Consider the following 461,373-nt stretch of genomic DNA (forward strand, 5'->3'; position numbering starts at 1 on the left):
TGCGCAAACTCTTCGACTTCGCCGCTCAGTACCAGATCAAGAGCGCCATCCACGGTCCCGAGGACATCTCCCCCGTCGGTATGGCCGCCGCCGTCCACCTCGACCTCGCGGTGCACAACTTCGGCATCCAGGAGTACTCGGGCCACACCCCGCTCACCGACCGGGTGTTCCGCCACGCCTACACCTTCACCGACGGCCATCTGTACCCGGGCGAGGCCCCCGGCATCGGCGTCGAGCTGGACGAGGACCTGGCCGCCGCCCACCCGTACGAACCGGCCTACCTGCCGGTCAACCGTCTCCAGGACGGCAGCGTCCACGACTGGTGAGACGTGCGGGGCCGGGCGACCGGCCCCGCACGAGCAGCCGGCCCGGCGGGGCGTCCCCACTCGTACGACCGAGAGGGACGCCCCGCCGCCGGTCCGGCCGTCTCGCCACCGTCGCGCCATCACCCCGCTACCGTCCCGGTCCGGCGAGGCGTACGCGGATACGGGCACGCTGTTCGGCCGGCGGCAGCGCCGTGAGCCTCTTCCACACGGGGCCGGCGGGGGAGACCTGGTGGCCCACGGCGCGCGGGGTCCCGTCGAGCGGCTCTGCTCGTCCGAGCGGCGACGGCGCAGCCGTAGCGCCATCCATGGCGCGGTGCGCCGGTACAACTCCTCGAACGCCGCGCGGTCGCCCCTGGCCACAAGCCGGCCGCGGTGTTCCTCGTCCAGCTCGGCGGGCGTTCTCCTGACTGGTCAGACGCCGGCCGCGGCGGGCGGGTTTTCCTCTTGAAGTGACCTGCCTCATGCGGGACTCACGGGCCGGCGCCGCGCCGGCGGCGTCAGTCCCGACCCGGTGCCGGCAGGCCCGGAGTGTGCCGCAGCGCGTCCAGTACGACGCGCACCGCCGCGCGAGGCGGTGAGCCGCGGCGGACCGCCGCCGTGATCGTGCGCGTCACGGGACTCGCGAGTTCCCTGGTGGTGACGCGATACCGGCTGTCCACGGCCAGGCCGGGCAGCAGCGCGATCGACAGCCCGGCCTCGACGTGCTGCAGAGTCATCATGTAGTTGCTGAAGCGGCACACCACCCGTGGCTCGAACCTCGACTGACGGCACAGCCGCAGCGCGAGATTGGCCATGTACGACTGGGGCACGTCGAACGCCCACGGCTCGTCCGCGTAGGCGGCGAGGTCCACCGCGCCGCGCCCGGCAGCCGGGTGATCGGGCGGTACGACCAGCAGGACCGGGTCGGTGGCCAGCGGTACGAGATCGAGGTCCGGCCCCAGAGGCAGATCGTCGAAGTTCGTGGTCGTGATGATGATGTCCGCGTCGCCGCCGCGCAGCGCGGGCAGGCTCTCGTGCGGTTCCAGCTGGAGCAACTCCACATCCAGGTGCGGGTGTTCACCCGCCAGACGGGTCACCGCCGGTACGGCCATGGTGTGGATCGCGCTCTGGAAGGCCCCCAGCCGCACCAGCCCGACCGGTTCCTCGCCGAACCCGCGCAGCTCCGCCTCGACGGTGTCCATGTGATCGAGGATCGCCCGGGCACGCCGCGCGAGGATCAGTCCGGCCGGGGTCAGACGCACCCGCCGTCCCGTCCGTTCCAGGAGCCGCGTGCGCGTCTCCGCCTCCAGCACGGAGAGCTGCTGGGACACGCTCGACGGACTGAGGTTGGCGGCCTGCGCGACCGCCCGCACGGTGCCCAGCGTGTCCAGCTGGCTCAGCAGCCGCAGCCTCCAGGGATTCATCACGTCGCCATTGTTGTGCGGTTTCACCGAACAGGAAAGCCACAATCGTGAGATGGACGTGACGCTCGGGCGCGGCCTACCGTCGAAGGCATGGCTGCTTCGATCACCGACCCGCCGTCCGACGACAGCTTCTGGGCCGACGCCGACAGGCACCTCGTCCGCTACGGAGCCGAGTTCACCCGCGAGATCATCGACCGTGCCGCCGGGAGTTTCCTGTACACGGCGGACGGCCGGAAGATACTCGACTTCACCTCCGGCCAGATGAGCGCGATACTCGGCCACTCGCACCCCGCGATCGTCGCCACCGTCCAGCGGCAGGCCGCGACCCTCGACCACCTCTACAGCGGCATGCTCAGCCGCCCGGTGGTCGATCTCGCCCGCCGGCTGGCCGGCACACTGCCCGCACCGCTGGAGAAGGCGCTGCTGCTGACGACCGGCGCCGAGTCGAACGAGGCCGCGATCCGGCTGGCCAAGCTCGTCACCGGCAAACACGAGATCGTCTCGTTCGCGCGGTCCTGGCACGGCATGACGCAGGCCGCGGCGTCCGCCACCTACAGCGCGGGGCGCAAGGGCTACGGCCCGGCCGCTCCCGGCAACTTCGCCATCCCCGTGCCGAACCCGTACCGGCCCGACTTCACCACGGCCGACGGATCGCTCGACTGGCGGCGCCAGCTGGACTTCGCGTTCGAGCTGGTCGACGCCCAGTCGACCGGCAGCCTGGCAGCGTGCCTGGTCGAGCCCATTCTCAGCTCGGGCGGGGTCATCGAGCCGCCGGCCGGGTATTTCGCGGCCCTGCGGGACAAGTGCCGGGAACGCGGCATGCTGCTGATCCTCGACGAGGCCCAGACCGGTCTGTGCCGTACCGGTACGTGGTACGCGTTCGAGCGCGACGGCATCGTCCCCGACATCCTCACGCTCTCCAAGACGCTCGGCGCGGGGCTTCCCCTCGCGGCCGTGATCACCAGTGCCGAGATCGAGCAGGAGGCGTACGAACGCGGGTTCCTGTTCTTCACCACGCATGTCGCCGACCCGCTCGTCGCCGCGGTCGGCAACACCGTCCTCGACGTCCTGACCGACGACGGACTCGACGAACGCGCCCGGTCGCTCGGCGGGTTCCTCCGCAAGGGCCTGACCGACATCGCCGGCCGCCACCCGGTCGTCGGCGACATCCGGGGCCGGGGCCTGCTGGCCGGGCTCGAACTCGTCGTGGAGGGCGGTACGGGGCGGAGTCCGGACCAGTTGGGCGCGCGGGTCACCCGCCGCTGCCTCGAACTCGGCCTGCACATGAACATCGTCCAGCTCCCCGGCATGGGTGGGGTCTTCCGGATCGCACCGCCGCTGACCGCCACCGAGGAGGAGCTTTCGCTGGGCCTGGAGATCCTGGACCAGGCGATCGGTGACACCGCCGCGCACTGAGGCGCCGGAACGCCCGGACGTCCCGTACCGACCGGAGGGCCGCTCAGAGGTGCGAGGCGGTGTCGTCCCGGTGCGTCACACCGGGGCGGGTGTCGAGCGACCACATGTGGGTGCAGAGCGGGCACTGGAGGTGGACGACCGGCCCGTTGTTGGAGATCAGATAGCGCCAGTGCCGGTCGCAGTTGCGGCGGTCGGCGCAGGTGGCGCAGTGACGGGCGTTGTCGCAGACGGGGCACGGCAGCCAGGCGCGGCGGGAGGGGTCCGCCTGCGGGTCAATGGGCTGCCGCACGGCCCGGCTCCTCACCCGGCAGGACGCCGGCCTCCACCAGCATGTCGTAGACGCGCTGCTGCTCGGCGTCCAGTCCGGAGTAGAGGAGCGCGTACGCCTCGTCCTCGCCCTGGAGCGCGGCCCTGGGGTCCCAGTGGGGACCGAGGGCGGTCACGACCTCGGCGCGCCGCCGGGCCTCCTCGAAGGTGAGGTCGATCGAGAAGGGGGTCAGGTCGCCGGTGCTGTCCTGGTTCATTGCGTGACTTCCGATGCGTTGACGGAACACCTCCAGCTCTACCAGGCGACCACGGTGCCAGGGAAGGGTCACCTAAGTTGCCCCGGTGTCCGCGCGTCGGCGGCCCGCCGGGGGAGCGCCCGCCGATCGGCGCCCGGGGACGGGCCGTTGACGGCGACGGCTCCCGTACGCGGTCACCGTCCGCCACCGGCGCTGTGACGTACGTCATGGCCGGACCGGGCCCGTGAGGCCCACCACGCGTCACACACCGTGTCCGTGCTGTGTCCGCGCGGCGTGATGTCGATGTCCATGCCCAACTACCCCCACCAGGCCGCCGACGGCGCGGCGCCCTACACGGCGCCCGAGCCGACGCCCGCACAAAGCAATCCCCTCGCGGTGGCCGCGCTGGTGCTGGGCATCATCGCCTGCCTCCTCTTCTGGACGGTCGTCGGCGGGATCGTGCTGGGCCTGCTGGCCGTGGTGCTCGGCATCATGGGTATCCGCCGGGCCCGCGGTGGCCGCGCGCCGCACCGGACCATGTCGATTGTCGGCGTGGTCCTCGGCGCGCTGGGGCTCGTCGTCTCGACGGTGCTCGTCATCATCGGCGTGTCGCTGCTGAACTCCGACGAGTTCGACAACTTCGGCGACCGCATGCAGCAGGCGGACAGCCAGAGCGAGAAGGACCGGTGCGCGGAGGACTTCTCCGAGGACGTCGAGAACTGACCGGCCGTCATGCGATCCCCCGCGACGGCGACCCGAACGAACGGGAACGGGCCGCGGGTCCATCGGGGACACGCGGCCCGTTCCCGGCCCGGTGCTCCGTACCCGGCTCCCCGGCGCCCGTACTCACCCCAGCAGCAGGGACCTCGGCTGCGCGGAGAGGGCCTGGTCGAGGACCAGGGACGCCGCCCCCACCGCGGCCACGTTCTCACCGAGCGTGGTGGACAGGACCGCCGTCGGACGGGTCGCCCTGACGAACGGGGAGCGCGCGACCATCGGCTCGATGGTCCTGAGAAGACGAGGGGCGAGCACGAGCCACGTCGGTCCGCCGAAGACGATGGTGTCGACGTCCAGGAGCGTCCCCGCCGCACAGACGCCCCGGCCGATCCGGACGGCCAGCCGCTCGATGATGCCGTCCGCCTGCGCGTCACCCTCGGCGGCCAGCCGCGCCAGCCGTTCCAGACCACGCTGGGCGTCGGCCGGATCCAGCACCGTGTACTCGGCGCCCAGCACACCCAGCGCGATGGCCTCGTCCACGAGCGTCCGCGTCGAGCAGGCCGCGCCGAGTCCGCCGACCTCGCCCGCGTTCCCGGAGACACCGCGCAGCACGGTGTCGTCCACCACCAGTCCCATCCCGGAGCCGGTGCCGAGATAGAAGAAGAGCAGATTGCGGCTTTCGGTCGCCGCCCCCGCCCAGCGCTCCGCCACGACCGCCGCAGTGACGTCCTTGTCGAGGAGCGCCGGGAGTCCGGTCGCCTCGCTGAGCCGCTCGCGCAGCGGGTAGCGGCCCCAGCCGGCCAGCTCCGGCGGATCCACCACCCAGCCGGCGGACGCGTCTATCGGCCCCGGCGCCGCGATGCCCAGGCCCAGCACGCGCTCGTCGCCGAGCCCGGACTCGGCCACCAGCGAGCGCACCGAGGCGGCCATGTCCGCGACGGTCCCGTCGGTGTCACCACCGCTCGGGGTCCGCCGGCTGCGATGGCCCACGACCGTGCCGAGAGGGTCCACCAGGACGCAGGTGATCACGGCGGGGTCGAGGTGCACCCCCACGGCGTACCGGGACGTCGGGACGATTTCGAGGAGTGTGCGGGGCTTCCCGCTGCCGGTGTTCAGCTTCCCCGATTCACGGGCCACGCCCTGGTCGAGCAGCCGCCGCGTGATGTTCGAGACCGTCTGCGCCCAGAGACCGGTGGCCTGCGCGAGTTCGACCCGGCTCAAGCCCGCCGGGTGCCTGCGGATCGCGTCCAGGATCACGGACTCGTTGAAGTCCCCCATACGCGGCAGATTGGCCTGAGGCAACAGATCGTTGGAATGGTACGACGCGGTGGGCCGTGCGCGGGGCGTGCCGCCGTCAGCCGCCCGGCCGCGCCGTACCCAACCGCCCGACCGATCAAGTGTCGTCGCCCCCGTCCATGCCGGGACGCAGCCGCAGGGTGCGGATCTGGAACGGCCGGAACCCGGGATCCACGGATTCCCCGCCGGGCAGGTGAGCCGGCTCCCGCTCCGGCCGCTCCAGCAGATCGCACTCGAACGCGGCGCTGAGGGGGAAGCCGCGGACAGCCGCGAGCCGGTGGCGCCGAGCGCGAAGGGCTCGTAGCCGGCGTGCAGGGCGTCGGCCACGGGGACGGGTCCGCCGTTGACGCGCCAGGCGCTCAGGGGCAGGGCCACGAGGCGCTGTGGAGGGCGGGGCGGATCACCCGGTCGAGGAGCTCGCGGATCCGGGTCTCGACGATCCGGCGGTCGTCATGCACGGTGCTGGTCCTTCCAAGGGCCGTACTCGGCAAGGCACTCGGAGTCGGGAGCGGGGAGCCGGACCGTGTCCCGCACGCCGTCCGGCCAGGTCACGTCCACGAGCAGGGTGGTGTCCAGGGCGCGGGTGGTGACCCGGGGCAGGGTGGTGGGGTCGGTGCCGCCGAGATGGACGAAGGCGATGTGTACGGTGCCGTGGGCCACGGGCCCTTCGCTCTCCACGACGGGGGTGGCGGACACGGCGCCGAGGGCGTTGCTGTCGGTGCCGGGCACCAAGGAGGCGACCGGCAGCCGGTGGGCGCCGACCACGACGGAGACCAGCCCTCCGACGCCCTCGACCCGGGCGGTGTCACCGTCGACAGGTCCGGGCGCGGGTGCGGCTCGCGGATCGGCCGCGAGCGCCCAGCCACCGATCCGCAGCACATGCCCGGCCCCGGGGTCGCCGTCGACGCGTACGGCCCGTACCTCGACCGAGCCGCGCAACGCCGAACCGACCGTGATCCAAGGGCCGAGTGTGTAACGGGTGTCGGGTCCGCCGAACGGGTCCCATCCGGAGTCCGCCGGCCAGTGGGCGCGAGAACGCGAGACGGCCGTGGCGCCGTCCAAGGAGACCCTGGTCGCCGGACGCCGGTGCGAGGCGCGCCCTGCCGCGTCCAGCAGGACGACCGCGTTGTCGAGCGGACCGGTGTCCTCCTGGGTGCCGTGGCCGGCCGTGGGGTCGCCGGGGGTCTCGGGCGCGGTGTGCGTCGAGTAGGCGAGCCGGGCGTAGCAGGGGTCGTCGGCGTGCGGCCGGGCCGGGTCGGCGTGGTCACCGCCGTGGTTGACGACGCGTACGACACCGTCGGACGCGGTGCCCGAGACGAGCCAGCCGGGAGCGGCCAACGCGCGGGTGAAATCGCCCTGTTCGACGGGGAGCGGAGTCAACTCCTCGGTCCAGACCGGGTGCCGGGGAGGCAGGGCGAGACCGATGAAGCCCTTGCTCGCCCAGTACGGCGACGCGGGCCCCGAGTACGCCTGGAGCACCCCGCGGAACGGCCGGTGCCAGCCGAGGGTGAGCAACCCCCGGTCGTCGACGGCGCCGTGGTCGGTGAAGTGGTCGAGCACCCGGTCGGCGAGCGCGCGGGTCTCGCCGGGCGCCAGCGGTGTGGCGTCGAACAGGGCCCCGGTCCACACGGACGCGAGCGCCGCGTGCCGGTAGGTCAGCGAGCGGCCTTGTATCAGCGGTGAGCCGTTGGCGCCGATCAGGAGCCGCTGGTCGGCGAGGAAGCGGCGCAGCCGGTCGCGGTAGCGGTCGAGCAGCCCTGCGGGGGCCGCGTCGCCGAGGATGCGGCAGAACCAGAGCGGGTACAGATGCATGGCCCAGCCGTTGTAGTGGTCGAAGTTGCGCCGTTCGCCGCCGGTGAGCCCGTCGGAGTACCAGCCGTCGCCCGCGTACCAGCCGTCGGTCAGCGCGATGACGTGATCGAGGTCCTGCCGGCTCCACCGCCCGCCGGCGGTGCGGGCGAACGCCTCGGTCACGCCCTGGAACCAGACCCAGTTGTTGCCCGGCATCGTGTCGCCGACCATCGGCGCGAGCCAGTCGAGGACCCGGCTCCTGACCCGGTCGTCGAGGCGGTCCCAGATCCAGGGCCGTGTCTCGTGCAGCGCGAGCGCGATGGAGGCGGCTTCCACCTTGGCCTGGCCGCACTCGGCGAAGGTGGGCCAGCGTTCCGGGTTGTCCGGATCGGTACCCGCGGCCAGACCCGCGGCGTACCAGCCGGCGAGATCGTGCGGGTCGGCGCCGCCCGCTCCCGCCAGCCGGAAGCCGGCCAGCAGGAAGGTGCGGGCGAAGCCTTCGAGGCCGTCGCTGCGTACGCCGCTGCGGCTCGGCGGGCCGGGCAGCCGGATCAGGGCGTGCTCGTCGGTGGCGTACGGCCGTACGGCGAGCAGCAGCCGGTCGGCGGTCCGCTCCCAGTGGGCGCGGTCCTCGGCGGGGGTTCGATTCATGAGGTGCGGGTCTCCCATGCCTGTTCGAACTCGGCGCGGATCCGGTCGTCGAGTTCCTTGCGCCAGTTCTTGACCTCGTCCCGCTCGTGCAGCGGGACCCTGCCCTGCATGATCCCCCTTGCGGGTGTCGTCGAGGGCGGCCTGGAGGCGCTCGGACCGGGCGATCTCCGCGACCGCGTACCGCCCGAGCCCGCGTACCTCGCGCTGCGCACCGGCTGCGCCGTCAGGCGCGCGGCAGCCGCGGCGTCACGCCCGACGGCGGTTGTCGGACACTTCCTGAGCCCGGCCCAGTCCCGCCACCAGGAGCGCGACCAGTCGGCGTGCGTCGTAGTCGGGGTCGCTGTCGGCGCCGATGCAGAGGTTGCCGATGCCGTGCATGAGCTGGAGGGCGTCGAGGTCGGAGTGGATCTCACCGGCGGCGGACGCGGCGTCGAGGAGTTGCGCGCACACCGGCACGAGGCGGTCGAGGAAGTAGGCGTGCAGCGTCTCGAAACGGGCCTTGTCGTTGTGCATGGCGGACGCGAGGCCGTGCTTCGTGACCAGGAAGTCGACGAAGAGATCGACCCACCGCCCCAGAGCGGCATGGGGCGTCGGACCGGCCGCCAGCAGGACGGGACCGGCTTCGGCGCAGGCGTCGACCTGGTGGCGGTAGACGGCGATGACGAGATCCGCGCGGGTGGGGAAGTGGCGGTAGACCGTGCCCATCCCGACACCGGCCTCGGCCGCGATGTCACGTACCGGCGCCTCCACCCCCGAGTCGACGAACACCGTCGCGGCGGCGTCCAGCAGGGTCTGGCGGTTGCGCCGGGCGTCCTTGCGCCTGGAACAGGCCGCGCTTCCCGTGCTACGGCCGCTGTCGTTCACCGCGACGCTCCTTCCATGGGTCATGGAACGGAACCGGCCTCCGTGTCATGAGCGGAGCGACGTTCCGTTTCGCCCATGATGGCAGACCGGGCCACGGCCCGTTCGTCGCCGTCCCACTCCGGCCCACCGGACGGGACTCACCCCGCGTCGCGCAGCCGAAGGAGGTACGCCGCGGTCAGCGCGACGGAAGGGTCCGTGTCGTGCGACAGCTCCCTGAGGGCCCGTGACGCCCTCGGCCCCGGGATTCCCGCCAGCGCCTGGGTCAGCCGTCCGCGTGCGGACACTTCGGTGGCGCCGTGGGCGAGGCGGTCGACGAGGCCGGTCGCGATCCGGTCCGCAGTCGCACGGTCGCCCGCCAGCACGCTCAGCGCATCGGCCGCGTCGGTGTCGTTCCTCCCCTCCACGACCATGTCCACGAGCGTCGGGACCGCATCGGGCTCACCACGTGTCCCGAGCGCCAGAGCCGCGTATCCGCGGACCACGACGTCGGCGTTCTCCAGAGCGTCCCGCAGTCGCGCGGCGGCCTCGTCACCCGGCAGCTCGGCGAGGGCCCGAACGGCACGTTCCCGCACCGCGGCCACCGGTGAGCCGACGCCCTCCGCCAGCAGCGGCGCCGGACCGTCGTCGCCCGAGCGCGCCAACGCCCAGCGAAGCGCCCCGGCGACGTTCGGATCCGTCTCGCTCAGTGCCGCCTCGACCAGGGCCTCCACCGGCACCGGAACCTCCTCGGCCGAGAAGAGGGCCGCTCGCTGGCGCGCGTCGGCGCTCTCGGACCCCAGAGCCCGGAGCACCGCGACGACTTGGAGGGCGTCCTCCCAGCCGGCGGGAGCCGCGGCATCGATCCGGCGCAGCCGGGTGAGCAACCCGGTCTTCGCCGCGATGCGTTCACGCGTCCGACGGACGAGGTCGCCGACGAGCTCCGAGGGCGTGAACGCGGGATCGTCGAGCGCGCGCCCGACCTCACGCAGCGACAGACCCAGCGAACGCAGGCCCTCGATATGGAAGATCCGCCGGATGTCCGCCCCGGAGTACTCCCGGTAGCCGGAGCCGGTACGACCCGAAGGACGCACCAGACCCAGCGACTCGTAATGCCGCAGCATGCGGGCACTGACCCCGGACCTTCGCGCCACCTCACCGATCAACACGCCCTATTTTCCCTCCTGGCCGGACCCTCCGAGGGCCACGACGCGCTTCGCCTCCTCGATCGCGAACCCGAACCCGGCGTCCGGGTCGCGCGACAGCCGCTGTGTGGCGAGCGCGTGCGCACGTACGGACGGGTCAACAGCCGTCGTCGCGGCGAGCAGAGCCGGCCCGGCCACCTCGCCCAGCGCGATCAGAGCCCGGCTGAGACTCAGCTGCGTCTCCCGCCCACCACGCCCGAGCTGTCCTGCCAACACCGTGGCCAGCGCGGGCTCCTCACCTTTTGGTACGAGCACGACCGCGGCCCGCCAGGCGCTCCGCGCCACCTCGTCGTCGGCGTCGGACAGAAGTGCCCGTGAGATGACCGGCCACGCCTGCCGGTCTCCGATCTTGGACAGCGTATGCAGTGCCTGGCTCCGTGCCTGCCCACGCCCCGAGCGGACTTCACGGAGCAGTTCGGGAAGGGTCAGGGGCACCGGGTGGCGGGTGAGCGCCCAGGTCAGCATGTCGCGGACGAAGAACTCGGGCTCGACCGCGGAGCGCTCGACCAGCTTGCCGACGAAGCGCGTGTCGGGCGTCGTGCCGGCCGCCAGGGCGGCCCGCAGCCGCACCGACGAACGGCCGTCCTCCAACCCCCGGAGCACCCGGATCGCATCCGTGTCCTGTCCCGTGACCGTCATCGAGACCACCTCCTTCTCCCTGGTGAGCAGTGAAAGGCCTGTCACCGTGTCAAGGTCAAAGGAGCCGGTTCGAACCGGCGCGCACGGCGCACCGGGTGCTCCCCGGCCGTATCCGTTCGGACTCCGCACGCCCTACCGGCGGGCTCGGGCCGCCGTAATGATGACCAGACCCGAAAGGGATCCAGACGACTCCGCACACCTGCCGCCCGGCAGGTGCATCTGCGGTGGAAGGAGTCCACTTTGTTGCTTCTCATCTCCCCGGACAGCGTCGAGGAGGCCCTCGACTGCGCGAAGGCGGCGGAGTATCTCGACATCGTCGATGTCAAGAAGCCCGACGAGGGTTCGCTCGGTGCGAACTTCCCGTGGGTCATCAGAGAGATCCGCGACGCGGTTCCGGCGGACAAGCCGGTGTCCGCCACCGTGGGAGACGTGCCGTACAAGCCCGGCACGGTGGCACAGGCCGCACTCGGTGCGGCCGTCTCCGGAGCCACGTACATCAAGGTCGGCCTCTACGGATGCACGACGCCCGAACAGGCCGTCGATGTCATGCGAGGGGTGGTCCGGGCGGTGAAGGACCACCGGCCGGACGCGTTCGTCGTCGCGTCGGGCTACGCCGACGCCCACCGGATCGGCTGCGTCAACCCGCTCGCCCTGCCCGACATCGCGCGCGTCTCCGGGTCCGACGCGGCCATGCTCGACACCGCGGTCAAGGACGGGACACGGCTGTTCGACCACGTTGCGCCCGAGGTCTGCGAGGAGTTCGTCCGGCTCGCCCACGAGGCCGATCTGCTCGCCGCACTCGCGGGCAGCGTGAAGGTGGGCGACCTCGGCACGCTGACCCGCATCGGTACGGACATCGTGGGGGTGCGCGGGGCCGTCTGCCAGGGGGGCGACCGCAACACCGGAAGGATTCAGCCCCAGTTGGTGGCCGACTTCCGGGCGGAGATGGACCGGCACGCCCGGGAACACTCGGCCGCCCTCGCCGCCGCGAGCTGACCGCGGCATGCCGACGACTCAGCCCCGTCGCGCGTCCCGGACCGGCGGCGAGCGCTTCGCCGTACGCGATCCGGCGACGGGCGAGATCTTCGAGGACGCTCCGGAGCAGCGGCCGGACGAGTTGGACGCCGTCGTCGGCAGGGCCGAGACGGCATGGCGAGGATGGCGGACCGACCCCGCCGCCCGCGCAACCGCGCTGCTGGCAGCGGCCGACGCCGTGGAGTCGGCCGGCGCGGACCTCGCCCCCCTGCTCACCCGAGAACAGGGCAAACCGCTGGCCGAGTCGTACGCGGAGATCGCCCGCACGGCCGCACGGCTGCGCTACTTCGCCGAGCTGGCCCCCGGGCCCGGGCCTCGGCAGATCACGGACGGCCGCCCGGTACGCGGCGAGATCCGCTGGCGACCGCTCGGGCCCGTCGCCGCGATCGTCCCGTGGAACTTTCCCCTCCAGCTCGCGTCGGCGAAGTTCGCGCCCGCGCTCGCCGCGGGGAACACGGTGGTGCTGAAGCCCTCTCCCTTCACACCACTTGCCACACGGCGCCTGGTGTCCGTCATCTCCGGCGCGCTGCCCGAGGACGTGCTGACGGTCGTCACCGGTCATGAACCCCTCGGCGCCCGACTGGCCTCGCACCCGGGGATCCGTCATGTGACCTTCAGCGGTTCGATCCCCACCGGACGGGCCGTCGCCAGGGGGGCGGCGGCGACGCTCGGCCGCGTCACCCTGGAGCTGGGCGGCAACGATGCGGCCATCCTGCTGGAGGACGCCGACGTGGAGCGGATCGCGGACCGGCTGTTCTGGGCGGCGTTCCGCAACTGCGGGCAGGTCTGCATGGCGGTCAAGCGCGTCTACGCCCCGGCCCGGCTGTACTCCGACGTCGTCGAGGCCCTCGCGAGGCGCGCGAAGGCCGCGATCGTCGGACCCGGTCTCGACGCGGGTTCGCAACTGGGCCCGGTCAACAACGCCCCTCAACTGGCCCGCGTCGAGCGCTACACGGCCCGTGCCCTGGCGGACGGCGCGCGGATCGTGACCGGCGGCCACCGGCTGGACAGGCCGGGCCACTTCTACGCCCCGACCATCCTGGCCGATGTCCCGCCCGACAGCCCGGTGGTGACGGAGGAGCAGTTCGGCCCGGTCCTGCCGGTGCTGCCTTACGGGAGCGTCGACGAAGCCGTCGAGGCGGCCAACGACACCGGCTTCGGGCTCGGCGGCTCGGTATGGGGAACCGATCTCGACCGGGCCGGGGCGGTGGCCGACCGGCTGGAGTGCGGGACGGCGTGGATCAACCACCACGCCGAACTCTCCCTCGCCCAGCCCTTCGCGGGCATCAAGGAGAGCGGTGTCGGCGTCGCGGGCGGGCTGTGGGGGCTCTACGGGAACCTCAGGCCGTTCGTCGTGCACCGTCCGGAGGCGGCATGAGGGCGAGGTCCGGCACATGACGATGAGGTTCGGCGCGGCGGTGCTGCGCTCGTACGAGAGCCGGTTCGCCGTCGAGGAGGTGATCCTGAACAGGGGACCGGCCGACGGCGAGATCCTGGTCAGGATCGCGGGCTGCGGGATGTGCCGGACCGATCTCGCGGTCCGGGGTTCGGCGGGCCGCTCACCGCTGCCGGCGGTGCTCGGCCACGAGGGGTCCGGGATCGTGGCGGAGACGGGCGGCCCGCACACCGGTCTCAGCGTCGGGGACCACGTCGTGCTGAGCTTCGACTCCTGCGGAGACTGCCGGAACTGTATGGGCGCGGCCCCCGCCTACTGCGACTCCTTCGCCTCGCTCAACCTCTTCGGAGGGCGCACGGAGCACGCCGCGCGGTTCACCGACGCGGCCGGGGGCGAGCTGGCCCCCCGGTGGTTCGGCCAGTCCTCGTTCGCCGAGTACGCGATGGTGCCGGCCCGCAACGCCGTCCGTACGGACCCCTCGCTCCCCGTCGAACTGCTCGGACCACTCGGCTGCGGCTTCCTCACCGGCGCCGGAGCGGTATTCAACTCCTTCGGCGCCGGACCCGGCGACACCGTCGCGGTCCTCGGCGCGGGAGCGGTGGGCCTGGCCGCGGTGATGGCGGCCGCCGCGTCCGGAGCGGTGACCGTCGCCGTCGACAGGCACCCCGAACGGCTGGCGCTCGCCGAACGGTTCGGCGCGGTTCCGCTGCACGCCGCGTCGGCCGACCTGCCCGGCCGTATCCGGCGGCTGACCGACGGCGGCGCGCGGTACGCGCTGGACACCACGGGCTCGGCCCGGCTGATCAACGACGCGCTCCGGGCCCTGCGCCCGACCGGCCATCTCGGTCTGGTGGCACGGCTCCACGCCGCGCTGCCGATCGAACCGGGGGCACTGGACCGGGGCAGGAAGATATCCCACATCTGCGAGGGGGACGCGGTGCCGGGACTGCTGATCCCGCGGCTGACCCGGCTCTGGCAGGCCGGACGGTTCCCCTTCGACGAGCTGATCCGTACGTACCCGCTCGCCGACATCAACGAGGCCGAACGCGACTGCGACGCGGGCCGCGTGATCAAACCCGTCCTGCTGCCCGACGGAACCGGGCCCGGCCGGTTCCGGCCCGGGAGCGGGGCGCCCGGATCGGTGGCGTCGGGCGCCCACCGCTGATCCCTCGGCAGCACTTCGATTCCTCAGCGTTACTTCTCACTCCTCGTGGTTCCAACTCGTCCAAGGGAGGACATGTGGTCGGCACAGCGCATCTGGACACCGGTGTGGAGGGCGTGGAAGGAGGTGTCGGTCTGACGGCTCTCATGGTCGCCGCGGCACGGGCGATCGAGACCCACCGTCACGACACCCTGGCACAGGACGTCTACGCGGAGCACTTCGTGCTCGCCGCACCGGCGTCGTCCGCCTGGCCGGTCCGCATCCAACAGGTCGAGGACGGGGACACGAACCCGCTGTGGGGGCGGTTCGCCCGCTACTTCGGTCTGCGTACGAGGGTCCTCGACGACTTCCTGCTCCGGTCGGTGCACACGAGCGCCGCCCGTCAAGTGGTCCTGCTGGGGGCGGGGTTGGATTCGCGGGCGTACCGGCTCGACTGGCCCGACGGATGTGTGATCTTCGAGATCGACAGGGAAGGCGTGCTGGAGTTCAAGCACAGGGTGCTCGACGGACTGTCGGCCACCCCGAGGGCGGCGCGCGTCCCCGTCCCGGTCGATCTGTGCGACGACTGGGTAGGAGCGCTGGCCGACGCCGGCTTCGACACGGCCGCACCGACCGTCTGGCTGGCCGAGGGGCTGCTGTTCTACCTGCCCAACGCGGCCGAGACGTATCTCATCGACACGGTCGACCGGCTGAGCGCGGGAGGGAGCGCTCTGGCGTTCGAGGTCAAGCTCGACAAGGACCTGCTGGAGTACCGCGACAGCCCTCTCTACACCTCGACGACGCGGCAGATCGGTATCGACCTGCTCGACCTGTTCGACAGGGAGCCGCGCCCCGACTCCGCCGGTGGTCTGGCGGGCAAGGGCTGGTCCACTTCGGTCCGGACCCCCTTCGACTTCACCCGCGAGCACGGACGCGGCCCGTTGCCCGAGGACAACGACGCGCTGGCGGGCAACCGGTGGGTGTTCGCGAACAAGCCCCGGCCGTGAGGCCGCGTCCGCGTCCGTGGAATCAGCCGCGCGGGGTGGGCAGATCGGGCCCGGTGGGCCCGGAACTCCCGAAGTCGGGCCCGGTGTGGCCGGACCCCTCCAGCCGCCGCTGTATCTCGGCCGATGCGACGACGTCGTCCAGAGCCGTCGCGAAGTCGGCTCTGTCCTCGTCCCGGAGCCGTGGTGATCCGTCCATACCGTCCCGAGTCGTGGTGCTCCCCCGTGTCTCCTCGCGCCGGGAGCCGCGTCAGAGGTGTGAGGCGACGGCAGGCATCAGGTCCTGGAAGGTGCGGCCGTCGGCAGGGGCGCCGATGGCCGTCATCTGCCAACCGCCTCCGGAGCGCCGCACCTTGGCCATGATCTGCGCCGTGTGCCGCCCGCCCCCGGTCAGGGTGTAGCGCGCCAGCTCCTGCCCGGTGGTCTCGTCGACCAGGCGGCAGAAGGCGTTGTCGACCTCTTCGAACGTCTGGCCGGTGAACGAGTTGACGGTGAACACGATCTGGTCGACGTGTACGGGCACGCGTTGCAGGTCGACGACGATCGACTCGTCGTCCCCGCCCTGGCCGGCGCCGCCCACCCGGTTGTCGCCGGTGTGCCGCACCGAACCGTCGTCGCTGTTCAGGTGCTGGAAGAAGACGACGTCCTGCGCCTCCTGCCCGGCGAAGAGGACGGCCGACGCGTCCAGGTCGATCTCACGGGCGGTCATACGGGCGAAGAAGCCCTTGCGGGGCGCGGACTTCCAGCCGAGTCCCATCCGTACGACGGTGAGTTCACCGCCGCCGGACTTGGTGAGGCTGATCTGCTGGCCCTTGGAAAGATTGACACTCATGATTCATTCCGCTCTCTGTGGGTGACGGTGGCCGTCCGGGGGCTCCGTGCCGCTCCCCGGAATCTACAACACTGTAGAGATTGGATGCTGCGGGATCCGCCGCGATCGGCGAGAGTGGAGCGTCGCGCGGACCTGGGGGCTCGGCGCCCGAGGCCGTTGTGCGGCAGCCGGAGGGGGAAGGGGATCACATCGTGGCCGGAGAGCGGGATGATCACGGGCAGTCGCCGCGCGCCCGGAGGCGGGGGCAGGGGGAGCTCGAAGCGCTGGTGCTGTCGGCGCTCGGGGACGCAACCGCACCGGTGCCCGTCGGCTGGGTCCAGCGACGACTGGGGGAGGACCTCTCGTACAGCACGGTCATCACGATCCTGACCCGTCTGCACGAGAAGAAGGCCGTGACCCGCACCGGCCCCGGACGGCCCGTCCTGTGGCAGTCGGTCGCGGTGGACGAGGCCGATCTCACGGCACTGAGCATGAGGCGGCTGCTCGACCGGCAGGACAACCGCGACGCCGTTCTCTCCAGCTTCGTATCCGCTCTCTCCTCCGACGACGAGGACCTTCTGCGGTCCTTGCTGAACGACGCCGGGACCGGCTCGCCCACCGCACCGACCGCCGAACCGGACGAATGATCCATGGGCGTCTTCGTCTTCCTGCCTCTGGTGCTTCCACTGACCGCGCTGCCCATCGCGCGCCTGGCCGAGCGGCATCTGCACCCACGCCGTACCGCCCGCCTGCTGACGGCCGTCGCGGTGATCCTCGCCTCGTGCAGCACACTGTGCCTGGGGCTGCTGGTGGTCGTCGGCACCGCACAACTGCCCGGCAACCCGCTGCCCGACGGCTGGTCCGACCCGGAGGTGCGCGAGGCCGTGCCGCACGACCAGTTCTTCGGCAAGGCGGCCATCCTCGCCCTGCTCATGGTGGCGACGGCATGTGTCTGCGTCGTGGTGCGGCACCGCCGCTTCCACGCGCTCGCGCACCGCACGCTCGACTCCGGTCCGGACCGGTCCGAGGTCGCGGTCCTGCGTGATCTGTCCCCGTACGCCTACGCCCTGCCCGGTGCTCCGGGCCGGATCGTGGTGTCCACCGGCATGCTGGCCTGCCTCGATCCGGCGGAGCGTGAGGCCCTGCTCGCGCACGAGCGCGCGCACCTCGCGGACCGCCACCACCGCCTGCTGCTCGCGGTCCGGCTGGCGGGCTGCGCGAACCCGTTGCTGCGTCCGCTGATGTCCGCCGTCACCTACAGCACGGAGCGCTGGGCGGACGAGGAGGCGGCCCGCGTGACGGGCGACCGGCGCGCGGCCGCCCGTGCCGTGGGCAAGGCCGCACTCGTCTCCCGGCGCGCCTCCGCGCCGCCCCTGCCCGCGTTCGCCGCCGGACCGGTCCCGCGCAGGGTGGCCGCGCTGCTCGGTCCCGTACCGCCGGACCGCCGCTGGCCGCCGGCGCTCACCCCGACCGGTGTCGCGGCCTATGTCGCCGCGGCGGGTACGGCGCTGTCCGCGCTGTCCGCCCTCAATGCCGCGATCGCGCTCTTTCTCGTGCTCGAAGCGGCGACACCGCTGTAGGACCGGTCGTCCGGACCGGCCCCCGTCGTCCGGACTGGCTTTTGTCGTCCGAGGCCGGAGCCCGGGCTTCCTCCAGGAGCCCGCACGAACTCACCGGGGAAAGAAGCCGCATCGCGATGTCCGGAGGCCGAACTCGCGCACGCTCGCCCCGACGAGGGCCGACCGGGTGCGACAGGTCCGGCCGGTGAGGCGGCACCTGTCACCCACCTGCCCGTGCGGTGCGCCTAGTGCGGCCGCCCGTGGTGCTGGTTCCCGTACTTGTTCTTGTTGATGTTGACGGTGTTGTTGATGTCACCGGTGGAGAAGTTGATCAGTCCGCCGCAGGCGAGGAGACAGAAGCCGGGGTTCCCGGGCGGCGTCGGGGCGGACGTCACCTGGACGGTCGTGGTGTTGTTGGAGGCGTCGCACTCCGAGTTGCCGTTGTAGGCGGCGGTGATGGTGTGTGAGCCGACCGTGCTGAACGTGGTGTTGTAGGTCGCCTGGCCGTTGGCGTTGACGGGCACGGTGTCGAGCAGGTCGCTGCCGTCGAAGAACGTCACGCCGAGTCCGCCGGTGGGGTCGGCGGGACAGTCGACAGTGGCCGCCAGTTGCACCGAGGCGCCCACCTGCGCGGACTGCGGAATGGCCGTCACCGTGGTGCTCGACGGTACGGCCCAGGCCGGCGAGGCCAGCCCCAGCACGGCGGCCAGGGCTGTGGCGATGACGAGTCTTCCTCTGCGTGGTGTGATGTGCACCGGTTCGGCTCCTTGTTCTGTCGCCGGGCCCGCGGGGCGCGGGCGCCGTGGAGCCTCACGCTATGGCGCTCTCTCTTGCCATCCGGGGAGGCGGTGCCCACAACTAGCCTGGTTGGATCAGTATCTTCAAATGATGATCGGCAACCGAGTGGTGGATTGGTCCACAGGGCCGTACGAGGTGCGTGCGGCGGCTCCTTTCCCTGTCGGCCGGGTTGTCAGATGCCGGGCGCGGCGACCCGGGTGTAGGTCAGGCCGGGGCTGGTGCCGCCCGACGTGGTGACGGTCACGGTGACCGGACCTGCCGCCCCCGCGGGTGCGACGGCCGCGACCTGTGTGTCCGACACGACGGTGAACGGGACGGCCGCGGCGCCGAAGGTGACGGCCGAGGCCGAGGCCAGATTCGTGCCGATGAGGGTGACCACGGTGCCCGCGCTCGTCGGACCGCTGCTGGGTACCAGCGCGGTCAGGGTGGGCACGTTGACATAGGTGAAGGCGACGGGGTTGCTCGTGCCGCCCGGGGTGATCACCGTGATCGGTGAACTCCCCGTCCCCGGCGGGGCGGTGGCCGTGATCTGGGTCGCCGAGACCACCGTGAAGGAGGTGGCGTTGGTGACCCCGAACCGTACGGCACTGGCGTTGAGCAGATTGCTCCCGGTCAGTGTGACCACCACGCCACCGGCCGTCGGACTCTGGGCGGGGGCGGCGCTGTTGAGGACGGGCGCGACGGCGTAGAAGAAGAAGGCGTCCGGGGCGCTGGTGCCCCCCGATGTCGTGACGGCCACCACCGCGGCCCCGGCACTTCCCGCGGGTGTCACGGCGGTGATCTGGGTTGACGAGTTCACGACGAAGGATGTCGCCGGTACTCCCGCGAAGGTGACCGCGGTGGCCCCGGTGAACCCGGTTCCCGTGAGGGTCACGCTCGTGCCGCCCCCCGTCGGGCCGCTGCTCGGCGCCACACTCGTGACGACCGGCACCGTCGCCACGACATAGGTGAATGTCACGGAGTTGCTGTTGCCGGTCGGATGGACGACGATCACCGCCGCCGCACCCGCGGCGCGGGGCGGGCTCACAGTCGTGATCTGACTGGCCGAGTTCACGGTGAAGGAGGTCGCGTTGGTACTGCCGAACCGTACGGCGGTGGACCCCGTCATCCCGGTACCGGTGAGGGTGACGGTGGTACCCCCGGTGGTGGGCCCTTGCGAGGGATTGAGGGTGCTGATCGTGGGCGGCATGAGGATGCTCCTATGGCAGCCTGGGCGAAGCCCAGGGGCGACGCGGATGTCCGGTCCGGGCCGCGGGAGAACCGCCGCGCCCGAGGCATCGGCGGATGAGGGCCTCCGCCCGCCGGGGTCCACGCGGCCGCCGGCGGAGAGGGCGGGAACCACCGCTCGGGAAGCGGTGGTCGAGGTAGGCTGCCGCCCGGTGAGGGCCGGGCGGCAGCGGGGACGGCGGTCAGATACCCGGAGGCGCCACGTAGGTGAACGCGCCGGCGGCCGTGTCGGAGCCGGCCGGGTTGGTCACCACCACATCGACCGCGCCGGCGGCGCCGGGCGGCGTCACCGCCAAGATCGTGGTGGAGTTCACCAGGGTGAACGGTGCGGGGTTGCCGTCGAAGGTCACCGACTCGGTGGTGCCGAGGTCGGTCCCGGTGATGGTCACACCGGTACCGCCGGACGTCGGCCCGGAGGTGGGCGTGACGGCGGTGAAGGTGGGAACGTCCACGTAGGTGTAGGACAGACCGTTGTTCGTTCCGCCCGCGGTGGTCACGCTCACTCCGACGGGGCCCGCTGCCGCGCCCGCCGGCACGGCGACGGTGAGCTGGGTGTCGGAGACGACCGTCGGCGTGGCGCTGTTGGCGCCGAACGACACGCTGGTGGCCGTCGCGAGCCCGACACCGTTGATCGTTACCGTGTTGCCGCCCGCCAGGGGGCCGGACGTCGGCCCGAGTGAGGACTTGAACGGAGCACCGACGTAGAAGAACGGGATCGGGTTGCTCGTGCCACCCGGGGTGGTGATGGTCACCCCGACGCTGCCGGCGCCCGAGGGCGACACGGCCGTGACCTGGGTGGGTGAGACGTTGGTGACGCCGGTGGCCGGCTTCGTGCCGAAGGTGACGGCGGTGGTGCCGGACAGGTTCGTACCGGTGATCGTCACGGGCGTGCCACCGCCGGTGGATCCCTGGTTCGGAGAAATTGGCATGGAGAGACTCCTCGCTGACAGGACGTGGGACTGAGGACGCAGCGAAGTCTGGGGACCGCCGGGCCGCCCTTCGCGGAAGACCCTCACGGGAGGACGGACGGCTGAATCGAGCCGCCTGGTCACCGGAGTTCCCTCGTAGGCACACAGAGGAAGAACCGGCAGGCGCCGCCCTTTACCGTGATCCCCGGTCTGGGATGGGCGGCCCACCGGTTCGCTGTCTCAAGTACCTCACCGGGAGCCATCCCTGACAAGGTGTCATTCATGACATTCTGACGACCGAACCCGGGACGCCTGTGTACCACCGGCGTGCACCGTCGACCTCCACCGGCCGGCACAGAGCAAACCAGTCGGCACCGCGCGAGCGGCACCGACTGGCGATCCAACCCACTCGAGGTGCCCATCGCGACCCCGGCGTACCTGCACCCCCCTCACGTGTGAAGGGTGACAGCCGCTCCGGGACCACGCGCCCCGAGCGATACGGGCTGCCCATCGGTTGGAATAGGTCCAGTAACGCAGGATATCGGCATATGCCACAAGTGTTAGGTCGTCATATCGCCCGATCGGAGTAGTGTGCGCGCCTCATCCCGTTCTACGCCGTTCCCACGGGTGTGTCTCAACCACACGGCCCGTGTCGGCTGTTGGCGGGGTGGCCGACGCGCTGTCAGATCCGGGGCAGCAGGGCGGACGGGGCCAGGACCCGCCCGTCCCGGGTGCGGACGCTCCCGGGCTCCGGGCCCGGCCCCGCGCCGTACACGGCGTCACCGTGCAGCGCCAGCCAACGGCCGATCTCGCGCAGCCGCTCCCGCGCCGGGGCGGGTACGTCGCCGGACTGGGTGGGGCCGACATTCAGCAGCAGGTTGGAGTCGGCGGCCACACAGTCCAGCAACGTGGCGATCAGCCGGTCCGGTTCCTTGTACGCCGTGTCGTGGGGTACGTGGCCCCAGCTGCGATTCATCGTCAGGCAGGTCTCACGGGGTACGGCGAGGGTCGGGCCGGGGTTGAGGCCCGAGGTGTTCTCCCCGGGAAGATCGTTCTCGAAGCCCTGGACGTCCTCGCCGGGCTGGAGGCCGTCCTTGCGGTTGTTGAGGAGTACGGCGTCCGGCTGGAGGCGGTGGACGAGGTCGTAGAGCTCGGGGTAGTGCCACGGCTGGTCGGTGGTGAACCAGCCGGGGTGTTCTCCCGGCACGGGGGAGTTCGGCCAGTCGCCGTCGAACCAGATCTGCGCGACGTCTCCGTACCGCGTGCACAACTCCTCGACCTGCCCGAAGAGGAAGGCGAGATAGTCCTCCCAGCCGGAGGTGTCGAGGTAGCCGGGGTGGTGCCAGTCCACGAGCGAGACGTAGAGGCCCAGCTTGACGCTGCCGGATTCCCGGCAGGCGTCGGCGAGTTCGGCGATCGGGTCGCGCCGGAACGGGGAGCGGGTGATCTTGAAGTCGGACAGCTCGGTGTCGTACATGGAGAAGCCGTCGTGATGGCGGCTGGTGATGGTGAGGTAGCGCTGGCCCGCCGCCTCGGCGAGGGCCACGAGTTCTCTCGCGTCGAAAGCGGCGGGATTGAACAGTCCGGCCAGTGGCGCGTACTCGGCCGCCGGAATCCGGGCGAGGACCTGCTCCCACTCGCCGCGGCCGATCATCGAGTACAGGCCCCAATGGACGAACATGCCGAACCGGTCGTCGCGGTACCGGTCGAGACCCCCGCGGCTGGCCTGCGGAGTCATCGGGTCACCTCCGCGCCCCGCGCGGCCCGCCGTGTGGCCCGGCCATGTATGACACGTCCGAGATCATCCTTGATGTCTTCCACGGTCCTTCACCCTATGCCCCGTGCGATTGGGCACCGCGCTCACCGTGCGCCTCCGGGGTGGCCGGGCTCCAGGAGTCCACGGAGGATGGGTTTCCCGTCGTTCGCAGTCATGTTCCCCGTACGCGATCACCGCACCCGAAGGAGAGCGCCATGTCCGCCGTCTATACATTCGACGTCTTCTCCAGCCTCGACGGCTACGGCGCCGCGGGCGGTGACTGGACCGGCTACTGGGGCAAGCAGGGCCCCGAACTCCTCGACCACCGCCTCGCCCTGTACGGCGAGGAGCAGCGGATGGTCTTCGGGGCCGGCACGTACCGGCTGTTCGCGCGGATGCTGGCCGAGAGCACCGAGGACTCCGAGGTACGAGACCCATGGGTCACCCGGAGGAGGAGCCTGCCGGCGACGGTGGTGTCGACCACCCTGGAAGGGCCCCTCGACTGGCCGGACGCGAACGTCGTGGACGGGGACGCCGTCGATGTCGTCGCGCGGCTCAAGGAGGAGTCCCTGGTGCCGTTGCGCTCGCACGGCAGCCTGTCGATGAACCGGGCGCTGCTGGCCGCCGGCCTGGTCGACCGCGTCCAGGCGACGATCTTCCCCGTGATCACCGGTCGGACCGGGCTGGACCCGGTCTTCCGGGGCGCGGCCGACTTCGACCTCGAACTGATCGAGCACCGGACGCTCGACGACCACATCCAAGAGGTCGTCTACCGGCCCACCCTGCACGCGTGAGCCGGACGGCCCGCGCGCCGGCCGACGGCCCGGCCATCGGTTGGGGCGAATTCTTGCCACTTCCGACTTCCCTCGCGTTCGGGCAAGTTGATGACAAGGTCATTGGATCTGCATCCAGCACCTGAACGGGAGACACGAAGTGCTCAACACGAGAGGAGTTCCGCACCGGCTGGTGGCCGCCGCGAGCGCCGCGCTGATCGCGTTGGGGGTGAACCTGCTCGGAGCCGGTTCTGCCGCGGCTGTCGACGACTCCTACGAAGTCCCCTATCCCGCGGGTGAGGCGTACACCGTGACACAGGGGCCGGAGGGAACGTACTCGCACACCGGGCCGTACAACGAATACGCCTGGGACTTCGGCCTGCCGGCGAACTACGAGGTGTCCGCCGCGCAGGGAGGCACGGTTCTGGTGTCGGACTGGTCGGCGTACTGGCAGAACGGCATCGAGGTCATCATCCGGCACTCCAACGGCCAGTGCACCCACTACGCGCACCTGAACAAAGCGATCTACAACACCGGTGACTGGGTCCCCCAGGGCAGGATCATCGGCTGGTCGGGCAGCACGGGAGCGTCCACCGCGCCGCACCTGCATTTCCAGGTCATCGACTGCAACACCCGAGTCGGCGTTCCGGCCACGCTCCAGGGCTGGACGCCCTACACCGGAACCGCGCCGGTGAGCGTCAACACCCGGGCCTGATCTCCACAGTCGCGACCTCGGCGGTCCGGCGGGCCTACCGGGGGCCACTGACTCATGTGCCCGGGACCCCGGGCGCATGAGCCGCCCGCCGCCGGTCGGGCGACGAGTTCCGGGGCGTACGGAGGTCATAGCCCGCAGGGCCGCCGGCAGAACGCCGCGCCCGTACCCGGAGGAGACGCATGGCACAGCTCATCTACTCGATGATCACCTCGCTCGACGGCTACGCCGAGGCGGCGCAGGGCGACCTCGGTACCGGGGCGGAGGACCAGGAGGTGCACACCTTCGTCAACGACCTCTTCCGCCCCGTCGGTACCTACCTCTACGGCCGGCGGATGTACGAGACGATGGTCTGCTGGGAGACCGCGCACAAGGAGCCCGACCAGCCGCCGCACATCCTCCAGTACGCCCGCGACTGGCAGGCCGCGGAGAAGGTCGTGTACTCCACGACGCTGGAGGCGGTGTCCAGCGCGAAGACCAGGATCGAGCGGACCTTCGACCCTGACGCGGTGCGCAGACTCAAGGCCGAGGCCGATCACGACCTCACCGTCGACGGCCCGAACCTCGCGGCACAGGCGATCGCCGCCGGCCTGGTCGACGAGTACCACCTGTTCATCACCACGAGCGTGGTCGGCGGCGGCAAGCGCTTCTTCCCCGACGGCGTGCGCCTCGGTCTCGAACTGGTCGACAAGCGCGCCTTCGACAGCGGACTGATCTACGCGCGCTATCGGACCCGCTGAGCCGCGGGCGGACGTGTCCGGCGGCGGGCCACGGCATCAGCGCGGTGGATGACTGTCACCCGTCGATCCCCGGCCCGGGCCGGGCGGACCCGTCGGCCGGGAAAGAGGTGTGGGTGAGCTTCTCGGAGAGCCGCCAGACGCGTTCTGCCTCGTCCTCTCCGAGAAGCCGGGAGTAGAGGGCCTGTTCGGCGGGCGCGCCCGAGAAGTTCCCGAGACCGCTGGGGCCGTACAGACGGGCGCCGCGTGCGTCCGGAGAAGTCGCGGCCAGCAGGGCCGGGAGCTGTGCCGTCTCGACCGTTCCGACGAGAACGCGGCTGCGGGAGAGGGCGCGGATGACGCGCACGCTCGCGGTGTCCCGTGCCCGGCCGACCTCGGGGCGCGCGGCCAGCAGACTGGTGGGGGCGATGCCGGGGTGGGCGAGGTTGCTGGTGATCCCCCAGTCTCCGGCCCGGCTGCGCCGGTCCAGTTCGAGCCCGAACAGGCCGGACGCGATCTTGGACTGGCTGTACGCGCGGCGGCCGTTGTAGGACCGTTCCCAGTTCAGGTCGTCCCAGTTGATGGCGTTCTCGTTCGCGCTGATGCTGATCTGCGAGGTCACGCGGGCGTGTCCCGCGCGCAGCAGCGGCAGCAGGTGGGCGACGAGAGCGAAGTGCCCCAGGTGGTTGGTGCCGAACTGCAGCTCGAACCCGTCGGCGGTGGTCTGCCGGTCCGGTGGAGTCATCACGCCGGCGTTGTTGATGAGGATGTGTATCGGACGGTTCTCGCCGCGCAGCGTGGCTCCGAGCGCGGCGACCGAGTCCAGCGACGACAGGTCGAGGTCCCTCAGCGACAGGGCCGCTTCCGGGTGCCGCTGCTTGATCCTCGTGACCGCCGCCTCACCCTTGCGAGGGTTGCGGACGGGCAGGACGACCTCGGCTCCGGCGGCGGCCAGGCGGGCCGCCAGGCCCAGTCCGACCCCGTCGCTGGCACCGGTGACAACGGCGAGCTTTCCCGAGAGGTCGGGAACGGTGATGTCCGGTTGTGTGCGTGCCATCTGCTGCTCCTCGTGTCGCCGTAAGTGGCTGCCTTCTCATGTTGCGCCCGGCCCACGGGAGTTATCCACGGCCTCTCGATCCCAGGCGGACCGGATCCGGCCCGTTCACAGCCGTAAGGGGGGATCAGCGGTCCGAGGCAGCCGTCCGGCCGCGGTGGCAGGATGGGACGGCACCGGAACCAGGGAGGAGGGAGCAGCCGTGATCGACCGAGTGGGCCTGGCCGGGTTCCTGCGCCGCCGCCGGGAGTCACTCCAGCCCGAGGACGCCGGCCTCCCGCGCGGGCAGCGGCGCAGAACCGCCGGTCTGCGCCGCGAGGAAGTCGCCAGGCTCTGCCACATCTCCGCCGACTACTACAGCCGGCTGGAGCGGGAGCGCGGACCTCACCCGTCCGAGCAGATGATCGCCTCGATCGCGCAGCGTCTGCGTCTGTCCCTCGACGAAGGCGACCATCTGTTCCGCCTCGCCGGGCACAACCCGCCCGCGAGGGGCCCGGCCAGCGAGCACATCGGTCCCGGCCTGCTCCGCATCTTCGACCGGCTCACCGACACCCCCGCCGAGATCGTCACCGAACTCGGCGAGTCGGTCCGATCCGTGTGCCGCTCGGTAACGGCACTGATCCCGTCCTCGTCGACCGTCACGCGGTGTTCGCCCAGATGTCGGGCATAGGCGAGCGGGGCCGGAGCCGTCAGCCAGCGGACGGCTACGAGGAGGACGCAGACGATCAGGAGGAACGGCCACATCCCGAGGCCGGCGGTTCCTCCGGTCAGCAGGCCGGCCACGGTCACCAGGCCGAGCAACGTGCCCAGCCCCCACAGGGCGCGGTAGCACCACCGTCCGGCCGGACGGTGCCGCATCTGAATCTTCAGTCCGTCGGATATCTCCCGCCACGTCATGACATGTCTCAGCTGTACCGACATGTCAACGGCCATGTGTCCCCCCTGGAATTTATGAGGACAGACTGTACCGGTCGGCGCTCAACGGCGGCGGACGCCCGCGCGGGATGCGGGCGCGGGCGTCGCGGTTCGCCGTTCGAGTCGGGTCACGGCGCCGGGTGGTCGTCCGGAAGGACCGGTACGGCCGGGGTGAAGCAGGTGTTGTCGGCCGGTGCGCCCTCGTGCTCCTTGCCGTCGTCGTCGCGGTACCGCCAGGTGAAGCGCCGGCCGCGGGCGGACGTGATGTCAGGGCTGTCCATGAGCTGGAAGTGCACGTGCGGTTCCGAGGAGTTTCCCGAGTTGCCGCATTCGGCCAGCGTCTGGCCTTCCGTCACCCGGTCGCCCACGGCTACCTTCGACGAGTGGCGCCGCAGGTGCGCGAAGACCGCGTACGCCCCGTCGCCCAGGTCGAGGATGATGTGGTTGCCCAGCAGGTGGCGGGGCGCGCCGAGGGATCGGATGAAGGTCTCGGCGAGCACGTAGAACAGGCCGCCCAGCGAGGTCCGTGAGAGGTGGTCCCGCTGTGAGTCCGAGACGGCCACGACACGGGCTGCCGCAGGGGCGGACACCGGCTCACCGAACGACGGGTAGGACTCGGGGCGCAGGGCCACCGGCCACAGCCACACGGGCTCCGGCGCCGGGCGGCGGGCGAGGTCGATGGCGTAGGTCTGCGCCAGGTTGTGGGTGTGGCTCGGCACCTTGGTCGCTGGCCCGTTGCGTGCCATCCAGCGGCCGGTCACCGGGATCGCGAGGGCCAGCGGCGGGGCCTCCTCGCGGGGCGGCCGTTGTCCGAGGGTCATGGCCCGGCGCATGAGCACGCCGATGACCAGCAGGGCGACCCCGGTGAACCACAACGGCCCCACGCCCTGTGCGTTGACGAGGATGCACACGGCGCCCGCGGCCACCACGAGACCGTGGCGCTTCCAGAGAGTCTGCAACATCGCGCCTTTCACGAGATGAGCTGTGTGACAGGACCCCAGCATTCCAGATTTGGGCGCGACTATCATTAGTTGTTACGTACTTGCGCAATCACGTAGAACGGTTTTAGTGTCTCCGACGACCGAGCCTCGACACGGTGGGAGCGCGCATGGGCGCCGAGGGCACGTTGCGCACGAGTACGCCGGCAGTCGCGATCGACGCCGTCGGCCTGCACCTTCCGGACCGCACCCGGTCCGTCGCAGAGCTGCCCGAACTGGCGGGCCTGGCCGACGCGGACCGTCTCACCTGCCTGCGGCTGGGCATCGACACCGTGGCGGTGGCCGACGGCCTCACCGCCGCCGAACTGGCCGAGCGGGCGGCGAGCGCCGCGCTGGAGTCGGCCGGTGTGCCGGCCGCCGCCCTCGGCGCGCTGATCCTGGTCGAGCCGCGCGCCCCCGAGACCCTGATCAGCTCGGAGGCCACCAGACTCCAGCACGCGCTGGGCGCCGAGACGGCGCTCACCTTCTCGGTCGGCGGCCTCGGCTGTGTCTCCTCCACCCCGGCCCTGCTGGCGGCGCGCGGCCTGCTCGCCGCCGACCCCGGGCTCGGCCCCGTACTCGTCGTCCACGGCAGCAAACCCGCCGGTGAGCACCGCTACCGGCACCCGGTGACCGTCAACGGTGACAGCGGCCTGGCGCTGCTGCTCGGGCGCCCCCACGCCGCGGCGCCGGTCCGCATCCTCGACCTCGCGCAGTACACCAACGGCCGCTACTGGAACCTCTTCGGCCTGGAGTACCGCGACCGGCCCACCGCGCAGTGGCGCGAGGAGTGCACGGACCTCCCCGGGTACTCCTTCCGGCTGGCCATGGAGAGCAGACAGCGCCTCGCCGAGCTGGTGGCAGGTCTGCTGGCGCGCAACGGGCTCACCCCGTCCGACATCGCGGGCCACGTCAGTCAGAACCTCTCGGCCGGCGGCATGGCGTTCACCGAGGAGATCCTGGACGTCACCTTGCTGCCCTCCTGCCGGGAGAACCTGCGCGGCCTCGGACACCTGGGCCCCAACGACACCTTCCTGAACCTCTCCACCGCCCTGAACCGCAAGGAGTTGGCCGAAGGAGACCTGGCCGTACTCATCAACGTGAGTCCGGTGGCGGCGTGGAGTGTCCTACTGGTCGAGATCGGCCCGCAGAGCGGACCAGGGAGCTTCGCATGACTGATCAACACGAGCGGACGATCGAGGAGATCACCCGCTTCCTGACCGACGCGCTGCGCCGCCCCATCGGTCCCGACGACGACTACTTCGCACTCGGGCTGGTCGACTCGCTGTTCGCGCTGGAGCTGGTCACCTACGTCGAGGAACGGTTCTCGCTGACCGTCGAGGTGGAAGACCTCGACCTCGACAGCTTCCGCACCGCGCACCGCCTCACCGCCTTCGTCCTCGGCAAGACCGGCAGCGACGAGCCCACCCGGATCCATGCCGACGATCACTGAGTCCGAGGACGTGACCGGGACCCCGGCCCTGGTCACGGCCGCCGCCGAACTGGCCGCCACGGCCCGCGTACCGGCGGGGGAGTGGGACGCGGACGGCAAGGTCCCGCCGGACGTGCTCCGGAGCGTCGCGGGGACGGGGCTGCTCGCCGCCGACCTGCCCGCCCATTACGGCGGAGCCGATCTGACACCCAACCAACTGGGCGAGGTCGCCGCCCATCTGGGCGGGGTGTGCAGCGCCCTGCGCGGTCTGCTCACCGTGCAGTCGATGGTCGCCGCCGCGCTGCTGCGCTGGGGGACCCGCGAACAACGTGCCCACTGGCTGCCGCAGTTGGCCGACGGAACCCTGACAGCCGGCTTCGCGGCCACCGAGGACGGTGCGGGCAGCGCGCTCGGCGAGGTGCGGACGGAGATCGAGGAGTCCGGGGACGGTGCCACCCTCACCGTGACGGGCCGCAAGAAGTGGATCACGTTCGGGCAGTCCGCGGACGTCCTGCTGGTACTCGGCCGCTGCGCCGGCCGGCCCACCACCGTACTGGTGGAGACCGACCGTCCGGGTGTGCACCGGGAGCCCGTGCGGGGACAGCTCGGCATGCGCGCGGCCGGGATCGCCCATGTCACGCTCGACTCCGTCCGGGTGCCCTCGGACCACCGGATCGGGCCGCCGGGAGCCGGTCTGTCCCACATCGCGGCGACCGCGCTCGACCACGGCCGCTACACGGTCGCCTGGGGCTGCGTCGGCATGGCGGAGGCGTGCGTCGCCGACGCCGCGGCGCACGCCGCCACCCGCGTCCAGGGGGACACGCCCCTCGGCAGCCACCAGTCCGTCGGCGCGCTGCTGGCCCGAACCGCCGTACGGGCCGCCGCCGCGCGCGAACTCGCCGCGCTGGCCGGCCGCGCGCGGGCCGGCGGGCCGGGGCGCGGCGTCACCGAGACGATCATGGCGAAGTACGCCGCTGCCGCCGCCTGCGCCGAGGCCGGAAGCGACGCCGTCCAGATCCTCGGCGCCGCCGGATGCGCGCCGGACAGCCGCGCCGGACGTCACTACCGGGACGCCAAGGTCATGGAGATCATCGAAGGAGCCCAGGAAGTGGCCGAATCCCACATAGCCGCACACCTCTTGCGCCGGTTCGGAGCGGTCGCGTGACCGCCCAGGGGGGCAGGCCGACCGTCAAGTGTCTGGTCTGGGACCTGGACGACACCGTGTGGGACGGCGTCGTACTGGAAGGGGACGATCCGCGGCCCTTCCCGCACGTCCCGTCCGCGCTGAGCACCCTGGACGCCCGCGGCATCCTGCACGCCGCCGTCAGCCGCGGTGACCACGACGCGGCCACCGCCCACCTCGACGCCTGCGGTCTCGCCGACTGGTTCTGCGCCGTGCGGATCGGCTGGGGAGACAAGGCCGCCGAGGTCCGCCGCATCGCCGAGACGCTCAACATCGGCCTGGACACCGTCGCGTTCATCGACAACGACCCCGCCGAACGCGCCCAGGTCAACGCCGAACTGCCCATGGTCCGCTGCTACTCCGCCGAGCTCGCGGGACAGCTCTCCGCACGCCCCGAGTTCAGCCCCGTCCATGTGACGGCGGAGGCCGCGGGCCGGCGCCAGCTCTACCGTACGGAGTGGCGCCGCCGGCAGGCCGAGGAGGAGTCCGGCGGCGACCGGCGGGAGTTCCTCGCCTCGCTCGGCCTCGTCATGGAGATATCCCCCGCCGACGAGGACGATCTCGCGCGCGCCAGCGAACTGACGGTACGCACCAACCAGCTCAACAGCACCGGCCTGATCTACAGCGAGGACGAACTGCGCCGGCTCAGCGCCTCGCCCGACCACCGGATCCGGCTGGCCCGGCTCCAGGACCGTTTCGGCGACTACGGCATCGTCGGCCTCTCCGTCACGGAACTCACCCCGGCGGAGTCGGTGCTGCGGCTGATGCTGATGTCCTGCCGGGTCGCCTCCCGCGGCGCGAGCGCAGTGATGCTGGCGCACCTCATCCAGCAGGCCCGCAGTGAGGGCCGCCGCCCGGTGACGCACTTCGTACCGACCGCCGTGAACCGCAACATGCTGGTCACCCTGCGCTTCGCCGGATACGCACCGGTCGGCGGGCATCCGGTCGGCGCACATTCCGGCGGCGCCGGACCCATGGTCCTCGAAGTGCCCTCCGACCACCCGGACCCGGAGCCCGGCGGCCATGTCCGTCTGCTCGTCCGGAACGCGTGAGGAGGCCGGAAGTGACGGACACTCAGCCGAAGCCGCTGCTGGAGGCGTTCCTCGCCCAGGCATCCCGGGCCCCCCTGGCCACCGCCCTCGTCATCGGCGACACGTCGCTCACCTACCGCGACCTCGCCGACGCGTCCGCCGGTCTCGCCGGGCTGCTGCGGAGAGCGGGCGCCCGTACCGGCAGCACCGTGTGCATCCGACTCGAACAGAGCGCCGTCGCCGTCGTCGCCGTGCTCGCCGCCCTGCGGGTGGGAGCCGCCTGGGCCGCGCTGGAGCCGGACCTGCCCGTGGCCCGGCTGCGCGCCCTCCTCAACGACACCGACTGCGCCGTGGTCATCGGCACCCGCGACGACCACGACCTGGCCCGCCTCCCGGACACACCGCCCCTCCTCGCCGCCGAGGACCTCGACCTCGCCGCCCTGGCCGAGGCCGGCGCCCATGCCGCCGAGGACCCGGCCCCCGCGGTCGCGGAGACCGCGCCCGCCTATCTCATCTACACCTCGGGCTCCAGCGGCCCGCCCAAGGGCGTCCTGGTGAGCCGCGGCCAGCTCGCCGACTCCGTGCGCCCGCGCGGCGGCGTCTACGGCACCGACTCGTCGGTCTTCCTCATGGCGATGCGCCTGTCCTTCGACGGCATGCTCGCCGGGATGTTCTGGTCGTTCTCCCACGGCCACACCGTGCTGCTGCCCACCGCGCGCGAACTGCGACTGGCACCCGAGTTCGTCCTGCTGGCCCGTCGGCACCGAGCGACCCACCTCGTCGTCGTGCCTTCCTACTACCGGCTGCTGCTGGCGGACCCCGGCCGGCTTCCGGACACCCTGCGGGTGGTGGTCGTCGCCGGTGAGGTCTGCACCCCCGAACTGGTCGCGAGCCATCGCGCCCAACTCCCCGGCGCCAGGCTGGCCAACGAGTACGGGCCCACCGAGACCGTCGTCTCCTGCACGGTGGAGGACCGGCCCGACCCGGCGTCGGAGCGCGTACCCATCGGACGCCCGTGGCCCGGCGCCACCGCCCACGTACTGGACGACAATCTGCGCGAGGTGGAGGACGGGGAGACGGGCGAGCTGTACATCGGCGGTGCCTTCGTCGCCCTCGGCTACGCCCGCGCACCCGGGGCCACGGCAGAACGCTTCATCGCCTCCCCGTTCGGTCCGGCCGGAGCCCGGCTCTACCGCACCGGCGACCTCGCCCGCCGCGACGAGAGCGGCGCGCTGCACTACCACGGCCGCACGGACCAGCAGGTGAAGATCCGCGGCGCCCGCGTGGAACTGGGAGACGTCGAGGCCGCGATCGAGGCGCACCCGGCGGTCGACCAGGCCGTCGTGGTGTGCACCGGATCCCTCACCGACGCGCCGACCCTGACCGCCTACCTCACCCCCGCGCCGGGGCACACGCACCCGGACCCCCGCGAACTGCGCCGGCACTGCCGGCTCCACCTGGTCGAACAGGCACTGCCGACCAGCTTCGTACCGACGGACCGGATGCCGCTCACCTCCACCGGCAAGGTGGACCGCACGGCGCTGGCCGCCCTCGTACCCGTGGCCGGGGATCCCCCGCCCCGGCCACGGGACGACGACGGCTGGAGCCACCTCCAGAGCGTCCTGCGGACCGTCTGGGCCGACGTACTGGGACACCCGGACGCGGGCACGGACGACAACTTCTTCGGCCTCGGCGGCAATTCGCTCAAAGTGCTGGAGCTGTACAGCGCACTGGAGGAGCGGTGGCCCGGAACGGTGCGCGCCGGAGAGCTCTTCGACCTCACCACCATCGCCGCCCAGGCCCGTGCCATCGGGGAGCGCGTCGGGGGCGGCAGCGGCGACACCGGAGAACAGGCCCCGCCGGCAGTCCGCCGTCCCGTCCCGGTCGCCTACGAGCTGTGAAGAAGGAGTGTTCCGCGTGAAGGCGCAGACAACCGGTGCCGCCACGGCCGCCATCGCGGTCATCGGCATCGCGACACGGCTGCCCGAGGCCGCCGACCTGGCCACGCTGCGCGCCAACCTGCGCGCCGGCCGGGACTCCGTGCGGCCCATCCCCCCCGAACGCGTCGCCTCCACCGGCCTCGACGCGTCGCTCGACTACCCGGACATGGGCTACGTCGACCGGATCGACCTCTTCGACCACGAGCTGTTCGGCCTCTCCCGGTACGAGGCGGAGGTGACCGACCCCCAGCACCGGCTGGCACTGCACCTCACCCAGGAGGCCCTGGAGAACGCCGGATACACCCCCGCCGCACTGCGCGACAGCCGGACGGCGGTGGTCTTCAGCTCACCCGGCAACGGATATCTGCCGTTCGTGAGCGAGCCGGGCACCCTCAGTCTCATGGGCAACATGCCCTTCGCCCTGCCGGCCCGTATCTCCCACCTCTTCGCCCTGACCGGCCCCTGCTACGGCGTGGACACCGGGTGCAACGGATCGCTTGTGGCCGTACACCAGGGCTGCCGTGAACTCAGGGACGGCGAGGCGGACTACGCCGTGGTCGGCGGCGTGAGCCTGCGTCACTTCATCGCCCCGGCGGCAGCGGCCGACGACTTCCCCGGCATCGCCTCGCCGACCGCCCGCTCCCGTGCCTTCGACGAGGCGGCGGACGGCGCGGGCGCGGGGGAGGGCGGCGCGGTGCTGCTGCTCACCACCCTTGAAAGAGCCCTGGACGAGGGCGCGTTCGTGCACGCGGTGATCCGTGGCACCGCCACCGCGCACAACGGACGTCACTCCGCCACCATCGCCACACCCAGTGCCCGCGCGCAGGCCGACGTCATCGCACGGGCCTGGGACCGGGCCGGACTCGACATCGGGACTGCCGGATACCTGGAGGCGCACGGCTCCGGCACCCGGCTGGGCGACGCCGTCGAGGTGGAGGGACTGGCGCTCGCCAGGCAGGGGAAGCGCAGGCCGCTCGCGATCGGCTCCCTGAAGACCAACCTCGGCCACCTCGACCACGCGGCCGGCATCGCCGGGCTGGTCAAGGCGATTCTCAGCGTGCGGCACGCAGAGCTGTACCCGTCCCTGCACTTCCGGCAGGCCGCGGCGGAGGTCGACCTCATCGGGGCCGAGCTGGAGGTGGTGACCTCACTGCGGCCGTGGCGGACCGAGGGCGTACGGCGGGCGGGCGTCAGCTCCTTCAGCCTCGGGGGTGTCAACGCCCACTGCGTGGTCGAGGAACCGCCCGCGCTCCCCGCCGCCGCCCCGTCGGACGGGGCACCGCGGGTGGTCGGTGTGTCCGGCCGTACCGAAGCCGATCTGTACGCGCTGTGCGAGCGGCTCTCGGTGGAACTGCGCACCAGCCCGCTCCCGTTCGAGGACATCGCCCGGACCCTGAACACGGGCCGGGAGCACCACCCCTTCCGTGTGGGCGTGGTGGCCGACGGGACGCGGCACCTCGCCACCGGGCTGGCCGCCGCGGTCACCTGGGGCCGACTCGACCCGGCGTCCGAACCGCCCGCCCGGCCCCGCGTCGTCCTCCTGCTCTCCGGTGACGCGCGGCCACCGGCCGCGACCGGTGTGCCCGCGCCGCTTCCCGAGACCCTGCGGCTCCCGGCCGCCCACGCCCACGCCGACGCCGTGCGCGGACAGTTGGCCGCCCACGCCGAGTTCGTCCGGGCCGGGATCGCACCGCACGGACTGATCAGCTCCGGATTCTCCCGCTACGCGGTCCGCCATCTGAGCGGCACGCTCACCGACGAGGACATCAGGGATCTCGCGAGCGGCGACGTCACCGTCTCGCCCGTGGACCCGGACCGCCTGCGGGCCGCCGCCGACGAACAACTGGCCCTCGGACCCGTCGTGTTCGTCGAACTGGGCAGCAGCGGGGAGCTGAGCGACCTCCTCGCGGACCACCTGGCCGGCCGTCCCGGCGCCCATGTGCTCACCGCGGGACCCGGGACCGACGGTGTGCTCGGCGCGCTGGCGCGGCTCTACGAACTGGGGCACGACCCGGACTGGGCCGCGCTGAGCCCGGTGGGACGCCGTGTACCGCTGCCGGGACCGCCGTTCCGGGGCGTCCCCTGCTGGGCGCGGAGGGCCGGCGAGATGTTCACGGCGCCCGCCGCCACGCCGCCGGACACCGCGGTGACCCCCCCGGCCCCGGCCGTACGGAAACCCGCCGGGGAACCGCCGGCCCCGGCCCCGATTCTCCCGGCGGAGCCCGCGGACGCGGCGCCGGCGCCGGTCCCGGCCGTTGCCGAGCCGCCGGCCGTGCTCCAGCCGCGCACCGCCGCCACCGCACCCGAGCCGTCCGCGACGGCCACCGCACCCGAGCCGTCCGACGGCCCGGACTCCGCGGCCGAGGTACTGCCCTGGCTGCGTGAGACCCTGGCCGAACTGCTCTACGCGGAGACCGTCGCCCCCGACGACGACTACTTCGCCATCGGCGGCAACTCCATCATCGCCCTGCTCCTCCTCAAGCGCGTCGAGCAGCAATACGGCGTCAGCCTGCGCATGATCGACGTCTACGACCACCCCGCCGTCGCCGATCTGGCCTCCGCCGTACAGGCCGATCTGACGCCGCCCTCGGCCCCGGACCTGTCTCCCGGACCCCAGCGGGCCGCACCCGGCGAGGACACCACCGCACTCCCGCCGATCCGGCGGACCGACGCCCTGGTCCTGTCCTACGGGCAGGAGCGCATGTGGTTCCATCACCAGCTCGATCCGGGCACCACCCTCTACAACCTCCCGGGCGCCTCCCGGCACAGTGGTCCGATCGACCCGGAAGCCATGCGGCTGGCCTGGGAGGACCTGGCCAAGCGCCACGAGGTCCTGCGGTCCAACTTCGTCTCCGTCGACGGCCGCGCACGGCTCGCCGTCCGGCCCGAACTCGGCGACTTCTTCCGCTACGAGGACCTGACGGGCAGGACCGACGCGGAGCGCACCGCCCGCGAGATCATCCGTGTCGAGTCCGAGCGGTCCCTCGACGTGGAACGGGACCCGCTGGTCCGCGTCACCCTGATCCGCCTCGCCCCCGAAGACCACCTCTTCTGCTGGCTGACCCACCACGCGGTGAACGACGGATGGGCGCCGCAGATCCTCATGCGCGAGCTGATGGAGTTCTACCAGGCACGCTGCGAAGGGCGGGAGCACCGCCCGGAGCCGCTGCCCGTGCAGTACCGCGACTACGCGCACTGGCAGCGCGAGCTGATGGAGCACGGGCTGCTCGACGGCCAGCTGCGCTACTGGAAGGAACGGCTCACCGACCCCCCGGTGCTTCAGCTTCCCACCGACCGCCCGCGCGCCGCGCGGATGGACTTCGCCGGCGCCGCCCACGGCCTGACCATCCCGCCCGAGCTGGTCGACCGGCTCCGCAAGGTCGGTGTGGAGGAGTCCGCCACGCTCTTCACACTGCTGCTCACCGGGCTCACGATGACCCTGTCCCGGTGGGCGGACCAGCGGGACATCGTGGTCGGGACCCCCACGATCGGCCGGACCCGTCCCGAACTGTGGGGCCTGCTCGGCTTCTTCAACAACACCATCGCGCTGCGCTCGGACCTCTCCGGGGACCCGGACTTCCGTACGCTGCTGCGCCAGGTGCGCACCGGCGTGATCGACGGACTGGAGAACCAGGAGATCCCCTTCGACGCCGTGGTGCGCGAAGTGGCCCCCGAGCGCGGCCCGGCCCGTAACCCGATCTTCGACGTCATGTACGTCCACCAGACGCTGCCGCCGCACTTCGTCTTCGGCGAGAGCCTGTTCGGTCCGGCCGTGGACGAGGAGGGCGGACCGCTGTTCCCCGGTCTCCCCCCGGGGACGTCCAAGTTCGACATCTCGGTGGTGGTCGGGGAGCGCGCCGGAGCCGACGACCTGGACGTGGTGGTGGAGTACAGCACCCACCTGTTCGACCGGGACACGATCGCGGCGATCACGGGCTCCTGGGTCGACCTCCTGTGGGCGGCGACCGGGGACACCGGTCTCCCGCTCTCCGCGCTGCCCGGCAGGCCGGCCGGGCAGGAGACGGACGCCGGGGCCGGTCTGCGCCCGTTCGAGCTGCCCACCGACCGGCCGCGCCCCCAGGGCGGCGGCAACGGTACGACGGCCCGTCACGAGGTGCCACTCCCCGACTCCCTCGCCCCGGCCCTCGACGACGCGGGCCTGCTGGCCGTACTGGTCACCCTGCTGACCGAGCGCGCCGAGTCCGACGAACTGGTGCTCGGCCTCGTCCGGCCGCACACGGCTCCGCTGCCCCTGCGGATCGACGTGACCGACGAGCCCTCGCTCACGGAACTCACCGGCCGGATCGCCCGGTTGTCCGCCGAAGCGGAGGCCGGGCCGCTGCCGGGGGCGCCGCTGCCCTTCGACATCACCGCGGACCTCCGAGGTGTCGGGGGCGCGGCCGACGGCCCCGCCCCCGACCTGCACTGGATCGTCGCCGACCACTGGATCGCCGTCGACTACCGCACGGAATTGTTCGACGAGGCGACGGTGCTTGCCCTGGCCGACGACTTCGTCACCCTGGCGCGCGCCGCGGCCGCGTCCGCCGAATGACAGCGCGAGCGTGCACCGAACGGGAAGGAACCACACGCGTGGTCGAGAGCAAGGACAGTGAGCCGAACACGGCCGGGATTGCGGTGGGCGTCGTCGGAGCGGGCACCATGGGCGCCGGAGTCGCCCAGTGCTTCGCGGCGGCCGGCCATCCCGTCGTGGTGGTCGATCCGGACCCGGCGGCCCGCGCGAGCGGGCCGGAGCGGCTGCGCGCCGGGATCCGCGCCGCACGGCTGCTGCGCCGGCAGGACCCCGGCCCCGCCGAGGAGCGCGTGAGCTGGGCGGCGGACACGGCCGCCCTGTCCGACGCCCTCTTCGTGGTGGACTGCGCCCCGGAACGGATCCCGCTCAAGGCGGAGATCTTCCGCGCCCTGGACCGCACGTGCCCCGCCGACGCGGTGTTCGCCTCGTGCACCTCCGCGATTCCCATCGCCCACCTGGGCTCCTTCACCGAACGCCCCGCGAACGTCATCGGCACCCACTTCATGAACCCGGCGCCGCTCAAGGACACCGTCGAGGTCGCCACCGCCACGTCCACCGGCGCGGAGACCGTACGCCGGACCCTGGACGTCCTGGCCGGCCTCGGCAAGAAGGCGATCGTGGTCGGCGACGGCCCGGGGTTCGTCAGCAACCGCGTACTGATGCTGACGGTCAACGAGGCGTCCGCCGTCGTGGAGGCGGGCACCGCCGACGCGGACACCGTGGACCGGGTCTTCAAGGACTGCTTCGGGCACGCCACGGGACCGCTGCGCACCGCCGACCTGATCGGCCTCGACACCGTCGTCGACACGCTGGCCGTGCTGCGAGAGTTCACCGGTGACGACCGGTTCCGGCCGACGCCGCTGCTGTCGAAGCTGGTCGCCGACGGAAGCGTCGGCAGAAAGGCCGGCCGCGGCTTCCATACCTACCCGTCGCCCCAGTCCATCGATCCGCGGCCCGCAGGAGCTGACAGCCATGTCTGATCACGGCAGCACATGGACACCCGACGCCGACCTCGTCGCGGAGGCCGTGGACATCCACGGCCCGGTGGACGTGACCCTTCTCCAGGACGCGATACGCCAGGTGACCGGTGAGGCGGAAGCCGTGCGTCTGCGTGCGGGCGGCGGCGACCACGGCGCCAACGGCACCGACGGCCGCGCGGAGTTCACCGACGGCGGGAGCGTTCCGCTGACCATGGTGGACCTGGCCGACGAGCCGGACCCGGCCGCCGCCCTCGACGCCTGGCTGCGGGGGGAGACGGCGCCGGGCCGGGACACCTCACGCTCCTCGCAGGCCCTGATCCGGCTCGCGGACGACAGGTTCACCTGGTTCCACCGGCACCCCCGGCGAGCCCTCGACTCGTACGGCTGCGCCCTCGTCAGCCGCCGCGCCGCCGAGGTCTACACCTCGCTCGTGACGGGCCGGCCCGCCACCGATGGCGCGCTCCCGCCCCTCGCACGGCTCACCGAGGCCGAGGCCGCCTACCGGGCCTCAACGGCGCCCGAGGCGGACGCCGCCTTCTGGCGGGAACGCCTCGCCGGCCTGACGCCCTGTGGGCCCGCCGCCGCCCTCGGGCCCGTACAGGTGCCGACGGGTCTCCCGGGGCAGAGCCCGGACCCGGAATCGGTGCGCGCCGCGGCCCGTTACTGCGGAGCCCACCCGCGAGCGGTCCTGATCGCCGCCGTCGCCGCCCACCTCTACCGGACCACCGGCGCCACCGACGTGGTTCTCGGACTGCCCGTGGACGGCCGTTTCGAGCGCGCCCTCCAGCGCGTGCCCGGCGCCGCCGAGGACATCGCCGCGCTCCGCCTCGACGTCACGCCGGACACACCCTTCGCCGACCTCGTCCGACAGGTGGCCCGCGAATCGCGCCGGGTCCGGCGCCACCAGCGGTTCCGGCACACCGAGGTCTGCCGCGCGCTCGACGCGACCGGTACCTCCGAGAGGCTGTACGACGCGATCGCGGACGTACGGGAAGCGGCGCCCGCCCTGCGCTTCGGTGACCACCGGGCGGTCGCCCGCCCCCTGGCCGGCCGTCCCTCCACCGCTCCGAGGTTCCTGCTGGACGAGGACCCGGACGGCCGGACCCTGCGTGTGAACGTCCTGGGGCCGGCCGGCCACGACTCCCGGACCGGGCCGGACGCACACGCCCGGCAGCTCAGCACACTCCTGACCGCGGCGGTCTCCGCACCGGGCCACCCCCTGGCGGCGCTGGACACGCCGACCGCCGGGGAGCGGTCCGACGCGGTCACCCCGGCACCGGCCGCCACGGGGCGGACGGACCAGGACACGCTCACGTCGGTGCTGGACGCGGCCGCGCGACGCCACCCGGACGCCGTCGCCGTACGCGACCGGACCGGACAGCTGACCTACCGCCAGCTCCACGAGCGGGCCAACAGGCTGGCCCGGCTGCTCATCAGCCGCGGCGCGGGTCCCGAGCGGCTGGTCGGCCTGCTGCTGCCACGCACCACCGACATGCTCGTGGCGATGCTGGCGGTCCTGAAGTCCGGCGCCGCCTATCTGCCGCTGGACCCGGCCTACCCCGACGAGCGTCTGCGCTTCGTGGTCGGCGACGCCCGGCCGTCCTGCCTGCTCACCGACACCGTCCACGCCGACCGGGGCCTCGGGACACCCACCGGCCCGGTGGTCGTCCTGGACGACGAACCGGTTCGGGCGGAACTGACGTCCGCCGCGTCGCACGACATCACCGACGGCGAACGCGTCGCCCCACTGACGCCCGGTCACCCGGCGTACGTCATCTACACCTCCGGATCCACCGGCGCCCCCAAGGGCGTCGTCGTGACACACCGCAATGTACTGCCCCTGCTCGCGTGGGCGCAGGAGGAGCTCGGCGCCGACGCGCTCGCGCACAGTCTCGCCGCCACCTCGTTCAGCTTCGACGTGTCCGTGGCCGAGGTGTTCCCGCCGCTGGCCACCGGCGGCACGGTCGAGGTCGTACGGAACCTGCTGTCGCTGCTGGACGACGAACCGCCCCGGTGGTCCGGCGGTCTCGTCTGCGCGATTCCCTCGGCGCTCGGCAAGCTGCTGGACCGTACGAGCCTCGATCTGTCGGCCCGCGCACTGGCCCTGGGAGGCGAAGCGCTGCCCGCCGGCCTCGCCGACCGGGTGGTCCGGACGATGCCCGGCACCCGGCTGTTCAACGCCTACGGGCCGACCGAGGCCACCGTCTACGCCACCGCGTGGCGGGCCGGCGGCGACCCGGTCACGGACGCGCCGCCCATCGGCCGGCCTCTGCGCCACGTCCGCGCCTATGTGCTCGACGACGCCCTGAAGCCGGTCGAGGAGGGCGCGACGGGGGAGTTGTACCTGGCGGGCGACGGGCTGGCCCGCGGCTACCTGGGCCGTCCTGGGCTGACCGCCGAACGCTTCCCGGCGGACCCCTTCGGTCCTCCGGGCACCCGGATGTACCGCACGGGGGACACGGTCCGCCGGCGCTCCGACGGGCAGCTCGACTTCCTCGGGCGCGTTGACGAGCAGGTGAAGATCAACGGCTTCCGGGTGGAGCCCGGAGAGGTGGAGGCCACCCTGGCCCGCCACCCCGAAGTCGCCGAGGCGATGGCCGTCGTACGCACCGACCACGCGGGCGACGCCCGGCTGATCGCCCACCTGGTCCCCTCCGACGACTCAGCGCGGCCCGCGCCGCAGGAGCTGCGCGCCTGGCTCGCCGAACGTCTTCCGGCACATCTGGTCCCGGCCGAACTCCGGCTCACCGACGCCCTTCCCCGCACCCCCAACGGCAAGCTCGCCCGCGAGACGGACCCCGCTCCGCTCGCCGCGCCGGCGGCCGTCCCGGCGCCCCCGGCCGTGGTCGTGCCCCCGGCCGTCCCCGTACCCGTCGCCGAGCCGGAGCCGGTGCGCGAGGCTCCCGCCTCCCGGGAGGACCTGGTCGCCGCCGCCTTCGCGGAAGTGCTGCGCGAGTCCGACGTACCGCGCGACAAGAGCTTCTTCGACCTCGGCGGCGACAGCATCATGTCCATCCAACTGGTCAGCCATCTGCGCCAGTCGGGCCTCGTCCTCATCCCGCAGGACATCTTCGAGTACAAGAACGTCCAGGCCCTCGCCCGGATCGCGCGGGAGACCGGCCGGCAGACCACCGGCGGCTCCGCGGCGGCCGTCGGCGACGTGCCCCTCACCCCGATCATGCACTGGCTGCGTGACCAGGGCGGCCCCGTCGACGGCTTCCACCAGGCCGTGCTGCTCCGGGTCCCCGGCGGCCTGCGCGAGTCCCCGCTGACCTCGGCCGTCCAGTCGCTGATCGACCACCACGACGCGTTCCGGCTGCGCCTGGACCGCTCGGCACCGGGCTGGTCCCTGGAAGTCCGGCCGGTCGGCAGCGTCCCGGCCGGCGACTGCGTACGCCGCGTACCCGCCGAGAACCTCTCCGGTGACGCCCTTCTGCGCGTGCTGTCCCGCGAGACCGCGCGGGCGCAGAGCGAACTCGACGTGCAGGACGGCCATATGGTGCGGGTGGTCTGGTTCGACGCCGGACCTGACACACCCGGCCGGCTGCTGTTCATGGCCAACCACCTGGCCTGCGACGGTGTGTCCTGGCGCGTCGTGGTGCCCGACCTCGTCGGCGCGTACGAGGACGTCGCGGCGGGACGCACTCCCGGCACGCGTCCGGTCGAGACGTCCCTGCGCCACTGGAGCCGCGCGCTCCAGGAGCAGGCGCGTACCCCGGAGCGGCAGGCCGAACTGCCCCTGTGGGAGCGGATGCTGGCCGTACCGGGTCCCCGCTTCGCCCGGCGCCCCCTGGACCCCGCCCGCGACACCACCGGTACGGCCCGCTCCCGGACGGTCGTCTACGGCGCCGAGCGGGCCCGGCACCTGTTCACGACCATCCCGGCGGCCTTCCACTGCGAGATCAACGACGTACTGCTCACGGCGCTCGCGCTGGCCGTGCAGCGGTGCATGGGCACCACCGAGGACGTGGTGATCGACGTCGAGGGTCACGGCCGCGAACCCGTGGTGCCCGGCGCCGACCTGTCGCGCACCATCGGCTGGTTCACCAGCATGTATCCGGTGCGCATCGCCCCCGGCGTCCCGCTCTCCGGCGGGACGGTGCCTTCCGGCGGCGACCTCGGCCGTGCCCTGCGCGGGGTGAAGGAACAGCTCCGCGCCATCCCGGACAAGGGCATCGGCTTCGGCATGCTCCGCTACCTCAACCCGGAGACCGGGCCCCGGCTGGCCACCGCCGAGCCCAGGCACATCGGCTTCAACTACTTCGGCCGTTTCCTCCTCCCCTCCGAGGGCGGGGAACAGGACTGGTCACCCGCTCCCGAGACGGGCATGACCGCGGGCGCCGACGCCGGGATGCCGCTGGACCACCCGCTGTCCGTCAACGCCCTCACCGAGGACACCGCGGACGGCACCGCGCTGCGCATCGCGTTCTCCTGGGCCGAGGGAGCCGTGGACGACGAGCGGGTCGACGAACTCGTCGACCACTGGTTCGAGTCGCTGGACGCCCTGGCCGCCCACGCGGCCGAACCGGGCGCCGGCGGCCGTACCCCGTCCGACTTCCCGCTGGTCCGGCTCGACCAGCGGGCGATCGAGCGGCTGGAGAGCGACCACCCCGGTCTGGACGAGATACTGCCGCTCTCCTCCCTTCAGCAGGGCATGCTCTACCACCTGCTCCTCGGCTCGATGAACACCCCCGACGCCGGCGACCCCGCCGACGTGTCGCACTCCCTCTACACCATCCAGTTCTGGCTGGAACTGGAAGGGACACTGGACACCACGGCCATGCGGGACGCCTTCCGCGCCCTCCTGGACCGTCACCGCAACCTGGGTGCGGCTTTCGTCCACACCGGGCTCCCGCACCCCGTCCAGGTCTTCCGCCCCGGCATGGACGTGCCCTGGCAGGAGGTCGACCTGAGCGGCCTCTTGGAGGAGGAACGCGAGCGCGAGGTCGAACGCCTCCTGGAGAACGAGCGGGCCCGGCCCTTCGAGCCGGCCCGTCCGCCACTGCTGCGGCTCCTGCTGGTCGACCTCGGCGCCGAGCGCCGGCGGCTGGTGCTCTCCACGCACCACATCCTGCTCGACGGCTGGTCGCTGCCGATCATCATCGGTGAACTCTTCGCCCTCTACCGGGCACGGGTCACCGGGACGCCGCACGCGCTGCCCACCGGCACGCCGTTCCGTGAGTACGCCAACTGGCTCTCGCGCGTGGACGGCGAGGCGGCCGAGGCCGCCTGGCGCACCGCGCTGACCGGCTTCACCCCCACCAGGATCGGGAACCGGCAGCCCGGCGAACCCGTACCGTCACGGCACCTGCGGACCTCGCTGGGCGAGGACGTCACCGGAGCGCTCGTGGGCACCGGCCGGCGGCACGGCGTGACGCTCGCGACCGTGCTCCAGACCTGCTGGGCCATCCTCCTCGCCGAGGAGACGGGCCGTCAGGACGTCGTGTTCGGCTCCGTGGTCTCCGGCCGGCCCGCCGAACTGCCCGGGGTGGAGTCGATGGTGGGACTGTTCATCAACACCGTGCCCACCCGGGTGCGGCTCGACCCGGCCGAGTCGCTCGGTTCCCTCTTCGTACGGGTCCAGAACGAACAGGCCAAGCTCCTGCCGTACCAGCACATCAGCCTGACCGACATCCGCCGCATCACCGACAGCGGCGACATGTTCGACACGATGATGTCCTTCGCCAACTACCCGTTCGACGGGGAGTCGTTGCGCCGCCCCGCGCCGGACCTGGAACTCATCCGTGCCTCCGGTGAGGACCGGCAGCACTACCCGCTGGGCGTGGTCCTCAGCCACCGCGACGACGTCCTGAGCCTCCAGATCGAGTACCACCCCCACCTCATCGACCCGGACCGCGCGGAAGGCCTGGTCGAGCGGTTCGTCGCCCTGCTGACCCGCAGCGCGCACGCGCCGCACAGCGTCCTGGGCGAACTCCGCTCCGCCGACCTGCTCGTGGACGGGGCCGCGGACGTCCCGGTCGCGGCGCTCCCGGAGCCCGGCCCGTCCGCACTCGGCGGGGGCACCGGTGTGCTCCTGCCGCTGCGTGAGGAGGGCGGTCGCCCGCCGCTGTTCTGTGTGCACCCCGCGGCCGGGATCGCCTGGTCATACGCCGGGCTCAGCGGACCGCTCGGCAGCGATCAGCCGCTGTACGGTCTGCAGGCACGGGGTCTGGACGGATCACAGGTACTGCCGGGATCGGTCGCCGAGATGGCGGCGGACTACGTGGCCCAGCTGCGCACCGTCCAGCCGGCCGGTCCGTACCACCTGCTCGGATGGTCGTTCGGCGGCATCGTCGCGCACGAGATGGCCGTACAGCTCCAGCGGGCGGGGGAGGAGATCGGGCTGCTGGCCGTACTCGACTCGATACCCGCCACCCCCGCGACGGTCGACAGCACCGGCCAGGACGACGCGGGCGGCGGGAGCGACACCGCGAAGGCGAACCAGGCAGGCGACGGGGACGACGGCACGGGCACACCGCTGCGGTTCGGTCCGGACCACGTGATGCGCACGATCCTCCAGTTCTTCGGTTACGACCCCGCCATCTGGGCCGACGAGGAGATGACCTATCCGCGGTTCCTGGAGATCAGCCGCGCCTACCCCGGTCTGCTCGCGACGTTCGACGAGGCGATGATCGAGACGCTCTGCCGCGTCTACACCAACAACGCCGTTCTCTCCCACGACCACACACCGTCCCGTTACACCGGTGACCTGCTGGTCTTCACGGCCCTCGAAACCTCCGCCGACGACGCCGCGCGTCAGTGGGAGCCCTACGTCGACGGCGGAAAGCCGGACGTGCGTGCCGTGGAGTGCCCGCACGCGGAGATGGGCCGGCCCGGCCCGCTGGCGGAGATCGCCGAGATGCTCGCCCCCGCGCTGCGCGGCCGGCCCACCGGGTCGGAGGTGACCGGGTGACCCTGCCGGGCAGCTCCGGTCCGGTGCCCCTGACCTCGGCCCAGCGCGGCATCTGGCTGGGCGACCGGCTCGCGGGTCCGGGGCGCTACCACGTGGGTCTGTCCATGGACATCATGGGGCCGCTGGATCCGGAACTGTTCGAGAGGGCCTTCGGGGCGGCCGTCGCCGAGACCGCGCCGCTGCGGGCCCGGTTCACGGTCGACGACGACGGCGAACCGGGCCAGTGGGACGGGCCGTCGCCGCAGTGGACCGTGACCCACGCCGACCTGCGGGCCGAGCCGACCCCGGCCGTCGCCGCCATGGCATGGATGCGCGCGGATGTGGCCCGGCCGTTCGACCTCGGCACGGGTCCGCCGTTCCGGACCGCGCTGCTGCGCCTGGCCGACGACCGGTTCTGCTGGTACATCGCCTGCCACCACCTGGTGCTCGACGGCCTCGGCAGCGCCCTGCTGGCGCGCCGGGTCGGCCGGCTCTACGCGGCCCTGGAGCGCGGGGAGCGGCCGACGCCCGCCGTGCACCCGCCGGAGGCGCTGCTGACCGCGGAACGCGCCTACCGCGCCTCGTCCCAGGCGCCCGCGGACCGCGATTTCTGGAAGACCCGGCTGGCCGGGGCCGCCCCGGTCCGCCACCCCGGCACGGCCGGCGGCCTGGCGGTGCGCGGCGGCGCCCGCCTGCCCGCCGCCGGCCTTGCCGAACTGCGCGCCACCGCCCGGCGGCTCGGTGTGCGGTGGCCGGTGCTGGCGACGGCCGCCGGAGCGCTGCTCGCACACGTACGTACCGGCGCGGGCGGCACCGGGGAAGTGGTGCTGGGTCTGCCGGTCACGGGACGCGACCGGGAAGCGTCCCTGCTGGCCGCCGGCACCGCGTCGAACATCCTGCCGCTCCGCACCCGGGTCCACACGCACCGGCCGGCCGGCGACCTGGTGCGCGCGCTGTCCGACGAGATGGACGCCGTGCTGCCCCACGGGCGGTACCGCTACGAGGACCAGCTGCACGACCTCGGCCTGACCGGCTCCGGTGGTTCGCTGTACGGCCTGGCGGTGAACGTACTGACGTTCAGCTACGGCCGCGACTTCGCCGGCCGCCCCGCGGCGATGCGCAATGTCGCCATCGGGCCGGTCCAGGACCTCTCCGTCACCGTGTACCCGGACGACCGGCGCGGCGGGCTGCGCATCGATCTGGACGCCGACCCCGCCCGGTACGGCCGCGCCGAGGCGGCGGCCGAGGCCCGCCGCTACGCCAGGCTGCTGCACCGGCTGGCCACCGACCCGGAAGGCGACCTGCGCGACAGCGCCCACCTGTCCGCGGGTGAACGCCGCCGCTCGGCGCCCCGGCCGGACGCCCCGTCGGCCACCGCCCCGACGACGCTCCCACAGCTCTTCGAGCGTGCCGCGTCCCGCTTTCCCGACGCGGTGGCGGTCCAGGACAGCGACACCGTCCTGTGCTACCGCGAACTCGACGCCCGCGCCAACCGGCTGGCGCGGGCCCTGGTCCGGCGCGGGGCGGGACCGGGACAGCTGGTCGCCGTACAGCTCCCGCGCTCCGTCGACCTGGTGACCGCGCTTGTCGCGGTGGCCAAGTCCGGGGCCGCCGCGGTGCCCCTCGACCCGGACTGGCCGGCCGAACGGATCCGGCTGATCCTCGCCGGCACCCGCCCGGTCCAGGTGCTGACGCCCGGCGAGTTGACCGTCCTGCTCTCCGTCACGGACGACGCCACGAGGCTCACCGACGCCGGGCGCGGGACCCCGCTGCTGCCGGCGCACCCCGCCTATGTCATCCACACCTCGGGATCGACGGGCCGCCCCAAGGGCGTCGTCGTGCCGCACGAAGGACCCGTGGCGCTGCTGACGGACACCGCCGCGCGCTTCGGTTTCGGAACGAGCGACGTGTGGACGCTCCTCCACTCCTGCGCCTTCGACTTCTCCGTATGGGAGTTGTGGGGCGCGCTGACGCACGGCGGGCGCCTCGTCGTCGTCCCGCAGGACGTGGCCCGCTCGCCCAGGGCCTTCCTCGGCCTCCTGGTCCGCGAGCGTGTCACCGTGCTGAACCAGACCCCCTCCGCGTTCGCCGCCCTCGACCGCGCCGACGCCGAGGACCCGGAGCGGGGCCGCGCACTGGCCCTGCGGTGGGTGATATTCGGAGGGGACGCGCTGCTGCCGCGAACCCTGCGCGACTGGTACCGGCGCCGCGGGCCGGACACCGCCTCCCCCACCCTCGTCAACATGTACGGCATCACCGAGACCACCGTCCACGCCACCCGCGTCGACCTGACCGCCGACCACGCCGAACAGGGCGGGAGCCCGATCGGCGCCGCGATCCCCGGAACCCGCATCCATGTGCTGGACGACAGCCTGCGCCCCGTACCGCCGGGTGTCACCGGCGAGCTGTACGTCGGCGGCCGGGGCCTCGCCCACGGTTACCTCGGACGGCCGGGACTCACCGCGGGGCGCTTCGTCGCCGACCCCTTCGGCCCGCCCGGCTCGCGCCTCTACCGGTCCGGCGACCTGGTCCGGTGGACGACGGACGGCACCCTCCAGTACATGGCGCGCGCGGACGACCAGTTGAAGATCCGCGGCTACCGCGTCGAGCCCGCCGAGATCGAGGCGGCGCTGCTGACCCTGGACGGCGTGACCGCCGCCGCCGTCACCGCCGTCCCCGCCCCCGCGGACGGGGAACCACGCCTGGTCGGCTACGTCGTCGCGCGCCACACCCACCCCGCGCCGGACTTCCCGGACCGGCTGCGCCGCGGGCTGCGCGCGCGCCTGCCCGCCCATCTCGTGCCGTCCGAACTGGTACGCGTCGGCGCTCTGCCGATGACGGCGAACGGCAAACTCGACCGCGCCGCGCTGCCCGCGCCCGGCGAACTCACGCCGGACGGGCCCGAGACGGGCGGCCGGGACCTCCCGGTGTTCGCCACGCCGCTCGAAGAGGACGTGGCCGCGCTGTTCTCCGAACTCCTCGGAGCGGCCCCGGTCCGCCGGGACGGCGACTTCTTCGACCTCGGCGGCGACAGCCTGCGCGCCGCCCGGCTGGCCGCCCGTATCCGTACCGCCCACCACGCCGACCTCGACGTCCGCGACATCTTCGACCATCCCACCGTCACCGCCCTGGCCGCCCACGTGGCCCGGTGCGCCCCGCTGCGGGAAACGGCGCAGTCACCGGCCGGCCGCCCGGACCGCATCCCCCTGTCCCACGGGCAGCGACGTCTGTGGTTCCTGCACCGCCACACCGGTGCGGACGTGACCTACAACGTGCCCCTGACGGTGCGGCTGACCGGGTCACTGGACCGCGCCGCCCTCGCGGCCGCACTGGGCGACGTGACCGACCGGCACGAAATCCTGCGCACCGTCATCGAGGAGGAGGACGGCCGGCCCCATCAGCGCGTCCTGCCGCCCGAGTCGGGTCGCCCCCGCCTCGTCGAGACGGCCACCACCGCGGGCGAACTGCCCGCCCTGCTGTCCCGGGGCGCGCGGCGCGCCTTCCGCCTCGACCTCGAACCCCCGCTGAGGGCCGAGCTGTTCACCACCGATCCGGGCGAATCGCACACGCTGTTGCTCCTGCTGCACCACATCGCCTGCGACCACGCGTCCCTCGCCCCGTTCGCAGCCGATCTCGAAACCGCCTACACCGCGCGGCTGCGCGGAGCTCCCCCCACCGGGCTGCCACCACTGCCCCGTCAGTACGCCGACTTCGCGCTCGCCCGCCACACGGACTCCTTCACCGCGGAAGACCCGTCCGCCGACAGGGAAGGCGGGCTCGCCCACTGGGTCCGCGCGCTGGACGGCCTGCCGTCCCGCATCGCCCTTCCCGCAGACCACACCGCGCCGACGACGGACGACGGAGCCACCGTCGCCTTCCGGGTCCCCGCCGAAACGCACCGACGTCTCGTCCGGCTCGCCACCGCCGAACGCGCGAGCATGTTCATGGTCGTCCACACCGCGCTCGCCGTACTCCTCACCCGCCTCGGCGCCGGAACCGACATCCCGGTCGCCACCGCGGTCGCCGACCGGCCCGATCCACGTCTCGACGCACTGGTCGGCTTCTTCGTCAACACGCTCGTCCTGCGCACCGACACCTCGGGGGACCCCACCTTCCGGGATCTGCTCGGCCGCGTCCGCACGGCCGACCTCGCGGCCTTCGCCCACCAGGACGTGCCGTTCGAGCACGTCGTGGAGGCGCTGGCCCCGCACCGTCCCGAGAACGGTCCGCCCCTCTTCCAGGTGATGCTGGTGGTGACACCGCCACCCCCCGGACGGCTCGACCTGCCCGGCCTGCGCGCCGAGGTCACCATGGTCGGCACCGGCACCGCCAAGTGCGATCTCGCCTTCAGCCTGTACGAGCACCGCGACGAACAGGGCGCCGCCCAGGGGCTGGAGGGCGTACTCGAATACCGCACCGGCCTGTTCGCGCCGGAGACGGCCCGCGCGCTGGGCGAACGCCTGGTCCGGCTGCTCATACAGATGGCCGACGGCCCCGACACCCCCGTCGGCCGGGCCGACCTGCTCGACCCGGCCGAACGCCACGAGGTGCTGCACCGGTGGGGCGCGACCCCGGCCAGGCCCCGCCCGGCCGTCGAGGCCGCCCGGAGCGTCCCCGAGCGGATCGCCGAGCACACGCGCCGCGCGCCGGACGCCGTGGCACTGCGCGCGGACACCGAGAGCCTCACCTACGCGGAACTGGAGGCCCGTTCCGACCGGCTGGCCGCCCACCTCACCGCCGCCGGCGTGGGCCCCGAGGCCCGCGTCGCCGTGCTCATGGAACGCGGCGTCCTGTACGCCGTCACCGCGCTCGCCGTCCTCAAGAGCGGCGGCGTCTACGTACCGCTCGACACCCGGGCGCCCCGTGCGCGGCAGACGCGCGTCATCGCCGAGGCCGGAGCCACCGTGCTGGTCGTCGGTCCCGAACTCCCGCCCGGGGAGCGGCCCGAGGGGGCGACGACGGTCCTCGACGCCTCCGCAGCCCTCACCGCGCCGCCCCCGCCCGGTACCGCGTCGCCGGGCGTGCCCACCGATCCGCTCCGGTTGGCCTGCGTCATCTTCACCTCCGGGTCCACCGGAGTCCCCAAGGGCGTCTCCATCACCCACGGAGGCATCCTCGCCCTCGGCGCCGACGCCTGCTACGAACCCACCACCGCCCGGCGCATGGTGATGCACTCCCCGCACTCCTTCGACGCCTCGACGATGGAACTGTGGGTGCCACTGCTGAACGGCGGCGAGACCGTCGTCGCCCCACCGGGCGAACTGGACCTGCTGACCCTGCGCCGACTGATCACCGAGACCCGGCCCACCAGCCTGTGGCTGACCGCCGGACTCTTCCAACTGGTCGCCGAGGAGGACCCGGCCTGCCTGAGCGGCCTCGACGTCGTGTGGACCGGCGGTGACGTCGTCTCCGCCCGCGCCGTCCGTACGGTGCGGCGGCACTGCCCCGACACCGGCATCGTCAACGGCTACGGCCCGGCCGAGATGACGACCTGCGCCACCTGGCACCAGGTCACGGACGCGGACCTCGCCGACACGGCGGGCCGGCGGGGCATCCCGATCGGCCGCCCGCTGGACGGCGGCCGGAGCTACGTACTGGACACCGGCCTCCAGCCCGTACCCGCCGGGGTGACGGGGGAGCTGTACCTCGCCGGCACCGGTGTCGCCCGCGGCTACCTCGGCCGACCCGGACCGACCGCCGAACGCTTCGTCGCCGACCCCTTCGGCCCGCCCGGCGCACGCATGTACCGGACGGGCGACCTGGCTCGCTGGCTGCGGGACGGCACCCTCGCGTTCGCCGGCCGGGCCGACGGACAGGTCAAACTGCGGGGATTTCGCATCGAGACCGACGAGATCGCGGCCGCGCTCGTCGCCCACGACGACGTGGCCCAGGCCGCCGTGACGATGAGCGAGGGCGGACCCGGCGGGAAGCACCTGGCCGCCTACGTGGTGCCCGCCGAGGGGACGACGCCCGACCTGGCGTCACTGCGCCGGCACCTCGCCGAGACACTCCCCGACTACATGGTCCCCGCCGCGTGGGCGGTACTCGACACGATGCCGCTCACCCGCAACGGCAAGCTGGACCGCGCCGCCCTGCCCGCGCCCGACCGGGCGGCCGGCCCGCCCGCCCCACCCGCCGAGGCACGATCCGGCGACCCCGGCCCCGGACACCCCCGCGGCGAGCGGGAAGACATCCTGCGCGACATCTTCGCCCAACTGCTCCGGACCCCGGCGATCGGCCTTACCGACGGCTTCTTCGACTCGGGCGGCGACAGCATCGTCGCCATCCAGCTCGTCAGCCGCGCCCACGAGGCCGGTCTGAGGATCACCGTGAACGACGTCTTCCGCGCACCCACCGTCGCCGGGCTCGCCGCCCGCGCCGAGGCCGCGGAACCCGAGGCACGCCCCGCCGGCGCGGACCCGGACGGCGGCGAGGGCCCTCTGCCGCTGACGCCCATCATTCACTGGTGGCGCGAACAGGCCGGTGACATCCGGACGTTCAGCCAGCACATGGTGATCCGTACCCCGGCCGGGCTGTCCGCGGACCGGCTCACCACCGTCCTCCAGAGCCTCGTCGACCGGCACGCCGCCCTGCGTATGCGCCTCGACACCACCGGGGAGGCATGGCGGCTCGACGTGGCGCCGGCCGGACAGGTCCGCGTGGACGGTCAGGTGCGCCGCCGCGTCACCGCGGCCGACGGCCGGCTCCCCGATCTGCTCGCGGACTCCCTGGACGAGGCGCACCGCCGTCTCGATCCCACCGCCGGCCGTCTGCTGGCTGCCGAGTTCCTCGACCGGGGCCCCGAGCGGAGCGGCCGTCTGCTGCTCGCCGTCCACCATCTGGCCGTCGACGGAGTCTCCTGGCGGATCCTGCTGTCCGAACTGGCCGCGGTCGACCGCGCCCTCGCCGCGGGGAACCCGCCCGATGCCCTCGCGCCGCCGGCGCAGTTCGGGGCCTGGGCACGCCTCCTCGCGGAGCAGGGGGCGGACGGGACCAGGCGCGCCGAACTTCCGTTGTGGACCCGGACGGTGGAGGCCCCGGACCCGCCGCTCGCCGAGCCGCTGCCGTCCACCGGTGACCACCCGCCGCGCGAGTTGACCGTCACCCTGCCGCCCGGCCGGACCCTGCCCCTGCTCACCGAGGTCGGCGCGGCCTTCCACTGCGGCGTGGAGCCCGTACTGCTCACCGGCCTGACGCTCGCCGTCGAGGAGTGGTGCCGTCGCCGGGGCCGGGCGCCCGGACCGGACGGCCTGCTGCTGGACCTGGAGTCCCACGGCCGCCCCGACCCGCCGGAGGCCGGCGCGGCCGACGTGTCCAGGACCGTGGGGTGGCTGACGGCCCTGTACCCCGTCAGGCTGCCCCGCACCGGCTGCTCCTGGACCGACGTATGGAGCGTGGGGCCCGCCCTCGGCAGCGCGCTCAAGCAGGTCAAGGAGGTCCTGCGGAGCGTCCCGGACCGCGGTGTCGGGTACGGCGTCCTGCGTCACCTCGACCCGGTCGCCCGGCGCGAACTCGCCGGGGGAGCCACTCCTCAGCTCGGCTTCAACTATCTGGGCCGCCTCGCCACGACCCATGTCGCCGACTGGGGCGTCGCAGAGGAGCAGGCCGGCCCACGCGCCGAGCCGGCCGCGGCCACCGACCGGCTGGGCGCGCACCTCCTCGACATCAACGCACTGACGACGGACGGCGCCTCGGGGCCCCGGCTCACCGCCACGCTGAGCTGGTCGGCCGGTCAGTTCACCGAGGCCGAGGTCCGGATGCTCACCGAACTGTGGTTCGCCGCCCTCGACTCCCTCGTCCTGCACGCCAGAGTCCGCGGCGGCGGCCGAAGCCCTTCCGACATGCCACTCGTCCGGGTCGACCAGACGGAGATCGACCGGCTGGAGGAGTCGTATCCGAAGCTGGCGGACGTACTCCCGCTCACCCCGCTCCAGGAGGGGCTGCTCTTCCACGCCCTGTACGAGCCGAGCGCTCCGGACGTCTACCAGGCGCAGTGCGCGGTCCGACTGCACGGCGCCCTGAAGCCGGACGTCCTGCGGGCCGCGGCGACTGCCCTGCTGACGCGCCACCCCAACCTGGGCGCCGCCTTCGTCCACCAGGGCCTGCGCCGCCCGGTCCAGGTCATTCCCGGCTCTCCCGCGCCCGGATGGCGGGAGATCGACCTCACGGGCGTGGCCGACGGGCGCCGCGACCGGGTCTTCGACCGGCTGGCCCGCGCCGATCTGGCCCGCCGCTTCGACCTCGACCGCCCGCCGCTGATCCGCTTCACCCTCGTCCGGTGGGGACCCGACGAGCACCGCCTCGTCCTGACCAACCATCACCTGGTGATCGACGGCTGGTCGTTGCCGGTGCTCGTGGGGGAGTTGCTCGACCTCTACGCCCACGGAGGCGACCCGGACGCGCTGGACCCGGTCACCCCCTACCGGGACCATCTGGCGTTGCTGGCGACCCGTGACAGGGCCGCCGCCCGCGAGGCCTGGCGGACCGCCCTCGCCGGCCTGGGTGAACCACGGCGGCTCACCCGTACCGTTCCCGAGGCGGTCGAGCGCGCCGAGACGCTGAGCGCGACACTCGCGGACACCACGACCAGGGCGCTGCGCGGCCTGGGAAGCGAGGGGATCACCCTCAACACCGTTGTCCAGATGGCCTGGGGTGTGCTGCTGGCCCGCCGCGCCGGCACCCGGGACGTGGTGTTCGGCACGACCGTCGCGGGCCGCCAGCCCGAGCTTCCCGGTATGGAGTCGATGATCGGCCTGTTCATCAACACCGTGCCGGTGCGGCTGCGTCTCGACACCGCGCACACCGTGGGCGAGACCTTGCGCCGCCTGCGGGACGAGCAGACACGGCTGCTGCCGCACCACCACATCGGACTGAGTGAGATCCAGCGCGCCCTGGGACGACGGGAGTTGTTCGACACCCATCTGGTGGTCGAGAACTACCCGCTGGACCAGGTCGCGCTGGCCCGACCGGTCTCGGGGCTACGGGTGGGCGGGGTGGAGGGCCGGGACGCCACCCACTACCCGCTGACCCTGGTCGCGTTCGCCGCCGGTGAATCCCTGAGTCTGCGCCTCGACCACCGTCCCGGCGCACTGGCACCCGGAGCCGCCCCCGGCCTCCTGCGGGAACTGACGCGTCTGCTGGACGCCATCGCCGCGCGGCCGGGGCTGCCGGTCGCCGATCTCCTGCGCGCGGAATTTGGCGAAGACGACCGATACCGAGAGGAAACACCATGACCAACCCGTTCGACGACGAGAGTGGGATCTTTCTGGTGCTGGTCAACGACGAGGGACAGCACTCCCTCTGGCCCCGGTTCGCCGACGTCCCGGCAGGCTGGACACCCACCTTCGGTCCCGCCGGCCGCGCCGCCTGCCTGACGCACATCGAGTCCACCTGGACCGATCTGCGTCCGAAGAGCCTCATCGCGGCGACGGACGGCTCGACCACCCACTGACAGGGAACCCACCGACAAGAGGGACACCACGGCGCCGGTGTACCGCGCCGTGGTGTCCCTCCGGGTGTATCTCCGCGACCGGGCGGGGCCTCTACGCCGCGCCGTAGCCCGGGTCGAGCACGAAACGGACCAGCTTCACGCGCCCGTCGTCCGCGAACTCCCCGAAGGCCAGGATCTCCTGGGACCGTGACGGCTTCCCGTCCCGGCTGGTGCTGTACCGGGCCGCGAACCGGTTGCCCTCGCGCAGCGACCGGTGCACCTCCACGGGGTAGCTGTGGCCGTGCTTGCGCCCTTCCTCAAGTGCCCTGAGCACGGCGGAGCGCTGCATCAGCTTGCCCCCGACGTGGTGCTGCGCGTCCGGGGTGTGGAAATGGTCGTGGGCCTCGGCCACGGACACCCCCGGGTCGTAGCCCGCGGTGTAGTACGCCCGCAGATAGTGCGCGGGGTCCTGGGCGGGCGTGGGCTCGGCCCCGGCCGCGGGCGGCGGGGCGACGGTGGAACCCGGTGCGGGGCGGGCCGCCGCGTCGAAGGGGTCCTCGCCACCCGGCCCGGACCAGCCGGGCCGGCTGGAGGAGAAACCGGTGGTGCTCGCCACCCGCCCGTCCTGCGCCAAGTCGGCGAAGAGCGTCACGTGCGTCGCGCTCTGCACCTTCCACAGCATGGGTGTGCCGATCGTGTACCGAGCGGCGGCGGTGCGTCCCTCCACGATCACCTCGTGGATGTACAGCTCGTACGAGGCGCCCAGGGAACGCCTGGAGCGGATGCCGTCGAGGATCTTCTTCCGGTCCAGCTGCCGGCCGTTGACCTGGTGATCCCCGTCGGGCAGGTGGTAGCGCGACCAGACTTCGTCGATGGGGTCGGTGCCGTCGAAGGCGTCGGCGTGGTACGCGCGGAGGTAGCCGGCGAAGTCCTCGGCGGCGGTGGGGGGATGGGCTGTGCTCATGATTCTCTCCTGATCTTCTCGGCGGTCCTTGCTCCGCCGTGGGGCCCCAGATGAGGAACCGCGGTGATGCCGAACTCACGTCTGAGCGCGGCGAGTGCGGCGAGATGGCCGCACATGCCGTGCACGCTGGGTCCGGGTGGTGTCGAGGCGGAGCACAGATACACCCCTTGCAGCGGGGTGCGGTAGGGGTTCCACGCGGGCGTCGGCCGCAGGAGGGACTGCCGGAGAGTGAGCGCCCCCGCGCCGATGTCGCCACCGGGATAGTTCGGGTTGTACGACTCGTAGTCGGCCGCCGTCACCCCGCGCGCGGCGAGAACGGTGTCGGCGAAGCCGGGCGCGTACCGCTCGATGCGACGGGTGATCAGCGGCACCGGGTCCCTGGTGTCGCCGTTCGGCACATGGGCGTAGGCCCACACGGGGCGGCGCTCTCCCGACGCGCGGCCGGGGTCGGTCACCGCCGGGTCGACCAGCAGCACGAATGGTTCCTCGCTCGCCTCGCCCCGGACCGCCGCGTTCTCCGCGGCGACGGTCTCCGCACGCCTGCCACCCAGATGTACGGTGCCGGCCTGCCCCATCTCGGGGTTGGACCAGGGAATCGGCCCCTCGATCAGGAAGTCGGCCTTCGCGGCGCCCGGACCGTACCGGAAGCGGCTCAGGGCCCGGCGGTAGCGGGCGGGCAACCGGTCCCCGGCCAGCGCGAGCAGGCTGTGCGGCGTGGTGTCCAGCATGATCACACGGGCGTCGAGTTCCGCGAGCTCGGTGACCTGGTGACCGGTGTGGAGCACGCCTCCGTGCGCCCGGAGATCGTCGGCCATGACTTCCGCGATACGGCGGCTTCCCCCCTGGGGCAGCGGCCAGCCGCTCGCGTGGGCCAGATGCCCGAGCAGCATCGCGATGGCGGCGGTGGGCAGGCTCGGCAACCGGCCGACGCCGTGCGCCGCGACGCCGGTGAGCAGCGCCCGAGCCGCCTCGGTGCGCAGGCCGTTGGTCCGCAGGAGGTTTCCGAGCACACGGGTGCCGAGCGCGAGCGGAGCGACCATGTCGCTCGGCAGGGAGCGCTGACCGGACAGGAGGAGATCGGTGACGGCCGACGAGCGCCGCACCAGCGGTGCCATCAGACGGCGCCAGGTCTCCCCGTCCGGACCGAGGCGCTCGGCCGTCCTCGCGAGGTCGCGGTAGGCGAAGGCGGCGTCGCCGCCGTCCAGCGGATGCGCGTAGGAGATGGGCGGCTGGAGAAGCTCCACGCCGCGGGCCGCGAGGTCGAACTCACGGAAGAAGGACGAGGCGGCGGCCATCGGGTGGACGGCCGCGCAGACGTCGTGCCACACGCCGGAGTCGAACAACGCCTCACCGCGCAGGCCGCCACCGATGGTGGCGGCCTGTTCGTGGACGTGCACGGTCAGCCCGGCGCGCGCCAGGGTGACGGCAGCGGCCAGTCCGTTCGGGCCGCTGCCGACCACGGCTACGTCGGCGCCCGTCATATCAGGGCGTCCTCGGCGCCGAACTGCTGGTGGGCGAGCCGTCGGTACACCTCGTCGGACTCGATCAGCTCCCGATGGGTGCCGGTCGCGCGCACCCGGCCCTCCTCCATCACGATGATGCGGTCCGCCCGCACGATGGTGGACAGCCGGTGGGCGATGGCCAGCACGGCGCACTCCCCGGCGGCTTCGAGCATCGCGTCGCGCAGCGCGGCCTCGGTGTCGCTGTCCAGATGAGCGGTGACCTCGTCCAGCAGGATCACATCCGGCCGCTGCAACAACGTCCGGGCGATGGCGAGCCGTTGACGCTGTCCGCCGGACAGCCCGGACCCGCGCTCGCCGAGATCCGTGTCGAGACCCTGCGGCAGCTCGGCGACGAAGCCGTCGAGGCTGGCGAGCCGCAGCGCGCGGGCGACCTCGGCGGCATCGGCCGACGGATTCGCGTACGTCAGGTTCTCGCGGATCGTGCCGCGCATCATCGGCGCGTCCTGTTCGACATAGCCGACCAGCGACCGCAGCTCCCCGAGACGGAGACCGGCGATGTCACGGCCCGCGATCCGGATCGTTCCGCTGTCAGGAGAAAGGAACCTCTCGATCAGTTGGAACGTCGTCGTCTTGCCGGCGCCGGAGGGACCGACGATAGCAGTAAGTCCCTTGCGCGGCAGGGAGAACGAGACATCCTTGAGGACCGGCACATCCACGTGGTAGCCGAAGCTGACCTTGTCGAAACGGACCGCGGCCGACGCCGTCGCGGCCTGCTCCCGCGCGTTGCGCTCGGTGGGGACCCCGTCCTGCCGGTCCTCCTCTTCCTCCTGGGGGATGGCCCCCAGCTCCAGCACGCGCTGGACCGCCGCGCGCCCCTGCTGGGCCTGACCGATCGACATGAAGAGCATCACCAGCGGCGACACCAGGTAGAACAGGTACATGACGAACGAGGTGAGATCGGCCGGCGGCATGTCCCCGGTCGCCACCCGTGCCATGCCCCAGGAGATGACGACCGCCAGCGAGAGCTGGGTGCCGACGTTCATCGTGGGCGTGAGCAGCGCGCTGAAGCCGGTGACACGGATACCGCTGTGCCGGGCCTTCTCCGCCAGGCGCGCCAGCTCCTCGGTCTCCCGCTCCTCGGCCCGTGACGCCTTCACCGTGGTGAGTGCCCCCAGGACCCTCTGGAGGCCAGAGCCGAACGCGCCGACGTTCTCCCGGTTCTTCAGGGCGGCGAGGCGTACTTGACGGGCCAGCAGCAGCGCGACGACGCTGGCCAGGCCGAGGCAGCCGATCGTGGCGAGCAGCAGGAGCCAGTCGAGCATGGCCATCAGGACGATGCCGCCGACCAGCATGAAGACGGACGTGACCATCTGCGCCAGTGCCTGCGCGATGACCAGACAGGCGATGGAGGTGTCGGACACGGTGCGCGAGAAGATGTCGCCGTGCTCCAGGCGCGCGAAGTGCGGTATCTGGCTGCGCAGCAGCCGGCCGCCGAGAATCCGGCGCGCGTCGAAGACGATGCTCTCCCCGGCCCGGCCGATCACATAGGTGTGTCCGGCGCTCATGGCCGCGTCGGTGATGAAGAACAGGGCGATGAAGGTGATGGGCCAGACGACCGACTTGTCCAGCGAGACCGCTTCGATCAACTGCCCCAGCATCCAGGGCTGGGCGAGCGTGGCCGCGGCACCGACCAGGCCCATGCCGATGCCGATGATCAGCAGGGCCTGGTGGCGGCGGACTATCTCCCTGAGGTTCATGCCGGCTTGGTGTACGACGCCACGAACAGGCCCGCCTCGGGGACGTACGCGTTCCCCTGCCAGTCGCTGTAGTGGGCCTCGGGCACCAGACCGGCCGCCCGCGCGTACTCGTCCACCTCTTCGGGGATGAGCAGACGCGCGACCTCGGTGCCGATGCGGTGGGTGCCGTCCGACTCGAACCACACGGTGGACACCTGCCAGATGGTGTTCTCCATGAAGAGCGTGCCGTGCATCTGCAGGCCCGTGTTCGGTTCGGGGTAGGGCGCGAAGATCGTGGTGCGCGTCCGGCCTTCGTGCTGGGCGACGATCCCCGGCCGGTTGTGCGTCTCGACCAGCAACCTGCCTCCCGGCAGCAGGTGTTCCGCGGCGCGGGCGAGGGCCTCCCGCTGTTCCGCGGGGTCCAGGACCAGCGCCAGCGTGGAGCAGACGCAGTAGACCAGACCGTACTGACGGCCCCCGCTGTAGGTCCGGATGTCACCGAGTTCCGCGGTGACGTCGTCGCCCTCCTCGGCCTTCTTCCCCAGAGCGGCGAGCATCTCCGGTGAGGAGTCCACGCCGGTGACCGGGCCGACCCGGCGCGAGAGCGGGAGGGCGATCCGCCCCGTGCCGACGCCGAGTTCCAGGGTGCCCAGGGCCGGGTCCGGGTGGTGTCCCGCGAGGGCCTCGACGGTGGTCAGCGTCGCGGCGTCGTTCGGGAAAATGCGGTCGTACCAGTTCTCGAACTGTTTGCCGTAGCCTATGTCCGCGATGGTCACGGGCGCTCCAATCCTGTTTGGGTGGACCCTCTGGCGGGGGAGTGCGGTGTCAGGCGGCACCGAGGAATGCCGGCCCGACCGGTTTCATCGGCAGATAGGTCGACACGTACAGGACTTCGGGGTCCTCGCTGTCGTCGTGTCCCGGGGCCCGGACCACCGAGAACTGGAATCCGCGGACGTCGGAGGCGTCCGACGCGTCCCTGATCTGTTTCCTGATGAATTCGGTCAGCACGCGGAAGGGTGGCGAGTTGGTCGGGTCGTCGCCCTTCTGGATGCTTTTCAGGATGGCGGTGCAGATGTCGAACACCGCTTTCTCCCGGCGCCGGGACGAGAACCAGAAAGCCTGGATCATCTTGCGATTCGTGATGAGGTCCAACTCGACCCAGGCGGACGTCTGACGGTCCTCGTCCAGAGTGCGGTAGAGGTAATGGAAGTCGTGCGTCGCGGGGTTGGGCGCGAAGAACTTCCAGTTCGGTACGAGCGAGAACACGTCCTTTGCCCGCGCGAGTTCGAAGGCCGGGTGCGGATGCTGTGCGGCCAGGGTCGTCACCAGCAGGGTCGCGCCGGCGATACGCGTCGCGGAGCCCGGTCCGGTGAACGCGTCCTTGAGAAGTGAGGTCGCGTTCATTTGGTGTCGCCCACCTTCCCGGAGGGGTTCTCGTCGGTTTTCTTGACGGCGGCCGGAGCGCCGGGAGTGCAGTGGTTGCGCACGAACTCGGCGACGAGCTCCGTCGAGGTCCGGGTGTGGCGCGGGTCGGTGAGAATCGAGTCGTGCCCACCGCGCTCCACCACGACGACCTCGCCGTGCTGGTCCGCCGACTCGTGGGAGCGGGCGATGTCGTGGTACATCAGCAACTGCTCGGGGTCGGTGTCCACCGTCAGCTGTGCGGCGACGACCAGGCCGGGAACCGGCACCGGCTCCAGCGTCCCGGTGTAGCTCTCCAGCTCCTCGCGGACGGCCTCCCACTCCTGGGCCGCCGCCGACCACAGCCGTGAGTCGGCGTAGTGGGCGAAGACCTTCTTCCGGTAGGCGGCGGGCAGGTCGTTCACCCAGTCGGGACGCCCGAGCAGGGCGCCGGTCCCGAGCTTCGTCCAGCGGCTCATCAGCATGAGGGACTCGGTGAAGATCTCGCTGCCCTTGCGCTGCTTGTCCGACCGTACGAGCTGCGCGGGGTGCGTGGGGTCGAGGTAGACGACGCCGGCCACCCGGTCACCGAGCTGCTGCACGGCCCGGCGGTTCAGCTCCGCGCCCAGGGAGTGCCCGATGAGCACCACCTTGCGGTCCTCCGGCAGGGCCTCGCGGATCAGGTCCTCCAGGTCGTCCACGGACTCCTGCACGGTGTAGGGGGTTTCCCTCAGCCGCTTGCTGGGGCCGTAGCCCGCGCGGGAGTAGGTCACCGAGGCGTAGCCCAGGTCGAACGCGAGGCGCTCGACCATCCACGCGAAGTGCTCGGTGGTCGAGGCGAGACCGTGGTTGAAGACGAGGACCGGACGGTCGGGGTTGTCCTGGCCGCCGGCGTCGTACGTCAGCACGTTGCCGTACCGCGTGGTGACGGTGCGCGACGTCGGCCAGCCGGCCACGGCGCGGGAGCGCCGCTGTGTCGCCATGATGCCCGCGGCGGTGACCCCGCCCGCCAGGAGCACCAGCGCGGTCTTGACCATCCTGTCGTCGCGGTCGGCGACCACGGCCAGCGACTTGGGCGCGGTCGTGTAGGCCACCATGGGATGCATCGCGGGGAACGCGGTCATGAACCGGCCCAGTCCCATGACGAACGCGTTGGCGACATGGAAACTGCCCGCGGCGGCGATCATCGGCCGGGTCAGCCGGCCGCCGGCCAGATAGACCACCGGGAAGAGGCACTCCATCGCCAGGACGCTGTGCTGCGTGATCTTGCTGGCCCGGGGGTAACGCTGCGTCAGACGGTAGGCGCGCTCCCACCCGTAGGTGCGGGTACGCATCACACCGGGCAGAGCCGAGCCGTCGCGCCACATGGTGCCGGCCATCTTCGCCCAGCCCGATGCCGCGTAGGACATGTTGGCCTGGATCGCCAGGTACCACATCAGGGCGTCCTTGACCTGCGGACTGACCCCCAGCCGGGCCAGCCCGGTGACGGCCTGGACCTGGGTGGCGACCTGGTCCGCACCGTCCGTTCCGTAACGGTGCCGGGCCTGCAGCACCGTCGTCGTGGCACCCAGGTAGAGATTGCCCGCCGCTCGCCATTTGCCGTTGCCGGGCAGCAGCATTCCGATGCTGCACGCCACACGTGAGGCGTGGATGGCCAGGGTGGTCTTCCTGCCACTGACGGCGTTCGTCATCTTCTGAATCGCCGGGACCCTGCTCTCCGGCGTCTTCTTCATGATCTCCCAGTCGTTGAGGCCACCGGGTTCGAAATTCCGGTGCTGACTGAGATATTCCAGAGAGGAAGAGAGGCTGGAAAGGGCCGCAAGGCGCTCGGAGATGGCTATCGCGCGATCCCTGGATATGGGGATCGGAGAGAACAACGAAGCTGCGAGTTTCTTTGTCAGCTGCATACCTGGGGCTTCCTTTGTGCTGAATGGCCAGAAGGTACGATCGACGCACTGTCGGGCCGCGGTTCCGACGCGGCCCGACAGTGCTGCCTGCTTCCGGAATCAGCTCCCGGAAGGTGCTCTCAGGAGCCGGCAGAGCCCCTGATCAGCGTGAAGATCAGCCAGACAGGCGGTCAGTCGTTGGCTCCGGCCTCGTACGCCTGGACGCCGACCCACGAGACACCGGCGCCGCCGGCGAAGCCGATACCGAAGGCGACGAGACCGGGGGTGGCCTGGACGGGCGCCATGGCCGTGACCTCGCCGTGGGATCCGTCGGTCAGGTGCTCCGGCGTGATCGCGGCAACACTCTCAATGATCCTGCTCATTGCATTCCCTCTCGTTGTGATCGGTTGGATCAGCCGAAGACGCGGCCGGCGACGTACGCCCCGGCCACGACGGTGACGCCGGCGGCGGCGCCGCCGACGTACCAGCAGGTCGCCACGGCGGCGGCGGGGGTCGCCAGGACGGGCTCCTGGGTCTCCTCCTTGTAGCCCTGCTCCAGAACACCCAGCTTCTGGTCGTTCATGAATTCGGCGATGGTCGCCACGCTTTGCTCCTTCATTGCGGTTTCGCGCCGACAGGCGGGGATCTGAGAAATTGCATTAATCCGCAACGAAAAGCCGCAGATTCACACGGAGCTCGGACATGAATTTCCTGCCCGCCGTGCACACTGCGGCATATCGCCCCCCGCTAATCAGCACTGATTAAATGCCTGACTTTGCGGGAGCCATAGTAGGACCGGCGGCCCTTGCCGGATCAAGGCTTTGCCGATGTGGTGCACATCACACTGTAAACGGGGGGTGACGCACGCCGCATTCATCCGCTGTCCGCCATTTCCCCGTGGCGCGAAAAATGGATCGATGGATAGGCCACCCAAAGGCGAGAACCCGCTGGTGGCACGGTGGTGATGCGGTATCTGGAACAATCGATTCCGGAAGGCCCGTGGCCGGAACCGAATCGCGTTTTGCGTCAGAATCCAGGCTCGGGATATTCCGGGCTGGCCGCTATCGGTCACGGCCCGAAAGATCAGCTTTTTGGGAACGAGCGGTGATGACGGGACCGCCGGCCGGCCCCGTCCGCCGGGCCGTGCCCCGTGGCCGGGGCCGCCGGGCCGCTCCGGCCCCGAGGTGGCGTGCGGGCGCCCGGGGATAGGCTGACCGGATGAGTGATGGTGCGCCGCCGTGGGAAGCGTTGGCCGGACAGGTTGCCGAGCTTTCTCGGCGCCTCGCCGAACTTGAGGAGCGAGTGCAGGGCGGCACGCGCGAGCCACTGCCCGAAGACGCGTCGACCGAGACCTACTGGGCACTGCCGAAACTCCGGGAGCGGCTCCAGGCCGTGGCCCGAGGGGGAGTGCTCTTCACCGGGTCCGTGGTCGGTCTGGACGGCGAACTCGTGGAGTGGGAGCGGTCCGAGGCCACGGAGTCGGTGCTGAGTTCCGACTGGTCCGAGGCGGCCGAGGCGCTGGGCGCCCTTGGGCATCCCGTGCGGCTGCGGCTGATCCAGGCGCTGGCCGAAGGGCGGACCGCGGTCACCGAGCTGATGGAGTTGGAGGGGCTCGGCACGACCGGCCAGATCTACCACCATCTGCGTCAACTCGTGTCCGCCGGCTGGCTGGAGACGACGGGGCGCGGGCGCTATCGGATTCCGCCGACCCGGCTCGTCCCCCTGCTGGTCGTGGTCACCGGGGCGCGCCGCTGACGGGCCGCTCCCGACAGACGGCCCGCGCGCGGGCCGTCCCGGGCCCCGGTTGTGTGACGGACCGAAGGCGGGTCGGCCTCACCGACGACGGCCCGGCACCGCCCGCCGCGCCCGACACCGGCCGAAGACCCCGAAACGCCGGACGCGTCCCACTCGCGGGGACGCGTCCGGCGCGGGCACTCAGACGACCGGGGACGCCACCTTCTCGCGCGGCTGCGGCAGTTCGGCCGGTACGGGCTCCTTCTCCGCCTCCGAGTCGGCCACCGGCTCCAGGACCGGGTGACGCAGCGCCAGCACCGCGGCCACCGGGGCGACCAGGGCCACCGTGCCGCACACCAGCCAGGTGAGCTTGAGGCCGATCACGAGCGACAGACCCCCGAACAGCGCGATGGAGATCGGGCCCACTCCGATACTGGCCAGCGTCAGGGTGGCCAGCGCCGCCCCCATCCGGCCCTTCGGGGCCGCCTGCTGATAGACCGTCACGATCGCCGGCCCGTTCAGCCCCGTCATCAGTCCGACCGCGGCGCCCGTCACGGCGAGCGTCAGGACCGACGGCATCAGGGCCATCAGCAAGATGCCCACGGCGATTCCCCCGCCGCTCACCACGAAGCGCACCACCAGGGGGATGCGGTGCGCGAGGAACGCGCCCAGCGCGCTGGAGACCAGGGCGCCCGTACTGAACGCCGCGATGATCACGCCGATGGCGTGCACGCCCCAGCCGTTCTCCTGGACGAGCAGCGGCAGCGCCACGTCGATCGGCCAGCCGAACGCCATGTCCAGGCAGAGCGCGGCGACAAAGGTCCAGCGCAGCCTGGGGTGCGACACCAGCAGCCGCAGCCCGTCGCCCGACGAGCGCGCCAGACTCCGGCCGCCGGGCGTGCGCTCCGGCGGCTCCATCCCCTTGGTGACGACGAAGAGTGTGCCCAGCGAGATCGCGCAGGTGACGGTCGCCACCAGCAGCGCCCGCCACAGTTCGCCGGAGGCGATCATCCAGGCGCCGAGCGGCGAACCGATGATAGGGGCGATCCGGGTGACCATGGCGTACAGGGAGTTGGCCCGGGGGAGCTGATCGTGGGTGGCCAGATGCGGGATCACCGATCCCGCCGACGGACTCGCCAGTCCGAACAGCAGCCCGTCCAGCAGGCTGATGACGACGAGCGGGGCGAGCGACTGGGAGGAGTGGACCACCACGGTCCCGACCGCCAGGAGCACCAACCGGGCGCTGTTCGTCCGCAGCAGCACGTGCCGGGGGCCGAACCGGTCGGCGACGGCCCCGCCGAAGATCAGCATCAGGGCCCGCGGAATCGTCGCGGCGAGCATCAGCGTGGTGACCGCTCCCGCGCCCCCCAGCTGGATCGCCGTCCAGCCCATGGCGATCAGCAGGATGAAGTCACCGCCCATCGACGCGCCCTGCCCGGCTACCAGGGCGTTGATCCTCTTCCACTGGATCGGCGGCTCGCCGCCGGTGCCGGATGCCTCTGATACGTCCGTCGTAGCCATGGGTCTGTCCTTCGGGAGATCGGATGAGGATCAGCGAGATCCAACGGGGATCGGGGAGTTCGGACGACGGTCAGTCGGCACGTGGCGTGCCGGCCGCCGACCGGCCGCCGGTGACGCCCGGCCAGGGACCGGGCAGCGGCAGCCGTACGGTGCCGGAGCCCCCGCGCAGCGCGTCCTCCACGGCCCGGACCGTCGCCAGCCGCTCACTCGCGGCCGGGATCCGTCCCAGCCGCGCGGGCGCGTCCGAGGTGATCTCCAGATGACCGCCGAGATAGCCGCGACCGTGGGCCGCGAGCACCAGACCCGCGGCGCGGATCGCCGTGGCCCGGTGGCCCGGCCCGGTGGTCAGCCCCGGGATGTCGGAGGGCGTGAAGCGCACCCGCACCGAGTACGTGGCGGGCTCCCGCCCCGGTTCGAGCGGGCAGACCGCGACCCGCCGCGCCTCCACGGCGTGCGGCCGACGGCCGGCGGCCGCACGTGAGGCGGTGCCACGCGCCGTACAGGACGGCGGGGTTGCGGACCGGTGGGCGTTCATCGTGAGCACTCCCCTCGCGGCCACGGCTCTGCGAGCGACCGCTGGAATTCGAACGTTAGGGAACAGGACGCCTGGTCGGCGGCGCTTGACGGGGCAGGCGGGCGGAAGTTTCCCGGTTCGGGACCGGGCGCCCGCCCGCCCCAGTCGAAGAGCCGCACTCCGCGCACCTCGTCGTCGAGGACGGCCAGCGTCGCGACGAAACCCGGGGGCGCGGACAGGTCGCGCAGTTGCCACCGGTGGCCGGCCATCGCTCCGGTGCCGTGCACAGTGCCGGGCGTGAGCACATTCAGCCGCAGCCCGTCGAGCAGCCGCCCGCCGCTCGCCTTCACACAGGCCTCCTTGCGCGACAGCAGCCGGTGGTAGGCGACGCGCGCCGCGTGCGGGGTCTTCTGCGCGGCGACGCTCGCGGCCTCGTCCAGCGGCAGGAAGCGCGCCGCCAGCGCGACGGCCGGCGTCCGCTCGTCGACGCGTTCGATGTCCACACCGACCGGCGCCGACAGGCAGACCGCGAGCAGCGCGTGCTCCGCCGACCGGCTCAGACTCCACTGCCAGTGGCTCAGTGGGCCGTCGAACTCCGGTTTCCCGTGTCTGCCCGCCGACCAGTGGACCGTGCAGCCCGCGATCCTCAGATAGCCGCCGAGGATCGTCCTGACCGCTCCGTGCGTCAGGACGTACCGGTCGGCCGACAGCCGGTCCCGGATACGCGCGGCCCGGTCCCGTTCCCGGATGTCGAGCAGGGAGGCGACCGGTCCGAGCGCGTCCGCCGCGCCGTCCAGCCCGATGCGCCACACATCGGCGCCCGGCGGCGGGCCCGGAACGGCCGGCGGCGGCGGGTGGACGGACCCGCAGGCGGGGCAGGGCGGCGGGGCGCCGCGGGCCTTCGCCCTGTCCACCGTCCGCAGGGCGAGGCCCGCGGCGGTGCAGACGGCGACGTCGTCGGCGCCGACCGGCACCCCCACGGCCCTCGTCGTGACCGTCGCCGTGCTGCCGGCGAGGGCGGCGCTCCGCCGCCCCGGCTCAGGCGGCCGGCCGGACATCGTCGAGCCTGCCGTTCAGATGCCCCTGGGCGAGGGTGAGCCGCTGGACGTTGCTGGTGCCCTCCATGAACTCGAAGGCCCGCGCGTCACGCGCCCACTTGTCCAGCAGAGGATGCTCCCAGCGGGCACCGGGCCCGAACATCCGCAGCGCCAGGAGGGTGGACTCCTCCGCCAGCGCGGTGGCCCTGATCTTGGCCGCCGACGCGAGTGTTCCGTCCCTCGGGTCGTGGTCGGCCGACTCGGCCGCCGCCATGACCGTGGCGCGGGTGCCGGCGAGCCTGTCCGCCAGAGCGGCCAGCAGGTCCCGGTCCCCGGAGCCGAGCTGCCGCCGGTTGGCGACGACGTAGTCGTGGGCGCCCTGCGCGACACCGAGGGCGAAGGACGCCACGACCGGGCGGTAGCGGTTGAAGGTGCGCACGGCCGCCCACATTCCGCCCCGCGTCGCCGGGCGGTGGCGCCCCAGTACGTCTTCGTCCGCCACCGGCACGTCGCTCATCCGCAGCTCGCTGAGCTGGAGACCGCGCAGCCCCAGGGTCTCCAGGGGGATCCCGGTGAAGCCCGGCCGGTCCGCGTCCAGCAGGACGGCGACCACACCCAGCGGGCCGGGGTGACGGCGGGCGAACACCACACCGATTCCGGCGCGCGCGCCGTTGCCGACGAACCGTTTGGTGCCGTTCAGGAGCAGCCCCTCCCGCCCGTCGTCGGCCGGTCGCAGAGCCGTCTCCATACTGGCCGGGTCCGAGCCGTGCGCCGGCTCCGTCATACCGAAGAACGTCCAGGTGGGGCGGTCGGCCAGCCGCTGGTAGTAGCGGTCCCGCTGCTCCTCGTCGGCGATGTCCGCCACGACGAAGCCGGACATCGACGGACCCGGCAGCGCCAGGACCGCCGCCGCGTCCACGCGCGCCAGCTCCTCCATGACGACCACCTGCTCCACGCAGCGGTCCACGTACACCGGGCGTCCGCCGACCCGCAGCGGATCCGGGTTGTAGGCGGCGGGCATCCCGGTCAGCCGCAGCCAGCGCGGGTCGGTGCCGAGCAGGGCGGGGCCGAGCGAGGGGTCCGCGTCGAGTCCGAGAGCGGTGGGCCGCAGCAGGTCGGCGTGTTCGCGGGCGAGCCCGCGCAGGCCGGCGAGGAATCCGGGGTCGGTGGTCATGGCCGCTCCAGGTCGGTCGGTGGTGGGTAACCGGTCGGCGCGTAGGTGTCGGCGAGCAGTTCGGAGACCCGTACCTCGCTGCCCGGCCCGGTGGCCAGGAAGCCCGCCGCGCCGAACAGGTGCAGACATCTGCGGCCCGTCTCGTCCAGGCTCCGGTGGACCCTGCGCAGGGTGTGCGGCGCAGGGGCGGCCCTGAGCAGCGCCCGGCACTCGGTGGTCCCGGCGACGGCGTCGGCCAGCATCGCCCGTACCAGCGGCAGGTTGAGGGTGACGGTCCGCTGGACCGTACGGCCGCCCAGATGCGCGGTGACCCGGTCGACCAGGCGCTCGGCCAGCCCGAGCCGGAGCCAGGCGAGGCCGGTCGCCCAGCCGTCCGGCTCACCGGCGGGCGGGCCCGAGCCGTCGATCCGCAGGGCGGTCAACTCCCGTCCCTCCACGGCGGCGCCGCCCAGTACGCGCTCGTCGCTGCCGGCGCCACGCGGGCGTGGCCCGAGGAGCGTCTGATACCGGTCGCACGCCGCCTCGGTCTCGCGGGGCACGAACACATGCCCGCCGGGACCGGCCGGCAGGACACCGGGGCTGGTCGTGTCGTGCAGCAGGATCAGCGCGGCCACCGGCCCGTCGCGGTACGCCGCCTCGCGGTGGCGTTCCGGCCCGCCCGGCGGCGCGGTGGTGACCGGGCCGCCCGCGGGTGGACGTGTGGTGGTGACGGTCATGGCACCAGTTCCTTCCGTCTCGGTGCCACCCGCGCCGGGGCGCGTCCGGCGGGCAGCGTGAGCGACAGGCCGCAGTGGTAGGGGAGTACGGGGTCGCGGTCGGCGATCAGGACCCGTCCGCCGGGACGGCCGTCCGCCCGTTCCAGGAGTCCGGCCAGGGCCAGCCAGACACCGGCGCACGGATGACCGGGCTCCGCCCGCGCCAGGACCGTGTCCGGGAGCGGACCGGTGAGTCCGGAGCCGGCGACGATGCCGTCGGCGCGCGGGGCGTACGGTCCGTCGGAGCCGTCCCCGGCCGGTTCGGGGGCGCCCGCCGTCCTCCGGCCGTCCGCCGCTCTGAGGCCGTCCACGGTGACGACCGGACGTTCCAGCGGTATCGCCCCGTCCGGCCCGAGCAGCAGGGCCACCGCCACGTCGCGCGCGGGCCGCACCGCCCGGTCGTCGGGCGGCAGCGTGCTCTGCTCCATCACGAGGACGAGCGCCCGGCGCGAACTCCCGTCGGCCAGCCGGTCGTAGGCGACGCGCAGCGCGGTGAACGGGCCGGCGACACCCTGCTCGGAGATGCCGAGCAGCATCGGGTCGCCGGGCATCAGATCGGACAGCAGACAGCTGGGGAAGCTCTGGTGCCGGCAGTCGGGGCTTGCGTCGACGGTGATGACGAGGTCGACGTCCGCGAGTTCGGCGGCCAGCTCCCGGGCGATCACCCGTGCCATGTCGTGGTAGCTGACGGCGGTGCCGTCCTCCAGCCAGGAGAAGTCCGGCAGGGCGCCGTACACCGACTCCACATGGTCCCGGTAGGCGCGGGTGTCATTGCCGCCGGAGTCGGCGGCGGTGAAGGCGAAGGGGACGACGCGTTCGATGGACGGTCCGGCCGCGCGGTCTCGCGCGGCCGGACTCCTCCGCGTCCCCGGGGGCGGGGTGAGCGGCACGGGTCACCGGCTCTCGGCGATGTAGCCGGCCAGGGCGCCGACGCTCTCCAGGTGGCTCTGCTCCAGGCTCTCGGGGTCGACCTCGATGTCGAGGGCGTCCTCCAGGGCCATCAGCAGACCCAGCACGCTGGTGGAGTCGAGGCTCAGGTCGTCGAAGAGACGGGTCTCCTCGGTGACGTCGGTCAGCTCCTTGCGGAGCACCTCGGAGAGGGCGACGACGATGGCGTCGACGATCTGCCGGCGGTCGGTGTCCTGGGCGACGGTGGTCATGGTGGTTCCTGCCTTCTGTAAGAGGTACGGATGGGTGTTCGGACGGGCATGGGGCCGTGCGGGTCCCGCGGGTCGCGGGAGACCCACGGCAGGAGGGGGGCCGGGACGCGCCCGGCCGGCCTCAGCCGAAGTCGTGCAGGATCTGCGGCGCGAGCATGCTCTCGGCGTCGTCGCGGGTGTGGATCAGCCGCGCCTCACCGTCGTGGACCAGCACCTCGGCCGGGTAGCCGTGGCTGAGGAAGTGCACCGGCGAAGCGGTCGGCCCGTACGCCCCCGAGCGCTCCACGCCCACCAGGTCGCCGGGGCGCAGGTCGGCGGGGAGTTCGACGGCCTTGCCGATGGTGTCGTTGGGGGTGCAGAGCGGCCCGGTCACGTTCCACGGCGCGCTCTGCGCGGCGCCCGCCCGGTTCAGCAGCCGCATCGGGAAGTTGCGCTTGACGAACGAGCCGATCCCGACGGCCGCCATGTGGTGGTTCGTTCCGCCGTCGGCCACGGCGAACCGCTCGCCCATCGACTCCTTCACATACCGGACCTCGACCGCGTACAGCCCGCTGTGGCCGACCAGGAAGCGACCCAGCTCCATGACGAGACGGGTCTCGGGGTGCCGCGCGGCGAAGGACTCGAACACCGGGTTGAGCCGCTGCGCCAGGACCGGCACATCGAGGTCGCGCTCCTTGGGGAAGTACGCGACGCCCAGGCCGCCGCCGACATCGACCACCTCCAGCGGCACATTCAGCCGCTCGGAGAGGGTCTCGGCGAGTTCCAGGATCCGGGCCGAGTTCTCGGCGATGACGTCCTCGTCGAGGAAGCGCGTCCCCATGTACGCCTGGAAGCCGACGAGTTGGACGCAAGGGTGCCGGGCCGCCAGATCGGGCTCGGCGGTCAGAGCCTCCTCGTCGATGCCGAACTGGCGCGGCTTGCCGCCCATCGTCAGTCCGCCGCCCTTGACGGCGAAGCTCGGATTGACCCGCAGCACGACGCGGGCGACACCGCCGAGCCCCGCCGCGACCTCGTCGATCATCGCCAGTTCGCCGAAGGACTCACAGATGACGGTGATGTCCTGCTTGAGGCACGCGGTGATCTCGTCACGGCTCTTGCCGGGGCCCAGGAACATGATCCGCTCGGCCGGCACACCGGCCCGCTGCGCGGTGACCAGTTCGGTCAGCGACGAGACCTCGGCGCTCGCGCCCAGCGACCGCAGCAGCGCGCACACGCTGACGTTGGGGTTGGCCTTGAGCGAGTAGAACATCTCCACGGACGGGTGCAGGAGATCGCGCAGTCCGTTGTACTGACGGGCGATCACATCGCCGTCGTAGACGTACAGCGGGGTCCCGAACCGTTCGGCCAGCTCGGTGATGGGCAGGCCCTGCACGGTGTGGGTACCGCGCGTCCCGGGGGTGGTCGCACCGGATTCAGACATGGGTGAGGCTCTCCTTCCGCACGCGCAGCGCGACGGTGTCGTCGAGTTCGGCCAGTTCGGCCTCGGAGTGGGCGATCAGCAGTCCGTACAGCCGGCCGCCGTAGGAGTCGGGCGCGGTCCCGTCGGCGCCGGCCGGCGCGGCGGCGTTGACCGTCGCGAAGTTGTTGACGAGCAGACCGCGGCCGGACGCGGTGGTGAAGAGAAGGTCGCCGAGCCGCTCCCGGAGTTCACCGAACGGCATCGCTCCGGTCAGTGACACCGGGTACTGGCGCGCGAGCGCGACGGTCCCGGGGGCCATGAACCGCTCCTGGAGGGCGGTCTGATAGGTCGACATGTTGTTACGGGCGTTGATCTCCAGCACCGGCAGCAGACCGCCGTCGCCCGTGACGATCGCGTCCACCCCCACCACACCGTGGAACCCGTCGGCGCCGAGCCGCGCGCCGAGCAGATCCGCGCACCGCTCGATCTCGGCCCTGTGGGCGGGGGAGATCCGGGCCGGGATGCGGTGGCCCTTGTGCACCCCGTTCTCGGTGATCGCCTCCTTCACGAAATCGAATCGGACCGATCCGTTCCGGTACACCGTGAAGTGGTAGTTGAGGTCGACGGCCTTGTCCGCCCACTCCTCGACCACCACCGCGAGGCGCGGGTCACCGGTACGCCGGGAGACCCGGGTGACCATCCGGACGAGCTGGTCGAGCCTGCGCTCGTCCTCCACCACCATGATCCCCTTGCCGGAGACTCCGAAGGCGTCCTTCACCCCCACCCGGCGTCCCGCGGCCAGTGATTCCCGTGCCGCGTCCGCCGCCGCCGTGAACTCGTCGACCGACTCGCACTCCCAGCCCCTGGCCTGGGGGAGCCCCAGCTCGTCGGCGACCCGGCGGCTGTAGATCTTGCTGTTGACGGACTTGACCAGTGCGGCGTTCGGCAACGCCGATGCCAGACCGGTCAGTTCGCACAGCCGCTCCTCCAGTACGGACATGCCGTGCGGCAGCAGGTGCGCGCCGCGTTCGGCCAGCCGGGCGAGCGCCCCGGTCAGCACCGGGGAGCGCAGCGCGTCCACGCTGACGCTGTGGGCGGGGTCGTGCGCGTCGGTGACCAGGATCTCCGGCAGCTCCAGACCCAGTTCCTCCAGATAGGAGAGGTAGCCGGGGTCCGGCGCCGACTTCAGTACGACGCAGTCGTCGCGGCCGGCGAGCAGCAGCGCGAACTCGTCCATGCGGTTGACGATCGCCGCGGAGGCGCTGCCCCCGACCGACGGGAGTCCGATCTCGTCCACGGCCCACTCGTCCTCCACCTCGAAATTGCCGAGCAGGACGAACGGGGTCCGCGGGTCGCCGGTGCAGGCGTGTTTCACACCGTCGAGGAAGTTCTGGCGGGGGGACGGTGGCATGGGCTTCTTCCTTCTCGCGGTCTCGGACGGGTCGGGTGGAGCGGACGGACAGGGGCTCGCGGGCACGGCGGGTTACGGGGGTCAGTGGCGCAGTACGGCGGCCGAGAAGGTCGCCCCGAGACCGACGGCGGCCATGAGATAGAGGTCTCCGGGCCGGAGCAGGCCCGCCTCGCGGGCGTGCGTGTAGTTGATGAAGGGGTCGGCCGTGAAGCAGTGGCCGGTCACCGGGATGTTGTCCAGGTAGACCCGGTCGAGCGGGATCCCGAGGAGCTTGCAGGTCCACTGCCACGACAGCCGGTTGACGTTGTGCGGCAGGACCAGTGCCAGGTCGTCGAGACCGACGCCGGCGTCCTCGGCGGCTTCGCCCATCACGGCGGCCAGGGTGGCGTTGTGCTCCTTGAGGAATCTGGGGTCCAGCGGATACGGGGGGAACTCCTCGCTGTACCGGCCGTGGGTGCGGGTCGCGAAGCCCAGCAGCCGGTCGCTGTCCCCGTCCGCGGAGACCAGACAGGCCGCCGTCCCCTCACCCATGACGGTGCTCTCGGGGATGATCTGGAGCGTGCGGCTGAACGCCTTCTCCCCGGCGAGCACCAGCGCCAGGGCGTCCGGGTCGCCGTCGGCGGCGAGCAGCCGTCCGGCCAGGTCCACCGCGAACAGCCCCGTCGCGCAGCCGTGCTGAGTGAGCGTGAAGGCGGTGGCCCGGGTCAGACCCAGTTCGGCGCACAGCCGCTCGACGGTGTTCTCACCGGCCGGGGCGACGGTGGAGACCGTACGCGGATGGATCACGTAGCGGACCCGGTGCTCGTTGCCCCGCAGCTCGGTCAGCGACTCCACGGCCGCCGTCAGCGTGGCGCGCAGATCCCGGCCGGGGGCGCGCAGCACCGTCCGCAGCCCGTAGAACCTGCGGAAGGTCCACATGAGGCTCGCGTCGGACCCGACGTCCGCGCCGATGTCGGCGATCGGGACGTTCTGCTCGGGCAGATGGCTCGCGACGTCCAGCAGGGCGGTCATGCCCGTCCTCCGATCCGGTCGGCGGTGGCGCCCGCCGTGGTGGCGGTGTCCGCGAGGGGCGGCCCGGCCGTGCCGGTGCCGTACGCGAGGGCCCGGTCCGGCGAAGGGGACCGCTCCGGCCACCACAGGTCGTCCGGGCCGAGCGCGTCGGTCGTGTACTTGCCCAGCGCGCTGATCAGCAGCCTGCTCTCCAGGGCCAGGGCCTCCACCAGCCGTACGAGCCCGTCCCGCGGGTCCTCGTCGACCGCGACGAGTGCCGCCCGGCCCAGCCCCGCCGCCGTGGCGCCCAGCGCCAGACTCCGTACGACCCGGCCGCCCTCCCACATCCGGCCGGTCACCAGCAGGCAGCCGTCCGGGCGTCCGATGCGCCGCAGGCACTCGGCCAGCGGCAGCCCGACATGGTCGAGGAAGACGCGCGGCGCCCAGCCGGTGCCGCCCTCGGCGCCGTCGACGGTCACCGCGTCCGCGCCGGCCCGCCAGGCGGTCGACGCCGCGTTCGCGATGTCCCGGCCCGGATGGAACTTCGCCCACACCCTGGCCCGGGGGAAGTTGTTGCGCATGAAGCGCAGCTGCTGGCGCACGATCTCCTCGGTGTACGTGCCGGGGCTCGCGAGCCGCAGCCGGCTGCCGGGACCGAGGGTGTCCCGCACCGCGAAGCGCTTGCCGAGCCGGTCGGCGTCCGCCTCGTCCACCACGGTCATGCCGCCGAGGCCCGGCTTGGCGCCCTGACCGATCTTCAGCTCGAAGGCGAGCCGCCCCGACTCCAGCAGCGGCTGTGTCTCCGGGGCGCTGTAGAGGAGGTTCCAGACCTCCGAGTCGGCGTCCTCGGTGCTCTGCTGCACCACCACGCCGCCCGTGTCCTCGGGGCACTCGTCGAGATACGCGCGGATGCGCGCCGTGATCGCGGACGGCGCCGCTCGGCCGGCTCCGGTGCGGTAGCCGTGCACCGGGACCATGTTCTCCCCGATCACCATCGGGATGCCGAGCCGCCCGGCCTGGCGGCTCGCCGCGATCCCGAGATCACCGCTGCCGGCGCGGGTGGAGCCGAAGGCGGAGAGATAGAGCGGCAGCGCCGAGTCGAATCCGCCGATGACGGTGCGCAGGCTGACGTCGTCGTCCAGGGGTTCCCGGCCCAGTTCGATCAGCTTCTCCAGCCGCCGGGGCACGAAGACCGGCGGCACGATCCGCGCCCGGTCCAGCTCGTCGGCGTGGCCCTGCCCGGCGTCCGCTTCCGCGCCCGCGCCGAACAGCTCGGCTCCGTACGCCGCCACCGGTGGGAACACCTCACGGGTGCCGTGCCGCGCGCGGGCCCGTATCGCCGCCGCCGGAAGGCCGCCCGCGGTCAGGGGAGTTCGCGGTGTCGTCACGGCGCGATCACCCCCGGCAGCTTCGGGTAGGCGCTGACCTGCCAGAGCGCGTCGAGTCCGGTCAGGAAGCGGACCAGCCGCTGCACCCCCATGCCGAAGCCGGCGCTCGCGGGGATGCCCTCCCGCGCCATGGCCAGGTACCACTCGTACTTCGCGGGGTTCTCGCCGCTCTCCCGCATGCGGGTGACGACAGTGGCGTAATCCGACTCGCGCTCACTGCCGCTCACCAGCTCGCCGAAGCCGCCGTGCGCGATCAGGTCGAAGTTGCGCAGTACACCGGGGCGGTCCGGGTCCTCGCGGTCGTAGAAGCCCCGCGAACCCTTGGGGTAGTCGGTGATGAAGAACGGCCGATCGGCCTCGTGCGACAGCGCCTCCTCACCGGTCCAGTCGATCTCGGCGTCGGCGCTCTGCGCGTGCCCGTGGCCGCGCAGCCGGCCGACCGCCTCCGCGTGGGTGCAGGCGTCGAACTTGCCCGTGAGGAGTTCGGCGAAGGCCAGCGGGTCGCGGCCCAGACCGGCGAGGACCTCGGGCAGCGTCTCCCACACCCGCGCGGTGACGTGCCGGAGCAGTCCCGCGGCGATCTCCATGACGTCGGCGCGCGACGCCCCGGCCATCTCGACGTCGATCTGGTGGAACTCGACGAGGTGCCGTCCGGTGTGCCGGGTCTCCGGAGGCTCCACACGGAGGTTCGGCGCGATGTAGAACAACTTCGGAAACCCGCGCAGCGACGCCTGCTTGTAGAGGATCGCGCTCGTCATGAGCTTGTACGGCTCGCCGTAGTAGTCGACGTCCAGCGCCTTGGCACCGCGCCCGCCGGGGTCGGTGACCGGTCCGACGAGCGGCGGAAGCAGCTCGACGAAGCCGCGTGAGCGCAGGAACTCCCGCGCCGCGTGGAGCGCTTCCTGCTGGACGAGCATCGCGGCCCCGAGCGACGGCGAGCGCAGGTGCTCGCCCAGGGGGGCGGGCGGCGGTGCGGTCGTGATCGTGGTTCCGACGTCTTCCGTGGGGGGCATCAGCTCTCCTGATCTCATGGGTGGTCGAACCTCCTTGCGACACCGTGCAGGGCGGACATCAGCTGGTCCGAGGTCATGGCGGCCCGCGCTCCGGGACCGGGGTCCGGCCGGATCGGCATCGAGCCCACCGACGACCAGCGCAGCAGCCCCTCCGTGTCGACGAAGCTCCGTGACCGGCCGGCGTTGTCCGGGTGCAGACAGAACGGGACGTCCAGGTGGCCGCGCTCGAAAGCGGTGGTCAGCGACCGCCCGAGGTCGTCGCCGAGGTCCAGCACCGCCGTGACGAAGGCACGCGCCTCCGCGTGGATCCCACTCTCCGGCCGGGGAGTCCCGGCGGGCGGCACGGCGGCGCCGGCCGCCGCGAGCGCCGCGGCCTCCAGCGACCGGACGTTCTCCTCGACGGTCGGGATGCGGTGCGCCTCGGCCGCGGTCTTGACGATCAGGCGCCGCGCTCCGGAGCGGACCGCGAGCCGCGCGGACTCCTCCAGCAGCCGCCCGGCACCGTGCTCGGTGACCGGGAAGACGCCCATGTAGGTGTAGAGGACGATGTGCCAGTCGGTCCCGGCCGGCAGGAACTCCGCGGCCAGCCGGCGCAGCGCCAGGACCGCCTCCTCGTCCTGCGCCGGATGCGCCTGCTGCGCGTAGCTCATGGACACGCTGCCGATCCCGTGCCGGGTGAAGAACACCGCTTCGAGCAGGCTGATCGCGACCAGCAGACTCGGCGGGCAGAGCTGGCCGAGCATGCAGCCGCCGAAGCTCTCCAGATGAGGGGCGGGCACGGTGTCGGCCAGCAGTTCGCAGGCCCGTGCCCAGTTGCGGACCGAGTCCCGCAGTGGGGTACGGCCGTAGGGCAGGCAGTAGGAGACCGGGCCGCCCTCGGTGGCGTCGATTCCGGCGCCGGCCAGTGCGCGGATGATGTGGTGCGGCCGTGAGGAGCCGTGGCGCACCTGGACCGGGAAGGTCGCGTCCCGTACCCCGTCCAGCAGCGCGCGGGTGGTGGCCCGTGAGTGGCTGACGATCGGGTAGCCGTTGAGGCCGGCCCCCTCGTCCAGCGCCCGGCGGGCCGCCGCGTGGTCGCCCAGGCGGGTGTAGCTGTCGATGGTCAGGGTGCCGACGGTGGTGGCCGCGGCGGACTTGGTCCGCTCCAGGCCGAGACGCATCCGGGGGAGGTCACCGAAGCCCATCCGGGGCTGGACCACCAGCCGGCCCGCCGCGGCCGATTCGGCCACGAACCGGCCGAAGGGCGAGCGGAGCACGGGTGCGCGGGCGGCGGTCGGGGTCGCGGCCCCCGTCATGCCGTCACCCGGTTCCGGCGGGCGATGTCCCGCTCCTGGTCCGCCTGGCCCGCGAGCAGTGCCAGGAACTCCCGGAAGGCGGCCACGTTCCCGTCGTCGAAGACGGCGGTGAATCCCGCGTCGAGCAGCCGCAGCGCGGCGTCCGTGTCGGGGGCGCCGGTCACGCCCAGCTTGCCGCCGATCACGACGGGCAGCTCGGCGAGCGAGGGCTCCCGGCGCAGCCGGGTGATGGCACCGAGTCCGTCGCGGTACCCGTGGCCGTTGACACTGCTCATGACGACCAGGTCCGGGCGGGAGGCCCGGCACTCCTCGATCAGCAGGTCGTCCGGCACGCAGGGGCCGAGCCCGATCACCCGATGCCCCGACTCCTCGATCAGGAGCTGAAGGAAGACCAGATTCCAGTTGTGCGAATCGGATCGGGTACTGGTCACCAGGACCGTGAGCTCGCACTGCGACAGCACCATGGCAGCTCTCCGAAAATATAAATTGGTCGTGGCTCCGGCGGACACTTTCTTGAACCGACGCCATTCCTTGTACCGCACCAGAAATATAGAAGTCCGGAGAGGGCGCGGACGGAAGTTGATGCGGCAGTAAGGCGGGCAGTCGCGAAATCCGGGGCAGTCGGCGCCGGGCCGGGAAAACAAAAGGGCGACCCGCCGTGCACAGAGGCACGGCGGGTCGCCGAACTTCAACCGGACATCAGGTGTACTGAGCCACCAGGCTTTTCGGGCGGATGTCCGTCCAGTTCTTCTCGATGTACTCCAGGGACTCCTGACGGCTGCTCTCACCTTGTGCGATGTCCCAGCCGGCGGGTACGTCGGCAAATACCGGCCACAGGGAGTGCTGCCCCTCGTCATTCACCAGAACGAGGAAGGTGGCGTTGTCGTCGTCGAAAGGATTGGTCATCTCAGTTCCTTGTCTCGTTGAGGCCGAGGTCAATGACCTGCGGATCCGACAGTCGTTGCCGAAGGATTCGGCCGATGTGCGCCAGCGGTTCTGGTTCGGTCATGCGGAGATGGGTCGAATTGATGTCGTGCCGCTGGGTTTCTCCGTCTGTGTAGGGGTTCCACAGGTCGGCGGACGGTGAATCGGGGCCCCGCCCATCGGCCGCGGTGAAAAGCAGCGGATCACCGGTGAACACGCCGGGCCGGTAGGCGCGCATGAGGGTGGCGTGGTTGACGGCGGCGCCGACCAGCGCCGCCACCTCCGACTCGGCGAAGCCCGCGAGCACCGGGTCCCGCCGCCGCAGCACCTCCACGACGGCGGCCGTGTCGAACCGGGCGAAGAAGGAGTCCGGCAGCGGGTCCGGGCGCCCGGCCTCCTCGGCGGCCGGCCCCACCAGCATCTCGACGGTCTCCCGGTCCGTCATCAAATCCGCCGCCTCCTCGGGCGGCACCGGGTAGGCGTCCATCAGCGCGAGCAGCTCCACCTCCTCGCCGGCCGCCTGGAGCCGGGTCGCGACGGCATGGGCGACGACACCGCCGAAGGACCAGCCGAGCAGCCGGTACGGCCCCCAGGGCTGGACCCGCCGGATCTGCTCCAGATAGTCCTCGGCCAGCTCCTCGACGCTCGACGCCCGGTAGTCCGGCCGGGTCAGCGCCCTCGTCTGGAGGGCGTACACCGGCTGGGAGTCGCCCAGATGCCCGGTGAGCCCGGCGTACGCCCAGCCCATGCCCGCTCCCGGATGGACACAGAACAGCGGTCGCCCGCCGCCCTCCGCGCGCAGGGACAGCAGCACCCCCAGGGCGTCGCTCTCGCTCTCGTCGCCCAGCAGACCCGCCACGGTGGGGGAGCGGAACAGGTCCCGTACGGAACGCTCCACGCCCAGCACCGACCGGACGCGGCTCATCAGCCGTACCGCCAGCAGCGAATGCCCGCCCAGATCGAAGAAGTTGTCGTCGATCCCGACGCCCGTCACACCCAGGAGCTCCGCGAACAGCCCGCACAGCACCTCCTCGCGGGGGTTGCGCGGCCCGCGCCCGGACCGGGCGCCGTCGCGGACCGGGGCCGGGAGCGCGGCCCGGTCGAGCTTCCCGTTCGCGGTGAGCGGCAGCGAGTCGAGGACCACGACGGCCGAGGGGACCAGGTACTCCGGCAGGGTCTCGGCCAGCCAGGACCGCAGCGCCCCCTCGTCCACCGGCGAGGAGCGGGGGACCACGTAGGCGACGAGCCGTCTGTCGCCGGGGCGGTCCTCGCGGACCACGACCGCGGCGCGGCCGACCGACGGGTGCCGGGCCACCGCGGCCTCGGCCTCGCCGGGTTCGATGCGGAAGCCGCGGATCTTGACCTGGTTGTCGGCCCGGCCGACGAACCGCAGCTGCCCGCCGGTCGTCCAGCTCACCAGATCGCCGGTCCGGTACAGGCGTTCACCGGCCGCGCCGAACGGGTCGGCGACGAACCGCTCCGCCGTGAGGGCGGGGCGCCCCAGATAGCCGCGCGCCAGATGGGAGCCGCCGAGGTACAGCTCACCCGTGCCGCCGCGCGGCACCGGACGGAGCCGGTGATCCAGCACATAGGCGCGGGTGTTGTCCATCGGGCGCCCCAGATGGACCAGGTCGAGCTCCCGCTCGTCGAGCCCGAAGCGCTGGTGGTGGGTGCCGAAGGTGGCCTCGGTCGGCCCGTAGGAGTGCACCAGCACGGTGTCCGGGCAGTGGGTGAGGACACGCCGCACGGCGTCCGGCGACAGGACGTCACCGCCCGTCCACACCTCACGCAGCAGACCGAGGGTGTCCAGGGCCTCGTCGGCCAGCAGATGGAACAGCCCGACGGTGAAGTACGCGGCGCTCACGCCGTGCCGTTCGACGGTGCGCCTGAGCGCGGGGAGATCGGTGCCGTCGCCGGTCCCGATGACCAGCTCTGTCCCGGCCAGCAGCGGGACCCAGATCTCGTACGTCGACGCGTCGAACCCGAAGGCCGAGTGGACGAGCATCCTGCGGTGGGTCTCCCGGTCCCAGCAGCGGTCGGCCGCGAGCCGGGCGACATTGCGATGGGTGACGCCCACGGCTTTCGGTCGGCCCGTGGAGCCGGAGGTGAACATCACGTACATCAGGGCCTGTTGGCCGGTCGGTACGGCGGGTGCGGTGGCGGGCGTGCCGGCCGGGGCCGGACCGTCGGCCCGCAGCACCACCGTCCCCGCGACGCGCTCCGCGGCGGCGACGTCGGCCTCCGCCCGGTCCGCGTCGGTCAGCAGGACCCTCGCGCCCGACTCCTCCATGATCATGCGGACCCGCGCGGCCGACAGGGCGCCGCCGACCGGTACGTACGCGGCGCCCGCCTTCAGCACCGCCAGGGTGGCGACGATCAGTTCCGGACCGTGGTCCATGAGGACACCGACGGTGCCCTGCGGCGCGGTCCCGGCGGCGATGAGGCGGTGCGAGAGGAGATTGGCCCGGCGGTCGAGTTCGGCGTACGTCATGTCGCCGTCGTCGTGGCTGACGGCGATCCGGTCGGGGGCACGCCGGGCCTGCGCCTCGAACAGTTCGTGGACCGTGCTCTGCGTGAGCGGGCCTGTGGTGGCCGTGTCGTTGTACTCGGCCAGGAGCAGGCGGTGGTCCTCGGCGGTGAGCAGGTCGATGTCGTCCACCGGGCGCCCGGGGTCGGCCGCCACCGCCCGCAGCAGCCGGCCCAGGCGTGTGGAGAGGAGCGCCGCCGTCTCCGGCTCGAACAGGTCCGTGGCGTACTCCAGGTATCCGTACAGCCCTCGCCGGGCGCCGTCCTCGTCGAGCCGCTCGGTCAGGGAGAGCGTCAGGTCGAACTTCGCGAGGCCGGTGTCGAACGCCACCTCCGTGGCACCCGGCACCGGACCGCCACCGGCCGGCCGCGCGGCGTTCTGGAGCAGCAGCATGATCTGGATGAGCGGGTGGTGGGCGGTGGAGCGGGCCGGGTTGAGGTGTTCCACGAGCTGCTCGAAGGGCAGGTCCTGGTGGGCGTAGGCGGCGAGGTCGGTGTCGCGTACGCGGGTGAGGAGGTCGGTGAAGGTGGGGTTGCCGGAGACATCGGTGCGCAGGACCAGGGTGTTGACGAAGAAGCCGACGAGGTCGTCCAGGGCTTCGTCGCCCCGGCCGGCGACGACGGTGCCGACGGGTATGTCGGTCCCCGCGCCCAGCCGGGACAGTGTCAGCGCCAGCGCCGCCTGGAGGACCATGAAGAGCGTCGTCCCGTTCTCGCCGGCGAGCCGGGCCAGTGCGTCGTGCTCCGGGCCGTCCAGCGTGACGGGCACCGAGCCGCCCCGGTGCGTGGCGGCGGCCGGGCGGGGCCGGTCGGCCGGCAGCTCCAGGACGGGCGGGGCGCCGTCCAGGGCGTCGCTCCAGTACGCCAGAAGACGTTCGCGGGGTCCCTCCGGGCCGTCGGCGTCCGGTGCTTCGCCCATCATGTCGGCCTGCCAGAGCGCGTAGTCGGCGTACTGCACCGGCAACGGCCGCCACTCGGGAGTCTGTCCGGCGAGCCGCGCGCCGTACGCGGTCCAGAGGTCGGCCATCAGCGGGCCCATCGACCAGCCGTCGCCCGCGATGTGGTGCAGGACGATCACCAGGAAACGCTCGGCGTCCCTCTCGTTCTCGTCGTCCCCGGCGGACTCCACCAGCGCCGCCCGCAGGGGCAGTTCGGCACCGAGGTCGAACACGTGCCCGGCGGCTGCGTCGACGGTGGCCGCCAGCTCCGTACGGGGCACGCGTATCACGCGCAGCTCGGGGTGGGCGTCGGCCAGGATCCGCTGGTAGGGCTCACCGTCCACCGCGCCGTAGACCGTGCGCAGCACCTCGTGCCGCGCCCCGACGTCCGCCAGCGCCGCGGCGAGCGCGGTCGCCTCCAGCGGTTCGTCGAGCCTGAGGACGACAGGGATGTTGTACGCCTGGCTCGGCCCGTCGAGTTCGTTGATGAACCAGAGCCGGCGCTGCGCGAACGACAGCGGGATCCGTTCGGGCCGCGCCCGCGTCACCAGCGGGGCCCGGACCGGCACCCCGGCGGTCGCGTCGACGCGCTCCGCCAGTCCGGCCACCGTCGGCGCCTGGAACAGATCCCGGATCGCCACTTCCACGCCCAGCGCCGCCCGCACCCGGTTGATGAGCCGGGTCGCCAGCAGGGAGTGCCCGCCGAGGTCGAAGAAGCTCTCGTCCACGCCGACCAGGCCGAGACCGAGCACCTCGGCGAAGAGTCCGCACAGGATCTCCTCCCGGAGCGTGCGCGGCGCGCGCCCGGACGCGCTGTGCCGGGGCTCCGGCGCGGGCAGTGCCCGCCGGTCGAGCTTCCCGTTGACCGTCGTCGGCAGGGCGTCGAGCGTCACCACGGCCGAGGGCACCAGATAGCCGGGCAGACTTCGCGCCGTCGCGGCGCGCAGGCCCGCCTCGTCCACGCTCAGGCCCGGCCGGGGCACCACATAGGCGACCAGCCGCTTCCCGCCCGGCGCGTCGTCGCGTACCACCACGGCGACCCGCCCCACGGACGGGTCCCGGGCGAGGACCGCCTCGACCTCACCGGGTTCGATACGGAAGCCGCGGATCTTGACCTGGTTGTCGGCCCGGCCGACGAACCGCAGTTCACCGCCGGTCGTCCACGCCACCAGGTCCCCGGTGCGGTACATCCTGCCGCCGTCCGCCCCGAACGGGTCGGTGACGAACCGGTCCGCCGTCAGATCCGGCCGGCCGACGTACCCTCGGGCCACATGGTCACCGGCGATGTACAGCTCGCCACTGGTGCCCAGCGGTACCGGATGCAGTCGGCCGTCGAGGACATAGGCGCGGGTGTGGTCCAGCGGACGGCCCAGGGACAGGCTTTCCGGCAGGCCGCCGGAGCGGTCGTACCGGTGCAGATGCGAGGCGAACGTCGTCTCCGTCGGGCCGTACACATGGGTCACGGCCGTGTCCGGGCAGTGTTCGAGCACCGTGCGCACCGCAGCCGCCGACACCACGTCGCCACCGGTACCCACCTCGCGCAGCAGCGCCAGCGTGTCCAGCGCCTCCTCGGCCATCAGATGGAACAGCCCGACGGTCAGGAACGTCGCGGTGACCTCGTGCCGCTCGATCGCCCGGCTCAGGGACCGCACGTCCGCGCCGTCCCCGCCGGCCGTCACCAGCGTGCCGCCGGCCAGCAGCGGCACCCAGATCTCGTACGTCGAGGCGTCGAAACCGTACGGCGAGTGCACCAGCACCCGGCGCTGGACCTCGTGGTCCCAGAACCGGTCCACCGCGAGCCGGGCGACATTGCGGTGGGTCACCCCGACCCCCTTGGGGCGGCCGGTGGAGCCGGAGGTGAACATGATGTACATCAGGGCCTGTTGGCCGGTCGGTACGGCGGGCGCGGTTTCGGGCGTACCGGCCGGGGCAGGGCTGTCGGCGCGCAGGACCGCCGTGCCCGCGGCCCGCTCGGCGACCGCGACCTCACTGTCCCCGGTGGCCGCGCCGACCAGCAGCAGCCGCGCCCCGACCTCCGCCATCACGAGCCGGACCCGGTCGGCGGGAGAGCGCCCGTCGACCGGCACGTAGGCCGCGCCGGTCTTCAGTACCGCGAGCAGCGCGACGATCAGGTCCGGACCGTGGTCCATCAGGACCGCGACGTTGCCCTGGGGCGCGGTCCCGGCGGCGATCAGACGGTGGGCGAGGAGATTGGCCCGGCGGTCGAGCTCCGTGTAGGTCAGCTCGCCGTCGTCATGGACGAGCGCGACGGCGCCGGGGGTGCGCCGGACCTGGGCCTCGAACAGCTCGTGGACCGTGGCAGGCGGGAGCGGGACGCCCTCGGTGTCGTTGTACTCAGTGACGAGCAGGCGGTGCTCGTCCTCGGTGAGCAGGTCGATGTCGCCGACCGGACGCCCCGGATCGGCCGCCACCGTCCCCAGCAGATGGGTGAGACGTGTGGAGAGGAGCGCCGCCGTCTCCGGCTCGAACAGGTTCGTGGCGTACTCCACGAAACCCTCCAGGCCACGGGGCGTTCCGTCACCGTCGCGCCGCTCGGTCACCGTCAGCGTCAGGTCGAACTTCGTCAGCCCCGTGTCGAACGCGACGTCGGTGCCGGCCAGCGGGGAGTCTGTCTCCACCGCGTCGCCCGCCGCCCCCACGCCGTTCTGGAGCAGCAACATGACCTGGACGAGCGGGTGGTGGGCGGTGGAACGGTCCGGGTTGAGATGTTCCACCAACTGCTCGAAGGGGAGGCCCTGGTGGGCGTAGGCGGCGAGGTCGGTGTCGCGTACGCGGGTCAGGAGGTCGGTGAAGGCGGGGTTGCCGGAGACATCGGTGCGCAGGACCAGGGTGTTGACGAAGAAGCCGACAAGATCGTCCAGCGCCTCGTCCTCGCGGCCCGCGACGACGGTGCCGACCGGTACATCGGTCCCCGCGCCCAGCCGGGACAGTGACAGTGCCAGCGCCGCCTGGAGGACCATGAAGAGCGTCGAGCCCTGCGCGGCGGCGAGCCGGGCCAGCCTCTGATGGGTCGCGCCGTCCACCGTGAACGGCACCACGGCGCCCCCGTGCGTGGCGACCGCCGGCCGGGGCCGGTCGGCGGGCAGGTCGAGAACCGGCGGAAGCCCCTCCAGCGCCGCCGACCAGAAACCCAGTTGGCGGGCGAGCGGGCTCTCGGCGTCCGACGCGTCCCCCATCGTCTCGCGCTGCCAGAGCGCGTAGTCGGCGTACTGCACGGGCAACGGCCGCCATGCGACGGCCTGTTGGGTCAGCCGCGCGGTGTAGGCGGCCGACAGGTCCGCGAGCAGCGGTTCCAGGGACCAGCCGTCGCCCGCGATGTGGTGCACCAGCAGCACGAGCACCTGCGCGTCCTGCTCCGGTGCCGTCTCCAACAGCCATGCCCGGAACGGGAGTTCGCCGCCCAGGTCGAACACGTACCCCACCGCGTCACCGATCGAGGACTCCAGTCGTTCATCGGTGGTGCGCACCACCTCCAGTGACGGCCGGACCCCGGTCAGGATCCGCTGGTAGGGCTCACCGTCCACCGCGCCGTAGACCGTGCGCAGCACCTCGTGCCGCTCGGCGACGTCGGCCAGGGCGTCCGCGAGTACGTCCGCGTCCAGGGGTTCGTCCAGGCGGAGCACGACCGGGATGTTGTACGAACGGCTCGGCCCGTCCAGCTCGTTGACGAACCAGAGCCTGCGCTGCGCGAACGACAGCGGAATCCGCTCCGGCCGCTCGGCCGGCACCGGCGCGGGGCGCGCCCCGACCCCGGCCAGTTCGTCCAGCCGCCGGTCGAGACCGGCCGGGGTGGGGGCGAGGAACAGGTCACGGATCCCGAGATCGGCACCGAGCACCGACCGCACACGGTTCACCAGGCGCACGCCGAGCAGTGAATGCCCGCCGAGATCGAAGAAGTTGTCGTCGGCACCCGCCGACGGAAGACCGAGCACCTCGGCGAAGAGCCCGCACAGGATCTCCTCGCGCGGCGAGCGCCCCCCGCGCGACGTACCACCCGACACCGCGGCGAACCCGGTCTCCGGGCTCCGCTCCCGCGCCACGCGTTCGCGGCGTTCGGCCAGGGCGCGGCGTTCGGCGTCGGTGAGGGCGACCGCGTCGGTGACGCGGGTGGCCGGGGCGGCCGCGACGGCGTCGAGCGCGCGCGTGAAGAAGTCCAGCAGCAGGGTCGCGGTCGGTGCGTCGAACAGGTCGGTGGCGTACTGGAACCACACCTCGATCCCGGCCGCTTCGCCCGCGCCGTCCAGCGACTCGACACACGACACGCTCAGATCGAACTTCGCCGTCTCCAGCCCGGCGGCCTCGATCGTGCCCGGAACGTCGCCCAGGGGGATGCCGGGATCGGCGTCGTTCTGGAGGGTGAGCATGGTCTGGAAGAAGGGGTGGTGGGACAGGGAGCGGACCGGGTTGAGGTGCTCGACCAGCAGGTCGAACGGCAGGTCGTCATGGGCGTAGGCCGCGAGGTCCGACTCCCTTACCCGGTCGAGGAGTTCGGTGAACGCGGGGTCGCCCGACACATCGGTCCGCAGCACCAGGGTGTTGACGAAGAACCCGACCAGATCGTGCAGCGCCTCGTCCGGGCGCCCCGCCACCGGTGTGCCGATCGCGATGTCGTCACCCGCGCCCGCCCCGCAGAGCGCCGCCGCCAGCGCCGCCCGCAGCACCATGAACAGGCTCGCCCCGTGCTCGGCCGCCAGCTCCCGCAGCCGCAGATGCGTGTCGGCCCCGAGCCGGACGGTCACGGTCTCGCCCCGGTACGACGGCTCCGCCGGGCGCGGCCGGTCGGCCGGCAGGTCCAGCACCGCCGGCAGACCCGTGAGCGCCGTCCGCCAGAAGTAGATCTGACGAGCCATCACGTCAGCCGGGTCGTCCGCGTCGCCGAGCATGTCGCGCTGCCAGAGCGTGTAGTCGGCGTACTGAACCGGCAGCTGTTCCCACTCCGGGGCCGCGCCCACCGACCGGGCCACGTACGCCGAGGTCAGATCCCGCAACAGCGGGCCCATCGACCAGCCGTCCGTCGCCACGTGATGGAGCAGCAGCACCAGCACCGACTCGTCCGGGCCCGTCACGAACAGCCTTACCCGCACGGGGACATCGGCCGGCACGTCGAACGTCTCCCCGGTGAACGCCGCCACCGCCGCCTCACCCGTACCCGGCGCGCACTCGACGACGGCGAAGGCGCCGTCCGCACGGTCGAGCACCCACTGGTACGGCTCGCCGTCCACGGCGGGGAACACCGTCCGCAGCACCTCGTGCCGCTCGATCACGTCCGCGACGGCCGCCGCCAGCGCGTCCCGGCACGGGACACCGGCCAGCCGCAGCACCAGCGGCACGTTGTACGTCGCCGAAGGCCCTTCGAGCCGGTTGAGGAACCACAGGCGCCGCTGCGCGAAGGACAGCGGAACCCGGTCCTCGGCCGGGGGATGCTCGTGCTCGGGCAGCTGCGCCTCCTCCGGGCGGACCTGCTGCTCCCGGGACGGCCGCATCGCCCGCAGCATCGCCCGGTCGATCTTGCCGGTGCTGGTTCTCGGCAGCGACTCGATCAGGCTGATCACACCCGGTACGGCCGGCGGCGGCAGCTGCTCCGCGAGTGCCTCGCGTATGTCGGCCGGAGTCGGACGACCGTCCGCGACGACATACGCCACCAACCGCTTCGTACCGTCCGTCGACTCCTGAGCCACCACGGCGGCCGCCCGGACGTCCGGGTGACCCAGCAGCACCGACTCCACCGCCGCGGGGTCGATCCGATGCCCGCTGATCTTGACCTCGTCGTCCACCCGCGACACGTGCACCAGCTGGCCGTCGGAGCCGAGGCGCACCACATCGCCGGTACGGTAGGCCGGCCGGCCGCCGAGCCGGGTGAAGCGACGGGCCGTCAGCTCCGGCCTGTCCAGATAGCCGCAGGCCAACCCGCCGCCCAGCAGCCACAGTTCACCGTCCACCAGGGCGGCCCCGACCCCCGGCAGCGGCAGTCCGATCGGCACCCCGTCGGTCTCCTCCGTACCGTCGGCCGGGCCCTCGGTCAGGTCGGCGACGGTGGCGACGACGGTCGCCTCGGTGGGCCCGTACGTGTTGAGCAGCCGCACCCGCGAGCCCACCGCGCGCCGCCAGCGCGCCACCCGCTCCGGAAGCGCCGCCTCACCGCCGATGATCACCGTACGCAGCGCGGCGGGCAGCTCCGCCACGTCGGCGGCCACGGCGTACGCCAGCTCGTGCCAGTAGGCCGTCGGCAGATCGAGAACCGTCACGCCGTGCGCCGCGCAGCCCGCCAGCATCCCGCGCACGTCAAGCATGTCGTCGGTGCGCAGCACCAGGGTGCCGCCCGCGCACAGCGTCACGAAGATCTCCTCGACGCTGGCGTCGAAGTGCAGCGGGGCGAACTGGAGGACCCGGTCGTCCGCGCCGATGCCGTACCGCTCCGTCGCACCGGCCACGAAGTGCGCCAGCGCCTCCTGGCCGACGAGCACCCCGTTGGGCGTGCCGGTCGACCCGGAGGTGTAGATCACGTACGCGGTCCCCGCACCCGCGGCGTCTCCCGGCAGCACCGCCTCGCCCTCGGCGCGCACCGTGTCCGGATGCGGCGGCTCCCCGTCGCACGCGTCGGCCAGGATCGCCGTGTTGCGCGCCAGGGGCGCGTCAGGGTCCAGCGGCAGATAGGCCGCCCCGGAACTCAGCGCCGCCAGGACGCTCACGATCGCCTCGACACCGCGCGGCCTGCACACCGCGACCAGCCGCCCGGGACCGGCGCCCGCCGCCCGGAGCAGCCCGGCCCGCGCCGTGACCGCCTCGGCCAACTCGCCGTAGCTCAACCGGACATCACCGTGCATCAGAGCCGTCCGCCGCGGATCGTCCGCCGTCCGCAGGGCGATCAACTCCAGCACCGGCACCACCGGAGCGGCCAAGGGGCCGCCGTCCAGGAGCACGGACGGCTCCGGACCCCGGTTCGGTTCGGGGTCGGTGGTGGGCACCGCGAGGTCGGTTGACCGCATCGGGCTTCCTCCTTACGGGGACGTTGGTCGGACGGGGCCGGCACGGAGCCGGAACGACGGCCGACGGGAACGCCCGGTCCAGGGCCCGCCGTCCTTCTGGCAGAAGGCTAGGTACGGGCAGGCCCGGCGATCGGCAGTCCCTGAGGCAGATTGGGAGGAACGACCCACCGCCGCCGGCCGACGCGGGACGTCGGGGGCCCGCGAGCGCCGGGCGAGCGAAAACCCTCTTCACGGCGCCAATCCGGCGGTGTGTCGCCGTCCCGACGCGGACGGCGTGTCCCGGTGGGCCGCCCACCCCGTCCTCCCGGGCGGGCGGCCGGCACCCGTCCGAAACGCGCCGCGCGAGCGGCCGGCGGCGGCGTGTCCACCCGGCCGCCGCAGACCGCACGGGTCACGTCCCGCCCGACCCGGGGCCGTGACGCGGCTGCCGTCCGCTCCGGACGGGATGCGCGGGGGAGTGTCGCCCGTCTGCCTCCGCCCCCGCCGACGCGGGACGCCAGGCCCGTCCGAGCGCACCGCTTCGGTACATGCCTCGTCGGCACCGGCCGCGTGGGGCTTCGGCCCGACGGAGGCGTTTCGCCCCGACCGGGGGTCACCGCGTCGGCGACCGCACGCGGGCGACGCGAAGTGCGCCGCGCTGTAAGCAAGTTGACGGTGCGTCGACGCGCCCCAACGCATGGGGAAGCGGGCCGCAGCCGCGGCTCCCGCCCCGGGTGGCACGTGTCTGCCGGGGGCAGAGCAAGCGCCCTCCGGCACGGGAAAAGGCCGCCCCCGTGCGTACGAGAGCGGCCCTTCACGGGGCCGGCCTACGGGCGGCCCGCCGGTACCGCCGGGTCGTGGACACGGCTGCCCGAGCGGGTCCTGCGCCGGAGCGTGGGGCGGCTCTCCTCGGGGGCCGGTGCGGTCTCCGGGCCGCCGGCCCCGGGCAGCCGCTCCGCGAGCGTGGCAACGGTCGGCGCGTTGAACACGTCGCGCAGGGTCAGTTCGGCGCCCAGCGCCGAGCGGATCCGGTTCACCAGCCGTACCGCGAGCAGTGAATGGCCGCCCACCCGGAAGAAGTTGTCGTCCCTGCCGATCTGCCTCCCGCCGAGAATCTCGACGAACAGGCGGTGCAGGACCTCCTCCCGCGCGTCACGGGGCACCTCGGCCTCCGCTCTCCGCACGTCCTCGGGGGCGGGCAGGGCGGGTCGGTCGAGTCGGCCATCTCGCGTCAGCGGCAGAGCGTCGAGTACGACGAACTCCGCCGGAACCCAGTGGGCGGGCAGCGTCTCGGCCACGGCCGCCCGTACCGCCGTCACGTCCGGCGAACCCTCGCGTGCGGCGACCTGGTAGGCCACCAGGCGGTGCTCGCCGGGTTCGTCCTCCCGCAGGAGCACGGCGGCCCGGCGGACGGACGGATGCCGGGTCAGCACCGCCTCGATCTCGCGGGGCTCCACCCGCAGCCCGCGTACCGTCGGCGGTTCGTCCGGGCAACGGCCGAGGACGCGCAAGGTCCCGTCCGCCGCCCGGACGGCGGACTCGCCGGTACGGTGCATCCGGCCGCCCGCGGGGCCGAACGGATCGGCCGTGAAGCATGCCCCCGACACCCCCGGCCGGCCCGGGAAACCGTCCGCTGTCCGCGGACCCGCGACGTACAGGTCACCGGGCACCCCGGCGGGCACCGGACGCAGTCTGGCGTCCAGGACATAGCGGGATCCCTCGCCGAAGGTCCCGGCCCCCGGCCCGTTTCCCACGGCTCCCCCGTGGCCGTACACGCTGCCCGCCGCACCATGGCCGTACACGATCCGCACCTGCCCGAACAGCTGCTGCGCACGGGCCAGTTGGCCGGGCGAGGGCGCCTCGTCGCCGGTGATCACCAGGCCGAGCCGGGCGATCGCCTCCGGATGGTCGTCCACGAGCACGTCGAACACCCGGCCCGGCAGCGCCGTCGCGGTGACGTCGTGCTCGATGACGAGCGACGCGATCGCCTCGGGCCGCCCGCTGCCGCCGGACCACAGCACACAGGCGGCGCCGGTCAGCAGCGGACCCCACAGCTCCAGGGCGAACCGCCCCGAGGTGACGGGTGCGTGCTGGAGCCATGTCTCCGGACGGCCACCGGACGACGCCGGCCCCGCGAGCGCGCGGTCCGTGGCGGCGGCCACCACGGCGCGGTGCGAGAACAGCGCGGCGGGGGAGCCCGGCAGGACGTACGCCGCGTCGGACGCGTCGCCCGCGAGCGGCGGGGCACCCGCGTCCGCCCCGGCGTCCACGGAACTCCCCGCCACGGCAACGCCGTCGGCGTCCAGCACGACGACGCGGTCCGGCCGAGCCGTGCCCAGCCGCTCCGCCGCCGCCGGGGCGGCGCGGACCAACGCCGCGAGCCCGCTGTCCGCGCCACCCGCACCCGCGAGGCACCCGTCGTCCGTACGCCCCTCCACCGCCGGGTCCAACAGCACATACGCGGCACCGGACTTGAGCGTGGCCAGCGCCGCGACGACCAGCGGTATCCCCGGCTCCAGCAGCACTCCCACCACGTCACCGCGTCCCACTCCGCGCCCCACCAGACCGTGCGCCAGCCGGTTCGCGGCGGCGTCGAGTTCGCCGTACGTCATCCGCCCACCGCCCGCGATCAGCGCGACGGCGTCCGGGTCGGACACGACGTGTCGTGCGAAGCGCTCCGTGATCCGCGCCCCGGACGCCGGGACACGCCCGGCCTCGGGGGCGAGCAGCGCCGCGCGGTCGGCCGCCGACAGGAGGTCGATCTCCTCGATCCCGCGCCCGGGAGCCGCCGCCACCTGCCGCAGGACCGCGGTGAGGCAGTCGACTACCAGCCGGGCCGTTGCGGCGTCGTACAGATCCGTGGCGTACTCCAGCACACCGGTGATCCCGGCACGCGCACCGTCCGCGTCCTGCCGCTCGGTCAGCGCCAGCGTCAGGTCGAACTTCGCGCGACCGGTGTCGAAGAGGACGTCGGACCCGGACAGCGCGGACCGGTCGGCGGCGCCCGCACCGGTCGCACCCCCCGCGCTCCGCAGGAGCAACATGACCTGGACGAGCGGGTGATGGGCGGTGGAACGGTCCGGGCTCAGGTGCTCCACGAGTTGTTCGAAGGGGACGTCCTGGTGCGCGTACGCGGCCAGATCGGTGCCCCGGACCCGGGCCACCAGGTCGGTGAAGGCGGGATCGCCGGAGACGTCCGTCCGCAGGACCAGGGTGTTGACGAAGAAGCCCACCAGATCGTCCAGGGCCGCGTCGCCACGCCCGGCCTCGACGGTGCCGATCGGCAGATCGGTCCCGGCCCCCAGCCTCGACAGCGTGACCGCCAGAGCGGCCTGGAGGACCATGAAGAGGGTCGCGCCGCTCTCCCCGGCGATACGGGCCAGCGCGTCGTGTGTGTCCGCGTCGAGCGTGAACGGCTCCAGCGCGCCTTCGTGCGTCGCGACCGCCGGGCGAGTCCGGGCGGCCGGCAGCTCCAGCACCGGCGGGGCGCCGTCCAGCGCGGCCCGCCAGAAGAGAAGCTGTCGTGCGAGAACACTCTCCGGGTCGGACTCCTCGCCCAGCACCTCGCGCTGCCAGAGCGCGTAGTCGGCGTACTGCACGGGCAACGGCCGCCATGCGACGGCCTGTTGGGTCAGCCGCGCGGTGTAGGCGGCCGACAGGTCCGCGAGCAGCGGTTCCAGGGACCAGCCGTCGCCCGCGATGTGGTGCACCAGCACCACCAGCACCTGCGCACCCGAGTCGTCCAGTTCCAGCAGCCGCGCGCGCAACGGGATGTCGGCGCCGAGGTCGAAGACCTGGCCCGTCGCCGCGTCCACGGCCCCGGTCAGACCCGCCTCGTCCGTGTGCACCACGTCCAGCGGCGGCCGGACCCCGGTCAGGATCCGCTGGTAGGGCTCACCGTCCACCGCGCCGTACACCGTGCGCAGCACCTCGTGCCGCTCGGCGACGTCGGCCAGGGCGTCCGCGAGTACGTCCGCGTCCAGGGGTTCGTCCAGGCGGAGCACGACCGGGATGTTGTACGAACGGCTCGGCCCTTCCAGCTCGTTGACGAACCAGAGCCTGCGCTGGGCGAACGACATGGGCACCCGCTCGGGCCGCTCCACCGGCACCAGCGCGGGCCGCGACGCTCCGCCCGCCAGTTCGTCCAGCCGCCGGTCGAGACCGGCCGGGGTGGGGGCGAGGAACAGGTCACGGATGCCGAGTTCGACGCCGAGCACCGACCGCACACGGTTCACCAGACGCACGCCGAGCAGTGAATGCCCCCCGTTGCGGAAGAAGTTGTCGTCCGGAGCGATCCGCCCACGGCCCAGCACCGCGGCGAAGAGACCGCACAGGATCTCCTCGCGCGGTGACCGCGCCGACCCGGTGGAGCCCCCGGGTCCGGTGTGCGTGTCCGCATCACCCGCAGCCCCTTCCCCCGAGCCACCGCCGGCCGGCGCCCCGGCGTCCGCGACGCGTTCGCGGCGTTCGGCCAGGGCGCGGCGTTCGGCGTCGGTGAGGGCGACCGCGTCGGTGACGCGGGTGTCCGGGTCGGCGGCGACGGCGTCGAGCGCGCGGGTGAGGAAGCCGAGCAGCAGGGCTGCGGTCGGCGCGTCGAACAGGTCGGTGGCGTACTGGAACCACACCTCGACACCGCCCGGCTCCCCGCCGTCGCCGTACACCTCCGTGCAGAAGACGTTGATGTCGAACTTGGCGGTGCGCAGCCCGGCCGGCTCGACGGCGCCCGGGATGTCGCCGAGCCGCACGCCGGGGTCGGTGCCGTTCTGGAGGGTGAGCATGGTCTGGAAGAAGGGGTGGTGGGACAGGGAGCGGGCCGGGTTGAGGTGCTCGACCAGCAGGTCGAACGGCAGGTCGTCATGGGCGTACGCGGCGAGGCCGATCTCCCGTACCCGGTCGAGGAGTTCGGTGAAGGCCGGGTCGCCCGACACATCGGTGCGCAGCACCAGACTGTTGACGAAGAACCCGACGAGATCGTTGAGCTCCTCCTCGGGTCGTCCCGCCACCGCCGAGCCCACGACGATGTCGTCCCGCCCGCTCACCTGAGCCAGCACACCCGACAGGGCCGCCTGTGCCACCATGAACAGACTCGCCCGGCGCGACCGCGCGAGCTCCAGCAGCCGGGCGTGGGTCCGGGCATCGATCCAGCCCTTCACCAGATCCCCGCGGCCCGACGGCTCCGCCGGTCGCGGGCGGTCCGTCGGCAGCTCCAGCACCGGCGGCACTTCGGTCAACGTCTCCCGCCAGTAGTCCAGTTGCTCGGCGAGGACGCTTTCGGGGTCGTCCGCGTCGCCGAGCATGTCGCGCTGCCAGAGCGTGTAGTCGGCGTACTGCACCGGCAGTTGTTCCCATTCCGGGGCCGCGCCCGCCGACCGCGCCGCGTACGCCGAGGTCAGATCCCGCAGCAGTGGTCCGGTCGACCAGCCGTCCGTCGCCACGTGGTGGAGCAGCAGCACCAGCACGGACTCGTCCGGGCCCGTCACGAACAGCCGTACCCGCAGGGGCCGCTGCGCCGTGATGTCGAAGGACTCGTGCGCGAACGCGTCCACCAGGGCGTCCACGGCCCCGGGCACGCACTCCATCCACTCCGGCTCCGGTCCGGGACCGTCGAGGATCCGCTGGTACGGCTCGCCGTCCACGGCGGGGAACACCGTACGCAGCACCTCGTGGCGCCGCACCACGTCCGACACCGCCAAGGCCAGCGCGTGCCGGTCCGGCACACCGCCCAGCCGCAACACGACCGGCACGTTGTAGGTCGCCGACGCGCCTTCCAGGCGATTCATGAACCACAGCCGACGCTGCGCGAACGACAACGGGAGCACAGTCATTCCTCCAGACACCTCAAGGGAGTTGAACGATCCCGCCGGCCGCCGGCCGCCGTCGCGATCACGGGCGGCACGGGCAGCGGGACGGAAGCGGATACGGCGGATGAGGCACGCAACCGGGACGGGACGCGCGGGGGGAGCACCGCGCGGGACACACAGGGCCCGGATTCTCCCCGTGGGAAAGGCCCCAGGTGGAGGCACGGCACCGGCCCGGGACCGGCGCCGCGCAGGCGGACGAGCGCCGGTCAGGCCGACACGCCCGCCGGCTGCCTCTCGGCCTCACGGGCGGCGAGCATCGACTCGATCCGCCCGGCGAGGTCGCGCAGCCGGGGGTGCGCGTAGACGGTCTTCACCGGAAGACTCACCCCCAGCTCCCTGCGGACCCCCGCGACCAGTTTGATCGCCAGCAGCGAGTGACCGCCCAGTTTGAAGAAGTTGTCGTCGGCGCCGATCCGGGGCCTGTCGAGCACCTGCGCCCAGACCCGGGCGATCAACTCCTCCACCGGCCCGGTCGGTTCGTCCGCCGCCGGGCCACCGGCCGCAGCGGCCGTGCCGGCCACCGGCGCCGCGCCCACCGGGGCGGGAAGCACAGCCCGGTCCAGCTTGCCGCTGGGCGTCGTGGCGAAGCGCGCCACCTCCATGAGGACGGCCGGCACCATGTAGCCCGGCAGCGTCGCCGTCAGGTGCTCGCGCAGCGCGGCCCCGGTCACCGGGTGCCAGGTGCGGTAGTACGCGACGAGCCCGGCACTCCCGTTGACGTCGTCCCGCAGGACCACCGCCGCCTCCGCGACGGCGGGGTGCCCGGTGACGGCGGCCTCGATCTCGTACAGCTCCACCCGGTGACCACGCACCTTGACCTGGCCGTCGGCACGGCCCAGGTAGGTGAGCCGGCCGTCCGGCAGCCTGCGGCACAGATCACCGGTCCGGTACATCCGCGAGCCGCCCGCCGACAGATCGGCCACGAACCGCTCGGCGGTCAGACCGGGTCGCCCTCGATAACCGCGTGCGACCCGGGGACCGGCCAGATACAGCTCGCCGGTCTCTCCGTCCGCGACCGGCCGCAGTCCGTCGTCAAGCAGTCGCATGCGCAGTCCGGGCAGGACCGCGCCGATGTGCGGGTCGTCGCCGGCGGCGATCCACCCGGCGGTCGCGTCCACGGTGCACTCGGTCGGGCCGTACAGATTGACCGCGCGCACCACGCCCTCGTCCACCAGCTCCGCCAGGCGCGCCCACAGGGCGGGACTGATCGCCTCACCGCCGATGAGCAGGGTGAGCGGTCCGTCGGCCGCTGCGTCACGGGACGGGAGGTGCTCCAGAAGCGGCTCGGCGTGCGACGGGGTGATGTCGAGATCGGTCAGCGACCGGTCCCCGATCAGTGCGGCGAGCAGCGCAGGGTCGGACCGTGTCTCCGTGTCGATCATGACGAGGGTGTCGCCCCGGCAGAGCCGTACCCACTGCTGCACCGACGCGTCGAAGGACGGTGACGCGTTCCAGCCGACCCTGCCCGGCCCGGGAGCGGCGATTGCCTCGGACTCCAGCTCGGCCAGGAGCGCCGACGCGGAGCCCCGGCTCACCTCGACGCCCTTGGGCAGTCCGGTGGAGCCGGAGGTGTAGATGACGTACGCGAGGCCCTGCGCGTCGACCGGGACCGGGGCGAACCCGCCCTCCGCCAACGGGTCGGCCGGCGAGGTCAGTTCACCGACGGCCACCCGGCCGGGCCCGTCGGACGCCCCGGCGCCGGCGATGCGGTCCGCGATGCCGTCCGCCGCGTCGTCCGCCGCGTCGTCCGCCGCGTCGTCCGCCACGATCAGCAGATCGGCGGCCGAGTCCTCGACCAGATGCCTTCTGCGCTCCGCGGGCAGCGCCGGGTCCACCGGCAGATAGGCAGCGCCGGCGGTCAGCGTGCCGATCAGCGCCACCACCAGGTCGGCGCCGCGGGGCAGGCCCAGCGCCACCACGCTCTCCGGGCCCACACCGCGCCCGGCCAGGCGCCGGGCGACGCGCCCCGCCTCGGCCCGCAGTTCACCGAAGGTCAGCTCCCGGTCCCCGGCCACCACGGCGGGTCGGTCGGCCGGTACGTTCGCGAGCCGGGCCAGCAGGTCCGCCGCACCGGCTCCGGCCGGTGCCGGACCCGTGTTCTCGCTGTACGGATGTGCGGTTGTCATCTTCCGCTCACTCCCCGAACGCGGTCGTCGCCGGCGCGGTCTCGGGACGGCAGGCGTCCAGGGTGATCGGGTCGCCCATGGCCACCAGGATCTTCCGGTCACCCTTGAAGGACTCCCGACCGTGGGCGTTGAGCACGTTGTCGACCAGCATCACGTCGCCGCGCTGCCAGGTCTCCCGGACGGTGACCTGGTCGTAGACGCGGTTGATCGCGTCGACCTCGTCGGCCGTCAGCCGGGTGCCGTCGCCGAGGTAGGTGTCGAACGGCAGCCCGTCGTCCCCGTACGTCTCCAGCAGCACCTCGCGGACATCGGCGTCCAGCGTCCGGTTGTTCCAGAACGCGAAGTGGTTGAACCACGACTTCTCGCCCGTGACCGGGTGGGTGACGACCGCCGAGCGCCGCTGGCGGGTGCGCAGCCCGCCGTCCGGCAGCCACTCGTAGCCGATGGCGTTCTCACGGCAGTACGCCTCGGCCACGGCGGGGTCCTCGGTGGCGAAGCTCTTCTGCCAGGGCAGCCCGGCCAGTTCGGAGAAGTTCCGGGTCAGCAGCCACCCCTTGGCCATGAACCTCTCGCGCAGATCGGCGGGCAGCAGACGCAGCGCCGCGCGCATGTCGCCGACCGTCGTCGCGCCGTCCTCGGCGGGGGCCGTGACACAGCCGAACAGCAGGGTGTTGGGGAAGTCGAGGGTGTAGCTGTTCTCGTTGTGCAGCCGGATCGGCTGGACGGCGGGCAGGTCGGTCGACGAGAACACGCCCTCGCCGAAGTCCGTGCGCGGCGTGGCCTTCTCCTTGTAGCCGGCTCTGCGCGGCATGAGAACGTCACGTACCCGCCCGAAGTCGGCCGCGTCGCCCACCCCCAGCCCGCGGATCAACAGGGCGCCGGAGCGGTGCAGTTCGTCCTTGACCGCCGGCCGCTGATCGGTGAGCCAGTCGATCGCCGCGTCGATCGCGTCGAACGAGGGGGTCCGCAGGACCGCGGGCTTGCCCGCTTCCCTGCTGACATCGAGAGCGGTGGCGGGAGTGGCGGTGGCCGTGGGCGACATCGCGTGATTCCTTCTGATCGGGTGGACGGGTGGAGGGGTGGTGGGTGTCAGGCGAATTCGTGCGGGGTGGGAGCCCCGGCGACCACGGAGTTGACGAGGCCGAAGAAGCGCTCCAACTGCTGCTGGAAGTAGAAGTGACCGCCCGGCAGGTACTCGAACACGGCCGGGCCGGTGGTGATCTCGGCCCAGCGCGTGAGCGCGTCGAGGGGTACGACCGGGTCCTCGGTGCCGCCGATCGCGGTCACCGGGCAGCTCAGCGCGGGGGAGGGGCCGGTGTAGCGGTAGACGTCGTCGATCGCGAAGTCCGCGCGGATCGAAGGGATGATGATCTCGCGCAGCTCGGGCTCGTCGAGAATGCCGTCGTCGGTGCCGCCGCGCGCCTTGATGGCCGCGACCAGCTCGTCGTCGGTGAGCCGTTCGGGGTGGACCGTGCTCGGGTTGGCCATGAACGGGGCGCGGCATGCCGAGGCGATGAGGGCGCGCGGGGCGCGGCCGGCCAGGGTGAGGGCGCGTGCCACCTCGAAGGCGACCAGCGAGCCCATGCTGTGCCCGAGCACCACCAGGTCGTCGGTCCCGGCCGGCAGGCTCTCCACGATCGGGCCGACCAGGTCGTCCACGTCGGTGGGGAGCGGGTCGGAGAAGCGGGCGCCGCGGCCGGGGTACTGGCCGACGAGCAGCCGGACGTCGGCGGGCAGGAACGTCCGCCACTGCGTGTACGCGTGGGCGTTGCCGCCGGCGTGCGGGAGGACCAGCAGGGACGTACGCACGTCCGCCGCGTCGGCGGCGTCGAGCGTCCACACCACGTCGTCGGGATCGGTAATCACCTTGCACTCCGTTCGTCTGAAAGGCGGTCGTGAGGAAGTGGGCGTGAAGAGGCGGCGGTGAAGAAGCGGTCGTGAAGAAGCGGTCGTGAGAACGACCGGGTGTGAGAAGCAATGTCAGAGGGGGGTGCCCGCCTCGGTACGGCGTCGCAGGACCGGGCGCTTGCGCTGCCGGGGAGCCGCTTCCGTCAGTGTGGTGATGTGGTGGGTGAGGGTGGCGGGGGTGGGGTTTTGGAAGATGTCGCGGATGGTGAGGTTGGTGTGGAGTGTGGTGCGGATGCGGGTGGTGAGTTTGGCGGCGAGGAGGGAGTGTCCGCCGAGGTCGAAGAAGTTGTCGTCGATGGTGGTGGGGTGGGTGAGGTTGAGTGTTTGGGTGTAGAGGGTGCAGAGGATTTCTTCTTGGGGGGTGCGGGGTGGTCGTCCTTGGGTGGTGGTGGTGTGGGGTGTGGGGAGTGCTTTGTGGTCGATTTTGCCGTTGGGGGTGAGGGGGAGTTTGGGGAGGATGGTGATGTGGGTGGGGATGAGGTGGTCGGGGAGTGTGTTGCGTAGCCAGTGGCGGAGTTGGGTTGGTGTGGTGGTGGTGTGTTGGGGGTGGAGGGTGGCGTAGGCGTTGAGTTGGGTGTTGCCGGTGGTGTCGGTGGTGGTTGTGGTGGTGGTTTGGGTGATGTGGGGGTGTTGGAGGAGGGCGTTGTGTATTTCGGTGGGTTCGATGCGGAAGCCGCGGATTTTGATTTGGTGGTCGGTGCGGCCGTGGTAGTGGAGTTGGCCGTTGGGTGTGTGGTGGGCGAGGTCGCCGGTTCGGTAGAGGCGGGTGCCGGGGGGTCCGTAGGGGTTGGGGATGAAGTGGGTTGCGGTGAGGGTGGGTTGGTGTTGGTAGCCGTGGGCGAGTCCGGTGCCGGCGAGGTAGATTTCGCCGGTGACGCCGGGTGGGACGGGTTGGAGGTGGGTGTCGAGGAGGTAGGTGTGTTTGTTGGTGATGGGTCGGCCGATGGGGACGGGGTTGTTGGTGGGGGTGTGGGTGGTGGGTTGGGGGAGGGTGTGGGTGGTGGTGTAGCCCATGGATTCGGCGGGGCCGTATCCGTTGGTGAGGGTGAGGTGGGGGTGTTGTTTCTGGAGGTGGTGGGTGTGGGTGGGTGAGGCGGGTTCGCCGCCGGTTGAGGCGTGTTGGGTGTGGGTGAAGGTGTCGGGGTGTTCGTCGGTGAGGTAGTTGAAGAGGCTGGAGGAGAGTTGGAGCATGGTGATGCGGTGTTGGTGGGCGAGTTGGTTGATGAGGGTGGGTTCGGGGCGTTGTCCTGGTTGGAGTACGCAGGTGGCTCCGTGGAGGAGTGCGCCCCAGAATTCGAGTGAGAAGGCGTCCCAGGAGACGGGTGAGCACTGGAGGAAGCGCTGGCCGGGTCCGAAGGTGGCGTAGTCCTGGTTGAGTACGGTGCCGGTCAGTGCGCGGTGGGGGGTGAGGATGGCTTTGGGCCGGCCCGTCGATCCGGAGGTGTACATGATCGACGCCCCGTCCTCCGGATGCCCACCCGGGACGGGGTTGGCCGTGGAGTGCCCGTCGAGGTCCAGGGAATCGAGATCGAGTGTGGCGACGGCGGTGAGCCGGTCCCCGGTCGGCCGGTGCGTGAGGACCACGACCGGGCGGGCTTCGTCGGTGATCAGCCCGAGCCGTTCGTCGGGGAACTCGGGGTCGAGGACCGCGTACGTCGCTCCCGTCTTGGTCACGGCGAGCAGCGCGGTGGCGAAGGTGATGCCCCGCTCGATCAGAACGCCGACGGTCCGTCCCCGGCGCACTCCCTGATGAGTAATCAGATGGTGCGCGAGTCTGTTGGCCCTCGCGTTCAACTCCCCGTAGGACAGGTGCTCGTCCTCGAAGATCAGCGCTGTCGCGTCCGGGTCCCGTTCCGCCTGCTCCTCGAACCGCCCGCCCAGCGTGACACCCGCCACCGGCCGCACCGTGTCGTTCCACGCGTGGAGCACCAACTCCCGCTCCCGCGCAGACATCACCTCCACCTCACCCACCAACACCCCGGGTTCAGCGGTGACCTGGTCCAGGACCCGTGAGAAGCCGTCGACCAGACGCTGCACCGTCGACCGGTCGAAGATGTCGGTACTGAACAGGACCGCGCCGGTGATGCCGGCCGCCACGTCCTCGCGCAGCAGGAACTCCAGGTCGAACTTGGCGGAGCGGTTGTCCACGAACGTGCCGGGGCCCGACCGCGTACCGGCGAGCCGTACGTCCTCGGCCGCCCCGCTCTCCAGCGCCAGGCAGATCTGGAACAGCGGATGCCGGGCCAGTGACCGTACCGGGCTGGTGGCCTCGATCACGAGGTCGAACGGCGTCTCCTGATGGGCGAAGGCGTCCAGATCGGCCGTGCGCACCCGGTCGAGCAGTTCACGGAACGACGGATTGCCCGAGGTGTCGGTCCGCAGCACCAGCGTGTTGACGAAGAATCCGACCAGCTCGCCCAGGGCGTCGTCGGTGCGGCCCGCCACCGGGGACCCGAGCGGAATGTCCTCGCCCGCGCCCAGCCGGGTCAGCGTCGCGGCCAGCGCGGCCTGGAGCACCATGAACACCGTGCAGCCCTCGGCCCTGGCCAACTCCACGACGTGGGTGCGCAGTTCCGGACCGAATTCCACCACGACCGCGTCACCGCTCTGGCCCGCCACGGCGGGCCGCGGCCGGTCCAGGACCAGTCCCAGCTCCTCGGGCAGATCCTTGAGCGCCTCGCGCCAGAACGCCAGCCCCTCGGCGAGCACGCTCTTGTCGTCCGAACTGTCGCCGAGCAGGCGGTGCTGCCACAGCGCGTAGTCCGCGTACTGCACGGGCAGCGGTGTCCAAGTCGGTGCCGTTCCTTCACGCCGGGAGGCGTAGGCCGCGGAGAGGTCGTCGAAGAGCGGACGCAGCGACTGGCCGTCGGTGGCGATGTGGTGCAGCAGCACGAGCAGGACGTGCCTGTCGTCGCCGAGGTCGAAGAGCGTCACCCGCAGCGGGGGTTCGGCGTTGAGGTCGAAGGTGTGCCCGGCCGCCGCGCGCAGCCGCTCGTCGAGCGTGTCCGCGTCCGCCGTCTCCTGTTCGAAGACGACCCGGTTGTCCTCGGGAGCCAGGACGGTCTGGTACGGCTCACCCCGCTCCGACCCGAACACCGTCCGCAGCACTTCGTGCCTGCCCGCCAGGTCACCGAAGGCGGCGCGCAGCGCGTCGGCGTCCAGCTCTCCGTCGATCCGCACCGAGAGGGGCACGTTGTACGCGGTGCCCTGCTCCCCGAGCGCGGCGAGGAACCACAGACGGCGCTGCGCGTACGAGAGCGGCAGCCGCTCCGGCCGGTCGCCGGCGGTCAGCGGCGGGCGCTCGCGCCCGGGTCCGTGTGCCTGGGTGGTGATGTGGTGGGTGAGGGTGGCGGGGGTGGGGTTTTGGAAGATGTCGCGGATGGTGAGGTTGGTGTGGAGTGTGGTGCGGATGCGGGTGGTGAGTTTGGCGGCGAGGAGGGAGTGTCCGCCGAGGTCGAAGAAGTTGTCGTCGATGGTGGTGGGGTGGGTGAGGTTGAGTGTTTGGGTGTAGAGGGTGCAGAGGATTTCTTCTTGGGGGGTGCGGGGTGGTCGTCCTTGGGTGGTGGTGGTGTGGGGTGTGGGGAGTGCTTTGTGGTCGATTTTGCCGTTGGGGGTGAGGGGGAGTTTGGGGAGGATGGTGATGTGGGTGGGGATGAGGTGGTCGGGGAGTGTGTTGCGTAGCCAGTGGCGGAGTTGGGTTGGTGTGGTGGTGGTGTGTTGGGGGTGGAGGGTGGCGTAGGCGTTGAGTTGGGTGTTGCCGGTGGTGTCGGTGGTGGTTGTGGTGGTGGTTTGGGTGATGTGGGGGTGTTGGAGGAGGGCGTTGTGTATTTCGGTGGGTTCGATGCGGAAGCCGCGGATTTTGATTTGGTGGTCGGTGCGGCCGTGGTAGTGGAGTTGGCCGTTGGGTGTGTGGTGGGCGAGGTCGCCGGTTCGGTAGAGGCGGGTGCCGGGGGGTCCGTAGGGGTTGGGGATGAAGTGGGTTGCGGTGAGGGTGGGTTGGTGTTGGTAGCCGTGGGCGAGTCCGGTGCCGGCGAGGTAGATTTCGCCGGTGACGCCGGGTGGGACGGGTTGGAGGTGGGTGTCGAGGATGTAGGTGTGTTTGTTGGTGATGGGTCGGCCGATGGGGACGGGGTTGTTGGTGGGGGTGTGGGTGGTGGGTTGGGGGAGGGTGTGGGTGGTGGTGTAGCCCATGGATTCGGCGGGGCCGTATCCGTTGGTGAGGGTGAGGTGGGGGTGTTGTTTCTGGAGGTGGTGGGTGTGGGTGGGTGAGGCGGGTTCGCCGCCGGTTGAGGCGTGTTGGGTGTGGGTGAAGGTGTCGGGGTGTTCGTCGGTGAGGTAGTTGAAGAGGCTGGAGGAGAGTTGGAGCATGGTGATGCGGTGTTGGTGGGCGAGTTGGTTGATGAGGGTGGGTTCGGGGCGTTGTCCTGGTTGGAGTACGCAGGTGGCTCCGTGGAGGAGTGCGCCCCAGAATTCGAGTGAGAAGGCGTCCCAGGAGACGGGTGAGCACTGGAGGAAGCGCTGGCCGGGTCCGAAGGTGGCGTAGTCCTGGTTGAGTACGGTGCCGGTCAGTGCGCGGTGGGGGGTGAGGATGGCTTTGGGCCGGCCCGTCGATCCGGAGGTGTACATGATCGACGCCCCGTCCTCCGGATGCCCACCCGAGACGGGATTCGTGACCGGGTGATCATCGACGGACAGGGCGTCGAGGTCGACCGTGCCCGCGAGCCGGCCATGTGTCGGCCCATGGGCCAGCACGGTGACCGGCTCCGCGTCTCCGGCGATGAGGGCAAGGCGCTCATCGGGAAAGTCCGGGTCGAGGACCGCGTACGTCGCTCCCGTCTTGGTCACGGCGAGCAGCGCGGTGGCGAAGGTGATGCCCCGCTCGATCAGAACGCCGACGGTCCGTCCCCGGCGCACTCCCTGATGAGTGATCAGATGGTGCGCCAGTCTGTTGGCCCTCGCGTTCAACTCCCCGTAGGACAGGTGCTCGTCCTCGAAGATCAGCGCTGTCGCGTCCGGGTCCCGTTCCGCCTGCTCCTCGAACCGCCCGCCCAGCGTGACACCCGCCACCGGCCGCACCGTGTCGTTCCACGCGTGGAGCACCAACTCCCGCTCCCGCGCAGACATCACCTCCACCTCACCCACCAACACCCCCGACTCCGAGGTCATCGAGGCGACGATCTGATGGAAGGTCCGCTCGTACGCCGAGAGGTCGACGCTCTCCCGGTACGCCTCGTCGATCGTGAAGTCGACCCGCAGCCCCCCGTCGGGACCGCGGCTGACCGTGAGCGAGAGATCCTCGGCGGTTCCCCCGGTCGAGAGCAGATGCCCCACGGCCGGAATCCCCGCGAACGACGACTGCTCCCCGGCGACGACGATGTTGACCACCGGACCGAACCGGCGGCGCCCGTTCGCCGGCCACCCCAGGTCACGCATCAGATCGGCCGAGTCGTACCGCTGGTGCCACTGCGCGCGCAGGGTCAGCGCCGCCACCCGGGCGGCGAACTCCTCGCACGTCTCCGCGTTGTCGACCCGGCAGCGCAGCGGGATGACGTTCGCCATCATGCCGGGCACGGTCATACCGTCCTTGCCGAGCCGCCCCGACACCGGCAGGCTCAGCAGGACGTCCGGGTCGCCCGTCCACAGCCTGCGGTGCAGGGCCGCCGCCGCCAGCACCGCCTGCTGCCACGAGATCCCCGCGCGTGCGCCGAACGCGACGAGCCGCCCGAAGACCTCCTCGTCCACCGACGACGTCTGCCGGCTGATCCGGTGCGTGAGCGCCCCGGCCGCTCCCGGACCCGCCGGATACTCCGCGCCGGCCATGACGTTCTTCCAGTACACGGCGTCCCTGGCGCGTGCCTTCGAGGTGGCGTACGCGTCCTGCTCCGCCAGCAGACGTTCGAACGAGCCGTACGGGGTGCCCGGTCCCGCGGCCCCGGCGAGAGACGCGTACAGCTCGGCGGCCCTGCGTCGCATCAGGGTCGCGCTGTAGCCGTCGTTGATCAGATGGTGCGCACGGTTGTACCAGAAGTAGCGGTCGGGGCCCACCGCGAAGAGGATGTGATGGAAGAGCGGGCCCCGTTCGAGGTCGGGCACGGTACCCAGGTCGTCGAGCATCCGCCGTCGCGCGGCTGCCACGGGATCCGGTTCCGCACTGACGTCGAGCAGTGCCACGGTGAAGTCCGGCGCGTCGCCGAAGTGCTGCCGGGGCACGCCGTCCACTTCGCTGAAGGTGATGCGCGCGGTCTCGTCCTCCGCCACCAGGGCCGTCACCGCCGCCTTGAGGAGTTCCGGATCGGCGGGACCGTTGATCTCCAGATAGCCCCCCATGTTGAAGACGGGGTTGAGCGGATCCATCCGCTGCGCGTACCACACCCCCGACTGCGCCTCGTTGAGCGGACGTCCGCCGTTCACCGGATCAGACATGGCTTCCCCTTGTACGTTGTTCCGTTGGCGGACGCGTGATGTGTACGTCGTTCCGTAGGCGGGTGCGTGAGGGCGTCGGCGCGGCCCTGATACCGCGCCGGGCACCCGGGCCGAGCCCGGGGCCGGGTCCTCAGACGCCGGCCACTGCCTCTCGGCGCTGGATGATGTCCAGAATGTCCTGAACGCTCGCGACGTCGATCATCTCGCTGTCGTCGAGCGTGAGGAAGAAGCGCTTCTCCACCTGGACGAGGATCTCGACCAGCGAGAGGGAGTCGATTCCCAGGTCCTCCTCCAGCCGGTCCCCGGCGGTGATGTCCGCCCGGATCTCCGGCAGGACGTAGACGACGATCTCCCGCACTCTTTCCAGTGCCGTTTCCATGTTTCTCCCTCGGTGGTGGCGGGCGGATGCCGCGCCGGATGGGTGGTGACGATTCTTCGGTGCGTGAGGAACCCGTGGAGCCGGGATCCCGTGGGGGTCTCAGATGCTGTCGGCGGGGGCGACAGGAGGCAGGTCCGGCCAGATCAGCGTGGCCGCGGCCCAGGTGACGCCGCCGCCGAACGCGGCCAGCAGGACCTTGTCGCCCGCCTTCAGTTCCCCGGAGCCCATCGCGTCCATGAGCGCGAGCGGGATCGAGGCGGCGGAGGTGTTGGCCACCCGGTCGACATTGATGACCGCCCGGTCCTCGGGCAGACCGATCTCCTTGGCGGTCGCCGCGAGGATCCGGCGGTTGGCCTGGTGAGCGACGAGCCGGTCGACGTCCTCGACCGCCCAGCCCGTCTTCGCGAGTACGTCGAGAGAGGCCTCGGCCATCCGGGCGATCGCGTGCCGGTAGACGAGCCGCCCCTGCATGCCGAGATAGCTCTGTCCCGGGTCGGGCTCCGAGAGCGCCGAGCGCTGACGCGAACCACCGGCCGGTGTCAGCAGGATGTCCAGCTGATCGCCGTCACTCCCGAGCGTCTGGGCCAGCAGACTGCCGGGCTCGTCGGCCGTGCCGGCCCGGACCACCACGGCTCCCGCGCCGTCACCGAAGATCGGGGCGGTGATCCGGTCGTCGTGGTCCACGATGGTGGAGATGGCGTCGGCGCCGATGATCAGGCCGGTGCCGTAGACACCGGAGGCCAGCATGCCCGCCCCGGCCGACAACCCGTACACGAAGCCGGAACAGGCGGCGTTCAGGTCGAAGGCGGCGATCGTGCCGAGTCCCAGTCGGGAGGCGACGGCGGGCGCGGTGGAGGGGAAGGTGTGGTCGGGCGTGCAGGTCGCCAGGATCAGGAAGTCGACCGGGGGGTTCCCGGCCGCGTCGAGCGCGCGCCGTCCCGCCTCCACGGCCAGGTCCGACGTGGCGCCCTCGGGGTCGACGAGGTGGCGCTGCTCGATCCCCGTCCGTTCCCTGATCCAGTCAGGGGTGACACCGAGTCTCTCCGCCACCTCCTCGTTCTTCACGACGCGGGCGGGCAGGGACGCGCCGATTCCCGTGATGACGGCGGTCCTGGTGCCTGGGGCACTGTGCGTTTCCGGGGACATGGGTCCTCCTTGAGTGCGCGTGTGGTCGGCCCGGCGGGAATCCGTCGCTCTCCGAGGCCCGTTGCTTTCCTCATCGAACACCTGGTGCGAAACGGCCTGCGGCAGTTGTTCCGGCATTCGCGGAGCAGAACGGCCCGCCCGGACAACCGGCTCCGGGCTCCGGCTCACTTGCGGCCCGCGACCGTCGCCACCCGTGCGGCGGCCGGCTGGAAGGCGCGTACCAGGTGGAACACCTGGAACCGGGAGCGGCCGAGCTGGTAGCTGGGGCGGGCCGTACCGCTCAACAGCAGATCGCGCACCATACGGCCGCACTCCGGCAGGCTCCGCCCGGTCAGCGAGGCGACGTCGGCGAGCTCGAACTCGCCGTCCGCGCGGTCCCGTTCCCCGTCGCAGAGCCGGGCGAGCAGCGCCCTGCCGTCGGCCGGCAGCCGGGCGACCCGGCGCCGCAACGCCTCCTGGAACCTGGCCCCTTCGTCGTCCCCCGACAGATGGACCAGCAGGCTCACCAGGTCGTCCTCCAGGCACTGCCGCAGGGTCGCCAGGTCGTAGACGACCAGCCAGGAGGCGGCCGCCCGCAGCGCGGAGGGCAGACCGTCGAGCCTGCGGCAGACATCGGCGACCGCCGGCACGTCGTCCTGCGTCAGCGCGTACTCCGGCCTGGTGCGCCGCAGTTGGTCCAGGAAGAGACGTACGGCCGGTATCCGCCCCAGCGAGTCGGGGGTGTACTCCAGCGTGGTGTCCGGAGCCTCCAACGGGCCCAGCAGGAAGGTGCGTTCACCGGCGACCCCGTACGGGCCCTCCGAGGTCACCAGGATCCGGAGCTCCGGGCAGTCGCGCAGCAGCCGGTCGAGCTCGGCGGTGTCCGGGCGGTCGGTGAGCGCGCCGTCCACCACCAGCAGCGCGGGCCGGTCCGCCACGAGTTCGGCGAGCGCCGTGACATCGGCGTGCCGGTCCGTCCCGTCGGTGGTGCCCGCGGCGGGGGGCCGCGCTCCGGGCCGACCGAACAGCGCGTCGGCACATCCCGCGACCAGTGCGGCGAGACCCTCGGGACCGCTCTGCTGCCGGTACGCGACGGGCGGACCCGCGAAGGCCGCCCACAGCACGGGGAATCCGCTGCCGCTGTGCAACCGGGCGGCCACCTCCAGCGCGAGCCGGGTCTTGCCCACTCCGCTCAGGCCCATCACATTGACCAGGCGCTCGGTTCCGGAGGCGAGTTCGGCGGTGAGGGCGGCGGCCTCGGACTCCCGGCCCATCAGGACGTCCAGCGCGGCCGGCGGCACCATGGGCGTGGCGTCGTAACCCGCTTTCAGCGCCCAGCCGTATCGCCCCTGGCGGGCGGCGGCCTCCAGATCGGCGCGGGCCCGCGGGCCCAGCCGCAGCCCGTCGGCGATCAGACGTACGGTGGCGTGCCGCGGCCGGGTGGCCCTGCCCTGCTCCAGATCGCGGATGGCCCGCACACTGATGGTCGAGAGGTCCGCCAACTCGCGCTGCGTCAGGCCGATCCGGTCGCGGTGCCCGCGTACCAGCCTGCCGAACAGACCGATGTCATCGGCCGATTCCCCGTCTCTCTCCGCCTTGGCGCTCACCGTCTTGGCGCTCATCGTCACCTTCAACACTCCTCGCGTCGGGACCTGAGTCCGGGCGACAGGTGTTCCCTCGTTGTCCCGCCCCCGGACTGGAACTCCCGACCCATCGTCCGAATCCGGCTATCGGCGCGGCATCGCCGGAACAACGGTCCGCGGCTCTCCCACGACGCGTGGGGCGCGAGTGGAACCGACGGTGAAAGGATGTCCGTCATTGGTGATAGCGGCGGGTTAAAGGCCGCGATAGTCCCGAGTTTCCAGCTCTCCCTAAGTTCGGTGTCATCGAAGAGCGGAACCGAGGGAAGGAACCCCCGAGATGCGCGTCAACACAGTCCTCAAGAGCCTCGTCGTCACCGCCGTCATCGGCGGGACGGTCCTGATCGGCGGCACGGCCGCCCACGCCGCCGAGAGCGGCACGCCCGTCGCCCTGTCCGCGTCCCCCGCGTCCCCCGCGTCGGACGCCGTTCAGCCGGGCAACGACCCCTGGGACGTCCCGCAGCCGGGGAACGACCCGTGGGACATAGCGCCGAAGGCGAACAACCCCTGGGACAGCGCTCCGACCGGGAACAACCCCTGGGACAGCGCTCCGACCGGGAACAACCCCTGGGACAGCGCGCCGAAGACGAACAACCCCTGGGACTGACAGGGAAGGGACCTGGGACAGCCCGGCCGGTCGACGGACGCACCGGTCGGCCGGCGGCAGCGCCGCCTGGACAGCGGCACGGCCCGGAAAGCGGCCGGCCGCTCGCGACGGGCCGTTCGCCAAACCGCCGCCCGCTTCTACGGCAGCCGCGCGATATCGCTCCGTACGATCTCCGCACCACCGTGATCCATGATCTGCTCCCGCACCGCGAGTGCGCGGACGAAGAAGCCGCGGGCCTCCTCGTAACGCCCCTGGCCGGCCTTCAACTCGCCGAGATTACGCAGCAGATGGCCCTCGCCGATCAGATCCCCGCTCGCGCGCACCATCTCCAGCACACCGGTCAGCGTCCGCTCCGCCTCGTCGTGTTCACCGCGCTGGAACAGCACTTGACCCACTCGCCGCAGCGCACGCGCCTCACCGCCCGTGTACCCCACCGACCGGTAGATTCCGAGCGCCTCCTCCAACTGGGCGTGAGCGGCGGCCGTATGACCGCGTCTCATCCAGATGTGCGCGCTCTGCGTCAGTACGGTCGCCCTGCCGACGATGTCCCCGACCAGCCCGAAGTCGTGGATCGAGCGGTCGTAGAGTGCCAACGCCCGCTCGTCGTCGCCCGCTTGCCGTTCCAGAAGGGCCAGGTCCCGCCGGCACAGTGCCAGCCCGCCCCGGTCACCCAGTTCGTCGAAGATGGCCAGCGCCTGCTCCAGCGAATTCCTGGACTCCTCGGGCCGGCCACTGCTGAGGTACAACGTGCCGAGTGAGCCGAGCAGAGCGGCGGTGCCACGTCTGTTGCCGGATCTTCGAACCGCCGCGAGCGCCGCCCGGTGCGTCGTCTCCCAGTGGTCCAGATACCCACGTGCCTCGAACAGCGTCACCAAGGTGGTCGCGAGATCCCAGCACAGCTCGTCCAGCCCTTCCTTCGCCGCGTGCTCCACCGCGTTGCACAGATTCTCCTGTTCCCTGTCCAGCCAGTCGAGCGGGTCGGCGAGCAGCTCCTCCACGTACTCGGCCGGCGGTGCCCACCGCGGGGCCGAGCCGTGCAGCACGGTGTAGTCGCCGCCGTAGATCTTGCGATGGGCGCGCTCCGCCAGCGCGAGCCAGCCGCCCAGCATCCGCTCCGTCGCGCTCTGCCGCACGGACCGGCTGTCGGTGACGGCGAGCTGGTCACGCGCGTAGACTTTGATGATTTCGTGGAACCGGTAACGGAACTCGCCGGTGCTCTCCACCGAGACGACATCGAGCATCTGCACGTCGACCAGGGCCTCCATCAGGTCCGACGGCTGCGGGCGGTGGTCGTCCAGGAGCGCCCCCGCGAGCCAGCCCGGCAGCGTCGGCCCCTGCGCCAGACTGAGCAGGCGCAGCAGATGCCGGTCGGTGGGGTCGAGTCCGTCGAACGTGAGCGACAGGCTGGTCCGGATGGTCATCTCCCCGTAGGCCAGCTCGTCGAGCCGGTGGCGTTCGTTCGCCAGGCGGTTGACCATCGAGGCGAGTGACCAGTGCGGACGGGCGGCGAGCCGGGCGGCGACGATGCGCAGCGCCAGCGGCAGACCGCCCACCGTGCGGATCAGCGCCCGCGCCGCTTCCCCTTCGTCGGACACCCGGTCGGGGCCGAGGATCAGGCCCATCAGCTCCAGGGCCCGGGCCTCGTCCAGGATCTTCAGCTCGATGCGGCGCGCGCCGGGCAGGGCCGTCATCCGGGACCGGCTGGTCACCAGTACCGCGCAGTTGTCGCTGCCGGGGAGCAGCGGCCGGACCTGGCTCTCGTCGTAGGCGTCGTCCAGCACGACCAGGACCCGGCGGGTGGCCATCAGCGTGCGGTACATCTCGGCGCGTTCGTCGAGAGAGGCGGGGATCACCGGGCCGGGAATGCCCAGCGCCCGCAGGAAACGGCCGAGCGCGTCGGCGGGCGCGACCGGTTCGGCTCCCGCGCCCCGCAGGTCGCAGTACAACTGGCCGTCGGAGAAGACCTCTCCGCTCAGCCGGTGCGCGATGTGGGTGGCGGTCGTGCTCTTGCCGATACCGGGCTTGCCGATCATGACGACCACCCCGACCGCACGCCGGCCGGCGCCCCCGGTCAGCACGGCCTCGACCGTCTCGATCAGCGCCTTGTCACCGACGAAGTCGGCCGTGTCCGTGGGGAGTTGGTGCGGCAGCTCGTCACGGTGCCCCGGGTCTGCGGTGTTCGGCCCGGGAGCGACCGGTTCGACGGCGTTCTGAGCCGGGGCGGGCGGCCCGGCGTGCAGCGCGCTGTCGCCGGCGAGAATCGCCGTCTCCAGCAGACGCAGCTCCTCGCCGGGCAGCAGCCCCAACTCCTCGATCAGCAGATCGCGGCCCGCACGGTAGATGTCCAGCGCCTCGGCCTGCCGGCCGGACCGGTGCAGGGCGAGCATCAGCTGGCCGCGGAGCCGTTCCCGCAGCGGGTTCTCATGCAGCAACCGCCCTAATTCGCCCACCAGTTGATGATGGCGGCCGAGTTCGAGCTCCAGCTGGATATAGGTCTCGACGGCGTTCAGCCGGTCCTCGTCGAGCTGGAGCGCCTTGGCACGCAACGCGTCGCTGGTGACACCGCCGAGGCACTGACCGCGCCAGAGCGCCACCGCCGAGCGCAGCAGCTCGGCCGCCTCCGCGATCCGCCCCTCCTTGACCAGCACCCTGGCCTCTGCCGCACGGCGGTTGAAGAGCCGCAGATCCAGCATCTCGTCGGCGGCGCGCAGCAGATAACCCGGCGGCCGGGTGGTGATCGGGGCGTCGATGCCCGCCTCCGTGAGCCCCTTGCGCAGTCGGGACACACAGATCTGAACCTGGGTGCGCGCGGTGTCGGGCGGCTCCTCGTCCCAGATCAGGTCGACGAGGTAGTCGGTGCTCACCACCCGGTTGGCCTCCAGGAGCAGCGCCGCCAGGATCGCCTCCTGGCGGCCAGGAGGTATCCGTACGGGACCGAGGGGGCCACGCACCTCCAGCGGGCCGAGGATCAGGAAGGCAAGCTGTGCCGAGCTGGTCCGTTCCACTGCCGACGACTCGATCATGCGTCTCCAAGCTCGGACACATCTGCGACGTTTGGGCACAGTGTCAACGACCGTAAAACCGGTTGTCCATGGGGTGTGGATGGCTATCTTGGATATCCGTGTGTCTGGAAAGTAAATTCCGCGAAGCAGGGGCAGCCGGCCGCGGTCCGCCACTCGGCGTATGAGCTGTGCGTTCGTCAAGTCCCAGCGATGTGCCGCGTGTTGCCGGAGCGTTGCACAACTGACGATCGATCAGATGAGGATGCTACCGCCTGCTGTGACCCCTGGGGCGAGTGGTGTCTGTGACTGTTTGCCCGATCCTGCGCGTGGCCGATGTCTTACGCCCTCGGGTGGTCATCTGAATCGCACTCCGTTCCGATTCCGTTCACAGTAATAGCGCGGTGATAGTCCCCAGTAGTGACACTCGAAGAGGGTGTCGGAGCGAACCACGCATCGGGGCACGGACGCCTCGGTGCGAGTCGAGAGGAGTAGCCGTATGAGCGGCCTGTTTCCGAGGCGGTCGCCACAGAGTGCTGCCTCCATGGCGGCCGGAATCGATCATGTGCGGCTGTCCTATCACTACCGCGACACCGGGGACATCGATGCGTTCGGGTCGCTGCTGCACGAGGATGTGCAGGTCAAGCGGCCGGACGCGCCCTTCGGGCACGGCCGCGACGAGGTCATACGGCTGCACACACGCATGGCCGGAGCCAGGGAGCACCACCACATCTACAAGATCGTGGCCGATGGTGACTGCGTGGTGGTGACGGGGAGTTATACGGGGGCCGCCGACGGCGAGGGGGCGAACGGAGCCCACGCGGGGCCGCTGGAGTTCGCCGACGTCTTCACGCTCACCGACGACGGCATGCTGCTCGGCTACCGGCGGTTCTACTTCGTCGCACCGAGCTGAGGGGGGATCACCGCGCCTCCGGGCCCTCGGGGTTGCTCTCGACCCATTCCTGGAGCTGTTCCGGCGTGACCGTCGGGTCGGCGATGAGCGAATTCAGCGCGTCCGACGCGTGGACGGACGTGCTCACGGCGGGGCAGCGCCCGCACGCCGCCCGGCCGCTCTGCTGCCACCACTTGCAGCGAGCGCGCAAGTGGCAGCGGGGGAGCGGCTGTTCGTCGGAGGCGGGCAGCGTACGGATCTTGTCGACGAGCGTGCAGTCGTTGTTCAGGCGGTGGGCGCAACTGCTGACGCAGTGCGAGGCGAAGCGCAGCACCCGGCTCGGCTCGATGCCGTCCGGGATCATCGGCAGCAGTTCCTTGGCCGGAGCCGGTGTCGCGAGATAGGCCAGGGTGCCGTCCGACTGGGAGCGGACGCCGAGAACGACGGCCTCGGGCGCGAGCGCCTGTCCGCTGGGGCACCACGTGGTGGGTGCGGGTTCGGCAGCAGTTGCGACGTCGGGCGTGTTCTCGGTGTCCATGACTCTCCTCGGGGCGACGGTGTCAGCAGGCGGCGGTCGTGGCCGTGCCGGGCTTCGACTGGAGGGCGGGGCGGCCCACCGGGTCGCCGTTGAGGGCGACGGCCCCCTGGGCGGCCTCCAGAGCGACCGCCTGGGCCAGGTGCTCATGGAGCTCGGCGGTGCTCGTGATGCGCTCGGCCGCGGCCGGCGCCGGCGCGGCCACCGCGGCGGTGGTACCGACGGTCAGCAGCCCGGCGGTCAGGAGCGCCGCGGCGGCCGCTCGGTGGGTCTGGGGCAAAGGAGACATGAAGGGATCCCTTCGGGTGGACTGATGGAGCGCGTAGTGCGTTCCCCAAAGGACGCTAGGGGCGCTCGGACGGCACGACCGGCAGTCGTGGTGCCGGGTGGGGCGGCGGTTTCCGGTCAATGTCGCGAGCGCCGCCGCACGCTCCCGACCAGACGTTCATCGCGTGTCGACGACGAGGTTCGCGCCCCGGGCGGCGAACGACGGCGGTACGGGAGTCCGATCGCGTACGGCACACCATCACCATCACCGGCGCAGCGCCCCGGCGGGCTCTCCCGCCGGGGCGCTGTCGCGTGCACCGCCGATCGCGCGGCGAATCCTCCGGAACTCCGGCCGGGGGACGGGCGCCGAGAACAGCCGCTCAGCTCGGGCGGGTCGCGCGGGACAGGCGCAAGGCGGAGACGAGGAAGAAGATCCCCCCGAGCGCGGCGTAGCCGGCGAGGCTGCTCAGCGAGGGGGCGTCCTGCGAGGCGCCCCGGATGAAGGACGCGCCGGCCAGCACCGAGATGCCGCCGCTCGCGATCATGGCCCACTGGCCGCCCACCGCCCGGCGCCCGACGCCCACCAGGAGCTGGACCAGCCCGGAGAGGACCGCCCACGCGCCCCAGACGCGCAGCACGTCGGCCACGCCCGAGGTGCCCGCGACGGCGATGCCGATGGCGGCGAGAGAGCTGATGGCGATGTTCGCGTACAGGCCCTTGACCGGCCCGTCCGTGCGCGCCGACCTGGCATCGACGACGGCCGCGGCCACGTCGAATGCCGGATAGGCGAACAGCAGCAGCTGGGCCCCGAGGGTGAGTCCGGAGCCGGACACCAGCAGGAGCGCCGCCCACGCGGCGGCGAAGGCGAAGCGGACGACGTACAGCCGGCGCAGTGCGGTCGTGGCGCCGACGTGTTCGGCGGAGGCGAGCGATGCCATGGGGTTCTCCAGTGAGTGCGAAAAAGAGAGAGAACGATCTCTCTTGCTCGCAGCCTGGCACATCCGACCCGCCGAGACAAGAGTGAACGTTCTCCCCGCTACTATGGCGGCATGACGCAGACGGAAACCGGCGCGGGCCCCGGCAGGCGGGTCTCCGCAGCGCGGGAGCGGCTCCTGAGGACCGCAGGGCAGCTGTTCTACGCGGAGGGCATCCACACGGTCGGCGTCGACCGGCTGGTCGCCGAGGCGAAGGTCACCAACGCCACCTTCTACCGCCATTTCCGCAGCAAGGACGACCTCGCCGCCGCCTACATCGAAAGTGTCGACCAGGCGATCCGCGCCCAGATCGGCTCCCTGACGGGCACGGACATGCCGGCCGACGGCATCCTGCGGGGCATCGGCGCCTCCCTGGTCGAGCAGATCCGCTCGCCCGGCTACCGCGGCTGCGCCTTTCTCAACGCGGCAGCGGAATTCCCCGATCCCGACCACCCGGTCCACCGTGCCGTCGTACAGCACCGCGAGTGGTTCCTGCGGACGATCACCGGACTGTTCGCCGGGATCGCGGACACGTCCGCCGAGCACGCCGGGCGGCACTTCGTCATGCTCCGCGACGGCGCGATGAGCGCCGGCTACCTCGGCGACCCCGTCCTGGCGGGCGAGACCTTGCTGCGCGGCATCGAGGGACTGCTGCGGATCCACACCGCCGGCGGGCTCGACGAAGGCGCGGCTGCCACACCCGGCCAGTCGCCCCCGGCGCACACGGCTCCCACGGCGGTCCCCGGCATCGAGTGCTCACCGCCCGGTGCGTAACCAAGCCTGGGGCGCGGCCGGTTGGGCGGCCGTGCGGATCCGCCATCGAGGACGAGGAGGGGCCGCCACCCCATGACCAGAGACCAGCGGTTGGCCGCTGTCCCGTTCGAGCTCGTCTCCTCGGAGGGTTCGACCTGGGAGATCGATTCGGATGCCGCGACGGTGCGCACCACCGCCCACCCCCGCAGCGACATCTTCGTCGACCCCGCCGAGGGCGTCATCGCCAACGCGCAGACGCTGCTCAACGCCGCCACGTTGCTGGCCGGCCGCCCGCCGGGGACTTCCGGTTCAGCGCCCGGGTGAGCGTCGGCTTCTCCTCGACCTTCGACGCCGGGGTCCTGCTGCTGTGGATCGACGAGCGTCACTGGGCCAAGCTCTGTTTCGCATACTCCCCGCGGGGGCGGCCGATGGTCGTGTCCGTGGTCAACCGCGGCGTCGCCGACGACGCCAACGCCTTCACCGTCGACGGCGACTCGATCCGCCTGCGTGTCTCCCGCGTCGGTCACGCCATCGCCTACCACGCCTCCACCGACGGCACCACGTGGCACCTGATTCGCTACTTCGCCCTCGACGACCCCGCGCGCCGGGCACTGACCGGGTTCGAGGCCCAGTCGCCGACCGGGGAGGGCTGTGCCGTCACGTTCGACGAGGTGCGCTTCACCCGGGACCGCCTCGCCGACCTCAGAGACGGCTCCTGACCCACCCTCCCTCCCGGCCGGGCCTGGTCCGGCCGGCGCTCCCACGCCCGGCCCGCGAGGCAGTACGAGCCAGAGTGTACGTTCGTACGCTCCCCCTGTAGGGTCACGCACATGACAGTCGACACGCTGGTCCGGCCCACCGCGGTCGAGCGGCGGGCTCGTACCGCCGTCGCCGTGCTGTTCCTCACCAACGGGGCCCTGTTCGCCAACCTGCTGCCGCGCTACCCGGAGATCAAGGCCGGCCTCGGGATGAGCAACGCCGTCTACGGGCTGGCTGTCGCGGCGTTCCCGGCCGGTGCCATCGTGGCCGGACCGGCGGCCGGGGTGCTCGTCCGCCGTTACGGCTCGGCGCGCGTGGCGGTCGTCGGCACGCTGCTGACCGGCGCCGGCGCCCTCGCCGCGGGTGTCGCCGGATCGGTGCCCCTGCTCGCCGTGGCGCTGTTCCTGGCCGGGGCGACGGATGCGATCACTGACGTCGCGCAGAACGCGCACGGCCTGCGCGTGCAGCGCCGCTACGGGCGATCCATCATCAACTCCTTCCACGCCACCTGGTCCGTCGGCGCGGTCACCGGCGGCGCGATGGCCGCCGGCGCCATCGCGCTGGGTCTCTCTCGCGGGCAGCATCTGGCGATATCGTCGGTCGTCTTCGCCGCCGCGGCCTGCCTCGCCCTGCGCCACTGCCTGCCCGGCCCCGACACGGAACCGGAGGCCGAGGACCACCAGCCCAAGGACGCGCACGGCACCGGCACCGCCCGCCGCACGATGTACGTCCTGGTCGCCCTCGTCCTCATCGCCACCGCCGGCACACTCGTCGAGGACGCCGGGAACAGCTGGGCCGCCCTCTACCTCTCCGACTCCCTGCACGCCTCCGCCGCACTCGCGGCGACCGGCTACATCGCCCTGGTGGGCGCCCAGTTCATCGGCCGCCTCATCGGTGACCGCCTCGTCGACCGCTTCGGCCGGCGCACCGTGGCCCGCACCGGCGGTCTGATCGCCGCGGCCGGCATGGGCCTGGCCCTGGCCGTACCCACCTTCCCCGGCACCGTCCTCGGCTTCGCCGCCGCCGGCTTCGGCGTCGCGACCCTGGTGCCCGCCGCGATGCACGAAGCCAACGCACTGCCCGGCCTCAAACCCGGCTCGGGCCTGACGATCGTCTCCTGGCTCATGCGCCTGGGCTTCCTGCTCTCCCCGCCCCTGGTCGGACTCGCCGCCGACAGCACCAGCCTCCGGGTGGGCCTGCTGGTGGTCCCCCTGGCCGGGGTGCTCGTCGTACTCCTCGCCGGAGTGCTGCAGCCCCGGCGGCGCTGAGCGACACGTCCGCCCGGGCTCCGCAGTGGGCGGAATCCGGCATAAGGTACGTTCGTACGCTCTCCGGTGTAGGCTCACACGCATGCCGACGACGGACCACTTCACCAAGGCCCCGAAGCCCGCCCGCCGCCACCAGGCCGCCTTCGCCGGGGCCGCCGTCACCCAGGGCGCCCCTCCGGACTTCGCCGTCGCCGGCAACCCCGCCCGCCCGATCCGTCCCCACTGACCCCGCCCGCCCATGGCCACGGGACGGACCGACCCCGAGCGCCGCGAACGCATCCTCGCCGCGACCCTCGACCTCATCGCCGACGAGGGAGTCGCCGGCGTCTCCCACCGGAAGATCGCCGCCCGTGCCGGAGTGCCCCTGGGGTCGATGACCTACCACTTCAGCGGCATCGACCAACTGCTACGGGAGGCGTTCCGCCGCTTCACCGACCACATCGTCGAGCTGTTCGACACCTGCCTCAGCGCCCCGGCCGACCGTGACCAGGCAAGAACCGCGGTGGCCGACCTCATCCACACCCTGTCCGACGGAAGCCGGCGCGACCTGGTCCTGACCCAAGAGCTGTACACCCTCGCCGCCCGACAGCCCTCCTACCGGGAACTCACCCACGAGTGGATGGCCCGCAGCCGCACCCACCTGGAGAAGCACTTCGACCCGGACACGGCCCGCCAACTCGACGCCCTCATCGAGGGCCTGACCCTCCACCGCGCCCTCGCCCGGGAACCCCACAACCGCGCCCTGACCCTGGAAGCCGTCACCCGCATCACCACGACCACCGGCCGGGCCACCTGACCGCGCCCGTGCCGCGCAGACCTGACCGACCCGCCGCACCGGCCACCACTTCGCGTGATGCCCGCTTTGCAGGGTCACTCGGCAGCTGATTCAGGTCGCCGGCCTCCTGCCCGCGGCAGGCCGGACCCGCTTCGACTGGCTTCGGGGCCGAGCGGGGCGCACGCTGGAAACAGGGGGTGACTAGGAGGTGGTTCATCATGTCCACGCTCGTCGGATGGCACGTGGAAATGCAGTTCACCGAGGAGGGCAACCGAACCTCCGCTGCGGCACTGGTCAGGCTTGCCGACGGTACGGAGCTCAGGGGCCGGGGCTACGCGTTGCGTCACCCGACCGACCCGGAGCAGCTGCGGGTGGGCGAGGAGATCGCGGGCTCGCGGGCCCTGGCGGACCTCGCGTCGCAGCTTCTGGAGAAGGCGCACACGGAGATCGACGAGACGACGGGCCGTCACTCGCACCCGATCACCCACTGAGCCGGTAACCGGCGGCGTGCGTCCCCCACTCGGAGAGAGCGTCAAGAAGCGGAAGGTCTCGTCGGCGGCCCGAGGACGCCATACCGTCCTGCCGACTGTCCCGCAATGAACAAGGCGGCCGCGGCACCACACTGCGGCGGCGTCGCCTCGTTCGACTCAGCGCGCCACGCGGTAGCGGTGGTAGGCGATCTTCGAGTTGAAGGTGCGGGTCTCGACAAGTTCGAGATCCACCCGGCGCTCGTCGTGGGGAAAGAACGGAAGGCCACCGCCGACCAGGACCGGGTAGACCCTGGCCCGGTACTCGTCGATCAGATCCGACGCGGCCGCCTCGGCGGCGAGAGTCGCGCCGCCGATCGCGATGTCGCCTTCCCCCGGCTCGGCTCGCAACCGCTCGATCTCCTCCACGAGACTGCCGGAGGCCAGGCGGGCATTGCCCTGCAGCGTCGACAGGGTGTTGGAGTACACGACCTTCGGGAGCGACTTCCAGAGCGCGGTCCACTCGAGCTTCGATTCGTCGAGCGTGGGATCCTGCTCGGCGGTCTCCCAGTACAGCATCGTCTCGTACAGCCGTCGACCCAACAGATGGACGCCGACCTCCCGGATCTCGTCGATCCAGGAGCGGAAGACGTCGTCGTCCGGCGCCGCCCAGTCGAAGCCGCCGTCCGGTCCGACGAGGTAGCCGTCAAGCGAGGTGTTCATCGAATAGGTCACGTTGCGCATCAGAGTCCTCCTCGGTAACGGGTGCGACAGTACGACCGTCGGACTCCGTGGAACTCATCGCGACTCGCGGGATTTTCCGGGCCGTTGAAGACGGCTCCTCAAGTGCCCTGCTCCAGTGGCTGGAAGAAGCCGCCGTGACCGCGGGGACGGCGTCGTCCTCGCGGCTCCCGTTTCGACCGGCGGGCCGGGTCGGCCCGCCGGGGTTGCGGTCAGTGTGCCGTGTTCAGCACCACGGGGGGGTGCCGTTGATGTTCTCGACCCAGCGGGCGGCGACCCAGCCGCCCTTCTTCAGCAGGTACCAGCGGGGGTTGCCGTCCACGAGCTCGCCGTTGGACTTGCACTTGATGTCGATGACGGTGCCGTACGGGATCGAACGGATGGGCTTGTAGTTGGTGTTCGGGGTCTTGCGTACGTTGAGCGCCGGGTGGGCGATGACCCGGCCCCTGTGGGCGACGGCCGCGGAAGCCTGGTCGGTCTGCGCGGTGACGGAGGCCGGTCCGGTGCCTGGCTGCTGGTCGGTGGCGACGGCGGGGGCGGCGAGTGCCGTGCCGGCCAGCAGGACCCCGGCGAGTACGGAGACGATTCCGTGCCCGGTGTGCGGTGCGCTCATGGCGAGTTCCTCGTGTTGTCGGTGAGCAGCCGGGGACTCCCCGGCTGCGACACCTTCATGGCACAGGCAGGGCGCGGCGGGGCCCTGTTTCCTCGGAGGAAACGCCGACTTCCACCCGGATGGGCGCGCAGACCGAGGAGCTTGTCCGCCGCCGACGGGGCGGGTGATCGCCGGACGAGGCGCGGGCATCCACCCGGCGGCCGGGTGGGCCGTGCGTCGTACGCAACAGACCACTGGGAAAAGAATCTTCCGGGTCTTGTCGAGAAGGTGTCATCGGCTCCGACGTTCTCTGTGAAAGAGAGCCCTGACCCCGCGCTTGCGGGGTCGAACAGAAGGAGACGGATATGACCGCCACCGGTTTCGACTGCGTCATCACCCGCACCCTGGAGGCGCCGGTCGAGCAGGTGTGGGCCGCCTGGACCCGAGCCGACCAGTACGGGCAGTGGGCAAGCGCCGAGGAGGTCGTCCTGGATGTCCGGCCCGGCGGCGCCTGGAGTTCCGTCATGCGAGAAGGGAGCAGAACCCAGCGGCGTCCGACTCGGCCCACGGCCGCAGTGTCAGCCGCTCGGTCTCAAGGTGGAAGGGCATCGTCCCGTACGCAGACATACCCCCTACTCTGCCGCACGGGTCACCACCCGTTGGTGTCCTCGTGGCGATGCCTCCACTTCTTGGGGTTCTCGGTCATGGGCTCCCCGTAGAGGACGAACACGACGCCCGCCCAGTGCCTGTCCGCCTGCCGGTCGTCGACTCTGATCCAGCTCTCCTCGACTGCGCCTGCATCAGGAGGGGCGTTGTCGATGACGGCCCTGTATGAGCCGTCCTGGTACTTCCACTCCACGGGCACAACCAGGGCGGCGTTGCTGATGAGAGCCGACCATCATTTCTACTACAGCACGTTCACCAGGTAGTTCTGCACGCGGCTGTCCCTGGCACACGGCCCTTCCGTGGCCGTGTGCCAGGAGGACTTCGCCGCAGGATGAACGCGGCACGTGAACTGCCGGTCCGGCGGCCGATGAACGCCGGTAATGGTTCTGCCGTCGGCAGACCGGCGGGCCGGTACACCAGAATCTTGTCAGCATGGCCGCATGGGAGAGAACATGATGGTTCGTCGGCTCGATCCGGGGTGCTTCATCCGGCCTGCGTCGGAGACCGGCGGCCGGCAGCCGAGAGTTGAACCGGTGCTTGCCTATCTGGTGCGACACGACCATGGCCTGATCCTCTTCGACACCGGTATCGGCAACGCGGACCCCGAGACCGAAGCCCACTACCGGCCCCGACGCCACAGTCTGCGGGGCGCCCTGTCCGCGGCCGGAGTCGCCCTCGACGACATCTCGCTCGTCGCGAACTGCCACCTTCACTTCGACCACTGCGGCGGGAACCCCTCCTCGGTGGCAAGCCCATCCTGGTCCAGGACGTCGAGCTGGCCGCCGCCCGCGAGGGCGGCTACACCGTCGATGAGCTGATCGATTTCCCCGCCGTGACCTATGAGGAACTCTCCGGTGAGGCCGAGGTCCGGCCGGGGGTCTGGATCATTCCAACACCCGGGCACACCCGGGGACATCAATCGCTGGTCCTCCGGCAGGCCGACGGCACCGTGGTCCTCGCCGGCCAGGCGCACGACTTCGCCTCACATTTCGCATCCGACCAACTGGCCCGCCAAGCGGCACTTCACGGCGTGGAGCAGCCGCTGCCCGCCTACCGTCACTGGCTGGAGCGACTCGCCGTCTTCGACCCACGACGCGTTCTCTTCGCTCACGACTGCTCGGTCTGGGAACCGGCGCAGAGCACCTTCTAGGACAGATCGAACGATGCCGCCGCATCGCCCGACCGTGCACCGGCGGCGTTGACCATCGACACCGGCCGGGCGGCGCCCGCGACGCCGCGTACCCGGTAGCACCCTGATCGTGAAGGGCGTCGAGTGCCGTACCCCCCGTTACGGCACGGCGCCCGACTCCGGCGCGCTTGGCCCCTTTGCGCGTGGCGTCGTGTTCCCTGACGTCAGGCGGGTGAGTATGTGCGGACCCAGCCCACTTCCCGCACCGAGGCGATGCGATGGCCGAGCGCGCCGACCATGTCCGCCGTAGGGGCGTCGCACCAAGGTCGTCCCTGCTGCACCGACCGCCGGAGCAGGCGCTGTTCAGCGTCGTCTACGGCCTGGTGCTGGCCAGCGCCCTGGTGGCCGCGCTGGACGCGACGGGCGAGAAGGCCGATCCCGGTCCGGACGCGCTGTGGGTGCTGCTCACCGCGCTGGCGTCGGGCGCCGCCCACGGGTACGCGCGCGTCATCGCCCAGCGTGCCTCCGTCGACGGGGCGGCCACCGTGGGCAGAGTGCGGCTGGTGCTCGCCGAGTGGCCACTGGTCGCCGCCGTGCTGCCCGCCGTGGTGATGCTGCTTGCCGCGGTAGCGGGGTGGTGGGCAGAAGCCACGGCTGTGGACGCGGCCCTGCTGTTCAACACCGTCGCCCTGTTCGGCTGGGGGGCTTGGGCCGCCCGCACCGCCGGGCACGGATGGCCGTCCTCCTGCCGGGCGGGGGGTCTGGACATGCTGATCGGCCTGGTGATCATTGTCGCGAACGCCCTGATCAAGTAGCCGGACCGTGGGGTGACATGTCAGCGAGACAGGGACGGCAGGGGCGTGCGTCCACCGACGGGAACAGCCAAGAGACTGGACTTGCCAGTCCATTTTATGCGTCGCACAGTGGCACCTGTGTCCTGGCGGACCAGAGCCGCCCGTACGGCCAAGGCGACACACGCCCGGCCTTTCGGGTCCGCGGGGGAGAACCACATGACGAGCAACGGAGTGGACCATGTCGATGAGGCTTGAGGGCAAGACCGCCCTGGTGACCGGGGCGACCAGCGATATTGGGCGAGCCATCGCGGAGACCTTTGCCTCCGAGGGGGCACACGTCGTCGTCTCCGGTCGCAGCGCCGAGCGGGGCCGAGAGGTCGTCGACGGTATCCGGGCCCGCGGAGGCCGCGCCGACTTCGTGGCAGCCGATCTGGACGGCAGCCCCGCCGCCTCACAGGCGCTGGCGCGGGAGGCGACGCGGGTGCCCGGCGGACGGATCGACGTCCTGGTCAACAATGCGGGCAACCCAGCCCAGGAGGCGGTGCTCCGATGCCCGCGCAGGCGCCCCACCGCCTCAGGCCGCTCCTTCGGAATCCTGACCCGGCCGTGGCGGACACCACCTCCTGGAGCGGCGGTACCGAGGCGCTGTTCCTGGCCTCCGCACGCCGGCTGGCCGGCCCCGTGCGGGGTGTCACGGTCGTGGTCATCAGCGCCTTCGGCCTCCTCGGGGTGCCGGAGCAGGCGCTGCCCCTGGGGTACGCGCTGTTCGGTCTGATGCTCGCCGGGGCCGCGGTGGACTGTTGGACAGGGCTCACCGGGCGGGCCCCGGTGCTGCCACTGGGTTGCGCCCTCCTACGGGTCGTAGCCGTCTGCGCCGGCCAGGACGCGCTGGGCGGAGCGACGAGCCTGTGGGCCCTGAACGTGCTGACCACCACGGCGATCACCCTCCAGTGGGAGTGGTCCCCGGTGGTGGCCGTGCCCTGCGTCGTGGGGCTTCTCGCCTTCGACCTGACCGTGATCGGCTCCGAGGCCATCGACACACTCGTGCCGCGCCTGGTCTTCGAGTGCTTCCTCGCCCGTCTGGGCTTCATCCTGCTGCGCCGGTCGGGGCGGCGGGTCGACCAGTTGCGCCGCCGCAGTTCGGCACTGGCCCGCGCCGAGGCGCTGGCCGTGGCCCGGCACCGCCAGGAGCGGGAATACCTCGCGCTGCTCCACAACACGGCCGCCTCGACGTTCCTCATGGTGGCGGTGCGCGGCCAGGACGCCGATCCGGACGAGGTCGCCGCGTACGCCCGCCGCGACCTCGCCATACTCACCGGCACGGCGGGCGAGTCCGCCGCGCAGGACAGCCCCGTGGACCTGCCGGTCTCTCTGCGTACTGTCCTGAGCCGCAGCCGGGTCGACGTCCATGTCCGTACCGAGGAGGCCGGCGGACCGGTACCCGCCTCGGTGGCCCTGGCCTTCGTCCGTGCGGTGCACGAGGCACTGGTCAACGTGCGGCGCCACGCCCGGACCGACTCTGCCTCGCTGAGCGTACGCCGGGACGGGAAGCGTGTCGTCGTGGTGGTCTCCGACGACGGAGTGGGCTTCGACCCGGCCGGGGTACTGCCCTCCCGGCGCGGCATCCGCGGCTCGATCATCGAACGGATGGCCGCCGCCGGCGGGTGCGCCACGGTCCGCTCGCGGCCCGGGGCGGGGACCTGTGCACGCCTGGAGTGGCCCGGTGACTGAGCAGCGGCAAACGGCCACCGGGCACGTGTACGCGACGATGCGGATCGTCCTGGTCTGCGCCACGGCCGTCCTGCTGTTCGGCCTGTCCCTGCGCCCGTTGCTGGAAGAGGACTACCGTCACCCGGCCCTGGCCGTATGCGCCTTCGCCGTCCTGGCCGGCGTCACGGGCGCCGGCTCCTGGTGGGCGCTCAGGCGCAGGCCCCTGCCCGTCGCGCTCATGGTGGCGGGCACCCTGCTCGTCCTCGCTGCCGCGACCGCGGCCACCGTGGCCGTCTCACCCGAGCGGCGTTTCCAGGCACCCGAGTGGTCCTTCGGCCTGGCGGGCTGGTACGTCCTGCTGCTGTTGCTGGACCGGGTCCGGGTCCTGGTCACCGTCCTGGCCGCGCACACGGCGATGAGCGCGGGGCTGTTCCTGATCGCGGGCACGCCCGACCGCGCCGCCCTCGGCGCGGCCGGCGCCGCCACCTTCAGCGCGGTCAGCGTGCAGTTGGCCGTCGTCGTGATCACGGGGGTGCTGTGCGGGCGCAGCCGGGAGGCGGCGGAGGCGGCCGAGGAACGCGACCGGCTGCTGACCAGGATGCTCGCGGCGCACCAGTGGCGGGAAAGGCAACGCCACCTGTTCGCCGCACAGTTGGGCACGGTCCTGCCGCTGCTCGCCGCTCTGGCCGACGAGGTCACCGATCCGCGCGACGAGGACACCCGGCGGCAGTGCGCCCTGACGGCCACACAGTTGCGCCGCCTCTTCGCGCAGAACGACGACGTACCCGACCCTCTGGTCCACGAGGTCACCGCCTGCGTCGATGTGGCCGAACGGCGAGGTGTGGACGTGTCCTTCGCCGTCAGCGGTGCAGCCGTCGAACTGCCCCTCCACATCCGCCAAGAGCTGACAGGGCCACTGGTGACAGCATTGTCGGCGGCACGACGGCGTGCCAGAGTGAGTGTGCTGCGCACCGAGGAGGAAGTGCGCATCGCCGTGATCGCCGACGCCCGAGCGGTGGCCGCCACCACCTCCACCGGGCCGGTCGAGGTTGAATACGGCCGGTACGGGCAATTCCAGCGCTTGGAGACGCGATGGCGGAAGTGACCGGGCTGACCGCGGTCATCATCGACGACCACCCCGCGGTACGGGCCGGGATCGCGCAGTGGCTGGCGGCGGGCACGCCGCCGATCCGGGTCGCCGCCTCAAGCGAGAACGTCCGGGCCGCCTGGACCGGCGAAGGCGTCGACGCCGACGTGGTGATCCTCGACCTGCACCTGGGCGGGCCCGTACCCGCGATGGGTGAGCTGCGCAGGCTGACCGAGGCGGGACGGCGGCTCGTGGTCTATTCGATGCGCGCGGACGACGACACCGCCCTGCAGTGCCTGGAGTTGGGGGCGCTGAGCTACCTGACCAAGGCCGAGGGTGCCGAGCATCTCCTGGAGGCCGCCGTGATGGCGGCGGCGGGCCGTGCCTACACCCCGCCCTCGCTGGCAGGCGCGCTGGCCGGAGACCGCTCGGCAACCCGCCCCAGTCTCTCGGCCCGCGAGACCGAGGTGCTGATCGAATGGTTCCAGTCCGAGTCGAAAGCGTTCGTCGGCCGGCGCCTCGGCATATCCCCGCACACGGTGAACACCCATCTCGAACACATCCGCGTCAAATACGCGATGAGCGGCAGACAGGCCCCGACCAAAGCCGCACTCCTGGCACGGGCAATCCAGGAGGGACTGATCGGCCTGGACGACCTGTGAGGGAAATGCCTCGTCCCGCACCAAAGGGTTCGCGCAGGCCGCCGGCCCATCCAACCTGCAGTATCGCCATCACTTGATCTCGATCCGGGGCCGCCGCGGACCGCGACGTGGACGGAGCGGCTGTCCGGCCTGGCTGACCGGTGCTCGATGACGACATGAGCGGGACGGTGATCGAGCTCTCTCCTGCCTTCACGCACAGGGCCACGGCCACCCCTTGGGGGCGGCCGTGGCCCTGTGCTCGTGCAGCTACGGCATCGTGGTGTCTGTGGTCTCCTGGTCCCGGTCGATTCACCTTGTCAGACGTGTGGGGCAGGATGGCGCCATGGCACAGCTGATCTTGCCCCCGTCGGAATCCTGGCGCCTGATCGACGCCTGGCTGGCGGCGCACGTGGCCTCCGATTTCGCACACCTCGATCCACCAGCGACACCGGACGAGATTCGACACGCAGAGCGGATTCCCGGCGCCCGAGTCCCCGGTGATCTCGCTGAGTCCCTGCAATGCCACAACGGCGTGAGCACCTGGACAACCATCCTGCCGGAGCAGTCCCCCCTCGCCTTGAACGGCATCGTGGAGCAGTGGCAGACCTGCATGGACGTCGCGGCAGAGAACGACGGACTGACCCCGCGCCCCTGGGAGGACGAGCCTTGGTGGCACCCACTCTGGGTTCCCTGGGCTGAGAGCGCCGATGGCGCGGCACAGATCATCGACCAACGTCCCGGACCTGACATGGGACGCCTCGGCTGGGCAGGCCACAGCGGTGGCGGTGACTTCACTGAATCCTGGCCCGACCTGGCGAGCCTTCTCCACGCGGTCGCGCAAGCGCTTCATCAAGGCGGAGACGTCCGCGGGCCGCACCCCTACCTCACCACGCAAGGTGGGATGTGGTGGGACGAAGAGGGCTGCCGCGAGCTGCATGGTCACCCGCTGAAGGCCGCCCCGATCGGGCTGCCCTGACTGTTCCCGTCGCAGACCGCTACCCGACTGCTCCTACTTCTCGCGGGCATTCCCAAGGTGTCTGACCCACGGTCGTTCTCACAACGCATCGACAAACGTTCTACGTGGACGTCACTGACTGGCTCCGGCCCGCGAACGAGCGCGATGTGTCCATCGGGCAGTGCCGTCAGGACGAGGCTCACTCCACGTTCTTGTCACCCTTTCCGTGGAGGCGTTGCGGAGAATGCTGTCCAACTCACCTACGAGGTACGGAGGGACCAGGTCGCGGCCCCGCACCGGGGGCGACAGGGGGCGGGGCCGCGCGCGTCGTCAGTCCGTCAGCTGTCGTGCCGCGCCCGGCGACGGCGTACGACGAGGATGGTGCCCGCGCCCGTGACGACCGCTGCGGCGGCCGCGCCCGCGATCGGGAGAGTGGGGGAGGAGGCGCCGGTCGTCGCGAGGTTGCCGCCTGTCGTGGCCGTACCGGCACCGCCGGCCGACGACGGTCCGCCCGTCGAACCCGTCGAGCCCGTCGAGCCCGTCGAGCCGGTGGAACCGCCGCTTGACCCGCCGGTCGAGCCGGAGCCACCGTCCGTGCCGCCGGTCGTACCGCCCGTCGCGCCTGTCTCCCCGCCGGTGACCTCCAGCGTGATGGGGGCCGTGTCATTGGTCTTGTCGGGGTCGAACGGCAGCTTCCTGTTGCTCAACGCCACCGAGCCCTTGGCGCCCGCCACCTTCTTGTCGATCTTCAACTTGAAGGTGAAGGTCGCCGTCTCGAGGTGTTCCTGCGGGCGGGTCGTGAGGCCGCAGTTGTACACCTTGCCCTTGGCCTTGCAGTAGAAGTCGGGCTTGACGACCGACGTTCCGGCGGGAAGCGTGACCAGGACGGAGGTCCACGGAGTCTCCGGCCTCGACCAGACCCAGCCAGGGCCGGTGTTGGTGAAAGTCACCTTCATCGTCACCGTGTCGCCGGGCTTCCCCCGCAACGCCGCGCCCGTCACCTTGTAGTCGGCCGTGTTGACCGACGTGACGGGCACCCTGAACCGGTCCGTGGACCCCGTACCCCCGGTCGGCGACTCGATCAGTTCGATCTCCGGTGCGGTGCCCGGAACCGGATTGCTGTTCTCGTCCGGTGACGGCTCGTAATCCGTGACGGTCACCCATATCTCGTCGTCGAAGGCGTGCTTCTCGGCCTTGACGGCGAACGGCTTCTGCGGCTTGTAGGCGACGCCCGGCTTCACCGCCTTGTCGAACGCGCATATCGCGATCCACCGCTCGGGCATCTCGTCGTACGCACCGACGTACTGCTTCTGGCAGTTGGAGGGAACCTCCGGGAAGGCGAGACCCCGGGTGGCGGTGTACTTGATCCACACCTTCTCGACGGTCGTGGTGCCGTTGTTCACCACGGTGACCGGCAGATCGACCGGGCTCCCCGGTTTCACTCCGGTGATCGGCTTGATGTCTCCGAGGGCCAGGGAAGGCGGCGTCTCGTCGCCCACGGCAGCGGGAGTGGCGCCCAGCGCGACAAGCCCGGCGGCACCGAGGGTGGCGATGGCGGAACGGGGGACGCGGCGTCGGTACGGCGGGGTCGGCATTGACGGAATCCTCTGTCGAGACAGCGCTGAGCGTAAGGCGTTCAGCGGAACGGCCACCTGTACCCCCTAGACACTTACCGGCCCCGAACAGTTGCACGTGTCGGGCCGGATTGGGGTAGGCGCGGTTCCTGCGGGAGGCGTACGCCTTACCGGCCCGCACACGATCGGCCCCTTCAGCGAGGCCGCCGCCCTGCTGGACGCACCTCGCCACCGCCGAGCAGCACCGGATCGGACGGAGGCGAGCCGGCCTGCTCGGATCTCGCGGATCCGGCGCTGCGGGCGGCGAAAGAAGACGCACGGCGCCACGGAGCGAACGCGTTCAGGCCCGGTGGCAGACTCTCTCGACCAGGGTCTGCCAGCTGTCCCCGAGCGGGCGGGCGCGCCGCTCGAAGGCGGCGTCTGCCTCGGCGCTCGGCTCGGGGCCGGTCCCCGGCAGCGCCAGGAAGATCATGAAAGGGCCTTCGAGGGCGCTGGTGAGCTGGATGGTCAGGCTGTTGAGGTCGGCGACGCCGGTGCCCGCCTGGCCGAGCAGCATGCGGATATGGGCCTGGGTGAAGGCGCTGCCCCCCTCGGCGGGAACAGGCCGGTGGTGGTCCAGGGCGGAACGGACGATCGTGATGTGGCTTGTGAGGAAGGCGATGCGGGCCCGGCCGTAGGCGACCATCCGCTCCAGGGGGCTCGCGCCGGGGCCGAGCGGAGGCGGGCCGGCCAGGACCTCGCGCTGGAAGGCGTGCTCGTCGTCGTCGAGCAGGGCGTGGAAGATACCGGCGCGGGTGCCGAAGCGGCGGTAGACGGTGCCTTTGCCCAGACCGGCGCCTTCGGCGAGGCCGTCCATGGTGACCTTGTCCGCCCCCAGCTCGGCAACCATCTCGCGGGCCACCGCCAGGAGCTGCTCCCGGTTGCGGGCGGCGTCGGCGCGCTCGGCGCGCGGCCGTCCAAGAGACAGGGGCGTTCGATCCATACGGCAAATCTATCCCCGCTTCGCGATCTGTCCGGGCGGCCGGAATATAACCGGGGTGGAGTCCGCTTATGCTGTCCGAGGCTTCGCCACCGGCTCCTCGCCCCGGGCTCTGCACCCTCCATCGCAGCGCTCGGTGCGCGGCGCCCCGCGCCCGGCCACGTCCCCTCCCGTCGAACGAAATCGGACTCCGACATGAATGTCCTCCTCTGGATCCTGCAGGCCCTGCTCGCCGCCGGGATGCTCGCCGCCGGCGGCGGCAAGCTCGCCCAGCCCTACGGGAAGACCGCCGAGTCGATGGCCTGGGCCAAGAGCTTCAGCGCGGGCCAGGTCAAGACCATCGCCGCACTGGAGGTGCTGGCCGCGCTCGGCCTGATCCTCCCGGCGGCGACCGGCATCGCCACCGTGCTCACGCCGCTCGCGGCCGTCGGCGTCGCACTGATCATGATCGGTGCGGTGATCACCCACGCCCGCCGCGGCGAATGGCCGAACGTCGGCGGCAACATCGCCCTGCTCGCCATCGCGATCGTCATCGCCTGGGGCCGCTTCGGCCCGTACGCCTGGTAAGCCGCCCGAAAGCTTCCCCCTACCCAGTTCCTCCTCCGAAACGGAGCCCGCCATGTCGGCCGTCACGCGCGACGTCCTCTTCGGCCTCGACACCTTCGGCGACGTCCCCCAGGACGACCAGGGCCGTCCCGTCTCCTACGCCCGCGCGATCCGGCAGGTCGTGGACGAGGCCGTGCTCGCCGACTCCATCGGGGTCGACGCGCTCGCGCTCGGCGAGCACCACCGGCCCGAATACGCCGTCTCCACGCCCGAGACGGTGCTGGCGGGCATCGCCACCCGTACCGAGCGGATCCGGCTCACCGCCGGTGTCACCGTGCTCAGCTCGGACGATCCGGTACGCGTCCACTAGCGGTTCTCGACCCTGGACGCGCTCTCGAACGGCCGCGCCGAGGTCATCCTGGGCCGGGGCTCGTTCACCGAGTCCTTCCCGCTGTTCGGCTACGACCTGGCCGACTACGACGTGCTCTTCGAGGAGAAGCTGAACCTGTTCGTCCAGCTGCTGGAGGAGAAGCCGGTCACCTGGGAGGGCACCCGGCGTGCCGCGCTGCAGAACGCGGACGTCTTCCCCAAGACCGAGTCCGGGCGCCTGCCCACCTGGGTCGGGGTCGGCGGCTCCCCGCAGTCGGTGATCCGCACCGCGCACTACGGGCTGCCGCTCGTGCTCGCGATCATTGGCGGCGACCCGTCCCGCTTCACCCGCTACATCGACCTCTACCAGCGCGCCGCCGAGCAGTTCGGGACCACCGCGCACCCGGTCGGCATGCACTCCCCGGGGTTCGTCGCCGACACCGACGAAGAGGCCCGTGCCCTGCACTGGCCGCACTTCAAGATCGTCCGTGACACGATCGGGGCCCTGCGCGGCTGGCCGCCGGTCACCCGGAGCGAGTACGAGGCCGAGCTCGAACACGGCTCGATGTACGTCGGCGCCCCCCGGACCGTCGCCCGCAAGATGGCCGTCGCCATCAAGCAACTCGGCGTCGGCCGGTTCGACCTCGTCTACACCAGCGGCGCCCAGCCGGTCAGCGCCCGGCTGCGGGCGGTCGAGCTGTACGGCACCGAGGTCATCCCGATGGTCCGCGAACTGCTGGCCGGCTGAACGCGGTTGACCGCAGCAAAGGAGTACGCAATGAGCACTCGCCCGCTTGCGACGATCGGCATCCTGGGCGCCGGCAAGGTCGGCACGGTGCTGGCCCGCCTTGCCGTCGCGACCGGCCACCGGGTCCGGATCGCGGGCTCGGGCGCACCGGAGCGCATCGCCCTCACCGTGGAGGTTCTCGCCCCGGGCGCCGAGCCCGTCACCGCCGAACGGGCCGCCGCCGAGGCCGACCTCGTCATCCTCGCCCTGCCCCTCGGCAAATACCGCAGTGTCCCGGTGGAGGCCTTGCGCGGCAAGCTCGTCGTCGACGCGATGAACTACTGGTGGGAGGTGGACGGAATCCGCGACGACCTCACCGACCCGAGCACCTCCTCCAGCGAGCTCGTCCAGGCCCACCTGCCCGGCTCCCACGTCGTGAAAGCCTTCAACCACATGGGCTACCACGACCTGGAGGACGGCGCCCGCCCCGACCTCACCATTGGGGCGCCCGGCCGCCGCGCCATCGCCGTCGCCGGTGACGCCCCCCAGGCCGTGGCCACCGTCACCGCGCTGGTGGATGCCCTCGGCTTCGATCCGGTCGAGGCCGGAGCGCTCGCCGAAGGGGTACGCATGGAGCCCGGCACCCCGGTCTTCGGCGCGAACACCCCAGCACCGCAACTGCGCGAACTGCTAAGGCAGTTCCCGGACTCCAAGCGCGGCCGGGCGGCGGCGACCTCCCGTGCCACCGCCGCCTGACCGAGCTGGATAGGGCGTTGGGCCCTTGGCCGATCCGGGCGCGGGCGCAACGCACCTCCCGTTCTCCGTGCCGGCCGAGGCCACATGGGCGGTGCCCATCGCTCCGGTGCTCATCCGCGTGCTGCGTGAACACGTGCGACAGTTCGGCGTCGCACCGGACGGCCGACTCCTGCGCAACGCCGCGGAAAGGTACGACGACGGCGTGCGGCAGTCCGCCTCCGGCTAGCAGCCGGGTGCGCAACCCGGAAGACCGTTCGAGGCCGGAAGAAAAGGGGCAAGTCTAGGACATCTCAAAGGAGCTGGCCTTGTTGTCGCACCCGTAGGGTACTTGGTTCAGGTCCCAGTGCTTGTCGATCCATTTGTTCCCGCACTCGCCCTCGTAGCCTTCGTCCGCCGACATCCACACGTTGCACCCTGCGTAGGGGCTGAGCCGGGTGCTCACCGAACTCGCCTTGCCGTTCCAGCCGTTGGGGAAGTTCGGGAATCTGTGTTCAATGGGGAGTATTGAGCCAGTGCAGCGCTGGGAGACGGAGTAGGTGAGGGTAGCCCCGGTGGAGTCGTAGTTGTACTTGTCGTAGAACACGACGGCAGAGATGCCCGCGACGTTTCCGGCGTCGATCGCCGCCTGGAGGCTGGGGAAGGTCGCCCAGGTTTTGTTCGGGTACACCAGCAGGTGTCCGCCCGCGGTGGGCTGCTTCGCGGCGGTGGGAGACTCTTCAGCCTCGTCGCCCGCTCGGCGTCCGCTCGGCGTCCGCTCGGCGTCCGCTCGGCGTCCGCTCGGCGTCCGCTCGGCGTCCGCTCGGCGTCGTGGCCGGTGAAGTACAACAAGCCAACGACGACGGCTGCGACGGTGACCGCGGCTGTGGCGGCAATCCAGCGGCGCATCAGGTGAGTCCTTCCCTTTGCCGGTGACCGCCCGTCGACCGCTCCGGAGTGTGCGGGCCGGAAGACGCCTCAGGACAGAGGGAACGCCCCGTCACGGTCTTCACGTCCACCAGAGCAGGAAGCGGCGTCACGGAGCATAGAGACATGCCTTGGCACCCAGGCGGCCCGTCTTTCGCTGTGCCCGAAAACACCAGCTCACAGGGGTCGTTCAGAGGCCCACTCCGAGGCGCAGAAACACGTGGCCCTCCACCGTCAGCGTGTGCACCTTGTGCCCGCCGCCCACACGCTGTCCACGTGAACCGACCGTCCCGCAACCACCAATGGGAACAACATCTTGGAACCCGGCTTGCCCTGTCCTCCGGAATCAACGGCCTGGCGAACTCCCACGAGCCGTCCGGAACAATCCAACTCCATGCACGCCGCCCCATGAGCGGACCAACGAGTGGTCACCACACAGGACGCCGTCTAAGAGGTCCTAGCAAAGGCGTTGGACGTGGCGGTGGGTGATGAGACAGGTGGCGATGCCGAGGAAGGCTTCGTGGATGTCGTCGCGTCGTTCCCAGCGGATGCGGAGACGTCTGAAGCCGTGGAACCAGGCGATCGTGCGCTCGACAACCCAGCGGTGGACACCGAGGCCGGAGCCGTGCGGAACGCCGCGGCGGGCAATGACCGGTTTGATGCCCTGGGCCCGGACCAGACGGCGGTACTTGTCGTGGTCGTAGCCGCGGTCGCCGAGCAGGACATCAGGCCGTCGACGAGGTCGTCCCACGAGTCCTGGGACCGACGGGATTTTCGCGAGCAAGGGCATCAGCTGGGTGACATCGTTGCGGTTGCCGCCGGTCAGCGACACCGCGAGCGGGATGCCCTGCCCGTCGACAAGGATGTGGTGCTTGCTGCCCGGACGTGCGCGGTCGACCGGGCTGGGTCCGCTTTTGGGCCCCGCCGAGCAGCCCGGACATGGGAGGAGTCGATCACCGCCCGCGACCAGTCGAGCTGCTTCGCCGCACGCAGCCTTGCCAGCAGCACGACGTGGAGCCTGTCCCAGACGCCGGCCTCGTTCCATGCGGCAAGCCGTCGCCAGCACGTCATGCCCGAACCGAAGCCCAGCTCCTGCGGCAGATACTCCCACTGGATCCCGGTGTGCAGGACGAACAGGATCCCGCACAGCGCATCCCGGTCCGGCACCCTCGGCCGACCGGCCACGAGCTTCGGCCCCGGCACAGGCAACAACGGCTCGATCAGCGACCACAGTTCATCCGAAACAACCCACGGACGCGACTCCCTCTTCCCCACGAACAGCCCAACGAGCAACCAGGCCGACAGTCACACCAACACGGACTTCTGTTAGGACCTCTAAGACGTCGTTCTTTCCGGGACGGCGGCCCAGGTGTTGGCCAGGTCGGCGTAGAGCGGCGAGTCGCGCAGCAGCGCATGGTGGTCACCGATCCGTACGGAACTCCCGTCCAGCACGAGAATCCGGCGGGCCCGCATCGCGGAGCTGATCCGGTGCGCGATGACGATCAGGGTGCCGGGGCGGTCGGCGAACGCCTCCTCCGCGCGTCGTTCAGCCGCCGGATCCAGGTGGCAGGTGGCCTCGTCGAGGATCACCAATCGCGCCGGCGAAACGTACGCCCGCACGAGCGTGATCAGTTGGCGTTCCCCCTCGGACAGGGCAGCGGTCTGTTCGATCAGCGCGTCGAACCCGCCGAGCCGTTTGATCACCGGCGCCAGCCCGACCAGGTCGGCGGCCCACGCCAGCTCGTCGTCGGACACCTCGGGGGCGAGGTAGGCGAGGTTCTCCCGCAGTGTCCCGGCGAAGACGTAGGACTCCTGCGGGACGAGCGCGACGGCCTCCCGTAGCCACGGACCGGCCGGCGCGCCGAGCCGGATGCCGCCGAGCATGACTTCACCGCGTCGGCAGGGCTCCAGGCCGGCCATCAGGTTGGCGACCGTCGACTTGCCGATGCCGCTGGGCCCCACGATCGCCAGGTGGTCGCCGTACGGGACGTCGAGGTCGAGGTCATCGACGATCGGTGCCGAGTGCGGGCCATAGGCGAAGGTGACGCCGCGCAGGGAGAGGGAGGGAACGTGGTCGCGGCCGGGTGAGGCGGCGTCCGGCGGGCCGGGCGATTCGGGTGGCCGGGCCGTGTGTTCCGCGAGCCGTCGCAGCAGGACCTGGAGTTGGACCCCCATGTTGCCCAGGCTCTGCGCGAACAGCCGCAGCGCAGGTTCCAGCCCGGAGATCAGGTAGGTGACGGCGCCGAGGATCTGCCCCGGGGTGACGGCGCCGCTGCGCAACAGCGACGGTGCCATGGCCAGGGTCGCGATCAGCGGGACACGGGCACCGATCACCACCACCCCGATCCGACAGGCCCCGATGCGGGCGGCCGCTATGGAGGCGGCCGCGTTGGCGTCCACGTCGTGCCCGACGCGCCGGGTCGCCGTGTCCGCGCCGCCGCACGCCAGTACGTCCCGCAGGCCGGACACGGCGTGGCCCGCGCTCCCCGCCAGCCGCTCCTCGGCCATCAGCGCCTCGCGGTAGCGCTTCCGGAAGAGCACCGACAGCAGCGCCAGCAACGCGCCCGCGGCGGCGAGGCAGCCCAGCGTTACGCCGGCCATCTCGGGGAGGAGCGTGGCCAGGCCGGCGAGCGCGGCGCCGAGCGAGAACACCACGGTCCGGGCCATCATCAGCAGCGCCGCCAGGATCTGCCGCACGCCCTCGGTCTGCCGCGTCAGTCGGGCGACCGTGCTGGCGTCCACGGGGCCGCTGCCCTGGGCGGCGTGGGCGAGCCGGGCCTGGACGACGGCGCGGACCAACGCGTCGCGAGCGGCCTCCACGATGGCGGCGAGCGGGGTGATGGCGTTCCGCGCGGCCCAGGCGCCCAGCACCATCGCCGTGCCGTAGAGCATGAGGAACGCCAGTCCCGCGGCCAACTCACCTGCCAGGAAACCGCGGTCGAGCGCGGCGGCGACGAGCTGGCCCGACAGAAGGACCGGGGCCGCCTCAAGGACCGACCAGGAGGCCAGCACCAGCAGGGAGCGGCGCTGGCCGGCGAGGGCAGGGCGCAGCTGTGCCCTGCCGCTGGGCTTGGCGTTGGCTGTCACCGTCATGCCTGCTCCATCGTCCGGGGCTCTGCCACCAGCGGGATGTATTCGGCAGCGTCGCCTTGCGGCTGCTGGAAGAGAGCGCGGTAGTCCGGGTCGGCGGCGAGCGTCTCGTGGCTGCCCGTGGCCCGGATCCCGTTGTCCTCCACCCACACCACCAGGTCGGCGCGGCGCACGGTGGCGGCGCGGTGGGTGACGACCAGCCGGGTGCGGTGCCGCGCCGCGCGGTCCATGGCCAGGGAGACCTCCCGCTCGGTGACGGTGTCCAGGCTCGACGTGGTGTCGTCCAGCACCAGGATCCTGGCGTCCCGGCAGAGAGCGCGGGCCAGGCCCAGGCGCTGGAGTTCACCGCCGGAGAGCCGCAGTCCGGCGACGGGCGTGGCCTGGCCGAGCGGCAACCGTTCGACGAACGACTCGGCGCGGCTGTCGCGCAGCGCCCCGCGCAACGCGTCCGGCGTCACCGGCCGGTCGCCGTAGGCGACTGCGTCGGCGACGGTCCCGCCGAGCAGCACCGGCCGTTCGAAGGCGTGGGCCACAGCGTCCCGTACCGACCGCTGGTCGGCCTGCCACAGCGACATGCCGTCGATGGTCACCGCACCGGCGTCGGGCTGCCACAGCCCGCCGACGACAGCGGCCAGCGTCGACTTGCCCGCGCCCGAGCCGCCGACGACGGCAACGGTGGCGCCTGCCGGAATGTCGAGGTCGACGCCGTCGAGCAGCGCGCGGTCGCGGTCGGACACGCGCACCCCGCGCAGGCTCACGGCGCCCATACCGGCGGGCAGCGGCGGACCGGTGGCGCCGGCGGGCGCCGGGGTGTGCAGCACCTCGCTGATGCCGGCCGCCGAGCCGCGCGCCCTGCCCAGGTGCGCGAGGGTGCCGACCTGCCGGAAGACGCCGAAGGCGTAGCCCAGATAGGTGTTGAGCGCTATCAGCTCGCCGGGGCTGACCCGTCCGGCGATCACCCCGTGTCCGGCGGTCGCCAGGACGCTGACCTGGAGGACGGCCACCAGCACGGCGAGCTTCCAGCCCACATCCCGCTGGGCGTTCCAGAGCGCCTCGCCGTAGCGGCGCAGGTCGCGCAGCGGGACGAGTACGCGGCGGGCCTCGCGGTCGGCCGTGCCGCTGGCGCGGATGGTGCGCACCCCGCTCATCGCGTCCACGAAACGGGCAGCGAGGCCGCTGTAAGCGGTTTGGTAACGCTCGGTCAGCTCGGTCGAGCTGCCGAGGAATCCCCGGGCCAGCCGCCACACGACCGGGGCGCCCAGCAGGAAGACCAGGCCGGCCAGCGGGTCGATCAGCAGCAGCGCGACGATCCCGGCGATCGAGGTGAGCAGGGCGACGACGGCTCCGGCCATGGAGGGACCGACCTTGGCGGTCTCGGCGGTGCCCTGCAGCAGCCGGTTCAGCAGGTCGCCCTCGGCGAACCGCCGCTGGCCGCCGAGGTCGAGGGCGAACAGGTGGCCCAGTGCCCGGTGGCGCAGCCTCCCCGTGGCCCGCGCCGCCGTGGTGGCCTCGACCAGCTCGGCCGTGAGCTGAGCCAGCGTGGAAACCGCCAGCAGGCTGACCAGCCAGACCAGGGCGGGGCCGGTCGAATCACCGCCGAGCGCGGCGTCGATCGCGGCAGCCAGCACCACCGGCATGGCCAGGGACGCGGCGGCGTCGAGCATGGCCGCCCCCAGGAACAGGGACGTCCAGCCGCCGGTCGATCTCGCCACCTGCCACAGGAGCCGATCGCGCTGCTGCATGGAAGTCCTCACTTCGCCGTGTCGTGTGGTGTCGGTCGGTCCGATCTGCCGATGGTCCGACCTGCCGACCCCGACGGCTCTGCCGAGCCGCCGGGGTGCCTTCGAATCAGAAATCGAAGGTGTAAGCGGGGCAGGTCAGCACGCTGCCAAATCCGCAACAGCCCAACTCCGAGTTCGCAGCTTCCTCGGATTCCGGCAGCTGCTGGAGCAGCTCGACGTCAATGGCCATGATCTCTTTTCCTTTTCAGCGACAGGCGGTTGGCGGCCGTACCATCAGCCGTTGGTATTGGTGCAGCTGTGGCAGGTCGTCAGGCCGCTGGTGCCGAAGATGGGGCAGTTCTCGGTGAGCGAGTTCCAGCAGCAGTCCAGTGCGCCCAGAGTTGCCTCCTCCGTCGAATCGAACTCTTGGAGCGCGTCCACGGAAAATGTCACGGGAGTCACCTCCTCTCCATGCTTGTCGGTATTTCGTCGTGTGCGTCAGCCCGTGAAGGTGCAGCCGAAGCAGGTCACGACGGTCAGTTCGCAGCAGCTCGTGGGGTACAGCCAGTCGGGCAGCGGGCAGCAGTCGGCCAGACCACCGCTCTCCTCCGTGGCCCGCAGCTCCTGAAGTGCCTCCAGATCCAGTGTCATGGTGTCTCTCACCTCCTCTCCGCACTCGTCGTCGTCACGGACTCCACCCGCCCGCGGCCAAGAATCGCGCCGTGGCCAGGTGGAGGTTCTGGGAGCCGTCCAGCGGGGTGTGCCCCGCACCGCTCACTTCGTGATGGTGGAAGTCCACGCCGGGCACTGCCCCCAGTTCGGCGAGCCGCCGCGCCAGCGCGCGGGACTGGCCGACGGGGACGACGTCGTCCCCGTCGCCGTGGAGGATCAGCAACTGCGCCCGCAGCCGGGGTAGTCGGCCGGGTTCGGCGAGGTCGCGCGGGCCGTGCTCGTCGACCACCCGCCGTCGGCCGCCGAGCCGGTCGATCATGGCGCGGACCGGTGGCGTGGCCTCCTGGTACAGGGACTCGCCGGACAGGAACGGTGCGACGGCCACCACCCTCGACCACAGCTCGGGCGCGGCGCAGGCCGCCAGCAGCGCGAGGAACGCGCCGTAGCTGTGCCCGTGGAGCGCCGGCGGTTCCCGGTCCGCGGGCCGGTGGCCACGGATGTGAGTGGCCAGGTGCAGGACATCGGCCAGGTCGGGGCCGCCCCAGGCGTTGACCACGTGTGCGTGAAACGCCTGCCCGTAGCCGATGCTGCCGCGTGGGTTGGGCGCGATGACGGTGACGCCCGCGTCGGCGAAGACCTGGAACAGCTGGTGGAACTTGAGCCGCCACATGCCGGCCGGCCCGCCGTGAAGGGCCAGCACGACGTGCTTGGCGGTGCGCCAGTCCTCGTGGCCGCAGACCAGGGCCTCGACATCACCTGCCGGGCCGGGGAAGGTCTCCACGTGGCCCGGCGCCCAGGGCCACCGGCCGGCCGGGGTGCCGTCGTCGGCCTCCACCCACCGCGCCTCACCGGCCCCGGAAACGGTGGCACCCATCAGCCGCGCGGGCGTGTCGGCGCCGACCGACAGGCACCAGAGCCGTGGTGGCCCCTCGTCGGCGCCGGCGGGCGCGCGCCAGGCTGCGGGACCCAGGACCCGGCCACCGGGCGCGGCGAGGAGGTGGACGGCGTCGCGGTGGGTGTCGAGCAGGGCGAGGTCGCAGGAGAGGCCGCTGGTGCGGCGCAGCAGCGCCCATCTGCCGTCGCCGCGCAGGGCGATCGGGCGGACCTCACCGGCCAGCTGTTCCGGTGCCAGCAGGGTACGCAGTGGGCCGGCGGCCGGTCCGGCGCGCAGCACGTGCCTGCCGTTGCGTTCGGTGGCCACCAGCAGCACGCCGGCCTCGGGCGCGGTCAGCAGCACCGTGTCGCTGCCGGAGCCACCGGAGCCACCGGAGTCACCGGAGCCGTCAGAGCCGTCGTACAGGAAGTCGTGGCCGCCGTCGCCCACATGGAACGCGGCGGGGCGGACGTGGTCGTCGACGCGGACGTTGACCTGGAACCGTTCGCCGGCCGGGTCGAGCCAGCCGCCGCCACGCAGCAGCAGCGCGGGCAGTTCCCCGGCCCGCACCGGCGGTCCGGCCGGTCCGGTCGGGGAGCCCGTCAGCGTCCACGCCGTGCAGGCGGCGGCCGGGTCGTTCCCGACTCGCGTCAGGAGCAGCGCGCCGGGCCGGCCGTCCGGCCGGCCGGCGGCGGTGACGTGGTCTCCGGGCACCGAACCCACGGCGCGTTCCTCGCCGTCGGGCAGCACGACCACCAGATCATGGGAACCGGGCCGGGCCACCAGCACCAGCACGGAGCCGTCGTCGAACGGCACGATGTCGGTGGGCTGCCCCTGCAGCATCACGTTGGACGCGGCCCGCTCGAAGCCGGGCACCCCGCGGCAGACCGGGGTGTCCCCGCGAAGGTCCCAGGTCTCCAGGAACATCCGGCCGCGGCCGTCGGTGACCAGGGCCGCCGCACGGTTCCCGGTGGCGGAGAAACGGAAACCGAAGCGCGACCTGAGGGTGGTCAGGGCCGCCCACAGCGAGTCCGAGAACCGGGACCGGTCCACTACGGCGGGCGCCGCACCGCTCATCGCCGGCCCTCCGGCGCCAGGGCGAAGTCGTCCACCATCCACCAGCGTTCGCCACCGTGGCGCAGCCGGTGCAGGAACCCGATCGAGCCGGCCAGCCCGAGGTTGTAGCTGTAGGTGGTCTTCAGGGACACGTCGTCAATGGGGACGAGGCGGCCGTCGCGCTGGACGCACAGCCGGGCCAGGCAGGTGGCGTACTCCTCGGCCCAGTCGCGGTAGCGCTGCTCGCCGGTGGCCGCCGCCATGTCGAGCAGGAACTCGGCATTGCCGGCGATGCCGTGGCAGTGGCTCGCGGACAGGAACCACTTCTCGGCACGGGTGGCCACCGCCGCCCGGTGCGCGGCCTCGCGGTACTTGGCCTCGCCGGTGGCCCGCCACAACCGGATCAGGAAGGTGCCGATGCCGGACGCGCCGCTGCACCACCAGCACACCCCGTCGTGTGGCTCGTCGCCCGGCTCCGGGGGAAGGACCGGCCAGGTGACGCCGTCCCCCAGCTCCTGGGCGACGGAGAGCAGGTAGTCGCCGCCCTCGACAGCTGTCGCCAGCAGTTCGGGCCGGTCCAGATCGCGGGCGGCCGTCATCAGGAACGTGCAGATGCCGGCGACCCCGTGGGCGTACCCCAGATGGGTCGGGCCGGTCGCGGTGCGGTCGTTGGGCGACTCGGGCAGCTGCCACAGCATCGACCCGCCGGACGGGCGGGCGGCCAGCACCGTATCGGCGCAGATCCCCACCCGCCGGGCCAGCTCCTCGTCACCGGTACGGCGCCACAGGTGAAGCTGGGCGAGGCCGGAGCCCGACACGCCGTGGGTGATGTCCGGGTTGGCCCAGGCGACCGGCAGCCGCTTCGCCCGCTGGACCGCGCGCCGCATGGCGTCCTCGTCCCCCAGCGCCTCAGCAGCCTCGTACAGCGCCCAGCAGGTGCCGGCGCGGCCGAAGAAGAGGCCGGGCAGGAGCCGTTGGTCCTGGCGGAGCCGGGCCTCCAGCCAGGTCACCGAGGTCCGCAGGGCACGCCGCACCTCGTCGGTCTCGTCGGTGGCCTTGACGGCCAGCGTGCGTCGCAACGCGTCGATCGAGCCGGCGCAGCCCGCCTGCAGGCTCAACGAGTCGAACAGCCGCCCGTCGTAGGGCACGGCCGGCCACAGGGCCCGTTCGTCCTCGGGCGTCATCGCCGTCAGGAGTTCGCGGACGGCGTCGTCCAGCAGACGCTGCTGCTCGTCGGCCGGCAGCCTTACGGGTGCCGACGCCAACGCGTCGATGTCGACTTCGACATCGGCGTTGGTATCGGCGTCTCGCTGCCGCGGCAGCGAGGTGAGCAACTCCTTCACCCGCGACAGCCCGATGCGCTTCTCCGGGTCCTGGCGCAGCAGGCCGAGCACCAGCGGTGCGAAGGTGCGCAGGGTGGGGCTGGTGCCGGCGACCGCGTTCACCAGGAACGCCAGCCGGTCGTCGAGCGGGCGCGGCTCGGGGGAGGCGTCCTCGCCCAGCAGCGGGTGGATCCCGGTGCACAGGTAGAAGAGCGACGCACCCAGGCTGTACAGGTCGGTGTCCTGGCCGGGCGCGGGGTAGCGTGCCGGGCCCGCCATCTCCTCCGGCGCCACGTACCCCATCGTCATCACCCGGGTCACCAGTTCGCCGGGGCGGGTCACGAACTCGGTGTCGATAAGCACCAGGACGCCGTCGGGGGTGACCATGACGTTGTTCGGCGTCAGGTCGCGGAAGACCAGGCCCTTGTCGTGGACGACGGCGACCAGGTCGACCAGCTGCCGGGCCATCGGCAGCACCGCGTCCACAGAGATGAGGTGCTCGGGGTGGTCGCGCACCTGACGCTCCACCCACGCGCGCAGCGTCACACCGGGGATCTCCTCCTCGGCGAGGAAGACGTGGTCCTGGTACTCGAAGAGCGACACCGGTCGGGGCGCGATGGCCATTCCCTCGAAGAGCCGCAGGATCTCGTGCTCGTTGCGCAGATAGTCGCGGGCGTCGGTGCCGTCGAACTCCGCCGCGACGTAGGGGCGTGCCTCCTTGATGACGACGTTCTGGTCGGTGTCACCGTCCTTCGCCCGGTAGACCCCGCCGCGGTTGGAGTGCCGGATCGCCTCGAAGACGGCGAACCGGGAGTCGAGCAGCACCTGTTGCTGACCGCGTTCCCCCTCGCCTCGCACCGGGGTCTCGTCGGGGAGGGGCGAGGGGGCCCAGGGCACCGGCGCGTACCAGGCCTCGCGCTTGTCCTGGAACCAGCCGCCGTCGGGCGTGACCAGCATCGGCACGTACGAACCGTCGGCGTCGAGGATCTGCTGGCGTCCGGAGAAGCCGCCGAAGCGGTAGTGCACCAGGCTGCCGGGCCGGTAGCGGCGGTCGGAGAGGATCTTCGGCCCCGTCATGCCGTCGGTGACCCGGTGGAGTTCCTCGACCAGTTCCGCGAACTGCCGGTCGTCCTGGGGGTAGACGGTGATGAACTTGCCGCCGCTGCCGCGGTTGCAGCGCACCGACAGCAACTGCCGCAGCTGGGCGACACCCTTGGCGAACTTGAAGGCGACGCCGCGTTCGAGCAGCACACGGGCGGCGCTGCGGAGGACGGAGGCCGCGGAGCTCGGCGTCGCCGAGAGGTGGATCTTCCAGCCCTGGGGGCGGGAGTAGTGCCCGGGTGGTATGACGTGGCACCACATCTCGTCCATGGAATGGTCCCACCCGTGGAGGGCGACCACCTCGTCCTTGACGCCGAGGAAGTCGCCAACGTAGAGATGGTCGGGGTGCTGGGGTTGGCTGCTCACGGTGGCTCCCGGCGGTGAGAACGAACGCACCGGTGCTCGGCGCGGCTTCACACGCTAGACAGCCCGGTGTCCCGGACTCCTGGGGCGGCCGTCCCATAAATGTCCTGGCTCGGAAGTCCCGGATTCCGGTTCCATTGCCGGTTTCGGGCGATCCGCCCCGGTGTCGTCATCGCGTGCAGGCGGTTTCGTCGGGATCGGTGTGCGGACCGGAGGCAGCCGCTCGCGCGGTGGCGTCCTGCCGGACTGCCGGACAGCTCGCGGTCGCGGCCTTGTCGTGGCGGGTGACTGTGCCGCGCCACCGCCTCAAGCGGTCGGGCCATCTCGTGCGCGAAGGCAGGAGTGTCACCGGTGTTTACGGCCCGTCCGGCGTTACCGGCGTGTCCGGCGGTGAGAACGGACGCGAGGGGCTGCCGGCACTCGTCTTCGGGGTGCGGTGTACCCCCGTGGCCGGTCCGCTCACGCAACCGGCCGATGGCGCGATCCACCGGGTCGCCGGCCGGGCCCACGACAGTACGTGCGATCGCAAGGCGGCTGGGTGTCCCGTGTCCCCTCGGTGCTACGGGAGGGAGGGCGTGCGCGCCGGGGACCACGGGCCCGGCGGGATCCGCAGGACAGGGCCGGAGCAAGCGGCCGGGTCGCCCGGGGGGAATCTCACCACCGGGCGGGCGGACCACTGGAGCGTGTTGCGGAGGTGGCGTCGTCCGCCCGAAGGGTGGGACTCAGGCCCGCCGCGAAGCGGCTGATGTCTCGTAGGTGCGTGGGCTCGCAGGACGCCGGGTCGGCGTCGTGGAGGGGCCGGACGTACTCGCGTGACTCCGCACGTACTGGCGTGACTGATGGCGACGTGGTGTGCGTGCGTGCGTGTGGACGTGCCGGATGCCGTGAGCCGGACGGGACTTCGCGACACGCTTCAGATCCCGAGCCCGGCTTCGCGCGCCCGCACGACCGCCTCCATCCGGTAGCGCACATCCAGCTTGCCGAGGATCTGCGAGACGTAGTTGCGGACGGTCTTCTCCGCCAGCACCAGGTCTTTGGCGATCCGGCCGTTGTTCCAGCCGCGCGCGAGCAGGTCGAGTACCTGCGTCTCACGTATCGTCAGCTGCGGGAACGCCGACCGGTACGACATCGCGCAGGGCTCCGAGAAGTACTCGCCCAGCCTCCGCGCGATCCCCGCGCTGAACACGGCGCCGTCCTCGGCGACGATCTCGATGGCGCGCAGCAGCTCCTGTTCGGAGGCCCGCTTGGTGATGTAGCCGCTCACCCCGGCCCGCATGGCCGCCACCACCGAGTCGTCGTCGTCCCGGACCGAGACGGCCAGCACACTTGGGGTCCTGCCGCGCCGAGCTCCGTTCACCGCGCTCCACGCCGGGGCGAGCCCCGACCGCAGGGCCCGGATGGCGGCCATTCCCGCGCCGCCCCGGGGCTCGATCAGCACGACATCGGGCGGGGGAGACAGCTCCGGCAGTATGCCCATCGCCCCCTCGGTCGACTCCACCTCGCCCACCAGTTCAAAGCCGTCCGCGCCCACCAGGAGCTGCCGGATGCCGGCGCGGAACAGCGCCTGTTCATCGACCACCAGGACACGCACGACCACCACACACCTCCCAACACTCCGATCGGGGTGCGGTCGGCGTGCCGACGGCTCTCGCGAGGGCCAGCCGTCTTCTGTGCCGCGCCTCCAGTTCCGTATCCCCGACAGTGTTCACGCCGTTCCTCCCCGTTGGTCTTCGGCGGGCGTGGACTGCTTGTTCACCCGCCGACGGACGAGGGGAACGATAGTCCGGCCAGGTGCCTGAATGTGCCGGTTGTTCGCCCCACAAGCGATGGGCTGTCCCACCGGTCGACTCCCCCTGTGATCATGCGAATTTCGGGGGAAACGAGAGAACCGATGACGCGGGCTCCGAGCCGTCGGGGACCGCATCTCGCGGACCATCTGGCGGGGGGCAGGCCGTCCGGAGGAGGCCGTGGCACTCCGGGTGGGCGACACCTGATCGGCCGGGACAAGTCCTGGCTGACGAACAGGCCCTCACGCGGCGTCGTACGCGGTTCCCACCCGGCGGCGACCATGCCGCGATCAGCGCGTCCGCCGGCGCCGACGAACCCCACCGGTGCGGCGGGAACAAGACGTCAAGAACCTGCTGGCCACCAACAGTTGGGGTCTGCCGTCGCGCACCGCACGTACATGGCTGGCTGGGTGGCGACGACGCTGTGTTGGCGAACGGCCGTATACGGAGAACGCCGACGATCGAGCCTCGGTCGACGAGGCGATGCTGGTCTGGACGACGCCGATCCGAACCCTCAGGATGTGTTCTTCCAGATCATCGGGGGAGGGACCGTGGCAGGTCGCGTCCACTTGTGGATCGCCTACTTCACGCTTGCCGGAATCGCCGGACTGACGGGAGTCATCGCGGTAATCTGGATGCCGCCCGAGCAAGCTGCCGCCGTTGCAGCGGCCGCAGCAGCGGTCACGGCCTTGCCCGTCACCCGGGTATCCGCGTGAAGGTCACCGTCCCGGTGGGCGTGCCCGAACCCGGTGGGATGACGGTGACCGTCGCGCAAAGCGTGACCGACTGGCCGCACACGGATGTCGCCGGTGTGGCCGTCACCGTCGTGGTGCTGGCGGCCGGATTGACCGTGAGGGAGGCGGCGCCGGTGGACGGCAGGAAGCAACTGCTGCCGTTGTAGACGGCGGTGACGGTGCCGGTGATCAGCGAGGTGCTGGAGAAGCACGCCTGTCCGCCGGCGTTCAGCGGCACCGTCACGTTCAGCCCGCCGGGTGCGGTGAAGGTGACGGAGCCGGTCGGCGTGCCGGAGCCCGGCGCGTTGGCGGTGACGGTTGCGCAGAGCGTGACCGACCGGCCGCAGACGGACGGGTTCGGCGTGGCCGTCACGGTCGTGGTGGTGGCGGCCGGATTGACGGCGAGGGCGACGGCGCCTGAGGAGGCCGCGAAACAGGGGCCCTCACCGTTGTACGTGGCGGTGACCGTGCCGGAGGTCAGGGACGTGCTGCTCAGGCAGGCCTGGCCACTGGCGTTCAGCGGGACCGTGACGTTCAGGCCGCCGGGGCCGGTGAACGTCACCGTTCCGGTGGGTGTGCCCGAGCCGGGTGCGTTGGTGGTGACCGTCGCGCAGACCGTCACTGTCTGCCCGCATACCGACGGGAGGGTGCCGCCGTGACTGTCGTGGTGGTCGTCGCGGGGTTGACCGTGGCGGTGGCCGTGCCGGTGGAACCGGTGAAGCACGGTGCGCCGTTGTAGAGGGCCGTGACCGTCCCGGTGGTCAGCGTGGTGGTGGTCACGCAGGCCTGTCCGGTGGGGCCCAGTACGGCGGTCTGGCTGAAACCGCCCGGAGCCGTGAACGTCACCGTGCCCGTCGGAACGCCGGAACCGGGCGCGTCGGTGGTGACAGTGGCGCAGAACGTCACCGACTGGCCGCACACCGACGGGTCCGGGGTGACGGTGAGGGTGGTCGTGGTGTCTGCCGGGTTGACCGTCACGTCCGTGCTGCCCGTCGAACTCAGTGCGCAGCTGTCGCCGTTGTAGGTGGCCGTGATCGTGCCGGTGGCCAGCGCGGTGGTCGTGAAGCAGGCCTCGCCGGTGGCGTCCAGGGTGACTGTCTGGTTCAGCCCGCCGGGACCGGTGAAGGTCACCGTCCCCGTCGGCGTACCCGAGCCGGGCGGGTCGATGGTGACCGTCGCACAGACCGTCACCAGCTCGCCGCAGACCGACGGATCGGGGATGGCGGTGACCAAGGTGGTGGTCGCGGCCTGGCCGACCGTGACCGCGACCGCTTCGGCGGAGCCCGCGAAGCACGGGCCCTCGCCGTTGTAGACGGCGGAGACCTCTCCGGTGACCAGTGTGGTGGTGGTGACACAGGCCTGGCCACCGGCGTCGAGGGGGACGGTCTGGTTGAGACCGCCGTCGGCCGTGAAGGTCACCGAGCCCGTCGGTGTGCCCGAACCCGGTGACTGGGTGGTGACTGTCGCGCAGACAGTGACGCTCTCTCCGCACACGGACGGTTCGGGGGTGACTGTGACGCCGATGTTCGTCAGTGCCTCGTTCACCGTCACGTCGACCGTGCCGGTGGACGGCGCGGCACAGGAGTCGCCGTTGTAGGCGGCGGTCACCGTGCCGGTGACCAGCGAGCCGGTCGTCACGCAGACCTGGCCGGCGGGGTCCAGCACGGCGGTCTGGCTGAAGCCGCCGGGACCGGTGAAGGTCACCGTGCCCGTGGGGACGCCGGCGCCGGGCGGCTCGATGGTGACCGTCGCGCAAAGGGTGACCGGCTGGCCACAGACCGACGATTCGGGGCTGGCCGTCACCACCGTCGTCGTATCCGCCTGGTTGACGCAACCCGCTCGGACGTGGAGCGGCCGCCCGTCCTGCGGCGGCGGTTGCCTCTCGTCAGGGAGACCGCCGTCGGTGGGGGCCGACGGCGGTGCGCGAGGCGCCGTGGCCGGAGCGCCTGGGCGAGCCGAGGCCGTCGGGGCGCCGGAGCCGTAGGCGCAGGAGGCGGGTGACGAACGGGTGCCGGGGCTCAGTCGGTGTCGATGCCGCGCGCGGCGAAGACCTCCGTCGCGTCCGGCACCGCCAGGACACCGTCCTCCACGAAGGTGACCTCCCGCAGGTTGGGCAGCAGTGCGAGGTCGTCGAGCGAGCGTACGTCGAACAGGTCGTCCTCGCCGTCCCAGGCGGGGGCGCAGTGCCGGAAGACTTCCGCGCCGGCGTCGAAGCACAGTTCCTGGACGCGGGCGAGCAGCTCGGCCGGGATCTCCAGGGCCTCGAAATGGGACCGGGACTCCGGCAGCACCTCCGTGTGGAGGCGGTTCCCAAGGACGTAGGACGCGGGGTCGCCGATCCCTCGCTCGGCCAGCCGCGCGGGCAGGTCGTAGACCGGGAGGAGCGGGGCGGGCCCGTACATGAGCTCCTCGATGACGAGCAGCTTGAGGTTGAAGTCGCGGAACTGGCTCATGGGACATGATTACCACGGAGGTACGACATGGGTCCCCCGCTCGGCCCTCGGCCGGGCGGAGGAAGGCGGCGGCCAGGGCCCGGTCCGGCCCGCCGCACCTCCGACGGCCAGTTGGCGCGTGCGGGGCGTGTCAGCGCTTTCGGGCATGCACCACGGGGGAGGTGAAGCAGTCGTTGGTGGTGCCGGGGGCGCGGCCCGGCGGGCATTGCGCGCGGCGGCCCGTACGGTCTTCAGACGTGCTTCGTGGGCGGCGGCGAGTTGCTTGCGCTGGGGGCCGCGCTGCACCTGGGTGACGAGGTGGGAGTGCGGGGTGTCGTACCTGCCGCGCTGGACCGGCTCGACGCGGACCAGGGCGGTGGCGAAGGCGAAGATCAGGTGCGCGGGCATGTGGTCGTCAAGCAGTCGCGGACACATCGTCCGGGACTGCGGGTCAGATGCTGGCAGTGGGACGGGATCCGGCGACATGACACGGCTGATGGCGGACGCGGGGATCGTCGCGCAGGTCGCGCAGGTCCGTTCCGGTGAGGCGGAGCTGAGCCGGATCACCGGGGCCCAGGCGCCGTCGGGGGTGCCCGTGGTCATCTCCACCCCGTCTCGCTGCGCCGCAAGAGCACCGGCAGCTCCTCACGCGGGGGCGCAGCAGGCCGGCGCGCACGCGACGGGCCTCCACCGCACCCCAGGCACGGACCGGCACGTCACCGAGCCGGCCTTCCGTCAACAGCGCTGCTTGAGGCAGGGGTTACCTGCCCGCAGGTCACGACTTCTCACGGATTCCGGCCAGGATCGCCGCTGTGCTCAGCTCCTCGGCGAGGACCACGGTATGAGGGATGCCGATCTGGCCCTCCAAGTGGGTGTCACTGTTGCCCATCGCCGGCCGCCACGAGCCCGAGTGGATGTCCGCTGCGAGGCACCTGGACAGGGCTGGTGCCGAGCGCAAGCAAGTGCCCGGTCTTCGTGGTCACTTCCTCACCAGGAACGAGCAGGAAGTCATCGGCAGCCAGATGCCCCCATGCACCGGGTTCCGCAGCGGCTCGGTCCTCTGTTGTCGCGATGAAATCGAGACCGGCCGCGCGGGCTCGGAGCGCCAAGTCTTCGGGAGCGGGTTCGCCGCCGTCCGAGCGGACGGAGTGGACATGGCAATCCCCGCGGTACTAAGGCTGCCCCGCGTCCTACCGCCCGCACCGGTGGGAAGCTCACACTCGACAAGGTGCTCCTCCTTCAAGAGTCTGTCGAACGAACGCGCCAGCAGGGCTACCGGTTCCGTCGCACCACTGAGCACCGTCTCAGCCGAGAGGTCAGATCAAGATCTCATTCTGAAACGATCAGTCAGGCTGACGTTGTCCTGCCCTCCCGTTTCGCCGGGGCGCACAGGTGCGCGGGGCTGGTTCACCCTCTGCTACCGGTAGTACCGCAAGGCAGAAACAACTCAGCCCCTCCCCGGTCGAGTTCGGGGAGAGGCTGATGGCTGGTCAGGGTGGATTGGAGGAGAGGAAGCGGTGTCCGAGGGGCCGGGACGCCCGGCCGCAGCGCTGCTGGGGCCGACGGGCCGTACACGGCACGCGGCGGCCATGTCCCGCTCGCCGTGCGGGAGTCGGTCAGGCGCGAGTCGGGGCTTGCGCTGCTTCGCAGTGGTGCAGCAGGTCCCTGGAGAAACTGTCGGAGCTCCGCTCCGCGCGGCGCACCCGGTGGATGTGTGCGGCGCGGGTGGGCTGGAGACGGCGGCGCATGTGGCCCCGGCCGCCGCCGGTGATGTTGAGGAGCACGGACTCGTCGGGCGTGATCGTGCGGTCCTGCGCGGCGCGGCGCAGACCTGCCAGCGCCACCGCGGAGGCGGGCTCGATGTCGACACCCTCGACTTCGGCGAAGAGGGCGCCCGCGGCGAGCGCGTCCTCGCGTCCGGCCAGCAGCATGCGGCCGTGCGACCCGGTCAGGCAGTCGCGCACCCCGCCGGCGACGGCGTAGGGCGGGCGGGCGTTGGTGAGCTCGTCGGCCAGACATCGCTCGGCGGCTTCCTCGGGACGTTCTCCCGCGTCCGGTACCGCGTCGTCGCGCTCGGCGCACCACGCGTCGTACAGCGGCGCGTACTCGGCGTTCTGGCAGAGCATCAGCCGTGGCGGGCACTCGCTCGCGCCCGCCCGCACCAGACGGGCGGCGGCCTCGTGCACGGCGATGGCGCCGGCCGCGCTGCCGACGGCCTGCACATAGACGTCCGCGGGCCGCGGCATCGCCTCGACCGCCGAGAGCCAGACCGTGCCGAGCCCGGCCCGGCGCGCGACGTTGCGCGTACCGCCCTCGACCTGGCCACCCATCCGCAGCGCCAGCGCGTCGGCGTAGGCGATCGTCTCGGCGTAGTCCGCGCCCTCCAGCGCCAGCAGCCGTACGCAGGGGGCGAGCGGTTCGGTGAACTCCAGCCGCTCCACGCCCGTTTCGGGCACGACGATGACGCACGGCAGCGCGTAACGCGAGCAGAGCCGCGCGAAGGCGGCAGCGGTGTTGCCCACCGAGGCGACGACGAGCGTGGGGGGATCCTCCGGGAGCCGGCCGAGCACGCAGTACGCCTCGAGCTCCTTGAACGTGGCCGTCTCCAGCCGCGCGCCCCGCTCGGGCCAGTACCCGCTGAAGGAGACCCACAGGTCCGGCAGCCCCAGGGCGGCGCCGAGCCGCGTCGCCGGGTACACGACGGCGCTGCCGGCGTCCGGAACGGTACGGCGCACGGGCAGCCAGTCCTGGTAGCGGAACATCCCGTCGGTCTGCGGCCGGGGCGTGAACTCCCGCCGGGTGTAGGAGGTCTGGAGCAGGCCGGGCGCGTGCGACCGGGGGCAGCCGAGGGCCAGCCCGTCGTCGGCACCCTGCCATCCGCACACGGGGCAGGTCAGGGCGTAGTGCAGAGTCATCGTGCTCCCCTTGTACGGATGGTCGGCGCCCGGCGGGCGGTTCACAGGGCGGCCGGTGGGACCGGCCGACGAAAAGGTGTGTGTTCTTGCGGGGCCGCCCAGTGCCGTTGCGGGTATCGGCACCGCGGCGGAGTACGGCTTGTCGCGGCCGCGGAAGCCGCGGCGAACTCATCACTGAAGTCACCGATTCGCAAGGGGGAGACGCGGAACCCGCGAGAACACCGTTTTCGGTGCGCAGGGGACTCTTTCGTGAACGGCGACCGACCGATTCCGGGGGGAGTGGAATTTGCGGCTCCCGGTCCACCCTGCGGAATCTACGGGGCGGTCCAGAAGACATACCCGGGAGCATACCGTCCACAGTATGGACAGGCCAGTGTGCGAAGTAGGTGAAGCGTATTACGCGGACACCGGCTTCACGGGATTTCCGTGATCCCCACGGAGTATTTCTGCAGTGTTTCACCGGCGGTGTGTGGGGATTTTCCCGGGGTTGCTACGCTGTACGCTCACCCGCAGCCGCCGACCTGTCGGATTTCGCCGGGTTGGCGGGAGGCTCTTGCAGTATGTCGTGGTTGCAGGACTTTCTGGACTCGGTGTCGTCCGTCCCGCTGCCGACCACTCTGGCTTTCGCCGCCGCGTTCAGCGCGGCCGAGTCGGGCCTGGCGGTCGGTGCGGTGGTGCCGGGGGAGACGGTCGTCATCGTGCTCGCCGCCGCCATGCCGGGTCCGGTCGCGCTGGCCGCCCTCTTCGTGATCGTCGCCGTCGCGGGGAGCGCGGGCGACCACGTCGGCTACCTGCTGGGCAGACGGTACGGGGAGCGCGTGCGGGACCTCGGGGTCGTCCGCAGATGGGGGCAGGGCCGCTGGGACGAGGCGATGCGTTTCCTCCACCGCTACGGCGCCTGGGCGGTCTTCCTGACCAGGCTGGTGCCCCTGGTGCGCACCCTGACCCCGGCGGCCGCCGGAGTCGCGGGGGTGCGCTACCGCAGCTTCCTGCCCGCCTCGCTCGCGGGCGCGATGTCCTGGGCTGCGGTTTACGTCGGCCTCGGCGCGCTGGCGAAGGCGTCCGTCGACCGGATCGAGGCGCTGTCGGGCCGCGTCGGCTGGGCCGTACTGGCCACCCTGGTGCTGTTCGTCGGGCTACGTCTTCTTGTTCGCGGGCGCGCGGCGCGCAAGCCGGAGCAATGAGAATGAGCCCCTGGACTCGTTCGGCGGCCGCTTGAATCCGCGCAGCGCCAGCAGGCACATCACCGTGATCAGGCCCGCGCTGCTCAGCAGGGCGCCGAGCAGCGAGTTCCCCAGGTCCCAGTCCAGCGCGAGATTCCGCGAGGCGTCCACGGCGTACGTCAGCGGGTTGACCGTGGCGACCACGCGCACCCAGCCGGGCAGCGCCTCGACGGGGATGAACGCGCTGGAAGCGAACATCAGCGGGGACATCACGAAGAAGCCGATGCTGCCCAGCACCTCCACGCTGCGCAGCCAGGCCGCGAGCGCCAGGAAGATCCAGATCATCGACCAGCAGACCAGCAGCGACAGCAGGAACGCCCCCACCAGCCCCACCAGACCGCCGGCCGGTGAGAAGCCGAGCCCGACGCGGGCGCACACCAGGAGCGCCGCGAGCTGGATCGCGACCCGGCAGATGTCGCCCGAGGAACGCGCGAGGAGCACGTACAGCGGGCGGACCGGCAGGAAGCGGAAGCGCTGCACGATGCCCGACTCGGAGTCCCGCACGAGGCCGACGCCCGCTGCCTGGGCGGAGCCGATGCCGGTGGTGATGAGCAGCGCGGGCACCAGGTAGTCGGTGTACGTGACCCCGGGCGGGAAGAGGGCCGGGTTGGCCATCCGGCCGAAGATCTGGGTGAAGAGCAGCAGCATGACGATCGGCTGCACCGCGGCCAGCACGACGATGCGCGGGTCTCCGCAGATCGCCCCGATCTGCCGCGCCGCCAGCACCCACAGCTGGGCGAGCTCGCGGGGCTGTGAGGATTCGCCGCTGTGCGGCGGCGGTGAGTCGGGCACGGCCGCGACCGAAGGGCCAGGTCCGGGCGCTGCCACGGGGGTGACTGGGTTCATGCCGTGCTCCGGGTCGGGTGCGACGCGCCCCGGCCCGCCGAGGTGAGCGACAGGTACACGTCGTCCAGCGTCGGTTCGGACAGTGCCAGGCTCTCGATCGTGCAGTCGGCGGTCACCAGGATCTGCACGATTCTGGCCAGATCGGCGGAGGCGTCGACGGGGATCAGCAGGCGCCGCTCGTCGGCCTCCTGCGTGGGCTGGAAGCCGTGCAGCCGCAGCGCGGCCATCGCCTGGGCGGGTTCGGCGTGGTCGATGGCGACGTGCACCGACCTGCTGCCCGTCTCCTCCTTGAGGTCCGCCGTGGTCCCGGAGGCCACTACGGCGCCCGCGCTGAGCACGGCGATCCGGTCCGCCAGGCGGTCGGCCTCGTTGAGATCCTGGGTGGTGAGCAGCACCGTGGTGCCGTTGCCCGCCAGGCCCTCGACGATTTCCCAGAGGTTGACGCGGCTGACGGGGTCGAGGCCGGTGGTGGGCTCGTCGAGGAAGAGCACCACAGGATCGGCGACGAGGCTCATGGCGAGATCCAGCCGCCGCCGCATACCGCCGGAGTAGGTGCGTGCCGGACGGCTGGCGGCGGCCCCGAGGTCGAAGGCGTCGACGAGCTCCCCGGCCTTGCGGCGCGCGTCGCGCGGTCGGGAGCCGAGGATGCGGGCGATGAGCACCAGGTTCGCGACGGCCGAGAGGCGGCCGTCGACGGAGGTGTGCTGCGCGGTGACCCCGATGCGCTTGCGGATCTCGCGGCTCTGCGTCCGCACGTCGAAACCGGCGACGGTCGCGCTGCCCGAGGTGGGCTGGAGCAGCGTCGACAGGATGTGGACCAGTGTGGACTTGCCCGCGCCGTTGTGCCCCAGCAGGCCGAGCACCGTGCCGGCGTGCGCCGTGATGTCGACGCCGCGCAGGGCTTCGACTGCCCCGAAGCTCTTGCGCAGGCCCTGCGTGCTGATCGTCACCTCGCCCACGGTCGTGCCCCCTCCGGTTCGGGCGTGCTCGCGCGGGCCGCGTCCTCTCGCCCGCACCGGGATACGGACATGGTGCCTCGGTGCGCCGGCCCCTACTTCTGCAGGGAGTCGATCAGGCTCTTGGGCCTGATGTCGGTCCAGTTCTCCTCGATGTAGGCGATGCAGGCCTGCCGGGTGTCCTCCCGGTGCGCGACGGTCCACCCCTTGGGGACGGCGCTGAAGGAGGGCCAGAGCGAATGCTGGTTCTCGTCGTTGACGAGGACCAGAAAGCGGCCGTTTTCGTCGTCGAAAGGATTAGTATTCACAGAACCTCTCCCGTTCAGTCGGACTGATCTCCATCGTGATACGCCCGTTTCCTTTTAATCCGGGCCTGCGAGGCCGGGTGACGGTGCGCCGACGTCGGAACCATGGAGGAGTGGGCGTCGCTCGGCAATGTAGCAGAGCACCGTGAGTCGCCGAATCGGAATAGAAGATTCCGGGACCCGTTAATCGGGGTGCGACACGGTCATGTCGCAAACGTCCGATTCAATCCGTCCTCGGGGCGCGTCGGCGTAAGGGGTTGCGGGTGGGAGGTGCCCGCGCTGACGGTCGAAGTGTTGACGGTCTGAATTCTGAGTGGTTACACTCCCCGTGTTTGCCGCCGTGGTGGCAAACATCGATTACTTCAGTTCACCAAGCGCAATTACAGGGGGTGTAGCGCGGTGTTTCCCAAGTATGTGTCGGGCGGCGGACACGGATGACGACCGCAGTTTCTTCCCGCAGAATTCGCCTTTGATTTCTGCATGCGAGGGATGCGTATCCCCGGGGGGCACCTCTCGCTTCCTCCGCACTCCGCTTCTTCTTCCCGCTCCGCGGTCCTGCGGCGGGTCCGTCCCACTCCCCGCAGGGCGGTGCAGGGCACCGCGACCACGGGAGTGCTGTCGGCGGACTCGGCCCGTACGGCCCGGCCGCTCGCCCGCGTGCGGCGGCCTCTTCCCCAATTCACGTCATCTGGAGGCGCGGATTCGTATGGCCGACATCGGCGAGGCGCGGAACGTGGCCGATCTGCTGGGCCGTCGCGCGAGTGAGCACCCCGACCGCGAGGCGCTCCGCTACCTGCACGACGTCGAGACCGGCGACGGCACGTCGCTGACATACGCGGAGGTGCACCGCGCCGCTTCGGGCGTCGCGCGGGACCTGTCCGGACGGTTCGCCGCGGGAGACCGGCTGCTCCTGTTGCACGGTTTCGGCCCGGCGTTCCTCGCCGCGTTCCTCGGCTGCCTGTACGCCGGGATGGTCGCGGTGCCCGCGCCGTTACCCGGCCGGTACCGTCACGAACGCCGCCGCGTGCTCAGTATCGCGCGCAGCAGCGGCACTGTCGCGGCGCTCACCGACGACGCGAACACCGAGGACGTCGCCGAGTGGATGCGCGAGGAGGGCCTCACCGGACTGCCGCTGCTGTCCACCGACGGCGCCGCCGAGGCGCCTGCCGACGCCGCCTTACCCGCCGTCGAGCTGAACCGCGAAACACTCGCGATGCTCCAGTACACCTCAGGCTCCACCGGCGAGCCCAAGGGCGTGATGGTCAGCCACGGCAACCTGCTGCGGAACATCGAGACCCTCAGTGCGTCGTTCGGCTTCAACTCCCGCACGGTCTTCGGCGGTTGGATCCCGCACTTCCACGACATGGGCCTCATCGGCCAGCTGCTGCCGCCGCTCTTCCTCGGCAGCACGGGCCTCCTGATGAGCCCGTCCGCCTTCATCCGGCGCCCGCACAGCTGGCTCCGGATGATCGACACGTACGACGTCGAGTGGTCGGCCGCGCCGAACTTCGCCTACGACCTGTGCGTACGGCGGGTCACCGACGCCCAGTTGGAGACCCTGGACTTGTCGCGCTGGCGGTGGGCGGCGAACGGCTCCGAGCCGATCCACGCCGGCACCCTCACCCACTTCGCGAAGCGCTTCGCCCCCACCGGCTTCCGCACCGAGTCGCTGTCGCCCTGCTACGGCCTCGCCGAGTCGACCGTGTACGTCTCCGGAGGGCAGGCGCCCACGATCGTGGAGGTCGATGCGGAGATGCTGGAAGACCGCAAGCTCGCCGCGGCGTCCGAGGGCCGGCCCGGCCGCGCCCTGGTCGGCTGCGGTACCCCGCAGGACGTCGACCTCCGGATCGTCGACCCGGAGACCGGCAGACGGCTGCCGCCCGGCGCGGTCGGCGAGATCTGGCTGCGCGGCCCGAGCGTCGCGACCGGGTACTGGAACCACCCCACGGCCACCGAGGTGACGTTCGGCGCCACCCTCGACGGCATCGACGGGCAGTACCTGCGCACCGGCGACCTCGGCGCACTGCACGAGGGTGACCTCTACGTCACCGGCCGGATCAAGGAGATGATCACCGCACACGGCCGGAACCTCTACCCACAGGACATCGAGTACGAGCTCCGCGCCGCCCACCCCGAACTCGCCTCCCACGTCGGCGCGGTCTTCACCTTCGCACGAGAGGGCACGGACCCGGCGCTCGTCCTCACCCACGAGGTCAAAGGCCGGCTCGACGAGGCCGGCCTGACGGAGCTGGCGCGCGGCATGCGGCAGACCGTGGCCCGCGAGCACGGCATGACCGCGGCCTGCGTCGTCCTGCTGCGCCCGGGCAAGGTACGGCGCACGACCAGCGGCAAGATCCAGCGCGACGCGATGCGCAAGCTCTTCGAGGAGGGCGAGCTGGAAGCCGTGTGGATCCAGGGCGAGGTACCGGGGCGGGACGCCGGAGGCGCTCGCGCATGAGCCCTGCACCGCTGGTCACAGGCCAGGCCCCCCACACGCTGCTGCGCGAAATGCTCGACGAACAGGCCCGCCCCGGCGGCGCGTTCGACCCCGCCGCCCTGCGCGAGCTGGACCGCGACGAGGCGTTCCCCGCCGAACCCTGCCGCGTGCTCGACGAGTTCGGGCTTACCGCCCACTACGTCCCGGTCGCGCACGGCGGGCGCCTGGGCGACCTCGCCGAGTTGATCCGGCTCGTACGCGGTGTCGCCCGGCACGACGTCACCGTCGCCGTCGCGCACGCCAAGACGCTGCTGGGGGCCGCCTCCGTCTGGGTCGCCGACGACGCCGACCAGGCCGACGCCCTCGGCCGCCGGATCGTCGACGGGCAGATCGTGTCCTGGGCGCTCACCGAACGCGGCCACGGCGCCGACCTGCTGGCGGGCGAGCTCACCGCGGAACGCACCGGCGCCGGCTGGCGGCTCGACGGCGAGAAGTGGCTCATCAACAACGCCACCCGCGCCGACCAGCTCTGCGTACTGGCCCGCACGGGCAAGCCCGGCGACGCCCGCGGCTTCGGCCTCTTCCTGGTGGACACCCATGCTCTGGCGCCCGGCAGCCACGAACGCCTCCCGAAGGTCCGTACGCACGGCATCCGCGGCGCGGACATCAGCGGCACCCGCCTGACAGGCGCAACCGTGCCCGCATCCGCGCAGGTCGGCCCCGACGGAGCCGGGCTGGAGATCGTGCTGAAGGCGCTGCAGCTCACCCGCACGGTGTGCACAGGGCTCTCTCTCGGGGCGTGCGACCACGCGCTGAGCCTGGCCGTCCGCTTCGCGGCGCAGCGGCGGTTGTACGGGCGCCTGCTGAGCGAACTGCCCCGCGTGCGCCGCATCCTGGCCGACGCCGTCGCCGACCTCCTGCTGATGGAGGCCGTGTCCGAGGTGGCGGGCCGCGCCGCGCACGCGCTGCCGCGCGAGATGGCGGTGGTCTCCGCCGTCGCCAAGGCGTACGTACCGGGTACGGCCGACGCGCTGATCGCGGAGCTGGGCGAACTCCTTGGCGTACGGGCCTTCTTCACCGAGGAGTACGCGGAAGGCAGGTTCGCCAAGCTGGAGCGGGACCACCGGATCGTGGCGATCTTCGACGGCAGCACCGACGTGAACCGGCACGCGCTGATCAAGCAGTTCCCGCTGCTCGCCAGGGCCGCCGCCCGGCGCGGCCCCGACCGCGAGGGACTGGCCGCCGCGGCCGCCCTGCACACCTCGCTCGACCCGCTCGCTCCGCGTACCCTGACCCTCGCCGGGAACCGGGGCTGCTCGGTGCTTCAGGCGGTGCCCGACGCCGTCGCCCGTACCCGCGAGGAGATCGCCGCGGGTACGGCGCCCGCCGCGCTCGGCCCGCTGCTGGACGCGTTCGCCGCCGCCTGCGCCGAGCTGGAGCGCGAACTGGCTGAGCACAGACCGACGTTGGAGGACGTGCCCGCGGCCGACTTCGAGCTCGCCCGCCGCTACGAGCTCTGCTTCGCCGGAGCCGCCGCACTGCACGTCTGGTCGCACCGGGACGCGCACGCGGGGCCGCCGTCGCCCCTGTGGGCGGAGGGCCGCTGGCTTAGAGTCTGCCTGGCCCGGGCCCTGGGCCGGCTCGACCGGCCCGCCGTCGCCAAGGACGCCGCGGAGGCGCTGGTGGAAGAACTGGTGCGCACGGAAGGACGCGGCATGACGCTGCTGTCGGCACGATGAGCCAGGACACCGCCACGACTCCGCACGCCCCCGGACGGGCACCGCGCGCGGACACCCTGGAGCGGCTGTTCGGCGACCCCCGCGACCCGGCGAACCCGGTCGGCCACACGCCGATCCTCGCGGCCGACGACCGCGCCGAGATGTTCGCCGAGGGCGAGGCGCTGCTCGACGGCTTCGGGCTGAACGCCGAGTTCGTCCCCACCCGCTACGGCGGACGCCTCGACCGGCTCGACGACCTCGTCGAGGTCATGCGCGCGGTGTACCGGCGCGACCCGAGCCTTGGCCTCGGCTATGGCGCGAGCTCGCTGATCTCCTCGGTCAACGTCTGGACCTCCGCCGACGAGGAGCAGTCCCGCCGCGTCGCCGACATCCTCCTGGGCAACGGCAAGATCGCCGCCGCGTACCACGAACTCGCCCACGGCAACGACATGTCGGGCACCGAGATGAACGCCGCGTCCGTCGACGGCGGCTGGTGCCTGAACGGCCGCAAGGAGGTCGTCACCAACATCCGCCGCGCGAACGCCCTGGTGCTGTTCACCCGAACCGGGCCGGGCGAAGGGAGCCGCAACCACTCCCAGCTTCTCGTCGACAAGGAGCGCGTCCTCGGCGGCGGGATCCGCTACCTGCCGCGGCACGGCACCGTCGGGCTGCGTGGCGTCCAGCTGGCCGGCGCCGTCTTCGAGGACTGCCGGCTGGGGCCCGAGGCGCTGATCGGCCGCCAGGGCCACGGGCTGGAGACCGCGATGCGGTCCTTCCAGGTCACCCGAGCCACGCTGCCGGCGATGATGACCGCGATCCTCGACTCCGCCCTGCGCGCGACACTGCTGCACGTGGGCAGCCGTTCCCTGTACGGCCGCCGCGTCGGAGACCTGCCGCAGGTGCGGGCGCAGCTCGCCGGGGCGTTCGCCGATCTGCTGGCCTGCGAGGCGTTCAGCATGGTGGCGGTCAGGGCCCTGCACCTGCTGCCGGAGGTGGCGGGACTGTACGCCGCGTCCGTCAAGTACGCGGTCGCCGGAGCGCTGCTGCGGGCGGTGGACCGGCTGTCCGGCGTCCTGGGCGCGGAGTTCTTCCACCGCGACGGCGAGCAGGCGATCTTCCAGAAGCTCCTGCGTGACCTCAAGCCCGTCGGCTTCGGCCACGCGGCGCGCGCCGCCTGCCAGACGACGATTCTGCCCCAACTGGGCATCCTGGCGCGACGCCCGCTCAACCCGGCGGCCCCGCCCGAGGCCCTCTTCCGGATCGACGCGGACCTCCCCGAGATGCCCTTCGGCGCGCTCCGGATCAGCTCCGGGGGCCGCGACCCGCTGGCCGCGTCGCTGGAGGAGCTCGCCGAGCAGACCGCCGGGAACGGCGACGCCCGGCTGGCCGCCGACCTCGACGGCCTGCGGTCCGAACTGGCCGCCGTCCGCACCGCCGCCGCGGCGCTCGCGCCGCGCGAGCTCACCTTCACCGCCACCGCCGACGCCTACGACTTGGTCGAGCGCTACGTGCACGTCCTGGTCGGCACCGCCTGTCTGCGCGTGTGGTGGCACAACCGCGACGGCTCCGACGCCTTCCTCGCCGAACCCCTGTGGCTGCGTGCGGCGCTCGCCCGGGTGCGCACGGCCTGGAGCGGACGGCCGGCGCCGCTGCCGCCCGAGGAAGTGGACGCCCTGTACACACAGTTGCAGCGGCGACTGACGGAGCAGCGCAGCTTCGGACTGCTCGGCCGCCGCCTGTCCGGAACCTGACCGGCGGCGCTTCCCGGACCGCGGGAGGACGCGACGCAGTGCCGCGAAGAAATGACGAGACCCGTCAAGACGACCCGTTGAGGAGCACCACCATGGAAGCACCGGCCACCCCCGCCCCCTCCACCGCCGAACTCGCCGACTGGCTGACCCGCACGGTCGCCGACTACGTCAGCTCCGAGCCCTCCGAGATCGAGCCGGACGTACCGCTGTCGGAGTACGGCCTGGACTCGGTGTCGGCAACCACCGTGTGCGCCAACATCGAGGACCACCTCGGGCTGGTCGTCGAGATGACGTTGATCTGGGACCACCCGACCGTCGCGGAGCTGTCGCAGGCGTTGGCCGATGAACTGGAGTCCGCCCGCGGCTGACGCCGGAGGGGGCGGCGGGTGCTCCGGCACCCACCCCGTTCCCGGCAACGGTCCACGCTGGCGTGCCGATTGGGAGTGTGTGATGTCCGAGGGGTCTCCGGTCCACGAGGTGCTGCCCGCGCAGCGCGAGGTCTGGCTCGCGCAGTGCCTCCAGCCGCTCAGCCCGCGCTTCAACTGCGGGGTGTTCCTGGACGTCGCCACGGCGCTGGACCCCGCGGTGCTGCGCCGTGCGGTGACGCGCGCGCTGACGGAGGCCGAGGCGCTGCGGACGCGCTTCGTGGCGCGGGACGGCGGTGAGGTCGGGCAGGTCGTCGAACCCGCGCCCGCCGACCCGCTGACCATGGTGGACCTCCGCGGGGCGGACGAGCCGATGGAAGCCGCCCGCGCGTGGATGGACGCCGACCTCGCCCGGCCCGTGGACCTCGCCGCGGGCGGCACGTACCGGCACGCGCTCCTGCGGGTGGGGGAGCAGCGTTCCCTGCTGTACTTCCGCTACCACCACATCACCCTCGACGGCTTCGGCCAGAGCCTCTACACCTCCCGCCTCGCCGAGATCTACACCGCGCTCGCCGCCGGACTCGACACGGGCGAAAGCCCGTTCGGCGGTCTCTCGGCCCTCCTTCAGGAGCAGCGCCGCTACGAGGCGTCCGAGAAGGCCGCCGCCGACCGGGCGTACTGGCTGGAGCGGGCCGCCGGCCTCGCCCAGGACGGGACGCACGGCGCACCGCCCGCCTCGGACGACGTCGTACGGGAGAGCAGGAAGCTCCCGGTCGAACTCGCGGACGCCGTGCGCGAGTACGCCAGGGCGCACCGCACCCGCTGGAGCATGGTGCTGCTCGGTGCCGTCGCGGCCTTCGTGCAGCGGCGGCGCGACAGCGACGGGGTGGTCCTCGACCTGCCGCTGTCCGGGCGACTGACCCGGGCCGCCGCCACCACCCCCTGCATGACGTCCAACGTGCTGCCGCTGCGGCTCGGTTTCGCGGGGGAGGCGGACCTCGCGGCCGTACTGGACGAGCTGTCCGCGGCGCTGTCCCCGGCCTTCCGCCACCAGCGGTTCCGCGGCGAGGAACTGGAGCGCGCCGTCGGCGCGAACGGCGCCCCCGGCCGGGTGTCGGTGAACGTCATGCCCTTCGACCACCGGACCGTCTTCGGCGACACCCCCGCAGACCTGCACCAGCTCTCCACCGGGCCGGTGCGCGACCTGGCGATCGACGTCCACGGCAGCCCGCACGAGGGCGACATCCAGATCACCGTCCAGGGCAACGGGCGGGTGTACACGCGTGCGGACGTCGTGCAGTGGCACGGTGAACTGCTGCACATGCTCGTCCAGTTGGTCGCGCACCCGGAGCGCCCGGTGGGCGAGGCCGACCTCCTGGACGGGGCGACCCGCCGCCGGGTGCTGGAGGAGTGGAACCGTACCGCCGCCAAGCTGCGGGAGGGCACGGTCGCCGACTGGTTCGAGGACCAGGCCCTGCGGACCCCCGGGGCGCCCGCCGTGACCGACGGCACCACCGCGCTGACCTACCGGGAGCTGGACGCCGAGGCGAACCGCCTCGCCCGCGTGCTCGTCGCCGAGGGCGTGGCCGCGGAGGACTCGGTGGCGGTGCTGCTGCGCAGCGGTCCCGCGCTCCTGGTCGCCCTGCTCGCCGTCTGGAAGGCCGGCGGCGCGTACGTTCCGCTCGACCCCGAGAACCCGGCCGGGCGCGTCGCCCACCTCCTCGACGACGCGGCGCCCGTGCTCACCCTCACCGACCCGGACTCGGCGTCCCGACTTCCCTCGTCCGTGCGCCGGTTGACCCTCGGCTCGCCGGACCTGGAGGCGGCCTGCGGCGCCCACCGGGCGGACGCGCTCGAACCCGGTGAACTGCTCCGCCCGCTGCGGCCCGAGCGCGCCGCGTACCTCATCTACACCTCGGGATCGACCGGCAGGCCCAAGCCTGTGGTGGTCGAGCAGCGCAACCTCGCGGCGTACGTCGACTTCGCGGGCGGCGCCTACCCCGGCCTCGCCGGACGGGCGCTGGTGCAGACGTCCATCGCCTTCGACCTGACCGTGACCGGCGCCCTCGTGTCGCTGACGCTGGGCGGCTGCGTACGGTTCGCCGCGTTCGGCGAGGGGGGTGCGGCCGAGGACGAGCCCCCGCCCGCGTTCGCCAAGGTCACGCCCTCCCACCTCGCCGTGCTCGCCGGTCTGCCGCCCCGCTGGTCGGCGACCGAGCAGGTCGTCGTCGGCGGCGAGCAGCTGACCGGCGGCGCCGTGGCCGAGCTGCGCAGACGCCGCCCCGGCGTAACGGTCGTGAATGAGTACGGCCCGACCGAGGCGACCGTGGGCTGCGCGGTGTACACGGTGCGGCCGAAGGACGAGGTCCCCGAGGGCGCTGTCGCCATCGGTCGCCCCGTCGCCAACGCGCGGCTTTACGTGCTGGACCGGCGGCTGCGGCCCGTGCCGCCGGGTGCGGTGGGCGAGCTGTACATCGGCGGCGCGGGCGTCGCGCGCGGCTACGGCGAACGTCCCGGGCTCACCGCCCAGCGCTTCGTCGCCGACCCCTTCGGCTCGGGCGGCCGGCTGTACCGCTCCGGTGACCTCGCCCGCTGGAACGCCGACGGCGACCTGGAGTACCTCGGACGCCGCGACGACCAGATCAAGCTGCGCGGCTTCCGCGTCGAGCTCGGCGAGATCGAGGCCGCCCTCAGCCGCCACCCGGCGGTGGCGCAGTCGGCGGCGACGGTCCGCGAGGACGTACCGGGCGACCGGCGGCTGGTGGCCTACCTGGTGCCTGCGGCCGGTGAAGTCGTCCCTGACGCAGGAGAGTTGCGGGAATTCCTGCGCACGTGGCTGCCCGGTCCGCTGGTGCCGGCGGCGTTCGTCGCACTCGACACGATGCCGCTGACGCCGAACGGCAAGGCCGACCGCGCGGCGCTGCCCGTCCCCGCCGCGGAGCCCCTCGCCGACGATCCCCGGGACGCGGACGACCCCCGGGTGGAGATCCTCTGCCACGCGTTCGCCGACACGCTGTCCCTGCCCGCGGTCGGTGTCGACGACGACTTCTTCCACCTCGGCGGGCACTCCCTGCTCGCCACCCGGCTGCTCGCGCGCGTCCGCACCGCGCTCGGCGCCGAACTCTCCCTGCGTGAACTCTTCGATCACTCCACCGTCCGGCGGCTGCTGGAGGTGCTCGACACCGCCCGCCCCGCCCGCCCCGAGCTGCGGGCCGAGCCGAGACCCGAGCGGGTGCCGGTGTCCTTCGCCCAGCAGCGGCTGTGGTTCCTCCACCGCCTTGAGGGTCCGAACGCGACGTACAACTACGCCGTCGTGCTGCGTCTGAACGGCACCCTGGACGTCACCGCGCTGCGTGCCGCGCTCGGCGACGTGGTCGCCCGCCACGAGAGCCTGCGTACCACGATCGTCGAACGCGACGGCGTCCCCTGCCAGCTCATCCGTGCCAAGGTCGCGTTCGACCTGCCCACGCGCGTCACCGCCGCGCAGACGCTGCCCGCGGAGCTCTCCGCGATCGCGCACCGGGAGTTCTCCCTCTCCGACGAACTGCCCCTGCACTGTGTGCTCCACCGCGTCGGCAGCGAGAACGGCGAACACGGCGAGAACGGCGCGCACGGCGGCGAGGGCGCGTGGGCACTGGCCATGGTCGTCCACCACGTCGCGGGCGACGGCTGGTCGACCGGACCGCTGCTGCGCGACCTGGCCGAGGCGTACACGGCCCGGACACGGGGCGCCGCCCCGGGGTGGGCTGCGCTGCCGCTCCAGTACGCCGACTACGTGCTGCGGCAGCGCAGGCTGCTCGGCTCGCACGAGGACCCGGACAGCGTCGTCTCCCGCGAGCTCGCCTACTGGCGCGTGCAACTGGACAGCCTCCCGGAGGAGTTGGAACTCCCGACGTACTGCTCCCGCCCGGCCGCGGTGACCTCCGCGGCGGAACGGGTGCCGTTCGAGGTGCCGTCCCGGGTGCGCGCCGGGCTGCACGAGCTGGCACGGGAACGCGGCTGCACCGTGTTCATGGTCGTCCACGCCGCGCTCACCGCCCTGCTGTCCCGCTTCGGCGCCGGTACGGACATCCCCGTCGGCACGCCCGTCGCGGGCCGTACCGACGACGCCCTGCGGGATCTCGTCGGCTTCTTCGTCAACACCCTGGTGCTGCGCGTGGACGCCTCCGGGCGCCCCACCTTCGCGGAGCTGCTCGACCGGGTGCGCGACACCGACCTGGCCGCCTACGCGCACCAGGACGTCCCGTTCGACCACCTCGTCGAGGCCGTCAACCCGCCGCGGGTCGCCGGCCGCCACCCGCTGGTGCAGACGGTCCTGTCGTTCGACAACAACGACCGGAGCCTGTGGTCGTCCGCGCTGGACGGCGGCTTCCCGGGGCTCGACGCCACCGCCGCGCAGATCGAGACCGGCCGGGCCAAGTTCGACCTGGCGTTCGCGCTGACCGACGACGCCCCCGACGGCGCGCCGGGCGGGGAGTCCGCCTGGGGCGGCAGCCTGGACTACCGCACCGACCTCTTCGACGCCCCGACCGCGCGGGCGCTCGCGCACGGACTCGTCCGGGTCCTGGAGCAGGTCGTGAAGACCCCCGAACTGCCCGTCCACGCCCTGGAAGTGCTCGGCGCCCCCGGCCGGGAGCTGCTGCTCTCCGAGTGGAACGACACCGCCACGCCCATCCCGCAGGAGAGCGTGCCCGCGCTGTTCGCCCGCAGCGCCGCGCGGAACCCGGACGCGACCGCGGTGCGCCGCGGCTCCGAGACCCTGACCTACGCCGAGCTGGACGCCCGCGCCGACCGGCTCGCCCGCGTCCTCGCCGGCCGCGGCGTCGGCAACGAGTCGCGGGTGGCCGTGGCGATGCGGCGCGGTGTGGACGTCCCCGTCGCGCTGCTCGCGGTCCTGCGGGCAGGCGGCGCCTACGTACCGGTGCGCCCGGACGACCCGGCGGAGTGGGTACGCGGCCTCCTGGCCGACATCGACGCCGTACTGGTTCTGACGGACGCCGAGAACGCGGCCGCGGCCGCGGAGTGGGGCGTCCCCGTGCTCGACACCGCCGCCCCGCTCCCAAACGCGTCCGTCCTCCGCGCGCAGGCGCCGGTGCCCGACCAGCTCGCGTACGTCATGTTCACCTCCGGCTCCACCGGCGTCCCCAAGGGCGTCGCCGTCAGCCACCGCGACATCGTGGAGCTCGCCGCCGACCCCTGCTGGGCGGACGAGGCGCACCGCCGGGTGTTGGCACACTCCCCGCTGGCGTTCGACGCCTCCACCTATGAGCTGTGGGTTCCGCTGCTCGGCGGCGGCGAAGTCGTCGTGGCACCGCCCGGCCCGCTCGACGTGCCCACGCTGCGGCAGGTCGTCGAACACGGCGCCGTCACGGCCGTGTTCTGCACCACCGCGCTGTTCCGGGTGATCGCCGAGGAGGACCCGCGGAGCCTGGCCGGAGTGCGGCAGCTGTGGACCGGCGGCGAGGCCGTACCGCCCGAGGCGGTCGCCCGGGTCCGCGCCGCCTGCCCCGGGCTGACCGTGCTGAACGTCTACGGCCCCACCGAGACCACGACGTTCGCGCTGCGCCGCCCCACCACCGATGCGGACGCCCGGCGCACCAACCTGCCGATCGGGCGCCCGCTGGCGAACACCCGTGCCTACGTGCTGGACGAGCACCTCCAGCCCGTGCCGCCCCGGGTGGCCGGCGAGCTGTACCTCGCCGGAGCCGGCCAGGCGCGCGGCTACTGGAACCGCGCGGGCCTGACCGCCGAGCGCTTCGTCGCCGACCCGTTCGGCGCGCCGGGCACCCGGATGTACCGCACCGGGGACCTGGTGCGGTGGAACCCCGAGGGCGACATCGAGTTCCTCGGCCGGGTCGACAACCAGATCAAGCTGCGTGGCTTCCGCATCGAACTGGGCGCGGTCGAGGCCGTGCTCAGCCGCCACCCGGACGTGGCGCAGACGACCGTCGTCGTACGGGAGGACGCCGCCGGTGAGCGGCGCCTGGTCGCCTACGTCGTCCCGGCCGGCGACGAGCCCGCGCCCGCCGAGGACCTGCTCGCCCATCTGCGCGGCAGCCTGCCCGAGTACGCCGTCCCCTCCGCGGTCCTGACCGTCGACGGCTTCGTGCTCAACGCCAACGGCAAGGTGGACCAGAAGGCCCTGCGCGCCCCCGAGTCGGCGGCCCGGCCGCGTTCCCGCCCCGCGCGCACCCCGCGCGAGGAGATCATGTGCGGGACGTTCGCCGAGGTGCTGGGCGTGCCGGAAGTCGGCCTGGAGGACGGCTTCTTCGCACTCGGCGGCCACTCCCTGCTCGCCACGCGCCTGGTGTCGCGGCTGCGTACCGCGCTGGGCAGCGAGGTCGCCATCCGCGACGTCTTCGACCACCCCACGGTCGCCGGGCTCAGCGAGGCCCTCACCTCCCGCGCCGCCGTGCGCCCGCCGCTCGTCGCGGCCGTGCCCCGCCCGCCGGTGCTGCCGATGTCGTACGCGCAGCAGCGGATGTGGTTCTCCCACCACCTGGAGGGGCCGAGCGCGACGTACAACATCCCGTACGTGCTGCGGCTGACCGGCCCGCTGGACCTCGGTGCGCTGCGGGCGGCGCTGCGGGACGTCGTCACCCGGCACGAGAGCCTGCGCACGGTGTACGCCGACAGCCCCGGCGGCCCCTGCCAGCGGGTGCTCGACCCGGCGCTGCTGCCGGAGACCGAGCCCGAGCGGTGCGCGCCCGCGGAGCTCGACGACCGGCTGCGGGAACTCGCCCGGTACGCCTTCGGCCTCGCCGAAGAACTCCCGTTCCGCGTAACGCTGTTGGAGACGGAACGCGGCACCGGCTGGGTGCTGGTGCTCGTCGTGCACCACATCGCCGCCGACGGCTGGTCGCTGGCCCCGCTGACCCGCGACCTCTCCGCCGCGTACGCAGCCCGGTGCGCGGGCGAGGATCCCGAGTGGAAGCCGCTGCCGGTGGGTTACGCCGACTACGCGCTCTGGCAGCGCGAGGTGCTCGGCGCGGAGGACGACCCCGACAGCCTGCTGAGTCGTCAGTCCGTCTACTGGAAGCGGCAGCTCGCGGAGCTGCCGGAGGTCCTCGATCTGCCCACTGACCGGCCGCGTCCGGCCGTCGCCTCCCACCGCGGGGCCGTCACCACCTTCACCGTCGACGCCGAACTCCACGCCGCCGTCACGGAGCTGGCGCGCAGCAGCGGAGCGACGGTGTTCATGGTCGTGCACGCCGTACTCGCCGCGCTTCTGACCCGGCTCGGCGCCGGCACCGACATCCCCCTCGGCACCCCCGTGGCCGGTCGCGACGACGACGCCACCCACGAGCTGGTGGGCTGCTTCGTCAACACGCTGGTCCTGCGCACCGACACCTCGGGCAATCCCACCTTCTCCGAGCTCCTGGACCGGGTGCGCGGCACCGACCTGGACGCCTACGGCCACCAGGACGTGCCCTTCGAGCGAGTCGTCGAACTGGCCAGGCCCGAGCGTTCCCAGGCCCACCACCCGCTTTTCCAGACGGCACTGACGGTGCGCCAGTCGGAGGAGAAGACGGAGAGGTTCGGCGGGCTGGGCCTCGAGAGCTTCGAAGTCGACACCCGGCAGGCGAAGTTCGACCTGCTGCTCAGCCTGGAGGAGCTCGGCGACGCGGGCGGCGCGGTCGGCATGGCGGGGGTGCTCCAGTACGCCACCGACCTCTTCGACGAGGCCACCGCCGTGTTGATCGCCGACGCCCTGCGCCGGGTGCTCGCCCAGGTCGCCGCCGCGCCCGGCACCCGGCTGGGAGAGTTGCGACTCCCGTCCTCCTCCGCGCAGTTGAACGCCGGCGGCACCGACGGGGCCGACGGCCCCGTCGCGCAGGTGGAGCCGCTTACCTTCCCCGAGCTGTTCGCCCGGCAGGTCGCCGCCGCTCCCGACGCCCCCGCGGTGAGCGGTGAGGACCGCGAGCTCGGCTACGCCGCACTCGACGCCGCCGCCAACCGCGTGGCCCACCACCTCATCGCCCGCGGTATCGGCACCGAGGATCTGGTGGCAATCGCGCTGCCCCGCTCCGCCGAACTCGTCGTCGCCGTCCTCGCCGTGCACAAGGCGGGCGCCGCCTACCTGCCCCTGGACCCGGACTACCCCGCCGCCCGCATCGCCCACATGCTGCGGGACGCCGCCCCCGCGCTCCTGCTGACCACCGCGGGGCTGACCGAGGGCGCGCACTGGGACGGCGTACCGGCCGCCCTCTTCGAGGAACTGCCCGCCGGGCCGGACAGCGGCGCACCCGCCCTCGCGCCCACCGACGCCGACCGGATCAGGCCGCTGCACCCCGACCACCCGGCGTACGTGATCTACACCTCCGGATCGACGGGGCTGCCCAAGGGCGTCACCGTCACCCACCGCGGGCTCGCCGCCCTCGCCCGCACCCACCGGGAGCACCTCGGCGCGGGACCGGGCAGCAGCGTGCTCCAGTTCGCCTCGCTGAGCTTCGACGCCGCCGCGTGGGAGATCTGCATGGCCCTGCTGTCCGGCGGACGGCTCGTCGTCGCCCCCGCCGAACGCCTCGTGCCCGGAGATCCGCTGGCGGCGCTGCTCGCCGAACGCGGCGTCACCCACGCCACCGTGCCGCCGTCCGCCCTGCCCGTGCTCGCCGACGGCGCGCTGCCCGACGGCATGGTGCTCGTGGTCGCCGGTGAGGCGGTCGGGCCCGACCAGGTCGCCCGCTTCGCCCCCGGCCGCCGCATGGTGAACGCGTACGGCCCGACCGAGACGACGGTCTGCGCGATGATCAGCGCACCGCTGCGCCCCGGCGAGCCCGTACCGCTCGGCCGGCCGGTCACCGACGCCCGCGTCCGGGTGCTGGACGAGTTCCTGCACCCGGTCCCGCCGGGAGTGGCCGGAGAGCTGTACGTCTCCGGGGCCGGTCTCGCCCGCGGCTACCGGGGGCGTGCCGCCCTCACCGCGGCGCGGTTCGTCGCCTGCCCCTTCGGGGAGCCGGGCGAGCGGATGTACCGCACGGGCGACCTGGTCAGATACACCCGGGAGGGCGCGCTGCTGTTCGTGGGCCGCGCCGACGACCAGGTCAAGCTGCGCGGCTTCCGCGTCGAGCTCGGCGAGATCGAGTCCGTCGCCGCCGACCACCCCGCCGTGGAGCAGGCCGTCGCCGTGGTCCGCGAGGACCGGCCCGGCGACCGCCGCCTGGTGCTGTACACCGTGACCACCTGCGACGAGGCCGACCTCGCCGACCTCCGCGCGCACCTCGGCGAGCGGCTGCCCGCCCACATGGCGCCCGCCGCCGTGGTGCCGCTGTCCGCCGTGCCGCTGACGCCGAACGGCAAGGTCGACCGCAAGGCGCTGCCCGCACCCGACTGGGAGTCCGGCACGGGCTCCTCGCGCCGCCCCCGCGACGCCCGCGAGGAGCTGCTCTGCTCCCTGTACGCGGAGGTCCTCGGCCTGGACGAGGTCGGGATCGACGACGGCTTCTTCACCCGCGGCGGCGACAGCATCATGAGCATGCGGCTGGTCTCCCTCGCCCGCCGCGCGGGTGCGTCCCTGTCGGTGCGCGACGTCTTCGAGCACCCGACCGTTGCCCGCCTCGCCTCGGTGGCCGACTGGTCGGGCCGCGGCACGGACGAGGCTGCGGACGACGACGGCACCGGCCGCTTCCCGGCGCTGCCGATCGTGTCCTGGCTGCTCGAACGTGGCGGCGACTGGCGGGAGTTCAACCAGTCTCAGGCCGTGCGCACCCCCGCCGGGCTCGATGAGGCGACTCTGCGCACCGCGCTCCAGTCCCTCCTCGACCGGCACGACCTCCTGCGTTCCCGGCTCGTCTACGCCGAGGCGCTGGACGCGATCCCCGAGCTGGACGTACGACTCGCCGGTGCCGTGCTGGCCGACTCCTGCCTGGACCGCGTCGAGGTGCCCGTCGGCACCGGGGACGCGGAGTGGCCGCGGCTGCTGTCCGAGCACGCCGACCGCGCCCGGCGCCGACTCGACCCGGCCGAGGGCGACACGCTTCGCTGCGTGTGGCTCGACGCGGGCCCGGACGCGCCCGGCGCGCTGGTCCTCGTCGCCCACCACCTGGTCGTCGACGGAGTGTCGTGGCAGGTACTGCTGCCCGACCTCGCCGAGGCCGTACGCGGCAACGCGTACGGCGGGACGCCCCCCGCACCCGTCGGGACGTCCGTACGCCGCTGGTCGCAGGAGATCGCCCGGCAGGCCACGACCGACGAGCGGGCCGCCGAACTCCCCTGGTGGGAAGCAGTGCTGGCGCCTCCGAGACCGGTCGCCGACGGGGCGCTCGACAGCGCCGTCGACACCTACGGCACCGCGGGCGTGCACACCGTCACACTGCCCGAGGACGTCTCGCGGACCCTGCTCGACCGGGTGCCGGGACTGCTCCGGGCCAACGCCGAGGACGTCCTGCTCGCCGGACTCGCCCTCGCACTGGACCGCTGGGCACCGCACGACGGCGGCGACGGCTGGGTCGTCGACCTGGAGGGCCACGGGCGGCACGAGGAACTGCTGCCCGGCGCCGACCTGTCGCGGACCGTCGGCTGGCTCACCACGCTCCATCCCGTACGCCTCGCGGCCGGGAACCAGCCGTGGCGGGAGTCCGGTCCGGGAGAGGCCGCCGTGGGCGCCGCGCTCAAGCGCGTCAAGGAGCAGCTGCGCGCCACTCCGGGCAACGGCGCGGGCTTCGGCCTGCTCCGCCACCTGAACCCCGAAACCGCAGAAGCCCTGCGCCGGCTCGACGCCCCCCAGCTGGCGTTCAACTACCTCGGCAGGTCCGCCGTCGTGCCCGGCGCGGCCACCGACTGGCAGCCGGTCGCCGCCGGTGTGGCCGGACCCGGACCGCACACTCCGCTCAGCCACGTCGTCGCCGTCAACGCCGGTGCCGAGGACGGCGGCGACGGGCCGCGCCTGCGCGCCCACTTCAGCTGGGCACCCCGGCTGATCACGCGGCAGCGCGTGGAGGAACTCGCCGGGCTGTGGGCGCGTGCGCTGGCGGCGATCGCCGCGTACGCCGACGCACCGCACTCCGGCGGGCTCACCCCGAGCGACCTGGCCGACCCGACCCTCGACCAGACCGAGATCGAGCGACTCGAGGCGGCCCACCCCGGTTTGGAGGACGTGCTCCCGCTGTCCCCGCTCCAGCGCGGCATGCTCTTCCACCACCTCTACGACGACACCGGCACCGACGTCTACACCGCGCAGCTCGCCTTCGACCTCGACGGCGACGTGGACCGCGACCGGCTGAACGCCGCCGCGGGCGCCCTGCTGCGGCGCCACCCCAACCTGCGGGCCGGCCTCGTGCAGCGGGACTCGGGGGAGTGGTGCCAGGCGGTGACCCGCACCGTGCGGGTTCCGTGGCGCGACGAGGACGTCTCCGGCGCCGCGGACCCGCAGGCCGCCGCCGAGGAGCTGACGACCGCCGCCCGCTGGGAGCCGTTCCCGCTGGACGCGCCGCCGCTGGCACGGTTCACCCTGATCCGGCTCGGGCCCGGCAGGTTCCGCTTCCTGATGGCCAACCACCACATCCTGTGGGACGGCTGGTCCGCACCCGTCCTGCTGCGCGAGCTGCTGACCCTGTACCGCGACGGCGCCGACGAACGAGCCCTGCCGCCCGTGCCCCCGTACCGCGACCGGCTCGCCTGGCTTGCGGCCCGCGACCGGGACGCGGCCGAACGAGCCTGGCGGGAGGCCCTTGACGGGCTGCCCGAGCCCACGCTCCTGGCCGCCGACCGGGCCCGCGCCACCACCGTGCCCGAGCAGCGGCACACCACCATCGACCGGGAGACCACCGCGGCGCTCGGCGCGTACGCCCGCGAGTGGGGCGTCACGGTGAACACCGTGGTGCAGGCGGCCTGGGCGCTGGTGCTGTCCTGGACGACCGGCCGCGGCGACATCGTCTTCGGCGCCACCGTCTCCGGGCGCCCCGCCGACCTGCCGGGCGCGGAGTCGATGGTGGGGCTGTTCATCAACACCGTGCCCGTGCGGGTGTCCCTGCGCCCCGCCGAATCCCTCCGCGGACTCGTGGAGCGGATCCAGCGCGAGCAGTCCGCGCTGCTGGAGCACCAGCACGTGGGCCTCGCCGACATCCAACGATGGGCGGGTCAGGGCGAGTTGTTCGACACCGCGCTGGTCTTCGAGAACTACCCCGTCGCACCTGACACCCTCTCCACCGACGGCAGCGGGTTCCGGATCACCGCCGTGCACGGCCGCGGCGCCACGCATTACTCGCTCGGCCTCGTCGTCGCCCCCGGCGACGAACTCGCGCTGCGCCTGGACTCCCAGCCCGACGTCGTCGACGCCGCACAGGCAGAGGCGACGCTGCGCCGGCTGACCACCGTGCTCCGCGGCCTCGCCACCGCCCCCGACCAGGCTTCCGGAACGCTGGACCTGCTGGACCGTGACGAGCGGCACCGCATCGTCGAGGAGTGGAACAGCGGCACCGGGCACGACCGGCCCGGCACCGTCCGCGACTGGGTCCACGCGCAGATCCGGCGCACCCCGCAGGCGCTCGCCACCGTCAGCGGCGGCGACGCCCTGACGTACGCGCAGCTCGGCGAGCGCGCCGACCGCCTCGCCCGCGTCCTGCGCGACCGCGGGGCCGGACCGGAGTCGTTCGTCGCCGTACTGCTGCCGCGCGGCGTCGACTTCGTGGCCGCGGTGCTCGCCGTGTGGAAGACGGGCGCCGCCTATCTGCCGATCGACCCCGACTATCCGGCCGAGCGCATCGGCTACGTCCTCGACGACGCGAAGCCCGTGCTGGTACTGACCACCACGGACCTTCAGGAGAAGGCGCCGGGCGCCGCACCCTGCCTCGTGGTGGACACCCCGGAGTTCGCCGCCGAGGCCGACCGCCACGCGCCCGAACCGGTGGAGGTGCCGCAGCCGGACACCGCCGCGGCGTATGTCATCTATACCTCCGGCTCCACGGGACGCCCCAAGGGCGTCGTGCTCGCGCACACCAACGTGGCCGCTTACGTGGGCTATTCGTCCCGGGAGTACCCCGACATGCGCGGGGTCGTCCTCGTCGGTTCCTCGGTGGCCTTCGACGCGACGGTCACCGGACTGTTCACGCCGTTGGTCGTCGGCGGCTGCGTGTGGCTCGGCCGGTGGGACCCCAACGAGCCCGTCCCCGCCGCCGTCACGGAGGCCGGCGGAATCTCCGCCACCAAGATCACCCCCAGCCATCTGGCCGTGCTGTCGCTGCTGCCCGAGGAGATGTCGCCCTCCGGCACCCTCGTGATCGGCGGCGAGGCTCTCCAGGGCCCGGCGCTCGCGCGCTGGCGCGCCCAGCACCCCGGTGTACGGGTCGTCAACGCCTACGGTCCGACCGAAGCGACCGTCAACTGCTCGGAGTTCACCCTCCGGCCGGGCGACCCCACGCCCACGGGGCCCGTACCGATCGGCCGCCCCTACCCGCACGCCCGGCTGTACGTCCTCGACGGCGGCCTGCGCCCCGTACCGCCGGGAGTCGCCGGTGAGCTCTACATCGCCGACGCACTGGTCGCGCGCGGCTACTGGGGCCGGGAGGGCCTGACCGCCGAGCGCTTCGTCGCCGACCCGTTCGGCGCGCCCGGCTGCCGGATGTACCGCTCCGGTGACCTGGTGCGCTGGACCGACGACGGCAACCTGGTGTTCGCGGGCCGCGTCGACGACCAGGTGAAGGTGCGCGGCCACCGGATCGAGCTCGGCGAGATCGAGTCCGTGCTCGCCGAACACCCCTCGGTGCGGCGGGCGGTGGTGATGGCGCGCGAGGACCGCCCCGGCAACCGCCGGCTCGTCGCGTACGTCGCCTACACCGGCGCACCGGACCCGGCGGTGGCCGACCACCTGGGCGAGCGGCTGCCGGACCACATGGTCCCCGCCGCCTGGGTCACCCTCGACACGCTGCCGCTCAACAGCAGCGGCAAGGTGGACCGCTCGAAGCTGCCCGCGCCCGAGTACGAGCGCACCGACGCGGGCCGCGCGGCGGACGGCCCGCGCGAGGAGGCACTGTGCGCGCTCCTCGCCGAGGTGCTCGGCGTCGCCGAGGTCGGCGTGGACGACTCGTTCTTCTCGCTCGGCGGCGACAGCATCGTCGCCATCCAGGTCGTCGGCCGCGCGCGGCGCATCGGCGCGGACTTCTCCGTCCGCGACCTCTTCCAGCACCCCACGGTCGCCGAGCTCGCGGAGGTCGCGGAGTGGCCGGACGCCGACGGCGGACGGGCGGCAGCCGACGACGGCACCGGCGTCTTCCCGCAGCTGCCTGCCGCTCGTGCCCTCTTGGAGCGCGGCGGCAACTGGGCCGCGTACAGCCACATCCAGGTCCTGCGGGCACCGGCGGCACTGGGGTGGACGGACCTGGTCACCGCCGTCCGGGCCGTACTGGACTGCCACGACGTGCTGCGCGCCCGTACCCGGCGAGACCCCACGCTGGGCGAGGTCCTGGACGTCGCCCCGGCGGGCTCGGTCGACGCCGGGTCGGTGCTGACCCGCGTCGACGTCGAGGGCCGCGGCGCGGAGGCGGTACGGGAGGAGCGCACGGCACGCGCCCTCGCCGCACGCGAGCTGCTCGACCCGGCCGAGGGCCGCATGTTCGCCATGGTCTGGCTCGACGCGGGCCCCTTCGCCCCCGGCGAACTCGTCGTCGTCGCCCACCACATGGTCGTCGACGGCATCTCCTGGCGCGCCCTGCTGCCCGATCTGGCGCAGGCGGTCGATGGCGCCCGCAGAGGCGGTGCCCCCGCCGCGACACTGCCCCCGGTGGGCACGTCGCTGCGCACTTGGTCGCAGGAGCTGGCCCGGCAGGCCACCACCGACCGCAGGACCGGGGAGCTGCCACGGTGGGAGTCCGTGCTCGCCGCCGGGCGGCCGGTCGCCGACGGAGAGCTGGACCCCGCGCGGGACCTGCACAGCACCATGGGGCTGCTGACCGAGTCCCTGACGCCCGAGGTCACCGAGACCGTCCTCGTAAGGGCGGCCGAACTGTTCCACGCGGGCGCCGAGGACGTCCTGCTGGCCGCCTTTGCCGCCGCGCTCTCGCACTGGCGGAGCCCGCTGGACGGTACGGGCTGCGTGGTGGACCTGGAGGGCCACGGCCGGCACGACGACTGGCTGCCCGGCGCCGAACTATCCCGCACCATGGGATGGTTCACGACCCTCTACCCGGTGGCCCTGGAGCCGGGCCGCGTCAGCTGGCCGGACTTCACCTCCGGCGGACCCGTCGTGGGGGACGTCATCAAACGCGTCAAGGAGCAGCTCCGCGAGGTACCCGACCGCGGTGTGGGCTACGGCCTGCTGCGCCACCTCAATCCCGGTACCGCCGAGGCCCTGCGCGCTCACCCCGCGCCGCAGGTGGGCTTCAACTACCTGGGCCGGCTGCGCACCGCCGATCCCGGGCACGTACTAAACTGGCAGCCGCTGCCCGGCACCCTCCCCGAAGGGGAACCGGACACCCCGATGAGCCACGTGGTGGAGCTCAACGCGGTCGCCGAGGAGACCGGGGGCAGCCTCCGGCTCCGCATGAACTTCAGCTGGGCACCCCGGCTGCTGACCCGCGAGGACGTCGCCGCCCTCGCCCGGCTGTGCACCGACGCGCTCAACGGCGTCGCCGCGCACACCGAAGACCCCGGAGCCGGCGGACTCACGCCCTCCGACCTCTCTTTGGCCGGCCTGAGCCAGCACGAGATCGAACTTCTTGACGCCGACTGGGGAGGCTCCGCATGAGCACGCCGCGCCGCAACATCGAAGACGTCCTTCCGCTCTCCCCGCTCCAGGAGGGCATGCTCTTTCACAGCGTCCACGACGAGGGCCCCGCCGACCTGTACGTGCGGCAGCTCGCCGTCGACCTGCACGGCAAGCTCGACCGCGACCGCCTGTACGCGGCGGCCGAGGCTCTCCTGCGCCGGCACGCCAACCTGCGAGTGGGGTTCCGCCACGAGGGCCTGTCCAAGCCCGTCCAGGTCGTCGCCCGGTCGGTGACCCTGCCGTGGCGCGACGAGGACGTCAGCGCCGAGACCGACCCCGAGGCCGCCGCCGGGAAGCTCGTGGAGGCGGACCGTTGGGCGCGGTTCGATCTGCGGCTGCCGCCGCTCGTGCGGTTCACCCTGATCCGCCTCGCCCCGGGCCGCCACCGGTTCTTGATGACCCACCACCACATCCTGTGGGACGGCTGGTCCTCCTCGGTCCTGCTGCGCGAACTCGCCGTCCTGCACCGGCAGTCCGGCGACGACCGCGGCCTCCCCAGGGTCCGCCCGTACAAGGAGTACCTGGGCTGGCTCTCCGGCCGCGACCGCGCGAGCTCGGAGCTGGCCTGGCGCCGCGCCCTGGACGGCGTGATGGGACCCACGCTCGCCGGGCCCGCGGGGGGAAGCCGGGTCGCCGCCGTACCCGAGACGCTCACCGCCACGCTCGACGCCGAGACGACGCGCGGACTCCAGCAGCGCGCACGAGAGCTCGGCGTCACCCTCAACACGCTGGTGCAGGCCGGCTGGGCCGTCGCGCTGGGCGCGCTCACCGGACGGCGGGACGTCGTCTTCGGCGCCACCGTCTCCGGCCGTCCCGCCCAGCTGCCCGGCGTGGAGTCCATGGTGGGCATGTTCATCAACACCGTGCCGGTACGTGCCGTACTGGACCCGGCCGAGCCACTGCGGGAGCTGCTGCTGCGGCTCCAGGCCGAGCACGCGGGCCTCGCCGACCACCACCACGTCGGCCTTGCCGACATCCAGCGCTGGGCCGGGCACCGCGAACTCTTCGACACCGTCACCGTCTTCGAGAACTACCCCTTCGACGGCGACGACGGCGACGACGGCGACGACGGCAACACGTTCGACGACCTGAAGGTCACCGACGTCGAGGCGCAGAGCGCGACGCACTACCCGCTCTACCTCCTCGCCCTCCCCGGCGAGACCCTGACCCTGTACCTGAAGTACCAGCCGCACCTCGTCGACGCCGTCCTCGCCGGGCGATACGCGCAGGCCCTGCGGAACGTGCTCACCACCGCCGTCGACGACCCCGGCAGCCCGATCGGCGGCATCCCGCTGCTGTCCGCCGAGGAGCGGCACACGCTCACCGACACCTGGAATCGCACCGGCACCCCCGCCGAACCCCACGACCTCACCGGCCTGTTCACCCGCCAGGCCACCGCCACACCCGACGCCCTCGCGGTCGTCGCCGACGACGGACAGCTGACGTACGCCGAGCTGAACGAGCGCGCGGGCCGCCTCGCCCGGGTGCTCGCCGCATCCGGCGTGGGCCTCGAGACACCGGTCGGCGTGCTGCTTCCGCGCGGTACCGAACTGCTCGTCGCGCTGCTCGCGGTCTGGAAGGCCGGCGGCGCCTGGGTACCGGTGGACCCGGAGCACCCCGCCGAACGCACCCGGCACATCCTCGGCGACAGCGCGCCCGTCCTCACCGTCACCACCGGCGCGCTCGCCGCACGGGTCCCGGGCACAGCCCTGCTCCTGGACGACCCCGGAACCGCCGCCCGCCTGCGCGACGCGGACCCCGGCGCCTCCGACGCCGACGTACCGCCGCGGTGCGCCGCCTACGTGATCCACACCTCCGGCTCCACGGGACGGCCCAAGGGCGTGGTCGTGTCGCGCGAGAGCGTCGCCGCGTACGTGGGTTACGCCGCGGGCGCCTACCCGGACATGACCGGAGTGAGCTTCGTCGGCTCCTCCGCCGCGTTCGACCTGACCGTCACCGGCCTCATCACCCCGCTCACCGCGGGCGGCACGGTGTGGCTCGGCACCTGGGACGCCGACACCCCGGTCCCCGACGCCGTCACCGCCGCGGGCGGGGTGACGCTGGCGAAGGTGACGCCGAGCCACCTGCCCCTGCTCTCCCTGGTGCCGGAGGCGATGCGCCCCTCGGGCACGCTCGTTCTCGGTGGCGAGGCGCTCCAGGGCGCCGCGCTGGAGCGGTGGCGCGCCGACCGGCCCGGCGTGACCGTGGTCAACGCCTACGGACCCACCGAAACCACCGTGAACTGCTGCCAGTTCGTGCTGGCACCAGGCGCCCCCGCCCCCGGCGGCCCCGTGCCGGTGGGACGCGCGTTCCCGCACGCGAGGACATACGTGCTGGACGCCGGACTGCGCCCGGTCCCGCCCGGCGTCCCCGGCGAGCTGTACGTCGCCGGGTCCGGCGTCGCACGCGGCTACCGCGGCCGCCCGGGCCTCACCGCAGAACGCTTCGTCGCCGACCCGTTCGGCGCGCCGGGCACCCGGATGTACCGCACGGGCGACCTCGTGCGTTGGACCCCCGAGGGCGAACTCGTCTTCGTCGGCAGGGCCGACGACCAGGTCAAGGTACGTGGCCACCGCATCGAACTCGGTGAGGTCGAGGCCGCGTTGGAGCGCTGCACCGGCGTCGTACGGGCCGTGGCCGCCGTCCGCGAGGACCGCCCCGGCGACCAGCGGCTCGTCGCCTACGTGGTGCCGGCCGACGGCGGACGCCCTGCTGCGGACGTGCTCCGCGAGGCGGCGCGGTGGCTCCCCGAGTACATGGTCCCCACCGCCGTCGTCACGCTGGCGGAGATCCCGCTGACCCCGAACGGCAAGGCGGACCGCAGGGTGCTGCCCGCCCCCGAGTGGGACGAGCCCGCCGCGGTCTCCGGCGCGCCCCGCACCCCGCAGGAGGAGATCGTCTGCGGACTGTACGCCGAGATCCTCGGCCTGCCGACCGTCGGCGTCGACGACGGGTTCTTCGCCAGGGGAGGCCACTCGCTGCTGGCGACCCGCCTGGTCTCCCGCGTCCGCGCCACCCTGGGCGTCGAACTCGCGCTGCGGGACGTGTTCGAGCACTCCACCCCCGCCGAGCTGGTCCGGCTCCTCGCCGAGCGGACCGACCGCCCCCGCACCCCGCTGCTACCCGCGGCGCCCCGCCCCGCGCACGTACCGCTGTCCTTCGCGCAGCAGCGGCTCTGGTTCCTGTACGAGCTGGAGGGGCCGAGCCCGACATACAACATCCCGCTGGCGCTGCGGCTCTCAGGCGAGCTGGACACCGCGGCCCTCAGCGCGGCGCTGGCCGACGTCGCCGTGCGGCACGAGAGCCTGCGTACCGTCATCGCCGCCACCGCCGAGGGGCCCGCCCAGGTCCTGCTGGAGCGCGCCGAACCGCCCGTGGACATCCGGGACTGCGACCGGGAGGAACTGCCGGCCTCCCTCGCGCGCGCCGCCGCGCACCCCTTCGACCTCACCGCCGAGGCGCCCCTGCGCGCCACCGTGCTGCGGCTCGCCCCCGCGGAGTGGGCGCTGGTGCTGGTCGTGCACCATATCGCCACCGACGGTTGGTCGATGGCGCCGCTGGCCCGCGACCTCACCCGCGCCTACACTGCCCGTGTGGGCGGCACCGCGCCGACGTGGGTGCCGCTGCCGGTGCAGTACGCCGACTACACGCTGTGGCAGCGTGCGCTGCTCGGCGACGACGCACGCGAGGAGCGTGTGGCGACCACGGACGCCGACGACGGTCTGCACTCCACCCAACTCGCCTACTGGCGCGCACAGTTGGCCGGTCTGCCCGACGAGCTCGACCTGCCCGCCGACCGGCCGCGCCCGGCCGTGGCCTCGCACGAGGGCGCCCGGCTGTCGTTCGCCGTGCCCGCCGAGGTCCACGGAAAGCTGCGCGCGCTGGCCCGCAGCCGGGGCTGCAGCATGTTCATGCTGGTGCACGCCGCCGTGGCCGCGCTGCTGTCGCGGTTCGGCGCCGGGACCGACATTCCGGTCGGCGCCCCGATCGCGGGCCGCACCGACGAGAAGCTCACCGATCTGGTCGGCTTCTTCGTCAACACCCTCGTCCTGCGCACCGATCTGTCCGGCGATCCGACGTTCACCGAACTCCTCGGCCGGGTCCGCGGCACCGACCTCGCCGCCTACCAGCACCAGGACGTGCCGTTCGAGCACCTCGTCGAGACGCTGAACCCCACCAGGTCGCTGTCCCGGCACCCGCTGTTCCAGACGATGGTCACCTACAACAACCCCGGCGACCGTGCCGAGTCGGTGTCACTGCCCGGGCTGGAGGCCGAGGCGCTGGACATCGGCGTCGCGACGGCGCGTTTCGACCTCACCGTCTCACTCGCCGAACGCCCCGCCGCCGAGGGCGGCGAGGCGCATCTGGCCGGTGCGATCGGCTACCGCACCGACCTCTTCGACCGGCAGACCGTCCAGGCCCTGGCCCTCGGGCTCCAACTGCTGCTCCGCCAGGTCGCCGACAGCCCGCACACCCCGCTGTCCGCACTCGACGTGCTCGACGCGGGCCAGCGGCAGCGGATGCTCGTCGACTGGAACACCCCCGTCGCCGACACCCACCCCGAGACCCTGCACCCCGCGGTCGAGGAACACGCCGCCGCCACCCCCGACGCCGTCGCGGTCACCGACGGCACCCGTGCCCTGACGTACGGCGAACTCAACGCGCACGCGAACCGGTTGGCCCGAGTCCTCATCGACCGGGGCGTCGGCACGGGCGACTTCGTCGCCGTCGCGCTGCCCCGCTCGACGGAGCTCGTCGTCGCGCTCCTCGCCGTCTGGAAGGCCGGCGGCGCCTACGTACCCCTCGACCCGGACTACCCGGCCGACCGCCTCCGCCGCACCCTTGTTGACGCCGGGCCCGCGCTGACCGTCACCACCGCCGAGCAGGCCGGGACGCTCGCCACGCGCACGCCGCTCCTGCTGCTGGACGACCCCGGCACCACCGCCGCGCGGGCCGACGCGGACCCCGCGAACGTCACCGACGCCGAACGCACCCGGCCGCTCACCCCCGCCCACCCCGCGTACATGATCTACACCTCGGGCTCCACCGGCATCCCCAAGGGCGTGGTGGTCGAACACCGCAACGTGGCGCGGTTGTTCCGCTCCACCGACCACTGGTTCGGCTTCGGCCCCGACGACGTGTGGACCCTCTTCCACTCCTACGCCTTCGACTTCTCCGTGTGGGAGCTGTGCGGCGCGCTGCTGCACGGCGGACGGCTCGTGGTCGTCCCGCACGCGCAGCGCACCTCGCCCGCCGACTTCCTCCGGCTGCTCGGCGACGAGGGCGTCACGATCCTCAGCCAGACCCCCTCGGCCTTCCACCAGCTGAGCGCCGCCGAGCGCGAGCACCCCGAGGCGGGCGCACGCCTGGCCCTGCGCCGCGTCGTCTTCGGCGGCGAACCGCTGGACACCGGCCGCCTCGCGGAGTGGTACGAGCGGCACCCGGCCGACTCCCCGGTCCTGGTGAACATGTACGGCATCACCGAGACGACCGTCCACGTCACCCACCGGCCCCTCGACCCGGGCACCGCCGCCTCGGCCCACACCGGCGTCATCGGAGAGCGCATCCCCGACCTGCGGGTGTACGTCCTCGACGGGGCCCTGCGGCCCGTACCGCCATCCGTCGCGGGCGAGTTGTACGTCGCCGGCGCGGGTGTGGCCCGCGGCTACTGGCGCCGTCCCGCCCTCACCGCGGCCCGCTTCGTGGCCGACCCCTTCGCGCCGGGCGGCGGCCGCATGTACCGCACCGGCGACGTCGTCCGCTGGACCCGCCACGGCGAGCTGGAGTTCGTCGGGCGCGCCGACGACCAGGTCAAGATCCGCGGCCACCGCGTCGAACTCGGCGAGATCGAGGCCGCGCTGGAGGCCCACCCGGACGTCGCCGCGGCCGCCGCGACCGTGCGCGAGGACCGCACCGACGACCAGCGCCTGGTCGCCTACGTCGTGCCGCACCCCGGCGGCTCGGTGCCGCCGCTGCGGGACTGGCTCGCCGAACGGCTGCCCGCCCACATGGTCCCCGCCGCCCAGGTGGAACTCGAAGCCCTGCCGTTGACCCCGAACGGCAAGCTCGACCGGGCGGCGCTCCCCGCACCCCGGTACGACGCGCAGCCCGCCGCCCGCGCCCCCCGCGGCCCCGAGGAGGAGATCCTCTGCGGCCTCTTCGCCGAGGTGCTCGGCCTGCCAGAGGTCGGCGTCGACGACGTATTCTTCGACATCGGCGGCCACTCGCTGCTCGCCACCCGCCTGGTCAGCCGCATCCGCTCCGCGCTCGGCGTCGAGGTGGCCATCAGGGACCTCTTCGACACCCCGACGGTCGCCGCGCTCAGCGCCCGAATCGGCTCCTCGCGCCGCGCCCGCACCGCCCTGCGCCGCGTCGTCCCGCGCCCCGAGACCGTCCCGGCGTCGTTCGCGCAGCAGCGGCTGTGGTTCATCCACCGGCTGGAGGGACCGAGCCCCGCCTACAACATCCCGCTCGCCGTCCGCATGCGCGGCGCACTCGACATCGAGGCGCTGCGGGCCGCCTTCGCCGACGTCGTCGCCCGGCACGAGAGCCTGCGCACCGTCTTCGCCGACGGCGACGACGGCACCCGGCAGATCGTGCTGCCCGCCGAACGGGCCGTACCGGAGCTGGAGGTCCTGCCCAGCGACGAGGCGAAGCTGCCCGAGGTCCTCGCCCGCCTCGCCCGGCACACCTTCGACCTCACCGGCGAACTCCCCGTCCGGGGCTGGCTGCTGCGCCTCGACGACGAGGGCACCGACTGGGTACTGGAGGTGATGCTGCACCACATCGCGGGCGACGGCTGGTCGCTCGGCCCGATGGTCCGCGACATGACCGCCGCCTACACCGCACGCCTGGCCGGACACGCCCCGCAGTGGCTCGAACTGCCCCTGCAGTACGCCGACTACGCCCTCTGCCAGCGCGAGCACCTCGGCTCCGAGGACGACCCCGACAGCGTCCTGTCCAGCCAGCTCGACTACTGGCGCGAGCGCCTCGCCGAACTGCCCGACGAGCTCGCCCTGCCCTTCGACAGGCCCCGTCCGCCGGTCTCCTCCTACCAGGGGCGCAGGGTGCCGTTCACCATCACCGCCGAGCACCACGCCGCACTGGCCGCGCTCGCCCGCGAACACGGCTGCAGCCCCTTCATGGTCGTGCACGCGGCCGTCGCCACGCTGCTCTCCCGGCTGGGAGGCGGCACCGACATCCCGCTCGGCTCGCCCATCGCCGGACGCACCGACGACGCGCTCAGCGAACTGGTCGGCTTCTTCGTCAACAGCCTCGTGCTGCGCACCGACCTCTCCGGCAACCCCACGTTCGCCGAACTGCTCGAACGCGTACGGGAGACCGACCTCGCCGCCTACGCCCACCAGGACGTGCCGTTCGAGCGGCTCGTGGACGTGCTCAACCCCTCGCGGTCGCTGGCACGGCACCCGCTGTTCCAGACAATGATCGCGTTCAACAACACCGACAAGGCCATGGCGAGGGCCGCGCTCGCCGACTTCCCTGGCATGACGGTCACCCCCACCGAGATCGAGACCACCGCCTCCAAGTTCGACCTCGCGTTCTTCTTCGTCGAGGGCGGCGGCGAGAGCGAGCCCCCCGGGTTCCAGTGCGTTCTGGAGTACAGCCGCGACGTCTTCGACCAGGAGACCGCGGACCGGATCATCGCCGGGCTGCACCGGGTGCTGGACCAGGTCCTCACGCGTCCCGAACTCCCGGTCGACGACGTGGACCTGCTCGACCCGGCCGAGCGCACCCGGCTCCTCACCGAGTGGAACGACACCGGCCGCACCTCCCCCGAGCTCTCCGTGCCGGAGGCCTTCGCCGCCGTCGCGTCCACCGCGCCCGACGCGGTCGCCGTCACCGCGGGCGACGAGGAGCTCAGCTACGCCCGGCTCGACCAGCTCTCCGACCGCCTCGCCGCGGTGCTCACCGCCCGCGGTGTCACCGCCGAGACACCAGTCGCCGTGGCGATGGAACGCGGCGTCCTCGTCCCCGTCGCCCTGCTCGCCGTCCTCAAGGCCGGCGGCGCCTACGTACCGCTTCGGCCCAGCGACCCGGCGGCCCGCGTACGCCACCTCCTGACCGGGACGTCGGCCGCCCTCGCGCTCGTCGACCCCGTACACGCCGCTGCCGCGCAGGAGTGGGGCGTCGAGACTCTCGACCCGCACGCCGTGCTCGACGCCGAACCCACCGGCGCCCCCGCCCCGCGCACCGCCGTCCCCGCCACGGGGCTAGCGTACGTGATGCACACCTCCGGCTCGTCGGGCGTCCCCAAGGGCGTCGCCGTGACCCACCGCGACATCGTCGCCCTCGCCCGCGACCCGCGCTGGCGGGAAGGCCAGGAACACGTACTCGCCCACTCGCCCATGGCGTTCGACGCCTCGACGTACGAGCTGTGGGTACCGCTGCTCACCGGCAACCGGATCGTGTTCGCCCCGCCCGGCGACGTCGACGTGGCGGTCCTCGCCGAGACCGTCTCCCGCCACGGGGTCACCGGACTGTGGCTGACAGCCGGCCTGTTCCGCGTGGTCGCCGAGGAGGAGCCCACCGCGCTGTCCGGCGCCCACCGCGTGTGGACCGGCGGCGACGTCGTGTCGCCCACCGCCGTCGCCCGGGTCCGCGCGGCCTGCCCCGACCTGGTCGTCGTCAACGGCTACGGGCCGACCGAGACCACCACGTTCGCCCTCAGCCACCTCATCGCCGACGACGAGACCGGCGCCGCGGCCGTACCCGTCGGACGGCCGCTGGCCGGGATGGCCGTGTACGTCCTCGACCACCGGCTGCGCCCCGCGCCCGCCGGAGTCGCGGGAGAGCTCTACCTCGCCGGCGCAGGCGTCGCCCGCGGCTACCACGAGCGGCCCGTGGCCACCGCCGAACGCTTCGTCGCCAGCCCCTTCGGGCCCACGGGCGAACGGCTCTACCGCACCGGCGACCTCGTACGGTGGAACCGCGGCGGCGAGATCGAGTTCCTCGGCCGCGCCGACGACCAGATCAAGCTCCGCGGCTTCCGCGTCGAACTCGGCGAGGTCGAGGCCGCGCTGGCCGCCCACCCCGCCGTCGCGCACGCCGCCGCCGTGGTCCGCGAGGACCGGCCCGGCGACCGCCGCCTGGTCTCCTACGTCGTCCCGGCCCGCCAGGTCGAGGTCGACGAGTCCGCGTCCACCGACGTCGTCGGCGCCTGGCACGAGGTGTACGAGGACCTCTACCGGCCCGATCTCGAAACCCCCGCGTTCGGCCAGGACTTCCGCGGCTGGCACTCCAGCTACGACAACGCCCCGCTGCCGCTCGCCGAGATGCGCAGCTGGCGGCGGGCCACCGTCGACCGCATCCGCGAACTGCGGCCCCGGCGCGTCCTGGAGATCGGTGTCGGCAGCGGACTGATCCTCGCCGAGCTAGCCCCCGACTGCGAGAGCTACTGGGGCACCGACTTCTCCGCACCGGCCGTCGCCCGCCTCACCGACGAGGTCGCCGCCGTGCCCGGGCTCGCGGACCAGGTCGAACTCCGCGTCCAGGACGCCGCCGACGTCACCGGGCTGCCGCAGGGATACTTCGACACGATCGTCATCAACTCCGTCGTGCAGTACTTCCCCGGCGCCGACTACCTCACCACCGTCCTCGACCGCGCACTGGACCTGCTCGCACCCGGCGGCGCCGTCCTCGTCGGCGACGTCCGCAACCTCCGGCTCGGACGCCTCTTTCACAGCGCCGTCCAGCTGGCCCAGGCCGACCCGTCCACCCAGCTGCCCGCACTGCGCCCGGCCGTCGACCGCGCCGTCCTCTTCGACAGCGAACTTCAACTGGACCCGGACTACTTCGCCGACTGGGCGCAGAGCGACCCCCGCGTCCAGGCCGTCGACATCCGGGTCAAGCGCGGTGACTACCACAACGAACTCAGCCGCTACCGCTACGACGCCGTCCTGCACACCTCCGCCGCGGCGCCCGCCTCCGCGCTGCGCAGCCTCGACTGGGGCACGGACGTAGACGACGAGGAGACACTCGTCACCCTGCTGAAGACCGCCGCCGCCGAGGGCACCCGGCTGCGTCTGCGCTCCGTACCCGGCGACCGGATCGCCCCCGACCTGGCCGTCACCCGCGCCCTGGCACGCGCCGAGCGGCACACCACCGCCGCCGAACTCCGCACCGCGACCGACGCGTCCGCACCCGGCGTCGACATCGAGACGCTCGCCGCGCTGGGCGAGCGGCACCGCCTGGTCACCGCGCTCACCTGGTCCACGACCGGCGAGGACGGTCACGTCGACGTGCTCTGCCAACCAGCCGCGCAGGGACGGCAGTTCCCCGACGGATACTCCCCCGCCACGCTGGTGCCGCGCTCCCGCCGCGCCAACGACCCGATGAGCGTCAGCGACGTGAAGTCCCAGCTCGCGAACCTCGACGCCTACCTCCGCGAACGCCTGCCGGACTACATGGTCCCGGCCACCACCGTCGTCCTCGACGGGCTGCCGCTCACCGACAACGGCAAGGTCGACCGCAGGGCGCTCCCCGCACCTGAGTGGGAGAGCGCCGCCGGGAGCAGCCGCGCCGCGGCCGGCACCCGGGAGGAACTCCTTTGCGGGCTCTTCGCCGAGGTCCTCGGACTCACCGCCGTCGGCGTGGAGGACGGCTTCTTCGAGCTGGGCGGCGACAGCATCCTCTCCATACAGCTCGTCTCCCGTGCCCGCCGCGCCGGGATCGGACTGTCCGTACGCGACGTCTTCGAGTACGGGACCGCGGCCGCCCTCGCCGAGACCGCGGACTGGTCCGGCCAGGACGCCGCCGGCGACGCCGAGGACGAGCCGACCGGCGAGTTCACACCCCTGCCGATCGTGTCCTGGCTCGTCGAACGAGGCGGCTCATGGCGCGAGTTCAACCAGTCCCAGGTGGTGCGCACCCCCGCCGGCCTCACCGAACAGGCCCTGCGCACGGGCGTCCAGCGCGTACTCGACCACCACGACGCCCTGCGCACCCGGCTCACCCTCGCGCCCGAGCTCGTCGCCGAAGTGCGGCCCGCCGACAGCGTCGCCGCCGACGAGTGCGTCTCGCGGGTGGACGCCTCCGGCTGCGCGGACGATGACGCCTGGTTCGCTCTCGCGTCCGCCGAGGCCGTACGGGCCCGCGGCACGCTCGACCCGGAGGCCGGCGCGATGGTGCGCTGGGTGTGGCTCGACGGCGGACCGGGTGCCGCGGGCGTCCTGGTCGTCGTCGCCCACCACCTCGTCGTCGACGGAGTGTCCTGGCGCGTACTGCTGCCCGACCTCGCCGAGGCGGTCGGCAGCGCCGGCGCGGCGCTCACCCCGGTCGGCACCTCGGTGCGGCGCTGGTCGACGCAGCTCGCCGCACAGGCCGATTCCCCGGACCGGCTCGCCGAACTCCCCTGGTGGGAGGAGGTGCTCGCGCAGAGCGCACCGCTCGCCGAAGGGGGACTTGACCCCGAGCGGGACACCTACGCCACCGCCGGCACCTGCACCGTCGAGGTCCCGGCCGACGTCTCCCGCGTCGTCCTCACCGAAACGGCGGGGCTGTACAACGCGGGCGTCGACGACGTCCTGCTCACCGCCCTCGCCCTGGCCCTCACCCGCTGGTCGCCCCGCCCCGCAGACCACGGCTGGGTGCTCGACCTGGAGAGCCACGGCCGGGATGAGGACCTGGTCCCCGGAGCCGAACTGTCCCGCACGGTCGGCTGGTTCACCACCATGTACCCCGTACGCATCGATGCGGGCGACGCCGCCTGGCACGAGGTCACCGCCGGCGGCCCCGCCGTCAGCACGGCGCTGAAGCGGGTCAAGGAGCAGCTGCGCGGCACCCCGGGCAACGGCGCCGGGTACGGCCTCCTCCGCCACCTCGCCGCCGGAGCCGCGGACACGCTCCGCACGCATCCGGCCCCGCAGCTCGGCTTCAACTACATGGGCCGCTTCACCGCCGCCTCCGCGTCCGCCTCCGCCGACTGGGGCGTCCTCGCAGGCGGTGTCGCCGGGCAGCCCGAGCAGACCCCGCTCGCGCACGTACTCGACGTCAACGCCGTCGCCCGCCAGGACCAGGACGGCGGGCTGGCGCTCCGCGCCACCTGGACCTGGGCCGACCGGCTCCTCGACGGAGCGGACATCCGCGCCCTCGCCGACCTGTGGGTTGAGGCGTTGGCCGGACTCGCCGCCCACACCACCACCCCGAGCGCCGGTGGACTTACCCCCACCGACGTCACCGACACGACGCTGACACAGGACGACCTCGACGACCTTGAGCTCGACCTGGCCGAAGACTGGGAGAACGACGCATGACCAAGCCGGCCCGGAACATCGAGGACGTCCTGCCGCTGTCCCCGCTCCAGGAGGGCATGCTCTTCCACAGCGTCTACGACGACGCGGGCCCGGACGTCTACACGGCGCAGCTGCGCTTCGACCTCGAGGGTGACGTCGACCGCGACCGCCTGCACGCGGCCGCCGCGGCGCTGCTGCGCCGCCACGCGAACCTGCGCGCCGCCTTCGTCCAGCGCAAGTCCGGCGAATGGTCGCAGGTGATCGCCGCCACCGTACGGGTGCCGTGGCGCGACGAGGACGTCAGCGGCGCCGACGACACCGCGGAAGCCGCCGCCGAACTGGCCGAGGCCGCCCGCTGGGAGCGCTTCGACCTGCGCAGACCGCCGCTGCTGCGCTTCCTGCTCATCCGCCTGGGTGGCGGCCGCTACCGGCTTGTCCTGACCAACCACCACATCCTGTGGGACGGCTGGTCCCTGCCCATCCTGCTGCGCGAACTCCTCGTCCTCTACCGACAGAACGGCAGCGACCGCGGCCTGCCCCGCGTGCGCCCGTTCAAGGAGTTCCTGCGCTGGCTCTCCGCACGCGACCGCGAGGAGTCCACACGGCTGTGGCGCGAGGCGATGGCGGGCTTCGAGGAGCCCACCCTGCTCGCGCCCGACCGCGACCGCGCGACGCACGTCCCCGAGCAGCTCTCGACGGCCGTCGACGCCGCGACCACCCGCGCACTCGCCCAGTGCGCCCGCGACTGGGGCGTCACCCTCAACACGGTGACCCAGGCCGCCTGGGCGCTCGTCCTGTCGAGCATGATCGGCCGCACCGACGTGGCCTTCGGCAGCACCGTCTCGGGTCGGCCCGCGGACCTGCCCGGCGTCGAGACCATGATCGGTCTGTTCATCAACACGGTGCCCACGCGCGTCGTGCTCGACCAGCGTGAAACCCTGCGCGAGTTGGTGACCCGAGTCCAGGATGAGCAGTCCCGCCTCGTCGAGCACCAGCACATCGGACTCGCGGACGTTCAGCGCTGGTCCGGTCACGGAGACCTCTTCGACACGGCACTGGTGTTCGAGAACTACCCGGTCGACAGCAGCGGTGTCGCCGAGGACGCGGCCGACGAGGGCTTCCGCGTCGTCGACGCCGACGCCTCGGACGCCACGCACTACCCGATGAGTCTCATCGTCGCCCCCCGCGACGAACTGGGCCTCCGGCTCGGCTACCAGCCCGACGTCGTCTCGGCTGCCGACGCGCGCGCGACACTGGACCGCCTCGTGCGGGTGCTCCGGCAGATCAGCGCGACCCCCGACCGCCCCGTCTCGGCCGTGGAACTGCTGTCGGCCGAGGAGTTCGAGCGGGTGGTGCGGGTGTGGAATGAGACGGATGTGGTTGTTCCGTCGGGTTCGTTGGTGGAGTGGTTCGAGGCTCGGGTGGGTGAGCGGGCGGGTGCGCTCGCGGTGGTGTGTGGTGGGGAGCGGGTTGCGTACGGGGAGTTGAACGGGCGGGTCAATCGCCTTGCGCGGTTGCTGGTGGGCCGTGGTGTGGGTGTGGGTTCTGTGGTGGGGGTGGTGTTGCCGCGTTCGGTGGATCTGGTGGCGACGTTGTTGGCGGTGTGGAAGGTCGGGGGTGTGTATGTGCCGTTGGATCCGGAGTTTCCGGAGGAGCGGTTGGCGTATGTGGTGGGGGACGCCGACCCGTTGGTGACGGTCACGGTGGAGGCTCTGGTGCCGCGTCTGCCGGGGCATGCGTGTTGTGTGGTGCTGGATGATGTTGGTGTGGTGGGGGAGTTGGCGGGTTGCGGGTCGTCGGATGTGGGGGTTTCGGTTTCGTCTGAGGCTGCGGCGTATGTGTTGTATACGTCGGGGTCGACGGGGCGTCCGAAGGGTGTGGTGGTGTCTCGGGGTGCTTTTGAGAATTTTGTGGTGGGGATGGATGCGGTGGTTGGGGTTGGTGTGGGGGATGTGCTGTTGGCGGTGACGACGGTGGGGTTCGATATTGCGGGGTTGGAGTTGTTGGTGCCGTTGGTGCGTGGTGGTGTGGTTGTGGTGGCGGGTGATGGTGTTGGTCGTGATGTGGAGTTGGTGCGTGGCCTGTTGGAGCGGGAGGGTGTGTCGGTGGTGCAGGCGACGCCGTCGTGGTGGCGTGGTGTGTTGGACGGTGTGGGGCAGTCGGGTGTGTTGTCGGGTGTGCGGGCGTTGGTGGGTGGTGAGGCGTTGCCGGCGGAGGTGGCGTCGGGTCTGGTGGGGGTGTGTGCTTCGGCGGTGAATGTGTATGGGCCGACGGAGACGACGGTGTGGTCGACGTCGTTCGGTCTGTCGGATGCGGTGGTTGGTGGTGGTGTGCTGCCGATTGGTGGGCCGGTTGCCAATACGCGGGTGTATGTGCTGGATGCGGGGTTGCGTCCGGTTCTTCCGGGTGTGGTGGGTGATTTGTATGTCGCCGGTCGGGGTGTGGCTCTGGGGTATTGGGGTCGTGCGGGTTTGACGGGTGAGTGTTTCGTCGCGGACCCGTTCGGCCCCTCGGGGGCCCGTATGTACCGCACGGGTGACGTCGTTCGTTGGAAGGGGGACGGCGATCTGGTGTTCGTCGGTCGGGCGGATGATCAGGTCAAGTTGCGTGGTTTCCGTATTGAGTTGGGTGAGGTCGAGGCCGTTGCGGTGGAGCTTCCGTCCGTTGCGCAGGCTGTCGCGATGGTGCGGGAGGACCGCCCGGGGGATCGGCGCCTGGTCCTCTATGTGAAGTCTGCGGACGACCGGAGTCCGGCCGAGGTACGTCGTCATCTCCAGTCGAAACTGCCGGAGTACATGGTGCCGTCGGTGGTGGTGGAGCTGGATTCGGTGCCGTTGACGCCGAACGGGAAGGTGGATCGCAAGGCGCTTCCGGTTCCGGACTGGGAGGGTGTGTCCGGCGGTTCGCGGGTTGCGGGTGATCCGCGTGAGGAGTTGATGTGCGGTCTCTTCGCCGAGGTGCTCGGTCTTGAGTCCGTGGGTGTGGACGACGGGTTCTTCGTCCTGGGTGGGCATTCGCTGTTGGCGACGCGTCTGGTGGCGCGGGTGCGGTCCGTCCTCGGGGTCGAGGTCGCGGTGCGGGATGTGTTCGAGAACGCGACCCCCTCGGCGCTCGTGCGGGTGCTGGAGGAGCGGGCGGGTCGCGTGCGGCCTGGAGTGTGCGCGGTGAGCCGCCCGGCACAGGTCCCGGTGTCGTTCGCGCAGCAGCGCCTGTGGTTCCTGCACCAGTTGGAGGGGCCCAGCCCCACGTACAACATTCCGCTGGCGCTGCGTCTGTCCGGCCCCCTGGACGTCGCTGCTCTGCGGGCGGCGCTGGGCGACGTCGTCACGCGGCACGAAAGCCTGCGCACCGTGTTCGCGGATTCGGAGCGCGGGGGTGTCCAGGTCGTACTCGACGCCGCAGTACCGGAGTTGGCGCTGCGGGAAGTGGACAGCGGGGAGCTGGACGCCGCGGTGGTCGATGCGGCGCGGTACGCCTTCGACCTCGCCACGGAGGTGCCGTTGCGGGCAGAGCTGCTGCGTGTCGCCACGGGCGAGCATGTGTTGGTGGTGGTGGTGCATCACATCGCGGCCGACGGAGGGTCGCTGGGTCCGCTGGCGCGTGATCTGACGCGTGCGTACGCGGCACGTGCGGCGGGTCGGGAGCCGGTGTGGGCCGAGTTGCCGGTGCGGTACGCGGACTACGCGTTGTGGCAGCGTGAGGTGCTTGGTTCCGAGGACGATGCGGGGAGTCTGGTCGCCGAGCAGCTGGCTTACTGGCGAGATCAGTTGGACGGCCTCCCGGAGGAGCTGAGCCTCCCCGTCGACCGTCCCCGCCCGGCGGTCGCCTCACACCGTGGTGCACGGGTGACGTTCGAGGTGCCCGGCGAACTGCACACGCGCTTGCGTGAGTTGGCGCGGTCGCAGGGGTGCAGCATGTTCATGGTGGTGCAGGCGGCGGTGGCGTCGCTGCTGTCGCGTTTCGGTGCGGGCGAGGATGTGCCGATCGGTTCGCCGGTCGCGGGCCGTACGGACGAGAGTCTGGCCGATCTGGTGGGTCTGTTCGTCAACACGCTGGTGCTGCGCACCGACCTGTCGGGGAATCCGACGTTCGTGGAGTTGCTGGGTCGGGTGCGGGAGACGGATCTTGCGGCGTACCAGCATCAGGACGTCCCGTTCGAGCGCCTGGTCGAGGCGCTGAACCCGGCCCGCTCCCTCGCCCGGCACCCCCTCTTCCAGACGATGCTGACCTACAACACCAAGGACGAGCCGGTCGACGCCGCCGTCCCCGGTCTGCACGTTGGCGGGATGGAGTTCGAGACGACCACGGCCCGGGTCGATCTCGCCTTCTCCTTCATGGATCTCGCTACCGAGGGTCCGGAACGCGCGCTTCGGGGAAGCGTGGAGTACGCCACCGATCTGTTCGACGCGCAGACCGTCGACCACCTCCTTTCCGGCCTGATGCGGCTTCTCGAGCAGGCGACGGCCAAGCCGGCCGCACGGCTCCTCTCGCTCGACGTCGTACCGGCCGAGGAGTTCGAGCGGGTGGTGCGGGTGTGGAATGAGACGGATGTGGTTGTTCCGTCGGGTTCGTTGGTGGAGTGGTTCGAGGCTCGGGTGGGTGAGCGGGCGGGTGCGCTCGCGGTGGTGTGTGGTGGGGAGCGGGTTGCGTACGGGGAGTTGAACGGGCGGGTCAATCGCCTTGCGCGGTTGCTGGTGGGCCGTGGTGTGGGTGTGGGTTCTGTGGTGGGGGTGGTGTTGCCGCGTTCGGTGGATCTGGTGGCGACGTTGTTGGCGGTGTGGAAGGTCGGGGGTGTGTATGTGCCGTTGGATCCGGAGTTTCCGGAGGAGCGGTTGGCGTATGTGGTGGGGGACGCCGACCCGTTGGTGACGGTCACGGTGGAGGCTCTGGTGCCGCGTCTGCCGGGGCATGCGTGTTGTGTGGTGCTGGATGATGTTGGTGTGGTGGGGGAGTTGGCGGGTTGCGGGTCGTCGGATGTGGGGGTTTCGGTTTCGTCTGAGGCTGCGGCGTATGTGTTGTATACGTCGGGGTCGACGGGGCGTCCGAAGGGTGTGGTGGTGTCTCGGGGTGCTTTTGAGAATTTTGTGGTGGGGATGGATGCGGTGGTTGGGGTTGGTGTGGGGGATGTGCTGTTGGCGGTGACGACGGTGGGGTTCGATATTGCGGGGTTGGAGTTGTTGGTGCCGTTGGTGCGTGGTGGTGTGGTTGTGGTGGCGGGTGATGGTGTTGGTCGTGATGTGGAGTTGGTGCGTGGCCTGTTGGAGCGGGAGGGTGTGTCGGTGGTGCAGGCGACGCCGTCGTGGTGGCGTGGTGTGTTGGACGGTGTGGGGCAGTCGGGTGTGTTGTCGGGTGTGCGGGCGTTGGTGGGTGGTGAGGCGTTGCCGGCGGAGGTGGCGTCGGGTCTGGTGGGGGTGTGTGCTTCGGCGGTGAATGTGTATGGGCCGACGGAGACGACGGTGTGGTCGACGTCGTTCGGTCTGTCGGATGCGGTGGTTGGTGGTGGTGTGCTGCCGATTGGTGGGCCGGTTGCCAATACGCGGGTGTATGTGCTGGATGCGGGGTTGCGTCCGGTTCTTCCGGGTGTGGTGGGTGATTTGTATGTCGCCGGTCGGGGTGTGGCTCTGGGGTATTGGGGTCGTGCGGGATTGACGGGTGAGTGTTTCGTCGCGGACCCGTTCGGCCCCTCGGGGGCCCGTATGTACCGCACGGGTGACGTCGTTCGTTGGAAGGGGGACGGCGATCTGGTGTTCGTCGGTCGGGCGGATGATCAGGTCAAGTTGCGTGGTTTCCGTATTGAGTTGGGTGAGGTCGAGGCCGTTGCGGTGGAGCTTCCGTCCGTTGCGCAGGCTGTCGCGATGGTGCGGGAGGACCGCCCGGGGGATCGGCGCCTGGTCCTCTATGTGAAGTCTGCGGACGACCGGAGTCCGGCCGAGGTACGTCGTCATCTCCAGTCGAAACTGCCGGAGTACATGGTGCCGTCGGTGGTGGTGGAGCTGGATTCGGTGCCGTTGACGCCGAACGGGAAGGTGGATCGCAAGGCGCTTCCGGTTCCGGACTGGGAGGGTGTGTCCGGCGGTTCGCGGGTTGCGGGTGATCCGCGTGAGGAGTTGATGTGCGGTCTCTTCGCCGAGGTGCTCGGTCTTGAGTCCGTGGGTGTGGACGACGGGTTCTTCGTCCTGGGTGGGCATTCGCTGTTGGCGACGCGTCTGGTGGCGCGGGTGCGGTCCGTCCTCGGGGTCGAGGTCGCGGTGCGGGATGTGTTCGAGAACGCGACCCCCTCGGCGCTCGTGCGGGTGCTGGAGGAGCGGGCGGGTCGCGTGCGGCCTGGAGTGTGCGCGGTGAGCCGCCCGGCACAGGTCCCGGTGTCGTTCGCGCAGCAGCGCCTGTGGTTCCTGCACCAGTTGGAGGGGCCCAGCCCCACGTACAACATTCCGCTGGCGCTGCGTCTGTCCGGCCCCCTGGACGTCGCTGCTCTGCGGGCGGCGCTGGGCGACGTCGTCACGCGGCACGAAAGCCTGCGCACCGTGTTCGCCGAGGGCGAGGCGGGAGCGTCTCAGGTCGTACGGAGCTCCGTCGCACCGGAGTTGGCCGTACAGGACGTCGATGACGCGTCCTTGGATGCCGAGGTCCTGAAGGCCGCGCGGTACGCCTTCGACCTAGCCGCCGAGATCCCCCTCCGTGCCGAACTGCTGCGCGTGGCCGCCGAGGAGCACGTCCTTGTCGTCGTGGTGCACCACATCGCGGCCGACGGCGGCTCCCTGGGCCCGCTGGCCCGGGACCTGACGCGCGCCTACGGGGCACGCGTCGACGGACGGGCCCCGGAGTGGGCCGAACTTCCCGTGCAGTATGCGGACTACGCGCTCTGGCAGCGCGGCGTACTGGGTTCGGAGGATGACCCGGAGAGTCTGGTCGCCGCACAACTCGCCTACTGGCGTCGTCAGCTGAGCGAGCTTCCGGAGGGGCTGAGCCTCCCGGCCGACCGCCCCCGTCGCACCGCCGCCTCGCACCGGGGCGCCCGGGTGACGTTCGAGATCCCCGAGAAGCTTCACGCCCGACTGCGTGAGTTGGCGCGGTCGCAGGGGTGCAGCATGTTCATGGTGGTGCAGGCGGCGGTGGCATCGCTGCTGTCGCGTTTCGGTGCGGGCGAGGATGTGCCGATCGGTTCGCCGGTCGCGGGCCGTACGGACGAGAGTCTGGCCGATCTGGTGGGTCTGTTCGTCAACACCCTCGTGCTGCGCACCGACCTGTCGGGGAATCCGACGTTCGTGGAGTTGCTGGGTCGGGTGCGGGAGACGGATCTTGCGGCGTACCAGCATCAGGACGTCCCGTTCGAGCGCCTGGTCGAGGCGCTGAACCCGGCCCGCTCCCTCGCCCGGCACCCCCTCATCCAGATTCTCATCACCTATAACACCCATGCTCAGACACAGCAGTTGTCGGACGAGGCTGCGGGCTCGACGACCGTCTCCGCGTACCCGTTCGCCACCGACACGGCACGCATGGACCTCGCGTTCACGTTCACCGAACGCCCCGGCGGCGACGGCATCACCGGCCTGCTGAACTACGCCACCGACCTGTTCGAGGAGGAGACCGCCGCCCGGCTGGTGTCGGCGCTGCACCTGCTGCTCGGTGCGGTCGTCACCGACCCGCACCTGCCGGTGTCCCGCGTCCCGGTCCTCCCGCAGGACGAGGTCAAGCAGATCGTCCAGGGCTGGAACGAGACCGGCGGTACGGCGGCCACGCGGCTGACCGTCGTCGAGCGGTTCGAGCGGCAGGTGGCCGCCACCCCCGACGCGGTCGCCGTCGCCTCGGGTGCCGACGGGATCAGCTACGCCGAGCTCAACGCGCGGGCCAACCGGATCGCCCGCGTCCTGGCCGAACGCGGTGTCGGCACCGAGACGTTCGTCGGCATCCTGCTGCCGCGCGGCACGGACCTCGTCGCCGCGCTGCTCGCCGTGTGGAAGGCCGGCGGCGCCTACGTACCGGTCGACCCCGACTACCCTGCCGAGCGCGTCGACTACATCCTCGGCGACGCGGCCCCCGCGCTCACCGTCACTACCTCCATCCTCGCCGCCCATGCCCCGGGCGTTGTAATGGAGTTGGACAGCCCGGAGTCGGTCCGCGCCCTCGACGCCGCCGACCCGGCGGACCGCAGCGTCGCGGCTCCGCAGTCCGCCGCGGCGTACGCGATCTACACCTCCGGATCGACCGGCCGCCCCAAGGGCGTCGTGGTGTCGCGACAGGGAGTGGCCGCCCACCTGGCGTTCTCGACCGGGGCGTACCCTGACATGGCGGGCGTGTCGCTGGTCGGCTCGTCGGTGGCGTTCGACCTCACCGTGACGGGCCTGTACACGCCGCTGCTGGTGGGCGGCTGCGTCTGGCTGGGTGAGTGGGACTCCGACGAGCCGGTGCCGCCCGCCGTCACCGCCGCGGGCGGGACGAGCGTTGCGAAGGTGACCCCGAGCCACCTGTCCGTACTGCCGCTGATGCCGCGGCAGATGGTGCCCACCGGCACCCTCGTCGTCGGCGGCGAGGCGCTGAGCGGTGCCGTCCTCGACAGCTGGCGGGCCGACCATCCACAGGTCACCGTCGTCAACTCGTACGGTCCGACCGAGACCGCGGTCAACTGCTGCCAGTACGTGCTGCGTCCGGGCGAACAGGCGCCCGCCGGGGACGTGCCGATCGGCCGTCCGCTCCCGCACGCGCGGGCGTACGTGCTCGACGGCTCGCTGAGCCCGGTGCCGCCCGGAGTCGCGGGCGACCTGTACATCGCCGGCGCCGGAGTCGCACGCGGCTACCGCGGGCGCGCGACGGCGACGGCGGAACGCTTCGTACCCGACCCGTTCGGGGAGCCCGGCACGCGGATGTACCGCACCGGCGACATGGCGCGCTGGACCCGCGGCGGCGAGCTGGTCTTCGTCGGCCGGGCCGACGACCAGGTCAAGGTCCGCGGCTTCCGCATCGAGCTCGGCGAGATCGAGACCGCGCTCGCCGCACACCCGGCGGTCACCCGGGCCGTGGCGGTCGTGCGCGAGGACCTGCCCGGTACGCGCCGGCTCCTCGCCTACGCAGTCACCGACGAGGACACCGGCGAGCTCCGCGGACATCTGCGCCGCAGCCTCCCCGCGTACATGGTCCCCGCGAGCGTCATCGCGCTGACCGAGCTGCCGCTGACACCCAACGGCAAGGTGGACCGGGCCGCGCTGCCCGCGCCCGTGGACGCCACCGCGCTGTCGCGGGCGCCGCGCGGGGAGCGCGAGGAGCTGCTGTGCGGACTTTTCGCCGAGATCCTCGGGCTCGCGGAGGCTGGAGTCGGCGTGGACGACGGCTTCTTCGAGCTGGGCGGCGACAGCATCCTGTCGATCCAGCTCGTCTCCCGCGCCCGGCGCAGCGGCGTCGGCCTGTCCGTGCGGGACGTGTTCGAGCACCAGAGCCCGGCGGCCCTCGCCGAGGTCGCGGACTGGTCGGGTCAGGGCGCCGCGGCGGACGTGGTGGACGAGCCCGTCGGCACGTTCCCGCCGCTGCCCATCGTGGCGCGCATGGTGGAACGCGGCGGCGACTGGCGCGGCTACAACCAGTCCCGCGTGGTGCGCACCCCGGCGGGCCTGACCGAACCGGCGCTGCTGCGAGGCGTGCAGACGCTGCTGGACCATCACGACGTACTCCGCTCGCGCCTCACCGCCCCGTCCGCCGACGGCCCCGGTGCACAGCGCGCCCTGGAGTCCGAGGTGCTGCCCGTCGGCGCCGTACGGGCCGGGGACTGCGTCGTCCGCGTGGACGCGTCTGGCGGTGCGGGGGAGGAGGAGTGGTCCGCCCTGGTACGTACGGAGGCGGCACGGGCCCGCGAGGCACTGGACCCGGCCGCCGGGGCGATGGTGCGGCTCGTCTGGCTCGATGCCGGTCAACTCCGCTCCGGAGCACTGGTGTTCGTGGCGCACCACCTCGTCGTGGACGGGGTGTCCTGGCGGGTGCTGCTGCCCGACCTGGCCAAGGCGGCCGGGCCGGGGGACACGGCCCTGGCGCCCGTCGGCACGTCGGTGCGCCGCTGGTCGACGGAGCTCGCGGCGCAGGCCGCGTCCCCGGAGCGGCTGGCGGAGCTGCCCCGGTGGGAGTCGGTGCGCGACACCGCCCCGCTCGTCGGCAACGGCGCCCTCGACCCCGTACGGGACACCCACGGCACGGCGGGGCACCGCACCACCGAGCTGCGGCCCGAGCTGACGCGGACCGTGCTGACCCGCACGGCGGGGTTGTTCAACGCCGGTGTGGACGACGTCCTGCTGACGGGCTTCGCCCTGGCGCTCTCGCGCTGGGCGGGCCGCGAGGAGCACTCCTGGGTGCTGGACCTGGAGAGCCACGGCCGCGACGAGAACCTGCTGACCGGTGCCGAACTGTCGCGCACCGTCGGGTGGTTCACCACCCAGTACCCGGTACGGCTGGAGGCCGGACCCGTGGCCTGGAGCGACGTCACCGCGGGCCGCGAGGCGGTCGGCGAGGCGATCAAGCGGGTCAAGGAGCAGCTGCGCGGCACCCCGGGGCGGGGCACCGGATACGGGCTGCTCCGCCACCTCGCCCCCGGCACCGCCCGGATTCTGGCGGCCCATCCGCAGCCGCGGATCGGTTTCAACTACCTGGGCCGGTTCACCACCTCCGCCACCGACGAGGCGGGCGGCGACTGGACGGTCCTGGCCGGCGGCGTCGCGGGCCAGCCCGCGACCGCGCCGCTCGCCCACGTCCTGGACGTCAATGCCGCCGCCCAGCAGGACCCCGACGGCGGCCTCGTCCTGCGCGTGAACTGGACCTGGGCGAGCCGGCTCCTTCCGGAGACCGAGGTGGAGGCGCTGGCCGGCCTGTGGACGCAGGCCCTGGCGGGCATCGCCGCGTACACCGAAGACCCGGGGGCCGGCGGACTCACCCCGGCCGACGCGGCGCTGACCTCGCTGAGTCAGGAAGAGCTGGACCTGCTCGAAGACGATTGGGAGATCTGAGCATGAGCACGCAGAAGCGCGGCATCGAGGGCGTGTTCCCGCTGTCCCCCCTGCAGGAGGGCATCCTCTTCCACAGCGCGTACGACGAGCGCGAACTCGACGTCTACACCGTGCAGATCGTCTTCGACCTGGAGGGCGCGGTGGACCGGGACGCACTGCACGCCGCGGCGTCGGCACTGCTGCGCCGCCACCCGAACCTGCGCGCCGCGTTCCGCTACGAGGGGCTGTCGCAGCCGGTGCAGGCGGTGGCGCGGACGGTGGAGACGCCGTGGCGCGACGAGGACGTCTCGGCCGCCGCCGACCCGGAGTCCGCCGCCGCGGCCCTCGTCGAGGAGGACCGCTGGACGCGCTTCGACCTGCGCCGCCCGCCGCTGGTCCGCTTCCTGCTGATACGCCGGGGCGAGGGCCGCTTCCGCTTCGTCCTGACCCACCACCACATCCTCTGGGACGGCTGGTCCACCCCGGTCCTGCTGCGCGAGCTGATGACGCTCTACCGGCAAAGCGGCGACGACCGCGGCCTGCCGCGCGTACCTCCGTACCAGGACTACCTGCGGTGGCTCTCCCAACGGGACCGGGACGCCTCCGAGCGCGCCTGGCGCGAGGCGCTGGACGGCCTGGACGGGCCCACGCTCCTCGCTCCCGGACCGCGCCCCGTGCGGGTGCCCGAGCAGGTCCGCGCGACCGTGGACCGCGAGACCACCGCCGCGCTCACCCGGCGGGCACGCGAGTGGGGCGTCACCCTGAACACGGTGGTACAGGCCGCCTGGGCGCTCGTGCTGTCCTGGACGACCGGACGCTCCGACGTCGTCTTCGGGGCCACTGTCTCCGGCCGCCCTGCCGAACTCCCGGGCATGGAACGGATGGTGGGCCTCCTCCTCAACACCGTGCCCGTACGGGTCGCGGTCGACGCCCGCGCCTCCCTGCGCGAGCTGGCGGTACGCCTCCAGCGGGAGCAGTCGGCCCTGGTGGAGCACCAGTACGTCAGCCTCGCCGAGATCCAGCGCTGGGCCGGCCACGGCGAACTCTTCGACACCGCCACGGTCTTCGAGAACTACCCGGTCAGCGCCGAGGGCATGGCGGACGGCTCCGGCGAGGAGCTCCCCGTGAAGGTGATCGGGGCCGTTGTGCGCGACGCCACGCACTACGCGCTCGCCCTGATCATCGAGCCGTCCGACGCACTCGGACTGCGGCTCAGCCACCGCCCGGACGCGGTCGGCACCGAACTGGCCCGCGCGACCGTACGGCGCCTGACCGCCGTGCTGTCCGCGATGGCCGCCACCCCCGACCACGCCACCGGCTCCCTGGAACTGCTGGACCCGGCCGAACGCGACACCGTCCTGCGCCGCTGGAACGACACCGTCGCGCCGCTGCCGCCCGGCACGGTCTCCGACTGGTTCGAGCGGCAGGCCGCCGCCACGCCCGCGGCGACCGCCGTGACGTCCGGCCAAGACCAGCTGTCGTACGCCGAGCTGAACGACCGCGCGAACCGGCTCGCCCGGGTGCTGCGCGCCCGCGGCGTACGCGCCGAGTCGTTCGTCGGCGCCCTGCTGCCCCGCGGCACCGAGCTGCTGGTGACGCTGCTCGCGGTGTGGAAGGCGGGCGGCGCCTACGTTCCGCTCGACCCCGCCTATCCGGCCGACCGGCTGGCGCACGTCGTGGGCGACGCCCGGCCCGTACTGACCGTCACCACCCGCGAGTTGGCCGACCGGCTGCCCGGCGCCGCCGCCCGGCTGGAGCTGGACGCGCCGGGCACGGCCGCCGAGACCGCGGCGGCGGACCCGTCCGACCCCGGCGTCGCCGTACCCGCGTACGCCGCCGCGTACGCCATCTACACCTCCGGCTCGACGGGCCGCCCCAAAGGCGTCGTCGTGCCCAGGGCGAACGTCGCCAACCTCGTGGCGTGGGCCCACCGCGAGTGGGGCGCCGAGCGGCTCGCCCGGGTCGTGTGCTCCACGTCGACGAGCTTCGACGTCTCGGTCTTCGAGCTGTTCCCTCCGCTGACATGCGGCGGCACGGTGCGGCTCGTGGACAACGCGCTGTCCCTCGCGGAGCCCGCCGTGACCGAGGGCGCCGACCTCGTCAGCGGCGTGCCCTCCGCCCTCACCCACGTCCTCACCGGCCACGACGTGCGCTGGGACGTGGGCACGGTCGTCCTGGCCGGCGAGGCGTTCACCGCCGCGGCCCTGGAGACGGTCCGCGCGGCCGCGCCCGACGCCCGCGTCTACAACTGCTACGGGCCCACCGAGGCCACCGTGTACGCGACCGTCTGGCGTGACCGCGACGACGACGGCAGCCCGGACATCGGCGTGCCACTCCCCAACACCCGTGCTTACGTACTCGATCCGCTGCTCCGCCCGATGCCCCCCGGCGCCGTCGGCGAGCTCTACCTCGCCGGCGCCGGTGTCGCCCGCGGCTACCTGGGCCGGGCCGCGCTCACCGCGGACCGGTTCGTCGCCGACCCGTTCGGCGACGGCGGCGCGCGCATGTACCGCACCGGCGACCTGGTGCGGTGGACCGGCGACGGCGCGCTCACCTACCTCGGCCGGGCCGACGACCAGGTCAAGGTCCGCGGCTTCCGCATCGAGCTCGGCGAGATCGAGACCCACCTCGCCCGGCACGACGACGTCGCGCAGGTGGTGGCCGCGGTCCGGGAGGACCGCGCCGACGGCCCCGAACTGATCGCCTACGCCGTACGCCGCCCCGGCCACAGCGGATCCGACCTGCGGGAGCACCTGCGCACCCGCCTGCCCGACCACATGGTTCCGGCCGCCGTCGTCGACCTCGACGCCCTGCCGCTCAACCCGAACGGCAAGGTCGACCGCGCCGCGCTCCCCGCACCCGAACGCCGCCTCGCCGCCTCCCGCGACCCGCGCGACCCGCGCGAGGAGATCCTGTGCGAGCTGTTCGCGGAAGTCCTCGCGCTGCCGTCCGTCGGCGTCGACGACCACTTCTTCCACCTCGGCGGGCACTCGCTGCTCGCCACCCGGCTGATCGGCCGCATCCGCACCGTCCTCCAGGCCGAGCTCTCCATCAGGACCCTCTTCGACGCGCCCACGCCCGCGGGCGTCGCCCGCGCGCTCGAACACGCCGCCGACGCACGCCCCCCGCTGGTACGGGCCGTACCGCGCCCCGACCGGCTCCCGGTGTCGTACGCGCAGCAGCGGCTGTGGTTCATCCACCGCTTCGAGGGGCCGAGCCCCGCGTACAACATCCCCGTCGCCGTGCGGATGAGCGGGCCGCTGGACGTCGACGCGCTGCGCTCCGCGCTCGCCGACACCGCCGTCCGCCACGAGTCCCTGCGCACCGTGTTCACCGAGGACGACGCCGGGCCCGTCCAGGTGGTGCTCCCGCCGGGCAAGGCCGTGCCCGAGCTGACGGTGTCGCACGTCGCCGAGAACGAGCTCGCCGGCGCGCTGTCCGCGGCCGCCCGCCACACCTTCGACCTCACCCACGAACCGCCCCTGCGGGCTTCGCTGCTGCGGCTGTCCGAGACGGAGTCCGTACTCCTCCTGCTACTGCACCACATCGCCGGCGACGGCTGGTCGTTGCGGCCGCTGCTGCGGGACGTCACCGACGCCTACACCGTCCGGGCCGAGGGCCGCGAACCGGACGCGGCACCCTTGCCCGTCCAGTACGCCGACTACACCCTGTGGCAGCAGCGGGTCCTCGGCTCCGAGGACGACGAGCACAGCCTCCTCGCGGAGCAACTTCGCTACTGGCGCGAGCAGTTGCACGGCCTGCCGGAGGAACTCCCGCTGCCGTTGGACCGTCCGCGCCCCGTGCGCGCCGGCTACCGCGGCGGCAGGTTGCCCCTGGAGGTCCCCGCCGAGCTGCACGCCGGGATCGTCACCACCGCCCAGCGGCACGGATGCAGCGTCTTCATGGTCCTGCACGCCGCGCTGGCGGCGACGCTCTCCCGCTTCGGCGCGGGCACGGACGTACCCCTCGGCACGACTATCGCGGGCCGCACCGACGACGCGTCCGCCGACCTCGTCGGCTTCTTCGTCAACACCCTCGTGCTGCGCACCGACCTCTCGGGCGACCCGACGTTCGCCGAGCTGCTGCGCCGGGTGCGCACCACCGACCTGGCCGCCTACCGGCACCAGGACGTGCCGTTCGAGAGGCTGGTGGAGGAGCTGAACCCCGCCAGGTCGGCCGCCCGGCACCCGCTCTTCCAGGCCATGCTGACCCTCGGCACCACGGGAGACGTGCACGGCGACCGGGAGTTCGCGACCCCTGGCGGGCTCACTGTGAGCCCCGAGCGGACCGGTTCGGGCACGGCGAAGTTCGACCTGCTGCTCGCCCTCAGCGAGCGCCGCGCCGCCGACGGCACGCCGTTCGGTCTGTCCGGCGGACTGGAGTACAGCGCGGAACTTTTCGAGCCGGAGACCGCGAGGGCGCTCGCCGACGGATTCCTCCGCGTCCTCACCCAGGCCGTCGGCTCGCCCAAGCGGCGGCTCAGCCGCCTGGACGTCCTCGGCGAGCAGCGGCGCGCCGCGCTCCTGGAGAGCGGCAGCGGCGGCCCCGGCCAGACGGCGCACCGCACCCTCGCGGAGACCTTCGAGGAGCAGGTGCGCCGCACCCCCCGGCGCGAGGCGGTCGTCGACGAAGGCACCATCCTCGGCTACGCCGAGCTGAACGCTCGCGCCAACCGGCTCGCCCGCCTCCTGCTGCGGCACGGTGTCGGGCCCGAACACGTCGTCGGCGTCGCCACCGGCCGGGGCGCGCAGCTGCACATCGCGACGCTGGCCGTATGGAAGGCTGGAGCCGCCTATCTGCCGCTTGACCCCGCCCAGCCCGCCGAACGCACCGCCCGCACGCTCGCCGAGGCCCGGCCGACCGTGGTCGTCACGGTCGACGCGCGGCGCGCGGACCTGCCGCCCGTACCCGGCGGCACACTCCTCGTGCTCGACGCGCCCTCCACGGCGGGGGAGACGGACGCACTGCCGGACGGAGACCTCGGCCCCGCGGACGGCGTCCGCCCCATGGCGCCGGACCACCCCGCGTACGTCCTCTACACCTCCGGCTCCACCGGCCGGCCCAAGGGCGTCGTCATGCCGGCCGGTGCCCTGCTCAACCTGGCCCATTGGCACCGCAGGGCCTTCGGCACAGAACACCCCGTCCGCACCGCGCAGTTCACCGCGGCCACCTTCGATGTCTCGGTGCAGGAGGCCGTCGGCGCGCTGCTCCACGGGAACGCCCTGGTCGTCGTCCCCGAGGACGTGCGCCGCGACCCGCGCGCACTGGCGCACTGGCTGCGCGAGCACCGGGTGCGGGAGCTCTTTGCGCCCCACCTCGTGCTCGACGCCCTGGCGTCCGCCGCCCTCGCCGACGGCGTCGACCTCCCGGAGCTGGACACCCTCGTCCAGGCAGGCGAGGCCCTGACCCCCGGCGCGGACCTCAGAGCGTTCTGCGCGGCGCTGCCCGCACGCCGCCTCTACAACAACTACGGCCCGACCGAGACCCACGTGGTCAGCGCCCTCGCCCTGCCCGCCGCCGCGGACGACTGGCCCGACCCCGTACCGATCGGCGCGCCTCTGCCCGGCACCCGGCTCCACGTGCTTGACGAGCGCCTCGACCCCGTCTCCGTCGGTGTCACGGGCGAGCTGTACGTGGCCGGCACCGGACTCGCGCGCGGCTACCTCTCCCGCCCAGGGCTCACCGCCGAACGGTTCCTGGCCGCGCCCTTCGGCCCGCCGGGCAGCCGGATGTACCGCACCGGCGACCTCGTACGGTGGCGGCGCGACGGCACCCTCGCCTTCCTCGGCCGGGCCGACGGCCAGCTCAAGCTGCGCGGCTTCCGGGTGGAGCCGGGCGAGATCGAGAACGTCCTGCTCGCGCACGCCGACGTCGCCCGGGCCGCCGTCCTGGCCGCGCCCGGGGAAGCGACGCGGCTCGTCGCCTACGTGGTCCCGGCCCCCGGCCGCACGGCCGACCCCCGGGAACTGCGGGCCCACGCCGCCCGGCAGCTGCCCGCGTACATGGTGCCCGCGACCTTCGTCCCGCTCGACGACCTGCCGCTGACCGCCAACGGCAAGCTCGACCGCGCCGCCCTCCCGGTACCGGAGGCGACCCCGTCGGGCGGCCGCACCCTGGCCCGCACCCCGCAGGAGGAGCTGCTGTGCGAGCTGTTCGCCGAGGTGCTCGGGCTGGAGAGCGCCGGGGTGGACGACGACTTCTTCCTCCTGGGCGGCCACTCGATGCTCGCGATCCGGCTGCTCCGCCGGATCGAGTCCGTCCTCGGCGTGCAGCTGGCAGTGCGGGACGTCTTCGCCGCGCCCACGCCCGCCGGGCTCTCCGGGCGGCTCGGCGCGGGGGACGAGGAGAACGCCTTCGCCACCCTGCTGCCGCTGCGCACAGGCGGGACGCAGCGCCCGCTGTTCTGTCTGCACCCCGGCTCCGGCCTCAGCTGGTGCTACAGCGGACTGCTGAAGCAGCTGCCGTCCGACCTGCCCGTCTACGGCCTCCAGGCCGCACGGCCCTCGGCCGGCGAACGCTTCCCCGCGACGATGGAGGAGATGGCGGCCGACTACCTCGAGCGCGTCCGCGAGGTGCAGCCGTCGGGCCCGTACCGGCTGCTGGGCTGGTCGTTCGGCGGGCAGATCGCCTACGCGCTGGCCACCCTCCTCCAGGAGCGCGGCGAGAGCGTCGAGCTGCTGACGCTCGTCGACGCCTACCCCAACGACCGCCGCCGGCCGAAGGACGACAGGTACGGGCTGATGGCCCGCCGTTTCCGCGACGCCGGTATCGCCGTCGGCGAGGAGGAGCTGGAGGAGGACCTCGAGCCGGTCCTCGCCCGCTACCTGGAGAGCGTGCGCGCCGAGGGCGGTTCGCTGGCGCAGCTGCGGGACGAGGAGATCCGCGACCGCTTCGAGGTGTACGTCAACAACGTGCTGCTGATGCAGCGTTACGTGCCCTCTCTCTTCCGCGGCGACGTCGAGTTCTTCACCGGCACGCACGAGCAACTGGTGAGCGAGGTCTCCACCGCGCAGTGGAAGCCGTACCTGGAGGGGCGGCTGAGCGAGCACCCCACCGGCGTCGCCCACGGGGACATGCTCCGGGACCCCGGCGTCCTGGCGGCGCTGGGCGAGGTGCTGACCGCACGCCTCGGCCTCGCCGCGTTCCCGTCCGCGCCGCCCGCCCGTGCCCGAACCCGACGCAGCCGCCCCCGGAGGACGGCTGAAGCCCACGTCCGACAGAGGTCCCATGATCAGTGACAACCCGGCCGTTCCGGAGCGGCGCCGACCGCACCCCCCGCACCCGCTCGACTCGCTCGTCCGCGCCATCGGCGAGGTGACGGCCTTCCGGCGCACGGACGAGGAGACCGTCACCGAGGTGGCTGAGGCACTTCCGCGCCCATCTGGACCTGCCCGGCCTCCTCACGCAAGATCAGCGAGAGAGCGACCCCGCCTGCTACCGCCAGCACGTATTGCACACCCGGCCCGACGGCTCGCCGCCCGCCGCCGGCATCTGAGGTTCGCACGCCACTGGCCATGGACCGACGTGATCACCGATGCCCTGGCACGGCTCGAAGCTCTCCCGAACCCCGGCTGACCAGCACGTTCCCATCCCTGCGAGCAGCACCACCCCGACCGGAGCCGTGGAACCCGGCGCCCACCCGACGCGACAACCGGGCCATCAGCGTGCCCAACACCGACGCGAACAACCGAAACGGCCCGCCGGAGAAAACGACGGGCCGTCACGAAAGATCGAGGTTAACGTCCTCCTGACGGGTCATCGGGGGATCTGTGGGACGTATGTGGGAGCTGCGGGCTTCCGGGCGGCGGGTCGCCGAGGTCGGAGGATCAGTGGCCGGCGACGGTGCCGGACAGTTCGTTCGTGCTCTTCGGCAGGGTCACGGACGTGACCTTCTTGCCAGATTCGATGTCGATGGCGTGCAGTTTGCGCTTGCCCGGCTCGGAGACGTACGCGGTGTGGTCGCGGACGAAGAGGGTGGGCCGGGGCTGCTGCCAGTCCAGCGGCTCCTGCCACTCGTCCACGACGGGGATCTTCTTGTCCACCTTGCCCGTTTCGGGGTCGATGACGTGGAGGGTGCCGTTGGTGCCCAGGAGGAGTGCCTCGCCGTGGGGTCCGCGGCCGAGTGAGCGGAAGGAGTAGCTGGTGCCCAGGTCGACGAGGCGCAGTTTCCCGGTCTCGGTGTTGATGAGGGAGATGCGTGTCGGCCGCTCCAGTTCGGCCTCCGGGTCGGTCTTGTAGTCGCCCAGGAGAATGGGCGATGCGTCGCTGCCACTCTGGTTACCGATGCGGCCGTAGTCGTCGGGGGCGTCGACCTTGGTGAACTTGCCGTCCTTGTAGATCAGGATGCCGTCCTCGCAGCCGATGCCGATGGCCTCGCCCTTGGCCGCGGCCTCGCCGTGGACGCCGGGGCACTTCTCGTTGCGCTTGATCTCCTTGTTGTTCTTGTCCAGGACAAGGGCGCCGGTGCGCTTCTCCTCGGTGCCGAGGGTGCTGAGGAGTTCGCCGTTGCTCAGTTCGATGGCGACGCCGTGGTGCGGCTCGGCGGAGGTGTAGGCGCGGCCTTGCGGCTTGCTGCCGCCCGCGAGGTCGTCGGGGTCGAAGACGTTGACCTCGCCGGTGCCGTCGGTGAACAGGACCGTTTTGTCGGCGTGCCGTACGACGTGTCCGGGCTTGGCGCCCTCGTATTCGATGCCGGTGAAACTCTGTTCGGCGGCGTTCAGGACGCGAAAACCGGCATCAGTGGAGACGACGACGTGGGAGTCGTCGCCGGCGGGGTTGAGACGGTTGAAGCCGGGCAGCTCGATCGTGTCGGCCAGCTTCAGGCTCTCGCCGTCCAGGACGTACAGTCCTCCGTCGAAGGTGGCGACCAGCGGGTCCGTGACCGCTACGGCCTTGGTGCTCGGCGCAGTCTTGGCCTTCGTGTCGGACGAGGAGGTGGCCTCTCCTCCACAGGCGGTCAGGACCGAGGAGACCGCCAGAGCAATGGCCGTGCCCGTGATGGCTCTGGTGCGTATCGGCTTGTTCACCGGTGTGTTCCTTTCTGTGCCGCGCGGGCGCGGCAGTGAGTGCGGGTGTGTTTGAGCGGCCGGTCGGCCGGTGCCCACGTCAGGGGTGCTGGTTCAGGCGCCGGTCAGGCCGTCGGTCATGGCGGTGGTGTTGGCGCGCATCATCTGCAGGTAGGTGCCGGCGCCCTTGCCCTTCTCGGTCAGCGATTCGGAGTAGAGCTCGACGACGCGCACTTGACCGTCCATCTCTGTGCGCAGCACCTCGGCCAGCCGCTTGGGCTGGGAGGAGTCCGCGAACACGGTTTGCACGCCTGCCTTCCGCATCGCCTGGGTGAGTGAGCGCAGGTCGGAGGAGCTGGGCGAGGCCAGCGTCGTACCGCTCGGGATCACCGCGCCCACCACCCGGAAGTCGAAGCGTTCGGCGAGGTAGCCGAAGACGTGGTGGTTGGTCACCAACGCGCGCCGCTGTTCAGGTATGCGGTCGAGGGATTTCTCCATCCAGGTGGTGAGGTCGGCGAGTTGGTCGTCGTAACGGTCGGCGTTGTCGCGGACGGCCGTCTCGTCGACGCCGTCCACGTGCTCGACCACCTGGTCGGCGATCAGGTCGGCGGCCTTGCGTACGCGGTCGGGGTCGGTCCAGAAGTGCGGGTCGGGCTGCCCGGTCTCCTCCTCGGGTCCGCCGTCGTCGTGGGCCTGGAAGGTGAGCGGGTCCACCGCCTTGCCGGCCTCGAAGGTGGCTACCCCTGCCTCGCGGGCAGCCTCCACGTGCCGCAGTACGTTCTCCTCCAGCCCCAGCCCGTTGAAGATCACCAGGTCGGCCCGCTCCAGCTCAGCGGCCTGCACGGCCGACAGGCCGAAGGAATGCGGGTCGGCGTTCGGCTGCATCAGCACCGTCACTTCGGCCCCGTCACCGACGATCTCCTGGGTGATGTCGCCCAGGATGTTGGTCGTCACGACTACCCGGGGCTGGTCGCCGCTGCTCGTACAGGCGGTGCCGGCAACGGCCAGGGCGAGGATGAGCAGGACCGGCAGGAAGGTGCGCAGCGGCCGCGGCCCTCGCGTCTGTCTCGTCCGTCGTGTCATCGGCCTGTCTCCACCATCAGGACCGGCTTGATGCCCAGGTCGAAGGTGCGCGCGATGCGCAGGTTGTCGTTGTAGTCGATCTCGTACACGCGTCTGCCTTGGGGGTCGTTGAGGTAGGCGCGGCTGCGGTCGACCTCGATGACCGGTTCCGCGCTCTGGTCGGTGGAGGCCTCCGGCGCGCGCGTCACCAGCGGCTTTGTCTTCGAAAGGTGCTTGCCGGTGGAGATGTCGTAGCCGTGCAGCGATCCGTCGGACTGGAGCACGATCAAGGGAGAGCCCTCGCCCGCCGTGTTGGCCGCGACGACGGGGCCGGTCTTCACCCGTGTCCATGTGCGCTCGGTGACGTCCAGAACCCACACGGCCCGCTCCCCGGCCGAAGCCGTGAGCGTGTCGCTGCCGGGCCGGTACCGGAAGGCCGTAGCGCGATCCCCGTCGAGTACGTCGTCGCCGTACGTGATTTTCCGGGCCGTGAACGCGCCGTCGGCCTCACGGACGAGCAGGGCACCGTCGGCGCAGCCCAGGACGACTCCGCGCCGGGTGACGGCATCGCCCTGCGGGTCCTCGCACGCCGCGTCCGGCGACGCGACGCGCTTGCCCTCGCGGTCGTACACCGAGAGCTGCGCGGCGTCCTGCCCGTTGTCGGTGAGGCTGAGCAGGTGCTCCGCGTACGGCAGGACAACGCCCGCCTGTGTGCCGGGAAGCGTGCGGGGCGAGCCGACCCTGCCCTTCTCCAGTTCGGCCCGACGGTAGATCCTGGCGCGGCCGTCCGCGTCGGTGATTGCGGTCACCGCGGCGTCGCTGCGGACGTGCGCACCCGAACCTCCGGGCAGTTCGCCCACGTCGCGTGTGGCCGCGCGGTAGTAGTGGACGTGGTCGCCGTGATCCACCATCCAGGCGCCGCCATCGAGGACGTGCGTGCCGCCTGAGGTGTGGAAGTAGCCGAACCGGCCGTCCGTGGTGAGTCCGGTGGTGCCCGTCCTCCGGGACACCTCCTGCGCCTTGCCGGTGATCAGATCGAGTACCCGGGTGTCTCCGGTCCCCGGGTCGTTGAGCAGCAGCCGCGACTGCTGCTCCGCCTTCTCCTGTGCCCCCTCGACGTACCCGTGAGGAGCGGAGGCCGAGGCGCTGGACTTCGGGGCGGACACGTCGTCGTTCTGACCGGTGCAGCTCGTGGTGAGCAGGGAGAGGGCCACGAGCGCGGCAGGCACCCAGGGAGTGACGTTGCTTCGGACGAGCAAGGGGATCGCCTCAGGTTCTCTTCAGTCGGTTGCCGCGGCGTGCGCGCCGACGTGGCGCGCACGGCGGTGGTCGCGGAGACCGGATGCCAGGTGGGAGAGGAAGAACAGGGCCACCGCGAGGGCCGAGACGGTCGCGCCGGCCGCGGTGCTCAGATGCCAGGACAACAGCAGCCCGCAGAAGGTGGCGGCGATGCCGAGCAGCGCCGCGAGGGCCATGACGCCCCGCACACTGCGCGCCCAGGGCAACGCGGCCGCCGGCGGAGCGATGAGCAGGCCCAGCACCAGCAGCGTCCCCACGATGTGGAAGGAGGCGACGATGGCCAGCGCCAGCAGGCCGAGCAGCACGGCGTGAGCGAGGCGGGGACGCAGGCCGAGCGTCTGGGCCTTCTGCCGGTCGAAAGCCAAGGCGAGGAAAGCCCGGTGGCCGAGGCCCGAGACGACCAGTGCCAGCAGCAGCGCCACGCCCAGCAGCGCCAGGTCCTGTTCACGGACGGCGAGGACGTCACCGAAGAGGAACCCGGTCAGGTCGACCGCGAAGGACTGCGAGCGCGACACGATGATGACGCCGAGGGACAGCATCCCCACGAAGAGCAGGCCGATTCCGGTGTCCTGGGACAGCCTCGGGGTGCCGCCGAGGAGGGTGACACCGGCGGTCATGACGACCGCGCTCAGCACCGCCCCGACCAGCAGGTTGCCACCGAGCAGCGCGGCGAGCGCGACTCCGGGCAGCAACCCGTGGGACATGGCGTCACCCAGGAAGGCCATCCCCCTGAGCACTACCCAGGTACCGGCCAGTGCGCAGATCACCGACACCAACATCCCGCCCCACAGGGCCCGCTGCACAAAGGTCACCTCGAAGGGACCCGTCAACCACTCCATGCGATGAACACTACAATGAAAATCATGTTCAATAAATCCCCTGCTTTCGCCCGAGCCGAGAACGAAACGTCCCGCGTCCGCTTCACCGAGCTCTCCGCCGGTTACCCGGGTCGCCCCGTCCTCCATCAACTGGACGCGGAAATACCGGCGTTGGCCACCACCGCGTTCGTCGGCCCGAACGGAAGCGGAAAGTCCACCCTGCTCGCAGTCCTGGCCGGAGTGATCCAACCCACATCAGGCGATCTCCACCACCACGGCGACCGGCCACCGGCCTTCGTCCCGCAGCGCGGCGCCGTCGGGGACGCACTGCCGCTGACGGTCAGGCAGACGGTGGAAATGGGGCGCTGGGGCGAACGCGGACCGTGTCGCAGACTGACCCGACAGGACCGCATTACCGTGGACCAGGCCATGGAAAGGCTCGGAATCAGCGACCTCGCCACCCGCCAACTCGGAGAGCTGTCCGGCGGACAGAGGCAACGCGCCCTGATCGCCCAAGCACTCGCCCAGGAATCGGACCTGCTCCTCCTCGACGAACCGACCACGGGACTCGACCCCGAGGCGAGGGGCTGGATCGGCTCGCTGCTGACCGAACTGGTCGCCGGCGGGGTGACCGTCGTCCACGCCACCCACGACCTGGAAGCCGCACGCTCCGCGGACGCCTGCCTCCTCCTCCGCGACGGCCACCTGGCAGGACAGGGACACCCCGAGCAACTCCTCACCGAATCAACGCTCGCCCGCATCTGGCAACTGACGTGAGGTGATCGCCAACGTCCTGTCCGTGGAGAGACGGTACTCATGGTCCGGCCCGGCTCAGGGCTCTCGCACGTCGACGGGTCCACGCTGATGGGAGCCGACGTACCCGTCGAGCGCTCTCCCGCGGTTCCGCACGGACTCGGTCACCGAAGTACTGGCAGCCGGTGGATCCCGGTAGGCACCTTGCCTCCGGACACGAGGTGGTGGCCGGTGACGGCGAGCCCTCTGCTCGTGGCGGCGAACACCAGGGCGCGAACAGCCGTCACCGGCGCACCGCCGACCGGATCCACTCCGTCTCGGAGCGCTGGGCGGGTATCGCTCCTCCACCACATGGCCGCCCCAGGCGGGACGGCCAGCCGGCCGCCCGTGAGGAAGGCTGGCCGTCGAGGCGGACATCGGCAGAGTCCAGCTGACGCGGGCCCCCACCCTCGCCCCGTGACATGAGTGGCGGGGTCAGCGTTTCGCGGGCGGGGCGGGCGGGGCGGGCGAGGGCGGGCGAGGGCGGGCGAGGGCGGGGAACCGGCGGACACCGCGGCGTCGTCCACGACGGCCTGGGGTACTACTGCGGGCGTCTGGCCGGGCTTGACCCCGTCAACCACCGGAGCGAGCGCGTTGTACATGCGCCGCGCCAGCGGACCGTTGTTCTTGTGCTCGGTGTTCAAGCGGCCGGGGTGGGCGTCGTGATCCAGCTTGCGCAGGTATTCGACCAGCTGCGGACCGGTGAGCGTGACGGTCACCAGGCCCCGTACGCCCTGCTCCCCGCCGAGCTTGCGCGGTTTGACCTCGTCGAACTTCGTGGAGTCGGTCCTGTCTCGGCTGCTGTCACGGGTCTCGTCCCACAAGTCCTGGGTGCACGAACCGGGCGGAGGCCGACCCCGGCGGCCCCGAAGCCGACGGCGGCGGCGCCGGGCCCAAGCGACAGCGGCGCGCATGCCGCGGGCGTCGGCCGCGCCTCCCCCTGTGCGGAGGAACGGCCGGAACGGCCGCCGTCACGTCGCGCCGCACGGGAGAGGAATCCATGCCGCCCAAGCGCGTCACACTCGCCGATGTCGCCCGGCGCGCCGGGCTGTCCACCAGCGCCGCGTCGATGATCCTCAACGGCAGGCCGGACACCCGGCTCTCCGCCGACGCTCATGCCCGGGTCAACAAGGCCGCCGCCGAACTCGGTTACCGGCCGAACGTCGCCGCCCGCGGCCTGCGGACGGACAAGACCCTCACCATCGGATTCATTTCCGATGTCGTCGCCACCACCCGTTTCGCGAGCGGCTTGATCCGCGGGGCGCTGGACGCCGCAGAGCGAGCGGGACATGTCGTGCTCGTACTGGAGACCGGCGGCAACCCCACGCGCGAGTCCGAGGCGATAGGGGCCGTGCTCGACCGCCAGGTCGACGGCATCATTTTCGCTGTCATGCGCGCCCGGGAACTGTTCGTGCCCGACATCCCGTCGACCACGCGAGTGGTCATGCTCAACGCCACGGACAAGAAGCACCCCGCTTCGGTGCTTCCGGACGAACTCGCCGGCGGCGCCTCGGCGGTCAGTCTCCTCGCCGAAGCCGGTCACCGAGAAGGAATCGCTCTCATCGGGCACGACGAAGAGGCCGAAAAGGATCTCTTCCACTCCACCACCGTCGCGCGGCGGATCGCCGGCATCCGCCGGGAGATGGCCGAACGAGGGTTGCGGTTCGCTGCCGAGAGGTCGTGCCTGGAGTGGGAGCCGCACCACGGTTACGAGGTGACCCACGCCCTCCTCGAACGCCGCAGTGACATCCGCGCCCTGCTGTGCATGAACGACCGCCTCGCGTTCGGCGCGTACCAGGCACTGGCCGACCACGGTCTGTCCGTCCCGCGGGACGTCTCCGTGGTCTCGTTCGACAACGACGAACTCGCCGCATACCTGAGGCCCGGCCTCACGACCGTTGGGCTGCCCCACGAGGCCATGGGCCGCACCTCCGTCGAAACTCTGCTCGCCCCCGGTAGCCCCTCGGGCAGCCATCTGATCCCCATGCCGGTGATCGAGCGAAGATCCGTCCAGTCCCCGGCAGGATGAGCCATCACCCGTCCCGCGACGGCGTCGTTCTTCGCGTGAGTGCCGTCGTGTGCCGGGATCGCGGATGGACCGGCTGAGGCAACGGGCCCTGGCGGAATCGCGGTCACGGCCGAGGTTCACCTCCGCGATCGGAGAGGTGCGGCTGAACGCCCGGATGCGTTGGTCACGCGCTGGTCGTCATCAGGCAACGCGGCCATGGCCTCCCACATGGCCCACTCGTCGTGGTCCGGCATGACCAGGTCCGGGGTCAGGCCGTCGCTGTCGGGGCCAGTTCCTCGGATCGGGCCGGGCCGGCACGTCGACCAGGAACCGCCGTGCGGCCTTCACCAGGCTATGCAAGTGTCATTCGACCGGCCGACATTCCGACCCGGCCCACCGCGAGTGCTCGTCATCGCGGCAGCGTGGGCTCGTCGGCGAACGCGCCCCGTCGGTCCTCTGCGGTCCTCCGACGGCGTCGACATGGATACGGTCCCGGACCTTCGGGACCTGCTGCGCAAGATGTTCCGTAAGGAAGTTGTGCCAAAGGGGATGGTCTGGTGAGGACGCGTCGGCCACGACGGTCCGACCGATCCCAACCCTGCGCGAGGCGTTGACGGCTGCGATGCCCAACCCCATGTTCCCGTTCGTCAGCAACGGGCTGCTCACATTCGGAAGAAGTACACCGACGAGTCAGGCTGTACGACGGGTGCGTCCTCGTACGGGCCTGCCTTCGAGCCGATCCGCCTGCGGAGAGGCCCCCGTGGTGGACTCTGCCCCCATCGCGTCGCGATCCTCGTCCACGACGTAGTGACGTTGCCGGACATCGCCGGTCCCACGGAGGTGTGGAGAGAGACGAACCGGTTCGGTGCCGACTACTGCCAGTGCCTCGGCGGGCTTCTCCCTCGGCACGGCCTTCTCGATCGCCGCCCACGCATCCACCACCGACACCAACTCGCCGGTGTCGGTGGCCGGAGCGGTCTCCAGCAGTACCCCGACCGCCTTCGCCGAAAGTGCCTCGCCGGCCGACCCTCACCGAACTCATTGACAGCGGACTGACCCCCTGTCACTGTCTCGTCTGACGGCGGCAGTTCTCGGAGAGAGCCCCCAAGGGGGACCGCCGCTCGCCCCCCACTCCCACCCGCGTTCCCTCGCAGCTGAGTCACCACCGATGTGGGAGCGCTCCCAGAGAGGTCCTGCACTCATGAGAAAGATGATGCGTAGGCTCGTCACGTCGGCATTCGCGTGCCTGCTGCTGCCCCTCGGCACCGGACAGGCCGACGCCGGAGTCCTGGCCGATCCGATCGGCATGACCAGCGGATTCTACGCGGACCCGAACTCGACTCCGGCCGCATGGGTCGCGGCGAACCCCGGCGACGGACGGGCGCCGGCGATCCGGGACAACATCGCCTCGCGCCCCATGGCCCGGTGGTTCGGTTCCTGGAGCGGTGACATCGGCGCCGCGGTGGGCTCCTACGTAGGAGCCGCGGACGCCGCCGACAAACTTCCCGTCCTGATCGCCTACAACATACCCGGCCGCGACGCCTGTGGCGGCCACTCCGGCGGCGGGGCGGGTTCTCCGGCGGCGTACCGCACCTGGATCTCCGCATTCGCCTCGGCCGTCGGCGGGCGACCGGCGCTGGTGGTGATCGAGCCCGACTCCCTCGGTGACTACAGCTGTATGTCCCAGCAGCAGATCGACGAGCGGAACGCCATGCTCAGAGACGCCCTGGCGCAGTTCTCCGCGCACGCGCCCAACACGTGGACGTACCTGGATGCCGGAAACCCCGCCTGGATCGACGCGGGCACCATGGCTCGGCGTCTCGACGGCGCCGGGGCCCGACAGGCGCACGGCTTCGCGTCGAACATCTCGAACTACTACGGCAACGGCCGCAACATCAGCTACGGCAACGCCATCAACTCGGTGCTGTCGGCGTCCTACGGTTACACGAAGCCTTTCGTCATCGACACCAGCCGCAACGGCAACGATTCCAACGGCGAGTGGTGCAACCCCGCCGGTCGCAGGACCGGGGCCGTCAGCCAGACGGGGGGTGGAGCCGAGATGTTGCTGTGGCTGAAGACCCCCGGTGAGTCCGACGGCAACTGCGGAGTGGGCGCTGGCTCCGTGGCCGGCCAGTTCCTCCCGGAAGTCGCGTACAAGATGATCTACGGATACTGAACCGCCCGATTCGTCACTGTGGAGACCGGCTCACTCGTTCTGATGGCCGTCCTGGTCACGCCCGCGTCGCCCAGGGGGCGTGAGGCTCGCACCGTGGCCGACACCGGACCGAACTCCCGGCAGTCCCGGGCCGAGCGGCGAGGCCGGACACGCGGTGGTGTCCGGCCCGGCGCGGTGAGATCAGCGCTCGCCCAAGACGCCGAGGTTGCCGCAGTTGGGGATCGTGGCGAAGCCGTAGCGCTGGATGACGGCCATCTCGGCGCAGACCTTCGAGGTGGAGCTCTGGAAGGCGCTGATCAAGCCGGCGGCGGGGGTGGCGCCACCGATCAGCCGGGCGGTCGGGACGTGGACGTACCGTTGCCCGGGGGTGACTGCCGCATCGACAAGCTGTAGGGGACTCTCTTCCTCCAGTCACTTCGCCGACTGCCGCCAGCCACACGCCCCATCAGAATGTTCGGATTAGCGGGCCAAGAGAGTAGGCAAGCCGCTTTGGCGGTGTGCGATGTGTGGCCAGTCGGCGCGTTGACCTGGTGCAGCGGAACGCCGCCGGCGCCGCCATGAAAGACAACGACACCGACCTTTGCCCCTGCTGAGTTCGCCGCCTTCGCTCAGTTCGCATCAGAGTTCGACTTCTGACCGCACGACGTACTGACCGAGATGGCTCGCCTCCCCCGCCGGGCGTGACGGTCCGACTGTCCGCCGGACCTTCTGATCCGCGTTGGGGCTGCGGCACCCAGACGCCGGTGTCACCGCCCGAGCCGTCGTCGGTCCTGGTGGTGACACGCGGGAGATTGCGGCCCTTGCGCTCAGTCGGAGTTGGACGCCGCCTGTACGGCCGCTCGGACCTGCTGGGCGAATCCCCGCACGGCCGCGGAAGGCTCCTGCCGTGACCGACGGGTTGCGGCAGGAACGGTCAGGGCATCAGCGCAACGACGGAGTGGTCCGTGCCGCTCCCACGAACCGGGGAATCAGCGCCCCGGCCTTGTCGTCCCAGACCGTAGGGGAGGCGGCGGCGAGGTCGCCGGAATCCTCATTCCTGGTGCGGCAGGAGAACACAGTCCTTCGCCGGCTCGTCCACCACTGAGCACCGAGTACTGACACCGGCGACGGCAACATCCTCGACGCGTCTCCGGGTGGAAGGGGATGTCGATGGTCGGGTAGTCCGCATCGGGGTCGATGCCGAGCCCATGTCCGGGCTGCTCGGCGAGGCCAAGGAGCGGACCCAGCCCGGTCGACCGCGCACGTCCGGGCAGCAAGCACCACATCCTCGTCGACGGGCAGGCATCCCGCTCGCGGTGTCGCTGACCGGCGGCAACCGCAACGATGTCATCCAGCTGATGCCCTTGCTCGCGAAGATCCCGTCGGTCCCAGGACTCGTGGGACGACCACGTAGACGGCCTGATGTCCTGCTCGGCGACCGGGGCTACGACCACGACAAGTACCGCCGCCTGGTCCGGGCTCAGGGCATCAAACCGGTCATTGCCCGCCGCGGCGTCCCGCACGGCTCCGGCCTCGGGCCGCACCTGCCGATCGGCAGGTGCGGAAAGGAATGGACGGACGACGGCGCAGCGCACGAAGTGCACTCACTCAAGCGCCGCGCGGCCAACGCCACCCGGCCCGTGCCCATCCCGCCTCAGTTCGTACACATCCTTCTCGCTCACATGGAACGCTTCGGGGCCAGTCCGGACGGCCGGGTGTTCCGGAACGAGAGCGGCAACCATGTGGACACCGCGGCATACGGCACGACCTGGGCGCGGGCCCGCGAATCCGCCCTGACCCCGACCGAGTACGCCTCTGGACTCGCCAAGCGGCCGTACGATCTCCGGCATGCCGGAATCTCGTTCTGGCTGTACTCCGGCGTGGACCCGGCCGAATGCGCTCGCCGCGCGGGCCAGAGCATCCAGGTCCTCTTCCGGCACTACGCCAATTCCTGGACGGCGTCCGGGAACAGTCCAACAGCCTCATCGAGCAGTCCATGCAGGAGTGGGACCGGATCAGCAACGGCCCGCCGCCTGTGGGATGAACCCCGACTTGGACCGGCGATAGACCGGAACAGCTGGTCAGGAGCGGGACAGGCAGGGAGGAACTGGGAGATGCGGAATAAACCGGGCCCAGTTGTGAGAGGTGGGAGCGGGAGGTGCCCGACTGGCGAAAGGACCAGGTCAGGCACCTTTTTTCCGAGGCCCTAGAAGAAGCCCAGCTTCTTCGGCGAGTACGACACCAGCAAGTTTTTCGTCTGCTGGTAGTGGTCCAGCATCATGCGGTGGTTCTCGCGGCCGATGCCCGACTGCTTGTAGCCGCCGAACGCCGCGTGGGCCGGGTACGCGTGGTAGCAGTTCGTCCAGACCCGGCCCGCCTGGATCGAGCGGCCCGCGCGGTAGGCGGTGTTCATGTCGCGGGTCCAGACGCCCGCGCCGAGGCCGTACAGGGTGTCGTTCGCCGTCTTGATCGCGTCGTCGAAGTCGCTGAAGGACGTCACCGCCAGCACCGGGCCGAAGATCTCCTCCTGGAAGACCCGCATCCTGTTGTCGCCCTCGAAGATCGTGGGCTGGACGTAGTAGCCCCCGGCCAACTCGCCACCGTGCTCGATGCGCTGACCTCCCGTCAGGATCTTCGCGCCCTCCTGCTGGCCGATGTCCAGATACGAAAGGATCTTCTGGAGCTGGTCGTTGGACGCCTGGGCGCCGATCATCGTGTCCGTGTCCAGCGGATGGCCCGGCTCGATCGCCTCGGTGCGGGCGATGCCCGCCTCCAGGAACTCGCTGTAGTGCCCGCGCTGGATCAGCGCGCGCGAGGGACACGTACACACCTCGCCCTGGTTGAGGGCGAACATCGTGAAGCCCTCGAGTGCCTTGTCCCGGAAGTCGTCGTCCGAGGCCCAGACGTCGTCGAAGAAGATGTTCGGGCTCTTGCCGCCCAGCTCCAGCGTGACGGGCTTGATGTTCTCGGAGGCGTACTGCATGATCAGCCGCCCCGTCGTGGTCTCGCCCGTGAACGCGACCTTCGCCACCCGTGCGCTGGAGGCGAGCGGTTTGCCCGCCTCGGCCCCGAAGCCGTTGACGATGTTGACGACACCCGGTGGCAGCAGATCGGCGACCAGACTCATCCAGAGGTGGATCGACGCCGGGGTCTGTTCGGCCGGTTTGATGACGACCGCGTTGCCCGCCGCCAGCGCGGGCGCCAGCTTCCATGTCGCCATCAGGATGGGGAAGTTCCACGGGATGATCTGCGCGACCACGCCGAGCGGCTCGTGGAAGTGGTACGCGACGGTGTCGTCGTCTAGCTCGCTCAGCGTGCCTTCCTGGGCCCGCAGCGCGCCCGCGAAGTAGCGGAAGTGGTCAATGGCGAGCGGGATGTCGGCGGCGAGTGTCTCGCGTACCGGCTTGCCGTTCTCCCAGCTCTCGGCGACGGCCAGCTCCTCCAGATGCGCCTCCATGCGGTCGGCGATCCTGTTGAGGATGCCCGCGCGTGTCTCGGCCGACGTCTTGCCCCACGCCGGGGCGGCGCCGTGGGCCGCGTCCAGCGCGCGTTCGACGTCGGCGGCGGTTCCTCGGGCGATCTCGGTGAAGGGGCGGCCGTTGACCGGGCTCGGGTTCTCGAAGTACTTGCCCTGGGCCGGTGGGACGTACTCGCCGCCGATCCAGTGGTCGTAGCGGGACTCGTACGAGACGATCGCGCCGTCGGTGCCCGGCGCTGCGTATCGGGTCATCTCTGTGGCCTCCCGGTGAGGGTGCCGCCCGCCTTTGGACGGCGCTCTCCGCGAGGCTAGGAGCGCGGACGTTGCGACCAGGTTGCGCGCAGCGCCGCCGGCCGGCCCCGCTGCCCCGTAACCCCCACCCCCCCGTAACCCCCAACGTCGCGCCGCTCAGGTCGCCTTGATGATGTCCGCGCACTTCTCGCCGATCATCATCGTCGTGATGCACGGATTGACCGTCGGCAGGAACGGCATCACCGACGCGTCGGCCACTCTCAGCCCCGTCACGCCCTTCACCCGCAACTGGGGGTCGAGCGGCGACTCGGCGTCGTCCGCCGGCCCCATCCGCACCGTGCCCGCCGGGTGGTAGACGGTGTTGTGCGTCTTACGGATGTAGTCCAGCAGCTCCTCGTCGGACCGCGCGTCCGGCCCCGGCGCCAGCTCCCGGCCCCGCCACGCCGCCAGCGGCTCCTGCGCGACGATCTCGCGGGCGAGCCGCAGCCCGTATGTCATCACCCGGATGTCGTGCTCGTGCGTGAAGTAGCGCGGATCGACCTTCGGTTTGTCCCTGAAGTCGCGCGAACGCAGCCGGACCGTGCCGAGCGACCGCGCGCGGGTGACGTTCGGCGTCAGACAGAAGGCGTTGTCCGTGGTCGGGTAGCCGCGCCGGTAGGTGTTCATGTCGAAGGGCACCGAGCCGTAGTGGAACATCAGGTCCGGCCGGTCCAGGCCCGGCTCGGTGTCGGCGAAGATCCCGATCTCCCACCACTGGGTGGAGCTGGTGACCATGGGCTGCTCCGCCTCCCACATGATCACCCCCTCCGGGTGGTCCTGAAGGTGGGAGCCGACGCCGGGGGAGTCGACCCGTACGTCGAGGCCGCTCGCCCTCAGATGGTCGGCGGGGCCGATGCCCGACAGCATGAGCAGCTTCGGCGAGTCGATGGACCCGCAGCTGACCACGACCTCACGGCGCGCGGAGACGGCGCCGCTGTGCACGGTGTCCGGCTCCAGATACTCAACTCCCGTACATCGGCGCCGATCGGTGGTGTCGTCGAACAGAAGCCGCTTGGCCTGGAGCCCGGTACGTACCTCAAGATTGGGCCGCTTGCCGAGGACCGGGTGCAGATACGACACCGATGCGGACGAACGGGTGCCGTCCGGACGGGAGTTGATCTGGAACCAGTGCGCTCCCCGTAGCACCGTGCGACCCGTGTTGAAGGGTGTGGTGGGGATTCCCGCCGCGGCGCACGCCGCCAAAAGGGCGCCGCCGCAGGGGTCGTTCGGCGGGACGGTCATGATGTTGACCGGGCCCGAGCGGCCGTGGTGGTCGCCTGGCGCGTCGTTGGTCTCCAGCCGCTGGTAGAGCGGAAAGCAGTCGGCCGCGCTCCAGCCGTCGCAGCCGAGCGCGCCCCATTCGTCGAGATCCTCGGCGGGCGCCCAGAAGGCGATGCACGAGTTGTGCGAGGAGCAGCCGCCGAGGACCTTGGCGCGGGCGTGCCGCATGAAGTCGTTGCCGTTCTCCTGCGGTTCGATCGGGTAGTCCCAGTCGTAACCCGACTCCAGCAGCGCCATCCACCGGTCGAGCCTGAGGACGTTGTCGTCGCCCACGTCGGAGGGGCCGGCCTCCAGTACGCAGACGGTGACGCCGGGGTCCTCGGTGAGGCGCGCGGCCACGACGGCGCCGGCGGTACCACCGCCGACGACCACGTAGTCGAACTCGGCCACGGTGAGTGCTGCGGACATCGCTTCTCCAGGTGCAGAGGGTGTCGGGGCGCGGGGAGTGCGTGGCGGCTACTCGGTGGGGGTGGTGGGCGGCCGCTTGGTGGGTGACGTCGGATCGCTCGCCTCGACCCGGTGTTCGGCGAGCACCCCCGTCTTGTGCCGCTGGACGAACCAGTAGTAGGTGAAGCCGCCGAGGGCGACGACTCCGACGAACAGGAACGCGCCCCAGCGCAGATACCAGTGCTGCGGACCGGTCGCGTTGTACACCGCGGCGCGCGGCCAGGCGAGGTTGAGGGACATCGCGGCGCCCCAGAGCACGGCGATGATGTTGACGGGCAGTCCGAACCGTCCCAGCGTGAAGCTGCCCTTGACCGGCTGCCACTCGCCACGCAGCCGCTTGACCAGCATCGGGGTGGTGACCAGCAGATAGGCCACATAGATCATGATGATCGCGATGCTCGTGATCACCGAGAAGATCTGCGGCTGGTTGATGTTGATGACCAGGATGACGACACCCACGACACCGATCAGCATGGCGGGCACGACCGGCGTGTGGAAACGCGGACTGACCCGGGCGAGCACGGAGCCCGCCGGCAGGTTGTTGTCGCGTGCCATGGCGAACATCAGGCGGATACCCGCCGCCTGAACCGCCAGCACACAGACGGTGATCGCGATCACCACGCACCACAGGAAGATCTCGCCGATGGTCGACCCGAGCGTGTCGAGGACGACGAACTGCAGGCCGTCGGTGGTCAGCCGCTTGTCCGCCAGATCCGGCACCGCCAGCAGGGCGAACAGCAGGATCAGCCCGCCGATCAGGAATGACGCGACGAGCGCGCGCAGGATCGCGCGAGGCGCGTTGCGGCTCGGGTTGTGCGACTCCTCGCCGAGCGACGAAGCGGTGTCGAAGCCGTACATGACGTACGCGGAGGCCAGCGACGCGGTGAGGAACGCGCCGAAGTACCCGAGCGTCTCGCCCGTGCCCTGTCCTTGCGTGTCGGTCAGTACGGTGCTGGGGCCGCGGGTGATGTGCACGGCCAGGAAGATGATCAGTGCGACGGCGGCGATCAGTTCGATGAACACCCCGGCGGAGTTGATCCGCGCCATGAGCTTGACGCCGAAGGCGTTGACGGTGGTGGAGAAGAGGATGAGGACGGAGCCGAGCAGTACGGCGTTGCCCGCGGCGTCGTACTTGCCGCCGCCGTCCCCGATGAACTGGAACCGGCTGTCGATCTGCGGCAGCGTGATCTGGTAGGCGAGCGCCACGGCCGACAGCGTCACCATGGTCGCCGTCATCATCATCCAGCCGCCGAGCCAGCCGATGTGCGGACCACCCATGTTCTTGGCCCAGTTGTAGACGGAGCCGGCGACCGGGTAGCGGGCGGCCAGCTCGCAGAAGCACAGGGCCACCATCAGCTGTCCGGCGAAGACCATCGGCCAGGACCACCAGTAGGCCGGACCGCCGAAGCTGACACCGAAGTAGAAGAGCTGGAAGGTGCCGGTCAGGATCGAGATGTAGCTGATCCCGGCGGCAAAGGTGTGGAAGTTGCCGAGGGTCCGCTTGAGCTCGGGCCGGTAGCCGAGTGCGCCGAGCGCCTCGTCGTCGTCCTGGAGCTGGGTCCTCGCGGAGGCCTCCGGGTCCGCGGGGCCCGCGGCGCCGGAACCGTTCGAGCCGCTCCCGTTCTCGTGGCCGTTCGGCGTGCCCGGCGTACTCACTCGAACCATGCCTGAGGACTCGGCGAGAGATTGCGCCACACGTGTTTGGCCTCCTGGTACTCGGCCAGCCCGGCAGGCCCCAGCTCCCGCCCGAAGCCGGACTGCTTCATGCCGCCCCATTCGGCCTGCGGGACATACGGATGGAAGTCGTTGATCCATACGGTGCCCGCCCGCATCCGCGACGCCACGCGCTGCCCGCGCCCGGTGTCCTGCGACCAGACCGCCCCGGTGAGGCCGTAGACGGTGTCGTTGGCGAGCGCGACCGCCTCGTCCTCGTCCCTGAAGCGCTCGACGGTGAGCACGGGGCCGAACGATTCGTCACGCACCACCGACATCCCCGGAGCGCAGTCGTCCAGCACGGTCGGCGGGTAGTAGAACCCGTCGCGAAGCCCGGGGTCGCTGGGGCGCTCGCCGCCGCAGCGCAGTACGGCGCCTTCGGCGAGCCCCGCCGCCACGTACGCCTCGACCTTCTCGCGGTGCTCCGCCGAGATCAGCGGCCCGGTGCGGGCGTGCTCGTCGAACGGGCCGCCCATCGGGATCGCCCTGGCGCGGCGTACCAGCTCGTCCACGAACGCGTCGTGCAGCTCGTCCTGGACCAGCAGCCGCGCGCCGGCCGAGCAGACCTGCCCGGAGTGCAGGAACACCGCCGTCAGCGCGTAATCGACCGCGCTCTCGAAGTCGGCGTCCGCGAAGACGATGTTCGGATTCTTGCCGCCCAGCTCCAGCGCGACCTTCTTCACCGTCGGCGCGGCCGCGGCCATGATGCGGCGCCCCGTGACGAGACCGCCGGTGAAGGACACCATGTCGACACGAGGGTCCTCGGTGAGCGGCGCGCCCGCCGTCGCACCGGCGCCGAGGACGAGATTCGCCGCGCCGTCCGGCAGACCGCCTTCGGTCAGCAGCCGCATCAGCATGATCGCGGTGTGCGGGGTCAGCTCGCTCGGCTTCAGTACAAAGGTGTTGCCGGCGCCGAGCGCGGGGGCCACCTTCCAGGAGGTCTGCAGCAGCGGGTAGTTCCACGGGGTGATCAGCGCGCAGACGCCGACCGGTTCGTGCACGACGCGGCTGTCGACGCCGGGGTCGCCGGTGTGGACGACGCGGTCGGTGCCGCCGGCGGCCGTCAGGTTGCCGAAGTAGCGGAAGCAGTTCGCGATGTCGTCCATGTCGTACTCGCTCTCGACGAGCCGCTTCCCCGTGTCCAGGGACTCGGCCCGCGCGAACGCGGCCTTGTCGCGCTCCAGCAGTTCGGCCACGCGCAGCAGCAGACCGCCGCGCTCGGCGGCCGGGGTGCCGGGCCAGGGACCGCTGTCGAACGCGTCACGGGCCGCCTCGACGGCGGCCGCCGCGTCCTTGGGGCCCGCCTCGTCCACGGTCGCGACGAGCGTGCCGTCCGCCGGGCAGCGGATCTCGCGGACCTGACCGCCTACGGCGGTCGTCCACTTGCCACCGATGAACAGCTCTGGCATGGCGGACTCCTCGGGTTCGGGTGAGCGGGCACCGCGAGAGTCGGTTGTGGTGCTCCATCAACAGAGAGTAAGGAGCAGAGGCCGGGTCCGCCTTCCGGGAGCGCCCGGAGGGCTCAGCCGGGCCTGTACGACAGCGACGGCCCGATCGTCCCCATCCGTAGGAGGTCAGTCCTTGCGCGCGAGCCGTCCTCAGGCGCCGGACGGGCCCATTGCCTGCCACGCGTCGATCTCGCGCACGCGCGCGAGGGCGGACGGGCGCTGCCGCGCGGGGAGCGCGTCGGCGAGGGTGCGCCACACCGCGAGGTCGTCCTCACCCCAAGGGCTGTAGGCCCAGTCGGCCAGCAGCCCCGGATCCCCGCGTGCGATCAGGGCCGCCCTGAGCTGGTCGGCGAGTCTGCGCCGCAGCCGTACGACGGCGGGGGAGAGGGAAGCGGGCAGCAGCGGTCCCGCGTAGGCGCTCATGGCACCGGTGACCGCTCCGGACGCCAGCCTCCTGGTGACGGTGTCGAAGTCCGTGTCGACGGGAGCGGTCAGCCGGTAGGGGCGAGAACGCAGCAGGTCGGGACCGAGCAGTCCGCGCAGCCGGAACAGCTCCGCGCGCAGGGTGACGGGCGTGACGGACTCGTCCTCGTACAGCTCCATGAGCAGTTCGTCGCCGCAGATGCCCTCCGGGCGGTTCGAGAGCACCGTCAGGATCTCGCTGTGGCGACGGCTGAGCCTGGTCTTGCGGCCGTCCACGACGAGCAGGGCCTCGTCCCGTCCGAGGACCGACAGCTGTACGGTCCCGGGGGCCGGCGGTGGGGCCAGCAGGGCGAGCTGCGACTCGGCGGCCCTGGCGACGGCGCCCACGAACGCGAGGCTGTGCGGATGGGCCAGCCGGTCGCCGCCGGTGATGTCGACGGCGCCGAGCAGCCGTCCGGTGCGCGGATCGTGGATGGGCGCGGCGGCGCAGGTCCAGGGGTGCACGGGCCGCAGGAAGTGCTCGGCGGCGAACACCTGGACGGGCCGGTCGACGGCGATGGCGGTGCCCGGGGCGTTCGTTCCCGCCGCGGCCTCGGACCAGCGGGCGCCCGGCACGAAGTTCATCCCGCCGGCCTGCGCGCGCGTAGCGGTGTGGCCCTCGACCCACAGGAGCCGTCCGTGGGCGTCGCACACCGCGATCAGATGTTCGCCGTCCGACGCGTAGGCGCCCATCAGTTCACGGAAGAGCGGCATCACGCGCGTGAGCGGGTGCGCGTCCCGGTAGGCGCCGAGGTCGTCGTCGGACAGCTCGACACTGGCCGTCCCCTCGGGACGGACGTGCGCGCTGGCGGAACGCTGCCAGGAATCGGCCACCACCGGGCGTACGGGGTGGTCGACCCGGCCGGCGGTCGCGAACGACTCGTACGCGCGACGCAGCGCTCCGCGCCGCTCCGCAGGGTCCGCTCCTTCTTCCAGGGCCACCCATGTGTCGGTCAACTCGGCCTCCCGAGGCCACTACTGCACCGGCCTCCACCATCGTCGCCCCGCGTGCGCCACCGGGCAAGGCTCCGGTCGCACACGGGGCGGGTCGGGACGAAACGGCGCGGGGCGGGGGTGGGGCGGCGGTGCGGTGGCAGTGCGGCTGCCGTTCGGCGGCTCATCCGTATGGAGGCCGCGCCCCACGCACTCCGCGTCCACCGTGGCCGACCGTCAGACCTCCGCCCGCAGGCTCGCCAGCGCCGACGCCGGATCGGCGGCCGGCGGCCCCGAAGCGGCCCAGCGGGCCCCGGCTCTGCGGTACGGCCACCAGCGGCCGTCGCGCCCGTAGCGCAGCTGTGTGTCCGCCCCCACGACCGTCCAGCGGCCGCCCGCACCCGCGCGCAGCCGTGGGCGTTCGCTGTCCTCCCAGGCCCCCGCCAGATCGGCCTTCGCGCGGGCCAGCGCCTCGGGCTCCGGTTGCCACTCGTCCTCCAGTACGGCGAGAGCCGCCGCGCCGCCGTAGCGCCAGGCGCCGACCGCCAGGCCCAGTTCGGCGCGCTGCCGGCCCGTGCCCCCGGCGAGCCGCACCGCGATCAGCGGATCGTCGGTCGAGGCCGCGAGGCGCACGGCGTCCTGACGGGTAGTCAACTGTTCTTCGAGCGGCTGCCGTTCGTGCCCGGCGGACAACGCGTCGATCAGCATCCGCAGCGCGCGTCCCGCCGCGTCCGCCGTCAGGAACTCCAGGGCGTCCGCGTCGATCCCGGGCGGTGGCTCCGCCTCGGTGTCGAGGGACGGCGGCAGGCCGGGCTCCTCCGGGACCGGCGGGGGAGGGGGCAGCGGCGGGAGGATGCCCCGCGCCGCGAACGCCTCGTCCGCCCGTATGCCCTCCGGCTCCTCCGCCGTCCCTCCACCCGCGGCCGTGGCCTCGGTCGGACTCTGCGTCCGCGCGGCCCGCGCGGAGCGCACCTGCAACTCGTCGAGCAGTTGGCGCTCACCCCGGCCGCGCATCAGCAGGAGGACGAAAGGGTCCTCGTCCAACAGCCTCGCCACCTGATAGCACAGCGCCGCCGTGTGCGGACACAGGTCCCAGGCGTCACAGGCGCACTCCGGCTCCAGGTCGCCGATGCCGGGCAGCAGTTCGACCCCGGCGCCCGCCGCGTCCTCCACAAGATGCGGTGGCATGTCCCGGTCCAGCAGCGCGGCGATGTGCCCCGCGCGCTCGACCGCCATGTCCAGGAACCGGTCCCACTCCTCCGTACTGAGCTGCTGCAACAGCACGTCGCTGCGCTGCGCCGTGCCGTCCGTGTCCCGAACGACGGCCGTGATCCTCCCCGGCCGTACGGACACCGCGCCGACCGCGCCGTCACGCGCCTGCTTGCGCCCCTTCTTGAGCTGCTGCAAGTCGAGCGCCGTGTCCTCAAGGGCCTTCAGCCACGCCTGTCCCCACCAGCTCCGCGCGAAGCCCCGGCCCCGCGCGGGCGGCAGGGCGGCGAAGGTGCGCTCGGCCCCTTCCGTACCGCGACCGCCGCTGTTTGCGCTGTCGGCTCCGGTCATCGCGCACTCCCTCGCAGCTCGACCAGATCGGCCAGCTCGTCGTCCGTCAGTTCCGTCAGGGCCGCCTCGCCGCCGGCGCCGAGGACGGAGTCCGCCAGTTGCTGTTTGCGCGCCAGCATGTCGGCGATCCGGTCCTCGATCGTGCCCTCGGCGATCATCCGGTGCACCTGCACGGCCCGGTTCTGGCCGATGCGGTACGCGCGGTCCGTCGCCTGGGCCTCTACCGCCGGGTTCCACCAGCGGTCGAAGTGCACGACATGCTCCGCGCGGGTCAGATTCAGGCCGGTGCCCGCCGCCTTCAACGACAGCAGGAAGACGGGCACTTCGCCCTCCTGGAACCGTCGCACCATGTCCTCGCGCTGGCGCACCGGTGTGCCCCCGTGCAGGAACTGCGTCGGGACGCCGCGCGCCGCCAGATGCTGTTCGAGCAGGCGCGCCATCTGTACGTACTGCGTGAAGACGAGCACGCTCGCCTCCTCGGCGAGGATCGTGTCCAGCAGCTCGTCGAGCAGTTCCACCTTGCCCGAACGCCCTGCCACACGTGCCGAGTCGTCCTCCTTGAGGAACTGCGCGGGATGGTTGCAGATCTGCTTGAGCGACGTCAGAAGCTTCATCACGAGGCCGCGGCGCTCCATGCCGCCGGCCTCCGAGATCGCCGCGAGGGTCTCGCGTACGACGGCCTCGTAGAGGCCCGCCTGCTCCGTCGTGAGCGACACCGCGCGGTCGGTCTCCGTCTTCGGAGGCAGCTCGGGCGCGATGCCGGGATCCGCCTTGCGCCGACGCAGCAGGAACGGCCGAACGAGCGCGGACAGCCGCTCCGCCGCCCCCGGGTCACCACCCTCGACCGCCTGCGCGTAGCGCGTGCGGAAGGTGGCGAGCTTGCCGAGGAGACCCGGTGTCGTCCAGTCGAGGATCGCCCAGAGCTCGGAGAGGTTGTTCTCCACCGGGGTACCGGACAGGGCGACGCGCGCCTTGGCGCCGATGGTGCGCAACTGACCGGCGGTCGACGAGTACGGATTCTTCACGTGCTGCGCCTCGTCGGCGACGACCATGCCCCACTCGGCGGCGGCCAGTTTCCGCGCGTCCAGCCGCATCGTGCCGTAGGTCGTGAGGACGAACTCGCCGTCCGCGAGGGCGTCCAGGCCGCGTGACGCGCCGTGGAATCGGCGCACCGGCGTGCCGGGTGCGAATCGTTCGATCTCGCGCTGCCAGTTGCCCATCAGCGACGTCGGGCAGATGACCAGGGTGGGGCCCGCCGCCGACTGCTCGGTCTGGCGGTGCAGATGGAGCGCGATGACCGTGATGGTCTTGCCGAGCCCCATGTCGTCGGCGAGACAGCCACCGAGACCGAGTGAGGTCATCCGGTGCAGCCAGTTGAGCCCTCGCAGCTGGTAGTCGCGCAGCGTGGCCGTGAGAGCCGCCGGCTGGCCGATCTCCTGGTCGGTGCCCTCCGGGTCGGCCAGGCGGTCGCGCAGCGCCTCCAGCCACCCCGACGCCTGCACCTCGACCCGGCGCCCGTCCACCTCGGTGGACCCGGTGAGAACGGCTCCGAGCGCGTCGACGGGCGTGAGCTTGCGGTCCTGGCTCTCCCGCGCGCGCCTGGCCTCCGCCGGGTCGATGAGGACCCACTGGTCGCGCAGTCGAACGACGGGGCGGGTCGCTTCGGCGAGGCGGTCCAGCTCGGCGCGGGTGAGTTCCTGGTCGCCCAGCGCGAACCGCCAGTTGAAGGCGAGCAGCGCGTCGGCGGACAGGAAGGACGGCAGACCCGAACCGCCGCCGTCCGGGCGGCCGTTCCCGTGCGTGTCGTCCTCGTCGGCACGGCCCGAGCCCAGCGTGTCGTGCCGCGTGTCGCGCCGATTTCCGTACGGGCCGGAGCCCGGCCCGTCGTCGGGCGGGCCGATGACGGCGCGCGCCGTCAGCCTGCGCGCCAGTGACTTCGGCCAGTGCACCTGGACACCGGTGGCGGCCAGCGCTCGGGAGGCTTCCCCGAGCAGTTCGGTGACCTCTTCGTCGGCGAGGTCGATCGCGTCGGGCACGGTGGCCGACAGGAGGGGGGCCAGCGGTGGCCAGGCACGTGCGGCGCGCCTCAGGGCCAGCAGGGCGTCCATCCGGGCCCGGGGGCCGAACGCCTCGCCCGTGGCCTCCGTGGCCCCCGTGCCGGCCCACACCTCGGCGGCGTCGGCGACGACCGTCGGGTCGCTGACGCTGTGCATCTGCAGGACGGCGCGGAACGCGGGGGCGGATCCGAACGCGTCGCCGCCGGTGGAGCCGCCCTCCATGGAAGAGCCTTCCTGCGCGGCGGTCAGGCCGGGCAGTTCGACCCGGAGCGACAGCCGTACGCCCGCGTCGTGCCCGGCCGCCACGTCGGCGGCCCAGCCGCGCAGTTCGGGCATCCGGCGCGGCTCCGGAGCGGCGAAGGCGGGCGATCTCGCCGCGATCCGCGCGGCGGGCGTGCGCACGAGACCGTCGGCGACCGCGTCGAGGAACTGCCGCAACAGCCGTTCCGGATCGGCGAGCAGGAGCGGACCGGTCGCCTCGGGGTCGAGCGGTACGGAGTGCGCGGCGGGCGGCATCGAGGCGGCGAGCGCGCGGACGCGCTCCAGATCGTCGGCGGCGAGGGGGCCGGCCCGCCAGGCGTCGTGGCCGGCCGTCGAGAGTCCGGGCAACAGCTTGCCGCGCGCCGCGAGTTGCAGGGCGAGCAGCGACGCCGCTCCCCAGAAGGCCGCGGCGGGCGAGGCGTGCGCCGACGCCCTCGCGCGGGTCAGTACGGGCAGGGCGTCCCGTACGGGCAGCAGCAGGGCGGCGACCGTACGGAGCCGCACGTCGTCGCCGACGACGGTCAGTTCCCCGACCGAGGCCGCCGGGACCGCTGAATCCGCCAGGTCTGTCGATTCGGCCGAGTCCGTCGATTCGATCGAGTCCGAGATGTCCGCCGGGGCGGGCCACTCGGGCGGAGCGGCGCCGTCCGGATGCCAGAAGGCGATCCTGCCGGCACGGGCCGGGTCGGCAGGCAGGAAGAGCACCTGGCAGCGCGCGAGTTCGGTGATCTGGGAGGGCGTAGCCGCAGGGGGCCTGTGTACGGCGATGACACATTCCTCAAGTTTGACTAGTGAAGGTGGAGCGGCCGAGGGTACCTCGCTCACGACACCGATGGGTGGCGTCCGACGGTGACAAGAATCATGGGCCATGACGGGGGTGTGGACAGCCCCACCCCCTCGGTCGGGAATAGCCCCCGTCGGCTCGGGGTGTTGGCCGCATGGCCTTTGGGGGGCAACTCCGCGTAGTTTTCATCCGGTCGCTTGATCAAGTTCCAACGGCGCCACTCGAACGGCCTCACAGACCTCCCATTTTCCACCTAAACGATCTATCACGATCGTCGGCCTAAAGACCGGAGACCGACATGCCCCAGGCCCCCGCAGCAGTCGCGGAGACCACCACCCCAGGCCCCGCCGCCGCCCGCACGGGCGGCAGCGACTTCGCGCCCCTTCTGCGGACGGTCAGGGAGCAGGGCCTCCTCGAACGGCGAACCGCCTGGTACGCCCGCGGTATCGCCGTCAACCTGCTCGGGTTCGCCGCGGTCGTGACCGGCATGGTGCTGATCGGAGCGTCCTGGTGGGCGCTCCTCCTGGCTCCGCCGCTGGCGCTCCTTTCGGCCCGGATGTCGTTCGTCGCGCACGACGCGGGGCACGCCCAGATATGCGCCACCCGCGGACGGAACCGGCTCGTCCAGCTTCTCCACGCCAATCTTCTGCTCGGAATGAGCCAGGACTGGTGGAACGACAAGCACAACCGACACCACGCCAACCCCAACCACCTGGAGAAGGACCCGGACGTCGGTGCCGACATCCTCGTCTTCGCCCAGCACCAGACCGAGGGCCGCAAGGGTCTGCGCCGCTGGCTCACCCGCCACCAGGCCGTGGCGTTCTTCCCGCTGACGACCCTGGAGGGCATCGCCCTCAAGGTCTACGGATTCCGGAGCGTCTTCTCCCGCGGCGTCAGCCGCCAGAGCCCGCGTGAGCGCCTCCTCGAGGGCTCGCTGCTCATCACGCACGTGGTCGCCTACCTCGCGCTGCTCTTCACGACGCTCAGCGTCGGCCAGGCCGTCGTCTTCCTGCTGATCCACCAGATGATGTACGGCCTTCACCTGGGCATGGCCTTCGCCCCGAACCACAAGGGCATGAAGATCCCCACCGAGGAGGAGTTCGCGAGCTGGGGACATCTGCGCCGGCAGACCCTCACCTCCCGCAACATCCGGGGTGGCTTCTTCACCGACTGGTTCCTCGGTGGCCTGAACTACCAGATCGAACACCACCTCTTCCCGAGCATGCCGCGTCCCCACCTGAAGCTCGCCCAGCCGCTGGTGCGCGCGCACTGCCGCGAGATGGACGTCTCCTATGTGGAGACGGGCCTGGTCGACTCGTACCGGCAGGCGCTCGTACATCTGCACGAGGTCGGAGCGCCGCTGCGCGCCGGGGCCTGATCCGCGCGACGGAGCACCGCCCTATCGCGGCGCCGCGCACGCGGGCGCTGCATAGTGGAACTGGCGGACGCCCGTGAGCGTTCAATCAGCAGGGAGCGGCCTCGGCCGCGAAGGAGGCGTCGAAAATGTCGACTAGGGCAAAGATCGCTGTCGGGGGAGTGGCCGTCGGTCTTCTCCTGATTCCATTCATCGGATTCTGGATGTCGCTGCTGGTGGTGCTCGGCGTGCCCGCGGTGGCCTATCTGATGCTCGACCCGTCGCAGCGCCGTCGGCTCAAGCGCGTCACACGCAAGGAGATCGGCCGCTGACCCCGCGCTGACCTGCGAAACAGCCCCCGTACGCCACGCCGGACCCATGACACGGTCCCGGACGCGTACGGGGGCTTCGCGTCGACCGCAGGGGCGCCTCAGGACGGGCGGACGGCGATCCTGTCGAGCGCTTCGAGAAGTTTGGGCAGCTCGGGTCCACGGCCCACCGGCAGTACTTCGTTCGGTTCGTCGTCCAGAAGGATGTAGGCGATGTCGTCGGTCCTCGCGACGAGGGACCAGCCGGGACCGTCCGCCCGCAGCATCCGCGCGCCGGCGGCCGCGAAACCGGAGCGGACCCGGCCCAGCGGCGGCGATGACTCCAGGTAGCCGTGCAGCTCCTTCAGTACGCGGCGTATCCCGTCGTGGAGGATCTCCCGGCCGCCACCCTCCGCGCCCCTCGCGCCGTCCTCGTTGTCGGCGGCAACGGGGTCCGCGTCCTCGGCGGCTTCCGCGCCTGTGTCCGTATCCGTGCCGGTCCCGGCCCGCTGCGGTTCGTCCTCGTGGTCGAACTGAGCACGCCACGCCTCCCACTGAAGCGCGATCTCGTCCGCGCCGAGGCGGCGCTGCGCAGGACCCCAGGTCGTCGTGTCGGGCGGCGCGAGCGAGGGTCTCGCCCCGTCGGCCTCCTCGTCCGGCTCCGGATCGGGATCGTGCGGCGCGGGGATTCCCGGCGCCGCCACCGCCAGGGCCAGCGGCCAGCCCGGAACCGCCGCGACCACCGTACGTTCGTCGGGAGACAGGTCGTACTCCATACCGCAGTCCCACGCGGCGATGGCGACCGCGACCAGCGACACGTCGTCGACGGCCACCGTCCAGCGCGCGCCGGTCCCGTCCTGGCCGAGCACCAGCCCGTACCCGCGGTCGTACGGCTCCAGTCCCAGAGCCGCGCACGCCTCGGGAAAGTCGTCCCCGAGCACGCTGGGAAACTGCGCCGGTGTCAGCAATACGGCCGACAGCACAAACAGCGCGTCCTCATCGGCGGATTCGTCCGTACCTGACACGGCACCTCCCGATCCGATCGGTCGTGTCCGATCGGTTGTCGGCGCACCTTAGCCAGTCGGCCGCCCGGCCGTCGAGAGGCCGACGGCCGCCCACACCGCTCCGCGCCCCGCCGTCAGGCCGCGGGCAGCCCGAGGAGGCTGCGTGCCACCGTCTGGGGCGACTCGTCCCGCTCACGCGCCAGCGCTATCACGGCCCGGCACGCCAGCTCGCTGACCCCGAAGGACAGCGCCTCGGGGGAGACCCAGCCGGACGCCTCGTCCATCCGGTCCTGGTCGTCGTCGGCGGTCGCCGCGACATACGTGGCCGCGGCCTCGAACAGGTTGTGCCGGCGTGTCCGGCTCTGGGACGACGCGGCCGGCTCGGCGACCGGCTGGGCGATCCGGTTCGATACGAAGAGTCCGCGCAGCTTGTCGAACATCGTCCGTCCACCTTCCGCACATCCTTCGGGCCCCCGCCTCCTACACAGGTTCGATACCCGTTGACGCGACCGCGCACTCGGTACGGGCCGACCCGGTGAGTCAGCCCTCCCGTACCGAGAGCGCGAGGAAACGGTCGTCCTCGTCCACGTACGACAGCAGCCGCCAGCCCGCCCCCGCGAGCAGCGGACGGAGCATGCCCTCGGCACGGAGATCGTCCGGTGTGATCCGCCGGCCCTGCCGGGCGGCCAGCGCGGCCCGCCCGACGGGGTGGAAGAGCGCCAGCCGCCCACCGGGCCGTACGACCCTGGCCAGCTCCCGCAGATCCGTGGTGGGCTCCGACAGATGGGCGATCAGCCCGGCGGCGAAGACCGCGTCCAGGCAGAGCGGGCGCAGCGGCAGACGCGCCACATCGGCGAGCAGCAGAGCACCGACCTCGTCGCGACCGCTCCGTACGGCCGCCGCGAGCATCTCGCGGGTGAGGTCGGCCCCCAGCACGGTGCCCCGTGGCCCCACGGCGGCCCGGAGGGCGGTCGGTGCCCTGCCGGTGCCGCAGCCCGCGTCCAGGACGCTGTCGCCGGGACGCAGCCCCATCTCGGCCACCGCGGCGGCATAGGCAGGGCCGTCGTCGGGGAAGCGCGCGTCCCAGTCCGCCGCCCGGACCCCGAAGAATTCCTGTACACGCGTGTGGTCGTGGGTCATGGGCACATGATTCCCCACCGTGTATCGCCGCGTCCCGCCGCGTTGCGGGCCCGTGCGTACCGCGCGAGTGTCGAAGCACCGAATCGGAGGAGGACGGTCCCATGCCCATCGCCACGGTCGATCCCGCCACCGGCGAGACCCTGAAGACGTTCGACGCCCTGGGGTCCGACGAGATCGAGCGGCGGCTGGCCGTGGCCGCCGCCGCGTTCGAACAGCACCGCACCACGGACTTCGGCCACCGGGCCGCGCTGCTGAACCGCGCCGCCGACCTCCTCGATGAGGACCGGGACGACATCGCCCGCACCATGACCACCGAGATGGGCAAGCCGATCGGCGCGGCACGCGCGGAGGCGGCGAAATGCGCCAAGTCGATGCGCTGGTACGCGCGCCACGCGCCGGGACTCCTCGCCGACGAGCACCCGTCGGCCGCCGACGTCCAGGACTCGGGCGCCGCACGCGCGTATGTCCGCTACCGCCCGCTGGGCGTCGTGCTGGCGGTCATGCCGTGGAACTTCCCGCTCTGGCAGGTCGTACGATTCGCCGCCCCCGCGCTCATGGCGGGCAATGTGGGCCTGCTCAAACACGCGTCGAACGTCCCTCAGACCGCCTTGTATCTGGGCGACCTCTTCAGGAGGGCGGGTTTCCCCGAGGGCTGCTTCCAGACGCTGCTCGTGGGGTCCGACGCGATCGAGGGCATCCTGCGTGACCGCCGGGTGGCCGCGGCGACCCTGACGGGCAGTGAGCCGGCCGGGCGCTCCGTGGCCGCGATCGCCGGTGACGAGGTGAAGCCGACCGTGCTCGAACTCGGCGGCAGCGACCCGTACATCGTGATGCCGTCGGCCGACATCGACCGCGCCGCGCGGGCCGCCGTGACGGCCCGGGTGCAGAACAACGGCCAGTCCTGCATCGCGGCCAAGCGCTTCATCGTGCACGCCGACGTCTACGACGCCTTCGGTGAACGATTCGTCGCCGGGATGCGGAAGCTGACCGTCGGCGACCCGATGGACGAGTCGACCGATGTCGGCCCGCTGGCGAGCGAACAGGGCCGGGCCGACCTCGAGGAGTTGGTCGGCGACGCGGTCAACCGCGGTGCCACCGCCCGCTGCGGCGGGCGCCGCCCCGACGGACTGGCCGGCGGCTGGTACTACGAACCCACCGTCCTCACGGATGTCTCCCCCGACATGCGCATCCACCACGAAGAGGCGTTCGGCCCCGTCGCCACCCTGTACCGGGTATCCGATCTCGACGAGGCGGTGAGCGTCGCCAACGACACCCCGTTCGGCCTGAGTTCCAACGTATGGACGCGCGACGACGAGGACGTGCGGCGTTGCGTACGCGATCTCCAGGCCGGCGGTGTCTTCTTCAACGGCATGACCGCGTCCCATCCCGCGCTTCCCTTCGGCGGCGTCAAGCGCTCCGGGTACGGACGGGAGCTGTCGGACCACGGGATCCGTGAGTTCTGCAACATCACGACCGTGTGGCACGGCGCCGAACCGGACCGCAACGGCTGAGAAGCGCGCCCGCACTCCTCGAATCAGAAGATCTGCCCGCCCCTGAACCCCCTTGTTTGCCGGGGGTGTTCAGGGGCACACGCTGGTCGTGCTTCGGACAGGAGGCACGTCCGTGGAGCGGCGTACCGCTCCGGGCGTCGCCCGGTGGCCGCTGTGTGCTCCTCCGGTGACGACGGCCGCGTCGAGCGAGGAGCTGAAGAGCATCATGACCCCTCGGGTGATGGCCTACCGGGTGAGGCACGAGGACGTTCCTGACACCTCCGCGGCCTTCGAACGGGCCGCAGGACTGCCGGACGGCCCCGAGAAGTACCGGACCCGCGGGGAGATCGTGTGCGCCTGGCTCCCGATGGCCGACAGGCTGGCCGGGCGCTTCCGGCACCGGGGCGAGGCTCTGGAGGACCTGCGGCAGGTCGCCGCGATCGGACTGGTGAAGGCCGTGGAGCGGTACGACCCGCACCGGGGCACCGCGTTCGAGAGCTTCGCCGTGCCCACGATCACCGGGGAGCTCAAGCGGCACTTCCGCGACCGCCTGTGGTCCGTCCATGTCCCACGGCGGGTCCAGGAACTCCGGGCCCGCGTGCGCGACGCCCGCGACGAACTGGCGCAACGGCACGGCAATGTGGCGCCGACCGTCGACGAGATCGCCTTCCACGCGGGAATGACCCGGAACGAAGCGGTCATGGGAGCCGAGGCCATGGACTGCTTCAACGTGCTGTCGCTCGACGCGAGCCTGTCCTCCCCGGACGAGGGCCCCACACTGGGCGACTCCCTGGGGGCCTGGGACGCGGCGCTGGACGCCGTGGTCGATCGTGAGGCCGTCAAACCGCGGCTGCGCCGACTGCCCGACCGGGAGAAGCGCATCCTCTATATGAGGTTCTTCCGGGGGATGACCCAGAGCAGCATCGCCGAAGACCTCGGTATCTCGCAGATGCACGTCTCACGGCTGATCAACGACTCCTGTGCGCGCATCCGTAGGGATGTGATGCGCGACGCCGCTTAGGGCTCGTGCCTCGGGCGGCCGTACGGGTCGGCAGGTCCCGAGGTGCCGGACGGGCCGGCAGCCCGTCCGGCACCTGAGGTGAAACGGCCGGCCGGGGTGGTGTCACACGGCCTGATCGGCTGTTGTGTCGACGGGCGGGCCGCCCTTCCCCGCAGCGCCCGCCTGGCGCGGCACAGCACCTTTCCGGGCGCGCGCCGTGCCCGTACTGCTCCGCCCGCATGTGGAACATCGAGGCGTATCTGCCCTCGGCGGCCAACAGGCTCTCGTGGTCGCCCTGTTCGACCAGCCTGCCCTCGTGCAGGACGTAGATGAGGTCCGCGTGCCGCACACCGGACATGCGGTGCGTGACCAGTACGACCGCTCTCCGTTCGCCGGCCAGCCCCCGGATCCGGTCGAACGCCTCGATCTCCGACTCGGGATCGAGGGCGGACGTGGGTTCGTCCACCACGATCACCTGCGCGTCCCGGTAGTGGGCGCGGGCCAGGCCGAACTTCTGCCACTGCCCGCCGGACAGCTCGGACGCCCCGCGGAACACACGGGCCAGGAGGGTGTGGAACCCCTTCGGCAGACTCTCGGCGATCCTGTCCGCGCCCGAGTACCGGGCCGCCGCGTCCAGATCACCCTCGGCGGCGTCGGGCCTGCCGATCTCGATGTTCGTCCGGGCGGTCACCGGCCAGCGCTCGAAATCCTGGGTGAGCAGCGACACCCGGTCGAAGATCTGGTCGCGGTCCGCCTCCGCGATGTCGACGCCGTCCCAGGCCAACCGCCCGCTGTCGGGCAGGTGGAGTCCGGCGAGCAGCTTCACGAGCGTGCTCTTGCCGGAGCCGTTCTCGCCGACGAGGGCCACCACCGAGCCCATCGGAATGGTCAGGGACAACCCGCTGAGCGCGGGCGTCTCCCGGTCCGGATAGCTGAAGGAGACGTCCTCCAGGGTGATCACCTTCGTGGGCTCGGGGAGGGAACGGCCCCCGTACGGAATGGACCTGCCGCCGGCCTCCGCGAGGAACCTCTCCAAGTCGCGTACGTACAGGGACTCCTCGTGCAGCGAGTTCGTGGTCACCACGAGGGAGCCCAGGCTCGCCGAGTCCGACCGGACCGCGACCACGGCGGTGCCCGCCACGGCCAGGTCCATCCGCCCGGACATGATGAGCGCGGCCATCGTTCCGTATGTGATCAGCGCGGCCACTCCCGACAGCGCGGCGGCGAGCAGTTCGGTGGCCGCCTTGTCCCTGGCCAGCCGCGTTGCCTCGGTCTCCGCGCTCTCGGCCATGTTGCGGTAGTGCCTGAGGAGGAAGCGGCCGACGCCGTGCACGCGCACCTCGTGCGCGGCGGAGCGGGAGGTGAGGAGTCCGGCGATCAGGCGGCTGGCGCGCAAGTGCTCCACCCAGGCCATCACCGAGAGATGGCGCCGCTGGGACACACGCATCGCGCCCCAGCCGCGCGGCGCCGCGATCAGCAGGAGCATCGGCAGCAACAGCGGGTTAGTCGTTGCAGTCGCTGTGTCCCACGCAGGTCGTGTCGCATTATGGCTGGAGCGGGACCTTCGCCCGTGTCGCGCTCCGAAGCGGCAAGTTGTCCCTTTACTGGCCGAGTTGCTGACGAAGATTACACGGCAGGACAGCCTGCATCGCAGCTCGGCATCTTGCTGTCGGCTGTGCCCGACCCCCGCACCGCGGCGAAACGCGGACATCGGGCGACCGTTGTATGACCGTTCGGAGGCGTGAACTACTGGGACAGACGTAGGTTCCGGCTGCTGGTCCCAAGTCTCGGCTTCGGTCTACGTCTGCTCGGTGGACTGCTGGGCGGCCTCGCCTACGCCGACGCTGACCAGACCTGTCTCGTAGGCGACGATGACGGCCTGGACACGGTCACGGAGTCCGAGCTTGGCGAGGATGCGGGCGACATGCGTCTTGACGGTCGCCTCGGCCAGGTGGAGGCGACTGGCGAGTTCGGCGTTGCTCAGTCCTCGGGCCAGCAGGCCGAGGACCTCCAGTTCGCGCGGGGTGAGCGAGGCGAGGTCGCGGTGGAGGGCGGCGGTGTCGCTGCCGTGCTGGGCGAACCGCTGTACGAGGCGGCGGGTGATGGCGGGCGCGAGGAGAGCGTCGCCGGTGCGGACCGTGCGGACGGCCGCGGTCAGCTGCTCTGGGGTGACGTCCTTGAGGAGGAAGCCGCTGGCCCCGGCGGACAGTGCCGCGTAGACGTATCGGTCGAGGTCGAAGGTGGTCAGGATGATGACGCGGGGGGTGTCGGGGGCGCCGGTGAGGATGCGGCGGGTGGCCTCCAGGCCGTCCATGTCGGGCATCCGGACGTCCATCAGGACCACGTCGGGCCGGGTGCGGCGAACCGCGTCCACTGCTTCGGTTCCGTTGGTCGCCTCGGCGACGACGTCGATGCCGTCGGCGCGGAGGATCAACCGGAATCCGGTGCGGACCAGGGTCTGGTCGTCGGCGACGAGCACACGCAGCGGCTCGGTCACGGTGTCTCCAAGGGGATCAGGGCCTCCACACGGTAGAAGCCCTGACCAACACCGTGAAGCACGCGTCCGGCGCCACCGCCGCCGTGACCGTCGAATACGGCCCGCAGCGGCTCCGGGTGGAGGTCACCGACACCGGTGGACACCCGGGCGCGGCCACCGGAAGCGGCCGGGGCCTGATCGGCCTGCGCGAGCGCCTCGCCGTCCACGACGGAACCCTGAACACCGGCCGACGCCTGACCGGCGGCTCCGGCAGCGGCAAGTCCACGCTGCTCAATCTGATCGCGGGCCTGGACCGGCCGGACACGGGGACCGTCACTGTGGACGGGGTGCGGGTGGATCAGCTGGGCGAAGCCGGATCGGCGCTCTACCGGCGGTCGAAGATCGGCATGGTCTTCCAGTTCTTCAACCTGCTCGACGATCTGACCGTCACCGATAATGTTGTCCTGCCCGCGCGCCTCGCGGGTATGGCACGTGGTGAGGCAGATCGCCGGACGGCGGAACTCCTGGAACTGCTGGGCATCGACCGGCACGCCGGCGCCTACCCGGGGCGGCTGTCGGGCGGCGAGCGGCAGCGCGTCGCGGTGGCCCGGGCGTTGATGAACCGGCCGGCGCTGCTCCTGGCCGACGAGCCGACCGGGGCCCTGGACACCGCCGCCGGACAGGACGTCAGCCAACTGCTCACTGACCTCAATGCCGAGGGCCAGACCATCGTCGTGGTCACCCACGACCTGGCTTTGGCCCGGTCCTGCACAAACCGTACGGTCAGGATCGCCGACGGCCGGATCACCGAAGACGTCCGGTCGCAGGCCGTCGCCCCGGAGGCCGTCCGATGAGCGCGCTCGGCAGGGTGGTGCGCTCGGGGGTGGGACGACGCCGGGTGCAGACGCTGGTGATCGGGCTCGCCACGATGATGGCGGTGGCCGCCTCCGTCCTCGGCGGAACGCTGCTCGTGGTTTCCGGCGGGCCCTTCGATGACGCCTTCGCCAGGCAGCACGGCGCGCATCTGTCCGTGCAGTTCGACGCGGGCAAGGTGAGCGCCGGGCAGCTGTCGAAGTCCAAGGACGCCGAAGGGGTGAGCGCCGCGGCCGGGCCGTTCCGTACGGCGACGGTCACCCCGCGGTCGGACGGCTGGGACAACCCCGGGTGGCCGATGACTGTGGTCGGCCGGGGCGATCCCGGCCGGGACGTGGACGAGGCGGCGCTGCTCGATGGACGGTGGCCCACGCACTCCGGCGAGATCGTGCTGTCCGCCAACTCCGCGCTCATCCCGACCATGGGCATGAAGATCACCTTCCCCGATCTGTCCGGCGATCCGACACTGACGGTGGTCGGTGTGGCCCGCTCGGTCACGCAGACCGCTGACGCCTGGGTGGTTCCGTCCCAGATGGCGGCGCTCACCGTGCCGGGCAGCGGCGGCTACCAGATGCTCTACCGCTTCACCGACGCGGGCACCGCCGCGCAGATCACCGCGGGCGGCAAGGTCGTGACGCAATTCCTGCCGCCAAAGGCGGCCGTCGGCGAACAGTCATGGCTCACCGTCAAGAAGACCGCCGAGCAGGACACCGCCCTCTACGTCCCGTTCCTCATCGCGTTCGGCGCCCTCGGCCTGGTCATGTCGGTGCTCATCGTCGGCAACGTCGTCGCGTCGGCCGTCGGCATGGGAACGCGCCGCATCGGCATCCTCAAGGCCGTCGGCTTCACCCCGGCCCAGGTCGTGCGGGCCTACGTGGGCCAGGCGCTGATCCCGGCCGCCGCTGGCACGGCCCTCGGTGTCCTCGTCGGCCACTTGCTCGCCGTCCCCGTACTGGCCGAGACCGAGGAGGCCTACGGCACCTCGTCCCTGACCATCGCCCCCTGGGTCGACCTGGCGGTGATCGCCGGGGTGCTCGGCCTGGTGGTGGCGACCGCGTGGGCCAGTGCCTGGCGGGCAGGCCGGCTGCGCACGGTCGACGCGCTCGCCGTCGGGCGTACCGCTTCGGCGGGGCGCGGCCGGTGGGCAGCCCGCCTGGCCGGACGGCTGCCGTTGCCGCAGCCGGTCGCCCTGGGCCTGGCCCGGCCCTTCGCGCGGCCCGCCCGCGCGCTGGCCATGGGCACGGCGATCCTGTTCGGCACCATCGCCGTCACGTTCACCGTCGGGATGGGCGCCACGCTCGGCCAGGTGATGAAAGCCAAGGCCCACGACGTTGCCGATCTCACCGTGCCTGCGCCCATGCCGGACTTCGGACCCCAAGGCCCTGGCCCCGAGAAGCAGCCCAAGCAGCCCAAGACCGATCCCGCTGCAGTCGCCGCGGCCATCGAGGCCGCCGCCGGAACCGGGAAGTACTACAGCGCCTCGAAGGTACGGACGACCGTGTCCGGCCTGACCGGCACCATCGACGTGATCGCCTTCACCGGCGACGCCTCCTGGGGCGGCTTCACGATGGTCTCGGGCCGCTGGATCAACAGGCCCGGCGAGGCCGTGGTCCCGACCCCCTTCCTGGCCCCCACCGGCACCCGCATCGGCGACACCGTCACCCTGGACGGGCTGGCCGAGCCGGTCACGGTCCGGATCGTCGGCGAGGTCCTCGACCCCCGCAACGACGGCATGCAGGTCTTCACCGACGCCTCGACCCTCAAGGGCGCACATCCTGACCTGACGGAGACGAGTCATCACATCGCGGTCACGTCGGGCACCGACGTGGCCAGCTACGTCGGCGCGCTCAACGCAGACCTGGCACCACTGGGGGCCACCGCCCAGGCCGGCGGGCTCGGCTCCGGCAGCGACATGGTCGTCACGCTCAACGCGTTGTCCGCGATCCTCACGCTGATGCTCGTCGCCGTCGCCGCGCTCGGCGTGCTCAACGGCGTGCTGCTCGACACCCGCGAGCGCGTCCGGGAGATCGGTGTCCACAAGGCGCTCGGCATGACCCCCCGGCAGACCATCGCGATGGTCCTCACCTCGGTCGTCGTGACCGGACTGGTCGCGGGCGCTCTGGGCGTGCCGCTCGGCGTAGTCCTGCACGGCTGGGTCATCCCGGCGATGGGCGACAGCGTGGGGCTCCGCCTCCCCGGTTCCGTCATCGCCTTCTACCACGGAGCTGAACTGTTCCCGCTCGCACTCGGTGGCCTGCTCATCGCCACCCTGGGTGCACTCCTGCCCGCTGGCTGGGCCGCCGGGGCCCGAACCGCCACGGCCCTGCGCACCGAATAGGAGGTCAGGTTCAGAGCTCTTGCCTCCGACCCCCACCGCAAGGAGTGGTGGGGGTCGGTTGGCTACCGGCCTTCATCAAGGCGGTGAGCGTGTACGACCGGCAGAGACGGGTGGAAGGGACAAGCCATAGGCGCATCCTCTCCACCCGTCGGTGTCAACTGCACGATCCGAAGGGGACGGTGCTGCTCGGGGCGGGCAGTGGGCGCACGTTGTGATTGGCTGCCGCCTGCTTGCGCAGACGCTCGATCTCGTCGTGTTGGGCGGCCAGCCGAGAGATCGCCAAGGTCTTGAAATCGGTCAATTCCGCCAACTGCTCGTCGCGGGCGCTGATTCGCTTTCTCAGCTCAGCGTTCTCCTTCTTGAGCCGCTCGATCTGTGCGACTCGGGGATCGAGGATCTCCCCGGCGTCCCGAAGCTCCCTGAGTCGCCGCTCGAACTCCTCGGCGAGGTGCTGGTAGGCGCCGGGCCTGGTGGTGCCATCCCGGTTCGTTTTGGGATAGAAGCCGGTGCGGGTTACCCCGGCCAGGGCGGCGAGGGTCTTGAGGTCGGACTTTCCACCGGGCGGCAGGTTTCCGCTCAGAATCCGTTCCATAGCAGCCCGGATCGCGGCCTCGTTCCGGGTCTTGGTCTCCTCGGTGAGCCGGGCCATCTCAGTCCTCTCCGATGGGCGCCGCGGCTTGGGCGGCCGCGTCGATCTCTGTGACGACGCGCAGGGCGCGATCGCGCTCGGGTACCAGCCGTGCTTTCTCGCCCTTGGCCACCCGAGGGCTCTCGATGAACACATCGATGGCGGTGGCCTGTCCGGCCCAGACGGGACGGTGACAGGGGTGGTGGGTGGCCTGCGGGCAGCGAGCCGAGTCGCACATTCCGACCAGCGGCTTTGTCGCATTCGGTGTGCCGGCCAGGCGTAGGCACAGGGCCTTGGACGGGTCACGGAACCAGCAGAAGTTGGCAGGCCCGACGTGGAGTGTCTTGGCCTGTTTACGTAGGAGATTCTCCAGGTGGCGGTCGTCCTTGAGGATCTTCGGGTCTGTGTTGGCTGCGTCTTTCAGCTGGGCATCCACGTGGTGGAATGCCTCGATCAGGCCGCGTGCACCGGGACCGGCGGGCATACGGCCTGCTTGGACATCGCGGAATGCCTGCACCGTCAGCTGCACATGATGGGCTTCCTCGGCCTCCTCGATCTCGGCATGGAACAGTCGCTGGGATCCGCCGGGGCGAGCTAATGGTGGAGTCGGGTATTGGAACTGCTGGAATGCCTTCACAGCGGAAGCCTACGAATATGGCCAATCCGGACCGGAGAGTAGCCCTGATGGGCTGGCATCGGCTTCATCCGGTGGGCTACGTTGTGTAGCCATGACTACCGGGACGGCATTGCGCCACACACGGATTGGTGACCCGGTGCTCTTCTGAGCGCTGTGTGGGCCGGTGCTGGCCCGCTGTGGGATCGAGGATCCGGCGCTGCTGCGCGGGCTCCGCCTCCTGTCGTGTTGATCTCAGCTCGACACGTCAACCACGACAGGAGAACTCATGCCCACCAAGATGCTGCAGATTTCCACCGCGGACGGCCAGGCCGACGCGTTCGCCGCCTTCCCTGACGGTGGCGGACGGCACCCGGGGGTGCTGATGTACGCGGACGGCTTCGGCATCCGGCCCGTGCTGCGGGAGATGGCTCACGAACTGGCCGGGCACGGGTTCTACGTGCTCGCCCCCAACCTCTTTTACAGGCACGGCCCGGCACCGGTGATCGAGCTTCCCGAGCACATCGGAGAAGAGGCCCGGCCCGCGGTCTTCACCCAGCTGATGCCCATGATCGAGGCGCACACCACAGAACGTGTTCTGAGCGACGCTGACGCCTATCTCAAGTTCCTCACCGCTCAGCCCGAGGTCAGTGCCGGACCGGTCGCCGTGACCGGCTACTGCATCGGCGGCCTCCTGGCAACGCGCACCGCCGCGGCCCACCCCGGCCAGGTAGCCGCCCTGGCCGCATTCCACGGCCCGGTGGGAGCCGACGGCCCCGACAGCCTCTCCAAGCTCACCGCTGAGGTCCACTTCGGCCACGCCGAGAGCGACTTGACGCCCGAGATCCTCGGCGAGCTCAACCAGGCCCTGGACGCGGCGGGTGTCGGTTACACCTCCGAGATCTACCCCGACACCGTCCACGGCTTCACCATGTCCGACACCGATGCCTTCAACCCCGCTGCACTGCAGCTTCATTGGGATCGCCTGCTGCACCTTCTCAGCCGCACCCTGACCAAGAGCTGAGGCTCCGGCCCGGAAATCAAGCCCGAAGTACACGTCTCCGGAGTTCTGGCGGTGTTTCGGAGTCGGTGGAGGGCGGGCGACGCCCGCCCTCCACCGAGGGGTCCTTGAGGCAGAGCCGGCCCGTCCGGCGGGCAAGCTGTGGTAGGCAGGGCTGATGATCAGCCGACTCCCTCTCGACCAGCAACTTGAGTCCCTTCGCGTGGTGCTGTCCCGTAACGACATGTTGACGGAGGTCTTGTCGCGGGCGGCGACGCTGGAGCTGCCTGGGTGGTATGTGACGGCCGGCTGCCTGTTCCAGACCGTGTGGAACGTCGTCACGGGCAAGCCGCCGACGAACGGCATCAAGGACTACGACCTCTTCTACTTCGACAGCGGCGACTTGTCCTGGGAGGCCGAAGACACGGTGATCAAGACCGGACGCAACGTCTTCGCCGGCCTGCCCGCCGAGGTAGAGATCCGCAACGAAGCGCGAGTTCACCTCTGGTATCAGGACAAGTTCGGTGTCCCGTGTCCGCCGTATGACTCCACTGAGGCGGCGATCGACAGTTTCGCCGCGACGACCTGCTGCCTCGGAGTACGAGTGGAGGCGAACGGCCAGTGGCGCGTGTATGCGCCGCACGGCCTGTCGGACGTGTTCAACCTCGTCGTCCGGCCGAACCCGGTGCTCGCTCCACGGACGGTCTATGAGACCAAGGCAGCGCGGTGGCGAGAGCAATGGCCCGAGCTGACTGTTCTGGAATGGCCCTCCACGAGTGTCATGTCGACCTCGTCCGTCGACTGACGTCGGCAGCGTAGGCGGCCCAGTCCCCCGCGGATGCCTGCTGCCACTGGACGGCGACCTTGATGTGGACATCGAGCATCCGGGCGAGGATCGCGGCGGGGAGCTCGGTCGCGAGAGTGAACAGTGCGGTGGAGCGATCCTGTTTCGGTCGGATCCCGATCTTATGGAGACGGATGCCGATCTGGCTGTCGGTGAGGGGGCGCCCTGGATGCCCTCCCGGAAATAGCCAGGGAACGTCCTCCGGAGTGCCGATCTTGGCCTTGCCACGGCGGGTTGCGACGAGCTCGCGGACCAGGCTGGCCAACGGCGCGGGCAGGACGACCGGCGAGGTGCCGAACGTGATGGAGACGGTCTCGCCGTCGAAGTGGACGTCATCGACGGTGAGTTGGCTGATGGTCGCGATCTTCTGTGCGTAGAGGATCAGTAGCAGTCCCGCGACGCGGTCCGGGGTCGGCAGCGTGTCGTCGTTGAGGAGGCGGCGGGCATCGGCCCAGCGTTTCTCGCTGTCGATGGTGCCGAGCGGGCCGGTCCAGCGGATGGTGCCGTAGGTCAGGCCGTGGGCATGTCGGTGCTGTACCGACCAGCGGACGAAGTGGCCGGTCTCGTCGCGGTAGCTGACCGTGGAGTCGGCCATCCAGCGTTCCAGGTCCGTCTGGGTGCAGATCCCCAGCGTGAGCCCTTCACCGGTGAGCCGGTCGAGGAAGTTGTGCGCCGCGGTGACGTGGCAGCGCACGTTCAGGTCTTGGAGCCGGGTGGTGTGCTCTTCGCCGAGGCGGCGCCGGAATCGGCGCAGGTGGTGCCAGACCGCGTAGCCGTGCAGGATCCGGCGCTCGGCGAGGTCGCTGCGGGCCTGGACCGTCGCAGTGATCCATTTCTCCAGGGCGATGAGGCGCTCGTCGCGGGGCGGTAGGGCTCCAGTCGCGACCAGGACACTGCGCAGGTGGGCCAGCACCTTGCCCGGGGGCAGTTCGTCGAGGACCTCGTGGGTGACGGGCCGCTCGTCGCGTCCTATGTGTTCAAGGAGGTCACGGGCCTGGGAGCGGGAGACCCAGGCGAAGGCGACGTCCGGGCGCTCGGAGCTCGTCAACGCCTCTTGGAACGGGGTGAGTTCGGGCCGGATGGCTCCGGTGGCGTCGCTGAGGAGGTCGCGTACTCGCTGATCGAGGACGCATCGCTGGCAGGGACGGGTGCTGAGCTGCCAGGTGACGGTGCAGACCGGGCAGCGGCCCCAGAAGTCCGGGTCGGGGTTAGTGCACTTCGCGCACAACGGCGCCTCCCAGGTGCCGCTGCGGGCCTGGGCGACGGTGCCGCAGCCGCTGCAGGCCACCCATCGCTGCTGGCAGCGGTCGCACCAGGGCTGGCCAGTGGCCCGGGACATGTCGCAGAGCGCCGTCCGCCCGCAGATGCCGCACTCCGCGGTGATCCTCGGTCGGCAGTTCTGGCAGCGTGGGCCATCAGGTAGCCGGTTCGCGACGGGCTTGCGGCGGCCGCAGCCGACGCACTCCTCCAAGTTCGCGGGCTGCCTGATCATGCAGTTCGGACACAGCGGTCGGCCCTCGGCGTCGCGTGTGGCGGCTTCGCGCACGGCGCCGCAGCCGAAGCAGGGGACGGCCGCGTGGCGGGCGAAGCAGGCCCGGCAGATCCTCTTGCCGTCCAGCAGCTTGGACAGCGCCTTCACTCCGTGGCAGCGCGGGCAGGCCGGTCGGACGACCTTGGTCGCCCCGGCCTTGACGAGTTCGTCGACGAACCGCAGGGCGGCCGGGGTGGGGGCTTCGTAACCGACGCCGGTCAGCAGCTCGGGGCGGGCGACGACGGCCCAGGCAAGGCGGCGCTGGCCGGCGGGCCGGACGGTTGCTCGCCCGAGCGCGGCCAGGACCACGTCGTCGTTGAGGGCGGGATCGAGGCTCGTGACGAGTTCGGTGAGTTCCTGGAGCGGATCGCCGTCGGTGTCCGGACAGTTCGCGCAGCGGGGCTCACCGTGACGGTCCCGGCTGACGACGCGTCGCTCTCCATGGCATCCCGCGCAGATGGCGGGCTTGTCGAAGCAGCGCGAACAGCCCCAGTGCCCGCCTTTGCTGCTGCCGACGTAGCCGCATGCGCGGCCGTATTCCCCGCAGCTGGGCAGTGCGACGTTCTGGGCGCCGGCCTCGTTCAGGGCCATCAGCAGTTTCGCGACGCAGTAGGGCGCCGGCGGCTGTCCGGTCTGCAACAGTGACGGGTCGTCGTGCAGGGCCTGGGCGAGGCTGCGGCGGCCGGCTCGTGCGCGTACGACCGTGAGGACGATGTCGCGGACGCGCTCGGCGGGCAGGTGCTTTTCGACGTTCCCGACCAGCCGCACGACCAGGTCGACCGGATCCGCGATGACCTCCTCGGCGAGACCTGTCACCGGTCAACTCCGCTGATGCGAGCCCGCCGGGGCCGCAGGTCGCCGACACCTTCGGAGACCGAAGTCCCGCCTGCGGCGGCCTTCTTCGGCTTCGTCGCGGAACCGGCCACGGCGATGGGCTCGATGAGGTGGTCCATGGTGCAGTCGAGGATGTCGAGCAGGGCCATGAGGATCTTCAGGCTGAGGCGTTCGGGCCGCTCGACGACGAGCCGGTAGACCTGGCTCGACGACAGGCTGATGCCGCGTTCCTTCAGCGGCGGGATGAGGTCGGTGGTGGAGAACATCCCGCGGTCCGCCATGACCTTGCGCAGGTGCCAGTGGTAGTCGAGCTTGGCGGCCATAATCGGGTCCTTCCTCGTCAGACGCTGGCGAACGCCGGGGCCAGGGCCTTGCTCAAGGCAGTGTTCATGAAGTCGTCGCTGACGTGCGTGTAGATGGCCGTGGAGCTGTCGCACTCGTGACCGACTTGCTGCTGAATAAATCGCCTATCTACTCCGTCTTCGGTCAAATGCGTGATGTATGAATGGCGGATTGAGTGCGGAACTAGATCTTTTGGGAGTTTTAGGGCGTCGCGGTATGCCTCGAACCGGTCGTTGATGGAGCCGGGCTGGAGGCGTCCGCCGCGTTCGGTGATCCAGAGAGCCGGGTGGTCGGGGAACCCGAAGCGCGGCCGGACGTTCTCGACGTAGTCCGCGACCGCCTCGACGGCCCAGTCCATCACCGACAGCACGTTCCGGCGCCGTGGCGGCTGGCCCTTCTTCGCCTTGCTGTAACGGACGTTGAGTGTGCCGTACCGGCCGAACTGGCGAGCCTTCGGGTTCCGCCCGAAGTCGACCACGTCCAGCTTGGACGTCTCGGTCCGGCGAAGTCCCCAGCCGTAGATGACCTTGAAGAGGGTCGCGTCACGGTAGGCGGCGAGGGCTCCCTTGCGTTTGGACTTCACGGCGCGTGCGACCTGGTCGTCGGCGTAGTCGAGGAACCGCTGCAGTTCTTCGCGGGTGAACGGCCTCGCTTCCGGATCTCCCTCGTAATCCTGGAGGTGAGGGAGGGTGTTCCACTCGTGAGCGATGGCCACCGGATAAGCGCCGAAGGCTTCTTCGCATACCGGGCCCCAGCCATAGCGGGCGTCGATGAGGAGCTCGGTGAACAGTCGAACCGTGCCCTGGTAGCTGCGGATCGTGGAGGGCGCCAGGTGCTTCTCGCTCGTCAGCGAGGCCGACCACTCGTCCATGTGGGCCGGCGTCCACTGCCACGGGTACTCGTTCGCGAAATCGAGGAACCGGCGGATCAGTCGTTCCCTCGGGTCGATCGTTTCGTCCTTCAGTCCCCGTGACTTCTGCTGAGCTCGCCAACCTCGCAGCATCGCGTCGAACATCGCGTCCTCCGGACGCAGTTGGACCACCCCGGAGACAAGCTCCATGCGAGCCGACCCAGCGAGGGCCACCTTCTGCTGATGCGCCACTCCAGACCATCCCTTCTGGAGGGCAGATCATGCATTAGACGGGACAGTGTTGGCAACATGCCTGGTCAGGGCGTCAGATCGTAGTAGTGTCGGAGTCCGTCAGGCTCTCTCCGTGAGCAGGCGACCTGCGACTTCTCGCCCGTCTGATGCAATTCCCGAGGGTTGATGTAAAGCTCTGTGGACAGGACGCTCTGGTGGCCGAGCAAGTCCCGCAGGATCAGCATCGGATCGTTCCGGGTCAGATAGAGAGCCATCGCGGCGTCGTCTCCGGTGTCCGCCGCGAGGGCAGCCGCCCGCTGGTAGTAGCCCGTGACCAGCCACTCCAGGGTCGCCATCGCCATCGAGTGACGCAGCCGGTGCGGGGCCACCGTCGGAAACCGCGGCTCGAACCGCTCGCGGATACGGGCCGAGGTCCGACGGAAGACCGTGGCCCAGTCCACGAAGGGCTGCCCCGAGGACTGCAAACCCAGCAGCGGCGAACTGCCATCCGGAGCGACCAGGCGCAGCCTCTCGGACGGACGTAACTTCCGCCACGACCGCCGCTCCCCGTTGAAGAACGCGCCATCCCAGTCGGGCTCCTCCACTACCAGCGGCTCACCCAGCTTCGACGGCGGCCGCCACGTGAAGCCCTCGGCCGACGCCGCCCGGTCCAACTCGATGTACTGGTGCACCTCGGTTAGCGCCTCATAGCTAATCCACGATGTACGAGCCTTCTGCCCCTTGGTGATCGCATGGCTCAGCGGAAACAGCACGGGCAGCGTTCGCGGGCGGGACGGAAGAGGCGGTACCTCGTAGACCGTCAGGTGCGTGAACTCCTGCCGCCGCAGACCACTGGAGAGCACCAGGCCGGCCATCGCCGCGTTGCGAGCCCCTTCCCGACCCCGGTAGCGCGGGTCCGGCTCACCATCCGGGCCGAGCCCTGCCAGGCCCCGCACGAACAGCTCCGCGAAGTCCCGTTCCAGGTACTTGATCGTCGTGTGCGGCCTCGGAGTGCGCAGCTTCGCGAGGTTCCGCTCCACCTCGACCAGCACCCCCTCTGCCATGCGCCGGCCCGTCCGGTAGCTGAACGGCACGGCGGAGGCGATGCCTTCTTCACGGGCCCATGAGTAAAAGCCCGACAGGATGCCCATGTTCAGGTTCCACGCGCTGGGGTCCCAGCGGTCCTTCAGCTCGCCGGCCAGCCGGTACTCGGCGTACATTCCCAGGGCGGCGCGCAGGTCCTGACCGTCACCCAGGGGGCTGACACCCCGGACGTGGAGGAACGTCAGTCAGTCGCGGAGGCAGCTGGCGCTGTTCTGCCAAGTGCGCGTGGCCGGGGCGCCGTTCAGCGGAAGCTCACGCAGCCAGCGATTGACGAACACCGTCGGTCGGGGCGCTCCTGGAGCGTCCTCGAATCTCAGGTCGTCGTCGATGAGTACAGGCATCCGGTTCCGGATGAGCGGCTGTCGAGCCACATCCCAGGACTCCCAGCCGGTCGCGGAGAAGCCGATCAGTTGCATGGCGCGGAGCCTAGATATTCGACACGACCTCAGTGCAACAGACTTGGAGAAATCACTCCAAGGTGTACCGAGAGGAAAGCGACACGATGATTAAGCAGCGACTTGCGGGTGCAGCACGGTCAGTACTCCGCCGACGGCGAGCAGCGACACGACCCCGTTCATGGTGGCGACGCTGGCGCCGATCATGTTGCGTGCCGACGGTGGACCGTACTGGGCGGTGTCGATCAGGCGACGGAACTCGCCGTCCTCGATCGCCTCCAGTTCCACCCGGACCGCGGCGCGCAGGTACTCCTCGTTCGCGGCCCGTTCGACCTTCGGCTCCAGGCGCCCGGCCGCGGACGTGGACCACGAAGCCAGGAGCGCGCCCACGACCGCGACGACCGCGCCCACCACGAGGGCGGGCAGCGCGTCGGAGACCCGGTCGGCAGCGCTCCCGCCACTGAGGAGCGAGCCGAGCACCGAGTTGACCACCAGCAGGCTCAGCGCGGCCGTCAGCCCCTGACCGGCCTCGGCGACACCGACGGTCACCAACGCCGGCCGGTCCGTCCGCCAGGCGAGCCGCAGGGTGCCCGCGACCATTCTCGGCATCGCGCGCACCGAGGACAGCAGACCGAGTTCGAGCGGTGCCCACTCGTGGTCGGACCAGCCCGTGTCATAGCGCAGCGGTCCGCCGAACAGCTCGCGCTCGCTGTCCGACACCACGTTCTCGGCGGGCCCGGGACGCTTCAGTAACCTCATGCGGCGCCACCCCCGGCGTCAACCTGACGCATCGGGGGGCCGATCGGTGAGCTGTCGGCGAACAGCGGTCTCTCGAACGCGCGGTGAACGTCCAGGGGCGGGGCGATGGGTTTCATGGTTCCTCCTGGGAGCGGCGTCGATGTGCACGGTCACTGATGAACGCCGCTGATCAAGTGGCCGTAACGGGGAGCGTCCCGCGAATTCTTGACGGAAAGTTCCAGTTGACGGCAGACATGGGCAGACGTCCGGAAAGTGACCGTAATCCTGTGTTCGTTTCACTCCGCCGTGACAGGTGACACGATCGAGGGATTGCATTGCGGTGGTGAATTGACAGAAGTGGCGGCTCGGCGCCGGAGGCTGCGCAAGGGGAGTGGTCTGTCACCGACGGGGACGCGAGACGTTGCGAAGGCATACAGCCAGGCCCGATATTGATCGTTTCAGTGATGGGAACGGCCGGTTCCATGCGACCTTCCCGGGTCGCCGGATCGCTTGCCCGTGAGCAGGTCGGTGCGCGAGGCTTGCGAATGACGGGGGAGATACGGGGCACAGGGCGCGGTACCTGTCTGAACGGGGAGAGTGGTCACCAATGGCGCTGGAACACGGACTTGACTGGCTTCTGGAGGATCTGACCGGTCGGGTCGAGCCCATACGGCACGCGCTCGTGCTGTCCAACGACGGGCTGGTGACCGGTACGAGTTCGGGTCTGGCGCGCGAGGACGCCGAGCATCTGGCGGCGGTCTCCTCGGGTCTGCACAGTCTCGCCCGGGGATCCGGTCGGCACTTCAACGCGGGCAAGGCGCGTCAGACCATGATCGAGTTCGATGACGCGCTGCTGTTCGTGACCGCGGCGGGGGACGGCAGTTGTCTGTGCGTGCTGAGCGAGGCGGAGGCCGATGTGGGTCAGATCGCCTACGAGATGACGCTGATGGTCAACCGGGTCGGTGAGCATCTCGGCATCGCGGTGCGGCAGTCGGGCCATACGGCGGTCACCGACGCCTGAGGGGCGCCCAGAGTTATCCACAGGGCGGGCGAGGAAACTGACGCTGGGCTACGGTCGTCACCGAGAGTAGTAATCGACTCACGGGGGAGCACGTAGATGTCTGTTGTGGAAGTGTCGGAGACACTCGCGGCCGGTCGAGCGGCCCAGGAACTGCGCCTGAAGCGGGGCGAGTTCGAGCTGGCGACGCAGATGGGGCACGTCCGTACGGTCGGTGGCGCCCTGAGCGGCCGACGCCGGGTCCCGCGCGGCGAGGTTGAGCGGCTGCGGAGGGCGGCGGGTTTCCCCGGCGCGCTGCGCGAGCGGGTGCGGACGGTGGGCACGGCCGAGGGGGCGGAGCTGATGGACATCAGCCCCGGCCGCTTCACCCGGCTGGCGCGTGCGGGGTATCTGGTGCCGGTGCGTTTCTATCTCAATCGCTATCGAGCGGTCGTGTGGCTCTATCTCGCCGAGGAGCTACGGGCGTTCGCGAGCGGTGAGCCGGGCTTGCCGGCGGGGCGGTTGCCGCGATCCGGGACACGTGCGGGGCCACGGAAGCCGACCGGCCGTGCCCGCTGCGGCTCGGACATGGGCGTGGTGCCCGACGCCAAGGCAGGGGAAGCGGCCGGGGTGATGGTGCCGGAGGAGGACTGCCGTCCGCGCAACTGGCGAGGTCGCCGTATCGGCCTGCTGCTCCACGAGAGCGACGACCGGTGGGAGCGTGCGGCGATCGTCGGTTCGGTGCTCGATCCCGTCCAGCTGGCCGAGCTGGTTCCGGATCCGTACGAGCGCGCGTGTCTGAACCGGTTGCGGCCGGATCTCGCGCCGGGGCGTCCCGGGTCGGAGGCGGGGCGCGAGGTCATGGGGCGGCTGCTGACCGCCGACGAACCGGACGAGATCAGCTGGCACCGCTCCAGCCTGACCGCGCTGCTGGCCGACGCCCGACGGGACCGGCAGGCGCCGCGCCCGAGCGGCACGGCTCCTACTCTGACGCGCGCACAGGAAACCCCGTCCGCCGAGGATTCGGCGCGGACCACTGATTCGGTACGGGCCACCGGTTCGGTCGGGACGTCCGAACCGGTCCCGTACGGCGGCGGACGCGGACGTCCGTTGCTGACCCGGCTGAGGGGCAGGAGAGTGCGGGGCCGAGAGGCGGCGTTGCCTCTCGGCGGCACCGCCGACCGTTGAGTTCGAGCCCTGCCCGGCCCACCGGGCCGGTCAGGACTTGGCTTCGCCGGTGACCATCGTGAGTTCGGGGGAGAAGCTGCCCCACTCCCCGTCCGGCAGCTTCGCGCGGATCTTCACCTTGTAGCTGACACCGGGCTTCTTGCCCGCGAAGACGCTCTCGGTGGTCTTGCCCACAGGAGCCTTGTTGCCCCAGACCAGCGTGGTGGTCAGCTTCCCGTTGAGATGGATCTCGTACGAGGGCACCTCGCCGTCGACCTTCGGAGGCAGCCAGGACAGATCGAGGTAGTAGGCACCGTCCTCGGCGCTCTTGTGCCGTTCGACCTTGAAGCTGAGCGGTGCCGTGTCGGGGTCGTCGCCGGGTCCCTTCGGGGTGCTGATCTCCACGGGGGCGCTGGCCGGTGAGGTGTTGTCGGCGGCGTCCCGCGCCTGGAGGGTGAACGAGTAGTCGGTGCCGGGGCGCAGCCCCGTGACCTTGGTCGAGGTCGCGTCGCCGCCCACGCTGTGGATCTTCGAGCCGCTCTGGAGGATGTCGTACGAGGTGATGCCCTGGCCCTTGCCCGGTGCGCTCCAGGTCAGTTCGGCGCCGTGCGAACCGTCGTGCTTGCCGCGCAGTTTCGTCGGCTTCGCCGGGGCTTCCTTGTCCTCGGCGACCACCGCGGGTGTGGTGACCGGCTTCTTCTCGCTGTGCGGCGAGAGGTTGCCTGCCGCGTCCTTGGCACGCACCGAGAAGGAGTAGGCGGTGGACGGCTTCAGATCGGTGACGTCGATCATCAGTTTCTCGGGGGGAACGTCCTTGACCTTCCTGTCGCCTCGGTAGACCACGTAGCCGCTGACCGCGACATTGTCCTTGGCCGCTTCCCACATGACGTGTGCGGACAGTGCGCTGCCGGCCTCAACGCTCAGGCCGGTCGGTGCGGATGGCGGCTGTGAGTCCTTGTCGTCACCGCCGCCGCCGCAGGCGACGAGGGTGAGAGCGGTAGCGGCAACGAGCGCGACCTGGGTGGGGGTCCGTCGCACGATCGTCTCCTCCGTCCAAGGCGAGGGGCAATGGTCTAGACATATATGACACAGTGTCGGGTTCACTTCAAGAGCTGGTGCCAGTTGGAATGCGAAATCGAGGGAAGCCGACACTCCGCCCGGCCAGCGGACCGGGCCGTACGCGGACCCCCACGCACAATGACCTCGATCCACCGACAATCGGGAAGGAACTGAACGTGCAGATCGATCTCGCAGGCAAGACCGCCCTGGTCACCGGCTCCACACAGGGCATCGGGGCGGCCATCGTGACCGGACTCGCCCGCGCGGGAGCCCGCGTCGCGGTCAACGGACGCTCCGAGGAGTCCGTGTCCGCCGCCCTGGACAGTCGGCGTGCCGAGTGTCCGGGCGCGGAGTTCCTGGCCGCGCCGGGTGACGTCTCCACCGAGAGCGGAGCCGCGCAGGTTCTCGAAGCGGTGCCACGGGTGGACATCCTCGTCAACAACCTGGGCATCTTCGGGCGGCGGCCCGCGCTGGAGATCAGCGACGACGAGTGGCGGCGCTACTTCGAGGTCAATGTCCTCGCCGCGGTCCGGCTCACTCGCGCTTGTCTGGGCGGGATGACCGAACGTGGCTGGGGCCGCATCCAGTACATCGCCAGTGACTCCGCGATCGTCGTCCCCGCCGAGATGATCCACTACGGAGTCTCCAAGACCGCGCTGCTGGGGGTGTCGCGCGGCTTCGCGAAAGCGGCGGCGGGCAGCGGCGTCACCGTGAACTCCGTGCTCGCGGGACCCACGCACACCGGCGGCGTCGAGGACTTCGTCTATGAGCTTGTCGACAAGTCCCTTCCCTGGGACGAGGCCCAGCGCGAGTTCATGCGTGAGCACCGGCCGCAGTCGCTCCTCCAGCGGCTCATCGAACCCGAGGAGATCGCGAACATGGTCGTCTATCTGAGCTCGCCTCTCGCGTCCGCGACCACCGGGGCCGCGGTGCGTGTCGACGGCGGATACATCGACTCGATCGTTCCGTGATTTCTCGTTGATGACAGGATGGGTCGCTGTGCAGACCAACACACTTGTCGTCCGTCGCGCGGTGCCTGCCGACGCGCCCGACATCTCCGGACTCTGGCTGAGATCGTTCGCGGCCGCCCTCCCGAGTGTCACTCGCCCCCACAGCGAACAGCGGATACACGCCTGGATCCGGGACATCGTCCTGCCCACCCAGGAGACCTGGGTGGCGACCGTCGAGGAGACGGTGATCGGCATGATGGTGATCGAGGGCGGGGACATCGACCAGCTGTACCTCGATCCGGACCATCGGGGCTGCGGTATCGGCGATCGCCTGCTCGAACTGGCGAAGCGGCGTCGGCCCGGCGGACTGTCGCTGTGGACGTTCCAGGTGAACGGGCCCGCACGGCGTTTCTACGAGCGCCACGGCTTCGTCCCGGTGGAGAAGACCGACGGCCGGGGCAACGAGGAGAACGAACCGGACGTGCACTACAGCTGGCGCCCCGAACCGGGCGGTGGCGGCATCCCCGGTCCCGCCAAGGAGCCTGATCCGGCGGCCCACTGAACAGGAACCGTGTCACGCGCGTTCGACGGGCCGGGGCGCGATCGCCGTCGTATCCGTGAACACGTCGCCGTCCGGCGCCTTCCCGGCGGCGACGAAGACCGGTGGAACAGGAGCGAACAGCACCTGCCCGGCCGCAGTGGTTGTATCGCGCGTCGCCTCGCGCCGTACCGCGGTTCCGAACCGTCGGGTGCGGCACCACCACGCAACCGTTCGGTGAACGGGACGGGCCGCCGCGGTTTCTCCGTCGGGCAGGGGCGAGATCGCGTCACATCCGCGGTGCGCCGGGGTCGACACCACCGACAACCGCAGGAAGTTGCGCGAGGTGGGACGGCTCCGCCGGGAACCGAACGGCCGACAAGTCCTGCTCATCCCCACAGCGGGAGACGCGGGGCGACGGTCCGTCCGATTGGCGACCGGCCGAAACTCGACACTTGGTCTAGACCTTGACAGGTAGTGCGAGTTCCGGTTTGGTTCCCTCACCCCCATGGCGGCCGTCGCTCAACGACGGCCGCGCGAAGGAGTGAGTCGTTTGCGACAGCGAATTCTTGCACTGTTCACCGCGCTGGTCTCGGCCATGGCCCTCGCGGTATTCCTGCCCGCCTCGACCTCGGCGGCGGCCACGTCGGCCGCCGCGTGTACCACCGGATGGAACGCGTCCACGGTCTACTGGGGTGGCGACACCGCCTCGTACGACGGCCGCAATTGGACGGCGAAGTGGTGGACCCAGAACGAGAGACCCGGCACGGTCGACGTCTGGGCCGACAACGGCGCCTGCGGTGGTGGCCCGACCGACCCGCCGCCCGCCGGTGGCTTCGTGGTCAGCGAGGCGCAGTTCAACCAGATGTTCCCGAGCCGTAATTCCTTCTACACCTACAACGGTCTCAAGGCCGCGCTGAGCGCCTACCCGGCCTTCGCGACCACCGGCAGCGACACCATCAAGCGCCAGGAGGCCGCGGCCTTCCTCGCCAACGTCAGCCACGAAACCGGCGGCCTGGTCCACATCGTGGAGCAGAACACGGCCAACTACCCGCACTACTGCGACAGTTCCCAGTGGTACGGCTGCCCGGCCGGCCAGGCCGCGTACTACGGCCGCGGACCCATCCAGCTCAGCTGGAACTTCAACTACAAGGCCGCGGGCGACGCCCTCGGCATCGACCTGCTCGGCAACCCCTGGCTCGTCCAGAACGACGCGGCCGTCGCCTGGAAGACCGGCCTCTGGTACTGGAACACCCAGAACGGTCCGGGCACCATGACCCCGCACAACGCGATGGTCAACAGCCGCGGATTCGGCGAGACCATCCGCAGCATCAACGGCAGTCTCGAATGCAACGGAGGCAACCCCGCACAGGTCCAGAGCCGGATCGCCAAGTACCAGAGCTTCGTCCAGATCCTCGGCACCACCCCCGGCGGCAACCTCGGCTGCTGAGTCCGGAGCGTCACTACGACAATCGGACGTAGTTCAGAGAACTGTTCTGCGACCTCCTCGTTGACCGGTTCGGGGCAGAGACCCGTCTGCCCCGGACCGGATCAGTGTCCGTGCCCCGCCGCCCGCGAGCGGTGGGGCACGGCGGACGAGTGGAGGTTCGCCATGCCAGGCGGTACCCAGTCGCAGTCGCGGCCCGTGCAGGCGCGCCCTGCGGAACCCGCGGCCCCCGCGCCACCATGCCCGCGCCATGACCCGCCCGTATCGCGGGCGCCCGCCCCACCGCCTCCGCCGTCGCTGCCGCCCAGCCGCTCCCGGCGTCTCTTCCTGCGCGCGGCTTTCGCCCTCGGAGTGATCGGCGGTACGGCGACGGCCCTGCTGCCCGTCCTCCGCGCGGACCCCCGTACCGCCGGTGCTCCGCCCGCCGAGGCAGCGGGCCCACCGCCGGTACCGGCGAAGGGGGCCGAGCTGTTCGACGAGATGTACGGCGGCCGGCACATCCAGGGGACGGACGCGGGCGTCCTCATCGATGGCCGGCCGCTGCACGTCATGCGGCGCGCCGACGGCAGCCATCTCAGTGTGGTCAACCACTACGAGTCGTTCCCGACCGCCCTCGCGACCGCCCGCGCGGCGGTCGACGACCTCGGCGGTGCCCAGCTCTCGCTCGCCGGACCGGCATTCCACTGACCCGCAGGGAGGACCCTCCACGGTGCACATCAGAAAGAATCAGCGCAATCTCACCAGTGCGGAGAAGAAGCGCTTCGTCGCCACGGTCCTGGAGCTCAAACGACAGGGCCGCTACGACGAGTTCGTCCGCCAGCATGTCCAGTACTACCGGGCCGACGGCGACGAGGGGCTGCGGGCCGCGCACATGGCGCCGTCGTTCCTGCCGTGGCACCGCAAGTACCTGCTGGAGTTCGAGCGGGCGCTCCAGCGCATCGACCCCAAGGTGACCGTGCCGTACTGGGACTGGACGACGGACAACACACCCGCCGCGTCCCTGTGGTCGGAGGACTTCCTCGGCGGCGACGGCCGTTCCTCCGACGGGCAGGTCACGACCGGGGCGTTCGCCTACGGGGCGGGCAACTGGACCATCGACGACGGGGTGCTGGAGCGGAAGTTCCTGGTCCGCGCCTTCGGCCGTCCCACCTCACCGATCGCGCTGCCCACCAAGGCCGAGCTGGCCTGGGCGATGGACGAGTCGGTCTACGACGCTGCGCCCTGGGACTCGACTGCCCCGCGCGGCTTCCGCAATCGCCTCGAAGGCTGGACCGCGGCCAGCGACAAGACGCGTTGGCGTAATCACAACCGTGTCCACCGATGGGTGGGCGGCCAGATGCTGGGCGCGACGGCGCCGCACGACCCGGTCTTCTGGCTCCACCACGCCTTCGTCGACCTCCTCTGGGACCGCTGGCAGAAGAAGCACCCGAAGGCGACCTATCTCCCGCAGCGGAAGCTGGGCGGCGGCGATCCCCAGCGCGGACAGGCGATCAGCGTGGACGAGCCGATGCCGCCGTGGCGGACGAAGCCGTCGGAGATGCTCAGCCACCGGAGTCTGTACCGGTACGAGGCCTGAGCAGGGGTTCGCGCGGGCGCGCCCCCGGGCGCCTCGCGCCGACCCCGCCCGCACACCTGGTTCCGCACGCACGACGGCCTCCCGCATCGGATGCGGGAGGCCGTCGTTTCACGCCTCAGTCGCGGGCGGGGACGTATGCCCCCGGGCGGCGGAGGTTCAGCGGCCGTAGCCGCCGCTGTGGTGCTTGGCGTCGGCGTTGACGCACTGGTTGCCGAACGCCGGGTTCAGCAGGCCGATCACGTCGATGGTGTTGCCGCAGAGGTTCACCGGGACGTGCACGGGCACCTGGACCACGTTGCCGGAAAGGACTCCGGGCGAACCGGCGGCCACAGCCTCGGCGCCGGCGTCGGCAGCGGCCATACCGGCACCGCCGGCCAGCACGGCGCCCGTGCCGGCGAGAACAGCAGCTGCCTTCGCAATACGCGACATCAAGTTTCTCCTTGAACGTTTCGAGCACAGCCGCACCATTCGCGGCCTTCACGCACGTTCAACGCGCAAACTCACCCCCGGTAACGAAATTGATCCAATCGGTGAGGAAATGCCATGCGACAAAGGGGTGCACGCGTGTTTACCCTCGGGGTGAACGCTTGTGCACCCGGGGCCGTACGGGGTCACGGACGCCTCCACACCGCAGACGACCGGAGAGCAGATGTCCGCAGCAGCAATACCGGAGCCCGGACCGGCACCGGCACTCGAACCCGTGGAGGGCCGGCGCCGCCGCTTCCTCGTCGCGGTGCTCGCCTTCTGCGGAGTAGTGGTCGCCGTCATGCAGACGCTGGTCGTACCGCTGCTGCCGCACGTGCCCGCCCTGACGGGCAGCACGCCGGCGGCAGCGAGCTGGCTCGTCACGATCACGCTCCTGACCGGCGCCGTCTTCACCCCCGTGCTCGGCCGTGTCGGCGACATGTACGGCAAGCGCAGGGTCCTCATCGCCTCGCTGGGTGTCCTCGTCGCCGGTTCGGTCATGTGCGCCGTCAGCTCCCACATCGGTGTGCTGATCGCCGGCCGGGCACTCCAGGGCGCCGCGCTCGCCGTCGTTCCGCTCGGCATCAGCATCATGCGCGACGAGCTGCCGCCCGCACGGCTGCTGTCCTCCGTCGCCCTCATGAGCTCGACCCTCGGGATCGGCGCCGCCGTAGGTCTGCCGGTCGCCGCCCTCGTCGTCCAGAACTTCGACTGGCACACCATGTTCTGGGCCTCCGCCGTGCTGGGACTGATCGACATCGTGCTCGTCCTGTGCTGCGTCCCGGAGTCACCCCTGCGCTCCCGAGGCCGGTTCGACGTCATCGGCACCCTCGGCCTGTCCGCCACCCTCGTCAGCCTGCTCCTCGCCGTCACCCAGGGCGCGGACTGGGGCTGGACCTCCGCCCGCACCGTCGGACTGCTCGGGGCCGCACTGACCATCGGTCTGCTCTGGGGCGCGTACGAGCTGCGCACCACGTCTCCCGTGGTCGACCTGCGGGTCTCCGCGCGCCCCGCCGTACTGCTCACGAACATCGCGGCCCTCCTCACAGGCTTCGCCTTCTACGCGAACTCCCTGGTCACGGCGCAGATGGTGCAGGAGCCCACGAGCACCGGTTACGGAATCGGCGCATCGATCGTCGTGGGCGGACTGTGTCTGCTGCCCGGTGGTCTCGCGATGGTGGCGCTGTCGCCGGTATCCGCACGGATCTCCGCGAAGTACGGCCCCAAGACGGCCCTGGCGCTCGCCGCCGCGGTGATGGCCGTCGGGTACGTGGTGCGCTTCTTCACCAGTCACAGCCTGTGGCCGATCATCGGCGGCGCGACCGTCGTCGCGGCGGGCACCGCGATCGCCTATTCGGCCCTGCCCGCGCTCGTCATGCGGGCGGTACCGGCGGGCGAAACCGGAGCGGCGAACGGACTCAACACCCTGATGCGGTCCGTGGGGCAGGCCTTCTGCAGCGCGGTGGTCGCCGCCGTGCTGGCCAACATCACCTTCCAGGCGGGCGGCCGTACCGCGCCCACGCTCCACGCCTATCTGCTGGTCTTCCTCATCGCGGCCGGCGCGGCCCTGCTCGCCCTGGCGGTCACCCTGTGCCTGCCGGGCCGCGCGGTGGCGGCCGAGGCGGGTACCGTCGGCAAGGAGCAGACAGCAAGCCGTACGTTCGCCGAGGAGGGCGCGTGACGACCGGACATGCGGCCGACGGGACGACGGTCCCGGGGACGGACGCGGGCGTCGGCCCCGACCCCGACCCCGACCCCGACCCCGACCCCGACCCCGGCCCCGACCCCGACCCCGACCCCGACCCCGACCCCGACCCCGACCCCGGCCCCGGCCGTCTCGCGATCCTGCGCGCCGCGCGCCGCGCGTTCACCCAGCGCCCGTACGCCGAGGTGACCATGCGCGGCATCGCCGCCGACGCCGGCGTCAGCGCCTCGCTCATCGTCAAACGCTTCGGCACGAAGGAACGGCTGTTCAACACCGTCGCCGACTTCGGCCCGGCCGCCGACAAACTCTTCGCCGCGCCCCCCGCCGTCCTCGGCAGGCACCTGGTGATCACCATGGTCCGGCTGCGGCGCGAGAACCACTCGGACCCCCTGCTGCGCGTCGTCTTCTCCCTCGGCAACATGGACGAGCGGACCCTGCTGCGCGAGCGCTTCCGCGAGCAGGTCACCGCCCGGCTGGCCGGCCTCATCGGCGGTGAGCGGAGTGAGCTGAGGGCGGAGCTGATCACCGGCCAGCTCCTCGGTCTGGGCGCCACCCTCAGCCTCCACCGCCCGGGTGCGGGGGAGGAGGCCACTGAAGAACTGCTGGCGGACCTCTACGCCCCCGCGCTCCAGCGGCTGATCACCGGAGAGCCCGACCACCCCGACCAGGGGCCCGGCCGGGCCGGCCGCTGAGCGTCGGCGCGAGCCCGGCACGCCCGTCCGCTTGCGGTCGGTGCCGGTGCCGCGCACACAATTGACATCAGAAGGCACAGAACGAACCGACCCGCCGTGCCCGCGAATGGGAAGAGGGGCCCGTGAGTGTCGACCCGCCATCCGGCCTTCCGCTCCCCGAAGGGTCGGAGCCGGACTGGCCCGCCGGACCCGGCCTCACCCTCGCGTACAACCGTATGGGCAGCTTCGACATCGATTTCGTCCGCGAGTACATGCACCTCGACCCCGGTGCCCTGGAGGTGTTCGATCTCCGCCCCGACGAACACGACGGCAGCATGGAGGTCCCCAGCCGGGTGCCGCCCGAGGAACTGGAACGCCTGGACACACTGATCCAGCGGGCGCTGGACAAGGGTGGCAGCATCTACGGCGCGTACTTCTGGATCCACTGCCGCGACGGGTCACGCCGCTGGCTCCACACCCAGGGCCATGTCCTGCGCGACTCGGAGGGCCGGCCCCGCCGGGCCATCGGCATCGTGCGCGACGCGACCCGGGAACTGGACGACGCGGCCAAGCGCACCGAGATGGTCGAGACCCGCCGCCGGCTCACCGACATGGTCCGCCGGGTCACCGCCCTGCTGGCCCGTGCGACCACCGTGCGGGACGTCACCGACGCGCTCAAGGACGCCGAGGCACTGAGCAACCTCGGCGCGGTGAGCGTGATGCTCGGCATCGTCGAGAACGGACATGTGCACACGGTCACCGAGGGGCGGCTGGGTCTGTACGTCCCCGAGCTGCAGTACACACGGATCGACGCGCGGTTCCCGATGAGCGAGGTCGTCCGCACGCTACGGCCCCGGTACATCACGTCACGTGAGGAGTTCCGGCGCTCCTTCCCCCCGCTGTGGCACCACATCCGGCATCTCCCGGTGGCCTCGGGCGCCTATCTCCCGCTGATCGTGCAGGGCAGGACGATCGGCGCGCTCGGAATGCTGTATCCACGGCACGGCGGCTTCAGCGGCGAGGAACGCAACCTGCTGGTCACGCTCAGCAGCAGCATCGCTCAGAGCCTCCAGCGCGCCATGCTCTTCGAGCAGGAGCACGATCTCGCCGACACCCTGCAACGCGCCATGCTGCCGCATCACATCCCCGAGGTCCCCGGCGCCCGGATCGCCGTCCGCTACCGCGCGGCCAGGGCCGGTCGTGACGTCGGCGGCGACTGGTACGACGTGGTCCCGCTGCCCGGCGGCCGGGTCGGACTGATGATCGGCGACGTCCAGGGCCACGACACGAACGCGGCCGCCGTGATGGGGCAGCTGCGGATCGTGCTGTGGGCGTACGTCTCCGAGGGGCACCCGCCCGCGACGGCGATGGCCCGCGCCTCCACCTTCCTGCACGAGCTGGACACCGACCGCTTCGCGACCTGCACATACGTGGAAGCCGATCTGTCGACAGGAGCGCTCCAGATCGTCCGGGCCGGCCATCTCGAGCCGATGGTGCGCGACGCCGACGGCAGATGCGTGACCCTCGACACCGAGGGCGGACTGCCGCTCGGGATCACCAACACCTCGCGCAGGCGGGGCGGCGCCGACTACCCGGTCACTCCGGCGGCCCTCGCTCCCGGGGAGACGCTTGTGATCTACACGGACGGACTGGTGGAGCGGCCGGGGGCCACGCTCGACGAGGGACTCGAACGGCTGGCACGTGCCGTACAGGACGGTCCCGCCGGCATTCAGGAACTGGCGGACCGGCTCGGCGAGATGGTGGGGGAGCACGGCGGTGGCGGCGACGACATGGCCCTGCTGCTCATGCGCAGGGACCCCACGCCGCGCGGCAACTGACCCGCGGACGGCGTCCGCCGCGCGACACGGGAGCCGCCCTCGTGGGATCCGCACGCCCTCCACGTCTTTCTGACGCATCATCAGTTTCATTCGATGGATTACGCCGGCACCTCGGCAGGCAACCCCATGTCACCTCCGCGGTGCCCCCTGTTCTTCCCGACGTGTCCGTGAACCTCTGGCGAACCGGGACACACACGGCGATGCTGGACGGCTGACAGCGCTTACTATCCGCGCCAACCCCCCGTACTACAGGAGAACTTGTGGGCCCAGACATTGCCCGCCGGTCCGTCGTGCTGCTCGCGGCGGTCACCGCACTGACAACGGGAGCCATCACCCCGTCCGTCGCCGACTCCAGCCCCGACCCCCGTCCGCGCAACGCCGTCGAGGTGCTGCGCCCCGTCGCGCCACCGCCCGCCAGCAGACCGGCCGGAAGCCCCAGATCCGTCGTGGACGGCGACGGCATCGAGACCGCGCGCGGCACCCGCCCCATCGCGCCGGGCGTCAGCCTCACCTCGTACGACCGCCTCGAATCCGACAAATGGCTGCGCGTCGACGCGCTGTCGGTCGACCTCGACGCCGGCGTACAGGCGGACTACCTCTCGTCGGGCAGGGTCGCCGACCGCCGCAGCGTCTCCGAACTCGCCGCCGGGCACGACCCCGGCAAGGGCCGCCGCACCGTCGCCGCCATCAACGCCGACTTCTTCGACATCAACGAGACCGGCGCCCCCCAGGGAGCCGGCATCAAGGACGGCGCCCTCACCCAGTCGCCCGCCGCCGGTGCCAACCGGGCCGTCGGTATCGGCCCCGAGAACGCCGGACGCGTCCTGGAGCTGTACTTCGACGGCACCCTGACCCTGCCCGCCGGACCGCACCCCCTCGCCGCGTACAACGCCGCGAACGTGCCCGTCGGCGGCATCGGCGCCTACACCGCCGCCTGGGGCCAGGCCAACCGCGCGCTCACCGTGGACACGGCGACGCCCGTCGCCGAGGTCGCCGTACGGGACGGCAAGGTCGTCACCGTCACCGACACACCCGGCACAGGTCCGATCGAGCCCGGCACCACCGTGCTGGTCGGCCGCGAGGCCGGCGCCGTACAGCTCAAGGCGCTGCGACCCGGCGACCCGGTGGCCATGGAGTACAGCCCGCGCACCAACGGCGGACCCCTGCCGCACACGGCGGTGGGCGGACGCGAACTCCTCGTCGTCGACGGCGTGGCGCAGAACCACGAAGGCCAGGGAAACAACACCGCCGCGCCCCGCACCGCCGTCGGATTCACCAAGGACGGCAGCGAGATGCGAGTGATCACCGTCGACGGCCGGCAGGCCGACAGCGGCGGTGTCACCCTGACGGAGCTGGCCGCGATGATGAAGCGGGCCGGCGCGTACAGCGCGCTCAACCTCGACGGGGGAGGCTCGTCGACCCTCGTCGCCCGTGAACCCGGCAGCGACGCCCTCCAGGTGGAGAACGCCCCGTCCGACGGCAGCGAGCGCACCGTGCCCAACGGTCTCGCACTCACCGCGCCCGACGGCAGCGGACGTCTCGACGGCTTCTGGGTCGAGACCCGTACGCCGGCCGCGGCCGCGCCCGGCGACGACCCCGTCAGGGGCGGCCACCCCGAACGTGTCTTCCCCGGACTGACGCGCGCCCTCACCGCGGCCGGTTACGACGAGACGTACGGGCCCGCGCAGGGCGACCCGCGCTGGCGGACCGAACGGTCGTCGGTCGGCCGGATCGGCGACGACGGCGTGTTCACCGCACGCCGCAGCGGCACCACCGAGGTCCGAGCGGAACGCGGACGCGCCGCCGGATCCATCGAGTTGACGGTCCTCGACGACCTCGCGCGGATCCGGCCGACCACCACCCGTGTCGGCCTCGCCGACGGCGAGGCCACCGGCACGTTCGGCATCGTCGGTCTCGACGCGCACGGCGCCTCCGCGCCGGTGGAGCCGCGCGACGTGGAACTGGCCTATGACCGCGACCTGTTCACCGTCGCCGACGACGGCAAGGGCGCCTTCACCGTCACCTCCAGGACCGGCGCCGGCGCCGGACGGATCACGGCCACCGTCGACGGCGTGACCACCGCCCTCGCGGTGAGCGTCGGACTGGAGGAACAGCCGGTCTCGGTCTTCGACGACGCCGCCACCTGGAAGTTCAGCCACGCCCGCGCCGCCGGTTCCCTCGCGGCGACACCCGAGGGACAGACCGGCACCGGCCTGAAACTCACCTACGACTTCTCCCTCTCGACGGCGACCCGCGCCGCGTACGCGAGCCCGCCGCAGCAGATCACCGTGCCCGGCCAGCCGCAGTCCTTCACGATGTGGATCAAGGGAGACGGGAAGGGAGCCTGGCCGACCCTGCATCTCAAGGACGCGGCCGGATCGGACCAACTGCTCAGGGGGCCGTACGTCACCTGGACCGGCTGGCGGCAGGTGACGTTCGCGGTGCCCCAGGGGGCAGCGATGCCGCTGTCCGTGTTCCGCTTCTATCTCGCGGAGACCGCGGCCGACAAGCAGTACACCGGCGAGATCGTGATCGACGGGCTGACCGCACAGGTGCCGCCCACCGTCGACCTGCCCGAACAGCGGCCCGCCACCGACCCGTTGATCGACCCGGCAGCCGAGACCGAGGGCCGGGACTGGCACTTCGCCGTGATGTCCGACGCGCAGTTCGTGGCCCGCGAGCCGGACAGCGCGATCGTGGTCCAGGCCCGCCGCACACTGCGTGAGATCAAAGCGGCGAAGCCCGACTTCCTCGTCGTCAACGGCGACCTGGTCGACGAGGGTTCGCCCGCGGACCTCGCCTTCGCCCGGCGGGTGCTCACCGAGGAGCTGGGCGACGAGGTGCCCTGGTACTACGTGCCGGGCAACCACGAGGTGATGGGCGGGAAGATCGACAACTTCGTCGGCGAATTCGGCCCCGCGCAGCGGGTGTTCGACCACGGCGGAACCCGCTTCGTCACGCTCGACACCTCCAGCCTCTCCCTGCGCGGCGGTGGCTTCGCCCAGATCAAGGCCCTGAGCGCCCAGTTGGACGCGGCGGCGGGCGACTCCCGTATCAGCTCGGTGATGGTCATCGAGCATGTGCCGCCGCGCGACCCGACCGTGCAGAAGGGCAGCCAGCTCGGAGACCGTAAGGAAGCGGCGCTGCTGGAGAACTGGCTCGCCGAGTTCCGCCGTACGACCGGCAAGGGCGCAGGCTTCATCGGCAGCCACGTCGGGGTCTTCGACGCCTCGCGCGTCGACGGCGTCCCGTATCTGATCAACGGCAACTCGGGGAAGAACCCCGCGGCCCCGGCCGACGAGGGCGGGTTCACCGGCTGGTCGCTCGTCGGCGTCGACAGGGTCTCCACGAGCGAGCAGTCCGAGGCGCGGCGCGAGCCGTGGGAGGGCGGGCCCGACTGGGTCTCCGTACAGACGCGGGCGCACACCGACGCGCTGAAGCTGGACGCGCCCGGAACGCTGGCTCCCGGACACGAGGCGGCGGTCGCCGCGACCGTCGTCCAGGGGGCCAGAGAGGTACCGGTCGGGTTCCCGATGAGCGCGGACTGGACGGGGTCGCCGAGCGTGTACATCGGTGACCCGGACCGGGCGAGCCGTCGCGACGTGGCGGCGTTCGACCCGGCCACCGGGACGCTCACGGCGCTGCGGCACGGCACGCTCACCCTCGCGGTGACGGTCAACGGCGTCACGGAACGCGCGGAGATCCGCGTCGGGGCCGCCGGATAGGCCGGCCGTACCCGACGAGGAGGGCCCGCACCCGTCACCGGGTGCGGGCCCTTTGCGCGCTGTGGCGGGTCAGTTCCGGTCGCTCCGCAGGGCGCGGCTGCGCCCGCGGAACTCGGCCAGTACGTCGTCCCCGCGCATGACCGTGACGTCGTAGATGCCGCCGCGCCCGAGCCGGGTCCGCTCCCGCGCGGTCGCGGTCAGGACATCGCCCTCATGGGCCGGACGTACGAAGTCGATGTCGGCGCCGGCCGCCACGGTCACCGGACCGTGGCTGTTGCAGGCGCACGCGAAGGCGCTGTCGGCGAGCAGGAAGAGATAGCCGCCGTGGACCGTCCCGTGTCCGTTCACCATGTCCGCGCGCACACTCATCCGCAGGGTGGCCCAGCCGGGACCGGTGCCCATGAGGGCGATGCCGAGGCTCCGCGCGGTCGAATCGGCGGCGAAGTAGTCCCGACCGGGCCCGCCGTCGGAGGTGTCGGCCGCACTGGTCATGCGGCCGATCCTAGGGCCTGTCTTCGAACTGGCGTCTGGCTCACGACGCCTGGCACGCACGCCCGCTGCGTTGTCGGACGCGCCCAAGTGCGCCCAGTACGAGAGCGGTCCTCCGTCTTGCGATCGCACGCACCGGACGCCGTGAGCCCCGCCCTGCGGGCGGACGACGCCAGCTCGAAGACAAGACCTGGTGCTGCGCCGGGGCCGCCGTGCCGGGGCCGCGTGCGGGCGAGCGCTCCGGGCGGCGGCCAGGACCGTCCGCTCCCGGTCAGGCGCTGCGCAGCGTCGCGCGGACCGGGAGACCCGGCTGGAGCGTGAGGCCCGTCTTCGGTGTGATCTCGTCCGGGCCCAGGTCGAGACGGAACCGCTGCGCGAGCGTCGCCAGGACCAGAACCGCCTCGACCGTCGCGAAGCGCGCGCCGAGACACGCCCTGGCGCCGCCACCGAACGGGAACCAGGCGTGGTCGGGCACGGGCCGCGCCTCCTCGTCCCACCGCTCGGGGTGGAACTCGTCGGGCTCGGGGAACCACCGCTCGTCGCGCTGCGCGCTCCACTGACTCGCCCACAGCACCGTCCCCTCCGGAACCGGCCGCCCGCCCAGCGTGGAGCCGTCCTTCGCGATCGCCGTCATCAGCCACACGGGAGGGTAGAGACGCAGGGTCTCCTTGATGATCTGCTCGGTCCAGCGAAGTTCCTTGAAGTCGTCGAAGCCCGGCGTACGGCCGTCCAGCACCTCGGCCAGCTCCTCGGCCAGTCGCTCCCGCGCCTGCGGATTGCGTGAGAGCAGATACCAGGCCCAGGTCAGCGTCGTGCCGGTCGTCTCGTGGCCGCCGATGTAGAGGGTGACCGCCTCGTCCCGGATCTCCTTGTCGCTCAGCCGGTCGCCCTGCTCGTCGCGGGCGGCGAGCAGCCTGCTGAGGAGGTCGTCGCGGTCGGCCCCGTTCCGGTGCCGCTCCTCGGTCACCCGGTTCACCTCGCTGTCGATGACCGTGACGGCCTTCTTGAGCCGTTGCCGTCCCGGCGTCGGCATCCACGACGGGAGGAAGAGTGTGAGGCCCCGGAACTCGTCGCCGATGGCCTGCTGCGCGATGTCCATGGCCGGGCCGATGGTGTCCTCTCGGCCCGCCGTGTCCGTCCCGAAGAGGGTCCGTACGGCGATGCGCTGCGTGAGGCCCAGCATGTCCCGCCGCACGTCGATGTGCTGGCCCGGCTGCCAGGTGTCGGCCAGCGCGGACGCGCAGTCGGTCATCGTGACCGCGTAACTGCGGACCTGGCGGGGGCGGACCACCGGCTGCACCAGCGCGCGCTTGCGCCGCCACGCGGCGCCCTCCGAGGTGACGACGCCGTCGCCGAGCACCAGCTTGAAGGCCCAGCCGAGTTCGGGGTGGCGGTAGTCGGTCTCGACCTTCTTGAGCAGCTCGCCGATGTGCTCCGGCTGGGACAGGAACAGCGCCCGCTGCGGGCCGAGCCGCCAGGAGACCACGTCGCCGTGACCGCGCAGCCGGGCGAAGAAACCGAGCGGGTCACGGGAGAAGGCCGGGAGGTTGCCGATCAGCGGCAGTTGCCGGGGGCCGGGCACCGGCGTGGCGGAGAGGCCCGGTCCGGGCGTGTCATGGCCGGTGGGGGAGGACGTACCCGTGGTCATCTGAAGTCCTTGGCGCTGGAGGCGGCGTACCGGTGTTCCGTACGGCATCAGCAAAGCCGCACCGCGCACCGCGCGCCAGACGACATTCGGCCCGAGGCAGGCGTGATCGCACGAGCGCGGTCCGGATACGGCGGGCCGCCGGCAGGCGGGGGAGGGGCCAGGCGGGCGGGCGCGATACAGAAGTTCCCCCCACCGCCCAACGGCGGTGGGGGGAACGGCACTTCTGTCCGGTTCGGCTCAGCCCCGGCTCAGCCCACCGGCGTCGGCGAGGACTGCTTGTCGCCGTCCGCCATCGCCTGCTTGGCCTCCTCGCCGAGCCGCTCCATGCCGCTGGTCGTCTTGAGCGGCTTCTCCTTGATGAACACCACGGCCACCAGCGCCAGCGCGGCGAACGGGGCGGCCACCAGGAACAGGTCCGCGGTCGCCAGACCGTACGCGTTCTCCACGACCTCCCGCATCGGCGCGGGAAGTTTCGTGACGTCCGGCACGGCGTCACTCGATCCGCCGGCCGCCGCTCCACCGCCCGTTCCCAGGCTCTTGGCGAGCTCCGAGGCGACCCGGTTGGCGAGGATCGCGCCGAGGACGCTGGTGCCGATCGTGCCGCCCATACTGCGGAAGAACGACAGTACGGAGGTGGCGGCGCCCAACTCGGAGGCCGGGACGTCGTTCTGGGCCGCGAGGACCAGGTTCTGCATCAGCAGGCCGACGCCGATACCCAGAACGGCCATGTAGAGGCTGAGAAGTCCGAAGCCGGTGCCGGCGTCGATGGTCGACAGCATGGCCAGACCGGCGGTCATGATGATGCCGCCCGCGATCAGGAAGACCTTCCACCTGCCCGTGGCGCTGATGATCTGGCCCGCGACGGTGGACGAGACGAGCAGACCCATGATCATCGGCAGGCCCATCAGCCCTGCCACGGTAGGGGACTTGCCGAGCGCGATCTGGAAGTACTGCGAGAGGAAGACGGTGCCGCCGAACATCGCGACACCGACGAGCAGGCTCGCGATCGTGGTGAGCGTGACGGTGCGGTTGCGGAAGATGGTGAGCGGGATGACCGGTTCCGGGACCCGCGCCTCGACGTAGACCGCGGCGACGAGCAGCAGCACACCGCCACCGGTCAGTGCGGCGGTCTGCCAGGACGCCCAGTCGAACTGGTTGCCCGCCAGGGAGGTCCAGATGAGGATCGCGGAGACACCGGCGACGATCAGGAACGCGCCCAGGTAGTCGATCTTCACGTCCCTGCGGACGGTGGGCAGGTGCAGCGTGCGCTGGAGCAGCGCGATCGCGGTCAGCGCGAAGGGCACACCGATGAAGAAGCACCAGCGCCAGCCCAGCCACGAGGTGTCGACCATGACACCGCCGACCAGCGGCCCCGCGACGGTGCCGACGGCGAACACCGCGCCGAACATGCCCGCGTACTTGCCCAGTCGGCGCGGCGGGATCACGGCCGCCATCACGACCTGTGCGAGCGCGGTCAGACCGCCGGCGCCGATGCCCTGCATCACGCGGCTGAAGATGAGCAGTTCGACGCCCTGCGAGAACCCGGCCAGCAGGGAGCCGACGACGAACATGCCGAGGGAGAGCTGGAGCAGCAGCTTCTTGTCGTAGAGGTCGGCGAGCTTGCCCCACAGGGGCACCGTCGCGGTCATCGCGAGCAGTTCGGACGTGACGACCCAGGTGTACGCGGACTGGCTGGCGCCCAGGTCGGCGATGATGCGCGGCAGCGCGTTCGCCACCACGGTGCCCGCCAGGATGGCGACGAACATGCCGGCCATGAGCCCGGACATGGCCTGGAGTATCTGCCGGTTGGTCATGGAGGTGGGCGCATGGTCGGGCGCCTCTGTCGCGGTCAAGGTGGCCTTCTTATGATTCCGTGGAACGACGGCCGGACGGACCGTCGTCGGTCTGTGCGGGCGGCTGGCTCAGCCCGGCGGACAGGTGCGTGAAGACGTCCCGGAAGATGTCGGGGAACGCGACGGGCGGAGACTGCGCGTACCAGTGCTCGACGCAGACTCGTACGGCCGTGCCGGCCACGGCGGCGAGCAGCCGCGGATACAGCCCGATGTCGGCGCCGCCGCAGGCGTCGCCGTCGGAGGGCCCGGTGCCGCTCCCGGCGGCGGAGTCGCTCCCCGAACCGCCGGGGTCGAGCCGGTGCGCGATGGTCCGCGCCAGGTCGAGTTCCTCGGCCATGTGCAGACCGAGACCGCGGGCCAGCAGATGCGGGGACTTCTGGAGGACCTTGGCGCGCAGGCTCCATACCTCGTGCCGCCGTTCGACATCGGCCAGTTCGCCGGCCATGGCCTCGCGTACCGCGTCGAGGGGGGACAGCTCGGCCGGGGCGTCCCGTACGGCGCGCCGGATCCGTTCCCCGATCTGCGTGTCCATCACGACGAACGCGTCGTCGCGGCTGTCGAAGTAGTTGAAGAAGGTCCGCGGGGAGACACCGGCGGCGTTGCTGATGGCATCGACCGTGACGTTCTCCGCGCCGTGCTCGGCTGCGAGCCGTACGGCCGCCTCGCTCAGCGCCGCGCGCGTCGCCTGTTTCTTGCGCTCTCGGAGACCCGCTCCGGCACCCTTTGTCGTCACACTTTGCATGGTATGCAAATGTGCAGTCTCTGCAAAATTAATAAGGGGCGCGGTGGTGCCGATGAGCCTTCGGGATGGTATTCGCGCTGTTCAGAAACCGTTTGCGGCTCATTGTCCGTGCGGTGTAAGAATCACAATTGCCGCGCAGGCTACACTGGAGATCAGGAGGCCCCAGCCCCTGACTTTCCGCCGCCCCATGAGTGTGGGCAGCAGCACTGGTCCTCGGTGAGGATGTCAGCGGCATTCGCAGCGGCCATACCCAGTTGTCGCGTCGCCGGAGTGGTCCACGTCCAACCGCACGCAGTGACCGAACTGCGTGATGCAGTCGCCCACCCGTCCACGACCCGGCAGCGCCGTCTTCCCTGGCTTGTGTCCCCACCTGCCAACCTGCCTGCCGCGCCGTCATACACCGGCACACGGTCGTGACCCATTTCGAAAGGCGTGGCCGTATGTCAGTCAACACCGCCGGTACCGTGGAGGATTCCGCGGTACTGGAGCCAGGCGCCGATCTCGCGGGTGAGGCCGCGGAACAGGCGTGCAAGGAGACCGGCAGCGATTTCGCGCGCCTCTCCAAGAAGATCATCGCCGCCGGTCTGATGCGGCGCCGGCCCTGGTACTACACCCTGCGCATCGGCGTCGTCACCGGCCTCTTCGCCGCCGGCTGGGTCGCCTTCGCGCTCGTCGGCGACAGCTGGTGGACACTCGCCGTCGCCGCCTTCCTCGCCGTGGTCTTCGGTCAGGTGGCGCTCGTCGCCCACGATGTGGGTCACCGTCAGGTGTTCCGGCTGCGCAAGGCCAGTGTGCGCGCCGGAAAGATCGCCGGCAACCTCGGCATCGGCATGGGCTACGGATGGTGGCAGGACAAGCACTCCCGGCACCACGCCAACCCGAACCACGAGGAGTTGGACCCGGACGTCATCCCCGACATCCTCGTCTGGACGCAGGGACAGGCCAGGGCCGCCAAGGGGCTTCCCCGTCTGATCGGCCGCTCGCAGGCGTTCCTGTTCTTCCCCCTCCTCACGCTGGAGGGCTTCAACCTGCATGTCGCCGGTGTGCGCGCGCTGGCCAACCGCTCGCTGAAGCAGCGGACTTCGGAGGGCATCCTGCTCTTCACGCACTTCGCGGTCTATCTCGGCGCGCTGTTCGTGGTGCTGCCGCCCGGCAAGGCCATCGCCTTCCTCGCCGTTCACCAGTGCCTGTTCGGCCTCTACCTGGGCTCGATCTTCGCGCCCAACCACAAGGGAATGCCCACCCTGTCGGGCAACGACCGGCCGGACTTCCTGCGGCGTCAGGTGCTCACCTCCCGCAATGTGCGCGGCGGCCGGTTCACCGACATCGCGCTCGGCGGGCTCAACTACCAGATCGAGCACCACCTGTTCCCGAACATGCCGTCGCCGCAGCTGCGCGAGGCACAGCCGATCGTCCGGCAGCACTGCGAGGAGCTGGGCATCAGCTATCTGGAGACCAGCCTGATCACCTCGTACAGCCAGGCTCTGCGGAGCCTGCACCACGCGGGCGCCCCGATCAGGGAATCGGCGGGCGCCGAGGCGGCCGTCGAGGCCGTCATCGAGCCCGGGACGAAGGTCGACGCCTAGGGTCCTCGCTGCCGACCTGGTGGCCGGTGTTCACCCGCACGGTGGCGCCGACCGTGCCCGCGGTGGACAGCGTGGCGCCGCCGTGGACCGCGTACAGGCGTCCGCCGCGCTCGCCGGCCAGCATGAAGAACGGCCCGGACGCCGATTCGTTGAACGTCTGCTTGAGGCTGACGCGGGTGCCGCCCATGCTCGCGATCCGGAAGTAGCCCTCGAACTGCCGGGTGCCCCCGGTGTACGTGGCGTACCGCCGCTCGGCGCGCTGGTCGCCGCTGCCGGTTGAACAGGTGAGCGTGAAGGTCAGGTTGTCGACCTGGCCGCAGCCCCTCTCCTGGACGTTGAAGGAAGGTGACGTCGAGGTCCACCCTCCGGGTTCGACTTCCGCGTATGCGTTCGGCGCCGTCAGCAGCATCGCCGCGGCGGCCGAGAGAACAGTGACGGTGCGCTTGATTCTGGGCACGTCTCATCTCTCCGTTTCGGTGGGGGCATCGCGCTGGAGTCGCATCAGAGTAGAAGTGTCCACGTCAAGCAATAAGAGATTCAGCGGAACTTCACCAGGTTCATGTTCATGAAAGGGCATTGGTTGTGAAAGGCGTATATAGCAACGCCCCGCCGGTCATGCGTGACCGACGGGGACATGTATATGAACAAGTGTTCTGAGTGGGACCGGCTGTCAGGTGCTGTGCGGCAGGTCCTGGACGGGGCGCAGCACACTCTCGGGGAGCGCCAGATTCCATGCGGTGATGACGGGGTTGCCGTGTTCCGCACCGAGCCTGGACACCGTTCCGGTCTCCAGCCGGAACAGCGCGCCCTCGGTCGCGGTGAGCCCCAGATAGCGGGCGGTGAGCACCCGCAGGAAGTGTGAGTGGGCCACGAGCGCGATGTCCTCGTCATCCGCGCGCCCGGCGGCGGCGCGGACCTCGGCGAGTACCCGGTCGGCGCGGGCGCTGACGTCCGACGGGCTCTCGCCCGGGTGGTCGCCGGGGCCCGGCGTGGTCCCGTCCGTCCAGAGGTTCCAGTCCGGCACGGTGCGGCGGATCTCCTCGGTGGTCACGCCCTCGTAGCCGCCGTAGTTCCATTCGTGCAGATCGGGATTGATGCGGGTGGACCGCAGCCCGGCGAGTTCGGCGGTGCGACGGGCCCGCGCCAGGGGGCTGACCAGGGTCACGCCGATCCGCCGGTCGGCCAGCAGGGGGACCAGGGCGCGGGCCTGGTTCTCACCGTGGGCGGTCAGTGGCAGATCCGTGTGGCTGGTGTGCTGCCCGGAGAGCGACCACTCGGTCTCGCCGTGTCTGATGAGGATCAACTCGCCCATGGGTGCTGTCCGTTCGTTCGTACTGGGGTGTACTGAGGCGTACCGGTGGTTCTGATGTGCGGGCCACGCGCGTGTGGCGGAGCCCCTCTCCGGCCGGTCCGGCTCCACGATCCCATCACGCCGCGCTCCGTGCGCCCGGGGGCGCGCCCGGCGCGGCAGCGCGTGCCCGTGCTGCGACTCACAGGCCCCCCACCAGGCAGGGGGAACACCGTGACGTGGTTGAGCGTTCATACATACGTGGTCGCGGAGGGAGACGTGACGGCTCCGCGACCACCCCGAAACGAGCCCCGGCTGGTCCATCCCCCGAACCAGCCGGGGCTCTCGCTGTCGGCAGCCGGGGCGGACCCGGCGCGGCCCCGGGGGCCGTACGGCTCAGACGTCGTCGCCCGGATTCCAGTCCAGCAGGCGCACCTTCGCCACCGTGCGCACATGACGGCGCATCGCCGTTGCCGCCGCCTTGCCGCGCTGCGCCTCGATCGCTTCGAGGATCGCCCGGTGCTGGGTGAGTGAGCGGTGGGGGCGGCCCGGCTGGCGCAGCGACTCGTTGCGGCTCTCGGTGATCTGCTCGGCGATGGAGCGCATGAACTCCGCCAGCAGACCGCTGTGGGCCGCAGCCGTCACCGCGGCGTGGAAGAGCCGGTCGCCCTCCACGCCGGGACCGCCCGCCTCGATCTCATCCGCCATGTGGCCGAGCGCGTCCCGCATCGCGGTCAGATCGTCGGCGGTACGGCGCTCGGCGGCCAGTTCGGCGAGTTTGGTCTCCAGCGCCTCGCGCGCCTCAAGGACGTCGGGCAGCCGGCGCTTGCGTTCCACGAGCCGCTCGACCGGTTCGGCGTCGAGGCTGTCGCGGACGAGATACGTACCGCCGCCGTGCCGGACCTCGACCAGTCCCTGCACTTCGAGGACGACGATCGCCTGCTTCACCGACGCGCGGCTGACGCCGAGGCGCCCCGCGAGTTCACGCTCGGGCGGCAGCCGGTCGCCGGCCCGCAGAGCGCCTTCCGCCACATGGTGGCGGAGCCTGTCGAGGACCTGTTCGTACAGTCGTGGCCGGGTCATCGGCCGCAGTGCGTCGGACACACGAACCCCCCATAACTGGTCGTTCGCAGCCTAACACCGGCGGCCAAGTGGCTGAGCCAATTCCTGTCGAATCCCTTGACGCCTCGCTGGGCCGGTGTTCAAAGTGGTCCAGCCACTTGGCCAATACCGCTTGGCCAGTAATCAACGGCCCCAGGGACGGGAGCCCCCCGATGTCCGCCGAACTGATCTCGATCCTCGTACTTGTGGTCGTCTTCGTGATCGCCACGACCCGCTCGATCAATATGGGCGCGCTCGCCTTCGCCGCCGCGTTCGGGGTCGGCGAACTCGTCGCCGACCTGGACGCGGACGGTATCTTCGCCGGATTCCCCGGTGACCTGTTCGTCGTGCTCGTCGGCGTCACCTATCTCTTCGCCATCGCACGGGCCAACGGCACCACGGACTGGCTGGTGCATGCCGCGATCCGGCTCGTACGCGGTCGAATAGCGCTGATCCCCTGGGTGATGTTCGCGATCACCGGAGCACTGACCGCGATAGGCGCCGTCAGCCCGGCGGCCGTCGCGATCGTCGCGCCCATCGCGCTGAGCTTCGCCGCGCGGTACGGGATCAGCCCCCTGCTGATGGGCGCGCTCGTCGTACACGGCGCCCAGGCCGGCGGCTTCTCACCGATCAGCATCTACGGCTCGATCGTCAACGGGGTGGTGGAACGCGAGAACCTGCCCGGGAACGAACTCGTGCTCTTCTTCGCCTCGCTCGTCGTCAACCTGATCATCGCGAGTGTCGTCTTCGTCCTGTTCGGCGGACTGAAGCTGAAAGGCCGCGACCTCGCCACCGAGGACAAGGACGGTGGGGCCGAAAACGGCGACGGCGCCCTGGCGGCCGACTCCGCACAGCTCAACCCCGCCCGTATCGCCACCCTGACCGCCCTCGCGGCACTCGTCTTCGCCGTCCTCGTCCTCGACCTCGACGCCGGACTCTCCTCCATCACCCTCGCCGTCGTCCTGAGCGCCTTCTGGCCGGACGCGAGCCGCAAGGCCGTCAGCGAGGTCGCCTGGCCGACCGTGCTGCTCATCTGCGGTGTCCTCACCTACGTGGGCGTCCTGGAGGAGATGGGCACCATCGACTACGCGGGCAACGCCGTCGGCGACATCGGCGTCCCCCTGCTCGCCGCCGTCCTGCTCTGCTACATCGCCGCAGTCATCTCCGCCTTCGCGTCCTCCGTCGGCATCATGGGCGCGCTCATCCCGCTCGCCGTGCCGTTCCTCGCCCAGGGCGAGATCGGGGCGGTCGGCATGATCGCCGCGCTCGCCGTCTCGGCGACCGTCGTGGACGTCAGCCCCTTCTCCACCAACGGCGCCCTCGTACTGGCCGCCGCACCCGACGTCGACCGGGAGCGTTTCTTCCGGCAGTTGATGGTGTACGGAGGCATCGTGGTGGCAGTGGTACCCGCGGCAGTGTGGCTCGTACTGGTGGTGCCAGGCTTCGGGTGATCGGACCACCACCCGGACGACCGGTCTGACTCGTCGACAGCAAGGAGAACGACGCGTGTCCCCTCTCTTCCCGGCCCTCGCGGCGGGTTCCACCCGGCCCGCACTCCAATTCGGCGACCAGGCACTGAGCCACGCCGAACTGGCCACGGTGGCGGGCGCCCTGGCCGCCCGGATCGCCGGTGCGCCACGGGTCGCCGTCTGGGCCACACCCACCCTCGGCACGGCCGTGGGCGTGGTGGCCGCGCTGCTGGCGGGCGTGCCCGTCGTGCCGGTGAACCCCAAGACCGGCGAACGGGAGCTGACGCACATCGTGACGGACAGTTCACCGGCCCTCGTACTGGCCGAACGCGGGGTCGAACTGCCTCCGGTCATCGCCGAGTTGGCGCGCCTGGACACCGACGTCAACCATGTCGCCGGGGCCACCGGTGTCCCGCGCGAGACCGGTCCCGCCACAGCGCCGCCCACCGAGCCGTCCCCGGAGGCACCCGCGCTGATCGTCTACACCTCGGGCACCACCGGACCGCCCAAGGGCGTCGTCCTGCCCCGCCGCGCCGTCGCCGCCACACTGGACGCGCTGGAGGACGCCTGGCAGTGGACCGAGGCCGACGTCCTCGTCCACGCGCTGCCGCTGTTCCACGTCCACGGCCTGATCCTCGGCATCCTCGGCCCGCTGCGCCGCGGCGGCTCGGTGCGCCACCTCGGCAGGTTCGCCACGGACGGCGTCGCACACGAACTGTCGTCCGGAGCCACGATGCTCTTCGGCGTACCGACGATGTACCACCGCATCGCCGAGGCGCTCGCCGACGATCCCGCGCTCGCGAAGGCGCTCACCGGCGCGCGCCTGCTGGTGTCGGGATCGGCCGCGCTGCCCGTCCACGACCAGGAACGCATCGCGGCGGCCACCGGACGCCGCGTCATCGAGCGGTACGGCATGACCGAGACCCTGATGAACACGAGCGTGCGCGCGGACGGCGAACCGCGCGCCGGCACCGTCGGCGTCCCGCTGGCCGGGGTGGCGCTGCGGCTGGTCGACGAGACGGGCGCCGAGATCGCCGCGTACGACGGCGACACCGTCGGCGAGATCCAGGTGCGCGGCCCGAACCTGTTCACCGAGTATCTGAACCGCCCCGACGCGACCGACGCCGCCTTCGACGACGGCTGGTTCCGCACGGGCGACATGGCGATCCGCGACCCCGACGGCTACGTGCGCATCGTCGGGCGGAAGGCCACCGACCTGATCAAGAGCGGCGGCTACAAGATCGGCGCCGGTGAGATCGAGAACGTGCTCCTGGAGCATCCGGGGGTACGGGAGGCCGCCGTCACCGGGGAGCCCGACGAGGACCTGGGGGAGCGGATCGTCGCCTGGATCGTCCCCGCACAGGCCGAAGCCCCGCCGTCGGCGGAGGAACTGGCGGCGCACGTCGGGGCCCAACTGGCCTCGCACAAGAGGCCGCGCACCGTGCGGTATCTGGACGCGCTGCCCCGCAACGACATGGGCAAGATCATGAAGCGGGCCCTCGGTGGCTGAGCGGATGAGCGCGCGACAGGCGGTCGCCTCCCTCACCGGAGCGACCCCGCAGGGCGCTCCCGTCGGCTTCACCGAACTGCCCACGCCCAGGGACACCTCCGCCCCGGACGGCCCACTGGCCTGGCGGGGATACGACGAGTCCCGCGCCCGCGCGGCGGCGCGCACCGGCGAGGACGAGTCGGTCATCTGTGGTACCGCACGCGTCGGCGACACCGAAACGGTCCTGATCTCCTTCGAGTTCGGCTTCCTCGGCGGATCGCTGGGGGAGCGCACCGGGGACCGGCTGGAGGCCGCGTACACCCACGCCCGCGAACGGCGGCTGCCTGTCGTCTCGTTGATCGCCACCGGCGGCAGCCGTATGCAGGAAGGCATGCTCGCGCTCCTCCAACTCCAGCGCGTGGCACGGCAGTCGGCCCTGACCAGGGCGGCAGGCCTGCCCCAGATCGCGGTGGTGCGCGACCCGACAGCCGGTGGTGGCTGGGCCACCCTCGGCGCCGGCGCCGATGTGATCCTGGCCCTGCCGGGCGCCCAGATCGGGTTCGCGGGTTCGCGGGTACGGCCGCCGGACGCAGACCCGTACGCGTACACCGCCGAGGCGCAGCTGACGGCCGGTCATATCGACGCGGTGGTACGGCAAGAGGATCTGCGGGGCACCGTCGGCCGCTGGCTGGCGCTGTTGACGGGCGGTGCCACCGGACCGGGGGCCGCTCCCGCGACAGCCGCCGAGCCCCCTGCCGCACTCGGCCACGCCGCGCCGCCCAAGACCGGCTGGGAGGCGGTGAGCCTGGCCCGTGATCCCCGACGCCCGCGCGCCGGGGCGTACTTGGCCGCGTACTTCACCGGACGCGAATCCATCAACGGCGACCGCAGCGGTGGCACCGACCCCGGAACGCTCTGCGGGTTCGGCGTGCGCGAAGGCCGTACGGTCGCGTACGCGGCCCAGTGCGGCACCGCGACCCTCCCGGCCGGCTACCGCACCGCGGCCAGGCTGATCAGGCTCGCGGACCGGCTGGGGCTGCCCGTTCTCACGCTCATCGACACCCCGGGCGCCGCCAACGACGCCGAGGCGGAGCGTACCGGAGCGGGCGGCGCGATCGCGGATCTGTTCGCCGCCGTGGCCACCGCCCGCGTACCCGTCACCAGCCTGCTGATCGGCGAAGGCGGTTCAGGCGGAGCCCTGGCACTCGCGGCGTCGGGCAACACATGGGCCACACCGGACAGTTACTTCTCCGTCATCGCGCCCGAACTGGCGACGGCCATTCTCAAACGGGCCCCCGAGGAGGCCCGCGCGACGGCCGACGAACTGAGGCTGCGTCCCCAGGACCTGCTGTCGCTGGGGGTGATCCGGGGGATCGTGCCACCGGCGGGGAAGTGAAGTCCGCCGATTTCTCATGGGCCTCTCACCAGGTTTGTCGGACCATATGCTTATGGTGAGTGGGTGACGCAGACGACTCCGCCCGGCTGGTATCCGGACCCAGGACATGAAGGTGAAGGCCCGCCTCGGGAACGGTGGTGGGACGGGTCGGCCTGGACCGACATGGTCCGCTCCGACTCGGCGACGACCTGGAGCGCGGCTTCCGGACCTGGCGCGCCTGTCGGCCCCGGCGCGCCGGGCATGCCGCCCTACCCGGCGGCGCCGCCACCGGGCGACGGCGGGCGCGGCCGGCGGATCGCCCTCGCCGTCACCGCGGCGGTGGTGGTGCTGGCCGTCGTCGGAGGCTTCCTCCTCCTCCAGGAGGACGGGGACAGTTCGGCGGACAGGGCGGGTTCGACGCCGTCGACCGCACCGAGCAAGCCGGGTCAGGAGCGGCCGGCACCGGGCGAATCACAGCCGCCCGGCGGCCCCGACGCGCCCGACGGAGGCGGTCCTGGCGGTGGAGGCGAGGACGGCGGCCCCGAACAGGAGATCCCGACCGAGGACGGTTACGCCACCGACATGGCCAGCGGCATCAGCATCCCGGTGCCGGACGGCTGGAGCGGTCAATCGGGCCCCGTCGGCGCCGGAGTGAGCACCGGGGATCACCCGTGCCCGGGTGATCCGGACGAGTCCTGCGTACGCGGTGGCGTGAACTCCGTCCCGGCGATCGCCCTGGAGATCAAGGCCACCATCCCCAAGGCGGCGGCCGAGGCCGACATCGAGAAGAACGCCGAGGAGTCCTACGGCGGCGAGAGCTACGGAGAGATCTCCTCGCACGAGGAGCTGAAGTCCGAGGCGGTGACCGTCGCGGGCAAGAAGGGCTATCTCGTGCGGTGGAAGGTCGTCACCGGCAAGGGCGACGACGGGTACGTACAGTCGCTCGCCTTCCCGTCACCCGCCCCCGGCGCACAGGGCATGCTGATCATCGTGCGCTCCGGATTCGACATCAACGACAAGGCGCCCGAGCTGCCCGTGATGGACGAGATCACCGGTGGCATCAAGGTCGCGGCGGGCGGCGGAGCCGGCGCGGGCGAGAAGGTCTGAGACCGGCCCCTGCCCACGCGGCGGGGTCCGGGCAGGGCGTACATACGGGGCCACCCCACGGCCGGTGGCCGGTCGTCACGACCGGCCACCGGCCGTCGGCGTCCCCGTGGTACGCCTCCGGTGCGTTCGGCCGGACCGCGCGCTCGTGGGCCGCGCCTGTCCTCGACCGCCGGACGGGCCGCGTAGTGCGGGACGACGGAGCCGGGACTCCCTCGCGGGACGTACACTCCACCCATGGGTAAAACACAGGCCGCAACGGAGAGCCTTAGCCGGTCCTCGTGCGCGCGGTGCCATGCCCTGCACGGCCACGGCTAGCAACTTCGCCGCCGATTCCCGGCCTCCGGCGCCCGCTGGGATTGCTCCCCGAGGCGCCCTTCCGCTGTCCGCGCCTTCGCACCGAGCCGCCCGATCCTCGGTGCCGCACAGCTCTCCCCAGTGACACCCGCAACTCGCGCCCGCGCCCCACCCCGCGACGTCCCGGCGTGCCGTCGGCACCTCCACGGTGGCCGCCGGCCGGCGGCCGGGCCGTACCTTCGAGAGGATCCCCTGTGAAGCTGAGCGAATTGCTCGCCGGGCACGACCACGAGATTCTGCAGGGCGACCCCGGTACGGTCATCACCGCCGGAACCTGCTTCGACGCCCACCGGGTGTCACCCGGCTCCCTGTTCATCGCGGTTCCCGGCCACCGCGAGGGCGGCCCCGAATCCGTCGGCCCCGCGATCGCGCGCGGCGCCGTCGCCGTGCTCGTCGACGGGGCGACGGCCGATCTGCCGGTCGTGGCATGGATGTCCGACCCGGCCGTCTGCGTCGTACGGGTTCCGGACACCCGTACCGCGGCCGCCGTTGTCGCCTCCCGCTACCACAACGATCCCGGCCTCGCGATGGACATGGTCGCCGTCACCGGTACCAACGGGAAGACCTCCGTCTCGTACATGGTCGAATCCGTGCTGCGGATCGCCGAGCACGCCGTCGTCGGTGTCATCGGCACGGCGGGCAGCCGCATCGGGGACGAACTGATCCCCATGCCCCGCTCGGTCCTCACGACCCCGGAGTCCCCCGACTTCCAGTACCTGCTCGGTGTCATGCGGGACCGCGACGTGAGCACCGTGGTCCTGGAGGCCACGTCCATGGGGCTGTTGACGCACCGGGTCGACCACTCGTACATCGACGTCGGCATCTTCACCAACCTCACCCAGGACCACCTGGACGACCACGGCACGATGGCGAACTACCGGGACGCCAAACTCCGGCTGTTCCAGGGGCTCTGCCGACGGGCCGTGGTGAACGTGGACGACGCGGTGGGCGCCGGGATCGGTGCGCTCATGCCGGGCGCGGTGACCACGTACGCCCTGGACGCCGAAGCCGACTACCGGGCCACCGACCTCACGATGGACGCCTTCGGTACGCGCTTCACCCTGCACCACGCCGGGCGCAAGTACCCGGCGGCGATTCCCGTACCCGGCCGGTTCTCCGTCGCCAACGCGCTCGCCACCGTCGCCGCCTGCCATCTCCTCGGGCACGACCTGCGCGGGCTGGTCACGGCGCTCGACACGATGCCGCCGGTCCCCGGGCGCTTCGAGCGCTTCGAGACGCCGCGCGGCACATCCGTCATCGTCGACTACGCGCACTCCCCGGACTCGCTCGACAAGGTGCTGAGCACCATCCGTGACTTCGCCACCGGGCAGGTCATCACCGTGTTCGGCTGCGGCGGCGACCGTGACATCACCAAGCGCGCGGAGATGGGCGAGATCGCGGGTACCCACTCCGACCTGTGCGTGCTCACCTCCGACAACCCTCGCCACGAGGACCCCGAGGCGATCCTCGACCAGATCACGCCCGGGCTCGCGGCCACCGGCACCCGCTTCGAGCGATACGCCGACCGCCGCGCCGCAATCGAGTTCGCGCTGTCCGCGGCGGGCGAGAACGACATCGTCCTGATCGCGGGGAAGGGGAGCGAGCCGTACCAGACCGTCGGCGACAGACTGATCCCGTTCAGCGACATGGCGACCGTGCGTGAACTGGCCGCCGTACAGGGTTGATCGCGGTACGGGACCGACAGCCCGGCGTCCGGACCGGGCGGGGGATCAGGGCAGCGGTTCGGCCATGGCGCTCAGATGGATACCGACGAGCCGCCACCCGTCCCCGGCCCCGTTCCCGTCGCCTTCTCCGGCTTTCGCGAGGAACTGGGTCGCGCGGAAGCGTCCGTCGGCGTCCCTGCCGTCGACGATGCTCTGCTGACACTGCACCCCGATGGCCACCGCGGCGTCGCCGTGCCGGCGTACTTCGACCTCCTTCCAGTCGAACGAGTCGTGGATGAGGTCGCCCGAGGCGTACCGCTCCAGCCAGCGCTCCTTGTCGAGGATGAGTCCGCGCGGACCGACCCCGCGGAAGTCGTCCGCGAGCAGCCGGTCCAACATGTCGATGTCACCGTGCAGTTCGGCCTTCGCCCACCGTCGTCCGAACTCGGCCAGCTCCCTGTCCATCCGCCATCTCCCCGTCCGCCACGAGTGCTCCGTCGCCCCAGACTCCACCGGTACGGCTCACGGCGCATCGGCTCGCCGGACGGTCCGCGACTACTGCGCGGGGAGTACCTGGGGAGTGCGGGGAGGAAAGTGCTACCACCGGTGTAGACGCACGCTTGTGCGGGTGAGCTTCACGGCCGTGTTCGGCGGGGCCGCCGAGCCGGCTCTGCCGACCGGGGACGCGGTGGAGCCGTTCGTCGATGTCGACGACGTCGCGGATGTCGCCGTCGCGGCGCTCACCGACGACCGGCACATCGGCGGACGTACGAGCTGTCCGGACCCCGGCTGGTCGGCTTCGCCGAGATCGCCGGCGAACTGTCCGGGGTCACCGGCCGGGAGATCGCCTACGCACCGGTCACGCTTGAGGAGTACCGCGACCTCCTCCTCTCGGTGGGCGCCCCCGCCGACTTCGCCGACCTGTTCGAGCTGATCAACGACGGGCGCAACGCGCACCTCGTGCACGGCGTCGAAGAAGCCCTCGGCCGTGAGCCCAGGGACTTCACCTACTTCGCCGCGGACGTCGCGCGCACCGGCGTCTGGCGGCTCTGAACCCGCCGTATCGATGATTCCGCGCGCCGGGTGGCGTGGGGTGCGGCACGCTGGGGGTATGGACGCGAGCTCAGACGAGGCATTCGACGACGCGGCGGCCCGGCGGCTGCTGGAGGTCGGGAAGCGTGAGGAGGAACTCCGCGAGGAGTTCCGGGTGGACGGCCCCGAGTGGGAGCGGACGTCCGTCTCCCACTACACGGCCTACGCCGCCATGATTCACGAGGAGGGCGGCTGGCGGCAGTTGTTCCCGGCCGTGCCCTTCGAGGAGGAGGCACGGCTCGATCTCGGCGCCGTGCTGCGTGCGCGAGGCGCGCACGCGGGGGAGTTCGCCGGCCGTTTCGGCCGGGCGGCCGACGTGGTGGAACGTGGTGAGGACCAGGTGATCATCGCGGAGGACGTCTTCCGGATGGTACGGGTCGAGCAGACGGTCATCATGACGAGTCACGGGCCGCAGACCCCCCGGGCCGGCGACCGGGAGTTCCCCGACGAACTGGACGAGCGGCCCGGGGCCGGTGACTGACCTCCGGGACATCGGGGAGCGAGTGCGCCGTCCCGCCCGGACGGGGGTGGGGCGGGACGGGCCACCGCTTCGCTGACACAGCGTCAGCAGCCTTGCCGTGCGACCGGTTCGGCGGCGGAGGTCACCAGGTCCTCGGTGGCACCGGGGAGCCACTCAGGCTTCCGGTCGCCGGTGCGGCCCGAGTCCCCCGTACCGACACCCACGTCCACCGCTTCGGACAGCGGCGGCAGGGATACGTCCGGCCAACGGGCCGACCCGGCGGGGCCCTTCCCCGAGACGGAGGCGTGGGCGAATCTCACGGCCCGGGTCCGGCGTGCTGCCGCGGCACCGCCTTCTCGGGAGCCAGCGGGTCGGGCGCCCGCGTGGCCTCGTCCGACGACTTCCACGGGTTCTCGACGGTCATCACCTCGCCGTTCCACCGGTAGCGGGTGGTGACGCGGCCGTTCCGACCCGTCGACGTGAGGATCAGGTCCGTACCCAAGGTCTCGCCGGTGAGTTCCTCCGGCCCCCAGTTGATCAGCACCGGCCGCACGGTGTCGCCCGACGCCCGGTAGACCTGAACGAGGGTCAGCCCGGAGAACGGTTCGTCCAGCGCCACCACCAACTCGTCCCGGCCGTCGGCCGTCAGATCGCGGTACACGGCGTCGCGCAGACCGCACTCGGCCCCCGGGCAGTTCCCGAGCGCGACCCGTACGAACCGAGGCACGTTGGGGTCCTTCGCCAGCAACTCCCGCACCGGCACATCCCTCAGCCCGCCCGCCGGCACCCTCACGTCGCGCACCGCCGGGTACGGCTCGACGGACAGGTCGGCGTTCCCGTCCGTCGGCGGCGCGTGGTCCGGCCACAGCGGCGCCGATCTGAGCGGCGGCGGCAGCCTGGGCGCCGGACCGTCGTCCCGTGCCCCCGTCTCGGCGGCGCAGCCCGCCGAGAGGGCCGCGGCGACGGCCAGAGCGGTGAGGACGACGGGCCGCCCGGGAAGCGAGAAGTCGAAGCGGGGGAGACGGCGCATAGACAGATCAGCGTACCGGGGCGGGTACGGCGGGACTTGTGCGCGTCCGCCGGGGCGCCGGCCGCAGAGACCGGGTGGGCGGGGTCCTGAACACGCCGGTGGAGATGCCCGTATCCCTCTGTGCACCTCCGCCCCCGCCATGTCGAGGAGACCAGCCCATGAACGAGTACATCAATCTGCAAGCCCTCCCGGACGGTGAGGCCGAACTCCGTCTCGTCGTCCGTCTTCAGTGGGAGGACGTCGCCGCGCTCGGGCAGGAGGCCGGCCGGCTGGCACACCAGATGCAGCGCCCCGTGAGTCTCGACGAGGCGGTCAGCCACCGGCTGCGCGGTCGCTCCGCCGCACACGCCAAGCCCCCGCAGGATCCGGGCCGGCCCGTCGGGGCGCCACCCGCCCCGGTGTCCTCGCTCGCGGGCCGCACGCCGGGCGAACACGCCCGCCAGGCGATAGAGAAGATCAACGGGCCCGAATCGGCTTGAGTCTCCACCCGCTGGAAGCCGCAGACTCGGTCGCATGAACGACGACGGTCCGAACAAAGACGGTCTGAACGAGCTCACCATCGGGCGGCTGGCCCGCCGCACCGGCATGTCGGTGCGGACCATCCGCTACTGGTCCGACCTCGGGGTGCTGCCCCCGGTCGGCCGCTCGCCCGGTGGCTACCGGCTGTACGACGCCGAATCCGTGGCCCGGCTCGAACTCGTGCGCACGCTGCGCGAGTTGGGCCTCGGACTCGACGACGTGCGGCGGGTCCTCGCGGGCGAGACGAGTGTCGCCGAGGTCGCGGCGGTGCATGTGGCCGCCCTCGACGCGCGGATCCGTGCCCTCAAGGTGAGCAGGGCCGTCCTGTCGTCCGTCGCGAAACGGGATTCCACGACCGAGGAGACAGCACTCATGAACAGACTGGCCCGTCTCTCCGCCGACGAGCGCAGGCGCATCATCGAGGACTTCATGGAGGAGGTCTTCGGAGGTCTCGACATCGACGACGAACTGCGCGGCCGGCTGCGGCACGCCTCCATCGACCTGCCGGACGACCCGGCTCCCGACCAGGTGGACGCCTGGATCGAGCTGGCCGAACTGCTCCAGGACCCCGAATTCCGCGCCGGGATGCGGACGATGATGCGGCTCAACGCGCCGCTGCCGGGCACCGGCGAAGCGCCGCCCGGCGCCTCCATCTGGTTCGCGAGGCAGGTCGTCGAGGTCGTCGGCGAGGCCCGGGAACGCGGGGTCGAGCCCACCGGACCGAAGGCCGCCCGGGTCCTTCACGACCTGTTCGGGGACGCCGACCCGGCCGGGGTGCTGCTGCGCCTGGAGGCCGGTTCGGCGGCGGGCGCCGTACGGTACCGGCAGCTCGTCGCGCGGGTGCGTGGACGGGAGCCGCGGCCCGCGCACACCGGCGAGTTCGCCTGGCTGGTCACGGCGCTGCGCGCGGAGACCGTCGGCTGACGGATCACACGGTACGGTCCACCGCCCCGACGGCCGGTCCGCGCGGGACCCGGCGGCCGGTGCCCGCCCGGCACGGCTCACACCCGGCGGCGACGGTCCCGTGGAGGGTGTCGCCGAGGTGGGCGAGGCGTTCGGCGACGGTGTCGACGGTGGGGTGGTCGATGTGTCCGGCGAGGCGGCCGTCGGCGAGGAAGATCACGGTGTCGGCGTAGGAGGCGGCGACGGGGTCGTGGGTGACCATGACGACGGTGCGGCCGTGGACGCGGACGGTCTGCTGGAGCAGGAGCAGGACGTCGCGTGCGCGCGACCACATTGGGCGTACGACCCGAGTCACCGGTGTCGCTGACTACACCCCTACTCTGGATCCCGACCCGTAGGGAGTGTGGACCCGTGCCCGACTGGCTGTTTCCCCTCGCGTTCGCCGTCGTCGGCGCCGCCGTCTTCGTCATCGGCTTCGTCGGCCTCCGGCGCTCCTTCGCCCTGCGGCGCGAGGGCGTCCGGGCCGAGGGCCGGGTCGTCAGGCTGGAGACGACCACCGACGGGCAAGGAGGCTCGGTCCACCGTCCGGTGGTCGGCTGGGTCACCGAGGACGGCCGCCGCATGGAGGTGGAGTCCCCTTACGGGCGCTCCTGGGTGGGCAGGTTCCGGCCCGGCAGCCCGGTCCGGATCCGCTACGACCCGCGGCGCCCCGAGCGGATGCGGATCGACGGCTACGGGCACGGTGTGCAGGTGGTGTTCATGCTGGTCGGCACCGCGTTCATGGCGGGCGGGATCTCCGTGGCGCTCCGGCTGACGGGGTGAGGAGACCGGCCCGTCAGCCTTCCGGCTACGTACGCTGAACGCCATGGACGTGCTGACGGACCTGCTGGACGGCGTACGGGCGCGCGGCGCCGTGTTCAGCCGTACGGTCATGACGGCGCCGTGGTCGCTGCGGTTCGCCTCCGGCGCGCCGCTGACGCTCGCCACGGTGCTGCGCGGCCAGGCGTGGCTCGTTCCCGCCGAGGACGACGCGGTGCGCGTACGAGCCGGGGACATCGCGCTCGTCCGGGGCTCTGCGCCGTACACCGTCGCCGACGACCCGGACACTCCGCCACGCGTACTGATCGACCGGGCCGACTACTGCGGCCTGAGCGATCCTGCCGTCGTCCCCGACGGCGGCACCGTGCTGCTCAGCGGCGCGTACGACAACCCGGGCGGCGTCAGCGAACGGCTGCTCCGCGCGCTCCCGCCCGTGCTGGTCATCCCGGACGCCGACTGCCACTCGCCGATGCTCGCGCTCGTCACCGCCGAGCTGACCCGCGAGAGCCCCGGTCAGCAGGCCGTCCTCGACCGGCTGTTGGACCTGCTGCTCATCTCCGCGCTCCGGGGCTGGTTCGACCGGCCGGGGACATCGGCGCCGCCCTGGTACCGGGCGGCGGACGACCCGGTGGTCGGACAGGCCCTGCGACTGCTCCACGACCGTCCGGCCGATCCGTGGACGGTCGCGAAGCCGGCGGCCGGGGCGGGAGTCTCGCGCGCCGCGCTGGCCCGCCGCTTCACCGCGCGGATCGGTGAGCAGCCGATGACCTACCTCACCGGCTGGCGCATCTCGCTCGCCGCCGACCTGCTGCGCGGTACGGACGACACGGTCGGCGCCCTCGCCCGGAAGGTCGGCTATGCCAACACCTTCGCGCTGAGCGTCGCCTTCAAGCGCCTGCGCCGGATCACGCCGAGCGAGCACCGGGCCGCCGTCACCGGCACCCGGAGGGCGTCGACGGGGCGGCAGTAGCATGGAGGATTGATCAACCGACCGACGCTGTCCTCGTACCGAGGACGAGGAAGGTGGCGGCCCATGCGGGTGCTCTGGTTGTACGCCCACCCCGATCCGCGCTCGCTGAACGGCGCCCTGCGCGACGAGGGAATCGCCGTGCTCCGTGAACACGGGCACGAGGTGGTCGAGTCCGACCTGTACGCCATGGAGTGGAACCCGGTGGTGGGGCACGGCGACTTCCACCACGACCCCGACGAGCGGCTCGATGTCCTCACCGAGTCCCAGAGCGCCCTGGAGAACGGCACGCTGAGCGAGGACATCCGCGCGGAGCAGGAGAAGCTCCTGTGGTCCGACACCCTCGTCGTGCAGTTCCCGCTCTGGTGGTTCGGCCCGCCGGCGATCCTCAAGGGCTGGTTCGACCGGCTGTTCATCCAGGGCTTCGCGCAGGGCGTCCTCGACCCCGGGACCGGCCGGGCGCAGCGTTACGGCAGCGGCGGACTGGCCGGCAGGCGGGCGCTGGTGCTGACGACGGTCGGCGCCAACGCGGCGACGACCGGACCGCGTGGTATCCACGGCGACATCAACGAGGTGCTGTTCCCGCTGCTGCACGGCACGTTGTGGTACCCGGGAATGACGGTCGTGCCCCCGCTCGTCGTCAACGGAGCGGTCAAACTGGCCGGGGCGGAGTACAAGACGGCCGTGGACCGGTTGCGGCAGCGGCTGCTGACGCTGCCGGAGACCGAGCCGATCCCGTACCGCAGCCAGAACGGCGGCGACTACGACGAGCATCTGATCCTGCGCCCGGACCGGGCACCCGGCGAGGTGGGCATCCACATCCACCACGTCGCCGGCGGTGTGGACGAGCGGTGCGAGCGCACCGGCGGCGACGACGAGGCGGACAGGTAACGGCGACGAGGGGCACCGCCGATGACGGCGGTGCCCCCCACGCTTGCCTCAGGAGCCGGTTCAGCAGCTGAGATTGCCACCCGGATCCACGCCGAGGATTCCGGCGAATTGCCGGTAGCTGTCAATGCGGCTCTGCACCTGGGCGGGGTTTCCGCCGTTGCACTCGATGCTGCCGTTGATGCTGCGGATCGTCTCCCCGAATCCGGCGCCGTTCACCATGGCATTGTGCGGAGTCATGGTGCCGGGACCGCTCTGGGTGTTCCAGTACCAGAGGCCGGTCTTCCACGCGACCGCGGAATCGTTCTGCACGAGGTCGGGGTTGTTGAGCAGATCGATGCCCAACGCGTCCCCCGCCGCCTTGTAGTTGAAGTTCCAGCTGAGCTGGATGGGTCCGCGGCCGTAGTACTTGTCATTGCCCGCCGGGCAGCCGTAAGGCTGTGAAGCGTCGCAGTAATGCGGGTAGTTGGCCGTGTTCTGTTCGACCACATGCACGAGTCCACCGGTCTCGTGACCGACGTTGGCCAGGAATGCAGCGGCCTCCTGCTTACGTACGGTGTCGCTGCCCGTCCCGGTGAATCCCGGGTACGCGCTGAGCGCGGCGTTCAGCCCGCCGTAGGTGTAGAAGGAATTCCTGTTCGGGAACATCTGGTTGAACTGCGACTCGCTGACGATGAAGTCGGCCTTGCCCTCTTCCGCCGCGGACGACATGGGGGCGAGCGAGGTCAGGGAGAGAGCGGCGGCCGATGCTGTGGCGGCGAGCAGGCCGATGAGGCGCTTACGCAAGGGATTCACTCCTCAAAAGGGCCTCGGAACGCGCCGCGGCCCAGGTGTGGGGGGTGGGTGGAACGGCGCCGGTGAGCCCCTTCTGGCAGATCAGGGGCTCACCGACGCGAGGATCGGACACGGTCCGGAGCAGGGAGGCGCGCCGGTGGAAGACGTACGATCGGTGAGTGATTCTTCGGCGGAGGGATCGTGGTTACCGGCCCCGCGGGAGAATTCGTCAGCCGCCGATGTTCACGTCGATGCACGCGTAGAACGCGTTCACTGTGTCCGCGATGTTCCAGACCGCGAGAATCTCCTGCTTGCCCGACAGGCCGCCGAAGTTGACGTTGTGGGTGACCGTCGCGCCGGGCTGCGCGCCGCCGTCGTTGAATTCCGCGACCTTCTGGCCGCCGACGAAGTACTGCCACGTGCTGGTGGCGTGTCGGGCGGTGATCTTCCAGTTGAAGTTCTGGCTGGAGCCGATCGGCGTCACCGCCCAGCCCTTGTTGTCGTCGTCCAGTTCGGAGAAGCGGGAGTTCCCGCCGCTGCAACTGGTCAGGCCCTTCGGGCCTTCCACGCTCTGGGGCTCGTACTTGATGTCACCGCAGCTTACGGTTCCGGCGGCGCACTGCGCCTGCCTGCTCGGCGGGTCCGAGATGTAACCGTGGGCGCTCGCAGACCCCGCGGGAAGGCTTATCGCGACGATCGGCGCAATCACCGCACCGAGGGCGACGGCCATCTTCCTTTTCGAATGCATGCGTTACTCCTTCACATCAGGTCTTCCCGGGCGTACCGGTCCGGGGGGGACACGATTACGCTCGGGCCGGCCTCTCAGGGGTGGGGCCAAGAGGCGCGAAGGGCCGTGGCGAGGAGCCTCGTCCGAAGGCACTGGATAGCGCGTGCATTCGGCAAAGGTCTTTACCACTTGGACTAGACCATACAGGCCGTCGCGTTCACGTCAAGAGTCCTGTGTGAACGATCAGTTGGACCGCTCCCGCGCCACGGTCCGGACCGGTCGGCCGGGCGAAGTCGGCGCTCGGACTGCTCCGGAGCAGCCGGACTCCGCGTTGTGTGCGGCATGCGAGGGGCCGCCCGCCGGGGGCGCGGCTCGCGGCGGACTTGCACGGTCACCGAGCGTGCGAAGTCGTTCCGACCCTTGACATCCCTGGAGTCAAACCGCTTCAGTACTGCCATTACGTTCGAGTTAAACCGGTTTAAACAATCGATGTCGCAGTCGGCGTACCCGCCGTCGCACTCGTCGTCAGCACACTCGTCGTCACAGAGAAGTGAGGGAGGGGCTCCATGGACCGGCGTCCGACGATCGCCGACGTGGCCAAGCGGGCGGGGGTGTCCCGCAGTTCGGTCTCCTTCGCCCTGAACGACCGGCCCGGACTCGCCGAGGAGACCAAGCGGCGCATCCTCGCGGCGGCGCAGGAGCTGGGATGGCGGCCCAGCCGGCCCGCCCAGGCGCTGTCGCGTGGCGTGGCCGGGGCGCTCGGACTCGTACTGGCCAGGGACACCGCGGCGATCGGCGCCGACCCCTTCTTCCCCGCCTTCATCGCGGGCATCGAATCCGTACTCGCCCGCCGCGGCGACGCCCTCGTCCTGCATGTCACCGAGCCCGCCGACGAGGAAGCCACCTACCGCCGCCTCGCCGCCGACCGCCGGGTCGACGGTGTGCTCCTCACCGACCTGCGCGTCGACGACCCGCGCCCGGCGCTGACCCGCGAACTCGGCCTGCCCGCCGTCGTGGTGGGCGACCCCGGCGGGGCGGGCGGACTGTGCGCCGTCGGGCTGGACGACCGGCCCGCCTTCGCCGCCGCCGTACGGCAGCTGGCCGCCCTGGGCCACCGCCGAATCGCGCACGTCGCCGGACCGCAGGAATTCCGTCACGCCCGCCGTCGCCGTGAGTCGTGGGAACTGGCCATGCGGGAGGCCGGACTGCCCGAGGGGCCCGTACTGCCCGGCGGCTTCACCGCGGCGGGCGGCGCCCACGCCACCCGCGAACTGCTCTCACTCGCCCCGGACCGCCGCCCCACCGCCGTGATCTACGCGAACGACCTCTCCGCCACCGCCGGCCTCGCCGTCGCGCAGCGGCTCGGACTGACCGTCCCCGGCGATCTGTCGGTCGTCGGCTACGACGACACGCCGCTCGCCGAGTACACCCACCCGCCGCTCGCCTCGGCCCGCGCCGACGCCCTCGGCTGGGGAGCCGCCGCCGTCCGCGCCCTGGACGAGGTCATCGCGAAGGGGCGGGCCGACGACGTCGCGCTTCCCCCGGCGGAGCTGGTACGGCGCGGCTCGATGGGCCCCGCGCCCGGCGCCGGCGACACCGAAGCCGACGCCCCCGCCCCGAGCACCACGACCGTACGGAGCGAGACGCCATGCTGAGCACATCACGCACCAAGGCCGCGGCCGTCCTGCTCGCGCTCGCCCTCACCGGCACCGCCGCCGCCTGCTCCCGCTCCGGCCCCGACAGCGTGAGCGCGGCCACCGCGCGCGGACCCATCACCGTATGGCTCTCCAACAACGCCCAGGAGGTCGCCTGGGGCGAGAAGATGATCGCGAGCTGGAACAAGGCCCACCCCGACCAGCGCGTCACGTCCCAGCAGATACCCGCCGGCAAGACCTCCGAAGAGGCACTGAGCGCGTCGATCATCGCGGGCAACAGCGCCTGTCTGGTCTTCAACACCTCGCCCGCTTCCGTACCGCAGTTCCAGAAGCAGGCCGGGCTCGTCCCGCTGGACGACTTCCCCGACGGCGCGCAGTACATCGAGTCACGTACCGGCCCCCGCGCCGAGCAGTACCGCTTCGAGGACGGCTCCTACTACCAGCTGCCCTGGAAGAGCAACCCGGTGATGATCCTCTACAACAAGGACATCTTCCGGAAGGCCGGACTCGACCCCGAGAACCCGAAGCTCGCGACGTACGACGAGTTCCTCGACAGCTCACGGAAGATCGTCGGCAGCGGCGCGGCCGAAGCGGCGATCTGGCCCGCGCCGACCTCCGAGTTCTTCCAGTCCTGGTTCGACTTCTATCCGGCCTTCATCGCGGAGACCGGCGGCGAATCCCTCGTCGAGAACGGCGAGCCGCAGTTCGACAGCCCCGCCGGCCGGCGCGTCTTCGACTTCTGGCGAACGATCTACCGGGAGAAACTCGCCCCGAACGAGACCTTCCCCGGCGACGCGCTCGGCGGCGGCAAGACCGCCATGTCGACCGTCGGACCCTGGGCCGTCGCCACGTACAAGGACAGCATCGACTGGGGCGTGGTCCCGGTGCCGACCTCGGACGGCCGCCCCGCCTCCGAGATCTCCACCTTCAGCGACCAGAAGTCCGTCGCGATGTTCAGCGCCTGCGAGAACCGCGCCACCGCCTGGGACCTGATGAAGTTCGCGACGTCGCGCGAGCAGGACGGCGCCTTCCTCGCCGACACCGGACAGATGCCGATGCGGCCCGACCTCCTGCGCACCTACGCCGACTGGTTCGCCGAGAACCCCGACTACAAGGAGTTCGCCGACCAGGCCGACCGGACCGTCGAGGTCCCCGCCGTCGCCGGCTCCATCGACGTCTGGCAGGCGCTGCGGGACGGCTGGACCCGCTCCGTCGTCTTCGGCCGCGAACCCACCGGCGAGGAGCTGCCCCGGCTCTCGCGGGACATCACATCCCTCCTCGACGAGTACTGAGGACTGAGGCCCGTATGAGCACCACCGGCATCCCCGCCCCGAAGAGCGCCTCCCCCCGCACCCGTTGGCGCCTGCGCCCGCCACGCATCGGCGCCCTCTTCGTGTCGCCGTACGTCCTGTTCGTCACCGCCGTGTTCGCCGTCCCCCTCGGCTACACGATCTGGATCTCGTTCCACCGCTTCTACTTCACGGCGCCCGGCACCGACATCGACACCCCCTGGGTCGGACTGCGCAACTACCAGGACGTGTTCACCGACCCGGTCGTCCAGCGGTCCTTCCTCAACATCGCCATCTTCCTCGTGATCAACGTGCCGCTGACGGTGGTGCTCGCACTGGTCCTGGCGAGCGCGCTCAACGCCAAACTGCCCTTCCGGTCCTTCTTCCGCGCCGCCTACTACCTGCCGTACGTCACGGCGAGCGTGGCACTGGTCGCCGTGTGGCAGTACATCTTCGGCGCCGACGGACTGCTCAACACCGCTCTCGGCGATCTCGCCCCCGACCCGTCCTGGCTGGTCAACTCCACCCTCGCGATGCCGGTGATCGCCGTCTTCGTCACCTGGAAACAGCTCGGCTTCTTCGTGATGCTCTACCTCGCGGCGCTCCAGAGCGTCCCCAGGGAGCTCTACGAATCCGCGTCCCTCGACGGCGCCGGCCGCGTCCGCTCCTTCATGTCGGTGACCGTGCCCGGCGTACGCCACGCCACCACCCTCGTCACGGTGTTCGCCATCATCACCGGCGCCAACCTCTTCAGCGAGCCCTATCTGCTCACCGGCGGCGGCGGGCCCGACCACGCCTCCTCCTCACCCGTCCTCGTCATGTACCAGAAGGGCATCGAGCAGGCCCACCCCGACTTCGCGGCGGCGCTCGGAGTCGTGCTCGTCCTCTTCGTGGTCGTACTCGCCCTGGTCGCCCGCAAGTTCACCGAGAAGGGAGCCGAGTGATGAGCGCCGACACAGCCACCCCCGCCACGGGGCCCGCCACCGCACCCGCCCCCGCCGGGTCCGGGGGAGACCACCGCCCCCGCCGGGGTGTCGTGCACCGTGTCATGGTCGGCGGCGGCCGCCCCCTGCGCCTCGCCGTCCTCACCCTCGGCGCGGTCGCCTTCCTCTTCCCCTTCTACTACATGGTCGTCGGCTCGCTGGGAAAGGTCACCAGCGGCGACCTCGACGGCGCCCTCCCACGCCCCAACAACACGACCACCGGCAACTACGAGAGCATCAACGGCGCGATCTCACTGGGCCGTTCACTCGTCAACTCCGGTGTCTTCACCATGGGCGTGCTGCTGTGCACGATGGTCTTCGGCGTACTCGCCGGATACGCCCTCGCCCGGCTCCAGTTCCGCGGCCGGGGCACACTCTTCGCCGTACTGCTCCTCATCCAGACCATCCCGTTCCAGCTGCTGATGCTGCCCCTCTACGTTCTGGTCGTACGCGACTACGGGCTGGGCGACAGCTACCTCGGGATGATCCTGCCGTTCGCGATCAACTCGACCGCCGTCTTCCTTTTCCGCCAGTTCTTCCTCCAGATCCCCGCCACCTTCTTCGAGGCGGCCCGCATCGACGGCGCGAGCGAACCGCGCATCCTGTGGCAGATCGCGATCCCGATGGTCAGGCCCGCGCTGCTCAGCGGCGCCCTGCTGACCTTCATCGGACCCTGGAACGAATTCCTCTGGCCGTTCCTCGTCACCAAGAACGCGGACATGCAGCCACTCGCCGTGTCCCTCGCCGGATTCATGAGCAACCTCCAGGGCACCGTCGCCAATCCGACCGGCGCACTCATGGCGGGCGCCTGCGTTCTCGCCGTACCCGCCGTCGTCCTCTTCCTGCTCTTCCAGCGCCACTTCACCCAGACCGACATCGACTCCGGAACAAAGGGCTGACCCACCGTGCACCACAGCGCCACTTCCCCCCGCACCCCCGACACCACGATCCCCTACCGTCTCGTGCGGCAGGGCGTGGTGATGTCACCCCTCCCCGGCGAGGCGAACGAGGCCGAGGGAGTCCTCAACCCCGCCTCCGGCCGGACACCCGACGGCACACCGCATCTGCTGCCACGCCTGGTGTCGGCGGGCAACGTCTCACGCGTCGGCCTCGCCGAGGTCGTCCTCACCGACGGCGTTCCGACGGGCGTCGAACGGCGCGGCGTCGTCCTCGCCCCCGACGCCGGCTGGGAGCGCGGCAAGAACAACGCGGGCGTCGAGGACCCCCGTGTCACCTGGATCCCGGCTCTCGGTCTGCACGTCATGTCGTACGTGGCCTACGGCCCGCTCGGCCCGAAGCCCGCGCTCGCCGTCTCCGACGACCTCACGCACTGGCGGCGGCTGGGCCCGGTGCAGTTCGGCTACCAGCCGGACCTGGACACCGACCTCAACCTCTTCCCCAACAAGGACGTCGTGCACTTCCCGGAGCCGGTACCGGGACCGGACGGCGAGCCCGCGTACGCGATGCTGCACCGCCCGATGTGGGACCTCGGCTGGTTCCGTCCGGGCGAGGGCGTCCACCTTCCGGCCGGACTGACCGACGAGCGGCCCGGCATCTGGATCAGCTACGTACCCGCGGCCGAGGTGGAGCGCGACATCACCGCCCTGACCCGGCCGCGCGACCATCGTCCGGTCGCGCTCTCCGCGTACCCGTGGGAGAGCCTCAAGATCGGCGCGGGCCCGGCGCCGATCCGGGTCGAGGAGGGCTGGCTGCTCATCCATCACGGTGTCTCCGGCACCATCGACGACCCCTTCGCGCAGAACCAGCAGGTCAGCTACGCGGCCGGCGCGATGATCCTCGACCCCGCCGACCCGGCCGTGGTGCTGGCACGCTCGGCCGAGCCGCTGATGGCGCCCGAGACGCAGGAGGAGCGCTCGGGCACCGTACCGAACGTCGTGTTCCCCACGGCCATCGAGGAGTTCGGCGGAGTGCGGCACGTCTTCTACGGGATGGCCGACGCGCACATCGGTGTGGCGCGCCTGGAGCGCGTCGGATGAGCGTCGCGGGGGAGGGGGCGGCCGGGCCGTGGTGGCGCGACGCCGTCTGCTATGAGATCCACCCCCGCTCCTTCGCGGACTCCGACGGCGACGGAACCGGCGATCTGCCCGGTGCCACCGCCCGGCTGCCGTACCTGCGCGACCTCGGCGTGGACGCCGTATGGCTCACGCCGTTCTACCCCTCCCCGCTCGCCGACGCGGGCTACGACATCGCCGACCACACCGCGGTCGCGCCCGACCTCGGCACCCTCGGCGATTTCGACACCTTCGCGGAGCGGGCACACGCGCTGGGGCTCAAGGTGCTGGTGGACCTGGTCCCCAACCACACCTCCGACGCGCACCCCTGGTTCCGCGAGGCACTGGCGGCGCCGGCGGGCGGCGCGGTCCGGGACCGCTATCTGTTCCGGCCGGGCCGTGGCGCACGGGGCCAGGAGCCGCCCAGCGACTGGCGATCCGCGTTCGGCGGCCCCGCGTGGACATCCACAGGCGACGGGGACTGGTATCTGCATCTGCACGCGCCCGAGCAGCCCGACCTCAACTGGCACCACCCCGATGTGGCCGCCGACTTCGAACGGATCCTCCGCTTCTGGCTGGACCACGGCGTGGACGGCTTCCGTGTCGACGTCGCGCACGCCCTGTTCAAGGACCCCGCCCTGCCGGACGCGGGCCCCGGCCAGCACCAGGACCCGGCGCGCAACCATCTGATGCCGTACTACGACCGTGAGGAACTGCACCCCCTCTACCGGAGCTGGCAGGCCCTGCTCGCCGCTCACCCCGCCGGGCCGCCGGGCTCCGCGCCGCCGGGTGAGCGCCTGCTCGTCGCCGAGGCTGCCGTCTTCGACCCCGCCCGGCTCGCGCGCTACGTACGCCCCGGCGAGATGGGACAGTGCTTCAACTTCGCGTTCCTGGAGTGCCCGTGGGAGCCCGCCGCGATCCGCGCCGTCGTGACGCGGTCCGTCGACGCCATGGCGGCCGTGGGCGCGCCCGTGACCTGGGTGCTCTCCAGCCATGACGCGGTCCGCCCGGCCACCCGGTACGGCGGCGGTCCGGCCGGGGTGCGCCGGGCGCGGGCCGCCGCGCTGCTCATGCTGGCCCTGCCCGGTACGGCGTACGTCTACCAGGGCGAGGAACTGGGCCTGCCCCAGGTGGAGTTGGCGGACGACCGGCTTCGCGACCCGCTGTGGCGGAGGTCGGGCGGCGTCGAGCGGGGGAGGGACGGCTGCCGCGTCCCGCTGTCCTGGGAGGGCGGCCGGCCCCCGTACGGATTCTCCTCGGCTCCCGCGGCCGACTGCTGGTTTCCACAGCCGGAGGGCTGGGAGGGGCTGACGGCGGACGCCGAACGCGACGATCCGGAGTCGATGCTCACGCTGTACCGCGCGGCCCTGCGGCTTCGGCGGTCCGACACCTCGCGGGCGGTGGCGGACGGTGCCGCGCTGCGGCTGCTGTCACCGCCGGGCGCCTCGCACCTGACGTTCGACCGGGGCGACGGGCTGCTGTGCGCCGTCAACTTCGGCGCGGCTCCACTTCCGCTGCCGGAGGGCTTCGGGACAGCGGAAGTGGCGCTGGCGAGCGGGCGGTTGACGGACGAGGGGTGGTTGCCGGCGGACACCGCCGTATGGCTGCGACGGGCCGGGCGCTGAGTCCCACCCGGGTTGCCCGGGTCGCTGGGGCCCCTCAGTACGCGGACACCGAGGCGAACAGCGCCTCGGCCTCGGCGACCGACCCCGCAAGCTCCCCGGGGTCGGTGCTCAGCTCCGACGTGATCATGTCGACGTCCCGCAGTCCGGCCCGCCGCAGCAGCGTCTTCTCGTTCGTCACCCACTCGCCGCGCGCCGCCAGCACGGCGTGCGCCGTCTGCGTCGCCGCGATGGCGAGATTGCCGACGACCTCGGTGAGCCGCCCGTACGGGACATGATTGGCCTTCGTGTAGCCGAGCGTCATGCGCGCGTCGCCGAGCCAGCGCTCCGGCGCCGTCTCGCGCAGCGCCGCCGGGTACTCGGGTCGGGGGAGCTCACCCCGCAGTACCCGGTTGATGCCGAGTTCGGCGACGACCAGATAGCTGGGAATGCCCGCGAGGTGGAACATCAGCGGCTCCAGATGGAAGCGGCCCGCTTCCGCCTCGGCCAGTTCGTGCCCGACCACGGCGAGATCCCGGTAGTGCACGTCGACACTGCGGCCCTCGACCGTCAGCCACGCGCCCCCGTTGAAGACTCCGCCACCCCAGCCGCCGATCTCGGAGACCTCACCGTCCCAGCCCACGGCCCGCAGATCGGCCGGGTCGAAGACCTCCGCGCCCCCGGCCTCGTAGTAGACGGCCAAGTCCCAGTCACTGTCAGGCCGTTCGGTGCCCTGGGCACGTGAGCCGCCGAGCGTCACGGCCTTGACGGCCGGCAGCGCGGCGAGGCGATCGGCGGTGCGGTCGAGAAACGCGCGGCTGTCGTCACGGGCGGTGTCACTGACTGCGTTCATGGGGCGGAAGACCTCTCCATGGTGCGTGAGGAGGAAGCGATCAAGAACTATAGACCGGCCGCATCGCCGCATCGCCGTCCCCCCTGTGCCCGACTGGTAAGAGTCGTTTATCGAGTAGTCGGTGTTCCTGAACCTGACGGCCTTTCGGCTCTCGTGTCTGTTACTGCTCGTGATCAACAGTGGTGTGCGTCGGCTCAAGGGCAGCCACGGGAGAATGAGCGGCATGACACGTCTCCGGGCTCCGTTTGGCAGGTGGGATCCCGCCTCTCTGAGCGAGGTTGTCGCGAGGTTCTCCGGCTTGGAGTCCTGCTGGTGGGTGGCTGGGGGCTTCGCGATCGAGCTCGCGGTGGGCCGCCGAATCCGGAGCCATGGGGACATCGATGTCCTGTTGCTGCGGCGTGATCAGCTCGTGGCCCAGCAGGCTCTGTCGGGCTGGCAATGGTGGGCCGCCGATCCACCGGGAAGCCTGCGTCCGTGGGCGTTGGACGAGGTCTTGTCGCTGGAAGTTCACGACATCTGGTGCCGGCCCGGGCCCGACGATCCCTGGCGTATCCAGATCATGATCGACGAGTCCTGCGGCCAGGAATGGGTGTCACGGCGTGACCCCCGGGTGCGTAGGCCGATCAGCATGCTGGGGATGACCTCGGCTGACGGTGTTCCCTTTCTCGCCCTGGACGTGCAGCTCTACTACAAAGCCAAGACACCTCGGCCCAAGGACGAAGAGGACTTCGACGCTGCGCTGCCCGTGCTCACGGATCAGCAGCGAAGCTGGCTCGTCGATGCGATCTCCAAGACGTACGGACCTCACCCTTGGATCAAGCGCCTGCAGGCGTAATCTCACGGTCGGCCGGTGCCTCACCGGAGCCGTGGAGATCGCCGGTTGTGGTCGCCGGGTGCGTAGTTCTTCCAGGGGGCTCCGGCGTCGTTGGCGATGCGGGTGGTGCTCTTGTCGTGGTAGCCCAGTGCCTGGGCGATGACGGGCGCCGGGGCCTGGAGGACGAGCTGGCGAATGGCCGAGGTGCGGCCTTTCTCGACAGGGATGCCGAGTTTTCGTAGTGCGTCGCGCAGGGTGGCGGGGTTCATGGGCTGGCTCGCTCGGCGACCGGGGAACAGCCAGGGCGAGTTCTGGTTGATGGCGGGGGTGCTGGCGGGCAGCGCTTGGAGGTAGTCGAGCAGGAGGTCGGCCACCGGCTCAGGGGCTGGAGTGGGCGGGTCGCCAAGGCGGAGTGTGACGCACTGGCCGTCGCGGAGAACGTCGTCGGTGGTCATGCGAACGATGCGGCTGACGGGTTGGGCGAACAGCAGGACCAGACAGGCCGCGACCCGGACTCTCAGCGCGGTGCTGTCGTCGGCGAGGACCCGTTGCAGGGCGGTGACGCGCTGGTGTTGGCCCATCGGGTGGGGGTTGGTGGTCGGGTGGTTCGGGATGATCAGCCGCGGCATCCGGCGGGTCTCCATGCACCATCGCAAGAACGCCTGGGCAGGTCGCCGGGTGGCGTACTTCTCCGCGTGCCAGGCATCGAGATCGGTCTGGGTGCAGGCGCTCAGCGCGACGTGCCGGGCGGCGAGCCAGACCAGGAAGGCACCAGCCTGGGTGATCTGCTGGCGGCATTCCTGCGTCGTACTCGTGCCCAACGGGCCCTTGGCCGCCTTGGCTCGGAGCTTGCGAAGCTGGTGCCAGGTGGCGAAGTGCTGGAGTATGCGGGCGTGTTCGGTGTCGGCGGTGGTGGCGATTCGCTGGGCGAGCCACCGCTCGAACAGAAGGAGTCGCCGGTCGAGGTGAGGCAGGACGCCGCTGTCCATGAGCAGGTCGCGCAGGTAGGCGGCGGTCCGCCAGTTCGGCAGGGCCTGGATGGCGTCGTGTGTGAGTGGCACTGTTCCGGTGGCGAGGTCTCGCAGGAGTGCCGGGACTTGCCGGTTGCGGAGCCAGATAAGCCGACTCTTCGGACGGTCCAGGCTCACCAGAAGCTGGTGCAGCGGGATCAACTGTGGGTGGATGCAGCCGGTGCCGTCGTCCAGGAGGGCGGTGAGCTGGTCGGAGAGGGTGCAGCGTTCGCAGAGCCGTCCGCCCAGGAGTAGGCCCTCGAAGCCGCAGCGGTCGCAGAAGAAGTCGCGGCTGATGCCTGCGCAATCCCGGCAGATCGCGGTTCCCGCCACGTTGCGGCCGGGAAGCAGCCGCTCGGTTTTGCAGCCGGGGCAGCGGCCTCGGTCCCGCGTGGCCCGTTCATAGCAGGTGCGGCAGATAGGTCCGTCTGACCAGTTCGCGGACTTGGCTGCGCGGCGGCCGCAGCGTGCGCAGGTGCGTATGTGCCACCGCTCGTATTTCTCGCGGCTGTCGTAGGCCGGGCTCACGAGTCGGGGGTGATCCGGGCGCGCTTGGGCCGGATGGTGTTGGCCAGGTCCACGACGTCGGCGCCGCCGGAGGCGGCGGTGCGGCGCGGGGCGACGTTCTCGGCCCGGGTGGCGATCAGGTCGGTGGGGGTGACGTCGAGGATGTCGCAGAGCGCGGCCAGGACCGGCAGGGAGAGCCGTTCGGGAGTCTGGGTGACCAGGCGCCAGACCTGGACCGAGGACAGCTCGATGCCGCGTTCGGCGAGCAGCGGGGAGAGGTCGGAGGCGGCGAAGATGCCGCGGGTGGCCATCACCTCGCGCAGTCGCCACTGGTAGCTGACCTGGCGTTTCATCAAGCCCTCCTCGCCGGCCGCAGAGCGGCCTGCATCGTCGCGTCCAACGCTCTGCGCAGGGTGCGGGTGCGGAAGTCGGAGGACACGCATGTGTAGATCGCGGTCGTGGATGCGTGTTCGTGCCCGACCTGTTCCTGGACGAACCGGGCGTCCATGCCCTTCTCGATCAGGTGGGTGACGTAGGACCTGCGGAAGGAGTGGAAGTCGAGTCCGTCGTCCAGGCCGAGGGCGTCCCGGTAGGTGGTGAACCGGGTGTTCATCTGGGAGAAGCCGACCCGGGCCGATCGCTCCGACGGCCACAGAGCCCCGGAGCCGGCGGTGGGAAACAGCGGACGTACCTCCTCGTTCCACTGCTGGAGGATCTCCGCCGACCAGTCGAAGACGGTCAGCACACTGCGGCGTTTGGGCGGCGAGCCCTTCTTCGCCTTCCCGTGGCGGACGTAGAGGACGCCGTACTCGCCGAACTCAGGACCTTCGGGGTTGCGTCCGAAGTCGACCGAGTCCAGCATCCGCGTCTCGTTGCGGCGCAGGCCGAAGGCGTACGCGGTCTTGAACAGCATCGCGTCGCGGAATGCGGGCAGCCAGCCCTTGCGGCCCCGGCCGCGGACCCTGCCGACCTGGTCGTCGGCGTGGTCGAAGAACGCCTGCAACTCCTGCCGGGTGAAGGCCCGTTTACTGGGGTCTGCCTCGGCTTCCTCCACGTGCACCGCGGTGTTCCACTCGTGCACCACCTGCACCGGGTGGGCGCCGAAACGCTCCTCGCAGGTCACCGCCCATCCGTAGGCGGGATCGGTGATGAAGGAGCAGAAGGACCGGACCGATCCCTGGTAGTTGCGGAGTGTGGAACGGCGCAGGTGCCGTACCGACCGCAGGTCGCCCAGCCACTCGTCGACCATCTGCGGCGACCAGGCCCAGGGGAACGTGTCCGCGTGCCGGACGAAGGCGCGTACCACCTTCTCCCGGCCCTCGATCGTGGAGAACGCCAGGTTCCGCGCGAGCTGCTGGTTGCGCCAGCCGTCCAGCATCGCCGTGAACACCTGCTCGTCCGGCCGCAGCAGCGGCAGGTCACCTACCAGGTGCAGCCCAACAGCCCCCGGCGCGAGCCTGTTCCCACCCACGAATGACTACCCTCCGCCGCCTACATCAGACGAAGGAATCTTTCATCAGATGTAATCACCTGACAAGTTCCCAGCTCAGAAGGCATGCCGGCTCGCATTCGCCGCATCTCAAGCGGCCCGGCGAGCCATCCACACCGAACCCGCACAGGGTGCTGACCAGGACATAGGGGGAAGGCGGCTGTTGATATGCACCCCAACCGCAGTGTTGCATCTGATGAAATTGCGGCCACTTCGCGCATCCGTACGTGTGTTTCCGCGCATGCTGGACAGCGTGGAACAGAGCCCGGCGGAGCGGTCCGTCGATGATCGAGGTCCGGCCCCGGGCTCTCGGCGGGGGCCCGACCGGGGAAGGATGGCCATGAGCGACGCGACCGGCGCCACAAAGACAGGCAAGACCGACGGCAAGGGAACGGACGGAGCGGGGACAGAAGGGAACGCGGCGTACGGCAGGAAGGCTTTCAAACGATCCAGGAGTCATTTCGCGGACCGCATCACCGCCGACGGCCGGGACGGCTGGCCGGTCGAGGCGGGCCGCTACCGGCTTGTCGTGAGCCGGGCGTGCCCGTGGGCGAGCCGCGCGCTCGTCTCGCGCCGGCTGCTCGGTCTGGAGGACGCGCTCTCCCTCGCCGTCACCGACCCGATCCAGGACGACCGCAGTTGGTGCTTCACCCTCGATCCCGGCGGTCGCGACCCCGTCCTCGGCATCCGCCATCTCAGCGAGGCGTACGACGCACGCGAGACGGACTACCCCGGTGGCGTCAGTGTGCCGGCGATCGTGGACGTGCCGAGCGGCAGACTCGTCACCAACGATTTTCAGCAGCTCACGCTCGACCTCGCCACCGAGTGGACGGCGCTGCACCGGTCCGGTGCGCCGGACCTCTATCCGGAGCCGCTGCGCGACGAGATCGACGAGGTGATGGAGGGTATCTACCGGGACGTCAACAACGGTGTGTACCGGGCCGGTTTCGCGTCGGAGCAGGGCGAGTACGAGCGCGCGTACCGCGATGTGTTCCGCCGGCTCGCGCTGGTGTCCGAGCGGCTGGCCGACCGGCGCTATCTGGTGGGGGACACCATCACAGAGGCCGACATCCGGCTGTTCACCACGCTGGTGCGCTTCGACGCCGTCTACCACGGACACTTCAAGTGCAACCGCCACAAGGTGGCCGAGGACCCCGTCCTCCACGCGTACGTCAAGGACCTCTACCAGACGCCCGGCTTCGGCGACACGGTCGACTTCGACCACATCAAGCGGCACTACTACATGGTGCACACCGGCGTGAATCCCACCCGCATCGTCCCCCTCGGGCCCGATCTCTCCGGCTGGCTGACACCCCACCACCGCGAGGAGCTGGGCGGCCGGCCCTTCGGGGACGGCACGCCGCCGGGGCCGGTCCCGGCGGGCGAGGAGGTTCCGGCGGAGGGCCGCCCCTGACCAGTACGCCCAGGGACCCACGTACGTACGGCACGGCCGGTCGCGGCGCACCCCTCCGTGTGCGCGCCGGGACCGGCCGGCCGTGAGCCGTTTTCTACGGACTGCTCGTCGCGGACTACTCGTCCTCCTGCGCCGTGATGAAGGCGGCTATGGCCTCGGAAGTGAACGCTTCCGCGGCCGACTTGTCGACACCGAGTCCGCTCAGCACCCCCTTGCCGTCCTCCAGCTCCAGCAGGGCGAGCAGGATGTGCTCGGTCCCGATGTAGTTGTGTCCCATGCGCAGGGCCTGGCGGAAGGTGAGTTCCAGGGCCTTCTTCCCGCCCGCGTCGTACGGAATCAGTTCGGGCACGCTCGGGACGGCCGGCGGCAGGATCGCCTCGACCGCTTCACGTACGGCCTCCGGGGTCACGCCCTGCGCGGAGATCGCACGCGCGCCGATCCCCTTCGGCTCGCTCAGGAGCCCGAGCGTGAGGTGCTCCGGCCGGGTCTGGTCGTTGCCCGCGGCGCGGGACTCCTCCTGGGCGGCCACCACCACCTTCCTGGCCCGGTCGGTGAAGCGGCTGAACCCCTGACTGGCGTCGAGGTCCGTCCCCTCGCCGGGGGTCTTCGCGACGAACCGCTTCTGCGCGGCCTGCCGGGTGACCCCCATGCTGCGCCCGATGTCGGTCCAGGAGGCGCCGGAGCGTCGTGCCTGGTCGACGAAGTGACCGATCAGATGGTCGGCCACGTCGCCGAGATGGTCCGCGGCGATGACCGCGTCGGAAAGCTGGTCGAGAGCGTCGGTGTGAACCTTCTTGATGGCTTCGATCAGATCGTCGAGCCGGATGGGGTGCGTCATGTGTCAACCTTAGGTTGACGGGATTGGAGTGTCAACCCGACGTTGACGCTGGCTCGGGGCGTGTGCGCGTGCGTCGAGCGATGCGTCCGGGGCGGCAGCGGGCGCGGGGGCTATGTCGCGGTCCGCCTCGGGGGCGAGATCCGGCTCCGCCCCCGAGCCCGGCCCTCGCCCCGAGCCAGGCTCCGCCCCCGAGCCCGCCCGCTCCCCGCACTCACGCGCCGATCAGTCCTGCGGGCCCGGTGGCAGGCCCATCGTGTCGGCGAGGGCGTCGATCTCCGACGCGAGCAGGGTGCTCCCGCGGTGGCCCATGCCCCCGAACTGCCCCTGGATCTCCAGGCTGACCACTCCGTGCATCCGCGACCAGACGACGACCGAGCCCGCGAGGACCCGGCCGGGATCCGCGTCCGGGGCGTTCTCCCGTACCCAGTCGGCGACCGCCGGTGTGCTCTTCGCCCAGGCCCGCAGCTCGGCCTCCAGGGCGTCGGCCGCCGGCCGGGCGGAGCCCTGCGCCAGTACGCCCAGGAACGGGCCGAGGACCGCCCGTGCGCTGTCGATCGTCTCGGCCGGTGCCTCGTACCCGGGCGACGGCGAGCCCGCCAGCAGCTGGTGGAGATGCGGGGCGTCCACGGCCCACTGCCGGTACGCGCCGGCCAGCGCGTGCAGCCGCTCCCGCGCCGGCCTCTCGGCCGTTCGGGCGGCCTCGGCCCGTACGGCGCTGGCGACGCTCTCGTAGCCCTCCAGGATCAGCTCGGTGAGCAGGGCGTCCCGGCTGCCGAAGTACTTGTAGAGCGCCGGTCCGGTGACGCCGAGCTCCCGGGCGATCGCGTTGAGGCTGAGCGACGCCGGCCCGCCGTCGCCGATCTGCCGGAGCGCGGCCTGCTTGATCTCCGTGCGTACGTGCTGGCGGTAGCGCTGCCGAGGACTGTCCTTGCCGACCGGCACGGGTGCGGCCTTTCGTTGCTTAGAGGGTCTAGCTTTTCATCACGACAGTAGCTTTCGTGAGTGGCAGCGGGCAAGCGAGGCGGGTGACGGCGGCCGTCGTCAGGGCGAGCGCCATCAGAGCCACGCTCACCCACACCGGTGACCGGAATCCGAAGCCCGCGTCGATGGTGAGCCCGCCGAGCCACGGGCCCGCCGCGGCGCCGATGTTGAAGGCCGCGGTCGCGAACGAACCGGCCAAGGTCGGTGCTCCTGAGGCGAGTTGGAACACCTGGGAGATCATCGCCGACCCCGTGCCGAACGCGAGCATCCCCTGGACGAAGACCAGCGCGATCGTGGCCACCGGGCTCACCGCGCTCAGCGCCAGCGCGATCCAGCCGAGCGCCAGCGACGCCATGCCCGCCACGACGAGCGTGCTCCGCCGCGCGTCGGCGATGCGGCCCGAAAGGGTGACTCCGACCAGCGACCCCACCCCGAACAGGGCCAGCAGGGCGGGCACCCATCCGGCACCGAGTCCGGTGACACGGGTGGCCAGCGGCTCAAGGTAGGAGAAGGCGCAGAACGTCGCGCCCTGGACGAGTGCCATCGTCAGCAGGGTGAGCAGTACGTGCCGGCCGGTGAGCGAGCGCAACTCCTCGCGTACCGAAGGGGTTTCGGCCGTCTCGGAAGCCTCGGCCGCTTCGGGGGCGTCGCCGCCCGAAGCGGTGGGGCGCTCGTCCGGGACCGACGTCACGATCGCCACCAGGGCCGGCAGCGACACGACCGCCACCGCCCAGAACGCGGCCCGCCACCCCAGATGCTCGCCCAGCAGCGCCCCGGCGGGCACGCCCACCACACAGGCCACGGTGACGCCGCCGACCACGACGGACGTGGCGCGCGCCCGCGCGGCCGGTTCGACCATCGCGATCGCGGCGACCAGCGCTACCGCCCAGAATCCGGCGTTCGCCAGCGCCCCGACGATCCTGGTCGCGAGCAGCACCTCGTAGCTGGGAGTGAGGGCGCCCACGACGTGGGCGGCCACGAACGCGGTCAGGAAGATCAACAGTGCGCGACGGCGGGGCCACTTACGGCTGAAGAGCGCCATCAGTGGCGCGCCGATCACCATCCCCACGGCGAAGGCCGAGGTCAGGAGCCCGGCGTCGGGAATGGACACATGAAGGTCGGCGGCGATGCCCGAGACGAGCCCGGACAGCATGAATTCGGAGGTGCCCTGGGCGAAGACGGCGAGCCCGAGCACGTACACAGCGAATGGCATGAAGGAACCCCATTGAGAACAGCGGGAGTTGACGGGACAGCGCGGTGGCGCGAGGGGGAGGTGGGCCGAACCCGCGCGCCGTGACGGTTCGTCACGGCGCGGCGGCGACACGGCGGAGATCCGTCGGGGGCCGTCAGCTGCCGGCGCAGCCCGGCGAGTTCACGGGCGGACAGCAGGACGGCTCGAACGGATCAGGAGACACGAAGTGTGTCGGAAGCGGCCCACGCGACGGCGGACCGGCGGCAACAGCGCTTACCGAGCGCTCACCCACGACCGGCGAGGTCGTACGGCGTCAACTCGACAACGGATCAGCCACCGGTGACCGGTGGCCTGAGTCTGTCGGACTCGGGGCTGCTCATGATCGGCAAACTACCAGCCCCGGCCCTCGTGCTCCACCCGATTGACGATGTGCGGGTACTTCGGCGCCCGACTACCTTCACCGGTATGGAAGAGCGACCCTCCGGTATCCAGGACTTCGATGTGCGCGATGCCCTGCGGGCATGGGGGATCGACCCCGTCACCCTGGAGTACGCGCCCGTGGGCTTCGGTGACTATCACTGGACCGCCACCGACACGCGTGATTGCCGGTGGTTCGTGAAGGTGGCCGACCTGGACCACAAGAGCTGGTACGGGGAGGGGACCGGGGCCGCCTTCCGCGGTCTGCGGGACGCCATGGACACCGCCGTGGCTCTGCGCGAGGCGGAGCCGGACGGCCGCCTGGACTTCGTCGTCGCGCCGGTCCGCACCGCCGACGGCGAGAGCGTTCGCGGGCTGGGACCCGGGCACGCGGTCAGTGTGTTCCCGCTCATGTCCGGCACGGCGGGTCACTTCGGCGAGACCCTCACCCCGCACGACCGCGCCCTGGTCGTGGACCTGCTCGCCGGTCTGCACCGCACGGTCCCGCCGGCCTCGGCCCGCGCACTTCCGCCCGAATTCGCCACCCGCCCCCAACTTGAGCCAGCACTGGGGGAGTTGGGCAACCCCTGGCACGGTTTCGGCCCGTACGCCGAACCGGCCAGACACCTGCTCGCCGACCACGCCGCCGCCCTGCGCCACCGTCTCGACGAATTCGACCGCCGGGCCGGGGAGTTGCAGGCCGCGAGCGCCCCACTCGTCGTCACCCACGGCGAACCGCGCCCCGGCAATCTGCTCCGTGCGGGGGAGCGGCGACTACTGCTCGACTGGGACACCGTGGGCCTCGCGGTCCCCGAACGGGACCTCTGGCTGGTCGTGGCCGGCCCGGACGACCTCCTACGGTACGAGGAGTCGACCGGCCGGAAGCCGGACCCGTCGGCCCTGGCGCTCTACCGCCTCCGCCGGGCCCTCAACGACATCGCCGAATTCCTCACCCTGCTCCGCGCCCCGCACGGCCCGACCCTCGACGTCCGGCAGTCCTGAAACGCCCTCGCGGACACGGTCAGGGCCCTGGCGGCCGAGGCGTAGCCGATCGGTCGCGGCTCGCCACGCGGCGGCGCGCGTCCGGGCGCCGTGCAGCCGCCCGTGCGGCGGTCGTACCGGGCCTCGCGCGGTCGCACGGAGAGCCGGCTCCCGTCCACGGATGAGGACTTGCCCCGTGGCCACCACCGACTCAGGCCTCTCCGAGGCCGGTGCAGTACGCGATCGTCGCGTCGTCCGGAGCGACCGCGTGGCGCGCCTCCGCCCGGCGGACCCGGTCGATGATCTCGGCCGGTCCGCCCGACGCCAGCACCGTCATGAACTCCGGCCAGTCGGCGAGCCCGAAGGTGTCCGTGAGGCGGCTCGCCCCATTGCTGAGCAGGGCGGCGCGGGTCACCTCGGAGACCGGACAGCTTCCGGTGATCGCCTCGTCCGCCGCCCGGGGGTCGTCCTTGGCCACCCAGAAGCCGCCCGGCCGGTTCCGGTGCGAGCGGAGGTCCTGGAGGACACGAAGGTACTCGTCGCTGCCCTCGGGGAGCGCCTCGAGCGCGGACCGGTACGGCCGGCTGATGACCACCTCCCGGGGGTCCGACACGACGAGCGGGGCGCCGTCCGCCCGGTCGAGGACGAGGACGGTGTCGCCGAGCACCAGGTACTCGGCGAGGCCGTCCGACACACGCAGGACGGCCACCATCGCCGACGGGCTGATGGTGGCGGCGACGTCGCAGGTGTCCCGGTGTCCGTCCGTCACCCGCTCGATCGCCTCGGCGAGCAGCGCCGGAAGTCCGCGGTCCGGGATCCCTGACAGGAGACCGAGGAGGCCGCCGCCGAGCTGCTCGGCGTACCAGGCCACGCCGTGTCGGCAGATCGATTCGGTGCCGGGGATGCCCGCGCCGTCGATCAGCACCGCTGCCGTGGGTACCGCGCCGGTGAAGTCCTCGTTCGTGCGGCCGGTGCGCGCCGCGACGCTCGTCATGGCCACTCGCATGCCCTGCCGCCCTCCTGATCGCCACGCCCTCGAAACCCGTTGGTGGGGCCGTCGGAGCCGCACCCAGGGTCTGTCGTTCGGATCCTGCCGGGCTCGCGGTCCCCGGCACGCACGCCCGCCGCGTTGTCGTCGGTCGGCACGGCTCCGCCATGCCTCCCTCCTCCGCCCTGCGGTCGCACGCACCGGACCCCGCTCCCTGATCCGGCCTGATCCAAACGACAGACCCTAGTATCGACCGTCATGACGCCGGGGGACGAGGCATTCGAGAACGCGTTCCGGCGGGCCGACGTCGGCCGGCTGGCCGGGCTGGTGGATCCGGCGGGCTGCCCGCCGGGCGTCCTCGAACGGCTTCTGCGCCACGAGGACCCGCGGGTACGGTCGTTGGGGCTGGTGTCGCTCGGTGAGCGGGTCGCCGTCGTCGGCGGCCGCGCCGACGCGTGCGAGCAACTGGCCGCCGCTCTGCTGCCCATGGCGATGTCGGCGGCGGGCCACGCCGCATGGTCGACACAGGACACGCTCGTCCTGGCCGAGCTGTACGCACGCCTCGGACCCCATGCTCCGAAGCCCTACGCCCTGGCCGACCGCGTCCCGTCACGGCGCACGGCCGGACTCCCCGTACGCGTACGGATCGCCTGGCTGCGCGCGGAGATCGCCAACGATCCGACGCATCTACGCCGGGAGCCCGCGAGCGAAGCGCTCTACCAGGCCGTACGGGACACAGACATCGCAGCCGCCTGCCGGCCACGCCAACTCGTGGCGGAGCTGCTGGAGAGCGGCGACCAGGTCTTGGCAGGACAGTCTCTGAGGCTGGCGCGGGAAGGGCTGCACGCCGGAATCTTCGCGGTCGCGCTCGTCCGTGCCCACCTGGTGCGGCTGCTCGACCTCGGCGCCGAACACGCCCTCGGGTCCGCGACCGTCGTCGCCGCGCTGACCGAACTCTCCGAGTCCTGGGCGACGTTGGAACCCCTGCCGCCGCACCGCGTCTCCGGGCTCCTGACCGCCGCCGAAGCGACCGTACGGCCCGAGGTGGCCGAAGCCGCGCTCACCGCACTCGCCCGGCACGGCCACAGCGACGATCGGCGACAGATCGTCGGGGACCCGGACCTGCCGCCCCGGCTGCGACGCCGTGCGCTGGAACTGCTCGGCGCGCTCGCGACACGCGACGACATCCGCGAGCTGACAGCCTTGGCCGCCCGCGACCCGCTGCTGTTCGGCGAGCCGGCCGTGACCTGCCTGCGCGGACTCCACCGGCGCGGCCACTTCGTGACCGCCCCTGACGTCCCCGCCGTCGTCGCGCTCGCACTGGCGGACCACGCCATCGCCCCGTGCGAGATCGCGACGATCCTGTTCACCTGCCGACAGGAGATGTTCCGGCTGCTGACCGATGCCACCGCCGACGACCCGAGCTGGCCGCGCAGACTGGCCCTGTTGGTCGCGCTGGCGGGACAGGGCACGGGCGACGCGGGCGAACCGGGCGAACTTCCGGTCGGCGACGTCATCACCTGTACGCTCAAGGCGACTTCGGCCCCACGGCCGTTCCTCGAAGCGTTGCGCGCGCTGCGGCACACGGCCGCCGAAGAGGCCGTACTGGCCCGCCTGGCGGCCGAGCCCGCGACCGTCCTGCGCACCCTGGAGGCCATCGGGGGACGGCGGACCGTGTCGGCGCTGCGGGACGGGCTCGGCCTCGCCGCGCTGGAGTCGGGCGGCTGGCGTCCCGCGATCGCGCTCCGGATCGCCCGGCGCGGGGAACTCCCCCCGCGCCACCGGCCGCACAGCCTGCGGCCGACGCTCGCGGACTGGCTCACCCTCGCCGACCGGACGCGGGATCCGGCGCAGACCCCGACGGGGGACCCGGCGCCGGATTCGTTGTCCGACACACGGACACGGTTGGTGCGCACAGCGCTCAGGCTGTGCCCGCCCCCGCTCTCGGAGGCCGAGCGGCGGACGTACGCCCGGTTCACCCCGCTCCTGCGCATGTGCCTGGCGGAGGCGGCGACTTGGGAAGACGACGGACAGGACCTCGTGACCGTGCTCGAAGAGCTGGCCCCCACACTGCCCACGGTGGAGAAGCGGGCCGTGGCCGACGCCGTACGCGCGCTGCCCGGCACCGCACCCGCACCGACGCTGACCCTGCTGCGCCGCTGTGGCGCCGTCCTCACCCGTGCCGACCTGGACCAGGCGCTCGAAGCGGCGGCTACCGGGTGGTCGACCGCCGCACGGGCGGAACGAGTCGCACCGGCCGAAGTCGCCGTGCTCCGCGAGGCGTTCGGGATCACGGACGTCTCTCTCCCATCCGATACGCGGGCCTGGCGCGTCCAACTGGCCGCCGCCGTGCGGGGACCGTCCGAAGCGGCGAAGTTCCGCCGGGCCGAGGAGTCCCGGCAGGGGGCGAGCAGGCCCAACTCCCGGCACGCACTGGCCGCGTTGGCCGACACGTACTGCGCCGCCGACCCCGTGACCCGGTCCGTGCTCCTCGACTGGATGACGGCACTCCAGCCCTTGGACGCGCCGCCCTGGACGCTCGGCGAGGCCGCCGCCGACGATGCCGCGAGCGCGGCGGCACCGAGCCGGACGGTACGCGCCGGCGATCTGGACCAGCCGCGTTCGGCGGCCCTGCGCGCGCGCCTGCTGGACATGCTCGACGCCCCTGACCCGGACCGGCGCCGTACCGCCGCCACCGCGCTGCTCAAGTGGCCCGATCCCGACGTCCGTTCGGCGGTACTGCGCGCGTATCTCCACGGCCGTGTCGACCTCGGTGTCCACATCCCGGCCGACGTCGAACCGCCCGGTCTGCTCGCCGCACTGGCGGACACGGGTGGTGCCGAGATCAGGTACGAGCGGCTGGCCCGCCTGGCCGTACGGCTCGACCCGTCCGTGCTCCAGCCGCTCGTGCCCCGGCTCCTGGAGCGGTGGCAGCAGGCTCCACAAGCCGTCCGTCCCGTCCTGGACGCCGTACCGGCGGGTACGCTCGCCGTCATCCTCGGCGATCGTATGGAAGCGGGCGCCTGGGGATTCCTCGACCTGCTCGCCGGCCGTACTCTGCTCCGCACGCCCGCGCTCACCGAGATCCGCCGCAGGCTGCGCGCCGAGGGCCGGGAGGCCCTCGCGGAGAGCCTCCGTCTGGTCGACGGGCCGCTGCGCGACCCCGGCGCCGAGCGGGACGACGCCCACGAACGGGCGCGGTCGACGGCGCCGCCGCGAGCCCCCGACGGGCCGTCCCGGCAGGAGTCGCTGCGGCTGGCCCGTACCGGCAGCCCCGACCAGATCCGCCGGGCGCTCAACCGTCTCGCCGAGGAACACCCCGGCCCTCACACACCGCCCCCACAGGCCCCCACCTCCCGCGAGGCTCCCGACGACCCCGAACTACGCGCGCTCATCGGTGAGTTGCTGCACCATCCCCGGCCCCGCGTCCGGCTCCACGCCCACCGGACCTCCCGGTCGCTCTTCGACCGGGAGACCTACCTGCGCCACACGTCGACCCTTTTGGGCGACGCGCAGCCGGACGTGGTGCGTTCGGCCGTCCGCACCCTCACCCACGCGGCCTGGGAACCCGCCGTCCCGGCGGTCGTCGCCCTGCTCGGCCATCCCCACCCGGCCGTTCGCGCAGCGGCGGTCGACGGTCTCGCGCACCTGGGCGGCCGAGCCGTCCCCGCGCTCCGGCACGCGGCCGACCACGCGCGGCCCGACAAGCGGTCGGCCTACGCCGCCGTGCTCGACCGGATCACGGCCACGCAAACGGATCAGACGCGCGATTCGGCCGGGAAGCCCGTCCAGCGGAGTTCGGCGGGCAGATGACCCATGTCGTTGTAGAGCAGTACGGACGACGGCCGGTCCGGCGCGTAGTTGATGACGGTCAGCGCCGCGTTGCAGTGGTTGAGTCCCATCCACCGCCAGGGCGGGGCGTCCAGGGCGTCGCGGACCAGCCAGCCGATGAGGAAGTTATGGGTGACGACCAGCTCATGGCGCGGCTCGTCACCCTCCACCGGCCCCGTGAACCGCGCCAGGGCCTGCCGTGCCAGCTCCGGCCCGCGCAGTCGCTCCTCGGCGGGGAACTCGGCCAGGCGCCCCAGCATGGCCCCGGCGGAGTCCGCCGGTAGTTCCCGCTCCCGCGGCACGTACGGGATGTAGTCCCCGGCGGGCTCCGATGCCCTCAACTCGCAGGGGATGTCGCCCAGTTGCTCCCGGATCAGCCGGGCCGTCCGCTCCGCCCTCGGCAGCGGTCCGTGACGGATCGCCGAGAGCGGGCCGCCCCGTAGCCGCTCGCCGAGCAGTACGGCCTGCCGGCGGCCCCGCTCGGTCAGGTCGCTCTCGTCGGCCGAAGCCTCACCGTGCCGCGCCAGATAGAGGTGGCGGATGGCTGTCCGGGGCATGCGTGTCGTCCTTTGACGGTGTGGTCGATCATGCGGATTCCCCTACGGACGCGTGTCTCACCCCGACCGGTTCCGCCGGTTCTCCCCGGCCCCCGCTTGACAGCGCGGCGCAATGGTCTGACACTTCAGTTATAGGTTCTAACTAAAGCGTGATGATCAAAGGGGTTGGGTGTCATGAACGAACTGCGGCAGGCGAGCGACCGGGCAGTGATGACCGAGGTCGTCCTCCCCGGCGTCGTGGAACCGGCGGGACTTCAGGTCCGGCGGAGGCCGGTACCCGAGCCGGGGCCCGGTCAGGTGCTCCTGGTGATGGAAGCCTCCGGCGTCTCCTTCGCCGAACAGCAGATGCGGCGCGGGAAGTACTTCGACCAGCCGCCCTTCCCGTTCACTCCCGGCTACGACGTCGTGGGCACCGTCGCGTCGGTCGGGCCCGGCGGGGACGTGGCGCTCGTCGGACGCCGGTTCGCCGTCTTGACCAAGACCGGCGGCTGGGCCAGCCATCTGCTCGTACCGGCGGTCGATCTGGTCGAGGTGCCGGCGGGCGTCGACCCGGCGGAGGCCGAGACCCTGGTGGTCAACGGCATCACCGCGACACAGATGCTGCACCGCGTCGCCCGTGTGCGGTCGGGCGGGACCGTACTCGTACTGGGGGCGAACGGCGGCGTCGGATCCACCCTCGTCCAGCTCGCCCACCGCGCGGGCGCCCGCGTCATCGGCACGGCCTCGCTCCGCCACCAGGAAGCCGTCCGGGAACTGGGCGCCGTCCCCATCGACTACCGCACCCACGACCTCGGCGCGGAGGTCCGGAAGATCACCCCGGACGGGGTCGACGCGGTCTTCGACCACATCGGCGGCGAGGGGATCGTCACCTCGTTCGGGCTCCTCGCCCCCGGCGGCACACTCGTCTCGTACGGTACGGCCTCCACCCGCGACGTGGCGGGGTCGTCCAAGTGGCCCGTCCTGAAGGTCATCGGCCGGCTCCAGCTCTGGAACGCGCTGCCCAACGGCCGGCACGCCCACTTCTACAACATCTGGGCGGGCAAGCGGCGCGCCGACGCCTTCCGGGCCCGGCTCCGGACCGACCTCACCGAGGTGCTGACCCTGCTCGCCGACGGGGAGATCACCCCGCGGGTGGCGGCGCGGCTGCCGCTGTCGCGGGCCGCGGAGGCGATGGCCCTGGCCGAGTCCGGCACGGTCACCGGAAAGGTCGTGCTGGTCCCGGACACCGCGGGGGACGGTGGCCGAGGAGATCTCGGCGGGGGCCCCGCGTAACCCGGTCGGCCGACCGCCGCCGTACCCGGCGCGGGGCCGGGCGACAAGCCGGGCGTCCGGGTACGGGCCGCCCTCACGCCGAGTCCCGCACCACCAGCGTCGTCGGCAGCAGCAGCTGTCGGTGGACCGTCGAGGGCTCGGCGATCTCCTTGAGCAGCAGCCTCGTGATCGAGCGGCCGATCGCCTCGATGGGCTGGCGCACACTGGTCAGCGCCGGTGTCGTGTGCCGCGCGATGACCGAGTCGTCGAAGCCGATCACCGCCACGTCGTCGGGCACCCGGCGCCCCCGCTCGCGCAGTTCGGTCAGCGCGCCCGCGGCCATGACGTCCGAGGCGGCGAACACGGCGTCGATCCCGGGGGCGCGGTCGAGGAGGTCGCTCATCGCCGTACGCCCGCCCTCCTCGGTGAAGTCCGAGACCGCGACGAGCCGTTCGTCCGGCGCCGTGCCCCGTTCGGCCAGGGCCTCGCGCCAGCCCCGGAGCCTGCTGTTGCCGACGTCCATGTCGAGCGGGCCGGTGATCGTGGCGATCCTCGTGCGTCCGGCGTCGATCAGGTGCCGCACGGCGGCCGCCGCGCCGCCGACGTTGTCGGAGTGGACATGGCTCAGGGACTCGTCGGGCGAGCGGCGGCCCGCCAGGACGGTCGGCATGCGCATCTCTTCGAGCAGGCCCGGCAGCGGGTCGTCGTCGTGGATCGACACCAGCAGGACGCCGTCCACCCGGCGCGCCGCCGCGAAGCGCGTCAGCCGGTCGAGTTCGCGCCGGTCACGCACCAGGATGAGCAGCAACTGCATCTCGGTGTCGGCCAGTTCCGTACTCACCCCACGGATCACGGCCGAGAAGTACGGCTCCGCCGCCAGCCGGCTCTCGGACTCGGGAATCACCAGCGCGACGCAGTCCGTCCGGCTCGTGACGAGACTCCGCGCCGCCGGATTGGGTATGTAGTTCAGCTTCGTGATGGCCGTCTCGACCGCGGCGCGGGCCTTCGCGCTGACGCCCGGCGCCCCGTTGACGACCCGCGAGACCGTCCCGCGTCCCACCCCCGCGAGCTCCGCGACGGCTTCAAGAGTTGGCCGCTGACCTCGGTGTTTACGGCTGCTCATCGCTTCTCCTCAACTCTGCCCCGGAGGGCGGCCCTGTTCCCGCCTGCGCAGGGCACTTGACCCGCGACGTACCGCTGCGCGCCGGTCGGCGCCGGACATCTCCGGGCAACGGAAACGTCTTCAACTCTTGACACGGTGCGACGTACTCCGCAGAGTCTTCCACAACCGACTGGGAGCGCTCCCATTCTCCCGTTCACCGGATGCCGGGCCCGCGTCCGGTGTGTTCAGTGAGTCACTTTCGGCGCGTCGAGCGCCCCGCAAGGAGGAAGCACATGGGCACCGCCCGTCATCGCTTCGGATCCACCCTCTCCGCTCTCCCGTCCCGCTTCCCGCACCGTTCCCGGAACCGATCCCCGAAGCGTTTTCCGACGCTCGCCGCAGCCGCGGCGGCCGGTCTGTCCCTCGTCCTCGTCGCCGGCTGCGGAGGCGGCGGTGACACGGGCGAGGCGAAGACGAAGGACGGCAAGACCGTCATCAGCATGGGGCTGTTCGGTGTCATGGGGTTCAAGGAGTCGGGGCTCCTCGACCGGTACATGGAGGAGAATCCCGACATCCTCATCGAGGCCGACGTGGCAGGCGACGAGCAGACGTACTACACCGCGCTCCAGACCCATCTGGCCGCGGGCAGCGGCCTCAAGGACATCCAGGGCATAGAGATAGGCCGGGCCAAGGAGCTGGTCGACACCCGCTCGGACAAGTTCGCCGACCTGTCCAAGACACCCGGTCTCGACCACTTCCTGCCGTGGAAGTCGAGCCAGGTCACCACCGAGGACGGCAAGCTGCTCGGACTGGGCACGGACATCGGCCCGATGGCGGTCTGCTACCGCAAGGACCTGTTCGAGCAGGCCGGTCTGCCGACCGAGCGCGCTGCGGTGGAGAAGCTGTGGGCGGGCGACTGGGCCAAGTACGTCGACGTCGGCCGGGACTTCAAGGAAGGCAACAAGAAGGACAAGGTCGCCTTCATGGACAGCTCCAGCGGGCTGTTCAACGCGATGATCTACGGCGATGAGAAGCAGTTCTACGACAAGGACGGCGAACTCATCTACAACGACAACCCCGTCGTCAAGGACGCCTGGAAGCTGGCCGCCGACGCCGCCGAATCCGGACTGACAGCCAAGCTGCGGCAGTTCCAGCCCGGCTGGGACCCGGGGCTGGCCAACGGCACCTTCGCCACGGCGGTCTGTCCCGCGTGGATGCTCGCGCACATCAGCGAGAAGGCCGGCCCCGCGAACCAGGGCAAGTGGGATGTCGCCAGGGCACCCAAGGGCGCCAACTGGGGCGGCGCGTTCCTCGGTGTGATGGAGAACAGCCCGGTGAAGAAGGAGGCCGCCGACCTCATCGCATGGCTGACCGCGCCGGAGCAGCAGGCCGTCATCTTCGAGAAGCTCGGCAACTTCCCCTCCTCCAAGACCGCGCTGGACATACCCGAGGTCGCCGACGGCAAGTCCGAGTACTTCAGCGACGCGCCGATCGGCCAGATCTTCGGTGACGCGGCCAAGGAGATCCCGGACGAGCAGGTCCTCGGACGCAAGGACGGCACGATCAAGGACACGTTCTCGGCCGGCCTCCAGCTGATCGATGGGCAGGGCAAGAGCCCGGACGAGGCGTGGAAGACGACGGACGAGCGCATCAAGAAGCTCACGCGCTGAGTCCGTGGGGCAGGACCCGGCGGCCGGTGCACCTGACCGGCCCGGCCGCCGGGACGCCCGCCGGAACCCCGGCACCCCCCACCAATCCGCACACCAGCACTCCGCACACCAGCAACCCACGGACCCCAAGGAAGGACGCCCCGCGTGGCCACCTCCACCCCGTCAGCCCGCACAGACGGGCAGCCGCCCCCGACACCGGACGGCTCCACCGGGAAGGGCGGCGACGGCCGCGACACGGCCTCCGGCCAGTCGCGACGCAACATCCTGCACCGGCTGGACGTACGAGCGGTGCCGTACGCCTTCATCGCCCCGTTCTTCCTGATCTTCGGGGCCTTCGGCCTCTACCCGCTCATCTACACCTTCTGGATCTCGCTGCACCGCGTCGAGCTGTCCACGATGGACATGATGGAGTGGCGGGGACTCGCCAACTTCACCGAGCTCATCGACGACGAGCGGTTCTGGAACGCGCTGACCAACACCTTCACCATCGGTGTCATCTCCACGGTCCCGCAGCTGCTGATGGCGCTGGTACTCGCCCATCTCCTCAACTACCGGCTCCGTGGCTCCACGTTCTTCCGGGTCGCCGTCCTCACCCCGTACGCCACCTCCATCGCCGCCGCCGCACTCGTCTTCACCATGCTCTTCGAGCGCGACTTCGGCATGATCAACTGGGGCCTGAGCTTCTTCGGGATCGAGAACGTCGACTGGGAGAACCAGAAATGGCCCGCCCAGTTCGCCATCTCCGCCATCGTCATCTGGCGCTGGACCGGCTACAACGCCCTGCTCTATCTCGCGGCCATGCAGGCGATACCGAGGGATCTGTACGAGGCGGCCGCCATCGACGGCGCGTCGCGCTGGCAGCAGTTCCGCAAGGTCACCATCCCCGGCATCAGCGCCACGATCGTCTTCACCATCGTGCTCTCCACGATCGGGGCGACCCAGCTCTTCGGTGAACCGCTGATCTTCGGCCAGGGGCCGAACGGGATCAGCGGGGGCGCCGACAACCAGTACCAGACGCTGGGGCTGCTCCTCTACGAAGAGGGCTGGAAGAACTACCAGATGGGCCGGGCCGCGACGATCGCCTGGGCCATGTTCCTCATCCTCGTCCTCGTCTTCCTCCTCCAGCGCGTCGCCGCCCGCGTCAAGGCGGGCCGGCCGGCACGGGCCGCCAAGGTCACGAAGAAGGCCAAGTCCACGCCGTCCGCCACGTCCTGACCAGGGAGCAGCAGCCGCATGACCATCGACACCGCACCCGTCCGGGCGGACGCGCGCGACGGGGCCCCCAAGGGCCCCGCGATCTCCGGCCGCCGCCGGACGCGCCTCGCGCTGCGTCCCGGCGCCGGCCGCCAGCACCACGCCGGACCGCTCGCCTACATCCTGCTCGGTATCGCCGCGCTCGTCTCCCTCTTTCCGCTGTACTGGACGGTGGTCGCCGCGTCCACCGACAACACCCGTGTGTCGCAGACCCCGCCGCCCTTCCTGCCGGGCCCCAACCTCCTCAAGAACCTCGGGATCGCCTGGCAGGACGCGGCCATGGGCAAGGCGATGATCAACAGCCTGATCGTCGCCGGTGCCATCGCGCTGTCGACGGTCTTCTTCGCCACCCTGGCCGGCTTCGCCTTCGCCAAACTGCGCTTCAGGGGACGGAACCTCCTCCTGCTGCTGGTCATCGGGACGATGATGGTGCCGCCGCAGCTCGGGGTCGTACCGCTGTTCATGATGATGGCCGACCTCGGCTGGGGGCAGACACTCCCGTCCGTGATCTTCCCGACCCTGGTCAGCGCCGTCGGGGTGTTCTTCATGCGGCAGTACCTCAAGGAGGCGCTGCCCGACGAACTCATCGAGGCGGGGCGCCTGGACGGCGCGCACTCGCTCCGTATCTTCTGGAGCATCGTGCTGCCGATAGCCCGGCCGCCGATGGCCGTCCTGTTCATGATCACGTTCGTGCACGCGTGGAACGACTTCTTCTGGCCGTTCATCGCGCTCGACATGACCAACCCCACGGTGCCCGTCGCCCTCACCCAGCTCAGCGCGGGCTATGTGCGCGACCAGTCCGTGATCATGGCGGGCGCGCTGCTCGGCACCCTGCCGCTGCTGGCGATGTTCATCGTCTTCGGCCGTCAGATAGTCGGCGGGATCATGCAGGGAGCGGTCAAGGGCTGACCCTCCGGCTCCCGCCCCCGCGCCTCGTTCTCCCGCGCCCCGCCCTGCCTCCTGTCCCTCTGCGCCCACGCGCGCCACACCTGGCGGCGCGGCCCAACAGACAGCACACGGAACACAGTTCAACTCCTGAAAGGGACCCTCGTGGCCACATCCCCCTCCGTACGAGTCTTTCCGCCCGAGTTCCTCTGGGGCACCGCGACCGCCGCCTACCAGATCGAGGGCGCCGCACGGGAAGCCGGCCGCACCCCCTCCATCTGGGACGTCTACTCCCGTACCCCCGGCAAGGTCCGCAACGGCGACACCGGTGACATCGCGGCCGACCACTACCACCGCTGGCGCGAGGACACCGCGATCATGTCGGACCTCGGCGTCGGCGCGTACCGCTTCTCGGTCTCCTGGCCGCGCGTGCGGCCCACCGGCACCGGCCCCGTCTCCCAGGAGGGCCTGGACTTCTACCGCCGTCTCACCGACGACCTGCTCGCCAAGGGCATCGAACCGGTCGTCACCCTCTACCACTGGGACCTCCCGCAGCACCTGGAGGAGGCGGGCGGCTGGCCCGAGCGGCGTACGGCCGAACTCTTCGGTGAGTACGCGGCCCTCGTCGCCGACGCGCTCGGCGACCGGGTCAAGACCTGGACGACACTCAACGAGCCGTGGTGCAGCGCGTTCCTGGGCTACGGCTCCGGGGTCCACGCGCCCGGCCGCACCGACCCCGTCGACGCGCTGCGCGCCGCCCACCACCTCAACCTCGGCCACGGGCTCGCGGTACAGGCACTGCGCGACCGGCTCCCGGCGGACGCGCGGGTGTCCGTCACACTCAACCTCCACCATGTACGGCCCCTGACCGACAGCGAGGCGGATCTCGACGCGGCCCGCCGGATCGACGGGCTCGCCAACCGCGTCTTCACCGGGCCGATGCTGGAGGGCGCGTACCCCGAGGACGTCATGGCGGACACCTCGACCCTCACGGACTGGTCCTTCGTCCGGGACGGTGACACCGCGCTGATCAACCGCCCGCTGGACTTCCTCGGCGTCAACTACTACTCGCCGACACTCGTCTCCCACCACTCGGGACCGCCGGCCCACCGGTCGGACGGTCACGGTGTGAGCGACCACAGCCCGTGGCCGGGCGCCGACAACGTGGCCTTCCACCAGACGCCCGGCCCCCGGACCGCCATGGGCTGGACGATCGACCCCAAGGGTCTGTACGAACTGCTGATGCGGGTGCGCCGCGACCACCCCGGACTGCCGGTGATGATCACCGAGAACGGCGCGGCGTTCGACGACTACGCCAACCCCGAGGGCGAGGTCCACGACCCCGAGCGGATCGACTACCTGCGCGACCATCTCGCCGCCGTGCACAGCGCCATCGAGTCGGGAGCCGACGTGCGGGGCTACTTCCTGTGGTCGCTGCTCGACAACTACGAGTGGGGATACGGCTACAGCAGGCGCTTCGGCGCGGTGTACGTCGACTACGCGACCCAGCGGCGCACTCCCAAGGCCAGCGCCCACTGGTACGCCAAACTCACCCGCAGCGGGAGTCTGGCCGCCGTCACCCCGGGGGACGCGGCGGCCGGGGGACGGTAGAACCCGGCCACGCGCGCTACGACCCGGTTCATGTACCGGATCGTCATGGCTCCGCCGTACCGCACCACCGTCGACCAGGGCTGACGCGCGAAGGAGCCAGTGCCGATGCCCAAGAAGCCCGACCCCGTCGACGCCCTGCTCAAGTCGGGCCCGCGCCGTACACATCTGCCCGAACCGGCGGAGCGGGCGAGGCTGCGCGGCGACTACGGCCTCACACAGGCCGAGGTCGCCGCGGCGCTCGATGTGACGCGTGCGACGGTCGCGGGATGGGAGTCCGGCCGCAGCGACCCGCAGGGCGCCACGCGTGCCGCGTACGCGAAGCTCCTGGAGGGCATCGCGGCACAACTGGCCCCCGCGGAGCCGGACTCGGCGCCCGGACCGGAGCCGGTGCGGGCTCCCGGCCGGGCCCCGGGCCCGGCTCCGGAGCCCCCGTTGGAACGGGCGTCCGCCGCGGCACCGGCATCCCCGGCCCCGTCCCGGCCGGCGGTCGGCCGCCTACCGGGCGGGCCGGGACGAGCCCGCCCGGCGGCTGAGAGCGCCCGCGGCGCCCGCGGTGTGTCAGACGGCGCGGCGCCGGAGCTTCAGGGCGTTGTCCGTCCGCGTGCCCGGCTGCCCGTCGGGCCTGGTCTGGATCCGCTCGTGCTCGTCGCTGAGCAGTACCTCCCACTCCCCGTCGGGCAGTTCGAGCGACTCGAGGACCTCGGCGGGCGTCGGGAGGTGCACCTCGGGATGAGGGTTGGGCTCCCAGGACGGGAGTCCGGCGTGCCCGACGACCAGGAGCACTCCGCCGGGAGCGACGACCGCCGCGGCGTTGCGCAGAATCCGCTCGCGCGGCATGTCGCCCGGTGAGTGCAGGAACTGCGCCGAGACCAGGTCGAACGTCCCGGCGGGGAATGAGACCGCCAGATCGTGCCGCTGCCAGTCGATACGCCCGGCGACGCCCGCGTCCGCCGTGGCTGCGTGCCGCTCCGCCCTGGCGAGGGCGACCGCGGAGATGTCGACGGCGGTGACCCGCCACCCCTGGCCGGCCAGCCAGATGCTGTCGGCCCCCTCGCCGCAGCCCAGGTCCAGAGCCCGGCCGGGCTTCAGCCCGGTGACCTCTTTGACCAGGACCGTGTTCGGATCACCGCTCCAGATCCGGTCGCTCTCGCCGTAACGGGAGTCCCAGAACTCCTGGTTGGTGCCGCCGGCCGTCCCGCTGTCCGCATCCGCATCCGCATCCGCGTCGGTGCGGACGTCCGCCGTGCTCTGATCGTGGGTCATTGATATGTCTCCTTCGTCTTTTCGGAGATGCTCGGTCCGGGGCTCGCGGTTTGACAAACCTTCTTGCCGAGGCGGCAAATGGAGGGATGGCTGACGACGACCTCTCGACCGTTCTGAACGGTGTGGGACCGCGGCTGCGGGCCCTGCGCCGCGACCGCGGTACGACCCTGGCCGAGCTGAGCGAGTCGACCGGGATCTCGGTGAGCACCCTGTCCCGGCTGGAGTCGGGTGGACGCAAACCGACCCTGGAGCTGCTCCTGCCGCTCGCCAAGGCGTACGGTGTGCCGCTCGACGAACTGGTGGACGCGCCGGCGACCGGCGACCCCCGCGTGCACATGCGCTCCTATCAGCGGCACGGCATGACCATCGTGCCCCTGACCCGCCATCTCGGCGGTCTGCACGCGTACAAACAGATCATGCCCGCCGGGCGGCAACAGACCGGCGAGCTGGAGCAGCGGGTGCACGAGGGCTACGAATGGCTCTACGTACTGGCCGGGAGGCTCCGGCTGCGTCTGGGCGAGCACGACCTGGTGCTGGGCGCGGGGGAGGCCGCGGAGTTCGACACCCGTACCCCGCACGGCTGGGCCAACGCGGGCACGGAAGCGGTGGAGTTCCTCAGTATCTTCGGTCAGCAGGGGGAGCGGATGCACGTACGCGCCCGGCCCTCCGGGCAGTGAACAGTGTCCTAACCAGGGGCCGTACGAAATGCCGGACGACCCAGAGCGTGTGGCGCGCGCCGGAGGCGATCCGCTCGCGCAACGGGTCCGCGTCGGGAAGGGCCGTCCCCGGCCCCGGCACGGCGCCGCCGCGTGCCCGCAGGACATCACCGGCGAGTGCGGCGAGATAACGGTGGCCCCGCCGGTTGGGATGCAGCCGGTCCACGCAGACGATCCCGGCCCTGTCCGCACGGGCCGCCGCGCGCGCGTCGATCATCCAGGCCCCGTGGCGTCGCGAGACCCGCTCGATCACCTCGTTCGCCTCGGCGGTCCGCCGCCGCAACTCGGCCCGTTTCGCCCTCGGCACGGGCAGCGCGGCAGCGACGTCGTGCAGCGTCATCGTCAGCACACCGACGGTCGCCGCCGCACTCAACTCGGCCAGCACATGGGCGTAGTCCTCCTCGAAGCGCGCGATGTCGAAGCGGCCGGCGATCACATCGTTGACCCCGATCACGCACGTGATGTATGCGGGCGTGAGCGCGACGGCGCGCTCCAGCTGATCCCCGCGCAGCGTGGCGACGGTGGCGCCGCTGCGCGCCAGATTCGCGACGAGGGCCGGCTCCGGAGCCGGTTCGGCGATGTCGTCGGGGCGCCGCACGGGCTCCGTCGTCAGGTAGTGGATCCAGCCCCTGAGCGTGCCGCCCCGGTACGGATCGCCGACTCCCTCGCTGAGGCTGTCGCCGACAGCGACGAGACTCCCCACCCTTGTGGTCAGATTCATGACTAATAAGGTAGATGAGTAATCACGCTTCGGAAAGTCCGGGACCGCCCGGATAGGGTGACGCCATGTCTCTGCGGCACGCCGTGCTGGCAGCCCTGATCCAGGGCGAGGCCAGTGGCTACGAACTCACCAAGCGCTTCGATGTCGGAGTGGCCAACTTCTGGCACTCCCGGCCCCAGCAGCTCTACGCGGAGCTCACCCGGCTGCACGGCGAGGGGCTTGTCCGGGCCACCGAGGTGGTGCAGGAGTCACGGCCGAACAAGCGGCTGTACGCACTCACCGACACCGGCACCCGGGCGCTGGTCGACTTCGCGGCCGGGCCGCTGCGGCCGACGAATTTGCGCGACGAGCTGACCGTGGCGGTGCAGTGCGCCGACGTGGTCGAGCCCGACGCGCTGCTCGGGCACCTCGGGCGCCGCGCGGAGGAGGCCGGGCGGAAGCTGGCCGCGCTCCGCCGTACGGAGACCTCGATCCTGTCGGGCCGTGACGAGGAGGAGTTCGTACGGACCACGGGCCACCTCGGGCCCTACCTCACCTGCCGTCGCGGCATCCGCTACGAGGCCGACACACAGGAGTGGTGCGAGTGGGCGGCCGGCCTGATCCGGGCCAAGCGGCGGGCGACGCGCCCCTCATGAGAGCCGGGCCGGCCGTCAGTCCTCGGCGGGCGCGATGGACGCCAGCAACGACGACACCACTCGCTCGGTCGACGCGGCCATGTCCACCGACTCGGGCGACAGCAGCCACTGCACCTGGAGTCCGTCCATCACCGCGATGATCGCGTTCGCCACGTTCTCGACGTCCAGGTCCTCGCGGGCCTCGCCCAGTTCGGCCGCCTCGCGCAGCGCGTCCACCACGAAGGCCCGCAGCCCGGTGTACCGGTTGCGGAAGTAGTCCTGCGCGGGGTGCCTGTCGGTGACGCTCTCCGCCGAGAGCACCGCGTACAGCCGCACGATGCCCTCACGCTCGGCGTTGCGGCGCGTGGTGTCGATCAGATGGCGCAGGAAGGCGAGACCGCGGGGGCGGTCGGGGCCGATCTGTTCTATGTCGGTCTGGTCGCGCAGTTCGAGGACGCTGGTGAGAAGCAGTTCCTTGGAGCGGAAGTAGTGCAGCACCCCCGCCTGGGTGAGGCCCGCGCGGTCGGCGATCTCCGCCAGCGACGCGTTGTTGTAGCCGCGCGCCGCGAACGTCTCCATGGCGATACGCAGGATCTCCTCGCGCCGCTGCCGCGCCCCCGGACTGCGCGGCGTACGCGGCTGGGCGGGCCCGGCCGCGGCGGCGCCCCGTTCCCCCGCTCGTCTGTTGCTCACCGGGCGCAGTCTACGGCTGTCCGGATCACCGTCCAGGCCCCGGAGTGCGGGTGGGAGTCCCGTCCGGAACAAGTTCGGCACGACGACTTACTAAGTACTTAGTAAGCGTGCTTTCATGTCGCCGATGCGCCACCCCGGCCACGGCGCGGGACACCCCGGGCCGCAGGCGATTCGTTCGGCACACGAACCGGCAGGAGCCCCCACGTATGCAAAGAACCCTGCACAGAAACGTCGTTCGCAGAGCCGTCGTCGCGCTCAGCGTGCTCACGCTGGGCGGAAGTCTCGGACTCACCGCGTCCGGGACCGCGCAGGCCGCCGATCCCACCGCCCAGGTGTGGATCTCCACGGCCGACGGGAGCCGCAAACTGGCCTCGGCGGACCAGATCACCTTCAACTCCTCTCCGCAGGCCATCGACATCAACGTCAACCCGGCCCAGCGCGAACAGCAGTTCACCGGCGCGGGTGCCTCGGTCACCGGCGCGGCCGGCCATCTGATCAACCAGCTCCCGGCCGCCCAGAAGAACGCGCTGATGACCTCGCTGTTCTCCTCCCAGGGCGACGGCATCGGCATCAACTACCTGCGCCAGCCGCTGGGCGGCACCGACTTCAACCAGGGCGCCGCCTACACCTACGAGGACAACCGGGGCGACTTCAACCTCGGCCGTGACCACGAGACGATCATCCCGGTCCTCAAGCAGGCCGTGTCGGTCAACCCCGCCATCCGCTTCATGGGCAGCCCCTGGACGCCGCCCGCGTGGATGAAGACGAACAACAGCCTCAACGGCGGCAGTCTGCGCACCGACCGTTACCAGAACTACGCCGACTATCTGGTGAAGGCCATCCAGGGCTACCAGCAGCAGGGACTCAAGCTCACCGACCTCACCGTGCAGAACGAGCCCGAGTTCGCGACCAGTTACCCGTCGATGAGCATGACCGCCTCCGAGCAGGCCGCGTTCTTCAAGGTGCTCGACCGCACTCTGACGGCGGCGAACCTGCCCACCAACCTCCTCGCCTACGACCACAACTGGGACCACCCGAACTACCCGCTCCAGGTCTTCTCCGAGACGCCGGGCATGAACCGCGTGATCGGCGCGGCGTTCCACTGCTACGGCGGCCAGCCCACCAGCCAGTCGCAGATCAGGCAGGCCGGCAAGCGGGTCTTCTTCACCGAGTGTTCGGGCACGGACAGCGACAACCCGGCCAACACCTTCGCCGACACGCTGAAGTGGCATGCCGAGAACCTCGTAGTGGCCAACATGCGCAACGGCGGCGAGACCACGATCATGTGGAACCTCGCCCTGAACCAGAACGGCGGCCCCCACCAGGGCCACTGCACCACCCGCTGCAACGGCGTGGTCGAGATCAACGGCAGCACGGTCACGCGCAACGCCGAGTACTACGTGCTGGGCCATCTGACCAAGTTCGTCAAGCCCGGAGCCACCCGCATCGGCTCCACCAGCCAGGGCGCGGGCGGCGTACAGAACGTCGTCTGGCAGAACCCGGACGGCAGCAAGGCGGCGTACGTCGTCAACGGCGCGAGCGCGGCCAGGACCGTTTCGATCACGGACGCCGGACGCTCGGCCACGTACACGCTGCCGGCGGGTGCCGTCGCCACCCTCGTATGGACCGGCGCGGACAGCGGCAACCCGGGCAACGGCACCATTGACCCGGCCACCTGGTACCAGGTCGTCAACACCGGCAGCAGCGCCTGCCTCGACGCGACCGGCTGGGGTACGGCGGACGGTACCGGACTCCAGCAGTGGTCCTGCTCGGCCCCCGCGGCCAACAACCAGACCTGGCAGTTCAGACCCACCGGCAACGGCTACTACCAGGTCGTCAACCGGCACGCGAACAAGGTGTGGGACATCGACGGAGGTGTCACCGCCACCGCGGACGGCGCACGCGCCCATCTGTGGAGCTACACCGGCGCCACCAACCAGCAGTGGCAGCCGCAGCGGATCGGCGCCACCGACCGCTACCGGTTCGCCGCCAGACACAGCAACAAGTGCCTGACCGTGGGCGCCGGCACGGTGAACGGCGCCACGCTCACACAGCAGCCCTGCACCGAGGCGGCCGACCAGACCTTCCGGCTGACTGCCCAGGCGTAGCGCCCGACAGCCGGTGAGCCCTGGTGAAGGGCTCACCGGCCGTCGATCGACAGCCCGGGGATCAGAGGTCGAGCACCGCGCGCAGTGCCTGGCTGATGCGGTCCATCACCGCAGTGTCGACCGGACCGAGCGGTTTCGCACCGTCGAAGCGTGTGACCCTCAGCTGCTGGAGGTTGACCGCGACGGCCGTGGAAGGCAGCGGGTGGTCGATCACCACGGACATCGCGGTGTCGGGATAGCGCCCGGCGTCGTGCAGTACGACGGTCAGGACCGCCCCGTACGCCTCCTCCAGACCGTCCAGCGAGACGATCAGGACGTTTCGCCCGTCGCCGAGCGTCCAGATCTCACCGCGTTTCACAGGGCGTCGCCCTCGCCGCCCAGATCCTCGCCGAGTCCGAGCGACGCGAGCCGGCGGGCGGAGTCGAGCACGGCCTGCCGCTGAGCGGCTCGCACGATGTAGGCGTTCAGGGACAGACCGGCCGCTGCCGCCCCCGCTTTGATCGATGCGTTGATCTCGTCCGGGATACGGAGCGTCATTGCGGTCATGCGACCGACCATAGCAACCGGGCAGTGGTTGCGCCATGTGGTGTCACTTCGCGGGGGCGAGGGACGGTTCCCCGGCGGGCGGCAGGGCCGCGCACAGGGCCTGGAGCGCGCCGTCGAACGCGTGATCGGGCGGGGCGCCGAAGCCGATCACCAGCCCGTCGCGCGGTGGCATCGTGCTCTCCGGGTGCCGGAAGGCACCGAGCCCCGCCAGCGCGAGGCCCTGGCGCCCGGCCGCGCGCACGGTGTCCTGCTCGGTGCCGGGCGGCAGGTCGAGCACCGCGTGCAGCCCGGCCGCGATGCCGCTGACCGCGATGTGCGGCGCCCGCTCGGCCAGGACGGCGACGAGCCGGTCGCGCCGCCGCCGGTACGTGCGCCGCATGACACGCACGTGCCGGTCGTACGCGCCGCGGGAGATGAGGTCGGCGAGGGTGAGCTGGTCGAAGACCCCGGTCCACAGCTCGCGGACGCCCTTCACGGCGAGCACGTCGTCCACGAGCCCGTCGGGCAGGACCAGCCAGCCCAGTCGAAGGGCGGGGGAGAGGCTCTTGCTGGTGGAGCCCAGATAGATCACCCGGTCGGGGTCGAGCCCCTGCACGGCGCCGACCGGCTCCCGGTCGTAACGGAACTCGCCGTCGTAGTCGTCCTCCAGCACCACCGCCCCGAAGGCGCGCGCCCAGTCGACGGCGGCCGTCCGCCGCCGCGCCGACAGCGGACCCCCGGTCGGGAACTGGTGGGCGGGCGTGAGCAGTACGGCGCCGGCGTCGAGGGAACCCAGCTCTAGGGTCCGCCCACCGTCCGAGTCCACGGTCAGCGGCACGGTGCGCAGCCCCGCGCCGGTCAGCAGTGAACGGTGGAAGGCGAGCCCGTACGACTCGACGGCGACCGTGCCGTCGAGCACCTCGCCGAGGATGCTCAGCGCGTGGGCGAAGCCGGCGCAGACGACGATCCGGTGGGGCGCGGTGCGTACGCCCCTGGCGCGTGCCAGGTACTCGGTGAGCGCCGTGCGCAGTTCGACACGGCCCCGGGGGTCGCCCACGCCGAGCGCGTCGCTCGGCGCGCTGTTGAGCGCCCGGCGGGCGGAGGTCAGCCAGGCGGACCGGGGGAACGCGGAGGCGTCCGGCGAGGTCGGCATGAAGTCGTACGCCGGCCGCGGCGCCGGCGGCGCGGACCGGCGGGCACGGTCCTTCGCGACGGGCAGCGGCGTGGCGCGCGGCGCGACGCGGGTGCCGGAACCCTGGCGTGCGGTGAGCCAGCCCTCGGCGACGAGTTCGGCGTACGCCTCGCCGACGGTGTTGCGTGCGAGGCCCAGGTCCACGGCGAGCGTGCGGTACGGGGGCAGCCTCGTGCCGGGCGACAGCCGGCCCGACGTGATGGCTTCCCGCAGGGCGAGCATCAACTGCTCACGGCGCGATCCCCGCCCGCCCAGCTCCAGATGGAGATCCGTCCCCACGGCGGGCCCGGGGCCGGGCGGGGGCTCGGGGGAAGGGGTCGCGTCCGTGGAATTGGCCCGTCGATCCGACATGGAAACGCACCTTACCCAGGGGGCCATCCGCTCCCTGGCTCGGGCATCGGGGCGGACACGACCCCCGCCCCCCGCGGCGATTTGCCGACCCGGCAAGTTCCCTTGGCCGGGGCGCGGCGGCCGCCGAATGATGGTGAGCGGAAACGATCACCGAGGAGGACCACATGCCGGAGCCCACCACGCCGTCCGCGGCAGCGCCCACCGTCACCCCGCCCGGCGCCGGGCACCGTCTGGTGGACGTCCCCGGAGGCCGTGTCCACCTCGTGGAACAGGGCACCGGCCCCCTCGTCCTGATGGTCCACGGCTTCCCGGAGTCCTGGTACTCCTGGCGCCACCAGCTCCCCGCGCTCGCCGCCGCCGGATATCGCGCGGTGGCCGTCGACGTACGCGGCTACGGCCGTTCCTCGAAACCGCCGGCCGTGGAGGACTACCGGATGCTCGCCCATGTCGCCGACAACGTCGGAGTCGTCCACGCCCTCGGCGAGGAGACCGCGACGATCGTCGGCCACGACTGGGGATCGAACATCGCCGCCGGATCGGCGCTGCTGCGCCCCGACGTCTTCACCGCGGCGGCGCTCCTCAGCGTCCCGTACGCGCCGCGCGGCGGCCCCCGCCCCACCGAGGCGTTCGCGCGGATCGGCGGCGACGAGGAGTTCTACGTCAGCTACTTCCAGACCCCCGGCCGCGCCGAGGCGGAGATCGAACCCGACGTCCGGGGATGGCTCGCCGGGTTCTACGCGGGGATCTCCGGCGACACGATGCCGCCGGAAGGCGAGGGCAGCCTCTTCTTCGTGGCGCCCGGCGGCAGACTCCGCGACCGGTTCCCCGCCGGCCGGCTGCCCGCCTGGCTCTCGGAGGCCGATCTCGACCACTACGCGGGCGAGTTCGAGCGGACCGGGACGACCGGAGCGCTCAACCGCTACCGCAACGTCGACCGGGACTGGGAGGACCTGGCCGCCTGGGACGGCGCCCCGCTCACCCAGCCCTCCCTCTTCATCGGCGGTGGCCTCGACGCCTCCCTCGCGTGGATGTCCGAGGCCGTACGGAACTTCCCCAGCACCCTGCCCGGCCTGGTCTCCTCGCACATCCTCGAAGGCTGCGGCCACTGGGTGCAGCAGGAGCGCGCGGAGGAGGTCAACGGTCTGCTGACACGGTGGCTGGACGCGCTGCCGGCGCGCTGACCCCCGGCCGGCGGCCCCGAGCGTGAGCGGACCGGTCCCCAACCGACGGGTCCGATCACCCGAACGGCGGCACCCCGGTGCCACGACTGCGCCAAGCGGGCGGGCCGCGCCGCCGGCCGGAGACGGCGGGCCCCGTGGGGCGGTCGCGAGGCACCGCCGGACGTTACCCAGGGTCCGGCCACCGTTACCGGCCAGGTCGACACGAAAGAGGAAAACCGGGGCATACCGGCGAGAATGATCGAACCGAGCACGCTGATCAGTTCGATCAGGTCAAGGAGTGAACTCAGTGGTGAACGCCGACGTCCGGCCGACCGGGCCAGCTCTGCCGACGGGCCGTGGCGATCTCAGCTACGGAGTCGTACGTGCCCTGCGTGGCCGCCCCGGTTCCAGGACCCCCCTTCCGCCGAGCGCCGCGACGGACGCCGCCGACCCGTACGGCGAGGACCTGCACCTCGCGCTCTACCTCTGCTACGAACTGCACTACCGCGGATTCTGCGGCGTCGACCCCGCCTGGGAGTGGGACCCCGCGCTGCTCGCCGTCCGCGCCGATCTCGAACGCCGCTTCCTCGACGCGCTGCGGGCGGACACCAAACGCCGCACCGACATCGACGAGGCACTCGCCGACCTCCTCGTCGAACCGCCGGACGGCACGAGCACGTCCCATTACCTCAAGGACGAGGGAGAGCTGTGGCACCTGCGCGAGTACGCCGCCCAGCGTTCCGTCTACCACCTCAAGGAGGCCGACCCGCACGCCTGGGTGATCCCACGGCTGCGCGGCAGGGCCAAGGCGGCGATGGCCGCCGTCGAGTTCGACGAGTTCGGCGCCGGCCGGGCGGACCGGATGCATTCTCGGCTCTTCGCGGGCCTCATGACGGACCTCGGGCTGGACACGGCGTACGGCCGGTACGTCGACGCGGCGGCGGGGGAGATGCTGGCGAGCGTGAACCTCATGTCGATGTTCGGTCTGCACCGCGCGCTGCGCGGCGCCCTGGTGGGCCACTTCGCCGCCGCCGAGATGGTCTCATCGCCCACGTCCCGCAGACTGGCGGAGGCCATGCGCCGCACGGAGGCGGGAGAGGCGGCCGTGCACTTCTACACCACCCATGTGGCGGACGACGCGTCCCACGAACAGCTCGTCCGCCACGAGGTCGTCGGCGGACTGCTGGAGGACGAGCCATGGCTGGAGGGGGACGTGGCCTTCGGCGTCGACGCCACCGGCGTACTGGAGGCGCGCCTCGCCGACAAGCTGCTCCCCGCCTGGCGCGACGGTCTCTCCGGCCTGCGCACGCCCCTTTGACCCCCGCCGTCCCCGCCCCTCACCGAGGAGGCGCGGACAGCTCCGTCACGAGCCGAGCGACCGCGCCGTCACCGGGGTGCTGGGCGCCTGCTGGCCCCCGCTGGCCAGCATCCGTACCTCGCCCCGGTCGCTGATCTCCGCGCGCACGATGCCGGTGTCGTCCTCGTAGACGGGAAATCCGCCCGCTCCGGCCTTCGCGGTACGCCGTACCGTCACCACGTCCCGTTCGACGTCCTCCCGTGGCACCGGCGGCCCGGCCGGGTCCGCCGGTGCCGGTTCCTCGAACACCAGCTCATAGCGTTCCGGGTAGGCCATGGGGGCCTCCTCCCGCGATAGGCACCACCACCCATCGTCACCCCGCCGGGCGATCCTCGCCCTCCGGCGTGGCCGGGCGCACCGGGAACGCGCGTTCCTGCCCTCAGGAGACGCGGGCGACTCCCGCGTAGACGGCGTTCTCCTCGGGCTCGGGAGCGGCCGTGTCCTTGTACCACTCGGGTCCGGTGACGAGTCCGGGCTCGACGAGATCGAGGCCGTCGAAGAACCGCGCGACCTCGTCCCGGGTACGGAACCGCAGCTCGATACCGCCCTTGCCGTAGGTCCCGGTGATCTGGGCCTCCAGCTCCTTGTGGAAGTCGAAGGTGCCGTGCGACAGCACCAGATGACTGCCGGGCGCGAGCGCGTCGAGGAGGGTGCGGGTGATGTCGTACGGACCGTCGCTGTCCGGGATGAAGTGCATCAGCGCGATGAGGGAGACCGCCACCGGCCGGTCGAAGTCCAGGTGCCTCCGCGCGTGGTCGAGGATCGCCTTGGGCTCGCGTACATCCGCCTCGATGTAGTCGGTCGCGCCCTCCGCGCTGCTGAACAGCAGCGCCTCGGCGTGCCGCAGGACGATGGGGTCGTTGTCCGTGTAGACGACCCGCGCCTTCGGGTTGATCTCCTGGACTATCTGGTGGAGGTTCGGCGCGGTCGGGATGCCGGTGCCGATGTCGAGGAACTGGTCGACGCCCTGGCCGGCCAGCCACGCGGACGCGCGGTGCATGAAGGCGCGGTTCTGCCTGGCGCTGCGCTTGCCCAGGTCGGGCAGCTGCTCCCCGACGGCCCGGTCGACGGGGTAGTTGTCCTTGCCGCCCAGAAGCCAGTCGTACACCCGTGCCGGGTGGGGCTTGCTCGTGTCGACCTGGGACTTGGGTGTACCTGCGTTCATGCGGTGCTCCGTTGGCTCTCTGATCCGAAGAGGGGGTGGCGGGAACGGGGAGTACCGGCCCGGCGGGTGTGACCGCCGGGCCCGGCGGTCACAGCGTGGCGCGGAAGTCGGACAGCAGCTGCCTCGTACGGCTCGCGGACTCCGCGTGGGCCACCATCCGGTCCATGGCCTCCATGTGTTCGGAGACCTCGCTGTCCTCGTCGAGATACAGCGCGCCGGTCAGATACTCGATGTAGACCATGTCCCGCACCTCGGGGATGCCGAAGCGGAACAGCACGAAGGGGCTGTACGTGCCGGGGTGGTGGCCGGCGGCGAACTCGGCGATCTGCAACGTCACGTTCGGCAGTTCGCTCGCTTCGAGCAGCCGGTCGACCTGCGCGCGCATCACGTCCGGCGACCCGACGTGGCGGCGCAGCACCGTCTCGTCCAGCACGGCCCAGAAGACGGGTGCGTCGGTGCTGGTCAGCAGCGACTGGCGCTCCAGACGCAGCGCGACCTGGCGGTCGATCCGCGTCGGGTCGGACATCTGCTGTCCCAGGGCGCCCCTGGTGAGGATCTGCCGCGCGTACTCCTCGGTCTGGAGCAGCCCCGGCACGAAGTGCGGTTCGTAGCACCGGATGGTCACCGCGGCCTCTTCGAGGCTGACGTAGCCGCTGAACCAGTCGGGGAGCACGTCGTGGAACCGCTGCCACCAGCCGGGCTTGTTGGCCTCGTCGGCCAGCCGGAGGAAGACGTCGATCTCGTCGCCGGGGACGTCGTAGGCGGGAAGAAGAATCTGCAGATACGGGACCTTGAGGGCGACCTCGGCCATCTCCATCCGGCGTACGGTGGCGGCCGTGACCCGCAGCAGCTGACCTGCCTGGTCCCGGGTGAGCCCCGCCTTCTCACGCAGCGCCAACAGCTGTCTGCTGAGCACGATCTGACCGATCGTCGGAGCCGACCGTGGCTCGCTCATTCCGTACCCCCGAGCCCCGCCGCAGCCATGGTGGACAGTCTGCCACAGCAACTATCCGGTGTGGCCGGTCTGTTGATCATTCGCGGTGTCCTGGCGGCCCCTCGGACCGCCGTGCTCGGTGTTCTCAAGTCCTCAGCTCGATCCTGGCCTCAGCGGGCTCCGCCCGGTCATGCGGGCTTCAGTCCCGGACTACCCGCTTCCGTGACGAATGACGCCGCTTCGGTGAGTGCGGAGCCCGGTTTCGTCACGGCGGTGAGTGTATTGAAGGTGACCGTCGCCCGGTCCTCGGCGAGTGTGAACGTGGTGTAACCCCGGCGCCCGTTGTAGTACTTCATGTGCGGGTTGGCGGAGGTGAGGTTGGACCAGTTGGACGGCTTCTCGGCGCCGTCCATGTCGCTGCTCACCGATGTCGTGGCGATCTCCGTGCCCACGACACGGGAGTTGGCGTCGTCGAAGTCCTCCTTCAGGTCGAAGCCGTAGCCGACGTGCACGTCGCCGGTGAGCACCATCAGGTTGTCGAGACCGGCCGCCTTCGCGCCGTTCAGGACGCGTGTGCGGGAGGCCGGGTAGCCGTCCCACTGGTCCATCGACAGTTTGAAGTCCGCGCGGGGCACGTCGCGGCGCTGGGCGAACGTCACCTGCTGGGCCAGCAGGTTCCAGGTGGCGTCCGAGCTCTGCCAGCCGTCGAGCAGCCAGCGCTCCTGCGTCTCGCCGGTCATGGTGCGCGTCGGGTCCTCGGACTCCGGCCCCGGGACCTGCCAGTTGGCGCCCTGCACCTGGTTGGAGCGGTACTGGCGGGTGTCGAGGATGTCGAACTGGGCGAGCTGTCCGAAGTGGAGGCGGCGGTAGAGCCGCATGTCGGGGCCGGTGGGCTGCTGCGGGGTGCGCAGCGGCTGGTTCTCCCAGTACGCGCGGTAGGCGGCGGCCCTGCGGAGCAGGAACTCCTCCGGCGGCACGTCGTTCTCGGGCGTCTCGTCCGCGTAGTTGTTCTCGGTCTCGTGGTCGTCCCACGTCACGACGAACGGGTGCGCGGCGTGCGCGGCCATCAGGTCCGGGTCGGACTTGTAGAGGCCGTAACGCAGCCGGTAGTCCTGCAACGTGACGGTCTCGCGGTTGTAGTGCGCGGGGAGTCTGCGGTCGGTGTAGTTGCGGGCGCCGCCGACCGCTGTCACGGCGTACTCGTACAGGTAGTCGCCGAGGTGGACGACGACGTCGAGGTCCTCGGCGGCCAGGTGCCTGTACGCGGTGAAGTAGCCGTGGTAGTAGGCCTGGCAGGAGAGCGTGGCGAATTTCAGCTCGGTGATCCGGGACGCGGCGAGCGGGGCGGTGCGGGTGCGGCCGACCGGGCTGATCCAGGTGCCGGCCCGGAAGCGGTAGTAGTAGACACGGTCGGCCGCCAGGCCCGCGACCTCGACGCGCACGCTGTGGTGGAACTCGGGGTGGGCGGTCGCGGTGCCGCTCTTGACGAGTACGGCGAAGAGTTCGTCGTGGGCGACTTCCCACTCCACCTCGACCCGCTCGGCCGGCAGGCCGCTGTCCGCCGTGTACGGCTCGGGCGCCAGCCGGGTCCAGAGCAGGGCCGTGCCGGGCTGCGGGTCGCCCGAGGCGACGCCCAGTGTGAACGGGTTCTCGCTGATGGCCATGGGGTTGAGCCGGCGGGCGGTCGCCGCGCCGGCGGACGGCATGTTCGCCGCGAAGGCGAGCACGGCCGCGGCGCCGGCGCGGGTGACGAACTGACGGCGGTCGATACGGCGCGCGGCAGCGCGGAATTCCGGCAGATGATTTCCCATTATGACGATTCATATGCCCTGTTGATCAAGCTTGCTGACGGCGCATCAGAGTGATCTACCGCGTCTCCCGGCATATCCGGGCGTGCAGCGCGCGTGTGTGGTCCACCTCCCGTACGGGGCCGGTCAGGACGGCCCGCGCGGTGAGCCGGGTGTCGGTACTGGAGGCGGCGAGCCGCAGCTCCAACTCGCCCGGCTCCACGACGCGCCGCCCGGCGCGTCCGGTGAAGGAGGCGAGATCGGCGGGGACGGTGGCACTGATCCTCGCCGCCTCGCCCGGCTCCAGCGGGACGCGCAGATAGCCGATCAGGCGCTGGACCGGCTGCACGACCGAGGCGACCGGATCGTGCAGATACAGCTGCACCACCTCCGTGCCCGCCCGGCGGCCGGTGTTGCGCACGGTGCAGGACAGCCGCAACTCACCGTCGGTCGGCGCGGTGCTGTCGGCGGTCAGTTCGGACCAGACGAACGTGGTGTACGTCAGCCCGTGCCCGAATCCGAACTCGGGGGTCGGGTCGATGTTCGAGGAGTCGCCCGCCTGTGCCAGCCGCGCCGCCAGATAGGTGGACGGCTGCCCGCCAGGGCGCCGGGGAACGCTCACCGGCAACCGGCCCGAAGGGTCGACCCGGCCGCTCAGCACGCCCGAGAGCGCCCGCACGCCCTCCTGGCCCGGGAAGAACGTCTGCACGATCGCCGCCGACGCCTCGACGGCCTCACCGCCCAGCGCGTACGGCCGCCCGGCGAGCAGCGTGACCACCACCGGGGTACCGGTGTCCAGCAGTGTGTCGAGCAACTGCTGCTGCACCCCGGGCAGGGCCAGCGACTCCGCGTCGCAGCCCTCCCCGCTCGTCCCCCGGCCGAACAGCCCCGCCCGGTCGCCGAGAGCCGCGACGATGACGTCCGCGCCGCGCACCGCCCGCAGCGCGGCGGCGAATCCGTCGGTGACCGGCGAGTCGACGCCGCAGCCTGCCGCGGTGACGATCTCGCAGCCGGGGAACTCCGACATCAACCCCTGGAGCAGGGTGGGCAGTTGCACCCCGGCGGGAGTGTCGGGGTGCTGGGACCCGACGTGCACGGGGAAGGAGTAGCAACCGAGAACCGCCGCGGGCGTGTCGGCCTGGGGCCCGACGACCGCGATCCGGGCGGGCCGCTCCAGCGGCAGGACGCCGTCGTTGCGCAGCAGGATCACCGACCGCTCCGCGAGGCGGCGCGAGATGTCCCGGTGCGCGGCGGAGTCCAGGTCCACGCTGTTGCGCAGCCGGTGCGGCGCGTCGAGGTCGGCGCCGGCCAGCGCGGGCGGCACCGGGCTCCAGCCGGGGTCGAGCAGACCGAGTTGTGCCTTCTGGGTCAGCACCCGCCGCAGCGCCCGGTCGACCACCGCCCCCGGTACGTCCCCGGCGGCGATCGCGTCCCGCAGCGGCTGCCCGAACGTCTTCACGGTGGGCAGTTCGACATCGACACCCGCGGTCAGCGCCGCCACCGCCGCGTCTGCCCAGCCGGCGGCCACGCCGTGCAGGGTCTTGAGGAACGCGATGCCGAAGTAATCGGCCACGACCGTGCCTTCGAAGCCCCAGACGTCCCGGAGCAGCCCGGTCAGCGACTCCTCGTCGGCGGCGCCGGGCATGCCGTCGGTGTCGGTGTACGCGCTCATCACCGACCGCGCGTCGCTCTCCCTGACCGCCATCTCGAAGGGCGGGAGCATGACGTCGGCGCGCTCCCTGGGGCCCATGCTCACCGGGGCCAGATTGCGGCCGGCACGGGAGGCCGAGTACCCGACGAAGTGCTTGAGGGTGGCCACGAGACCGGTGGACTCCAGTCCTTGGACGTACGCGGTGGCGATGGTGCCGACCAGATACGGGTCCTCGCCGATGGTCTCCTCGACCCGGCCCCAACGCGCGTCGCGCACCACGTCGAGCACCGGGGCCAGCCCCTGGTGGATGCCGACGGACCGCATGTCGCGCCCGATCGCGGCAGCCATCGTCCGGACGAGTCCGGGGTCGAAGGCGGCGCCCCAGGACAGTGGCACCGGATAGGTGGTGGCTCCCCAGGCGGCGAAGCCCGCCAGGCACTCGTCGTGCGCGAGCGCGGGGATGCCGAACCGGTTGCCCGCGACGATCCGTTGCTGAGTACGCATCAGGGAGAGCGCGCCGAGGGCGGGATCGACGGGGACCGTGCCGAACGGCCGGGTCAACTGGCCGAGTCCGTGAGGGATCAGCTCGTCGAGTGAGGGCGGCTCGTCCATGTCGTGCTGGTGCGGGGCGACTTCGGCGCCGTTCGACGAGGCGCCCGCCCACAGTCCGTACAGCTGGCCCAGCTTCTCCTCCAAGGTCATGGCGGCGATCAGTTCCTCGACCCGGGCCGCGCGGGCGGCCCGCGTGGAGGGAGCGGCGGTGGTCACGTTGTCGGTCACTTTCCTCCGACACCCATCAGCCCCTGGACCAGGGCTCGGCGGGCGAACAGGTAGACGAGCAGGACGGGCACGGTGGACAGCACCACGGCGGCCAGCAGGCCGGGGATGTCGACGCCGTACTGGGTCTGGAAGTTGTAGAGGCCGAGAGTGATCACCTTGGTCTCCTCGGACTGGGTGAGCACGAGCGGGAACAGGAACCCGTTCCACGCCTGGAGCGCGGCGAACACCACGACGGTGGACAGCCCGCTCTTCGACAGCGGCATGACGAGCCGGAAGAACACCCGCCGCGCGTCGGCCCCGTCGATGGCCATCGCCTCGAAGAGGTCGTCGGTGATGTCACGCATGGTGCCGGTCAGGATGAGGACGCAGACCGGCATGCAGAACGCCGCCGTCGGCAGGATGACGCCGATGAGGTTGTCGTAGAGACCGGCCTTGCTGATGACGTAGAACATCGGCACGATCACCGCCTGGGCGGGGATCGCCAGGCCCAGCAGGAAGAGGCGGAGGACGCCGGAGGTGGTCCGGCCCCGGTTGCGGACGATCGCGAACGCCAGGGGTGGTACGAGGAGCACGACGATCGCCACCACACTGGCCGTCACGATCAGGGTGTTGACGAAGTAGCGGCCGAATCCGTTCGAGAAGCTGTCGACGTAGTTGGACAGGGTGAAGTGGTCCGGGAAGCCCAGCGGGCCGCTCGCGCCGTAGTCGGCGCGCGACTGCACACCGGCTCCGAGCATGACGTACAGCGGCAGAGCGACGACGAACAGCCAGAGCGTGACGCCCACGCCCGCCAGGTAGTTGGGGCGATGCCTGGTCACATGCCCTCCTTGGTGCCGGCCATCTTGTCGTAGCCGGAGACCCGCACCACGATCAGCGAGACCGCCGTGGCCACCACGACCAGCAGCAGCGCGATGGCCGCGCCCGCGCCGAACTCGAAGCCCTTGAAGGCCTTCTGGTACATGTAGTAGGCGCTGATGGTGGTGTCGGTGCCCGGCCCGCCCTGGGTGAGGATCAGCACCGTGTCGAAGGTGGTGAGACCACCGACCACCATGAGGATCACCGACGTGATGACGGAGTTGCGCAGCTGCGGCAGGGTGATGTGGAAGAACTGGCGCACCCGCCCGGCGCCGTCGATCTCCGCCGCCTGGTACAGCACGGCCGGGATCGCGCGGGCCGCGCCCTGGTAGATCAGCGCGTGCAGCGGGGTGAACTGCCAGGTGCTCACCAGGACGAGCACGGCGATGGCTCCCGTACGGTCGCCCAGGAGGTTGCCGTCCCCGAACAGCCAGGTGGCCTGCGACGGGATCCCGAAGTTCGGCTCCAGCAGGGCCCGCCAGAGGACCGACACGGCGGTGGCCGACAGCAGCAGCGGGACGAAGAAGACCGCCGACAGCACGGCCCGGTTGCGCTGCGGGCCCGCCGCCCAGACGCCGAGCAGGATGCTCAGCGGCGTCTGGACCACCACCCCCAGGGCGGTGAGCAGCACGCTCAGCCACAGACTCTTGATCATCACCGGGTCGTGGAACAGCGTGACCCAGTTGTCGAACCCGGCGAACTCCGGTGAGCCCAGGCCCGACCAGGTGGTGAAGGACAGGACCGCCACCAGTACCAGCGGCCCGACGGCGAACAGCGCGAAGAACACGACGGCGGGCAGCGCCCAGCCGATTCCGGGCCGGCCGGTCCTGAGGCGGGCCGCGGCGCCGGCCTGCCCCGGGGGGTGGACCGGCCGGCGGCGCCCGTCCTTCACGGGGGAGGTGGGAGAAACCATGGAGGACGTCACCCTCAGACGGTGGTGAGGGCTTGCATGGACTTGATGAAACCGTCCGAGTCGAGCTGTCCGTTGAAGAACTGCTGGACCGCCACATAGATGGGCGTCATGTTCTTCGGCGGATACGCCTGGTCCCACGACAGCTGGAACGCCGGTGCCTTGGCGACCAGGTCGTACTGGTACTTCAGGTACTCCGGGTTGTCGGCGGCGTCCAGGAACTTGCCCGTGTTCGTGGTGGTCGGGAGGTTGCCGATGGAGAGCTGCTCCTCCACGAACTCGTCCGAGTACATGAGCTGCAGGAACTCGGCTATCGCGTCGGCGTGCCCGGTCGACTTGCGGACCGAGTAGAAGTTGTTGGTGTTGCCGACGAGGTTGGCGGCGTCGCCCTTGCCGCCCTCGACGGCCGGGAAGCCGGTGTACCCGAGATCGTTCTTGGCGAAGTCGGGATCCGCCTCCTGCTGGGTGGAGTACGCCCAGGAGCCCATCAGTTCGAAACCGGCCTTGCCGCTCGCCAGCAGGGCGGGGGAGCTGCCGTCGGTGAACTTGACCGAGTCGTGGTTGCTGCCGAAGGCGCCCGCGTCGATCAGCTCCTTGAGCATGTCCAGCGCCTTGCGGCTGTCGGCGCTGTCCCACACGTCCTTCTCGCCCGCCAGCGCCTTCTTGAACAGCTCGGGGCCCGCCACTCGGTCGTACAGGTACTCGAACCACATCATCGTCGTCCACTTGTCGCCGCCGCCGAGAGCGATGGGCGTGACACCCTTCCCCTTCAGGTTCTTCACCGCGGCCAGCAGGTCGTCCCAGGTGCGGGGCGCCTCGACACCGGCGTCCGCGAGCACCTTCTTGTTGTTGAACAGCAGCACCGGCTGGGTGCCGCGCATGGGTATCCCGTACGACTTCCCGTCCACCTGCGCGGTCTCGAAGACCGACGGCAGGAAGTTCGACCTCAGCCCCGGCTCCTTCTTCATCATGTCGTCCAGCGGAAGCAGCAGATCCGCCTCGACGAACGGCTGGATGCTGCCGCCGCCCCAGTTGAAGAACACGTCGGGCGCCTGCGGGGTGTTGATGACCGTCTGGAGCTTCTGCTGGTAGTCGGCGCCGGGGACGGTGTCCAGGACCGCCCTGACCTCGGAAGTCTCGTTGAACGTCGCCACGAGTCGCTTCTCCACCCGGTTCGCGGCGTCGCCGTAGACGAGTACGTGGAACTCGTCCGAGTCGCCGGAGGAGGAGCCGCCACCGCCACAGGCCGCCAGGCCCAGACCCAGAACCAGCGCCGCGCCGCCTGCGACGGCCCGGTGGAACCGTGCGCGTGTCTTCATCGATCGACCTCTCGAAAGTATCGGGAATCTGCCCGAAAGTCTCTGTGGGGAGCGACCGTAGGGTTCTCTCAAGTGCCGGTCAACATCGCTGTCATCACTCGGCGAAACCGTTACACAAGGCTGTGCTTTATCCTTCAGTCCATGCGAGATGACAGGAGTACGGGGCGAGTCACCCTCGCTCAGGTGGCTTCCCAGGCGGGCGTTTCCCTTTCGACAGTTTCGAAGGTGCTCAACGGGCGCCCCGATGTCTCCGCCCCGACGCGCGTCAAGGTCGAGGAGCTGCTGGAGGCACACGGCTACCGGCGCTCCGCGCCGTCCGTCCCCGAGGCGCCGCTCATCGAGATCGTCTTCCACGAACTGGACAGCGCCTGGTCGATGGAGCTGATCCGGGGCATGCAGAACGTCGCCAAGAGCGCCGGTGTCAGCGTCGTGCTCACCGAGACCGGCACCCGGCACTCACCGGGAGCCGAGTGGGTGGAAGGGGTGCTGCGCCGGCGCCCGCTCGGCGTGGTGCTGGTCTTCTCGACCCTCCCCGACGAGCTCAAACAGAAGCTCTGGTCACGTGCCATCCCGTTCGTGATCATCGACCCGGCCGGTGACCCGGAACCCGACGTACCCTCCGTCGGATCGGCCAACTGGGCGGGCGGACTGGCCGCCACCCGCCATCTGCTCGACCTCGGCCACCGCGCCATCGCGGTCGTCACCGGCCCCGAGGACATGCTCTGCTCCCTGGCGCGCCTCGACGGATTCCGCTCGGCCATGGCGATGGCCGGTGCGGAGGTCGATCCGCGCCTCGTGAGATTCGGCGACTTCCATGTCCAGGCCGGTTACGACCAGGCGATGGAGCTGCTCCGGCTCCCGGGGCGGCCGACCGCGATCTTCGCCGGGAGCGACCTCCAGGCGCTCGGCGTCCTGGAGGCCGCGCGGGTGCTGGGGGTCCAGGTGCCGGAGGACCTCTCCGTGGTCGGGTACGACGACATCCCGCTCGCCCAGTGGTCCAGCCCCGCGCTGACCACCGTCCACCAGCCGCTGGTGGAGATGGCCGAGGAGGCCGCCCGGATGCTGCTGCGGCTGCGGCGCGGGCACCAGGGCGGAGGTCCCCGGACGGACCGGTCCGACGCACTCCCGGAAGCCCGGCCCGACCAGGCCGACACCCGGATCGAGTTCGGCACCCGGCTGGTCGTCAGGAACAGCACCGCGGTGGTGAAGTCCGCGACGGAGTGAATCCTTCCGTGACAGACACCGGTCCCGGGGAAGGTGAAGGGCGACCCAGCAGGACCGGAAGGGACGGACACCGTGGCACGATCGAGGATTCTCGTAGTGGGCGCAGGCTTCGGCGGCGTGGAGTGTGTACAGCGCCTGGAACGGAAACTGCGGCCGGAAGAGGCGGAGATCTCGCTGGTCACGCCCTTCTCGTACCAGCTCTATCTGCCGTTGCTGCCACAGGTGGCCGCGGGCGTGCTCACCCCGCAGTCGGTCGCCGTCTCACTGCGCCGCAGCAGGAAGCACCGCACGCGGATCATCCCCGGCGGGGCCATCGGAGTGGATCCGCGGGCCAAGATCTGTGTCATCCGCAAGATCACCGGTGAGGTCACCTACCAGCCCTACGACTACATCGTGCTGGCCCCCGGCAGCATCACCCGCACCTTCGACATCCCCGGACTCGTCGACAACGCGCGCGGGATGAAGACGCTCGCCGAAGCCGCCTATGTACGCGACCACGTCATCGCGCAGCTCGACCTCGCGGACGCGAGCACGGACGAGAAGGAGCGCGAGGCCCGACTCCAGTTCGTGGTGGTCGGCGGGGGTTACGCGGGCACGGAGACGGCCGCCTGTCTGCAACGCGTCACCAGCCACGCCGTACGGCGCTACCCGAGGCTGGACCCGAAGCAGATCAAGTGGCACCTCGTCGACATCGCCCCCAAGCTCATGCCGGAGCTCGGCGACAAGCTCGGAGCCACCGCCCTGGACATCCTGCGCAAGCGCGGCATCGAGGTCTCGCTCGGGGTGTCGATCGCCAAGGCGGGCCCCGACGAGGTGACCTTCACCGACGGCCGGGTGCTGCCCTGCCGCACGCTCATCTGGACGGCGGGTGTCGTCGCGAGCCCGCTGATCGGCACCCTCGGCGCCGAGACGGTGCACGGCAGGCTCATGGTCTCGCCCGAGCTGCGGGTGACCGGGCTCGACGGCGTCTTCGCCCTCGGCGACGCCGGGGCGGTGCCTGACCTGGCGAAGGGCGGCGACGCGATCTGCCCGCCGACCGCTCAGCACGCCCTGCGGCAGGGCCGCACGGCGGCCGACAACGTCATCGCGACGGTACGCGACCAGCCGCTGCGGCGTTACGAACACAAGGACCTGGGCCTTGTCGTCGACCTCGGCGGCCGGGACGCGGTCTCCAAGCCGATGGGTGTCGAACTGCGCGGGCTCCCGGCCCAGGCCGTCGCCCGCGGCTACCACTGGTCGGCGCTGCGGACGAATGTCGCCAAGGCGCGGGTGCTCACCAACTGGGTGCTCAACGCCGTCGCCGGGGACGATTTCGTACGGACCGGATTCCAGGCGCAGAAGCCGGCCTCGCTGCACGACTTCGAGTACACCGACGTCTATCTGACGCCGGAGCAGGTACGCGAACACACGGCGGCGCTGACCGTACGCGGTTGAGCCCCGTTACCTTTCTCGTGGCCCCGCAATGGGGTTCCTGGCCCCCGGGTCCGGTATGGCTGTGTGCCCCCTGTCGAAGGCGATGACCTGGGGGGTGTTGCCGCTGGGCTTCGGGGCACCGCTTGACCGCTGATGAGGGGCCTGACGACCGCCTGGTCCGGCGCAATGCCGGGCCGCTTCACCGGGCGGCATGTCTGCGTAACGTGGTTGCCGGCGTGTGGTGCCGCAGGGACGGCCGGGAGTTTCAGGAGACGAGTGGCGAGAGGCACACGCACATGGTCGACACGACCGCGATAGATCTCTTCCTCGGCCTGGACCTGGGCAAGGAGTTCCACCACGCCCACGGCCGGACCCGGGACGGCAGAACCGTGCACGACAAGCGGCTGCCCAACACCGAGCCGAGACTGCTGGAGCTGTTCACCAGGCTGGTGGCGAAGTTCGGCACCGTTCTGGTGATCGTGGACCAGGTCGCGAACATCGGTGCGCTGCCGCTGACGGTGGCCCGTGCGGCGGGCTGCCGGGTGGCCTACCTGCCCGGGCTGTCGATGCGGCGGGCCGCCGACCTGCATCCCGGCGAGGCCAAGACCGATGCCCGCGACGCGTTCGTGATCGCCGAGACCGCCCGCACGATGCCGCACACCCTGCGGGCGGTGGACCGCGACGACGAGGTGCTGGCCGAGCTGACGATGCTCACCGGTTACGACAACGACCTGGCCGGCGAGGTCAACCGCACCACCAACCGGCTGCGTGGCCTGCTCTCCCAGATCCATCCCTCCCTCGAACGTGTCCTCGGCCCCCGCCTGGCCTACCCCTACATCCAGGCTCTCCTCCAGCGCCACGGCTCCCCAGCCAGGCTGAAGAAACTGGGCCGGGCCCGCTGCGAGTCCCTGCTCAAGGCGCACGGTTCGCGCAAGGCCCACCACCTCACCGCAGAGATCTTCGACGCGCTCGCCGAGCAGACCCTCGTCGTTCCCGGCACCGAGGCATCCGCGCTGATCGTGCCGGGACTCGCCGCCCAGCTCGCCGCCGCCCACACTCAGCGCCGCCAGGCCGAGCAGGAGATCGCTGCCCTGCTGGAGGCCCTCCCTCTTTTCCACCTCCTGACCTCCTTGCCCGGCCTGGGCGTCAGGACCACGGCCGCCGTGATCGTCGCGATCGGTGACGGCACCGGTTTCCCCAGCGCCGGACACCTCGCCTCCTACGCCGGACTCGCCCCGGCCACGAAGTCCTCCGGCACCTCGATTCGCGGCGAACACGCACCCCACCGCGGCAACCGGCTCCTCAAACGGGCCCTGTTCCAGGCCGCGTTCGCCGCGATCGGCTGCAAAACCGACCCGTCCTCCCGGACCTACTACGACCGCCAACGCGCACGCGGCAAGACCCACACCCAGGCGATCCTCCGCCTGGCCCGCCAGCGCGTGAACGTCATCCACGCGATGATCCGCACCGGGGCTCTCTACGAAGCACGCACCCCGGGCGACGTCGACCTCGCTGCCTGACGACTCCACCGCCCCCGCCCTCCAGGCCCCATCACACCCGCGCACCGGCACGGCCACCGCGGCCCCGCCGACCACCGCACTGCCCATCAGCCACCCGATCCGTCGGGGACATCCCGCTTCGCGGGACGTCCCAAAAAACCAGGATCAACCCCTACAAGCCGACCCCACCGGGGTTGACGAAACAGATAGGGGCACCCCCCGGCACGGCCGGCTCCGGATGCGACGCCGCCCGCGCAGGCAGCACCGGAACGCCCCCTGCGGACCTCGGGAGGAGGACGCGACCGGTACCGGGACCGAGGACGGGAGCGACCCGCCGGCCGACGTGACGCGCCCCACCGGGTACGGGGCCGCCCGTACCCGGTGGAGCCCGTCGGGACGAGTCCCGCGATCAGGTGGTGAACCGGTGGCGCCCCGACCCCACCGCGTACACCGCGCAACCGTCCTCCATCCGCAGGAACCTCGCCCGCGTGTGCCTGACGTCGCGCTCCTTCGCGGCCGGTACCCACACCTCGGCCGTGGTGTTGGGCGGCACCGAGCACTCCAGCTCGAAGCCGCCGCTTGCCCTCGTCTCCCAGCGAGTGGTGATCGGCCCGTAGACCGACGCGTACCGGCCGCCGGCCCGCTTGACCTCACCGCCGGGCCTCGGCCGGACGACGATCTCCTTGAACCCGGCCCGGCCAGGCGCGATGCCGGAGATGTTCGCGTACATCCACTCGCCGACCGACCCGTAGGCGTAGTGGTTGAAGGAGTTCATCCCGGCGTCCTGGAAGCTGCCGTCCGGCCTGATGGAGTCCCAGCGCTCCCACATCGTGGTCGCGCCGTTCTCGATCTGGTAGCCCCAGCCGGGGAACGTGCGCCGGTGCAGCAGCCGGTAGGCGACGTCGTTGTGGCCGGTGGCGGTGAGCACCGGCAGCAGCCGGGGTGTGCCGAGGAAGCCGGTCGACAGATGCCAGTCCTTCGACTCGATCAGCGCGACCAGCCGGTCGGCGGCGGGCTCACGGGCCGCCTCGGGCAGCAGATCCATGGACAGGGCGAGCACGTACGCCGTCTGTGTGTCGCCCTTCACCCGGCCGTCGGCGCTCACGTACGCCGCCCGGAAGGCGTCGCGGATCTGGCCGAACAGCGTGTCGTACGGAGCGGGGTCCTCGCCGAGCACCCGCGCCGTCCGCGCCGTGAGATCGGCGCTGTGCGCGAAGTAGGCGGTCGCGATGACGTCCTTCGGCGTCTCGTCCTCGATGTTCAGCCAGTCACCGAAACCGTCCGCCGGGCGCAGCAGGTCGTCGCTGTGCGCGCGCAGATAGTCCAGCCACTTGACCATCGAGTCCCACGACGTGCCGAGTATCCGCTCGTCGCCGTACGCCTGGTACAGCGCCCACGGCACCGTGACCCCGGCGTCGCCCCAACCGGCCGAGCCGTCGCCGACGCCCGCGATGTCCGGAGCGACGTGCGTGAACGAGCCGCCGCCGGTCTGCGCGTCCCGCAGGTCCTGGAGCCACTTGGTGAGGAAGCGTGCCGACTCCATGACATACGAGGCGGTGGGCGCGAAGACGTTGATGTCACCGGTCCAGCCGAGCCGTTCGTCGCGGGCGGGCGTATCGGTGGGTATGGAGAGGAAGTTGCCGCGCTGGCCCCAACCGATGTTGCTGTGAAGCTGGTTGAGCATGGGGACGTCGGACTCGAACTCGAAGGTGAACGGCGCCGACGTGTGCATCACTCGACCGGTGACCGCGCTCGCGCCCGGTGTCCCCGGGAACCCGGTGACCTCGACATAGCGGAAGCCGTGGAAGGTGAAGCGCGGCTCGTACGTCTCCTCGCCCCCGCCCTTGAGGGTGTAGGTGTCGGTGGCCCGTGCCGTACGGAGATTGGTGGTGTAGATCGAACCGTCCGGGTTCAGCACCTCGGCGTGCCGCAGCCGTACGGTGGTGCCCGCCTCGCCCGACACCCGCAGGCGTACCGAACCGACCATGTTCTGGCCGAGGTCGAAGACGAAGACGCCCGGAGCGACGCGCGTGACCGTCCTGGCGGGGAGCTCCTTCGCCACCCGCACCGGGCCGTCCAGCTCCGCGACGATCTCCGTGTCCACGCCGTCGACCGGCTCGGCCGCGAGCCACTGGGTGTCGTCGAACCCCGGTGACGTCCAGCCCTTGGTCTCCAGCCGGGCGTCGTACTCCTCGCCCGCCTGCATGTCGGTCGACACGATCGGCCCGGCGGCGGCCCGCCAGCCGTCCCCCGACACGACCCGCTCGCTCGTCCCGTCCTTGTACGTGACCTCCAACTGGGCCAGCAGCGCGGGCCGGTCACCGTAGTGGTGCGGTCCGAACATGCCGAGGTTGCCGCCGTACCAGCCGAGCGCGAGATGCGCGCCGAGCGCGTTGGCGCCGCGCCGTACCAGCCCGGTGACGTCGTACGTCTGGTACTGGACCCGCTTGCGGTAGTCCGTCCAGCCGGGCGCGAACTGGTCCTTGCCGACCCGCTGTCCGTTGATGTGCGCCTCGTAGTGCCCGAGCGCCGTCGTGTACAGCCGGGCGCGCGCGACGGGCTTGTCGGCCAGGCGGAAGCCGTGCCGCAACTGGGTGGCGGGGAAGAACGCGGGAGCCACCGCGCCCCACGGCCCCGAGCCCCACGCCGGACCCTCCTTCGCGGCGGGCCAGGCGCTGTCGTCGTAACCGGCCTGCCGCCACGCGCCGTCGGCGCCGGACGGCTCCGCGTCCGTCACCTTCCAGACGTCGTCGGTCGGGACGGTGGTGGTGGTGCCGTCCGCCCCGGTCAGCTCCAGGACGGCGATGAGACCGGCCGGGCTCGCGGTGGCGTTGACCGCGGACGCCGCCAGGACACCCGCGCCGGCGCGGAGTCGGGCCGTGACATCCACGACGGCCGGACGGCGCCAGTTCTCGGCGGGCCCGTCCGGCTCGGTGCGCGCCACCTCGGCGCCGTTCACGTACACGGTGTACGCGTCGTCGGCGCTGATGACGAGCCGGGCGCCGGTGACACCGGCCGGGACGTCGACGGCGCGGCGGAACCAACGTGTCCCGGCGGGCAGGTCGCTGGTCGGTTCCCCCTCGGGGAACCAGATCCAGTGCGCGCCCCGCAGGCTCGGGGCGCCGCTCAGAGTCGCCGGCGCCGCGATCCACTTGGCGGACCAGGCCGCGGTGCTCATCAGCCCCGTCTCCCACGAGGCGCTCTCGCTCCAGCCCGAGACCTCACCGGCGGCGTTCCAGACGCGGACCGACCAGTGATAGCGCGTCAGGGGCTTGAGCGCGGGTCCCGCGTACGGGACGAGCACCGACCGGTCCGAGACGACCTTGCCGCTGTCCCAGACATCGGGCTCGGCCAGTCCGCCGGGATCGGAGGCGACCCGGATCTGGTAGGCGCTCTGCGTCTGGTCCGGTGTGTCGGAGAGCAGGGGCCAGCTCAGCCGGGGCTTCGGGGTGTCGATGCCGAGCGGATTGCGTACGTACTCGACGGTGGGCGAGCTGACACGCAGCGCCCCGGCCCGGCCCGGGCCCGCGGCGGCCGGGGTCTGCTCGGCGGCCTGCGCCGACGGCCCGTTGGCCGTCGCGAGGGTGGTGCCCAGCGCGGCTGCGGTCGTGGTGGTGAGCATGCGGCGTCTACTGATCACGTCAACCCCAGAACAATTCGACAGTGAATCGATTCATTGCGTGAAAGTAGGGGTGTGCCCCTGACCCGTCAAGGTGTCGCGCTCGAATTGCCCTCCCGGGCGGGCGATTTGGGTGACGTTGCTGAACCCTTTCAGTCGGATCGGGGCTTCAGCCCTGCGGGGCCGTCAGCCCTTCGGCGTGAGCCGCCGTACCGGACCGTCGAGCTCGCTCGTGTAGAAGTCGAGGAAGCCGTCCGGGTCCGGCCCCGCGTTCATCAGGACGATCCGGTCGAAGCCCGCGTCGACATAGCGCCGGACGGCCTCGACGACCCGCGCGGGGTCGGGCCCGCACGCGAACTTCTCCAGGATGTCCTCCTCCCGGACGGTGGTGGTCGCCGCCTCGAAGTTCACCGGATTCGGCAGTTCGCTCATCACCTTCCAGCCGGTCACCGCCCAGCGTGTGGTGTCCAGCGCGGCCCGGGCCGCCGTGTGCTCGTCCGCCCCCCACGCCACGGACACCTCCGCGTAACGCGGCCCGGTCCCGCCCGCTTCGCGGTAGTGCCGGACGATCTTCGGCTCCGCCTCGGTGGCGAACAGGCCGTCACCCAGCTCCGCGGCGATCCGCGCGGACGGCGGCCCGCTCGCCGCCACCGCGATCAGTGGCAGTTCGTCGGGCAGATCGAAGATCCTCGCGTCCTCGACGCGCAGATGCCTGCCCTCGTAACTGCGGTAGCCGCCGCTCCACAGCAGCCGGATGATCTCCAGGGCCTCCCGCAGCAGCTCGTGGCGGGTGTGCACGTCCGCGGGGAAGCCGGGGCCCACCACGTGCTCGTTGAGGCGTTCGCCGGAGCCGACGCCGAGGACGAAGCGGCCGTCGGAGAGCAGCGCGAGCGTCGCCGCGGCCTGGGCGATCACCGCGGGGTGGTAGCGCACCGTGGGACAGGTCACGCCGGTCGCCAGCCCGATGCGTTCGGTCCTCGCGGCGATCGAGCCCAGCACGGTCCACGCGAAGGGCGAATGCCCCTGGTTGTCGAGCCACGGGTGGAAGTGGTCGCTGATCTCGACGAAGTCGAAACCCGCGCGTTCGGCCAGGACCGCCTGCCGTACCAGCTCCTTCGGGCCGAACGCCTCGGAGGCCAGTTTGTAACCGATCCGCATATGTGGTCCTCGTCTCTGCCAGGATCTCTTCCGGGTAACCCGAAGGCCGGACGCCGACCGGGCCCGCGCACAGGTACCCGATGTCCCCGGGCGTCTAACGGGGCCATCGGCCACCAGGACGACGACGGCGTCGGTCCCGTACGCGCGCACGATCGTCCGGGGCCGGTCAAGGGTGATCCCGGAAAATGTTGTCATGGGGTAACTGATCGCTTTAGTCTCAACGCGGACGCACCCGGAGGTCCCACGGGCGTGGCGCCTGTGGCGAGAGGAGAACAACTGCCATGGGCACCGGCCCGAACACAGCGGTCAGAACCACCTCAGGCAGACCCGGCACCTCCTCGTCGTCCGGCGCCCGGGGTCATGTTCCCGTGAGCCGGGACACGGCGCAGGGGGACGACGCGGCGCGGGCCCTGTGGGACGGCCGCCCGCCCACGGTGCTGCTGATCGAGGACGACCCCGGTGACGCGCTCCTCGTCGAGGAACTCGTGGCGGACAGTGAGGTCCCGCTGCGGCTGACTCTCGCCAGGACGCTCGCGGAGGCGGTCACCGCGCTGGAGGCGGAGCTGCCGCAGTGCATCCTGCTCGACCTCCATCTGCCGGACGCGCAGGGACTGGAAGCCCTGGAGCGGGTCCTCGTCCACTCCGGCGGTGCGGCCGTGGTCGTGCTGACCGGGCTCGCCGAGGAGCGGGCCGGTCTCGCCGCCGTCGCCGCCGGGGCCCAGGACTATCTGATCAAGGGCCGGGTGGAGCCCGACCTGTTCGTCCGCGCGATCCGTTACGCGATGCAGCGCAAGCACACCGAGCAGGCGGCGTCCGCGCTCCAGACGAGCCGCCTGCGCGCCCAGGAGAACGCACGCCTGGAGCGCGGTCTGCTGCCCACTCCGCTGCTCCTGGACTCGACGGTCGCCATATGCGCCCGCTACCAGCCCGGCCGCTCCCAGGCGCTGCTCGGCGGCGACTTCTACGATGTCGTCCAGACGCCCGACGGCATGACCCACGCGGTCGTGGGTGACGTGTCCGGGCACGGGCCGGACGAGGCGGCGCTCGGGGTGTGCCTGCGCGTGGCGTGGCGTTCCTTCGTCCTGGCGGGCGCCCGGGGCCAGCAACTGCTCACCCTGCTCGAACAGATACTGGTCGCCGAGCGGTCCGGCCCGGAGATCTTCGCGACCCTCACCTGTCTGACCCGGTCGCCGGCCGAGGAGCACATGAACCTCCAGCGCGCCGGCCATCCCGGAGTGCTGATCCGCTCGCCCGAGTCCGGTGTGAGTCTGGAGGAGGTGCCGGGCGGCCCCGTGCTCGGGCTGCTGCCCGGCCGGGCGACCTGGCCGGTGACCGCCGTCCCCGTCCACCGGCGGGGCGCGGTGATGATGTTCACCGACGGGCTCATCGAGGGCCGGATCGGCGCCGGTCACGAGCGGCTGGGCGAGCACGGACTGCTGGAACTCGCGCGGCGCCACGCACACGAACCGGCGGAGGCGTTCGTCGACACGCTGATCCACTCCGCGCAGACCCTCGCGGCGAGCGGCGGTGGCCTGGCCGACGACGTAGCCGTGCTTCACCTCGAATGGAACGGTGCCACCTGATGTCCCAGTCCATCCGGCTTCCCGCCGGGACACCGCCGGCCTCCGAGGACGAGGCGCCGCCTCCCGGCGAAGACGTATCGCCGGCGTCCACGCAGCCGTCCCCGCCCCCGTCGCCCCGGCCACCGTTCGGTCACCGGATCCGGATACTCCGTCGGCTGACCGTCCAGGGCTGGTTCCTGCTGGCCGTCGCCGCCCTCTGCGCCATGACGCTGGTCGCCGGGGGAGTGGCCGCGGCCATGCTCGCGCGCACCACCGACACCGGGGACCATCTCATCGACGAGGTCTCCCCGGCCCGCACCCAGGCGTTCCGGCTCCAGGCCGCCCTTCTCGATCAGGAGGCGGGCGTTCGCGGCTACCTCCTCACGAAGGACGAGGACGTGCTGGAGCCCTACCGGCGCGGCCTCGCCGACGAGACCGTGGCGCGCGAACGCCTGCGCGAGCTGGTCGACGGACTCGACCGGCCGGTCGCCGACCTGCGTGCGGTCGACCGGGCCGCGCGTCAGTGGCGTACCGACTTCGCCGCCCCGGCGCTCGCGGGGGCGAGCGACGAGGGGGGCGACGAGGTCGCCTCGGTGACGGAGGCGAAGCAGGCGTTCGACCGGGTACGCGCGGCGCTCGACGCCCAGCAGGCGCATCTGGGTGACGAACAGCGCCAGGCACGGGCCGCGTTCGGCGAGGCCCGTTCGGACCGCGACCGGGCACTGGTCGCCGCCCTGGTGGCGTTCCTGCTCACCGGGGTGGCGATCACCGTTCTCGTGCACTTCACGGTGGTACGGCCGCTGGACACCGTGCGCACCGCGTCCCGCCGTGTCGCGGGCGGGGACTTCGACCACGCGATCCCCGCGCACGGGCCCGCCGATCTGCGGACTCTGGCGGAGGCCGTGGAGGGCATGCGGCTGCGGGTGGTCAGCGAACTCGCCACCTCCCGGAGCGACCAGGCCGAACTCGCCCGTCAGGCCGCCGACCTGGACGCCGCCGCGATGGAACTGCGGCGATCCAACGCGGAGCTGGAGCAGTTCGCGTACGTCGCCTCGCACGACCTCCAGGAGCCGCTGCGCAAGGTCGCCTCCTTCTGCCAGTTGCTGGAGAAGCGCTACGGGGACCAGCTCGACGACCGCGCCACGCAGTACATCGGCTTCGCCGTCGACGGCGCGAAGCGCATGCAGGTCCTCATCAACGACCTGCTCACCTTCTCCCGTGTCGGCCGGGTCCAGGACGCGGAGGAGGAAGTCGCGCTCGACGCGGCCCTGGACCGCGCGGTGCGCAATGTCTCGGTGAGCATCGATGAGACCGGCGCCGTCGTCGAGCGCCCCGCGGAGCTGCCGGTGGTCATGGGCGATCCGACGCTGCTGACGATGCTCTGGCAGAACCTCCTCGGGAACGCGGTCAAGTTCCGCCACCCCGACCGGGCCCCGCACATCACGGTCGCCGTCGACCGTGCGGAGGGAGCCGACTCCTGGACGTTCAGCGTCACCGACAACGGCATCGGCATCCCCGAGGAGTTCGCCGAGAAGGTCTTCATCATCTTCCAGCGACTGCACGCCAGGGACGCGTACGCGGGCACCGGTATCGGTCTGTCACTCTGCAAGAAGGTCGTCGAGCACAGCGGCGGCCACATCTGGATCGACACGGCCCACACCGGCGGCGCCCGTATCGCCTTCACACTCCCCGTCCCGCCGCCGCCGGCCGCCGCCGAGCCGCCCTCGCCGGCCACCACCACCATCGAAGGAAGCACCGCATGAGCACCTCGCCCCAGCCGCACCCCGTCGAAGTACTGCTGGTCGAGGACGACGCCGGTGACGAGCTCATGACGCGTGAGGCGTTCGAGGACAACAGGATCGGCAACACCCTGCATGTCGTACGGGACGGTCTGGAGGCCCTGGACTTCCTCTACCAGCGCGGTGAGCACACCGAGGCGCCGCGCCCCGATCTCATCCTGCTGGATCTGAATCTGCCCAAGTACGACGGCCGGCAGGTGCTGGAGAAGGTCAAGTCCGACCCGGACCTCAGCCATATCCCGGTGGTCGTCCTCACCACGTCGGCGGCCGAGGAGGACATCCTGCGCAGCTACAAGCTGCACGCCAACGCGTATGTGACCAAGCCCGTCGATCTCGACCAGTTCATCAAGGCGATCCGGGACATCGACGATTTCTTCGTGACCGTGGTCAAGCTGCCGCGCGCGTTCTGAGACGGGCCGGTCGCGCGGTAGGCTGCACCACGTAAACGAATGTTTCCCTATGGCAATATTCTCGGTCGCACACGGAACACGCGGAAATGGAGCGCGATGACGTCAGGCGCTGTCCGCCGCGGTGCCCCCGTCGTCCGCGGAACGCGTACCGGTACCGGCCGCCGCGTCGAGCCGGGCGGACGCCGCCTCGTGGAACGCGGTCAGCCCCTCCGTGAGCGCGGCCACGGCCGCGGGGCTCATACCGTCCAGCACGGCGCTGACCTCGCGGGCCCGGATGGTCCGGTGCTCGTCCAGTACCTTGCGTCCGCGCGGGCTCAGCCGCAGCTCCACCTCGCGGCGGCTGGTCGCGCTGGTGCGCCGCTCCACCAGGCCCAGGGCCTCCATCCGGTCGCACAGCCGGCTGACCGACGGGGGGCGGGAGCCGAGCGCCCTGCCGAGCGAGCGCAGGTTCGTCCCGTCGTACTTCTCCAGTACGAGCAGGGCCCTGAGCTGCGAGGGCGACACCGTTCCCGACGGCGCGGCCTCCTGGCCCCGTCCCCACAGCACCTCAAGAAGCTCCGAGGCGGTACGGGCCGCCTCGGCCATCTTCTCGCGCGGACGCGGCTGACCGGTGAGGGGGGACATCCCTCCACTGTGTCACCCGACGGCGGCCCCTGTCAGCTCTGCCCCCCCGGACGACCGCGCTCGTGCGGCCACCCCCGCTCCTACCAGGAATGTCTGAGAGACCGTGACACAACGCGACGATGTACTCGGAAGATCGGTGCGCTCAGCCGCGCCGTACGCGCTCGTGGACAGGGTCCGCGACGCGCTCGCCGCCTCGCACGGTGCCCGGCGCGTGCAGCTCTTCCTCGCCGACTACGGGTTCACCGTCCTCACCCCGTACGACCCGCTGCCGGGCAAGGAGCAGCCGCTCTCCCTCTACAACAGCCACGAGGGCCGTGCCTTCGGCAGCCAGGAGCCGCGCGAGCAGCAGGTGCGGCACGGCGACGCCGTGGACCACCATCTGCCGGTGACCGTCCGTGGTGAACGGATCGGCATCCTCTCGGTCCGGCTGCCCGGTGACCGGTCCACCCCCGAGGCCGTCGACGATCTGACGAACGTCGCCGATCTGCTGGGGCACGAGATCCTCGTCGCCGAGCGGGACACCGACGCCTACCAGCGGGCCCGGCGGGTCAGCCGGCTCACGCTCGCGGCCGAGATGCAGTGGCAGTTGCTCCCAGGACGCGCCTGCGGCGCCGAGGAGTTCGCGATCGGCGCCCAGCTGGAGCCGGCCTACGCGATCCACGGGGACAACTTCGACTGGGCGGCCGACGCCGAGCAGCTGACCCTCGCCGTCACCAACGGCATGGGCGAGGGCATCCAGGCGTCCCTGCTGAGCAATCTCGCCGTCAACGCCCTGCGCAACGCGCGCCGCTCGGGCCTCGACATCGCGGGTCAGGCCGCCCTCGCCGACCAGGCCCTCTACGAGCAGCACCGGGGCGCGTCGCACGTGTCGACGCTGCTGATGCGTTTCGAACTGGCGACCGGCCGCGTGGAGGTCGTGGACGCGGGATCGCCGCAGCTGTGGCGCCGGCGCGGCAGGACCGTCGAGCGCATCCCGCTCGAAGCGCAGCTTCCGCTCGGCATGTTCGAGGAGTCCCACTACGAGGCCCAGGAATTCCACGTGCTGCCGGGCGACCGGCTGTTCATGGTGAGCGACGGCGTGTACGACGCGGTCTCGCCGGAGGGTGAGGCGTACGGCGAACGGGCGCTGGCCCGCGCGATCAACTCGACGGGTCTGCTGCCGGCGGCGACGGTGCCGCGCGCCGTGCTCCGCGCGCTGGCGGACTTCCGCAAGGCGGATACGACGGACGACGCGCTCGCTGTCTGCCTCGACTGGCACGGCAGACCGGACCCCGATTCGCCCGCGGCTCCGCCGCTCCTCCCGTCGGACCCCGGTCCGACGCCGCCCCCGCAGGACTGAGATGGCCCGCGCAGGACCGACAGAGGGGTGCGGACGCCCGTTCCGGTGTCCGCACCCCCGCTGATCAGGAACCGTTGTGTCTCACTCCTCGCTGAGCATGCCCGTGCGCAAGGTGCTCAGGATCCGCGAGAGCAGCCGGGACACATGCATCTGCGACACCCCCAGCTCGGCGCCGATCTCCGACTGCGTCATCTCGCGCCCGAAACGCATCTCGACGATCCCGCGGTCGCGTTCGTCGAGCCGCCCCAGCAGCGGTGCCAGCGCGTGGAAGTCCTCGACGAGTTCCATGGCCGGGTCGCACGCGCCGAGCGTGTCGGCGAAGACGCGTCCGCCTACGGCGGCCGGCGCGTCGTCCCCGCTGTCGGTCGGCAGGTCGAGCGAACCGGCGGTGTAGCCGTTGGCCGCCACCCGCCCGTCGATGACCTCCGCCTCGGTCAGCCCCAGATGTTCGGCCAGCTCGGCCACGGTGGGCCCGCGGTTCAGCCTGTCGCTCAGCTCGTCCTGGGCCTTGGCGAGGTCCGTACGCAACTCCTGGAGCCTGCGCGGCACATGGACGGCCCATGTGGTGTCCCGGAAGAACCGCTTGATCTCCCCGTGGATGTACGGCACCGCGAAGGAGCTGAACTCCACCTCGCGGGAGAGGTCGAAGCGGTCGATGGCCTTGATCAGACCGATCGTGCCGACCTGGAGGATGTCCTCCATGTCACCGTTGCCCAGATTGCGGAAGCGCCGCGCCGCGTATCTGACCAGCGACTGGTTCATCTCGATCAGTGTGTTGCGGGCGTACTGGTGCTCCGGAGTGCCTTCTTCGAGAACCTGGAGCCGGTCGAAGAAGAGTCTGGACAGCGCCCGCGCGTCCTTGGGGGAGATCTTCCCCGTGTCTTCGATCCACGGAAGTCCGTCTGACGGTGTGTCTGTGTCCGTTCGGGTGATGGCCGCTCCGGAGCCCATGAGGGCCGGATCGGCGGGGGAGTGCGTACTCATCGTCACTTCATCGCCTTCGCTGGTGTGGGCGCTCTGCCGCGTTGCCACTGCTTGAGGACCCGTCCGGTCCCACCGTGGCCTAATAGTTGCCGCCTGGCAAGTGTTGCCCGGAATCGGATCTTCTAACGGGATGCGTGAGTGAAGATCGCCTAGCATGTCGGCGGAAGGCGTGGTGAGTCGTGGTACTGAAAACTTTCGGCTGGGCATTCGGTTTCACCGCGCTCGGTCTGGCGGCGGCGGTGTTCTCCGACGGCTGGGCCGCACTCGGGGTCGTCGCGATCCTGACGGTGCTGGAGGTCTCGCTGTCCTTCGACAACGCGGTGATCAACGCCGGGATCCTGAAGAGGATGAGCGCCTTCTGGCAGAAGATCTTCCTCACGATCGGTGTCCTCATCGCCGTGTTCGGCATGAGACTCGCCTTTCCCGTCGTCATCGTCGCGGTCACCGCCAAGCTCAGCCCCGTCAAGGCCGTGGAGCTGGCCGTCAACGACAAGGAGCAGTACCAGCAACTGGTCACCGACGCCCACCCGTCGATCGCGGCCTTCGGTGGCATGTTCCTGCTGATGATCTTCCTCAACTTCATCTTCGAGGACCGCGAGATCAAGTGGCTGGGCTGGATCGAACGCCCGCTCGCCAGGCTCGGACAGGTCGACATGCTGTCCGTCTGCCTCGCGCTGATCGTGCTGCTCGTCGCCTCCATGACCGTGGCGACCCACGCCCACCAGCACGGCGGCGAACACGCGGACAAGGCCCAGACGGTGCTCACCTCCGGTCTCGCCGGTCTCGTCACGTATCTGATCGTCGGCGGGCTCTCCAGCTACTTCGAGAACCGGCTCGCCGACGAGGAGGAGGCGCAGGAGAAGGAGGCCGAGGCGCGGACGGCGTCGGCGCGCGGCGGCAAGGGCGGTCCTTCGATCGTCGCCGTCACCGGCAAGGCCGCGTTCTTCATGTTCCTCTACCTCGAAGTCATCGACGCGTCCTTCTCCTTCGACGGCGTGATCGGCGCGTTCGCCATCACCAACGACATCGTGCTGATGGCGCTCGGCCTCGGTATCGGCGCGCTGTACGTCAGGTCGCTGACCGTCTACCTCGTCCGCCAGGGCACCCTCGACGACTACGTCTATCTGGAGCACGGCGCGCACTACGCGATCGGCGCGCTGGCCGTGATCCTGCTCGTCACCATCCAGTACCAGATCAGCGAGATCATCACCGGCCTCGTCGGAGTCGTCCTGATCGGCTGGTCCTTCTGGTCGTCGGTCCGGCGCAACCGGCGGATCGCGGCGGGTGAGGCGCGCGCGTCGGACGCCGCGTGAGCCGTACGTCGCAGGAGCCGTACGTGACCACGGCGACCGCCCGCCGGATCACCGACGTGCTCCAGCCGCGCAACACCCTGCTCGCCGGGATGGTCGGCACCGGCGCCGCGGCTTCGGGCGACTGGACGGGCGTGCCCTGGGGGCTGCTGGGCGCGTTGTGCGCCGGGGTGGTGCCCGCCGCGTACATAGAGTGGGAGCGCGGGCGCGGCAGATGGGGCGACCGGCATGTCGTGGACCGGGCGCAGCGGGCACCGATCTTCCTCGTGATCCTCGGCTCGATCGGCGCGGGCGCGCTGGCGATGACCGCGGGAGGGGCACCCACCGGCATCCTGATCGCGATGACAGCGCTGTGGGTGATGACGGTCCTCCTGCTGGCGGTGAACACCGTATGGAAGATAAGCGTCGACTCCGCGGTGGCGTCCGCGGTCGTCGCGATGCTCGCCGCCGTCCACGATCCGTGGTGGCTCGCGGCGTACGGTCTCGTCGTCGCCGTGTGCTGGTCGCGGGTACGGCTCGGCTACCACTCGATCGCCCAGACGGCGGCGGGCGCCTCGCTCGGCGCGGCCACGGCGGCCGCGTTCCTGCCCTGGTAGGAGCTGACCCGGTCACCGAACGGGCGGAAGTGCCTGTACCGGTGCAAAGTGGACGCTATGCACACGGCCGACGGAGGACGCATGAGATACGGCGACGCGGCGAACGGCACGGACGCGGCACCCGCGCTCCACTGTCTGGTCACCGGCGCCACCGGCTACATCGGCGGCCGGCTCGTGCCGGAGCTGCTGGACGCCGGGCACCGGGTGCGCTGCCTCGCCCGTACTCCCGCGAAGCTGCGCGACCACACATGGGCCGGCCGGGCCGAGACCGTACGCGGCGACGTCACCGACGCCGAGTCCGTCCGCGACGCCATGCGGGGCATCGACGTCGCCTACTACCTCGTCCACGCGCTCGGCACCGGATCCGGCTTCGAGCGGACCGACCGCGAGGCCGCCCGGATCTTCGCCGAACAGGCCCACGCCGCGGGCGTCCGGCGCATCGTCTATCTCGGCGGCCTCACCCCGGCCGGCGTACCGGAGCGGGAGCTCTCACCCCATCTGCGCTCGCGCGCCGAGGTCGGACACATCCTGCTCGACTCGCGGGTCCCCGCCACCGTGCTGCGCGCCGCCGTCATCATCGGGTCCGGCTCGGCGTCCTTCGAGATGCTGCGCTACCTCACCGAACGCCTCCCGGTGATGGTCACACCGAGCTGGGTGCGCAGCCGTATCCAGCCGATCGCCGTCCGGGACGTCCTGCGCTACCTCGTCGGCGGCGCGCGGATGCCCGCCGACGTGAACCGCTCCTTCGACATCGGCGGCCCCGACGTCCTCACCTACCTCGACATGATGCACAGGTACGCCGCCGTCGCCGGGCTGCGCCGCCGGCTGATCGTGCCCGTACCCGTCCTCACGCCGACCCTCTCCAGCCACTGGATCGGCCTGGTCACCCCGGTACCCCGCTCGATCGCCCGGCCGCTCGCCGAGTCGCTGCGTCATGAAGTGGTCTGCCACGAGCACGACATCGCGCGTCACGTGCCCGACCTGCCCGGCCGGCCCATCGGCTTCGAGGAGGCGCTGCGCCTGGCCCTCAAACGGATCCAGGACGCCCAGGTGACCACCCGCTGGTCCTCCGCCGCCGTCCCCGGGGCGCCGAGCGATCCGCTGCCGACGGACCCCGACTGGGCGGGCGGCAGCCTCTACACCGACAACCGCGAACTCACCGTCGACGCGGGCCCCGAGGCGCTGTGGCAGGTCATCGAGGGCATCGGTGGCGACAACGGCTGGTACTCCTTCCCGCTGGCCTGGGCCGTACGGGGCTGGCTGGACCGTTTCGTCGGCGGCGTCGGGCTGCGCCGGGGGCGCCGGGACGCCGCACATCTGCGGGTCGGTGACTCGCTGGACTTCTGGCGCGTCGAGGAGATCGAACCGGGCCGGCTGCTGCGGCTGCGCGCGGAGATGCGGCTGCCGGGGCTCGCCTGGCTGGAGATGCGCGTCGAGCGGGGCGAGCGCGGCCGTACCCGCTACCGGCAGCGCGCCGTCTTCCATCCGCGCGGGCTGCTGGGACACGCGTACTGGTGGAGCGTCGCGCCGTTCCACACCGTCGTGTTCGGCGGGATGGCGCGCAACATCGCGCAGGCCGCGCGTGCTGCCCGTCCGGAGACCGAGGACGAACCGGCGGCCGGACAAGTCCGGTAGGCCGCCCCAACCCGTCTGCGCGGGGAGGCTTCGGGGCGAACACGTCCCGCACGGGCACACCCGCGCCCGTCCAGGATACGGCCGATGATTGACCCGGTCCGGCCCGCGCGGTTACGTCGCCCGGCATGCAGCGATCCGCGCACCTGACGACGAGAGGTCACATCGATCTCAAGCGTGTGTGCTCCGCGGCGTGTGTCCGGCCACCGGGTCGACCCCGGCGCCGGGGTGATCGTGCGGCATCCGCAACTGGGCTGGCGGAACGTGGCCGTACGGGACCACCTCGCCGGCGCGACGGGACTGCCGGTCCATGTGGACAGCCACGCACGGGCGTTGGCGCGGGCCGAGCAGCTGGTCGTCGAGGCGTCGAGGCGTCGACGCGTGGGAGCGCCGTTCTGCTGTTCGTCGGCGCGGTGGTGGACGCCGCGTTCGCCACCGCCGGTGAGCTGCACCTCGGGCCCCTGCACGGCGCGGGAAGTATCGCGCATCTGCCGGTCGGCGGTGACGGCAGCCTCGAATCGGAGGTCTCCGAACGGGCGATGGTGCGGCTCGCGGCCGAACAGGGCGCCCCCGTACCGTCGTTCCCCGCCCTGCTGGCACGCGCGGTGGCGGGGGAGTCCCGCGCGGTGGAGCTGTTCCGCCGCAGGGCCCGGCTCGTGGGCCGGGCCGTGGCACTGCTGCTGGACATGCTCGACCCCGAGGTAGTGGTGGTGGTCGAGCCGGGCACCGGGCTGCTTCCGTACTGCCTGGACAATCTGCGGACAGAGGTCGCGAGACGCTCCCTGGTCTGCGACGACCCCGAACAGGCCGTCGTGGCAAGCAGTTTCACCGGCAGCGTGCTCACCACGGCGGGGGCGGCGGTGGCGCTCGGCGCGCTGTACGCGGATCCGCTGGGGACGTGGCCCGCGCTGACGAACGTGTCCTGACCGGTGAGCGGCCCTGTTCCGACCGGCGGCTCGCTCCGAGTTGATTCAGGAAGTCGCATTGTTGACCAGGCCGGTACATGCGCAGGACAATCAGTTCATGACCATTCGGCAGCGGATTCCGCGTCACGTGCCCTGCCCCTGTTGTCGCGCCTGAATTCTCCTCGCGCCACGGTCCACCCATGAATTCACCGGCGATCGCGTCCGGCCCGCCTCGCGCGCCCCGGACCGCGTAGTCCCGGCTCGTCCCACTGCTCCGTGTGTGGCCACCGCATGCCCTTTTCCGCTGCTTCCACCTCTCTTTCTGGGGGAGACGTTGACTGTCACCGTGTCGTCGCATCTCGCTTCGGGCATCGCCCCGGAGCGCTTCAAAAAAGTGTTCCGCCGATATCCGGCGGGAGTGGTCGTGGTAACCGCCGACGCCGGCCGCGGTCCGGTCGGATTCACCGCCACCTCGCTCACCTCCTTGTCTCTCGCCCCACCCCTCGTGTCGTTCGGTATCGCCCTCACCGGCTCGTCCTGGCCGACGATCGAACGGGCCTCCTCCGCCGTCGTCAACTTCCTCGGCGCCGAACAGGAGCCGCTGGCGCGGACGTTCGCCACCAGCGGCATCGACCGATTCGCCGCGCCGACGGCCTGGCGGCGGCTGCCGGAGGGCGAGCCCGTGCTCGACGGCGTGGCCGGCTGGCTGCGGCTGAGCATCCAGCAGATCGTCCCCGCCGGTGACCACCGGATCGTCGTGGGCCGTGTCGAGGAGGCCGCGCACGACGACGGCCGGCGCCCACTGCTGTTCCACGACGGCCGCTACCTCGCCCTCTGAGCACCCGGCAGCCGAGCGCCGGGCGTCGTCACGATCGCACCCCGTCACCCGCCCCCAGGAGAAGAAGACCCATGTCACGCGAGCCGGACCGCAAGCCCCTGCACCTCAACGCCTTCCTGATGACCGTCGGCCACCACGAGGCCGCCTGGCGGCTCCCGCAGAGCCCCGCCGACGGCACGGACGTCGAGCACTACAAGAACCTGGCCCGCGTCGCCGAGCGCGGCAGACTCGACTCGCTCTTCCTCGCCGACGGCCCCGCCCTGCACGGCGATCCGGGCCGCCGGCCCGACAGCGTTCTCGAACCCACCGTGCTGCTCACCGCACTGGCCGCCGTCACCAGCCGGATCGGCCTCATCGCCACCGCGTCCACCAGCTACAACGAGCCGTACAACCTCGCCCGCAGGTTCGCCTCCCTCGACCGTGTCTCGGGCGGTCGCGCCGGCTGGAACATCGTCACCACGGCGGGCGCCGACGCCGCCCGCAACTTCGGTCTGGACGACACCCCGCCGCACCACGAGCGCTACCTGCGGGCGGCCGAGTTCATCGGCGTGGCCACGAAGCTGTGGGACAGCTGGGCGGACGACGCGGTGGTGGCCGACAAGGCGCGCGGTGTGTGGTCTGCTCCTCTCTGGGCGACGGCCGAGGCGTTCGGCGACGTCGACACGGCATGCGCCATCACGGGCGGCGTCGTGGGCGCGCGTACGGGAGTGGACGGTGTCCCGCGGGGGTGGCTGGACCGGCGGGAGGGGCTGGGCTGAGGCTTCGGCGCGTCGTGCCCGCCGGAGAGACCTCGCACACGTGAATCGCTCAAGCGTTCGAGTATGTGGTTATGCTGGGCGTATGGCAGCACACGCGCAGGGGTCCCTCTTCGACCAGACCGACGAGATCCGGCTCGGTCCGCTCGCCGGCGTCCGGCGGACCGTGCTCGGTGACGGGGCGTGGATCGATCTGCTCCCCGGCTGGCTGGGCGGCGCCGACGCGCTGCACGAGGAGCTGGCCTCCGGCGTGCCGTGGCGGGCCGAGCGCCGGCGGATGTACGAGCGGGAGGTGGCGGTCCCGAGGCTGCTCGCCTTCTACGGGGACCGCGACGGCGCGCCGGACGCCCTCCCGCACCCGGTCCTGGACGAGGCGCGCGACGCGCTGAGCGCGCACTACGCCGACGAGCTGGGCGAGCCCTTCGCGACCGCCGGACTCTGCTACTACCGGGACGGCCGCGACGGCGTCGCCTGGCACGGGGACCGGACGGGCCGGGGTTCGAGTGAGGACACCATGGTCGCGATCCTGTCGGTCGGCGCTCCACGGGATCTGGTGCTACGGCCGCGGCACCGGCACGGTTCGGTCGTCCGCAGACCGCTCGGGCACGGCGACCTCATCGTGATGGGCGGCTCCTGCCAGCGCACCTGGGAGCACGCCGTCCCCAAGACGGCGCGGGCGGTGGGCGCCCGCATCAGCGTCCAGTTCCGCCCGCGCGGCGTGCGCTGAGCGACCCGTCGCACCCGTCACCGCACCGGACCGGCGTGTCCGGGACCCCCGCGCGGCCTTGACGCATCCCTCTCGGCGATGTGCAATATATTGCATGCCGGTACCCCAGGGCCGAGGGCTCGTCTCCAGATCGCTCCTGCGGGAGAACGCCTACCAGGCGCTCAGGGACGCGATCGTTGACGGCACGCTCACGCCGGGGGAGCGGCTCAACGACAGCGATCTCGTGGAGTGGCTGGGCATCAGCCGCACCCCCATCCGGGAGGCGCTGGGGCGTCTGGAGCAGACCGGTCTCGTACGGACCAAGCCCGGCCGCTACACCATCGTCAGCCCCCTCGACCTCAGGGCGGCCCGGGGCGCGCAGTCCGTCACCGCCGCCATGCACGAACTGGCCGTCCGCGAGGCCCTGCCCAACCTCTCCACGGCCGAACTCGACGCCATGCGCGCCGCCAACGCCCGCTTCGCCGAGGCCCTGGCCAGGAACGACGTGGACGCGGCACTGGCCGCCGACGACGCGTTCCACGGCGTCGTGGTCACCGCCGCCGCGAACCAGGCGCTGCGCGCCGTGCTCGAACAGTGCACACCGGTGCTGCGCCGTGTGGAGCGGCTGCGCTTCTCCTCGCTGAGCGGCCGGGGTTCGGTCGCCCAGCACCACCGGATCATCGAGCTGTGCGCGGCGGGTGACCTGGAGGGGGCCGCGGCCGCCACGCGTGCCAACTGGCAGACACTCGCGCCGCTTCTCGACGCGCTGGCCGCCGAAGACAGCGACGACTGACCCCGAGCCCCAAGGAGCCCGAGATGTCCCTCGACCGTTTCCCGCGCCATCCCCTTCTCTTCGGCCCGAGCCCCGTCCATCCGCTGGACCGTCTCTCCGGCCATCTCGGCGGGGCCCGTATCTGGGCCAAGCGCGAGGACTGCAACAGCGGTCTCGCGTACGGCGGGAACAAGACCCGCAAGCTGGAGTATCTGGTCCCCGACGCCCTCGCGCGGGGAGCCGACACCCTTGTCACCATCGGCGGTGTCCAGTCCAACCACACGCGACAGGTCGCGGCCGTCGCCGCCTCGCTCGGGCTGAAGGCGGTCCTGGTCCAGGAGAGCTGGGTCGACTGGCCGGACGCGGTCAACGACAAGGTCGGCAACATCCTGCTGTCCCGGGTCATGGGCGCCGAAATACGCCTGGTCGAGGCCGGGTTCGGCATCGGCGCGAAGGACAGCTGGCACCAGGCCCTGGCGGATGTCGAGGCCGGGGGCGGTACTCCGTACGCGATCCCGGCCGGCGCCTCCGACCATCCGCTCGGCGGACTCGGCTTCGCCAACTGGGCCCGGGAAGTGGCGCGTCAGGAGCAGGAGCTGGGTGTCTTCTTCGACACGATCGTGGTGTGCAGCGTCACCGGCAGTACGCATGCGGGCATGATCGCGGGCTTCGCCGGACAGGACCGCCCCCGCAGGGTCCTGGGCATCGACGCCTCCGCCAAGATCGGCGAGACCCGCGCGCGGGTCGGGAAGATCGCCCGCGCCACCGCCGAACTCGTCGGGCTGGGAAGGGAGCTGAGGGAGGACGAGATCACGGTACTGGATGGCTGGGCCGGGGATCTGTACGGTGTCCCGGTGGAGTCCACGCTCGACGCCATCCGGCTCACGGGCCGGCTGGAGGGCATGATCATCGACCCGGTGTACGAGGGCAAGTCGATGGCCGGGCTGATCGATCTCGTACGCGGCGGGGACATCCCCGCGACCTCGAACGTGCTGTACGCGCACCTCGGCGGCCAGCCCGCCCTCAACGCCTACAGCGGCGTCTTCCGCTGATCGCCGCCCGTGCGGAGGTCGGTTGGACGGCGGATGTACTTGACGTGAACTCCCGTTGCCACAGGCGTAGTTCGGCCGTCGTGTGCCACCCGCTCACGAGTCCCGGGACTGCTCGACGATCATTACTGGACGTCGCGAAGTGATCGTCAACGGTCACGCTCGGCTCATCTGTGGCCAAGGGATATTCAAGGGGTCGCTAAGACTTCGCATGCATGAAAGTCCTTTAATGTTACGGGAGTTAACGTCCGTGCGTAAAAATGACCACGCATGCTCAGATGCCGGCGGCGATCAGCCGCCGCGCACTGCTTCGCGCCTCCGTCGCCACCGCGGCGGTCGCCACGGCTGCCGGAAGCGGACTCATCGCCGGCGCCACGCCGGTGGGTGCCGCCACCCGGAAGCCCACGACACGTCCCAGCACCCCCGCGGCCGCGCTGGCGGAACTCTCCGCCGGTAACCGCCGGTGGCGCACCTTCCATCAGCAGCACCCGCACGAGTCGCAGTCCGTGCGACAGGCGCTGGTGTCCGGCCAGGCCCCCTTCGCCCTGATACTCGGCTGCATCGACTCACGCGTACCGCCGGAGCTGGTCTTCGATCAGGGGCTCGGCGACCTGATGACCGTCCGCTCCGCCGGTGAGGTCCTGGACGAGGCCGTGCTCGGCAGCATCGCCTACGGCGTGCTGGAACTCGGCATCCCGCTGGTGCTGGTGCTCGGGCACCAGTCGTGCGGGGCCGTCGCCGCCGCCGTGCACGCGGAGGAGACGGGCGAGTCGCTGCCCGCCCACATCCAGTACATAGCCGACCAGATCGAGCCCGCGATCGACCACTCGCAGCAGGGTGACGCACGGGTCGACGCCACGGTCGGCGCCCAGGTCAACCTGGTCCGTTCACGGCTGGCGGGAGAGGTGGACCTCGCCGCCAAGGTCGCCGCGGGTGAGTTGCAGATCGTCGGCGCGCGCTACGAGCTGAACACCCAGCTGGTCCACCGGATCAGCTGACCGACCGGGAACCCACGGGTTCTTCACGGGGCATCGAGGGATCGCGGACGAGTGCCACTCGTCCGCGATCCTTTGCGTTCACGGCCCCGGGCCGCCGCACCGGACGAAGCCGCGTGCAGGGAACGCAGGGCGAGCAGCAGGACACCGATGTCGTCGAGGTAGACGGGGTCGGGCAGCAGGTCCACGGGGCTCACCACATAGACGAGCGCGCCCCAGTACGCGGCGCGGTTGCTCAGCGGCACCCCGGCCTCGCGCAGCAGCGCACGGGTCCGGAAGACCTTGACGAACAGAACGATCGTCGTGGCGAGCATCGCCACCACCGCGACGGCGGCGACGGCCAGGGCGACCGTGAGGTTGATGTCCATCGTTTCCGTGGCCTCCTGAGGCGGGCGCCTTGCCCGTCCCGGAGCGTGTTCCCGTAGCGGGGCGCTCCAGCGGGCGAATTGAGCGGGTTCACCGTGTTGCCTCCCCTTCCGGGACGCCTCCCGAACCTCTACACGCTCGGCGTATACAGTGTGTGTATAGCGACTGGCATGTCATGGGAACCCGCCTGGCCCGGCATGTTCTGCCCTGCCCGGCTCCGTCCGGCCGACCCCGCGCCCGCTCACGGTGACGGGTACCGGATGTAAGTACCCGCCCCTCCGGGGGCCACCTCCGCGCGCCAGCGCCACCCCACCTTCCGCGCGACCCCGCTCGCACACACCACCGCGAGGCCCCGGGGCGGGCCCCGCCGTGCCCGCCCACCCGGGGGCCGGTGGCCGCCGGGTGCCGAGCGGTTCCACGCCGGGCGCCGAGACGCGCCGCGAGAGCACAGGGAGAGCACCGTCATGCCCCCAATCGCCACACCCCGCTCCGCCATGCCCGAAAACGCCCCGATCGCACGAGTGCGCCGTACGGCCACCGCCGCACTCGCCGCCGTCGCGGCCCTCGCCCTGACCCTCACTGGCTGCGGCACGCAGACCCTCTCGCCCGCCTCGGTAAGGGCGGACGCGGGAGGCGGCGGCGAGGGGTCCTACGGCTCCGTCGACTGCGCCGAGGTCAAGTGCATCGCCCTCCACGACCGATTCCGACCTCATCGAGAAGCGCATCGTCGACGACGCGTCCGCCGACGGGATCATCCTGCTCCACGACATCTACGACGGGACGGTCCCCGCCGTGCCCGGGATCATCGAGCGCCTGAAGGAGCGCGGCTACACGTTCGTCACTGTTCCGCAGCTGTTCGCGCCGGCGGTCCCGAAGCCCGGCGAGGTCTACCGCCCATGAGGAGGTCGGACGAACATGAGGGGATGAACAAACTGTTCAACATGATCTATTGACATCGACATGTGTGCCCACCATGCTGGCGTGCATGCCATCGACTTCCGGCCAGCCCCCCTTCGACCCCTTCACCGCGCCTCACCCGGACCAGGCACGTGCGCACCGCGTGCACGCGTCCCTGTTCCGTATCGCCGAGCGGCACGCGGCCACGGATGCCCAGCGCAGCCGGCAGACCCATCCGTCCGTCATCGCGCCGCACGAAGCCGTCAGGCTCGTGTCGTTCCTGCTCAGCGGGGCGGCGAAGCCGGAAGAGGGTGAGCCGGAGGTGGACCACGCCGACATCACCGCCGCACTGAGCCTCGTGCCGCGCGCCCGCGGGGACATGGACGAACTGGAGGCGGGACTCCTCCAGATGGCGCGCGGCCGGGGCATGACCTGGCAGGAGGTCGCCTTCGGCCTCGGTCTCGGCACCCCGCAGGCCGCCCGTCAGCGCTACGAACGGCTGGTCGGGCGTACGGCGACGGATCAGGACGCCGAGTAGACCGGAGCGGCGGCCACCTGGACCCTCACCTGGAGGGGCAGACGGCACGTCGTGCGCGGCGAGCGGGAGAGCCGGCAGGCAGAGTAGAGCCATGGTGACCATCTCTACGGGTGACGGGCAGCCGTCCCGCACTCTCCTCGGCAGCTGGCCGACCCCGCTCGAACCGATGCCGCGGCTGGCCCGCGCCCTCGGCCTCGGCGCCGACGACCTGTGGGTCAAACGCGACGACCTCGTCGGTCTCGGCGGCGGCGGCAACAAGGTGCGCAAGCTGGAATGGACCTGTGGGGCGGCGCTGGCCGACGGCGCCACCGTGCTGGTGACGACCGGGGCGCCGCAGAGCAACCACGCGCGTCTCACCGCGGCGTCGGGCGCCCGGCTGGGGCTGGACGTCGTTCTCGTACTGGCCGGCGGACCCGGTTCGTCCGAGTCGGGCAATCTCACGCTCGACGGTCTGTTCGGCGCCCGGGTCGTGTGGGCCGGTGATGTCGGCAAGGAGGAACTCGCCTCGATCGCCCGGCACGTGGCGGGCACACTGCGGGACCGGGGCGCCGTGCCGGCGCTGATCCCCTTCGGCGGATCCAGCGTGCACGGTGCCCGGGGCTACGCCGAATGCGGCCAGGAACTCCTCACCCAGGCAGCCGACCTGGCGACCGTGGTGGTCGCCCTCGGCTCCGGGGGCACCATGGCCGGGCTGGTGGCGGCACTGGGACCCGAGCGGGTGCTGGGAGTCGATGTCGGGGCCGTCGCCGACCCCGGCCGTGTCGTGTCGCACCTCGTCTCCGGTCTCTCCGGGACGCACTGCCCGCCGGAGTCCCTGCGGATCCGCCTCGATCAGGTCGGATCCGGCTACTCCGCGCTCACGGAACCCGTGATGACCGCGCTCACGCTGGCGGCCCGCACCGAGGGCATGGTGCTCGACCCCGTCTACACCGGCCGCGCGATGGCCGGACTGACGGCGGCGGTCGAGGCCGGCGACATCACACCGGGCCGGCGCACCGTCTTCCTGCACTCGGGCGGTCTGCCCGGTCTCTTCGGCCACCGGCCGGCCCTCGAACGGGCGGCGGCCGAACTGGCTGTGGACGGCGACCCGTTGAGCACCTGGGAACCCTCGTCGAGGGCGCCGGACCGTCCGAAGTGACGGTACGTCAGTAATGGTGGACCGGCCGGAAGTCACGAGTCCGGCTCGGTGAGCGCGGCCCGCTGCCGGGCCGTGCGCACCGCCGCCGAGAGACTGCCGATGTCGTACGCCCCGTGGTGACGCCGCCCGTTGACGAAGAAGGTCGGCGTCCCCGACACCCCGCTCAGATCGGCGGAGTCCACGTCGTCGGCGACCCGCGCCGCGCCCTTGTGACGGCGCAGGTGCCGCTCGAAGCGCTCCGTGTCCAGGCCCAGGTCGGCGGCGAGGCGCAGCGCGTCCGCGAACCGCAGCGTGCCCTCGTGCGCGAGCAGGAGATCGTGCATCTCCCAGAACGCGCCCTGGTCGTACGCGGCCTCCGACGCCTCGGCGCCGAGCATCGCCCCCGGGTGCACATCGGTCAGCGGCATGTGCCGCCAGACGTAGCGGACGTCTCCGAAATCGGCCAGCAGCTCCCGGATGACCGGTTCGGCCTTTCCGCAGTACGGGCAGTCGAAGTCGCCGTACTCCACGACCGTCACCGGCGCCTCCAGCGGGCCACGGATCTTGTCGCTTCCGGAATCGACGGGGACCGCCAGGTCGACGATCGATTCGGCGGTGCCCAGCAGGGCCCGGTTCCGGCGCCGTCTCGGCAGCAGCCCGATCACCGCGCTGACGGCCCAGGTCACCGCGAACGCGCAGAGCAGCGCCGTCAGCGTGCCGACCTTCGCCTCCTCCAGATGATCGCCGTCGAAGGCGAGGGTGGCGATCAGCAGCGACACGGTGAACCCGGCGCCCGCGATCGTCCCGCCGGCGGTGACGGCGCCCCAGCCGACCGGGGGACGCAGCCGGCCGTGGCTGAAGCGGGAGGTCAGCCATGAGGCGGTGAGCACCGCGACCGGCTTGCCCACGACGAAGGCGCACACGATGCCCAGCGTGACGGGTGAGGTGAAGGCCTGCGACAACTCGTCGGGGGTGATCCTGATCCCGGCGTTGGCCAGCGCGAACACCGGCACGATCGCATAGCTGGACCACGGGTGGTACATCCGCAGCAGCCGGTCGTTGGGCGAGATGGCCGACGCCAGCCCGAGCCGCGCGGAGCGTTCGAGCTCCGGCGTCGGCTGTTCCCTGAACCGGCGGAACAGGCCGGAGGCGCGTTCCAGATCACCCCGGTCGGCGGGGTACGCGGAGGTGAAAAGGCCCATCACCAGCCCGATGACGACGGGATCGACACCGGACTCCAGCAGCGCCACCCATGCGGCGACGGCCGGCGGCGCGTAACAGACGCCCCGGCGTACCCCCTCGTGGCGCAGGATCATGATCACCCCGAGGGCGCCGAGAAAGACCAGCAGTGCGAGGGGCGCGACGCTCTCGCTGTAGGCGAAGGTGATGACGGCGAGAGCCACGAAGTCGTCGACGACGGTCACGGCCAGGATGAACGTCCGCAGACCGGTGGGCAGACGTCTGCCCAACAGCGCGAGCATGCCGAGGGCGAAGGCGGTGTCCGTTGACATCGCGGCGCCCCAGCCGTAGGCGGTGCCGTTCCCGGCGTTGACCAGGAGATAGATCGCGACGGGCACGAGCATGCCGCTGACCCCGACGAACACGGGCAGCGCGATACGCCGTCCGTCACGCAGCTCGCCCATGTCCCGCTCGCGGCGCGCCTCAAGACCGACGACGAAGAAGAACACCGCCATCAGACCGCTGTTGACCCAGTCCCGCAGGTCGAGGGACAGGCTCCGCGATCCGAACGACAGCGCCACATGGGTCCGCCAGAAGCGCTCGTACGACGCGAGGTCGGCGTTCGCCCAGGCGAGCGCGGCGAGCACGGCGGCCAGCAGGACGGCCGCGCTGCCCGTCTCGGTACGCAGGAACTCCCGCCACGGCGTGCGCGTCGGCCCGCCGCACCGCGTCTGCCCGGTGTAGTCGGCATCGGGGGAGGGATCGGTCATCCCCGGATTCTCCACTCGGCGGGCGGGCGGGCCCGGCAGTGAAGAGTGTGTCGGCCGCGGCTCTTCCCGTACGCCGCCGCGAGAGCGGCCGTCGTCGGTGGCCGGGCGGGCTCACGCGGCGTCGTGGAAGACGAGCCCGAGCGTGTGACGACGACCGGTGCGCACGGTGCTGACCCCGTGCCGCATGGGCGCGTTCGACCAGCCGCGCGCGGAGCGCACCGGCCGGTCCCGGGTGGTGAAGACCAGCCCGTGGCCCTGGGCGATGGTGGCCGACGAGCCGCGTGACTGGGCGCGCGGACGCTGCTCGGTCATGATGAACTCCCCGCCGCCGAAGTCCTCTCCGGGTACGTCCAGACCGACCACGACCTGGAGCGGGAAGACCATGTCGCCGAACACGTCCCGGTGCAGGGCGTTCCAGTCGCCGGCGCCGTAACGCAGCAGAATCTGCGCCGACTTGGCCTGCCCCGCCTCGTGACACATCGTCAGCCACTCGTCCAGCGTGTCGGGCCAGGGCGCCGCCTTGCCGAGCTTCCCGGCCCAGTCGCGGGCGACGGGCAGCAGCCGCGGATAGAGCGCGGCCCGCAACTCCCTCACGAGATCGGGAAGTTCATGGGTGAAGTAGCGGTACTGTCCGGACCCGAACCGGTGGCGGGCCATGTCCACGGTCGTCCGGAACCGTTCCCCGTCGTCGTACAGCACGCTGATCGCACGGCACTCGGCGGGGGAGAGGAGCGGCTGTCCGGTGAGGGCGTTGCCGTACGCGTTCAGGTCGCCGGTGATCGCGTCCCAGTCCTGCGCGGCGACGCGATCACCGGTCCTGCCCGCCGTGTCGATGGTCCGCATCGTCTCTCCGCCTCTCCGGTCGCTCTCGGTGCACTGTCGACAGTGCCGCCCGTGGGCCTTTCCCGCTGGCGGGATTCGGACATCGTCGCGGCGGGGCGCGATGTCCGAGTCCACGCCCTCGATGTGCGGCCGGTCGGTTGCCCGGCAGGGCTATCCGACGGGCAGGTCCGCCTTCGCGAGGAACCCGCGGATCAGCTCGGCGACCTCGTCCAGCGCGCTTTCGAGCAGGAAGTGACCTCCGTCGAGGAGATGCACCTGCGCGTCGGGCACGTCGTCGGCGAACGCACGGGCGCCGTCCGGAGCGAAGATCTCGTCGTTCTCGCCCCAGACGGCCAGCAGGGGAGGCCGGCGGTCACGCAGATAGGCGTGCAGGGTCGGATAGAGCGGCAGGTTGCTCGCGTAGTCGAGCAACAGCTTCAGCTGCACGCGGTCGTTGCCGGGGCGGGACACCAGGGCGTGGTCGTGGAGCCAGGTGTCGGGACTGACCAGGCTCGGATCCGCGACGCCGTGCAGATACTGCCACTTGATCATGTCCAGGCTGAAGGCCTCCCGGATGGCGCCCACCGTCTCGGGGGTCTGCTCGCGCCAGTACGCCCGTGCGGGCTCCCAGAAACTCTCCACGAGGCCGGCCTCGTAGCCGTTGCCGTTCTGCGTGACGATCGCCGTGATCGCGTCCGGGTCCCGCAGCGCCAGGCGCCAGCCGATCGGGGCACCGTAGTCCTGGACGTAGATGGCGTACCGGGACACCCCGAGCCCGGCGAGAAGCTGCCGGGTGAGGTCGGCGAGGGCGTCGAAGGTGTAGTCGAACTGCCCGACGGGCGGCGCGTCGGACAGACCGAAGCCGAGATGGTCGGGGGCGATGACGTGATAGCGGTCCGCCAGCTCCGGGATGAGATGGCGGAACATGAAGGAGCTGGTGGGGAAGCCGTGCAGCAGGACGAGTACGGGAGCGTCGGCTTCTCCCGCCTCCCGGTAGAACAGCTGCCGGCCCTGAACTGTCGCGTAGCGGTGATGGACATCGGCCATGACGGTCTCCTTGGCTCTGGCCCCGAGTCTCTGGGCGTGCCACGCCGGTCCGGCCGATCGATCCGCCGGACCGGGTGTGCTCACGCCTGCGCCGACTGGGCGGCGTCACGGTGGCGCCGGTAGTGGCGGGCGACGCGGGCACGGTTGCCGCAGTCGGCGGAACACCATTCCCGGCGTGGGTGGGAGCGCACGAAATACAGCACGCAGCGAGGGCCGTGGCAGGCCCGCAGCTCGGTCCTGCCGGGCCCGGCGAACAGGCGTACGCCTTCCTCCGCGAGCTGCGACAGGATCCACCCGGACGAGGTGCCCTCGGTGGCGGCAGTACGGGTCGGTCCGTTCTCCCCCGTCCACTCCAGCATGGACCAGGAGGGTGTGTACGCGCAGGACTCGTTGACGGCGTCGACCGCCGCCAACACGGCGTCGGCGTCGGACGCCACTTCGGACGAGCCCCCCGGACCCCTGCCCCGCGTGTCCGCCGTGTCGCCGGTCGTGACTGCGGCGAGACGGCGCAGCGCGTCACGCAGCCGCCGGAACCGTCGGAGGTCGTCCGCCGACGGTTCCGGCAGCCGCGCGAGGGACGGCCCGTCGGCCTGCGGGAGGCGCGGCCCGACGCCGCGCAGCCAGGCCGCGAGACCTCCGGGACGCGCCAGCTCGTCGTGCACGCCGTCCCGGTCGGCCCAGACCGTGTTCATGAACTCGACCGGCAGTGGCTCCCCCAGCAGCGGAGCCGCTGTCGGGAGCGGGCCCTCGGACGTGCCGGGCTCAGTGCTCTCCATAGGAGCGATCATAATACGGAAACTAATGGTTGTCGACTGGAGTAAGCATGTGGATCCGAATGTCAGCGCCGACGTACCTGGGTCCACTCGGCGAACCACCAGACGAACGCGACCAGCACCGCCCAGAGCAGTGCGTGCCCGGCGGCCGACGGCCAGGGCAGTTCCCCGCCGAACCGCTCCACCCCGGCCGTCGCGGCCCAACTCACGAGCAGAACCACCAGGATCCGGATACGTCGGTGTCTCAACATGAGAGCCGGGTACCCAAGATCATGAGCCGGACACGCGACACGGCCGCACTCGGCTACCCGAAGCCACCGGTGTCACCGGGTAGCCACCGGTGGCGGCTACCGCGGCAGCACCGCGTAGATCGTCTTGCCGGGACCGGGCCCCGGACCGGGCGCGATCGCCAGCCAGCCCGCCAGCCTGCGGACCATGTGCCAGCCGAACCCGCCTCCACCGCCGTCCAGATCGGGGGCGCGCTCGCGCGGCGGCGCCGGGTTCGGGTCGCTCACGGCCACGGTCACCGAGTCCGGCGCCGCGGACAGTTCGAGCGTGTACCGGCCGCCGCCGTGCCGCAGGGCGTTGGTGACCAGTTCGGACACCACCAGGACGATGGTGTCGACCACGCCGGAGCCCGGCGCCGGAGTGAGGCTGCCGGTGAAGGCCCTGGCGGTGTCGCGGGCCTCGTGGATCCCCGCCGGACTGTCGCCTCGCACCACGCCCGGTTCGGGCATCACGTCGGTGATCCTCGTGCCGTTCATGCGTGTTCACCTCACGTGCATCGCTTGTACCGCTTTCAGGGCAAGCGTGCCCGCTCGGTCCGACTTCAGGCCCGTGGAATCAGCCGCGCCCCCGGCCTCCTCCCGCCCGTCCCCCTTCCCGCCCGCGGCCCCGCCCTCGTCCCAGAGATCGGTGCTGTACGCGCCGACAAGTGCCCCGACCCGGTCCAGGAGTTCGACGGCGGCCAGGGCGTCGAGGCGCCGCCCGTCCCGCAGGCGCAGCGCGACCGAGTCCCCGGCGGCCTCCCTCGCTCCGATCACCGCCTGGTACGGCACCAGCCTGGCGGCCCTGACGCGGGCGCCCAGGGTGCCGTGCCCAGTCCCCGAGACCTCGGCTCGCAGGCCTCGCGCGGCGCATCGCTCCACGAGCGCCCGCGCGTGCGGGAGTTCGGCGTCGGAGACGGGCAGGAACACGAGCTGGGTGGGCGCGAGCCAGCCGGGAAAGGCTCCGCCGTGCCGCTCCACGAGGTGCGCCACGGCCCGCTCCACACTGCCGATGACACTGCGGTGGATCATCACCGGCCGGTGCCTGGCGCCGTCGGCGCCGATGTAGCGCAGATCGAACTGTTCGGGCTGGTGGAAGTCGACCTGGACGGTCGACAGGGTCGACTCGCGCCCGGCCCCGTCGGTGATCTGTACGTCGATCTTCGGACCGTAGAACGCCGCCTCGCCCTCCACCGCCTCGTACGCGACGCCCGCCTCGTCGAGAACCTCGGTGAGCAGCGCGGCGGACCGCTCCCACAGGGCCGGATCGGCGACGTACTTCCCGCCGGGCCCCGGCAGGGACAGCCGGAAGCGGGCCGGACGGATACCGAGCGCGGCGTACGCCCGCCGGATCAGCTCCAGCGCCGCCCGCGCTTCCCCGGCCACCCGGTCCACGGTGCAGAAGATGTGCGCGTCGTTGAGCTGAATGGCGCGTACGCGGGTGAGTCCGCCGAGCACCCCGGACAGCTCGGAGCGGTACATGGCACCCAACTCGGCCATCCGCAGCGGCAGTTCACGGTAGCTGCGGGCGCGGGACCGGAAGATCAGCGCATGGTGCGGACACAGGCTCGGCCGCAGGACGAACCGCTCCCCGCCCAGCTCCATCGGCGGGAACATGTCGTCGCTGTAGTGCGACCAGTGCCCCGAGATCTCGTACAGCTCCCGTTTGGCCAGCACCGGTGAGTACACGTGCCGGTACCCGGCGCGCCGCTCGACGCCACGGATGTACTCCTCCAGGGCGTGCCGTACGGTCGCGCCGTCGGGCAGCCAGTACGGCAGGCCGGCGCCGATCAGCGGATCGGTGTCGAACAGGCCCAATTCGCGGCCGAGTCTGCGGTGGTCGTGCATGGGGGTCTCCTCGCTTGCGTGGAGCGAGTGACCACGTGACGAAGCCCCGGGGCACTCGCCCCGGGGCTTCGAACTGGATCAGCAGTCAGCGCGCCGGGACACTCTCCGGCGTCGTCGTCATCGCGGCACGCTTCATGACGGCGACGGTAGAGCCGAACCCGCGCCCGCGGCAACGCCATTTCCGCCCCGCGTCCCGCGAACACCTTGTGTCGTAGCTCTGGACACCCGCCGATCGGGCGTGCTGTCATTCCGCTGCGCACTCTTTCCAACGTTGTAATGCCAGGGACGGAACCCTTCAGCTCCCGCTCGTTCCGCCCCCGCCCGCGCGAGGACACCGAGGACAACCATGAGACGAAAGCCCGCCACCCGTTCCCGACCACTGCTCCGCTCGCTGCTGCTCGCCGTCGCCCTGCTGCTGCCGGCGAGTGGTTTCGTTCCGGCCGCGACGGCCGCCGACACCGCCTCCGCCGATGTCCGCTCCGCCGCCGCCCCGGCCGCGGACGACGTGCACGGTCTCAAGGGCGAGTACTTCAGCATGTCCGCGCCGGGTGCGCGCGACTTCGCCGACCTCGGGGGAGTGGCCCTCGACCCCCAGATCGAATTCCCGGGCCTGGCCTCGACGTTCGAGTCCATGACCGGCCGCACCGAACACACCACCGCCCGCTGGACCGGCCGGATCGAGGCCCCCGCGAGCGGCGACTACACCTTCTACGCGACCGGCGACAACGGCTTCCGGGTGTGGATCGGCGACAAGGTGGTCATCGACCACTGGGAGCCGGACTGGGACAAGGAGCAGACCAGCGAACCGGTCGCGCTGACCGCCGGTCAGCCGCAGGACGTCCGGGTCGAGATGTTCCAGGACATCGGCGGCGCGAACATGTTCCTGCGCTGGTCGGGCGCCGGGACCCAGAAGCAGATCGTCCCCGAGTCCGCGTTCACCCCGCCCGCCGAGTTCGAGATCTACCCGGTCTCGCTGACGGTCGGCGAGGACGGCCGCCGGCTCCGCGCGACCTTCGAGGACAAGGTCGGTGGCACGATCGCGGAGCTGGGGGACCATCTGAAGATCGAGGTCGACACCACGCAGATGCCGGTCTCCTCCGTCGCCCGCACACCCGGCGACCCCTACTCCCTGACCGTCACGCTGAAGGCGCCGGTCCAGAAGGACCAGCGGGTCGGCTTCCGTTACGACGGCAAGGCCGGCCTCCAGGCCGGCGGCGAGACGGTGCCGGAGATCATGCGCACAGCGGCCAACGACTCCACGCACCGGCTCACCACCGAGTGGGGTGACAAGATCGACCCGGACAACCCGCTGCCCGAGTACCCCCGCCCGCAGCAGGTGCGCGACAACTGGAAGAACCTGAACGGACCTTGGCAGTTCGCGGGCGCCGAGAAGGACGAAAGGCCCGTCTTCGGCAAGGACCTCGACGAGAAGATCATCGTGCCGTTCCCGGTCGAGTCGCAGCTCTCCGGCCTCGAACGCCACGAGGACCACATGTTCTACCGCAAGCTCGTCACCGTGCCCCAGGGCTGGAAGGTCGGCAGCGGCAAGCGGCTGAAGCTCAACTTCGACGCCGTCGACTACGCGACCCGCGTCTGGGTCAACGGCACCCAGGTCACCGAACACACCGGCGGCTACACGGCGTTCAGCGCCGACATCACCGACGCGCTCAAGGACGGCGGCATGGGCCCGCAGGAGATCGTCGTCGCCGTCACCGACACCAACGGTCCCAACCAGCCGATGGGCAAGCAGTCCACCGACCCCGGCGGCATCGTCTACACCCAGTCGTCGGGCATCTGGCAGACGGTGTGGATGGAGCCCGTCGCGACGGCGGCCGTCGACGAACTCGTCACCACACCCGACATCGACTCCGGCACCCTGGCCGTCACCGTCAACTCCGCCGAGGCCTCACCCGACGCCAAGGTCAGGGCGGTCGCCCGCGACGCCAAGGGCCGGATCGTCTCGGCGGTCAGCGGCCGTCCCGGCACCGAACTGCGCCTGCCGGTCAGGAACCAGCGGCTCTGGACCCCGGACGACCCGTACCTCTACGACCTGGACGTCACCCTCACCGACGGCCGCTCCACCGACAGCGTCGACAGCTACTTCGGTATGCGGTCCGTCGGAATCGAGAAGGTCGGCGGCTACCAGAAGCTCGTACTGAACGGAAAGCCGGTCTTCTCCCTCGCCATGCTGGACCAGGGGTTCTGGCCCGACGGCCTCTACACCCAGCCCAGCGACGCGGCGCTCGCCTTCGACCTCAAGGCCCAGAAGAAGCTCGGCTTCAACGCCGTACGCAAGCACATCAAGGTCGAGTCGGCCCGCTTCTACCACCACGCCGACAAGCTCGGTCTCCTCGTCTGGCAGGACTTCGTCTCCAGCGACATCACCAACGAGGCCGGACAGCGGACCTTCGTCGACGAGGGCAAGCAGATGATGCGGCAGCTGCACAACTCGCCCTCCATCATCGGCTGGATCGTCTTCAACGAGGGCTGGGGCGAGTGGAACCGCGAGGAGACCGGCCGGATCGCCGAGTCGGTGAAGGAGACCGACCCCTCTCGCATCGTCAACGCCCACAGCGGTGTCAACTGCTGCTCCTCCAAGGGGGATTCGGGCAAGGGCGAGATCATCGACCACCACGACTACGTCAACAACGACGCCCCCTTCCCCGACCACCGCGCCGCGATGGACGGGGAGCACGGCGGCTTCACCCTCCGCACCCCCGGGCACATGTGGCCGGGCCCGCCCGCCGCGATCTACAGCGGAGTGGCCGACAAGGACGCGCTCACCGCGAAGTACGTGCAGAACACCACGGACTTCTACCTCGAAGCGGCGGGCGCCGAACTCTCCGGCTCCGTGTACACACAGGTCAGTGACCTGGAGAACGAACTCAACGGCTTCTACACATACGACCGCCGGGAGATAAAGGTCGATCCGGCGCCGGTGCGCGCCATCAACGAGAAGGTCATCGAGGCAGGCGCCGAAGCCGGCGAACGGGACGAGCTGAGCGGCGGCGGACACTGGCCGCTGGACGAGGGCAAGGGCACCACCGCCCGGGACGAGGGCCCCAACGGCAGCTCACTGAGCCTCGTCGGCGGCTCAACCTGGACACCGGGTGTCAGCGGCACGGCGCTCGCCTTCGACGGCGACGGCCAGTACGCGCAGACCGAAGGACCGGTGGTCGACACGACCAGGAGCTACTCGGTGTCGGCGTGGGTCACGCTCGACGAACTGCCGGGCAACTACGCCACGGCGGTGAGCCAGGACGGACGGCGCACGGAGAATCCGTTCTATCTCCAGTACGGCCAGGGCGCGTTCGCGTTCAGCACCCCCGGCGGCAACCGCGCGCGCCTGGAGATCCGCCCCGAGACGGACCGCTGGTACCACCTCGTCGGCGTCCGAGACTCGGCCTCGGACGACATCACGCTGTACGTCGACGGCGCACCGGTCTCGACCGTCGCCGCGGGACCGGTCGATGTGAGCACCGGACCGCTGTCGCTCGGCCGCGCGAAGTACGACGGCGCCAAGGGCGACTTCTGGAACGGATCGATCGACCAGGTACGCGTCTACGACCATGCGCTGACGGGCAGTCAGGTTCAACAGCTGCACGAGGACGAACAGCCGGAGTAGCGCGGACACCCCGCGACGTGGTCCCCGGCGAGCCGCTCGGCTCGCCGGGGACCACACGCGCGTCGGGCACGGGCCTCCCCGTCAGGGCAGCGGCGCGCCGCGCGCCGTCAGCCACAGGTCGTACCACTCCTCGTGGGTGAGTTCAGGCTCCCGTACGGCCGCGTCGGCGCAGGCGCGGATGCGCTCCGGCCGCGCGCTGCCGACGACCGGCGCGATCCGGGCGGGGTGCCGTTGCAGCCACCACAGCAGGATCGTCTCCGGCGTGGTGTTCTTCGCCTCGGCCAGGGAGGCGACGAGCCGCGCCGTCGCCCGCTCGTCCGGGGTCTCCTGACGGCCCGTGTACCGTCCCCGCGCGAGGGCTCCCCACGCCTGGATCGCGATCCCGTTCGCCCGGCAGTACTCGGTCGTCCCGAGCGGATATCCGTTCTCGGCCGCCTCCGGGGTGTTGACCAGCACCCCGGCCTCGACCCAGTCCCGGCGCGCCAGGCTCATCTCCAACTGGTTGGCGACCAGCGGGAATCCGAGCCCCGCCCGCAGTGGGGCGATCTGCGCGCCGCCCATGTTCGACACGCCGAACCGCCGCACGAGACCCTGCTGGTGGAGCGAGGTGAGGGCGCTCGCGATGTCGTCCGGGTCGGCGAGCGGGTCGGGCCGGTGCAGCAGCAGGACGTCGATGACGTCCGTACGCAGTCTGGTCAGGCTCTCCTCGACGCGCCGGACGATGCTGGCGGCGCGCAGGTCGTAGATGCCGGGCCGGTCGCCGTCGGCGAGCCGGATACCGCACTTCGTCTGTACGACGACACGCTCCCGCAGCCCGGGGGCGCGGCCGAGGACCTCCCCGAAGACGGCCTCCGACTTCCCGTGCCGGTAGATGTCGGCGTGGTCGAACGTGGTGATCCCGCTCTCCAGCGCCGCCTCGACGGCCGCCTCGGCGGCGTCGATGTCCGCCGGGCCGTAGGGGGTGGTGTCCCAGCCGCCGCCCAGCCCCATACAGCCGTAGAGCAGCCGGTCGGCGTTCTTCGTCTCCGCTTCTTTCGTCTCTTTCGTCACGCGGTCACCCTACGGCGGCCGGGAACGCGTGTGGCTCCGGGGAAGCCGCCCAGGAGCCACACGGTCCGTACGTCCTGCCGGGGCAGGTCAGCAGTACAGGTTGCCGCCCGGCGCGACGCCCAGGATCTGGGTGAAGCGCTGGTAGTTGCTGATCCGGCTCTGGACCGTCGCGGGGTTGCGTCCGTCGCACTCCAGCGAGCCGTTGATGGACCGGATCGTCTGACCGAAGCCGGCCTGGTTGACCATCGCGTTGTGGGGGGTCATGGTGCCCGGACCGTTCTGGGTGTTCCGGTACCAGAGGCCGGTCTTCCAGGCGACGGCCGAGTCGTTCTGCACCCGCCACGGGTCGGCGAGCAGGTTGATGCCGAGTGCGTCACCGGCCGCCTTGTAGTTGAAGTTCCAGCTGAGCTGGATGGGTCCGCGGCCGTAGTACGCCGCCTGGCCGGCCGGGCACCCGTAGGACTGCGAAGCGTCGCAGTAGTGCGGGTAGTTGGCCGTGTTCTGCTCCACGACATGGACCAGGCCGCCGGTTTCGTGGCTGACGTTGGCGAGGAACGCCGCGGCCTCCTGGCGCTTGACGGTGTCGCTGCCGGTGGTCGCGAAGGCGGGGTAGGCGCTCAGCGCCGCGGTGAGACCGCCGTAGCTGTAGAAGCCGTTGCGGCTCGGGAACATCTGGTTGAACTGCGCCTCGCTGACGACGAACCCGCCCGGCGACGGGTTGCCGCCGCCACCGCTCGGCGCGTTCCACTTCTGGTTCGACTGCCCCGTGCAGGTCCATATCTGGAGCCGGGTGCCGTTCGCCGTACTCCGGTTCTGAACGTCCAGGCACTTGTCCGCCTGCGGGTTGACGATGTCGTTCGCCCCGGAGACGGCCCAGCGCTGGTTCGGGCCGCCGGTGCAGTCCCACAGCTGGACGAGGGCGCCGTCGGCGGTGCTGTTGCCCACGACGTCCAGGCACTTGCCGAGCGCGCGCAGCGTGCCGTCGCCCGAGTTGGACCAGTGCTGCGCGTTGCTGCCGTTGCAGTCGTAGATCTGTACGGGGGTGCCGTTGGCGTTGCTCGCCCCGGCGGCGTCGACGCACTTGCCGGCCAGACCGGTTATCCGGCCGTCGGCCGCCTGGGCGGCCGGAGCGGTGAAGGCGGTAGCGATGAGGGCTGCGACCGTGAGGAGGATCGCGGACCGTACGAGGGAAACGCCTCTGCCGGATTTGCTCGACATCTCTGAATCCTTTCCCTTCGCGCCAACGGCGCACAGAGCCCTGTCGGTTCGCCGACAGGGCCAAGGAGGAGATGCGCATGAGTGGTGTGTCGATTGGATTGAAAAGGAAGGTCTAGACCTTGTCAAGCACATGGTGAAGGAGGTCCAAGGGGCGCCATGGCGGACCGTCGGGGCGTTCTCGGCGACGCGTGACCGAATGGCATATGACGTCGTGTGAGATCCGATACGGTATCCCGCGACGCGCCTCCCGCCTGCTGGACAGGTGGCGATCTGCGTGCTCGCACATCAAACCTGGCGTACCGCGTACCGGCCCATCGAGGACGAGGCGCTGACCTGGTGTTTCTTGATCGACAACCCTCTATCGGTAAGGTCTGTTAAGGCAATATGACTATCTGCTACCTTGCATTTGAGACCATCGCGGCAGGGAGGTGGCAATCGTGAGCACGCCGAGTGCCGCCGTGCAGCGCCTGCGTCTGCGGACCGAGCTCCGCAGGGCCCGGGGCAACGCGGGACTGACCCAGCGTCAGGTCGCCATCAAGATGGAATGGAGCCCCTCGAAACTCATCAGAATCGAGGCGGGCGAAGTCGCGGTCACCGTCAACGACCTCAAGGCGCTGCTCGCCGAATACGGGGTGACGGAGCGACGCAAGACCGAGGGACTGCTGGAACTGGCCAGGGGCAGCCGGAAGATGCCCTTCAGCGAGTACCGCGACGTGTTCAGCAAGGAATTCCTCTCCTTCCTCGCCCTGGAGTCCTCCGCCTCGATCATCCGAGGCTTCCACTTCTTCGTGGTGCCCGGTCTCTTCCAGACGGAGGAGTACATGCGGGCACTCGTCGCGGGAACCTCCCAGGCGACCTCCCCCGAACGGCTCGACCGTCTGGTCGAGGCACGCCTCGCCCGGCAGGACCTGCTGGAGGGCGAGGAGGGGCCGAAGCTCCTGATGGTCCTCGACGAGTCGGTCCTGCGCCGGCAGGTCGGCGGACCGGGCGTGATGCGCGCCCAGCTCGAACGGCTGGCGGACCTGGCGGCCCACCCCCGGATCACGATCCAGGTCATGCCGTTCAGCGCCGGCGCACACCAGGGCATCCTCGGCCCCTTCACCCTGTTCGAGTTCTCCGAGGAGGGCATGCCCGACTCCGTCTATCTGGAGAACCCGCGCGGGGATTCGTTCGCGAGCAGCGCCCCGGAGGTGACGGGGAAGTACATCGAGGCCTTCTACGAACTGGAGGACCAGGCACTCGGTGGCGACATGGAGCAGGTGCTGCGCCAGGTCGTCGAGCACATCGGTGAAGGAAGCGAGGACCTGACGCTCCCGGCCGAGGCCGGCGAGCCGTAGAAGACCGGGACCGATCCGCTACCTCTGAGCAACGCGCCACCCGCGGCCACGCCCGATGCCGCGGTTTCTGACGAGTGATCACCGAGGTGGCTGATGAACAGGTCGGCGGCTCTCACCGGCGGCGGCATCCGTTGCCGCCGGTGGAGGGTACGGGGGTACCGGCATGCCAGGACGTAAACGCCCCGGTGTCGAAACCTGGGTGCACATCTGCAACGAGATCATTCACCACGTACTGCCCTTCCGGGCGCGGACGGTCCATCTGCTGTGGGTCGTCACGATTCCGCCGGTGGTGCTGGGCGGGTCCTTCTACATCGTCTTCTCGGTCCTTGTCCCGAACCCGCAGGGCTGGTTCGGCGTGGCCGGCTGTGGGGCGGGCGTCCTGCTCGTGGCCCGGTTGCGCACCCGGCTGAACCTCATGTCGGGCGGACGCGGGGCGATCAGTCCGTCGGAGGCAACGCCCAGTGCCGGGGCCGGGGTTGCCCGGCCGGCCGGGGCGGCACCCGCCGAGCCGACCGGAGAAGAGGAGGCGCCCACCAGCCCGCTGCCGCCGTGAGAACCAGCGCCGTGAGGACACCGGCCACCGCCGTACCGGCGGCACTCGCCGCGCCGTAGCCGGCGCCGAACGCGAGGATTCCCGTCAACAGGGCGTAACCGGACCAGAACCAGCCCGTGGTGCGAGGTGAGCGCGAGAGCATCGAACGCGTCATCGGTCATCCCCCTTGAGCTACGTCTGCGCAGCCAGCGTATCCATCACACCCGGCGCCGCAAGGCCGCGCACACGGCCATCTGGCGTGAACGCAACACCCGCGATCATGGCGGAATCCGGCATGTTCGTTTTCCCGTGCGCGATTGTTATCCTGAAGCAACGTGCCGACGTTTCCCTGCACTTGATCGAATTCGTCGGACCGAGAGTCGCACCGCCGCAGCGAGCTGCCCCAACCAGGCTTTCCGCACACATCGTCAAGGAGGCGTGGGTGACTGAGTCATGGGCATGGCGCAAGAGCAGCTTCAGCGATGCCGGCGCCGACAACTGCGTGGAACTCGCCCGGCACACCGACCGGGTCATGATCCGTGATTCGCGGTATCCGCACCGTGCCGTGCTGGGTTTCTCCCGCGCGCCCTGGAAAGCGTTCCTCGACCACACCTGCCACGCGTCCCATCCCCTGGTGGAGGACCGGCCGTGACTCTCCGGCGCTTCCCGCTCTCCCGGCGCTCCCTGATCCCCTAGGAAAAGGCCGCCGTGGGACCGCCCGCGTCGAGATCACCCTTGCGCAGACGGTAGACCTGCAACTGCAGGTTGTAATACTTCTCCGTCTCGCCGACCCACTCCATCCCGACCCGCCGGGCCGTCGCCGCGCCTCGCGTGTTCCGGGGCCGTACCACCGCGAACAGTTCCTCGACCCCGGCGTCCGACTCGAAGGCCTGATGCGCCACGGCATGGCCCGCCTCCGCGGCCAGACCCTGCCCCCAGACACCGGGAGCCAGCTGCCAGCCGATCTCCAGATCGCTGCCGAGGGGCGGCAGCGGCAGCAGGGCCACCCCACCGACCAGCTCACCGGTCTCGCGCAGGGAGACGGCCCACCGGCCCTGGGGAGGTTCGAGAGTCTCCGACTCGGCGACCCACCGCTCGATCAGGCGCTCCATGGCTGCCAGGTCCGACACCGGCTCCAGAGCCGGGGCGAGCCACCGGGACACCTCGTCCACGCCGTACACCGGCAGGGCGGCCTCGGCGTCGCCCGTCGCCCACGGTCGAAGGATCAACCGCGGAGTACTGATCAGGGAGCCCTCGATAATGACCCGATGTATTCGGTCAGCCATACACTGAGAATATCACCGGACCGCCTGGTCACTCGGGGTCGGTACGGGCCAACTACCTGTTCATCGGCGACCGGTGGAGTACCTGAATTCGGTGGAATAACCGTCCTCCTCCCACCGTTGAACGACACAGCGGGGGTCGATCGGACCCCAGGCGAGTCGGCAGGAAGGGATCACATATGAAGCCTCGTATCCACCCCGTATCCCGTCCGGTGGTTTTCCGCGACCGCGCTGGCGATTACGCGTTTCTGACGCGCTCGACCGCGGAACCGGACATGACGATCGAGTGGGAGGACGGGGGGAAGTACCCCGTCATCGACGTCGAGACATCATCGGCGAGCCACCCCTTCTACACCGGTAAATCGCAGGTTCTTGACACCGCGGGCCGTGTGGAGCGCTTCGAGCGCCGTTACGGCGACGCACCGAAACGCGGATGAGTTGCGCCGGGAAGCGTCGGCGCGAAGACGGCGAAAGTGAGCCCCGATGGCGAGATCGAGTGATCACGCCACCGGGGCTTCTCCTGTGCCGCCGCGCACTGCCGAACGCGTGAGGACCGGAAGAGATCGCGTGCGACGGCGGGCGACGGCCGACACGAATTGATCACCCCGCGGCGGGTCTGACACCATCACCGGATGATCAGCATCGGGACGATCGTGATGGGCGCTTCCGACGTGCGGCGCGCGGCCGGATTCTGGAGACGGGCCCTTGGCTACGTCCCGCGCGACGGCGAGGTCGGGGGCGACTGGGTCGTCCTCGTCCCCGCCGACGGCACGGGGCCGGGAATCTCCCTCGGACTCAGTGGGACGCCGGTGCAGAAGCACCCCCGCGTCCACCTCGACCTCTACGCGGGCGACGCCGCCGAGCAGGCCGCGGAAGTCGCGCGCCTGGTGTCCCTGGGGGCCGAACGCGTCGACTGGGACCTCTATCCCGACGACCCCGACTTCGTCGTCCTCGCCGACACCGAAGGCAACCGCTTCTGCGTCATCGACAACGGCCGCGGCTGAGTGCCGTCGGCGAGGGGGGAAGCCCGGGTGAGCGCCCAACTGCGTGCCGCGGTCGTCCTGATCACCGGCGTGATGGCCGCCGGGAAGTCCACCGTCGCCGGCCTGCTGGCCGAACGGCTGCCCCGCGCCGCCCACGTCCGCGGCGACACCTTCCGCCGCATGCTCGTCTCCGGCCGGGAGGAACTGCTGCCCGAGGAGACCGCGGAGGCCGGGGCCCAACTGGACCTGCGCCAACGGATCACGGTGACGGTGGCGGACGCCTACGCCGAAGACGGATGGACAGCCGTCGTCCAGGACATCGTCATCGGCGAGGACCTGAGCCGATTCGTCGCCAGGGTCCGCACACGGCCTCTCTACGTCGTCGTGCTCGCCCCCTCGGCCGAGGCCGTACGGAGCAGGGAGCAAGCGCGTCCGAAGACCGGCTACGGCGTCTGGTCGGTCGAGGCGCTCGACCACAGCCTGCGCTCGGAGACTCCGCGCATCGGTCTGTGGCTCGACACGACGGAGCAGACACCGGCGCAGACGGTCTCGGCGATCCTCGCCGACCTCCCGGCGGCGCTTGTCACGACCGAGCGCGACTGACCGGGACCGACCGAGCGCGACGGCCGGGATCGGCCGGAGCGGTCGGCGCGGTGACCGGCGACGCGGTGGACAAGCCCCGCAGACAAGCCCCGCAAGGGATGACGGGGACGTCAGCCGCTCGGGGCCGGGTCCCGCCCCTCGTCGAACGCGCGGCGTACCGGACCGGGCAGCGGAGCGAGGCCGAGCAGGCCCGAGACCAGCTCGGTCGTGAGCGAATGCCACTCGTCGGCCCGCCGGAGCATCGCGTGGTCACCGCCGGTCATCTGCACCACGCACGCGTCGGCGCCCGCCGCACGGGCGCGGCGCACCAGGTCTCGGCTGCCCAGCGGGTCGGTCGTACGGTCCCGGTCACCGTGCACGAGAACGACCTGCCGGTCCATGAGCTGGCCCACCGGATCCCCGGACGGACACCAAGGCGCCAGACCCACCACGCCGCGCACCAGGTCGTGCCCGGCCACGGTGAGCGCGGCGCGCCCGCCCATCGAATGACCGACCAGCACCACCCGTACCGGACCCGCGAGCTGTTCCAGCTCGTCGAGCGCCCGCAGCGCGTCCACCGCCGCGTCGGCCCGCGTGCCGTTCCATCCCCGGTGCCGGTAGCGGACCCTCCCCACGAGGACGTCGTGGCCCTCGGTGGCGCGCAGCACCGCCCGCGTGAACGGCAGCATCCGCACGGCGGCCAGATTCATCCGGGGTGGTGGCTCCATGCCCTCGGAGCGTCCGCCGTGCAGCAGCAGTACGGCGGTACGGGGTCGCGCGGCCGATCTGTCGAGCACGAGGGCGGGCGGGAGCGGAGCACGGGGATCGCTGACGGGCACGTGGTGCCTGACCTCTCTTCTGTCATCCGCGGTGGGTGGGGCCCCATCCACCGCGGAAGGTATTCGGCGCCGGGGCCGTCGCGGATGCCTCGTCCGGCGTACCGGTTCCGCGAGCCGGAACAGGACGCGACAAGCCGGAACAGACCGGAATGCACCGGACCCGTGTCGGCACGGAAACGGCGGTGATGCGGTACCGGCCCCCGGACCGTAACCGCGCCACCGCCGCTGAGCCCCGTCGCGAGCTGGCGGGCTCAGGACCGACGGGCCGTCCCCTCCGACCCGGCCGCCGCCTCGTTCGTGCCGCGAGGACCCGGGAGCGCCGGCGACGCCTCCGCCTTCTCGGCGGCCACCGCCGCCGCGCGCTCGCGCGGACCCCACGTCTCACTCGTCGTCGCCACGCCGATCAGTCCGACCAGCCCGATGACCACATAGAAACCGGCCGGGCCCACCCAGTCGAACGACTCCGCCAGCAGCACGGCCAGGAACGGCGCGAACCCGGCGACGGACGCCGCGACCTGGTAGCCCAGCGAGGCGCCGGACGTACGGGTGTTGGTCTTGAACAGCTCGGCGAACCACGCCGCCTGCGTACCGGTGAGCGCCGCGTGGATCACACCGATCGCGATCAGATAGATCAGCACCACGAGCACCGGGTTGCCGGTGTTGGCCATCAGGAACATCGGGAAGCCGAACGCGACCGCCATCAGACACCCGGCCAGATACAGCTTCCGGCGGCCGATCCGGTCGGTCAGCGCACCGGACAGCACCGTCGTGCCCACCGCGAGCAGACTCGCGATGACGATGCCCGCGAGGGCGATGCCCCGGTCGTTCTCGTCCCGGTCGGTGATGTACGACAGCAGATAGGTCGCCGTCAGGTAGTAGGCGCACGACTCGACGACGCGCAGCGCGATGATCCGCAGAATGTTCCGCCAGTCGTTGCGCAGCACCGTCGCGAGCGGGTTCCTGACGGTCCCGCCGCTCGCCTTGGTCTCCTCGAACTCCGGTGACTCCGTCAGCTTCACCCGGACGACCAGGCCGACCACGATCAGCACCGAGCTGGCCAGGAACGGCACGCGCCACGCCCAGTCGCTGTCGAAGTTCACGGACAGCAGGAAGACGATGTTGGCCAGCGCGATGCCCAGCGGATTGCCCGCCTGGGGTATCGCCGCGTACAGACCGCGCCGCCTGCGGGGCGCGTGCTCGTACGCCATCATCACCGCGCCGCCCCACTCGGCACCGAACGCGAGGCCCTGCACCATCCGGATCAGCACCAGCAGGATCGGCGCGGCGATACCGGCCTGCGCGTAGGTGGGCAGCACACCGATGAGGACCGTGGCGATGCCCATCGTCAGCAGTGCGGAGACCAGGACGGGCTTGCGGCCGTACTTGTCGCCGAGGTGGCCGCCGACGGCGCCGCCGATGGGACGCATCAGGAAGCCGACGCCGAGCGTGACGAAGGCCAGCAGGGTCCCGACGACCGGGTCGGACTCGGGGAAGAAGACGTCACCGAAGTAGAGGGCGGACGCCGTGCCGTAGGCGACGAAGTCGTAGTTCTCCACACAGGTTCCCGCGGCGGCTCCGAGGGAGGTCCTCAGCTTGCCGCGGCTGCCGTCCTGAGCGGTGGCGGCGGCCGGGGAGGGTGCGCTGTTGCTCGCGCTCATGCCGTAACTCCTAATCTCCTTTGATCACCGGTTACGCGGTGGGGGTACTTCTGCGGGTGGTGTGCGTGGGGACGGGGGTGCGGGGTGGGGGAGGGGGAGGAGCGGCGGTCAGTTCCCGTCGGCGGGGAGCTCCGCCGCGAGTTCGCGCGCCGACCTGAGCTCCAGCTCGTGGAGCTTGGCGACACGCCGGAGGGTGTCCTCGTCGTTGTCGAACGTCGCGCCGAGGAACGCCTCGACCACCGCGCCCGCCATCGCCGGACCGATCAGCCAGGCACCCATGGCGATGGCGTTCGCGTCGTCGTGCTCGACCGCTTGGTGGGCCGAGTAGACGTCGTGCCCGAGGCCGCAGCGGATCCCGGCGATCTTGTTGGCCGCCATCAGCGCGCCGGCGCCGGTTCCGCACACGAGCACGGCGCGGTCGGCCTCACCGGTGCGTACGGCGTCGCAGGTGGCGAAGGTGATGTCGGGGAAGTCGACCGGCGCGTCACTGTCCGTGCCGCGGTCGAGGACTTCGTGGCCGAGCCGATCCAGAACGCCGCGCACATGGTCCTTCAGCGCGTGTCCGGCGTGGTCGTTGCCCAGTGCGATTCTCATGTGTCAGCCCTTCGTGGTGAGTTCGTTGATGTCGGTGCCGCCGGTGACGCGGGTCGTGTCGTGGTGCCGGTGGCGTCCGAGATCGCGCGCGCCTCGCCGATCTCGTCCGCGTACGGGATCGCGGCCATCGCCCCGCGCCGCGTGACCGTGACCGCCGCCGCGGCCGAAGCCGTCGCCAGTGCGGCGGGCAGGTCGCTCTCGCCCCGGGCGAGGGCCGCCGCGAGATAGCCGGTGTAGGTGTCGCCGGCCGCGGTGGTGTCGACCGCGGTGACCCGTACGGCGGGGATGTGGACCACCCGGTCGCCGGTGTTGACGTACGCGCCGTCCGCGCCCGTGGTGCAGACGACGACACAGTCCAGCGCCCGGGACGTGGTGAGCACGGTGTCCGCCGTGTCCCGGCCCTCGCCCGTGCCGGTCTCGTCCGCGCCGACCAGCCCGGCCACCGCCCGCATCTCCACCTCGTTGACCACCAGCAGATCGATGTCGGCCGACAGGCAGCCGGCGTCGGCGGGCGCCGGGGCGGCGTTGAGTACGACGGTGGCGCCGCGCTCCTTGGCGAAGCGGGCCGCGTGGGCGACCACCTCCACCGGGGTCTCCAGCTGGAGCAGTACGAGATCGCCGGGCGCCGCCGCGGCCAGCCCCGATTCGACGTCCCGCCGGGTGAGACGGGCGTTCGCGCCGGACGCCACGATGATGCGGTTCTCGCCGCCCGCCTCCACGGCGACGACCGCCGTGCCCGTGTGCGTACCGTCCGCGGTCACCACCCACCCGGTGTCCACACCCGATTCGGTCAGTGCCCGGCGTACGAGCCGGCCGTGCGCGTCGTCGCCGAGCGCGCCGATCATGGTGACCGCCGCACCGGCCCGTGAGGCCGCCACGGCCTGGTTGCCGCCCTTGCCTCCCGCGGTGATCAGTACGTCCGACGCGAGCACGGTCTCGCCGGCCGCCGGGAACGCGGGCACCTCCAGGAGCTGGTCGGCGTTGAGGCTGCCGACGACGAAGACGGTGGTGGGCATGGGGGATCCCCGTTCATGGTGTGGAAGGCGCCGTGCTGTACGGGACGGCGGTCGCCGGTCGGGCGGGCCGCCTCCCTCAGAAGGCCTGATACGGATGAGCAGTTGTGTGATGTGCGAGGTGACCGGCGGACGCCGGTCCCGCCTCCCGCGGCGGGGAGATCCGGACGGCGGGCGCGGGCCGGGGTGTGGCCGCGTACCGCCTTCTTCCGGCTAGACGGGCCGGCGCCGGCCGCCCGACGATTCCCGTACGACGAGACGCGTCGGCAGGACCACCGACTCGGGTGTGCGGCCCTCGATGACGTCGAGGAGGAGTCTCATCGCCGTCGACCCCATGGCCTGTGCGTCGTGCGAGACGACGGTCAGCGGCGGGTCGAGTTCGGAGAACCACTCGATGTCGTCGAAGGCCACCAGGTCGATGTCCGAGCCGATGCGCAGCCCACGGCGGCGCAGCGTCCCGAGCGCGCCCACGGCCATCGGGCTGTCGGCCGCGAGCAGCGCGGTCGGCGGGCGTCCGCCGGACAGCAGCCGTTCGGCCGCCGCCGAACCGCTCGCCGAGCGGAAGTCCCCGGAGGTGATCAGCTCGGGGTCGGCGTCGAGACCGTGCCGGGCGACGGCACGCACGAACGCGTCGTGCCTGGCGCGGCCGGTGGAGATGGACCGGGGGCCGCCGATGTAGCCGACACGGGTGTGGCCGCGGTCGGCGAGATGGGCGACGGCCTGGTCGATGCCCAGCGCGTTGTCCGAGGTCACGCTGGGCACCTCGAATCCGTCGACGGTCCGGTCGACGAAGACGAGGGGGACGGTGGTGGCGAGGGTTCGCAGGTTCGCGCTGTCCTCGCCCTGCGGGGCGATGATGATGCCGTCGACCCGCTGGGTGAGGAAGGACTCCAGATAGGTGTCCTGCTGCTCGGGGTCCTCGTTGGCGTTGGCGAGGAGGGTGACGTAGGAGGAGCGCAGGGCGGCTTGTTCGGCGCCGTGCGCCACATCCGCGAAGAACGGGTTGCGTACGTCGGAGATGAGCAGCCCCACCGTCTGTGAACGGGCCGAGCGCAGGGAGCGCGCACGGGCGTCGGGCCGGTAGCCGAGTTCGGCGACGGCGGCGTGGACGCGTTCACGGGCGGCGGGGGAGGTGGAGGGGTTGCCGGAGAGCACCCGGGACGTCGTGCCCACGGAGACGCCGGCCAGTGCGGCGACGTCCTTGATGGTCACGGTGCTGTCCATGGGTGCCTCTCGCGGATCGGTGTGCGGGGGTGGCTGGGCAGGTGGTCGGACGGGCGCTCGGACTGACGGGACTGTATCCCGAGAGCGTCTGGAAACGATTCCATGGAAACGTTTCCGAGACAGGATCCTGAAGTGTCTCCTCCGGTGCGTCAAGGGGTTCGGCCGATCGGTTTCTGGATCGGCCCGTGCGGCGGTCACGTCCCCCACCAGCCCGTGGGCCAGGTGTGACGTCTAATCTGCGGGCATGGATTCGCAGGCGTATCTCTCCGAACTGTTCTCCTTGGAAGGTCGCGTCGCCCTGGTCACCGGCGGCAGTTCCGGCATCGGCAGGGCCATCGCGCAGGCCCTCGCCCGAGCCGGTGCGAGCGTTGTCGTCGTGGCCCGCCGGGAGGCGGAACTGGCCGCCACCGTCGACGAGTTGACGGACCGTGGCTGCAAGGCGGCATGGGTGAGCGGCGATCTCGGTACGCGCGAAGGGGTCCGTACGGCGGCCGACGAGGCGGCGCGGATGTTCGGCGAACCGGACACCCTCGTCAACTGCGCCGGGATCAATCTGCGGCCTCCGCTGGGAGAGACCGGTGACGACGTGTGGGACACGACGATGTCGGTGAATCTGGAGGCGCCCCATCTGCTGGGGCAGCGGTTCGGCCCCGGCATGGCCGAGCGCGGTTTCGGGCGGATCATGCACGTGACGTCCCAACAGGCGCACCGGGCGTTCGTCCAGAGCGGTGTCTACGGCGTCTCGAAGGGCGCTCTGGAGTCGCTTGCCCGTTCACAGGCCGAGGCGTGGTCGCGGTACGGGGTCACCTGCAACACGCTCGTTCCGGGCTTCGTGATGACGCCGCTCAACGAACGACTGTCGTCCGACCCCGAGCGCGTGGCGGCGCTCGCCGCGCGCACGATGACCGGGCGCAACGGGCTCGCGGAGGACTTCGCCGGCGCGGCCGTGTTCCTGGCGAGCCGGGCCTCCGCGTACGTCACCGGGCAGTCGGTCTTCGTGGACGGCGGGTTCTCCGTCCACTGATCCGGCTGTCTGGGGCCGGACGCGGATGAGGACCGGGCGTGGACGCCCGGTGTCCGGTTCGGGTCCCTGCCCGTGCCGGGCTCGTGACCACGCCCGGAATCAGACCCGTTGGCGTCGGGTCCGGTCATCGTGTGGCCGTGGGGCGGGTTCGCCGGGGCGGGCCGCCGACCGCCGTGTGCGCAGGGCGCACGCGGCCCGTGTCACGCCCGGCTGTCCCAGCACGATGCCGAGGAACACCAGTACCAGCCCGACGCCTTGGCGCGCCGTGAGGGTGTCGCCGGCGACGAGCGTGCCCAGCAGGACGCCGGTGACCGGGTTGAGCAGACCGATGAGCCCCACCGTTCCCGCGCTCAGGTGCCGCAGACCGGTGAACCACGCCGTGAACGCGAGGGCCGTCGCCATGCCGGAGAGGTAGGCGAATCCGAGCAGCGCGCCCCCGTCCAGCGCCGGCGGCGCCCCTTCGACGGCGATCGCGACCGGCACCAGGACCGCTCCTCCGGCGATGAGCTGCCACGAGGTCAGCGCGAGAACGTCGACGTCGGGGCACCACTTCTTGGTGAGGATGTAGCCGATCGAGGACATCGTCATGGCGGCCACGGAGGCGAGCACGCCGAGCGGATCGACGCCGGTCGCGTTCGTCAGGAGCATGACGCAGACGCCCGCGATCCCGACGCCCGCGCCGACGGCGGGCAGGGCGCGCGGACGCTCCGCCAGCAGCGGCCAGGCGAGCAGCATCATCAGCACCGGCGCGGTCGCCATGACCGTCGAGGCGATGCTCGTCGGCAGGAGCTGCGCCGCCACGTAGACGAGGGCGAAGAACGCCCCCATGTTCAGGGTGCCGAGCACCAGCGCCTTCCACCACAGCGCCCCGTGCGGCCGTCGTCCGCTCAGCGCGAGCAGGACGATCCCGGCGGGCAGGGCCCGGAACACCGCCCCGTAAAGCGGATGGTCCGCCGGCAGATGACGCTGTGTGACGAAGTACGTCGTGCCCCACGCGATCGGCGCGACGGCGGTGACGAGTGACCAGCGGGCGGCCCCGGAGCTTGTTGCGGCGGTAGCTTCCATGGAAGCAATAGTATCTTCCCTGGAAGGTATTATTCCCGTCATGACCGAATCCCTTGACCGCGTGGCCCGTATCCAGCGGGAATGGGCCCGCGAGCGCCCCGATGTCGATGTCCGTCCGCAGGGCGTGATCGGGCGGCTGCACCGCCTCGGCGCCTATCTCACCGAGGAGTTGTGTGTCGTGTACCGGAAATACGGGCTCGGGGAGGGGGACTTCGACGTCCTGGCCGCGCTGCGGCGGGCGGGGTCGCCGTTCGAACGTGCCCCCGGCGAGCTGGCCGAGTACACCATGGTCACGACGGGCGCGATGACGAAACGTGTCGACCGGCTCGAACGGGCCGGGCTCGTGTCGCGGCGGGCCAGCGAGAGCGACGGTCGCGGCAGGGTCGTCGCGCTGACCCCGGAGGGCCGGGCGCTCATCGACCGCGCCTTCTCGGAGCACATGGCCAACGAGCGCCGCCTGCTGGGAGCCCTGACCGAGGACGAGGCGGCGCGGCTCGAATTCCTGCTGGTCAAGTGGCTCGCGGCGGCCGAGGGGCCTCGCGGCTGAGCGTGCGTGGGTCCCCCGGGGCTCCGGTCAGGGGGCCCACGGCCGGGTTCCGTCCGGGAATCCCAAGACTTGTTCGCGAAGATATATTCGCGAACAAGTCTTTGCGAAGAACTGTTTGTGGTCTACTCTGCTCCGTATGACGGATTCCGACGGCACCCCTCGCGGTCCCAAGCACGGTTCGAACACGGTCGTCCTGGACGCCAAGGGACTGCGGGCCCTCGCCCACCCGGTACGCGTCCAACTGGTCGGACTGCTGCGCAAGCACGGCCCTTCGACGGCCACCCGGCTCGCCGAGCGGCTCGGGGTCAACTCCGGTACGGCCAGCTACCACTTGCGCCAGCTCGGCGACGCCGGGTTCGTCGAGGAGGACGCCGAGCGCGGCAACGCACGGGAACGTTGGTGGCGCGCGGTACACCAGTCCACGTGGTTCAGTGAGCCCGAGCTGGCCGAGCGGGAGCCGGAGGCGGCGCTGGCCTATCTCCAGTCGGTCGCCGCCGCGTACACCCTGCGCACGCAACGGGCGCTCAGCGAGCTCCAGACGCTCCCCGACCAGTGGCGCGGCACCTTCGACATCAGCGACTGGCCGCTGCGGCTGACCCCCGAGGAGACGGTGAACCTGCGGGAGGAATTGCACGCACTCCTCGCGCGCTACCGCTCGGACACTCCGGAGACGGCGGCCGAGGCGCCGGAGGGCGCCGAGCGCGTCTCGCTGATCACCCAGATCCTGCCCGAGCTGGACACCTTGGGCGAAGACTCCACCGACGCCGGTCCCGCGAGCGAACCGGCCCCCGCGCGGCGGCGGGGAATGGAGACCTGGTGAAGCGAACGGGGGCGCGGAAGAAGGATCCTGACGCCACATCAGGGCCGCGTACGCCGCTGCCGCTCGTCGGTCTGCTCACCGCGATGGCGGTGTCGCTGACCGGTACGCGGGTCTCGGCCATCGCCCTGCCCTGGTTCGTACTCGTCACCACCGGCAGCGCGACCCGGACCGGGCTCGTGGCCTTCTGCGAGATGGCGCCCTACGTGGTGGTGAAGGCGTTCACCGGGCCGCTCGTGGACCGGGCCGGACCACGGACCATCTCCTGGACGACCGACCTGATCAGCGCCGTCGCCGCCCTGGCGGTCCCCGTCCTGCACGGCGCGGACCGGCTCTCGTTCCCCCTGCTGCTGGTGCTCGTCGCGCTGATCGGCGCGGCGCGCGGGCCGGGCGACCTGGCCAAGGACGTCATGGTCCCGGAGGCGGCCGACCACGGGCGGATCCCCCTGGAGCGGGCCGCAGCCTTCGCCGGTGTGACCGAACGGCTCGCCTCCACCGTCGGACCGGCGGCGGGCGGCGCCCTGATCGCGCTTCTCGGCCCGCTGGCGGGGCTGAGCGTCAACGCGGCCTGTTTCGCGCTCGGTTCGGTGATCATCGCGCTGGTGCTGCCACGGGGCATGGGCCGGCCGGCCGAGCATGTCCCGTCACCCCGGGACCACGGTGATCCGTCCGCCGAACCGGGCTACTGGCGGCGGTTCGGCCAGGGCTTCACCTTCCTGCGCGGTGAACCGCTGCTCCTCGCGATCATCATCATGGTCGCGATCACCAACCTCCTTGACGCGGCGTTCAGCTCCGTGCTCCTCCCCGTCTGGGCCAAGGAGTCCGGCAACGGACCGAGCGCCATCGGCCTGTGCGCGAGCGCGGGCGGCCTCGCGGCGATCGGCGGCAGCCTGATCGCGGCGGCCGTCGCGCACCGGACGCGCCGACGGCTGGTGTTCTTCGGCGGATTCCTCCTGGCCGGCGCGCCCCGCTGGCTGGTCCTCGCCTCGCCGGCACCCCTGTGGGCCGTGGTGGCCGTGTTCGCGGTGGGCGGCTTCGGCGCCGGGTTCCTCAACCCCATTCTGGCCGCGGTCAGTTACGAACGCGTACCCCGCCCTCTGCTCGGCCGGGTCAAGGCCCTCAGCGGATCGCTCTCCTGGTCCGGAATCCCGCTCGGCGGGCTGATCGGCGGCGCGGCGGTGGCCTCGTTCGGCCTGGCGCCGGTGCTGCTGGCGGGCGCGGCGGCGTACTTCCTCACGACGAACCTCACCGGACTGCGCCCGGAGTGGCGGGAGATGGACCGCCGGCGCGGCAAGGACCGGTCGCCACAAGCCCGGTTCACCCCACCACCCGCGCCCCCGAAGCCCGGCCCGGACGGTCCGGACGCGGACCCGGAGCACCTCACGCTCTCGGAGCGGTGAACCTCCCCTGCCGTGCCCGCTCCAGGTCCTGTCTTCGAAACTGGCGTCCGGCTCACGGCGTCCGGCACGGACGTCCGCCGCGTTGCCGGACTCGCCCGAGTACACCGGGTACGGATGCGATCCTCCGTCTTGCGATCGCGCGCACCGGACGCCGCGGGCCACGCCCTGCGGGCGGACGACGCCAGTTCGAGGACAGGACCTAGCGCTGCCTCTCCAGCCACTCCTCGAAGGTGGTCGGCGCGATACGGGCGTTCTCGCCCGGCAGCAGGACATTGCCCGCCATCTCCGGCCCGAAGACGGCCGACCAACTCGGCACCAGCTTCACCGTGTGACCGCGTGCCTCGTTGGTGCGCCGTGCCATGTCCACCAGGTCCTGCGGCCCGGGTCCGGCGACGTCCACGTACCGCCCCCGTGGCTCGCCCGTCACGATCTCGGCGAGGACGTCGGCCACGTCGGCGGGCGCGATCGGCTGTACGAGCAGGGGAGCGACCGTGGCGACACCGTCCCGCTCGGTCCAACTCGCCACCATCGCGGCGAAGTCGTGGAACTGTGCGGCCGGGACGATCGTCCACGGCACCGGTCCGGCGGACACGAGACGTTCCTGCTCCCGCTTGCCCGCGTAGTGGGCGTTGCCTTCGACGCGATCGACGCCGGCGATCGAGAGCAGCACATGGTGCCGGACCCCGGCCCGATGCCCGGCGGCGAGCAGGTTCCCGGTGGCGGCGTGGAAGTACGCGACCGTCCCGGCCCGGTCCGCCGCGGTGCTGTTCGTGACGTCCACGACCGCGTCGACCCCGGTCAGCGCGTTGTCGAGCCCCTCACCCGTCGACAGGTCCACGCCCAGGGACCGGCTGACGCGTACGACGTCGTGGCCGCCCCGTTCGAGCGCGGCCACGGTGAGCGCCCCGATGTTCCCGGTCGCTCCGGCGACTGCGATCCGCATGCTGCTCTCTCTTCTCTCGCCGACGCTCGATCCCGCGCGGACAGTAACAGGGGGTGAGCGCGCCTGCGGCGCAGCTCGCGCGGTACCGCCGGGTCCATGTCCTGACGGGAACGGCGCGCCGGGCACGGCCTGGCCACCGGTGGCCTGCACAGCGCGGTGCCGCGTGTCGTACGCACTGCGCGCGGGGTCTGTGGGCAGGGTGCTGCTCATGAGACTGCGGGGCGCGGGCGACGACGACAAGGACGGCTCCGGGCGCGGGGCGTTGACGGCAGTGGTGGACCTGCGGAAGGACGTGACCATCACGCAGACGGTGCGCTCGGCGGTGGCCGCGACGCTCGCCTACATCGTCGCGCTCTGGCTCAGCACGGAACCCGCGCCGCTGACGGCGCCGCTCACCGCGCTGCTCGTGGTGCAGGTGACGCTCTACTCCACCCTCACCACCAGCTTCCGCCGGGTGAACGCCGTCGTCGCCGGCGTACTGATCGCCATCGCGTTCAGTGTGCTCGTGGGGCTGTCGTGGTGGAGCCTGGGGCTCATCATCCTGGCCTCCCTCCTGGCCGGCAGGCTCGTGCGGGTCGACGAGTTCGTTCCCGAGGTCGCGATCAGCGCCATGCTCGTCCTCGGCGTGACCCACGCGGCGAACACCGCCTGGGACCGCGTCCTTGAGACCTTGATCGGCGCGGTGGTGGGGCTGCTGTTCAACGTGCTGTTCGTGCCGCCGGTCTGGGTCTCCGCCGCCGGGGAGTCCATCGAGGACCTCGCCCGCCAGATGCGCCGGCTGATGCGCGACGTCGGCGAGGAGCTGACCACGCCCACCCCGGTCGAACGAGCCGCGGCCCGGCTGTCGGAGGCACGGCGGCTCGACCACGGTATCGCCGAGGTGGACGCGGCGCTGCGCCAGGCCGAGGACAGCCTGCGGCTCAACCCGCGCGTCAAGGAGGGACTCCTGCACCGGGTCGTGCTCCGTACCGGCCTCGACACGCTGGAGATCTGCGCGGTCGTGCTGCGTGTGCTCACCCGCACCATCACGGACCTCGCCAAGGAGCGTCAGGAGGAGAACCTCTTCACGCCCGAGGAGGGATCCGCCCTGGAGGAGCTGCTGTCGCAGGTCGCCGACGCGCTCGTCAGTTTCGCCGTACTGGTCACCACACAGACGAGCGAGTCCGCCGAGGCGGCGGAGGACCGACTCGCGGGCGATCTGAGCGCCGCCGCGGCGAGCCGCGATCGGGTGGCGCATCTGCTGCTGGAGGGCGTGCAGCGGCACCCGAGGCAGTGGCAGCTGCACGGCGCGCTGCTGTCCGAGATCGACAGGCTGCTCGACGAACTCGACACCGACCACCGCTCCAAGCGGCTGATGGAGGAGCTGGACAGAGCCACCCGTGAACAGCGCGAACAGTATCCGCGGTACACGGCGTTCAGACAGTGGCTGCGCGGCCTGAACCGGCCGCGCCGGCCGAGGCCGAGGCGCACCCCGTAGGTCCTGTCTTCGAACTGGCGTCTGGCTCACGACGCCTGGCACGCACGCCCGCCGCGTTGTCGGACTCGCCCAAGTGCGTCCAGTACGAGAGCGGTCCTCCGTCCTGCGATCGCACGCACCGGACGCCGCGGGCCCCGCCCTGCGGGCGGACGACGCCAGTTCGAAGACAGGTTCTGGGACCTGTCCGGAAAGTCCCGCCCGGCCCGCGGCGCCCGGCACGGCCCCTCTCCCCCCCGTAGCCCTCCGAGAGGGGCACGGGGGAGGCGCGCCCTGCGTTGTCGGAGTCGGCCGAGTACGGCTCGGTACGAGCACGGTCCTCCGCCTTGCGGTGCACCGCGCCGGCCGCCCCGGGCCCCGCCCCCGTGGGCGGACGGCGCTACATTCCGGACACGGCCCGGGGAGCAGGGGTCCCGCTCCGGGCCGGGGGCCGGCCGGCTGTCGAGGACGAACCGGCCGCCGCCGTGATGACGTCGTCCAGCACCTCGCGCGTACGCATGAGTTCGGCGATCTGCTGGTCGATCCTGGCCCGCTGCCGCGTCAGGTCGGCCACGAGCCACGGCGTCGCGGCCTCCGACGGGCCCCCGTCCTCGTCCCGCATGCACGGCAGCAGTTCGGCGATCTTCCCGCTGCACAGCCCGGCGGCGAACAGCTCCTGGATACGGATCACCCGGTCGACCGCCCGCTCCGGATAGGTGCGGTGGCCCGAGGGCGTGCGCTCCGACGCGAGCAGTCCCTGTTCCTCGTAGTAGCGCAGCGAGCGTTCGCTGACGGCGGTACGTCTCGCCAGTTCGCCGATCTTCACGCGTCCTCCCCGGGGGTCCGCACCGTCGCGGTGACGGTGGCGGGATTGAACCTGACACCAGTGTGAGGTCCTACCGTCCCGCCATGACGAAAACGACGCTGCTCGCCCCGTATTCCCTCGGCCCCCTCCATCTCCCCAACCGCATGGTGATGGCCCCCATGACCCGCTACCGCGCGGCCGTGGACGGCGCCCCGCTGCCGGTCGTCGCCGAGCACTACGCGCAGCGCGCCGGCGCCGGCCTCATCGTCACCGAGGGCATCTGGCCCAGCAGCCGGGGCCAGAGCGGCTGGCGGCTCCCCGGCCTGGAGACCGCCGCGCACATCGAGGGCTGGCGCGCGGTCACCGACGCGGTGCACGCCGCCGGGGGCCGCATCATGGCCCAGCTCATGCACGGCGGGCGGCACGGACACCCGCTGTCCCGGATCGACGGGGACGTGCCGCGCGGCCCGTCCGCCGTACGGGTGCCCGGCCCCGTACACGTACGCGACGGCGGCAAGGCCGACCCCCTCCCGCCGCGCGAGATGACCCGCGACGACATCCGGCGGGCCGTCGACGACCACGCCGAGGCGGCGGCGAACGCCATGGCGGCGGGCTTCGACGGGGTCGAACTGCACGGTGCCAACAGCTACTTGATCCACCAGTTCCTCGCCGACAACACCAATCTCCGCACGGACGAGTACGGCGGTACGACCGAGGGCCGGATCCGCTTCCCCGTCGAACTGGTCACGGCGGTCGCCGCCACGATCGGAGCCGGGCGGACGGGGCTGCGGCTCTCCCCGGGCAACCCCCAGTTCGGCATGGCCGAGGCCGACCCGGCGCCCGTGTACCACGCGCTCCTTGACTCCGTCGACCCCCTCGGTCTGCTCTACCTCCACCTCACCGACAACGACAGATACCCGGCCCTCACCGACCTGCGGCCCCGCTGGCACGGCCCGCTCGTCGCGAACGTCGGTGAGAACCACGACCCCACGACGCGTGAGGCGGGCGAGGCGGTGCTCGCCGCAGGGCTCGCCGACCTCGTCTCGTACGGCAGGTCCTTCATCGCCAACCCCGACCTCCCCGAACGCTTCGCCTCCGGCGCCCCGCTCAACGCCGTCGACGAGCGGCACCTTTACACACACGGCGCCGAGGGCTACACCGACTACCCGGCGCTGCACCGGGACCTCCGCGCCGTATGCACATGACGCCCCCGCGAGGCGCGGGCGATACTGACGCATGGAATTCGCCGTCTTCATGACCCTGCCCGGTCCGGTCATCCTGCTGACCGCGCTGGCCTTCGTCGATCAGCACCTGCTGCGCGCCGGCCGGGCCGGCATCCTGCCGTGGCGGAATGTCGCCCGGCAGGGCCAGGTCTCGACGACCGGCTTCGGGATGCTGCACGCGAGCCTCTCGCCCGGCAAGCGGAGCGAGTTGAAGGAGCGCAGGTCGGCCCTGCTGATGCGGGACGACGAGGAGGACGGGGCTCCGCCGAACCGGACGACGGTGGATCTGGACGGCGGCACGGCGGTCGTACGGATACGACCGGGCCTGCCGGGCCGCCCGGACTGACCGTCCGGCCCGGCGAACCCGCGTCTTCGGTCGCTCGGAGTGCTCACGGCGCTCCGAGCGACCGAAGCCCGCAGAGCCCGCAGAGCCCGCAGAGCCCTCAGAGCGGAAGGACGCAGACGGCGACCGGGGACGCGAACGGGTCGCCCGTCGCCGCCAGTTCGCCACTGTCCTGGTCGACATGGAAGACGGAGACGGCGTTCGACCGCTGGTTCGCGGCGAACAGCAGATTCCCGTCGGGCGAGAGGGCGAGCTGCCTCGGGTGGTCACCCCCGACGGGCACCGTGTCCAGCAGCCGCAGACCCGCGCCGTTGTCCTCGACGGCGAAGCGGGACAGGCTGTTGTGCCCCCGGTTGGCGAGGAAGACGAATGCGCCGTCGCCCGTGATCACGGGCTGGGAGGGGAAGCTGTCGCCCGCGCCGCCGGCGCCGGTGGGCAGCGGTTCGCCGGGGGTGAGGGCCCCGGTGCCGGGGTCGTACGGGCAGACGGCGATCGTGTTGTTCAACTCGTTGGCCAGATAGGCGAATCGGCCCGAGGGATGGAAGACGAGATGCCTCGGCCCGGCTCCCGCGGGCAGCCTCGCGTACGAGACCCGGGTGAGCGTGCCCGCCGTGTCGTCGAGACGGTAGGTGTAGACGCTGTCGGTGCCGAGGTCGACGGCCAGCACATGGGCGCCGTCCGGGCTGGTGACGATCTGGTGCGCGTGCGGGCCGTTCTGGCCGGGGCCCGGAGCCGGTTCGGTATGGGTGACCAGGTCGGTGCGCTCGCCCAGTGCGCCCGACGCCTCGATGGGGTGCACGGCCACGTTGCCGGAGCCGTAGTTCGCGCTGAGCAGCCACCGCCCGCCGGGATGGACCGACAGGTGGCAGGGCGACGAGCCGCCGGTGCCTCGTGTACCGAGGACCGTGTGGTCGCCGTTCTCGCCCAGCGCGATCGCGGTGACGCCGCCGTCCTGGCGCTCGTTGACCGCGTACAGGGTGCCGCCGTCGGGGTGCACGGCGAGATACGAGGGGTCGCCGACACCCTGGAGCGTGCCGGTGTCGGTGATGCCGCCGGTGCCCGTGTCGTACGAGGCGAGCCCGATGCCCGTACCGCCGCTGGAGGTGTACGTGCCGATGAACAGCGTTCCCGTCGCGCGTAGTCGCCGGGAGCGCGCCGTGACTCCGGCCGCGGAAGCGGTGGTCGGCGCGGTCCGGGTCGTCGCGGACGTCGCCGCCGCCGTGGCGGGTACCGCGACCGTCGCGACGGCGGCGGCCACTATGCCGATGACCTGGCGGCGGCTCGGGCCGCCGGCCGGCCCGGCGGCTGTCGCGGGCGCTCCCGCGCCCGGGGCCGAATCCTTGCCTGAGGGCGTTCCTGTGCGGTCGTATGTCATGCCGGGCACCTCGGATGACTCGTGGGGGGAGTGCTTGCCGGTGTTGTCCCACACCCTGTCGCCATCGCGCCCCCGTCGGCAAGGCCCCATCGGCGGTGTCAGTCGCGCAACGCCTGGGCGTCCCCCATCACGATCACCGGCCGCTTCGCCGGGTCCAGCAGGCGCAGGAGTTCGACCATGTGCGTTCTCGACAGCGAGACGCACGCCTGGGTGGGACCCCTGTGGTCGACATGGATCCAGACGCCACCGCCCTTGCCGAGGCCGAGAGGGCGCTCCTTGTCCAACGGCGTGGTTCCGGGCGTGCGGTTGTAGTCGATGGCCACGACGTAGTCGAAGGAACCCTCCAGCGGCTCGCCCAGAAATCCGGTTCCGGTCGCCTCGAAGTCGCTGTCCTCGTCGTAGGGGAGCCGGGACCCGGGGTCGGGCAGCCGGCCACCGGCGTCGCCGAGTGTGAAGACACCGATCGGCGACCTCAGGTCGGAGGCCCGGTGGTTCCGGGTCCAGCCGCGCAGCGCGTTGTGCGCGGGCCAGCGGTTGGTGACGGGTTGCCAGCCGGTGTCCGCGTCCCGCTCGTACAGAGCGACTCCGGACCGCGGTGAGTTCCGGCCCTCGCCCGTGACGACGAGGGCCTGGCGGGCGGAGAGGGGAATATCGGCGCGGGTGACCGGGCCGAGGCCCGGGATCTCGCGGATCGGCGACGCCTCCACCGGTGCGCCGGCGACCCCACGGGCCGCCGCCCTGTTCAGCGGGTCCTGACGGCGTTCGGGCCGTCCGTACCGTGTCTCACCCCGCGCCGGGTGCCCCTGTGTCGGCTTGCCCTCGGCCGACTTGCTCTCCGCGATCCGGTTGCTCTGCGCGATCCGGCCCTCTTCCGCTCCGGCCGGCTCCGCCCTGCTCTCCGCCCGCCGTCCGTCGCCCGGCGCCTGCTGCGCGCATCCGGTCAGGAGCAGGCAGGTGCAGAGCGAGGTGAGGGTCAGAGCACCTCTGGCACCGTGGAGAGCGCGGGGGAGGAGACGCATGTCGAACCTTTCGTGGGCGTGGGCAGGCGGTTCGTCCTCGTCCGCCGCGTTTCTCTGCGCCATGAAACGCGATCATCGTGTGATCCGACCGCCACGAGATACGCGATCAGGGACAGATCCCGGGATTTCCCCCGTTCTGCCTAAGAAGGCGTCAGACGTCGTAAGCGGAAGGGGTATGTGGAGGGGTGGATTCCGGTCGGCTGCCGACTCTTCTCCGGCTTCCGTCATTGGTGCGAGCAAAGGCGGTCGAGGGCGATTGGTCGGCCCGCGGGTGATTCGTGAACGCGCGTAGTTTCAGTCGGCCGAAAGAGCGTCAAATTGGTTGCCCGACAGGGTTGTCGAGGACATGGCGGAATTGCTTGTCTTGACGCGTCGTGCATCGTGGCGCGCCACGACTCCGCCCCACCGGAGTGGCCAACCCCGCTGCGCGGCTTGCCTGTTGTCGTTGAATCCGGGAGATCGTTCCCCCCACTTCCCAAGGAGATCGACATGGTTGCCAATTCAGGACCCGGCCGTCGTACGGTGCTCAGAGGCGGTCTCACCGCCACGGCCGTCGGGGCGCTGGGACTCGCCGCGACCGGACCGGCGAACGCCGCCCCCGTCCGCCGCCCGGCGGCCCGTTCACCGCTCGCCACCGCGGAGCCGCGTATCTACAGCACCGCCGAATGGGGCGCGCGGCCCCCGAACCAGCAGATCGTCGTGCTCGACCGGGTGCCGACCTACATCGTCGTGCACCACACCGCGGAGCCCGGCAACAGCGAGGACTACTCGCTGGAGCACGCGATGGAGATCTGCCGGTCGATCCAGAACTTCCACATGGACGGTCAGGGTTGGGGTGACTCCGGTCAGCAGTTCACCAACTCGCGCGGCGGATTCATCCTCGAAGGCCGGCACCAGAGCCTCGACGTCGTACGCGGTGGCACGCAGCACGTGCAGGGCGCGAACGTCGGCGGCCGCAACAGCGAGGTCATCGGCATCGAGAACGAGGGCCTCTATACGGAGGTCGACGTACCCGCCGCGCTCTGGGGCTCGCTCGTCCAGCTCGTCGCCTGGATCGCCACCCAGTACGGGCGCCCGGTCACCGACATCATGGGCCACCGTGACTTCAACTCCACCGAGTGCCCCGGCGGTGTGCTCTACGGCAGGCTCCAGGAGCTGCGCGACGCGGTCGCCGGCGCCCTGGGCGTGGCGCCGGCCGACCGGCCCTCCGTCTGGCCGCTGCTGCGGCCGGGAGCCGCCGGTCCTCAGGTGCGTGCCGCGCAGTACCTGCTGCGCGCCCGCGGCTTCGAAGACGTGCCCGTGGACGGTGTCTTCGGTGCGGCCACCAAACGCGCGGTGGTCAAACTCGCCGACGTGCACAACGTCGAGAAGCACACCTGCGCGGCCATGGCCCGCAGCCGTACGGACGAGACCGGATATCTCGGCTCCGACATCTGGCCCCTGATCACCCCGAAGGTCAGGGCGGGCGAGAACGCCGACGTCGAGAAGGCGGTGACCACCCTGCACCGCGCCGGCGCGGACCGGGCCCACTCCACCGGCGTACTCACCGCGACCGACTGGAAGCACCTCCTGGCCTGACCCCGCGCGACCCTTCGGCGGCAGGAACCACTTCCTGCCGCCGAAGGCATCCTTACGGCGGACCGCGCTCCGCGGGCCGGATGTCAGACTCCAGGTGGTACGGCGCCTTCTTGAAGAGGGGGCAAGCTACAGGAGGCACGACATGTCCGAGCCCGGGACCGAAGCCGGCAGCTCGCGGGAGCAGGCGGCCGACACGGCGACGCGGGTCTTCGTCGACCACCGCGATCTGCTGTTCTCCGTCGTCTACAACATGCTCGGCAGCGTCGCGGACACCGAGGACGTACTCCAGGAGACCTGGCTCTCCTGGGCGGGCAGGGTCGGGCGCTCGCCGACGGCGGACATCGACCATCCGCGCGCCTATCTGGTGCGCATCGCGGTGAACCACGCGCTCGCCGGACAGGCCGGCGCCGCCCGCCGCCGCGAGACGTACATCGGGCAGTGGCTGCCCGAACCCCTGGTCACCGGCGGCACCGACACCGCCCGGTCCGATGCGGCCGTCGGACCCGCACGAGCGGCCGACGACGCGTCGGACGCCGCCGACCGGGCGCTGCGCACCGAGTCCGTGTCGATGGCGCTGCTGGTCGTCCTGGAGACCCTCACGCCCCTCGAACGCGCGGTGTTCGTCCTCCACGAGGTCTTCGGCTACGCGCACACCGAGATCGCCGGAATCCTCGACCGCAGTCCGTCGGCCGTACGGCAGCTCGCGCACCGCGCCCGCGAACACGTCCTCGCCCGCCGCCCGCGCTTCCAGACCCGCCCGCGTGTCCAGCGGCAGGTGACCGAGCGGTTCGTCGCGGCGGCGCTGGGCGGCGACGTCGGGACGCTGATGGAGATCCTGGCACCCGACGTGGCGATGTGGTCCGACGGCGGCGGCAGGGTCCGCTCCGCGCCGAGGCCGATCCACGGCCGGGAGAAGGTGGCCCGCATGGTGGCGGGCTTCGCGGCGCGGCCCAGGGAGGGCCTGGACATCCGTTACCGGAGCGTCAACGGGGACCTGTCGGTGGTGGTTTACGAGGGTGGCGCCCCTTACGGGGTGATGGTGATGGACCTGACTCCCGACGGTGACCAGGTGTCCGGTGTCTATCTCGTCATCAACCCGGACAAGCTCTCGGACGTCCGGCGGTCGGAAGGGGACTGACCGGACGGGGTGGCGGGACCGGGGGAGGGGCGGGGTCGAGAGGGGTCACGGGATCGGTCCGGGCTCCGGACGCGCCGGCCAGGGCGTGTCCGGTGGATCGGGGAGTCCGTTCGTGGCCCACTCGTCACGTTCCTGTTCCCGTCTCTCCTCCTGGGCACGTCCCTTCCGGAACCGCTGTGAAGACCCTGACCGAAGAGGTCCGCGACGAACGGGGCGTCGGTCGCCTGTTCACCCTGTGCGACGGGGTGTTCGCCATTGCCATGACGCTGCTCGCCCTCGACCTCCGGCTGCCCGATCTCGGCAAGAACCCCGGCGACGCCGCGATCCGCCAGGCTCTCGTCGATCCGGAACCGCGCTATCTGTCGTTCCTGATCAGCCTCTACGCGATCGCGAGCTACTGGCGGCGGCACCGCGCAGAGATGCGTACGGTCCGCGTCGGCCGGCCGGCGCTCGTACGGCTGACGATGTTCCTCCTCCTCACGATCGCCGTACTGCCGTTCGTCTCCGACGTCCTCGGCTCCTACGGGAATCAGGCCGGGATCGTCGTGGCCGTGTACGCCGGGGTGAATGTTGTCGCGGCCGGAACGCTGCTGGTCATCAGGTGGGTGGTCGACAGGCACGAGCCTCCCGCGGAGGTCGCGAGCGAGCACGGACGGTACGAACTCTGGTTCGACCTGGCCGCGTTCGTACTGGCCGTTCCGTCGGGCTACGTCCTTCCCGGCAACGGCCCACAAGCACTGATCGTGCTCCTCGCCCTGAGCGGCGTCGCCTCCTTCGTCACCCGGCTCCTCCTGCGCAGGCGCGGAGACGCCGGGGCGCAGACGCGTGAGGTGTTCCCCGGATCCCGCTCATGAGCGACTGCTCAAACTCCTGCTACTTTCAGTTGAGCAGTCGCTCAACAGCGAGAGGACCAACGGCCGGGGGACGGAATGGGCCTGTACGTCGAAACGCGCGTCCGTACGGACATGGAGACGCTCTGGGCGCGGACACAGGACCCGGCGCAGCACCAGCGGTGGGACCTCCGCTTCACGGAGATCGACTGGCTGCCGCGCCCGGCCGGTGAGCCGCAGCGGTTCCGCTACGCGGTCCGGGTGCTCCCCTTCCTCACCGTCTCCGGCACCGGCGTCAGCGCGGGGGAGAGCGGCGGGGCGGACGGGCGCCGAGTCTCCGTAATGAGGTTCGCCTCGCCGCCCCCCTCTCCCTCCTGGCGGAGGGCAGCGGGTACTGGCGTTACGTGCCCACGCCCGACGGTGTCCGCTTCCTGACCGGATACGACTACCGCCCTCGTTGGGGGCGCCTCGGCGCCGTCTCCGAGACGCTCACGAAGTCGGTGTAGAGGGAGAGCGCCACCTGGGAGCGCACGGTCGCCACCTGTAGTTCGGACATGATCAGGCGCAGATGCTCGACCGCGCGGGTGCCGCCGACGCTGCCGTAACTGACGAATCCGGCGGCCTTGTTGTTCCACTCCGCGTAGACGAAGTCGATCGCGTTCTTCAGCGCGCCCGAGGTCGAGTGGTTGTACTCGGGGGTGACGAAGAGATAGCCGTCGAAGGAGGCCACTTTCTCCGCCCACGCCAGGGGGTGGTCCTGTGTGTACTGCCCCATGGCCGGCGGAACGACCTCGTCCAGATGTGGCAGCTTGTAATCGGCGATGTCGACGAGTTCGAACTCGGCGTCATCGCGCTGAGCGGCGATCTTCTGGGCCCATTTGGCGACGGCCTCGCCGTTACGGCCCGGACGGGTACTGCCAAGCACGATTGCGATCTTCAACGTCATGATCCGCTCCTGACTCAAGATGTCAATTGACCCTCCTCTTCCATGCTGATCGATCTCGCCGACGCGGGCCACACCAAGATCGTGGACGCCGCGTCCGGGCGGTATTCCGACCGTCGGCCGAGACCCCGTGCGTTCTCCGTGCGTGGCCCGTCCGCTCCGGCGGCACCGGGTAACTATCAGACGCTACGGGGCATTTGTGCGGCGGAGTTCCTGCTTATTGAGCCATGAGGGTTGCAATTCGGCCATGTGAGCGCCTACACATTATCTCCACAGATGTGAGGGACGGGAGCACGGCACATGCAAGGCACGATTGACGGGTTCAGCTACGGGGTCATCACACCGATCGCGGCTTTCGTGATGGCCTGCTTCGGCAGCGCGCTGGGGCTGCGCTGCGTCACCCGCTCACTGCGGGCGGAACAGTCCTTCAAGCCGGGGTGGTTGTCCCTCGGCGCCGCGTCCATCGGCTGTGGCATCTGGACGATGCACTTCATCGCGATGATGGGCTTGCAGATACGGCAGACATCAATCGCCTACGACGTCCCGCTCACGGTCGCCAGCCTTGTCGTGGCGGTCCTCGTCGTCAGTGTCGGCGTCTTCGTCGTGGGCTACCGGGGCAGCTCCCCGCCCGTCCTGATCACCGCCGGAGTCATCACCGGTCTCGGCGTGGCCGCGATGCACTACCTCGGCATGGCGGGCATGCGACTGGAGGGGCAATTCCACTACGACACCACGATCGTGGCGCTCTCCGTCGTGATCGCCGTGGTCGCCGCGACCGCTGCCCTGTGGGCGGCGGTGTCCGTCCGGGGGTTCTTCCCCAGCCTGGTCGCGAGCCTCATCATGGGCGCGGCCGTGACCGGAATGCACTACACGGGGATCGCGGCGATGAGCGTGCACCTCGCCGGCGGCGCGCCGCGCCCCGGGGTATCGGGCGACTCGCTGCCGTCGGTCATGCTGCCCATGCTGCTGGGACCGCTGGTCTTTCTCGTGCTGGCGGGTGTGGTCGTCATGTTCGACCCGCTTCTGGTCCTCGGGGAGGGCGAGTGGAACGACACCCCTGCCAGGAAGCGCGAGTCGACCGGACCGGGACGGACCGGCAGCCCGGACATGCCGGGCCTGCCGGGTACGGCCACGGGGCCCGTGAACCCGGTGCCCGGTCCGCCGGCCTGGACGACGACGGCGAACAGGGACACCGGTGCCCGGTCGCCGGGCGAGGAATCGACGCGCCGGCCGGGTTGGTGACGTCAACCGCCCTTGGCGTCACCGCCGTTCCGGCCGATTCCACCGTTCCCGGCTGCCGGCTCGACCGGTTCCACCGCCCAGACGCGCTCGGCGTGCAGAGGCCCCTTGCGGGCCAGCAGCATGCCGTGATCGGCGGCCAGAGGCGCGAGTTGCGAGCCGTAACACAGCACCGCCTCACGCTTCAGGGCCCACTGATGGTCCGTCAGCGTGAGGTCGTGCTCGACGCGCAGGACATGACGGCTCGTCATGTCCTGGTAGGCGAGACCGTACCCGTGGCTGCGGCCGAGTGCGTGATCGACGCCGGCGGTCCCCCATTCGTCCAGATGGCCGGTGTAGGGGAGGTCCGCGTAGAGCGACGGGGCCGCCCGGCCGAGCTTCGCGGCGACCGCCAGCGCCCGGTCGCGAACCTTCTCGTGGTCCGGCTGATTGGTGGCGATGGGGATCAACAGAGAGGTTTCAGAGGCAAGTTCGGCCAGACAGGTGTCGATCCCCGTCAGTTCGGTGCCGTCACCGTAGGGGCCGTCGGGGTGGTCGAGCACGACGCTCCCGACCCCCAGGAGTTCACAGGCCCGCGCGTCCTCCGCACGGCGGGCGCGATATGCCTCCCGCGCGGTGGAGAACCCGCAGACGCTGTCCCACCACGAGACCGGATGGTGGGCGGTGGGCTCGCCGCCGTACACCGTGACCACCGTGACAGGGCCGGGGAGTTGGGCGATGAGCCCGGCGAGCGAGAGCACGGCGTCGTCGAAGTGCGGCGAAAGGATCACGGTGCCGGGGACTGAGGGTGTCATGGGGGGTGTCTCCTCGGGTGTGGGGTGGGCCAAAGAGGGGTGGTGCCGGGGGAGTCGGCGCGATTACGGCCGGGGGCGGGGCGACAGCGGTACGGCGCCGAACGCTTGTCCCACTGGGCGTCGTCGCCCTCCCAGCGGCCGGGGCTCGCGGCGACCGTCCCCCAGGTGATGTCCGGGGAGAGGATCGCGGGGTCGGCGGGCGGTGTACGGCGCAGCCACAGCAGCGAGAACCGCTGCCCGGGGTGCGCGGTGGCGATCACCTGGCGCAGCCGGTTCAGGTCCCTCGCGCTGCTCTCGTCGAAGGCATCGTGATGGACGTAGAGCACCTGCGCCGGGGATGCGGCAGTCGCGCGCCAGCGCTCCGCGAGCGCCGTGAACTTGGCTCTGACGGAGTCGAGTTGGCCGTCGATGTCGTCCTGGGTGAGCAGCCGCCCGTCGGCCGGCCGGAAGTCGTGGAAGAAGCGGATGTCCGAGCCGCGGTCGAGGGCGCAGAGCCCGTCGCTGAACGGTTCCACCTGCCCCGGACGCAGTACGTGCGCGAAGTCGTCGGCGATGGCCTCGACCACCGACTCCAGTTCGAGGTCGAGCCAGTCGAAGAAGTGCGCCGACCCGTTTCCCGTGATGCGGCGGAGCTGATACGTCGTCTCGCAGTGGTAGCCGAGCCCCACGCACACGTCGTACGCGTCGGCCCCGGTCGCCTCGCCCGCCCTGCCCGCCCCGTCGGCACCCTGGACCGGAACGGCGGGATCGGTCCGCGTCGTCACGGCGTTCAGCCGGCGGTGCGTCGCAGGAGGAGCCCGTCGCTGCCGCGTTTGATGAGATAGGCGCGGCCCGCGCAGACCGCTTCGACGCGCGGTGGCACCAGATGGACGCTCTCCACCTCCCGCCAGGTCGCCGACGCCGCGAGCCAGGGCCGTACGCGGCTGTCCATGGCGTCCGGTTCGAGGGCGACGAAGAGGTGATCGGTGGGCAGGCGGTCCAGCAGGCCGAGATCCTGGCCGTAGTAGAGCATCTCGATCAGCAGATGGGCTCCGGCGCGCGCATGCCCCTCCTCCGCGAGGTCGGCGAGCTCCTCGGCGGAGACCCGGACGGTCTCCGTACCCCCCACGGCCTTCTCAAGTCGTGTCCTGAACAGCGGATTGGGCTCGGTGGCGTGCACGGCGCACCCCGCCGCGACCAGACGGTGCGTCAGCGCGCCCTCGCACGCGCCCACTTCGACCAGTGACTCGCCGGTCGCGTCCCGATGTCCCAGCACCCAGGCCGCGGTGGCGTCCAGCCGGTCCTTCTCGTAGGCGGAGCTGCCGAACTCCCAGGGATCCGCGATGGACGCGGCCTCGTCGTCCAGGCTCGCCAGCAGGGCGAAGAGCCGTTCGCGCTCCTCGGCTTCGGCGTGGAAGAAGCGCTCGGTCGCCGGGATGCGGGGCGTCTGGACGACGTACTCCGGCGACGGAGCCGTAAGCAGGTGCTCGCACGCCCGGTTCACGAAGTCGAGCTTCCCCGCGATCAGTTCACGGTCCGGCGAGCGGTCGAAGTCGCTCACGACCTGGAGACAGGGCGAGTAGCCGACGGCGTGCCGCACATCGCGGTCCGCGCAGCCGGCCGCCGTGTCCCGGCCGACCCGGCCCCGGCTGCGCCGGTTGTCGGCCGGCGAGTGCGTCCACACACGTGCCTCGCGGTCGCCGGCCACCTCGCGTACGAGCTCCGCCAGGGACGCCGGACCGCACGTCCCGGCCCGGTCGTCGGCAGGACGCACATGGCCCGCGATCCGGGCGAGCCGTTCGGCCGGACCCTGCGCGGCGGGGAAGGTGAGGGTCCGGCCGTGATCGGCGAGGACGAGGGCGGCCTCACCGTCGGTGAGGACGGACAGGAAGTCGAGTACGGCGTCTTCGGCGCGGAGCACAACAACGATGTCGATCACAGCATCGGTCCTCTGTACGGAACGGGCGGGCCGCAAGCAGCACACGCTAGGTCTAGACCACTGCGGGTGGCAAGGGACTCCGCCGCCGAAGGTCATGTCTCGGCCGTTCCGCGCCCGGCCTCCTCCGCTCGGATCACCGGAACCCCGGGAGGCACCGGACGGCCCCGGGGTTGAGCGGGGCACGCCCTGGTGAGAGCCTTGACACGGGGACCCCAGGAACGAGGAGCGGACCCGCGATGGGACCGACACAGGACGCGCGCACTCTGCCACTGCCCTCGGGAGAACACGTTCCCGTGCTGGGACAGGGCACATGGGGCTGGGCGCAGGACCCGGCGCGGCGGGGGAGCGAGAAGGAGTCCCTGCTCCTGGGGATGGACCTGGGCATGACCCTGATCGACACGGCCGAGATGTACGGGCAGGGCGCCGCGGAGGAACTGGTCGGTGAGACCCTCGCCGCCCGCCGCGACGAGGCATTCCTGGTGACGAAGGTCCTGCCGTACAACGCCGGCCGCATGGACACCGTCAACGCCTGCGAACGCAGCCTGAAACGCCTGAGGACCGACCGGATCGATCTCTACCTGCTGCACTGGCGCGCCTCGGTTCCGCTTCAGGAGACGGTCTCCGCGTTCGACGAACTGCTCCGCGCGGGCAAGATCCGACACTGGGGCGTAAGCAACTTCGACCCGGCCGATCTGCGGGAGATGGCCGAGGTACCCGGCGCAGAGGCGATCGCCGCGAACCAGGTCCTCTACAACCCGACCCGGCGCGGCATCGAGTACGACCTGCTGCCCCTGTGCCAGGAGCGCGGCATTCCGGTCATGGCCTACTCGCCGGTGGAGCAGGGACGGCTGCTCACCGCCCCGGTGCTGGAGGCGGTGGCCGGCCGCCACGGCGTCACGGCGGCCCAAGTGGCCCTGGCCTGGGTCCTGAGCCGCGCCGGAGTCGTCGCGATTCCCCGGGCGGGCCGGCCCGAGCACGTCCGCGACAACCACGCCGCGCTCGCGCTCGACCTCACCGACGACGACCACGCCGACCTCGACGCGGCCTTCCCGCCCGCCCGGGGCCCGGTCCCGCTGGAGATGCTGTGACCGGCACCGGGGGCCGGGTGAACCGGCGTTGCTCGTAAGCTCATCAGCGGCCCACAACAGCGGAGGCGGAGATGGCGGACGACATTCTGCGGACGATCGACACGCTGGTCGCGGAGGAACACCGGCTGCGCGAACAGGCCCCCGGCAAGGGCCTCAGCGCGGAGGAACGCGCGCGGTTCCAGGACCTGGAACAGCGACTGGACCAGTGCTGGGACCTGCTGCGCCGACGCAGGGCGGGGGCCGAGAGCGGGGAGGACCCCGAGCGGGTCGAACCGCGTCCGGTCGCCGAGGTCGAGTCGTACGAACAGTAGAGGGGTGTACATGACGTACGACGTCGCCGCGACGCGTGCCCGGTTTCCCGCCCTGCGGGCCGGTGTCGCGCACTTCGACGGCCCCGGAGGCACGCAGACGCCCACGCCCGTCATCGAGGCGATCACCGACGCGCTGAGCGGTCCGCTCTCCGTCAGGGGCTCCGTGGCGCCGGGGGAGATCAACGCCGAGAGGATCGTCGGCGACTTCCGCCGGGCCATGGCCGATCTCCTGGGCGCGGAGGCCGAGGGGATCGTCGTCGGGCGCAGCGCCACACAGCTCACCTACGACTTCTCCCGTGTCCTGGCCGGGAGTTGGGCACCCGGCGACGAGGTGGTGGTGAGCCGGCTGGACCACGACGCCAACATCCGCCCCTGGCTGCGGGCCGCCGAACGGGCCGGTGCCGTCGTTCGATGGGCGGACTTCGACCCGGCGACGGGTGAACTGTCCCCGGAGACCGTCGGCGCCCTGCTCACCGACCGGACGCGGCTGGTCGCGGTGACCGCGGCCTCGAACCTGATCGGGACCCGGCCGGACGTCGCGGCCATCGCCGACCTGGTCCACCGGGCGGGCGCGCTGCTGTACGTGGACGGTGTGCACTTCGCCGCGCACGCCCTGGTGGACGTCGCGGAACTCGGCGCGGACTTCGTCGTCTGCTCGCCGTACAAGTTCTTCGGCCCCCACCACGGCGTACTCGCCGCGTCCCCACGGCTGTTGGAGACCCTGCGACCGGACAAGCTCGCGCCGTCCACCGATGTCGTACCGGAGCGCTTCGAACTCGGCACCCTGCCCTACGAAGCCCTCGCGGGCACGCGCGCCGCGGTGGACTTCCTCGCGGATCTCGCCCCCGACACGACCGGTGACCGGCGCGACCGGCTCCGGTCCGCCTACGCGGCGATCGGAGCGCACGAGGGCGCCCTGCGCGAGAGCGTCGAACAAGCGCTGTCCCGTCTCGACGGCGTGACACTGCACTCCCGCGCCGCGCTGCGGACACCCACGATGCTGCTCACATTCGCCGACCACGCCGCGACCGACGCCCACCGCTTCCTCGCCCGATCCCGGGTCCACGCCCCGGCGGGTTCCTTCTACGCCCTGGAAGCCTCCCGCCACCTCGGCCTGGGCGACACGGGCGGCCTGCGCGTGGGCCTGTCCGCGTACAACGACGCAGACGACGTCGACCGGCTCGTAACGGCCCTGTCGGCCTTCCTCCGCTCCTGAGCCGGCCGACGCGGTGAGGGGTGCGCACCCGCCGACAGGGTCGGGCGCATCACGCTCGACACCGGGCTTGCCCGACTCGCCACGGATGGCTGAGGGTTGGTGACGAGCGGGCACGGCGTCAGGTCCGGTGCCGGGGGCGGACGGGTGTGGCGCGGGTGTACGGGCAAGAGGTGCTGGTGGCTTGGTGCGTGGTGGTCGGGGGGCTGGCATTGGTGGGGTACGGGCGGTCCTTCGCCGGGGTGACCCGGGCGCAGCGGACGGTCCGGGTGACCGGGCGGATCGTGGCGGTCGAGGAGCCCGTGCACGACGGCCGCAGCGGGAAGGGCATCCCGGTGCTGATCTCCTTCCAGGACCCTTCCACCGGGCAGGAGTTCACCCTCCCCACCAAGGACGGGAACGAGGTGCCGATCGAAGTCGCCTGGAAGGGCCGGGAGATCGGGATACTCTTCCGGCCCGGCCGGCCCGAGGACTTCAGCACCACCTTCGATCTCGAATCCGGGCGGCACGGCGTCGCCCTGCCGAATTTCGCGGTCTTTCTCCTCTACGCCGCACTGCTGACCAGCGCCGCCCTCACCTGGGGCTATCAATGGGCGCTGATCGGCGCCGGGATCCCGTGGACCGTGGTGGCGGCTGTCGCGTCCCGCCACGAGATCAGCCTCGCGAAGGGGCGGCTCGCCAGGCTGACCGCCGCGCCCGCCGTTCCGGGCCGAATCGTCTCCGTGACGGTCCGTCTACACCGACCAGGACGGCACGCTCGTCTCCTTCGCCCCGGTGGTGTCGTTCACCACCCGCGAGGACACGACGGTCATCGGTTTCCGCCCCTTCGACGTGACGGACCCGAGCGGCTCGCGCGGACGCGAGGTGACGGTCCGTTACCAGCCGGGCGATCCGGCCGAGTTCACCCTCGACCTCGCGGACACCCGCCGTGACCTGTGGGCGGTCGTCCGCTTCGATCTGTCGGTGCTGCTTGTCGGGGTGGCGGCGGTCGTCACCGGGGTGTACCTGCTGTGAGCGCCGTTGTCGCCGAAGCGACGACCGCGCAAGCTGTCCGAACCGCTCAAGTGGACCGGCCTCAGCCCCGGATCATCGACATCAGCAGTCGGCGGGTCTCCTCGTCGGCCGCCGCGACCAGTCCGTGCCCGCCCTGTCCGACCGGGGCGCCGTCGGTTCCGGTGACCACGCAGCCGGCGGCCCGGCACATGGCGATGCCGGCGGCGAAATGCACACTCTCGGACAGGTCGCCGCCGACGGCGACGTACGCCGCGCGTCTGCCGGCGGCCACCCAGGTGAGCGCGAGCGACGTGGAGGCGACACGGGGCCGGAACCGTTCGGCGAATCCGGGTGGGCCAGCAGGTCCACCGCGCGGAATCCGGGCGCTTCGGGGTCCGGCGGGTCGAGGTCGACAAACACGAGACCGTTCGCGGACGTGGGCGTCAGCGGGGCATCGGCGCCGTCACGCCGTACCCGGGCGGACCGGCCGTCGGTGAAGAAGATCTCGCCGCTGAACGGGTCGGCCACCGCCGCCGCACCGCCCCGCAGAGCCACGTTGACGGCCACCAGCATCGTGCCGGCGGCGTAGTTCAGTGTGCCGCAGAGGGGGTCGACCAACCACTGGCGTTCGGCGTCCGCGGGCCCCTGCCGCCCGCCCTCCTCGCCCAGGACGGCGTCATCGGGCCGGGCGGTACGGATGACGCCGAGAATCGTCTTCTCCGCCTCAAGATCCGCGGCGGTGGCGAAGTCCCCGCCCCCCTTGTCGACGCGGCTCAGCGGCCTGCCGTACATACCGCGCACCACGTCCGCGCCGGCACCGGCCGCGGCGGTCGCGACCCGGCGTCGTCGAGGCCCGCATACGAGTTGGTCATGTCACGCGGGATATCGGCGCGTTGGGCGGCGGCGGGGCGCACCGCGGAGTCGACGCCGGGTCAACGCGCGCGTGGTGCGGGCGGGGAGGTGCCCGAAGCCAGAGGGGAGCGGGCCAGTTCGATACAGCCCGCGGTGATCAGGGCGATCGCGATGAGCTCCGGCACCAGCCACCAGCCGGTACGCACGCCCTCACCGAACAGCGTCACACCGTAGGTGATGCTGATCAGCGCGTCGCCGAGCGTCAGCATCGGCTGCGACGCGACCAGGGAGCCCGCCTGGAGGGCGTTCTGGAGGAGGAACAGCGCGCTGATCCCGGCGACGGCCGTGGCGTAAAGCTGCCAGGACGAGAAGAACGCGGCGACCCCCGAGCCTCCTTCGAGCCTGGCCACGGCGTCCTTGAGGAGCGCGGCGGTCAGCGCGTACGCGCACGCCGCCGCGAGTCCCAGCAACGCGGCACGCGTGTTGTTCCGGGTCCGGAGCGCTACGGCGATCACCACGGCCTCGAAGATCCCGGTGACGATCAGCGCCGGGACCCAGGAGAGATCCTCCACGGTCTCGCTGCCACCGGTGGGCGCAGCAGAGCCGAGTCCCACCGCCAGCCCGACGGTCACCGCGGCCACGCCGTACCAGGTGGCGCGTGGCAGCCGGGAGCGGAAGACATAGCTCGCGATCAGCAGCGTCATGGGCAGCTCGATGACGAAGATCGGCTGTACGACGGCGATGGGGCCGGTCGCCAGCGCCACCGCCTGGCAGACCGCCGCCACCATCACGAGCCCGATCCCGGCGAGCCAGACGGGCTTGCGGAGCAGATGCCCGATCAGCGACAGGCGCATGGCGTCGGAGTCGGGAGCGGTGGCCGCGGCACGCCGCTGGAGCACGGAGGCGGAGCCGTTGCTGATCGCGGTCAGCACGGCGAACAGGACACTGATCACCGCCCCATCATGCGGGCGACGCTCGCCGTGACCGCTCTCATCGCGGGCGATGCGGCCACGCGGGGGCCGAACGGGTTACCCGCCCGGCCCCCGGCTGCCTCAGTTCACCGTGAAGGTCGGGGACGTCCCCGTGAACGGCGTGATCTTTCCGAGGAGGTTCTTCGAGTCACCGTGGTGCACGATTCGGTAGGTCCCGGGTGCGGTGTCGGCTCCGATGTCCCAGGTGACCGTGGCCTTCGACGTGCCGGTGAGCCCGTTGATCCGCGTCCACCGGTACTTCGTCCGCCAGTCGCCGTCGTCCAGGATCCGCACCCACTTGCCGTCGACCAGCCGCTGCACCTCCAGGAAGGTGCCGCCCCGGCGCACGTTGTTCTTCGGGTGCCCGGTCGCGAACTCGACGGTCGCGGTCCGACCGCGGGTGTACGACGGGGCCGGCGGGGTCAGCACGGAGCCGAACGCGTTGTTGGGGGGCGGGCTGTCGTAGACGACACCGGTCTGGAAGTTGAACTGCCGGCCCGACTCGTCCGGCGGCGCCGTGCCCCGGTCGATCGTGGTGCCGTCGCGCAGGGACGCCGCGACCCGCGCGTACTCCTGCTGGTAGGCGGGCAGCGTGTACCGGCCGTAGAGGGTGGAGCCGCCCTCGTACTGCTGGGCGTCGTACTCCTCCGGCGTCGTCACGTACTGGCTGTAGGAGTTGGCGTACCCCTGGAGCAGTACCCGGTCGAGCGGGACACCGAGCTGCTCCGCCACGGTGCGGCGGACACGGAGCCCGGAGGTGATGGTGAACTCTCCCGGACCGGCCACGAGATGGAGGTCGCCGATCTTCATGATCTGCAGGGGCAGGATCTTCGGGGTGACCGGGTGGACGTTGCTCAGCAGACCCGTGGGGACGAGGCTCGCCTTCGGGTACTGGCACGTCGCGAGCCAGGCAGGGGTATCGATGTGCAGCGCTTCGATGATGGAGGCGACCGGGGTACGCATGCCCTCCTCGAAGCCGGGGATCGCCGGACCGTCCTCGACGCTGCCCGCGAGCGTGGACGCGCCCACGACGGCGGGGCAGGTGCGGTGCTCCTTGCCGTCCGGGGTGTGGGCCCCGTTCACGGTCACGTTCTCCATGTCGACGTAGGCGAGCCGGGAGTCCACACCGCCGCTGACGGGCTTGGCGTCCCGGTAGATCTCGCGGGCCTTGTCGAGCTGGCGTTCGCCGAGGATGCGCGCGTTCTCGAACTCGTCCTCGGTCGGGCCCGATCCCGGCTTCAGATTGAGGTTGGGGGACATGTCGCCGGCGTTGGTGTTGGGAAAGGCCGCGACGAACCCCGGTGTGTTGTCGAGATAGCGCACACCCTCCAGGTCGTGTTCCCACGCGTAGGAGGCGTAGCCCTTGTTGTCGGGGCTGATGAGCGTGTTCTTGTTGGTGATCGAGGTGTTGTGGGTCGCGAACCAGCTGATCGCGCCGGCGTCCTTGTCGCCCTGCCGGAAGCGCAGCACGGTCATCGCCGGGTCGATGCCCGCGGGGAAGGCGGCGCGGTCGGCCGCCGGATTGCGGTCGAAGGCGTTTCGGGAACGGTTGACACTGGCGTTGGTGAGCGTGCCGGTGCCCAGACTGATGGAGCCGGGTTTCAGATCCTCGTGCGCCTTGACGACGGACTCCACTATGCCGTCGACGATCGCCCGGTAGGTACCGCTCTGGAAGCCGAGTACGGAGAGGTTGTACGCGACGTCGTGGGAGTATCCGCCGGGCCCCGAGTGGGTGTGGGTGGCGGACAGCAGCACGTTCTCGTCGCCGTAGAGGCTGCCGTAGCGTTCCTTGAGGCGTGAGATGACGCCCTGCTGGACGGACTGGAAGATCATCGCGAGGTCGGCGTTGACGTACACCACGCGTTTGCCGCTCGACCGGTCGGCGACGACGAACGCGCGCGACCGCTGCCGCTGGTGGATGCCGGACGTCTTCTGGTCGAAGCTCGAATAGCCCATCATCCCGGTCTCGGCGGCCTCGCCCGTGACGTCGGCGATGCCGCGCCCGACGAGATGGTCGCCGTCGGCGGCGGTGCCCGACGCCGAGGCCGGGGCTCCGGAGGCGAGGGCCGGGGGAGGGGCGGTGAACGAGGCCGCTCCCAGGGCCGCTGCGAGCGCCAGGACGGCGACTCTGCTTCTGGAGCGACGGGGGGTGGGGGGTGGCATGGAACCTCCTGGGCGGGAGAGGAACGGGACGCCGGTCCCGGTCGGGCGACCCACAACTTCGGCGGGTCTGCGGTGGTGCCCCGACGGTAGAGGTGCACGCCCTTGATCGCATAGGTCTCTACCGGACAGTAAGTACCCGGCACAGTGGAGGAGATGGGAGGAGTCAGGGGCATTCGGCCGGGTACGGCGCCGAGCCCGCCCCTGGTCGAGGGGCGGCCCGCTCCCCGCGGATCGGCGCGCCGACAGTAATTCCCTACCGTGGCTGCCGGAAAGAGCGCAGACTCGTCCCGTGGCAGACATGGGTTCGTTCCAGGAGGCGGTCGTCGCGTGGGCGGCCGGCGGCCCCGGCGAGCGGGCCCACGAGCTCGCCGCGAGTCTGCCCGTCCGGGCGGCCGTCCTGCTCGAAGGCCCGAGCGACGTCGCGGCGGTCAACGCGCTGGCCGCGAGACGCGGCCGGAACCTGGCGGCCGAAGGGATCTGCGTCCTGTCGATGGGCGGTGCGATGAGCGTCGGTCGCTTCGTGAGCCTCCTCGGCCCGCCCGGCCTCGGCGTCCGTCTGACGGGACTCTGCGACGAACAGGAGCGCAGCTTCTACGACCGCGCGCTGGAGCGGGCCGGCGCGGCGCGGCAAGGGTTCTTCGTCTGCGCGGCGGATCTGGAGGACGAGCTCATCCGCGCGCTGGGTGCCGCACGCGTGCAGGAACTCGTACGGGAGGAAGGAGACCTGCGCGCGCTCCAGACCTTTTTGCGCCAGCCCGCGCAACAGGGCCGCACCTCACAGCAGCAGCTGCGGCGCTTTCTGGGCACGAAGAAGGGGCGAAAGATCCAGTACGGCCGCGTCCTGGTCGAGGCCCTCGAACCCGACCGCGTACCGGCGCCGCTCGACGGCCTGCTCACCAGCCTCTGACCACGCGGCGGTGGAGCCGCCGAGCGAGGCGTGGGGGCACATGTGGCGGGTCCGACGGGTTCCCGCCCTGCCGTCCTCGACGGACCCGGTGACGGCTTCCGGCCGGACGCGCCGGACGCGGGGTCCGGGCGTTGATCGACACGCCCGAGCGCCGCACCTTCGGTAGCGTTGAACGGACGACGTGCTCATCCAGGGTCGCCCTCTCTCGCCGCCGACCCCTCCGCCGATCGACCGCGGGTTCGACGCCGGTGCGCGGCGTGACATCAGATTCCGGTCGGGCACTGAACTCCGCCGCACACGCGGAGTTGTGGATCAGTTCGGAAGGAAGTCACCATGCCCTTCGCCACCGCCAAGGACGGCACACAGATCTACTACAAGGACTGGGGCGCGGGCCGGCCCGTTGTTTTCTCGCACGGCTGGCCGCTCATCGCCGACGCCTGGGACCCCCAGATGAAAGTGATGGCGGACAACGGCTTCCGCGCCGTGGCCCACGACCGGCGCGGCGGCGGACGCTCCGGCCAGACCTGGGAAGGCAACGACCTCGACACCTACGCCGACGACCTCGCGGCGGTCATCGAGGCCGCCGATCTGCGCGACATCATCCTGGTCGGCCACTCGACGGGCGGCGGAGAGGTCACGCGCTACATCGGCAGGCACGGCTCCGGCCGGGTCGCCAAGGCGGTACTGCTGGGAGCGATCCCGCCCCTCATGCTCAAGACGGAAGCGAATCCCGAAGGGCTCCCGATCGATGTCTTCGACGAGATCCGCGACGGTGTGGAGAAGGACCGTTCGCAGTTCTACAAGGAACTCAGCGCCGCGTTCTACGGTGCCAATCGCGATGGTTCGACCGTCAGCCAGGGGACCCGCGACGAGTTCTGGCTGTGGGGGATGACGGTCGGAATCAAGGGCGCCTACGACTGTGTGAAGGCGTTCTCCGAGACCGACCTCACCGAAGACCTCAAGCGGTTCGACGTGCCCACGCTGATCGTTCACGGCGACGACGACCAGATCGTTCCGATCGTGGCCGCCGGCGACAAGTCCTCCCAGCTCGTCAAGGACGTGACCTACAAGGTCTATCAGGGCGCGCCCCACGGGCTGGCGATGGTGCCCGAGTTCGCGGAGCGGTTCAACACGGATCTCCTGCAGTTCGCACGTAGTTGAGCGGCGCGCCCGTACGTCGGTTGACGACGCTGCCGGTCCGGAGGTGCCGGCGCAGGACGATCCGGGCCGGGCTTCACGCGCTTCGCGGCGATCGACTCCCGCTGCTGAAGGCCCGGATGCAGCTCGATGTGACGGCCGCCCCCACAGGCGCGGGGCGCGTCAACCCCGGTCCCGTCACAGCCAGCCGCGCCGGGCCGCCTGCCAGGCGAGCTGCATACGGGTGGTCGCGCCCGCGAGTTCCATCATCTGCTGGATGTGGCGCTGCACGGTGCGCCGGCTCAGCCCCATCTGGCTGGCGATCGCCTTGTCGGCCACGCCCGCCACGAGCAGGGACAGCAGCCGTCTGTCGATCGAGGACAGCGGGTCCGGTGCGCCGACTCCGTCCGTCCCGGCGACCGTCCCCGAGTCGTCGACGTCCAGCGGGACGGCGTCCTCCCAGTAGCGCTCGAACAGGGCGATGAGGGCGGCCAGGAGGTTACTGTCCCGGACCAGCGCGGCCGTCGGCTCGTCGGGGCTGCCCTGCGGCCCGCCCGGCACCAACGGGCAGACGGCGATGGCACGGTCGGCCACCGCGAGCCGCAGCGGCAGATGGGGAACGGATCTGGCGATCTCCCCGGCGCGCACGCCCTCCACGACGTTGTCGACCCAGTCGCTTCCAGAACGCCCCGAGGTCCTCGGAGGAGACACGGACCGACCGGGCGTCGATGCTGTCCGGGCGCCGGCCGGGAGAGCCGTCGTCGGCGAGGGCCGTCAGCCGCCGCTTCTCCCCTACTGCGTTGGTGGTGGCCGACACCGGCGCGCGGGCGCCGGCGGCCAGAGTCAGTCCCGCCGATATGGCCGCCACAAGGCGGATCCGTCTCATCTGGTGCCATGCCTTCCGTCGTGCGAGGTGAGGAGTTCACCTGCTGCACAGACTCCTGTGGCGCCGGATGGGTGTCACTGGATTCCGGTGGCACAGGTGCGACATGTCCCAACGGCGACACGCGGCCGGCCGGGACCCCGCCGAGAGCGCCGGGAACGCTGTGTCGCCGGGCGGAGGCCGTCGGTCACCGGCACCGTCGCGGCCGGTGGCGCCGGCCCGAGCCGGCCATCGCGGGGAGCGGTGTCCACATCAGTTGTTCGATAATGGAATAAAGCGGATAAAACGCTCAGTCGGATCAATACTCTGAGGAGTGGGTGCTCCATTCGACGCCGGTCCCGAAGGAGCCAGGAAATGAGTCCTCGCGTGGAGGAGACGGCCCGGGGTTGCGTCGCGCCCGGCGACAGCCCCCGTAGGGCGTGGAGGCTCCCGTGATCGCCCGGCGCCGCGGGCACGGCACACGCGTCGCGGAGATGGTGCCGCACGCGCTGATCGCGACGGTCGTGATCGTCGACCTACTGGCGCAGTCCGCCGTCCTGCTGTCCCTGCTCGCCGCGCCCCCCGCTCTCGCCGCCGCCACGAGCCGGCCGCGCGCCGTCGCCTTCGTCGGCGCGCTCGCCATCGTCGTGTGCGCGGGTATTGTCGTCGCGGACGAGACCCTGGCGGCCGGCCGGGGTGTGGCCGCGCTGGGGTCGGTGGCGTTTGTCGCGCTCGTCGCCGCCTACGCCTCGGTCGTCCGTGTCCGGGTGGTGGAGAAGCAACGCAGAACCATGCGCGAACTCGTCGACGTACGGGCGGTCGCCGACGTCGCGCAGGCGGCGATTCTCGGTCCGGTGCCCCGGAACAGCGGTCCGATCGAGCTGGCGGTCTCCTACACCTCGGCGGCCGTGGGGGCGCGGATCGGCGGGGACCTCTACGAGGCCATTCCCCTGACCGGGGGAGGAGTCCGTCTGATCGTCGGAGACGTACAGGGCAAAGGGCTGACGGCGGTACAGACGGCGGTCACGGTCCTGACCGCCTTCCGCACCAGGGTGCTGGGAGCCGGCAGCCTCCAGGAGGTGGCGCGGCACATCGAGAACGCCCTGAGGCTCCGCGAGCCGTCCGAGAAGTTCGTCACGGCCGTCCTGGCCGACTGTACGGAGGACGGGCTGGTGACCCTGCTGAACTTCGGACATCCACCACCGCTCGTGCGCCGGGCGGACGGCACCGTCGTGCCGGCGGAGCCCGACGTACCGGGCCCGCCCCTGGGTCTGCCCCAAGGCCTGAGCAAGAACTTCCTCGACGGCTCCGGCACCTGCTCGGCGCGGCTGGGGCCCGGCGACCGGCTGCTGTTCTACACCGACGGCACCACCGAGGCCCGCGACATCGACGGCGCGTTCTTCGAGCTCCCCGAAACCGTCCGCCGTCTCGACCACGACGACCTCGACCACGACCTCGCGGCTCTGCGCGACGCGCTCGCCGCCCACACCCGGCGGCCGCTGGACGACGACGCCGCGCTGCTCCTGCTGCGCCTCACCGGCCCGGCCGGGAACCGGCCCGGCACCGAGTGATGTAACGGCAAGTGGCGAAGTGATTGCTTTCCGTTCTACTCTCGCCATCGATGAACGCACAGTACGAGTTCGGGATCCTGGGACCGCTCGTCGTCACGCGCGACGGTCGGTGTGTGAGCCTCGGCGCCGCCCAACTGCGCACGCCCGTGGTCGCGTTGCTCCTCGACTTCGGTCGTGTTGTCCCGGTCGACGCGCTCGTGGACCGACTGTGGGGGCAGTGTCCGCCGCCGGGTGCCAGGAACGCCGTGCAGAACTACGTCCTGCGGCTGCGCCGGGCCCCGAGGACGACGGCCGCCCGTTCGTGGTGCCCGAGGGCGCCGAGTGTCCAGGCCAGGGTCTCCAGGCTCCAGGCGGGACCCCAGTTGTCGTCGAGGGCACGCTGCCGTACGAGTCGGTCGCACAGCGGCGCGAGCCCTCGGCGGACGCGGGACGCCCGCTGCTGCTGGTGGCCGCCGGCATCGGGATCACCCCCGCACTCCCTCTGCTGCGCTCGGTGGCGGCGACGGCGCCGCAGCGGTCCGTCACCGTGGTGAACGTGGCGCGGACCGAGCGCGAGACGCCGCTGTGGCCGGAGATCACCGCACTGGCGGACCTGCTCCCGAACGCCGAGGCCCGACTCCGCCCGCGCGGCGCAGCGCGACAACGCACAACGGGTCACCGCGCGAGCCAACACCGCACGACACCCGATGACAGACACGAAACCCATTTCACCGAGCCCGAGGGGCCGTTGCCGCCCGGCGCCCGCCAAGGGCGGCCCACCGCCGATGAGTTCGCACATCTCGCCAAGGACCCACTCACCGAGGCGTATCTCTGCGGTCCGTCCTCCTTCGTACAGTCGGTTCGGGCGGCCCTGCGGGCGGTGGGGCTGCCGGAGGAGTCGGTGAAGGACGAGCCGTTCTTCTCGCCGGTGGCGGCCGCGCTGACAGAGCTGCCGCCGCCCTCGCCGGGACCGTTCACCGTACGGTTCGCCACCAGCGGCATCGAGGCCCGCTGGACCCCCGAGGACGGAACCCTCCTCGATCTCGCGGAGTCGGCCGGGCTCCGGCTGCCCGCCGCCTGCCGGGCCGGAGCCTGCGGGACCTGCCGCCGGCCGGTGAAGGGCCGAACGGCGCACCTCCTCACCCCCGTCGCCACCGTCGGTGCGGGTAACGCGCTCCTGTGCTGCGCGGTCCCGACGTCGGACGTCACCCTGGACGACTGACCGGCCCCGGACGGCACGATCCTCCACGACGCCGTCGCAGCGCACGCGCAGCCCGGACCCGCCGGTCACAGCCCGGACCCGCCGGTCACAGCCCGGACCCGATCACGGGCCGGACCCGCCATCCGCTCGCATCGGCGTTTCGGCCATCCGTGCCACAGGGCGCGCTCCCGCCCGGCAAGGGCCCGTGCATCCGGCACGCACCGACTCCCCAGCGGTCACGCGGTTTTCGGAGCGTCCGAAACACACGCGTTCGAAAACGCCACCTGGTCGTTGAGCTTCACGACGTGCCCGATCGACCTTCCAGGAGGCCAAGTTGAGCCCGGCTGACGCACGGCGACGACACGGGGTAACGCGAGGTGGGCGGCATGAGTGAGTCCGGCGAAGCGTCAACCGGGAGCGTCCCGGGGCCGCGCACCACCCCGCCCCCGCCCGCGAAACTGCCCGCCGGGCCACCGGCCGGACAGGGCGCGCGGCCCGTTCCCGAGCCCGAGATGCGGTACGTCGACCTGACCGGCAGCCGTGAAGCCGCCGGGCGCTCGATCCGGATGCGCGACATGGCGCGCCGACTGCCGCAGTTGGTGAGCCGGTCCCTGGCACTGGCCTGGCGCGTCGACCGACGAGCGACCATCGGGCTCCTGCTGTGCCAGGCCGCCGCGGGCGTGATGCAGGCTCTGGGCCTGGTCGCCATCAGCGGAACCCTGACCGCGCTGCTGACCGGCGGGGACGTCTACGACCGGCTCCTCCAGGCGTGGCCGTCCGTTGCCCTGCTGGCCGGCGCGGCCGGCGCGCGAGCCCTTCTCGGGATCACGGTCAGCTGGCTCTCCTCCCGGCTCGGCCCGCTGATGTCGCGCGAGGCCGAGCAGATGCTGCTCACCGGCTGCGCCGAAGTGGAGCTGTGCGCCTACGACGAACCGGACTTCAACCGCGACCGCGAGGCCGCCGACCGGGGCGCCCAGGTCACCGGGGACCTGATCGACGAAGGACAGGACCTGATCGCCTCGGCTGCGTCCTTCCTGGCCGGAGCCCTCGTACTGGCAGGGGTGAGCTGGGTGCTCCTGCCGCTGCTGGTGGTGGCGAGCCTGCCGCAGGCCCTGGCCCAGGTCAGCGCCGCGCGCGTGCGCTATCTGGCGAACCTGCGCAGCAACGGCGACCAGCGGATGCTCTCGGTGCTGCGCTGGCACATCTACACGAAGGACGCCGCCGACCAGATCCGCGCCGGCACCATGGCCGGCTTCCTGTCCGGCCGCTACCGGCAGACGGTCACCCGGATCAACCGGGAGGACCGGGCCGCGGCCGACACCGGGGCCCGGATGTCCCTGGTCGGCGCCGTCTGCGGGGGACTCGGGTCGGCGGTCGTGTGGGGCGCGGTCGTATGGCTGCTGGCCAACGGCCGTATCAGCGTCGGGCACGCCGGCACGGCGGTCTTCGCCCTGCAGACGGCCGGCCAGTCGGTCCGCGGGCTGGTCTCCGTCGGGGCGCGCGCGGTGCGCACCGGGCTGTACATGGACGACTGGACCGGGTTCCTCGACAAGGCCGGCGGCTACCGCATGCGCCGCGGCGAGCACCGCCCCGAGGCGCCCAGGACGATCGAGATCACGTCGGTCACCCACCGCTACGCCGGCAAGGACAGGGACGCGCTGTCCGACGTCTCCCTCACCCTGCGCCGGGGTGAGGTCACCGCTCTGGTCGGCTTCAACGGCTCGGGCAAGTCGACACTGTCCAAACTCGTCAGCGGACTGTATCTCCCCACGGCCGGGCAGGTGTTGTGGGACGGCGTGCCGGTCGGCGACGCGGACCCGCAGGCGCTGTGGCGGCAAGTGGCCCTGGTGCCGCAGGACTACGCGCACTGGCCGCTGACGGTGCGCGAGAACATCACGCTCGGACAGCCCTCGCCGCAGGGTGACGCGGCGGTGCGCGAGGCATGCGAAGCCTCCGGAGCCGACGAAGTCGTCGACGGACTCGGCGCCGGTCTCGACACCCTCCTCGCCCGCGAATGGCTGAACGGGGAGGAGTTGAGCGGCGGCCAGTGGCAACGCGTCGCTCTCGGACGGGCGTTCTTCCGAAAGGCGGGGCTGCTGGTCCTCGACGAGCCGACCGCGAACCTGGACCCCCGAGCCGAGTACCGGATCTTCCAACGGCTCCGGGACCTGGCACGTGACCGGGTGGTGCTGCTGGTGACCCACCGCATCACCAATGTCGCCGTGGCCGACCGGATCGTCGTCCTCGACGAGGGCCGGATCGTCCAGCAGGGCACCTACCAGGAACTGGCCGAACAACCGGGCCTGTTCCAGCAGTTGCTCTCCTACCAGATCGCCTCCACGGCGGCCCCGAACGGTGAACAGCGATGACGCCCCGCGAGTCACCGACGACCGTGCCGGGTGAGCGGCCGAACGGTGCGGGGGCCGAGCCCCGGATGCCGCTCGACCAATACGCCGAGACCGTCCTCAAGGCGACCGCCTGGGCGTGCCTCTACTTCACCGACGAGGCCGACCGGCCGCTCCAGTTGCACTCCGTCTACTCTCCCGCCCACCCGTGGCAGCTCGTGGGCGGCACGATGGACCCGGGCGAGCGCCCCTGGCAGACGGCCGTCCGCGAGTGCCGGGAGGAAACCGGCATCACGCCCCACGGACCGCCCCGGCTACTGGCCATGGTGTACGGCCTGCCCGGTGGCGGGTGGCCCTACAGCACGATCGGCTGCGTCTTCGACGGAGGCCGGCTCACCGCGGCGCAGATCCGTGACATCACCGTCGACCCACGTGAGCACGACGAGGCACGCGTCCTGCCCCTGGCCGAGTGGGAGGCACTGATGCCGCCCCGCGACTTCACGCGCCTGAGCGCCGTGGAGAAGGCCAGCCGCACGGGCGAGGCCGCGTACGTCGACAGGTGGGACTGGGGGAACGAGTGAACAGCGGGTCCCGGGCCCGCCATCTCCCTTGCCGGGCCTGTCCCCGCGAGGCGCCCCCGCACATGACCGGTGTCCGGCGCCAAGTGGCGGCGGCGGGGTCGCGGTGCGTCGGGGTGTCGGTCGGGCCGGACGGAGACACCACCGGTGTGCCGCGGTCAGCTCACGAGCGCACGGCGGTCGGCCTCGCGGACGATGCGATCGGCGGTCTCGTCGGGCGTGAGGGCGGCGGTGTCGAACCACCAGCCGACATCGCCGAATTGGCGTCTCATGTCGGCGTCCAGGGCCTCGTAGCCGTCGAAGTCGAACCGGTCCCGCGGATCACGGATGGTGTTGCGGTACCGGCAGACCTCGATGCCCGGTGCGAGAACGACGAACAGTATCCGCCGGGCCGTGAGGAGTTCGAGGAAGAAGTCCAGCTTCTCGCGGGAGGGGACCATCGCGTCGATCAGCGGCGTGAAGCCGGCGTCGGCGAAGTTGTTCGCCAGAGCGCACAGATTGCGGTGCAACAGCTCGACCTGGCGTGCCGCTTCGTCGGCGGGCTCGCCCAGTGCCCAGACGAAGCCGCTGACGATCATCCGGTTGAGCTCATCCCCGTCGAGCCGGGCCGAGCGTGGCAGCCGCTCGGCGACGAGCCTGGTCACCGTCGACTTCCCGGCGCCCGGCAGCCCGGTCACGATCAGACAGTTCGGCGCTCCGGCACTGGCCACGCCCGCATGATGGCAGCGGTGCCCGCCGGGCGACAATCGCGTTTCCACCAGGGGGTGGGGTCTCCGCTGCCGTCAAAGACCCGCAGGAGCAGGGGAGTTGAGTCGTGGCCGCGCTACCCGAGCGCGCACTCCCGACGAGCGGGCCGGTCCACCTGACTGGTTGGCCCAGGCCGTGCCAGGCGTTCCGGGCCCCCGAAGCTCCGCCGGACAGGACCTAGCGGTCCGGACGGCGCGAAGGCGCAGAAGCGGTGCTGTCGCGTACGACGAGTCGTGTCGGGACGAGCGTGAGGCCGTGCCGCGTCTCCTCGCGACGCATCTGCCGCAGGACGCCCTCGACGCAGCGCCGTCCCACTTCGGCGAAGTCCTGGTGAATGGTGGTCAGGGGAGGCAGGAAGGAGCCGGCTTCGGGAATGTCGTCGAAACCGACGACGCTGACGTCTTCCGGTACTCGCCGGCCCCGCCCGTGCAGGGCCCGCAGGAGCCCCAGCGCCATCTGGTCGTTGGCGGCGAACACCGCCGTGCAGTCCTCCCGGGACGCGAGTTCCAGACCTGCCCGGTAGCCGGACTGCGCCGACCAGTCACCCCGTACCAGGGGCGGCGGGGTTCGCCCCGCTTCGGTGAGTTCGGCACGCCACGCGTCGGCGCGGCGCTGCGCGGCGTAGGACTCCTCGGGACCCGCGAGGTGCCAGACCGTGCGGTGGCCGAGGTCGAGCAGATGACGCACGGCGGTGCGCGTTCCGCCCGCCTGGTCGGTGTCGACGACGGTGTACCGGTCGCCGGCGTCCGAGTCGGCCACGACGACCTGGACGTTCGGCGGCAGCGACAGGGTCACCGCGTCGATCAGGTGCACTTCCTGGATGATGATGACGGCGTCCACGGCCAGTTCCCCCAGCCGGGAGAACGCCCCGCGCACCTCGTCCTGGGTGGGCACGGCGACGGGCAGGAGCGTGACCGCGTACCCCTCGTGCGCCGCGGAGGTGGCGATCGCCTCCAGGGTGCGTACGTTTCCCGTGGTGGAGAGGCCGAAGGTGATGACGCCGATCGTGCGGAACTCGCCGCGCTTGAGCGCCCGGGCGGCGCTGTTGGGCCGGTAGCCCAGCTCCTTCATGGCCGCCAGCACCTGCTGCCGGGTCTCTTCGTTCACCCCCGCGTATCCGTTGGAGACGCGGGAGACGGTCTGGGAGGAGACACCCACCAGCCGGGCGACATCCGCCATGGACGCGCCCCGGATGGTGCGGCCGGCCCGTTGCCCGTTGCGTACCGGCGTCCCCGGCACGCCTGCCGAGGTGCTGTCCACTGTGCCCACCCGTCTCCCTCGCCGCCTTCTCGCCGCCTCCGGACGTGGTTGCCCGCCGACCCTTGACCACCGTCAATGGGGCAGTGTAGACATGCCGCCACCAGATGTTTACGTAAACATAACAGCCGGTGATTCCTCGGCGCGCGACATGTTTACGTAAACATCAGGGCCGCCTCCGCACACCCCGCACAGCCCGCCACGCCGATTCCGAGATGGACGAGCGAGGAACGAACATGACGACGCCGCGACCGCCGAAGGCGGTGAGACGAAGCCCCTCTCCGTCCCCGCCGGGACAGAGCCGCCGTTCCTGGACGGGGTGGGGGTTCATCGGCCCCTTCGCGATCGTGTTCGCTCTCGTCTTCCTGGCGCCGATCGTCTACTCGATCCACCTCAGCCTGTTCCGGGACCAACTGATCGGCGGCACCACCTTCGTCGGTCTGGACAACTACGAACAGGCCTTGAACGACGACCAGTTCTGGGCCTCGCTCGGCAGGGTCTCGCTGTTCCTGGCCGTACAGGTGCCGATCATGCTCGGCATCGCCCTGCTGATCGCCCTCGCCCTGGACAGCGGTCGCCTCTACGGACGGGACTTCTTCCGCATCGCGATCTTCCTGCCGTACGCCGTGCCCGCCGTGGTCGCCACCCTGATGTGGGGCTTCATGTACGGCACCCGCTTCGGCCTGGTCGGCGACATCAACGAGGCTTTCGGCATCACCCTGCCCGACCCGCTGTCGACCGACCTGGTCCTCGCGTCGATCGGCAACATCGTCACCTGGGAGTTCGTCGGCTACAACATGCTGATTCTCTACGCCGCGCTGCGCGTCGTACCCCACTCGCTCTACGAGGCCGCGGAGATCGACGGCGCCGGGCAGTTCCGCGTCATCACCGCCATCAAGCTCCCCGCCATCCGCGGCGCCCTGGTCATCGCGACGATCTTCTCGGTCATCGGCAGCTTCCAGCTCTTCAACGAGCCGAACATCCTGCGGCAGTTGGCGCGCAACGCCATCACAACGGACTACACCCCGAACTTCTACACCTACTCGCTGTCCTTCAACGGGCAGCAGCACAACTACTCCGCGGCGGTCGCCATCATCATGGGGCTGATCACCATGGTCATCGCCTATGTCGTGCAGCTCCGCGGCATGCGCAGGGAGGCATAGCCCATGACCAGCACGGGCAGCACGAGCAGCGCGGGCAGCCCCGCCACGGCCGCCTCCCCGTCCGGACACCCCTCCGGATCCGTTCACGCCGCCGACGCGGGGAAGGACGCGCCCCGTCTGCGCACACCCCGCCGGCACACCCCCGGACGCCCCGGACGCAGCGTGCCGCTGACCGTGCTCACCGGCCTGGTCCTGCTGTACACCCTGGTGCCCCTGGCATGGCTGGTCATCAGCGCCACCAAGACCCAGGAGGGGCTCGCCGATTCGTCCGGACTCTGGTTCGGCGACGACTTCGCCCTGTGGGACAACATCGGCCAGACGTTCACCTACGACGACGGCATCTTCCTCCGCTGGCTGCTCAACACCCTGCTGTACGTGGTGCTCGGGGCCGGCGGCGCCACTTTCCTCGCGATCCTCGGCGGCTACGCGCTGGCGAAGTTCGACTTCCCCGGGAAACGGGCCGTGTTCGCCGTGGTCATCGGCGCCGTCGCCGTCCCGGGAACCGCTCTCGCGGTCCCCACCTTCCTCATGTTCAGCAAGATGGGGCTGACGGACAGTCCATGGGCGGTGATCATTCCCTCGCTGGTGTCGCCCTTCGGCCTGTATCTGATGTGGGTCTTCGCGACCGAGGCCATCCCCGTTGAGCTGCTGGAGGCCGCCCGCATCGACGGAGCGGGGGAGGCGCGCACCTTCTTCCGGGTCGCCCTGCCGCTGCTCGCCCCCGGCATCGTGACCGTGCTGCTGTTCACCACCGTCGCGACCTGGAACAACTACTTCCTGCCGTTGATCATGCTCAAGGACCCGGACTGGTATCCCCTGACCCTCGGCCTGAGCAGCTGGAACTCCCAGGCGGAGACGATCGGTGGCGACGTGATCTTCAACCTGGTGATCACCGGTTCCCTGCTCACCATCGTGCCGCTGATCGGCGCCTTCCTGCTGCTGCAGAAGTACTGGCAGTCCGGCCTCGCCGCCGGAAGCGTCAAGGAGTAGCGCAGCCCGCCCGCCCCTGAACGTCCGCCCGCCCCTGAACGTCCGCCCGCCCCTGAACGTCCGCCCGTACCCGTCCGCCCGTACACGTCCGCCGTTCCTCCCGCGAAGAACCCGCCGTCCCGCCCACGAAGAAGTGGAAGCACCTCCATGCGCAGAACTCACGGCCGCCTGCTGCGCGGCATCGCTCTCCTCTCCGTCCTCGCCCTGGGCGCGACCGCCTGCGGCGGCTCCGACGGCGACAGCTCCGACCAGAAACCGGTCTCCGCCGAGGACATCCAGGCGGCTCTGAAGAAGGGCGGTACGGTCACGGTCTGGGCCTGGGAGCCCACGCTGGAGAAGGTCGCCGCCGACTTCCAGGCGAAGTACCCCAAGGTCGAGATCGACCTCGTCGGTGAGCGGTCCGGCGACAAGCACTACACCGCGCTGTCGAACGCCATCTCGGCCGAGAAGGGCGTCCCCGACATCGCGCAGGTCGAGTACTTCGCGGTGGGGCAGTACTCCCTCACCAAGGGCCTCACCGAGTTGTCCCCCTTCGGCGCGGGCAAGCTGGCCGACAAGTACACCCCCGGCCCGTGGAACGCCGTGAGCGACGGCGACAAGGTATACGGCCTGCCCATGGACTCCGGCCCGATGGCGCTGTTCTACAACAAGAAGGTCTTCGACAAGCACAAGATCGCCGTGCCCACCACCTGGGACGAGTACGTCGACGCGGCCCGCGAACTCCACAAGGCCGACCCCAAGGTCTTCATCGCCAACGACGCGGGCGACGCCGGGTTCGCCACCAGCATGCTGTGGCAGGCCGGTTCACGCCCCTACACCGTCGACGGCACCAAGGTGAAGGTCGACTTCTCCGACGCGGGCGCGAAGAAGTACACCGACACCTGGCAGCAACTCCTCGACGAGAAGCTCCTCGCGCCCGTCAACGGCTGGACCGACGACTGGTACAAGGGCCTCGGTGACGGCACCATCGCCACCCTGGCCAGCGGCGCCTGGATGCCCGCCAACTTCGTCACCGGCGTGCCGAAGGCCGCCGGCGACTGGCGAGCGGCACCGATGCCGGCCTGGACCGAGGGCGACAAGTCGAGCGCGGAGAACGGCGGCAGCTCCCTGGCCCTGCCCGCGCTCGGCAAGAACAAGGAACTCGCCTACGCTTTCGCCGAGTACGCGAACGCCGGTGACGGCGTGCCGACCCGCGTCGAACAAGGAGCCTTCCCGGCGACCACCGCGGAGCTTCGGTCCGAGAAGTTCCGCGACACCGAGTTCGAGTACTTCGGCGGGCAGAAGGCCAACGAGATCTTCGCCGACTCCGCCGCCAATGTCGCCGACGACTGGGCGTACCTGCCCTTCCAGCAGTACGCCAACTCGATCTTCAACGACACCGTCGGCAAGGCGTACGTATCGGACACCGGGCTGGCCGCCGGGCTGAAGTCCTGGCAGGACGCCTCGGTCAAGTACGGCAAGGAACAGGGCTTCACCGTCGAGTAGTTCGAGTCGTCCGAGCAGCCCGACCGGCTCAGGTGGTCCGAGCGGACCCGGTGGTCCGGGTGGTTCGCGTTGTCGCGCTGCCCGGACACGGCCGTGAGCCCCCGTGACACCCCGGAAGGAACGCCATGATCTCCACCCTCCTGTCCCGGCCGCACGGGCCGGACGGTGATCCCACTCCACGCCTCGTGTACGGCGCCGACTACAACCCCGAGCAGTGGCCTCGCGAGGTATGGAAGGAGGACGTGCGGCTGATGCGCGAGGCCGGCGTCAACCTGGTCTCCGTGGGGATCTTCTCCTGGGCCCACATCCAACCGACGCCGCACAGCTGGGACTTCGGCTGGCTCGACGAGGTGATGGACCTCCTGCACGCGGGCGGCATCGCCGTCGACCTGGCCACCGCCACCGCGTCCCCGCCGCCCTGGCTCACCACGGCCCACCCCGAGATCCTCCCGGTGACCGCCTCCGGCGAGACGGTGTGGCCGGGCGCACGTCAGCACTGGCGCCCCACCTCTCCCGTCTTCCGTACCCACGCGCTCGCCCTCGTACGGAAGATGGCCGAGCGGTACGCGGACCATCCCGCCCTGGTGGCCTGGCACGTCTCCAACGAACTGGGCTGCCACAACATCTACGACCACTCGGACGACGCCGCCCGCGCCTTCCGAGACTGGCTGCGCGCCCGCCACACCACGCTCGACGCGCTCAACCACGCCTGGGGCACGGCGTTCTGGTCCCAGCGGTACAGCGACTGGGACCAGATCCTGCCACCCCGGCTGGCGGCCTCCCACCCCAATCCCACGCAGCAACTGGACTTCAAGCGCTTCTCGTCCGACGCGCTGAAGGACCATCTGCGCGCGGAGCGGGACGTCCTGCGGGAGATCACGCCCGATGTTCCCGTCACCACGAACTTCATGGTGATGGGCGGGACCAAGGGAATGAACTACCCGGACTGGGCGGCCGAGATCGACTTCGTCTCCAACGACCACTACACCCACCCCGGCCCCCAGGACCGGGACGAACTGTCCTTCTCCGCCAACCTCACGAGCGGTATCGCCGGCGGCCGTCCCTGGTTCCTGATGGAGCACTCCACCAGCGCCGTCAACTGGCAGCCCGTCAACGTGTCCAAGCGCCAGGGGGAACTGGCCCGCGATTCGCTGCTGCACGTCGCGCACGGCGCCGACGCCGTCTCCTTCTTCCAGTGGCGCCAGTCGGCGGCCGGCGCCGAGAAGTACCACTCCGCGATGGTCCCGCACGCCGGACCCGACAGCGAAGTCTTCCGCGCGGTCACCGGCCTCGGACAGACCCTGCGGGCACTGGCGCCCGTCGCGGGGACCGAGCGTGAACCCGCCCGTGTCGGCATTCTCTTCGACTGGGACTCCTGGTGGGCCTGCGAGCAGGACTCCCACCCCACCTCCCGGCTCGACTACCGGCAGGAAGCGCTCGACTGGTACTCCGCCCTGCTCGCCCTCGGGATACGGGCCGACGTTGTCACCACCTGGACCAATCTCGAACGGTACGACCTCCTGATCGCGCCCGTACTGCATGTGATCCCCGCGGCACTGGCCGCCCGGCTCACGCGGTACGCCGACAACGGAGGGCACCTCGTCACCACGTACTTCTCCGGTGTCGTCGACGAGAACGACCACATCTGGCTCGGCGGCCACCCCGGAGCGCTGCGCGAGTTGCTGGGCATCCGCATCGAGGAGTTCGGTCCGCTGCTCGATGGTGAGAGCGTCTCGCTGGACGGCGCGGGTCCGGGCACCCTGTGGACCGACCGGATCACCGTCACCGACCCCGAGGCCGAGGTGCTGGCCCGCTACGAGACCGGTGAGTACGCGGGCCGGCCCGCCGTCACCCGCCGTACGGCGGGCCGGGGTTCGGCCGCGTACATCTCCACCAGGCTCGGCGTGATCGGCCTCGTCGGCCTGCTGCCGAAGCTGCTCGCGACCGCCGGTGTGGAGAGCGAGCTTCCCGAGTCCGTGCGCGGAAGCGTCGAGCAGGCCGTACGCCGCGACGCCGGGGCCCGCTACCTGTTCCTGGTCAACCGGACCGACGGGCCGGTACCGCTGCCCGGACTCACCGGGGAGATCCTGACCGGCCGGAGAGACGCCGAGGGCGTGCTCGTCCTGGCGCCGAGGGAAGCCGCCGTACTGCGACAGCCCAACCCCTGACCCCCGCGCACGCGAACGTGAACGCGGCACCGGGTCCGTTTCCGGACCGTCCCGCCTGCCTGCCGGGCAGGACGGTCCATCACCACCCGCACACATCGACGCGCGTCAGTGGTCGATCTTTGAAGCCCACGGCCCTCCGCTCTGTCGAATGAGTTCGACTCTTCAAGAACCTTGACCGGGCCATGACCCGCGACCACTATGGGAGCGCTCCCACCGATTCAAGGCTTGACGCGCCGCAGGCGACTTTTTTGCTGTGCGGCGCAGCGCACCAGATGTCCCGGACTGATCAGCTCCTTCGACGGCACCCCCACCCGCATTCGGCATCGGGCCGCCGCGACCATCGGCGCGCCCCGGACGGAGAGTGACTTCAGCCATGAGATCCCGCACGGCCTTACTGGCCGCCGCCGCCCTGACAGCAGCCGCCACCGGAACAGCCACCGCCGCGAGCCCGGCCCCGAACGGCGCCGCCGCCGCGGGCTGCACCGTCGCCTACACGGTGCAGACCCAGTGGGACTCCGGTTTCACCTCCGGCGTCACGGTCACCAACACCGGCGACCCGGTGAGCGGCTGGAACCTGACCTGGTCCTTCGCGGGCAACCAGCGCGTCACCCAGGGCTGGAACGCCGACATCGCGCAGAGCGGCGCCGGCGTCACCGTCAGGAACGTCGCCCACAACGGCACGCTCGCCACCGGCTCCTCCGCCTCCTTCGGGTTCAACGCCTCGTACAGCGGCGCCAACACGACACCGGCCACGTTCAAGCTGAACGGCGTCACCTGCAACGCCGGCCCCACCGACCCGACCGACCCGCCCACCGATCCCGGTGAGCGCGTGAACAACCCCTACGCCGGCGCCAAGGTCTATGTGAACCCCGAGTGGTCCGCCAAGGCCGCCGCCGAACCCGGCGGCAGCCGCATAGCCGGCCAGCCGACCGGCGTGTGGCTCGACCGCACCGCCGCGATCGAGGGCGTCGGGAGCGCCATGGGCCTGCGCGACCACCTCGACGAGGCACTGACGCAGAAGGGCTCCGGTGAACTCGTCGTCCAACTCGTCATCTACAACCTGCCGGGCCGCGACTGCTCCGCCCTCGCCTCCAACGGGGAACTCGGCGCGACCGAGATCGGGCGCTACAGGACCCAGTACATCGACCCGATCGCCGCGATCCTCGCCGACCAGAAGTACGCCGGGCTGCGCATCGTGACGACCGTCGAGATCGACTCACTGCCCAACCTCGTCACCAACACCACCCCGCGCCCGACCGCCACCCCCAACTGCGACACGATGAAGGCGAACGGCAACTACCAGAAGGGCGTCGGCTACGCCCTGAACAAGCTGGGCGACGCGCCCAACGTCTACAACTACGTGGACGCCGGCCACCACGGGTGGCTCGGCTGGGACGACAACCTCGGCCCGTCCGCGGAACTCTTCAAGACCGCCGCCACGACCGAGGGCGCGACCCTCGGCGACGTCCACGGCTTCATCGTCAACACCGCGAACTACAGCGCTCTGAAGGAAAACCACTTCACGGTCGACGACGCCGTCAACGGCGTCTCGGTCCGCCAGTCCAAGTGGGTCGACTGGAACCGCTACGTCGACGAACTCTCCTACGCCCAGGCCATGCGCGCCAAGCTCGTCTCGCTCGGCTTCGACACCAACCTCGGCATGCTGATCGACACCTCCCGCAACGGCTGGGGCGGCACCGCCCGGCCCGCCGCTCCCGGGCCGAGGACGACCGTGGACGCCTACGTCGACGGCGGTCGCTACGACAGGCGCATCCACCTCGGCAACTGGTGCAACCAGTCCGGCGCCGGCCTCGGCGAACGGCCCCAGGCAGCGCCCGCCGCGGGCATCGACGCCTACGTATGGATGAAGCCGCCGGGGGAGTCGGACGGTTCCAGCACGGCGATCCCGAACGACGAGGGCAAGGGCTTCGACCGCATGTGCGACCCGACGTACGAGGGCAATCCCCGGAACAACAACAACATGTCGGGGGCGCTGTCCGGAGCACCCCTGTCCGGGCACTGGTTCTCCGCCCAGTTCCAGGAACTCATGAAGAACGCGTACCCGGCGCTGTAGTACCTCTCTCCGGCGAGGCGAGGCGAGTCGAAGCGCTTCGACTCGCCTCGCCGGAGGGCCGCGCCGTCGCACCGCAGCACAGACCGTCGAAGCGGTTCGCAACCGAGTCCGGGAGAGCGGGAATGATCACCCTTGCCGAGGTCGCCAGGCACGCCGGAGTCTCGGCCAGCACGGTGAGTTACGTCCTCAGCGGCAAGCGGTCCATCTCACCGGGCACCTGTGAGCGCGTCGAGCGCAGCATCCACGAGCTGGGCTACCACGCGGGCGCGCGGGCCCTGGCGGGCGGCAAGTCCGACGTCATCGCCCTGGTGTTGCCGCTGCGCACCGATACGTACGCCCCGGTGACGATGGAGACCGTGCTCGCCGTCACCACCACGGCCCGCACGTACGGCTACGACGTGCTGCTGCTGACCGGCGACGACGGCCCCGCCGCAGTCCGCCGGGCCAACGCCGGCGCTCTCGCGGACGCCATGATCCTCATGGATGCCGAGCCGGCGGACGAGCGGCTTCCACTGCTGCGCGAGAGCGACAAACCGTCCGTACTGATCGGCCTGCCCGCCGACCCGACCGGCCTGACCTGTGTGGACCTCGACTTCACGGCGACGGGCGCGCTGTGCGCCGAACACCTGGCCGCACTGGGCCACCGTGACATCGCTCTGATCACCGAGCCGCCCGCCGTCCACGAACACCCCACCGGATCCGCCGGGCGGACCCTGCACGGGCTGCGCGCCAAGAGCCGTGAACTGGGCCTGAGCGTCCATCACCTGTCGGGCGGCGACGGCCGCACGGCCATGACGGACACGCTCGCCCACACCTTCGCCGAGCACCCCGCCACCACGGGATTCGTGGTCCAGCACGAGCCGGCGGTCGAGCCCCTGCTCCACTCGCTGCGCCGACTGGGCCGACCGGTCCCCGAGGACATCTCCGTGATCGCGATCTGCCCGGACCGGGTGGCGTTCCACTCGTCCGTACCCCTCACCTCGGTCGCCATCCCGACACCGGAGCTGGGCCGGCGGGCAGTGGACCGGATCATCGCCGAACTGACGGGCGAGGGCGCCGCCGACATCACCCTGATCCCCCCAGCCCTGACAACCCGCACCACCTCGGGCCCCGCGCCCGTGTAACACCTGATGCGGGCCCCCGCGCTGCGGGACGCTCGCTCCTAACTGTCGTCGCTGCCGGTCCCGTTCAGGCCGGCGCGCCGGTTGCTCTGCGAGCGGTGCACCAGCTTGCCCGCGGCGAGCGTCACGGCCGCAACAGCACGCGCCGAGCCGGGCCCACCACGCTCGGCCCACACCACACACACGCACCCACCGACAGCGAGCGCCACGACGCCGAGCAGTACCGGAGCGATCATGCTTCCCACCTCTGCGTTCATTCGTTCGGTCCCGCTGATCTTCTCAGGCGCCGGAAATCCCTGTTCCGGAAGCGCCGACGCATGGTCGGTGGACGGCGGTCCACGGGCCGCGAGTGCGGCCCGGGCGCCGCCTCACCGGGGACTCTCGTCATACCGCCGCCCGACATCTCGCGCGCCCACCACAGTGCGACCACCGCGAACACCGCGCCGCAGATCGCGAGCGTCAACTGGGCCCCGTCCGCGGCGACTCCGCTGGGCAGCTGGGCCAGCGCGAGCACCCCGCTGGCGACGGCCACCACCCGGCGCGCCGGCCCCGGCGGGGCTGCCGCCGCCAACGGGAACAGCCCCCACAGCACGTACCACGGGCGGATCGCCGGGCCCAGGACGGCGACCGCGATCAGACTGAGGCCCAGCGCGTACACGGGGCTGTGCCGGGGGCCGCGCAGCCACACCACCAGCACGGCGACGGCCGTCGCCACCAGGCCGACCGCGCGCCACGCGTCCAGGGCGAACGGTGCCAGGTCGCTGCCCGCGCTGTGCAGAACCGACCCGGTCATCCGGCCGAGGAGGGAGGTGAGGGCCCAATTGTGCGGGGAGACCGGGGTGTTGAGGGCGCCGATCCAGCCGTACCCGGTCCCGGTGACAGCGGTCACCACGGCGGTCGTGGCGAGCGCGACAGCGCAGACCGCGCCCGTCGCCCGGAACCATCGGTACCGACCGGTGAGCCCGCCGGCCCAGAACACGGCGACGGCCGACAGGCCGAGCGCGGCGGGCGCCTTGACCAGCGCGGCGAGAGCCATCAGGACCGCGCCCAGCACGGGAAAGCGGCCCCTCGCGGCCACCAGCGCCACGCCGAGCAGCCCCAGCATCACGGCGTCGTTGTGCGCGCCGGCCACCAGATGCAGCAGGAGCAGCGGATTGAGCGCCCCCAGCCACAGCGCGGCATCCGGGGCGGTGCCACCGCGGCGTGCGAGCAGCACCAGCGACAGCACCATCAGGCCCACTCCGAGCAGCGCGACCAGCCGCATACCGAGCACACCGGCCGAGAGCCCCGCCCCCGAAGCACGCGCGATCACCGAGGCGAACGACAGGAACAGCGGACCGTACGGAGTCGGCGTGTCCTGCCAGAGCGGCGACACCTGCGCGGCGAGCGGACCGCCGAGCCGGTCGGGACCGTGGGCGTACACATCGATCCGGGCATCCACCATCGCGCCCTGCGCCAGATAGCTGTACACATCACGGCTGAACAGCGGCGGGGCGACCACCAGCGGCGCGGCCCACACCATGAGCGTGACCACCATGGCGCGCGTACCGGGCGGCCGCGGTCCGCGCACGGCGCGGCCCAGCCAGGCCCAGGCCGCGACGAGCAGCACGAGCCCGAAGTAGGCGCCGAAGAGTCCCACCGCCGCCGCTCCCGACGACGGTGCCAGGGCCCCACCGACCGGCAGGGCACCGGCCCCCGTGCCGCCGACGGCCACGGCCGTGGACCCGGTGAGCCCCAGTAGGCGGCATTTGCGTATATGCGATTCGTCGCCCGGGGTCAGCACCCCGGGAGCGTGCCTGCGGCCGGTGGCGGGAAGGGAACGCGCGGTGCGCCGGGGGGAGTCCGGAGCATGTCGGGTGCGACGGCGCCGAGGCCGGGCCGCCGTCCCCGGCGCGCGGGAAGCCCATCACACAGGCCCGTTCGCTCCAGATCCCTCAGCCTCAGATCCGTCCTCAGCCGGTTTCTCCGCCCCCGATCCGTCCGCGGCAGGTCCGTCGCTCCGCGCGTAGCCGAACTGACGGGCTGGCGACCCCGTATGTCCTCAGGCGAGCGCCTTCTGCTCGACGCCACCGGCGGGGACCGGGGCCAGGACCCGGGTGAGCCAGCCGGTGCGGGTCCGGCGGGCCGCGGCTGAGACGTGCGCCTGCGGGAACAGCGCGTCCAATCCGTGGCAGCCGCCCGCCCAGACGTGCAGTTCGGCCTGGCCACCGGACGCCCAGATCCTGGTGGCGTAGGCGACGTCCTCGTCGCGGAAGACCTCGGCGGAGCCCGCGTCGACGTAGGCGGTCGGCAGGTTCGAGACGTCGTCGGCCACCGCCGGTGAGACATGGCCGGGTACCTGCTCGTCCTCGGCGCCGCCGAGGACCGACCGCCAGCCGAACGCGTTCATCTCGCGGGTCCAGACACCGGGGTCACCGGAGTACTGCCGACTGGAGACGGTGACGTTGCGGTGGTCGAGCATGGGGCAGATCAGCATCTGCGCGGCGATTGCCGGTCCGCCGAGATCGCGGGCCAGCAGCGCGACGCCGGCGGCGAGTCCGCCGCCGGCGCTCGTACCCGCGACGACGATCCGGGCGGGATCGATGCCCAGCTCGGCGGCGTGCCCGACGGTCCGGAGCAGTCCTTGGTAGCAGTCGTCGACCAGGGTCGTGCCGGTGGCCTCCGGTGCGAGCCGGTAGTCCACGGTGACCACGACCACGCCGAGCTCGTCGAGCCACTCCAGCGGGATGTCGATCTGCGAGAAGCGGTCACCCATGACCATCCCGCCGCCGTGCATCCCGTAGACGCACGGTGCGCCGACCGGGCTCTCGGCCCCGGCGGGGCTGAAGACCGACAGCGGAATCGGCGTTCCGTCCGACCCGGGCACGGTGACCTCGCGCCGGTCGACCGCGCGGCCGACGAGCAGTGGCTCGACGGGCAGCGACGAGAACGGGCGGATCCGCGCGAGCGCCTCGGCGTCGAGATCTGACCGCAGCTCCATATCGGCGAGCAGCGTGCGCAGTTCGGGGTCGAGGCCGGGCCGGGGCACAGACATGATGGAGACCTTTCGTCAGACGACGCAGTGTGATGAGGGAGAGAAAAGGGGCCGCCCGGCCGCCGTGCGGGAGCGCCGGGCGGGAACGGGAAGGACCCGCCGACCGGTCTCAGAAAGCCGCTTTCCCGCGGACCGGGACGTAGTCGGTGTACGAGGGCTCCTCGGCCAGCAGTCCGCCTGTCCGCGCGGCGATCGCCTGGGTGGCCTCGCCGGCGAAGGCCCGGTGGTGGTCCTCCTCGCTCGTCCAGCCCTCGGTGACATGGACGACGGCGGGGTCGGACGCGGAGCGGGAGACGAGATAGACGACGCACAATCAGGCGTCAGTTCGGCTCGCCCCCCAGCCAGGACGCGGCCCGCCTGCGGCCGGCGGCGCGTACGCCCGCGGCCGTGCTTCCCTGATGTATCGAGCCGTCAGGCGCGTTTCGGCGTGGTGGCAGTACGGCGCCATCACGCCCGCCTACGGGTGGTCACTTCGCCTGGGCGAGCTGGACCGCGTCGGGACCGGCCGGGAACCGCAGCTGTCCGGTCGTGTCGTGCACCGCCCGCCACACCGTCTCGGCGACATCGCTCTCCTTGGTGAACAGGTTCTGACCCGTGAAGTCGCCCATGGCCTTCTGTGCCCACGAGGCGTAGGCAGCCGGGACCAGCTCGTCCGGCGAGGCGCCGTGCATCGCGTTGGCCGCGAAGTTCGTCGTCAGACAGGCACCCGGCTCGACAGCCTTCGCCTGCACGCCGAACGGGGCGAGTTCGAGGGCGAGTGACGCGGTGAACCCCTCGATGGCCATCTTGCTCGCCTTGTAGACCGCCGAGAGCGGCATGTGGCCCAGCACCACGCTGGAGGTCACGTTGACCACGACGCCGGAGCCGCGCTCGCGGAACTGGGGGAGTACGGCCTGCGTCGTCGCCATCACGCCGAAGGTGTTGGTCTCGAAGACGTCCCGCACCCGGTCCATGGGCGTGCCCTCGAACACACCGATCGAGGGGACACCCGCGTTGTTGGTGATCCTCAGGGACGGCGGGAACGTGGGCGGGTGGCATCTTCCCGCTCCACAGAAGAACTCGTAAATCCCATTTAACCGCTCTGACCTGCGGTGACAGTAGAACTATTCTCGCTTCCCCTTGCACAATCCTCTCGGCTCAGACGGCGCGTCCATCAGGGCGGTGACATAGGCGTCAAGCCGCTCCTCCACGAATCGGGTCGTCAGCTCCGCCCTCCCCGCCTCCCGCCACGGCTGCGACACCAGATGCACTTCCTCCGAGAACGCCAGCGCGTCCCGCACCCGCCAGTACAGGCGCCCGCTCGGGTCCGCGGCCTGCACCCCGCCCGCCTCCCCGTACGCCTCGGAGAACCGCAGCCCCCACTCCGGGCCGTGCAGCAGTGAGAGGTTCGTGGAGCAGTGCGCCACGTCCAGATCCGCCGGTTCCCAGGAGGTCGCCGTCCAGTCCACGACGCCGGTGATCCGGGGACCTGCCGGGCCCGGGGGCGGCACGTCGAACAGCACGTTGCCGGGATGGAAGTCCCGGTGCAGGAACCGCCCTTCACAGGACGGCGCGGGCCCCCGGATCACGTCGATCGCCGCGGCCCATGCCCCCGCGTCGGCGCCCTTCGGGATCACGATGGTGTCGGCGGTCGTCAACGTCGTATACCCCGGAGGACGCTCGGCGGGCCGCAACGCGTGGATCGCCACGAGTTGACGCGCCAGCAGAGGCACGCGCGCCTCCAGCCCCTTGTCGCCGAGGACTGGCCGCCCCGCCAGATGTGTCATGAGGAGCGACGGATACTCGCAGTGCGCGCCGGCCGGATCAACCGCGACCAGCCCGGGGGCCGGCACACCGGTCCCCGTGAGCAGCGCCAGTGCTCCGGCCTCCCTGCTCAGCCCGTCCCGGGCGTCCTCCACATCGACGAAGGTCCGCAGCACCAGCTCACGGGTGCCTCCGCCCCGCGCCCCGATGGTCAGCCGCCGCATCTCGGCGGTGATGCCGCCGTGCAACGCCTCGGCTCCGAGGACCCGTTCGCCGGCCTCCAGCTGCCGGCCGACCCAGGCCAGCGTCAACGGTCGGACAACTGCCGCCTCATCGTGGTTGGTCACGGTGCCACCCCACCATCCGGACGGGGGCACGCGCGAAAGCTTTACCGGAGGCGAGTGGTCAACGACCTGCGCTTCGCTCCGTACCGCGGGTGTAAGGAGCGAACAACAGGGACCAGTTGGCCACGGTGGAGCGAGAGCCCATCGCCTGATGCGCTCCCGCCGTGTCGTCGGCGGCCCCCACCGTGGCCGCGTCCAGGAGATACGGCAGGTGCCCGTGCGCGGCGCCGGCGTTCCCGGTCTCCAGCGCGCCGCTGGTGAAGGTGCGCTGTTCGTCGCGCCACACCAGGTCCGAGCCGTCGACCGAGGCCCGGACCAACTGCGCCCAGTAGACCTCGTCGTGGGCACCCGTCCGCTGACGCATGTGCCGCGCGGCGAACCGGGCCATGGCCTCCCCGTCGTCGATCAGCGGAGAGAGCACCTGGTCGGACGAGAAGTCGAAGCCGAAGAAGAGACGGCGCCCGTCGAGGACCAGCGATTCGACACCGCCGATCACCCCGGTACGGCCGGGCAGCCCAACAGCCAGGTCAACTGCCCTCTCCACCGCCGCCGGTGTGCCCGCCGCCGTTCCCTCGAATGCCATGGTCGCCCCCCTCGCGGTCCCTGCCGGACCGTCAGCACAGTGTCCACAGCATCGCACTGAACACCCGTACCTCGACATCCTCGAACCACGAAGCCGTGGTTGACCTCCGGACTCGCCCGGTACCCGCCACCGCGAACAGCCGGCCACCACCATCGCCGGCGAACACGGGAGCGGAGTCGTCTCCGTCTCTCCGTCCGACACGCGCGTGAGTCATCGACGTGGTCAGCACCGCTCACCGCCCGATAAGGCCGCGCGGGGTGGACGCCGTGGACGCTAGGGTCCTGAACGTGATGAACCCACCGGTGAGTAGGCAGTTGATCGTCGTCGGCGCCGGCATCGTCGGTGCGTCGGTGGCGTATCACGCCGCCCGGGCGGGAGCCACCGTGACGTTGGTCGACGCCGGGCAGCCGGGCGCCGGAGTGACGGCGGACTCGTTCGCCTGGGTCGGCGCGTCCGGCGTGCGTGAGGGTCCGGCCGCCGGGCTGCGGGCCACCGCCACGGCGGAGTACCGCCGGCTCGGGGCCGAGTTGCCGGGACTCCCGGTGACCTGGTCCGGTTCGCTGGTCTGGAACAGCCAGGCCGGCGCGCCGGATGCCGGGCCGGGTCAGACGATCGTGGACGCGGCCACTGTGGCGACGCTCGAGCCCGCTCTTCGCCGGCCTCCCGAGTGGGCTGTCTGGGCGCCGGACGACGGCGCTGTCGACTCGGTGGGCGTGACCGAGCGGCTGGTCGCGGGGGCTCGCGCCCATGGGGCCCGGATACATCTGGACACGCCGGTCACCGGGGTCCGCCGGGATACGGCGGGCCGGATCGCCGGGGTCGAGACGGCAGCGGGACCGCTCTCCGGTACGACGGTGGTGCTGGCGGCCGGGGTTGCCACGGCCGCGCTGGCCGCCCCGCTCGGCGTGCGCGTCCCGGTGGAACCCTCCCCGTGTCCGCTGTTCCGGTTCAGCGCCCCGGCCGGTCTGGTCCGCACCGTGGTCAACACCGAGGACTTCGATCTCCGGCAGGTCGCCGCCGACCGGCTGATCGCCGCCGCGGACTCGCCCGAACGGACCCTTGCCGCCGTCCGGTCCACTTTCCGGGGCGCCGGGAGTGTCGAGCTGCTCAGCACCCGGATCGGAGTGCGCCCGATGCCGGCCGACGGCGAGCCGGTCGTCGGCCCGGTCGCCGAGGTCCCCGGCCTCTACTTGGCGGTGATGCACGCGGCGGTCACCCTCGCCGCGGCCGTGGGCCGCCTGGCCGCACGGGAGTTGGTCGACGGAACCGCCGAGCCGGCTCTGTCGGGCTGCCGCCCGGACCGCTTCCGACGGTTGGGCGTCGTCATTTCCCGTCCCCGTCCCCGTCCGACCGTCCGACGGCGCCGACACCGCGACACCTCCGCGTCGAACCGGGTACAACCATCCGTGCCGTTCGGGGGTCTACCAAGTGTGAGCAAACCACTCTCGGAGTAACAAGGGGGAAATCATGGGAATCAAGCGTAATGTCACGTCCGCAGGAGCGTTGACCGCACTGGTGATCGGCGCGACCGCCACCTTCGGCGCCACCGCCCACGCCGCGCCCAACGTCACGCCGCAGGGAGTCTGTGGCAGTGCCTACAAGACCGTGAACTCGGCTCCCATCGGGTCGCTCGGCACGGTCTACCTCACGTACAACTCCGCGAACGGCAAGAACTGCGTCGCGACCATCCGCACCAACCCGGGCACCGCCAAGTACATGTCGACGTACATCTACGTGCCCGACACCGGCGAGTGGGCCGGCGACTCCGGGAACTTCACGTCGTACGCGGGTCCGAGCCGTGTCTACGGCAAGGGCTACTGCGTGAGCTGGGGCGGCAACATCGCCAACGTGTACGTCTCGGTGGAGAACTCCAACTGCGCGGCCCTGAAGGAGCACCGGGTCACCACCGTCCGCTGACCCCGGCTCAACCCCACGGCAAGGTCCGGATCGGGCCTTCGGGACTTCACCCCGGACGTCTTGACGAAGGCCTGCGCGCGTCACGGAAAGGCGCGGAAACTCACGACGGTCCGGCCGGTCCCGGGGCAGCCCCGGACCGGCCGGGGCTGCCCCGGCACGCCCCACTCGCTTACGCCGTCGCCCCGCCGGAAGCGGACCCGATGAACCGGCACGTACGCCGAGAAGTTCCCCTGTGTCCGGAACACAGCCGGATCACGACGTGATGGACTTGGCAGATGTCCTTGTTCACCGCATGGGACCAGGCGTGGTCCCTTTCCGGGAAGCGGTCCCTCGCCCCCTGCGCTGACGCCGACCGTCGCTGGCAGACGCAACTCCCCTTCACTACCGGGCACTTCGACATGACGGGCGACACAGGCCGTCCTACCGCCGAGATGACCGACAGCGGTTGCCCTCATGCGGAGGAAGCCTTCGTGGCCGGGAAGGGCCTCGGTGGTCGCGGTGCTCCTCGCACCGCGCCCGGGTGTTCGGTGCGGGGCCGAGGGCCTCGCGGCGTCCAGCCAGGGCTCGCTGCCAGGCACCGCAGCGAACGGCGACCGGTCAATGAGTTCGTTTTTGAGGAGATCCTCCGCCTCAGCTACGGTGTGCCGCCGCTCCTCCAGACGATCCCCGTACCCTCCATGGCTTTCTCGTCGGCCGGCGCGGCGATCGTGCGGTACCTCAACAACACGGACGCCGGCGTCGCCGCCGAGATCGAGCGTGTCCTCGACACAACCTGCACGGGGCCCACGCTCTGCCGGCCTCAGGTTCCTGGTGGCCAAAGCCGCCCGCACCGATCGCCGACTGCGCCTGTCGACTGCGCCCGCGGTCCGAAGCCCGTCGTGGCCGGAGCCGTCGGACGCCCGCTGACCACCCCGACCGTGTGCGTCGCCTTTACCCGCCGCCACCTGTCGTCGAGCACCAGCCCAACCCGCGTCCGCTTCGAGAGAGGTTCCCGAACTCGTGACCGCACCAACTCCCGCGCCCTCCTTGTCCTCTGGACTGCCGTCGGTGCTCGGGGTGTTCGCCCACCCTGAAGTTTCCCCGCGATCTCGGACACGTGATCGTTATGCGGCAAGGGTGTGCTGGTGCCGCTGCCTGGCCTCGGCCGGGGTGAGGTAGCCGAATATCTTGTGTTTGCGCAGACGGCGGCGGTTGTAGAAGGTCTCGATGAAGGAGTAGACCTCGGCGCGGGCAGTGGCCCGGTCGGGCCAGATGCGGGTGCCGATCTCCTCCTTGAGGAGGGCCCAGAAGCTCTCCGCGGCGGTGTTGTCGAAGCATGATCCGGTGCGTCCACAGCTCTGCCGTAGCCCCAACTCCCGTATGTGATGCCGGAATTGGGTTGATGTATATTCGCTGCCGGGATCGCTGTGAACCACGCAGCCGGACTCCGGACCGCCCCGGCCGTGGGCCGTGTTCAGTGCGTCGACGACGAGCTCGGCGCGGTGGTGGCCGGCCATCGCGCAGCCGACGACCTCGCGGGTGGCCAGGTCCAGCCAGCAGGCGAGGTAGAGCCAGCCCTGCGCGGTGGGCAGATAGGTGATGTCGCCGACCAGCCGGGTCCCGGGCCGCTCGGCGTGGAAGTCGCGGTCGATCAGGTCCGGGGCCGGCTTCGCCTTCGCATCCGGTCGGGTCAGGGAACGCCTCTTGCGGCGGGTAGCACCGCGGATGTCGCGCTCGCGCATGACGCGGGCGATGCGCTGGTGGTTCACCCGCCGGCCCAGGCGGCGCAGTTCGGCGTGGATGCGCGGGACGCCGTAGGTGTGGCGGGAGGCGATGTGGAGCACGGTGATCTCGTTGGCGAGCGCTTCGTCGGCAGCCTGCCGGGCACGGCGGGCGGCCTCGCCCTCGCGCCAGGCGTAGTAGGAGGAGCGGGCGACTTTCAGCACCCGGCACAGCAGGGCAATCGGGTAGGTCGCCTTCTCCGCGTGGATCAACTGGCAGAGCTCGCTCACCGGTCGTTTTCCTTCACGAAGAAGGCCGTCGCTCTTTTCAGGATCTCGATCGTCTGCTGCTGTTCACGGACCTCCTTGCGCAGCCGCTTGAGCTCCTCGCGCTCGACGCTGGTCAGTTCACCGGATCCACCCTCGCCCCGATCCGTCTTCGCCCGGCGGTACCAGCCGCGCAGGGACTCCGAACTGATCCCGAGTTCCCGGGCTACGGCGGTGACCGTCTTGCCAGAGGAGTCGACGAGCGCGATCGCGTCCCGCTTGAACTCTTCGGTGTACCGCTTTGTGTACTTGCTTCCCACCTGGTGCTACTTCCTCTGGAACCTCAAGGTCCCAGTCTCCAGGTGTCCACGATCAAGGGGAAGCTTCACCGCGGCCTTCCCCCGCGAGAAGTCGCTGCGCGCCTTCGACTTCGATGCCAATCCCAACGTCGATCCCGCCACCGTCAACACGCTCGCGACCTGTGAATGGGTCAAGAAGAGCGAGCCGCTCTGTCTGATCGGCGATTCCGGCACGGGCAAGTCCCACCTGCTGATCGCTCTGGGAACCGAGGCTGCGATGCAGGGCTTCAGGGTTCGCTATGCGCTGGCGACCAAGCTCGTCAATGAGCTGGTCGAGGCCGCAGACGAGAAGCAGTTGTCGAAGACGATCGCCCGCTACGGCCGTGTCGATCTTTTATGCATCGATGAACTCGGATACATGGAACTCGACCGGCGCGGCGCTGAGTTGCTGTTCCAGGTGCTGACCGAACGCGAGGAGAAGAACAGCGTCGCCATCGCGTCGAACGAGTCGTTTTCCGGGTGGACGAAGACGTTCACCGACCCGCGGCTCTGCGCGGCGATCGTCGACCGGCTCACCTTCAACGGCGCGATCATCCAGACCGGCACCGAGTCCTACCGCCTCGCCCACACCAAGGCCCTGGCCGAGCAGACCGCCGCCGACTAAGGACCGGAGCCGGGTCCCTGCGCGGTACTTGCGACCGCGCAGGGACATCTCATGCGCCGGTTACTCCGTCGATCTGCTCGCGAATGAGATCAGCGTGACCGTTGTGACGCGCGTATTCCTCGATCATGTGCACCATGATCCAGCGCAGGGAGACCCCCTGATCGCCCATAAATCCCGCTTCGTGTTCGGACAGATGACCGGAATCGTCCAGCGATGCGTCGGCGATCACCTCGCGGCCTCGGGCGACCTCGGCTTGCCAGGCAGCCGTCGCCTCGTCGAGCCCTCGGTCCGGCCGGAGCGCATAGCCGTCGACGTTGTTTTCCCCGAAGACTGGCGGCACTTCCTGACCTGCGAATACACGCTGGAACCAGTTGCGTTCCACCTCAGCCACGTGCTGAACGAGACCGAGCAGCGTCATCGACGAGGGTGACGCTGCGGCAAGCCGTAATTGATCATCCTTGAGGCCCGAACACTTCAAGGCAAGAGTTGCACGGTGAAAGTCCAGCCATGCCTCCAGCATGGCGCGCTCGTCAGCATGCGCGGGTGGGATAGGCCGTCCGTCCGGTGTCGTATTCATCGGCAAACCATGGCAGCAACAGCCCTGGCCCACGACCGCCTTCGCTGGCGACGAACACGCGTCTCATCCGCTCCCGGGGTGAGCCAGTGACGTCAAAACTTGCTGACATTGATCTTGCTGAGCCACACGAGGTGACTCCCGGAAGCACCTCGAAATGACTCCCCAACGAAATGACACAGCCAGGGTGAAGTGTCCATGAGTGAGGGCGCTGCACCGGCCCGGCGGGTGATCGGTGTCGAGGAGCGCGCCTGGATCCCAAAACTGCGCTGCGGCCTTCTCCGGAGGGGCGGTGACGCGACCGTCCACAAGATGAGCAGCCGGTGGGAGGTGAACCCGCCCGTCCCTTCGCCGACCTCGCCGATCTGCTCAGCACCGCCGCCCGCACCTGGAGCGCACACGCACCCGCAGCGCCGCGCGCCGGATTACGTCCCCGGCAATCTCGCCCTCACCGCCGGCGGCCTCTACAGCCACCGCATGCCCAGCGCGGCCTTGGACGTGCTGGGCCCCGACCCGGTCACGTTCGGCGCGAACTCCCGCGGCGCGTTCGGCGGACTGGGCGGCGCCCACGCCTTCGTCGACCACGCCCCCGACGAACGGGGCCGGGACAAGCTCGGCCTCCTCAACTCCGGAACTCCGAACGCGTCCTGCGTTTCCCCCGCCCCGCGGCCCGTCACCCCTGAAGGGGGTCTTCGCCGCCGGCCGCATCCTCAACTCCCTCACGGCACGCTCCGAGTTCATCGGCGCGATGACGATGGGGCTCGGCACGGCGCTGATGGAGGGTTCGGCCATCGATCCCGTGGCCGGTGACTTCGCGGAGCGCGACCTCGCCTCGTACCACGTGCCCGTGCACGCGGACGTGCGCTCGGTGGAGGCGTACTGGATCGAGGAGGACGACCGGCATCTCAATCCGATGGGCAGCAAGGGCATCGGCGAGAGCGGCATCGTCGGCGCGGCGGCGGCGATCGGCAACGCGGTGCACCACGCGACGGGGGTCCGGCTGCGTGAGGCGCCGATGCGCCCGGACAGACTGCTGCCGCATCTGAACTGACGGACGAGAAGGGTCCCTTCGGCGGTACACGGCTCCGCGCTCAGCGGTAGGCGGCTCAGTGTCTCGCGGCCGGTGCTCGGACAGCCGGGCCGCGGTGTACGCGACGGCGTCGGACGCACGGCGCGAACAACCGGGCGTCCGCATCCTCCACGGTGCCCCGCGCCGGCGGGCGGTCGCGCTCGGAGCCCGCACCCCGGCTCGTCGAGCCGGTCCGAGGAGATCGAGGTGTCGCGCACCGTGCTCCACACACGCGATCGCACCCACTTGGCATCCACGAGGGTGCGGGCTGCTTCGGGCCCGTAGCCTTGCCGCTTGTGAGATCCATACGTATGAGGTGGGAACGCGCGCGGCACGGGCGGTCCGGGGGGAGGGTGGCCTCTTCGCAGCGGGTGGCCCTGGACCGTGTCCAAGGCCTCCTTGAGGCGGGCGAATTCGAGCAGGCCGAGGCCGAGGCGCGGGCTCTCGCCGCTTCGCCGCGCGCCCGGGGCGGCGACCCGGGCCTGGTCTCGTGGCTGGCCCGGTCCCTCGCCGCCGGGGCGGCCATCGCTCACGGCCGGGGAGCGGAACTGCTGCCCGAGTTCGAGACCTTGATCACGGAGTTGGAGCGGACAGCCGGCGCCGACCGGCAACTGCTGCTCGCGGTCCGGTCGAACCGTGCGGCGGTCCTCGTGCAACAGGACCGGTACACCGAGGCCGAGGCCGAGGCGCTGGACATCCTGCGCGGCACCACCCGGATCGCACATCTCACCAGGATGTGGAGGGTCGAGCTGAGTGCGTTGACCAACCTGGCTGCCGCACTGAACGGACAGGGCCGCCACGAGGAAGCGGAGGCCATCGCCCGGGGGAACCTGCCCCAGGCGGACGGGCCCGCCGCCGCCTTCCTGCATCGTGCGCTGGTGGGCAGCCTGAACGGGCAGAGCCGGTACGAGGAGGCGTTGGCCGAGGCCCGCCGGTACACACCGGCCGGGGGTCGTACGGCGAGCGGGACTCTGGAGATCGTGGCGGCAAGGGCCCTGTACGGCCTGGGCCGTCGTGACGAGGCGGAGGCCACCGCCCGTGAAGCACTGACCGCCTGCGAACAGTCTCTGCATCCGGCCCACCCCCGTATCAAGGAGGCCCGTACGCTGCTGACCCGCATCACCGCCGAGGGACCGACCCCGGAATGAGACCCTGACCCCTCACGGTGTGGTTCACCGGGGTGCCCGTCGCCGGGCACCCCGGTGACATCAGTTGGCCGACTCCTGCCAGCCGTCGGGCTCCAGGCGCCTGGCGTCGAAGGCGTCGTGGCCCTGGCTCGTGACACGGATCGCGTCGATGTATATTCCGCGACCCTGGTAGGCGCCATCGGTGCGGTACGTCCAGCGCAGGTGGGTGGTGTCGGCGGCGACCTCGGCCGATGCCTTGATCCACTGCCTGCCCGAGTAGCCGTCGAACGTCCCCCCGGTGCTCCAGCGCCGGCCTTCGGCTCTCAGCTCCAGCGGGACGGGGGCCCAGTTGGAGCCGCCGTCCGTGGATGCCTCCAGGCTGCCGCTGTCGACCTTCGGCTCGGTGTCGTACCAGAGATGAAAGGAGACCTTGCCCGTGGTGCGCATCCTGCTCAGCGGTGCGGTGAGTGTCACGTCGGCGCCGTCCGTCATGCCGGAGAACCACGCCGTCCTCCCGGTGGTGGGCTTCACCGGCACCGAGCGGGCGAAGGCCCGTGCGGGCGCCCGGCGGTAGTCGCTGTCCGTGCCCCAGTCACGGGTGGGGTGGACGCGGTTGGCCAGGAAGACGAACACGGTGCGCTCGACCGGGTCGACAACGATGCAGGGACCGGTGTACCCGGTATGGCCTGCGGTCACCGGGGACGTCAGCGCGTCCATGTAGAAACGCTGGTCGACCTGCCAGCCGAGTCCGCGTGGCGAAGCGCCGATGTCAGCGCTGTAGTTGACGAGTGTCTTTCTGACCGTCACCTCGGACAGGACGCGGGTGCCCGCGTAGTGCCCGCCGTTGGCGAGCATCTGACCGAAGACGGCCATGTCGGCGGCTGTCGAGAAGATGCCCGCGTGGCCCGCGACACCGCCCAGATACCAGGCATTCTCGTCGTGCACCGTGCCGTGGACCATGCCCCGGCCCGTCCCCGGTTGGTACTCGGTCGCCGCGATCCGCGGCAGCAGGCTCCGCGGCGGGTTGAACATCGTCTCGGTCATGCCGAGCGGTCCGGTCACCCGGTCGGCGATCAGGTCGTCCAACGCCTCTCCCGTCACGCGGTGCAGCAACTGCCCCAGCGTGATCAGGTTGAGGTCGGAGTACTCGTAGCCGCTACCCGGCTCCCGCCGCAGCACCGACGCGTAAATGGCCGCCATCCGCGCGTCGTTGTCGGGGTAGTCGGCCAGATTCATCCATGAGACGAGTCCCGAGCGGTGCGTCAGGAGATGACGCGGGGTGATGGTGGCCTTGGCCGGATCGGCCGCCGCGAACTCGGTCAGATACCTCGCCACCGGCTCGTCCAGGTCGATGACGCCTTGTTCCCACAACTGCGTCGCGACTGTCGAGGTGAACAGTTTGCTCACCGACGCCATGTCGAAGAGGGTGTCCTTCGCCATGGGCACCCACCGGTCGGGGGGCAGCTCGACCGGGGTCTTGGTGGCCGCGTCCCAACTCTCGTACCGGACGGCATGGCCGCGCGCCTCGTGGGTGACGATCACGCTGTCGCGCGCCGCGATCAGCACGAAGCCCGGGTGCGAGGGATTGGGCCGGCCGGGTCCCGGCTCCATGTAGCGCGCGGCCTCGTCGGCCATCCGGTCGACGTGCTCGGCGATCAGCCCGGCCCGGCCGGGGGAGCCGGGGCGCAACCGGCGCGAGACGGTGGGGAATCGGATGTCGTCAGGGGTGATGGTCGGCGGTCCCGTGCGGGCCCCCGTGGGCGTGGCGGCGTGGACCGTGGTGCCGAGCGGAAGCGCCGACCCGGCGCCGGCCACCGCAGCCGCCGCGTGGAGGAAGTTCCTGCGTCTCATGCGTCAACTCTGCTTTCTCACCGGTTGGTCAGGACAGACTCAGCGATAGATCAGGAACTCTCTGCGCAGTGCGCGGAATCGCTTGAGGTCGTCGTGCCAGACCTCGGGGATGTCGGCCGCGTCCGTACCGTTCTCGATCGCCTCGCGCACCCGGGTGTTGCCGCTCAGCTTGTCCATCCAGAAGCTGGTGACGTCCTGCGACCGCCAGCGGTACTCGGGGAAGAGCCGCCACTGCTCGGTGATCATGGCGAGTGCGGTGGGGATCGGCTCGAAGCGGTCGACGTCCGTGATCAGCACCTCGACGCCACCGCAGGTCTTGTCCTGCTGCTTGGAGAACACGGGCTTGAAGTACGCCTCGCGGAAACGGACTCCCGGCATCTCGCGTGCGTTGAGCGCTCTCTCCCAGCGGTGATCGATGCCGGGAGCGCCGATGAGCTGGAACGGCTGAGTGGTACCGCGGCCCTCGGACAGTGCCGACGCCTCGAAGAGGCAGGTGCCGACGTAGATGTCGGCGGTGGCGAGCGTGGGCATGTTGGGTGAGGGCGCCACCCAGGGCAACCCGGTGTCCGTGTACCGCATGCGCCGGTCCCAGCCCGACAGCCGCTGGACGTGCAGGTCTGCCTGCTTGCCTCCGGTGGCGGCCGGTACGAACACGTCGTTGTAGAGCCGGGCCAGCTCTCCCGGCGTCATACCGTGCTGCTGCGCGATGGCCTTGAGCCCGACGAACGTGGAGTGCTCGGGGTGAAGCACCGGCCCGTACGCGTCCTTACCGGACAACGGGGTGGGCCGGTCGAGGACGACGAACTTCACGCCGAGTCTCGCCGCGGCCTCAAGCGCCAGATACATCGTCCAGATGTAGGTGTAGAAGCGGGCGCCGACCTCCTGGATGTCGAAGACGACGGTGTCCAGTTCGAGGTCGGAGAACAGCCGCTCCATGGTGGCGGAGTTGTTGTAGGCGTTGTAGACGGGAAGTCCGGTCTTCTCATCGATGAAGAACTCCTCGCCCTCGCCGGCCTGCCCGATGCCGCGGAACCCGTGTTCCGGACCGAAGATCGCGACCAGGTTGACGGCGGCGTCCGCGACCATCACATCGACGATGTGGTTCAACTCGCGGTCGATACCGGTGGGGTTGGAGATGATGCCGACCCGCTGCCCGGTCACGGACGCGTAGCCGCTACGGCGCAGGGTTTCGAAGCCGGTGCGCACTCCGCCTTTCGCGCCGTGCCCCTTGTCCTGTGCACCGGCGGGGCCCGCCGCCGCCAGCCCGGCTGTGCCCGCGGCCACGGCCGAGGTCGCGGCCGCCGTCAGTAGATCTCTGCGTCGCATGGTGGTGATGTCCTTTGTTCGTTCGTGTCGCGGTTCGTCAGTGCCGGTAGTTCAGCCCGTGGCCGAGCGGGAACAGGGTCTGGTCGGGATCGTCCGCCCTGGGGATCGTCACCGGCAGCGTGCCGCGCGGGCGGACCTCGCCGAACAGCACCCGGGTCGCCGACTCCAGGGCGCCTTCGCGGTAGGAGTACGTGGCCAGGTGGGTGCCCGCTTCCGGGTAGCGGGCGATGTCGTAGGGCGTGCCGACAGCGACGGTGACGACCGGCTTGCCGGTCTCGATCAGGGCGTTCACCAGGGCGGACTGTCCCGGGTTGGCCCCGGCGCCGCTGGTGACGACCACGACGCAATCGTGCCCGCGGGCCTCGGCCGCGGCGGCTGCGACGGTGGCGGCGCCAGGGTTGGTGCCGGTGTAGTGCGACGTGGCTGTCACGTCGCGTTTGTCGATGAGCGCGGTCAGCTGGGATGTCGTGCCCTCGCCCCAGCCGGTGACCAGTACGCTCTGCGCGTCGTCCGCGAGCGGCAGCACCCGGTCGTCGTTCTTGACGAGCGTGGTGGTCCGGTCGGTGATGCGCTGTGCGGCCCGCAGGTGAGCGGGCGATCCGACGGTCCTGTCAACTCCGTACGGGTTGGCGAAAGGCCGCTTCACGATGCCCTGCTGGTGCTTCAGGGTCAGGATCCGCCGCACGGACCTGTCGATGCGCTTCTCGGTCAACTCGCCCTCGGCGACGGCCTCCAGCACCGCGTTGTACGCCGTGTCCAGGTCGGGTGGCATCAACAGCATGTCCACCCCGGCCTGCAGCGCCTTGACCGGTACGTCCTCGTCCGGATACGTCTCCCGGACCCCGGCCATGGAGAGGGAGTCGGTGACGACCACACCGTCGTATCCGATCTCGTCGCGGAGCAGTCCGGTCATGATCGGCTCCGACAGGGTGGCCGGGTCGCCGGTGGGGTCGAGCTCGGGGAACTGGATGTGCCCGGTCATGATGGAGCCGATACCGGTGTCGACGGCCCGCCGGAAGGGGGGCGCGTCGATTTCCCGCCACTGTTCGAGAGTGTGGGTGATGACCGGCAGGCCGACGTGGCTGTCCACATCGGTGTCGCCGTGCCCGGGGAAGTGCTTGGCGGTCGCGGTAACGCCCGCACTCCCGCTCTGGTACCCGCGCACCTGTGCCTCGGTCAGATCGGCGGTCAGTCGCGGATCACTGCTGAAGGACCGCACGCCGATCACCGGGTTGGCGGGATTGACGTTCACATCGGCGACCGGGGCGAAGTTCTGGTTGATGCCGACCGCCCGCAGCTCCTCTCCGGCGATCTTCCCCGCTTCGCGCGCGTCCCGCTCGCTGCCGGAGGCGCCCAGCGCCATGTTCCCCGGGAACTGCGTGGCGGGCGGGCCGAGCCGCTGGACGATGCCGTGTTCCTGGTCGGTGCTGACCAGCAGCGGCACTTGGGCCGGCTGTCCGAGCGCGGCCTGCTGCAACCCGTTGGAGAGCGCGGCCACCTGCTTCGGGTTCTGGAGGTTGTCGGACCAGGCGAAGTAGATCACGCCGCCGAGGTGGTACTTGTCGATCGCCTGCTGTGCGTTGTCGACACCGAGCCAGTTCTGGTTCCTCGTGACGTCGGCGGCCTTGTCGGTGTCGGCCGACGTGCCGTACGCGTACGTGGTGAACAGTTGGCCGACCTTCTCCTCCAGTGTCATCCGGGCCATGGTCCTCTCCACCCACCCCCGCGGCACCTGCGCCTTGGCCGACACGGTGGTCGGCATGGACAGCAGCAGACCGCACACGGCCGCCGTGACCGTGATCTGTCTGCGGAAGCGTCGGTCTCGGCGCATCGCGTGAACCATCGCGCACTCCTTTGCCGTTGGGCGGGTTGGCGTGGACTCGACAGGCCTGTGCCTGTGTCTATGGCTCATTCGCACCTCAGGTCAAGAGGGCGGGCACTCCTGATGAGAGGCATTCGTGCAGGTCAGCGGTACTACAGTGGTGTAGACCACTGGTTGCTCCATCCGTCTCGCCCGGGTTGGCGCGCGAGTGGACGTCCTTGTGGCGGCCCACAAGTCGCCCGTGACGG

339 protein-coding genes and 23 pseudogenes (1 of these 362 only partly in view) are annotated in these 461,373 nt (G+C 71.3%); 173 read left to right on the forward strand and 189 right to left on the reverse strand.

The genetic code is table 11. The annotated features are described in order from the left end of the window. Positions 1 to 326 carry the end of a D-mannonate dehydratase ManD gene (manD, locus tag SSPS47_RS32645; protein WP_164254043.1) on the forward strand. 886 nt of this gene lie to the left of the window's left edge, so the window shows 326 of its 1,212 coding nt (coding positions 887–1,212); the start codon falls outside the window, past its left edge; its stop codon occupies positions 324 to 326. A gap of 264 nt (positions 327 to 590) precedes the next feature. Here manD and SSPS47_RS35830 read toward each other — a convergent pair. After that, positions 591 to 713, reverse strand: a pseudogene (locus SSPS47_RS35830) (RNA polymerase subunit sigma-24); the annotation flags it as partial. Positions 714 to 823: 110 nt separating this feature from the next. Beyond that, the gene (locus tag SSPS47_RS32655; protein WP_203558135.1) at positions 824 to 1,729 is read right to left on the reverse strand and encodes a LysR family transcriptional regulator; all 906 of its coding nucleotides are present in this window, start codon (positions 1,727 to 1,729) and stop codon (positions 824 to 826) included. Positions 1,730 to 1,819: 90 nt separating this feature from the next. Between SSPS47_RS32655 and SSPS47_RS32660 the strand changes: the two genes are divergently transcribed. Then, positions 1,820 to 3,145 (forward strand): aspartate aminotransferase family protein, encoded by a 1,326-nt coding sequence (locus SSPS47_RS32660; RefSeq protein ID WP_164254045.1) that lies wholly within the window; start codon positions 1,820 to 1,822, stop codon positions 3,143 to 3,145. 43 nt (positions 3,146 to 3,188) lie between these two features. Here SSPS47_RS32660 and SSPS47_RS32665 read toward each other — a convergent pair whose 3' ends face one another. Further along, positions 3,189 to 3,434: a hypothetical protein gene (locus SSPS47_RS32665; RefSeq protein ID WP_164254046.1), complete on the reverse strand. Its 246-nt coding sequence runs from the start codon at positions 3,432 to 3,434 to the stop codon at positions 3,189 to 3,191. Next, on the reverse strand, positions 3,418 to 3,669 hold the full coding sequence (locus SSPS47_RS32670; protein ID WP_147874600.1) for a DUF6400 family protein: 252 nt from the start codon (positions 3,667 to 3,669) through the stop codon (positions 3,418 to 3,420). Before SSPS47_RS32670 ends, SSPS47_RS32665 begins: the two co-directional genes overlap by 17 nt. A gap of 288 nt (positions 3,670 to 3,957) precedes the next feature. Here SSPS47_RS32670 and SSPS47_RS32675 point away from each other — a divergent pair, with 288 nt between their 5' ends. Then, on the forward strand, positions 3,958 to 4,371 hold the full coding sequence (locus tag SSPS47_RS32675; protein WP_239065157.1) for a DUF4190 domain-containing protein: 414 nt from the start codon (positions 3,958 to 3,960) through the stop codon (positions 4,369 to 4,371). A gap of 123 nt (positions 4,372 to 4,494) precedes the next feature. On the opposite strand, the gene SSPS47_RS32680 is transcribed toward SSPS47_RS32675, so the two are convergent. The 5 genes from SSPS47_RS32680 to SSPS47_RS32705 all read right to left on the reverse strand — a co-directional run bounded on the left by SSPS47_RS32680 (position 4,495) and on the right by SSPS47_RS32705 (position 10,787). Then, positions 4,495 to 5,643: an ROK family transcriptional regulator gene (locus SSPS47_RS32680; RefSeq protein WP_164255263.1), complete on the reverse strand. Its 1,149-nt coding sequence runs from the start codon at positions 5,641 to 5,643 to the stop codon at positions 4,495 to 4,497. Positions 5,644 to 6,111: 468 nt separating this feature from the next. Continuing rightward, entirely contained in the window at positions 6,112 to 8,103 is a 1,992-nt protein-coding gene (locus SSPS47_RS32690) for a DUF2264 domain-containing protein (RefSeq protein WP_164254047.1), read from the reverse strand. A gap of 246 nt (positions 8,104 to 8,349) precedes the next feature. Continuing rightward, positions 8,350 to 8,967 carry a TetR/AcrR family transcriptional regulator gene (locus SSPS47_RS32695; protein ID WP_164254048.1) on the reverse strand — a complete coding sequence of 206 codons (618 nt, stop codon included), beginning with the start codon at positions 8,965 to 8,967 and terminating at the stop codon, positions 8,350 to 8,352. Positions 8,968 to 9,104: 137 nt separating this feature from the next. After that, positions 9,105 to 10,112, reverse strand: a complete 1,008-nt coding sequence (locus SSPS47_RS32700) for a HEAT repeat domain-containing protein (RefSeq protein WP_164254049.1) — start codon at positions 10,110 to 10,112, stop codon at positions 9,105 to 9,107. Positions 10,113 to 10,115: 3 nt separating this feature from the next. Continuing rightward, entirely contained in the window at positions 10,116 to 10,787 is a 672-nt protein-coding gene (locus tag SSPS47_RS32705; protein WP_164255264.1) for a HEAT repeat domain-containing protein, read from the reverse strand. A gap of 240 nt (positions 10,788 to 11,027) precedes the next feature. Here SSPS47_RS32705 and SSPS47_RS32710 point away from each other — a divergent pair, with 240 nt between their 5' ends. The 4 genes and pseudogenes from SSPS47_RS32710 to SSPS47_RS32725 all read left to right on the forward strand — a co-directional run bounded on the left by SSPS47_RS32710 (position 11,028) and on the right by SSPS47_RS32725 (position 15,366). Then, positions 11,028 to 11,783 (forward strand): (5-formylfuran-3-yl)methyl phosphate synthase, encoded by a 756-nt coding sequence (locus tag SSPS47_RS32710; RefSeq protein ID WP_164254050.1) that lies wholly within the window; start codon positions 11,028 to 11,030, stop codon positions 11,781 to 11,783. A gap of 7 nt (positions 11,784 to 11,790) precedes the next feature. Next, entirely contained in the window at positions 11,791 to 13,200 is a 1,410-nt protein-coding gene (locus tag SSPS47_RS32715; protein ID WP_164254051.1) for an aldehyde dehydrogenase family protein, read from the forward strand. 22 nt (positions 13,201 to 13,222) lie between these two features. Next, a pseudogene (locus SSPS47_RS32720) lies at positions 13,223 to 14,308 on the forward strand (NAD(P)-dependent alcohol dehydrogenase); the annotation flags it as partial. 149 nt (positions 14,309 to 14,457) lie between these two features. Further along, positions 14,458 to 15,366 carry a class I SAM-dependent methyltransferase gene (locus SSPS47_RS32725; protein ID WP_203557988.1) on the forward strand — a complete coding sequence of 303 codons (909 nt, stop codon included), beginning with the start codon at positions 14,458 to 14,460 and terminating at the stop codon, positions 15,364 to 15,366. 22 nt (positions 15,367 to 15,388) lie between these two features. Here SSPS47_RS32725 and SSPS47_RS32730 read toward each other — a convergent pair whose 3' ends face one another. After that, positions 15,389 to 15,562, reverse strand: a complete 174-nt coding sequence (locus tag SSPS47_RS32730) for a hypothetical protein (RefSeq protein ID WP_164247441.1) — start codon at positions 15,560 to 15,562, stop codon at positions 15,389 to 15,391. Between the two features lie 51 nt (positions 15,563 to 15,613). Next, a complete protein-coding gene (locus SSPS47_RS32735; protein WP_147874593.1) occupies positions 15,614 to 16,195 on the reverse strand; it encodes a TerD family protein in 582 nt (193 codons plus the stop codon). Between the two features lie 191 nt (positions 16,196 to 16,386). Between SSPS47_RS32735 and SSPS47_RS32740 the strand changes: the two genes are divergently transcribed. After that, the gene (locus SSPS47_RS32740; RefSeq protein ID WP_164254052.1) at positions 16,387 to 16,821 is read left to right on the forward strand and encodes a BlaI/MecI/CopY family transcriptional regulator; all 435 of its coding nucleotides are present in this window, start codon (positions 16,387 to 16,389) and stop codon (positions 16,819 to 16,821) included. A 3-nt stretch (positions 16,822 to 16,824) separates the two neighbouring features. Next, a complete protein-coding gene (locus SSPS47_RS32745; RefSeq protein ID WP_164254053.1) occupies positions 16,825 to 17,754 on the forward strand; it encodes a M56 family metallopeptidase in 930 nt (309 codons plus the stop codon). Between the two features lie 224 nt (positions 17,755 to 17,978). On the opposite strand, the gene SSPS47_RS32750 is transcribed toward SSPS47_RS32745, so the two are convergent. From SSPS47_RS32750 to SSPS47_RS32765, 4 genes are all read right to left on the reverse strand, one after another. Further along, complete coding sequence (locus SSPS47_RS32750) at positions 17,979 to 18,488, reverse strand: Ig-like domain-containing protein (protein WP_164254054.1); 510 nt, start codon at positions 18,486 to 18,488, stop codon at positions 17,979 to 17,981. A 215-nt stretch (positions 18,489 to 18,703) separates the two neighbouring features. Next, the gene (locus SSPS47_RS32755; protein ID WP_164254055.1) at positions 18,704 to 19,720 is read right to left on the reverse strand and encodes an IPT/TIG domain-containing protein; all 1,017 of its coding nucleotides are present in this window, start codon (positions 19,718 to 19,720) and stop codon (positions 18,704 to 18,706) included. A gap of 220 nt (positions 19,721 to 19,940) precedes the next feature. After that, positions 19,941 to 20,687: an IPT/TIG domain-containing protein gene (locus SSPS47_RS32760; RefSeq protein WP_164254056.1), complete on the reverse strand. Its 747-nt coding sequence runs from the start codon at positions 20,685 to 20,687 to the stop codon at positions 19,941 to 19,943. 661 nt (positions 20,688 to 21,348) lie between these two features. After that, entirely contained in the window at positions 21,349 to 22,404 is a 1,056-nt protein-coding gene (locus SSPS47_RS32765) for an alpha-L-fucosidase (protein ID WP_164254057.1), read from the reverse strand. A 233-nt stretch (positions 22,405 to 22,637) separates the two neighbouring features. Here SSPS47_RS32765 and SSPS47_RS32770 point away from each other — a divergent pair, with 233 nt between their 5' ends. The 3 genes from SSPS47_RS32770 to SSPS47_RS32780 all read left to right on the forward strand — a co-directional run bounded on the left by SSPS47_RS32770 (position 22,638) and on the right by SSPS47_RS32780 (position 24,647). Beyond that, the gene (locus tag SSPS47_RS32770; protein ID WP_164254058.1) at positions 22,638 to 23,216 is read left to right on the forward strand and encodes a dihydrofolate reductase family protein; all 579 of its coding nucleotides are present in this window, start codon (positions 22,638 to 22,640) and stop codon (positions 23,214 to 23,216) included. A gap of 139 nt (positions 23,217 to 23,355) precedes the next feature. After that, complete coding sequence (locus tag SSPS47_RS36105) at positions 23,356 to 23,910, forward strand: M23 family metallopeptidase (protein WP_164254059.1); 555 nt, start codon at positions 23,356 to 23,358, stop codon at positions 23,908 to 23,910. Positions 23,911 to 24,089: 179 nt separating this feature from the next. Then, the gene (locus SSPS47_RS32780) at positions 24,090 to 24,647 is read left to right on the forward strand and encodes a dihydrofolate reductase family protein (RefSeq protein ID WP_164254060.1); all 558 of its coding nucleotides are present in this window, start codon (positions 24,090 to 24,092) and stop codon (positions 24,645 to 24,647) included. A 55-nt stretch (positions 24,648 to 24,702) separates the two neighbouring features. Here SSPS47_RS32780 and SSPS47_RS32785 read toward each other — a convergent pair whose 3' ends face one another. Further along, positions 24,703 to 25,680, reverse strand: coding sequence for an SDR family oxidoreductase (locus SSPS47_RS32785; RefSeq protein ID WP_164254061.1), 978 nt, complete (start codon positions 25,678 to 25,680; stop codon positions 24,703 to 24,705). Positions 25,681 to 25,879: 199 nt separating this feature from the next. On the opposite strand from SSPS47_RS32785, the pseudogene SSPS47_RS32790 reads away from it, so the two are divergent. Next, positions 25,880 to 26,269: pseudogene (locus SSPS47_RS32790) on the forward strand (helix-turn-helix transcriptional regulator); the annotation flags it as partial. Between the two features lie 451 nt (positions 26,270 to 26,720). On the opposite strand, the gene SSPS47_RS32795 reads toward SSPS47_RS32790, so the two are convergent. Continuing rightward, on the reverse strand, positions 26,721 to 27,554 hold the full coding sequence (locus SSPS47_RS32795) for a M23 family metallopeptidase (protein ID WP_164254062.1): 834 nt from the start codon (positions 27,552 to 27,554) through the stop codon (positions 26,721 to 26,723). Positions 27,555 to 27,688: 134 nt separating this feature from the next. Between SSPS47_RS32795 and SSPS47_RS32800 the strand changes: the two genes are divergently transcribed. The 10 genes from SSPS47_RS32800 to SSPS47_RS32845 are packed head-to-tail and all read left to right on the forward strand — an operon-like array spanning position 27,689 to position 55,009. Continuing rightward, entirely contained in the window at positions 27,689 to 28,744 is a 1,056-nt protein-coding gene (locus SSPS47_RS32800; RefSeq protein ID WP_239065158.1) for a 3-oxoacyl-ACP synthase, read from the forward strand. Next, positions 28,741 to 29,022: an acyl carrier protein gene (locus SSPS47_RS32805; RefSeq protein ID WP_164254063.1), complete on the forward strand. Its 282-nt coding sequence runs from the start codon at positions 28,741 to 28,743 to the stop codon at positions 29,020 to 29,022. Before SSPS47_RS32800 ends, SSPS47_RS32805 begins: the two co-directional genes overlap by 4 nt. Next, the gene (locus SSPS47_RS32810) at positions 29,006 to 30,166 is read left to right on the forward strand and encodes an acyl-CoA dehydrogenase family protein (protein WP_164254064.1); all 1,161 of its coding nucleotides are present in this window, start codon (positions 29,006 to 29,008) and stop codon (positions 30,164 to 30,166) included. Before SSPS47_RS32805 ends, SSPS47_RS32810 begins: the two co-directional genes overlap by 17 nt. Continuing rightward, positions 30,163 to 31,236: an HAD-IIIC family phosphatase gene (locus SSPS47_RS32815; RefSeq protein WP_164254065.1), complete on the forward strand. Its 1,074-nt coding sequence runs from the start codon at positions 30,163 to 30,165 to the stop codon at positions 31,234 to 31,236. Before SSPS47_RS32810 ends, SSPS47_RS32815 begins: the two co-directional genes overlap by 4 nt. 11 nt (positions 31,237 to 31,247) lie before the next feature. Next, on the forward strand, positions 31,248 to 33,116 hold the full coding sequence (locus SSPS47_RS32820) for a non-ribosomal peptide synthetase (protein ID WP_164254066.1): 1,869 nt from the start codon (positions 31,248 to 31,250) through the stop codon (positions 33,114 to 33,116). A gap of 16 nt (positions 33,117 to 33,132) precedes the next feature. After that, the gene (locus SSPS47_RS32825) at positions 33,133 to 37,707 is read left to right on the forward strand and encodes a condensation domain-containing protein (protein ID WP_164254067.1); all 4,575 of its coding nucleotides are present in this window, start codon (positions 33,133 to 33,135) and stop codon (positions 37,705 to 37,707) included. Positions 37,708 to 37,745: 38 nt separating this feature from the next. Next, complete coding sequence (locus SSPS47_RS32830) at positions 37,746 to 38,666, forward strand: 3-hydroxyacyl-CoA dehydrogenase family protein (RefSeq protein ID WP_239065159.1); 921 nt, start codon at positions 37,746 to 37,748, stop codon at positions 38,664 to 38,666. Continuing rightward, on the forward strand, positions 38,659 to 45,579 hold the full coding sequence (locus tag SSPS47_RS32835) for a non-ribosomal peptide synthetase (protein WP_164254069.1): 6,921 nt from the start codon (positions 38,659 to 38,661) through the stop codon (positions 45,577 to 45,579). Before SSPS47_RS32830 ends, SSPS47_RS32835 begins: the two co-directional genes overlap by 8 nt. Beyond that, entirely contained in the window at positions 45,576 to 54,791 is a 9,216-nt protein-coding gene (locus SSPS47_RS32840) for a non-ribosomal peptide synthetase (protein WP_164254070.1), read from the forward strand. The genes SSPS47_RS32835 and SSPS47_RS32840 overlap by 4 nt, the downstream gene beginning before the upstream one ends. Next, on the forward strand, positions 54,788 to 55,009 hold the full coding sequence (locus tag SSPS47_RS32845) for an MbtH family protein (RefSeq protein WP_164254071.1): 222 nt from the start codon (positions 54,788 to 54,790) through the stop codon (positions 55,007 to 55,009). The genes SSPS47_RS32840 and SSPS47_RS32845 overlap by 4 nt, the downstream gene beginning before the upstream one ends. Positions 55,010 to 55,100: 91 nt before the next feature. Here the strand turns inward: SSPS47_RS32845 and SSPS47_RS32850 are convergent, their stop codons facing one another. From SSPS47_RS32850 to SSPS47_RS32885, 8 genes are all read right to left on the reverse strand, one after another. Then, positions 55,101 to 55,952, reverse strand: coding sequence for a nuclear transport factor 2 family protein (locus SSPS47_RS32850; protein WP_164254072.1), 852 nt, complete (start codon positions 55,950 to 55,952; stop codon positions 55,101 to 55,103). Further along, on the reverse strand, positions 55,949 to 57,433 hold the full coding sequence (locus tag SSPS47_RS32855; RefSeq protein WP_164254073.1) for an NAD(P)/FAD-dependent oxidoreductase: 1,485 nt from the start codon (positions 57,431 to 57,433) through the stop codon (positions 55,949 to 55,951). The genes SSPS47_RS32850 and SSPS47_RS32855 overlap by 4 nt, the downstream gene beginning before the upstream one ends. After that, complete coding sequence (locus SSPS47_RS32860) at positions 57,430 to 59,172, reverse strand: ABC transporter ATP-binding protein (RefSeq protein WP_147874568.1); 1,743 nt, start codon at positions 59,170 to 59,172, stop codon at positions 57,430 to 57,432. The genes SSPS47_RS32855 and SSPS47_RS32860 overlap by 4 nt, the downstream gene beginning before the upstream one ends. Further along, positions 59,169 to 59,927, reverse strand: coding sequence for a class I SAM-dependent methyltransferase (locus SSPS47_RS32865; RefSeq protein ID WP_147874567.1), 759 nt, complete (start codon positions 59,925 to 59,927; stop codon positions 59,169 to 59,171). Before SSPS47_RS32865 ends, SSPS47_RS32860 begins: the two co-directional genes overlap by 4 nt. A 49-nt stretch (positions 59,928 to 59,976) precedes the next feature. Continuing rightward, positions 59,977 to 60,555 carry a hypothetical protein gene (locus tag SSPS47_RS32870; RefSeq protein WP_147874566.1) on the reverse strand — a complete coding sequence of 193 codons (579 nt, stop codon included), beginning with the start codon at positions 60,553 to 60,555 and terminating at the stop codon, positions 59,977 to 59,979. Then, complete coding sequence (locus SSPS47_RS32875) at positions 60,552 to 62,285, reverse strand: alpha/beta fold hydrolase (protein WP_164254074.1); 1,734 nt, start codon at positions 62,283 to 62,285, stop codon at positions 60,552 to 60,554. The genes SSPS47_RS32870 and SSPS47_RS32875 overlap by 4 nt, the downstream gene beginning before the upstream one ends. A gap of 344 nt (positions 62,286 to 62,629) precedes the next feature. Continuing rightward, a complete protein-coding gene (locus SSPS47_RS32880) occupies positions 62,630 to 62,821 on the reverse strand; it encodes a hypothetical protein (protein WP_147874564.1) in 192 nt (63 codons plus the stop codon). A 29-nt stretch (positions 62,822 to 62,850) separates the two neighbouring features. Beyond that, complete coding sequence (locus SSPS47_RS32885) at positions 62,851 to 63,042, reverse strand: hypothetical protein (RefSeq protein ID WP_239065160.1); 192 nt, start codon at positions 63,040 to 63,042, stop codon at positions 62,851 to 62,853. A 614-nt stretch (positions 63,043 to 63,656) separates the two neighbouring features. Here SSPS47_RS32885 and SSPS47_RS32890 point away from each other — a divergent pair. Then, the gene (locus SSPS47_RS32890) at positions 63,657 to 64,193 is read left to right on the forward strand and encodes a helix-turn-helix domain-containing protein (protein WP_164254075.1); all 537 of its coding nucleotides are present in this window, start codon (positions 63,657 to 63,659) and stop codon (positions 64,191 to 64,193) included. A 180-nt stretch (positions 64,194 to 64,373) separates the two neighbouring features. Here SSPS47_RS32890 and SSPS47_RS32895 read toward each other — a convergent pair whose 3' ends face one another. The 24 genes from SSPS47_RS32895 to SSPS47_RS36110 all read right to left on the reverse strand — a co-directional run bounded on the left by SSPS47_RS32895 (position 64,374) and on the right by SSPS47_RS36110 (position 108,647). Continuing rightward, positions 64,374 to 65,693 carry an MFS transporter gene (locus SSPS47_RS32895; protein ID WP_239065161.1) on the reverse strand — a complete coding sequence of 440 codons (1,320 nt, stop codon included), beginning with the start codon at positions 65,691 to 65,693 and terminating at the stop codon, positions 64,374 to 64,376. Positions 65,694 to 65,763: 70 nt separating this feature from the next. Beyond that, a complete protein-coding gene (locus SSPS47_RS32900; RefSeq protein ID WP_164254076.1) occupies positions 65,764 to 66,228 on the reverse strand; it encodes a hypothetical protein in 465 nt (154 codons plus the stop codon). Beyond that, positions 66,225 to 67,265, reverse strand: a complete 1,041-nt coding sequence (locus SSPS47_RS32905; protein ID WP_164254077.1) for a 4'-phosphopantetheinyl transferase superfamily protein — start codon at positions 67,263 to 67,265, stop codon at positions 66,225 to 66,227. The genes SSPS47_RS32900 and SSPS47_RS32905 overlap by 4 nt, the downstream gene beginning before the upstream one ends. Beyond that, positions 67,246 to 68,418 (reverse strand): acyl-CoA dehydrogenase family protein, encoded by a 1,173-nt coding sequence (locus SSPS47_RS32910; RefSeq protein ID WP_164254078.1) that lies wholly within the window; start codon positions 68,416 to 68,418, stop codon positions 67,246 to 67,248. Before SSPS47_RS32910 ends, SSPS47_RS32905 begins: the two co-directional genes overlap by 20 nt. Further along, the gene (locus SSPS47_RS32915; protein WP_164254079.1) at positions 68,415 to 69,134 is read right to left on the reverse strand and encodes a hypothetical protein; all 720 of its coding nucleotides are present in this window, start codon (positions 69,132 to 69,134) and stop codon (positions 68,415 to 68,417) included. Before SSPS47_RS32915 ends, SSPS47_RS32910 begins: the two co-directional genes overlap by 4 nt. Further along, positions 69,131 to 70,063 (reverse strand): hypothetical protein, encoded by a 933-nt coding sequence (locus SSPS47_RS32920; RefSeq protein WP_164254080.1) that lies wholly within the window; start codon positions 70,061 to 70,063, stop codon positions 69,131 to 69,133. Before SSPS47_RS32920 ends, SSPS47_RS32915 begins: the two co-directional genes overlap by 4 nt. Positions 70,064 to 70,066: 3 nt before the next feature. Next, positions 70,067 to 70,333: an acyl carrier protein gene (locus SSPS47_RS32925; RefSeq protein ID WP_164254081.1), complete on the reverse strand. Its 267-nt coding sequence runs from the start codon at positions 70,331 to 70,333 to the stop codon at positions 70,067 to 70,069. A gap of 121 nt (positions 70,334 to 70,454) precedes the next feature. Beyond that, entirely contained in the window at positions 70,455 to 71,753 is a 1,299-nt protein-coding gene (locus SSPS47_RS32930) for an alanine racemase (RefSeq protein ID WP_164254082.1), read from the reverse strand. Continuing rightward, on the reverse strand, positions 71,746 to 73,143 hold the full coding sequence (locus tag SSPS47_RS32935) for an ATP-grasp domain-containing protein (RefSeq protein WP_164254083.1): 1,398 nt from the start codon (positions 73,141 to 73,143) through the stop codon (positions 71,746 to 71,748). Before SSPS47_RS32935 ends, SSPS47_RS32930 begins: the two co-directional genes overlap by 8 nt. Positions 73,144 to 73,224: 81 nt before the next feature. Then, complete coding sequence (locus tag SSPS47_RS32940; RefSeq protein WP_164254084.1) at positions 73,225 to 74,154, reverse strand: 3-oxoacyl-[acyl-carrier-protein] synthase III C-terminal domain-containing protein; 930 nt, start codon at positions 74,152 to 74,154, stop codon at positions 73,225 to 73,227. Next, positions 74,151 to 75,521, reverse strand: a complete 1,371-nt coding sequence (locus SSPS47_RS32945; RefSeq protein WP_203557989.1) for a glutamate synthase-related protein — start codon at positions 75,519 to 75,521, stop codon at positions 74,151 to 74,153. Before SSPS47_RS32945 ends, SSPS47_RS32940 begins: the two co-directional genes overlap by 4 nt. Then, positions 75,518 to 76,534, reverse strand: coding sequence for an asparagine synthetase A (locus SSPS47_RS32950; protein WP_147874554.1), 1,017 nt, complete (start codon positions 76,532 to 76,534; stop codon positions 75,518 to 75,520). The genes SSPS47_RS32945 and SSPS47_RS32950 overlap by 4 nt, the downstream gene beginning before the upstream one ends. A 14-nt stretch (positions 76,535 to 76,548) precedes the next feature. Then, positions 76,549 to 77,829, reverse strand: coding sequence for a methylaspartate mutase (locus SSPS47_RS32955; protein WP_164254085.1), 1,281 nt, complete (start codon positions 77,827 to 77,829; stop codon positions 76,549 to 76,551). Continuing rightward, positions 77,826 to 78,293, reverse strand: a complete 468-nt coding sequence (locus tag SSPS47_RS32960; protein WP_164254086.1) for a cobalamin-dependent protein — start codon at positions 78,291 to 78,293, stop codon at positions 77,826 to 77,828. Before SSPS47_RS32960 ends, SSPS47_RS32955 begins: the two co-directional genes overlap by 4 nt. A gap of 235 nt (positions 78,294 to 78,528) precedes the next feature. Then, a complete protein-coding gene (locus SSPS47_RS32965) occupies positions 78,529 to 78,735 on the reverse strand; it encodes an MbtH family protein (RefSeq protein WP_147874551.1) in 207 nt (68 codons plus the stop codon). 1 nt (position 78,736) lies between these two features. Then, positions 78,737 to 89,224, reverse strand: a complete 10,488-nt coding sequence (locus SSPS47_RS32970; protein ID WP_164254087.1) for a non-ribosomal peptide synthetase — start codon at positions 89,222 to 89,224, stop codon at positions 78,737 to 78,739. An 806-nt stretch (positions 89,225 to 90,030) separates the two neighbouring features. Beyond that, positions 90,031 to 95,028: a condensation domain-containing protein gene (locus SSPS47_RS32975; protein ID WP_164254088.1), complete on the reverse strand. Its 4,998-nt coding sequence runs from the start codon at positions 95,026 to 95,028 to the stop codon at positions 90,031 to 90,033. Positions 95,029 to 95,270: 242 nt separating this feature from the next. Further along, a complete protein-coding gene (locus SSPS47_RS32980) occupies positions 95,271 to 97,190 on the reverse strand; it encodes a non-ribosomal peptide synthetase (RefSeq protein WP_164254089.1) in 1,920 nt (639 codons plus the stop codon). Between the two features lie 7 nt (positions 97,191 to 97,197). Continuing rightward, a complete protein-coding gene (locus SSPS47_RS32985; protein WP_164254090.1) occupies positions 97,198 to 98,232 on the reverse strand; it encodes a TauD/TfdA family dioxygenase in 1,035 nt (344 codons plus the stop codon). A gap of 47 nt (positions 98,233 to 98,279) precedes the next feature. Continuing rightward, entirely contained in the window at positions 98,280 to 99,056 is a 777-nt protein-coding gene (locus tag SSPS47_RS32990) for an alpha/beta fold hydrolase (RefSeq protein WP_147874546.1), read from the reverse strand. A 114-nt stretch (positions 99,057 to 99,170) separates the two neighbouring features. Then, positions 99,171 to 105,521 (reverse strand): non-ribosomal peptide synthetase, encoded by a 6,351-nt coding sequence (locus SSPS47_RS32995; protein WP_164254091.1) that lies wholly within the window; start codon positions 105,519 to 105,521, stop codon positions 99,171 to 99,173. A gap of 130 nt (positions 105,522 to 105,651) precedes the next feature. Next, the gene (locus SSPS47_RS33000; protein WP_164254092.1) at positions 105,652 to 105,900 is read right to left on the reverse strand and encodes an acyl carrier protein; all 249 of its coding nucleotides are present in this window, start codon (positions 105,898 to 105,900) and stop codon (positions 105,652 to 105,654) included. 99 nt (positions 105,901 to 105,999) lie between these two features. Then, a complete protein-coding gene (locus SSPS47_RS33005; protein ID WP_164254093.1) occupies positions 106,000 to 107,046 on the reverse strand; it encodes a beta-ketoacyl-ACP synthase III in 1,047 nt (348 codons plus the stop codon). 164 nt (positions 107,047 to 107,210) lie between these two features. Next, complete coding sequence (locus tag SSPS47_RS36110; RefSeq protein ID WP_164254094.1) at positions 107,211 to 108,647, reverse strand: helix-turn-helix domain-containing protein; 1,437 nt, start codon at positions 108,645 to 108,647, stop codon at positions 107,211 to 107,213. A 298-nt stretch (positions 108,648 to 108,945) separates the two neighbouring features. Between SSPS47_RS36110 and SSPS47_RS33015 the strand changes: the two genes are divergently transcribed. Then, a complete protein-coding gene (locus SSPS47_RS33015; protein WP_164254095.1) occupies positions 108,946 to 109,272 on the forward strand; it encodes a hypothetical protein in 327 nt (108 codons plus the stop codon). Positions 109,273 to 109,409: 137 nt separating this feature from the next. On the opposite strand, the gene SSPS47_RS33020 is transcribed toward SSPS47_RS33015, so the two are convergent. Beyond that, positions 109,410 to 112,277, reverse strand: a complete 2,868-nt coding sequence (locus tag SSPS47_RS33020) for an AfsR/SARP family transcriptional regulator (RefSeq protein WP_239065162.1) — start codon at positions 112,275 to 112,277, stop codon at positions 109,410 to 109,412. A gap of 538 nt (positions 112,278 to 112,815) precedes the next feature. On the opposite strand from SSPS47_RS33020, the gene SSPS47_RS33025 reads away from it, so the two are divergent. Beyond that, entirely contained in the window at positions 112,816 to 113,184 is a 369-nt protein-coding gene (locus tag SSPS47_RS33025) for a nuclear transport factor 2 family protein (RefSeq protein ID WP_164254097.1), read from the forward strand. Between the two features lie 7 nt (positions 113,185 to 113,191). On the opposite strand, the gene SSPS47_RS33030 is transcribed toward SSPS47_RS33025, so the two are convergent. The 3 genes from SSPS47_RS33030 to SSPS47_RS33040 all read right to left on the reverse strand — a co-directional run bounded on the left by SSPS47_RS33030 (position 113,192) and on the right by SSPS47_RS33040 (position 114,903). Beyond that, positions 113,192 to 113,701: a hypothetical protein gene (locus tag SSPS47_RS33030; protein ID WP_164254098.1), complete on the reverse strand. Its 510-nt coding sequence runs from the start codon at positions 113,699 to 113,701 to the stop codon at positions 113,192 to 113,194. Positions 113,702 to 113,723: 22 nt separating this feature from the next. Then, positions 113,724 to 113,987, reverse strand: a complete 264-nt coding sequence (locus SSPS47_RS33035) for a hypothetical protein (protein WP_078073543.1) — start codon at positions 113,985 to 113,987, stop codon at positions 113,724 to 113,726. A gap of 358 nt (positions 113,988 to 114,345) precedes the next feature. Then, a complete protein-coding gene (locus SSPS47_RS33040; protein WP_164254099.1) occupies positions 114,346 to 114,903 on the reverse strand; it encodes a hypothetical protein in 558 nt (185 codons plus the stop codon). Between the two features lie 111 nt (positions 114,904 to 115,014). Here SSPS47_RS33040 and SSPS47_RS33045 point away from each other — a divergent pair, with 111 nt between their 5' ends. The 7 genes from SSPS47_RS33045 (at position 115,015) to SSPS47_RS33070 (ending at position 118,985) form a co-directional block, all read left to right on the forward strand. Then, positions 115,015 to 115,713 (forward strand): TetR/AcrR family transcriptional regulator, encoded by a 699-nt coding sequence (locus SSPS47_RS33045; protein WP_164254100.1) that lies wholly within the window; start codon positions 115,015 to 115,017, stop codon positions 115,711 to 115,713. A gap of 72 nt (positions 115,714 to 115,785) precedes the next feature. Beyond that, positions 115,786 to 116,016 (forward strand): hypothetical protein, encoded by a 231-nt coding sequence (locus SSPS47_RS35845; protein WP_239065163.1) that lies wholly within the window; start codon positions 115,786 to 115,788, stop codon positions 116,014 to 116,016. Continuing rightward, positions 116,013 to 116,411 (forward strand): DUF1349 domain-containing protein, encoded by a 399-nt coding sequence (locus tag SSPS47_RS35850; protein WP_239065164.1) that lies wholly within the window; start codon positions 116,013 to 116,015, stop codon positions 116,409 to 116,411. Before SSPS47_RS35845 ends, SSPS47_RS35850 begins: the two co-directional genes overlap by 4 nt. Before the next feature lie 111 nt (positions 116,412 to 116,522). After that, the gene (locus SSPS47_RS33055; protein WP_164254101.1) at positions 116,523 to 117,719 is read left to right on the forward strand and encodes an MFS transporter; all 1,197 of its coding nucleotides are present in this window, start codon (positions 116,523 to 116,525) and stop codon (positions 117,717 to 117,719) included. 82 nt (positions 117,720 to 117,801) lie between these two features. Then, complete coding sequence (locus SSPS47_RS33060) at positions 117,802 to 117,945, forward strand: hypothetical protein (protein WP_164254102.1); 144 nt, start codon at positions 117,802 to 117,804, stop codon at positions 117,943 to 117,945. Positions 117,946 to 117,957: 12 nt separating this feature from the next. Further along, positions 117,958 to 118,515 (forward strand): TetR family transcriptional regulator, encoded by a 558-nt coding sequence (locus SSPS47_RS33065; RefSeq protein ID WP_147878018.1) that lies wholly within the window; start codon positions 117,958 to 117,960, stop codon positions 118,513 to 118,515. A 197-nt stretch (positions 118,516 to 118,712) separates the two neighbouring features. Then, a complete protein-coding gene (locus tag SSPS47_RS33070) occupies positions 118,713 to 118,985 on the forward strand; it encodes a DUF1876 domain-containing protein (protein ID WP_147878017.1) in 273 nt (90 codons plus the stop codon). 156 nt (positions 118,986 to 119,141) lie between these two features. On the opposite strand, the gene SSPS47_RS33075 is transcribed toward SSPS47_RS33070, so the two are convergent. Together SSPS47_RS33075 and SSPS47_RS33080 are read right to left on the reverse strand one after the other, a co-directional pair. Then, positions 119,142 to 119,705: a dihydrofolate reductase family protein gene (locus SSPS47_RS33075; protein WP_164254103.1), complete on the reverse strand. Its 564-nt coding sequence runs from the start codon at positions 119,703 to 119,705 to the stop codon at positions 119,142 to 119,144. A gap of 223 nt (positions 119,706 to 119,928) precedes the next feature. Then, positions 119,929 to 120,315 carry an SH3 domain-containing protein gene (locus SSPS47_RS33080; protein WP_164254104.1) on the reverse strand — a complete coding sequence of 129 codons (387 nt, stop codon included), beginning with the start codon at positions 120,313 to 120,315 and terminating at the stop codon, positions 119,929 to 119,931. Positions 120,316 to 120,659: 344 nt separating this feature from the next. Between SSPS47_RS33080 and SSPS47_RS35855 the strand changes: the two are divergent. Further along, positions 120,660 to 120,770 (forward strand): annotated as a pseudogene (locus tag SSPS47_RS35855) (SRPBCC domain-containing protein); the annotation flags it as partial. Positions 120,771 to 120,819: 49 nt separating this feature from the next. Here SSPS47_RS35855 and SSPS47_RS35860 read toward each other — a convergent pair. After that, positions 120,820 to 120,921, reverse strand: a pseudogene (locus tag SSPS47_RS35860) (GNAT family N-acetyltransferase); the annotation flags it as partial. A 22-nt stretch (positions 120,922 to 120,943) separates the two neighbouring features. Continuing rightward, positions 120,944 to 121,153 carry a hypothetical protein gene (locus tag SSPS47_RS33090; RefSeq protein WP_164247442.1) on the reverse strand — a complete coding sequence of 70 codons (210 nt, stop codon included), beginning with the start codon at positions 121,151 to 121,153 and terminating at the stop codon, positions 120,944 to 120,946. 247 nt (positions 121,154 to 121,400) lie between these two features. Here SSPS47_RS33090 and SSPS47_RS33095 point away from each other — a divergent pair. The 7 genes and pseudogenes from SSPS47_RS33095 to SSPS47_RS33125 all read left to right on the forward strand — a co-directional run bounded on the left by SSPS47_RS33095 (position 121,401) and on the right by SSPS47_RS33125 (position 127,297). Further along, positions 121,401 to 122,110, forward strand: a pseudogene (locus SSPS47_RS33095) (N-acyl homoserine lactonase family protein). Positions 122,111 to 122,367: 257 nt separating this feature from the next. Beyond that, entirely contained in the window at positions 122,368 to 122,904 is a 537-nt protein-coding gene (locus tag SSPS47_RS33100) for a hypothetical protein (RefSeq protein WP_164254106.1), read from the forward strand. 217 nt (positions 122,905 to 123,121) lie between these two features. Next, positions 123,122 to 123,658, forward strand: coding sequence for an SDR family NAD(P)-dependent oxidoreductase (locus SSPS47_RS36115; RefSeq protein WP_275405184.1), 537 nt, complete (start codon positions 123,122 to 123,124; stop codon positions 123,656 to 123,658). After that, the gene (locus SSPS47_RS33110) at positions 123,613 to 124,614 is read left to right on the forward strand and encodes an ATP-binding protein (protein ID WP_275405202.1); all 1,002 of its coding nucleotides are present in this window, start codon (positions 123,613 to 123,615) and stop codon (positions 124,612 to 124,614) included. Before SSPS47_RS36115 ends, SSPS47_RS33110 begins: the two co-directional genes overlap by 46 nt. Then, positions 124,607 to 125,698, forward strand: coding sequence for a hypothetical protein (locus SSPS47_RS33115; RefSeq protein WP_239065166.1), 1,092 nt, complete (start codon positions 124,607 to 124,609; stop codon positions 125,696 to 125,698). The genes SSPS47_RS33110 and SSPS47_RS33115 overlap by 8 nt, the downstream gene beginning before the upstream one ends. Further along, complete coding sequence (locus SSPS47_RS33120) at positions 125,686 to 126,342, forward strand: response regulator transcription factor (RefSeq protein WP_164254107.1); 657 nt, start codon at positions 125,686 to 125,688, stop codon at positions 126,340 to 126,342. Before SSPS47_RS33115 ends, SSPS47_RS33120 begins: the two co-directional genes overlap by 13 nt. 322 nt (positions 126,343 to 126,664) lie before the next feature. After that, the gene (locus SSPS47_RS33125; RefSeq protein ID WP_203557990.1) at positions 126,665 to 127,297 is read left to right on the forward strand and encodes an SMI1/KNR4 family protein; all 633 of its coding nucleotides are present in this window, start codon (positions 126,665 to 126,667) and stop codon (positions 127,295 to 127,297) included. 317 nt (positions 127,298 to 127,614) lie between these two features. Here the strand turns inward: SSPS47_RS33125 and SSPS47_RS33130 are convergent, their stop codons facing one another. Next, positions 127,615 to 128,871 carry an LAETG motif-containing sortase-dependent surface protein gene (locus SSPS47_RS33130; protein ID WP_164254108.1) on the reverse strand — a complete coding sequence of 419 codons (1,257 nt, stop codon included), beginning with the start codon at positions 128,869 to 128,871 and terminating at the stop codon, positions 127,615 to 127,617. A gap of 319 nt (positions 128,872 to 129,190) precedes the next feature. Next, on the reverse strand, positions 129,191 to 129,832 hold the full coding sequence (locus SSPS47_RS33135; RefSeq protein WP_164254109.1) for a TetR/AcrR family transcriptional regulator: 642 nt from the start codon (positions 129,830 to 129,832) through the stop codon (positions 129,191 to 129,193). Positions 129,833 to 130,024: 192 nt separating this feature from the next. Here SSPS47_RS33135 and SSPS47_RS33140 point away from each other — a divergent pair, with 192 nt between their 5' ends. The 4 genes and pseudogenes from SSPS47_RS33140 (at position 130,025) to SSPS47_RS35020 (ending at position 132,453) form a co-directional block, all read left to right on the forward strand. Further along, positions 130,025 to 130,396, forward strand: coding sequence for a DoxX family protein (locus tag SSPS47_RS33140; protein ID WP_164254110.1), 372 nt, complete (start codon positions 130,025 to 130,027; stop codon positions 130,394 to 130,396). 52 nt (positions 130,397 to 130,448) lie between these two features. Then, positions 130,449 to 131,492: pseudogene (locus SSPS47_RS33145) on the forward strand (LLM class flavin-dependent oxidoreductase). A gap of 30 nt (positions 131,493 to 131,522) precedes the next feature. After that, entirely contained in the window at positions 131,523 to 132,227 is a 705-nt protein-coding gene (locus SSPS47_RS33150; RefSeq protein ID WP_164254111.1) for an NADPH-dependent F420 reductase, read from the forward strand. A 25-nt stretch (positions 132,228 to 132,252) separates the two neighbouring features. Further along, complete coding sequence (locus tag SSPS47_RS35020; RefSeq protein ID WP_203557991.1) at positions 132,253 to 132,453, forward strand: hypothetical protein; 201 nt, start codon at positions 132,253 to 132,255, stop codon at positions 132,451 to 132,453. Positions 132,454 to 132,507: 54 nt separating this feature from the next. Here the strand turns inward: SSPS47_RS35020 and SSPS47_RS33160 are convergent, their stop codons facing one another. The 10 genes from SSPS47_RS33160 to SSPS47_RS33200 form a co-directional block, all read right to left on the reverse strand. Further along, a complete protein-coding gene (locus SSPS47_RS33160; protein WP_164254112.1) occupies positions 132,508 to 132,894 on the reverse strand; it encodes a hypothetical protein in 387 nt (128 codons plus the stop codon). Between the two features lie 693 nt (positions 132,895 to 133,587). After that, positions 133,588 to 134,405, reverse strand: a protein-coding gene (locus SSPS47_RS33165; RefSeq protein WP_164255273.1) for an IS5 family transposase whose coding sequence is annotated in 2 segments (ribosomal slippage) — positions 133,588 to 134,054 and positions 134,054 to 134,405 — 819 coding nt in all. Because the reading frame shifts where the segments join, the coding sequence is not laid out codon by codon here. Positions 134,406 to 134,465: 60 nt separating this feature from the next. Beyond that, complete coding sequence (locus SSPS47_RS33170; RefSeq protein WP_164254113.1) at positions 134,466 to 136,223, reverse strand: ABC transporter ATP-binding protein; 1,758 nt, start codon at positions 136,221 to 136,223, stop codon at positions 134,466 to 134,468. Next, positions 136,220 to 137,962: an ABC transporter ATP-binding protein gene (locus SSPS47_RS33175; RefSeq protein WP_164254114.1), complete on the reverse strand. Its 1,743-nt coding sequence runs from the start codon at positions 137,960 to 137,962 to the stop codon at positions 136,220 to 136,222. Before SSPS47_RS33175 ends, SSPS47_RS33170 begins: the two co-directional genes overlap by 4 nt. Before the next feature lie 106 nt (positions 137,963 to 138,068). Further along, positions 138,069 to 138,191: a hypothetical protein gene (locus SSPS47_RS36120; protein ID WP_275405185.1), complete on the reverse strand. Its 123-nt coding sequence runs from the start codon at positions 138,189 to 138,191 to the stop codon at positions 138,069 to 138,071. Positions 138,192 to 138,235: 44 nt separating this feature from the next. Further along, positions 138,236 to 138,394, reverse strand: a complete 159-nt coding sequence (locus tag SSPS47_RS33180; protein WP_164254115.1) for a hypothetical protein — start codon at positions 138,392 to 138,394, stop codon at positions 138,236 to 138,238. A gap of 45 nt (positions 138,395 to 138,439) precedes the next feature. After that, entirely contained in the window at positions 138,440 to 138,592 is a 153-nt protein-coding gene (locus SSPS47_RS33185) for an ALQxL family class IV lanthipeptide (RefSeq protein WP_164254116.1), read from the reverse strand. Between the two features lie 34 nt (positions 138,593 to 138,626). Continuing rightward, entirely contained in the window at positions 138,627 to 140,564 is a 1,938-nt protein-coding gene (locus SSPS47_RS33190; protein ID WP_164254117.1) for an alpha/beta fold hydrolase, read from the reverse strand. After that, entirely contained in the window at positions 140,561 to 143,332 is a 2,772-nt protein-coding gene (gene lanL / locus SSPS47_RS33195; RefSeq protein ID WP_164254118.1) for a class IV lanthionine synthetase LanL, read from the reverse strand. Before lanL ends, SSPS47_RS33190 begins: the two co-directional genes overlap by 4 nt. Positions 143,333 to 144,242: 910 nt before the next feature. Beyond that, the gene (locus SSPS47_RS33200) at positions 144,243 to 144,926 is read right to left on the reverse strand and encodes a response regulator transcription factor (RefSeq protein ID WP_239065167.1); all 684 of its coding nucleotides are present in this window, start codon (positions 144,924 to 144,926) and stop codon (positions 144,243 to 144,245) included. A gap of 711 nt (positions 144,927 to 145,637) precedes the next feature. On the opposite strand from SSPS47_RS33200, the gene SSPS47_RS33205 reads away from it, so the two are divergent. Next, a complete protein-coding gene (locus SSPS47_RS33205; protein ID WP_164254120.1) occupies positions 145,638 to 145,832 on the forward strand; it encodes a hypothetical protein in 195 nt (64 codons plus the stop codon). Here the strand turns inward: SSPS47_RS33205 and SSPS47_RS33210 are convergent. The 5 genes from SSPS47_RS33210 to SSPS47_RS33230 form a co-directional block, all read right to left on the reverse strand. Further along, the gene (locus SSPS47_RS33210; RefSeq protein WP_164254121.1) at positions 145,813 to 146,472 is read right to left on the reverse strand and encodes an Ig-like domain repeat protein; all 660 of its coding nucleotides are present in this window, start codon (positions 146,470 to 146,472) and stop codon (positions 145,813 to 145,815) included. The two genes, SSPS47_RS33205 and SSPS47_RS33210, sit on opposite strands and share 20 nt — an antisense overlap. Next, a complete protein-coding gene (locus tag SSPS47_RS33215) occupies positions 146,469 to 147,653 on the reverse strand; it encodes an Ig-like domain repeat protein (RefSeq protein ID WP_164254122.1) in 1,185 nt (394 codons plus the stop codon). Before SSPS47_RS33215 ends, SSPS47_RS33210 begins: the two co-directional genes overlap by 4 nt. A 215-nt stretch (positions 147,654 to 147,868) precedes the next feature. Next, entirely contained in the window at positions 147,869 to 148,303 is a 435-nt protein-coding gene (locus tag SSPS47_RS33220; RefSeq protein ID WP_164254123.1) for a hypothetical protein, read from the reverse strand. Positions 148,304 to 148,312: 9 nt separating this feature from the next. Further along, positions 148,313 to 148,885 carry a hypothetical protein gene (locus SSPS47_RS35025; protein ID WP_203557992.1) on the reverse strand — a complete coding sequence of 191 codons (573 nt, stop codon included), beginning with the start codon at positions 148,883 to 148,885 and terminating at the stop codon, positions 148,313 to 148,315. A 1,013-nt stretch (positions 148,886 to 149,898) separates the two neighbouring features. Continuing rightward, entirely contained in the window at positions 149,899 to 151,197 is a 1,299-nt protein-coding gene (locus SSPS47_RS33230; RefSeq protein ID WP_164254124.1) for a cysteate synthase, read from the reverse strand. Between the two features lie 560 nt (positions 151,198 to 151,757). On the opposite strand from SSPS47_RS33230, the gene SSPS47_RS35865 reads away from it, so the two are divergent. Further along, positions 151,758 to 152,381, forward strand: a complete 624-nt coding sequence (locus SSPS47_RS35865; protein ID WP_239065168.1) for a DedA family protein — start codon at positions 151,758 to 151,760, stop codon at positions 152,379 to 152,381. Here SSPS47_RS35865 and SSPS47_RS35870 read toward each other — a convergent pair. The 3 genes from SSPS47_RS35870 to SSPS47_RS33245 all read right to left on the reverse strand — a co-directional run bounded on the left by SSPS47_RS35870 (position 152,334) and on the right by SSPS47_RS33245 (position 154,530). Beyond that, positions 152,334 to 153,212 carry an ABC transporter permease gene (locus SSPS47_RS35870; protein WP_239065169.1) on the reverse strand — a complete coding sequence of 293 codons (879 nt, stop codon included), beginning with the start codon at positions 153,210 to 153,212 and terminating at the stop codon, positions 152,334 to 152,336. The two genes, SSPS47_RS35865 and SSPS47_RS35870, sit on opposite strands and share 48 nt — an antisense overlap. 50 nt (positions 153,213 to 153,262) lie before the next feature. Continuing rightward, a complete protein-coding gene (locus SSPS47_RS33240) occupies positions 153,263 to 154,216 on the reverse strand; it encodes an ATP-binding cassette domain-containing protein (protein WP_343234916.1) in 954 nt (317 codons plus the stop codon). 101 nt (positions 154,217 to 154,317) lie between these two features. Continuing rightward, positions 154,318 to 154,530: an MbtH family protein gene (locus SSPS47_RS33245; protein ID WP_164254126.1), complete on the reverse strand. Its 213-nt coding sequence runs from the start codon at positions 154,528 to 154,530 to the stop codon at positions 154,318 to 154,320. Positions 154,531 to 155,233: 703 nt separating this feature from the next. Here SSPS47_RS33245 and SSPS47_RS33250 point away from each other — a divergent pair. The 8 genes from SSPS47_RS33250 (at position 155,234) to SSPS47_RS33285 (ending at position 206,948) form a co-directional block, all read left to right on the forward strand. Further along, the gene (locus SSPS47_RS33250; protein WP_164254127.1) at positions 155,234 to 156,985 is read left to right on the forward strand and encodes a fatty acyl-AMP ligase; all 1,752 of its coding nucleotides are present in this window, start codon (positions 155,234 to 155,236) and stop codon (positions 156,983 to 156,985) included. Continuing rightward, complete coding sequence (locus tag SSPS47_RS33255; protein WP_164254128.1) at positions 156,982 to 158,703, forward strand: acyl-CoA dehydrogenase family protein; 1,722 nt, start codon at positions 156,982 to 156,984, stop codon at positions 158,701 to 158,703. Before SSPS47_RS33250 ends, SSPS47_RS33255 begins: the two co-directional genes overlap by 4 nt. Continuing rightward, positions 158,700 to 160,433, forward strand: a complete 1,734-nt coding sequence (locus tag SSPS47_RS33260) for an acyl-CoA dehydrogenase (RefSeq protein ID WP_164254129.1) — start codon at positions 158,700 to 158,702, stop codon at positions 160,431 to 160,433. Before SSPS47_RS33255 ends, SSPS47_RS33260 begins: the two co-directional genes overlap by 4 nt. A 92-nt stretch (positions 160,434 to 160,525) precedes the next feature. Continuing rightward, the gene (locus SSPS47_RS33265; RefSeq protein WP_164254130.1) at positions 160,526 to 160,801 is read left to right on the forward strand and encodes an acyl carrier protein; all 276 of its coding nucleotides are present in this window, start codon (positions 160,526 to 160,528) and stop codon (positions 160,799 to 160,801) included. 82 nt (positions 160,802 to 160,883) lie between these two features. Next, entirely contained in the window at positions 160,884 to 176,477 is a 15,594-nt protein-coding gene (locus tag SSPS47_RS33270) for a non-ribosomal peptide synthetase (RefSeq protein ID WP_164254131.1), read from the forward strand. After that, positions 176,474 to 188,770 carry a non-ribosomal peptide synthetase gene (locus SSPS47_RS33275; RefSeq protein WP_164254132.1) on the forward strand — a complete coding sequence of 4,099 codons (12,297 nt, stop codon included), beginning with the start codon at positions 176,474 to 176,476 and terminating at the stop codon, positions 188,768 to 188,770. The genes SSPS47_RS33270 and SSPS47_RS33275 overlap by 4 nt, the downstream gene beginning before the upstream one ends. Continuing rightward, positions 188,767 to 199,731 carry a non-ribosomal peptide synthetase gene (locus SSPS47_RS33280; protein WP_164254133.1) on the forward strand — a complete coding sequence of 3,655 codons (10,965 nt, stop codon included), beginning with the start codon at positions 188,767 to 188,769 and terminating at the stop codon, positions 199,729 to 199,731. Before SSPS47_RS33275 ends, SSPS47_RS33280 begins: the two co-directional genes overlap by 4 nt. 2 nt (positions 199,732 to 199,733) lie before the next feature. Further along, complete coding sequence (locus tag SSPS47_RS33285) at positions 199,734 to 206,948, forward strand: non-ribosomal peptide synthetase (RefSeq protein WP_164254134.1); 7,215 nt, start codon at positions 199,734 to 199,736, stop codon at positions 206,946 to 206,948. Positions 206,949 to 207,536: 588 nt separating this feature from the next. Here SSPS47_RS33285 and aztD read toward each other — a convergent pair. The 4 genes from aztD to aztB form a co-directional block, all read right to left on the reverse strand. Next, positions 207,537 to 208,736, reverse strand: coding sequence for a zinc metallochaperone AztD (aztD, locus tag SSPS47_RS33290; protein ID WP_164254135.1), 1,200 nt, complete (start codon positions 208,734 to 208,736; stop codon positions 207,537 to 207,539). Positions 208,737 to 208,829: 93 nt separating this feature from the next. Continuing rightward, positions 208,830 to 209,798, reverse strand: coding sequence for a zinc ABC transporter substrate-binding protein AztC (gene aztC / locus SSPS47_RS33295; protein ID WP_164254136.1), 969 nt, complete (start codon positions 209,796 to 209,798; stop codon positions 208,830 to 208,832). Further along, complete coding sequence (locus tag SSPS47_RS33300; protein ID WP_164254137.1) at positions 209,795 to 211,036, reverse strand: hypothetical protein; 1,242 nt, start codon at positions 211,034 to 211,036, stop codon at positions 209,795 to 209,797. The genes aztC and SSPS47_RS33300 overlap by 4 nt, the downstream gene beginning before the upstream one ends. A 21-nt stretch (positions 211,037 to 211,057) precedes the next feature. Continuing rightward, the gene (gene aztB / locus SSPS47_RS33305) at positions 211,058 to 211,915 is read right to left on the reverse strand and encodes a zinc ABC transporter permease AztB (protein ID WP_164254138.1); all 858 of its coding nucleotides are present in this window, start codon (positions 211,913 to 211,915) and stop codon (positions 211,058 to 211,060) included. A 15-nt stretch (positions 211,916 to 211,930) separates the two neighbouring features. On the opposite strand from aztB, the gene aztA reads away from it, so the two are divergent. The 4 genes and pseudogenes from aztA to SSPS47_RS35030 all read left to right on the forward strand — a co-directional run. Continuing rightward, positions 211,931 to 212,671, forward strand: coding sequence for a zinc ABC transporter ATP-binding protein AztA (gene aztA, locus SSPS47_RS33310; RefSeq protein WP_164254139.1), 741 nt, complete (start codon positions 211,931 to 211,933; stop codon positions 212,669 to 212,671). Positions 212,672 to 213,686: 1,015 nt separating this feature from the next. Then, positions 213,687 to 214,715: a LacI family DNA-binding transcriptional regulator gene (locus SSPS47_RS33315; RefSeq protein ID WP_164254140.1), complete on the forward strand. Its 1,029-nt coding sequence runs from the start codon at positions 213,687 to 213,689 to the stop codon at positions 214,713 to 214,715. 1,180 nt (positions 214,716 to 215,895) lie between these two features. Then, entirely contained in the window at positions 215,896 to 216,870 is a 975-nt protein-coding gene (locus tag SSPS47_RS33320; protein ID WP_164254141.1) for a glycoside hydrolase family 6 protein, read from the forward strand. A 1,212-nt stretch (positions 216,871 to 218,082) separates the two neighbouring features. After that, a pseudogene (locus tag SSPS47_RS35030) lies at positions 218,083 to 218,387 on the forward strand (transposase); the annotation flags it as partial. A 668-nt stretch (positions 218,388 to 219,055) separates the two neighbouring features. Here SSPS47_RS35030 and SSPS47_RS33330 read toward each other — a convergent pair. The 7 genes from SSPS47_RS33330 to SSPS47_RS33360 all read right to left on the reverse strand — a co-directional run bounded on the left by SSPS47_RS33330 (position 219,056) and on the right by SSPS47_RS33360 (position 231,650). Continuing rightward, the gene (locus tag SSPS47_RS33330) at positions 219,056 to 220,579 is read right to left on the reverse strand and encodes an aldehyde dehydrogenase family protein (protein ID WP_164254142.1); all 1,524 of its coding nucleotides are present in this window, start codon (positions 220,577 to 220,579) and stop codon (positions 219,056 to 219,058) included. A 156-nt stretch (positions 220,580 to 220,735) separates the two neighbouring features. Beyond that, on the reverse strand, positions 220,736 to 222,307 hold the full coding sequence (locus tag SSPS47_RS33335; RefSeq protein WP_164254143.1) for a GMC oxidoreductase: 1,572 nt from the start codon (positions 222,305 to 222,307) through the stop codon (positions 220,736 to 220,738). Positions 222,308 to 222,355: 48 nt separating this feature from the next. Further along, entirely contained in the window at positions 222,356 to 224,002 is a 1,647-nt protein-coding gene (locus SSPS47_RS33340) for an APC family permease (RefSeq protein ID WP_239065170.1), read from the reverse strand. After that, positions 223,999 to 225,468, reverse strand: coding sequence for an aldehyde dehydrogenase family protein (locus tag SSPS47_RS33345; RefSeq protein WP_164254144.1), 1,470 nt, complete (start codon positions 225,466 to 225,468; stop codon positions 223,999 to 224,001). The genes SSPS47_RS33340 and SSPS47_RS33345 overlap by 4 nt, the downstream gene beginning before the upstream one ends. A 189-nt stretch (positions 225,469 to 225,657) precedes the next feature. After that, positions 225,658 to 226,926 carry a GAF domain-containing protein gene (locus tag SSPS47_RS33350; protein ID WP_164254145.1) on the reverse strand — a complete coding sequence of 423 codons (1,269 nt, stop codon included), beginning with the start codon at positions 226,924 to 226,926 and terminating at the stop codon, positions 225,658 to 225,660. A 213-nt stretch (positions 226,927 to 227,139) separates the two neighbouring features. Then, entirely contained in the window at positions 227,140 to 228,462 is a 1,323-nt protein-coding gene (locus SSPS47_RS33355; protein ID WP_164254146.1) for an SWF or SNF family helicase, read from the reverse strand. Beyond that, positions 228,459 to 231,650: a DEAD/DEAH box helicase gene (locus SSPS47_RS33360; RefSeq protein WP_164254147.1), complete on the reverse strand. Its 3,192-nt coding sequence runs from the start codon at positions 231,648 to 231,650 to the stop codon at positions 228,459 to 228,461. Before SSPS47_RS33360 ends, SSPS47_RS33355 begins: the two co-directional genes overlap by 4 nt. A gap of 212 nt (positions 231,651 to 231,862) precedes the next feature. Here SSPS47_RS33360 and SSPS47_RS33365 point away from each other — a divergent pair, with 212 nt between their 5' ends. After that, entirely contained in the window at positions 231,863 to 232,942 is a 1,080-nt protein-coding gene (locus SSPS47_RS33365; RefSeq protein WP_164254148.1) for an acyl-CoA desaturase, read from the forward strand. 125 nt (positions 232,943 to 233,067) lie between these two features. Further along, complete coding sequence (locus tag SSPS47_RS33370) at positions 233,068 to 233,250, forward strand: hypothetical protein (RefSeq protein WP_147877946.1); 183 nt, start codon at positions 233,068 to 233,070, stop codon at positions 233,248 to 233,250. A 98-nt stretch (positions 233,251 to 233,348) separates the two neighbouring features. On the opposite strand, the gene SSPS47_RS33375 is transcribed toward SSPS47_RS33370, so the two are convergent. The 3 genes from SSPS47_RS33375 to SSPS47_RS33385 all read right to left on the reverse strand — a co-directional run bounded on the left by SSPS47_RS33375 (position 233,349) and on the right by SSPS47_RS33385 (position 235,370). Next, on the reverse strand, positions 233,349 to 234,251 hold the full coding sequence (locus SSPS47_RS33375) for a hypothetical protein (RefSeq protein WP_164254149.1): 903 nt from the start codon (positions 234,249 to 234,251) through the stop codon (positions 233,349 to 233,351). A gap of 113 nt (positions 234,252 to 234,364) precedes the next feature. After that, a complete protein-coding gene (locus SSPS47_RS33380; protein ID WP_147877944.1) occupies positions 234,365 to 234,670 on the reverse strand; it encodes a hypothetical protein in 306 nt (101 codons plus the stop codon). Between the two features lie 100 nt (positions 234,671 to 234,770). Continuing rightward, positions 234,771 to 235,370: a methyltransferase domain-containing protein gene (locus SSPS47_RS33385; protein ID WP_164254150.1), complete on the reverse strand. Its 600-nt coding sequence runs from the start codon at positions 235,368 to 235,370 to the stop codon at positions 234,771 to 234,773. A 101-nt stretch (positions 235,371 to 235,471) separates the two neighbouring features. On the opposite strand from SSPS47_RS33385, the gene SSPS47_RS33390 reads away from it, so the two are divergent. Both SSPS47_RS33390 and SSPS47_RS33395 read left to right on the forward strand, forming a co-directional pair. Continuing rightward, positions 235,472 to 236,881 carry an NADP-dependent succinic semialdehyde dehydrogenase gene (locus SSPS47_RS33390; RefSeq protein ID WP_164254151.1) on the forward strand — a complete coding sequence of 470 codons (1,410 nt, stop codon included), beginning with the start codon at positions 235,472 to 235,474 and terminating at the stop codon, positions 236,879 to 236,881. Between the two features lie 205 nt (positions 236,882 to 237,086). After that, the gene (locus SSPS47_RS33395; RefSeq protein WP_164255275.1) at positions 237,087 to 237,881 is read left to right on the forward strand and encodes a SigB/SigF/SigG family RNA polymerase sigma factor; all 795 of its coding nucleotides are present in this window, start codon (positions 237,087 to 237,089) and stop codon (positions 237,879 to 237,881) included. On the opposite strand, the pseudogene SSPS47_RS33400 reads toward SSPS47_RS33395, so the two are convergent. Further along, positions 237,829 to 239,364: pseudogene (locus tag SSPS47_RS33400) on the reverse strand (ABC transporter ATP-binding protein); the annotation flags it as partial. The gene SSPS47_RS33395 and the pseudogene SSPS47_RS33400 overlap by 53 nt on opposite strands. A 294-nt stretch (positions 239,365 to 239,658) precedes the next feature. Then, a complete protein-coding gene (locus SSPS47_RS33405) occupies positions 239,659 to 240,357 on the reverse strand; it encodes a response regulator transcription factor (RefSeq protein ID WP_164254153.1) in 699 nt (232 codons plus the stop codon). A gap of 53 nt (positions 240,358 to 240,410) precedes the next feature. On the opposite strand from SSPS47_RS33405, the gene SSPS47_RS33410 reads away from it, so the two are divergent. Next, positions 240,411 to 241,190 (forward strand): ATP-binding cassette domain-containing protein, encoded by a 780-nt coding sequence (locus SSPS47_RS33410; protein WP_239065171.1) that lies wholly within the window; start codon positions 240,411 to 240,413, stop codon positions 241,188 to 241,190. Beyond that, complete coding sequence (locus tag SSPS47_RS33415; protein ID WP_164254154.1) at positions 241,187 to 243,547, forward strand: ABC transporter permease; 2,361 nt, start codon at positions 241,187 to 241,189, stop codon at positions 243,545 to 243,547. Before SSPS47_RS33410 ends, SSPS47_RS33415 begins: the two co-directional genes overlap by 4 nt. 154 nt (positions 243,548 to 243,701) lie before the next feature. Here SSPS47_RS33415 and SSPS47_RS33420 read toward each other — a convergent pair whose 3' ends face one another. Then, on the reverse strand, positions 243,702 to 244,196 hold the full coding sequence (locus SSPS47_RS33420; RefSeq protein WP_164254155.1) for a hypothetical protein: 495 nt from the start codon (positions 244,194 to 244,196) through the stop codon (positions 243,702 to 243,704). A 1-nt stretch (position 244,197) separates the two neighbouring features. Continuing rightward, on the reverse strand, positions 244,198 to 244,812 hold the full coding sequence (locus tag SSPS47_RS33425; RefSeq protein WP_164254156.1) for a hypothetical protein: 615 nt from the start codon (positions 244,810 to 244,812) through the stop codon (positions 244,198 to 244,200). Positions 244,813 to 245,077: 265 nt separating this feature from the next. Between SSPS47_RS33425 and SSPS47_RS33430 the strand changes: the two genes are divergently transcribed. Together SSPS47_RS33430 and SSPS47_RS33435 are read left to right on the forward strand one after the other, a co-directional pair. After that, on the forward strand, positions 245,078 to 245,812 hold the full coding sequence (locus SSPS47_RS33430; protein WP_164254157.1) for a dienelactone hydrolase family protein: 735 nt from the start codon (positions 245,078 to 245,080) through the stop codon (positions 245,810 to 245,812). 154 nt (positions 245,813 to 245,966) lie between these two features. Continuing rightward, positions 245,967 to 246,593, forward strand: coding sequence for a nucleotidyltransferase family protein (locus SSPS47_RS33435; protein ID WP_164254158.1), 627 nt, complete (start codon positions 245,967 to 245,969; stop codon positions 246,591 to 246,593). On the opposite strand, the gene SSPS47_RS33440 is transcribed toward SSPS47_RS33435, so the two are convergent. The 6 genes and pseudogenes from SSPS47_RS33440 to SSPS47_RS33465 form a co-directional block, all read right to left on the reverse strand. Next, entirely contained in the window at positions 246,568 to 248,979 is a 2,412-nt protein-coding gene (locus tag SSPS47_RS33440) for a phage integrase family protein (RefSeq protein WP_164254159.1), read from the reverse strand. The genes SSPS47_RS33435 and SSPS47_RS33440 overlap by 26 nt on opposite strands. Beyond that, on the reverse strand, positions 248,976 to 249,320 hold the full coding sequence (locus SSPS47_RS33445) for a helix-turn-helix transcriptional regulator (RefSeq protein ID WP_203557993.1): 345 nt from the start codon (positions 249,318 to 249,320) through the stop codon (positions 248,976 to 248,978). The genes SSPS47_RS33440 and SSPS47_RS33445 overlap by 4 nt, the downstream gene beginning before the upstream one ends. Before the next feature lie 17 nt (positions 249,321 to 249,337). Beyond that, positions 249,338 to 250,441 carry a tyrosine-type recombinase/integrase gene (locus SSPS47_RS33450; protein ID WP_164254160.1) on the reverse strand — a complete coding sequence of 368 codons (1,104 nt, stop codon included), beginning with the start codon at positions 250,439 to 250,441 and terminating at the stop codon, positions 249,338 to 249,340. Positions 250,442 to 250,506: 65 nt separating this feature from the next. Continuing rightward, positions 250,507 to 251,640, reverse strand: coding sequence for a site-specific integrase (locus SSPS47_RS33455; RefSeq protein WP_164254161.1), 1,134 nt, complete (start codon positions 251,638 to 251,640; stop codon positions 250,507 to 250,509). 69 nt (positions 251,641 to 251,709) lie between these two features. Then, the gene (locus tag SSPS47_RS33460) at positions 251,710 to 251,940 is read right to left on the reverse strand and encodes a hypothetical protein (RefSeq protein WP_164254162.1); all 231 of its coding nucleotides are present in this window, start codon (positions 251,938 to 251,940) and stop codon (positions 251,710 to 251,712) included. 99 nt (positions 251,941 to 252,039) lie between these two features. Next, positions 252,040 to 252,678 (reverse strand): annotated as a pseudogene (locus tag SSPS47_RS33465) (ABC transporter ATP-binding protein); the annotation flags it as partial. Between the two features lie 586 nt (positions 252,679 to 253,264). Between SSPS47_RS33465 and SSPS47_RS33470 the strand changes: the two are divergent. Together SSPS47_RS33470 and SSPS47_RS33475 are read left to right on the forward strand one after the other, a co-directional pair. Then, positions 253,265 to 253,678, forward strand: coding sequence for a roadblock/LC7 domain-containing protein (locus tag SSPS47_RS33470; RefSeq protein WP_147877941.1), 414 nt, complete (start codon positions 253,265 to 253,267; stop codon positions 253,676 to 253,678). A 96-nt stretch (positions 253,679 to 253,774) separates the two neighbouring features. After that, positions 253,775 to 254,842, forward strand: coding sequence for a DUF6397 family protein (locus SSPS47_RS33475; protein WP_164254163.1), 1,068 nt, complete (start codon positions 253,775 to 253,777; stop codon positions 254,840 to 254,842). Positions 254,843 to 254,872: 30 nt separating this feature from the next. On the opposite strand, the gene SSPS47_RS33480 is transcribed toward SSPS47_RS33475, so the two are convergent. Next, positions 254,873 to 255,859 carry a fibronectin type III domain-containing protein gene (locus tag SSPS47_RS33480; protein ID WP_164254164.1) on the reverse strand — a complete coding sequence of 329 codons (987 nt, stop codon included), beginning with the start codon at positions 255,857 to 255,859 and terminating at the stop codon, positions 254,873 to 254,875. A 197-nt stretch (positions 255,860 to 256,056) separates the two neighbouring features. On the opposite strand from SSPS47_RS33480, the gene SSPS47_RS33485 reads away from it, so the two are divergent. The 5 genes from SSPS47_RS33485 to SSPS47_RS33505 all read left to right on the forward strand — a co-directional run bounded on the left by SSPS47_RS33485 (position 256,057) and on the right by SSPS47_RS33505 (position 260,391). After that, the gene (locus SSPS47_RS33485; protein ID WP_164254165.1) at positions 256,057 to 256,851 is read left to right on the forward strand and encodes an SDR family oxidoreductase; all 795 of its coding nucleotides are present in this window, start codon (positions 256,057 to 256,059) and stop codon (positions 256,849 to 256,851) included. 28 nt (positions 256,852 to 256,879) lie between these two features. Further along, entirely contained in the window at positions 256,880 to 257,392 is a 513-nt protein-coding gene (locus SSPS47_RS33490) for a GNAT family N-acetyltransferase (protein WP_239065172.1), read from the forward strand. 529 nt (positions 257,393 to 257,921) lie between these two features. Then, positions 257,922 to 258,818 (forward strand): glycoside hydrolase family 19 protein, encoded by an 897-nt coding sequence (locus SSPS47_RS33495; RefSeq protein WP_164254167.1) that lies wholly within the window; start codon positions 257,922 to 257,924, stop codon positions 258,816 to 258,818. Between the two features lie 162 nt (positions 258,819 to 258,980). Further along, positions 258,981 to 259,502, forward strand: a complete 522-nt coding sequence (locus SSPS47_RS33500; RefSeq protein WP_239065173.1) for a tyrosinase cofactor — start codon at positions 258,981 to 258,983, stop codon at positions 259,500 to 259,502. A gap of 22 nt (positions 259,503 to 259,524) precedes the next feature. After that, positions 259,525 to 260,391, forward strand: a complete 867-nt coding sequence (locus tag SSPS47_RS33505; protein WP_164254168.1) for a tyrosinase family protein — start codon at positions 259,525 to 259,527, stop codon at positions 260,389 to 260,391. Positions 260,392 to 260,547: 156 nt separating this feature from the next. Here the strand turns inward: SSPS47_RS33505 and SSPS47_RS33510 are convergent, their stop codons facing one another. Beyond that, positions 260,548 to 260,820 (reverse strand): chaplin, encoded by a 273-nt coding sequence (locus SSPS47_RS33510; protein WP_147877932.1) that lies wholly within the window; start codon positions 260,818 to 260,820, stop codon positions 260,548 to 260,550. A gap of 220 nt (positions 260,821 to 261,040) precedes the next feature. Between SSPS47_RS33510 and SSPS47_RS33515 the strand changes: the two genes are divergently transcribed. From SSPS47_RS33515 to SSPS47_RS33535, 4 genes and pseudogenes are all read left to right on the forward strand, one after another. Further along, complete coding sequence (locus tag SSPS47_RS33515; protein WP_164254169.1) at positions 261,041 to 262,537, forward strand: MFS transporter; 1,497 nt, start codon at positions 261,041 to 261,043, stop codon at positions 262,535 to 262,537. Further along, complete coding sequence (locus SSPS47_RS33525) at positions 262,534 to 263,253, forward strand: TetR/AcrR family transcriptional regulator (RefSeq protein ID WP_239065174.1); 720 nt, start codon at positions 262,534 to 262,536, stop codon at positions 263,251 to 263,253. Before SSPS47_RS33515 ends, SSPS47_RS33525 begins: the two co-directional genes overlap by 4 nt. Positions 263,254 to 263,375: 122 nt before the next feature. Beyond that, positions 263,376 to 265,046 (forward strand): annotated as a pseudogene (locus tag SSPS47_RS33530) (SpoIIE family protein phosphatase); the annotation flags it as partial. A 284-nt stretch (positions 265,047 to 265,330) separates the two neighbouring features. Beyond that, positions 265,331 to 268,795 (forward strand): phosphodiester glycosidase family protein, encoded by a 3,465-nt coding sequence (locus SSPS47_RS33535; protein ID WP_239065175.1) that lies wholly within the window; start codon positions 265,331 to 265,333, stop codon positions 268,793 to 268,795. 69 nt (positions 268,796 to 268,864) lie between these two features. Here SSPS47_RS33535 and paaI read toward each other — a convergent pair whose 3' ends face one another. From paaI to SSPS47_RS33555, 4 genes are all read right to left on the reverse strand, one after another. Further along, positions 268,865 to 269,287 carry a hydroxyphenylacetyl-CoA thioesterase PaaI gene (gene paaI / locus SSPS47_RS33540; protein WP_164254170.1) on the reverse strand — a complete coding sequence of 141 codons (423 nt, stop codon included), beginning with the start codon at positions 269,285 to 269,287 and terminating at the stop codon, positions 268,865 to 268,867. A 268-nt stretch (positions 269,288 to 269,555) separates the two neighbouring features. After that, entirely contained in the window at positions 269,556 to 270,932 is a 1,377-nt protein-coding gene (locus tag SSPS47_RS33545; protein ID WP_164254171.1) for a cytochrome P450, read from the reverse strand. A 248-nt stretch (positions 270,933 to 271,180) separates the two neighbouring features. After that, a complete protein-coding gene (locus SSPS47_RS33550) occupies positions 271,181 to 272,785 on the reverse strand; it encodes an MDR family MFS transporter (RefSeq protein ID WP_164254172.1) in 1,605 nt (534 codons plus the stop codon). Between the two features lie 10 nt (positions 272,786 to 272,795). After that, positions 272,796 to 273,527, reverse strand: a complete 732-nt coding sequence (locus SSPS47_RS33555; protein ID WP_164254173.1) for a TetR family transcriptional regulator — start codon at positions 273,525 to 273,527, stop codon at positions 272,796 to 272,798. Between the two features lie 440 nt (positions 273,528 to 273,967). Here SSPS47_RS33555 and SSPS47_RS33560 point away from each other — a divergent pair, with 440 nt between their 5' ends. Next, a complete protein-coding gene (locus SSPS47_RS33560) occupies positions 273,968 to 275,113 on the forward strand; it encodes an acyl-CoA desaturase (protein ID WP_164254174.1) in 1,146 nt (381 codons plus the stop codon). Here the strand turns inward: SSPS47_RS33560 and SSPS47_RS33565 are convergent. From SSPS47_RS33565 to SSPS47_RS33575, 3 genes are all read right to left on the reverse strand, one after another. Then, on the reverse strand, positions 275,082 to 275,570 hold the full coding sequence (locus SSPS47_RS33565) for a hypothetical protein (protein ID WP_239065176.1): 489 nt from the start codon (positions 275,568 to 275,570) through the stop codon (positions 275,082 to 275,084). The genes SSPS47_RS33560 and SSPS47_RS33565 overlap by 32 nt on opposite strands. Positions 275,571 to 275,783: 213 nt before the next feature. Continuing rightward, entirely contained in the window at positions 275,784 to 276,425 is a 642-nt protein-coding gene (locus tag SSPS47_RS33570) for a histidine phosphatase family protein (protein WP_164254175.1), read from the reverse strand. 372 nt (positions 276,426 to 276,797) lie between these two features. After that, positions 276,798 to 277,505, reverse strand: coding sequence for a FadR/GntR family transcriptional regulator (locus SSPS47_RS33575; RefSeq protein WP_147877922.1), 708 nt, complete (start codon positions 277,503 to 277,505; stop codon positions 276,798 to 276,800). A gap of 170 nt (positions 277,506 to 277,675) precedes the next feature. On the opposite strand from SSPS47_RS33575, the gene SSPS47_RS33580 reads away from it, so the two are divergent. The 5 genes from SSPS47_RS33580 to SSPS47_RS33600 all read left to right on the forward strand — a co-directional run bounded on the left by SSPS47_RS33580 (position 277,676) and on the right by SSPS47_RS33600 (position 284,981). Beyond that, complete coding sequence (locus tag SSPS47_RS33580) at positions 277,676 to 278,953, forward strand: SLC13 family permease (protein WP_164254176.1); 1,278 nt, start codon at positions 277,676 to 277,678, stop codon at positions 278,951 to 278,953. Between the two features lie 55 nt (positions 278,954 to 279,008). Next, positions 279,009 to 280,481 carry an acyl-CoA synthetase gene (locus SSPS47_RS33585; protein WP_164254177.1) on the forward strand — a complete coding sequence of 491 codons (1,473 nt, stop codon included), beginning with the start codon at positions 279,009 to 279,011 and terminating at the stop codon, positions 280,479 to 280,481. Continuing rightward, positions 280,474 to 281,856 (forward strand): carboxyl transferase domain-containing protein, encoded by a 1,383-nt coding sequence (locus tag SSPS47_RS33590; RefSeq protein WP_239065177.1) that lies wholly within the window; start codon positions 280,474 to 280,476, stop codon positions 281,854 to 281,856. The genes SSPS47_RS33585 and SSPS47_RS33590 overlap by 8 nt, the downstream gene beginning before the upstream one ends. A gap of 63 nt (positions 281,857 to 281,919) precedes the next feature. Then, positions 281,920 to 282,942, forward strand: coding sequence for a DUF2510 domain-containing protein (locus SSPS47_RS33595; RefSeq protein WP_164254179.1), 1,023 nt, complete (start codon positions 281,920 to 281,922; stop codon positions 282,940 to 282,942). A 548-nt stretch (positions 282,943 to 283,490) separates the two neighbouring features. Beyond that, the gene (locus SSPS47_RS33600; RefSeq protein WP_164254180.1) at positions 283,491 to 284,981 is read left to right on the forward strand and encodes a UDP-N-acetylmuramoyl-L-alanyl-D-glutamate--2,6-diaminopimelate ligase; all 1,491 of its coding nucleotides are present in this window, start codon (positions 283,491 to 283,493) and stop codon (positions 284,979 to 284,981) included. A 45-nt stretch (positions 284,982 to 285,026) separates the two neighbouring features. Here SSPS47_RS33600 and SSPS47_RS33605 read toward each other — a convergent pair whose 3' ends face one another. Further along, positions 285,027 to 285,425: a nuclear transport factor 2 family protein gene (locus SSPS47_RS33605; protein WP_164254181.1), complete on the reverse strand. Its 399-nt coding sequence runs from the start codon at positions 285,423 to 285,425 to the stop codon at positions 285,027 to 285,029. A gap of 429 nt (positions 285,426 to 285,854) precedes the next feature. Here SSPS47_RS33605 and SSPS47_RS36345 point away from each other — a divergent pair, with 429 nt between their 5' ends. Both SSPS47_RS36345 and SSPS47_RS33615 read left to right on the forward strand, forming a co-directional pair. After that, the gene (locus SSPS47_RS36345; protein ID WP_343234917.1) at positions 285,855 to 286,013 is read left to right on the forward strand and encodes a hypothetical protein; all 159 of its coding nucleotides are present in this window, start codon (positions 285,855 to 285,857) and stop codon (positions 286,011 to 286,013) included. Positions 286,014 to 286,071: 58 nt separating this feature from the next. Next, positions 286,072 to 286,533, forward strand: coding sequence for a DUF5954 family protein (locus SSPS47_RS33615; protein WP_164254182.1), 462 nt, complete (start codon positions 286,072 to 286,074; stop codon positions 286,531 to 286,533). An 83-nt stretch (positions 286,534 to 286,616) separates the two neighbouring features. On the opposite strand, the gene SSPS47_RS33620 is transcribed toward SSPS47_RS33615, so the two are convergent. Both SSPS47_RS33620 and SSPS47_RS33625 read right to left on the reverse strand, forming a co-directional pair. Then, complete coding sequence (locus SSPS47_RS33620; RefSeq protein ID WP_164254183.1) at positions 286,617 to 286,832, reverse strand: hypothetical protein; 216 nt, start codon at positions 286,830 to 286,832, stop codon at positions 286,617 to 286,619. Further along, on the reverse strand, positions 286,829 to 287,542 hold the full coding sequence (locus SSPS47_RS33625) for a hypothetical protein (RefSeq protein WP_164254184.1): 714 nt from the start codon (positions 287,540 to 287,542) through the stop codon (positions 286,829 to 286,831). The genes SSPS47_RS33620 and SSPS47_RS33625 overlap by 4 nt, the downstream gene beginning before the upstream one ends. A gap of 158 nt (positions 287,543 to 287,700) precedes the next feature. On the opposite strand from SSPS47_RS33625, the gene SSPS47_RS33630 reads away from it, so the two are divergent. Both SSPS47_RS33630 and SSPS47_RS33635 read left to right on the forward strand, forming a co-directional pair. Then, positions 287,701 to 288,021 carry a hypothetical protein gene (locus tag SSPS47_RS33630; protein WP_147877913.1) on the forward strand — a complete coding sequence of 107 codons (321 nt, stop codon included), beginning with the start codon at positions 287,701 to 287,703 and terminating at the stop codon, positions 288,019 to 288,021. Between the two features lie 34 nt (positions 288,022 to 288,055). Next, a complete protein-coding gene (locus SSPS47_RS33635; protein ID WP_164254185.1) occupies positions 288,056 to 288,985 on the forward strand; it encodes a MerR family transcriptional regulator in 930 nt (309 codons plus the stop codon). Positions 288,986 to 288,989: 4 nt separating this feature from the next. Here the strand turns inward: SSPS47_RS33635 and SSPS47_RS35875 are convergent. Next, positions 288,990 to 289,286 (reverse strand): annotated as a pseudogene (locus SSPS47_RS35875) (hypothetical protein); the annotation flags it as partial. A gap of 89 nt (positions 289,287 to 289,375) precedes the next feature. Here SSPS47_RS35875 and SSPS47_RS33645 point away from each other — a divergent pair. The 3 genes from SSPS47_RS33645 (at position 289,376) to SSPS47_RS33655 (ending at position 291,641) form a co-directional block, all read left to right on the forward strand. Next, positions 289,376 to 289,786: a DUF3592 domain-containing protein gene (locus SSPS47_RS33645; protein ID WP_164254186.1), complete on the forward strand. Its 411-nt coding sequence runs from the start codon at positions 289,376 to 289,378 to the stop codon at positions 289,784 to 289,786. Positions 289,787 to 289,829: 43 nt separating this feature from the next. Next, positions 289,830 to 290,753: an AraC family transcriptional regulator gene (locus SSPS47_RS33650; RefSeq protein ID WP_164254187.1), complete on the forward strand. Its 924-nt coding sequence runs from the start codon at positions 289,830 to 289,832 to the stop codon at positions 290,751 to 290,753. A 63-nt stretch (positions 290,754 to 290,816) separates the two neighbouring features. Beyond that, a complete protein-coding gene (locus SSPS47_RS33655) occupies positions 290,817 to 291,641 on the forward strand; it encodes an NAD(P)H-dependent oxidoreductase (protein WP_164254188.1) in 825 nt (274 codons plus the stop codon). A 60-nt stretch (positions 291,642 to 291,701) separates the two neighbouring features. On the opposite strand, the gene SSPS47_RS33660 is transcribed toward SSPS47_RS33655, so the two are convergent. Both SSPS47_RS33660 and SSPS47_RS33665 read right to left on the reverse strand, forming a co-directional pair. After that, positions 291,702 to 292,424 carry a chitinase gene (locus SSPS47_RS33660; RefSeq protein WP_147877297.1) on the reverse strand — a complete coding sequence of 241 codons (723 nt, stop codon included), beginning with the start codon at positions 292,422 to 292,424 and terminating at the stop codon, positions 291,702 to 291,704. A 217-nt stretch (positions 292,425 to 292,641) separates the two neighbouring features. Continuing rightward, a complete protein-coding gene (locus SSPS47_RS33665) occupies positions 292,642 to 293,160 on the reverse strand; it encodes a lytic polysaccharide monooxygenase auxiliary activity family 9 protein (RefSeq protein WP_164254189.1) in 519 nt (172 codons plus the stop codon). 545 nt (positions 293,161 to 293,705) lie between these two features. On the opposite strand from SSPS47_RS33665, the gene SSPS47_RS33670 reads away from it, so the two are divergent. The 6 genes from SSPS47_RS33670 to SSPS47_RS33695 all read left to right on the forward strand — a co-directional run bounded on the left by SSPS47_RS33670 (position 293,706) and on the right by SSPS47_RS33695 (position 300,703). Continuing rightward, on the forward strand, positions 293,706 to 294,794 hold the full coding sequence (locus tag SSPS47_RS33670) for a LacI family DNA-binding transcriptional regulator (protein WP_164254190.1): 1,089 nt from the start codon (positions 293,706 to 293,708) through the stop codon (positions 294,792 to 294,794). Beyond that, entirely contained in the window at positions 294,788 to 296,086 is a 1,299-nt protein-coding gene (locus SSPS47_RS33675) for a sugar ABC transporter substrate-binding protein (RefSeq protein WP_164254191.1), read from the forward strand. The genes SSPS47_RS33670 and SSPS47_RS33675 overlap by 7 nt, the downstream gene beginning before the upstream one ends. 14 nt (positions 296,087 to 296,100) lie before the next feature. Next, the gene (locus tag SSPS47_RS33680; protein ID WP_147877293.1) at positions 296,101 to 297,027 is read left to right on the forward strand and encodes a sugar ABC transporter permease; all 927 of its coding nucleotides are present in this window, start codon (positions 296,101 to 296,103) and stop codon (positions 297,025 to 297,027) included. Positions 297,028 to 297,131: 104 nt separating this feature from the next. Next, positions 297,132 to 297,965, forward strand: a complete 834-nt coding sequence (locus SSPS47_RS33685; RefSeq protein WP_203558139.1) for a carbohydrate ABC transporter permease — start codon at positions 297,132 to 297,134, stop codon at positions 297,963 to 297,965. A gap of 81 nt (positions 297,966 to 298,046) precedes the next feature. After that, complete coding sequence (locus tag SSPS47_RS33690; protein ID WP_147877313.1) at positions 298,047 to 299,063, forward strand: glycosidase; 1,017 nt, start codon at positions 298,047 to 298,049, stop codon at positions 299,061 to 299,063. Beyond that, positions 299,060 to 300,703, forward strand: coding sequence for a glycoside hydrolase family 13 protein (locus tag SSPS47_RS33695; protein ID WP_164254193.1), 1,644 nt, complete (start codon positions 299,060 to 299,062; stop codon positions 300,701 to 300,703). The genes SSPS47_RS33690 and SSPS47_RS33695 overlap by 4 nt, the downstream gene beginning before the upstream one ends. Positions 300,704 to 300,737: 34 nt before the next feature. On the opposite strand, the gene SSPS47_RS33700 is transcribed toward SSPS47_RS33695, so the two are convergent. Further along, the gene (locus tag SSPS47_RS33700; protein WP_203557995.1) at positions 300,738 to 301,532 is read right to left on the reverse strand and encodes a nucleotidyltransferase domain-containing protein; all 795 of its coding nucleotides are present in this window, start codon (positions 301,530 to 301,532) and stop codon (positions 300,738 to 300,740) included. A 223-nt stretch (positions 301,533 to 301,755) separates the two neighbouring features. Between SSPS47_RS33700 and SSPS47_RS33705 the strand changes: the two genes are divergently transcribed. Further along, entirely contained in the window at positions 301,756 to 302,367 is a 612-nt protein-coding gene (locus tag SSPS47_RS33705; RefSeq protein WP_164254546.1) for an amino acid transporter, read from the forward strand. A gap of 20 nt (positions 302,368 to 302,387) precedes the next feature. Here SSPS47_RS33705 and SSPS47_RS33710 read toward each other — a convergent pair whose 3' ends face one another. The 3 genes from SSPS47_RS33710 to SSPS47_RS33720 all read right to left on the reverse strand — a co-directional run bounded on the left by SSPS47_RS33710 (position 302,388) and on the right by SSPS47_RS33720 (position 305,334). Further along, on the reverse strand, positions 302,388 to 303,689 hold the full coding sequence (locus SSPS47_RS33710; RefSeq protein ID WP_239064878.1) for a site-specific integrase: 1,302 nt from the start codon (positions 303,687 to 303,689) through the stop codon (positions 302,388 to 302,390). A 191-nt stretch (positions 303,690 to 303,880) separates the two neighbouring features. Next, complete coding sequence (locus SSPS47_RS33715; protein WP_164251158.1) at positions 303,881 to 304,216, reverse strand: helix-turn-helix transcriptional regulator; 336 nt, start codon at positions 304,214 to 304,216, stop codon at positions 303,881 to 303,883. Next, positions 304,216 to 305,334, reverse strand: a complete 1,119-nt coding sequence (locus SSPS47_RS33720; protein WP_203557829.1) for a site-specific integrase — start codon at positions 305,332 to 305,334, stop codon at positions 304,216 to 304,218. Before SSPS47_RS33720 ends, SSPS47_RS33715 begins: the two co-directional genes overlap by 1 nt. 358 nt (positions 305,335 to 305,692) lie before the next feature. Here SSPS47_RS33720 and SSPS47_RS33725 point away from each other — a divergent pair, with 358 nt between their 5' ends. Then, positions 305,693 to 306,766 carry a glutathione S-transferase C-terminal domain-containing protein gene (locus SSPS47_RS33725; RefSeq protein ID WP_164254195.1) on the forward strand — a complete coding sequence of 358 codons (1,074 nt, stop codon included), beginning with the start codon at positions 305,693 to 305,695 and terminating at the stop codon, positions 306,764 to 306,766. Between the two features lie 115 nt (positions 306,767 to 306,881). Here SSPS47_RS33725 and SSPS47_RS33730 read toward each other — a convergent pair whose 3' ends face one another. The 3 genes from SSPS47_RS33730 to SSPS47_RS33740 all read right to left on the reverse strand — a co-directional run bounded on the left by SSPS47_RS33730 (position 306,882) and on the right by SSPS47_RS33740 (position 309,798). Continuing rightward, a complete protein-coding gene (locus SSPS47_RS33730) occupies positions 306,882 to 307,604 on the reverse strand; it encodes a Clp protease N-terminal domain-containing protein (RefSeq protein ID WP_164254196.1) in 723 nt (240 codons plus the stop codon). A gap of 222 nt (positions 307,605 to 307,826) precedes the next feature. Beyond that, the gene (locus tag SSPS47_RS33735; RefSeq protein WP_164254197.1) at positions 307,827 to 308,546 is read right to left on the reverse strand and encodes a TetR/AcrR family transcriptional regulator; all 720 of its coding nucleotides are present in this window, start codon (positions 308,544 to 308,546) and stop codon (positions 307,827 to 307,829) included. A 28-nt stretch (positions 308,547 to 308,574) separates the two neighbouring features. Beyond that, on the reverse strand, positions 308,575 to 309,798 hold the full coding sequence (locus tag SSPS47_RS33740; RefSeq protein WP_164254198.1) for a Cmx/CmrA family chloramphenicol efflux MFS transporter: 1,224 nt from the start codon (positions 309,796 to 309,798) through the stop codon (positions 308,575 to 308,577). Between the two features lie 444 nt (positions 309,799 to 310,242). Here SSPS47_RS33740 and SSPS47_RS33745 point away from each other — a divergent pair, with 444 nt between their 5' ends. Continuing rightward, positions 310,243 to 311,196 carry a phosphotransferase gene (locus SSPS47_RS33745; protein ID WP_164254199.1) on the forward strand — a complete coding sequence of 318 codons (954 nt, stop codon included), beginning with the start codon at positions 310,243 to 310,245 and terminating at the stop codon, positions 311,194 to 311,196. A gap of 190 nt (positions 311,197 to 311,386) precedes the next feature. On the opposite strand, the gene SSPS47_RS33750 is transcribed toward SSPS47_RS33745, so the two are convergent. Next, complete coding sequence (locus SSPS47_RS33750; protein WP_203557996.1) at positions 311,387 to 312,181, reverse strand: integrase; 795 nt, start codon at positions 312,179 to 312,181, stop codon at positions 311,387 to 311,389. 240 nt (positions 312,182 to 312,421) lie between these two features. Between SSPS47_RS33750 and SSPS47_RS33755 the strand changes: the two genes are divergently transcribed. Further along, positions 312,422 to 315,976, forward strand: a complete 3,555-nt coding sequence (locus SSPS47_RS33755; protein WP_164254200.1) for a HEAT repeat domain-containing protein — start codon at positions 312,422 to 312,424, stop codon at positions 315,974 to 315,976. Here the strand turns inward: SSPS47_RS33755 and SSPS47_RS33760 are convergent. Beyond that, positions 315,922 to 316,551 (reverse strand): histidine phosphatase family protein, encoded by a 630-nt coding sequence (locus SSPS47_RS33760; protein ID WP_164254201.1) that lies wholly within the window; start codon positions 316,549 to 316,551, stop codon positions 315,922 to 315,924. The two genes, SSPS47_RS33755 and SSPS47_RS33760, sit on opposite strands and share 55 nt — an antisense overlap. A 174-nt stretch (positions 316,552 to 316,725) precedes the next feature. On the opposite strand from SSPS47_RS33760, the gene SSPS47_RS33765 reads away from it, so the two are divergent. Next, positions 316,726 to 317,823 carry a medium chain dehydrogenase/reductase family protein gene (locus SSPS47_RS33765; protein ID WP_203557997.1) on the forward strand — a complete coding sequence of 366 codons (1,098 nt, stop codon included), beginning with the start codon at positions 316,726 to 316,728 and terminating at the stop codon, positions 317,821 to 317,823. A gap of 73 nt (positions 317,824 to 317,896) precedes the next feature. Here the strand turns inward: SSPS47_RS33765 and SSPS47_RS33770 are convergent, their stop codons facing one another. Beyond that, a complete protein-coding gene (locus SSPS47_RS33770; RefSeq protein WP_164254202.1) occupies positions 317,897 to 318,925 on the reverse strand; it encodes a LacI family DNA-binding transcriptional regulator in 1,029 nt (342 codons plus the stop codon). 272 nt (positions 318,926 to 319,197) lie between these two features. Between SSPS47_RS33770 and SSPS47_RS33775 the strand changes: the two genes are divergently transcribed. The 5 genes and pseudogenes from SSPS47_RS33775 to SSPS47_RS33795 all read left to right on the forward strand — a co-directional run. Next, positions 319,198 to 320,574, forward strand: a complete 1,377-nt coding sequence (locus SSPS47_RS33775; protein WP_164254203.1) for an extracellular solute-binding protein — start codon at positions 319,198 to 319,200, stop codon at positions 320,572 to 320,574. 144 nt (positions 320,575 to 320,718) lie between these two features. Then, positions 320,719 to 321,789 (forward strand): sugar ABC transporter permease, encoded by a 1,071-nt coding sequence (locus tag SSPS47_RS33780; protein ID WP_164254204.1) that lies wholly within the window; start codon positions 320,719 to 320,721, stop codon positions 321,787 to 321,789. Positions 321,790 to 321,807: 18 nt separating this feature from the next. After that, complete coding sequence (locus SSPS47_RS33785) at positions 321,808 to 322,737, forward strand: carbohydrate ABC transporter permease (RefSeq protein ID WP_164254205.1); 930 nt, start codon at positions 321,808 to 321,810, stop codon at positions 322,735 to 322,737. 141 nt (positions 322,738 to 322,878) lie between these two features. Then, complete coding sequence (locus SSPS47_RS33790; RefSeq protein WP_239065178.1) at positions 322,879 to 324,324, forward strand: GH1 family beta-glucosidase; 1,446 nt, start codon at positions 322,879 to 322,881, stop codon at positions 324,322 to 324,324. Positions 324,325 to 324,429: 105 nt separating this feature from the next. Beyond that, positions 324,430 to 324,642 (forward strand): annotated as a pseudogene (locus SSPS47_RS33795) (helix-turn-helix domain-containing protein); the annotation flags it as partial. Between the two features lie 240 nt (positions 324,643 to 324,882). Here the strand turns inward: SSPS47_RS33795 and SSPS47_RS33800 are convergent. Next, positions 324,883 to 325,587 carry a class I SAM-dependent methyltransferase gene (locus SSPS47_RS33800; RefSeq protein ID WP_164254206.1) on the reverse strand — a complete coding sequence of 235 codons (705 nt, stop codon included), beginning with the start codon at positions 325,585 to 325,587 and terminating at the stop codon, positions 324,883 to 324,885. Positions 325,588 to 325,673: 86 nt separating this feature from the next. Between SSPS47_RS33800 and SSPS47_RS33805 the strand changes: the two genes are divergently transcribed. Then, on the forward strand, positions 325,674 to 326,264 hold the full coding sequence (locus SSPS47_RS33805; RefSeq protein ID WP_164254207.1) for an XRE family transcriptional regulator: 591 nt from the start codon (positions 325,674 to 325,676) through the stop codon (positions 326,262 to 326,264). On the opposite strand, the gene SSPS47_RS33810 is transcribed toward SSPS47_RS33805, so the two are convergent. Then, positions 326,203 to 327,024, reverse strand: a complete 822-nt coding sequence (locus SSPS47_RS33810) for an SGNH/GDSL hydrolase family protein (protein WP_164254208.1) — start codon at positions 327,022 to 327,024, stop codon at positions 326,203 to 326,205. The genes SSPS47_RS33805 and SSPS47_RS33810 overlap by 62 nt on opposite strands. A 65-nt stretch (positions 327,025 to 327,089) precedes the next feature. Here SSPS47_RS33810 and SSPS47_RS33815 point away from each other — a divergent pair, with 65 nt between their 5' ends. Continuing rightward, on the forward strand, positions 327,090 to 327,659 hold the full coding sequence (locus tag SSPS47_RS33815; RefSeq protein WP_164254209.1) for a PadR family transcriptional regulator: 570 nt from the start codon (positions 327,090 to 327,092) through the stop codon (positions 327,657 to 327,659). Between the two features lie 15 nt (positions 327,660 to 327,674). Here the strand turns inward: SSPS47_RS33815 and SSPS47_RS33820 are convergent, their stop codons facing one another. After that, a complete protein-coding gene (locus tag SSPS47_RS33820) occupies positions 327,675 to 328,232 on the reverse strand; it encodes a TetR/AcrR family transcriptional regulator (RefSeq protein WP_275405203.1) in 558 nt (185 codons plus the stop codon). A 305-nt stretch (positions 328,233 to 328,537) separates the two neighbouring features. Between SSPS47_RS33820 and SSPS47_RS33825 the strand changes: the two genes are divergently transcribed. After that, positions 328,538 to 330,439, forward strand: a complete 1,902-nt coding sequence (locus tag SSPS47_RS33825; protein ID WP_164254210.1) for an RICIN domain-containing protein — start codon at positions 328,538 to 328,540, stop codon at positions 330,437 to 330,439. A gap of 61 nt (positions 330,440 to 330,500) precedes the next feature. Here SSPS47_RS33825 and SSPS47_RS33830 read toward each other — a convergent pair whose 3' ends face one another. From SSPS47_RS33830 to SSPS47_RS33840, 3 genes are read right to left on the reverse strand one after another with little or no spacing between them, the layout of a single operon-like run. Then, entirely contained in the window at positions 330,501 to 330,797 is a 297-nt protein-coding gene (locus SSPS47_RS33830; protein WP_078079049.1) for a hypothetical protein, read from the reverse strand. Next, positions 330,794 to 330,985, reverse strand: coding sequence for a toxin-antitoxin system HicB family antitoxin (locus SSPS47_RS33835; protein WP_229701224.1), 192 nt, complete (start codon positions 330,983 to 330,985; stop codon positions 330,794 to 330,796). The genes SSPS47_RS33830 and SSPS47_RS33835 overlap by 4 nt, the downstream gene beginning before the upstream one ends. Before the next feature lie 43 nt (positions 330,986 to 331,028). After that, entirely contained in the window at positions 331,029 to 332,507 is a 1,479-nt protein-coding gene (locus SSPS47_RS33840; protein WP_164254211.1) for a PLP-dependent aminotransferase family protein, read from the reverse strand. A 164-nt stretch (positions 332,508 to 332,671) separates the two neighbouring features. Here SSPS47_RS33840 and SSPS47_RS33845 point away from each other — a divergent pair, with 164 nt between their 5' ends. Together SSPS47_RS33845 and SSPS47_RS33850 are read left to right on the forward strand one after the other, a co-directional pair. Continuing rightward, the gene (locus SSPS47_RS33845) at positions 332,672 to 333,688 is read left to right on the forward strand and encodes an alpha/beta hydrolase (protein ID WP_164254212.1); all 1,017 of its coding nucleotides are present in this window, start codon (positions 332,672 to 332,674) and stop codon (positions 333,686 to 333,688) included. 367 nt (positions 333,689 to 334,055) lie between these two features. Next, positions 334,056 to 334,985: an iron-containing redox enzyme family protein gene (locus SSPS47_RS33850; RefSeq protein WP_239065366.1), complete on the forward strand. Its 930-nt coding sequence runs from the start codon at positions 334,056 to 334,058 to the stop codon at positions 334,983 to 334,985. Between the two features lie 45 nt (positions 334,986 to 335,030). Here the strand turns inward: SSPS47_RS33850 and SSPS47_RS33855 are convergent, their stop codons facing one another. From SSPS47_RS33855 to SSPS47_RS33890, 8 genes are all read right to left on the reverse strand, one after another. After that, complete coding sequence (locus tag SSPS47_RS33855; RefSeq protein WP_147877266.1) at positions 335,031 to 335,300, reverse strand: DUF6296 family protein; 270 nt, start codon at positions 335,298 to 335,300, stop codon at positions 335,031 to 335,033. 103 nt (positions 335,301 to 335,403) lie between these two features. After that, a complete protein-coding gene (locus SSPS47_RS33860) occupies positions 335,404 to 336,189 on the reverse strand; it encodes an SAM-dependent methyltransferase (RefSeq protein ID WP_164254213.1) in 786 nt (261 codons plus the stop codon). An 88-nt stretch (positions 336,190 to 336,277) separates the two neighbouring features. Then, positions 336,278 to 337,144, reverse strand: a complete 867-nt coding sequence (locus tag SSPS47_RS33865; RefSeq protein WP_164254214.1) for a helix-turn-helix transcriptional regulator — start codon at positions 337,142 to 337,144, stop codon at positions 336,278 to 336,280. A 167-nt stretch (positions 337,145 to 337,311) separates the two neighbouring features. Next, a complete protein-coding gene (locus tag SSPS47_RS33870; protein WP_164254215.1) occupies positions 337,312 to 338,934 on the reverse strand; it encodes an alkaline phosphatase D family protein in 1,623 nt (540 codons plus the stop codon). Positions 338,935 to 338,989: 55 nt separating this feature from the next. Beyond that, entirely contained in the window at positions 338,990 to 341,263 is a 2,274-nt protein-coding gene (locus SSPS47_RS33875) for a glycoside hydrolase family 3 N-terminal domain-containing protein (RefSeq protein ID WP_164255286.1), read from the reverse strand. Between the two features lie 74 nt (positions 341,264 to 341,337). Then, positions 341,338 to 342,159, reverse strand: a complete 822-nt coding sequence (locus SSPS47_RS33880; RefSeq protein ID WP_164254216.1) for a carbohydrate ABC transporter permease — start codon at positions 342,157 to 342,159, stop codon at positions 341,338 to 341,340. Continuing rightward, positions 342,156 to 343,109, reverse strand: a complete 954-nt coding sequence (locus SSPS47_RS33885) for a sugar ABC transporter permease (RefSeq protein ID WP_164254217.1) — start codon at positions 343,107 to 343,109, stop codon at positions 342,156 to 342,158. The genes SSPS47_RS33880 and SSPS47_RS33885 overlap by 4 nt, the downstream gene beginning before the upstream one ends. Before the next feature lie 14 nt (positions 343,110 to 343,123). Then, complete coding sequence (locus SSPS47_RS33890) at positions 343,124 to 344,425, reverse strand: extracellular solute-binding protein (RefSeq protein ID WP_164254218.1); 1,302 nt, start codon at positions 344,423 to 344,425, stop codon at positions 343,124 to 343,126. Positions 344,426 to 344,566: 141 nt separating this feature from the next. On the opposite strand from SSPS47_RS33890, the gene SSPS47_RS33895 reads away from it, so the two are divergent. From SSPS47_RS33895 to SSPS47_RS33905, 3 genes are all read left to right on the forward strand, one after another. Continuing rightward, a complete protein-coding gene (locus SSPS47_RS33895; protein WP_164254219.1) occupies positions 344,567 to 345,649 on the forward strand; it encodes a LacI family DNA-binding transcriptional regulator in 1,083 nt (360 codons plus the stop codon). A gap of 72 nt (positions 345,650 to 345,721) precedes the next feature. Then, positions 345,722 to 347,083 carry an NAD(P)/FAD-dependent oxidoreductase gene (locus SSPS47_RS33900; protein WP_164254220.1) on the forward strand — a complete coding sequence of 454 codons (1,362 nt, stop codon included), beginning with the start codon at positions 345,722 to 345,724 and terminating at the stop codon, positions 347,081 to 347,083. A 275-nt stretch (positions 347,084 to 347,358) separates the two neighbouring features. Beyond that, the gene (locus tag SSPS47_RS33905) at positions 347,359 to 348,582 is read left to right on the forward strand and encodes an IS110 family transposase (protein WP_164248859.1); all 1,224 of its coding nucleotides are present in this window, start codon (positions 347,359 to 347,361) and stop codon (positions 348,580 to 348,582) included. A gap of 388 nt (positions 348,583 to 348,970) precedes the next feature. Here the strand turns inward: SSPS47_RS33905 and SSPS47_RS33910 are convergent, their stop codons facing one another. Further along, positions 348,971 to 352,201 (reverse strand): alpha-L-rhamnosidase, encoded by a 3,231-nt coding sequence (locus SSPS47_RS33910; RefSeq protein ID WP_164254221.1) that lies wholly within the window; start codon positions 352,199 to 352,201, stop codon positions 348,971 to 348,973. 165 nt (positions 352,202 to 352,366) lie between these two features. Further along, positions 352,367 to 353,338: a TIGR03557 family F420-dependent LLM class oxidoreductase gene (locus tag SSPS47_RS33915; protein ID WP_164254222.1), complete on the reverse strand. Its 972-nt coding sequence runs from the start codon at positions 353,336 to 353,338 to the stop codon at positions 352,367 to 352,369. 368 nt (positions 353,339 to 353,706) lie between these two features. Here SSPS47_RS33915 and SSPS47_RS33920 point away from each other — a divergent pair, with 368 nt between their 5' ends. From SSPS47_RS33920 to SSPS47_RS33930, 3 genes are all read left to right on the forward strand, one after another. Beyond that, on the forward strand, positions 353,707 to 354,921 hold the full coding sequence (locus SSPS47_RS33920; RefSeq protein ID WP_239065179.1) for a SpoIIE family protein phosphatase: 1,215 nt from the start codon (positions 353,707 to 353,709) through the stop codon (positions 354,919 to 354,921). A gap of 203 nt (positions 354,922 to 355,124) precedes the next feature. After that, entirely contained in the window at positions 355,125 to 356,663 is a 1,539-nt protein-coding gene (locus SSPS47_RS33925) for a sensor histidine kinase (protein WP_239065367.1), read from the forward strand. Further along, positions 356,660 to 357,109: a response regulator gene (locus SSPS47_RS33930; protein WP_147877253.1), complete on the forward strand. Its 450-nt coding sequence runs from the start codon at positions 356,660 to 356,662 to the stop codon at positions 357,107 to 357,109. Before SSPS47_RS33925 ends, SSPS47_RS33930 begins: the two co-directional genes overlap by 4 nt. Positions 357,110 to 357,211: 102 nt before the next feature. Here the strand turns inward: SSPS47_RS33930 and SSPS47_RS33935 are convergent, their stop codons facing one another. Then, entirely contained in the window at positions 357,212 to 357,733 is a 522-nt protein-coding gene (locus tag SSPS47_RS33935) for a MarR family transcriptional regulator (protein ID WP_164254224.1), read from the reverse strand. A 103-nt stretch (positions 357,734 to 357,836) separates the two neighbouring features. On the opposite strand from SSPS47_RS33935, the gene SSPS47_RS33940 reads away from it, so the two are divergent. Then, entirely contained in the window at positions 357,837 to 359,072 is a 1,236-nt protein-coding gene (locus SSPS47_RS33940) for a PP2C family protein-serine/threonine phosphatase (RefSeq protein ID WP_164254225.1), read from the forward strand. Between the two features lie 81 nt (positions 359,073 to 359,153). Here the strand turns inward: SSPS47_RS33940 and SSPS47_RS33945 are convergent, their stop codons facing one another. Next, positions 359,154 to 360,023: an RNA polymerase sigma factor SigF gene (locus SSPS47_RS33945; protein WP_164255288.1), complete on the reverse strand. Its 870-nt coding sequence runs from the start codon at positions 360,021 to 360,023 to the stop codon at positions 359,154 to 359,156. 212 nt (positions 360,024 to 360,235) lie between these two features. On the opposite strand from SSPS47_RS33945, the gene SSPS47_RS33950 reads away from it, so the two are divergent. From SSPS47_RS33950 to SSPS47_RS33995, 10 genes and pseudogenes are all read left to right on the forward strand, one after another. Then, on the forward strand, positions 360,236 to 361,369 hold the full coding sequence (locus SSPS47_RS33950) for a DUF475 domain-containing protein (RefSeq protein WP_164254226.1): 1,134 nt from the start codon (positions 360,236 to 360,238) through the stop codon (positions 361,367 to 361,369). A gap of 23 nt (positions 361,370 to 361,392) precedes the next feature. Further along, entirely contained in the window at positions 361,393 to 361,962 is a 570-nt protein-coding gene (locus SSPS47_RS33955) for a hypothetical protein (protein ID WP_164254227.1), read from the forward strand. Positions 361,963 to 362,043: 81 nt separating this feature from the next. Further along, on the forward strand, positions 362,044 to 363,597 hold the full coding sequence (locus SSPS47_RS33960) for an SDR family oxidoreductase (protein ID WP_164254228.1): 1,554 nt from the start codon (positions 362,044 to 362,046) through the stop codon (positions 363,595 to 363,597). 410 nt (positions 363,598 to 364,007) lie between these two features. Then, positions 364,008 to 364,520 (forward strand): ROK family protein, encoded by a 513-nt coding sequence (locus tag SSPS47_RS33965; protein WP_239065180.1) that lies wholly within the window; start codon positions 364,008 to 364,010, stop codon positions 364,518 to 364,520. Between the two features lie 325 nt (positions 364,521 to 364,845). Next, positions 364,846 to 365,337, forward strand: a complete 492-nt coding sequence (locus tag SSPS47_RS33970) for a flavin reductase family protein (RefSeq protein WP_343234918.1) — start codon at positions 364,846 to 364,848, stop codon at positions 365,335 to 365,337. A gap of 71 nt (positions 365,338 to 365,408) precedes the next feature. After that, positions 365,409 to 365,951: pseudogene (locus SSPS47_RS33975) on the forward strand (LLM class flavin-dependent oxidoreductase); the annotation flags it as partial. Between the two features lie 226 nt (positions 365,952 to 366,177). Further along, positions 366,178 to 366,819 carry an alpha-ketoglutarate-dependent dioxygenase AlkB gene (locus tag SSPS47_RS33980; protein ID WP_164254229.1) on the forward strand — a complete coding sequence of 214 codons (642 nt, stop codon included), beginning with the start codon at positions 366,178 to 366,180 and terminating at the stop codon, positions 366,817 to 366,819. 94 nt (positions 366,820 to 366,913) lie between these two features. After that, positions 366,914 to 367,591: a GntR family transcriptional regulator gene (locus SSPS47_RS33985; RefSeq protein WP_164254230.1), complete on the forward strand. Its 678-nt coding sequence runs from the start codon at positions 366,914 to 366,916 to the stop codon at positions 367,589 to 367,591. A gap of 23 nt (positions 367,592 to 367,614) precedes the next feature. Continuing rightward, entirely contained in the window at positions 367,615 to 368,622 is a 1,008-nt protein-coding gene (locus SSPS47_RS33990; RefSeq protein WP_164254231.1) for a 1-aminocyclopropane-1-carboxylate deaminase, read from the forward strand. A gap of 257 nt (positions 368,623 to 368,879) precedes the next feature. Next, positions 368,880 to 369,617 carry a carbonic anhydrase gene (locus SSPS47_RS33995; protein ID WP_164254232.1) on the forward strand — a complete coding sequence of 246 codons (738 nt, stop codon included), beginning with the start codon at positions 368,880 to 368,882 and terminating at the stop codon, positions 369,615 to 369,617. Between the two features lie 23 nt (positions 369,618 to 369,640). Here the strand turns inward: SSPS47_RS33995 and SSPS47_RS34000 are convergent, their stop codons facing one another. Further along, positions 369,641 to 369,982 (reverse strand): YkvA family protein, encoded by a 342-nt coding sequence (locus tag SSPS47_RS34000; RefSeq protein WP_164254233.1) that lies wholly within the window; start codon positions 369,980 to 369,982, stop codon positions 369,641 to 369,643. 492 nt (positions 369,983 to 370,474) lie between these two features. Between SSPS47_RS34000 and SSPS47_RS34005 the strand changes: the two are divergent. The 3 genes and pseudogenes from SSPS47_RS34005 to SSPS47_RS34015 all read left to right on the forward strand — a co-directional run bounded on the left by SSPS47_RS34005 (position 370,475) and on the right by SSPS47_RS34015 (position 372,553). After that, positions 370,475 to 370,880, forward strand: a pseudogene (locus SSPS47_RS34005) (hypothetical protein). 85 nt (positions 370,881 to 370,965) lie between these two features. Then, positions 370,966 to 371,415, forward strand: coding sequence for a DNA-binding protein (locus tag SSPS47_RS34010; protein ID WP_239065181.1), 450 nt, complete (start codon positions 370,966 to 370,968; stop codon positions 371,413 to 371,415). A gap of 91 nt (positions 371,416 to 371,506) precedes the next feature. Continuing rightward, positions 371,507 to 372,553, forward strand: a complete 1,047-nt coding sequence (locus SSPS47_RS34015) for a D-cysteine desulfhydrase family protein (RefSeq protein ID WP_164254234.1) — start codon at positions 371,507 to 371,509, stop codon at positions 372,551 to 372,553. Positions 372,554 to 372,585: 32 nt separating this feature from the next. Here the strand turns inward: SSPS47_RS34015 and nhaA are convergent, their stop codons facing one another. The 7 genes and pseudogenes from nhaA to thrS form a co-directional block, all read right to left on the reverse strand. Continuing rightward, complete coding sequence (nhaA, locus tag SSPS47_RS34020; protein ID WP_164254235.1) at positions 372,586 to 374,481, reverse strand: Na+/H+ antiporter NhaA; 1,896 nt, start codon at positions 374,479 to 374,481, stop codon at positions 372,586 to 372,588. Positions 374,482 to 374,592: 111 nt separating this feature from the next. After that, a complete protein-coding gene (locus SSPS47_RS34025) occupies positions 374,593 to 375,324 on the reverse strand; it encodes a 2OG-Fe(II) oxygenase (protein ID WP_164254236.1) in 732 nt (243 codons plus the stop codon). 150 nt (positions 375,325 to 375,474) lie between these two features. Beyond that, complete coding sequence (locus SSPS47_RS34030) at positions 375,475 to 376,350, reverse strand: alpha/beta hydrolase (RefSeq protein WP_164254237.1); 876 nt, start codon at positions 376,348 to 376,350, stop codon at positions 375,475 to 375,477. An 80-nt stretch (positions 376,351 to 376,430) separates the two neighbouring features. Beyond that, positions 376,431 to 377,126, reverse strand: coding sequence for a CGNR zinc finger domain-containing protein (locus tag SSPS47_RS34035; RefSeq protein ID WP_164254238.1), 696 nt, complete (start codon positions 377,124 to 377,126; stop codon positions 376,431 to 376,433). Positions 377,127 to 377,188: 62 nt separating this feature from the next. Beyond that, on the reverse strand, positions 377,189 to 377,374 hold the full coding sequence (locus SSPS47_RS34040) for a hypothetical protein (RefSeq protein WP_147877230.1): 186 nt from the start codon (positions 377,372 to 377,374) through the stop codon (positions 377,189 to 377,191). Positions 377,375 to 377,470: 96 nt separating this feature from the next. After that, entirely contained in the window at positions 377,471 to 377,887 is a 417-nt protein-coding gene (locus tag SSPS47_RS34045; protein ID WP_164254239.1) for an ATP-binding protein, read from the reverse strand. A gap of 6 nt (positions 377,888 to 377,893) precedes the next feature. Then, a pseudogene (thrS, locus tag SSPS47_RS34050) lies at positions 377,894 to 379,249 on the reverse strand (threonine--tRNA ligase); the annotation flags it as partial. Between the two features lie 334 nt (positions 379,250 to 379,583). Here thrS and SSPS47_RS34055 point away from each other — a divergent pair. After that, positions 379,584 to 382,862: a LamG-like jellyroll fold domain-containing protein gene (locus SSPS47_RS34055; protein WP_164254241.1), complete on the forward strand. Its 3,279-nt coding sequence runs from the start codon at positions 379,584 to 379,586 to the stop codon at positions 382,860 to 382,862. A gap of 81 nt (positions 382,863 to 382,943) precedes the next feature. On the opposite strand, the gene SSPS47_RS34060 is transcribed toward SSPS47_RS34055, so the two are convergent. Together SSPS47_RS34060 and SSPS47_RS34065 are read right to left on the reverse strand one after the other, a co-directional pair. Next, positions 382,944 to 383,912, reverse strand: a complete 969-nt coding sequence (locus SSPS47_RS34060) for an aldo/keto reductase (RefSeq protein ID WP_239065182.1) — start codon at positions 383,910 to 383,912, stop codon at positions 382,944 to 382,946. Positions 383,913 to 383,999: 87 nt separating this feature from the next. Further along, positions 384,000 to 385,130, reverse strand: a complete 1,131-nt coding sequence (locus SSPS47_RS34065) for a glycoside hydrolase family 19 protein (protein WP_164254242.1) — start codon at positions 385,128 to 385,130, stop codon at positions 384,000 to 384,002. A 437-nt stretch (positions 385,131 to 385,567) separates the two neighbouring features. On the opposite strand from SSPS47_RS34065, the gene SSPS47_RS34070 reads away from it, so the two are divergent. From SSPS47_RS34070 to SSPS47_RS34080, 3 genes are all read left to right on the forward strand, one after another. Beyond that, on the forward strand, positions 385,568 to 386,467 hold the full coding sequence (locus tag SSPS47_RS34070; RefSeq protein WP_147877226.1) for a helix-turn-helix transcriptional regulator: 900 nt from the start codon (positions 385,568 to 385,570) through the stop codon (positions 386,465 to 386,467). Between the two features lie 163 nt (positions 386,468 to 386,630). Continuing rightward, positions 386,631 to 387,020 (forward strand): hypothetical protein, encoded by a 390-nt coding sequence (locus SSPS47_RS34075; RefSeq protein ID WP_164254243.1) that lies wholly within the window; start codon positions 386,631 to 386,633, stop codon positions 387,018 to 387,020. Between the two features lie 238 nt (positions 387,021 to 387,258). Further along, positions 387,259 to 387,651 carry a DUF397 domain-containing protein gene (locus SSPS47_RS34080; protein ID WP_239065183.1) on the forward strand — a complete coding sequence of 131 codons (393 nt, stop codon included), beginning with the start codon at positions 387,259 to 387,261 and terminating at the stop codon, positions 387,649 to 387,651. A gap of 40 nt (positions 387,652 to 387,691) precedes the next feature. Here SSPS47_RS34080 and SSPS47_RS34085 read toward each other — a convergent pair whose 3' ends face one another. Further along, complete coding sequence (locus SSPS47_RS34085; protein ID WP_164254244.1) at positions 387,692 to 388,285, reverse strand: GNAT family N-acetyltransferase; 594 nt, start codon at positions 388,283 to 388,285, stop codon at positions 387,692 to 387,694. A 176-nt stretch (positions 388,286 to 388,461) separates the two neighbouring features. Here SSPS47_RS34085 and SSPS47_RS34090 point away from each other — a divergent pair, with 176 nt between their 5' ends. The 3 genes from SSPS47_RS34090 to SSPS47_RS34100 all read left to right on the forward strand — a co-directional run bounded on the left by SSPS47_RS34090 (position 388,462) and on the right by SSPS47_RS34100 (position 389,868). Then, complete coding sequence (locus tag SSPS47_RS34090; protein WP_164254245.1) at positions 388,462 to 388,719, forward strand: type B 50S ribosomal protein L31; 258 nt, start codon at positions 388,462 to 388,464, stop codon at positions 388,717 to 388,719. Between the two features lie 195 nt (positions 388,720 to 388,914). Next, entirely contained in the window at positions 388,915 to 389,286 is a 372-nt protein-coding gene (locus tag SSPS47_RS34095; RefSeq protein WP_164254246.1) for a VOC family protein, read from the forward strand. Between the two features lie 27 nt (positions 389,287 to 389,313). Beyond that, the gene (locus SSPS47_RS34100; RefSeq protein WP_275405186.1) at positions 389,314 to 389,868 is read left to right on the forward strand and encodes an AAA family ATPase; all 555 of its coding nucleotides are present in this window, start codon (positions 389,314 to 389,316) and stop codon (positions 389,866 to 389,868) included. A 110-nt stretch (positions 389,869 to 389,978) separates the two neighbouring features. Here the strand turns inward: SSPS47_RS34100 and SSPS47_RS34105 are convergent, their stop codons facing one another. From SSPS47_RS34105 to SSPS47_RS34125, 5 genes are all read right to left on the reverse strand, one after another. After that, on the reverse strand, positions 389,979 to 390,575 hold the full coding sequence (locus tag SSPS47_RS34105; protein WP_239065369.1) for an alpha/beta hydrolase: 597 nt from the start codon (positions 390,573 to 390,575) through the stop codon (positions 389,979 to 389,981). Positions 390,576 to 390,937: 362 nt separating this feature from the next. Continuing rightward, positions 390,938 to 392,344 (reverse strand): MFS transporter, encoded by a 1,407-nt coding sequence (locus SSPS47_RS34110; RefSeq protein ID WP_164254248.1) that lies wholly within the window; start codon positions 392,342 to 392,344, stop codon positions 390,938 to 390,940. A 108-nt stretch (positions 392,345 to 392,452) separates the two neighbouring features. Continuing rightward, complete coding sequence (locus SSPS47_RS34115; protein ID WP_164254249.1) at positions 392,453 to 392,938, reverse strand: RpiB/LacA/LacB family sugar-phosphate isomerase; 486 nt, start codon at positions 392,936 to 392,938, stop codon at positions 392,453 to 392,455. Then, positions 392,935 to 393,954 (reverse strand): ribokinase, encoded by a 1,020-nt coding sequence (locus SSPS47_RS34120; RefSeq protein ID WP_164254250.1) that lies wholly within the window; start codon positions 393,952 to 393,954, stop codon positions 392,935 to 392,937. The genes SSPS47_RS34115 and SSPS47_RS34120 overlap by 4 nt, the downstream gene beginning before the upstream one ends. A 210-nt stretch (positions 393,955 to 394,164) precedes the next feature. Next, positions 394,165 to 395,175, reverse strand: a complete 1,011-nt coding sequence (locus SSPS47_RS34125) for a LacI family DNA-binding transcriptional regulator (RefSeq protein ID WP_164254251.1) — start codon at positions 395,173 to 395,175, stop codon at positions 394,165 to 394,167. Positions 395,176 to 395,419: 244 nt separating this feature from the next. On the opposite strand from SSPS47_RS34125, the gene SSPS47_RS34130 reads away from it, so the two are divergent. Beyond that, a complete protein-coding gene (locus SSPS47_RS34130) occupies positions 395,420 to 396,199 on the forward strand; it encodes an SDR family oxidoreductase (protein WP_164254252.1) in 780 nt (259 codons plus the stop codon). A gap of 99 nt (positions 396,200 to 396,298) precedes the next feature. Here the strand turns inward: SSPS47_RS34130 and SSPS47_RS34135 are convergent, their stop codons facing one another. Next, positions 396,299 to 397,264 (reverse strand): EamA family transporter, encoded by a 966-nt coding sequence (locus tag SSPS47_RS34135; protein ID WP_164254253.1) that lies wholly within the window; start codon positions 397,262 to 397,264, stop codon positions 396,299 to 396,301. A 40-nt stretch (positions 397,265 to 397,304) separates the two neighbouring features. Between SSPS47_RS34135 and SSPS47_RS34140 the strand changes: the two genes are divergently transcribed. The 3 genes from SSPS47_RS34140 (at position 397,305) to SSPS47_RS34150 (ending at position 400,028) form a co-directional block, all read left to right on the forward strand. Next, on the forward strand, positions 397,305 to 397,811 hold the full coding sequence (locus SSPS47_RS34140; RefSeq protein ID WP_164254254.1) for a MarR family transcriptional regulator: 507 nt from the start codon (positions 397,305 to 397,307) through the stop codon (positions 397,809 to 397,811). Between the two features lie 136 nt (positions 397,812 to 397,947). Continuing rightward, entirely contained in the window at positions 397,948 to 398,631 is a 684-nt protein-coding gene (locus tag SSPS47_RS34145; RefSeq protein WP_164254255.1) for a winged helix-turn-helix domain-containing protein, read from the forward strand. Between the two features lie 56 nt (positions 398,632 to 398,687). Continuing rightward, positions 398,688 to 400,028 carry an MFS transporter gene (locus SSPS47_RS34150; protein WP_239065370.1) on the forward strand — a complete coding sequence of 447 codons (1,341 nt, stop codon included), beginning with the start codon at positions 398,688 to 398,690 and terminating at the stop codon, positions 400,026 to 400,028. 199 nt (positions 400,029 to 400,227) lie between these two features. Here SSPS47_RS34150 and SSPS47_RS34155 read toward each other — a convergent pair whose 3' ends face one another. Further along, positions 400,228 to 400,971, reverse strand: a complete 744-nt coding sequence (locus tag SSPS47_RS34155; protein WP_164254256.1) for an NAD(P)H-binding protein — start codon at positions 400,969 to 400,971, stop codon at positions 400,228 to 400,230. Between the two features lie 208 nt (positions 400,972 to 401,179). Here SSPS47_RS34155 and SSPS47_RS34160 point away from each other — a divergent pair, with 208 nt between their 5' ends. Continuing rightward, positions 401,180 to 402,448, forward strand: coding sequence for an aromatic acid exporter family protein (locus SSPS47_RS34160; RefSeq protein WP_164254257.1), 1,269 nt, complete (start codon positions 401,180 to 401,182; stop codon positions 402,446 to 402,448). Between the two features lie 376 nt (positions 402,449 to 402,824). Here SSPS47_RS34160 and SSPS47_RS34165 read toward each other — a convergent pair whose 3' ends face one another. Then, a complete protein-coding gene (locus SSPS47_RS34165) occupies positions 402,825 to 403,250 on the reverse strand; it encodes a MerR family transcriptional regulator (protein ID WP_164254258.1) in 426 nt (141 codons plus the stop codon). Between the two features lie 83 nt (positions 403,251 to 403,333). Here SSPS47_RS34165 and SSPS47_RS34170 point away from each other — a divergent pair, with 83 nt between their 5' ends. Continuing rightward, positions 403,334 to 404,434: an alkene reductase gene (locus tag SSPS47_RS34170; RefSeq protein ID WP_164254259.1), complete on the forward strand. Its 1,101-nt coding sequence runs from the start codon at positions 403,334 to 403,336 to the stop codon at positions 404,432 to 404,434. A 31-nt stretch (positions 404,435 to 404,465) separates the two neighbouring features. Beyond that, positions 404,466 to 404,798, forward strand: coding sequence for a DUF6191 domain-containing protein (locus SSPS47_RS34175; protein WP_164254260.1), 333 nt, complete (start codon positions 404,466 to 404,468; stop codon positions 404,796 to 404,798). 97 nt (positions 404,799 to 404,895) lie between these two features. Here the strand turns inward: SSPS47_RS34175 and SSPS47_RS34180 are convergent, their stop codons facing one another. Together SSPS47_RS34180 and SSPS47_RS34185 are read right to left on the reverse strand one after the other, a co-directional pair. Then, positions 404,896 to 406,170, reverse strand: coding sequence for a lactonase family protein (locus tag SSPS47_RS34180; RefSeq protein WP_164254261.1), 1,275 nt, complete (start codon positions 406,168 to 406,170; stop codon positions 404,896 to 404,898). A gap of 98 nt (positions 406,171 to 406,268) precedes the next feature. Further along, the gene (locus tag SSPS47_RS34185) at positions 406,269 to 407,189 is read right to left on the reverse strand and encodes a hypothetical protein (protein ID WP_164255295.1); all 921 of its coding nucleotides are present in this window, start codon (positions 407,187 to 407,189) and stop codon (positions 406,269 to 406,271) included. 489 nt (positions 407,190 to 407,678) lie between these two features. On the opposite strand from SSPS47_RS34185, the gene SSPS47_RS34190 reads away from it, so the two are divergent. The 4 genes and pseudogenes from SSPS47_RS34190 to SSPS47_RS34205 all read left to right on the forward strand — a co-directional run. Further along, complete coding sequence (locus SSPS47_RS34190) at positions 407,679 to 408,767, forward strand: N-acetylmuramoyl-L-alanine amidase (RefSeq protein WP_164254262.1); 1,089 nt, start codon at positions 407,679 to 407,681, stop codon at positions 408,765 to 408,767. 142 nt (positions 408,768 to 408,909) lie between these two features. After that, positions 408,910 to 409,905 carry an RNA polymerase sigma factor SigJ gene (gene sigJ, locus SSPS47_RS34195; protein WP_164254263.1) on the forward strand — a complete coding sequence of 332 codons (996 nt, stop codon included), beginning with the start codon at positions 408,910 to 408,912 and terminating at the stop codon, positions 409,903 to 409,905. A 176-nt stretch (positions 409,906 to 410,081) separates the two neighbouring features. Then, complete coding sequence (locus tag SSPS47_RS34200; protein WP_164254264.1) at positions 410,082 to 410,759, forward strand: TMEM175 family protein; 678 nt, start codon at positions 410,082 to 410,084, stop codon at positions 410,757 to 410,759. Between the two features lie 75 nt (positions 410,760 to 410,834). Further along, positions 410,835 to 411,226: pseudogene (locus SSPS47_RS34205) on the forward strand (hypothetical protein); the annotation flags it as partial. On the opposite strand, the gene SSPS47_RS34210 reads toward SSPS47_RS34205, so the two are convergent. Continuing rightward, complete coding sequence (locus tag SSPS47_RS34210; protein WP_164254265.1) at positions 411,181 to 411,681, reverse strand: NAD(P)H-dependent oxidoreductase; 501 nt, start codon at positions 411,679 to 411,681, stop codon at positions 411,181 to 411,183. The pseudogene SSPS47_RS34205 and the gene SSPS47_RS34210 overlap by 46 nt on opposite strands. Before the next feature lie 297 nt (positions 411,682 to 411,978). On the opposite strand from SSPS47_RS34210, the gene SSPS47_RS34215 reads away from it, so the two are divergent. Continuing rightward, positions 411,979 to 412,920, forward strand: coding sequence for an MHYT domain-containing protein (locus SSPS47_RS34215; RefSeq protein WP_164254266.1), 942 nt, complete (start codon positions 411,979 to 411,981; stop codon positions 412,918 to 412,920). A gap of 2 nt (positions 412,921 to 412,922) precedes the next feature. On the opposite strand, the gene SSPS47_RS34220 is transcribed toward SSPS47_RS34215, so the two are convergent. The 3 genes from SSPS47_RS34220 to SSPS47_RS34230 form a co-directional block, all read right to left on the reverse strand. Beyond that, positions 412,923 to 413,711: a PIG-L family deacetylase gene (locus tag SSPS47_RS34220; protein WP_164254267.1), complete on the reverse strand. Its 789-nt coding sequence runs from the start codon at positions 413,709 to 413,711 to the stop codon at positions 412,923 to 412,925. Continuing rightward, positions 413,708 to 414,385, reverse strand: a complete 678-nt coding sequence (locus SSPS47_RS34225) for a DUF1796 family putative cysteine peptidase (RefSeq protein WP_239065371.1) — start codon at positions 414,383 to 414,385, stop codon at positions 413,708 to 413,710. Before SSPS47_RS34225 ends, SSPS47_RS34220 begins: the two co-directional genes overlap by 4 nt. Before the next feature lie 95 nt (positions 414,386 to 414,480). Beyond that, positions 414,481 to 415,629, reverse strand: coding sequence for an SAM-dependent methyltransferase (locus SSPS47_RS34230; RefSeq protein ID WP_164254269.1), 1,149 nt, complete (start codon positions 415,627 to 415,629; stop codon positions 414,481 to 414,483). 236 nt (positions 415,630 to 415,865) lie between these two features. Here SSPS47_RS34230 and SSPS47_RS34235 point away from each other — a divergent pair, with 236 nt between their 5' ends. The 5 genes and pseudogenes from SSPS47_RS34235 to SSPS47_RS35880 all read left to right on the forward strand — a co-directional run bounded on the left by SSPS47_RS34235 (position 415,866) and on the right by SSPS47_RS35880 (position 419,255). Continuing rightward, positions 415,866 to 416,717, forward strand: a complete 852-nt coding sequence (locus SSPS47_RS34235; protein WP_164254270.1) for an aldo/keto reductase — start codon at positions 415,866 to 415,868, stop codon at positions 416,715 to 416,717. Between the two features lie 71 nt (positions 416,718 to 416,788). Continuing rightward, positions 416,789 to 417,028 (forward strand): DUF2630 family protein, encoded by a 240-nt coding sequence (locus SSPS47_RS34240; RefSeq protein ID WP_164254271.1) that lies wholly within the window; start codon positions 416,789 to 416,791, stop codon positions 417,026 to 417,028. A gap of 10 nt (positions 417,029 to 417,038) precedes the next feature. Continuing rightward, positions 417,039 to 418,244, forward strand: a complete 1,206-nt coding sequence (locus tag SSPS47_RS34245; protein WP_164254272.1) for a cysteine desulfurase-like protein — start codon at positions 417,039 to 417,041, stop codon at positions 418,242 to 418,244. Between the two features lie 212 nt (positions 418,245 to 418,456). Further along, a pseudogene (locus SSPS47_RS36350) lies at positions 418,457 to 418,510 on the forward strand (hypothetical protein); the annotation flags it as partial. Between the two features lie 505 nt (positions 418,511 to 419,015). Then, positions 419,016 to 419,255 (forward strand): hypothetical protein, encoded by a 240-nt coding sequence (locus SSPS47_RS35880; protein WP_239065184.1) that lies wholly within the window; start codon positions 419,016 to 419,018, stop codon positions 419,253 to 419,255. Positions 419,256 to 419,316: 61 nt separating this feature from the next. Here the strand turns inward: SSPS47_RS35880 and SSPS47_RS34255 are convergent. The 3 genes and pseudogenes from SSPS47_RS34255 to SSPS47_RS34265 all read right to left on the reverse strand — a co-directional run bounded on the left by SSPS47_RS34255 (position 419,317) and on the right by SSPS47_RS34265 (position 423,220). Continuing rightward, positions 419,317 to 420,106, reverse strand: a pseudogene (locus tag SSPS47_RS34255) (inositol monophosphatase family protein). Positions 420,107 to 420,166: 60 nt separating this feature from the next. Next, positions 420,167 to 421,039 (reverse strand): DMT family transporter, encoded by an 873-nt coding sequence (locus SSPS47_RS34260; protein ID WP_164254273.1) that lies wholly within the window; start codon positions 421,037 to 421,039, stop codon positions 420,167 to 420,169. Positions 421,040 to 421,138: 99 nt separating this feature from the next. Continuing rightward, positions 421,139 to 423,220: a neutral/alkaline ceramidase gene (locus SSPS47_RS34265; protein ID WP_164254274.1), complete on the reverse strand. Its 2,082-nt coding sequence runs from the start codon at positions 423,218 to 423,220 to the stop codon at positions 421,139 to 421,141. A 289-nt stretch (positions 423,221 to 423,509) separates the two neighbouring features. Between SSPS47_RS34265 and SSPS47_RS34270 the strand changes: the two genes are divergently transcribed. Beyond that, positions 423,510 to 424,127 carry a TOPRIM nucleotidyl transferase/hydrolase domain-containing protein gene (locus tag SSPS47_RS34270; RefSeq protein WP_147877171.1) on the forward strand — a complete coding sequence of 206 codons (618 nt, stop codon included), beginning with the start codon at positions 423,510 to 423,512 and terminating at the stop codon, positions 424,125 to 424,127. Positions 424,128 to 424,460: 333 nt separating this feature from the next. Next, a complete protein-coding gene (locus SSPS47_RS34275; RefSeq protein WP_164254275.1) occupies positions 424,461 to 425,288 on the forward strand; it encodes an alpha/beta hydrolase in 828 nt (275 codons plus the stop codon). A 174-nt stretch (positions 425,289 to 425,462) separates the two neighbouring features. Here SSPS47_RS34275 and SSPS47_RS34280 read toward each other — a convergent pair. Beyond that, a pseudogene (locus SSPS47_RS34280) lies at positions 425,463 to 425,933 on the reverse strand (helix-turn-helix transcriptional regulator); the annotation flags it as partial. 645 nt (positions 425,934 to 426,578) lie between these two features. Between SSPS47_RS34280 and SSPS47_RS34285 the strand changes: the two are divergent. The 4 genes from SSPS47_RS34285 (at position 426,579) to SSPS47_RS34300 (ending at position 431,803) form a co-directional block, all read left to right on the forward strand. Continuing rightward, on the forward strand, positions 426,579 to 427,697 hold the full coding sequence (locus SSPS47_RS34285) for a PP2C family protein-serine/threonine phosphatase (RefSeq protein WP_164254276.1): 1,119 nt from the start codon (positions 426,579 to 426,581) through the stop codon (positions 427,695 to 427,697). Between the two features lie 217 nt (positions 427,698 to 427,914). Continuing rightward, positions 427,915 to 428,898 (forward strand): iron-sulfur cluster-binding domain-containing protein, encoded by a 984-nt coding sequence (locus tag SSPS47_RS34290; protein WP_164254277.1) that lies wholly within the window; start codon positions 427,915 to 427,917, stop codon positions 428,896 to 428,898. A gap of 491 nt (positions 428,899 to 429,389) precedes the next feature. Beyond that, positions 429,390 to 431,246 carry an ABC transporter ATP-binding protein gene (locus SSPS47_RS34295; protein WP_164255297.1) on the forward strand — a complete coding sequence of 619 codons (1,857 nt, stop codon included), beginning with the start codon at positions 429,390 to 429,392 and terminating at the stop codon, positions 431,244 to 431,246. After that, complete coding sequence (locus SSPS47_RS34300; RefSeq protein ID WP_239065185.1) at positions 431,243 to 431,803, forward strand: NUDIX hydrolase; 561 nt, start codon at positions 431,243 to 431,245, stop codon at positions 431,801 to 431,803. Before SSPS47_RS34295 ends, SSPS47_RS34300 begins: the two co-directional genes overlap by 4 nt. A gap of 155 nt (positions 431,804 to 431,958) precedes the next feature. Here the strand turns inward: SSPS47_RS34300 and SSPS47_RS34305 are convergent, their stop codons facing one another. Both SSPS47_RS34305 and SSPS47_RS34310 read right to left on the reverse strand, forming a co-directional pair. Further along, positions 431,959 to 432,510, reverse strand: coding sequence for an AAA family ATPase (locus tag SSPS47_RS34305; RefSeq protein WP_164254278.1), 552 nt, complete (start codon positions 432,508 to 432,510; stop codon positions 431,959 to 431,961). A 214-nt stretch (positions 432,511 to 432,724) separates the two neighbouring features. Then, positions 432,725 to 433,726 (reverse strand): LacI family DNA-binding transcriptional regulator, encoded by a 1,002-nt coding sequence (locus tag SSPS47_RS34310; RefSeq protein WP_164254279.1) that lies wholly within the window; start codon positions 433,724 to 433,726, stop codon positions 432,725 to 432,727. Positions 433,727 to 434,040: 314 nt separating this feature from the next. Here SSPS47_RS34310 and SSPS47_RS34315 point away from each other — a divergent pair, with 314 nt between their 5' ends. The 6 genes from SSPS47_RS34315 (at position 434,041) to SSPS47_RS34340 (ending at position 442,808) form a co-directional block, all read left to right on the forward strand. Further along, on the forward strand, positions 434,041 to 434,967 hold the full coding sequence (locus tag SSPS47_RS34315) for a sugar ABC transporter permease (protein ID WP_147877157.1): 927 nt from the start codon (positions 434,041 to 434,043) through the stop codon (positions 434,965 to 434,967). A gap of 3 nt (positions 434,968 to 434,970) precedes the next feature. Continuing rightward, positions 434,971 to 435,957 (forward strand): carbohydrate ABC transporter permease, encoded by a 987-nt coding sequence (locus tag SSPS47_RS34320; RefSeq protein ID WP_164254280.1) that lies wholly within the window; start codon positions 434,971 to 434,973, stop codon positions 435,955 to 435,957. 147 nt (positions 435,958 to 436,104) lie between these two features. Next, positions 436,105 to 437,442 (forward strand): sugar ABC transporter substrate-binding protein, encoded by a 1,338-nt coding sequence (locus SSPS47_RS34325; RefSeq protein WP_164254281.1) that lies wholly within the window; start codon positions 436,105 to 436,107, stop codon positions 437,440 to 437,442. 125 nt (positions 437,443 to 437,567) lie between these two features. Continuing rightward, positions 437,568 to 439,610 (forward strand): beta-galactosidase, encoded by a 2,043-nt coding sequence (locus SSPS47_RS34330; protein ID WP_164254282.1) that lies wholly within the window; start codon positions 437,568 to 437,570, stop codon positions 439,608 to 439,610. A 373-nt stretch (positions 439,611 to 439,983) separates the two neighbouring features. Further along, on the forward strand, positions 439,984 to 441,684 hold the full coding sequence (locus SSPS47_RS34335) for a glycoside hydrolase family 6 protein (RefSeq protein WP_164254283.1): 1,701 nt from the start codon (positions 439,984 to 439,986) through the stop codon (positions 441,682 to 441,684). Positions 441,685 to 441,806: 122 nt separating this feature from the next. Continuing rightward, complete coding sequence (locus SSPS47_RS34340; protein ID WP_164254284.1) at positions 441,807 to 442,808, forward strand: LacI family DNA-binding transcriptional regulator; 1,002 nt, start codon at positions 441,807 to 441,809, stop codon at positions 442,806 to 442,808. Positions 442,809 to 442,846: 38 nt separating this feature from the next. On the opposite strand, the gene SSPS47_RS34345 is transcribed toward SSPS47_RS34340, so the two are convergent. From SSPS47_RS34345 to SSPS47_RS34375, 7 genes and pseudogenes are all read right to left on the reverse strand, one after another. Further along, entirely contained in the window at positions 442,847 to 443,041 is a 195-nt protein-coding gene (locus SSPS47_RS34345) for a hypothetical protein (protein WP_203558001.1), read from the reverse strand. Between the two features lie 17 nt (positions 443,042 to 443,058). Then, positions 443,059 to 444,585 carry a polyprenol phosphomannose-dependent alpha 1,6 mannosyltransferase MptB gene (gene mptB, locus SSPS47_RS34350; protein ID WP_203558140.1) on the reverse strand — a complete coding sequence of 509 codons (1,527 nt, stop codon included), beginning with the start codon at positions 444,583 to 444,585 and terminating at the stop codon, positions 443,059 to 443,061. 261 nt (positions 444,586 to 444,846) lie between these two features. Then, positions 444,847 to 445,839, reverse strand: a complete 993-nt coding sequence (locus SSPS47_RS34355) for an alpha/beta hydrolase (protein WP_164254285.1) — start codon at positions 445,837 to 445,839, stop codon at positions 444,847 to 444,849. 109 nt (positions 445,840 to 445,948) lie between these two features. Next, a pseudogene (locus tag SSPS47_RS34360) lies at positions 445,949 to 446,149 on the reverse strand (antibiotic biosynthesis monooxygenase); the annotation flags it as partial. A gap of 157 nt (positions 446,150 to 446,306) precedes the next feature. Next, positions 446,307 to 446,837, reverse strand: a pseudogene (locus SSPS47_RS34365) (SDR family NAD(P)-dependent oxidoreductase); the annotation flags it as partial. Positions 446,838 to 446,942: 105 nt separating this feature from the next. Then, positions 446,943 to 447,929: an aminoglycoside phosphotransferase family protein gene (locus tag SSPS47_RS34370; protein WP_164254286.1), complete on the reverse strand. Its 987-nt coding sequence runs from the start codon at positions 447,927 to 447,929 to the stop codon at positions 446,943 to 446,945. A gap of 58 nt (positions 447,930 to 447,987) precedes the next feature. Next, positions 447,988 to 448,509, reverse strand: a complete 522-nt coding sequence (locus SSPS47_RS34375) for a hypothetical protein (protein ID WP_164254287.1) — start codon at positions 448,507 to 448,509, stop codon at positions 447,988 to 447,990. Between the two features lie 302 nt (positions 448,510 to 448,811). Between SSPS47_RS34375 and SSPS47_RS34380 the strand changes: the two genes are divergently transcribed. Together SSPS47_RS34380 and SSPS47_RS34385 are read left to right on the forward strand one after the other, a co-directional pair. Then, on the forward strand, positions 448,812 to 449,963 hold the full coding sequence (locus SSPS47_RS34380) for an FAD-binding oxidoreductase (protein ID WP_164254288.1): 1,152 nt from the start codon (positions 448,812 to 448,814) through the stop codon (positions 449,961 to 449,963). Between the two features lie 13 nt (positions 449,964 to 449,976). Further along, on the forward strand, positions 449,977 to 450,426 hold the full coding sequence (locus SSPS47_RS34385) for a spore-associated protein (RefSeq protein ID WP_164254289.1): 450 nt from the start codon (positions 449,977 to 449,979) through the stop codon (positions 450,424 to 450,426). Between the two features lie 1,103 nt (positions 450,427 to 451,529). On the opposite strand, the gene SSPS47_RS34390 is transcribed toward SSPS47_RS34385, so the two are convergent. Together SSPS47_RS34390 and SSPS47_RS34395 are read right to left on the reverse strand one after the other, a co-directional pair. After that, the gene (locus SSPS47_RS34390) at positions 451,530 to 452,417 is read right to left on the reverse strand and encodes an IS3 family transposase (RefSeq protein ID WP_164247468.1); all 888 of its coding nucleotides are present in this window, start codon (positions 452,415 to 452,417) and stop codon (positions 451,530 to 451,532) included. After that, on the reverse strand, positions 452,414 to 452,713 hold the full coding sequence (locus SSPS47_RS34395) for a transposase (RefSeq protein WP_164254290.1): 300 nt from the start codon (positions 452,711 to 452,713) through the stop codon (positions 452,414 to 452,416). Before SSPS47_RS34395 ends, SSPS47_RS34390 begins: the two co-directional genes overlap by 4 nt. On the opposite strand from SSPS47_RS34395, the gene istB reads away from it, so the two are divergent. Beyond that, complete coding sequence (gene istB / locus SSPS47_RS34400; protein WP_164254291.1) at positions 452,703 to 453,356, forward strand: IS21-like element helper ATPase IstB; 654 nt, start codon at positions 452,703 to 452,705, stop codon at positions 453,354 to 453,356. The two genes, SSPS47_RS34395 and istB, sit on opposite strands and share 11 nt — an antisense overlap. 49 nt (positions 453,357 to 453,405) lie before the next feature. Here the strand turns inward: istB and SSPS47_RS34405 are convergent, their stop codons facing one another. After that, entirely contained in the window at positions 453,406 to 453,933 is a 528-nt protein-coding gene (locus SSPS47_RS34405) for a DinB family protein (protein WP_203558002.1), read from the reverse strand. Between the two features lie 461 nt (positions 453,934 to 454,394). Next, positions 454,395 to 454,541 (reverse strand): hypothetical protein, encoded by a 147-nt coding sequence (locus SSPS47_RS35885; protein WP_239065187.1) that lies wholly within the window; start codon positions 454,539 to 454,541, stop codon positions 454,395 to 454,397. 68 nt (positions 454,542 to 454,609) lie between these two features. Here SSPS47_RS35885 and SSPS47_RS35890 point away from each other — a divergent pair. Continuing rightward, a pseudogene (locus SSPS47_RS35890) lies at positions 454,610 to 454,981 on the forward strand (molybdopterin cofactor-binding domain-containing protein); the annotation flags it as partial. A gap of 371 nt (positions 454,982 to 455,352) precedes the next feature. Then, entirely contained in the window at positions 455,353 to 456,147 is a 795-nt protein-coding gene (locus tag SSPS47_RS34415) for a tetratricopeptide repeat protein (protein WP_239065188.1), read from the forward strand. A gap of 60 nt (positions 456,148 to 456,207) precedes the next feature. Here SSPS47_RS34415 and SSPS47_RS34420 read toward each other — a convergent pair whose 3' ends face one another. From SSPS47_RS34420 to SSPS47_RS34430, 3 genes are read right to left on the reverse strand one after another with little or no spacing between them, the layout of a single operon-like run. Further along, the gene (locus SSPS47_RS34420) at positions 456,208 to 457,977 is read right to left on the reverse strand and encodes a serine hydrolase domain-containing protein (RefSeq protein WP_164254293.1); all 1,770 of its coding nucleotides are present in this window, start codon (positions 457,975 to 457,977) and stop codon (positions 456,208 to 456,210) included. A gap of 39 nt (positions 457,978 to 458,016) precedes the next feature. Then, the gene (locus SSPS47_RS34425; RefSeq protein ID WP_164254294.1) at positions 458,017 to 459,303 is read right to left on the reverse strand and encodes a DUF1343 domain-containing protein; all 1,287 of its coding nucleotides are present in this window, start codon (positions 459,301 to 459,303) and stop codon (positions 458,017 to 458,019) included. Between the two features lie 37 nt (positions 459,304 to 459,340). Then, positions 459,341 to 461,134: a glycoside hydrolase family 3 protein gene (locus tag SSPS47_RS34430; RefSeq protein WP_203558003.1), complete on the reverse strand. Its 1,794-nt coding sequence runs from the start codon at positions 461,132 to 461,134 to the stop codon at positions 459,341 to 459,343. Positions 461,135 to 461,373 lie beyond the last annotated feature (239 nt).

The sequence above is a fragment of the Streptomyces sp. S4.7 genome (assembly GCF_010384365.1).
GTDB lineage: Bacteria > Actinomycetota > Actinomycetes > Streptomycetales > Streptomycetaceae > Streptomyces.

Bases quoted from the DNA above. Each gene is read 5' to 3' on its own strand.
- SSPS47_RS32655 (WP_203558135.1), bottom strand. From the start codon at position 1,729: ATGAATCCCTGGAGGCTGCGGCTGCTGAGCCAGCTGGACACGCTGGGC.
- SSPS47_RS32660 (WP_164254045.1), top strand. From the start codon at position 1,820: ATGGCTGCTTCGATCACCGACCCGCCGTCCGACGACAGCTTCTGGGCC.
- SSPS47_RS32670 (WP_147874600.1), bottom strand. From the start codon at position 3,669: ATGAACCAGGACAGCACCGGCGACCTGACCCCCTTCTCGATCGACCTC.
- SSPS47_RS32675 (WP_239065157.1), top strand. From the start codon at position 3,958: ATGCCCAACTACCCCCACCAGGCCGCCGACGGCGCGGCGCCCTACACG.
- SSPS47_RS32680 (WP_164255263.1), bottom strand. From the start codon at position 5,643: ATGGGGGACTTCAACGAGTCCGTGATCCTGGACGCGATCCGCAGGCAC.
- SSPS47_RS32690 (WP_164254047.1), bottom strand. From the start codon at position 8,103: ATGAATCGAACCCCCGCCGAGGACCGCGCCCACTGGGAGCGGACCGCC.
- SSPS47_RS32705 (WP_164255264.1), bottom strand. From the start codon at position 10,787: ATGACGGTCACGGGACAGGACACGGATGCGATCCGGGTGCTCCGGGGG.
- SSPS47_RS32715 (WP_164254051.1), top strand. From the start codon at position 11,791: ATGCCGACGACTCAGCCCCGTCGCGCGTCCCGGACCGGCGGCGAGCGC.
- SSPS47_RS32730 (WP_164247441.1), bottom strand. From the start codon at position 15,562: ATGGACGGATCACCACGGCTCCGGGACGAGGACAGAGCCGACTTCGCG.
- SSPS47_RS32735 (WP_147874593.1), bottom strand. From the start codon at position 16,195: ATGAGTGTCAATCTTTCCAAGGGCCAGCAGATCAGCCTCACCAAGTCC.
- SSPS47_RS32745 (WP_164254053.1), top strand. From the start codon at position 16,825: ATGGGCGTCTTCGTCTTCCTGCCTCTGGTGCTTCCACTGACCGCGCTG.
- SSPS47_RS32755 (WP_164254055.1), bottom strand. From the start codon at position 19,720: ATGCCGCCCACGATCAGCACCCTCAATCCCTCGCAAGGGCCCACCACC.
- SSPS47_RS32760 (WP_164254056.1), bottom strand. From the start codon at position 20,687: ATGCCAATTTCTCCGAACCAGGGATCCACCGGCGGTGGCACGCCCGTG.
- SSPS47_RS32765 (WP_164254057.1), bottom strand. From the start codon at position 22,404: ATGACTCCGCAGGCCAGCCGCGGGGGTCTCGACCGGTACCGCGACGAC.
- SSPS47_RS32770 (WP_164254058.1), top strand. From the start codon at position 22,638: ATGTCCGCCGTCTATACATTCGACGTCTTCTCCAGCCTCGACGGCTAC.
- SSPS47_RS32780 (WP_164254060.1), top strand. From the start codon at position 24,090: ATGGCACAGCTCATCTACTCGATGATCACCTCGCTCGACGGCTACGCC.
- SSPS47_RS32785 (WP_164254061.1), bottom strand. From the start codon at position 25,680: ATGGCACGCACACAACCGGACATCACCGTTCCCGACCTCTCGGGAAAG.
- SSPS47_RS32795 (WP_164254062.1), bottom strand. From the start codon at position 27,554: ATGTTGCAGACTCTCTGGAAGCGCCACGGTCTCGTGGTGGCCGCGGGC.
- SSPS47_RS32805 (WP_164254063.1), top strand. From the start codon at position 28,741: ATGACTGATCAACACGAGCGGACGATCGAGGAGATCACCCGCTTCCTG.
- SSPS47_RS32810 (WP_164254064.1), top strand. From the start codon at position 29,006: ATGCCGACGATCACTGAGTCCGAGGACGTGACCGGGACCCCGGCCCTG.
- SSPS47_RS32835 (WP_164254069.1), top strand. From the start codon at position 38,659: ATGTCTGATCACGGCAGCACATGGACACCCGACGCCGACCTCGTCGCG.
- SSPS47_RS32845 (WP_164254071.1), top strand. From the start codon at position 54,788: ATGACCAACCCGTTCGACGACGAGAGTGGGATCTTTCTGGTGCTGGTC.
- SSPS47_RS32850 (WP_164254072.1), bottom strand. From the start codon at position 55,952: ATGAGCACAGCCCATCCCCCCACCGCCGCCGAGGACTTCGCCGGCTAC.
- SSPS47_RS32855 (WP_164254073.1), bottom strand. From the start codon at position 57,433: ATGACGGGCGCCGACGTAGCCGTGGTCGGCAGCGGCCCGAACGGACTG.
- SSPS47_RS32860 (WP_147874568.1), bottom strand. From the start codon at position 59,172: ATGAACCTCAGGGAGATAGTCCGCCGCCACCAGGCCCTGCTGATCATC.
- SSPS47_RS32870 (WP_147874566.1), bottom strand. From the start codon at position 60,555: ATGAACGCGACCTCACTTCTCAAGGACGCGTTCACCGGACCGGGCTCC.
- SSPS47_RS32875 (WP_164254074.1), bottom strand. From the start codon at position 62,285: ATGAAGAAGACGCCGGAGAGCAGGGTCCCGGCGATTCAGAAGATGACG.
- SSPS47_RS32880 (WP_147874564.1), bottom strand. From the start codon at position 62,821: ATGAGCAGGATCATTGAGAGTGTTGCCGCGATCACGCCGGAGCACCTG.
- SSPS47_RS32890 (WP_164254075.1), top strand. From the start codon at position 63,657: ATGAGTGATGGTGCGCCGCCGTGGGAAGCGTTGGCCGGACAGGTTGCC.
- SSPS47_RS32895 (WP_239065161.1), bottom strand. From the start codon at position 65,693: ATGGCTACGACGGACGTATCAGAGGCATCCGGCACCGGCGGCGAGCCG.
- SSPS47_RS32900 (WP_164254076.1), bottom strand. From the start codon at position 66,228: ATGAACGCCCACCGGTCCGCAACCCCGCCGTCCTGTACGGCGCGTGGC.
- SSPS47_RS32905 (WP_164254077.1), bottom strand. From the start codon at position 67,265: ATGTCCGGCCGGCCGCCTGAGCCGGGGCGGCGGAGCGCCGCCCTCGCC.
- SSPS47_RS32910 (WP_164254078.1), bottom strand. From the start codon at position 68,418: ATGACCACCGACCCCGGATTCCTCGCCGGCCTGCGCGGGCTCGCCCGC.
- SSPS47_RS32915 (WP_164254079.1), bottom strand. From the start codon at position 69,134: ATGACCGTCACCACCACACGTCCACCCGCGGGCGGCCCGGTCACCACC.
- SSPS47_RS32925 (WP_164254081.1), bottom strand. From the start codon at position 70,333: ATGACCACCGTCGCCCAGGACACCGACCGCCGGCAGATCGTCGACGCC.
- SSPS47_RS32930 (WP_164254082.1), bottom strand. From the start codon at position 71,753: ATGTCTGAATCCGGTGCGACCACCCCCGGGACGCGCGGTACCCACACC.
- SSPS47_RS32935 (WP_164254083.1), bottom strand. From the start codon at position 73,143: ATGCCACCGTCCCCCCGCCAGAACTTCCTCGACGGTGTGAAACACGCC.
- SSPS47_RS32940 (WP_164254084.1), bottom strand. From the start codon at position 74,154: ATGACCGCCCTGCTGGACGTCGCGAGCCATCTGCCCGAGCAGAACGTC.
- SSPS47_RS32950 (WP_147874554.1), bottom strand. From the start codon at position 76,534: ATGCCCCCCACGGAAGACGTCGGAACCACGATCACGACCGCACCGCCG.
- SSPS47_RS32955 (WP_164254085.1), bottom strand. From the start codon at position 77,829: ATGACGGGGGCCGCGACCCCGACCGCCGCCCGCGCACCCGTGCTCCGC.
- SSPS47_RS32960 (WP_164254086.1), bottom strand. From the start codon at position 78,293: ATGGTGCTGTCGCAGTGCGAGCTCACGGTCCTGGTGACCAGTACCCGA.
- SSPS47_RS32965 (WP_147874551.1), bottom strand. From the start codon at position 78,735: ATGACCAATCCTTTCGACGACGACAACGCCACCTTCCTCGTTCTGGTG.
- SSPS47_RS32970 (WP_164254087.1), bottom strand. From the start codon at position 89,224: ATGCGGTCAACCGACCTCGCGGTGCCCACCACCGACCCCGAACCGAAC.
- SSPS47_RS32975 (WP_164254088.1), bottom strand. From the start codon at position 95,028: ATGACTGTGCTCCCGTTGTCGTTCGCGCAGCGTCGGCTGTGGTTCATG.
- SSPS47_RS32980 (WP_164254089.1), bottom strand. From the start codon at position 97,190: ATGACAACCGCACATCCGTACAGCGAGAACACGGGTCCGGCACCGGCC.
- SSPS47_RS32985 (WP_164254090.1), bottom strand. From the start codon at position 98,232: ATGTCGCCCACGGCCACCGCCACTCCCGCCACCGCTCTCGATGTCAGC.
- SSPS47_RS32995 (WP_164254091.1), bottom strand. From the start codon at position 105,521: ATGTCTGATCCGGTGAACGGCGGACGTCCGCTCAACGAGGCGCAGTCG.
- SSPS47_RS33000 (WP_164254092.1), bottom strand. From the start codon at position 105,900: ATGGAAACGGCACTGGAAAGAGTGCGGGAGATCGTCGTCTACGTCCTG.
- SSPS47_RS33005 (WP_164254093.1), bottom strand. From the start codon at position 107,046: ATGTCCCCGGAAACGCACAGTGCCCCAGGCACCAGGACCGCCGTCATC.
- SSPS47_RS36110 (WP_164254094.1), bottom strand. From the start codon at position 108,647: ATGAGCGCCAAGACGGTGAGCGCCAAGGCGGAGAGAGACGGGGAATCG.
- SSPS47_RS33015 (WP_164254095.1), top strand. From the start codon at position 108,946: ATGCGCGTCAACACAGTCCTCAAGAGCCTCGTCGTCACCGCCGTCATC.
- SSPS47_RS33025 (WP_164254097.1), top strand. From the start codon at position 112,816: ATGGCGGCCGGAATCGATCATGTGCGGCTGTCCTATCACTACCGCGAC.
- SSPS47_RS33030 (WP_164254098.1), bottom strand. From the start codon at position 113,701: ATGGACACCGAGAACACGCCCGACGTCGCAACTGCTGCCGAACCCGCA.
- SSPS47_RS33035 (WP_078073543.1), bottom strand. From the start codon at position 113,987: ATGTCTCCTTTGCCCCAGACCCACCGAGCGGCCGCCGCGGCGCTCCTG.
- SSPS47_RS33040 (WP_164254099.1), bottom strand. From the start codon at position 114,903: ATGGCATCGCTCGCCTCCGCCGAACACGTCGGCGCCACGACCGCACTG.
- SSPS47_RS33045 (WP_164254100.1), top strand. From the start codon at position 115,015: ATGACGCAGACGGAAACCGGCGCGGGCCCCGGCAGGCGGGTCTCCGCA.
- SSPS47_RS35845 (WP_239065163.1), top strand. From the start codon at position 115,786: ATGACCAGAGACCAGCGGTTGGCCGCTGTCCCGTTCGAGCTCGTCTCC.
- SSPS47_RS33055 (WP_164254101.1), top strand. From the start codon at position 116,523: ATGACAGTCGACACGCTGGTCCGGCCCACCGCGGTCGAGCGGCGGGCT.
- SSPS47_RS33060 (WP_164254102.1), top strand. From the start codon at position 117,802: ATGCCGACGACGGACCACTTCACCAAGGCCCCGAAGCCCGCCCGCCGC.
- SSPS47_RS33065 (WP_147878018.1), top strand. From the start codon at position 117,958: ATGGCCACGGGACGGACCGACCCCGAGCGCCGCGAACGCATCCTCGCC.
- SSPS47_RS33070 (WP_147878017.1), top strand. From the start codon at position 118,713: ATGTCCACGCTCGTCGGATGGCACGTGGAAATGCAGTTCACCGAGGAG.
- SSPS47_RS33075 (WP_164254103.1), bottom strand. From the start codon at position 119,705: ATGCGCAACGTGACCTATTCGATGAACACCTCGCTTGACGGCTACCTC.
- SSPS47_RS33080 (WP_164254104.1), bottom strand. From the start codon at position 120,315: ATGAGCGCACCGCACACCGGGCACGGAATCGTCTCCGTACTCGCCGGG.
- SSPS47_RS33100 (WP_164254106.1), top strand. From the start codon at position 122,368: ATGGCCGAGCGCGCCGACCATGTCCGCCGTAGGGGCGTCGCACCAAGG.
- SSPS47_RS36115 (WP_275405184.1), top strand. From the start codon at position 123,122: ATGTCGATGAGGCTTGAGGGCAAGACCGCCCTGGTGACCGGGGCGACC.
- SSPS47_RS33120 (WP_164254107.1), top strand. From the start codon at position 125,686: ATGGCGGAAGTGACCGGGCTGACCGCGGTCATCATCGACGACCACCCC.
- SSPS47_RS33125 (WP_203557990.1), top strand. From the start codon at position 126,665: ATGGCACAGCTGATCTTGCCCCCGTCGGAATCCTGGCGCCTGATCGAC.
- SSPS47_RS33130 (WP_164254108.1), bottom strand. From the start codon at position 128,871: ATGCCGACCCCGCCGTACCGACGCCGCGTCCCCCGTTCCGCCATCGCC.
- SSPS47_RS33135 (WP_164254109.1), bottom strand. From the start codon at position 129,832: ATGGATCGAACGCCCCTGTCTCTTGGACGGCCGCGCGCCGAGCGCGCC.
- SSPS47_RS33140 (WP_164254110.1), top strand. From the start codon at position 130,025: ATGAATGTCCTCCTCTGGATCCTGCAGGCCCTGCTCGCCGCCGGGATG.
- SSPS47_RS33150 (WP_164254111.1), top strand. From the start codon at position 131,523: ATGAGCACTCGCCCGCTTGCGACGATCGGCATCCTGGGCGCCGGCAAG.
- SSPS47_RS33170 (WP_164254113.1), bottom strand. From the start codon at position 136,223: ATGACGGTGACAGCCAACGCCAAGCCCAGCGGCAGGGCACAGCTGCGC.
- SSPS47_RS33175 (WP_164254114.1), bottom strand. From the start codon at position 137,962: ATGCAGCAGCGCGATCGGCTCCTGTGGCAGGTGGCGAGATCGACCGGC.
- SSPS47_RS36120 (WP_275405185.1), bottom strand. From the start codon at position 138,191: ATGGCCATTGACGTCGAGCTGCTCCAGCAGCTGCCGGAATCCGAGGAA.
- SSPS47_RS33185 (WP_164254116.1), bottom strand. From the start codon at position 138,592: ATGACACTGGATCTGGAGGCACTTCAGGAGCTGCGGGCCACGGAGGAG.
- SSPS47_RS33190 (WP_164254117.1), bottom strand. From the start codon at position 140,564: ATGAGCGGTGCGGCGCCCGCCGTAGTGGACCGGTCCCGGTTCTCGGAC.
- SSPS47_RS33220 (WP_164254123.1), bottom strand. From the start codon at position 148,303: ATGAGCCAGTTCCGCGACTTCAACCTCAAGCTGCTCGTCATCGAGGAG.
- SSPS47_RS35025 (WP_203557992.1), bottom strand. From the start codon at position 148,885: ATGACCACGGGCACCCCCGACGGCGCCTGGGCCCCGGTGATCCGGCTC.
- SSPS47_RS33230 (WP_164254124.1), bottom strand. From the start codon at position 151,197: ATGACTCTGCACTACGCCCTGACCTGCCCCGTGTGCGGATGGCAGGGT.
- SSPS47_RS35865 (WP_239065168.1), top strand. From the start codon at position 151,758: ATGTCGTGGTTGCAGGACTTTCTGGACTCGGTGTCGTCCGTCCCGCTG.
- SSPS47_RS33250 (WP_164254127.1), top strand. From the start codon at position 155,234: ATGGCCGACATCGGCGAGGCGCGGAACGTGGCCGATCTGCTGGGCCGT.
- SSPS47_RS33255 (WP_164254128.1), top strand. From the start codon at position 156,982: ATGAGCCCTGCACCGCTGGTCACAGGCCAGGCCCCCCACACGCTGCTG.
- SSPS47_RS33260 (WP_164254129.1), top strand. From the start codon at position 158,700: ATGAGCCAGGACACCGCCACGACTCCGCACGCCCCCGGACGGGCACCG.
- SSPS47_RS33265 (WP_164254130.1), top strand. From the start codon at position 160,526: ATGGAAGCACCGGCCACCCCCGCCCCCTCCACCGCCGAACTCGCCGAC.
- SSPS47_RS33270 (WP_164254131.1), top strand. From the start codon at position 160,884: ATGTCCGAGGGGTCTCCGGTCCACGAGGTGCTGCCCGCGCAGCGCGAG.
- SSPS47_RS33275 (WP_164254132.1), top strand. From the start codon at position 176,474: ATGAGCACGCCGCGCCGCAACATCGAAGACGTCCTTCCGCTCTCCCCG.
- SSPS47_RS33280 (WP_164254133.1), top strand. From the start codon at position 188,767: ATGACCAAGCCGGCCCGGAACATCGAGGACGTCCTGCCGCTGTCCCCG.
- SSPS47_RS33285 (WP_164254134.1), top strand. From the start codon at position 199,734: ATGAGCACGCAGAAGCGCGGCATCGAGGGCGTGTTCCCGCTGTCCCCC.
- aztC (WP_164254136.1), bottom strand. From the start codon at position 209,798: ATGACACGACGGACGAGACAGACGCGAGGGCCGCGGCCGCTGCGCACC.
- aztB (WP_164254138.1), bottom strand. From the start codon at position 211,915: ATGGAGTGGTTGACGGGTCCCTTCGAGGTGACCTTTGTGCAGCGGGCC.
- aztA (WP_164254139.1), top strand. From the start codon at position 211,931: ATGAAAATCATGTTCAATAAATCCCCTGCTTTCGCCCGAGCCGAGAAC.
- SSPS47_RS33315 (WP_164254140.1), top strand. From the start codon at position 213,687: ATGCCGCCCAAGCGCGTCACACTCGCCGATGTCGCCCGGCGCGCCGGG.
- SSPS47_RS33320 (WP_164254141.1), top strand. From the start codon at position 215,896: ATGAGAAAGATGATGCGTAGGCTCGTCACGTCGGCATTCGCGTGCCTG.
- SSPS47_RS33330 (WP_164254142.1), bottom strand. From the start codon at position 220,579: ATGACCCGATACGCAGCGCCGGGCACCGACGGCGCGATCGTCTCGTAC.
- SSPS47_RS33335 (WP_164254143.1), bottom strand. From the start codon at position 222,307: ATGTCCGCAGCACTCACCGTGGCCGAGTTCGACTACGTGGTCGTCGGC.
- SSPS47_RS33345 (WP_164254144.1), bottom strand. From the start codon at position 225,468: ATGCCAGAGCTGTTCATCGGTGGCAAGTGGACGACCGCCGTAGGCGGT.
- SSPS47_RS33355 (WP_164254146.1), bottom strand. From the start codon at position 228,462: ATGACCGGAGCCGACAGCGCAAACAGCGGCGGTCGCGGTACGGAAGGG.
- SSPS47_RS33360 (WP_164254147.1), bottom strand. From the start codon at position 231,650: ATGGCCCATGATTCTTGTCACCGTCGGACGCCACCCATCGGTGTCGTG.
- SSPS47_RS33365 (WP_164254148.1), top strand. From the start codon at position 231,863: ATGCCCCAGGCCCCCGCAGCAGTCGCGGAGACCACCACCCCAGGCCCC.
- SSPS47_RS33370 (WP_147877946.1), top strand. From the start codon at position 233,068: ATGTCGACTAGGGCAAAGATCGCTGTCGGGGGAGTGGCCGTCGGTCTT.
- SSPS47_RS33380 (WP_147877944.1), bottom strand. From the start codon at position 234,670: ATGTTCGACAAGCTGCGCGGACTCTTCGTATCGAACCGGATCGCCCAG.
- SSPS47_RS33385 (WP_164254150.1), bottom strand. From the start codon at position 235,370: ATGACCCACGACCACACGCGTGTACAGGAATTCTTCGGGGTCCGGGCG.
- SSPS47_RS33390 (WP_164254151.1), top strand. From the start codon at position 235,472: ATGCCCATCGCCACGGTCGATCCCGCCACCGGCGAGACCCTGAAGACG.
- SSPS47_RS33395 (WP_164255275.1), top strand. From the start codon at position 237,087: ATGACCCCTCGGGTGATGGCCTACCGGGTGAGGCACGAGGACGTTCCT.
- SSPS47_RS33415 (WP_164254154.1), top strand. From the start codon at position 241,187: ATGAGCGCGCTCGGCAGGGTGGTGCGCTCGGGGGTGGGACGACGCCGG.
- SSPS47_RS33420 (WP_164254155.1), bottom strand. From the start codon at position 244,196: ATGGCCCGGCTCACCGAGGAGACCAAGACCCGGAACGAGGCCGCGATC.
- SSPS47_RS33430 (WP_164254157.1), top strand. From the start codon at position 245,078: ATGCCCACCAAGATGCTGCAGATTTCCACCGCGGACGGCCAGGCCGAC.
- SSPS47_RS33435 (WP_164254158.1), top strand. From the start codon at position 245,967: ATGATCAGCCGACTCCCTCTCGACCAGCAACTTGAGTCCCTTCGCGTG.
- SSPS47_RS33445 (WP_203557993.1), bottom strand. From the start codon at position 249,320: ATGGCCGCCAAGCTCGACTACCACTGGCACCTGCGCAAGGTCATGGCG.
- SSPS47_RS33455 (WP_164254161.1), bottom strand. From the start codon at position 251,640: ATGTACGCCGAGTACCGGCTGGCCGGCGAGCTGAAGGACCGCTGGGAC.
- SSPS47_RS33460 (WP_164254162.1), bottom strand. From the start codon at position 251,940: ATGCAACTGATCGGCTTCTCCGCGACCGGCTGGGAGTCCTGGGATGTG.
- SSPS47_RS33470 (WP_147877941.1), top strand. From the start codon at position 253,265: ATGGCGCTGGAACACGGACTTGACTGGCTTCTGGAGGATCTGACCGGT.
- SSPS47_RS33475 (WP_164254163.1), top strand. From the start codon at position 253,775: ATGTCTGTTGTGGAAGTGTCGGAGACACTCGCGGCCGGTCGAGCGGCC.
- SSPS47_RS33500 (WP_239065173.1), top strand. From the start codon at position 258,981: ATGCCAGGCGGTACCCAGTCGCAGTCGCGGCCCGTGCAGGCGCGCCCT.
- SSPS47_RS33510 (WP_147877932.1), bottom strand. From the start codon at position 260,820: ATGTCGCGTATTGCGAAGGCAGCTGCTGTTCTCGCCGGCACGGGCGCC.
- SSPS47_RS33515 (WP_164254169.1), top strand. From the start codon at position 261,041: ATGTCCGCAGCAGCAATACCGGAGCCCGGACCGGCACCGGCACTCGAA.
- paaI (WP_164254170.1), bottom strand. From the start codon at position 269,287: ATGACCAGTGCGGCCGACACCTCCGACGGCGGGCCCGGTCGGGACTAC.
- SSPS47_RS33545 (WP_164254171.1), bottom strand. From the start codon at position 270,932: ATGACCACGGGTACGTCCTCCCCCACCGGCCATGACACGCCCGGACCG.
- SSPS47_RS33555 (WP_164254173.1), bottom strand. From the start codon at position 273,527: ATGCAAAGTGTGACGACAAAGGGTGCCGGAGCGGGTCTCCGAGAGCGC.
- SSPS47_RS33560 (WP_164254174.1), top strand. From the start codon at position 273,968: ATGTCAGTCAACACCGCCGGTACCGTGGAGGATTCCGCGGTACTGGAG.
- SSPS47_RS33570 (WP_164254175.1), bottom strand. From the start codon at position 276,425: ATGGGCGAGTTGATCCTCATCAGACACGGCGAGACCGAGTGGTCGCTC.
- SSPS47_RS33580 (WP_164254176.1), top strand. From the start codon at position 277,676: ATGTCCGCCGAACTGATCTCGATCCTCGTACTTGTGGTCGTCTTCGTG.
- SSPS47_RS33605 (WP_164254181.1), bottom strand. From the start codon at position 285,425: ATGGACAGGGAGCTGGCCGAGTTCGGACGACGGTGGGCGAAGGCCGAA.
- SSPS47_RS33615 (WP_164254182.1), top strand. From the start codon at position 286,072: ATGGACGCGAGCTCAGACGAGGCATTCGACGACGCGGCGGCCCGGCGG.
- SSPS47_RS33625 (WP_164254184.1), bottom strand. From the start codon at position 287,542: ATGCGCCGTCTCCCCCGCTTCGACTTCTCGCTTCCCGGGCGGCCCGTC.
- SSPS47_RS33630 (WP_147877913.1), top strand. From the start codon at position 287,701: ATGAACGAGTACATCAATCTGCAAGCCCTCCCGGACGGTGAGGCCGAA.
- SSPS47_RS33635 (WP_164254185.1), top strand. From the start codon at position 288,056: ATGAACGACGACGGTCCGAACAAAGACGGTCTGAACGAGCTCACCATC.
- SSPS47_RS33650 (WP_164254187.1), top strand. From the start codon at position 289,830: ATGGACGTGCTGACGGACCTGCTGGACGGCGTACGGGCGCGCGGCGCC.
- SSPS47_RS33655 (WP_164254188.1), top strand. From the start codon at position 290,817: ATGCGGGTGCTCTGGTTGTACGCCCACCCCGATCCGCGCTCGCTGAAC.
- SSPS47_RS33665 (WP_164254189.1), bottom strand. From the start codon at position 293,160: ATGCATTCGAAAAGGAAGATGGCCGTCGCCCTCGGTGCGGTGATTGCG.
- SSPS47_RS33670 (WP_164254190.1), top strand. From the start codon at position 293,706: ATGGACCGGCGTCCGACGATCGCCGACGTGGCCAAGCGGGCGGGGGTG.
- SSPS47_RS33675 (WP_164254191.1), top strand. From the start codon at position 294,788: ATGCTGAGCACATCACGCACCAAGGCCGCGGCCGTCCTGCTCGCGCTC.
- SSPS47_RS33680 (WP_147877293.1), top strand. From the start codon at position 296,101: ATGAGCACCACCGGCATCCCCGCCCCGAAGAGCGCCTCCCCCCGCACC.
- SSPS47_RS33685 (WP_203558139.1), top strand. From the start codon at position 297,132: ATGGTCGGCGGCGGCCGCCCCCTGCGCCTCGCCGTCCTCACCCTCGGC.
- SSPS47_RS33690 (WP_147877313.1), top strand. From the start codon at position 298,047: ATGTCACCCCTCCCCGGCGAGGCGAACGAGGCCGAGGGAGTCCTCAAC.
- SSPS47_RS33695 (WP_164254193.1), top strand. From the start codon at position 299,060: ATGAGCGTCGCGGGGGAGGGGGCGGCCGGGCCGTGGTGGCGCGACGCC.
- SSPS47_RS33700 (WP_203557995.1), bottom strand. From the start codon at position 301,532: ATGAACGCAGTCAGTGACACCGCCCGTGACGACAGCCGCGCGTTTCTC.
- SSPS47_RS33705 (WP_164254546.1), top strand. From the start codon at position 301,756: ATGACACGTCTCCGGGCTCCGTTTGGCAGGTGGGATCCCGCCTCTCTG.
- SSPS47_RS33715 (WP_164251158.1), bottom strand. From the start codon at position 304,216: ATGAAACGCCAGGTCAGCTACCAGTGGCGACTGCGCGAGGTGATGGCC.
- SSPS47_RS33725 (WP_164254195.1), top strand. From the start codon at position 305,693: ATGAGCGACGCGACCGGCGCCACAAAGACAGGCAAGACCGACGGCAAG.
- SSPS47_RS33730 (WP_164254196.1), bottom strand. From the start codon at position 307,604: ATGACGCACCCCATCCGGCTCGACGATCTGATCGAAGCCATCAAGAAG.
- SSPS47_RS33740 (WP_164254198.1), bottom strand. From the start codon at position 309,798: ATGCCATTCGCTGTGTACGTGCTCGGGCTCGCCGTCTTCGCCCAGGGC.
- SSPS47_RS33745 (WP_164254199.1), top strand. From the start codon at position 310,243: ATGGAAGAGCGACCCTCCGGTATCCAGGACTTCGATGTGCGCGATGCC.
- SSPS47_RS33750 (WP_203557996.1), bottom strand. From the start codon at position 312,181: ATGCGAGTGGCCATGACGAGCGTCGCGGCGCGCACCGGCCGCACGAAC.
- SSPS47_RS33755 (WP_164254200.1), top strand. From the start codon at position 312,422: ATGACGCCGGGGGACGAGGCATTCGAGAACGCGTTCCGGCGGGCCGAC.
- SSPS47_RS33760 (WP_164254201.1), bottom strand. From the start codon at position 316,551: ATGCCCCGGACAGCCATCCGCCACCTCTATCTGGCGCGGCACGGTGAG.
- SSPS47_RS33765 (WP_203557997.1), top strand. From the start codon at position 316,726: ATGAACGAACTGCGGCAGGCGAGCGACCGGGCAGTGATGACCGAGGTC.
- SSPS47_RS33770 (WP_164254202.1), bottom strand. From the start codon at position 318,925: ATGAGCAGCCGTAAACACCGAGGTCAGCGGCCAACTCTTGAAGCCGTC.
- SSPS47_RS33775 (WP_164254203.1), top strand. From the start codon at position 319,198: ATGGGCACCGCCCGTCATCGCTTCGGATCCACCCTCTCCGCTCTCCCG.
- SSPS47_RS33785 (WP_164254205.1), top strand. From the start codon at position 321,808: ATGACCATCGACACCGCACCCGTCCGGGCGGACGCGCGCGACGGGGCC.
- SSPS47_RS33800 (WP_164254206.1), bottom strand. From the start codon at position 325,587: ATGACCCACGATCAGAGCACGGCGGACGTCCGCACCGACGCGGATGCG.
- SSPS47_RS33805 (WP_164254207.1), top strand. From the start codon at position 325,674: ATGGCTGACGACGACCTCTCGACCGTTCTGAACGGTGTGGGACCGCGG.
- SSPS47_RS33810 (WP_164254208.1), bottom strand. From the start codon at position 327,024: ATGAATCTGACCACAAGGGTGGGGAGTCTCGTCGCTGTCGGCGACAGC.
- SSPS47_RS33815 (WP_164254209.1), top strand. From the start codon at position 327,090: ATGTCTCTGCGGCACGCCGTGCTGGCAGCCCTGATCCAGGGCGAGGCC.
- SSPS47_RS33825 (WP_164254210.1), top strand. From the start codon at position 328,538: ATGCAAAGAACCCTGCACAGAAACGTCGTTCGCAGAGCCGTCGTCGCG.
- SSPS47_RS33835 (WP_229701224.1), bottom strand. From the start codon at position 330,985: ATGACCGCAATGACGCTCCGTATCCCGGACGAGATCAACGCATCGATC.
- SSPS47_RS33840 (WP_164254211.1), bottom strand. From the start codon at position 332,507: ATGTCGGATCGACGGGCCAATTCCACGGACGCGACCCCTTCCCCCGAG.
- SSPS47_RS33845 (WP_164254212.1), top strand. From the start codon at position 332,672: ATGCCGGAGCCCACCACGCCGTCCGCGGCAGCGCCCACCGTCACCCCG.
- SSPS47_RS33855 (WP_147877266.1), bottom strand. From the start codon at position 335,300: ATGGCCTACCCGGAACGCTATGAGCTGGTGTTCGAGGAACCGGCACCG.
- SSPS47_RS33860 (WP_164254213.1), bottom strand. From the start codon at position 336,189: ATGAACGCAGGTACACCCAAGTCCCAGGTCGACACGAGCAAGCCCCAC.
- SSPS47_RS33865 (WP_164254214.1), bottom strand. From the start codon at position 337,144: ATGAGCGAGCCACGGTCGGCTCCGACGATCGGTCAGATCGTGCTCAGC.
- SSPS47_RS33870 (WP_164254215.1), bottom strand. From the start codon at position 338,934: ATGGGAAATCATCTGCCGGAATTCCGCGCTGCCGCGCGCCGTATCGAC.
- SSPS47_RS33875 (WP_164255286.1), bottom strand. From the start codon at position 341,263: ATGACCTTGGAGGAGAAGCTGGGCCAGCTGTACGGACTGTGGGCGGGC.
- SSPS47_RS33885 (WP_164254217.1), bottom strand. From the start codon at position 343,109: ATGGTTTCTCCCACCTCCCCCGTGAAGGACGGGCGCCGCCGGCCGGTC.
- SSPS47_RS33890 (WP_164254218.1), bottom strand. From the start codon at position 344,425: ATGAAGACACGCGCACGGTTCCACCGGGCCGTCGCAGGCGGCGCGGCG.
- SSPS47_RS33895 (WP_164254219.1), top strand. From the start codon at position 344,567: ATGCGAGATGACAGGAGTACGGGGCGAGTCACCCTCGCTCAGGTGGCT.
- SSPS47_RS33905 (WP_164248859.1), top strand. From the start codon at position 347,359: ATGGTCGACACGACCGCGATAGATCTCTTCCTCGGCCTGGACCTGGGC.
- SSPS47_RS33915 (WP_164254222.1), bottom strand. From the start codon at position 353,338: ATGCGGATCGGTTACAAACTGGCCTCCGAGGCGTTCGGCCCGAAGGAG.
- SSPS47_RS33925 (WP_239065367.1), top strand. From the start codon at position 355,125: ATGACGCTGGTCGCCGGGGGAGTGGCCGCGGCCATGCTCGCGCGCACC.
- SSPS47_RS33930 (WP_147877253.1), top strand. From the start codon at position 356,660: ATGAGCACCTCGCCCCAGCCGCACCCCGTCGAAGTACTGCTGGTCGAG.
- SSPS47_RS33935 (WP_164254224.1), bottom strand. From the start codon at position 357,733: ATGTCCCCCCTCACCGGTCAGCCGCGTCCGCGCGAGAAGATGGCCGAG.
- SSPS47_RS33945 (WP_164255288.1), bottom strand. From the start codon at position 360,023: ATGGGCTCCGGAGCGGCCATCACCCGAACGGACACAGACACACCGTCA.
- SSPS47_RS33960 (WP_164254228.1), top strand. From the start codon at position 362,044: ATGAGATACGGCGACGCGGCGAACGGCACGGACGCGGCACCCGCGCTC.
- SSPS47_RS33980 (WP_164254229.1), top strand. From the start codon at position 366,178: ATGGCAGCACACGCGCAGGGGTCCCTCTTCGACCAGACCGACGAGATC.
- SSPS47_RS33985 (WP_164254230.1), top strand. From the start codon at position 366,914: ATGCCGGTACCCCAGGGCCGAGGGCTCGTCTCCAGATCGCTCCTGCGG.
- SSPS47_RS33990 (WP_164254231.1), top strand. From the start codon at position 367,615: ATGTCCCTCGACCGTTTCCCGCGCCATCCCCTTCTCTTCGGCCCGAGC.
- SSPS47_RS33995 (WP_164254232.1), top strand. From the start codon at position 368,880: ATGACCACGCATGCTCAGATGCCGGCGGCGATCAGCCGCCGCGCACTG.
- SSPS47_RS34000 (WP_164254233.1), bottom strand. From the start codon at position 369,982: ATGGACATCAACCTCACGGTCGCCCTGGCCGTCGCCGCCGTCGCGGTG.
- SSPS47_RS34010 (WP_239065181.1), top strand. From the start codon at position 370,966: ATGCCATCGACTTCCGGCCAGCCCCCCTTCGACCCCTTCACCGCGCCT.
- SSPS47_RS34015 (WP_164254234.1), top strand. From the start codon at position 371,507: ATGGTGACCATCTCTACGGGTGACGGGCAGCCGTCCCGCACTCTCCTC.
- nhaA (WP_164254235.1), bottom strand. From the start codon at position 374,481: ATGACCGATCCCTCCCCCGATGCCGACTACACCGGGCAGACGCGGTGC.
- SSPS47_RS34025 (WP_164254236.1), bottom strand. From the start codon at position 375,324: ATGCGGACCATCGACACGGCGGGCAGGACCGGTGATCGCGTCGCCGCG.
- SSPS47_RS34030 (WP_164254237.1), bottom strand. From the start codon at position 376,350: ATGGCCGATGTCCATCACCGCTACGCGACAGTTCAGGGCCGGCAGCTG.
- SSPS47_RS34035 (WP_164254238.1), bottom strand. From the start codon at position 377,126: ATGGAGAGCACTGAGCCCGGCACGTCCGAGGGCCCGCTCCCGACAGCG.
- SSPS47_RS34040 (WP_147877230.1), bottom strand. From the start codon at position 377,374: ATGTTGAGACACCGACGTATCCGGATCCTGGTGGTTCTGCTCGTGAGT.
- SSPS47_RS34045 (WP_164254239.1), bottom strand. From the start codon at position 377,887: ATGAACGGCACGAGGATCACCGACGTGATGCCCGAACCGGGCGTGGTG.
- SSPS47_RS34055 (WP_164254241.1), top strand. From the start codon at position 379,584: ATGAGACGAAAGCCCGCCACCCGTTCCCGACCACTGCTCCGCTCGCTG.
- SSPS47_RS34065 (WP_164254242.1), bottom strand. From the start codon at position 385,130: ATGTCGAGCAAATCCGGCAGAGGCGTTTCCCTCGTACGGTCCGCGATC.
- SSPS47_RS34075 (WP_164254243.1), top strand. From the start codon at position 386,631: ATGCCAGGACGTAAACGCCCCGGTGTCGAAACCTGGGTGCACATCTGC.
- SSPS47_RS34085 (WP_164254244.1), bottom strand. From the start codon at position 388,285: ATGGCTGACCGAATACATCGGGTCATTATCGAGGGCTCCCTGATCAGT.
- SSPS47_RS34090 (WP_164254245.1), top strand. From the start codon at position 388,462: ATGAAGCCTCGTATCCACCCCGTATCCCGTCCGGTGGTTTTCCGCGAC.
- SSPS47_RS34095 (WP_164254246.1), top strand. From the start codon at position 388,915: ATGATCAGCATCGGGACGATCGTGATGGGCGCTTCCGACGTGCGGCGC.
- SSPS47_RS34105 (WP_239065369.1), bottom strand. From the start codon at position 390,575: ATGGAGCCACCACCCCGGATGAATCTGGCCGCCGTGCGGATGCTGCCG.
- SSPS47_RS34110 (WP_164254248.1), bottom strand. From the start codon at position 392,344: ATGAGCGCGAGCAACAGCGCACCCTCCCCGGCCGCCGCCACCGCTCAG.
- SSPS47_RS34115 (WP_164254249.1), bottom strand. From the start codon at position 392,938: ATGAGAATCGCACTGGGCAACGACCACGCCGGACACGCGCTGAAGGAC.
- SSPS47_RS34120 (WP_164254250.1), bottom strand. From the start codon at position 393,954: ATGCCCACCACCGTCTTCGTCGTCGGCAGCCTCAACGCCGACCAGCTC.
- SSPS47_RS34125 (WP_164254251.1), bottom strand. From the start codon at position 395,175: ATGGACAGCACCGTGACCATCAAGGACGTCGCCGCACTGGCCGGCGTC.
- SSPS47_RS34130 (WP_164254252.1), top strand. From the start codon at position 395,420: ATGGATTCGCAGGCGTATCTCTCCGAACTGTTCTCCTTGGAAGGTCGC.
- SSPS47_RS34135 (WP_164254253.1), bottom strand. From the start codon at position 397,264: ATGGAAGCTACCGCCGCAACAAGCTCCGGGGCCGCCCGCTGGTCACTC.
- SSPS47_RS34140 (WP_164254254.1), top strand. From the start codon at position 397,305: ATGACCGAATCCCTTGACCGCGTGGCCCGTATCCAGCGGGAATGGGCC.
- SSPS47_RS34145 (WP_164254255.1), top strand. From the start codon at position 397,948: ATGACGGATTCCGACGGCACCCCTCGCGGTCCCAAGCACGGTTCGAAC.
- SSPS47_RS34155 (WP_164254256.1), bottom strand. From the start codon at position 400,971: ATGCGGATCGCAGTCGCCGGAGCGACCGGGAACATCGGGGCGCTCACC.
- SSPS47_RS34160 (WP_164254257.1), top strand. From the start codon at position 401,180: ATGAGACTGCGGGGCGCGGGCGACGACGACAAGGACGGCTCCGGGCGC.
- SSPS47_RS34170 (WP_164254259.1), top strand. From the start codon at position 403,334: ATGACGAAAACGACGCTGCTCGCCCCGTATTCCCTCGGCCCCCTCCAT.
- SSPS47_RS34175 (WP_164254260.1), top strand. From the start codon at position 404,466: ATGGAATTCGCCGTCTTCATGACCCTGCCCGGTCCGGTCATCCTGCTG.
- SSPS47_RS34180 (WP_164254261.1), bottom strand. From the start codon at position 406,170: ATGACATACGACCGCACAGGAACGCCCTCAGGCAAGGATTCGGCCCCG.
- SSPS47_RS34185 (WP_164255295.1), bottom strand. From the start codon at position 407,189: ATGCGTCTCCTCCCCCGCGCTCTCCACGGTGCCAGAGGTGCTCTGACC.
- SSPS47_RS34190 (WP_164254262.1), top strand. From the start codon at position 407,679: ATGGTTGCCAATTCAGGACCCGGCCGTCGTACGGTGCTCAGAGGCGGT.
- sigJ (WP_164254263.1), top strand. From the start codon at position 408,910: ATGTCCGAGCCCGGGACCGAAGCCGGCAGCTCGCGGGAGCAGGCGGCC.
- SSPS47_RS34210 (WP_164254265.1), bottom strand. From the start codon at position 411,681: ATGACGTTGAAGATCGCAATCGTGCTTGGCAGTACCCGTCCGGGCCGT.
- SSPS47_RS34215 (WP_164254266.1), top strand. From the start codon at position 411,979: ATGCAAGGCACGATTGACGGGTTCAGCTACGGGGTCATCACACCGATC.
- SSPS47_RS34220 (WP_164254267.1), bottom strand. From the start codon at position 413,711: ATGACACCCTCAGTCCCCGGCACCGTGATCCTTTCGCCGCACTTCGAC.
- SSPS47_RS34235 (WP_164254270.1), top strand. From the start codon at position 415,866: ATGGGACCGACACAGGACGCGCGCACTCTGCCACTGCCCTCGGGAGAA.
- SSPS47_RS34240 (WP_164254271.1), top strand. From the start codon at position 416,789: ATGGCGGACGACATTCTGCGGACGATCGACACGCTGGTCGCGGAGGAA.
- SSPS47_RS34245 (WP_164254272.1), top strand. From the start codon at position 417,039: ATGACGTACGACGTCGCCGCGACGCGTGCCCGGTTTCCCGCCCTGCGG.
- SSPS47_RS34265 (WP_164254274.1), bottom strand. From the start codon at position 423,220: ATGCCACCCCCCACCCCCCGTCGCTCCAGAAGCAGAGTCGCCGTCCTG.
- SSPS47_RS34275 (WP_164254275.1), top strand. From the start codon at position 424,461: ATGCCCTTCGCCACCGCCAAGGACGGCACACAGATCTACTACAAGGAC.
- SSPS47_RS34295 (WP_164255297.1), top strand. From the start codon at position 429,390: ATGCGGTACGTCGACCTGACCGGCAGCCGTGAAGCCGCCGGGCGCTCG.
- SSPS47_RS34300 (WP_239065185.1), top strand. From the start codon at position 431,243: ATGACGCCCCGCGAGTCACCGACGACCGTGCCGGGTGAGCGGCCGAAC.
- SSPS47_RS34310 (WP_164254279.1), bottom strand. From the start codon at position 433,726: ATGGCGGATGTCGCCCGGCTGGTGGGTGTCTCCTCCCAGACCGTCTCC.
- SSPS47_RS34315 (WP_147877157.1), top strand. From the start codon at position 434,041: ATGACGACGCCGCGACCGCCGAAGGCGGTGAGACGAAGCCCCTCTCCG.
- SSPS47_RS34320 (WP_164254280.1), top strand. From the start codon at position 434,971: ATGACCAGCACGGGCAGCACGAGCAGCGCGGGCAGCCCCGCCACGGCC.
- SSPS47_RS34325 (WP_164254281.1), top strand. From the start codon at position 436,105: ATGCGCAGAACTCACGGCCGCCTGCTGCGCGGCATCGCTCTCCTCTCC.
- SSPS47_RS34330 (WP_164254282.1), top strand. From the start codon at position 437,568: ATGATCTCCACCCTCCTGTCCCGGCCGCACGGGCCGGACGGTGATCCC.
- SSPS47_RS34335 (WP_164254283.1), top strand. From the start codon at position 439,984: ATGAGATCCCGCACGGCCTTACTGGCCGCCGCCGCCCTGACAGCAGCC.
- SSPS47_RS34340 (WP_164254284.1), top strand. From the start codon at position 441,807: ATGATCACCCTTGCCGAGGTCGCCAGGCACGCCGGAGTCTCGGCCAGC.
- SSPS47_RS34345 (WP_203558001.1), bottom strand. From the start codon at position 443,041: ATGATCGCTCCGGTACTGCTCGGCGTCGTGGCGCTCGCTGTCGGTGGG.
- SSPS47_RS34355 (WP_164254285.1), bottom strand. From the start codon at position 445,839: ATGTCTGTGCCCCGGCCCGGCCTCGACCCCGAACTGCGCACGCTGCTC.
- SSPS47_RS34375 (WP_164254287.1), bottom strand. From the start codon at position 448,509: ATGGCATTCGAGGGAACGGCGGCGGGCACACCGGCGGCGGTGGAGAGG.
- SSPS47_RS34385 (WP_164254289.1), top strand. From the start codon at position 449,977: ATGGGAATCAAGCGTAATGTCACGTCCGCAGGAGCGTTGACCGCACTG.
- SSPS47_RS34405 (WP_203558002.1), bottom strand. From the start codon at position 453,933: ATGAATACGACACCGGACGGACGGCCTATCCCACCCGCGCATGCTGAC.
- SSPS47_RS34420 (WP_164254293.1), bottom strand. From the start codon at position 457,977: ATGAGACGCAGGAACTTCCTCCACGCGGCGGCTGCGGTGGCCGGCGCC.
- SSPS47_RS34425 (WP_164254294.1), bottom strand. From the start codon at position 459,303: ATGCGACGCAGAGATCTACTGACGGCGGCCGCGACCTCGGCCGTGGCC.
- SSPS47_RS34430 (WP_203558003.1), bottom strand. From the start codon at position 461,134: ATGCGCCGAGACCGACGCTTCCGCAGACAGATCACGGTCACGGCGGCC.